411 protein-coding genes, 2 tRNA genes, 1 other RNA gene, 6 pseudogenes and 1 riboswitch (2 of these 421 running past the window's edge) are annotated in these 458325 nt (G+C 60.6%); of the genes and pseudogenes, 217 read left to right on the top strand and 203 right to left on the bottom strand.

The window, feature by feature from the left end; all coding sequences use genetic code 11:
• Window positions 1-646, bottom strand: the 5' portion of a protein-coding gene (locus HU773_RS23740) for a glycine betaine ABC transporter substrate-binding protein (protein WP_169989526.1). 248 nt of this gene lie to the left of the window's left edge; the window shows 646 of its 894 coding nt (coding positions 1-646); its start codon is at window positions 644-646; its stop codon lies off the left edge, out of view.
• Between the two features lie 20 nt (window positions 647-666).
• Window positions 667-1419, bottom strand: a complete 753-nt coding sequence (locus HU773_RS23735; RefSeq protein WP_233092015.1) for an ABC transporter permease — start codon at window positions 1417-1419, stop codon at window positions 667-669.
• Between the two features lie 296 nt (window positions 1420-1715).
• On the opposite strand from HU773_RS23735, the gene HU773_RS23730 reads away from it, so the two are divergent.
• Window positions 1716-3299: a peptide chain release factor 3 gene (locus HU773_RS23730; protein ID WP_169989525.1), complete on the top strand. Its 1584-nt coding sequence runs from the start codon at window positions 1716-1718 to the stop codon at window positions 3297-3299.
• A gap of 58 nt (window positions 3300-3357) precedes the next feature.
• On the opposite strand, the gene HU773_RS23725 is transcribed toward HU773_RS23730, so the two are convergent.
• The 12 genes from HU773_RS23725 to HU773_RS23670 all read right to left on the bottom strand — a co-directional run bounded on the left by HU773_RS23725 (window position 3358) and on the right by HU773_RS23670 (window position 19971).
• The gene (locus tag HU773_RS23725) at window positions 3358-3699 is read right to left on the bottom strand and encodes a hypothetical protein (protein WP_057958422.1); all 342 of its coding nucleotides are present in this window, start codon (window positions 3697-3699) and stop codon (window positions 3358-3360) included.
• A gap of 288 nt (window positions 3700-3987) precedes the next feature.
• Entirely contained in the window at window positions 3988-6246 is a 2259-nt protein-coding gene (locus HU773_RS23720) for a TonB-dependent siderophore receptor (RefSeq protein ID WP_057438048.1), read from the bottom strand.
• 322 nt (window positions 6247-6568) lie between these two features.
• Complete coding sequence (locus HU773_RS23715; protein WP_057958423.1) at window positions 6569-7540, bottom strand: peptide ABC transporter ATP-binding protein; 972 nt, start codon at window positions 7538-7540, stop codon at window positions 6569-6571.
• Window positions 7540-8508, bottom strand: a complete 969-nt coding sequence (locus HU773_RS23710) for an ABC transporter ATP-binding protein (protein ID WP_057438051.1) — start codon at window positions 8506-8508, stop codon at window positions 7540-7542. The genes HU773_RS23715 and HU773_RS23710 overlap by 1 nt, the downstream gene beginning before the upstream one ends.
• Before the next feature lie 10 nt (window positions 8509-8518).
• Entirely contained in the window at window positions 8519-9430 is a 912-nt protein-coding gene (locus HU773_RS23705; RefSeq protein WP_029291943.1) for an ABC transporter permease subunit, read from the bottom strand.
• A 10-nt stretch (window positions 9431-9440) separates the two neighbouring features.
• Window positions 9441-10451, bottom strand: a complete 1011-nt coding sequence (locus HU773_RS23700) for an ABC transporter permease subunit (RefSeq protein WP_057958424.1) — start codon at window positions 10449-10451, stop codon at window positions 9441-9443.
• A 73-nt stretch (window positions 10452-10524) separates the two neighbouring features.
• Window positions 10525-12120 (bottom strand): ABC transporter substrate-binding protein, encoded by a 1596-nt coding sequence (locus HU773_RS23695; RefSeq protein WP_057958425.1) that lies wholly within the window; start codon window positions 12118-12120, stop codon window positions 10525-10527.
• 81 nt (window positions 12121-12201) lie between these two features.
• Complete coding sequence (locus HU773_RS23690) at window positions 12202-13602, bottom strand: OprD family outer membrane porin (RefSeq protein ID WP_057958426.1); 1401 nt, start codon at window positions 13600-13602, stop codon at window positions 12202-12204.
• Window positions 13603-13772: 170 nt separating this feature from the next.
• Window positions 13773-15317 (bottom strand): ABC transporter substrate-binding protein, encoded by a 1545-nt coding sequence (locus HU773_RS23685; RefSeq protein WP_370694608.1) that lies wholly within the window; start codon window positions 15315-15317, stop codon window positions 13773-13775.
• A 365-nt stretch (window positions 15318-15682) separates the two neighbouring features.
• On the bottom strand, window positions 15683-17308 hold the full coding sequence (locus HU773_RS23680) for an ABC transporter substrate-binding protein (protein WP_057438055.1): 1626 nt from the start codon (window positions 17306-17308) through the stop codon (window positions 15683-15685).
• A gap of 258 nt (window positions 17309-17566) precedes the next feature.
• Window positions 17567-19168 carry an ABC transporter substrate-binding protein gene (locus tag HU773_RS23675; protein WP_186625294.1) on the bottom strand — a complete coding sequence of 534 codons (1602 nt, stop codon included), beginning with the start codon at window positions 19166-19168 and terminating at the stop codon, window positions 17567-17569.
• 86 nt (window positions 19169-19254) lie between these two features.
• Window positions 19255-19971 (bottom strand): SIMPL domain-containing protein, encoded by a 717-nt coding sequence (locus HU773_RS23670; protein ID WP_186625292.1) that lies wholly within the window; start codon window positions 19969-19971, stop codon window positions 19255-19257.
• A 207-nt stretch (window positions 19972-20178) separates the two neighbouring features.
• On the opposite strand from HU773_RS23670, the gene HU773_RS23665 reads away from it, so the two are divergent.
• Both HU773_RS23665 and HU773_RS23660 read left to right on the top strand, forming a co-directional pair.
• Window positions 20179-21441, top strand: a complete 1263-nt coding sequence (locus HU773_RS23665) for an ATP-binding protein (protein ID WP_057958430.1) — start codon at window positions 20179-20181, stop codon at window positions 21439-21441.
• Entirely contained in the window at window positions 21434-21994 is a 561-nt protein-coding gene (locus HU773_RS23660; RefSeq protein ID WP_057958431.1) for a response regulator transcription factor, read from the top strand. Before HU773_RS23665 ends, HU773_RS23660 begins: the two co-directional genes overlap by 8 nt.
• Window positions 21995-22192: 198 nt before the next feature.
• Here HU773_RS23660 and HU773_RS23655 read toward each other — a convergent pair whose 3' ends face one another.
• Window positions 22193-22630 carry a Z-ring associated ZapG family protein gene (locus HU773_RS23655; protein ID WP_120734150.1) on the bottom strand — a complete coding sequence of 146 codons (438 nt, stop codon included), beginning with the start codon at window positions 22628-22630 and terminating at the stop codon, window positions 22193-22195.
• A gap of 147 nt (window positions 22631-22777) precedes the next feature.
• Here HU773_RS23655 and HU773_RS23650 point away from each other — a divergent pair, with 147 nt between their 5' ends.
• The 3 genes from HU773_RS23650 to zapE all read left to right on the top strand — a co-directional run bounded on the left by HU773_RS23650 (window position 22778) and on the right by zapE (window position 25961).
• Complete coding sequence (locus tag HU773_RS23650) at window positions 22778-23407, top strand: alpha/beta hydrolase (protein WP_057438061.1); 630 nt, start codon at window positions 22778-22780, stop codon at window positions 23405-23407.
• A 24-nt stretch (window positions 23408-23431) separates the two neighbouring features.
• Window positions 23432-24787: a tryptophan--tRNA ligase gene (locus HU773_RS23645; RefSeq protein ID WP_057438063.1), complete on the top strand. Its 1356-nt coding sequence runs from the start codon at window positions 23432-23434 to the stop codon at window positions 24785-24787.
• A 79-nt stretch (window positions 24788-24866) separates the two neighbouring features.
• Entirely contained in the window at window positions 24867-25961 is a 1095-nt protein-coding gene (gene zapE, locus HU773_RS23640; RefSeq protein ID WP_057438065.1) for a cell division protein ZapE, read from the top strand.
• A gap of 129 nt (window positions 25962-26090) precedes the next feature.
• On the opposite strand, the gene HU773_RS23635 is transcribed toward zapE, so the two are convergent.
• The gene (locus HU773_RS23635) at window positions 26091-27011 is read right to left on the bottom strand and encodes a GlxA family transcriptional regulator (RefSeq protein ID WP_169866093.1); all 921 of its coding nucleotides are present in this window, start codon (window positions 27009-27011) and stop codon (window positions 26091-26093) included.
• Window positions 27012-27231: 220 nt separating this feature from the next.
• On the opposite strand from HU773_RS23635, the gene HU773_RS23630 reads away from it, so the two are divergent.
• Window positions 27232-28368: an acyl-CoA dehydrogenase family protein gene (locus HU773_RS23630; protein WP_120734148.1), complete on the top strand. Its 1137-nt coding sequence runs from the start codon at window positions 27232-27234 to the stop codon at window positions 28366-28368.
• Between the two features lie 101 nt (window positions 28369-28469).
• Here HU773_RS23630 and HU773_RS23625 read toward each other — a convergent pair whose 3' ends face one another.
• Window positions 28470-29510, bottom strand: coding sequence for an NADP(H)-dependent aldo-keto reductase (locus tag HU773_RS23625; protein WP_128592798.1), 1041 nt, complete (start codon window positions 29508-29510; stop codon window positions 28470-28472).
• 248 nt (window positions 29511-29758) lie between these two features.
• Here HU773_RS23625 and rplM point away from each other — a divergent pair, with 248 nt between their 5' ends.
• The 8 genes from rplM to HU773_RS23585 all read left to right on the top strand — a co-directional run bounded on the left by rplM (window position 29759) and on the right by HU773_RS23585 (window position 35552).
• A complete protein-coding gene (rplM, locus tag HU773_RS23620) occupies window positions 29759-30187 on the top strand; it encodes a 50S ribosomal protein L13 (RefSeq protein WP_029291908.1) in 429 nt (142 codons plus the stop codon).
• Window positions 30188-30201: 14 nt separating this feature from the next.
• Window positions 30202-30594, top strand: a complete 393-nt coding sequence (gene rpsI / locus HU773_RS23615) for a 30S ribosomal protein S9 (protein ID WP_003171743.1) — start codon at window positions 30202-30204, stop codon at window positions 30592-30594.
• A gap of 267 nt (window positions 30595-30861) precedes the next feature.
• A complete protein-coding gene (petA, locus tag HU773_RS23610) occupies window positions 30862-31455 on the top strand; it encodes a ubiquinol-cytochrome c reductase iron-sulfur subunit (protein ID WP_032860120.1) in 594 nt (197 codons plus the stop codon).
• Entirely contained in the window at window positions 31455-32666 is a 1212-nt protein-coding gene (locus HU773_RS23605) for a cytochrome b (RefSeq protein ID WP_003188526.1), read from the top strand. Before petA ends, HU773_RS23605 begins: the two co-directional genes overlap by 1 nt.
• Window positions 32666-33445 carry a cytochrome c1 gene (locus tag HU773_RS23600; RefSeq protein ID WP_120734147.1) on the top strand — a complete coding sequence of 260 codons (780 nt, stop codon included), beginning with the start codon at window positions 32666-32668 and terminating at the stop codon, window positions 33443-33445. Before HU773_RS23605 ends, HU773_RS23600 begins: the two co-directional genes overlap by 1 nt.
• A 150-nt stretch (window positions 33446-33595) precedes the next feature.
• Complete coding sequence (locus HU773_RS23595; RefSeq protein WP_027604841.1) at window positions 33596-34213, top strand: glutathione S-transferase N-terminal domain-containing protein; 618 nt, start codon at window positions 33596-33598, stop codon at window positions 34211-34213.
• A 17-nt stretch (window positions 34214-34230) separates the two neighbouring features.
• Window positions 34231-34644: a ClpXP protease specificity-enhancing factor gene (locus tag HU773_RS23590; protein ID WP_057438071.1), complete on the top strand. Its 414-nt coding sequence runs from the start codon at window positions 34231-34233 to the stop codon at window positions 34642-34644.
• 158 nt (window positions 34645-34802) lie between these two features.
• Window positions 34803-35552 (top strand): FadR/GntR family transcriptional regulator, encoded by a 750-nt coding sequence (locus HU773_RS23585; protein ID WP_057958438.1) that lies wholly within the window; start codon window positions 34803-34805, stop codon window positions 35550-35552.
• A gap of 23 nt (window positions 35553-35575) precedes the next feature.
• Here HU773_RS23585 and HU773_RS23580 read toward each other — a convergent pair whose 3' ends face one another.
• Together HU773_RS23580 and HU773_RS23575 are read right to left on the bottom strand one after the other, a co-directional pair.
• On the bottom strand, window positions 35576-35770 hold the full coding sequence (locus HU773_RS23580) for a hypothetical protein (RefSeq protein ID WP_128592800.1): 195 nt from the start codon (window positions 35768-35770) through the stop codon (window positions 35576-35578).
• A gap of 189 nt (window positions 35771-35959) precedes the next feature.
• Window positions 35960-37117 carry a phospholipase gene (locus HU773_RS23575; protein WP_169959765.1) on the bottom strand — a complete coding sequence of 386 codons (1158 nt, stop codon included), beginning with the start codon at window positions 37115-37117 and terminating at the stop codon, window positions 35960-35962.
• A gap of 227 nt (window positions 37118-37344) precedes the next feature.
• Between HU773_RS23575 and kdgD the strand changes: the two genes are divergently transcribed.
• The 5 genes from kdgD (at window position 37345) to HU773_RS23550 (ending at window position 43843) form a co-directional block, all read left to right on the top strand.
• Window positions 37345-38256: a 5-dehydro-4-deoxyglucarate dehydratase gene (gene kdgD / locus HU773_RS23570; protein WP_057438078.1), complete on the top strand. Its 912-nt coding sequence runs from the start codon at window positions 37345-37347 to the stop codon at window positions 38254-38256.
• 54 nt (window positions 38257-38310) lie between these two features.
• Complete coding sequence (locus HU773_RS23565; RefSeq protein ID WP_057958440.1) at window positions 38311-39756, top strand: aldehyde dehydrogenase family protein; 1446 nt, start codon at window positions 38311-38313, stop codon at window positions 39754-39756.
• Between the two features lie 103 nt (window positions 39757-39859).
• Window positions 39860-41224: an MFS transporter gene (locus HU773_RS23560; RefSeq protein ID WP_169959763.1), complete on the top strand. Its 1365-nt coding sequence runs from the start codon at window positions 39860-39862 to the stop codon at window positions 41222-41224.
• A gap of 12 nt (window positions 41225-41236) precedes the next feature.
• Window positions 41237-42790: a galactarate dehydratase gene (gene garD, locus HU773_RS23555; protein ID WP_186625290.1), complete on the top strand. Its 1554-nt coding sequence runs from the start codon at window positions 41237-41239 to the stop codon at window positions 42788-42790.
• 111 nt (window positions 42791-42901) lie between these two features.
• Window positions 42902-43843, top strand: a complete 942-nt coding sequence (locus HU773_RS23550; RefSeq protein ID WP_057438376.1) for an AEC family transporter — start codon at window positions 42902-42904, stop codon at window positions 43841-43843.
• 69 nt (window positions 43844-43912) lie between these two features.
• On the opposite strand, the gene HU773_RS23545 is transcribed toward HU773_RS23550, so the two are convergent.
• The 6 genes from HU773_RS23545 to gatC form a co-directional block, all read right to left on the bottom strand.
• Window positions 43913-44296, bottom strand: coding sequence for a carboxymuconolactone decarboxylase family protein (locus HU773_RS23545; protein ID WP_057958446.1), 384 nt, complete (start codon window positions 44294-44296; stop codon window positions 43913-43915).
• Complete coding sequence (locus HU773_RS23540; protein ID WP_115128998.1) at window positions 44293-45351, bottom strand: calcium/sodium antiporter; 1059 nt, start codon at window positions 45349-45351, stop codon at window positions 44293-44295. Before HU773_RS23540 ends, HU773_RS23545 begins: the two co-directional genes overlap by 4 nt.
• Before the next feature lie 50 nt (window positions 45352-45401).
• Window positions 45402-45773, bottom strand: a complete 372-nt coding sequence (locus tag HU773_RS23535) for a septal ring lytic transglycosylase RlpA family protein (protein ID WP_057438092.1) — start codon at window positions 45771-45773, stop codon at window positions 45402-45404.
• A 120-nt stretch (window positions 45774-45893) separates the two neighbouring features.
• Window positions 45894-47339, bottom strand: coding sequence for an Asp-tRNA(Asn)/Glu-tRNA(Gln) amidotransferase subunit GatB (gene gatB, locus HU773_RS23530; RefSeq protein ID WP_057438093.1), 1446 nt, complete (start codon window positions 47337-47339; stop codon window positions 45894-45896).
• A gap of 10 nt (window positions 47340-47349) precedes the next feature.
• A complete protein-coding gene (gene gatA, locus HU773_RS23525; protein ID WP_057438095.1) occupies window positions 47350-48801 on the bottom strand; it encodes an Asp-tRNA(Asn)/Glu-tRNA(Gln) amidotransferase subunit GatA in 1452 nt (483 codons plus the stop codon).
• Window positions 48802-48817: 16 nt separating this feature from the next.
• On the bottom strand, window positions 48818-49105 hold the full coding sequence (gene gatC / locus HU773_RS23520; protein ID WP_003216077.1) for an Asp-tRNA(Asn)/Glu-tRNA(Gln) amidotransferase subunit GatC: 288 nt from the start codon (window positions 49103-49105) through the stop codon (window positions 48818-48820).
• Between the two features lie 210 nt (window positions 49106-49315).
• Between gatC and mreB the strand changes: the two genes are divergently transcribed.
• The 8 genes from mreB to tldD all read left to right on the top strand — a co-directional run bounded on the left by mreB (window position 49316) and on the right by tldD (window position 60438).
• A complete protein-coding gene (gene mreB, locus HU773_RS23515; protein ID WP_002555108.1) occupies window positions 49316-50353 on the top strand; it encodes a rod shape-determining protein MreB in 1038 nt (345 codons plus the stop codon).
• 138 nt (window positions 50354-50491) lie between these two features.
• A complete protein-coding gene (gene mreC / locus HU773_RS23510) occupies window positions 50492-51529 on the top strand; it encodes a rod shape-determining protein MreC (RefSeq protein WP_081044183.1) in 1038 nt (345 codons plus the stop codon).
• A complete protein-coding gene (mreD, locus tag HU773_RS23505) occupies window positions 51529-52017 on the top strand; it encodes a rod shape-determining protein MreD (protein ID WP_057958452.1) in 489 nt (162 codons plus the stop codon). The genes mreC and mreD overlap by 1 nt, the downstream gene beginning before the upstream one ends.
• A 50-nt stretch (window positions 52018-52067) precedes the next feature.
• On the top strand, window positions 52068-52664 hold the full coding sequence (locus tag HU773_RS23500) for a Maf family protein (protein ID WP_115128996.1): 597 nt from the start codon (window positions 52068-52070) through the stop codon (window positions 52662-52664).
• 69 nt (window positions 52665-52733) lie between these two features.
• A complete protein-coding gene (rng, locus tag HU773_RS23495; protein WP_115128995.1) occupies window positions 52734-54191 on the top strand; it encodes a ribonuclease G in 1458 nt (485 codons plus the stop codon).
• A 75-nt stretch (window positions 54192-54266) separates the two neighbouring features.
• Window positions 54267-58082 carry a YhdP family protein gene (locus tag HU773_RS23490; protein WP_120734141.1) on the top strand — a complete coding sequence of 1272 codons (3816 nt, stop codon included), beginning with the start codon at window positions 54267-54269 and terminating at the stop codon, window positions 58080-58082.
• A 48-nt stretch (window positions 58083-58130) separates the two neighbouring features.
• Window positions 58131-58979, top strand: coding sequence for a carbon-nitrogen hydrolase family protein (locus tag HU773_RS23485; RefSeq protein ID WP_057958455.1), 849 nt, complete (start codon window positions 58131-58133; stop codon window positions 58977-58979).
• Window positions 58980-58995: 16 nt separating this feature from the next.
• Window positions 58996-60438 (top strand): metalloprotease TldD, encoded by a 1443-nt coding sequence (gene tldD, locus HU773_RS23480; protein ID WP_057958456.1) that lies wholly within the window; start codon window positions 58996-58998, stop codon window positions 60436-60438.
• Between the two features lie 45 nt (window positions 60439-60483).
• On the opposite strand, the gene yjgA is transcribed toward tldD, so the two are convergent.
• A complete protein-coding gene (gene yjgA, locus HU773_RS23475) occupies window positions 60484-61005 on the bottom strand; it encodes a ribosome biogenesis factor YjgA (protein WP_029291815.1) in 522 nt (173 codons plus the stop codon).
• 108 nt (window positions 61006-61113) lie between these two features.
• Here yjgA and pmbA point away from each other — a divergent pair, with 108 nt between their 5' ends.
• The 6 genes from pmbA (at window position 61114) to HU773_RS23445 (ending at window position 66384) form a co-directional block, all read left to right on the top strand.
• The gene (pmbA, locus tag HU773_RS23470) at window positions 61114-62460 is read left to right on the top strand and encodes a metalloprotease PmbA (RefSeq protein WP_169989517.1); all 1347 of its coding nucleotides are present in this window, start codon (window positions 61114-61116) and stop codon (window positions 62458-62460) included.
• A gap of 150 nt (window positions 62461-62610) precedes the next feature.
• On the top strand, window positions 62611-63006 hold the full coding sequence (locus tag HU773_RS23465; protein ID WP_057438105.1) for a hypothetical protein: 396 nt from the start codon (window positions 62611-62613) through the stop codon (window positions 63004-63006).
• A complete protein-coding gene (locus tag HU773_RS23460) occupies window positions 62999-64375 on the top strand; it encodes a class II fumarate hydratase (RefSeq protein WP_186625288.1) in 1377 nt (458 codons plus the stop codon). The genes HU773_RS23465 and HU773_RS23460 overlap by 8 nt, the downstream gene beginning before the upstream one ends.
• Window positions 64376-64402: 27 nt before the next feature.
• Window positions 64403-64846 (top strand): DUF2753 family protein, encoded by a 444-nt coding sequence (locus HU773_RS23455; RefSeq protein WP_057958459.1) that lies wholly within the window; start codon window positions 64403-64405, stop codon window positions 64844-64846.
• A 1-nt stretch (window position 64847) separates the two neighbouring features.
• Window positions 64848-65459 (top strand): superoxide dismutase, encoded by a 612-nt coding sequence (locus HU773_RS23450; protein ID WP_057958460.1) that lies wholly within the window; start codon window positions 64848-64850, stop codon window positions 65457-65459.
• 31 nt (window positions 65460-65490) lie between these two features.
• The gene (locus tag HU773_RS23445; protein WP_057958461.1) at window positions 65491-66384 is read left to right on the top strand and encodes a ZIP family metal transporter; all 894 of its coding nucleotides are present in this window, start codon (window positions 65491-65493) and stop codon (window positions 66382-66384) included.
• A 200-nt stretch (window positions 66385-66584) separates the two neighbouring features.
• Here the strand turns inward: HU773_RS23445 and HU773_RS23440 are convergent, their stop codons facing one another.
• The 10 genes from HU773_RS23440 to HU773_RS23395 all read right to left on the bottom strand — a co-directional run bounded on the left by HU773_RS23440 (window position 66585) and on the right by HU773_RS23395 (window position 73595).
• Window positions 66585-66857, bottom strand: coding sequence for an HPr family phosphocarrier protein (locus HU773_RS23440; RefSeq protein WP_057438107.1), 273 nt, complete (start codon window positions 66855-66857; stop codon window positions 66585-66587).
• A gap of 16 nt (window positions 66858-66873) precedes the next feature.
• Entirely contained in the window at window positions 66874-67731 is an 858-nt protein-coding gene (rapZ, locus tag HU773_RS23435; RefSeq protein ID WP_057958462.1) for an RNase adapter RapZ, read from the bottom strand.
• Window positions 67732-67733: 2 nt separating this feature from the next.
• Window positions 67734-68198, bottom strand: a complete 465-nt coding sequence (gene ptsN, locus HU773_RS23430) for a PTS IIA-like nitrogen regulatory protein PtsN (protein WP_057958463.1) — start codon at window positions 68196-68198, stop codon at window positions 67734-67736.
• A 12-nt stretch (window positions 68199-68210) separates the two neighbouring features.
• Complete coding sequence (gene hpf / locus HU773_RS23425; RefSeq protein ID WP_032860085.1) at window positions 68211-68516, bottom strand: ribosome hibernation-promoting factor, HPF/YfiA family; 306 nt, start codon at window positions 68514-68516, stop codon at window positions 68211-68213.
• A gap of 75 nt (window positions 68517-68591) precedes the next feature.
• Window positions 68592-70085, bottom strand: coding sequence for an RNA polymerase factor sigma-54 (locus HU773_RS23420; RefSeq protein WP_057445159.1), 1494 nt, complete (start codon window positions 70083-70085; stop codon window positions 68592-68594).
• A gap of 184 nt (window positions 70086-70269) precedes the next feature.
• Window positions 70270-70995: an LPS export ABC transporter ATP-binding protein gene (gene lptB / locus HU773_RS23415; RefSeq protein WP_029291791.1), complete on the bottom strand. Its 726-nt coding sequence runs from the start codon at window positions 70993-70995 to the stop codon at window positions 70270-70272.
• Window positions 70995-71528 (bottom strand): lipopolysaccharide transport periplasmic protein LptA, encoded by a 534-nt coding sequence (gene lptA / locus HU773_RS23410; RefSeq protein WP_029291790.1) that lies wholly within the window; start codon window positions 71526-71528, stop codon window positions 70995-70997. Before lptA ends, lptB begins: the two co-directional genes overlap by 1 nt.
• Window positions 71515-72087: an LPS export ABC transporter periplasmic protein LptC gene (lptC, locus tag HU773_RS23405; protein ID WP_057438113.1), complete on the bottom strand. Its 573-nt coding sequence runs from the start codon at window positions 72085-72087 to the stop codon at window positions 71515-71517. Before lptC ends, lptA begins: the two co-directional genes overlap by 14 nt.
• Before the next feature lie 8 nt (window positions 72088-72095).
• Window positions 72096-72620, bottom strand: a complete 525-nt coding sequence (locus HU773_RS23400; protein WP_029291786.1) for a KdsC family phosphatase — start codon at window positions 72618-72620, stop codon at window positions 72096-72098.
• The gene (locus HU773_RS23395; RefSeq protein WP_115128986.1) at window positions 72621-73595 is read right to left on the bottom strand and encodes a KpsF/GutQ family sugar-phosphate isomerase; all 975 of its coding nucleotides are present in this window, start codon (window positions 73593-73595) and stop codon (window positions 72621-72623) included.
• 287 nt (window positions 73596-73882) lie between these two features.
• Here HU773_RS23395 and HU773_RS23390 point away from each other — a divergent pair, with 287 nt between their 5' ends.
• The 10 genes from HU773_RS23390 (at window position 73883) to hisC (ending at window position 81858) form a co-directional block, all read left to right on the top strand.
• Window positions 73883-74692: an ATP-binding cassette domain-containing protein gene (locus HU773_RS23390; protein ID WP_038443322.1), complete on the top strand. Its 810-nt coding sequence runs from the start codon at window positions 73883-73885 to the stop codon at window positions 74690-74692.
• Window positions 74692-75489 carry a lipid asymmetry maintenance ABC transporter permease subunit MlaE gene (gene mlaE, locus HU773_RS23385; protein ID WP_029291779.1) on the top strand — a complete coding sequence of 266 codons (798 nt, stop codon included), beginning with the start codon at window positions 74692-74694 and terminating at the stop codon, window positions 75487-75489. Before HU773_RS23390 ends, mlaE begins: the two co-directional genes overlap by 1 nt.
• Window positions 75489-75956 (top strand): outer membrane lipid asymmetry maintenance protein MlaD, encoded by a 468-nt coding sequence (gene mlaD, locus HU773_RS23380; RefSeq protein ID WP_057438115.1) that lies wholly within the window; start codon window positions 75489-75491, stop codon window positions 75954-75956. The genes mlaE and mlaD overlap by 1 nt, the downstream gene beginning before the upstream one ends.
• An 11-nt stretch (window positions 75957-75967) precedes the next feature.
• Window positions 75968-76621, top strand: a complete 654-nt coding sequence (locus HU773_RS23375) for an MlaC/ttg2D family ABC transporter substrate-binding protein (protein ID WP_057438117.1) — start codon at window positions 75968-75970, stop codon at window positions 76619-76621.
• A complete protein-coding gene (locus HU773_RS23370) occupies window positions 76618-76923 on the top strand; it encodes an STAS domain-containing protein (RefSeq protein ID WP_057958465.1) in 306 nt (101 codons plus the stop codon). The genes HU773_RS23375 and HU773_RS23370 overlap by 4 nt, the downstream gene beginning before the upstream one ends.
• Before the next feature lie 114 nt (window positions 76924-77037).
• Window positions 77038-77277 carry a BolA family protein gene (locus tag HU773_RS23365; RefSeq protein WP_010567702.1) on the top strand — a complete coding sequence of 80 codons (240 nt, stop codon included), beginning with the start codon at window positions 77038-77040 and terminating at the stop codon, window positions 77275-77277.
• Window positions 77278-77300: 23 nt separating this feature from the next.
• Window positions 77301-78566 carry a UDP-N-acetylglucosamine 1-carboxyvinyltransferase gene (gene murA / locus HU773_RS23360; RefSeq protein WP_057438121.1) on the top strand — a complete coding sequence of 422 codons (1266 nt, stop codon included), beginning with the start codon at window positions 77301-77303 and terminating at the stop codon, window positions 78564-78566.
• A gap of 156 nt (window positions 78567-78722) precedes the next feature.
• Complete coding sequence (hisG, locus tag HU773_RS23355; RefSeq protein WP_003188599.1) at window positions 78723-79358, top strand: ATP phosphoribosyltransferase; 636 nt, start codon at window positions 78723-78725, stop codon at window positions 79356-79358.
• 127 nt (window positions 79359-79485) lie between these two features.
• On the top strand, window positions 79486-80802 hold the full coding sequence (hisD, locus tag HU773_RS23350) for a histidinol dehydrogenase (RefSeq protein ID WP_003188601.1): 1317 nt from the start codon (window positions 79486-79488) through the stop codon (window positions 80800-80802).
• Window positions 80803-80805: 3 nt separating this feature from the next.
• Window positions 80806-81858, top strand: a complete 1053-nt coding sequence (gene hisC, locus HU773_RS23345; protein WP_057438123.1) for a histidinol-phosphate transaminase — start codon at window positions 80806-80808, stop codon at window positions 81856-81858.
• Between the two features lie 130 nt (window positions 81859-81988).
• Here hisC and HU773_RS23340 read toward each other — a convergent pair whose 3' ends face one another.
• Both HU773_RS23340 and upp read right to left on the bottom strand, forming a co-directional pair.
• Window positions 81989-83263, bottom strand: coding sequence for a uracil-xanthine permease family protein (locus HU773_RS23340; RefSeq protein ID WP_057958466.1), 1275 nt, complete (start codon window positions 83261-83263; stop codon window positions 81989-81991).
• 2 nt (window positions 83264-83265) lie between these two features.
• Window positions 83266-83904: a uracil phosphoribosyltransferase gene (upp, locus tag HU773_RS23335; protein WP_029291751.1), complete on the bottom strand. Its 639-nt coding sequence runs from the start codon at window positions 83902-83904 to the stop codon at window positions 83266-83268.
• 163 nt (window positions 83905-84067) lie between these two features.
• Here upp and HU773_RS23330 point away from each other — a divergent pair, with 163 nt between their 5' ends.
• The 3 genes from HU773_RS23330 (at window position 84068) to HU773_RS23320 (ending at window position 85588) form a co-directional block, all read left to right on the top strand.
• Window positions 84068-84625, top strand: coding sequence for a hypoxanthine-guanine phosphoribosyltransferase (locus tag HU773_RS23330; protein WP_057438125.1), 558 nt, complete (start codon window positions 84068-84070; stop codon window positions 84623-84625).
• A 3-nt stretch (window positions 84626-84628) separates the two neighbouring features.
• Complete coding sequence (locus HU773_RS23325) at window positions 84629-85096, top strand: WbuC family cupin fold metalloprotein (protein WP_057438127.1); 468 nt, start codon at window positions 84629-84631, stop codon at window positions 85094-85096.
• 204 nt (window positions 85097-85300) lie between these two features.
• Entirely contained in the window at window positions 85301-85588 is a 288-nt protein-coding gene (locus HU773_RS23320) for a PA4642 family protein (protein WP_038443313.1), read from the top strand.
• A 103-nt stretch (window positions 85589-85691) separates the two neighbouring features.
• Here the strand turns inward: HU773_RS23320 and mqo are convergent, their stop codons facing one another.
• Window positions 85692-87200 carry a malate dehydrogenase (quinone) gene (mqo, locus tag HU773_RS23315; protein WP_057958467.1) on the bottom strand — a complete coding sequence of 503 codons (1509 nt, stop codon included), beginning with the start codon at window positions 87198-87200 and terminating at the stop codon, window positions 85692-85694.
• Window positions 87201-87933: 733 nt separating this feature from the next.
• Entirely contained in the window at window positions 87934-88170 is a 237-nt protein-coding gene (locus HU773_RS23310; RefSeq protein ID WP_057958468.1) for a hypothetical protein, read from the bottom strand.
• A 170-nt stretch (window positions 88171-88340) separates the two neighbouring features.
• Here HU773_RS23310 and HU773_RS23305 point away from each other — a divergent pair, with 170 nt between their 5' ends.
• Complete coding sequence (locus HU773_RS23305; RefSeq protein WP_029291738.1) at window positions 88341-88928, top strand: YajG family lipoprotein; 588 nt, start codon at window positions 88341-88343, stop codon at window positions 88926-88928.
• Between the two features lie 57 nt (window positions 88929-88985).
• Here HU773_RS23305 and HU773_RS23300 read toward each other — a convergent pair whose 3' ends face one another.
• Entirely contained in the window at window positions 88986-89195 is a 210-nt protein-coding gene (locus HU773_RS23300; protein ID WP_008434269.1) for a hypothetical protein, read from the bottom strand.
• Window positions 89196-89379: 184 nt separating this feature from the next.
• On the opposite strand from HU773_RS23300, the gene HU773_RS23295 reads away from it, so the two are divergent.
• Window positions 89380-89637 carry a hypothetical protein gene (locus tag HU773_RS23295; RefSeq protein ID WP_057958469.1) on the top strand — a complete coding sequence of 86 codons (258 nt, stop codon included), beginning with the start codon at window positions 89380-89382 and terminating at the stop codon, window positions 89635-89637.
• A 135-nt stretch (window positions 89638-89772) separates the two neighbouring features.
• Here HU773_RS23295 and HU773_RS23290 read toward each other — a convergent pair whose 3' ends face one another.
• A complete protein-coding gene (locus HU773_RS23290) occupies window positions 89773-90936 on the bottom strand; it encodes a 1-acyl-sn-glycerol-3-phosphate acyltransferase (RefSeq protein ID WP_186625286.1) in 1164 nt (387 codons plus the stop codon).
• Between the two features lie 144 nt (window positions 90937-91080).
• Between HU773_RS23290 and HU773_RS23285 the strand changes: the two genes are divergently transcribed.
• The 3 genes from HU773_RS23285 to HU773_RS23275 are packed head-to-tail and all read left to right on the top strand — an operon-like array spanning window position 91081 to window position 92192.
• Window positions 91081-91263, top strand: a complete 183-nt coding sequence (locus HU773_RS23285; RefSeq protein ID WP_057438139.1) for a CPXCG motif-containing cysteine-rich protein — start codon at window positions 91081-91083, stop codon at window positions 91261-91263.
• 11 nt (window positions 91264-91274) lie between these two features.
• Window positions 91275-91535, top strand: coding sequence for a putative signal transducing protein (locus tag HU773_RS23280; protein WP_057444473.1), 261 nt, complete (start codon window positions 91275-91277; stop codon window positions 91533-91535).
• Window positions 91536-91571: 36 nt separating this feature from the next.
• Complete coding sequence (locus tag HU773_RS23275; RefSeq protein ID WP_057438144.1) at window positions 91572-92192, top strand: SOS response-associated peptidase; 621 nt, start codon at window positions 91572-91574, stop codon at window positions 92190-92192.
• 130 nt (window positions 92193-92322) lie between these two features.
• Here HU773_RS23275 and HU773_RS27905 read toward each other — a convergent pair whose 3' ends face one another.
• Window positions 92323-93066, bottom strand: coding sequence for a methyl-accepting chemotaxis protein (locus HU773_RS27905; protein ID WP_390897828.1), 744 nt, complete (start codon window positions 93064-93066; stop codon window positions 92323-92325).
• Between the two features lie 114 nt (window positions 93067-93180).
• Window positions 93181-93375, bottom strand: a pseudogene (locus tag HU773_RS27900) (HAMP domain-containing protein); the annotation flags it as partial.
• 1305 nt (window positions 93376-94680) lie between these two features.
• On the opposite strand from HU773_RS27900, the gene HU773_RS23265 reads away from it, so the two are divergent.
• Window positions 94681-95499: a M48 family metallopeptidase gene (locus HU773_RS23265; RefSeq protein ID WP_057958473.1), complete on the top strand. Its 819-nt coding sequence runs from the start codon at window positions 94681-94683 to the stop codon at window positions 95497-95499.
• Between the two features lie 126 nt (window positions 95500-95625).
• On the opposite strand, the gene HU773_RS23260 is transcribed toward HU773_RS23265, so the two are convergent.
• The 3 genes from HU773_RS23260 to HU773_RS23250 all read right to left on the bottom strand — a co-directional run bounded on the left by HU773_RS23260 (window position 95626) and on the right by HU773_RS23250 (window position 98466).
• The gene (locus tag HU773_RS23260) at window positions 95626-96210 is read right to left on the bottom strand and encodes a TMEM165/GDT1 family protein (protein WP_057438151.1); all 585 of its coding nucleotides are present in this window, start codon (window positions 96208-96210) and stop codon (window positions 95626-95628) included.
• An 88-nt stretch (window positions 96211-96298) separates the two neighbouring features.
• Window positions 96299-96420: riboswitch (yybP-ykoY riboswitch) on the bottom strand.
• A gap of 50 nt (window positions 96421-96470) precedes the next feature.
• The gene (locus HU773_RS23255) at window positions 96471-97469 is read right to left on the bottom strand and encodes a methyltransferase (RefSeq protein WP_057958474.1); all 999 of its coding nucleotides are present in this window, start codon (window positions 97467-97469) and stop codon (window positions 96471-96473) included.
• Between the two features lie 31 nt (window positions 97470-97500).
• The gene (locus HU773_RS23250) at window positions 97501-98466 is read right to left on the bottom strand and encodes a 2-hydroxyacid dehydrogenase (RefSeq protein WP_128592808.1); all 966 of its coding nucleotides are present in this window, start codon (window positions 98464-98466) and stop codon (window positions 97501-97503) included.
• A gap of 84 nt (window positions 98467-98550) precedes the next feature.
• On the opposite strand from HU773_RS23250, the gene HU773_RS23245 reads away from it, so the two are divergent.
• From HU773_RS23245 to HU773_RS23215, 7 genes and pseudogenes are all read left to right on the top strand, one after another.
• The gene (locus HU773_RS23245; RefSeq protein WP_057438156.1) at window positions 98551-99180 is read left to right on the top strand and encodes a LysE family translocator; all 630 of its coding nucleotides are present in this window, start codon (window positions 98551-98553) and stop codon (window positions 99178-99180) included.
• 147 nt (window positions 99181-99327) lie between these two features.
• Window positions 99328-101010 (top strand): fatty acid--CoA ligase, encoded by a 1683-nt coding sequence (locus HU773_RS23240; RefSeq protein WP_057438159.1) that lies wholly within the window; start codon window positions 99328-99330, stop codon window positions 101008-101010.
• A 335-nt stretch (window positions 101011-101345) separates the two neighbouring features.
• Window positions 101346-103220: a DUF1302 domain-containing protein gene (locus HU773_RS23235; RefSeq protein WP_057958477.1), complete on the top strand. Its 1875-nt coding sequence runs from the start codon at window positions 101346-101348 to the stop codon at window positions 103218-103220.
• Window positions 103221-103248: 28 nt separating this feature from the next.
• The gene (locus HU773_RS23230) at window positions 103249-104613 is read left to right on the top strand and encodes a DUF1329 domain-containing protein (RefSeq protein WP_057958478.1); all 1365 of its coding nucleotides are present in this window, start codon (window positions 103249-103251) and stop codon (window positions 104611-104613) included.
• Window positions 104614-104845: 232 nt separating this feature from the next.
• Entirely contained in the window at window positions 104846-107584 is a 2739-nt protein-coding gene (locus HU773_RS23225; protein ID WP_186625282.1) for a winged helix-turn-helix domain-containing protein, read from the top strand.
• A 72-nt stretch (window positions 107585-107656) separates the two neighbouring features.
• Window positions 107657-109846, top strand: coding sequence for an OsmC domain/YcaO domain-containing protein (locus tag HU773_RS23220; protein WP_120734133.1), 2190 nt, complete (start codon window positions 107657-107659; stop codon window positions 109844-109846).
• A gap of 32 nt (window positions 109847-109878) precedes the next feature.
• Window positions 109879-110131, top strand: a pseudogene (locus tag HU773_RS23215) (MBL fold metallo-hydrolase); the annotation flags it as partial.
• A 59-nt stretch (window positions 110132-110190) separates the two neighbouring features.
• On the opposite strand, the pseudogene HU773_RS23210 reads toward HU773_RS23215, so the two are convergent.
• From HU773_RS23210 to HU773_RS23165, 10 genes and pseudogenes are all read right to left on the bottom strand, one after another.
• A pseudogene (locus HU773_RS23210) lies at window positions 110191-110271 on the bottom strand (hypothetical protein); the annotation flags it as partial.
• A 254-nt stretch (window positions 110272-110525) separates the two neighbouring features.
• A complete protein-coding gene (locus HU773_RS23205; protein WP_057958481.1) occupies window positions 110526-111083 on the bottom strand; it encodes a Tll0287-like domain-containing protein in 558 nt (185 codons plus the stop codon).
• 205 nt (window positions 111084-111288) lie between these two features.
• Window positions 111289-111496: pseudogene (locus tag HU773_RS23200) on the bottom strand (MBL fold metallo-hydrolase); the annotation flags it as partial.
• Window positions 111497-111699: 203 nt separating this feature from the next.
• Window positions 111700-111888, bottom strand: coding sequence for a YgaP family membrane protein (locus tag HU773_RS23195; protein ID WP_081044184.1), 189 nt, complete (start codon window positions 111886-111888; stop codon window positions 111700-111702).
• A 13-nt stretch (window positions 111889-111901) separates the two neighbouring features.
• The gene (locus HU773_RS23190) at window positions 111902-112321 is read right to left on the bottom strand and encodes a DUF6691 family protein (protein ID WP_057958483.1); all 420 of its coding nucleotides are present in this window, start codon (window positions 112319-112321) and stop codon (window positions 111902-111904) included.
• The gene (locus HU773_RS23185; protein ID WP_057958484.1) at window positions 112318-112758 is read right to left on the bottom strand and encodes a YeeE/YedE family protein; all 441 of its coding nucleotides are present in this window, start codon (window positions 112756-112758) and stop codon (window positions 112318-112320) included. Before HU773_RS23185 ends, HU773_RS23190 begins: the two co-directional genes overlap by 4 nt.
• A gap of 143 nt (window positions 112759-112901) precedes the next feature.
• Window positions 112902-113393 (bottom strand): OsmC family protein, encoded by a 492-nt coding sequence (locus HU773_RS23180; RefSeq protein ID WP_057958485.1) that lies wholly within the window; start codon window positions 113391-113393, stop codon window positions 112902-112904.
• Between the two features lie 189 nt (window positions 113394-113582).
• Window positions 113583-114386 (bottom strand): sulfite exporter TauE/SafE family protein, encoded by an 804-nt coding sequence (locus HU773_RS23175; protein ID WP_057958486.1) that lies wholly within the window; start codon window positions 114384-114386, stop codon window positions 113583-113585.
• Window positions 114387-114414: 28 nt separating this feature from the next.
• Window positions 114415-116085 (bottom strand): bifunctional protein tyrosine phosphatase family protein/NAD(P)/FAD-dependent oxidoreductase, encoded by a 1671-nt coding sequence (locus HU773_RS23170; protein ID WP_057958487.1) that lies wholly within the window; start codon window positions 116083-116085, stop codon window positions 114415-114417.
• 52 nt (window positions 116086-116137) lie between these two features.
• On the bottom strand, window positions 116138-117016 hold the full coding sequence (locus HU773_RS23165) for an MBL fold metallo-hydrolase (protein ID WP_057958488.1): 879 nt from the start codon (window positions 117014-117016) through the stop codon (window positions 116138-116140).
• Window positions 117017-117252: 236 nt separating this feature from the next.
• Here HU773_RS23165 and HU773_RS23160 point away from each other — a divergent pair, with 236 nt between their 5' ends.
• The 9 genes from HU773_RS23160 to HU773_RS23125 all read left to right on the top strand — a co-directional run bounded on the left by HU773_RS23160 (window position 117253) and on the right by HU773_RS23125 (window position 124833).
• Entirely contained in the window at window positions 117253-118578 is a 1326-nt protein-coding gene (locus HU773_RS23160) for a sigma-54 interaction domain-containing protein (protein ID WP_057958489.1), read from the top strand.
• Between the two features lie 147 nt (window positions 118579-118725).
• Window positions 118726-118926: a cytochrome oxidase putative small subunit CydP gene (gene cydP, locus HU773_RS27680; protein WP_057958490.1), complete on the top strand. Its 201-nt coding sequence runs from the start codon at window positions 118726-118728 to the stop codon at window positions 118924-118926.
• Window positions 118923-120494 carry a cytochrome ubiquinol oxidase subunit I gene (locus HU773_RS23155; protein ID WP_186625280.1) on the top strand — a complete coding sequence of 524 codons (1572 nt, stop codon included), beginning with the start codon at window positions 118923-118925 and terminating at the stop codon, window positions 120492-120494. Before cydP ends, HU773_RS23155 begins: the two co-directional genes overlap by 4 nt.
• The gene (gene cydB, locus HU773_RS23150; RefSeq protein ID WP_057958492.1) at window positions 120487-121623 is read left to right on the top strand and encodes a cytochrome d ubiquinol oxidase subunit II; all 1137 of its coding nucleotides are present in this window, start codon (window positions 120487-120489) and stop codon (window positions 121621-121623) included. Before HU773_RS23155 ends, cydB begins: the two co-directional genes overlap by 8 nt.
• A 22-nt stretch (window positions 121624-121645) precedes the next feature.
• Window positions 121646-121768 (top strand): cytochrome bd-I oxidase subunit CydX, encoded by a 123-nt coding sequence (cydX, locus tag HU773_RS23145; RefSeq protein ID WP_081044185.1) that lies wholly within the window; start codon window positions 121646-121648, stop codon window positions 121766-121768.
• Entirely contained in the window at window positions 121765-122052 is a 288-nt protein-coding gene (locus HU773_RS23140; protein ID WP_057958493.1) for a cyd operon YbgE family protein, read from the top strand. The genes cydX and HU773_RS23140 overlap by 4 nt, the downstream gene beginning before the upstream one ends.
• An 11-nt stretch (window positions 122053-122063) precedes the next feature.
• On the top strand, window positions 122064-122504 hold the full coding sequence (locus tag HU773_RS23135; protein ID WP_057958494.1) for a group II truncated hemoglobin: 441 nt from the start codon (window positions 122064-122066) through the stop codon (window positions 122502-122504).
• Window positions 122505-122702: 198 nt separating this feature from the next.
• Entirely contained in the window at window positions 122703-123083 is a 381-nt protein-coding gene (locus tag HU773_RS23130) for a rhodanese-like domain-containing protein (RefSeq protein ID WP_057958592.1), read from the top strand.
• A 988-nt stretch (window positions 123084-124071) separates the two neighbouring features.
• Window positions 124072-124833, top strand: coding sequence for a YiaD family glycine zipper/OmpA-like lipoprotein (locus tag HU773_RS23125; protein WP_029297808.1), 762 nt, complete (start codon window positions 124072-124074; stop codon window positions 124831-124833).
• A gap of 68 nt (window positions 124834-124901) precedes the next feature.
• Here the strand turns inward: HU773_RS23125 and HU773_RS23120 are convergent, their stop codons facing one another.
• From HU773_RS23120 to HU773_RS23105, 4 genes are all read right to left on the bottom strand, one after another.
• A complete protein-coding gene (locus HU773_RS23120; RefSeq protein ID WP_057958495.1) occupies window positions 124902-125483 on the bottom strand; it encodes a BON domain-containing protein in 582 nt (193 codons plus the stop codon).
• Window positions 125480-126073 carry a phosphoheptose isomerase gene (locus tag HU773_RS23115; protein ID WP_057438165.1) on the bottom strand — a complete coding sequence of 198 codons (594 nt, stop codon included), beginning with the start codon at window positions 126071-126073 and terminating at the stop codon, window positions 125480-125482. The genes HU773_RS23120 and HU773_RS23115 overlap by 4 nt, the downstream gene beginning before the upstream one ends.
• A 104-nt stretch (window positions 126074-126177) precedes the next feature.
• Window positions 126178-126549 (bottom strand): YraN family protein, encoded by a 372-nt coding sequence (locus HU773_RS23110; RefSeq protein ID WP_120734130.1) that lies wholly within the window; start codon window positions 126547-126549, stop codon window positions 126178-126180.
• Window positions 126549-128360 carry a penicillin-binding protein activator gene (locus HU773_RS23105; RefSeq protein ID WP_120734129.1) on the bottom strand — a complete coding sequence of 604 codons (1812 nt, stop codon included), beginning with the start codon at window positions 128358-128360 and terminating at the stop codon, window positions 126549-126551. Before HU773_RS23105 ends, HU773_RS23110 begins: the two co-directional genes overlap by 1 nt.
• 219 nt (window positions 128361-128579) lie before the next feature.
• On the opposite strand from HU773_RS23105, the gene rsmI reads away from it, so the two are divergent.
• From rsmI to lpxC, 18 genes are all read left to right on the top strand, one after another.
• Window positions 128580-129452: a 16S rRNA (cytidine(1402)-2'-O)-methyltransferase gene (gene rsmI / locus HU773_RS23100; protein ID WP_057958498.1), complete on the top strand. Its 873-nt coding sequence runs from the start codon at window positions 128580-128582 to the stop codon at window positions 129450-129452.
• Window positions 129453-129547: 95 nt separating this feature from the next.
• An RNA gene (gene rnpB / locus HU773_RS23095) (RNase P RNA component class A) lies at window positions 129548-129901 on the top strand.
• 354 nt (window positions 129902-130255) lie between these two features.
• Entirely contained in the window at window positions 130256-130711 is a 456-nt protein-coding gene (gene mraZ / locus HU773_RS23090) for a division/cell wall cluster transcriptional repressor MraZ (RefSeq protein WP_003171868.1), read from the top strand.
• Window positions 130708-131655, top strand: coding sequence for a 16S rRNA (cytosine(1402)-N(4))-methyltransferase RsmH (gene rsmH, locus HU773_RS23085; RefSeq protein ID WP_057958499.1), 948 nt, complete (start codon window positions 130708-130710; stop codon window positions 131653-131655). Before mraZ ends, rsmH begins: the two co-directional genes overlap by 4 nt.
• On the top strand, window positions 131652-131945 hold the full coding sequence (gene ftsL / locus HU773_RS23080; RefSeq protein WP_057438173.1) for a cell division protein FtsL: 294 nt from the start codon (window positions 131652-131654) through the stop codon (window positions 131943-131945). The genes rsmH and ftsL overlap by 4 nt, the downstream gene beginning before the upstream one ends.
• The gene (locus HU773_RS23075) at window positions 131945-133687 is read left to right on the top strand and encodes a peptidoglycan D,D-transpeptidase FtsI family protein (RefSeq protein WP_162947807.1); all 1743 of its coding nucleotides are present in this window, start codon (window positions 131945-131947) and stop codon (window positions 133685-133687) included. Before ftsL ends, HU773_RS23075 begins: the two co-directional genes overlap by 1 nt.
• Entirely contained in the window at window positions 133687-135150 is a 1464-nt protein-coding gene (locus tag HU773_RS23070) for a UDP-N-acetylmuramoyl-L-alanyl-D-glutamate--2,6-diaminopimelate ligase (RefSeq protein WP_057438177.1), read from the top strand. The genes HU773_RS23075 and HU773_RS23070 overlap by 1 nt, the downstream gene beginning before the upstream one ends.
• Window positions 135143-136513 carry a UDP-N-acetylmuramoyl-tripeptide--D-alanyl-D-alanine ligase gene (locus HU773_RS23065; protein ID WP_120734128.1) on the top strand — a complete coding sequence of 457 codons (1371 nt, stop codon included), beginning with the start codon at window positions 135143-135145 and terminating at the stop codon, window positions 136511-136513. Before HU773_RS23070 ends, HU773_RS23065 begins: the two co-directional genes overlap by 8 nt.
• On the top strand, window positions 136513-137595 hold the full coding sequence (gene mraY, locus HU773_RS23060) for a phospho-N-acetylmuramoyl-pentapeptide-transferase (protein WP_057958502.1): 1083 nt from the start codon (window positions 136513-136515) through the stop codon (window positions 137593-137595). Before HU773_RS23065 ends, mraY begins: the two co-directional genes overlap by 1 nt.
• 6 nt (window positions 137596-137601) lie before the next feature.
• Window positions 137602-138948: a UDP-N-acetylmuramoyl-L-alanine--D-glutamate ligase gene (gene murD, locus HU773_RS23055; protein ID WP_169989508.1), complete on the top strand. Its 1347-nt coding sequence runs from the start codon at window positions 137602-137604 to the stop codon at window positions 138946-138948.
• The gene (gene ftsW / locus HU773_RS23050) at window positions 138945-140168 is read left to right on the top strand and encodes a putative lipid II flippase FtsW (protein ID WP_057958504.1); all 1224 of its coding nucleotides are present in this window, start codon (window positions 138945-138947) and stop codon (window positions 140166-140168) included. Before murD ends, ftsW begins: the two co-directional genes overlap by 4 nt.
• Window positions 140158-141228, top strand: coding sequence for an undecaprenyldiphospho-muramoylpentapeptide beta-N-acetylglucosaminyltransferase (gene murG, locus HU773_RS23045; protein ID WP_057438181.1), 1071 nt, complete (start codon window positions 140158-140160; stop codon window positions 141226-141228). The genes ftsW and murG overlap by 11 nt, the downstream gene beginning before the upstream one ends.
• Window positions 141221-142672 carry a UDP-N-acetylmuramate--L-alanine ligase gene (gene murC / locus HU773_RS23040; protein ID WP_057958505.1) on the top strand — a complete coding sequence of 484 codons (1452 nt, stop codon included), beginning with the start codon at window positions 141221-141223 and terminating at the stop codon, window positions 142670-142672. Before murG ends, murC begins: the two co-directional genes overlap by 8 nt.
• Window positions 142669-143640, top strand: a complete 972-nt coding sequence (locus HU773_RS23035) for a D-alanine--D-alanine ligase (RefSeq protein WP_057438183.1) — start codon at window positions 142669-142671, stop codon at window positions 143638-143640. The genes murC and HU773_RS23035 overlap by 4 nt, the downstream gene beginning before the upstream one ends.
• Window positions 143641-143644: 4 nt before the next feature.
• Window positions 143645-144511 (top strand): cell division protein FtsQ/DivIB, encoded by an 867-nt coding sequence (locus tag HU773_RS23030; RefSeq protein ID WP_057438185.1) that lies wholly within the window; start codon window positions 143645-143647, stop codon window positions 144509-144511.
• 15 nt (window positions 144512-144526) lie between these two features.
• Window positions 144527-145786, top strand: coding sequence for a cell division protein FtsA (ftsA, locus tag HU773_RS23025; RefSeq protein WP_029297837.1), 1260 nt, complete (start codon window positions 144527-144529; stop codon window positions 145784-145786).
• A 66-nt stretch (window positions 145787-145852) separates the two neighbouring features.
• Window positions 145853-147043, top strand: a complete 1191-nt coding sequence (gene ftsZ, locus HU773_RS23020; protein ID WP_057444456.1) for a cell division protein FtsZ — start codon at window positions 145853-145855, stop codon at window positions 147041-147043.
• A 112-nt stretch (window positions 147044-147155) separates the two neighbouring features.
• Window positions 147156-148067, top strand: a complete 912-nt coding sequence (gene lpxC, locus HU773_RS23015; RefSeq protein WP_029297841.1) for a UDP-3-O-acyl-N-acetylglucosamine deacetylase — start codon at window positions 147156-147158, stop codon at window positions 148065-148067.
• Between the two features lie 146 nt (window positions 148068-148213).
• On the opposite strand, the gene HU773_RS23010 is transcribed toward lpxC, so the two are convergent.
• From HU773_RS23010 to HU773_RS22985, 6 genes are all read right to left on the bottom strand, one after another.
• A complete protein-coding gene (locus tag HU773_RS23010) occupies window positions 148214-149707 on the bottom strand; it encodes a sensor domain-containing diguanylate cyclase (RefSeq protein WP_120734126.1) in 1494 nt (497 codons plus the stop codon).
• An 84-nt stretch (window positions 149708-149791) separates the two neighbouring features.
• Window positions 149792-151114 carry an OprD family porin gene (locus HU773_RS23005; RefSeq protein ID WP_120734125.1) on the bottom strand — a complete coding sequence of 441 codons (1323 nt, stop codon included), beginning with the start codon at window positions 151112-151114 and terminating at the stop codon, window positions 149792-149794.
• A 313-nt stretch (window positions 151115-151427) separates the two neighbouring features.
• Window positions 151428-152792 carry a heavy metal sensor histidine kinase gene (locus tag HU773_RS23000; RefSeq protein WP_186625278.1) on the bottom strand — a complete coding sequence of 455 codons (1365 nt, stop codon included), beginning with the start codon at window positions 152790-152792 and terminating at the stop codon, window positions 151428-151430.
• Window positions 152782-153459: a heavy metal response regulator transcription factor gene (locus tag HU773_RS22995; protein WP_057958510.1), complete on the bottom strand. Its 678-nt coding sequence runs from the start codon at window positions 153457-153459 to the stop codon at window positions 152782-152784. The genes HU773_RS23000 and HU773_RS22995 overlap by 11 nt, the downstream gene beginning before the upstream one ends.
• 9 nt (window positions 153460-153468) lie before the next feature.
• Window positions 153469-156564 carry a multidrug efflux RND transporter permease subunit gene (locus HU773_RS22990; RefSeq protein WP_120734124.1) on the bottom strand — a complete coding sequence of 1032 codons (3096 nt, stop codon included), beginning with the start codon at window positions 156562-156564 and terminating at the stop codon, window positions 153469-153471.
• Window positions 156561-157727, bottom strand: a complete 1167-nt coding sequence (locus HU773_RS22985; protein WP_128592810.1) for an efflux RND transporter periplasmic adaptor subunit — start codon at window positions 157725-157727, stop codon at window positions 156561-156563. The genes HU773_RS22990 and HU773_RS22985 overlap by 4 nt, the downstream gene beginning before the upstream one ends.
• Window positions 157728-157942: 215 nt before the next feature.
• Between HU773_RS22985 and HU773_RS22980 the strand changes: the two genes are divergently transcribed.
• The 4 genes and pseudogenes from HU773_RS22980 to HU773_RS27890 all read left to right on the top strand — a co-directional run.
• Window positions 157943-158176 carry a hypothetical protein gene (locus tag HU773_RS22980; RefSeq protein ID WP_057438192.1) on the top strand — a complete coding sequence of 78 codons (234 nt, stop codon included), beginning with the start codon at window positions 157943-157945 and terminating at the stop codon, window positions 158174-158176.
• A gap of 135 nt (window positions 158177-158311) precedes the next feature.
• Window positions 158312-159523, top strand: a complete 1212-nt coding sequence (locus tag HU773_RS22975; protein ID WP_057958513.1) for a transporter substrate-binding domain-containing protein — start codon at window positions 158312-158314, stop codon at window positions 159521-159523.
• 97 nt (window positions 159524-159620) lie between these two features.
• Window positions 159621-159902: pseudogene (locus HU773_RS27895) on the top strand (PAS domain-containing protein); the annotation flags it as partial.
• A gap of 297 nt (window positions 159903-160199) precedes the next feature.
• Window positions 160200-161195 (top strand): annotated as a pseudogene (locus HU773_RS27890) (methyl-accepting chemotaxis protein); the annotation flags it as partial.
• A 180-nt stretch (window positions 161196-161375) separates the two neighbouring features.
• Here HU773_RS27890 and HU773_RS22965 read toward each other — a convergent pair.
• The 5 genes from HU773_RS22965 to HU773_RS22945 form a co-directional block, all read right to left on the bottom strand.
• Window positions 161376-162119: a YkgJ family cysteine cluster protein gene (locus tag HU773_RS22965; RefSeq protein ID WP_057958515.1), complete on the bottom strand. Its 744-nt coding sequence runs from the start codon at window positions 162117-162119 to the stop codon at window positions 161376-161378.
• 108 nt (window positions 162120-162227) lie between these two features.
• Window positions 162228-162710: a GNAT family N-acetyltransferase gene (locus tag HU773_RS22960; protein ID WP_057958516.1), complete on the bottom strand. Its 483-nt coding sequence runs from the start codon at window positions 162708-162710 to the stop codon at window positions 162228-162230.
• Between the two features lie 3 nt (window positions 162711-162713).
• On the bottom strand, window positions 162714-163616 hold the full coding sequence (locus HU773_RS22955) for a chemotaxis protein CheV (RefSeq protein WP_057438202.1): 903 nt from the start codon (window positions 163614-163616) through the stop codon (window positions 162714-162716).
• 98 nt (window positions 163617-163714) lie between these two features.
• Window positions 163715-164689, bottom strand: a complete 975-nt coding sequence (locus HU773_RS22950; RefSeq protein ID WP_057958517.1) for a 2-hydroxyacid dehydrogenase — start codon at window positions 164687-164689, stop codon at window positions 163715-163717.
• A gap of 134 nt (window positions 164690-164823) precedes the next feature.
• Complete coding sequence (locus HU773_RS22945) at window positions 164824-165792, bottom strand: LysR family transcriptional regulator (protein WP_057958518.1); 969 nt, start codon at window positions 165790-165792, stop codon at window positions 164824-164826.
• A 181-nt stretch (window positions 165793-165973) separates the two neighbouring features.
• Here HU773_RS22945 and HU773_RS22940 point away from each other — a divergent pair, with 181 nt between their 5' ends.
• Genes HU773_RS22940 through HU773_RS22925 form a run of 4 tightly spaced genes read left to right on the top strand, consistent with a single transcriptional unit; the run spans window position 165974 to window position 170741 of the window.
• Window positions 165974-167485, top strand: a complete 1512-nt coding sequence (locus tag HU773_RS22940) for an efflux transporter outer membrane subunit (RefSeq protein ID WP_186625899.1) — start codon at window positions 165974-165976, stop codon at window positions 167483-167485.
• 11 nt (window positions 167486-167496) lie between these two features.
• Window positions 167497-169680, top strand: a complete 2184-nt coding sequence (locus HU773_RS22935) for an FUSC family protein (RefSeq protein ID WP_057958520.1) — start codon at window positions 167497-167499, stop codon at window positions 169678-169680.
• Window positions 169670-169870 carry a DUF1656 domain-containing protein gene (locus HU773_RS22930; RefSeq protein ID WP_057438206.1) on the top strand — a complete coding sequence of 67 codons (201 nt, stop codon included), beginning with the start codon at window positions 169670-169672 and terminating at the stop codon, window positions 169868-169870. The genes HU773_RS22935 and HU773_RS22930 overlap by 11 nt, the downstream gene beginning before the upstream one ends.
• Before the next feature lie 10 nt (window positions 169871-169880).
• A complete protein-coding gene (locus HU773_RS22925; RefSeq protein WP_057438208.1) occupies window positions 169881-170741 on the top strand; it encodes an efflux RND transporter periplasmic adaptor subunit in 861 nt (286 codons plus the stop codon).
• Window positions 170742-170787: 46 nt separating this feature from the next.
• On the opposite strand, the gene HU773_RS22920 is transcribed toward HU773_RS22925, so the two are convergent.
• Both HU773_RS22920 and HU773_RS22915 read right to left on the bottom strand, forming a co-directional pair.
• Window positions 170788-171192, bottom strand: coding sequence for a hypothetical protein (locus tag HU773_RS22920; RefSeq protein WP_057438390.1), 405 nt, complete (start codon window positions 171190-171192; stop codon window positions 170788-170790).
• Complete coding sequence (locus tag HU773_RS22915; RefSeq protein ID WP_169989505.1) at window positions 171192-172379, bottom strand: MFS transporter; 1188 nt, start codon at window positions 172377-172379, stop codon at window positions 171192-171194. The genes HU773_RS22920 and HU773_RS22915 overlap by 1 nt, the downstream gene beginning before the upstream one ends.
• A gap of 111 nt (window positions 172380-172490) precedes the next feature.
• Between HU773_RS22915 and HU773_RS22910 the strand changes: the two genes are divergently transcribed.
• On the top strand, window positions 172491-173345 hold the full coding sequence (locus HU773_RS22910; protein WP_186625898.1) for a LysR family transcriptional regulator: 855 nt from the start codon (window positions 172491-172493) through the stop codon (window positions 173343-173345).
• A 41-nt stretch (window positions 173346-173386) separates the two neighbouring features.
• Here the strand turns inward: HU773_RS22910 and HU773_RS22905 are convergent, their stop codons facing one another.
• Together HU773_RS22905 and HU773_RS22900 are read right to left on the bottom strand one after the other, a co-directional pair.
• Entirely contained in the window at window positions 173387-174199 is an 813-nt protein-coding gene (locus HU773_RS22905; RefSeq protein ID WP_057438210.1) for an SDR family oxidoreductase, read from the bottom strand.
• A gap of 20 nt (window positions 174200-174219) precedes the next feature.
• Entirely contained in the window at window positions 174220-174684 is a 465-nt protein-coding gene (locus tag HU773_RS22900; RefSeq protein WP_057438212.1) for a hypothetical protein, read from the bottom strand.
• Between the two features lie 203 nt (window positions 174685-174887).
• On the opposite strand from HU773_RS22900, the gene HU773_RS22895 reads away from it, so the two are divergent.
• Complete coding sequence (locus tag HU773_RS22895) at window positions 174888-177668, top strand: dermonecrotic toxin domain-containing protein (protein WP_128592813.1); 2781 nt, start codon at window positions 174888-174890, stop codon at window positions 177666-177668.
• 126 nt (window positions 177669-177794) lie between these two features.
• On the opposite strand, the gene HU773_RS22890 is transcribed toward HU773_RS22895, so the two are convergent.
• From HU773_RS22890 to yaaA, 13 genes are all read right to left on the bottom strand, one after another.
• Window positions 177795-179246, bottom strand: coding sequence for a mannose-1-phosphate guanylyltransferase/mannose-6-phosphate isomerase (locus HU773_RS22890; RefSeq protein WP_057438216.1), 1452 nt, complete (start codon window positions 179244-179246; stop codon window positions 177795-177797).
• Window positions 179247-179393: 147 nt separating this feature from the next.
• A complete protein-coding gene (locus tag HU773_RS22885; RefSeq protein ID WP_057438217.1) occupies window positions 179394-180047 on the bottom strand; it encodes an alginate O-acetyltransferase AlgF in 654 nt (217 codons plus the stop codon).
• 16 nt (window positions 180048-180063) lie between these two features.
• Window positions 180064-181254: an alginate O-acetyltransferase gene (locus HU773_RS22880; RefSeq protein WP_057958524.1), complete on the bottom strand. Its 1191-nt coding sequence runs from the start codon at window positions 181252-181254 to the stop codon at window positions 180064-180066.
• 11 nt (window positions 181255-181265) lie between these two features.
• Window positions 181266-182798: an MBOAT family O-acyltransferase gene (locus tag HU773_RS22875; RefSeq protein ID WP_057438220.1), complete on the bottom strand. Its 1533-nt coding sequence runs from the start codon at window positions 182796-182798 to the stop codon at window positions 181266-181268.
• Window positions 182799-182985: 187 nt separating this feature from the next.
• Window positions 182986-184086 carry a mannuronate-specific alginate lyase gene (locus HU773_RS22870; RefSeq protein ID WP_120734119.1) on the bottom strand — a complete coding sequence of 367 codons (1101 nt, stop codon included), beginning with the start codon at window positions 184084-184086 and terminating at the stop codon, window positions 182986-182988.
• Window positions 184087-184094: 8 nt separating this feature from the next.
• On the bottom strand, window positions 184095-185543 hold the full coding sequence (locus HU773_RS22865; protein ID WP_120734471.1) for an alginate O-acetyltransferase: 1449 nt from the start codon (window positions 185541-185543) through the stop codon (window positions 184095-184097).
• An 11-nt stretch (window positions 185544-185554) separates the two neighbouring features.
• Complete coding sequence (gene algG, locus HU773_RS22860) at window positions 185555-187144, bottom strand: mannuronan 5-epimerase AlgG (protein ID WP_186625897.1); 1590 nt, start codon at window positions 187142-187144, stop codon at window positions 185555-185557.
• The gene (locus tag HU773_RS22855) at window positions 187144-188631 is read right to left on the bottom strand and encodes an alginate export family protein (protein ID WP_057438224.1); all 1488 of its coding nucleotides are present in this window, start codon (window positions 188629-188631) and stop codon (window positions 187144-187146) included. Before HU773_RS22855 ends, algG begins: the two co-directional genes overlap by 1 nt.
• Window positions 188628-190064, bottom strand: a complete 1437-nt coding sequence (gene algK / locus HU773_RS22850) for an alginate biosynthesis TPR repeat lipoprotein AlgK (protein ID WP_120734470.1) — start codon at window positions 190062-190064, stop codon at window positions 188628-188630. The genes HU773_RS22855 and algK overlap by 4 nt, the downstream gene beginning before the upstream one ends.
• A gap of 107 nt (window positions 190065-190171) precedes the next feature.
• Window positions 190172-191341 (bottom strand): alginate biosynthesis protein Alg44, encoded by a 1170-nt coding sequence (locus tag HU773_RS22845; RefSeq protein ID WP_029297907.1) that lies wholly within the window; start codon window positions 191339-191341, stop codon window positions 190172-190174.
• Window positions 191342-191378: 37 nt separating this feature from the next.
• Window positions 191379-192860, bottom strand: coding sequence for a mannuronan synthase (gene alg8 / locus HU773_RS22840; RefSeq protein ID WP_162947770.1), 1482 nt, complete (start codon window positions 192858-192860; stop codon window positions 191379-191381).
• An 83-nt stretch (window positions 192861-192943) separates the two neighbouring features.
• Window positions 192944-194260: a nucleotide sugar dehydrogenase gene (locus HU773_RS22835; protein WP_057438225.1), complete on the bottom strand. Its 1317-nt coding sequence runs from the start codon at window positions 194258-194260 to the stop codon at window positions 192944-192946.
• Window positions 194261-195072: 812 nt separating this feature from the next.
• Window positions 195073-195852, bottom strand: coding sequence for a peroxide stress protein YaaA (gene yaaA / locus HU773_RS22830; RefSeq protein WP_057438227.1), 780 nt, complete (start codon window positions 195850-195852; stop codon window positions 195073-195075).
• 147 nt (window positions 195853-195999) lie between these two features.
• Here yaaA and HU773_RS22825 point away from each other — a divergent pair, with 147 nt between their 5' ends.
• The 7 genes from HU773_RS22825 (at window position 196000) to HU773_RS22795 (ending at window position 207237) form a co-directional block, all read left to right on the top strand.
• Window positions 196000-197124, top strand: coding sequence for a polysaccharide deacetylase family protein (locus HU773_RS22825; RefSeq protein ID WP_120734118.1), 1125 nt, complete (start codon window positions 196000-196002; stop codon window positions 197122-197124).
• 323 nt (window positions 197125-197447) lie between these two features.
• The gene (locus HU773_RS22820) at window positions 197448-198842 is read left to right on the top strand and encodes a PhoH family protein (RefSeq protein WP_057438231.1); all 1395 of its coding nucleotides are present in this window, start codon (window positions 197448-197450) and stop codon (window positions 198840-198842) included.
• A 169-nt stretch (window positions 198843-199011) separates the two neighbouring features.
• Window positions 199012-199485, top strand: coding sequence for a cyclic pyranopterin monophosphate synthase MoaC (moaC, locus tag HU773_RS22815; RefSeq protein ID WP_057438233.1), 474 nt, complete (start codon window positions 199012-199014; stop codon window positions 199483-199485).
• Window positions 199482-199724: a molybdopterin converting factor subunit 1 gene (gene moaD, locus HU773_RS22810; protein ID WP_057438235.1), complete on the top strand. Its 243-nt coding sequence runs from the start codon at window positions 199482-199484 to the stop codon at window positions 199722-199724. Before moaC ends, moaD begins: the two co-directional genes overlap by 4 nt.
• Window positions 199725-199726: 2 nt before the next feature.
• Window positions 199727-200179 (top strand): molybdopterin synthase catalytic subunit MoaE, encoded by a 453-nt coding sequence (moaE, locus tag HU773_RS22805; RefSeq protein ID WP_057958531.1) that lies wholly within the window; start codon window positions 199727-199729, stop codon window positions 200177-200179.
• A gap of 230 nt (window positions 200180-200409) precedes the next feature.
• A complete protein-coding gene (locus tag HU773_RS22800; protein ID WP_162947769.1) occupies window positions 200410-202395 on the top strand; it encodes a hypothetical protein in 1986 nt (661 codons plus the stop codon).
• Between the two features lie 39 nt (window positions 202396-202434).
• On the top strand, window positions 202435-207237 hold the full coding sequence (locus HU773_RS22795; RefSeq protein ID WP_186625896.1) for an RHS repeat domain-containing protein: 4803 nt from the start codon (window positions 202435-202437) through the stop codon (window positions 207235-207237).
• 24 nt (window positions 207238-207261) lie between these two features.
• On the opposite strand, the gene HU773_RS22790 is transcribed toward HU773_RS22795, so the two are convergent.
• The 3 genes from HU773_RS22790 to HU773_RS22780 form a co-directional block, all read right to left on the bottom strand.
• Window positions 207262-208389 carry an NAD(P)/FAD-dependent oxidoreductase gene (locus tag HU773_RS22790; protein WP_057958534.1) on the bottom strand — a complete coding sequence of 376 codons (1128 nt, stop codon included), beginning with the start codon at window positions 208387-208389 and terminating at the stop codon, window positions 207262-207264.
• A gap of 145 nt (window positions 208390-208534) precedes the next feature.
• Window positions 208535-210007, bottom strand: a complete 1473-nt coding sequence (gene rhlB, locus HU773_RS22785) for an ATP-dependent RNA helicase RhlB (RefSeq protein ID WP_186625895.1) — start codon at window positions 210005-210007, stop codon at window positions 208535-208537.
• Window positions 210008-210103: 96 nt separating this feature from the next.
• The gene (locus tag HU773_RS22780) at window positions 210104-210760 is read right to left on the bottom strand and encodes an alpha/beta hydrolase (protein ID WP_057958536.1); all 657 of its coding nucleotides are present in this window, start codon (window positions 210758-210760) and stop codon (window positions 210104-210106) included.
• A 345-nt stretch (window positions 210761-211105) separates the two neighbouring features.
• On the opposite strand from HU773_RS22780, the gene HU773_RS22775 reads away from it, so the two are divergent.
• The 4 genes from HU773_RS22775 (at window position 211106) to HU773_RS22760 (ending at window position 215274) form a co-directional block, all read left to right on the top strand.
• A complete protein-coding gene (locus HU773_RS22775; protein WP_057438245.1) occupies window positions 211106-212137 on the top strand; it encodes an amino acid ABC transporter substrate-binding protein in 1032 nt (343 codons plus the stop codon).
• A 72-nt stretch (window positions 212138-212209) separates the two neighbouring features.
• The gene (locus HU773_RS22770) at window positions 212210-213391 is read left to right on the top strand and encodes an amino acid ABC transporter permease (protein WP_057958537.1); all 1182 of its coding nucleotides are present in this window, start codon (window positions 212210-212212) and stop codon (window positions 213389-213391) included.
• Between the two features lie 10 nt (window positions 213392-213401).
• Window positions 213402-214499, top strand: a complete 1098-nt coding sequence (locus HU773_RS22765; protein WP_057958538.1) for an amino acid ABC transporter permease — start codon at window positions 213402-213404, stop codon at window positions 214497-214499.
• Between the two features lie 10 nt (window positions 214500-214509).
• Window positions 214510-215274, top strand: a complete 765-nt coding sequence (locus tag HU773_RS22760) for an amino acid ABC transporter ATP-binding protein (protein ID WP_045062117.1) — start codon at window positions 214510-214512, stop codon at window positions 215272-215274.
• Between the two features lie 46 nt (window positions 215275-215320).
• Here the strand turns inward: HU773_RS22760 and HU773_RS22755 are convergent, their stop codons facing one another.
• Window positions 215321-215824: a type II toxin-antitoxin system MqsA family antitoxin gene (locus tag HU773_RS22755; RefSeq protein WP_225923821.1), complete on the bottom strand. Its 504-nt coding sequence runs from the start codon at window positions 215822-215824 to the stop codon at window positions 215321-215323.
• Between the two features lie 152 nt (window positions 215825-215976).
• Here HU773_RS22755 and HU773_RS22750 point away from each other — a divergent pair, with 152 nt between their 5' ends.
• Both HU773_RS22750 and HU773_RS22745 read left to right on the top strand, forming a co-directional pair.
• Window positions 215977-216636 carry a FadR/GntR family transcriptional regulator gene (locus HU773_RS22750; protein WP_186625894.1) on the top strand — a complete coding sequence of 220 codons (660 nt, stop codon included), beginning with the start codon at window positions 215977-215979 and terminating at the stop codon, window positions 216634-216636.
• Window positions 216626-217906, top strand: a complete 1281-nt coding sequence (locus HU773_RS22745) for a CynX/NimT family MFS transporter (RefSeq protein WP_057438249.1) — start codon at window positions 216626-216628, stop codon at window positions 217904-217906. The genes HU773_RS22750 and HU773_RS22745 overlap by 11 nt, the downstream gene beginning before the upstream one ends.
• On the opposite strand, the gene HU773_RS22740 is transcribed toward HU773_RS22745, so the two are convergent.
• The 8 genes from HU773_RS22740 to HU773_RS22705 form a co-directional block, all read right to left on the bottom strand.
• Window positions 217903-218553: a DUF1120 domain-containing protein gene (locus HU773_RS22740; protein ID WP_169959725.1), complete on the bottom strand. Its 651-nt coding sequence runs from the start codon at window positions 218551-218553 to the stop codon at window positions 217903-217905. The two genes, HU773_RS22745 and HU773_RS22740, sit on opposite strands and share 4 nt — an antisense overlap.
• A 17-nt stretch (window positions 218554-218570) precedes the next feature.
• On the bottom strand, window positions 218571-219713 hold the full coding sequence (locus HU773_RS22735; RefSeq protein WP_057958540.1) for a DUF1120 domain-containing protein: 1143 nt from the start codon (window positions 219711-219713) through the stop codon (window positions 218571-218573).
• 11 nt (window positions 219714-219724) lie between these two features.
• A complete protein-coding gene (locus HU773_RS22730) occupies window positions 219725-222157 on the bottom strand; it encodes a fimbria/pilus outer membrane usher protein (RefSeq protein ID WP_225923820.1) in 2433 nt (810 codons plus the stop codon).
• Window positions 222158-222212: 55 nt separating this feature from the next.
• Window positions 222213-222914, bottom strand: coding sequence for a fimbria/pilus chaperone family protein (locus tag HU773_RS22725; protein WP_186625893.1), 702 nt, complete (start codon window positions 222912-222914; stop codon window positions 222213-222215).
• A gap of 33 nt (window positions 222915-222947) precedes the next feature.
• The gene (locus HU773_RS22720; protein ID WP_115128933.1) at window positions 222948-223574 is read right to left on the bottom strand and encodes a DUF1120 domain-containing protein; all 627 of its coding nucleotides are present in this window, start codon (window positions 223572-223574) and stop codon (window positions 222948-222950) included.
• Window positions 223575-223663: 89 nt separating this feature from the next.
• Window positions 223664-224284 (bottom strand): DUF1120 domain-containing protein, encoded by a 621-nt coding sequence (locus HU773_RS22715; RefSeq protein ID WP_186625892.1) that lies wholly within the window; start codon window positions 224282-224284, stop codon window positions 223664-223666.
• Window positions 224285-224321: 37 nt separating this feature from the next.
• A complete protein-coding gene (locus HU773_RS22710; protein ID WP_115128931.1) occupies window positions 224322-224936 on the bottom strand; it encodes a DUF1120 domain-containing protein in 615 nt (204 codons plus the stop codon).
• Window positions 224937-224984: 48 nt separating this feature from the next.
• Window positions 224985-225611 (bottom strand): DUF1120 domain-containing protein, encoded by a 627-nt coding sequence (locus HU773_RS22705; RefSeq protein WP_057438259.1) that lies wholly within the window; start codon window positions 225609-225611, stop codon window positions 224985-224987.
• A 427-nt stretch (window positions 225612-226038) separates the two neighbouring features.
• On the opposite strand from HU773_RS22705, the gene HU773_RS22700 reads away from it, so the two are divergent.
• The 5 genes from HU773_RS22700 (at window position 226039) to HU773_RS22680 (ending at window position 229571) form a co-directional block, all read left to right on the top strand.
• The gene (locus HU773_RS22700; RefSeq protein WP_186625891.1) at window positions 226039-226848 is read left to right on the top strand and encodes a response regulator; all 810 of its coding nucleotides are present in this window, start codon (window positions 226039-226041) and stop codon (window positions 226846-226848) included.
• Between the two features lie 200 nt (window positions 226849-227048).
• Window positions 227049-227684 carry a response regulator gene (locus tag HU773_RS22695; protein WP_057438263.1) on the top strand — a complete coding sequence of 212 codons (636 nt, stop codon included), beginning with the start codon at window positions 227049-227051 and terminating at the stop codon, window positions 227682-227684.
• 84 nt (window positions 227685-227768) lie between these two features.
• The gene (locus HU773_RS22690; RefSeq protein ID WP_057444437.1) at window positions 227769-228239 is read left to right on the top strand and encodes a nuclear transport factor 2 family protein; all 471 of its coding nucleotides are present in this window, start codon (window positions 227769-227771) and stop codon (window positions 228237-228239) included.
• 36 nt (window positions 228240-228275) lie between these two features.
• Complete coding sequence (locus tag HU773_RS22685) at window positions 228276-228560, top strand: GIY-YIG nuclease family protein (RefSeq protein WP_057444436.1); 285 nt, start codon at window positions 228276-228278, stop codon at window positions 228558-228560.
• Window positions 228561-228641: 81 nt separating this feature from the next.
• Window positions 228642-229571, top strand: a complete 930-nt coding sequence (locus HU773_RS22680; protein WP_057438265.1) for a glutathione S-transferase family protein — start codon at window positions 228642-228644, stop codon at window positions 229569-229571.
• 123 nt (window positions 229572-229694) lie between these two features.
• Here the strand turns inward: HU773_RS22680 and HU773_RS22675 are convergent, their stop codons facing one another.
• Window positions 229695-230048 carry a glutaredoxin family protein gene (locus tag HU773_RS22675; RefSeq protein ID WP_057438267.1) on the bottom strand — a complete coding sequence of 118 codons (354 nt, stop codon included), beginning with the start codon at window positions 230046-230048 and terminating at the stop codon, window positions 229695-229697.
• Window positions 230048-231052 (bottom strand): nucleoid-associated protein YejK, encoded by a 1005-nt coding sequence (gene yejK, locus HU773_RS22670; RefSeq protein WP_038443112.1) that lies wholly within the window; start codon window positions 231050-231052, stop codon window positions 230048-230050. Before yejK ends, HU773_RS22675 begins: the two co-directional genes overlap by 1 nt.
• A gap of 396 nt (window positions 231053-231448) precedes the next feature.
• Between yejK and HU773_RS22665 the strand changes: the two genes are divergently transcribed.
• A complete protein-coding gene (locus HU773_RS22665; RefSeq protein WP_038443110.1) occupies window positions 231449-231730 on the top strand; it encodes an HU family DNA-binding protein in 282 nt (93 codons plus the stop codon).
• 68 nt (window positions 231731-231798) lie between these two features.
• On the opposite strand, the gene rlmF is transcribed toward HU773_RS22665, so the two are convergent.
• From rlmF to HU773_RS22640, 5 genes are all read right to left on the bottom strand, one after another.
• Window positions 231799-232815, bottom strand: coding sequence for a 23S rRNA (adenine(1618)-N(6))-methyltransferase RlmF (rlmF, locus tag HU773_RS22660; RefSeq protein WP_186625890.1), 1017 nt, complete (start codon window positions 232813-232815; stop codon window positions 231799-231801).
• A gap of 138 nt (window positions 232816-232953) precedes the next feature.
• Entirely contained in the window at window positions 232954-235800 is a 2847-nt protein-coding gene (locus tag HU773_RS22655) for a valine--tRNA ligase (RefSeq protein ID WP_186625889.1), read from the bottom strand.
• 152 nt (window positions 235801-235952) lie between these two features.
• Window positions 235953-236336, bottom strand: a complete 384-nt coding sequence (locus HU773_RS22650; protein WP_186625888.1) for a DNA polymerase III subunit chi — start codon at window positions 236334-236336, stop codon at window positions 235953-235955.
• A gap of 7 nt (window positions 236337-236343) precedes the next feature.
• Window positions 236344-236772: a DNA polymerase III subunit chi gene (locus tag HU773_RS22645; RefSeq protein WP_057438270.1), complete on the bottom strand. Its 429-nt coding sequence runs from the start codon at window positions 236770-236772 to the stop codon at window positions 236344-236346.
• 65 nt (window positions 236773-236837) lie between these two features.
• Complete coding sequence (locus tag HU773_RS22640) at window positions 236838-238328, bottom strand: leucyl aminopeptidase (RefSeq protein ID WP_057438272.1); 1491 nt, start codon at window positions 238326-238328, stop codon at window positions 236838-236840.
• Window positions 238329-238610: 282 nt separating this feature from the next.
• Between HU773_RS22640 and lptF the strand changes: the two genes are divergently transcribed.
• From lptF to tadA, 10 genes are all read left to right on the top strand, one after another.
• The gene (gene lptF / locus HU773_RS22635) at window positions 238611-239729 is read left to right on the top strand and encodes an LPS export ABC transporter permease LptF (RefSeq protein ID WP_057958552.1); all 1119 of its coding nucleotides are present in this window, start codon (window positions 238611-238613) and stop codon (window positions 239727-239729) included.
• The gene (gene lptG, locus HU773_RS22630; protein WP_186625887.1) at window positions 239722-240801 is read left to right on the top strand and encodes an LPS export ABC transporter permease LptG; all 1080 of its coding nucleotides are present in this window, start codon (window positions 239722-239724) and stop codon (window positions 240799-240801) included. Before lptF ends, lptG begins: the two co-directional genes overlap by 8 nt.
• Window positions 240802-240953: 152 nt before the next feature.
• Window positions 240954-242753, top strand: a complete 1800-nt coding sequence (gene lepA / locus HU773_RS22625) for a translation elongation factor 4 (protein ID WP_003210439.1) — start codon at window positions 240954-240956, stop codon at window positions 242751-242753.
• A gap of 5 nt (window positions 242754-242758) precedes the next feature.
• The gene (gene lepB, locus HU773_RS22620; RefSeq protein ID WP_057438278.1) at window positions 242759-243613 is read left to right on the top strand and encodes a signal peptidase I; all 855 of its coding nucleotides are present in this window, start codon (window positions 242759-242761) and stop codon (window positions 243611-243613) included.
• A gap of 154 nt (window positions 243614-243767) precedes the next feature.
• The gene (gene rnc, locus HU773_RS22615; protein ID WP_029297476.1) at window positions 243768-244457 is read left to right on the top strand and encodes a ribonuclease III; all 690 of its coding nucleotides are present in this window, start codon (window positions 243768-243770) and stop codon (window positions 244455-244457) included.
• Window positions 244450-245352: a GTPase Era gene (era, locus tag HU773_RS22610; RefSeq protein WP_029297473.1), complete on the top strand. Its 903-nt coding sequence runs from the start codon at window positions 244450-244452 to the stop codon at window positions 245350-245352. The genes rnc and era overlap by 8 nt, the downstream gene beginning before the upstream one ends.
• A 166-nt stretch (window positions 245353-245518) precedes the next feature.
• A complete protein-coding gene (gene recO, locus HU773_RS22605) occupies window positions 245519-246208 on the top strand; it encodes a DNA repair protein RecO (protein ID WP_057438280.1) in 690 nt (229 codons plus the stop codon).
• 51 nt (window positions 246209-246259) lie between these two features.
• Entirely contained in the window at window positions 246260-247003 is a 744-nt protein-coding gene (gene pdxJ, locus HU773_RS22600) for a pyridoxine 5'-phosphate synthase (protein ID WP_057438282.1), read from the top strand.
• Between the two features lie 248 nt (window positions 247004-247251).
• Window positions 247252-248631: a multicopper oxidase family protein gene (locus tag HU773_RS22595; protein ID WP_057438284.1), complete on the top strand. Its 1380-nt coding sequence runs from the start codon at window positions 247252-247254 to the stop codon at window positions 248629-248631.
• The gene (gene tadA / locus HU773_RS22590) at window positions 248631-249122 is read left to right on the top strand and encodes a tRNA adenosine(34) deaminase TadA (RefSeq protein WP_057958555.1); all 492 of its coding nucleotides are present in this window, start codon (window positions 248631-248633) and stop codon (window positions 249120-249122) included. The genes HU773_RS22595 and tadA overlap by 1 nt, the downstream gene beginning before the upstream one ends.
• An 85-nt stretch (window positions 249123-249207) precedes the next feature.
• On the opposite strand, the gene cmoB is transcribed toward tadA, so the two are convergent.
• The 6 genes from cmoB to lon all read right to left on the bottom strand — a co-directional run bounded on the left by cmoB (window position 249208) and on the right by lon (window position 255915).
• The gene (cmoB, locus tag HU773_RS22585; RefSeq protein ID WP_057958556.1) at window positions 249208-250164 is read right to left on the bottom strand and encodes a tRNA 5-methoxyuridine(34)/uridine 5-oxyacetic acid(34) synthase CmoB; all 957 of its coding nucleotides are present in this window, start codon (window positions 250162-250164) and stop codon (window positions 249208-249210) included.
• Window positions 250161-250904 carry a carboxy-S-adenosyl-L-methionine synthase CmoA gene (gene cmoA, locus HU773_RS22580; protein ID WP_057438290.1) on the bottom strand — a complete coding sequence of 248 codons (744 nt, stop codon included), beginning with the start codon at window positions 250902-250904 and terminating at the stop codon, window positions 250161-250163. The genes cmoB and cmoA overlap by 4 nt, the downstream gene beginning before the upstream one ends.
• A gap of 192 nt (window positions 250905-251096) precedes the next feature.
• The gene (locus HU773_RS22575) at window positions 251097-251744 is read right to left on the bottom strand and encodes a lysoplasmalogenase (RefSeq protein ID WP_057958557.1); all 648 of its coding nucleotides are present in this window, start codon (window positions 251742-251744) and stop codon (window positions 251097-251099) included.
• Window position 251745: 1 nt separating this feature from the next.
• Complete coding sequence (locus HU773_RS22570; protein ID WP_057438294.1) at window positions 251746-252138, bottom strand: protease inhibitor I42 family protein; 393 nt, start codon at window positions 252136-252138, stop codon at window positions 251746-251748.
• A gap of 150 nt (window positions 252139-252288) precedes the next feature.
• Window positions 252289-253251 (bottom strand): IS110 family RNA-guided transposase, encoded by a 963-nt coding sequence (locus HU773_RS22565; protein WP_076965387.1) that lies wholly within the window; start codon window positions 253249-253251, stop codon window positions 252289-252291.
• Window positions 253252-253494: 243 nt separating this feature from the next.
• Window positions 253495-255915, bottom strand: a complete 2421-nt coding sequence (gene lon / locus HU773_RS22560; RefSeq protein ID WP_057438296.1) for an endopeptidase La — start codon at window positions 255913-255915, stop codon at window positions 253495-253497.
• A 362-nt stretch (window positions 255916-256277) separates the two neighbouring features.
• On the opposite strand from lon, the gene HU773_RS22555 reads away from it, so the two are divergent.
• Complete coding sequence (locus HU773_RS22555) at window positions 256278-258614, top strand: putative bifunctional diguanylate cyclase/phosphodiesterase (RefSeq protein WP_186625570.1); 2337 nt, start codon at window positions 256278-256280, stop codon at window positions 258612-258614.
• A gap of 126 nt (window positions 258615-258740) precedes the next feature.
• On the opposite strand, the gene HU773_RS22550 is transcribed toward HU773_RS22555, so the two are convergent.
• The 3 genes from HU773_RS22550 to HU773_RS22540 all read right to left on the bottom strand — a co-directional run bounded on the left by HU773_RS22550 (window position 258741) and on the right by HU773_RS22540 (window position 265320).
• Window positions 258741-261152 carry a glucose/quinate/shikimate family membrane-bound PQQ-dependent dehydrogenase gene (locus tag HU773_RS22550; RefSeq protein WP_186625568.1) on the bottom strand — a complete coding sequence of 804 codons (2412 nt, stop codon included), beginning with the start codon at window positions 261150-261152 and terminating at the stop codon, window positions 258741-258743.
• Window positions 261153-261252: 100 nt separating this feature from the next.
• Window positions 261253-262590, bottom strand: coding sequence for a carbohydrate porin (locus HU773_RS22545; RefSeq protein WP_115128925.1), 1338 nt, complete (start codon window positions 262588-262590; stop codon window positions 261253-261255).
• Window positions 262591-263301: 711 nt separating this feature from the next.
• Window positions 263302-265320, bottom strand: coding sequence for a TonB-dependent receptor (locus tag HU773_RS22540; protein WP_186625566.1), 2019 nt, complete (start codon window positions 265318-265320; stop codon window positions 263302-263304).
• A gap of 177 nt (window positions 265321-265497) precedes the next feature.
• Here HU773_RS22540 and HU773_RS22535 point away from each other — a divergent pair, with 177 nt between their 5' ends.
• Window positions 265498-265731: a VF530 family protein gene (locus tag HU773_RS22535; RefSeq protein WP_057438302.1), complete on the top strand. Its 234-nt coding sequence runs from the start codon at window positions 265498-265500 to the stop codon at window positions 265729-265731.
• A gap of 4 nt (window positions 265732-265735) precedes the next feature.
• Window positions 265736-266362 (top strand): Pr6Pr family membrane protein, encoded by a 627-nt coding sequence (locus HU773_RS22530; RefSeq protein WP_057958562.1) that lies wholly within the window; start codon window positions 265736-265738, stop codon window positions 266360-266362.
• A 104-nt stretch (window positions 266363-266466) separates the two neighbouring features.
• Here HU773_RS22530 and HU773_RS22525 read toward each other — a convergent pair whose 3' ends face one another.
• Both HU773_RS22525 and HU773_RS22520 read right to left on the bottom strand, forming a co-directional pair.
• The gene (locus tag HU773_RS22525) at window positions 266467-267234 is read right to left on the bottom strand and encodes a siderophore-interacting protein (protein ID WP_057958563.1); all 768 of its coding nucleotides are present in this window, start codon (window positions 267232-267234) and stop codon (window positions 266467-266469) included.
• Complete coding sequence (locus tag HU773_RS22520; RefSeq protein ID WP_057958564.1) at window positions 267231-267803, bottom strand: PadR family transcriptional regulator; 573 nt, start codon at window positions 267801-267803, stop codon at window positions 267231-267233. The genes HU773_RS22525 and HU773_RS22520 overlap by 4 nt, the downstream gene beginning before the upstream one ends.
• A 490-nt stretch (window positions 267804-268293) precedes the next feature.
• Between HU773_RS22520 and HU773_RS22515 the strand changes: the two genes are divergently transcribed.
• The 7 genes from HU773_RS22515 to HU773_RS22485 all read left to right on the top strand — a co-directional run bounded on the left by HU773_RS22515 (window position 268294) and on the right by HU773_RS22485 (window position 276015).
• Window positions 268294-268785, top strand: coding sequence for a CS1 type fimbrial major subunit (locus HU773_RS22515; protein WP_057958565.1), 492 nt, complete (start codon window positions 268294-268296; stop codon window positions 268783-268785).
• A gap of 117 nt (window positions 268786-268902) precedes the next feature.
• A complete protein-coding gene (locus HU773_RS22510; RefSeq protein WP_120734100.1) occupies window positions 268903-271428 on the top strand; it encodes a CS1-pili formation C-terminal domain-containing protein in 2526 nt (841 codons plus the stop codon).
• Between the two features lie 5 nt (window positions 271429-271433).
• Window positions 271434-272693, top strand: coding sequence for a hypothetical protein (locus HU773_RS22505; protein ID WP_225923819.1), 1260 nt, complete (start codon window positions 271434-271436; stop codon window positions 272691-272693).
• 641 nt (window positions 272694-273334) lie between these two features.
• Window positions 273335-273982, top strand: a complete 648-nt coding sequence (locus HU773_RS27525) for a hypothetical protein (protein WP_225923818.1) — start codon at window positions 273335-273337, stop codon at window positions 273980-273982.
• 15 nt (window positions 273983-273997) lie between these two features.
• Complete coding sequence (locus HU773_RS22495) at window positions 273998-274738, top strand: molecular chaperone (RefSeq protein ID WP_120734468.1); 741 nt, start codon at window positions 273998-274000, stop codon at window positions 274736-274738.
• Window positions 274739-274794: 56 nt separating this feature from the next.
• The gene (locus HU773_RS22490) at window positions 274795-275265 is read left to right on the top strand and encodes a CS1 type fimbrial major subunit (protein ID WP_057438311.1); all 471 of its coding nucleotides are present in this window, start codon (window positions 274795-274797) and stop codon (window positions 275263-275265) included.
• 9 nt (window positions 275266-275274) lie between these two features.
• Window positions 275275-276015 (top strand): hypothetical protein, encoded by a 741-nt coding sequence (locus HU773_RS22485; protein ID WP_057958568.1) that lies wholly within the window; start codon window positions 275275-275277, stop codon window positions 276013-276015.
• Here the strand turns inward: HU773_RS22485 and HU773_RS22480 are convergent.
• Complete coding sequence (locus tag HU773_RS22480) at window positions 276012-279101, bottom strand: transglycosylase domain-containing protein (RefSeq protein WP_186625564.1); 3090 nt, start codon at window positions 279099-279101, stop codon at window positions 276012-276014. The genes HU773_RS22485 and HU773_RS22480 overlap by 4 nt on opposite strands.
• 616 nt (window positions 279102-279717) lie before the next feature.
• Here HU773_RS22480 and HU773_RS22475 point away from each other — a divergent pair.
• Window positions 279718-281136 (top strand): amino acid permease, encoded by a 1419-nt coding sequence (locus HU773_RS22475; protein WP_057958570.1) that lies wholly within the window; start codon window positions 279718-279720, stop codon window positions 281134-281136.
• Window positions 281137-281187: 51 nt separating this feature from the next.
• Here the strand turns inward: HU773_RS22475 and HU773_RS22470 are convergent, their stop codons facing one another.
• Window positions 281188-287676 carry an NEL-type E3 ubiquitin ligase domain-containing protein gene (locus tag HU773_RS22470; protein WP_186625562.1) on the bottom strand — a complete coding sequence of 2163 codons (6489 nt, stop codon included), beginning with the start codon at window positions 287674-287676 and terminating at the stop codon, window positions 281188-281190.
• A gap of 62 nt (window positions 287677-287738) precedes the next feature.
• Window positions 287739-288875, bottom strand: a complete 1137-nt coding sequence (locus tag HU773_RS22465) for an OpgC domain-containing protein (protein WP_120734098.1) — start codon at window positions 288873-288875, stop codon at window positions 287739-287741.
• Window positions 288876-289136: 261 nt separating this feature from the next.
• Between HU773_RS22465 and HU773_RS22460 the strand changes: the two genes are divergently transcribed.
• Genes HU773_RS22460 through HU773_RS22450 form a run of 3 tightly spaced genes read left to right on the top strand, consistent with a single transcriptional unit; the run spans window position 289137 to window position 292031 of the window.
• The gene (locus HU773_RS22460) at window positions 289137-289511 is read left to right on the top strand and encodes a GtrA family protein (protein ID WP_115128917.1); all 375 of its coding nucleotides are present in this window, start codon (window positions 289137-289139) and stop codon (window positions 289509-289511) included.
• A complete protein-coding gene (locus tag HU773_RS22455) occupies window positions 289508-290455 on the top strand; it encodes a glycosyltransferase family 2 protein (RefSeq protein ID WP_186625560.1) in 948 nt (315 codons plus the stop codon). Before HU773_RS22460 ends, HU773_RS22455 begins: the two co-directional genes overlap by 4 nt.
• Window positions 290442-292031, top strand: coding sequence for a glycosyltransferase family 39 protein (locus tag HU773_RS22450; RefSeq protein ID WP_186625558.1), 1590 nt, complete (start codon window positions 290442-290444; stop codon window positions 292029-292031). The genes HU773_RS22455 and HU773_RS22450 overlap by 14 nt, the downstream gene beginning before the upstream one ends.
• Before the next feature lie 4 nt (window positions 292032-292035).
• Here HU773_RS22450 and HU773_RS22445 read toward each other — a convergent pair whose 3' ends face one another.
• Both HU773_RS22445 and HU773_RS22440 read right to left on the bottom strand, forming a co-directional pair.
• A complete protein-coding gene (locus tag HU773_RS22445; RefSeq protein ID WP_057958576.1) occupies window positions 292036-292320 on the bottom strand; it encodes a putative quinol monooxygenase in 285 nt (94 codons plus the stop codon).
• Window positions 292321-292332: 12 nt separating this feature from the next.
• Window positions 292333-293952: an FMN-binding glutamate synthase family protein gene (locus HU773_RS22440; protein ID WP_057438323.1), complete on the bottom strand. Its 1620-nt coding sequence runs from the start codon at window positions 293950-293952 to the stop codon at window positions 292333-292335.
• A 233-nt stretch (window positions 293953-294185) separates the two neighbouring features.
• Here HU773_RS22440 and HU773_RS22435 point away from each other — a divergent pair, with 233 nt between their 5' ends.
• Window positions 294186-294458, top strand: a complete 273-nt coding sequence (locus HU773_RS22435) for a type B 50S ribosomal protein L31 (RefSeq protein ID WP_057958577.1) — start codon at window positions 294186-294188, stop codon at window positions 294456-294458.
• Window positions 294459-294470: 12 nt separating this feature from the next.
• Here the strand turns inward: HU773_RS22435 and HU773_RS22430 are convergent, their stop codons facing one another.
• The 4 genes from HU773_RS22430 to HU773_RS22415 are packed head-to-tail and all read right to left on the bottom strand — an operon-like array spanning window position 294471 to window position 300555.
• On the bottom strand, window positions 294471-295871 hold the full coding sequence (locus tag HU773_RS22430; protein ID WP_120734094.1) for an ATP-binding protein: 1401 nt from the start codon (window positions 295869-295871) through the stop codon (window positions 294471-294473).
• A gap of 2 nt (window positions 295872-295873) precedes the next feature.
• Window positions 295874-297679: a DAHL domain-containing sensor histidine kinase gene (locus HU773_RS22425; protein ID WP_169989548.1), complete on the bottom strand. Its 1806-nt coding sequence runs from the start codon at window positions 297677-297679 to the stop codon at window positions 295874-295876.
• Window positions 297676-298623, bottom strand: a complete 948-nt coding sequence (locus HU773_RS22420; RefSeq protein WP_057958579.1) for a cytochrome-c peroxidase — start codon at window positions 298621-298623, stop codon at window positions 297676-297678. Before HU773_RS22420 ends, HU773_RS22425 begins: the two co-directional genes overlap by 4 nt.
• Before the next feature lie 57 nt (window positions 298624-298680).
• Entirely contained in the window at window positions 298681-300555 is a 1875-nt protein-coding gene (locus HU773_RS22415; protein ID WP_120734092.1) for a putative bifunctional diguanylate cyclase/phosphodiesterase, read from the bottom strand.
• A 252-nt stretch (window positions 300556-300807) separates the two neighbouring features.
• Between HU773_RS22415 and nosR the strand changes: the two genes are divergently transcribed.
• From nosR to HU773_RS22400, 3 genes are all read left to right on the top strand, one after another.
• The gene (gene nosR, locus HU773_RS22410) at window positions 300808-302154 is read left to right on the top strand and encodes a response regulator c-di-GMP phosphodiesterase, NosR family (protein ID WP_057958581.1); all 1347 of its coding nucleotides are present in this window, start codon (window positions 300808-300810) and stop codon (window positions 302152-302154) included.
• A gap of 266 nt (window positions 302155-302420) precedes the next feature.
• Window positions 302421-302834 carry an NUDIX hydrolase gene (locus tag HU773_RS22405; protein ID WP_115128909.1) on the top strand — a complete coding sequence of 138 codons (414 nt, stop codon included), beginning with the start codon at window positions 302421-302423 and terminating at the stop codon, window positions 302832-302834.
• A 25-nt stretch (window positions 302835-302859) separates the two neighbouring features.
• Window positions 302860-303498 carry a LysE family translocator gene (locus HU773_RS22400; protein ID WP_057958583.1) on the top strand — a complete coding sequence of 213 codons (639 nt, stop codon included), beginning with the start codon at window positions 302860-302862 and terminating at the stop codon, window positions 303496-303498.
• Window positions 303499-303502: 4 nt separating this feature from the next.
• Here the strand turns inward: HU773_RS22400 and metR are convergent, their stop codons facing one another.
• A complete protein-coding gene (gene metR, locus HU773_RS22395; RefSeq protein WP_032859924.1) occupies window positions 303503-304420 on the bottom strand; it encodes a transcriptional regulator MetR in 918 nt (305 codons plus the stop codon).
• A gap of 182 nt (window positions 304421-304602) precedes the next feature.
• Here metR and HU773_RS22390 point away from each other — a divergent pair, with 182 nt between their 5' ends.
• From HU773_RS22390 to HU773_RS22370, 5 genes are all read left to right on the top strand, one after another.
• Window positions 304603-305622: an alpha/beta fold hydrolase gene (locus tag HU773_RS22390; protein WP_057438337.1), complete on the top strand. Its 1020-nt coding sequence runs from the start codon at window positions 304603-304605 to the stop codon at window positions 305620-305622.
• A 61-nt stretch (window positions 305623-305683) separates the two neighbouring features.
• Complete coding sequence (locus HU773_RS22385; protein ID WP_057438339.1) at window positions 305684-306337, top strand: DsbA family oxidoreductase; 654 nt, start codon at window positions 305684-305686, stop codon at window positions 306335-306337.
• Between the two features lie 184 nt (window positions 306338-306521).
• On the top strand, window positions 306522-307442 hold the full coding sequence (locus tag HU773_RS22380; protein WP_057958584.1) for an arginase family protein: 921 nt from the start codon (window positions 306522-306524) through the stop codon (window positions 307440-307442).
• Window positions 307439-307819: a DMT family transporter gene (locus tag HU773_RS22375; RefSeq protein WP_057438341.1), complete on the top strand. Its 381-nt coding sequence runs from the start codon at window positions 307439-307441 to the stop codon at window positions 307817-307819. Before HU773_RS22380 ends, HU773_RS22375 begins: the two co-directional genes overlap by 4 nt.
• Window positions 307816-308229: an EamA family transporter gene (locus HU773_RS22370; protein ID WP_057958585.1), complete on the top strand. Its 414-nt coding sequence runs from the start codon at window positions 307816-307818 to the stop codon at window positions 308227-308229. The genes HU773_RS22375 and HU773_RS22370 overlap by 4 nt, the downstream gene beginning before the upstream one ends.
• A gap of 114 nt (window positions 308230-308343) precedes the next feature.
• Here HU773_RS22370 and HU773_RS22365 read toward each other — a convergent pair whose 3' ends face one another.
• Entirely contained in the window at window positions 308344-309108 is a 765-nt protein-coding gene (locus tag HU773_RS22365) for a MipA/OmpV family protein (RefSeq protein WP_057438345.1), read from the bottom strand.
• A gap of 230 nt (window positions 309109-309338) precedes the next feature.
• Between HU773_RS22365 and HU773_RS22360 the strand changes: the two genes are divergently transcribed.
• From HU773_RS22360 to HU773_RS22335, 6 genes are all read left to right on the top strand, one after another.
• On the top strand, window positions 309339-310037 hold the full coding sequence (locus HU773_RS22360) for an MtnX-like HAD-IB family phosphatase (protein WP_057438346.1): 699 nt from the start codon (window positions 309339-309341) through the stop codon (window positions 310035-310037).
• Window positions 310030-311424: an aspartate aminotransferase family protein gene (locus tag HU773_RS22355; RefSeq protein ID WP_057438348.1), complete on the top strand. Its 1395-nt coding sequence runs from the start codon at window positions 310030-310032 to the stop codon at window positions 311422-311424. Before HU773_RS22360 ends, HU773_RS22355 begins: the two co-directional genes overlap by 8 nt.
• Entirely contained in the window at window positions 311421-312302 is an 882-nt protein-coding gene (locus tag HU773_RS22350; protein WP_057958588.1) for an alpha/beta hydrolase, read from the top strand. Before HU773_RS22355 ends, HU773_RS22350 begins: the two co-directional genes overlap by 4 nt.
• 84 nt (window positions 312303-312386) lie before the next feature.
• Window positions 312387-313514, top strand: coding sequence for a GNAT family N-acetyltransferase (locus HU773_RS22345; RefSeq protein WP_186625557.1), 1128 nt, complete (start codon window positions 312387-312389; stop codon window positions 313512-313514).
• Complete coding sequence (locus HU773_RS22340) at window positions 313511-315289, top strand: sensor histidine kinase (protein WP_057438354.1); 1779 nt, start codon at window positions 313511-313513, stop codon at window positions 315287-315289. Before HU773_RS22345 ends, HU773_RS22340 begins: the two co-directional genes overlap by 4 nt.
• Window positions 315279-316676 (top strand): sigma-54-dependent transcriptional regulator, encoded by a 1398-nt coding sequence (locus HU773_RS22335; RefSeq protein ID WP_057958591.1) that lies wholly within the window; start codon window positions 315279-315281, stop codon window positions 316674-316676. Before HU773_RS22340 ends, HU773_RS22335 begins: the two co-directional genes overlap by 11 nt.
• A 1329-nt stretch (window positions 316677-318005) precedes the next feature.
• Here HU773_RS22335 and HU773_RS22330 read toward each other — a convergent pair.
• From HU773_RS22330 to HU773_RS22280, 11 genes are all read right to left on the bottom strand, one after another.
• Window positions 318006-318344, bottom strand: coding sequence for a GlpM family protein (locus HU773_RS22330; protein ID WP_057438356.1), 339 nt, complete (start codon window positions 318342-318344; stop codon window positions 318006-318008).
• Between the two features lie 10 nt (window positions 318345-318354).
• Window positions 318355-319695, bottom strand: a complete 1341-nt coding sequence (gene aauR / locus HU773_RS22325; RefSeq protein WP_057958597.1) for a two-component response regulator AauR — start codon at window positions 319693-319695, stop codon at window positions 318355-318357.
• A complete protein-coding gene (aauS, locus tag HU773_RS22320) occupies window positions 319692-321593 on the bottom strand; it encodes a two-component sensor histidine kinase AauS (RefSeq protein WP_115128904.1) in 1902 nt (633 codons plus the stop codon). Before aauS ends, aauR begins: the two co-directional genes overlap by 4 nt.
• 161 nt (window positions 321594-321754) lie before the next feature.
• Complete coding sequence (locus tag HU773_RS22315) at window positions 321755-322489, bottom strand: amino acid ABC transporter ATP-binding protein (protein ID WP_057438360.1); 735 nt, start codon at window positions 322487-322489, stop codon at window positions 321755-321757.
• A complete protein-coding gene (locus tag HU773_RS22310) occupies window positions 322486-323157 on the bottom strand; it encodes an ABC transporter permease subunit (RefSeq protein ID WP_057958599.1) in 672 nt (223 codons plus the stop codon). The genes HU773_RS22315 and HU773_RS22310 overlap by 4 nt, the downstream gene beginning before the upstream one ends.
• Window positions 323157-323903 carry an amino acid ABC transporter permease gene (locus tag HU773_RS22305; RefSeq protein WP_057438362.1) on the bottom strand — a complete coding sequence of 249 codons (747 nt, stop codon included), beginning with the start codon at window positions 323901-323903 and terminating at the stop codon, window positions 323157-323159. The genes HU773_RS22310 and HU773_RS22305 overlap by 1 nt, the downstream gene beginning before the upstream one ends.
• Before the next feature lie 195 nt (window positions 323904-324098).
• Complete coding sequence (locus HU773_RS22300; RefSeq protein ID WP_029295166.1) at window positions 324099-325031, bottom strand: glutamate/aspartate ABC transporter substrate-binding protein; 933 nt, start codon at window positions 325029-325031, stop codon at window positions 324099-324101.
• Window positions 325032-325408: 377 nt separating this feature from the next.
• Window positions 325409-326947: a glycerol-3-phosphate dehydrogenase gene (gene glpD / locus HU773_RS22295; RefSeq protein ID WP_057438364.1), complete on the bottom strand. Its 1539-nt coding sequence runs from the start codon at window positions 326945-326947 to the stop codon at window positions 325409-325411.
• Between the two features lie 270 nt (window positions 326948-327217).
• Window positions 327218-327973 carry a DeoR/GlpR family transcriptional regulator gene (locus HU773_RS22290; protein WP_057438366.1) on the bottom strand — a complete coding sequence of 252 codons (756 nt, stop codon included), beginning with the start codon at window positions 327971-327973 and terminating at the stop codon, window positions 327218-327220.
• 95 nt (window positions 327974-328068) lie between these two features.
• Window positions 328069-329574, bottom strand: a complete 1506-nt coding sequence (gene glpK / locus HU773_RS22285; RefSeq protein WP_029295173.1) for a glycerol kinase GlpK — start codon at window positions 329572-329574, stop codon at window positions 328069-328071.
• A gap of 78 nt (window positions 329575-329652) precedes the next feature.
• Window positions 329653-330507 carry an MIP/aquaporin family protein gene (locus HU773_RS22280; RefSeq protein ID WP_057958602.1) on the bottom strand — a complete coding sequence of 285 codons (855 nt, stop codon included), beginning with the start codon at window positions 330505-330507 and terminating at the stop codon, window positions 329653-329655.
• Window positions 330508-330878: 371 nt separating this feature from the next.
• Here HU773_RS22280 and ybaK point away from each other — a divergent pair, with 371 nt between their 5' ends.
• The gene (gene ybaK, locus HU773_RS22275) at window positions 330879-331349 is read left to right on the top strand and encodes a Cys-tRNA(Pro) deacylase (RefSeq protein WP_057438370.1); all 471 of its coding nucleotides are present in this window, start codon (window positions 330879-330881) and stop codon (window positions 331347-331349) included.
• A 159-nt stretch (window positions 331350-331508) separates the two neighbouring features.
• Here ybaK and HU773_RS22270 read toward each other — a convergent pair whose 3' ends face one another.
• Both HU773_RS22270 and argF read right to left on the bottom strand, forming a co-directional pair.
• Window positions 331509-332618: an ABC transporter ATP-binding protein gene (locus tag HU773_RS22270; RefSeq protein ID WP_057958603.1), complete on the bottom strand. Its 1110-nt coding sequence runs from the start codon at window positions 332616-332618 to the stop codon at window positions 331509-331511.
• The gene (argF, locus tag HU773_RS22265; protein ID WP_115128901.1) at window positions 332615-333535 is read right to left on the bottom strand and encodes an ornithine carbamoyltransferase; all 921 of its coding nucleotides are present in this window, start codon (window positions 333533-333535) and stop codon (window positions 332615-332617) included. Before argF ends, HU773_RS22270 begins: the two co-directional genes overlap by 4 nt.
• A 435-nt stretch (window positions 333536-333970) precedes the next feature.
• Here argF and HU773_RS22260 point away from each other — a divergent pair, with 435 nt between their 5' ends.
• Both HU773_RS22260 and grxD read left to right on the top strand, forming a co-directional pair.
• Window positions 333971-336079 carry a molybdopterin oxidoreductase family protein gene (locus HU773_RS22260; RefSeq protein WP_120734086.1) on the top strand — a complete coding sequence of 703 codons (2109 nt, stop codon included), beginning with the start codon at window positions 333971-333973 and terminating at the stop codon, window positions 336077-336079.
• A 103-nt stretch (window positions 336080-336182) separates the two neighbouring features.
• Window positions 336183-336521 carry a Grx4 family monothiol glutaredoxin gene (gene grxD, locus HU773_RS22255; RefSeq protein ID WP_032858447.1) on the top strand — a complete coding sequence of 113 codons (339 nt, stop codon included), beginning with the start codon at window positions 336183-336185 and terminating at the stop codon, window positions 336519-336521.
• Between the two features lie 66 nt (window positions 336522-336587).
• Here the strand turns inward: grxD and bfr are convergent, their stop codons facing one another.
• Window positions 336588-337058, bottom strand: coding sequence for a bacterioferritin (gene bfr / locus HU773_RS22250; protein ID WP_057439332.1), 471 nt, complete (start codon window positions 337056-337058; stop codon window positions 336588-336590).
• Between the two features lie 201 nt (window positions 337059-337259).
• Entirely contained in the window at window positions 337260-337478 is a 219-nt protein-coding gene (locus HU773_RS22245; protein WP_057958606.1) for a bacterioferritin-associated ferredoxin, read from the bottom strand.
• A 235-nt stretch (window positions 337479-337713) separates the two neighbouring features.
• On the opposite strand from HU773_RS22245, the gene HU773_RS22240 reads away from it, so the two are divergent.
• On the top strand, window positions 337714-338316 hold the full coding sequence (locus tag HU773_RS22240) for a peroxiredoxin (protein ID WP_003172097.1): 603 nt from the start codon (window positions 337714-337716) through the stop codon (window positions 338314-338316).
• 70 nt (window positions 338317-338386) lie between these two features.
• On the opposite strand, the gene rnt is transcribed toward HU773_RS22240, so the two are convergent.
• Together rnt and pyrC are read right to left on the bottom strand one after the other, a co-directional pair.
• Complete coding sequence (gene rnt / locus HU773_RS22235; RefSeq protein WP_057958607.1) at window positions 338387-339058, bottom strand: ribonuclease T; 672 nt, start codon at window positions 339056-339058, stop codon at window positions 338387-338389.
• On the bottom strand, window positions 339055-340101 hold the full coding sequence (gene pyrC, locus HU773_RS22230; RefSeq protein ID WP_120734085.1) for a dihydroorotase: 1047 nt from the start codon (window positions 340099-340101) through the stop codon (window positions 339055-339057). Before pyrC ends, rnt begins: the two co-directional genes overlap by 4 nt.
• 156 nt (window positions 340102-340257) lie before the next feature.
• On the opposite strand from pyrC, the gene HU773_RS22225 reads away from it, so the two are divergent.
• The 3 genes from HU773_RS22225 (at window position 340258) to HU773_RS22215 (ending at window position 343775) form a co-directional block, all read left to right on the top strand.
• The gene (locus HU773_RS22225) at window positions 340258-341166 is read left to right on the top strand and encodes a flagellar protein MotY (RefSeq protein ID WP_057439335.1); all 909 of its coding nucleotides are present in this window, start codon (window positions 340258-340260) and stop codon (window positions 341164-341166) included.
• A 129-nt stretch (window positions 341167-341295) separates the two neighbouring features.
• The gene (locus HU773_RS22220; protein ID WP_029295244.1) at window positions 341296-342513 is read left to right on the top strand and encodes an argininosuccinate synthase; all 1218 of its coding nucleotides are present in this window, start codon (window positions 341296-341298) and stop codon (window positions 342511-342513) included.
• A gap of 629 nt (window positions 342514-343142) precedes the next feature.
• Complete coding sequence (locus HU773_RS22215; protein WP_032858436.1) at window positions 343143-343775, top strand: response regulator transcription factor; 633 nt, start codon at window positions 343143-343145, stop codon at window positions 343773-343775.
• Between the two features lie 61 nt (window positions 343776-343836).
• On the opposite strand, the gene HU773_RS22210 is transcribed toward HU773_RS22215, so the two are convergent.
• From HU773_RS22210 to metG, 8 genes are all read right to left on the bottom strand, one after another.
• The gene (locus HU773_RS22210) at window positions 343837-344019 is read right to left on the bottom strand and encodes a PA3496 family putative envelope integrity protein (RefSeq protein ID WP_057439336.1); all 183 of its coding nucleotides are present in this window, start codon (window positions 344017-344019) and stop codon (window positions 343837-343839) included.
• Between the two features lie 107 nt (window positions 344020-344126).
• Window positions 344127-344765 (bottom strand): endonuclease III, encoded by a 639-nt coding sequence (nth, locus tag HU773_RS22205; RefSeq protein ID WP_186625556.1) that lies wholly within the window; start codon window positions 344763-344765, stop codon window positions 344127-344129.
• Window positions 344766-344781: 16 nt separating this feature from the next.
• The gene (locus HU773_RS22200; protein ID WP_186625555.1) at window positions 344782-345285 is read right to left on the bottom strand and encodes an Rnf-Nqr domain containing protein; all 504 of its coding nucleotides are present in this window, start codon (window positions 345283-345285) and stop codon (window positions 344782-344784) included.
• A complete protein-coding gene (locus HU773_RS22195) occupies window positions 345278-345883 on the bottom strand; it encodes an RnfABCDGE type electron transport complex subunit G (protein ID WP_057958611.1) in 606 nt (201 codons plus the stop codon). The genes HU773_RS22200 and HU773_RS22195 overlap by 8 nt, the downstream gene beginning before the upstream one ends.
• Window positions 345880-346845, bottom strand: coding sequence for an RnfABCDGE type electron transport complex subunit D (locus HU773_RS22190; RefSeq protein WP_370693707.1), 966 nt, complete (start codon window positions 346843-346845; stop codon window positions 345880-345882). Before HU773_RS22190 ends, HU773_RS22195 begins: the two co-directional genes overlap by 4 nt.
• Window positions 346832-348040: an electron transport complex subunit RsxB gene (gene rsxB, locus HU773_RS22185; protein WP_186625554.1), complete on the bottom strand. Its 1209-nt coding sequence runs from the start codon at window positions 348038-348040 to the stop codon at window positions 346832-346834. Before rsxB ends, HU773_RS22190 begins: the two co-directional genes overlap by 14 nt.
• Window positions 348037-348588, bottom strand: coding sequence for an Rnf-Nqr domain containing protein (locus HU773_RS22180; protein ID WP_057439341.1), 552 nt, complete (start codon window positions 348586-348588; stop codon window positions 348037-348039). Before HU773_RS22180 ends, rsxB begins: the two co-directional genes overlap by 4 nt.
• Window positions 348589-348693: 105 nt before the next feature.
• Window positions 348694-350745: a methionine--tRNA ligase gene (gene metG, locus HU773_RS22175; RefSeq protein WP_057958614.1), complete on the bottom strand. Its 2052-nt coding sequence runs from the start codon at window positions 350743-350745 to the stop codon at window positions 348694-348696.
• A 171-nt stretch (window positions 350746-350916) separates the two neighbouring features.
• Here metG and apbC point away from each other — a divergent pair, with 171 nt between their 5' ends.
• Window positions 350917-352011, top strand: coding sequence for an iron-sulfur cluster carrier protein ApbC (gene apbC, locus HU773_RS22170; protein WP_057958615.1), 1095 nt, complete (start codon window positions 350917-350919; stop codon window positions 352009-352011).
• A 498-nt stretch (window positions 352012-352509) separates the two neighbouring features.
• Here apbC and fdxA read toward each other — a convergent pair whose 3' ends face one another.
• Both fdxA and mutS read right to left on the bottom strand, forming a co-directional pair.
• Entirely contained in the window at window positions 352510-352833 is a 324-nt protein-coding gene (gene fdxA / locus HU773_RS22165; protein ID WP_003222178.1) for a ferredoxin FdxA, read from the bottom strand.
• 142 nt (window positions 352834-352975) lie between these two features.
• Complete coding sequence (gene mutS, locus HU773_RS22160) at window positions 352976-355567, bottom strand: DNA mismatch repair protein MutS (RefSeq protein ID WP_057958616.1); 2592 nt, start codon at window positions 355565-355567, stop codon at window positions 352976-352978.
• 197 nt (window positions 355568-355764) lie between these two features.
• On the opposite strand from mutS, the gene HU773_RS22155 reads away from it, so the two are divergent.
• The 23 genes from HU773_RS22155 to recX all read left to right on the top strand — a co-directional run bounded on the left by HU773_RS22155 (window position 355765) and on the right by recX (window position 371362).
• Window positions 355765-356493 carry a LexA family transcriptional regulator gene (locus tag HU773_RS22155; protein ID WP_081044189.1) on the top strand — a complete coding sequence of 243 codons (729 nt, stop codon included), beginning with the start codon at window positions 355765-355767 and terminating at the stop codon, window positions 356491-356493.
• Window positions 356494-357093: 600 nt separating this feature from the next.
• Window positions 357094-357438: a phage holin family protein gene (locus tag HU773_RS22150; protein ID WP_057439345.1), complete on the top strand. Its 345-nt coding sequence runs from the start codon at window positions 357094-357096 to the stop codon at window positions 357436-357438.
• 21 nt (window positions 357439-357459) lie between these two features.
• Window positions 357460-357972: a hypothetical protein gene (locus tag HU773_RS22145; RefSeq protein ID WP_057439346.1), complete on the top strand. Its 513-nt coding sequence runs from the start codon at window positions 357460-357462 to the stop codon at window positions 357970-357972.
• Between the two features lie 4 nt (window positions 357973-357976).
• On the top strand, window positions 357977-358588 hold the full coding sequence (locus HU773_RS22140; RefSeq protein ID WP_057958617.1) for a phage baseplate assembly protein V: 612 nt from the start codon (window positions 357977-357979) through the stop codon (window positions 358586-358588).
• 9 nt (window positions 358589-358597) lie between these two features.
• Window positions 358598-358930, top strand: a complete 333-nt coding sequence (locus tag HU773_RS22135) for a phage baseplate protein (protein ID WP_038442971.1) — start codon at window positions 358598-358600, stop codon at window positions 358928-358930.
• The gene (locus HU773_RS22130; RefSeq protein ID WP_057439348.1) at window positions 358927-359922 is read left to right on the top strand and encodes a baseplate J/gp47 family protein; all 996 of its coding nucleotides are present in this window, start codon (window positions 358927-358929) and stop codon (window positions 359920-359922) included. The genes HU773_RS22135 and HU773_RS22130 overlap by 4 nt, the downstream gene beginning before the upstream one ends.
• Complete coding sequence (locus tag HU773_RS22125; RefSeq protein ID WP_057439349.1) at window positions 359919-360557, top strand: phage tail protein I; 639 nt, start codon at window positions 359919-359921, stop codon at window positions 360555-360557. The genes HU773_RS22130 and HU773_RS22125 overlap by 4 nt, the downstream gene beginning before the upstream one ends.
• Window positions 360554-361084 (top strand): phage tail-collar fiber domain-containing protein, encoded by a 531-nt coding sequence (locus HU773_RS22120; protein WP_120734076.1) that lies wholly within the window; start codon window positions 360554-360556, stop codon window positions 361082-361084. The genes HU773_RS22125 and HU773_RS22120 overlap by 4 nt, the downstream gene beginning before the upstream one ends.
• Before the next feature lie 70 nt (window positions 361085-361154).
• Window positions 361155-362015 (top strand): hypothetical protein, encoded by an 861-nt coding sequence (locus HU773_RS22115; protein WP_186625553.1) that lies wholly within the window; start codon window positions 361155-361157, stop codon window positions 362013-362015.
• Window positions 362016-362020: 5 nt separating this feature from the next.
• Window positions 362021-362299 (top strand): hypothetical protein, encoded by a 279-nt coding sequence (locus HU773_RS22110; RefSeq protein WP_162947767.1) that lies wholly within the window; start codon window positions 362021-362023, stop codon window positions 362297-362299.
• Window positions 362300-362383: 84 nt separating this feature from the next.
• Entirely contained in the window at window positions 362384-362587 is a 204-nt protein-coding gene (locus tag HU773_RS22105) for a hypothetical protein (RefSeq protein WP_057444703.1), read from the top strand.
• Between the two features lie 2 nt (window positions 362588-362589).
• Window positions 362590-363756, top strand: a complete 1167-nt coding sequence (locus HU773_RS22100; RefSeq protein WP_186625552.1) for a phage tail sheath protein — start codon at window positions 362590-362592, stop codon at window positions 363754-363756.
• Window positions 363756-364262 (top strand): phage major tail tube protein, encoded by a 507-nt coding sequence (locus tag HU773_RS22095; protein ID WP_120734072.1) that lies wholly within the window; start codon window positions 363756-363758, stop codon window positions 364260-364262. The genes HU773_RS22100 and HU773_RS22095 overlap by 1 nt, the downstream gene beginning before the upstream one ends.
• Window positions 364263-364431: 169 nt before the next feature.
• Complete coding sequence (locus tag HU773_RS22090; RefSeq protein ID WP_057439353.1) at window positions 364432-364998, top strand: phage tail assembly protein; 567 nt, start codon at window positions 364432-364434, stop codon at window positions 364996-364998.
• Between the two features lie 128 nt (window positions 364999-365126).
• Window positions 365127-366491, top strand: a complete 1365-nt coding sequence (locus tag HU773_RS27520; protein ID WP_225923817.1) for a glycine zipper domain-containing protein — start codon at window positions 365127-365129, stop codon at window positions 366489-366491.
• Window positions 366491-366874: a phage tail protein gene (locus HU773_RS22080; protein ID WP_115128871.1), complete on the top strand. Its 384-nt coding sequence runs from the start codon at window positions 366491-366493 to the stop codon at window positions 366872-366874. The genes HU773_RS27520 and HU773_RS22080 overlap by 1 nt, the downstream gene beginning before the upstream one ends.
• Entirely contained in the window at window positions 366867-367079 is a 213-nt protein-coding gene (locus tag HU773_RS22075; protein WP_057439355.1) for a tail protein X, read from the top strand. The genes HU773_RS22080 and HU773_RS22075 overlap by 8 nt, the downstream gene beginning before the upstream one ends.
• 9 nt (window positions 367080-367088) lie before the next feature.
• The gene (locus HU773_RS22070) at window positions 367089-368099 is read left to right on the top strand and encodes a contractile injection system protein, VgrG/Pvc8 family (RefSeq protein ID WP_186625550.1); all 1011 of its coding nucleotides are present in this window, start codon (window positions 367089-367091) and stop codon (window positions 368097-368099) included.
• Window positions 368100-368116: 17 nt separating this feature from the next.
• Window positions 368117-368668, top strand: a complete 552-nt coding sequence (locus tag HU773_RS22065) for a glycoside hydrolase family 19 protein (RefSeq protein WP_057958626.1) — start codon at window positions 368117-368119, stop codon at window positions 368666-368668.
• A complete protein-coding gene (locus HU773_RS22060) occupies window positions 368659-369162 on the top strand; it encodes a lysis system i-spanin subunit Rz (protein ID WP_186625548.1) in 504 nt (167 codons plus the stop codon). Before HU773_RS22065 ends, HU773_RS22060 begins: the two co-directional genes overlap by 10 nt.
• An 81-nt stretch (window positions 369163-369243) precedes the next feature.
• Window positions 369244-369744: a CinA family protein gene (locus HU773_RS22055; protein ID WP_032858393.1), complete on the top strand. Its 501-nt coding sequence runs from the start codon at window positions 369244-369246 to the stop codon at window positions 369742-369744.
• Window positions 369745-369827: 83 nt separating this feature from the next.
• A complete protein-coding gene (gene recA / locus HU773_RS22050; RefSeq protein ID WP_029295312.1) occupies window positions 369828-370886 on the top strand; it encodes a recombinase RecA in 1059 nt (352 codons plus the stop codon).
• Window positions 370887-370894: 8 nt separating this feature from the next.
• Window positions 370895-371362 carry a recombination regulator RecX gene (gene recX / locus HU773_RS22045; RefSeq protein WP_057439357.1) on the top strand — a complete coding sequence of 156 codons (468 nt, stop codon included), beginning with the start codon at window positions 370895-370897 and terminating at the stop codon, window positions 371360-371362.
• Between the two features lie 107 nt (window positions 371363-371469).
• On the opposite strand, the gene HU773_RS22040 is transcribed toward recX, so the two are convergent.
• Together HU773_RS22040 and HU773_RS22035 are read right to left on the bottom strand one after the other, a co-directional pair.
• Window positions 371470-372582 (bottom strand): LOG family protein, encoded by a 1113-nt coding sequence (locus HU773_RS22040; protein WP_169989565.1) that lies wholly within the window; start codon window positions 372580-372582, stop codon window positions 371470-371472.
• A gap of 356 nt (window positions 372583-372938) precedes the next feature.
• Window positions 372939-373373 (bottom strand): PA3611 family quorum-sensing-regulated virulence factor, encoded by a 435-nt coding sequence (locus HU773_RS22035; protein ID WP_057439359.1) that lies wholly within the window; start codon window positions 373371-373373, stop codon window positions 372939-372941.
• A gap of 192 nt (window positions 373374-373565) precedes the next feature.
• On the opposite strand from HU773_RS22035, the gene HU773_RS22030 reads away from it, so the two are divergent.
• The 3 genes from HU773_RS22030 (at window position 373566) to HU773_RS22020 (ending at window position 375527) form a co-directional block, all read left to right on the top strand.
• A complete protein-coding gene (locus tag HU773_RS22030; protein WP_057439360.1) occupies window positions 373566-374276 on the top strand; it encodes a tRNA-uridine aminocarboxypropyltransferase in 711 nt (236 codons plus the stop codon).
• A 162-nt stretch (window positions 374277-374438) separates the two neighbouring features.
• Entirely contained in the window at window positions 374439-375086 is a 648-nt protein-coding gene (gene erdR, locus HU773_RS22025; protein ID WP_057439361.1) for a response regulator transcription factor ErdR, read from the top strand.
• A 72-nt stretch (window positions 375087-375158) separates the two neighbouring features.
• The gene (locus HU773_RS22020) at window positions 375159-375527 is read left to right on the top strand and encodes a diacylglycerol kinase (protein WP_170060130.1); all 369 of its coding nucleotides are present in this window, start codon (window positions 375159-375161) and stop codon (window positions 375525-375527) included.
• Here HU773_RS22020 and HU773_RS22015 read toward each other — a convergent pair.
• Entirely contained in the window at window positions 375524-376450 is a 927-nt protein-coding gene (locus HU773_RS22015; RefSeq protein WP_032858383.1) for a LysR family transcriptional regulator, read from the bottom strand. The genes HU773_RS22020 and HU773_RS22015 overlap by 4 nt on opposite strands.
• Window positions 376451-376576: 126 nt before the next feature.
• On the opposite strand from HU773_RS22015, the gene fpr reads away from it, so the two are divergent.
• Window positions 376577-377356: a ferredoxin-NADP reductase gene (gene fpr / locus HU773_RS22010; protein ID WP_003172178.1), complete on the top strand. Its 780-nt coding sequence runs from the start codon at window positions 376577-376579 to the stop codon at window positions 377354-377356.
• A gap of 148 nt (window positions 377357-377504) precedes the next feature.
• Here fpr and tsaA read toward each other — a convergent pair whose 3' ends face one another.
• The 5 genes from tsaA to rimO all read right to left on the bottom strand — a co-directional run bounded on the left by tsaA (window position 377505) and on the right by rimO (window position 381485).
• Complete coding sequence (tsaA, locus tag HU773_RS22005) at window positions 377505-378200, bottom strand: tRNA (N6-threonylcarbamoyladenosine(37)-N6)-methyltransferase TrmO (RefSeq protein WP_057439363.1); 696 nt, start codon at window positions 378198-378200, stop codon at window positions 377505-377507.
• A 3-nt stretch (window positions 378201-378203) separates the two neighbouring features.
• Window positions 378204-378665 (bottom strand): YehS family protein, encoded by a 462-nt coding sequence (locus HU773_RS22000; protein ID WP_057439364.1) that lies wholly within the window; start codon window positions 378663-378665, stop codon window positions 378204-378206.
• Window positions 378666-378731: 66 nt separating this feature from the next.
• On the bottom strand, window positions 378732-379442 hold the full coding sequence (locus tag HU773_RS21995; protein WP_057958631.1) for an rRNA pseudouridine synthase: 711 nt from the start codon (window positions 379440-379442) through the stop codon (window positions 378732-378734).
• Window positions 379443-379570: 128 nt separating this feature from the next.
• Window positions 379571-380041 carry a GNAT family N-acetyltransferase gene (locus HU773_RS21990; RefSeq protein WP_057439366.1) on the bottom strand — a complete coding sequence of 157 codons (471 nt, stop codon included), beginning with the start codon at window positions 380039-380041 and terminating at the stop codon, window positions 379571-379573.
• Window positions 380042-380144: 103 nt separating this feature from the next.
• Window positions 380145-381485, bottom strand: coding sequence for a 30S ribosomal protein S12 methylthiotransferase RimO (gene rimO / locus HU773_RS21985; RefSeq protein ID WP_120734061.1), 1341 nt, complete (start codon window positions 381483-381485; stop codon window positions 380145-380147).
• Between the two features lie 308 nt (window positions 381486-381793).
• Here rimO and HU773_RS21980 point away from each other — a divergent pair, with 308 nt between their 5' ends.
• Together HU773_RS21980 and HU773_RS21975 are read left to right on the top strand one after the other, a co-directional pair.
• On the top strand, window positions 381794-383695 hold the full coding sequence (locus HU773_RS21980; protein WP_057958632.1) for a potassium transporter Kup: 1902 nt from the start codon (window positions 381794-381796) through the stop codon (window positions 383693-383695).
• 325 nt (window positions 383696-384020) lie between these two features.
• Entirely contained in the window at window positions 384021-385139 is a 1119-nt protein-coding gene (locus tag HU773_RS21975) for an amidohydrolase family protein (protein ID WP_162947766.1), read from the top strand.
• A 93-nt stretch (window positions 385140-385232) separates the two neighbouring features.
• Here HU773_RS21975 and HU773_RS21970 read toward each other — a convergent pair whose 3' ends face one another.
• The 4 genes from HU773_RS21970 to HU773_RS21955 all read right to left on the bottom strand — a co-directional run bounded on the left by HU773_RS21970 (window position 385233) and on the right by HU773_RS21955 (window position 389782).
• Window positions 385233-386513 carry a virulence factor family protein gene (locus HU773_RS21970; protein WP_057958634.1) on the bottom strand — a complete coding sequence of 427 codons (1281 nt, stop codon included), beginning with the start codon at window positions 386511-386513 and terminating at the stop codon, window positions 385233-385235.
• Window positions 386513-389155 (bottom strand): bifunctional lysylphosphatidylglycerol flippase/synthetase MprF, encoded by a 2643-nt coding sequence (gene mprF / locus HU773_RS21965; RefSeq protein ID WP_057958635.1) that lies wholly within the window; start codon window positions 389153-389155, stop codon window positions 386513-386515. Before mprF ends, HU773_RS21970 begins: the two co-directional genes overlap by 1 nt.
• A gap of 279 nt (window positions 389156-389434) precedes the next feature.
• Window positions 389435-389511 (bottom strand) — tRNA-Met (locus HU773_RS21960).
• Window positions 389512-389705: 194 nt separating this feature from the next.
• A tRNA-Met gene (locus tag HU773_RS21955) sits at window positions 389706-389782 on the bottom strand.
• A 291-nt stretch (window positions 389783-390073) separates the two neighbouring features.
• Here HU773_RS21955 and dinB point away from each other — a divergent pair.
• On the top strand, window positions 390074-391132 hold the full coding sequence (dinB, locus tag HU773_RS21950) for a DNA polymerase IV (RefSeq protein WP_057958636.1): 1059 nt from the start codon (window positions 390074-390076) through the stop codon (window positions 391130-391132).
• 137 nt (window positions 391133-391269) lie between these two features.
• On the opposite strand, the gene HU773_RS21945 is transcribed toward dinB, so the two are convergent.
• The 4 genes from HU773_RS21945 to HU773_RS21930 form a co-directional block, all read right to left on the bottom strand.
• Window positions 391270-392223 carry a hypothetical protein gene (locus HU773_RS21945; protein WP_169989567.1) on the bottom strand — a complete coding sequence of 318 codons (954 nt, stop codon included), beginning with the start codon at window positions 392221-392223 and terminating at the stop codon, window positions 391270-391272.
• Window positions 392224-392243: 20 nt separating this feature from the next.
• The gene (locus HU773_RS21940) at window positions 392244-393959 is read right to left on the bottom strand and encodes a proline--tRNA ligase (RefSeq protein ID WP_057439372.1); all 1716 of its coding nucleotides are present in this window, start codon (window positions 393957-393959) and stop codon (window positions 392244-392246) included.
• Between the two features lie 129 nt (window positions 393960-394088).
• Window positions 394089-395621, bottom strand: a complete 1533-nt coding sequence (locus HU773_RS21935) for an AmpG family muropeptide MFS transporter (protein WP_057958638.1) — start codon at window positions 395619-395621, stop codon at window positions 394089-394091.
• Between the two features lie 43 nt (window positions 395622-395664).
• Entirely contained in the window at window positions 395665-395979 is a 315-nt protein-coding gene (locus tag HU773_RS21930) for an MGMT family protein (protein WP_178111897.1), read from the bottom strand.
• A 205-nt stretch (window positions 395980-396184) separates the two neighbouring features.
• Between HU773_RS21930 and HU773_RS21925 the strand changes: the two genes are divergently transcribed.
• A complete protein-coding gene (locus HU773_RS21925) occupies window positions 396185-397192 on the top strand; it encodes a DUF481 domain-containing protein (protein WP_057958640.1) in 1008 nt (335 codons plus the stop codon).
• Between the two features lie 126 nt (window positions 397193-397318).
• Here the strand turns inward: HU773_RS21925 and HU773_RS21920 are convergent, their stop codons facing one another.
• Entirely contained in the window at window positions 397319-398077 is a 759-nt protein-coding gene (locus HU773_RS21920; RefSeq protein WP_057958641.1) for an SDR family oxidoreductase, read from the bottom strand.
• 75 nt (window positions 398078-398152) lie between these two features.
• Between HU773_RS21920 and HU773_RS21915 the strand changes: the two genes are divergently transcribed.
• The 9 genes from HU773_RS21915 (at window position 398153) to HU773_RS27515 (ending at window position 405588) form a co-directional block, all read left to right on the top strand.
• A complete protein-coding gene (locus HU773_RS21915) occupies window positions 398153-398884 on the top strand; it encodes a HugZ family pyridoxamine 5'-phosphate oxidase (protein WP_057958642.1) in 732 nt (243 codons plus the stop codon).
• Window positions 398885-398950: 66 nt separating this feature from the next.
• Window positions 398951-399427 carry an FxsA family protein gene (locus HU773_RS21910; RefSeq protein ID WP_057439377.1) on the top strand — a complete coding sequence of 159 codons (477 nt, stop codon included), beginning with the start codon at window positions 398951-398953 and terminating at the stop codon, window positions 399425-399427.
• Window positions 399428-399656: 229 nt separating this feature from the next.
• Window positions 399657-399953 (top strand): co-chaperone GroES, encoded by a 297-nt coding sequence (locus HU773_RS21905; RefSeq protein WP_017846112.1) that lies wholly within the window; start codon window positions 399657-399659, stop codon window positions 399951-399953.
• Between the two features lie 49 nt (window positions 399954-400002).
• On the top strand, window positions 400003-401649 hold the full coding sequence (gene groL, locus HU773_RS21900; protein WP_057439378.1) for a chaperonin GroEL: 1647 nt from the start codon (window positions 400003-400005) through the stop codon (window positions 401647-401649).
• A gap of 167 nt (window positions 401650-401816) precedes the next feature.
• Window positions 401817-402500 carry a two-component system response regulator ColR gene (colR, locus tag HU773_RS21895; RefSeq protein WP_029295378.1) on the top strand — a complete coding sequence of 228 codons (684 nt, stop codon included), beginning with the start codon at window positions 401817-401819 and terminating at the stop codon, window positions 402498-402500.
• A complete protein-coding gene (locus HU773_RS21890) occupies window positions 402490-403770 on the top strand; it encodes a sensor histidine kinase (protein WP_057439379.1) in 1281 nt (426 codons plus the stop codon). The genes colR and HU773_RS21890 overlap by 11 nt, the downstream gene beginning before the upstream one ends.
• A gap of 189 nt (window positions 403771-403959) precedes the next feature.
• On the top strand, window positions 403960-404640 hold the full coding sequence (locus HU773_RS21885; RefSeq protein WP_186625490.1) for a class I SAM-dependent methyltransferase: 681 nt from the start codon (window positions 403960-403962) through the stop codon (window positions 404638-404640).
• Window positions 404641-404644: 4 nt separating this feature from the next.
• On the top strand, window positions 404645-405361 hold the full coding sequence (locus HU773_RS21880) for a lipopolysaccharide kinase InaA family protein (protein WP_120734046.1): 717 nt from the start codon (window positions 404645-404647) through the stop codon (window positions 405359-405361).
• The gene (locus HU773_RS27515) at window positions 405361-405588 is read left to right on the top strand and encodes a hypothetical protein (RefSeq protein WP_057444708.1); all 228 of its coding nucleotides are present in this window, start codon (window positions 405361-405363) and stop codon (window positions 405586-405588) included. The genes HU773_RS21880 and HU773_RS27515 overlap by 1 nt, the downstream gene beginning before the upstream one ends.
• A 304-nt stretch (window positions 405589-405892) precedes the next feature.
• On the opposite strand, the gene HU773_RS21875 is transcribed toward HU773_RS27515, so the two are convergent.
• The 7 genes from HU773_RS21875 to HU773_RS21845 form a co-directional block, all read right to left on the bottom strand.
• Window positions 405893-408931, bottom strand: coding sequence for a multidrug efflux RND transporter permease subunit (locus HU773_RS21875; protein WP_057958646.1), 3039 nt, complete (start codon window positions 408929-408931; stop codon window positions 405893-405895).
• Window positions 408932-408934: 3 nt separating this feature from the next.
• Window positions 408935-410098: an efflux RND transporter periplasmic adaptor subunit gene (locus HU773_RS21870; protein WP_186625488.1), complete on the bottom strand. Its 1164-nt coding sequence runs from the start codon at window positions 410096-410098 to the stop codon at window positions 408935-408937.
• Window positions 410099-410273: 175 nt separating this feature from the next.
• Window positions 410274-413309 (bottom strand): multidrug efflux RND transporter permease subunit, encoded by a 3036-nt coding sequence (locus HU773_RS21865; protein WP_057958648.1) that lies wholly within the window; start codon window positions 413307-413309, stop codon window positions 410274-410276.
• Entirely contained in the window at window positions 413306-414466 is a 1161-nt protein-coding gene (locus tag HU773_RS21860) for an efflux RND transporter periplasmic adaptor subunit (protein ID WP_128593246.1), read from the bottom strand. Before HU773_RS21860 ends, HU773_RS21865 begins: the two co-directional genes overlap by 4 nt.
• A gap of 224 nt (window positions 414467-414690) precedes the next feature.
• Window positions 414691-415788: a DUF1513 domain-containing protein gene (locus tag HU773_RS21855; RefSeq protein WP_057958650.1), complete on the bottom strand. Its 1098-nt coding sequence runs from the start codon at window positions 415786-415788 to the stop codon at window positions 414691-414693.
• Window positions 415789-415790: 2 nt separating this feature from the next.
• Window positions 415791-416855: an imelysin family protein gene (locus HU773_RS21850; protein ID WP_057439384.1), complete on the bottom strand. Its 1065-nt coding sequence runs from the start codon at window positions 416853-416855 to the stop codon at window positions 415791-415793.
• Window positions 416856-416886: 31 nt separating this feature from the next.
• Window positions 416887-418317: a di-heme oxidoreductase family protein gene (locus tag HU773_RS21845; RefSeq protein WP_057958652.1), complete on the bottom strand. Its 1431-nt coding sequence runs from the start codon at window positions 418315-418317 to the stop codon at window positions 416887-416889.
• Between the two features lie 147 nt (window positions 418318-418464).
• Between HU773_RS21845 and HU773_RS21840 the strand changes: the two genes are divergently transcribed.
• Window positions 418465-419028 (top strand): nitroreductase family protein, encoded by a 564-nt coding sequence (locus HU773_RS21840; protein WP_057958653.1) that lies wholly within the window; start codon window positions 418465-418467, stop codon window positions 419026-419028.
• Window positions 419029-419175: 147 nt separating this feature from the next.
• Here the strand turns inward: HU773_RS21840 and HU773_RS21835 are convergent, their stop codons facing one another.
• The 7 genes from HU773_RS21835 to gap all read right to left on the bottom strand — a co-directional run bounded on the left by HU773_RS21835 (window position 419176) and on the right by gap (window position 428201).
• On the bottom strand, window positions 419176-421314 hold the full coding sequence (locus tag HU773_RS21835; protein ID WP_128593247.1) for a methyl-accepting chemotaxis protein: 2139 nt from the start codon (window positions 421312-421314) through the stop codon (window positions 419176-419178).
• Between the two features lie 126 nt (window positions 421315-421440).
• On the bottom strand, window positions 421441-421845 hold the full coding sequence (locus HU773_RS21830) for a YbaN family protein (RefSeq protein WP_057958655.1): 405 nt from the start codon (window positions 421843-421845) through the stop codon (window positions 421441-421443).
• 177 nt (window positions 421846-422022) lie between these two features.
• The gene (locus tag HU773_RS21825) at window positions 422023-422631 is read right to left on the bottom strand and encodes a biliverdin-producing heme oxygenase (RefSeq protein WP_057958656.1); all 609 of its coding nucleotides are present in this window, start codon (window positions 422629-422631) and stop codon (window positions 422023-422025) included.
• 128 nt (window positions 422632-422759) lie between these two features.
• Window positions 422760-425327: a TonB-dependent receptor gene (locus tag HU773_RS21820; protein WP_186625486.1), complete on the bottom strand. Its 2568-nt coding sequence runs from the start codon at window positions 425325-425327 to the stop codon at window positions 422760-422762.
• A gap of 115 nt (window positions 425328-425442) precedes the next feature.
• Window positions 425443-426411, bottom strand: coding sequence for a FecR family protein (locus HU773_RS21815; protein ID WP_057958658.1), 969 nt, complete (start codon window positions 426409-426411; stop codon window positions 425443-425445).
• 82 nt (window positions 426412-426493) lie between these two features.
• Window positions 426494-427012, bottom strand: a complete 519-nt coding sequence (locus HU773_RS21810) for an RNA polymerase sigma factor (RefSeq protein ID WP_057439388.1) — start codon at window positions 427010-427012, stop codon at window positions 426494-426496.
• Between the two features lie 187 nt (window positions 427013-427199).
• The gene (gene gap / locus HU773_RS21805; protein ID WP_029295415.1) at window positions 427200-428201 is read right to left on the bottom strand and encodes a type I glyceraldehyde-3-phosphate dehydrogenase; all 1002 of its coding nucleotides are present in this window, start codon (window positions 428199-428201) and stop codon (window positions 427200-427202) included.
• Window positions 428202-428422: 221 nt separating this feature from the next.
• Between gap and edd the strand changes: the two genes are divergently transcribed.
• The 4 genes from edd to HU773_RS21785 all read left to right on the top strand — a co-directional run bounded on the left by edd (window position 428423) and on the right by HU773_RS21785 (window position 433504).
• Window positions 428423-430249, top strand: a complete 1827-nt coding sequence (edd, locus tag HU773_RS21800) for a phosphogluconate dehydratase (RefSeq protein ID WP_057439389.1) — start codon at window positions 428423-428425, stop codon at window positions 430247-430249.
• Window positions 430246-431202 (top strand): glucokinase, encoded by a 957-nt coding sequence (locus tag HU773_RS21795; protein ID WP_057439390.1) that lies wholly within the window; start codon window positions 430246-430248, stop codon window positions 431200-431202. Before edd ends, HU773_RS21795 begins: the two co-directional genes overlap by 4 nt.
• Window positions 431203-431328: 126 nt before the next feature.
• Window positions 431329-432060: a response regulator gene (locus HU773_RS21790; RefSeq protein WP_057439391.1), complete on the top strand. Its 732-nt coding sequence runs from the start codon at window positions 431329-431331 to the stop codon at window positions 432058-432060.
• A complete protein-coding gene (locus tag HU773_RS21785) occupies window positions 432050-433504 on the top strand; it encodes an ATP-binding protein (protein ID WP_169959677.1) in 1455 nt (484 codons plus the stop codon). Before HU773_RS21790 ends, HU773_RS21785 begins: the two co-directional genes overlap by 11 nt.
• 104 nt (window positions 433505-433608) lie before the next feature.
• On the opposite strand, the gene HU773_RS21780 is transcribed toward HU773_RS21785, so the two are convergent.
• A complete protein-coding gene (locus HU773_RS21780; RefSeq protein ID WP_057439392.1) occupies window positions 433609-434538 on the bottom strand; it encodes an AraC family transcriptional regulator in 930 nt (309 codons plus the stop codon).
• Window positions 434539-434866: 328 nt separating this feature from the next.
• On the opposite strand from HU773_RS21780, the gene HU773_RS21775 reads away from it, so the two are divergent.
• Entirely contained in the window at window positions 434867-435208 is a 342-nt protein-coding gene (locus HU773_RS21775) for an antibiotic biosynthesis monooxygenase family protein (RefSeq protein WP_057958661.1), read from the top strand.
• Window positions 435209-435216: 8 nt separating this feature from the next.
• Window positions 435217-435498, top strand: coding sequence for a hypothetical protein (locus HU773_RS21770; RefSeq protein ID WP_057439394.1), 282 nt, complete (start codon window positions 435217-435219; stop codon window positions 435496-435498).
• A 162-nt stretch (window positions 435499-435660) separates the two neighbouring features.
• Here the strand turns inward: HU773_RS21770 and HU773_RS21765 are convergent, their stop codons facing one another.
• From HU773_RS21765 to HU773_RS21745, 5 genes are all read right to left on the bottom strand, one after another.
• Complete coding sequence (locus tag HU773_RS21765; protein WP_120734035.1) at window positions 435661-436293, bottom strand: flavin reductase family protein; 633 nt, start codon at window positions 436291-436293, stop codon at window positions 435661-435663.
• Window positions 436294-436591: 298 nt separating this feature from the next.
• A complete protein-coding gene (locus HU773_RS21760; protein WP_186625484.1) occupies window positions 436592-437911 on the bottom strand; it encodes an MFS transporter in 1320 nt (439 codons plus the stop codon).
• Between the two features lie 274 nt (window positions 437912-438185).
• Window positions 438186-439520, bottom strand: a complete 1335-nt coding sequence (locus HU773_RS21755) for a sigma-54-dependent transcriptional regulator (RefSeq protein ID WP_057958663.1) — start codon at window positions 439518-439520, stop codon at window positions 438186-438188.
• Window positions 439514-441280 carry a sensor histidine kinase gene (locus tag HU773_RS21750; RefSeq protein ID WP_057958664.1) on the bottom strand — a complete coding sequence of 589 codons (1767 nt, stop codon included), beginning with the start codon at window positions 441278-441280 and terminating at the stop codon, window positions 439514-439516. The genes HU773_RS21755 and HU773_RS21750 overlap by 7 nt, the downstream gene beginning before the upstream one ends.
• Window positions 441281-441501: 221 nt before the next feature.
• Entirely contained in the window at window positions 441502-443025 is a 1524-nt protein-coding gene (locus HU773_RS21745) for a fumarate hydratase (RefSeq protein ID WP_057960547.1), read from the bottom strand.
• Window positions 443026-443273: 248 nt separating this feature from the next.
• On the opposite strand from HU773_RS21745, the gene HU773_RS21740 reads away from it, so the two are divergent.
• Window positions 443274-444206: an iron-sulfur-binding ferredoxin reductase gene (locus HU773_RS21740; RefSeq protein ID WP_120734030.1), complete on the top strand. Its 933-nt coding sequence runs from the start codon at window positions 443274-443276 to the stop codon at window positions 444204-444206.
• Between the two features lie 28 nt (window positions 444207-444234).
• Window positions 444235-444984 (top strand): enoyl-CoA hydratase, encoded by a 750-nt coding sequence (locus HU773_RS21735; RefSeq protein ID WP_057960545.1) that lies wholly within the window; start codon window positions 444235-444237, stop codon window positions 444982-444984.
• A gap of 179 nt (window positions 444985-445163) precedes the next feature.
• Here HU773_RS21735 and pyk read toward each other — a convergent pair whose 3' ends face one another.
• Window positions 445164-446615 carry a pyruvate kinase gene (gene pyk / locus HU773_RS21730; RefSeq protein ID WP_029295454.1) on the bottom strand — a complete coding sequence of 484 codons (1452 nt, stop codon included), beginning with the start codon at window positions 446613-446615 and terminating at the stop codon, window positions 445164-445166.
• A 175-nt stretch (window positions 446616-446790) separates the two neighbouring features.
• On the opposite strand from pyk, the gene HU773_RS21725 reads away from it, so the two are divergent.
• Window positions 446791-447165, top strand: a complete 375-nt coding sequence (locus HU773_RS21725) for a tol-pal system YbgF family protein (protein ID WP_057440129.1) — start codon at window positions 446791-446793, stop codon at window positions 447163-447165.
• A gap of 233 nt (window positions 447166-447398) precedes the next feature.
• A complete protein-coding gene (locus HU773_RS21720; RefSeq protein ID WP_057960549.1) occupies window positions 447399-447758 on the top strand; it encodes a PilZ domain-containing protein in 360 nt (119 codons plus the stop codon).
• 13 nt (window positions 447759-447771) lie between these two features.
• Here HU773_RS21720 and HU773_RS21715 read toward each other — a convergent pair whose 3' ends face one another.
• The 6 genes from HU773_RS21715 to HU773_RS21690 are packed head-to-tail and all read right to left on the bottom strand — an operon-like array spanning window position 447772 to window position 454436.
• Window positions 447772-449103, bottom strand: a complete 1332-nt coding sequence (locus tag HU773_RS21715; RefSeq protein ID WP_186625482.1) for a DUF58 domain-containing protein — start codon at window positions 449101-449103, stop codon at window positions 447772-447774.
• 7 nt (window positions 449104-449110) lie between these two features.
• The gene (locus HU773_RS21710) at window positions 449111-450103 is read right to left on the bottom strand and encodes an AAA family ATPase (protein WP_115128840.1); all 993 of its coding nucleotides are present in this window, start codon (window positions 450101-450103) and stop codon (window positions 449111-449113) included.
• Window positions 450100-451257 carry a DUF4350 domain-containing protein gene (locus HU773_RS21705; RefSeq protein ID WP_186625480.1) on the bottom strand — a complete coding sequence of 386 codons (1158 nt, stop codon included), beginning with the start codon at window positions 451255-451257 and terminating at the stop codon, window positions 450100-450102. The genes HU773_RS21710 and HU773_RS21705 overlap by 4 nt, the downstream gene beginning before the upstream one ends.
• Window positions 451254-452780, bottom strand: coding sequence for a DUF4129 domain-containing protein (locus HU773_RS21700; RefSeq protein ID WP_186625478.1), 1527 nt, complete (start codon window positions 452778-452780; stop codon window positions 451254-451256). Before HU773_RS21700 ends, HU773_RS21705 begins: the two co-directional genes overlap by 4 nt.
• The gene (locus HU773_RS21695; RefSeq protein ID WP_057960548.1) at window positions 452767-453747 is read right to left on the bottom strand and encodes a stage II sporulation protein M; all 981 of its coding nucleotides are present in this window, start codon (window positions 453745-453747) and stop codon (window positions 452767-452769) included. The genes HU773_RS21700 and HU773_RS21695 overlap by 14 nt, the downstream gene beginning before the upstream one ends.
• On the bottom strand, window positions 453744-454436 hold the full coding sequence (locus HU773_RS21690) for an RDD family protein (protein ID WP_057960540.1): 693 nt from the start codon (window positions 454434-454436) through the stop codon (window positions 453744-453746). The genes HU773_RS21695 and HU773_RS21690 overlap by 4 nt, the downstream gene beginning before the upstream one ends.
• Before the next feature lie 210 nt (window positions 454437-454646).
• Between HU773_RS21690 and sbcB the strand changes: the two genes are divergently transcribed.
• On the top strand, window positions 454647-456074 hold the full coding sequence (gene sbcB / locus HU773_RS21685) for an exodeoxyribonuclease I (protein ID WP_120734022.1): 1428 nt from the start codon (window positions 454647-454649) through the stop codon (window positions 456072-456074).
• Between the two features lie 89 nt (window positions 456075-456163).
• On the opposite strand, the gene mvaT is transcribed toward sbcB, so the two are convergent.
• Window positions 456164-456538, bottom strand: a complete 375-nt coding sequence (mvaT, locus tag HU773_RS21680; protein ID WP_057440135.1) for a histone-like nucleoid-structuring protein MvaT — start codon at window positions 456536-456538, stop codon at window positions 456164-456166.
• A gap of 349 nt (window positions 456539-456887) precedes the next feature.
• Here mvaT and purU point away from each other — a divergent pair, with 349 nt between their 5' ends.
• Together purU and HU773_RS21670 are read left to right on the top strand one after the other, a co-directional pair.
• The gene (gene purU, locus HU773_RS21675) at window positions 456888-457736 is read left to right on the top strand and encodes a formyltetrahydrofolate deformylase (RefSeq protein WP_029295472.1); all 849 of its coding nucleotides are present in this window, start codon (window positions 456888-456890) and stop codon (window positions 457734-457736) included.
• 86 nt (window positions 457737-457822) lie between these two features.
• Entirely contained in the window at window positions 457823-458020 is a 198-nt protein-coding gene (locus tag HU773_RS21670) for a hypothetical protein (RefSeq protein WP_057960537.1), read from the top strand.
• 24 nt (window positions 458021-458044) lie between these two features.
• Here HU773_RS21670 and HU773_RS27885 read toward each other — a convergent pair whose 3' ends face one another.
• A protein-coding gene (locus HU773_RS27885) for a methyl-accepting chemotaxis protein (protein ID WP_370694606.1) crosses the window boundary here: on the bottom strand, window positions 458045-458325 show its 3' end. It continues 484 nt past the right edge of the window; only the last 281 of its 765 coding nucleotides appear in the window; the start codon falls outside the window, past its right edge; the stop codon is at window positions 458045-458047.

The following is a 458325-nucleotide window of genomic DNA, read 5'->3' as shown; positions in this document are numbered from 1 at the left end:
CGTCGGTGGTGTACACCAGGCCGGCAAATACCTGGCCATTGCGCAAGGCGGTGTAGACCAGACCGGCGTCCATCTGCCGGGTGTTCTTGCGGGTGAGGTTCATGCCGTACAGCTTGACCATGCCGGCCATGCCGTCGGAACGGTTGGCGAACTCGGTGTCCAGGGCCACCAGGCGGTTTTCATGGGTTGTCTCGGCCAGCGCCTGGGTCAGGTCGCTGATGGTGTTGATCTGCGGATACTCCTTGGCCACGTTTTCCGGCAGGGACAGGGCGTAGGTATTGCTGAATTTCGACGGCGACAGCCAGACCAGGCCTTTTTTTGCGTCGAGTTCTTTAACCCGTGCGTAGGACTGTTCGCTGTCGAGCTTCTCGTCCACATGGTTGTAGGCCACCAGGGACACGCCGGTGTACTCCCAGATCAGGTCCAGTTGCCCGCTTTCCTGGGCACTGCGCGCCAGGTTGCTGCCCAGGCCGCCGGTCACGCGGGTGTCGTACCCCTTGGTGCGCAGGTACTGGGAGGTGATTTCGGCGAGCAGGGTCTGTTCGGTGAAGACCCGGGCGCCGATGCGGATCACCGGTTTTTCAGCAGCTTGCGCAATGCCTGCAAACAGCAGGACGCAGCTCAGTATCAAAGTCAGTTTTTTCATGTGAATTCCTTTGCCAAGCCTTAAGACGGACGCAACCCGCGTTCCAGCCAGAGGCGGCTGGCCATGGTCACCAGACCGTCAAGCAGCAATGCCAGCAGCGCGGTGCACGCGGCGCCGAGCAGCAATTGCGGCTGGTTGTTCAGGGCGATGCCGGGGAAGATCAGGCTGCCCAGGCTATTGGCGCCAATCAGGAACGCCAGCGGTGCGGTGCCGACGTTGATTGCCAGGGCCACACGTACGCCACCGATAATGATCGGCACGGCGTTGGGCAATTCGACGCGAAACAGCACCTGGCGTGGGGTCATGCCGATGCCGACGGCGGCTTCCTTCAAGGAACCCTGCACGTTTTTCAGGCCTTCGTAGGTATTGCGCACGATGGGCAGCAAGGAGGCGAGGAACAGGGCGAAGATGGCCGGGCCACTGCCGATGCCGAGGACGCCGAGGGCGATGGCCAGTACGGCCAGGGGAGGGACGGTGTTGCCGATGTTGAAGATCTGCATGAAGCGTTCTGCGCGCCCGACCATATTCGGTCGGCTGAGCAGGATACCGGCGGGGATCCCTACGATCAGGGCAGCCAGCATGGAGACAAGTACAAGAATCAGGTGAGCTTGCAGGTAAAACAACAAATCGTCGCGGTACAGTTCGATCGTGTTGATGCCGATCCAGTGGACCAGCAGGGCCAGGAGAGCGACGACAACCGCTCCTCCTATCAGCCCTTTGCCATAGCGAATAGCCACAGGCGGACTCCTTTTTTCTTTTGTCGGCGAACACATTTCCGAGCGGCAATGCCATTCCTGGCTGTCGGCGAATATGTTCGCGAAAAGCAGCTCGCCGATACCGGCAACGCGGTATGCGACCAAGCCATGAGCGCAGCCTCGTCAGGCTAACTTGCTGATTTTTCAGCCCCTGTTCCGAGTGCGGTAGCAGGGGAGTGGACGTCTCTACCTTTTAAAAGGTTCCATACTTGGCAGCATTTAGCCACCCCCCAATCGGGTGAACGGTGGTCCGGCTCCCTGGGTTTGCGCTATACTCGCCGCCCTTTTTTGACTCACCTGCCAGGCGATTTCCCATGACCCACCAGGCCGCCGAAGTCGCGAAACGCCGCACTTTCGCCATTATTTCCCACCCCGATGCCGGTAAAACCACCATCACCGAAAAGCTCCTGCTGATGGGCAAGGCGATCGCAGTGGCCGGCACGGTGAAATCCCGCAAATCCGATCGCCATGCCACCTCTGACTGGATGGAGATGGAGAAACAACGGGGTATTTCCATTACCACGTCGGTCATGCAGTTCCCCTATCGCGACCACATGGTCAACCTGCTCGACACCCCGGGCCATGAAGACTTCTCCGAAGATACCTACCGCACCCTGACCGCGGTGGACTCGGCCTTGATGGTCCTCGACGGCGGTAAGGGCGTCGAGCCACGCACCATCGCGCTGATGGACGTGTGCCGCCTGCGCGATACGCCGATCGTCAGCTTTATCAACAAACTCGACCGTGACATCCGCGACCCGATCGAACTGCTGGATGAAATCGAAGCCGTCCTGAAGATCAAGGCCGCGCCGATCACCTGGCCGATTGGTTGCTACCGCGACTTCAAGGGCGTGTACCACCTGGCCGACGACTACATCATTGTCTACACCGCCGGCCACGGTCACGAACGCACCGATGTGAAGATCATCGAGAAACTCGACTCCGATGAGGCCCGCGCCCACCTGGGTGACGAGTACGAGCGCTTCGTCGACCAACTGGAACTGGTGCAGGGCGCCTGCCATGAGTTCAACCAGCAGGAATTCCTCGACGGGCAACTGACCCCGGTGTTCTTCGGTACCGCCCTGGGCAACTTCGGCGTCGACCACGTACTGGATGCGGTGGTCAATTGGGCACCGAAACCACTGGCGCGGGTTGCCAACGAGCGTACCGTGGAGCCGGTTGAAGAGAAATTCAGCGGCTTCGTGTTCAAGATCCAGGCGAACATGGACCCCAAGCACCGCGACCGTATCGCCTTTATGCGTATCTGCTCCGGCAAGTACGAAAAAGGCATGAAGATGCGCCACGTACGCACCGGCAAGGACGTACGCATCGGCGACGCCCTGACGTTCTTCTCCTCGGAGCGTGAGCAACTGGAAGAAGCGTTTGCCGGCGACATCATCGGTTTGCACAACCACGGCACCATCCAGATCGGCGACACCTTCACCGAAGGCGAAGCCTTGAGCTTCACCGGTATCCCGCACTTCGCCCCGGAACTGTTCCGCCGCGTACGCCTGCGCGACCCGCTGAAATCCAAGCAACTGCGCCAAGGTCTGCAGCAATTGGCGGAAGAGGGCGCCACCCAGGTGTTCTTCCCCGAGCGCAGCAACGACATCATCCTCGGCGCCGTGGGTGTGCTGCAGTTCGATGTGGTGGCCAGCCGCTTGAAAGAGGAATACAAGGTCGAATGCTCCTACGAGCCGATCACCGTGTACTCGGCACGCTGGATTGATTGCAGTGACAAGAAGAAGTTGGAGGAGTTCTCCAACAAGGCCGTGGAAAACCTCGCCATCGACGGCGGTGGCCACCTGACCTACCTGGCGCCTACCCGGGTGAACCTGGCGTTGATGGAAGAGCGCTGGCCTGATGTGAAATTCCGTGCGACCCGCGAACACCACTAAGGGTTAGCGGTATAAAAAAAGGCGGAGCTGTGATGGCTTCGCCTTTTTTTGCGGTAGATTACCGGGTGTTGGGGCCAACTTTAAGTTGTTTAAGGGACAGTTCAGCACCGGCCATTAGCGTTTCAACTTGTGCGGCTATTGCATCTTTGACAATGGCTTCGCCCACATCAGTGATTTCCTGGTCCTTTATGTAGTTCAGGCTCAAAAACAATAAGTGCATGGCAACATCCATCGAACTTTGAAATGCCAGCAATGTATTGTTTTTCCCCAGTTCATCGACCACCCTTCCCCAACGCAGGTCGGATTCAACCTGCAAGGCCTTGAACTCCATCAGCGACACGTCGCCGTCCTCGTAGATATCAGACAGCAGCTTTTTCAGAGATTTTGAAATTTCTCTCATGACAGTTCTCGCAAAGAATATAGGAAGTTGTAGCTGGCGGACTTTATTCTTCTGAGATTGCGTTGCGCAATTGCGGAAACATGGTAGTTACAAGTTGCGGAAAGTTTGCTTTGTTGGTGGGCGATAGTGCTGTTTTTAATGTCGGACTTGTCGTTGGTTTGCTCGCGAATAAACGGTAATTGCTAACGCTTAATTAAAGGTAACACCCACTGGTGGCGAGGGGATTTGTCCCCTCGCCAAAGTGTCCAGATACAGCTGACTATTCAAAGACCTTCAATAGCATGGCCCTTAGAACGAAGCCGTCACCGACGCAAAGTAAGCCCGACCCGGTTCGTTATACGTCTGGGCACCGGCATCGTCAGCATTGCCTTTGCGATACAGGCGCTTGTCCAGCAGGTTCTCGATGCCCACGCGCACACTCAGGTTCTTGGTGAACTCGTAGCCGCTGCTCAACCCCATCAAACCGTACGGGTCCACATCCTGTTGGGCGCTGCGATCATAGCGGTTGGCGCTGCGGGAGTTGAGGGTCGGCGCCTCCTGCTTGCCGTAGTAGGTGCCGCTGACCTGGAACGACAGCTTGTCGGTGGCCTGCCAGTCCAGGGTGGTGTTGACCGTGTACTTGGGAATGACGCTCAGCGGTTCGCCGGTGTCCTTGTCCTTGGAGTCGATCATGTAGGTCAGGTTGGTGTTCCAGTCCAGGTCGTCGCGCAAGGTCATGAACAGGTTGCCCTCGACCCCCTGCACCAGTGCCGCCCCGCTGTTTTCCCACTCCAGCACGCGGCGCCCGCCGTCCAGGCGGTAGGCGGCGGTGTTGCTGGCGTTGATTTTGTTCTTGTAGTCATTACGGAAGTAGGTCGCGCTGGTGCGCCAGGTGCCTTTGTCATAGGCCAGGCCGATTTCCTTGTTGACGCTGATTTCCGGTTTCAGGTCCGGGTTACCCACCAGGTAGCAGCCGCCGGAGTTGGCTTCGCTGGCGTTGCAACCGTTGCCACGGCTGTACAGCAAGTAGTTGGGGTTGGACTGGTACAGGTTGGGCGTCTTGTAGGCGCGGGCAATACCGCCCTTGAGGCTCAGCTCATCGGTCAGTTGGTGCGAGGCGTTGAGGCTCGGGCTCCAGTTGCCGCCGTACTCTTCATGATCGTCGTAGCGCAGGCCGGGGGTGATGATGGTCTTGCTGCCGACTTCGATGTTGTCCTCGGCGAACAGCGCATAGCTGGAGGCCGTGGTCTTGGTGCTGCTGCGGCTCATCCCCGGAATGCTCGGTACGCCACCTGTGCCAGGGTCGTAGCTTTGTGGGCGCAGCGAACCCGGGTCGTTCATCGACTCGTAGAGGTATTCGCTGCCCAGGGTCAGCACCTGCTCGGTGCCGAAACTCAGGGGCAGGTTGACCTCGGCCGTGGCCCGGGTGTTGCGCAGCCGCGATTCGAAACGGCCAGCGGTGGCGGAGGGCGCGCCCTCGCCGGAACCCGCCAGGCCTTCGTTGAGGCGTGCGTTGCGGGTCAGGTCGTGGCTCAGCGATGCCATGGTCGAGCCCCAGTCGAACTCGCCACGGTGGGTGGCGGAGAAACTGCTGCGCTGGATCACGCTGGTTTCCTTGCCGACCAGGCTGTTCACGAATACACCGCCGCCGTTGAGCATGGTGTCGCCGGCGAAGATATTGCCCTGACGGCTGTAGCTGGCTTCCAGGTCCAGGGTCTGCTCGGGGGTGAATTGCCAACTGAGCAAACCGTTGACGTCCTTGTTGCGCACACCCTCGCGGCCGGCGACCAGCGAGTCTGCGCTAGCCTGCTCGGCCTGGTTGATGGTGGAGTCATCGGCATCGGTCTTGTTCAGGCCGCCATACACCCGGAACGCCAAGGTGTCGCTCAACGGGCCGCTGAGGTTGAAGTTGGTGCGTTTGCTCATGCCTTCGGCATCGTCTTCGGGCAGCGACACGTAGGTGGTCAGCGAGCCGTGCAACTGGTCGGTGGGGCGCTTGGTGATGATGTTGATCACCCCGCCCATGGCCCCGGAGCCGTAGCGAGCAGCCGCCGGGCCACGCAGGATTTCAATGCGTTCGACTTCTTCGGCCGGCACCCAGTTGGTTTCGCCACGGGTGTCACGGTCGCCGCTCCAGCCGTAGCGCACGGCGTTGCGCGAGGTCGAGGGCTTGCCATCGATCAGGATCAGGGTGTTTTCCGGGCCCATGCCGCGCAGGTCGATCTGGCGGTTGTTGCCTCGGCTGCCGCTGGAGCTGTTGCCACTGAGGTTGACGCCCGGTTCACGGCGGATGATGTCCGACAGGTCGTTGGTCGGCGGGCGTTTCTTGATGTCTTCGGCGGTGATGATCGACACGCCGGGGGCTTGTTTGAGTTCTTCGGCAGCGGTGCCCAGGATTCGTGTTTCGCTCAACTCCAGGGCTTGGGAGGTGCCGTCGACGGGCAGGTCGGTAGCGGCTACCGGCACTTTGCCGTGTTCTCTTTCCAAGGTATCCGCCAGCAGTGCGGGAGACGAGAGGGCGGCGATAAACGCCAGGGAGAAATGGCTGAGCCTGAATCGAGGTGACATGTCCGCAGAATCCTTTAGGGAAGGTGGCAACTGAGCGAGATGCACCAGAACTGCCTTCCAGCAGGATTCGGCGCCCTCTGTGCGCCGGAATGCTAGTCATTATCAAATACAAGTAAATGTCATTTACAACTTTTACACTTTGCTAAAAACAAAAAAGCCCCTCCCGCCAGACTGATGCGCAATCTGGCGGGAGAGGCTGTACAACGCTGTATCGCCCTGTGGGAGAGGGCTTGTGTGGGATAGGGCTTCGCACTGTCAGTTAAACCGCGCTGATGCTATCGCGGGCAAGCCCGCTCCCACACAAGCCCACCCCTACAGGGGGTTAGGCCACGAACTGCTCCGCGTGATGGCAAGCCACTTGGCGGTTGTCCAGTTCGCGCAGCAGCGGCTCTTCACTGCTGCAGCGCTCGGTGGCATACGGGCAGCGCTTATGGAACGCGCAGCCGGAGGGCGGGTTAAGCGGGTTGGGCAGCTCGCCGACGATCTTGATCTTCGGCTTGTTCGGGTCCGGGTGAATGGTCGGGGTGGCCGACAGCAGCGCCTGGGTGTAAGGGTGCAGCGGGCGCTCGTAGATGTCGTTCTTCGCGCCCATTTCCACCGGGCGACCGAGGTACATCACCATCACGTGGTCGGCAACGTGTTGCACCACCGCCAGGTTGTGGGAAATGAACACGTAGGCCGTGTTGTACTGCTGCTGCAGGTCCATAAACAGGTTGAGCACCTGGGCCTGGATCGACACGTCGAGGGCCGAGGTCGGTTCATCCGCCACCAGCACCTTGGGTTGCAGCATCATGGCGCGGGCCAGGGCAATGCGCTGGCGCTGGCCACCGGAGAACATGTGCGGGTAACGCTGATAATGCTCAGGGCGCAGGCCCACTTGCTTCATCATCGCCTGCACTTTTTCGCGGCGTTCGGCGGCGGACAGGTTGGTGTTGATCAACAGCGGCTCGCCCAGTTGATCACCGACTTTCTGCCGCGGATTCAACGAGGCATAGGGGCTCTGGAACACCATCTGCACGTCTTTGCGCAGTTGTTTGCGCTGGGCCTTGTCGGCGCCGGCGACTTCCTGGCCGGCGATTTTCAACGAGCCGGACGACGGCTCTTCAATCAGCGTCAGCGCCCGGGCCAGGGTGGATTTGCCACACCCCGACTCACCCACGACGGCGAGGGTCTTGCCGGCTTCCAGCTCGAACGACACGCCATTGAGGGCGCGCACGGTGGCGTGGCCCTTGAACAGGCCACGGGACACTTCGTAGTGACGGGTCAGGTCGCGGGCGGTAAGAACGACGGCCATTACGCCACCTCCTGGTTCAAGGGGTAGAAGCAGCGCACAAGGCTGTGGGCTTGCGGGTCCAGGGTCGGACGGGTCTGGCGGCAGCTGTCCTGCACATACGGGCAGCGTGGCGACAACAGGCAGCCTTGCGGGCGGTCATACCGACCGGGGACGATGCCCGGCAAGGTCGACAGACGGGCGGCGCCCATGCTGTGTTCCGGGATCGCCGCCAGCAACGCTTCGCTGTACGGGTGCGCCGGCACGTCGAACAAACCGGGCACCTGGCCGACTTCCACCGCTTGGCCGGCGTACATCACGCACACGCGCTGGGCAGTTTCCGCGACGACTGCGAGGTCGTGGGTGATCAGCACCAGGCCCATGTTCTGTTCTTTTTGCAGAGCCAGCAGCAGCTCCATGATCTGCGCCTGGATGGTCACGTCCAGGGCGGTGGTGGGTTCGTCGGCGATCAGCAGTTTTGGTTCGCCGGCAATCGCCATGGCAATTGCCACACGCTGGCTCATGCCGCCGGACAGTTGGTGCGGGTAGGCATCCATGCGGCTGGAGGCGCCAGGGATCTCGACCTTTTCCAGCAGTTCAATGGCACGCTTGCGCGCTTGCTTGCCGGACATTTTCAGGTGCAGGCGCAGCACTTCTTCAATCTGGAAACCCACGGTGTAGCTGGGGTTCAGCGCGGTCATCGGGTCCTGGAACACCATCGCCAGGTCTTTGCCGACGATCTGCCGGCGCTGGCGGTTGCTCAGCTTGAGCATGTCCTTGCCGTCGAAGGTCAGCGAGTCGGCGGTGACGATGCCGGGATGCTCGATCAGGCCCATCAGCGCCATCATGGTCACGGATTTACCCGAACCCGACTCGCCAACGATGGCCAACACTTCGCCTTTGTCCACGGACAGGTCGAGGCCATCGACCACCGGCACAGCGGTTTTGTCGCCGAAGCGCACATTGAGATTCTTGATTTCTAGCAGTGACATGGGAATCTCCTCACGCGGCATTCTTGAGTTTCGGGTCCAGCGCATCGCGCAGGCCGTCGCCCATCAGGTTGATTGCCAGCACGCTGAGCAAAATGGTCAAACCAGGCAGGCTCACGACCCACCAGGCACGTTCGATGTAGTCACGGGCCGAAGCCAGCATGGTGCCCCACTCAGGTGTCGGCGGTTGCACGCCAAGGCCGAGGAAGCCCAGGGCGGCGGCATCGAGAATCGCCGAGGAAAAGCTCAAGGTGGCCTGCACGATCAACGGCGCCATGCAGTTGGGCAGCACGGTCACGAACATCAGGCGCGGCAGGCCGGCACCGGCCAGGCGTGCGGCGGTCACGTAGTCACGGTTGAGCTCGCCCATCACCGCCGCGCGGGTCAGGCGCACGTAGGACGGCAGCGACACAATGGCAATCGCGATCACGGTGTTGATCAGGCCAGGGCCGAGGATGGCGACAATCGCCACGGCCAGCAGCAGCGATGGCAGGGCGAGCATGATATCCATCAAACGCATGATGGTCGGGCCGAGCAAGCGCGGGAAGAACCCGGCGAACAGGCCCAGCAGGATCCCCGGGATCAGCGACATCACCACCGACGACAAACCGATCAGCAACGATAGGCGTGAGCCCTGGATCAGGCGCGACAGCAGGTCGCGGCCCAGTTCGTCGGTGCCCAGCAAAAACTGGATCTGCCCGCCTTCCAGCCACGACGGCGGGGTCAGCAGGAAGTCGCGGTATTGCTCGCTCGGGTTATGGGGCGCCACCCAGGGGGCGAAGATCGCGCAGAACACGATCAGCAACATAAACAGCAGGCCGGCAACCGCGCCCTTGTTCTTGGAGAAGGCTTGCCAGAATTCTTTGTACGGCGACGGGTACAGCAGGCTTTGATCGACTGCTGACACTTGAGTAGGTGTGGTCATGGTCATGATCTCAGCGCTGGTGACGGATGCGTGGGTTGGCGAAGCCGTAGAGGATATCCACCACGAAGTTCACCAGGATCACCAGACAGGCGATCAGCAGGATGCCGTTTTGCACCACCGGGTAGTCCCGCGCGCCAATGGCTTCGATCAGCCATTTGCCGATGCCGGGCCAGGAGAAGATGGTTTCGGTCAAAACCGCACCGGCCAGCAGTGTGCCGACTTGCAGGCCCACCACTGTCAGCACCGGGATCAGCGCGTTACGCAGGCCGTGCACGAACACCACGCGCGCCGGCGACAGGCCCTTGGCCTTGGCGGTACGGATGTAGTCTTCGCGCAGCACTTCAAGCATCGAGGAACGGGTCATCCGCGCAATCACTGCCAGCGGGATGGTGCCCAGTACGATGGCCGGCAGGATCAGGTGGTGCAGGGCATCCCAGAATGCGTCCGGCTCGTCGGCCAGCAGGGTGTCGATCAGCATGAAACCGGTGCGCGGCTCGATGTCGTAGAGCAGGTCGATACGCCCGGAAACCGGGGTCCAGCCCAGGCTCACCGAGAAGAACATGATCAGGATCAGGCCCCACCAGAAGATCGGCATCGAATATCCCGCCAGGGAGATGCCCATCACCCCATGGTCGAACAGGGATCCTCGCTTGAGTGCCGCGATCACCCCGGCCAATAGCCCGAGGATGCCGGCGAACAACAGGGCGGCCATGGACAGTTCCAGGGTCGCGGGGAACAGGGCGGTGAACTCGCTCCAGACGCTGGTGCGGGTGCGCAGGGATTCGCCGAGGTCGCCCTGGGCGAGCTTGCCGACGTAGTCCAGGTATTGCGCATACAAGGGTTTGTTCAAGCCAAGGCGTTCCATTGCCTGGGCGTGCATCTCGGGGTCAACCCGCCTTTCGCCCATCATGACTTCTACGGGGTCGCCAGGGATCATGCGAATCAACGCAAAAGTCAGCAACGTGATGCCGAAGAACGTGGGGATCAATAACCCCAATCGGCGGGCAATAAAACTAAACATCGTGTTGTCTACCTCAATCAGCCGGTTAGGCAGGTCCGGCTCCGTCAACGTCGACGGAACCGGGCGTCTCTTATTACTTCACCTGGGTGGTGGCGAAGTTATTGTTGGTCAGGGGGCTTTGGGTATAACCCTCGACGTTCTTGCGCATGGCGGTGAACATTTTCGGGTAGGCCATGGGGATCCATGGTTGGTCCTTGTCGAAAACGGCCAGCGCTTGTTCATAGAGTGCGGCGCGTTCGGCGGGTTCAGCCACGGCGCGGGCCTTGTCGATCAAGCCCTGAAACTCTTGGTTACACCAGCGGGCGTAGTTTTCGCCGTTTTTAGCGGCATCGCAACTCAGGTTGGGGGTGAGGAAGTTGTCTGGGTCGCCGTTGTCTCCGGCCCAGCCGGCCGAGACCATGTCGTGTTCGCCGGCTTTGGCGCGCTTGAGCATTTCGCCCCACTCCATGACCCTGATATTGACCTTCAGGCCAATCTTCGCCAGATCCGCCTGCATGCGCTGGGCGCCGAGCATCGGGTTGGGGTTGGTCGGGCCGCCGCCGTTGCGGGTGAACAGGGTGAATTCGGTGCCTTCCGGCACGCCGGCTTCCTTGAGCAGGGCACGGGCCTTGTCCAGGTCGCGGGGCGGGTTTTTCAGCTGGTCGTTGAAGCCCAGCAGGGTCGGCGGGTACGGGCCGGTGGCGTCGATGGCATTGCCTTTGCCGTACAGGGATTCGTTATAGCCCTGTTTGTCGAACGCGATGTTGATCGCGTGGCGCACCCGCGCGTCGCTCATGTACTTGTGGGTGGTGTTCATGGCGGTGTAGGCGGTGGTCATCGCCGCCAGTTCCGCGACCTTCAGGTTGGGATCGGCCTTGATACTCGGCAGGTCGTCAGGCTTTGGATACAGCGCGATCTGGCACTCATTGGCCTTGAGCTTTTGCAGGCGCACGTTGTTATCCACCGCGATGGCCAGGATCAGCGGGTCGGCGGGCGGCTTGCCACGGAAGTATTCCGGGTTGGCCTTGAAGCGCACCTGGGCATCTTTCTGGTAGCGGGTAAAAATAAACGGGCCGGTGCCGATCGGCTTGCTGTTGAGCTCGCCGGTCTTGTTGGCGGCCAGCAGTTTGTCGGCGTATTCGGCGGAGTGGATGGCGGTGAAGGGCATCGCGACATCGGCCAGGAACGGGGCTTCGGGGCGGGTCAGGGTGAAGACCACGGTGTGGTCATCGGTCTTCTCGACGCTTTTGAGCAGTTCCTTGAAACCCATGCTTTCGAAATAGGGGAAACCGGTGGTGGACTTGTTGTGCCACGGATGTTTCGGGTCCAGTTGACGCTGGAAGCTCCAGAGCACGTCGTCGGCATTCAGGTTGCGCGTGGGCTTGAAGTAGTCGGTGGTGTGGAACTTGACGTCATCACGCAGGTGGAAGGTATAGGTCAGACCGTCTTCACTGATGTCCCACGATTTGGCGAGTGCAGGCACGATTTCAGTAGTGCCGGGCTTGAAGTCCACCAGGCGGTTGAACATGGTTTCGGCCGCAGCATCGGCGGTGACGGCCGTGGTGTACAGGACCGGGTCGAAGCCTTCCGGACTGGCTTCGGTGCAGACCACCAGCGGCTTGGCCGAAATGCCCAGGGCCACACTCAGCAGTGCAGCGGTCATGGCGGCTTGTAACGGGAGCATTTTCATTGAAGAGCCCTCTGCAAACGATTCAACCACACAAATGTAGACGGCAGGCTCGTCCTGAGCCTGCCGTTTACCTGGCGCTAATTAAAGGATGTTGAATGGGATGGTGGTGACCAGACGGAATTCCTTGACGCTGCCGTCAGATTGGAACTCGCTGCCACGGTGTTCGACGTAGGTCGCACGGATAGCAGTGGCCTTGAGCGGGCCGCTCTGGATCGCATAACCGGCGCCTACACCGTATTCCTGGTGTTTCTCGCCGTCTTGCTTCTGGATACCGTCGTAGCCCTTGCCGACTACCCCACGGTTGCCGGTGTAGTGGGTACCGTCAATGCCCCAGCCGCGAGCCGAGTAGATGTTGAACTTCAGGCCCGGCACGCCGTATTCGGCCATGTTAATGCCGTAGGCGACCTGGAAGGATTTCTCGTTCGGGCCGTTGAAGTCCGAAGTCAAGGAGTTGGCCAGGTAGATGCCGTTGGTTTCGTGCAGGTAGTCGAAGTACTCGTTACCGTTCACCGCCTGGTAGGAGAAGGTCAGGCTGTGGGCTTGGTGCGCCAGGCCCAGGGACAGGGAGAAGGTATCGTTGTCGATATCCCCCATCAGCTTTTTGCCTTCGTCGACGGTCTTGTAGTAGTTGAAGCCAGTGGTCAGGGCCAGTTGCTGGCTGTCACCCAGTTCGTGGGTTGCACCGAAGTAGTACTGGTTCCAGAAGTCCTTCACGTTGGCACCGAAGAAGCTGGTCTTCAGGCTTTTGAACGGCTGATAATTGGCGCCCAGGGTGTAGACCTTGTCGGTCTCCACGCTGGCATCGGATGTGTATTCGGTACGGAACTTCGACAGGCTCTGCTCGGTACGTGGCGAAACACGATCAAACACACCGCCCTGGAACGACAGGTTGTTGAATTCTTCGCTGTTGAAACTCACACCCTCGAAGCTCGAAGGCAGGGCACGGTTGCCGATAGTGTCGACGATAGGGCTGCTGAAATTCTGGCGACCGGCAGTCAGGGTGGTGTTGGAAACACGGAACTGGACGTTGGCCAGGCCCAGCTTGCTCCACTGGTCTACGGCATTGCCGTCAGAGTCAGCCAAGGTGCGGTTAGAGCCGCCCTTGATATCGCGTTTGCTGCGGTCCAGAACCAGAGCGTTGTACACCGCTACTTCGGTCTTGACACCAACAGTGCCCTGGGTGAAACCCGAGCTTGCGTTGAGGATGGTGCCCTGAACCCAGTTGGTACGGTTGCGGTCGGTCTTTACGACACCGTGCTCTTTGTATTTGAAGCTGCCCCCCCGGTAGAGGCTTTCGTGGGAGTACCAGTTGCGCGTACTGCCGCCGAGGCTGAAGTCTTCGATAAAGCCCTTGGCTTCGCTTTGGGCGCTGGCGCCGGCCAGTGTGGTCGGCACGAATTCCTGGCTTGCAGGTTCGGCGTAAGCGGTCGCGGTGATGCTGCTGATGGCCATGGCCAGTAGCACTTTGCTGCTTAGTTTCATGGGTGGAGCTCCTTTGGTTCTCTTTTTTTTATGCCGGCCTTTTTAGATGAGCCGGCTATTGGGTGTGTAACTCTTCAAGCACTTGCAAACGTTTGCTGTAGGACATTTCGCGAATTACAGCTGCACGTTTGCGGCAGAGCCCACTTCGCTCTGCGCATCCGGTTATTTTCTTATGGGGTGATACTGACGCCCGAGAACACGTTGCGGCCGAAGGGGCTGACTTTGAAACCTTCGACCTTGGTGCTTAACGGTTGGTTGACCGTCGAGTGGGCGACAGGCGTGATCGGCACCTGTGTTTTAAGCAGTTGCTGCGCCTGTTTGTACAGAACAGTCCGTTGTTCACGGTCGGTGACGACCTTGGCTTGCTTGATCAGCTTGTCGTACGCCGGGTCACACCACATCGAGTAGTTGTTCCCGCCGATGGCGTCGCAGCTGTAGAGGGTGCCCAGCCAGTTGTCCGGGTCACCGTTGTCGCCGGTCCAACCAATCAGGCTGACATCGTGCTCGCCGTTTTTGGTGCGCTTGATGTACTCGCCCCACTCATAGCTGACGATCTTGACCTTGAGGCCAATCTTGGCCCAGTCGCTTTGCAGCATCTCGGCCATCAGCTTGGCGTTGGGGTTGTACGGGCGCTGGACGGGCATGGCCCACAGGGTGATCTCGGTGCCTTCCTTGACGCCGGCCGCCTTGAGCAATTCCTTGGCTTTTTCCGGGTTGTAGGCGGCGTCCTTGATGCTGTCGTCATAGGACCACTGGGTCGGCGGCATGGCGTTGACCGCCAGTTGCCCCGCGCCCTGGTACACGGCATTGAGGATGCTCTGCTTATTCACCGCCATGTCCAGGGCCTGGCGCACTTCGAGCTGGTCGAAGGGTTTGTGCCGCACGTTATAGGCGATGTAGCCGAGGTTGAAGCCGGGTTTGGTCAGCAGTTGCAGGTTCGGGTCGGCCTTGAGCGCGTCGACATCGGCGGGGCGTGGATGCAGGGTGACCTGGCATTCATTGGCCTTGAGCTTCTGCACGCGTACCGAGGCGTCGGTGTTGATGGCGAAAATCAGTTGGTCGAGCTTGACCTTGCTCGGGTCCCAGTAGTTTTTATTGCCGGCGAAACGGATCTGCGAATCCTTCTGGTAACGCTGGAACACGAACGGCCCGGTGCCGATCGGCTTCTGGTTGATATCGCTGGGTTTGCCGGCCTTGAGCAGTTGCTCGGCGTACTCGGCCGAGAGGATCGCGGCGAAGCTCATGGCGATGTTCTGGATAAACGCGGCATCGACCGTGTTCAGGGTCATCACCACGGTATGCGGGTCGGTTTTCTCGACCTTGGCGATGTTCTTGTTCAGGCTCATCCCGTTGAAGTACGGAAACTCGGTGGGGTAGGCCTTGCGAAACGGGTGGTTGGCGTCAAGCATGCGGTTGAAGGTGAACAGCACGTCATCGGCGTTGAAATCCCGTGTCGGCTTGAATTCCTTGTTGCTGTGGAACTTCACCCCTTCGCGCAAGTGGAAGGTGTAGGTCAGGCCGTCTGGCGAGATATCCCACTTGGTAGCCAGCCCTGGTACGACGCCGGTTTCACCCTTTTCGAACTCAACCAGGCGGTTGTAGATCGGCTCGGCCGCATCGTTGTCGGTGGCGGTGGTGTACTGCGCAGTATCGAACCCGGCCGGGCTGCCTTCGGAGCAGAACACCAGGCTTTTCTTTTCGGCAGCCTGGCCCATCGAAGCGACGGCCAACAGGCTGGTACCCAATATCGCGGATAGAACGGTGGTATGGCGCATGACGGTCCCCAATCCATGTTTATCGTTTTCGTCAGTGAACAATCAGCACGCCTTACCTGGCATGGAGAAAGCACTGCTCCCATCCACAGCAAATGCCGTATCGGAACTGCGCGTTTGCCTACCTCGACGTTAGGGAACGAGGGCAGGGCGGTAAATGCGCAGAACCGGACAGACCTTGTAGGTATCGGACGTAACCTGCGCAGTTAGCTGCTGTAGGACGGCAGCCCATGCGGGGGTAGTTCGATTCCTAGGATCTGGGCGGATGCAATAACGGCGACGTTATGAAACGTCGCCGCTAGAGATCACTACTTGCTGACGCTTACCCCGTAGAAGGAATTCAAGCCAAATGGGCTGATCTTGAAGTCCTGCACGTTGTTGCGCATGGGTTGATACACCGTCGAGTGTGCGATAGGTGTCATGGGCACTGCATCTTTGAGGACGTGTTGCGCCTGCTTGTACAGTTCGGTGCGCTTGGCGACGTCCGATGTGGCCTTGGCTTCTTTCACGATGCCGTCGAATTTCTTGTCACACCATTTGGAGAAGTTGTTGCCGGCCAGGGAGTCGCAGCCAAACAGCACGTTCAGCCAGTTGTCCGGGTCACCATTGTCACCGCTCCAGCCGATGATCATGGCCTGGTTCTCGCCGCCCTTGGAACGCTTGATGTACTCGCCCCACTCGTAGCTGACGATGTTGACCTTCAAGCCGATCTGCTTCCAGTCGTTCTGCAGCATCTCGGCCATCAGCTTGGCGTTGGGGTTGTACGGACGCTGGACCGGCATGGCCCACAAGGTGATCTCGGTGCCTTCCTTGACGCCGGCCTCCTTGAGCAGTTCCTTGGCCTTGGCCACATCGTGCGGGACGTCCTTGATGGTGTCGTCATAGGACCATTGGGTCGGCGGCATGGCGTTGACCGCCAGTTGGCCTGCGCCCTGGTACACCGAGTCGATGATCTGCTGCTTGTTGACCGACATGTCCAGCGCCTGGCGTACGCGCAGGTCGGCCAGGGGGTTGGCGGCCGTCTGGCCCTTGAGCACTGGCATGACGTTGTAGGCGATATAACCCAGGTTGAAACCGGCCTGGTGCGGCAGTTTCAGGGTTTTGTCCTCGCCCAGGGCCTTGAGGTCGGCCGGACGCGGGAAGAGGGTGACCTGGCATTCATTCTTCTTGAGTTTCTGCACACGCACCGACGGGTCGGTGGTGATGGCGAAGATCAGGTTGTCGATCTTCACGTCTTCAGGCTTCCAGTAATCCTTGTTGCCGGTGAAGCGGATGTTGGAGTCTTTCTGGTAGCTCTTGAACACGAACGGACCAGTGCCGACCGGCTTCTGGTTGATGTCCTGGGGCTTGCCGTCCTTCAACAGTTGGGCGGCGTATTCGGCCGACTGTACCGAGGCGAAGCTCATGGCCAGGTTCTGGATAAACGCGGCGTCCACGGTGCCAAGGGTGAACTTGACGGTGTGGTCGTCGATTTTCTCGATGTTCTTGATGTTGGTGTCCATCCCCATGTCCGTGAAGTACGGGAACTCGGTGGGGTAGGCCTTACGGAACGGATCGTCTTTATTGATCATCCGGTTGAAGGTGAAGAGCACGTCGTCGGCGTTGAATTCACGAGTCGGCTTGAAATACGGCGTGGTGTGGAACTTGACCCCTTCGCGCAGGTGGAAGGTGTAGGTCAGGCCGTCTTCGGATACATCCCACTTGGTGGCCAGGCCAGGAATCACGGCGGTGCCGCCGCGCTCGAACTGGCTGAGCCGGTTGAACATGGTTTCGGCCGAAGCATCGAAGTCTGTTCCGGTAGTGTACTGGCCTGGGTCGAAACCGGCCGGGCTCCCTTCGGAGCAGAACACCAGATTAGTCGCCGCCTGGGCGAAAGGTGCAGCGGCCATTAAACCGGCGCTGACTAAAAACGGAATGACTGCGTGTTTAAGCATGTTGGCCTCATGATTTGTTGTCATTTTTGGAATTGAGGGCGACCTCGTGAGTCGGCCTGCGGATACTTATGCAGGCCCCATACCCAATGCAAGACGTTGAGAGGCAACAAGCGGCAAAGAGTGGTACGAACGTACAGGAATGTCGCATTCATATAATTTTCGACACGAAACTGTACTTTTGAGGGCTTTTTTCGGTGCGTGGAGTGCACCGAATAAGTCCAACCGAGGTGTCTGGCGCACCCGGTTGGGGCATAGTTGTTACTTATTCAGACTTACGCCGTAGAACGGTGTCAGGCCAAACGGGCTGATCTTGAAGTCCTGGACCTCCTTGCGCAGTGGCTGGAAAACCGTCGAGTTCGCAATAGGCGTTATAGGTACTTGATCCTTAAGTATTTTTTGCGCCTGTTGATACCACTTTATGCGTTCGTCACGGTCACTGCTGAGCTTGGCCTTCTGCACCAGTTGGTCGTACTGCGGGTTACACCATTTTGCATAGTTGCTGCCCTTGACCGCGGCACAACTGTAGAGCGCGCCCAGCCAGTTATCCGGGTCGCCGTTGTCGCCGGTCCAGCCGTAGATCATCACATCGTGCTCGCCGTTTTTTGCGCGCTTGATGTATTCGCCCCACTCATAGCTGACGATATTGGCGGTGATCCCGACTTTGGCCCAATCCTGCTGGATCATCTGCGCCGACATTCGCGCGTTGGGATTGGAGGCGCGCTGCACGGTCATCGCCCACAGATTGATGGTGGTACCTGGTGCAACCCCTGCTTCTTTTAGTAGCGCCCGGGCCTTGGCAGGGTCGTGCGGTGCGTCCTTGATGCTGGGGTCATAAGACCACTGGGCCGGCGGCAGTGCGTTCTGCGCCAATTGCCCGGCACTTTGGTACACCGCCTGGATAATCGCCGGCTTATCGATGGCCATGTCCAGGGCCTGGCGCACCTTGAGCTGGTCCAGCGGCGGATGGGTCACGTTATAGGCCAGAAAGCCCAGGTTGAAGCCCGCCTGCTGCTGCACGCGCAGGTTTGGATCCTGCTTCATCACCTCGATATCCGAGGGGCGCGGATAGCCGCTGACCTGGCATTCGCCGGCCTTGAGCTTTTGTAGGCGCGACGCGGCGTCCGGGGTGATCGCAAACACCAGGCTGTCGAGTTTCACATCCTCAGGCTTCCAATAGTTTTTATTGGCGACGTAGCGAATCTGCGAGTCCTTCTGGTAGCGCTTGAACACAAACGGCCCGGTGCCGATCGGTTTCTGGTTGATATCGGCGGCCTTGCCGTCTTTAAGCAACTGCGCCGCGTACTCGGCCGATTGCACGGACGCAAAGCTCATGGCCAGGTTCTGCACGAAAGCGGCATCGACGTTATTGAGGTTGAAGCGCACGCTGTGCTCGTCGAGCTTTTCCACACTTTTGATCGTGGTATTCAGGCCCATATCGGTGAAGTACGGCGACTCGGACGGGTAGGCCTGACGGAATGGATGGTTGGCGTCCAGCAGGCGCTGGAAAGTGAACAGCACATCGTCGGCATTGAAGTCGCGGGTCGGGGTGAAGTACTCGGTGCTGTGGAACTTGACCCCGTCGCGCAGGTGAAAGGTGTAGGCCAGGCCGTCCTTGGACACCTCCCAACGGGTCGCCAGGCCCGGCTCGACTTCGGTCCCGCCGCGCTTGAACTGGGTCAGGCGGTTGAACACGGTTTCGGCCGAGGCATCAAAATCGGTGCCGCTGGTGTACTGGCTCGGATCGAACCCGGCGGGGCTGGCTTCGGAGCAGTAGACCAGGGTGCTTGCCGCCTGGGCCGTGGGCATGCACGCCAGCAGGCTGGCAACGAGGAGGAGCGGCTTGAAGACAGTTCTATCCATGGTGACCCCTGAAATGGCAGGTAAACAACGGCCAAAAAAAACGGCGGTCACCGAGGTTACCGCCGTTGTGGGTCATCAGGTAAGGCTTATGGCATCTGTACTTCAATCACCCCGTCGGCACTCATGCTGACCTGGCTGGTGCCGGCCTCTACCTCAGGTGTCGGCGCCGAATCCATCGCTGCCGCCTTCATCATCATCCCGCCATTTCGCGCGTACGGCATTGGGTAGCCGTTGGTGTTGAAGTTCAGGTTGACGATCTTGTAGCCCTTGCCGCCGAGTGCATCGGTGGCCAGTTGGGCGCGGGCCTTGAACGCGGCGACCGCATCCTTGAGCAACGCGTCTTCGCTGGACTTGCGCGTGGCGTCGGCGATGGCGAAGTCCATATTGTCCATTTTCAGGGTGTTGAGCAGCTCGCCGGTGAGCTTGGACAGCGCGGGGAAGTCCGCGCTTTCCAGACGCAGTTCGGCGCGCTCGCGCCAGCCGGTGATCTTCTGGTTCTTGTTGTCGTAGATCGGATAGCTGTTGCGGCTGCCCTGGCGCAGGGTCACGGCTTTTACTTCGCGAGCTTCGCCCAGCGCCTTGTTCATGATGGTTGTGACTTCGGCGGCGAGCTGGGCCGGGTCAGTATTTTGCGACTCGGTGTAGAGGGTGACGATCATCTTGTCACGGGCCACTTCCTGGCTGACTTCGGCCCGCAGGGAAATCTGGTTGTAGTGCAGTTGGTCGGCGGCCAGCGCGGGCAGGCTGGCAATGCTGCCAACGCTGAGGGCAATAAGGGCGGCACTGCGAGTGAAACGTGACATGGAAGCTCCTTGAGAGTGATCGTGTTCGGTAAGACTGTAGACGGGGGATTCGGGTTCGGCGGGTTACAAAATCTCTACATCTGGCGACGATGCCGACGAACGGTCATAAAGCCATGACCTGCGTCAAAGGGCCACAGACTCGCAGACTGTATCGTCGCTTCGTTTATACTTGCTGCGATCCGCCTGGAGCGCTCATCAGGAGAGCTCATGCTCGCCCCCGTAAAACTGACTTCCGCCACTCGCCAGAACCTCTGGCGCCTGACGTTTATCCGCACCCTGGTGCTGGCCGCCCAGGCCGGTTCCGTGGGGCTCGCCTATTGGTTTGAACTGCTGCCGCTGCCTTGGCTGCAACTGTGGGTGACCCTGGCCTTTTCCACGGTGCTGTGTGTGTTCACGGCCATCCGTCTGCGCACCACCTGGCCGGTGACGGAGCTGGAGTACGCGCTGCAACTGGCCTGCGACCTGTTTATCCACAGCGTGTTGCTGTATTTCTCCGGTGGCTCCACCAACCCCTTCGTTTCCTATTACCTGGTACCGCTGACCATCGCTGCCGTGACCTTGCCGTGGCGCTATTCGGTGATCCTGTCGGGGATTGCCCTGGCGCTTTACACCTTGTTGCTGGCGCAGTTCTATCCCCTGGAAACCTTCCCGATTGCCCGGGAAAACCTGCAGATCTACGGCATGTGGCTGAGCTTCGCGCTGTCGGCGGCGGTGATCACCTTTTTTGCCGCGCGCATGGCCGAAGAGCTGCGGCGCCAGGAAGAACTGCGCGCAATCCGCCGTGAAGAGGGCCTGCGTGACCAGCAACTGCTGGCCGTGGCGACCCAGGCCGCCGGTGCGGCCCATGAACTGGGCACGCCGCTGGCAACCATGAGCGTGCTGATCAAGGAAATGCGCCAGGACCATCACGACCCGGCCTTGCAAGACGACCTCGGCGTGTTGCAGGAACAGGTCAAGCAGTGCAAGCAGACCTTGCAGCAACTGGTGCGCGCCGCTGAAGCCAACCGGCGCCTGGCGGTGGATATGCAAGACGTCACCCAGTGGCTGGACGAAGCCCTGAACCGCTGGCACTTGATGCGTCCCGAAGCCAGTTACCGTTTCCACCTGCTGGGGCAGGGCGCAGTGCCGCGTATGGCGCCACCGCCGGACCTGACCCAGGCGTTGCTGAACCTGTTGAACAATGCAGCCGACGCCTGCCCGGAAGGGTTGGAAGTGCAGTTGGACTGGGATTGGGAAAACCTCACCATCAGTATTCGCGACCACGGCGCTGGCGTGCCGCTGGCGATTGCCGAGCAGATCGGCAAGCCATTCTTTACCACCAAGGGCAAAGGCTTCGGCCTGGGCCTGTTCTTGAGCAAGGCCAGCGTGACCCGCGCTGGCGGCTCGGTGAAACTTTACCCCCATGAGGAAGGCGGCACGCTCACCGAGCTGCGCCTGCCCCGTGCTGCACGAGGAGACATCGATGAGTGACGAGATCCAAGTCGAAGGCGAAGAACTGCCGCACCTGTTGCTGGTAGATGACGATGCCACCTTTACCCGCGTAATGGCGCGAGCCATGAGCCGTCGCGGGTTTCGCGTCAGCACTGCAGGTTCCGCCGAAGAAGGCCTGGCCATCGCCCAGGCCGACCTGCCGGACTACGCGGCACTGGACCTGAAAATGGACGGTGACTCGGGCCTTGTGCTGCTGCCCAAGCTGCTGGAGCTGGACCCGGAAATGCGCGTGCTGATCCTCACCGGGTATTCGAGCATTGCCACCGCTGTCGAGGCGATCAAGCGCGGTGCCTGCAACTACCTGTGCAAGCCGGCGGACGCCGATGATGTGCTGGCCGCCTTGCTCTCCGAGCATGCCGACCTCGACACCCTGGTGCCGGAAAACCCGATGTCGGTGGACCGCCTGCAGTGGGAGCACATCCAGCGCGTGTTGACCGAGCACGAAGGCAATATCTCAGCCACGGCCCGTGCCCTGGGCATGCACCGCCGGACCTTGCAGCGCAAGCTGCAGAAGCGCCCGGTACGGCGCTGAACTACGGTGAGTGGGCTTGTGTGGGAGCGGGCTTGCTCGCGAAGGCGCAGTGTCAGTCAAGTCTTTAACAACTGACACTCCACCTTCGCGAGCGAGCCCGCTCCCACATTGGATCTCCATTGTTCTGCCGATCCAGTTCCAACAAAAAGCCCGGCTGATCATGGATCAGCCGGGCTTTTTGTATGGCTTGAAAACGACTTACTTTTTCAAGCCGTAATGCTCATCCAGCATGCCGGGGGCGTTCGGCGCCTTTGGCGCGTAGTCCCGCGGCGGCTCCTGGTTTTCCCGTGGCGGGGTCAGGCGCTCCCGTGGGGCTTGCGTGGCATCGGAATGCAGCGCGGCCAGCAGACGCTGACGGGTAATATCGTCCAGGGCCAGGCGGTTGGCGCCATCGGCGAGGTGATCCTGTACTTCCTGGTAGCTCTGGGTGAGCTTCTTGACCAGGGTCGCGGTGCTGTTGAAGTGGGTAACAACCTCGTTCTGATAACTGTCAAAACGTTCCTGGATGTCATCCAACTGACGCTGCGTGCGGTTAGGCGCGGCATTCGGCAGGAGGCGAGCAACCAGGAATCCAATGGCGACACCGGCAACCAGGGCAAGAGTCGGCAACAACCAAACTAAGAGCGAGTGTTCCACGAGTCCTTCCTCTATAAACGGCTTTGCTTTACGTTAACGGCTCGGACCTGCGCTGTATACCGCGATTAAGCTCGCAATGATGCCATGCACAGACTTTTAGCTAGACGAGTCGACCCCTTGAGAGGTCACGGAGTTCATTCCTTGCTCATGCGTGAAACCCCTGTTTTGATTGATGGCCCGGTAGGCCAATTGGAAGCCTTGTACCTCGATCACCCCGAGCCACGTGGCCTGGCGCTGATCTGCCACCCTAACCCGGTGCAGGGTGGGACCATGCTCAATAAAGTCGTCTCGACCCTGCAACGTACCGCCCGCGATGCCGGTTTGATTACTTTGCGTTTCAATTACCGTGGCGTCGGTGCCAGCGCTGGTAGCCATGATATGGCCACAGGTGAAGTGGACGATGCCGAAGCCGCCGTAAGCTGGCTGCGTGAAAAACACCCGGACCTGCCCATCACCTTGCTGGGTTTCTCGTTCGGTGGATTTGTTGCCGCCAGTCTCGGCGGGCGCCTGGAAGCCAAGGGCGAAAAACTCGCGCACCTGTTTATGGTGGCTGCGGCCGTCATGCGTTTGCGTGACGAGGACCCGCTTCCACAGGGCTGCCCGCTGACCGTGATCCAGCCGGAAACCGACGAAGTGGTCGACCCGCAGCAGGTCTACGACTGGTCTGCCGCCCTCAAACGCCCCCATGAGCTGCTGAAAGTGGCAGAATGCGGGCACTTTTTTCATGGCAAGCTCACCGATCTCAAGGATCTGGTGCTGCCGCGCCTTTCGAATTGATAGCAGTCTGATAAGCGATTACCCATGACGACTCGTACCCGTATCCTCACCGGCATCACCACCACCGGCACCCCGCACCTGGGCAACTACGCCGGTGCCATCCGCCCGGCGATCCTCGCCAGCCAGGATGCCAATGCCGATTCGTTCTACTTCCTGGCCGACTACCACGCCCTGATCAAGTGCGATGACCCGCAGCGCATCCAGCGCTCGCGTATGGAAATCGCCGCGACCTGGCTGGCCGGTGGCCTGGATGTGAACCGGGTGACCTTCTACCGTCAGTCCGATATCCCGGAAATTCCCGAGCTGACCTGGCTGCTGACTTGCGTCGCGGCCAAGGGCCTGCTCAACCGTGCCCACGCCTACAAGGCCTCGGTGGACAAGAACCTGGAAAACGGCGAAGACCCGGATGCCGGGATCAGCATGGGCCTGTACAGCTATCCGGTGCTGATGGCGGCGGACATCCTGATGTTCAATGCCCATAAGGTCCCGGTCGGCCGCGACCAGATCCAGCACGTGGAAATGGCCCGTGATATCGGCCAGCGTTTCAACCACCTGTTCGGCAAGGGCAAAGAGTTCTTCACCATGCCCGAGGCAGTGATTGAAGAAGGTGTCGCCACCTTGCCGGGCCTGGATGGGCGCAAGATGTCGAAGAGCTACGACAACACCATTCCGTTGTTCACCACCGCCAAGGACATGAAGGACGCGATCTCGCGAATCGTCACCGACTCCCGCGCGCCGGGTGAGGCCAAGGATCCGGATAACTCGCACCTGTTCACCTTGTACCAGGCGTTCGCCACCCCTGAACAGGAACAGCAACTGCGCAGCGAACTGCTCGACGGCCTGGGCTGGGGCGAGGCGAAAAACCGCCTGTTCCAACTGCTGGACGGCCAGTTGGGCGAAGCCCGCGAGCGCTACCATCAATTGATGGCGCGCCCTTCGGACATGGAAGACCTGCTGCTGGTCGGCGCCAAGAAGGCCCGTGCCGTCGCCGGTCCATTCCTGCAGGAGCTGCGGGAAGCCGTGGGCCTGCGCTCGTTCGTCAACCAGGCCAGCGAGGCTGCCAGCACCAAGAAGAAGGCAGTCAAGGCCGCGCGGTTTGTCAGCTTCCGTGAAGACGACGGCAGCTTCCGCTTCCGCCTGCTGGCGGCTGACGGCGAGCAGCTGTTGTTGTCGCGCAACTTTGCCGATGGCAAGGCGGCCGGCGCTGTCACCAAGCAGTTGCAGTCCGGCCAGGCGCTGGATGTGCGCAGTGAGGCCCTGGGCTTTACGGTGTGGCTCGACGGCGCGTGTATCGCCGACAGCCCGGCCTTCGCCGATAGCGCTGCGCGGGATGCCGCCATCGAAGCCGTGCGCGTAGCATTGACGCCAATCGAAGACTGACCCGACCAAGGGTTGATTGCCATTATCCGGGGCCGTCGTTACAGTGACGGCCCGTTTTTGTTGCCTTGCTAACGAAATTATGACGCCCCTAGAACGATATCAAGCTGATCTGAAGCGCCCCGACTTCTTCCATGATGCTGCCCAGGAAACGGCGGTGCGTCACTTGCAGCGCCTGTACGAAGACCTGGTCGCCTCTTCCCAGAGCAAGCCGGGGATGCTCAGCAAGCTGTTTGGCAAGAAAGACCAGACGCCGGTCAAAGGCTTGTACTTCTGGGGCGGTGTGGGTCGCGGCAAGACTTACCTGGTCGACACCTTCTTCGAAGCGCTGCCGTTCAAGGAGAAGTCGCGCACTCACTTCCACCGCTTCATGAAGCGCGTGCACGAAGAGATGAAGACCCTGCACGGCGAGAAAAACCCGCTGACCATCATCGCCAAGCGTTTCTCCCAGGAAGCGCGGGTTATCTGTTTCGATGAGTTCTTCGTGTCCGATATCACCGATGCGATGATTCTCGGCACCCTGATGGAAGAGTTGTTCAAGAACGGCGTGACCCTGGTCGCCACCTCGAACATCGTGCCTGACGGCCTGTACAAGGACGGCCTGCAGCGTGCGCGTTTCCTGCCGGCCATCGCTCTGATCAAGCAGCACACCGATATCGTCAACGTCGACAGCGGCGTCGATTACCGCCTGCGGCACCTCGAGCAAGCCGAGTTGTTCCACTTCCCCCTCGACGAAGCGGCCCACGAAAGCCTGCGCAAGAGCTTCCGTGCGTTGACGCCGGAATGCACCCAGGCGGTGGAAAACGATAAGTTGATGATCGAGAATCGCCAGATCATTGCCCTGCGCACCTGTGACGACGTGGCCTGGTTCGACTTCCGCGAGCTGTGCGACGGCCCCCGCAGCCAGAACGACTACATCGAACTGGGCAAGATCTTCCATGCCGTGATCTTGAGCGGTGTCGAGCAAATGAGCGTCACTACCGACGACATCGCCCGGCGCTTTATCAACATGGTCGATGAATTCTACGACCGTAACGTCAAGCTGATCATCTCGGCTGAAGTCGAACTCAAGGACCTCTACACCGGCGGTCGCTTGAACTTCGAGTTCCAACGGACCTTGAGCCGCTTGCTGGAAATGCAGTCCCACGAGTTCCTGGCGCGGGCGCACAAGCCTTAGGCAAACACCGAACCAAAATGTGGGAGCGGGCTTGCTCGCGAATGCGGCGTATCAGTCGACTTATTCGTTAACTGACACACCGCATTCGCGAGCAAGCCCGCTCCCACATTTGATTGTGCCCGGCTTTAGTTAGGCGGCCTGCTGGAACTGCTGGCGATACTGGTTCGGCGACAGTTCCGTGTGCTGCCTGAACAGCCGCGCAAAAAAGCTCGCATCGTCGTAACCCACCTCATAGCTGATGGTCTTGATGCTCTTGCGGCTGCCCGACAACAACCCCTTGGCTGTCTCGATGCGCAGGCGTTGCAGGTAGTGCAGCGGCTTGTCGCCGGTAGCGGTCTGGAAGCGCCGCATAAAGTTGCGGATGCTCATGCCGTGTTCTCGGGCCACGTCTTCAAAGCGGAACTTGTCGGCGAAGTGCTCTTCGAGCCAATGCTGGATCTGCAGGATGATCACATCCTGGTGCAGCTTCTGCCCACCAAAACCGATGCGTCCCGGCGCGTAGCTGCGCTGCACTTCGTAAAGGATGTCGCGGGCCACGGCCTGGGCGATGTTGGCGCCGCAGAAGCGCTCGATCAGATAGATGTAGAGATCGCAGGCCGACGTGGTGCCCCCGGCGCAGTACAGGTTGTCGGCGTCAGTCAGGTGCTTGTCCTGATTGAGCTGGACCTTGGGGAAGCGTTCGCTGAAGGCGTTGAAGAAGCGCCAGTAGGTGGTCGCCTCCTTGCCATCAAGCAGGCCGGCTTCGGCGAGCCAGAACACCCCGGTGGCCTCACCGCATAACACCGCCCCGCGCGCATGTTGCTCGCGCAGCCAGGGCAGGATCTGTGGGTAGCGTTTGCTCAGGGCGTCGAAGTCATCCCAGAAGGCCGGCAGCACAATGATATCGGCGTTTTCCAGGCCGCCGTCGACCGGCATGATCACATCGCTGAAGCTGCACACCGATTGCCCATCGGGGCTTACCAGGCGGGTTTCAAAGGCCGGCGTGAGGCCCAGGCCCTGCTGTTTGCCGTAACGCAGGCTGGCGAGGTGGAAGAAATCCTTGGCTTGCATGAGGGTGGAAGCAAACACCCGGTCAATGGCCAAAATGCTGACGCGCCGCAAGGGCGTGGAGACGAGGTTAGACATAATTTCGATTATTCTTATAGGGGAAAGTGGTCAACTAACGGCTGGATCGTCTTATTTTTTGTCGCATGTGTCCAGTGTCCTGTGACGTCCGTGCAGCTTAGGCTCTGTGATCTTGTTTTTGTCCGACAATCGACGCAGGTGACTCATGATTCCCAGAACCTTGTTCAGCTCCGAGCACGAACTCTTCCGCCAGAGCGTGCGCACCTTCCTCGAAAAAGACGCGGTGCCGTACCATGCGCAATGGGAAAAGCAGGGCCATATTGATCGCGCCCTGTGGAGCAAGGCGGGGGAGGCGGGGATGCTGTGCTCGCACCTGCCGGAAGAATATGGCGGCCTGGGCGCGGACTTTATCTACAGCACCGTGGTGATCGAAGAGATCGGCCGCCTGGGGCTGACCGGGATTGGCTTCTCCCTGCATTCGGACATTGTTGCGCCGTATATCCTGCACTACGGCAGCGAGGCGCTGAAGCACAAGTACCTGCCCAAGCTCGTTTCCGGGGAGATGGTCACGGCCATTGCCATGACCGAGCCGGGTGCCGGGTCGGACCTGCAGGGGGTCAAGACCACTGCCGTGCTGGACGGCGATGAGTATGTAATCAACGGCTCCAAGACGTTTATTACCAATGGCTTCCTGGCGGACCTGGTGATTGTGGTGGCCAAGACCGATCCCAAGGCCGGCGCCAAGGGCACCAGTCTGTTCCTGGTCGAGGCCAATACGCCGGGCTTCGACAAGGGCAAGCGCCTGGAAAAGGTCGGGATGAAGGCTCAGGACACCTCCGAGCTGTTCTTCCAGGACGTGCGGGTGCCCAAGGAGAACCTGCTGGGCCAGGCGGGGATGGGCTTTGCCTACCTGATGCAGGAGCTGCCCCAGGAGCGCCTGACCGTGGCGATCGGCGCCCTGGCGTCGGCCGAGGCGGCGCTGCAATGGACCCTGGACTACACCCGCGAGCGCAAGGCGTTCGGCAAGGCGATTGCCGACTTCCAGAACACCCGCTTCAAGCTGGCGGAGATTGCGACCGAGGTGCAGATTGGTCGGGTGTTTGTCGACAAGTGCCTGGAACAGCACCTGCAAGGCAAGCTGGATGTGCCGACGGCGGCGATGGCCAAATACTGGACCACTGACCTGCAATGCAAGGTGCTCGATGAGTGTGTGCAGTTGCACGGCGGCTACGGTTACATGTGGGAATACCCGATTGCCCGGGCCTGGGCGGATGCGCGGGTACAGCGCATTTATGCGGGGACCAATGAGATCATGAAGGAGATCATTGCGCGGGCGCTTTGAATCTCTGGTGCTGTTGAGGGCCCCATCGCAGGCAAGCCAGCGCCCACATTACCGAGCAAATGCGGGCGCTGGCTTGCCTGCGATGGCGGCCTGAAGGTCAATCAAGGCGCAGGATTCGGGTGATCCTTCTGAATCGCCTCGATCCCTTCCAACACCTCTTTCGACAGTTTCAGATCAGCACTGGCGATATTGCTGTCCAACTGCGCAAGCGTCGTCGCGCCTATGATATTGCTGGTCACAAACGGCTGCTGCGTGACAAACGCCAGGGCCATCTGCGCCGGGTCCAGGCCGTGCTCGCGGGCCAGGGCCACATAGCGGCTGCACGCGGCTTCCGATTGCGGGTTGAAGTAGCGGCTGAAGCGGCTGTAGAGGCTCAAGCGACCCTTGGCCGGCCGTGCGCCGCCTTCGTACTTGCCGCTGAGCATGCCGAATGCCAGTGGCGAATATGCCAGCAAGCCACATTGCTCACGGATGGCGACTTCTGCCAGGCCCACTTCAAAGCTGCGGTTGAGCAGGTTGTAGGGGTTCTGAATCGACACCGCGCGGGTCCAGCCACGGGCCTCGGCCAGGGCCAGGAACTTCATGGTGCCCCACGGCGTTTCATTGGACAGGCCGATATGGCGGATCTTGCCGGCCCTGACCTGCTCGTCGAGGGCTTCGAGGGTTTCTTCCAGCGGTGTGAGGTCGGGCTCTTCCTGGTGCTTGTAGCTCAGTTGGCCGAAGAAGTTGGTGCTGCGTTCCGGCCAGTGCAGTTGGTACAGGTCGATCCAGTCGGTCTGCAGGCGCTTGAGGCTGGCGTCCAGGGCGTCGACGATGTGCTTGCGGTTGTGCTTGAGCTGGCCGTCGCGGATGTAGTCGATGGTGTTGCCGGGGCCGGCGATCTTGCTGGCGAGGATCCAGTCGGCGCGGTCACCCCGACTCTTGAAGTAGTTGCCGATGTAGCGTTCGGTGGTGGCGTAGGTGTCAGCCTTGGGGGGGACCGGGTACATTTCTGCGGTATCGAGGAAGTTGATCCCCGCACCTTTGGCTCTTTCAATCTGGGCGAAGGCCTCTGCCTCGGTGTTTTGCTCGCCCCAGGTCATGGTCCCGAGGCAGATCGCGCTCACGTTCAGATCGGTCCGGCCCAGCTGTCGATAATCCATCGGGTGCTCCTTCGGGGAAAACAATCATAAAAGCAGGTTGAATTTTTTTTCGCAATCTGCATAATTGCCCACCTCTTTCTGCAGTGGAAGTGATGCGCCGCCTGCCGAAGAATCTTGCCGTTGAACGGACGCGCTGACCCGAGCCCCCGATAGCGTCTGTATCCGGCTGCCTTTGACTTGTCAAAGTACGCACTATTCAGTAAGATCCGCCGTCTAATTTACAGGGCGGCCCCTGAGGCTATTAAAGAATGACAACTTTTACTGCAAAACCGGAAACAGTTCAGCGCGACTGGTTTGTCGTCGACGCCGCTGGTCAGACCCTGGGTCGTCTGGCCACTGAAGTCGCCAGCCGTCTGCGTGGCAAGCACAAGCCTGAGTACACCCCTCACGTTGATACCGGTGACTACATCGTAATCATCAACGCTGAGCAGGTTCGTGTAACCGGCAACAAAGCAAGCGACAAAATGTACTACCGTCACTCCGGTTTCCCAGGCGGTATCAAGTCTTCGAACTTCGAAGGCCTGATTGCCAAGAAGCCTGAAGCCCCGATCGAGATCGCGGTTAAAGGTATGCTGCCGAAGGGCCCACTGGGTCGCGACATGTATCGCAAGCTGAAAGTCTATGCGGGCGCTGCTCACCCTCATGCTGCTCAGCAGCCCCAAGAACTGAAGTTTTAACGGAATAGTTCATTATGTCGGCGACTCAAAATTACGGCACTGGCCGTCGCAAAACCGCAACCGCACGCGTTTTCCTGCGTCCGGGCACTGGTAACATCTCGATCAACAACCGCACTCTGGACAACTTCTTCGGCCGCGAAACTGCCCGCATGGTAGTTCGTCAGCCGCTGGAACTGACCGAGACCGTTGAAAAGTTCGACATCTACGTCACCGTTATCGGTGGCGGTGTAAGTGGTCAAGCTGGCGCAATCCGCCACGGTATCACTCGCGCTCTGATGCAGTACGACGAAACCCTGCGCGGCGCTCTGCGCAAAGCTGGCTTCGTGACTCGCGATGCCCGTGAAGTTGAACGTAAGAAAGTCGGTCTGCGTAAAGCGCGTAAGCGTCCGCAGTACTCGAAGCGTTAATTCGCTTTACGTTCCACAAAAACGCCCAGCCTCCTCGCGGAGCTGGGTGTTTTTTATTGCCCGCTTTTTATGCAGGTTTTTTCTGTGTGACAACTTGCCACATCCGTAGACCCCCTATACTACAAGGCTTGGGGCTTAGGCTCCGGGTAATTACCTTGTCAGAGGTGGGGCTTTTCATTACCATTCGGCAAAATTTTTATAAGTTCAGATTTAATACTTAGTAGACGCCTGATTTAACAGGCCAAAAAGCTGATGGGAGAGGACTGAATGAGCAATGACGGCGTGAATGCAGGCCGGCGTCGCTTCTTGGTAGCAGCCACATCCGTTGTGGGTGCTGCAGGAGCGGTGGGGGCTGCGGTCCCGTTCGTGGGGTCATGGTTTCCCAGTGCCAAGGCGAAAGCCGCAGGTGCACCGGTGAAGGTGAATGTCAGCAAGATCGAGCCAGGCCAGCAGATGATTGCTGAGTGGCGCGGCCAGCCAGTATTCATCGTTCGTCGTACCGAGGAAATCCTGGGGAATCTGAAGAAAATCGAGGGCCAGTTGTCTGACCCCGAATCCAAGAATTCCGAACAACCCGCCTACGCCCAAAACGAAGCGCGTTCGATCAAGCCAGAGATTCTGCTGCTGGTCGGTCTTTGCACGCACCTGGGCTGCTCGCCGACCTTCCGCCCGGAAGTCGCGCCTGTGGATCTGGGCAAGGACTGGGTTGGCGGCTATTTCTGCCCTTGCCACGGTTCCCACTACGACCTGGCCGGTCGCGTCTACAAATCCCAGCCTGCTCCGTTGAACCTGCCGGTTCCGCCGCACAACTACGAATCTGACGACGTTATTGTCATTGGTGTCGATAAGGAGAGCGCGTAATGAGCAAGTTCATGGATTGGGTGGATGCGCGCTTCCCCGCCACCAAAATGTGGGAAGACCATCTCAGCAAGTATTACGCGCCGAAGAACTTCAACTTCTTCTATTTCTTTGGCTCCCTGGCATTGCTGGTACTGGTCAATCAGATCGTGACCGGTGTCTGGCTGACCATGAGCTACACCCCGTCGGCGGAAGAAGCATTTGCCTCCGTCGAATACATCATGCGCGACGTCGAGTACGGCTCGATCCTGCGTCTGTTGCACTCCACTGGCGCTTCGGCGTTCTTCATCGTGGTCTATCTGCACATGTTCCGTGGCTTGCTCTACGGCTCGTACCAGAAGCCGCGTGAGCTGGTGTGGGTGTTTGGCATGCTGATCTACCTGGCACTGATGGCAGAGGCCTTCATGGGCTACCTGCTGCCTTGGGGCCAGATGTCCTACTGGGGTGCCCAGGTGATCATCTCGCTGTTTGGCGCGATCCCGGTCATCGGCAACGACCTGACCCAGTGGATCCGTGGTGACTACCTGATTTCGGGCATCACCCTGAACCGCTTCTTTGCCTTGCATGTGGTGGCCTTGCCGATCGTGATTCTCGGTCTGGTGGTGCTGCACATCCTGGCGCTGCACGAAGTGGGTTCGAACAACCCGGACGGCGTGGACATCAAGAAGCACAAGGACGAGAACGGCATTCCGCTGGACGGCATTCCTTTCCACCCTTACTACACCGTGAAAGATATCGTCGGCGTGGTGGTGTTCCTGTTCGTCTTCTGCTCGATTGTGTTCTTCTTCCCGGAAATGGGCGGCTATTTCCTCGAAAAGCCTAACTTCGAACAGGCGAACGCATTCAAGACCCCGGAACACATTGCCCCGGTCTGGTACTTCACGCCGTTCTACGCCATTTTGCGGGCGATCCCCGACAAGCTCATGGGCGTTATCGCCATGGGTGCGGCCATTGCGGTGCTGTTCGTGTTGCCTTGGCTCGACCGTAGCCCGGTCAAGTCCATGCGCTACAAGGGCTGGCTGAGCAAAATCTGGCTGTGGGTGTTCTGCATCTCGTTCGTGATCCTGGGCGTGCTGGGCGTACTGGCGCCGACCCCTGAGCGGACGTTGCTGTCGCAGGTCTGCACCTTCCTGTACTTCGCCTACTTCATTCTGATGCCGTTCTACACCCGGCTCGAGAAGACAAAACCGGTTCCGGAAAGGGTGACTGGCTGATGAAAAAATTATTCGCTGCATTGATTCTTGCTGCCCTGCCGACACTGTCCTTCGCGGCCGGGTCTGGCGTGGCACTGGAAAAAGTCGACATTGACGTTTCTGACAAGGCTGCCATGCAAGACGGCGCCCGTACGTTCGCCAACTACTGCATGGGCTGCCACAGCGCCAAGTTCCAGCGTTACGAGCGCGTGGCCGATGACCTGGGCATCCCTCATGAGCTGATGCTCAAGAACCTGGTGTTCACCGGTGCCAAGATTGGCGACCACATGAACATCGGCATGCAACCGGCCGACGCCAAGGCCTGGTTCGGGGCTGCACCGCCCGACCTGACCCTGGTAGCACGCGTACGTGGTACCGACTGGCTGTATGGCTACCTGAAATCGTTCTACGAAGACCCTACGCGCCCATGGGGCGTGAACAACAAGGTCTTCCCGAACGTGGGTATGCCTAACGTGCTGGTCGGCCTGCAAGGCCGTCAGGTGGTCGGATGCAAGCAGGTTCAAGTCGTGGAAAACGGCAAGAAGCAATATGACCCGCTGACCGGCACGCCGTTGACCCACGAAGCCTGTGACCAACTGACCATCGTGCCCAAGAGCGGCGCGCTGAACGAGGAGCAGTTCGACGAGAAGGTCAAGAACCTGGTGACCTTCCTGGCTTACTCCGCCAACCCGGTCAAACTGGAGCATCAACGCATCGGTACCTATGTGTTGCTGTACCTGGCTTTCTTCTTCGTATTCGCTTATTTGCTCAAGCGTGAATACTGGAAGGATGTGCATTGATCCAACCTTAGGCAATTGCTGTTAATCTTGCGCGCCCAGCGACGTCTCTGAACGGGTAACGCTCTGGTTGATCCAGGTGTTACAGGAGATGCTTTCTGGGCGCGCTCGTTTTTGAGCTTTCGATAATTTCAACAAGCGAGGAGGACCGCCATGGGCGTGACCAACCGGTTGGCCTGTTACTCCGACCCCGCCGACCACTATTCCCACCGAGTACGCATCGTGCTCGCAGAGAAGGGTGTCAGCGCCGAGATCATCAGTGTGGAGGTGGGACGTCACCCGCCGAAACTGATCGAAGTGAACCCTTACGGCAGCTTGCCCACCCTGGTCGATCGTGACCTGGCGTTGTGGGAGTCAACCGTGGTGATGGAATATCTGGATGAGCGTTACCCCCATCCACCTTTGCTGCCGGTGTATCCGGTGGCGCGTGCCAACAGCCGCCTGCTGATCCATCGGATCCAGCGTGACTGGTGTGGGCTGGTGGATCTGATTCTGGATACACGCAGCAAAGAAGCGGCCCGTGTGCAGGCGCGTAAGGAATTGCGCGAGAGCCTGACCGGCGTTTCTCCATTGTTCGCCGACAAACCTTTTTTCCTCAGTGAGGAACAAAGCCTGGTGGATTGCTGCCTATTACCCATACTCTGGCGTTTGCCGATTCTGGGCATTGAACTGCCGCGGCCTGCCAAGCCGCTGCTTGATTACATGGAGCGCCAGTTTGCGCGTGAGGCTTTCCAGGCAAGTCTGTCTGGCGTCGAACGTGATATGCGCTAAGGCTTAAGGAGCCGTTGATGAACTCCAGTCGACCTTACCTGGTCCGCGCGCTCTACGAGTGGATTGTGGACAACGATTGCACCCCGCATATGCTGGTCAATTCCGAGTTTCCTGCGGTGCAGGTGCCACAAGGTTTTGCCAGTGACGGACAGATTGTCCTGAACGTTTCGCCCAGTGCCGTGCGTCAACTGCACATGGACAATGAAGCGGTCAGCTTTGAAGGGCGTTTTGGTGGGGTACCCCATACGCTCTATGTGCCCATCGGCGCGATCCTGGGCATTTATGCCCGGGAGAATGGCCAGGGCATGGTGTTTGATCTGGAATCGTCCCTTGAAGACGACGAAGCGATTGAAATAGAAGATGATCTGCCGCCACCTGATTCCGAGCCACCGCGCCCTAGCGGCCGGCCGAGCTTGAAAGTGGTGAAGTGACAAAACATGCGCCTTCGGGCATGTGTTGAAAGTGCCCCGGCTTAGGCTGGGGCATTTTTTTGCGCGCGATAAACCTTGGGCAAATCATGCAGGGCGGTGATCGTACAACTCGCTTGGGCTATGATGCCCTTTTGAATCATCGAGATAGTTGCCTGCCCATGGAAAACCTCAGCACAGCCCCGCGTCTTCCCCGCAAGCGCCGTAGCCTTGCCCAGGAACTGGTCACGGTGTTGTCCGAACAGATCCGCGATGGCCAGCTCAAGCGTGGCGACAAACTGCCCACCGAGTCAGCCATCATGGAAGCCCATGGGGTCAGCCGCACGGTGGTGCGCGAAGCGATCTCGCGGCTGCAGGCAGCCGGGCAGGTGGAAACCCGGCATGGCATCGGCACCTTTGTGCTGGATACGCCGAGCCCCAGCGGGTTCCGCATTGATCCGGCGACCGTGGTCACGCTGCGTGATGTACTGGCGATTCTCGAATTGCGCATCAGCCTGGAAGTGGAGTCTGCTGGTCTCGCGGCCCAGCGTCGCAGTGACGAGCAGTTGGCAGCGATGCGCGCGGCCCTCGATGCCCTGAATGAAAGTGCAGCGCACGCCAGTGATGCGGTAGCGTCGGACTTCCAGTTCCACTTGCAGATTGCCCTGTCCACCGGCAACCGTTACTTCACCGATATCATGACCCACCTGGGCACCAGCATTATTCCACGGACCCGCCTGAATTCTGCGCGCCTGGCCCATGACGACCAGCAGCACTACATGAGCCGCCTGAGCCGTGAGCACGAAGAGATTTATGAGGCGATTGCCCGCCAGGATTCGGATGCGGCGCGGGCGGCGATGAGATTGCATTTGACCAATAGTCGAGAGCGGCTGCGCCAGGCTCATGAAGAAGCGCAGGCGCAGCGGGGGTAATTCGGTGATTGCTAGGGAGGCATTTACGCCAGGAAAAAGTCGATTTGCTTAACTTCGCCATTTTTGATTTGGAAGTTTTTGCCTATGATCAATTCAGGCGGATCACCATCAAGTTGAACGGTATCACCGATATTGGGTAGGTCCACAGCATCGATATTCTGCGTCGCTGCTTTGAATTTATTGGATTTGGATGTAAACGTGCATTTTCTAGTAGCCATGGCATGCCTCGCTATTTCTCGATTACTGAAGGGCCTCCAGGGTGACTGCACCTCTTGCGGCTGAGGTTGCCCGGTGGTGGCGTTCAATCTAGGGGCGACGGGTACATCGCTGATACTGTCAGAATTCACAGTGACGACGAACGGTCCCCTGTATACGAGTCATCCGTACACAGGGGCGCTGTGGCTACATCAAGGCAGCGGGTTATTTGGCTTGTAGTCCTTAAGCAACAGATACGTACTCCACCCCCACCAATCATTGGTCCACTGCTTGTCATTCAAGTTGTTGACGTCCTTGCGCCGCAACACCTTGTCGCCCTCGGCCTTGAACAGCGGCGAAAAGTTATTCGCTGGATTGTTCGCCGCGTTCAAGTCCGGCACATGCAGTGGTGCCTTGAATGTGGCCGGGGAGGGCGCGATACCGCTGATGTACGCGTCGAAGATCTCATCGGCCGAAGCCTGTACCGCACGCTTGACCTGAGTGCGGTTGGCGGCGTCATTGCTATCGAAATAGCGTTTGTCGCCATAGGCATGCCACTCATCGCCCAGGGCATTGCGTACATTGAGCCCGAACTTGCTGTCTTCATCGTGCATAAAGCGGCTGATCAACGACCCCAGTTCACCCGGTGTCACCACGGCCGCCAGTTGTTTGCGTGGGACGCGCAGGTGCCCTGCGGAAAACAGGTCGGTCAAAAAGTGATCAGCAAAGCTGTTCATGGCGTAAGCCAGTTCCAATTGCTGGCTACTGCCGCTTTGGTGAGCCACCACCGCTTGTTGCAGGGCGGCAGAATGCCCGGCCAGGTAGGCAGACAGCGCCCACTCGCCGAAATGGTCGGCATTATCGGCCGCCAGCTTCAAGTAGCGCCCCAGGGGAACCATGGCTGAAACCACGCTGCCGCCGCCGGTGATACGGTTCCACTCTTCAGACAACGTATCTCCTAGTGCGTCGTAGGCCTCATGGGGTTGCTTGCCATCCTGAATGGCCTGCTTCACTGCGTTGATCTCTTTTTGCATGACCGCGAGGATTTTGCCCGCTTCCTCCCGTGACGCCGGCAAAGTCGCCAGCGAGTTAAACGCGGCGGTGAAGCGCTGCACACGCTCGGTGGGTGACGCACCGTCACTGATGGGCTGGCCGGGAATTCCGTAGAAGTCACCGCCCAGGGAGATGATCTGACCATAGGTCAGGGCCAGGCCGTTGGGTAGGTGAAGCTTGACTTGCGCGCCCGGAATAGAGGGCGCGCCCTGCACGAAGCGCAGCTGGGTGTCATCGCCAATGGCGGTGTGCTCGCCGCCTTCAAAGCGCAGGGAGGGGAGGGTTTTGCGGGTAATGACCGATTCAAGTTCTGACATGTTAGCTCCTTGCTATGTCGTAGGAATCTTCCTTAATAACTGTATTCATATACAGTCATTGCGAGAATAGAGGAATAATTCCCTACGTCAAGGCGCTCGCTACTAATGACCTCGAAATACCGGCAAGCCGACAAAAGAAGGTTGACGAACATTTTTATAGTTGTACGATGACGTACGACATCAATAATAACGTTCCAGTCTTCGTCTTTGCCCAGGGTGTTCAAATAATGAATCCACAAGAACTGAAGTCCATCCTCTCCCACGGTCTGCTGTCTTTCCCGGTCACCGATTTCAATGCCCAGGGTGAGTTCCACCCGGCGGGCTATATCAAGCGCCTGGAGTGGCTGGCCCCGTATGGCGCCTCTGCGTTGTTTGCGGCGGGCGGCACCGGTGAGTTTTTCTCCCTGGCAGCCAGTGAATACGCCCAAGTGGTGAAAACCGCCGTTGATACCTGCGCCACCAGCGTGCCGATCCTCGCCGGTGTCGGCGGCTCCACCCGCCAGGCCATCGAGTACGCCCAGGAAGCCGAGCGCCTGGGAGCCAAGGGCCTGCTGCTGTTGCCGCACTACCTGACCGAAGCCAGCCAGGACGGCGTCGCCGCCCATGTCGAGGCAGTGTGCAAGTCGGTAAAAATCGGTGTGGTGGTCTACAACCGCAACGTCTGCCGCCTGACCGCGCCGCTGCTGGAGCGCCTGGCCGAACGTTGCCCGAACCTGATCGGCTACAAGGATGGCCTGGGTGATATCGAGCTGATGGTGTCGATCCGCCGTCGTCTCGGTGATCGTTTCAGCTACCTGGGCGGCTTGCCGACTGCAGAGGTTTACGCCGCTGCCTACAAGGCCCTGGGCGTGCCGGTGTACTCCTCGGCAGTCTTCAACTTTATTCCCAAGACCGCGATGGACTTCTACCACGCGATTGCCCGGGAAGATCACGCCACCGTCAACAAGATCATCGACGACTTCTTCCTGCCTTACCTGGACCTGCGTAACCGCAAGGCCGGCTATGCCGTGAGCATCGTCAAGGCGGGCGCAAAAATCGCCGGCTATGACGCAGGCCCGGTACGTACCCCGCTGACCGATCTGCTGCCAGAAGAATACGAAGCCCTGGCCGCGCTGATCGACAAGCAAGGTGCGCAGTAACCCATTAATAAAGCCGCTGAGTGATCAGCGGCTTTTTGCGTAAGGAGAAGAGGCGTGTCCCAAGCCAAGCGTTTTGACAACTACATCGGCGGCCAATGGGTGGCCGGTGCGGACTACTCAAGCAATATCAACCCGTCGGATCTTTCGGATGTCATCGGCGATTTCGCCACGGCCGACCTGGCCCAGGTCAACGCCGCCATCGACGCGGCCCGCGCGGCGTTCCCGGCGTGGTCGACCTCCGGCATCCAGGCCCGGCATGACGCCCTGGATAAAGTCGGCAGCGAGATCCTCGCCCGCCGTGAAGAACTCGGTACGCTGCTGGCCCGCGAAGAGGGCAAGACCCTTCCGGAAGCCATCGGCGAAGTGACCCGTGCCGGTAATATCTTCAAGTTTTTTGCCGGCGAGTGCCTGCGCCTGTCCGGTGATTACCTGCCGTCGGTGCGCCCAGGGGTCAATGTCGAAGTCACCCGCGAAGCCTTGGGTGTGGTGGGCCTGATTACCCCGTGGAACTTCCCGATTGCCATCCCCGCCTGGAAAATCGCCCCGGCCCTGGCCTACGGCAACTGCGTGGTGCTCAAGCCGGCAGACCTGGTGCCCGGCTGTGCCTGGGCCCTGGCCGAAATCATCTCCCGCGCCGGCTTCCCCAGTGGCGTGTTCAACCTGGTGATGGGCAGCGGCCGCGTCGTCGGCGATGCGCTGGTCAACAGCCCGCAGGTCGATGGCATCAGCTTTACCGGCTCCGTGGGCGTGGGCCGACAGATCGCAGTCAGTTGCGTGTCGCGCCAGGCCAAGGTGCAGTTGGAAATGGGCGGCAAAAACCCGCAGATCATTCTCGACGATGCCGACCTCAAGCAGGCCGTCGAGTTGTCGGTGCAGAGCGCGTTCTACTCCACTGGCCAGCGTTGCACGGCGTCCAGCCGCTTTATCGTCACGGCGGGGATCCACGACCGGTTCGTCGCGGCCATGGCCGAGCGCATGCAGTCGATCAAGGTCGGCCATGCCCTGCACGCCGGCACCGATATCGGACCGGTGGTGTCCCAGGCCCAACTGGACCAGGACCTGAAATACATCGACATCGGCCAGGGCGAGGGTGCGCGGCTGGTCAGCGGTGGTGGTTTGGTGACGTGTGACACCGAAGGTTACTTCCTGGCGCCGACTCTGTTCGCCGACAGCCAGGCCGCCATGCGCATCAGCCGTGAAGAAATCTTCGGCCCGGTGGCCAATGTCGTGCGCGTGGCGGACTACGAAGCGGCACTGGCCATGGCCAACGACACCGAGTTCGGTTTGTCGGCAGGCATTGCCACCACCTCGCTCAAGTATGCCAACCACTTCAAGCGCCACTCCCAGGCCGGGATGGTGATGGTCAACCTGCCGACGGCGGGTGTGGATTATCACGTTCCCTTTGGTGGGCGTAAGGGCTCATCCTACGGTTCGCGTGAGCAAGGTCGCTATGCGCAAGAGTTCTACACCGTGGTGAAAACCAGCTACATCGGCTCGTAAACGCAATACGTGTGGGAGCCGGCAATCCAGCTCCCACAAAAAAGCAGTGCGCAGCACCAAAATCATTACCCGCAAAAAAAATAATTAGTGGGAGTACATCTACATGCAAGCGACCAAGCCGACGCACGTCCGTTATTTGATCTTGCTCATGCTGTTCCTGGTGACCACGATCAACTACGCCGACCGCGCCACCATCGCCATCGCAGGTTCCAGCCTGCAAAAAGACCTCGGCATCGACGCGGTCACCCTCGGTTATATCTTCTCTGCGTTCGGTTGGGCCTATGTGGCCGGGCAAATCCCCGGCGGCTGGCTGCTCGACCGTTTCGGCTCGAAAAAAGTCTATGCCCTGAGCATCTTCACCTGGTCGCTGTTCACCGTGCTGCAAGGCTATGTCGGTGAGTTCGGGGTCTCCACCGCCGTGGTGGCGCTGTTTATGCTGCGATTCTTGGTGGGCCTGGCAGAGGCGCCATCCTTCCCCGGTAACGCACGGATTGTCGCGGCCTGGTTCCCCACTGCCGAACGCGGTACGGCTTCGGCGATCTTCAACTCGGCGCAGTACTTCGCCACCGTGTTGTTTGCACCGCTGATGGGCTGGATCGTCTACAGCTTCGGCTGGCAGCACGTGTTTATCGTGATGGGCGTGATCGGCATCGTGTTCTCGCTGATCTGGCTGAAAGTAATCTACAGCCCGCGCCAGCACCCGCTGATCAACGAAGCCGAGTTCAACCACATCGCTGCCAACGGGGCGATGGTCGATATGGATCAGGACAAGGCCAAGGGTAAGAAAACCGACGGGCCGAAGTGGGATTACATCCGCCAGTTGCTGACCAACCGCATGATGCTCGGGGTCTACCTGGGCCAGTACTGCATCAACGGTATTACCTACTTCTTTCTCACCTGGTTCCCCGTGTACCTGGTGCAGGACCGTGGCATGACCATCCTCAAGGCCGGTTTTATCGCCTCGTTGCCGGCGATCTGCGGTTTTATCGGCGGCGTGCTGGGCGGGGTGATTTCCGATTACCTGTTGCGCAAGGGCCACTCCCTGACCTTCGCTCGCAAGGCGCCGATCATTGCCGGTTTGTTGGTCTCCAGTAGCATCATTGCCTGCAACTACGTGGATGTGGAATGGATGGTGGTCGGCTTTATGGCCCTGGCCTTCTTCGGCAAAGGCGTTGGCGCACTGGGTTGGGCGGTGGTGTCTGACACCTCGCCGAAACAAATCGCCGGCCTCAGCGGCGGCTTGTTCAACACCTTCGGCAACCTGGCTTCCATCACCACGCCCATCGTGATTGGCTACATCATCAGCACCACCGGTTCGTTCAAGTGGGCCCTGGTGTTCGTTGGCGCCAATGCACTGGTGGCGGTATTCAGCTACCTGGTGATCGTCGGCCCGATCAAGCGCGTGGTGCTCAACGAGCCACCGAGCAAAGGCCCCGAGTTGACTAACCTTTCCCAAGTGCAATCCTGAAGGGGCCGTGTGATGCAGTTGATTGAACATGCCGACTCGCCGCGCTCCATTCGTCTGCACGAGCGCGACAACGTAGTAATCGTGGTCAATGACCAGGGCGTGCCGGCGGGCACCGAGTTCCCGGACGGCCTGGTGACCGTGGAGTTCATCCCCCAGAGCCACAAGGTGACCCTGGAAGATATCCCGCAAGGTGGTCAGATCATTCGCTATGGCCAAACCATCGGTTACGCCTTGCAGCCGATACCGCGCGGCAGTTGGGTCCAGGAAGATCAACTGCGCATGCCTACCGCACCGCCGCTGGACAGCCTGCCGCTGTCCACCGAGGTCCCCGAGGCCCAGGCGCCATTGGAAGGCTTTACTTTCGAAGGCTATCGCAATGCCGACGGCACCGTCGGTACGCGCAATATCCTAGGCATCACCACCACTGTGCAGTGCGTGACCGGCGTGCTGGACCATGCGGTCAAGCGCATCAAGGACGAGTTGTTGCCCAAGTACCCGAATGTCGATGACGTAGTGGCACTGACCCACAGCTACGGCTGTGGCGTGGCCATTACCGCCACCGACGCCTATATCCCGATCCGCACTGTGCGCAACCTGGCGCGCAACCCGAACCTGGGGGGCGAAGCGCTGGTGATTAGCCTGGGCTGCGAGAAATTGCAGGCCGGGCAAGTGATGCACGACAACGACAGCTCGGTGGACCTCAGCGAGCCGTGGCTGTACCGCCTGCAGGACGCCAGCCACGGCTTCAGTGAAATGATCGAGCAGATCATGGCGCTGGCCGAAGTCCGCCTGAAGAAACTCGACCTGCGCCGGCGGGAAACCGTACCGGCCTCGGAGCTGATCCTCGGCATGCAATGCGGCGGCAGCGACGCGTTTTCCGGGATCACCGCCAACCCGGCGCTGGGTTACGCCTCGGACTTATTGCTGCGGGCCGGGGCGACGGTGATGTTTTCCGAAGTCACTGAAGTGCGCGATGCCATTTACCTGCTGACCTCCCGTGCCGAGAGCCAAGACGTTGCGCGGGAACTGGTACGGGAAATGGACTGGTACGACCGCTACCTGGCCAAGGGCGAGGCCGACCGCAGCGCCAACACCACGCCGGGCAACAAGAAGGGCGGGTTGTCGAACATTGTCGAGAAGTCCCTGGGCTCCATCGTCAAATCCGGCAGCAGCGCGATCAACGGCGTACTGGGGTCGGGCGAGCGCTTCAAGGGCAAAGGCCTGATCTTTTGCGCGACACCGGCCAGCGATTTTGTCTGCGGCACCTTGCAACTGGCGGCGGGGATGAACCTGCACGTCTTCACCACCGGTCGCGGCACGCCTTACGGGCTGGCGATGGCGCCGGTGGTGAAGGTCTCGACCCGCACGGAACTGGCCCAGCGCTGGCCAGACCTGATCGATATCGACGCCGGACGCATCGCCACCGGCCGTGCGACCATCGAGGAGCTGGGCTGGGAGTTGTTCCACTTCTACCTGGATGTAGCCAGTGGCAAGAAGCAGACCTGGGCCGAGCGGCATAAATTGCACAATGACATTACGTTGTTCAATCCGGCGCCGATCACCTGAGACCGTGTCGCATCATCGCGGGCTTGCTCGCGATGGCGACCTGCCGGGCGCAATGGTGCTGGATGTTTTATGATTAGCCACCTACTGACCCTCACCAAGGTTCTCCCTGGCATGCTGGCTATCTTCCTGCAAACCCTGACCATCACCGCGCCGGTGTTTGCCATGCTGTTCCTGGGCGTCCTGCTCAAGCGCATCAACTGGATCAACGACGACTTTATCCACACTGCGTCGGCCTTGGTGTTTAACGTCACCATGCCGGCGTTGCTGTTTCTGGGGATTCTGCACGCCGACCTGCATTCGGCGCTCAAGCCGGAACTGCTGATCTATTTCTCGGTTGCGACGTTGGTCGGCTTCGCCCTGGCCTGGGGATGGGCGATTTTCCGTTGCCCGCGTGAGGACCGGGGTATTTATGCCCAAGGTGCATTTCGTGGTAACAACGGGGTGATTGGCCTGGCCCTGGCGGCCAGTATGTACGGCGACTACGGGATTTCCCTTGGCGCGATCCTCGCCGCCCTGGTGATCCTGTTCTACAACACCCTGTCGACCATCGTGCTGGCGGTCTACAGTCCGGTGATCAAGTCCGATCCGTGGAGCATCTGCAAAAGCGTGTTGGCCAATCCATTGATTATCAGCGTGATTGCGGCCACACCCTTCGCGTATTTCCAGATTGGCTTGCCCGGCTGGCTGGAAAAGTCCGGGCAATACCTGGCAGATACCACATTGCCATTGGCGTTGATCTGCATCGGAGGCACGTTGTCCATGGCGGCCCTGCGGAAAAGCGGCAGCATTGCCCTAAGCGCCAGCCTGATGAAGATGATCTGGCTGCCCCTGGTGGCGACTGCCGGCGCGTGGCTGTACGGGTTCCGCGGGCCGGAACTGGGGATCCTGTTTTTGTATTTCGGCGCGCCGACGGCTGCAGCCAGTTTTGTCATGGCTCGCGCGGCCCAGGGCAACCATGAGTTGGCGGCAGCGATCATTGTGATCACCACCTTGATGGCGGCGGTGACCACTAATATCGGGATCTTCGTGTTGCAGGCGGGTGGCTGGATCTGAAATGTTCTGGTGAAGGTGTGCACAATCAAAATTGTGGGAGCGGGCTTGCCCGCGATAGCGATCTGACAGTCACTGCGGGCCTGACTGATACGCCTCAATCACTTCCTGCGCCGCCCGAAACGCATCAATCGCCGCCGGCACGCCGGCATACACCGCGCAATGCAGCAGCGCCTCGCGAATTTCTTCAACAGTACAGCCATTATTCAGCGCGCCGCGCACATGGCCCTTGAGTTCCTGCGGGCACTTCAAGGCGGTCAATGCCGCGAGTGTAATCAGGCTGCGGGTCTTCAGTGGCAGGCCTTCACGGTTCCACACCCCGCCCCAGGCATGTTCGTTGACGAAGTCCTGCAGTGGCTGGGTGAATTCGGTGGCATTGCCCAGCGCGCGGTCGACAAACACATCACCCATGACCTGGCGACGCATTTGCTCGCCGGATTTCGGTTGATCGGTCATTGCGATTCCCTCTTGTGGTGTTGGCGGCGCCAGGCTCGCAGCGAGGTGAACAACAGGAAAGCCACCAGCGCTGGCAGGACGTAGTACAGCATCAGTTGTTCGAGTTTATTGGCCAGCGGCATGCCGGTGGTGAACGACAGCACATGCAGCCCATACGCCAGATACAACCCCAGCAGCAGCAAGCCTTCGGCGCGGGTAATGCGGTAGCCGGTGTAAAACACCGGCAAGCACAACACCACGACGCCGAGCATTACCGGCAGGTCGAAATCCAGGGCATTGGGCGATACCGACAAGGGCGACGGCGCCACCAGCGCGGTAAAGCCCAGTACCCCTAACAGGTTGAACAGGTTGCTGCCGATCACGTTGCCTACCGCAATCTCCCGCTCGCCGCGTACGGCGGCGATCAGGGATGTGGCGAGGCACGGCAGGGAGGTACTGACGGCAACAATGGTCAGGCCGATCACCCGCTCGGACAGGCCCAGGTCGCCGGCCACTTCCACAGCCGCCCCCAGCACCAGATGCCCGGCGAACACCAGCAGCACGAGCCCACCGATCATCCACAGCAAACTGCTCAGCCACGGCGCCTGCACCACGGTGTCGCGGGTCCGCGGGCGGCGCGAATGGCGGGTCTGGTACAGCAACAGGGCGAGGTAGGCGAGTAGGGCGACCAGCAAGGTCAGGCCGTCAAGCGGGGTCAGGGCCTCATCGCTGGCGAGAATAAACAGCAGCAGGCTGGCGCCGATCATCACCGGGATATCCAGGCGCACCAGTTGGCGCGACACGCGCAAGGGAATGATCAGCGCCGACAGGCCCAGGGTGACGAGGATATTGAAGATGCTGCTGCCGATCACACTGCCTACGGCAATATCGGTATTACCGGCCAGGGTGGCCTGCAAACTGACGGCGATTTGCGGCGCGCTGCTGCCAAAGGCCACGATGCTCAAACCAATGATCAGCGGCCTGACCTTGAGGCTGGCGGCCAGGCGCACGGCGGCGCGTACCAGCATTTCGGCGCCGGCAATCAGCAGCAGCAGGCCGCTGATCAGTTCAATCAGGCTGATGGGCGAGAGGGCGCTTAATCCGAAAATGGTCAGGGCTCCGACAGTCAGTTGCTCAGGGCTTGTACGCGCACGCGCGCGGTTCCGCTGCGCAGCATACCCAACTGCTCGGCGGCCTGGCGTGAAAGATCAATCAGTCGGCCACGAATGTGTGGGCCGCGATCATTGATGCGTACCACCACGGATCTATCGTTGGACAGGTTGGTGACCTGCACCCGCGTGCCGAATGGCAGGCGTCGGTGGGCAGCGGTCATTGCGTGTTGGTTGAAGGGTTCACCGCTGGCGGTTTTCTTGCCGTGGTGCTTGGCGCCGTAGTAGGACGCGGTGCCGGTTTCGTCGTAACCGTTGGGGTCGATCAGGCCACTGGCGCAGCCGGTGAGCAGGGAGAACAGGGCGCAGAGGCCGAGTAGACGCTTCATTATGAAAATATCCCCATTACAAATGTGGGAGCGGCGGTGCGACGCTTCGAGTCGTCGCACCGCCGCTCCCACATGGGGTCCGAGTCGCAAGTAAAATCCCGCTCGGACCATTCATTGCTATCAGCCTTCGAGCTTGCTCTTGAGCAATTCATTCACCTGTTGCGGGTTGGCCTTGCCTTTGGAGGCTTTCATCGCCTGGCCCACAAAGAAGCCGAACATCTTGCCGCGCTTGGCTTCATCCGCCGCACGGTATTGCTCGACCTGCTCGGCGTTGGCCGCCAGCATTTCATCCAGCACGGCCGAGATGGCGCCGCTGTCGGTGACTTGCTTGAGGCCGCGCTTCTCGATGATCTCGTCGGCGTTGCCTTCACCGCTGGCCATGGCCTCGAATACGGTCTTGGCGATTTTGCCGGAGATGGTGTTGTCCTTGATGCGCAGCAACATGCCGCCCAGTTGTTCGGCCGAGACCGGGGCTTCGTCGATTTCCAGGCCCTGTTTGTTCAACAGGCTGCCCAGTTCGACCATGACCCAGTTGGCGGCCAGCTTGGCGTCACCGGCAATGCTCACGACTTTTTCGAAGTAGTCGGCTTGCTCGCGGCTCGAAGCCAGCACGCTGGCGTCATACACCGACAGACCGAACTGCGCCTGGAAACGCTCGCGTTTTTGCGGTGGCAATTCCGGCAGGGTGGCGCGCACGTCATTGAGGAACGAATCCTCGAGCACCACTGGCAACAGGTCCGGATCGGGGAAGTAACGGTAGTCGTTGGCTTCCTCTTTGCTGCGCATGGCACGGGTTTCGTCTTTGTTCGGGTCGTACAGGCGGGTCTGCTGGATCACTTTGCCGCCGTCTTCGATCAGCTCGATCTGGCGACGGACTTCGGTGTTGATCGCCTTCTCGATGAAACGGAACGAGTTGACGTTCTTGATCTCGCAGCGGGTGCCGTACTCGACCTGGCCTTTTGGCCGCACCGACACGTTGCAGTCGCAACGCAGGGAGCCTTCGGCCATGTTGCCGTCGCAGATGCCCAGGTAGCGCACCAGCGCGTGGATGGTCTTGACGTAGGCCACGGCTTCCTTGGCACTGCGCATGTCCGGCTCGGACACGATCTCCAGCAGCGGCGTGCCGGCGCGGTTCAGGTCGATGCCGGTGGCGCCATTGAATTCTTCATGCAGGCTCTTGCCGGCATCTTCTTCCAGGTGCGCACGGGTCACGCCGACGCGTTTGATCGTGCCGTCTTCCAGAGGGATATCCAGGTAGCCCTTGCCGACGATCGGCAATTCCATCTGGCTGATCTGGTAGCCCTTGGGCAGGTCCGGGTAGAAGTAGTTCTTGCGCGCAAACACGTTGTGCTGGCCGATCTCGGCGTCAATCGCCAGGCCGAACATCACCGCCATGCGCACGGCTTCCTGGTTCAGTACTGGCAGTACGCCAGGCATGCCCAGGTCTACCAGGCTGGCCTGGGTGTTGGGCTCGGAGCCGAACGTGGTGGCGCTACCGGAGAAAATCTTCGATTGGGTGGCGAGCTGGGTATGAATCTCCAGCCCGATCACAACTTCCCATTGCATAGTGTTCTCCTCAGAAGCCGGTTGGGGTGCGAGTGTGCCAGTCAGTGTGCAACTGGTACTGGTGCGCCACATTGAGCAAGCGGCTTTCCTGGAAATACGGGGCGAGTAGTTGCACGCCCACTGGCAAACCGTCGACAAAGCCTGCAGGCATGGACAAGCCCGGCAGGCCGGCGAGGTTGGCGGTGATGGTGTACAGGTCTTCCAGGTATTCGGCGATCGGGTCGCCGGTCTTGGCGCCGATCTTCCAGGCCGGGTTTGGCGTGGTTGGGCCGAGGATCACGTCGACTTCATTAAAGGCTGCCATGAAGTCGTTCTTGATCAGGCGACGGATCTTTTGCGCCTTGAGGTAGTACGCGTCGTAGTAACCGGCCGACAGGGCGTAGGCACCGACCATGATCCGGCGTTGTACTTCCACGCCGAAACCTTCGCCACGGGAGCGCTTGTACAGGTCGGTGAGGTCTTTCGGGTCTTCACAGCGGTAGCCGAAACGCACGCCGTCGAAGCGCGACAGGTTCGACGAGGCCTCTGCCGGGGCGATCACGTAGTACGCCGGAATTGCGTGCTGGTTGTTCGGCAGGCTGATTTCCTTGATCACCGCGCCGAGCTTTTCCAGCTCCTTGACGCTGTTATGCACCAGCTCGGCGATACGCGGGTCGAGGCCGGCGCTGAAATACTCTTTCGGCACGCCGATGCGCAGGCCTTGGATCGAGGTATTGAGGCTGGCGCTGTAGTCCGGCACCGGTTCATCAATGCTGGTGGAGTCCTTCGCATCGAACCCGGCCATGCCTTGTAACAATATTGCGCAGTCTTCGGCAGTGCGGGCCAAAGGGCCGCCCTGGTCGAGGCTGGACGCGTAGGCAATCATGCCCCAGCGGGAAACACGACCGTAGGTCGGTTTCAGGCCGGTGAGGTTGGTGAACGCGGCAGGCTGGCGGATCGAGCCGCCGGTATCGGTGGCGGTGGCGGCCGGAAGCAGGCGGGCGGCCACGGCTGCAGCCGAACCACCGGACGAACCGCCGGGCACGTGCTCCAGGTTCCACGGGTTTTTCACCGCGCCGTAGTAGCTCGATTCGTTGGCCGAGCCCATGGCGAATTCGTCCATGTTGGTCTTGCCCAGGGTCACGGCCCCGGCTTCGGCCAGCTTGGCGACCACGGTCGCATCGTAGGGCGCCTTGAAGTTATCGAGCATCTTCGAGCCGCAGCTGGTGCGGATGCCCTGGGTGCAGAACAGGTCCTTGTGACCGATTGGCGCACCCAGCAGCGCGCCGCCTTCACCGTTGGCGCGACGGGCGTCAGCGGCCTTGGCCTGGCTAAGGGCCAGCTCTTCGGTGAGGCTGATGAAGCTGTTGACCTTCGGGTCCAGCGCGGTGATACGCGCCAGCAGGGCCTTGGTCAGCTCTTCGGAAGAAAACTTTTTGTCGGCGAGACCGCGGGCGATCTCGGCCAGAGTCAATTGATGCATTGCAGGCTCTTTCCCTTTAGTCGATGACTTTCGGAACCAGGTACAGGCCGTTTTCGACCGCTGGTGCGATGGACTGGTAGGCCTCGCGATTATTGCGTTCGGTCACGACGTCTGCGCGCAGGCGCTGGCTGGCTTCCAGTGGGTGGGCCAGGGGTTCGATGCCATCGGTATTCACCGCTTGCATCTGGTCGACCAGCCCGAGAATGCTGTTCAGGGCTGCGGTGGTCTGTGGAAGATCGGCTTCATTGAGGCCCAGGCAGGCCAAATGAGCGATTTTTTCCACGTCGGAGCGTTCAAGCGCCATGGGATTCTCCAGTGGAAAACAGAACGGAAGCTATCCGTGTGTTAGATTGTCGGAACACTACCGCATTTCTACGGTCATAAGGCCGCGATTGTGGGGTTAGGTGCACAGAAAGTCGGCCAATTTAGCACATTGGCGCCTTGCCCAAAATCCCTGTCGTTGTTAGAGTTTGCCGCACTTTTTTACCCACGCGTTGCCTAGGGTCCCTTTCCCATGTTCAAGAAACTGCGTGGCATGTTTTCCAGCGATCTTTCCATCGACCTGGGCACTGCCAACACCCTTATTTACGTGCGCGAGCGCGGTATCGTCCTGAATGAGCCATCGGTTGTGGCCATTCGGACCCATGGTAATCAGAAAAGTGTCGTTGCCGTGGGCACCGAGGCCAAGCGCATGCTCGGCCGTACACCTGGCAACATTGCCGCCATTCGTCCGATGAAAGACGGCGTGATCGCCGACTTCAGTGTCTGCGAGAAGATGCTGCAGTACTTCATCAACAAGGTTCATGAAAACAGTTTCCTGCAGCCCAGCCCTCGTGTGCTGATCTGCGTACCGTGCAAATCCACCCAGGTGGAGCGTCGTGCCATCCGTGAATCGGCCCTTGGTGCCGGTGCCCGCGAAGTGTTCCTGATCGAAGAGCCAATGGCCGCTGCCATCGGTGCCGGCCTGCCGGTTGAAGAAGCGCGCGGTTCGATGGTGGTGGATATCGGTGGCGGTACCACTGAAATCGCCCTGATCTCCCTCAATGGCGTGGTGTATGCCGAATCCGTACGGGTTGGCGGCGACCGCTTCGACGAAGCGATCATCACGTATGTGCGTCGTAACTACGGCAGCCTGATCGGCGAATCCACCGCCGAGCGCATCAAGCAGGAAATCGGTACCGCCTACCCGGGTGGCGAAGTGCGCGAAGTCGATGTTCGCGGTCGCAACCTGGCCGAGGGCGTGCCACGTGCCTTTACCCTGAACTCCAATGAAGTGCTGGAAGCTCTGCAAGAGTCCCTGGCCACCATCGTTCAGGCGGTCAAGAGCGCGCTGGAGCAGTCGCCGCCGGAACTGGCTTCCGATATCGCCGAGCGTGGCCTGGTGCTGACCGGTGGTGGCGCCTTGCTGCGTGACCTCGACAAGCTGCTGGCCCAGGAAACCGGCCTACCGGTGATCGTCGCCGAAGACCCGCTGACCTGCGTTGCCCGTGGCGGTGGTCGTGCACTGGAAATGATGGATAAACACACCATGGACCTGCTCTCCAGCGAATAAGATCGTTGGTTGCGCCATGTTTCGCCAACAGGCAGCACTTTGCAGTGCTGCCTGTTGGCGTTTATCTTCTTCAATCTGCATCCAGGCCGGTTTGATGCCGTATGAATAAAGAGAATATCTGCCCGGGAGTAGCGGCCTATTAAACCGCTCTTCACTAAAGGCCCCTCATTGGGCGTGCGCTTGTTGGTGCTGGTCGTGCTATCGGTCGCGCTGATGGTGGTCGATGCCCGCTTCACACTGCTCAAGCCAGTGCGTAGCCAGATGTCGCTGGTATTGATGCAGTCCTACTGGATCACCGACCTGCCGCAACGGCTATGGCAAGGTGTGGCCAGCCAGTTTGGCAGCCGCACAGAACTGGTGGCCGAGAACGAAAAGCTCAAGACCGAAAACCTGCTGCTGCAGGGGCGCATGCAAAAGCTTGCGGCCCTGACCGAGCAGAACGTCCGGCTGCGCGAGTTGCTCAATTCTTCCGCGTTGGTCAACGAAAAGGTCGAAGTGGCCGAGTTGATCGGCATGGACCCCAACCCCTTCACCCATCGCATCATCATCAACAAGGGCGAGCGCGATGGCGTGGTCCTTGGCCAGCCGGTGCTCGATGCCCGTGGCCTGATGGGCCAGGTGGTGGAGTTGATGCCCTATACCTCCCGCGTGCTGCTGCTCACCGACACCACCCACAGCATTCCGGTGCAGGTCAATCGCAATGGCCTGCGGGCGATTGCCAGTGGTACCGGCAACCCGGAGCGCCTGGAATTGCGGCATGTGGCCGACACCGCCGACATCAAGGAAGGCGACCTGCTGGTCAGCTCCGGCCTCGGCCAGCGATTCCCGGCGGGCTATCCGGTGGCGACGGTCAAGGAAGTGATCCACGATTCCGGCCAGCCTTTCGCGATTGTCCGTGCCGTGCCGACAGCCGCGCTGAACCGTAGCCGCTACCTGTTGCTGGTGTTCAGTGACACGCGCACGCCAGAAGAGCGCGCCAACGAGGCTGCCCAGGCCCAGGAAGCGCAGGACCGGCAGGACGGCACCGCAACCGTACCCAAGCCTGCGACACCGGCAGCGCCAGTGGCGACACCCGCCGCACCCGCTTCGGCAACACCTGCCCGGCCGGTCAGGCCTGCGGCGTCCACGCCTGCTGCTGCACCTGCGCCAGCAACCACTCGACAGGGGGCGCAATAATGGCCGGTACATATTCACGCAATGGTTGGATGGTCTGGTTGACCTTCGCCATCGGTATGTTGCTCAGCGTTTCGCCGATGCCGCAATTCATGGAAATCCTGCGTCCGCTGTGGCTGGCCTTGCTGTTGGCCTTCTGGGCCCTGGCCTTGCCGCACAAAGTCGGCATGGTCACCGCGATGTGCCTGGGGCTGGCTGAAGACGTGATGTATGGCACCTTGCTCGGCCAGAACGCCTTGATTCTCACGCTGATTACCTTCCTGGTGCTGTCGCTGCAGCAACGCCTGCGCATGTTTCCGATGTGGCAGCAATGCCTGGTGATCCTGGTGATCTTCGGTCTGGCCCAGTTGGTGCAACTGTGGCTTAGCGCCTTGACCGGTAACCGCCAGCCGACCCTCGCGCTGGTCTTGCCGGCGCTGGTCAGCGCGCTGTTGTGGCCATGGGTCAGCTTCGGTCTGCGTGGGTTGTGTCGCCGCTATAAAATCAATTGAGTGGGGCGCGAAGCTCTGCCTGGTTATCGAACCCGCAGGGAGAGTTTGCAATGCAATCGCTTTATCTGGCCTCCGGCTCTCCTCGGCGGCGTGAACTGCTGACCCAGATTGGCGTGCCGTTCACCGTGGTCAACGCCGCTATTGATGAAACCCCCCTGGGCGACGAGTCGCCTGCGTCCTACGTCGAGCGCCTGGCCCGCGGCAAAGCCGCTGCAGGCCTGGCGACATTGGCCGATACCGCAAATGCCTGCGTGCTGGGGGCCGATACTGCCGTCATCCTGGATGGCCGGATCCTCGGCAAGCCCGTGGACCAGGCCGATGCCCTGGCCATGCTGCTGGCCCTTTCTGATCGTGAACACGAAGTCCTCACCGCCATTGCCCTGCTCGATGGTCAGCGCTGCGAAACGCGCCTGGTCAGCAGTCGCGTGCGCTTTCGTCAGGTTTCCACACAAGAAGCAACGACTTACTGGCACAGTGGTGAACCCCAGGACAAGGCGGGCGGCTATGCTATCCAAGGGTTGGCGGCGGTATTTGTCGCCGGGCTCAATGGCAGCTACTCGGCAGTCGTTGGCCTGCCGGTCTGCGAAACAGCAGAACTGCTGGGCCATTTCGGCATACCCTGTTGGCAACACCTTTCCGTGCGCTGAACGCTCTACTCCAGCGCCACCTTTTAGCGATCGGCCACTATTGTGAAAACGCCTGAACGAGACCCAGCCATGAGTGAAGAGATTCTGATCAATATCACGCCGATGGAATCGCGCGTGGCGGTGGTAGAAAACGGTGTTTTGCAGGAAGTGCACGTCGAGCGCACCCAGAAGCGCGGGATCGTTGGCAATATCTATAAAGGTAAGGTTGTGCGGGTGTTGCCGGGCATGCAGGCAGCCTTTGTCGATATCGGCCTGGACCGTGCCGCATTTATCCATGCCTCGGAAATCTCCCTGCGCGAAGGCCCAGCGGTCGAGAGCATCAGCGCCCTGGTGCACGAAGGGCAGAGCCTGGTGGTGCAAGTCACCAAAGACCCGATTGGTTCCAAGGGCGCGCGCCTGACCACGCAATTGTCGATTCCTTCGCGTTACCTGGTGTACATGCCGCGCACCGCCCACGTCGGTATTTCCCTGAAAATCGAAGACGAAGGTGAGCGTGAGCGCCTGAAAAAGGTGGTCAGCGATTGCGTGGCGGCCGAAGGTATCAAAGAGGCGGGCGGCTTTATCCTGCGCACCGCCGCCGAAGGTGCCGGTGCCGATGAAATTCTCATGGACATCCGCTACCTGCGGCGCCTGTGGGACCAGATCGCGGCCCAGATCAAGACCGTCGGCGCGCCGAGTGTCATCTACGAAGACCTGGGCCTGGCCCTGCGAACCCTGCGTGATCTGGTCAGCCCGAAGATCGAGAAAATCCGCATCGACTCGCGGGAAACCTTCCAGCGCACCACGCAATTTGTCGCCGAACTGATGCCGGAAATCGCCGATCGCCTGGAACACTACCCCGGCGAACGGCCGATTTTCGACCTGTATGGCGTCGAGGACGAAATCCAGAAGGCCCTGGAGCGCAAGGTGCCGCTCAAGTCCGGTGGCTACCTGGTGGTCGACCCGGCCGAAGCCATGAGCACCATTGACGTCAACACCGGCGCCTTCGTCGGCCATCGCAACCTTGAAGAAACCATCTTCAAGACCAACCTCGAAGCCGCCACCGCCATTGCCCGTCAACTGCGCCTGCGCAACCTGGGCGGGATCATCATCATCGACTTCATCGACATGGAAGATGAAGAACACCAGCGCCAGGTGTTGCGCACCCTTGAAAAGCAGCTGGAGCGCGATCACGCCAAGACCAACATCATCGGGATCACCGAGTTGGGCCTGGTACAGATGACCCGCAAGCGCACCCGCGAAAGCCTTGAGCAAGTGCTGTGCGAGCCGTGCAGCAGTTGCCAGGGGCGCGGAAAGTTGAAGACCCCGGAAACGGTTTGCTACGAGATTTTCCGGGAAATTCTACGAGAGGCACGCGCTTACCAGGCCGAGGGTTATAGAGTCCTGGCCAATCAGAAGGTGGTTGATCGGTTGCTCGACGAAGAGTCGGGCAACGTTGCGGAACTGGAGGGCTTTATTGGCCGTACCATCCGTTTCCAGGTCGAAACCATGTATTCCCAGGAACAATACGACGTGGTGCTGCTCTGATTCGCATCCGTCCTGTTCAACGAGACCGCCAGACCTTGATCTGCCGTCCGACTATTACCTTGAGGGTCGCCTGACATGGAGCGTCTACAACGCTTTTTTGCCGCACTGACCCGTTGGGGCCTTGGCCTGTGTGCATTGCTGTTGGTACTGGCGGCGGTCTACGTCAGCCTGGGCCGTGAATTGACGCCATTGGTGGCGGAGTACCGTGCCGAAGTCGAGGCCAAGGCGCAGGCGGCGGTCGACATGCCCCTGAGCATTGGCAGCCTGGAAGGGCGCTGGAGCGGCTTTGCCCCGGTCTTGCTGGCCCATGACGTGATGGTCGGCGAGGGCAGCAGTGCCTTGCGCTTGGACCAGGTGCAAGTGGTGCCCGATCTCTGGGCCAGCCTGCTGGCGTGGGATGTGCGCATTGCCCACTTGGAAGTCAGCGGGTTGCAGCTCAGTGTCAAGGAGGACCAGGACGGCCGTTGGGCGCTGCAAGGCCTGCCGGTGCAGGACGACCAGCCCCTGGACCCGGAACAACTGCTCACGCGCATGCAAGCGGTGGCGAAGATCTCGCTGCTCGACAGCCAGGTCACTTTGCAACCGTTTGAACAAGCGCCGCTGACCTTGACCTATGTGGGCCTGAGCCTGCAAACCGGTGCCACCCGCCAGCGCCTGGATGCACGCCTGACCTTGCCCGATGGGCAGCCGTTGGCCCTCAGCCTGCGCACGCGGATCCGCGCTAGCCAGTGGCGCGATGGTGAAGTCCAGGCCTACCTGAGCCTGCCCCAGAGCAATTGGGCGCAATGGATTCCGGCGAAGTTGACCCGGGACTGGAAACTCAATGAGCTGAAAGCCGGCGGCGAACTCTGGCTGACCTGGGCCGGCGGAACGCTGCAAAGCGCCGCCGCGCGGCTCAATGCGCCGCAAGTGAAGGTGCGGTATGCCCAGCGCAAACCCGTGAGCATCCACAACCTGGGCCTGACGGCCTACCTGCAACGCAGTGATCGCGGCCTTAAGGTGGTCTTCGACTCGCTGGCCATGAACCTGGGCGACACCCGTTGGGAGTCGCACCTGCAATTGCAGCAAACCCTGGCCACCGACAAGGCCCAGGAAACCTGGAACCTTCAGGCCGACCGCCTGGACCTGACGCCGATCACCCCCTTGCTCAACGCCCTGGCACCATTGCCCGAGGGGGTTGCCAAGACCGTCGAAGCGTTGAAAGCCACGGGCGTGCTGCGCAATGTCCTGGTGGATTATCGTCCCCAGGAGACGGGCGATCAGCGCATCAGCTTTGCCGCCAACCTCGAGCGGGTGGGCTTTGATGCGTATTTCGGCGCACCGGCGGCCCGCAATGTCTCCGGCAGCATCAGCGGCGACCTGGGCCAGGGCGAGCTGCGCATGGACAGCAAGGACTTTGCCTTGCACCTGTACCCGATTTTCGCCAAGCCCTGGCAGTACATCCAGGCCAACGCGCGCCTGACGTGGAAGCTGGATGAACAAGGCTTCACGCTGATCGCACCGTATATCAAGGTGCTGGGGGAAGAGGGCAAGGTCGCGGCGGACTTCCTGATTCGCCTGCATTTCGATCATAGCCAGGAAGACTACATGGACCTGCGGGTCGGCATGGTCGATGGCGATGGACGCTTTACCCCCAAATACCTGCCGGCGGTGTTGAGCCCGGCCCTGGATGAATGGCTGCGTACGGCCATTCTCAAGGGCGCGGTCGATGAAGGCTTCTTCCAGTATCAAGGTTCGTTGAACCACGATGCGGTGACGGCGGCGCGCAATATCAGCCTGTTCTTCAAGGTGCATGACGCCGAGCTGGCGTTCCAGCCTGGCTGGCCCCATGTGAGCAAGGTGACCGGTGAAGTGTTTGTCGAAGAAACCGGTGTGCGCATCCTGGCCAGCAAGGGGCAATTGCTCGACACCAAGGTCAAGGATATCTACGTCAACATTCCCCATGCGCTTCCTGGCCATGACAGTCATCTGCTGCTGACGGGCGGGTTTGCCGGTGGGCTGGGTGACGGCCTGAAGATCCTGCAGGAAGCCCCCATCGGCACGGCGTCGACGTTTGCCGGCTGGAAAGGCGAGGGCGACCTGCAAGGTTCACTCGACCTGGACATCCCCCTGGCCAAAGGCACCGAGCCGAAAATCGTGGTGGACTTCAAGACTGACAAGGCGCACCTGCAACTGGCCGAGCCGACCCTGGACCTGAACCAGCTCAAGGGCGAATTCCGCTTCGACAGCACCAAGGGCCTGAGTGGCCAGAACATCAGTGCCCAGGCCTTTGACCGGCCGATCACGGCGCAGATTGCTGCCGGTGGCAAGCCGGGCAATCTCAGCACGCGGGTCACCGCCAAGGGCCAGGTGACTGTCAAGCGCCTCACCGACTGGCTGAAAGTCGGCCAGCCGCTGCCGGTGTCCGGGGATATCCCGTATCAACTGCAACTGGACCTGGACGGTGCCGACAGCCAGTTGCGGGTCAGTTCCAACCTCAAGGGCGTGGCGGTGGATTTGCCTGCTCCGTTTGGCATGTCCGCCGGTCAGGGCCGCGCCAGTGTGTTCCGCATGACCTTGCAGGGCGCAGAGCGACGCTACTGGTTTGATTACGGCGAGCTGGCGAACTTTACCTTTGCAGCCCCGGCGAACAACTTTGCCCAGGGCCGTGGCGAACTGTTCCTCGGGGATGGCGATGCCTTGCTGCCCGGTGGCAAGGGCCTGCGGATTCGCGGCGTGCTGTCGGAGCTGGATATAGATCCGTGGAAGAAACTGGTGGACCGCTACGCCGGCAATGATCCGAGTGGCAATGCCAAGCAACTGTTGAGCAGTGCCGATTTCAAGATCGGCAAGCTGACAGGCTTTGGTACTCAATTCGACCAGGTCAGCCTGCAACTGGAGCGCAAGCCCGCGGCCTGGGGGCTGCAGCTCGACAGCCAGCAAGCCAAGGGGGCTATTGGCCTGCCGGATGCCAAGGGCGCACCCATCGCCATCAATCTGCAATACGTGAAGCTACCGGCGGTTGACCCCACGGTACAGGCCGACGAGAACGCGCCTGATCCCCTGGCGAACATTGATCCCAAGGACATTCCGGCGCTGGATATTTCCATTGGCCAGTTGTTGCAGGGGCCCGACTTGATCGGTGCCTGGTCCTTGAAGGTGCGCCCGACGGCCAAGGGCATGGCTTTCAACAACCTCGACCTGGGCCTCAAGGGTATGCGGCTCAAGGGGGCCGGTGGCTGGGAAGGGGCGCCGGGCGCCAGCAGCAGTTGGTACAAGGGGCGCCTGGACGGCAAGAATATCGCCGATGTGCTTAAAGGCTGGGGCTTCGCGCCCACCGTGACCAGCCAGAGCTTCCATCTGGATGTTGATGGACGCTGGCCGGGTTCGCCTGCGTGGGTTGGGCCCAAGCGGTTTTCCGGGAGCCTGGATGCATCGTTCCGCAAGGGCCAGTTTGTCGAGGTCGAGGGCGGTGCCCAGGCGTTGCGGGTGTTTGGTCTGCTGAACTTCAACTCGATTGGCCGGCGTTTGCGCCTGGACTTCTCGGACTTGCTCGGCAAGGGCCTGAGCTACGATCGGGTCAAGGGCCTGCTGGCCGCCAGCAATGGTGTGTTTGTGACCCGTGAGCCGATTGTTCTCACCGGGCCGTCGAGCAACCTGGAGCTTAACGGCACCCTGGACCTGGTGGCTGACCGTGTCGATGCCAAGTTGCTGGTGACCCTGCCGGTGACCAACAACCTGCCGATCGCCGCGTTGATCGTGGGGGCACCGGCCATTGGCGGCGCACTGTTCCTGATCGACAAACTGATTGGCGATCGGGTCTCGCGTTTTGCCAGCGTCCAGTACAAGGTGGAAGGGCCATGGAAAGATCCAAAAATCACCTTCGACAAGCCATTTGAAAAACCGCAATAAGCCCCTGTGGAGTAGCATGGCCCCATGCTTTTTATGGAGTGTCGGCCCATGTCCTTTGCGGTAATCCAGATGGTCAGCCAGAGTGATGTTCTGGCCAACCTGGCCCAGGCCCGGCGGTTGCTGGAGCAGGCGGCGGCGGGGGGCGCGCAACTGGCAGTGCTGCCGGAAAACTTCGCCGCCATGGGCCGCCGTGACGTGGCCGCTATCGGCCACGCCGAAGCTGTGGGCGAGGGGCCGATCCTGCCGTGGTTGAAACTGGCCGCCCGTGACCTCAACTTATGGATAGTGGCCGGTACCTTGCCGTTGCCCCCGCTCGGGCAGCCCGACGCCAAGTCCAATGCGTGCTCGCTGTTGATCGACGCGCAGGGGCAGATTGTGGCGCGCTACGACAAGCTGCATCTATTCGACGTGGACGTGGCGGATGCGCGCGGTCGTTATCGCGAATCTGACGACTATGCTTACGGTAACCAGGTAGTGGTGGCCGATACGCCGGTTGGGCGCCTGGGGCTGACGGTCTGTTATGACCTGCGCTTCCCCGAGTTGTACAGCGAATTGCGTGCGGCGGGGGCCGAATTGATTACTGCGCCTTCGGCCTTTACGGCGGTAACGGGGGCTGCGCACTGGGATGTGCTGATCCGGGCCCGGGCCATAGAAACCCAGTGCTATCTGCTGGCGGCCGCCCAGGGCGGTGTGCATCCGGGGCCACGGGAAACATTTGGCCATGGGGCAATTATCGACCCATGGGGGCGCGTACTGGCGCAACAAGATCAAGGCGAAGCGGTGTTGTTGGCCGAACGCGATAGCAGCGAACAAGCGTCGATACGGGCGCGCATGCCGGTGGCAGGCCACCGGCGCTTTTTCTCGCAGGGCGCACAGCGACCTGCTTCAGAACGATGAATTTAAGGCCGAACCTATGAGCGAGTTGTTGTCCTCAGTCAGTGAACACCTCCTGGCGCCCGGTGGCGTGACCATCGAAAGTCTGCAAACCGTACTGGGTGACCTGGCCGGGCCGGGTATTGATGCTGCAGACCTGTATTTCCAGGGGCAGATTTCCGAGTCATGGTCCCTGGAAGACGGGATCGTCAAGGACGGCAGCTTCAACCTTGACCAAGGGGTTGGCGTGCGCGCGCAGTCCGGTGAGAAGACCGGCTTTGCTTATAGCAATGCCATCACCCTCGAAGCCCTGGGCCTGGCCGCCCGCGCGGCGCGTTCGATTTCCCGCGCCGGGCAGCACGGCACCGTGCAGGCGTTCAGTACCCAGGACGTGGCCCAGTTGTACGGCCCGGATAATCCACTGGAAGTAATGACCCGTGCCGAAAAGGTCGAGTTGCTCAAGCGTGTGGATGCTGCAACCCGGGCCCTCGACCCGCGTATCCAGCAAGTGAGCGTGAGCATGGCCGGGGTCTGGGAGCGCATCCTGGTGGCGTCCACCGATGGCAGCCTGGCGGCCGATGTGCGCCCGCTGGTGCGCTTTAATGTCAGTGTGATCGTCGAGCAGAACGGGCGTCGCGAGCGCGGCGGCCACGGTGGCGGTGGGCGTACGGATTATCGCTATTTCCTCACCGACGACCGCGCCATGGGCTATGCCCGCGAGGCGTTGCGCCAGGCGCTGGTCAACCTGGAAGCCATTCCGGCGCCAGCGGGTACGCTGCCGGTGGTCCTGGGTTCGGGCTGGTCCGGGGTTTTGCTGCATGAAGCGGTGGGGCATGGCCTGGAAGGTGACTTCAACCGCAAGGGCAGCTCCGCCTACAGCGGGCGCATGGGCGAAATGGTCGCCTCCAAGCTCTGCACCATTGTCGACGACGGTACATTGGCCGGTCGCCGTGGTTCCCTGAGCGTCGACGACGAAGGTACGCCGACCGAGTGCACCACGTTGATCGAAAATGGCGTGCTCAAGGGCTATATGCAAGACAAGCTCAACGCGCGCCTGATGGGCGTGGCGCGTACCGGCAACGGCCGTCGCGAGTCCTACGCGCATTTGCCGATGCCGCGCATGACCAACACCTACATGCTCGCGGGCGAAAGCGACCCGGCAGAGATCATTGCCTCGGTGAAGCGTGGGATCTATTGCGCCAATCTTGGTGGCGGCCAGGTGGATATCACCAGCGGCAAGTTTGTGTTCTCCACCAGCGAAGCCTATCTGATCGAAGACGGCAAGATCACCGCGCCGGTCAAGGGTGCAACCCTGATTGGCAACGGCCCGGAAGCCATGAGCAAGGTGTCGATGGTCGGTAACGACCTGGCGCTGGACAGCGGTGTGGGGATGTGTGGCAAGGATGGGCAGTCGGTGCCGGTGGGTGTCGGCCAGCCAACCCTGAAAATTGATGCGATCACCGTGGGTGGTACGGGGTCGTAAGGCGTGGAGCTTCGGGTGGCGAAGATCGCCACCCGGGGAAGAGGATCAGCGCAGGCCGCGTTGAGTCTCGTCCAGCTCACGGATGTACTTGAAGATTTTACGGCTGGTGGCCGGCGCCTTGTTCTGTGCCAGTTCGTGCTGGGCCTGACGGATCAGGGAGCGCAGTTGCTGGCGGTCGGCGTCCGGATAGTCCAGGACGAACTTCTCCAATACAGCGTCGTCACCGCCGATCAGGCGGTCACGCCAACGTTCCAGGTTATGGAAACGTTCGTTGTATTGGCGGGTGGAAGCATCGAGTTGATCGAGCAAAGTCAGAATGGCGTCAGTGTCCTGGTCGCGCATCAGCTTGCCGATAAACATGATGTGCCGTTTACGCGCGATATTCGCGGTGTGCTTGGGTGCATCCGCCAAGGCCCGGCGCATTTCGTCGGTCAGTGGCAGTTTGGCAATCAAGTCCGGCTTGAGTGTTGTAAGGCGCTCGCCGAGATCAACCAGAGCATGCAGCTCGCGTTTGACCTGGGTTTTGCTTTTCTCCCCATCGAGGGAGTCGTCGTAAGAATCAACCATGGTGGCAGTCCGCAAAGAAACGCCGCCATGATAACCAGTCGGGGGCCGCTTGTCCGGCCCGGTCGCTCGATGGCCTTAACCGAAAGCAGAATTTGAGTGGAGAGAACCATGAGTGCAGCCCAAAGCGTCGGTCCACAAGCGTTACCGGCACTGCAGGAACAAGTTGAGCAGATCATCGCCGAGGCCAAGCGCCAGGGCGCCAGTGCCTGTGAAGTGGCGGTGTCGCTGGAGCAGGGCCTGTCGACTTCGGTACGCCAGCGGGAAGTGGAAACCGTTGAGTTCAACCGCGACCAGGGTTTTGGCATCACCTTGTATGTGGGGCAGCGCAAAGGCTCGGCCAGCACTTCGGCCAGCGGCCCGGAAGCGATTCGCGAGACGGTTGCCGCCGCACTGGCGATTGCCAAGCACACCTCCGAAGACGAGGCCTCGGGTTTGGCGGATGCGGCCTTGATGGCGCGGGATCTCAAGGATTTCGACCTGTTTCACGCCTGGGATATCACTCCCGAGCAGGCCATCGAAAAGGCCCTGGCCTGCGAAGCCGCGGCGTTTGATGCCGACAGCCGGATCAAGAATGCCGATGGCACCACCCTGAGCACCCACCAGGGTTGCCGGGTGTATGGCAACAGCCACGGGTTTATCGGCGGCTATGCGTCGACGCGCCATAGCTTGAGCTGCGTGATGATCGCCGAGGCCGATGGCCAGATGCAGCGTGACTACTGGTATGACGTGAGTCGCCAGGGTGAGCTGTTGGCGGACCCGGTGAGCATCGGCCAGCGCGCCGCGCAACGGGCGGCGAGCCGCCTGGGCGCGCGCCCGGTGCCGACGTGCGAAGTGCCGGTATTGTTTTCGGCGGAACTGGCGGGTGGTCTGTTCGGCAGCTTTCTCGGGGCGATTTCCGGGGGCAACCTGTACCGCAAATCGTCGTTCCTTGAAGGCGCGCTGGGGCAGAAGCTGTTTCCTGAGTGGCTGACCCTGGACGAACGCCCGCACCTGATGCGCGCCATGGGCAGCTCGGCCTTTGATGGCGACGGCCTGGCAACCTACGCCAAGCCGTTTGTCGAGAATGGTGAGCTGGTGTCCTACGTGCTTGGCACCTACGCCGGGCGCAAGCTCGGTCTGCCGAGTACCGCCAACGCCGGTGGGGTTCACAACCTGTTCGTGACCCATGGTGACGAAGACCAGGCGGCGCTCCTGCGGCGCATGGGCCGTGGTTTGCTGGTGACCGAGCTGATGGGCCACGGCTTGAACATGGTGACGGGTGATTATTCCCGAGGCGCGGCGGGGTTCTGGGTGGAGAATGGCGAAATCCAGTTCGCGGTCCAGGAAGTGACCATCGCCGGCAATATGCGCGACATGTTCAAGCAGATCGTCGCCGTGGGTAACGATCTGGAATTGCGCAGCAATATCCGCACCGGCTCGGTGCTGATCGAACGCATGACCGTCGCCGGCAGCTAAGCCGCAACCCGTTACACAACAGCGCCACCCCAGGGTGGCGCTTTTTTTTGCCTGGAATATCACAAGGCCGACAAAGGTATCGGTTCAATAGCTTGTTTTGATTCTCAATATCATTTAATAATAAATATCATTATCGAGTGAGCATGGGTCATGAGTTCTGTCCTGCACGAGGATCCCTACCTGGAAAGCTGGCGCTGGATGAGTCGTCAGATTCGCTGCGGGCTCAACCCTGACGAGCCGCGCCTGATCGAACACTACCTCAGCGAAGGCCGCTATCTGGCCTGTTGCACGGCCACGCACCCGTGGACCATCGCCGAGACCTCGTTCCGTCTGCTGCTCGACACTGCCACCGATATCGCCTTGCCCTGGCATTGGCGCTCCACGTGCCTGGACCAGGCCTGGCGCCCGCTGCGCGACCTGGAAAACCTGTCTCACTGTGCCTGCCGCCTCAAGCGCTGGCAGACCTTTGCCTGGCAATTGGCGACTTGCGAACTGCAACCTTCGATTTCTCACTCCGACTTGGTGCAAGGATCTTCCGATGAGTAACACCCGTATAGAACGCGACAGCATGGGCGAACTACAGGTACCGGCCGACGCGTTGTATGGCGCGCAAACCCAGCGTGCAGTGGATAACTTCCCGATCAGCCACCAGCGCATGCCGACCCAGTTCATCCGCGCCCTGATCTTGGCCAAGGCCGCCGCCGCCAGGGCCAACGTCGATCTCAAGCAGATCAGCGCAAGTCAGGGCAAAGCCATCGTCGACGCCGCCCAAGGCTTGCTGGAAGGCGACTTCATGCAGCACTTCCCGGTGGATATTTTCCAGACCGGCTCCGGCACCAGCTCCAACATGAACGCCAACGAAGTGATTGCGACCCTGGCCAGCCGCCTGCTGGGCGAGCCGGTCAACCCCAATGACCACGTCAATTGCGGGCAAAGCAGCAACGACATCATCCCGACCACCATTCACGTCAGCGCCGCGTTGGTGCTGCATGAACAGACGTTGCCGGCGTTGCTGCATCTGGTTGCAGTGATCGAGCGCAAGGCGGTGGAAGTTCATCCGTTCATCAAGACCGGGCGTACTCACCTGATGGACGCCATGCCGGTACGCATGAGCCAGGTGCTTGAAGGGTGGGCGCAGCAACTCAAGGCCAATATCGCGCACTTGCAGGGCTTGCTGCCAAGCCTGCAGGCCCTGGCTCAGGGCGGCACGGCCGTTGGCACCGGGATCAACGCGCATCCTGAGTTTGCTGCGCGTTTCAGTCAGCAGTTGAGCAGCCTGACCCAGGTGCAGTTCACTCCGGGCAAGAACCTGTTTGCTCTGATCGGCTCCCAGGACACCGCCGTTGCCGTCTCCGGCCAACTCAAAGCGATTGCCGTGTCGCTGATGAAAATCGCCAACGACCTGCGCTGGATGAACTCCGGCCCCCTTGCCGGTCTCGGTGAAATCGAACTCGAAGGTCTGCAGCCGGGCTCGTCGATCATGCCGGGCAAGGTCAACCCGGTGATTCCAGAGGCTACGGCCATGGTCGCGGCCCAGGTGATCGGCAATGACAGCGTAATCACCATCGCCGGTCAGTCCGGCAACTTCGAACTCAACGTGATGCTGCCGATCATCGCCCAGAACCTGCTCAGCAGCCTGGAACTGTTGGCCAACTCCAGCCGTCTGCTGGCAGACAAGGCCATCGCCAGCTTCAAGGTCAACGAACCCAAGCTCAAGGAAGCGCTGTCGCGTAACCCGATCCTGGTTACCGCACTCAACCCGATCATTGGTTACCAAAAGGCCGCTGAAATCGCCAAGAAAGCCTATCAACAAGGCCGGCCGGTGATTGATGTGGCGCTTGAGCACACCGACTTGCCCCGCAGCCAACTGGAAATCCTCCTGGATCCGGAAAAGCTCACGGCGGGTGGCGTGTAATCACCGACCCTGCTTTGGAGGCTCACCATGGAGCATTGGAAACGCACGATCGAACGGGCCAATCACTGCTTTATGCAGGGCGAACTGGTGGATGCCCGCGAGCATTACCTGCAAGCCCTGGCCCTGGCCCAAGTGTTGTTCGAGCGCTGGGGTGATGCCGACGAAGCCGTAGCCGCTTGCGTCATTTCCCATCACAACCTGGCGGACCTGCACCTGCGCCTGAACCAGCCGGAAGAAAGCGCGGAATACCTCTGCGCCATTCACCAGCGCTTGCTGCAGACCATGCAGGACACCCGGCTGCCTCAGCCACTGCGCGAGGCGGCCTTGCGCCAGAGCAGCAAGACCTACGTCGAACTGTTGAATTTCATCAGCGATCACGGCGAATACCCCCGTACCCATCGCTTGCTAGGCAGCCATACGGCGTCGACGGATGCGCCGACCCGCAACAGCCCTTTTTATGGAGCACATTGATATGTCCTACACCTTGCCTGCCTTGCCTTACGCCTACGATGCCCTGGAGCCGCATATCGATGCGCAAACCATGGAAATCCACTACACCAAACACCACCAGACCTACATCAATAACCTCAATGCGGCGGTCGAAGGTACTGAGTTTGCTGGCTGGCCCATCGAGAAACTGGTCTCCAGCGTCCAGCAACTGCCGGAAAAGCTGCGCGCAGCGGTGATTAACCAGGGGGGCGGGCATGCCAACCACTCATTGTTCTGGGCAGTCATGTCGCCCAAGGGCGGCGGCAAGCCCGAAGGTGCCCTGGGCCAGGCGATTGATGAGCAGTTGGGTGGCTTTGACGCCTTCAAGGAGGCCTTTACCAAAGCTGCGCTGACCCGCTTCGGCAGTGGCTGGGCCTGGTTGAGCGTGACCCCGCAAAAGACCCTGGTAGTCGAGAGCAGTGGCAACCAGGACAGCCCGTTGATGAATGGCAATACGCCGATCCTCGGTCTGGACGTGTGGGAGCACGCCTACTACCTGCTTTATCAGAACCGCCGTCCTGAATACATCAACGCCTTCTACAGTGTTATCAACTGGCCGGAAGTCGCTGAGCGCTACCAGGCGGCCCTCGCTTAATGACCTTTCATAACAAGACTTAAGGCCGACTATGGGCACTGAAACACTGGCGATCAGCAGCGTACGAATGTTTCGTTATGCGTTTGGCTCGCTGCTGCTGTTGGCGGGAATGGCATTGCTGGTGGCCCACGGGCTGGCCTGGCTGAACCTGGAGCCGCGGATCCTGCGCGCACTGCAAGGTGGCGCAATCTGCGCCCTGGGTACGGCGCTGGGGGCGGTGCCGGTGCTGGTGATCCGGCGGATGCCGTTAGCGGTCAGCGATACGTTGCTGGGCTTCGGTGCTGGCGTGATGCTCGCGGCGACCGCGTTTTCGCTGGTCGTGCCAGGGGTCGCCGCCGCCGAAAACCTGGGGCTCACTCCCTGGGCGTCCAGCGGCCTGGTCAGCTTCGGCATCATGCTCGGTGCCTTCGGCCTGTTTCTGGTGGACCGCAAGGTCTCCGGTGCCAGCCCGGAGATGCTGGTCGGTACGCCCGATAAACCGGTGATCCCGCCGCGTATCTGGCTGTTTGTGTTCGCGATCATTGCCCACAATATTCCCGAAGGCATGGCGGTAGGCGTCTCGGCGGGTGGCGGTATGCCCGATGCCGACAGCCTGGCCATGGGCATTGCCTTGCAGGATGTGCCGGAAGGGCTGGTGATTGCGCTGGTGCTGGCAGGGGCGGGGATGTCGCGGGTCAAGGCATTCCTGATTGGGGCGGCATCCGGCCTGGTAGAGCCGGTGTTTGCCGTGCTCTGTGCCTGGCTGGTCAGCCTGGCCGAGATGCTGCTGCCTCTGGGTTTGGCCCTTGCGGCCGGGGCGATGCTACTGGTGGTGACTCACGAAGTAATCCCCGAGTCGCGACGCAATGGCCATGACAAACTTGCCAGCCTGGGGTTGTGCATCGGGTTTTGCCTGATGATGGCCATGGATACAGCGCTGGGCTGATGCCTAACGCAAAAAGCAATGTGGCAGCTGGCTAGTGTGGGAGCTGGCTTGCTTGCGATGCAGACACCTCGGCATAAAAAATGTGGGAGCGGGCTTGCCCGCGATAGCGGTGTATCAGTCAAGTATGTATCGACTGACTCCCAGCTATCGCGGGCAAGCCCACTCCCACATTGATTTGTGCTGCATTCAGGAAAGAAGGGCTATTCGCCTTCATCGAAGTAGTTGTTGATCAACTTCACCAGCGCATCCAGCGCTTCCTGTTCCTGCTCACCTTCGGTCTTCAGATGAATCGTCGTGCCCTTGCCTGCGGCAAGCATCATCATGGCCATGATGCTTTTGCCATCGACCATGGACTCTGGCGTACGCCCGGCACGCACCTGGCAAGGAAACTGGCCCGCAACTCCGACGAACTTGGCCGACGCGCGGGCATGCAAGCCCAGTTTGTTGATGATTTCAATTTCCAGAGCGGGCATCGCGAAGGTGTTCCTTTCAGCTGAGGTCGCGGTGGCGAACCTGGACATTCTTGAGGGTTTGCTGCAAGACCTGGCCCAGGCGCTCGGTCAGGTAGACGGAGCGGTGATGCCCGCCGGTACAGCCGATAGCGATGGTGACATAGGCCCGGTTGCTGGCCGCAAAGCGCGGTAGCCACTTGAGCAGGTAGCTGGAGATGTCCTGGAACATCTCCTCGACATCCGGTTGCGCCGCCAGGTAATCGGCAACCGGTTGGTCCAGCCCGGACTGGTCGCGCAGTTCCGGCTTCCAGTAAGGATTGGGCAGGCAACGCACGTCAAATACCAGGTCGGCGTCTATCGGCATGCCCCGCTTGAAGCCAAAGGACTCAACAAGGAACGCGGTGCCGGGTTCCGGCTGGTTCAGCAGGCGCAGCTTGATGGCGTCACGCAGTTGGTAAAGGTTCAGGCTGGTGGTGTTGATCTTGAGGTCGGCCAGGTCAATGATCGGCCCCAGCAGCTTGGTCTCGTCCTCGATGGCTTCGGCCAGCGAGCGGTGCGGGCTGCTCAGTGGGTGGCGGCGACGGGTTTCCGAAAAGCGCTTGAGCAGCGTTTCTTCGTCGGCATCCAGGTACAGCACGTCGCAATGGATATGCTTGGCGCGTACCTCTTCGAGCAATTCCGGGAAACGCGTGAGGTGGCTGGGCAGGTTGCGTGCGTCAATGGACACGGCCACCAGCGGTTGTGCCAGCTCGGTATGGATCAGCGCACGTTCTGCCAGCTCGGGCAGCAGGCCGGCCGGCAAGTTGTCTATGCAATAGAAACCACTGTCCTCAAGCACATTGAGGGCCGTACTTTTACCTGAGCCGGAACGCCCGCTGACGATGATCAAACGCATGATTACTGCCCGCTTTGTTCATCCAGGACAACCTGATACAGCGCTTCATTGGTGCTGGCGCTACGCAGTTTCTTACGTACTTCGTCACGGTCAAGCATGCTGGCGATCTGCCGGAGCAGTTCCAGGTGTGCATCGGTGGCCGCTTCCGGGACCAGCAGGACGAACAGCAGGTCAACCGGGGCGCCGTCGATAGCGTCGAAATCAGTGGGGGCGTCCAGGTGCAACAGGGCGCTCACCGGTGTTTCACAGCCTTTTAGGCGGCAATGAGGAATAGCGATGCCGTTGCCAAAACCGGTCGAACCGAGTTTTTCACGAGCAATCAGAGCCTCGTATACATCTTGCATCACCAGCTCAGGCACTTCGCGGCTGATCAGGTTGGCAATCTGTTCGAGGGCTTTCTTTTTACTGCCACCCGGCGCGTTCACGAGTGAACGGCCGGGGGTCAGGATGGTTTCAAGTCGAATCATGGGTGGGGAGTGTTAGCGGCCTGTGCCTTGAAGAAGGCTCTGCTGCTTTTCCTTATGCTTTTTGATTTGGCGATCCAGCTTGTCGGTCAGGTCGTCAATGGCGGCATACATGTCTGAATGCTCTGCATTGGCGACTACTTCCCCGCCGGGTATACGCAAGGTGGCTTCGATTTTCTGCTTCAGCTTTTCGACAGACATGATGACTTGCACATTGGTGATCTTGTCGAAATGCCCCTCAATTCGTTTGAGTTTCTCGCTGATGTAGGCGCGCAGCGGTTCGGTCACTTCCAGTTGGTGTCCACTGATGTTGACTTGCATACAGCTTCTCCTTCGTTGCCAGTGCATAAAGCGGCGGGTAGGAGTACCCGCCACTGGAACGCTATGGCCCGCCCGTCACATCAATCGCTTACGCTCGCTGGAAGGCGCGATCCCAAGGGACTCGCGGTACTTGGCGACGGTTCGACGGGCGACCTGAATGCCTTGTGCCTCCAGTAAACCAGCGATCTTGCTGTCACTCAACGGCTTTTTCTGATTTTCCGCCGCAACCAGTTTTTTGATGATCGCGCGGATCGCCGTGGACGAGCATTCACCGCCTTCGGAGGTGCTGACGTGGCTGGAGAAAAAGTATTTCAGCTCATATATACCCCGTGGGGTATGCATGAATTTTTGGGTGGTGACCCGGGAAATGGTCGATTCGTGCATGCCCACTGCTTCGGCAATGTCATGCAGCACCAACGGTTTCATCGCCTCGTCGCCATATTCCAGGAAGCCGCGCTGATGCTCGACGATCTGGGTGGCCACTTTCATCAGGGTCTCGTTGCGGCTTTGCAGGCTCTTGATGAACCAGCGAGCCTCCTGCAACTGATTGCGCATGAAGGTGTTGTCGGCGCTGGTGTCGGCCCGGCGTACAAAACCTGCGTATTGCGGGTTGACCCGCAGGCGCGGCACTGATTCCTGGTTCAGCTCCACCAGCCAGCGCTCGTTGTCCTTGCGCACGATCACGTCGGGGACGACATACTCGGCTTCGCTGGACTCGATCTGCGAGCCGGGACGCGGGTTGAGGCTCTGTACCAGTTCGATGATCTGGCGCAGGTCATCTTCCTTGAGCTTCATCCGACGCATCAACTGGCTGTAGTCGCGGCTGCCCAGCAGGTCGATATAGTCGGTGACCAGGCGTTGGGCTTCGGCCAGCCACGGTGTCTTGGCGGGCAGTTGGCGCAGTTGCAGCAACAGGCACTCGCTGAGGTTGCGCGCGCCGATGCCGGCGGGCTCGAACTGCTGGATGCGGTGCAGGACCGCCTCGATTTCGTCCAGCTCGATGTCCAGTTCCGGGTCGAAAGCCTCGAGGATTTCTTCGAGGGTCTCGTCCAGATAGCCCTGATTGTTGATGCAGTCGATCAGGGTCACCGCGATCAAGCGATCGGTGTCGGACATCGGGGCAAGGTTCAGTTGCCACAGCAAGTGGCTCTGCAGGCTTTCGCCGACGGAGGTGCGGGTGGTGAAGTCCCACTCGTCATCGTCGTTGCTGGGCAGGCTGCTGGCGCTGGTCTGGTAGACATCTTCCCAGGCCGTATCCACCGGCAGTTCATTGGGAATACGTTCGTTCCATTCGCCTTCTTCCAGGTTATCCACCGTGGGTGCGGTTTCCTGGTAGGACGGCTCCTGGACGTCGGGATTGGGTTTTTGCTCTATGTTGTCGGCCAGTGGGTCGGCATTATCGAAGTCGTCGCCTTCTTCCTGGCGTTCGAGCATCGGGTTGGACTCCAGGGCCTCCTGGATTTCCTGTTGCAGGTCCAGGGTCGACAATTGGAGCAGGCGGATGGCCTGTTGCAGCTGCGGTGTCATCGTCAGCTGCTGGCCCATTCTCAGGACTAGCGATGGTTTCATGGCAGGGGCTTAACACCTTATTCGCCGGCGCAATGCGCCATCCACGACAGGGCGCGTGAGCGCCAAACATAAGCAAATTATATGCCTGATATCGGGGGCTTTGCCTAGAGCGCGGTAACAATAAAAACAATAAGGTTTTTATTGACTCCCGCGCCTGATGGCGAATGTCCTGACACCCCAGTGTTTACAGGCGGAACTCGTGCCCCAGATACACTTCCTTGACCAGTTCGTTGGCCAGGATGGTGGCGGAGTCGCCTTCGGCAATCAGTTGGCCGTCGTTGACGATATACGCGGTTTCGCAGATATCCAGGGTCTCACGCACGTTGTGGTCGGTGATCAGCACGCCGATCCCCTTGGCCTTGAGGTGATGGATGATCTGCTTGATGTCGCCTACCGAAATCGGGTCGACACCGGCGAAGGGTTCGTCCAGCAGGATGAACTTCGGTGCGGTGGCCAGGGCGCGGGCGATTTCCACGCGGCGACGCTCGCCGCCGGACAGGCTCATGCCGAGGTTGTCGCGAATATGGTTGATGTGGAACTCCTGCAGCAGGCTTTCCAGTTCCTGGCGGCGTCCGTCGCGATCCAGTTCCTTGCGGGTTTCCAGGATCGCCATGATGTTGTCGGACACTGACAGTTTGCGGAAGATCGACGCCTCCTGGGGGAGATAGCCGATACCGGCCCGCGCACGGCCGTGCATGGGCTGGTGGCTGACGTCCAGGTCGTCGATCAATACACGGCCCTGGTCCGCCTGGACCAGGCCGACGATCATGTAGAAGCAGGTGGTCTTGCCGGCACCATTGGGGCCAAGCAGGCCGACGATCTGGCCGCTGTCGATCGACAGGCTGACGTCGCGCACGACCTGACGGCTTTTATAGGCCTTGGCCAGATGCTGGGCTTTCAGGGTTGCCATTACTGGGCCTTCTTCTTCGGCTGGATAACCATGTCGATGCGCGGACGTGGCGCAGTGACCTTGGTGCCATTGGCGCGGCCGGCGGTGGCGACTTGCTTGACGGTGTCATAGACGATTTTCTCGCCTTCGGTCGAGTTGCCGTCGCTGCTGATCACTTTGGCGCGGTCAGTCAGTACGATACGGTTCTGCGGCGCGTGATACTGGATGGTCACGCCATAGCCTTTGATCGGACCTGGATCGGCGGCGTTTTGCTTCTGTTCGAAATAGGCAAGGTTGCCCACCGAAGTCACGACGTCGATGTCGCCGGCCGGGGTACGGGTCAGGGTCACGGTGTTACCGGTAATCTTCATCGAACCTTGGGTGATGATGACGTCGCCCTTGTAGGTCGCGATACCTTGCTTGTCATCCAACTGCGCATCGTCAGCCTGGATGTGGATCGGTTGCTGGCTATCGTTCGGCAGAGCCCAGGCGCTCACGCTTCCCAGTGCTGCGCCCAGACCGAGCAAAATAGGGAGGGTTTTAACGAGCCTCATACTGTCCTCTTACGTTCGATAGCAGGTGTATCCTGCTTTCTTTCAAATACGCTTTCATTCCCTTGCCAGTCGATACACCGCCAGCGCCGTCGATTCTAACGTCTTGCTCGGTCTGCGCATATTGCTTCTGTGGGAATACGGTCATGCGACTGCTGGTAATGATGGTGTCGCGCTTCTGGGCGTCGGTGCGCGCAACACGCACCGAGTCGATCAGTTCCACTTCGGTGCCGTCCGGGTTGACCTCGCCACGCTTGCTGGTGACGTGCCACGGGAATTCGGTGCCGCGATACAGGTTCAGGTCCGGATTGGTCAGCAATGTGACCTCGGAAGCCTTCAGGTGTTCGACCTTGTCCGACGTCATTTCGTATTGCACCTTGCCGTCAGGCAGGAACTGCACGCTGTAGGCGTTGGTGGCGTAATAGTCGATAGCGCCCTGGTCGACCTGCGCAACAGGCTGGTCGAGGAAGCGCTCCGGGCTGATATTCCAGTAGCCCACAGCGAGGAACAGCGCGGCGATGGCTCCGAATATCAGGAAGTTGCGAATCTTTTTACTCAGCATAGAGGGCTCTATAAGTAGGCGGCGTGGGCCGCTTCAAGGCTGCCCTGGGCTCGCAGGATCAGTTCGCAGAACTCGCGGGCGGCGCCTTCGCCGCCACGGGCCTGGGTAATGCCGTGGGCGTGTTCGCGAACAAACGACGCGGCATTGGCTACAGCCATGCCCAGGCCGACGCGGCGAATCACCGGCAAGTCAGGCAAATCATCGCCCAGATAGGCGACCTGCTCATAGCTTAGGTTGAGTTTGCCAAGAAGCTCGTCCAGAACCACGAGTTTATCCTCACGGCCCTGGTAGAGGTAAGGAATCCCCAGGTTTTGTGCGCGGCGCTCCACGACCGGGGTCTTGCGACCACTGATGATCGCGGTTTGTACGCCAGAGGCCATCAGCATCTTGATGCCCTGGCCGTCCAGGGTATTGAACGTCTTGAATTCGCTGCCGTCTTCGAGGAAGTACAGGCGACCGTCGGTCAGCACGCCATCCACGTCGAAAATCGCCAGTTTGATGGCCTTGCCCCGTTGCAACAGGTCGGTGTTCATTTACATCACTCCCGCGCGCAGCAAATCGTGCATGTTCAGGGCGCCAATCGGGTGATCGGCATCATCGACCACCACCAGGGCGCCGATCTTGTGGTCTTCCATAATCTTCAGGGCTTCAGCCGCGAGCATTTCGGCGCGGGCGGTCTTGCCGTGAGGGGTCATGACTTGATCAATGGTGGCGGTATGGATATCAATGGTGCGGTCCAGGGTGCGACGCAGGTCACCGTCGGTGAAGACCCCGGCCAGGCGCCCGTCGGCCTCGAGGATCACGGTCATGCCCAGGCCCTTGCGGGTCATTTCCATCAAGGCATCCTTGAGCAGGGTGCCACGTTGTACCTGTGGCAGCTCGTCACCCGCATGCATCACGTTTTCCACTTTCAGCAGCAGGCGACGGCCGAGGGCGCCACCGGGGTGGGAAAAGGCGAAGTCTTCGGCGGTAAAACCACGGGCTTCCAGCAGGGCCACGGCCAGCGCGTCGCCCATGACCAGGGCGGCGGTGGTGGAGGAGGTGGGCGCCAGGTTAAGCGGGCAGGCCTCATGGGCTACATGTACATTCAGGTTCACTTCGGCGGCCTTGGCCAGCGTCGAGTCCGGGTTGCCGGTCATGCTGATCAGCTTGATGCCCAGGCGCTTGATCAGGGGCAGCAGGGTCACGATTTCGTTGGTGGTGCCTGAGTTGGACAGGGCGAGGATCACGTCATCGCGGGTGATCATGCCCATGTCACCATGGCTGGCTTCGGCCGGGTGCACGAAAAATGCCGTGGTGCCGGTACTGGCCAGGGTGGCGGCAATCTTGTTGCCGACATGGCCTGACTTGCCCATGCCGACCACGACAACCCGGCCTTTACTGGCCAGGATCATCTCGCAGGCGCGTACGAAATCTGCGTCGATATGGGCCAGCAAGCCTTCTACGGCTTCAAGCTCGAGGCGGATGGTGCGTTGTGCGGATTGAATAAGGTCGCTGGATTGGCTCATGTCTGAAATCGTATAGCCTGACGAAAAGTCGGCGATTATAGCGGTAATGATCAATTCCCTCACGCAAGTTCGTCAGGCGTTGTTCTACTTAAGAGTGAGATCGCTCTCAAATGCGCAATTACCTGTCCTCTTTCTGAACAAGCACAGCTCCGGCCTTGGGCGCTTTATGTCAGCAGTGATATAGTTCGCCGCCAGTTCGGTCCGCGCAGCGCACATGTGTCTAACTGTCGCAAGCAGTTGTCCCAAGCATGGTGTCTGAGTGAGAAGCTGCATCCCAAGGAGTTTAGATGAGTGCCGATAACGCCTACGCGGTCGAGCTGAAGGGTCTTTCCTTCAAGCGCGGTACGCGCAGCATCTTCAATAATGTCGATATTCGCATTCCCCGCGGCAAGGTGACGGGCATCATGGGCCCTTCCGGCTGCGGCAAGACGACCCTGCTGCGCCTGATGGGCATGCAACTGCGGCCTACCGCCGGGGAAGTCTGGGTCAATGGCCAGAACCTGCCGACCCTGTCGCGCAGCGATCTGTTCGATGCGCGCAAGCACATGGGTGTGCTGTTCCAGAGCGGTGCACTGTTCACCGACCTCGACGTTTTCGAAAACGTCGCGTTCCCGCTGCGGGTGCATACCCAACTGTCGGAAGAAATGATCCGTGACATTGTGTTGTTGAAGCTGCAGGCCGTAGGGCTTCGCGGTGCCATCGACCTGATGCCGGATGAGCTTTCTGGTGGTATGAAGCGGCGCGTGGCTCTGGCGCGGGCGATTGCCCTCGACCCGCAGATTCTCATGTATGACGAGCCGTTCGTCGGCCAGGACCCTATCGCCATGGGCGTATTGGTGCGCCTGATCCGCCTGCTCAATGACGCGCTGGGTATCACCAGCATCGTGGTGTCCCATGACTTGGCCGAAACCGCGAGCATTGCCGACTACCTCTATGTCGTCGGCGATGGCCAGGTATTGGGGCAGGGCACGCCTGAAGAACTGATGAACGCCGATAACCCGCGTATTCGCCAATTCATGACCGGCGACCCTGATGGCCCGGTGCCTTTTCATTTTCCGGCAGCGGATTACCGCGCAGATCTTCTGGGGAAGCGCTGATGCGCAAGACATCTTTAATCGAGAAGGTGCGCCTTTTCGGTCGTTCCGGCATCGACATTGTCGAAGTGCTCGGGCGTTCGACGATTTTCCTGTTTCACGCCTTGCTGGGCCGCGGTGGTATCGGCGGTGGTTTTGGCTTGCTGCTCAAGCAACTGCACTCGGTGGGCGTGATGTCCCTGGTGATCATTGTGGTCTCCGGGGTGTTCATCGGCATGGTGCTGGCGTTGCAGGGCTTCAATATCCTGTCCAGCTACGGTTCCGAGCAGGCGGTGGGGCAGATGGTTGCACTGACGCTGCTGCGTGAGCTGGGGCCGGTGGTCACCGCCTTGCTGTTTGCCGGTCGCGCCGGCTCTGCGTTGACCGCCGAGATCGGCAACATGAAGGCCACCGAGCAACTGTCCAGCCTGGAAATGATCGGCGTGGACCCGCTCAAGTACATTGTTGCCCCGCGCCTGTGGGCCGGCTTCATCTCCCTGCCACTGCTGGCAATGATTTTCAGCGTGGTCGGGATCTGGGGCGGTTCGTGGGTGGCGGTGGACTGGCTGGGGGTCTACGACGGCTCCTACTGGGCCAACATGCAAAACAGCGTGACCTTCAGCGGTGACGTGCTCAATGGCATTATCAAGAGCATCGTCTTCGCCTTCGTCGTGACTTGGATCGCCGTATTCCAGGGCTATGACTGTGAACCCACTTCAGAAGGGATCAGTCGAGCCACTACCAAGACCGTTGTGTACGCCTCGCTGGCGGTACTGGGCCTTGACTTCATTTTGACCGCCTTGATGTTTGGAGATTTCTGATGCAAAACCGCACTGTGGAAATCGGTGTAGGCCTTTTCTTGTTGGCTGGCATCCTGGCTTTGCTGTTGCTCGCCCTGCGAGTCAGCGGCTTGTCGGCCAGTTCGGGCGCCGATACCTATAAACTTTACGCCTACTTCGACAATATCGCCGGTTTGACGGTCAGATCCAAAGTGACCATGGCCGGTGTGACCATCGGCAAGGTCACAGCAATCGATCTGGACCGCGACAGCTTCACCGGCCGCGTGACCCTGCAACTGGACAAGAAGGTAGATAACCTGCCGACTGACTCCACAGCGTCCATCCTCACGGCCGGTCTGCTGGGCGAGAAGTACATCGGTATCAGCGTGGGCGGGGAAGAAGCCTTGCTCAAGGATGGTTCGACCATTCATGACACACAGTCGTCGTTGGTATTAGAGGACCTGATCGGTAAATTCCTGCTTAATACGGTTAGTAAAGACGCCAAATGAGGAGTTTGTTCATGATCTCAACCTTGCGACGTGGCCTGTTGGTGCTGTTGGCAGCCTTGCCATTGATGGCTAACGCCGTGGCGGCACCTTCGGCGCACGACATTATTGATAGAACCACCAAAGAGCTGCTGGCTGACCTTGCCGCGAACAAGGAACAGTACAAGCAGAGCCCAAGCGCGTTCTACGATGCCCTCAACGGTATCGTGGGTCCGGTGGTCGACGCTGACGGCATCTCGCGCAGCATCATGACCGTCAAGTATTCGCGTAAAGCTACGCCTGCGCAGATGCAGCGCTTCCAGGAAAACTTCAAGCGCAGCCTGATGCAGTTCTACGGCAACGCCCTGCTGGAATACAACAATCAGGGTATCGTCGTTTCCCCGGCCAAGGATGAGTCTGGCAACCGCACCAGCGTGGATATGCAGGTCAAGGGCAACAATGGCTCGATCTATCCGGTTTCCTACACCCTTGAGAAAATCAACGGCGAATGGAAAGTGCGCAACGTGATCATCAACGGCATCAACATCGGCAAGCTGTTCCGTGATCAGTTCGCCGATGCCATGCAGCGCAATGGCAACAACCTGGACAAGACCATTGATGGCTGGGCCGGCGAAGTGGCCAAGGCCAAGGAAGTGACCGAAGAAGCTGCAGAGAAGCAGGCCCCATGACTGAGTCGGCTGTTCGTCAAGGCCAGGCCGGCGAGCTGCTCCTCAGTGGCGTGCTCGACTACAGCACCGGGCCGGCCCTGCGTAAGCAGGGCCAGGCACTGATCAATGCCAGCACTGCGCCGGCATTGGTCCTCGATTGCTCGGCGGTGGTGAAGTCCAGCAGTGTTGGCTTGTCATTGCTCTTGTGTTTCCTACGTGACGCCGCGGCGGTCAACAAACCTGTCAGTATTCGCGCATTACCCGAGGATATGCGTGAAATTGCCCAGGTTTGCGGTCTGGCCGAGCTGTTGGCGCATCCTTAATACACATTATTGAAGAAGCCCCCCGTCAGAGTCCTGCTATGCGGGGTTCGCAGGCGCGGGGCTTTTTTGTATGATGTGCGACCCGCGCGCACTTGGCGCCGATAGAGGTTGAGCATGCAGGCCCTAGAAGTTAAAAGCTTCCTTGAAGGAAAGCTGCCGAATACTGAGGTTGCAGTTGAAGGCGAAGGCTGCAATTTCCAGCTGAACGTGATTAGCGATGAACTGGCGGCATTGAGCCCGGTCAAGCGTCAGCAGCAGATCTATGCCCATTTGAACCCGTGGATCACCGATGGCAGCATCCATGCGGTCACTATGAAATTTTTCAGCCGCGCGGCCTGGGCCGAGCGCACCTGAGCCCCCAAGGCGTCGAGATTCTTATGGATAAATTGATTATTACCGGCGGTGCCCGTCTTGATGGCGAAATCCGTATCTCCGGGGCTAAAAACTCGGCCTTGCCGATCCTGGCCGCCACCTTGCTGTGCGATGGCCCGGTTACCGTAGCCAACCTGCCGCACCTGCACGACATCACCACCATGATCGAGCTGTTCGGTCGCATGGGCATTGAGCCGGTGATCGACGAGAAGCTGTCGGTCGAAATCGACCCGCGCACCATCAAGACCCTGATCGCACCGTACGAACTGGTGAAAACCATGCGTGCCTCGATCCTGGTACTGGGTCCGATGGTTGCCCGTTTCGGCGAAGCCGAAGTGGCACTGCCTGGCGGTTGCGCCATTGGTTCGCGTCCGGTGGACCTGCACATCCGTGGTCTTGAAGCCATGGGTGCGACCATCGACGTCGAAGGTGGCTACATCAAGGCCAAGGCGCCGGAAGGCGGCCTGCGTGGTGCAAACTTCTTCTTTGATACCGTCAGCGTGACCGGTACCGAGAACATCATGATGGCCGCTGCCCTGGCCAATGGCCGCAGCGTCCTGCAAAACGCCGCGCGCGAGCCGGAAGTGGTCGACCTGGCCAACTTCCTGATCGCCATGGGTGCCAACATCACTGGCGCCGGCACCGACACCATCACCATCGACGGTGTGAAACGCCTGCACTCGGCCACCTACAAAGTGATGCCGGACCGTATCGAGACCGGTACCTACCTGGTTGCGGCTGCCGTGACCGGTGGTCGCGTCAAGGTCAAGGACACCGATCCGACCATCCTTGAAGCGGTCCTGGAAAAGCTGCGCGAAGCCGGTGCCGAAATCACCACCGGCGAAGACTGGATCGAGCTGGACATGCACGGCAAGCGGCCAAAAGCCGTCAACGTGCGTACCGCTCCGTACCCGGCGTTCCCGACCGACATGCAGGCGCAGTTCATTTCCCTGAACGCGATTGCCGAAGGCACTGGTGCGGTCATCGAGACCATCTTCGAAAACCGCTTCATGCACGTGTACGAACTGCACCGCATGGGCGCCAAGATCCAGGTCGAAGGCAACACTGCCATCGTCACCGGTATCGAGCAGCTCAAGGGCGCGCCAGTGATGGCCACCGACCTGCGGGCTTCGGCCAGCCTGGTGATTTCGGCGTTGTGCGCTGACGGTGACACCCTGATCGATCGCATCTACCACATAGATCGTGGCTACGAGTGCATCGAAGAAAAACTGCAGATGCTTGGCGCGAAAATCCGCCGCGTACCGGGCTAACCCCCACTGCTCGGGCGCAGGGAAGCGCCCGCCCGAGGTGTGCACAGGCACGCCTCGGCTGAATTTGTTTCAAATCGAGGCTGTAATGGCCTCGATCTGTGTCTGGCGCCATTTGCGACCGGACAGCAATAGCCTGATGAAGGATTGACGTTTCCCATGTTGACCATCGCACTGTCCAAGGGCCGCATCCTTGACGATACTTTGCCGCTTCTGGCTGAAGCGGGCATCGTGCCGACCGAGAATCCGGACAAGAGCCGCAAGCTGATCATCCCCACGACCCAGGACGACGTTCGCCTGTTGATCGTGCGTGCTACCGACGTGCCGACCTACGTTGAACATGGCGCCGCCGACCTCGGTGTCGCCGGTAAAGACGTGCTGATGGAATACGGCGGCCAGGGCCTGTACGAGCCGCTGGACCTGCGTATCGCCCTGTGCAAGCTGATGACCGCCGGCCGTGTCGGTGACGTCGAGCCAAAAGGCCGCCTGCGGGTGGCCACCAAGTTCGTCAACGTCGCCAAGCGTTATTACGCCGAGCAAGGCCGTCAGGTCGATATCATCAAGCTCTACGGCTCGATGGAGCTGGCGCCGCTGATCGGCCTGGCCGACAAGATCATCGACGTGGTCGACACCGGCAACACCCTGCGCGCCAATGGCCTGGAACCCCAGGACTTTATCGCTGACATCAGCTCTCGCCTGATCGTCAACAAAGCTTCGATGAAAATGCAACACGCCCGGATCCAGGCGTTGATCGACACCCTGCGCAAGGCAGTGGAGTCTCGACACCGCGGTTGACTCACCTGCGCGGCCCTAGGTCGCGCCCGTCTATCCGCCTCATAGCCAGAATTCTCAGGTGCCCAAGCGGAAACGACTGCTAGTTTAGGGCGCCTGAGTTTTTGCCAATTCTATTGAGGCCCTCGCTATGACCACGTCCACTGCAATTGCCCGACTCAACGCTGCCGACCCGGATTTCGCCCATCATCTGGATCATCTGCTGAGCTGGGAAAGTGTGTCCGACGATTCGGTCAACCAGCGGGTGCTCGACATCATCAAGGCCGTGCGCGAGCGCGGCGATGCGGCGCTGGTGGACTTTACCCGCCAGTTCGACGGCCTGGACGTCAAGTCCATGGCCGATCTGATCCTGCCCCGCGAACGCCTGGAACTGGCCCTGACGCGCATCACCGCGCCGCAGCGCGAAGCCCTGGAAGTCGCAGCGGCGCGGGTGCGCAGCTACCACGAAAAACAGAAACAGGACTCCTGGAGCTACACCGAAGCCGATGGCACGGTGCTGGGCCAGAAAGTCACACCGCTGGACCGCGCCGGCCTGTACGTGCCGGGCGGCAAGGCTTCATACCCGTCGTCGGTGCTGATGAATGCCATTCCCGCCAAAGTGGCGGGTGTGACCGAGGTGGTCATGGTGGTCCCGACCCCGCGCGGTGAAATCAACGAACTGGTGCTGGCCGCTGCCTGCATCGCCGGCGTTGACCGAGTGTTCACCATCGGGGGGGCCCAGGCCGTCGCCGCGTTGGCCTATGGCACCGAAAGCGTGCCGAAAGTCGACAAGGTGGTCGGCCCCGGCAACATCTACGTTGCCACTGCCAAGCGCCATGTGTTTGGCCAGGTCGGTATCGACATGATCGCTGGCCCCTCGGAAATCCTCGTGGTGTGCGACGGCCAGACCGATCCGGACTGGATTGCCATGGACCTGTTCTCCCAGGCCGAGCACGACGAAGACGCCCAGGCGATCCTGGTCAGCCCCGACGCCGAGTTCCTCGACAAGGTGGCGGCGAGCATCAATAAGCTGCTGCCGACCATGGAGCGTGCCGAGATTATCGAGAAGTCGATCAATGGCCGGGGTGCGTTGATCCTGGTGCGTGACATGGAGCAGGCCATCGAAGTGGCCAACCGCATCGCCCCCGAGCATTTGGAACTGTCGGTGGCCGACCCACAGGCCTGGCTGCCGTCGATTCGTCACGCCGGTGCGATCTTCATGGGCCGCCACACCAGCGAAGCCCTGGGCGACTACTGCGCGGGCCCCAACCACGTGTTGCCGACCTCCGGTACAGCGCGATTCTCGTCGCCGCTGGGGGTGTATGACTTCCAGAAGCGCTCGTCGATCATCTTTTGCTCGCCACAAGGTGCTTCCGAGCTGGGCAAGACCGCCTCGGTGCTGGCCCGTGGTGAATCGTTGAGCGCGCACGCCCGCAGCGCCGAATACCGCATCGTCAAGGGAGAGTAAGACATGAGCAAATTCTGGAGCCCTTTCGTCAAGGACCTCGTGCCTTACGTGCCCGGCGAGCAGCCGAAGCTGACCAAGCTGGTCAAGCTCAACACCAATGAAAACCCCTACGGCCCGTCGCCCAAGGCGCTGGCAGCGATGCAGGCCGAGTTGAACGACAACCTGCGTTTGTACCCCGACCCCAACAGCGACCTGCTCAAGCAGGCCGTGGCCAAGTACTACGGGGTGGATGGGAGCAAGGTATTCCTCGGTAACGGTTCCGACGAAGTCCTGGCGCATATCTTCCACGGTCTGTTCCAGCACGACCTGCCACTGCTGTTCCCGGATATCAGCTACAGCTTCTACCCGGTGTACTGCGGGCTGTATGGCATCACCTCGGCCCCGGTGCCGCTGGATGAGCAGTTCCAGATCCGCGTGGCGGACTACGCCAAGCCTAATGGCGGGATCATCTTCCCCAACCCGAACGCGCCGACCGGCTGCGTGATGGCGCTGGACGCGGTGGAGCAGCTCCTCAAGGCCAGCCCGGATTCGGTGGTGGTGGTCGATGAAGCCTATATCGACTTCGGCGGCGAAACCGCCATCAGCCTGGTGGACCGCTACCCCAACCTGCTGGTGACCCAGACCCTCTCCAAATCGCGCTCACTGGCCGGTTTGCGGGTAGGCCTGGCGGTGGGCCACCCGGACCTGATCGAGGCGCTGGAGCGGGTCAAGAACAGCTTCAACTCCTATCCACTGGATCGCCTGGCGATTGTCGGCGCGGCGGCGGCCTTCGAAGACCGTGAATACTTCGAGAAGACCTGTCAACTGGTGATCGATAGCCGCGAGACGCTTGTGGCGCAGTTGCGAGAGAAGGGCTTTGAGGTGTTGCCGTCAGCGGCCAACTTCATCTTTGCCCGCCACCCACGGCACGACGCGGCCGGCCTGGCGGCCAAGTTGCGGGAGCAAGGGGTGATCGTGCGGCACTTCAAGCAGGAGCGGATTGCCCAGTTCCTGCGAATCAGCATCGGGACGCCTGAGCAGAACCAGGCGTTGATTGATGGTTTGGGTGATCTTTAAGGCTTGAATCTATATGGGCTGGACGGGCCTCATCGCGGGCAAGCCCGGCTCCCACATGGAAATGCATTCCAATGTGGGAGCCGGGCTTGCCCGCGATGAGGCCATCAGCAACACCGACACTCCGTAGCCTTTAGAGCAACGGCTCGTCCGGCTTCTTGTGCTTCCAGCCATCATTGCCCGGCAGCAGCAGGTTCAAACCAATCGCTACCACGGCGCACAGGGCGATGCCCTTCAGGCCGAAATCATCGGGACCGGTACCGGTGCCGATCAGCACACCGCCAATCCCGAACACCAGGGTCACCGACACAATCACCAGATTGCGCGCCTCCCCCAGGTCGATCTTGTGACGGATCAGGGTGTTCATCCCCACCGCGGCAATCGAGCCGAACAACAGGCACAGAATCCCGCCCATCACCGGCACCGGAATGCTCTGCAGCAGCGCGCCGAACTTACCGACAAAGGCCAGGGTGATGGCAAATACCGCCGCCCAGGTCATGATCTTCGGGTTGTAGTTCTTGGTCAGCATCACCGCGCCGGTCACTTCGGCGTAAGTGGTGTTGGGCGGGCCGCCGAACAGGCCAGCCGTGGTGGTGGCGATACCGTCGCCCAACAGCGTGCGATGCAGGCCGGGCTTTTTCAGGTAGTCACGACCGGTCACGCTACCCACGGCAATCACGCCGCCGATGTGTTCAATGGCCGGCGCCAGGGCCACCGGGACGATGAACAGAATCGCCTGCCAGTTGAATTCTGGCGCGGTGAAGTGGGGCAGGGCAAACCACGGTGCGGCGGCGATCTTTGCGGTGTCGACCACGCCGAAGTAGAACGACATGCCAAAACCCACCAGCACCCCGGCAATGATCGGCACCAGGCGGAAAATGCCCTTGCCGAACACGGCCACGATCAGCGTGGTCAGCAGCGCCGGCATCGAGATCAGCATTGCCGTCTGGTAAGGGATCAACTCGGCACCGTCACCCGACTTGCCCATTGCCATGTTCGCGGCAATCGGCGCCATGGCCAGGCCGATGGAGATGATCACCGGCCCGATCACCACGGGCGGCAGCAGCCGGTCGATAAAACCGGTGCCCTTGATCTTCACGGCGAGGCCGAGGAAGGTGTAGACGAAACCCGCCGCCATCACCCCGCCCATGGTCGCCGCGAGGCCGAACTGGCCCTTGGCGAGAATGATTGGGGTGATAAACGCAAAGCTCGATGCCAGGAACACCGGCACTTGGCGCCCGGTGACAATCTGGAACAACAACGTGCCAAGGCCTGCGGTAAACAGTGCAACGTTTGGATCAAGACCTGTGATCAGCGGCATCAACACCAGCGCGCCAAATGCTACGAAGAGCATTTGTGCGCCAGACAGGATCTGGCGCCAAAGCGGGTCGTTGAATTCATCCTGCATGTTCACGCGTCCTTCTGCTTGGTGCCGAAGATCTTGTCGCCAGCATCGCCCAGGCCCGGAATGATGTAGCCGTGCTCGTTCAGGCGCTCATCAATGGACGCGGTGTAAATCACTACATCCGGGTGAGCTTTTTCTACGGCGGCGATACCTTCGGGTGCCGCTACCAGCACCATGGCGCGGATATCCTTGCAACCGGCTTTCTTCAGCAGGTCGATGGTAGCGACCATGGAGCTACCGGTGGCCAGCATCGGGTCGATGATCATCGCCAGGCGCTCGTCGATCTCGGGGACGAGTTTTTCCAGGTAGGTGTGGGCCTGCAGGGTTTCTTCGTTGCGGGCTACGCCCACAGCGCTGACCTTGGCGCCCGGGATCAGGCTCAGCACGCCTTCAAGCATGCCGATACCGGCGCGCAGGATCGGCACCACGGTAATTTTCTTGCCAGCGATTTTCTCGACCTGGACGGGACCGCACCAACCGGGGATCTCGTAGTTTTCCAGGGGTAAATCTTTGGTGGCTTCGTAGGTGAGCAACGCTCCGACTTCCTGAGCAAGCTCACGGAAGTTCTTCGTGCTAATGTCGGCGCGGCGCATAAGGCCGAGCTTGTGTCGGATCAGCGGGTGGCGGATCTCACGGATGGGCATGGGGAAAGGCTCCGGCGGCGGGCAAAAAAACCGGCCTAGATTAATCTATCCGAGGGTGTTGTCCTATAGACAACCAGTACGTTAGTCCATAAAGGCTTGAACGTTGCGTCCCAGAGGCGTACCTTCGCCCGCTTTTCTTGCCACAGTACCCCTGGAGAGCGCCATGTCCGCTGATCTCGAGCATATCCGTCAAATCATGCGCGAGGCTGACTGCCTGTACACCGAAGCACAAGTCGAAGAGGCTATCGCCAAGGTCGGCGCGCACATCACCCGTGAAATGGCTGAAACCAACCCGGTGGTGTTCTGTGTGATGAACGGTGGTCTTATTTTCGCCGGCAAATTGCTGACGCATCTGCAATTCCCGCTGGAAGCGTCCTACCTGCACGCCACGCGCTATCGTAATGAAACCAGTGGCGGCGACCTGTTCTGGAAAGCCAAGCCGGAAGTGTCGTTCATCGACCGCGACGTCTTGATCATCGACGACATCCTCGACGAAGGTCACACCCTGGGCGCGATTGTCGACTTCTGCAAACACGCCGGCGCGCGCAACGTGCACACCGCCGTGCTGATCGACAAAGACCACGACCGCAAGGCCCGCCCGGACCTGAAGGCCAATTACGTCGGCCTGCCGTGCATCGACCGCTACATCTTCGGTTACGGCATGGATTACAAAGGCTACTGGCGCAATGCCAATGGCATCTTTGCTGTGAAGGGGATGTAAGTCGTGGCGCGTTTTCTTGATCAGTCGCTGTTTGCCGAATTGGCCGAGAAAGCCGCCGCCAACCCCCGTGGCCGGCAGAACGTCAACTTCCACCAAATGGAAGAGCCGTGCCATCGCATGGCTGTCGGTTTGCAGCCACACACCTATGTGCAGCCCCATCGTCATCTCACCGCTGACAAGGCCGAGACCCTGCTGGTACTCAAGGGGCGCCTGGGTATTTTGATTTTCAGCGAGTCTGGCGCGGTTCTGGAGCGGCGCATCTTGCAGGCCGGTGGCGATTGCCAGGGCGTTGATCTGTCGCCAGGGGTTTTCCACGGTCTGGTGGTGCTTGAGCCAGATACGGTGATGTTCGAGTGCAAGGCAGGCCCTTATCGCCCGGTGGGCGAGGGCGAACTGGCGACCTGGGCACCCCGGGAAGGCGAAGCCGGCATGGCTGAGTATCATCGCTGGATGCTGGCCCAGTTCGATTGAACCTGGCAGCGGAAAAAAGGTGGGTGGGGTTTGTGTGGTAGCGGGCTCGCCCGCGATGGCGGAGTGTCAGGTTAGATATATTCGACTGACCCACCGCCATCGCGGGCAAGCCCGCTCCCACATTAGAGCTTCGTGGCTTCCGAACCTTGTGTCCCGCAGGTAGACTTCTACCCCCGTGTACATGTCTGCAGGCTGGAGTCGGCAATGCGTAAAGATAAGAAACAAGTGATTGGTGACGAGATCGGCGACGATCAGATCAAGCTGTTCCTGGATTTTGAACCGGTCGACGCCACTTCACCGTCCCTGCACAAGCTGATCAAAGCCTATCGCGGCCTGCGCATCGACGATTTCGAGCGGTTCCTGGGCTTTTTCAAGGAAGCCGGGCTGGACCTCGACGGCAAGGACGAGCATGGCCAGACCTTCGTCGATCTGATCAAGGACCAGCGCAACGCGGACGAGTACATCGAGCTGATCAAAATCGCTCGCGGCTGAATAGCCAGGACATAAAAAAACGCCCCGTTCTCAGCACGAGAGCGGGGCGATCGTTCCCACGCTCTGCGTGGGAATGCATCCGGTGACGCTACGCGTCACGACCTCAAGCGTAGCTTTCGGCCTCGCTACCTTGCTCAACCAGTTCCAGGCTGATGTTGTTCTGCACGCTGATCTTGCGATACAGCTCGGCATCGGTTTCCAGGACTTTTTCCCGGGCCGGGAAGATTTCCTGCAACTTGGCCGCCCATTCACCGGCCGCCTGGGCCGGGAAGCAGCGTTCGATCAGTTCCAGCATGATCGAAACAGTCACCGAAGCCCCTGGGGACGCACCTAGCAGCGCCGCCAGCGAACCGTCTTTGGCCGCGACCAACTCGGTACCGAATTGCAGCACGCCGCCTTTCTTCGGATCCTTCTTGATGATCTGCACCCGTTGACCAGCCACTTCCAGGCGCCAGTCCTCGGCTTTGGCTTCGGGATAGAAGCGGCGCAGGGATTCCAGGCGCTGCTCCATGGACTGCATCACTTCGCTGACCAGGTACTTGGTCAGGTCCATGTTGTCCCGGGCCACGGCCAGCATCGGGCCGATATTGCCGAGGCGAATCGACATGGGCAGGTCAAGGAACGAGCCGAACTTGAGGAACTTGGTGGTGAAGCCAGCGTATGGCCCGAACAGCAGGGATTTCTTGCCATCCACCACGCGGGTGTCCAGGTGCGGCACCGACATCGGCGGCGAACCCACGGCGGCCTGGCTGTAGACCTTGGCCTGGTGCAGCTTGACCACTTCCGGGTTGTCGCAACGCAGCCACTGGCCGCTGACCGGGAAGCCGCCGAAACCTTTGCTTTCTTCAATGCCCGAGGCTTGCAGCAGCGGCAGGGCCGCGCCGCCGGCGCCGAGGAACACGAACTTGGCGTCGACATTGCGTGTGTTGCCGCTGTTGACGTCCTTGATGCTCACGGTCCAGCCGGCGCCATTGCGCTTGAGGCCGGTAACGCGCTTGCTGTACTTGACGTGGGCATCTGCCGAGCTGCTCAGGTGCGCGAGCAATTGGTTGGTCAGGGCGCCGAAGTTGACGTCGGTACCGTTCATCACGCGGGTCGCGGCGATTTTCTCGTCGGCCGGGCGGCCCGGCATCATCAGCGGCATCCACTCGGCCATTTCTGCACGGTCTTCGGTGTAGTGCATATCCGAGAACGCGTGGTGCTGGCTGAGGGTTTCAAAGCGTTTCTTGAGGAACGACACGCCTTTTTCGCCCTGCACGAAGCTCAGGTGCGGCACGGGGCTGATAAAGGACTTTGACGAGCCAAAGGTGCCTTTTTTGGTCAGGTACGCCCAGAACTGCTTCGACACCTCGAACTGGGTGTTGATGTGCACGGCTTTCTTGATGTCGATGGAGCCATCACCCGCCTGCGGGGTGTAGTTCAGCTCGCACAGCCCGGCGTGACCGGTACCGGCATTGTTCCACGGGTTGGAACTCTCCGCGGCACCCGAATCCATCAGCTCAACGACTTCCAGCTTGAGGCCGGGGTCGAGCTCCTTGAGCAGTACGGCGAGGGTGGCACTCATGATGCCCGCACCTACCAGTACTACGTCGACTGCTTCGTTATGCGCCATTTAACGCGTCTCCAAAATCTGCAGCACCAAATTGACGGCATGGCTGCCAGGAGTGACGGGGCGGTTCACGTAATGCCCCAGGTTACCCATGGCCAGGATCGCCATGTCCGATTCTTCGCAATTTTTTTGCAACTTCAGCGGACGCTGCCGACCAGGCCTTATCTGCATATGAACGCATTTAAGGGCCCCTGTGGCAATTCGACTTATGGTCAAGTACGTCCGATCGTGCAACCAAATCCGTAGCGGACAGGCTTCAAGCTCCGGTTTTTGAGGAGTACTCGGTCCTGTGTGGTTGGGCAGTGCCAGACGTTGATGGTGCTTGTACAAACGCAAAACTATTCATTTGCTCGCCACACTCTTGTGAAGTTGTGAAAACCCGTTTTTTTCACGCTCTTTTGAAGACGTGAACCTCAAAAAAGGGCTGCCCCAGCCTGGCACCTGGCCCGAAATCACTGCCGACACGCGGCATAACGGGCAAACAACTCAAGTGGCCGAGCGCAATGGCAGCTCTGGCAGATTCGGTAAAGGCGCAGGTTTGCAGACAAAACAGCCAGCTCGCCAGCTTCACTCGATCTGTGTGGGCGGCTCTCTGTGGGCGGTGCGGGGGAGCTAATACCGGAGCATTAGCGATGCTGCGAGGCCCGATCAGGAGACGTCCTTATAATCGGGGGGAGATTGTAGCGAAGAACTGCAGGGAAATGGACGTGTTTTATGACTTTTATTAGCGCTTCGGTCAGGCGGTCAACGGCAGGCGGTGTGATGACCGTGCGCGGCGCGGGCTGATGCGGGCGCGGGCGGGCAGTGGCTGGTGCATCCAGCTCAAGCGGATCTCCTCGACTTCGACCCAGCCTCCACCCACCGGTGGCTGGCTGCAGTGCTTGAATGCCTGGCAACGACCTTGCGCGTCGAGCAGGGCAAAGTGTCGAAAGGCGGGCTTGCGTGCGAATAAGCGCCAGAGAAAGTCGAACATGGTGGGCCTCCTGATAATGGGGCCAAGCATGCCAGCCCAGCATGACATATCGGTGACACTGAACCGCAGCCGGCGGGCCTGTGTCTGAGGTTGTAACTGACGCTAGTTCCCGGCAGCGGCGCACCGCTATACTGCTCGGCTGTCGGTACCTGATTTCTGGAGAGAAAAGCATGTTGCAACGCCTGTTGTTCGGTTTGATCACTGTGACCAGCTTGACCCTGGTTGGCTGCGCCCACAGCCCGCAGCAACTCAGCCCGCAACCCAAGCTCACCACCCAGCTGGCGCCTGTAGGCCATGGCCAGCCGGTCTCGGTGCGGGTGGTTGACGGTCGTCCGTCGCCGACCCTGGGCACCCGCGGTGGCCTGTACCCGGAAACCAGCGCCATCACGGTGACCGGCGCCGACGTGCTGCCCAAGCTGCAAGCCCAGGCCGAAGCGGCTGTGCGCCTGCTGGGCTTCACCCCGACCAGCAACTCGCCTGGCGCGCCGCAACTGACCGTGACCCTGGCAGAGCTGAAGTATCAGTCGCCCAAGGAAGGCCTGTACGTGACCGAAGCCACCATCGGTGCGACCTTCCGCTCTGATGTGTCGGCCGGCAACCGTCGCTACAGCGGCCGTTACGGTGCGTCCCTGGACCAGCGCTTCGGCATGGCGCCGAACCAGGAAACCAACACCAAGCTGGTCAGCGACGTGTTGAGTGACGCCCTGACGCGTCTGTTCAAGGATCCAAGCATCGGCCAGATCCTCAGCTCGCAATAATCAGCTGTAAAAAAGCCGGGCCCCGTTACGGGCCCGGCTTTTTTGTGTCTGCGCTCTTCATGCCGCCGTTTCGACATAAAAGTCCAGCACACTCACGCCTGTGAGCAGGTCCAGCTCCGGCAGGTCGGCATGTTGGTGCCCGCCGAGGGCGCAATACACCAGCCAGTGCCGGTCCTGGACATTGAACGCCAGGCCGCCGACCAGCGCCTCTTGCTCATCGCTGGGGGCGATCAGATACAGCCGATCCTGGTTCTGCGCGTGCAACATGACAAGCTCCCTTGTGTGCGAAGGGCAACAGAGTGGCTTGTTAAGGTGACGTTCAGGTGACGCTGTAAATTACTCGATACAGTAGTCGTCAATGGGGGAGGGAGCTGTGATGCGCAGGAGGGCGCAGTCCGTTCAGGTTTGTATCTGGATGGACACCCGGTCACTGTTACACCGAGGTTTTTTGATGTCGCTGCCGGCATTACTGCTAAATACCACTGCATTGTTGATTGCCTGCCCCGGCGCCGGGCTGCTGTTTGTGACCCGCCTGCGGGAGCAGCGGGCGATGGCCCAACTTGCCGCGCAAAGTGAAGGGCGGGCAATCGACCAGCCGATGCTGTTTCTGGATGTGCGTACCGAGCGCCGTCATCGCCTGGGCTACCGCCTCGGGTTTGCCTGTATCGGGCTGGCGCTAGTGATCTCCTGGCTCAGCACTCAATTGTAAAAATACCCCAAAACCACTGTGGGAGCGGGCTTGCTCGCAATAGCGGTGTGTCAGTCAAATAGTTATCAACTGACCCACCACCATCGCGGGCAAGCCCGCTCCCACATTGTGTTGTGTGTTGTTCACGCTATTGGCTTACAGGACAATCCCTGCTTTAACCCGATACTGATTACGCACCGGCATCGCATATTGCAGCACCAGATACGGTCGGTGCTCCGCCGGGCAGGCAATCAAGCGTCGCTCCCACTCTGCTTTCGCCTTGGCCAACTCGTCCGCCGGGAACACCTCGGCAGCCGTCGGCACCTGCAATTGCGGGTCGGCGTCGCTCCATTGTGCGTAGGCCAGGTAATGCACGGGAAATAACCGGTAGCCCCCCAGAATCTGTCGGTCCATCTCGATGGCCAACTGTTTGGTGTCTTCAAAACGCTCGACAATCGGCGGCGCGAAGTTGACGTGGACCCGGCCCTTGTAGCCCGTGATGCCCAGGGCAATGCTCACGTCATCTTCACCTGGCGCTTTGGCGTAGGTGCCGGTGGTGGCGCGGATATACAGTTCGCGCGCCTTGGCCGCGTCGCACGGGTCGTATTCGTAGCTGATGGACACCGGCGTCAGGTTCAGCGACAGGATGACGTCAGCAAACGGCTCATCCTTGCGGCTCATATGGAACATCTTGAGGATCGCCGACTCAGTGCGATCATCCCCATCCTTGGCGCGGCCTTCGGCCTGGGCAATCCAGATCGACTGGCAGTCGTTACGGATCGAATGGTTGATGTAGGCCGACAGCAGTTGGTACGCCGCCATCTTCTCGCGTCGCCCGGTAATGGAGCGATGTACGATAAAACTCTTGTTCAGGCGCATCAGATCGCTGACAAACGGCTTCTGCAGCAGGTTGTCACCGATGGCAATGCGCGGTGTTGGCAGGCCGGCGTGGTACACCGCATAGTTGACGAAGGCCGGGTCCATCACGATATCGCGGTGGTTGGCCAGGAAAACATAGGCCGTACCGGACTTGAGCTGTTCGACCCCGGTATAGGTGACGCCGTCGGTCGCCCGGTCGATGGTGTGGTCGACGTAAAACTCGACTTTGTCCTGCAAGGTGGCGACGGTGGTCACACCGGCGAACTCACGGCGCAGCTTCTGGGCGATCAGCGGCTTGAGCAGCCAGCCGAAGGCGCCGGCAAAGCGCGGGAAGCGAAAGTGGGTCAGGATGTCCAGAAAGGCCTTGTCACTGAACAGCCGGGCCAGTACTGCCGGGACTTCGCTGTCGTTGTAAGGTCGGATGGTATCGAATTCGCCCATCATGCTCTCTTGTTAGAAACGGCTAGGGTAAGTAAAGGTTTGGATCGATAAGTGACAGGGCAGGTCTGAACAAATGGCATCAAACGAAAAAGCCCTGCAAATAGACCGGCGATTATACGCACAAGTCACCTGGGAGAGACCGCGATGCTAGAACCTGCGCTGTACGATTGTCCTTATTGTGGTGAAGAGGTCGAGACATCTGTGGATTTGTCCGGCGGTGACCAGAACTATATAGAGGACTGCCAGGTGTGCTGTCGGCCGATCAATTTCTACCTGCAGGTCCACGGCGAGGAATGGATGCTCGAAGTGCGCAGCGAGAATGAATAAGGGGGGCAGCCATGCAACGAATCTACGAACCGGAAAACCTGATGGAGGGCGAGTTGCTGCAGCAAATGCTCGCCAGCGAAGGTATCGACGCCCATCTGGTGGGGCGCCATCTGCTGGGTGGTACGGGTGAACTGCCGATCTTCGGCCTGTTGGGCCTGGAAGTGGAGAACGACCAGGCTGGTGAAGCCCGCGAGTTGATTACCGCCTATATCGGCGCCCAACCGCTACCCGGCGATGAACCCGACAGCTACCCCGACGTGCTGGTCTGTTAGGCTGTCGTTCGGTTTACCCAAGAGTCGTGTTGCCCCATGTGTGGACGTTATGCCCTGTTTCGCTGGAACCCCGCCTTCGCTGCCTTGCCGGGGTTCCCGGCGGATCAACAGGCCCAGTGGAATATTTCTCCCAATGATTCGGTGCTGATCCAGCGCGCTACCGACGGCCAGCGCACCCTGGCGCGGGCCCGCTGGGGGCTGACGCCCCCCTGGTTGACTGATCTGTCCCGCACCCCGGCCCATGCCCGCGCCGAAACCCTGGCCGAACAACCGATGTTTCGCGAGGCCTTTCGCCTGCGCCGCTGCCTGCTGCCAGCCAATGGCTTTTATGAATGGCGTGGCACCCAGCGCAAGCGGCCGTACTGGCTCACGCCGGGGGAGGGCTCGACGCTGTTCTTTGCGGCGATCTGGGAGGCTTATCCGGTGCAGGAGCAGGTGTGGTTGAGCGCGGCAGTGGTGACCCAGGCCGCGCAGAGCCAGCGCCGGCCGCTGATTCTGGATGCGGCGGGGCAGGAAGCCTGGCTCGATCCCGAGACGCCGTTGCATGTGTTGCAGGGGTTGCTGGCCGGTGAGCCGGCGGCGTTGCGTGAGCGGGTGCTGGCTAACATGGTCAATGATCCGAAGCTCAATGGGCCGGAGTGTTTGACCCCGGGTTGAGGCTGGGGGTTGAGTGGGGGATTCGCTGGCGCCATCGCAGGCAAGCCAGCTCCCACATTTTGACGTGTGAATACCTTCAAATGTGGGCGCTGGTTTGCCTGCGATACGGCCCTGAAGGCCACTGAAACCTTTATACCTTGAACTGATTGATCAACCGCCGCTGCTGCTCCGCCAACTGGGTCAGCCCCGCACTGGCAGCACTGGACTCATCGGCACCGCCCGCCACCTCATTGGCCACCTGGCCGATATTGATCACATTGCGGTTGATGTCCTCGGCCACCGCACTCTGTTCCTCTGCCGCACTGGCAATCTGCGTGTTCATGTCATTGATCACCGACACGGCCTGGGTGATGGTCTCCAGGGCCTGGGCCGCCTTGGCCGCGTGCTGCACGCTTTCATCGGTACGCTGCTGGCTGTCTTCCATGACCCGTACCACGTCCCGCGTGCCTTGCTGCAATTGCTGGATCATGGCCTGGATTTCTTCGGTGGCCTTCTGGGTTTTCTGCGCCAGGTTGCGCACCTCGTCGGCCACTACCGCAAAGCCCCGGCCCTGTTCGCCAGCCCGTGCAGCTTCGATGGCGGCGTTGAGGGCCAGCAGGTTGGTCTGCTCGGCAATGCCGCGGATGGCAATCAGGATGGCATTGATGTTCTCGCTGTCCTTGGCCAGGGTCTGGACCACGCCCACTGCCTTGCCGATCTCCAGGGCCAGGGCGCCGATGGACGTGGAGGTGTCGCGCACAATCTGCATGCCCTGGCTCGCAGCCTGGTCGGCATGGGTGGCGGCTTGTGCGGCCTGGGTGGCATTGCGGGCCACGTCCTGGGCGGTGGCGGTCATCTCGTGCACGGCGGTGGCGACCTGGTCGATCTCGACCATTTGCTTGTGCACCCCGAGGTTGGTGCGGATGGCGATGTCGGCGGTGTGTTCCGACGAATCGCTGACTTTCTGCACCGAACTGACCACCTGGGTAATCATGCCCTGCAGCTTGATCAGAAAGGTATTGAAGCCGGCGGCAATCGCGCCCAGTTCGTCGGCGCGGTCACTGGTCAGGCGGCGTGTCAAATCGCCTTCGCCCTGGGCGATGTCATTGAGCATCGCCACCATCTGCTTGAGCGGCCGGGCAATGCCATGCCCCACCAGCCAGATCACCAGCAGGCCGATGCCGGCAATCACCAGACCAACCATGGTCATGCCGAAGATATCGGTTTTGCGCTGGGCGTCCAGGTCGCCCTGCAGCGCTTGCAAGTCGGCCATCACCGTGCCCAACGGCAGTTGCAGCATCAAGGTCCAGCGCGCATCGGTCTGGCCGATGTTGAAGGGCAGGAACAACTCGATCAGCCCCTGGGCCTGGTCGACGTCGTAGCGGACTTCGCCGACGTTCGGCTGGTTGAGGTGATCGATTGTATTTTTGTCGAACAGGTCGCTGGCTTTCTCTCCCAGCTTGCTGGCGTCCTTGGTATAGGCGACCAGGCGGCCATTGTTGGAAATCAGCGCCATTTCGCCGGCACCGTTGTACAGCTTCTGGTCGGCAGCGGTCAGCATTTCCTGGATGAAGTTAACCGACAGATCGGCGCCGACGATGCCCTGGAACTTTGCGTCGATCATGATCGGCTCGATAAACGAGGCCAGCATCACCGTGGTATTGCCTACGCGATAGGGCGCGGGGTCGATGACGCAGGGTTTTTGGGTTTCCTTGGAGCAGAGGTAGTACTCACTGGCGCGGATGCCGGTGGAGAGAATTTTCTGGTCGGTCAGGTCGGCGAGTTTTTCCAGGCCCAGGCTGCCGTCCTGATTGCGGAACCACCAGGGCATAAAGCGCCCGTTTGTGGGCTCTATGCCAACCACGGCGGTGTTCAGGTAGTTGGCGTCGTTGTGGTCGATGGCATTGGGTTCCCAGGCGATATAGGAGCCGAGGACTTTCGGGTTGCGCACCACGGTTTCGTGCAGCAGGTTGATCAGTTGTTCGCGGCTGACCTGCAATGGGGCGCCGCCGTTTGCGTCTTTCATGCCCATCAGTGCGTTGGTGGTGGCCAGGCCTTTGGCGGTCACCAGTGGCGCTTCCAGTTCGCGCTGGATCAGTGTGGCTTGAGTGTGGGCGAGTGCCGTGAGCCGTTGCTCGATGATCTGCTCGAATTGCGCCTGGGTGCGTGCCTGCACCATGTCCTGGGTCCGTGCGCCGGCGAACAGCGCGTACAGCACCAGGGCCGCCACGACGCTCAGCACGATGGCCCCGGCCAATGCCGCAACAGAAAACTGAATCGACTTGAATTTCATGGAAGCTCCGGGCGCTTAGGGCATCATCTGTTTTCTTATATCGGCCACAGGCGCTGCAGACATGAGGTGCTGCCCTGTAAAAGAATCAGGGGTGTCGTTTATAGAATGGTTGTGGGCGTGGGGGATGTCTGAAATCAGCGGTTATGCGTCAGGTGTATCTGGCGCAGATACAAGGGAGGGCCTAGGATATGCGCCATAATTTCAGGGAGAAGGCGCATGAAAAAATATTTGGCGGTAACGGCATTGAGCGCAGCCTTGCTGCTCGCCGGTTGCCAGTCGGTCAACACCACCAGTGGCGGCGCCGTGGGTGTGGAGCGCAAGCAGTACATGTTCAGCATGCTGTCGAGCCAGGAAGTCGACCAGATGTACGCGCAGTCGTACCAGCAGACCCTTGGCGAAGCCAGTGGCAAGGGCCTGCTGGACAAGACCAGCACCAACGCCAAACGTGTGCAGGCTATCGCCAAGCGCCTGATCGCCCAGGCTCCCACCTTCCGTCCGGATGCGGCGCAGTGGAAGTGGGAAGTGAACCTGATCAAAAGCGACGAGATGAACGCCAACTGCGGGCCTGGCGGCAAGATATTTGTCTACAGCGGGCTGATCGACACCCTCAAGTTGACCGATGATGAGCTGGCGGCGGTCATGGGCCATGAAATTGCCCACGCCCTGCGTGAACATGGCCGCGAAGCCATGTCCAAGGCCTACGGCATCGAGATGGCCAAGCAGGGCGCCGGCGCATTGTTGGGCCTGGGCCAGGACAGCATGGCGCTGGCCGATACCGTGGCCAACTACGGCATGACCTTGCCCAACAGCCGCAGCAACGAGAACGAAGCCGACCTGATCGGCCTGGAACTCTCGGCCCGCGCCGGTTACAACCCGAACGCGGCCATCACGCTCTGGAACAAAATGGCCAAGGCCTCCGAAGGCGCACCGCCTGAGTTCATGAGCACCCACCCGGCCTCCAGCAGCCGGATCGCCTCGTTGCAGGCGGCGATTCCCAAGGTGATGCCGTTGTACCAGCAGGCCAAGAAGTCCTGATAATCCAGGCCTTGTGACGATCCAAAGCTGGGAGCGGGCTTGCTCGCGATAGCGGTGGTTCAGTTAATTAATACGTGACTGATACAGCGCTATCGCAGGCAAGCCAGCTCCCACATTTGCAAAGGGTTACAACCAGCCGCTGCTTTGCATGGCCTTGTACACCGCCACCAGCGCCAGGATAAAGAACGCCGAGGCCGCCAGGCGCCGAATCAGGGTCAGCGGTAGTTTCTCCGCGGCGAAATTACCTGCCAGAACCACCGGCACGTTGGCAATCAGCATGCCCAGGGTGGTACCGATAATCACCAGCCACAACTCCGGGTATTGCGCCGCCAGCATCACCGTGGCGATCTGCGTCTTGTCCCCGATTTCTGCGATGAAGAACGCAATCAGCGTGGTCAGGAACGGCCCGAACTTGCGTGAAGTACTGGCCTCGTCATCGTCGAGCTTGTCCGGCACCAGGGTCCACAGGGCCGTGGCGCAGAAGCTCGCAGCGAGTATCCAGTGCAACACCGCATCCGAGAAGAAACTGCCAAACCAGGCACCCACGGCACCGGCGGCGGCGTGGTTGGCCAGGGTCGCGGCGATGATGCCGGCGATGATCGGCCAGGGTTTGCGAAAGCGTGCGGCGAGGATGAGCGCGAGCAATTGCGTCTTGTCGCCGATTTCGGCCAAGGCAACGATTGCGGTAGGAACGAGGAGTGAATCCAGCATCAGGTAGGTTTCCAGGGGCGGGTCGACACGGCTATGACACGTACAGCCTTCCCGCCCCGGGTAAGGTGTGCGTGTCATAGGTCTTGTCAAACCCCGGTCCGTCTGTGCGGACTCCTGGGTCGCATACGCCATGGTCTGCTGACCAAGTATGTTGACGTATGCCGGACGAGCATGTTGCTCGTGGGAGACTACTCCCCTAGGACGGAGCGGATTCTGCCTTGGCAAAATCCATTCGGCAAGCGTTCTTTTTCAAACGCCCGTCAGCCGCGCTTGGCACGGTAGATGCGAAAACCCTGGCCCTCGGCCTTGACTGCGCACACGCCCAGATGCTCTTCGATCAGTGGTTGGTACTTCAGGAAGCTGTTGGCAACTAGCCGAAGTTCGCCACCGTTTTTCAGATGTTGGCGTGCTTTTCGCAGCAGGTTTTCCGTAGCGAAATAATCCGTATGCACCCCGACATGGAACGGCGGGTTGCTCAGAATCGCATCCAGGCCCATGGGCGCGGCGTCGATGCCATCACCGGTCAGCACTTCGCCTTCCAGGCCATTGGCCTCCAGGGTCAGGCGACTGCTGGCGGTGGCGAAGGCGTCCACGTCGAGCAGCGTCACGGTGTTGTGCGGATAGCGCCGCTTGACCGCCGCGCCGAGCACGCCGGCGCCACAGCCGAAGTCCAGCAGATGACCGCTGGGCAGCTTGTCCAGGTGTTCGAGCAAAAGCGCGGTGCCGCGATCCAGGCGGCCATGGCTGAACACGCCGGGCAAGCTGACGACCTTGAGCGGCCCGTCGGCCAGTGGCACTTCAAAGACCTCGGCCAGGCTTGCCAGGTCGGGGGCTGCCGGGGCGTCGGCCACGGTGGCCAGCCACAGCTGGCAGTGCCGCGCATTGTCGAGCTTGCGTGGTTTGCCGAAGGCGTTCAGTTGTTTGGCGGCGCTTTCGATGCCGCCGCGTTTTTCGCCCACCAGGTACAACTCGGCGCCCGACAGCCGTGCCGCCACAGCCTTGAGGATGTAGTCGGCGAGGTCCTTGGACTTGGGCAGGAATACCACGGCTGTGTCGAAGGCACGCTGCGGTACATTCACCCCGAAATGGCTGCGCTCGGCAAACCGCGCATCCAGCGCCGCCTGATCGCCCGCATGCCAGCACCAGCCATGGGCATTGGGCAGGCGGCCCAGCAGGTCGTCGGCGGGCAGGCCGGCCAGTAACACATTGCCTTGAAAAAGTTCGGCCTGACGAAGCAGTACTTCACTGCGCGGATCCATGGTCTGCTCCCTGAAAAAGGAGCGCAGTTTATCAACTGACGACGCGCTGCGGTGCTCCGCTGAAAAAGCCCCGGGCGTTTTCGGTCAATTGGCCGACGATCCGTTGCCGCGCTTCGCGACTGCCCCACGCACTGTGTGGGGTGATGATCAGCCGTGGGATGTCGCTCGCCAGCAGCGGGTTGCCGGCGGTCGGCGGTTCGACGCTCAGCACATCGGTGGCCGCGCCCCCCAGATGACCGCCGCGCAGGGCGTCTGCCAAGGCCTGTTCATCAATCAGGCCACCGCGTGCGGTGTTGACCACGAACGCGCCCGGCTTGAGCAGCGCCAGTTCGCGGGCGCCGATAAAGTGCCGCGTATGTTCGTTGAGCGGGCAATGCAGGGTCAGGGCGTCGATCTGCGGCAGCAGTTCGTCCAGTGGCACCCGATCTGCGCGGGGCGGGCGACCGGGGATGGCGCCCAGCACTACGCGCATGCCAAAGGCTTCAGCCAGACGCGCGACGGCGCCGCCCAGTTCGCCATGGCCCAGTAAACCCAGGGTTTTGCCTTCCAGCTCGACAATCGGGTAGTCCAGCAGGCAGAACTGCTTGGCTTGCTGCCACAGCCCGGCATCGACGTCTTTTTGATAGTCCTTCAGGCGCGTGGCGAGGTTGAGCAGCAGCATGATCGTGTGTTGCGCCACTGACGGCGTGCCGTAACCCTGGCAGTTACTCACGGTAATGCCCTGGGTGCGGGCGGCGGCCAGGTCGACGTTGTTGGTGCCGGTGGCGGCGATCAGGATCAGTTTCAGGTCAGGGCAGGCGGCCATCGTCTGGGCGTTGATCAGGATCTTGTTACTGATCGCTACCTGGGCGCCTTGCAGGCGCTCGACCACTTGATCGGCCGAGGTCTGTTCGCACAACTGCAAGTCGCTGAAGGTCTCCCGCAACCCGCTGAGGTCAAGGTCCCCCTGGTCCAGGGAAGGGTGATCAAGGAAGACGGCGCGGCGATTGTTCGTCATCAACTGTACCTTTTGCGACAGGGTTCGAAGGCGTAATCTGCCGAGCCTACCAGATGAAATAATCAGTTACTTCTTGGAGTGTGCATGTACCTCACCGAGTTTTTGACCGTGGCGTTGATTCACCTGCTGGCCGTGGCCAGCCCCGGGCCGGACTTTGCCGTGGTGGTACGCGAGAGCGTGACCCATGGCCGGCGTGCCGGCACTTGGACGGCGTTGGGCGTCGGTTCGGCGATTTTCCTTCACGTTGGCTACTCGTTGCTCGGTATCGGTTTGATCGTGTCCCAGTCCATCGTGCTGTTCAACGCCTTGAAATGGGCGGCGGCGGCCTACCTGTTGTATATCGGCTTCAAAGCCCTGCGGGCGCAGCCGGCCAAGCCTGCCAGTGAAGAAGACTTGCACCGCGAAGTGGGCGAGCGCAGTGCCCGCGGCGCCTTTACCTCGGGCTTTGTGACCAATGGCCTGAACCCCAAGGCCACGCTGTTTTTCCTGTCGCTGTTCACCGTGGTGATCAACCCCCACACGCCGCTGGCAATCCAGGCCGGTTATGGCCTGTACCTGGCCGTGGCTACCGCCCTGTGGTTCTGCATGGTGGCCATGTTGTTCAGCCAACAGCGCGTGCGCGCCGGGTTTGCGCGCATGGGCCATTGGTTTGATCGGAGCATGGGTGCGGTGCTGATTGCCATTGGTGTGAAAGTGGCCCTCACCGAGCGCTAAAGGTGCCGCTGGCTGAATGAATGCTGGCGCAAAGCTAGCATTCATCCGGCTCTGCAAATCATTCCTTCGGCTGATTTGGCCGGCGTGCAAGGTCTCTACAGTGCAAATCCTTTAGCCAAGACCGTGCAGTCATAAAAAGGGATTCGTATGTTGCAGACTCGTGTTATCCCGCCCGCCGAAGGCGCCTACCAATACCCGCTGTTGATCAAGCGCCTGTTGATGTCGGGTGCGCGCTACGAGAAAACCCGGGAAATCGTCTACCGCGACAAGCTGCGCTACACCTACCCCACCCTGATTGAACGCGTCGCTCGCCTGGCCAATGTGCTGACCGCAGCCGGGGTCAAGGCCGGTGATACCGTGGCCGTGATGGACTGGGACAGCCACCGTTACCTGGAATGCATGTTCGCCATTCCGATGATTGGCGCGGTGATTCACACCATCAACGTGCGCCTGTCGCCAGAGCAGATCCTCTACACGATGAACCACGCCGAGGACCGCTTTGTGCTGGTCAACAGCGAGTTCGTCGGCCTGTACCAGGCCATTGCCGGCCAATTGACCACCGTCGACAAAACCCTGCTGCTGACCGATGGCGACGAGAAAACCGCCGATCTGCCCAACCTGGTAGGCGAGTACGAAACGCTATTGGCCGCTGCCAGCACGCACTACACCTTCGAGGACTTCGACGAGCATTCGGTGGCTACCACCTTCTACACCACCGGTACCACCGGTAACCCCAAGGGTGTGTATTTCACCCACCGCCAACTGGTGCTGCATACCATCGGCGTGGCGACCATCATGGGCAGCGTCGACAGCGTGCGTCTGCTGGGCACCAACGATGTGTACATGCCCATCACGCCGATGTTTCACGTCCACGCCTGGGGCTTGCCATATGTGGCGACCATGCTCGGCCTCAAGCAGGTCTACCCCGGCCGCTACGACCCGGAATACCTGGTGGAGTTGTGGCGCAAAGAGAAGGTCACGTTCTCCCACTGTGTGCCGACCATCCTGCAGATGCTGCTCAACGCCAAGGCCGCCCAGGGTGTGGATTTTGGCGGGTGGAAAATCGTGATTGGCGGCAGTGCCCTCAACCGCTCGCTGTATGAAGCAGCCAAGGCCCGTGGCATCCAGTTGACAGCGGCCTATGGCATGTCCGAGACCGGCCCGCTGGTGTCCTGTGCCCACCTCAACGAAGAACTGATGGCCGGCAGCGAAGACGAGCGCACCACCTACCGGATCAAGGCCGGTGTGCCGGGGCCGTTGGTGGAAGCCGCGATCATCGACGGGGACGGCAACTTCCTCCCGGCCGATGGCGAGTCCCAGGGCGAACTGGTGCTGCGCGCGCCATGGCTCAGCGAGGGGTATTTCAACGAGCCGCAGAAGGGCGCCGAACTCTGGGAAGGCGGCTGGATGCACACCGGCGACGTGGCCACCCTCGATGCCTTCGGTGTGATCGACATTCGCGACCGTATCAAGGACGTGATCAAGACCGGCGGCGAGTGGATTTCATCCCTGGCCCTTGAAGACCTGGTCAGCCGTCACCCGGCGGTACGCGAAGTAGCGGTGGTCGGGATTGCCGACCCGCAGTGGGGCGAGCGTCCGTTTGCCCTGTTGGTGGTCCGTGAAGGCCACGGGATTGGCGCCCGCGAACTCAAGGAACACCTCAAGCCGTATGTCGAGCAGGGCCACCTGAGCAAGTGGGCAATTCCAAGTCAGATTGCCATTGTTACGGAAATTCCCAAGACCAGCGTCGGTAAGCTGGACAAGAAACGTATCCGTATCGACATCATTGAATGGCAGGCCAATAACAGCACCTTCCTGTCCACGCTCTGAGCCCTTGTGCCGTGCCCGTTCGGGCACGGCAATGCTCTATTACAAGCCTTCGCCTTGTCATTTGCCGAATTTCAGCCATCCTCTTTTGCGTCAGCCCTCGCTGACATGGCGAAAGGGCTGTCGCAGACGGGTTGGTGATGCAAATCACACTTTAGAGGGATCAAGCGGTACCCCCTGCTGGCTATAGTCCCTCCCAGAGTTTTTCAAGGATGCGGCGCTGCGGTCCTGGGTGGTCCGGTGGCTGTCTGGCATTGGAATCGTTGTATTCCGGCCGTTACAAGCGTGTTTGAAAAGGCTCACTGCCATAACAATAAAATGCACATGGAGTAGCGTCGATGACCTCAGTAAATCAGTTCTGGCGCCGGGCGAGATTACCCCTGGCGGTCAGTCTTGCCTCGACCCTCGCCGGGCCCGCATTCGGCGTCAGTTTCAACATTGGTGAGGTCGAAGGCAGCTTCGACTCGTCCCTGTCGGTGGGGGCCAGCTGGAGCACGGCCAAGCCCGATCGCGACCTGATTGGTGTCAACAACGGTGGCAAGGGGCTGTCGCAGACCTCCGATGACGGTCACTTGAACTTCAAGCGCGGGGAGACGTTCTCGAAGATCTTCAAGGGCATCCATGACCTGGAACTGAAGTACGGCGATACCGGTGTATTCGTGCGTGGCAAATACTGGTACGACTTCGAACTCAAGGATGAAGGCCGCGAGTTCAAGGACATCAGCGACCACAATCGCAAAGAGGGCGCCAAGTCTTCCGGCGGGCAGATTCTCGATGCGTTCATCTACCACAACTACTCCATTGCCGATGCGCCGGGTTCGGTGCGTTTTGGTAAGCAAGTAGTGAGCTGGGGTGAAAGTACTTTCATTGGCGGTGGTATCAACTCCGTCAACCCGATCGACGTGTCTGCGTTCCGTCGTCCGGGCGCCGAAATCAAGGAAGGCCTGATTCCGGTCAACATGTTCTACGTGTCGCAATCCTTGACCGATAACCTGTCGGCAGAAGCGTTCTACCAGTTGGAATGGGATCAGACGATCACCGACAACTGCGGGACATTCTTCTCGCAGCCGGATGTGATTGCTGACGGCTGCAACGATAACTTGCGCTTGCTCAGCAAGCGTTCAGTGATCGCGGCGGGCGGTGGTTTGCCGTTGATGAACGCGTTTGGCGTGAACATCAATGAGGAGGGTGTGCTGGTCAAGCGTGGCCCTGATCGCGACGCACGTGATAGCGGTCAGTTCGGCGTGGCGATGCACTACAACTTTGAGCCGCTGGATACTGAGTTCGGCGCGTATTTCATGAACTATCACAGCCGTGCGCCGATTTTCAGCGCCAGGGGCGCCTCCGCTGCGACCTACGCAGCAGCTAACGCATTGACGTTTACACCTGGCGCCAGTCAGTTGCGTCCTCTCATTGTGGCCGGTAACTCCAGCTACTTTGTCGAGTACCCGGAGGATATTCGGCTGTATGGCTTGAGCTTCTCCACCACGCTGGCGACAGGGACCGCCTGGAGTGGTGAATTGAGCTATCGGCCGAATGCGCCAGTGCAACTCAATACCACCGATATTTTGTATGCGGGCGTAACGCCGCTGTTGGGCCTGGGGGACGCTTCGCCACTTAAAGGCTCTGCTGACCAGGATCTGAACGGCTACCGGCGTAAGGAAGTTACCCAGTTCCAGACGACCTTTACGCACTTCTTCGATCAAGTGATGGGAGCAAGTCGCTTGACGTTGGTCGGTGAAGTGGGCGTGACCCACGTCGGTGGCCTGGAAAGCAGTAACAAAGCACGTTACGGGCGTGATCCGGTGTATGGCCCTGGGCAAGGCGCTCTTTGTGCAACGCTTAACGGCGGAACAATTGCCGGTGCCGGACCTGGCACCGATGCCAGCAACCTTACTGCCAATTGCAACAATGATGGCTTCACTACCGCCACTTCCTGGGGCTACCGTGGCCGGGCAATCTGGGAATACCCGGATGTCTTCGCCGGCGTGAACCTCAAGCCTAACGTGGCGTGGTCCCATGATGTGAACGGTTACTCGCCAGGTCCTGGCGGCAACTTTGAAGAAGGTCGCAAAGCGGTGAGCCTGGGGCTGGACGCGGAATACCAGAACACCTACACGGCGAGCCTGGCCTACACCAACTTCTTTGGTGGCGACTACAACACCTCGGTTGACCGCGATTTCGTGGCCCTGAGTTTCGGCGCGAACTTCTAAGTACACTGCATTTCAGGAAGACCAGAACATGAAAATAACCAAAAGTCTGTTGCACGTGGGTGTGCTGGGACTGTCGATCATGGCCAGCAGCGTCATGGCGGCCGTCTCGGCGGATGAAGCCGCCAAGCTGGGCACCACGTTGACCCCGATGGGCGCGGAAATGGCCGGCAACGCTGCCGGCACCATCCCTGCCTGGAAAGCCCTGCCAACCAACGCCGGCGCCGTGGACGCCAAAGGCTTCCTGGCCAACCCGTATGCCAGCGAGCAGCCGCAGTTCATCATCACCGCGCAGAACGTCGAGCAGTACAAAGACAAGCTGGCGCCGGGGCAGTACGCGATGTTCAAGCGCTACCCTGAAACCTTCAAGATGCCGGTGTACACCACCCATCGCGGTGCCACCGTGCCGGCGCAAGTGTTCGCCTCCATCAAGAAAAACGCCACCAGCACCAACCTGGTAGGCGGTGGTAACGGCCTGGAAAACTTCGAAACCGCGATTCCGTTCCCAATCCCGAAAAGCGGGGTCGAGGTGATCTGGAACCACATCACCCGTTATCGCGGCGGCAGCGTGACACGCCTGGTAACCCAGGCCACGCCACAGGCCAACGGCTCGTACAGCCTGGTGTACTTCCAGGACCAGTTCGTGTTCCGCGACAAGATGAAGGATTACGATCCGGCAAATCCGGGCAACATCCTGTTCTACTTCAAGCAGAAAGTGACCGCTCCTGCGCGTCTGGCCGGTGGTGTATTGCTGGTGCACGAAACCCTGGACCAGGTAAAGGAACCGCGCGCCGCGTGGGTCTATAACGCCGGCCAGCGTCGTGTGCGCCGCGCGCCGCAAGTGTCCTATGACGGGCCGGGGACTGCCGCCGATGGCCTGCGGACTTCCGACAACCTCGACATGTACAACGGCGCTCCGGATCGCTACGACTGGAAGCTGGAAGGCAAGAAGGAAATCTACATCGCCTCCAACAGCTACAAACTCGACGATCCGAAGCTCAAGTACGCCGACATCATCAAGGCCGGCCACATCAACCAGGACCTGGCGCGTTATGAACTGCGCCGCGTCTGGCACGTGGTCGCCACCTTGAAGGAAGGCCAGCGCCATATCTATGCCAAGCGTGACTTCTACATCGACGAAGACACCTGGCAAGCAGCGGTGATCGACCATTACGACGGTCGTGGCCAACTGTGGCGTGTAGCGGAAGCCCATGGCGAGAACTACTACGACAAGCAAGTGCCGTGGTACGCCCTCGAAACCCTCTACGACCTGCAGTCCGGCCGCTACCTGGCCCTGGGCATGAAGAACGAAGAGAAACAGGCCTATGACTTCGGCTTCACTGCCACCACCAGCGACTTCACCCCGGCGGCTCTGCGTCAGGATGGTGTTCGCTAAACAGCGCTAGACAAGTCCGCACCTGTGGGGGTGGGCTTGTGTGGGAGCGGGCAAGTCCGCTCCCACACAAGCCCATCCCCACATTTGTTTTTGGGCATCCGGAAAATAGTTGGTTATTTCTTGTTGTAGTCTTTTTCAGACAAATGTTGCAAAGATCTACAAAGCGACGGCTTTTAACGCTAGTCTGCGGACATCTGCAATGCCGACCACAGCCTACTACAAGAGCCCGGCGATGACTGATCTGTCCCCAATCCAAGGGCCTGCCAGTGCGATAATCCCCACGCTGGAAGGGCGCTTCTACCGACCCCCGCTGCCCGATGGCTATGTGCTGCGCCCGCGTTTGTGCGAGCGCTTGAGCGCCGGCCTGGACGGGCGTCTATTACTGGTCAGCGCGCCGGCCGGGTTTGGCAAGAGCTCGCTGGCGGTGGAGTTCTGCCAAAGCCTGCCTGATCACTGGCATAGCCTGTGGCTGGGCCTCAGTTCGCGGGACAGTGATCCGGGACGCTTCCTTGAGCGCCTGCTGGAAGGTTTGCAGCAGTATTTCCCGCAGGTCGGCACCCAGGCCCTGGGTTTGTTGAAAATGCGCCAGCGCCATCAGCCGTTTGCCTTTGAAGAGTGGCTTGATGGCCTGCTCGACGAATTGACCGTCCACCTGTCCACACGTACCCCGTTACTACTGGTGCTGGATGACTACCACCTGGCCCAGGGCCCGGTGCTGGATCGCTGCCTGCAATTCTTTCTCAACCATTTGCCCGATGGCCTGTTGGTGCTGGTCACCAGCCGCCAGCGTCCCGACTGGCATTTGGCACGGTTGCGTTTGTCCCGGCATCTGCTGGAGTTGCATGAACAAGACCTGCGCCTGACCAACGACGAATCCCTGGCCTTGCTCGAGAGTCATAGCAGCTCGTTGCGCGGTGAAGCCTTGGACAACCTGATCCGTCGCAGCGAAGGCTGGGTGGCCGGCCTGCGTTTCTGGTTGCTGGCGGCCTCCGAAGCCGGCAACGAGGCCGACTTGCCCCAGGGCCTGCATGGTGGGGAGGGGCTGATCCGTGACTATCTGCTGGAAGAGGTGATCGACTGCCTGCCGCCGGAAGTCCAGGCCTTCCTTTACGACACGGCCTCCCAGGAGCGTTTTTGCAGCGAGTTGTGCGATGCCGTGCGCGAGGCCCATGACAGCGCGGAAATCCTGCGCTACCTGCAAGCCCATCAGGTGTTCCTGGTGCCGCTGGACGAGCAGGGCCACTGGTACCGTTATCACCACCTGTTTTCCGATTTACTGCGCACCCGGCGCTCGCCAAATGCGATGTTGCCGGCCGCCAGCCTGCACCTGCGCGCCTGCCGCTGGTTCAACGCCCAGGGCTTGCTCGATGAGGCCGTGGAGCAAGCACTGCGTGCCGGGCATCCGGATGTGGCGGCGAATCTGGTGCAGAACCTGTCCGAAGAACAACTGCTGGCCGAGCAGAACGTCGGCATGCTCCTGCGCTGGAAGATGGACTTGCCCGACAGCCTGTTGATCAGCACGCCGCGCTTGATCGTGCTCTATAGCTGGGCGCTGGGGCTGGCTTGCCAGTTGGATGCGGCGGAAGAGTTGTCCAGCCATCTCAGCCGCTTCCTGCCGGCACCGTCGGCCACTGCGCAGAAGTCGATGCTCGCCCAGTGGCTGGCCCTCAGCGGCATCATCGCCCGTGGGCGCGGCGACCGGGAACTGACCCACTTGTATTGCACAGAGGCCCTGGAAAGCCTGCCGCACAAGCGTTACGGCCAGCGTTTGATGTGCCTGTCGACCTTGTCGAACCTGGCCATCGTCGACGCCGACCTGTGGCGTGCGCGGGGCTTGAATCGCGAATCCCTGGAACTGGCGCAACGCGTCGGCAACCCGCTGTTCGAGGCCCTGGCCCATTACGACCGGGCACGGGTGCTGCAGGCGCGTGGGGAAATCCTGCGTTCCCTGGAGGAGGTGCGCGAGGGCCTGCAACGCTTGCAGGGCCTGGCATCCCAGCGCCTGTATGCGGTGCGCGCACGCCTGTCGTTGTATGAAGGGTTCCTGCTGCTGATGCGTTGCCAGCCGGAGGCCGGCCTGTTGCGTTTGCGTACAGGGCTTGCCGAAGCCCGCGCCTGCCGGGATATCAGCGTGTTGATCGGCTACTGTGTCATCGCCAACCTTGAGGGGCGCCGTGGCGATTTTCCCAAGGCCTTTGCCGAACTGGCCGAAGCCGAGCGCTTGATGCATATCTGGGACGTGCCGCCGATCTACTACCTGGCCATGATCACCCTGATCAAATGCGAGTTGTGGCTGGCCCAGGGCCGTACCGACCTGGCCGATGCCTGGCTGGTGCGCCTGGGGCAAACCTATAACGGCGAGCAGGCTGCCGCCGCCCCGGAGTTTCATCCGCACCTGGCGCAACATATCGAACTGCAACAGGCGGCCCTGGATGCTATTCGTGGCCAGTGCGAAAGCGCCCGGCGTCGACTCGATGGGTTGGCGCGGCAAGCCGAAGGCAAAGGCCAGCAGATGATCGCGGTGATGGCCCTGAACCAGCACGTGCTGTTGTTGCTGGATGACGGCCAGGCAATGTCAGCCCGGCCGCTGTTTGCCCGCGCCTTGCAAATGGCCAGCGGTGGCGCGTTGCAACCCTTCCAGCGCCTGTTGGAACGTTATCCCGACTGGGTACGCGAGCAACTGGGCCAGGCGCCGAACGATTTGATGCGGCAAAGCCTCTGGGCCCTGCTGCCGGCGGTTGCCCCGCGCGAGCCAGTCGAAACCAGCCATTCCAGCGAAACCTTGAGCGCCCGTGAGCTGGCAGTGCTGCAGTTGATCGCCCAAGGGTGCTCCAACCAGGAAATCAGCAACCAGCTGTTTATCTCGCTGCACACCGTCAAGACCCACGCCAGTCATATCAACAGCAAACTGGGGGTCGAGCGCCGCACCCAGGCAGTCGCGCGGGCGCAGGAGATGGGGTTGTTGGGGTAAGGGGGAGACTTGCGCCGTAAAAGCCGGATAATGGCGGCCAATTCGTTTGCTCCGCTATTCTGGTAATCCCGCATGGAAATCAAGGTCAATTTTCTCGACAACCTCCGGCTTGAAGCCAAGTTCGATGACTTCACCGTGGTGGCCGACCAGCCGATTCGCTACAAGGGCGATGGCTCGGCCCCCGGTCCGTTCGACTACTTCCTGGCTTCGTCGGCGTTGTGTGCGGCTTACTTTGTGAAGTTGTACTGCAGCACGCGCAATATCCCCACGGACAATATCCGCCTGTCGCAGAACAATATTGTCGACCCGGAAAACCGCTACAACCAGATCTTCAAGATTCAGGTCGAGTTGCCGGCGGATATTTCCGACAAGGATCGCCAGGGCATCCTGCGCTCCATTGACCGCTGCACGGTCAAGAAAGTGGTACAGGCCGGGCCCGAGTTTGTTATCGAAGAGGTGGAAAACCTCGACGCCGACGCCCAGGCGTTGCTGATGCCGGCGGCTGCGTCAGACGCGGGCACCTTCATCGCGGGCAAGGACCTGCCGCTGGAGCAGACCATCGCCAACATGTCGGCCATTCTCGCGGGCCTGGGCATGAAGATTGAAATCGCCTCGTGGCGCAATATCGTGCCCAATGTCTGGTCGTTGCATATCCGCGATGCCCATTCGCCGATGTGCTTTACCAACGGCAAGGGCGCGACCAAGGAAGGCGCACTGGCGTCGGCCCTGGGAGAGTTTATCGAGCGCCTGAACTGCAATTTCTTCTACAACGACCAGTTCTGGGGCGAAGACATCGCCAACGCGGCGTTTGTGCATTACCCGGAGGAGCGCTGGTTCAAGCCCGGCCGTAAAGACGCGCTGCCGACGGAAATCCTCGACGAGTACTGCCTGAAAATCTACAACCGCGATGGCGAGTTGCGCGGCTCACACCTGATCGATACCAACTCCGGCAATGAAGAACGTGGCATCGTCTCACTGCCGTTTGTGCGTCAGTCTGACGGCGAGGTGGTGTATTTCCCCTCCAACCTCATCGAAAACCTCTACCTGAGCAACGGCATGAGTGCCGGTAACACCTTGGCTGAGGCCCAGGTGCAGTGCCTGTCGGAGATTTTCGAGCGTGCGGTGAAGCGCGAAATCATTGAAGGTGAATTCGCCTTGCCGGATGTCCCGGCTGAAGTGCTGGCCAAATACCCAAGCATCCTCGCCGGTATCCAGGCCCTGGAAGAGCAGGGTTTCCCGGTGCTGGTCAAGGATGCGTCCCTGGGCGGCGAGTTCCCGGTGATGTGCGTGACCCTGATGAACCCGCGCACCGGCGGCGTATTTGCCTCGTTTGGCGCCCACCCAAGCCTGGAAGTGGCGCTGGAGCGAAGCCTTACCGAGTTGCTTCAGGGCCGCAGCTTCGAAGGCCTGAACGACTTGCCGCAGCCGACCTTTGAAGGGCATGCGGTGACCGAGCCGAACAACTTTGTCGAGCACTTCATCGACTCCAGCGGCGTGGTGTCGTGGCGCTTCTTCAGTGCCAAGTCCGATTACGCGTTCGTGGAGTGGGATTTTTCCGGCCAGGGCGAAGACTCCAACGCCGAAGAGGCCGCGACTTTGTTCGGTATTCTCGAAGGCATGGGCAAGCAGGTCTACATGGCGGTGTACGAGCATATCGGCGCCAAGGCCTGCCGCATCCTAGTGCCGGACTATTCGGAAATCTATCCGGTTGACGACCTGATCTGGGATAACACCAACAAGGCGTTGTTCTTCCGCGCCGATATCCTCAACTTGCACAGCCTGGATGAAGACGGCCTGCAAGCGCTGGTCGAGCGCCTGGTGGAAAGTGAACTGGATGATTACACCGATATCACCACCCTGATCGGCATCGAATTTGACGACAACACGGCTTGGGGCCAGTTGACGATCCTTGAGTTGAAGCTGCTGATCTATCTCGCCTTGCAGCAGTATGAAGAGGCGAAGGAAGCGGTGGAGATGTTCCTGCAATACAACGACAACACCGTCGAACGCGGCCTGTTCTACCAGGCAGTGAATGCGGTGCTGGAGATGCAGTTGGACGAGGATTTGGAGCTGGAAGACTACGAGGCCAACTTCCGCCGGATGTTTGGCAACGAGCGCATGGACGCCGCCATTGGTTCGGTGGAGGGCAGCGTGCGGTTCCATGGTTTGACCCCGACCAGCATGAAGCTCGAAGGCCTGGATCGACACCTGCGGCTGATCGACAGCTACAAAAAACTGCACGCCGCACGGGCCAACAGCTAGAAGGGAGTCCTTATGCACGCCACAACCCCCGACTGATCCGCGAAACCTTCCCCGTCGGCCCTTTGCAGTGCAACTGCACAATCATCGGCGGGTCACCAAGAAGGCCATCGTGGTCGATCCGTATGGCAACCATGAGCTGATCCTGGCGCGGCGCGGCTCGACGCGCTGGGCCTGGGCCTTAAGGTGGTGAGCATCATCCACACCGATGCGCACCTGGACCACTTCCTGGCTTCCGGCCAGTTGAAAGACAAGACCTGCGCCACGCTGCACCTGCACAAGGAAGATTGTCTTTCTGGGCTGCCCAATACGCTTGGTTTTAGCAACTGAAAAAGTAATCCGAATCGCTCAATCACGAAGCCAAATGTCATAAGCGAAAGACTGGTTCGGTTCCAAGCCGGCAAGGCTCCCTCAGCGGCAAAAAACACTCATGGATCGTTCAGGTCAGATATTAAGTTATCCTTGTTTGAACGATTGTAGATTCGATTCCGGTCAGCTAGCAGCGATTGTTAAATTTATAAGTAAGACACGTAGACGTGTAGATGTTTTTTTCTTACTTAGGCTCCATATGTAGTGGTCTAATAAAAATTGAAATGCTCTAGTGTTCGGCTCAAGGATCGAATGTTGTAGGCTTAACAGAAATACCGCTCACCCAGAATGGGTATTTTTTTGCGTTCCTAAGTTAATCATTTGTTGTCTCTATGATTCGGCGTAGAGTAAATGCACCGCGCAACTCTCCTAGAGCAAAGCCGCGGGCTTTATCCTGTGGGTATCGTTGATCTATTACCGCAGCCAGTTCCGGCTTTAGCTCCTTACCATGGCATCCTAAACACGCCTCACCTGTGGGAATAGCCTTCATCATTCGGAATTCACCCTTTACGATTTCCGAATACGCTAAACCAGATAATGCTTCACCTGCCGCAGCGCGCTTAACAAACTGCTCAAGGATCTGCCTTTCCCAAACATCTGGCGCGTTATCCGGATTTCGAACCTTTAATGCTGTCCGACCCACAACCCACGGTGTTTGACTATGCTGATCAGCAATTTGTGGTGCGAGCAACTGGCAAGCCTCAACGGCGTTAACCGCTCCGCCTGTTTGCATCGCTGATTTCACGGTGTCCATAAGATGCTGCTGGAAGGGGGGAATAAGAGTAGCCCCTTCAGCAGTCATCTTTTCGAGGTCGTCAGCATAGGCTGCAACGCTCAATGCTCCGCTCAGAAAAATCGTTACCATCCGCATATCAATTTCCTCATACTTTTCTCGATCGAACTGTTGGGGTTAACAAACATGGCCTTGACGGGGTGGTGAGTCACGATCTAAAACGTGCATCTGCCCTTGTCAGGTAGCGACGGTATTGACGCATGCCAATTATTTAAGTGAGTCAATTAACGACAGCAACTCAGAGCACGTTAAGAGTCATTTTCAGGTAGCAAGTGCCACTTCCTTAAAATGGAGGTAACTGACCGGCCCGCATGTTCACTTGCACGGATGGGTGGATAAGTGTCGGCGTACCGAAGGTGGCATTCCGCGCTTGGCGCATAGCAACGAAATCTGCTTCGCTGGTGCCCATGATGCACATGGACGTTATGAGTTCGTTGCTCTGCAATGGTTGTTTCATTGCGGTATTCATCTCGACCCGGGACCTTATAGTCGGGTCACTGACAACATAGCTATAGGTATGCTTAGCGGAGTCAAAAAAAGCTTCTACATGTGGTTTCATGATGGAATTCTCTTTTCGATATACGAAGTGGAGTGCTGATCTACCAACGGGCTCTGGTAAGGAACCGTGATCAGTGCTGCGATCTAAACCACCAGGGGCACCTTCAGGCGCCCGCTAGTGTGCAACGGTTGCCGCTCAGCAACGGTTACAGGTTTTGATGCCTAGCAACGTATAGACAGGGCAGAAACGGAAAATGCCAGTGGCCAGCGGCACCAAACCTATCCAACCCCACACGCCGATCACACCGGATAGACTGAGGCCAATGAGAAGCAGACCAGCGACAACGCGCAGGCTACGGTCAATGGTTCCAATGTTCGCTTTCATGGCGATCTCCCGATCAATGGCTGCGCCGGGTCTCCAGCGCAGTAAACAACAACATGCCGGCCAGCATGGCCAACATGAACACAATCACTTGCCAGCTTCCTGTCAGCAGAATTGCCACGGCGGGGCCAGGACAGATGCCTGCTATTCCCCAGCCGATGCCGAACAACAGGCTCCCGCCAATCAAGCGCGGGTCCAACTCACGTTTGATCGGTAGCTGCATTGGCCTTCCCAGCAGAGAACTTGATTGCTGTCGCGCCCAGGTTAGCGGGCCAACGGCTATGCCGATCGCCCCGACCATGACCAACGCCAAGGAAGGATCCCAGGCACCGGTTAAATCGAGGAAAGCGAGTACTTTGCTCGGATTGGCCATGCCTGCCAGAAGCAGACCCAAGCCGAACAGCAGACCCGCAATGAATGCACTCAGTTTGGTCATGTCCAACCCCCCAGCAGATGACGCAAGACAAACACTGTGGCGAAACCACTGAACATGAAGCACGCAGTGGCAACCATCGATCGCGGCGAAAGGCGCGATATGCCGCACACCCCATGGCCACTGGTGCAACCTGAACCATATCGTGTGCCGATGCCCACCAATACACCGGCGACGATCAATTCGAACCAGCCACTTTGGAACTCAATCTGCGGCAGCGTGGCGAACAAGCCCCATAGAAGAGGCGCGATGAGCAGGCCCAGGAGAAAAAGTGCTTTCTCACTCACCCCCTCGCTCCCACGCTGTAAAAAACTGCCGATCAGACCGCTGATGCCTGCGATACGCCCGTTGGCGACGACGAATAGACTGGCCGCCAAGCCAATCAATGCACCGCCTGCAAGGGATGACCAGGGAGTGAAGTTGAGCCAGTCGACATTCATGAAGCTTCTCCGGCACAAAATTGTTGATACAGGGTTTGGATGGCTGCCGATGCTGCTGGACTGCTGATGCGATAGAACGTCACCAACTCCAATACCAATCGGGCACTCTAAGCCACAATGTTTTACCTATCCGCTGCAAGTTTTCACGCCCCTGTCGAAGCGGGTTCAGTGGAAGCATGCAGATCACCTTTTAGTACCAGCCCTTCGGAGTCTATGACTCGTAATTGGACTGGGATGCCTTGGGCCACGCTTTGTGTAACGGTGCAAAAACTTTCGAATTGGCCAAGGATGCGCGGTAAGTGCTCCAGCTTGGCAGCTGATTTTCCTAACTGCAGTTCAATGTCTATATGGAGTACCCGTAGGCGATTTTCAGCATTGCGTCCGACCTCAGCAGTGGCCTTGCATGAAAGCGGCTCGGCATCCTGCTTGTACTTACGCAGGGCGAACAGCAGACTGTTAGTCAGACAGTTAGCAACCGCACCGAGCAGCAGTTCCACCGGGCTGGGACCAACAGCCTCACCCAGTGGGGGTGGCTCATCCACGGTCAGAGTCGGCGCACCTTCTTCGAAGTGCAGCGTGCAGCGATAGTCATGTTGTTGCTCCAAACGCAAATTCACACGAGTGCTGTCGTTCATGAGTCCAATCCTTCGTTCATTTGACGGTAGGTTCAATCCAGCTCTGCAGCAGCGGACCAGGAAGTGGATCAGTGGGGTGGCCGAGATAAATACCAGCAGAAGAACCATCGCGGCCGGATCTGGCAGTCATGGATTGGCTGAAGGCTTCCAGGGCAGCCGTCAACAGGCGGATAAGTCCTCCGCCCTGATCTACTGAATAGCTTTTACCAGCAAGGCCACTGCAACCACTGCAGATACAATGGCAAACCCTTTTTGTAAGTTTGGCCCCGACAGCTTGGCAGCGACCAAGCGCCCGCAGATCATGCCGGCTAATGCGCCAATGGAAAACGGAATGGCAACTGCCCACTGTAAGTGCCCAGCTGCCGAGCTTGCAGCAACGCCGGAAATTGAAACCAGTGCAATAACGGCTAGAGACGTTGCGAGCACGGACTGCGCTGTCAAATTGGTGTATCGCTGGAGCGCCGGCACCATCACGAAGCCACCGCCCACGCCGAGCAAGCCGGAAAGCCCGCCCGCGACAATCCCAGAAACGGTGAGCGCCCATGCACAGGGTGCAGTCCAGTTCAGCTTTCCGCGATTTGCGTCCAACAGACAAGGCGGTTGTTTGTTCATGGCCGGTGTCTTTGATTCCGCGGAAGAAGGCAATGAGCGTTGAAACACCCGGAACGCTACGTACATCAAGACAAAGGCAAAGATGATCGTCAACGGACGGTTCGGCATGCGCTGCGCCAGCCAAAGGCCAAGCGGAGAACAGACGATCCCCGCACCTGCGATCAAAAGCGCTGCTTTATAGCGGACGGTGCCGTTTTTGAGTCCCATCACGGCACCCAGAGTCGCGGCTAAACCGACAGCCAGTAAACCGATTGGCCCAGCTTCGGCCATGCTCAACCCCACTCCAAACACCAGCAAGGGAACAGCCAGTATTCCTCCGCCAGCGCCGGTCAGCGCCAGAATGACCCCAACAGTAAGCCCGAGCAGTAGGATCACGATCATCTCAGTCTCCTTGCTTTCAGGTCTGGTTTCATAGGTCGGCCAACTCAGGTTTCGCCATCCACTCATGGCCCTTGAGCATTCCCTTCCAATACAGCGGTGGAAGAATCCGTTCCTTGAGCAGCCATGCCAGCCTCGATGGCCGGGTGCCGTCGATTAGCCAGGATGGGAAGCTGGGGGCGACCTTGCCACCATAGGTGAACTCAGCCAGTACGATCTTGCCGCGTTCAACCGTCAGCGGGCAGGAGCCGTAACCGTCGTAATGGGCGCTGCCTTTCGCTTTACCCATTGCAGCCAGCACATTATGGGCAACGACTGGCGCTTGCTTGCGTGCTGCTGCGGCGGTTTTGGCGTTGCTGGAGTTGGCCGCGTCTCCCAGCGCGTGAATATTGACCCAGGTTTTATGGCGCAAAGTGGCAGGGTCGACATCAATCCAGCCAGCCGTGTCAACGAGAGGGCTGACCCGGATGAAGTCCGGCGCAATCTGCGGTGGCACCACATGAAGTAGATCGAAGTCGCGCGCAACAAGATGGGAGCTGCCATCCGAATCGACGCAGTTGAACGTTGCAGTCCGTGCGGGCCCATTCACGCTGGTGAGTGTGTTGCCGAAATTCAGGTCGACACCATAAGCCTTGATGTATGACATCAGTGCGGGCACATAGTCGGGAACTCCGAACAGCACCGCGCCAGCGCTGCAAAACTCGATCTCGATGTTGTCCAATACACCGGTACGTTTCCAATGATCGGCGGAGAGGTACATTGCCTTTTGCGGTGCCCCGGCACATTTGATCGGCATGGGTGGTTGAGTGAAAATGGCTCGCCCACCACGCAGTTGCTGCACCAGTTCCCACGTGTAAGGGGCAAGGTGATACAGGTAGTTTGAAGTCACACCGTTGCGGCCTAGCGTGTCCGACAACCCCTCGATGGCATGCCAGTTAAGCTTCAGGCCAGGGCATACAATCAGCTGCTCGTATTTGACGACTCGGCATCCATCAAGAATGACGGCATTTCTCTCTGGTTCGAATGCGGCGACCGCCGACTTGATCCAGTGCACGCCTCGCGGGATGGTTGTGCCCATCGTGTGGGCAGTTTGGGGTGCATTGAAGACACCACAGCCGACAAGCGTCCAGCCTGGTTGGTAGTAGTGCACATCTGCCGGGTCGATGATGGCAATGTCTAGTCCAGGCTCTCGTGCCAGCAAGCTGGATGCAGTCGCGATACCCGCCGCACCGCCACCGATGATGACCACGGAATGCTCCGCCTCAGAAACTTCGACCGGTGTGCGCCCCTGATTCGCAATTCGGCGAATGACGCCTTTCATATCGAACCCGGCTTTTTTGGCAGTATCGACGATGTGTGGCAGGGATTGTTGGCCGGCTTGTGACAGTGCCCACATCGTTGTCGAGCGCATGCCGGAACGGCAATAGGCCAACACGGGCTTTGGAAGCGTTTCAAGGAGCTTGCCAAAGGCAATACCTTGCTCGTCGGTGACTTTGCCTGATTCAGCAGGAAGGTAGTGCGCCTCAATACCGATCGCCTGGGCGGCTCGTTTGATTTCGGCAAACAACGGTTGATCGCCGCCTTCGCCATCGGGACGGTTACACACAATGGCGCGAAAACCAGCTTCTTTCAGTTCCGCCAATTGGTTGGGGAAAATTTGTTCTGATACTGACAGTCCAGGCACAAGGCAACGAATGTCCATAAAGGTCTCCGTTATGGGTATTTTTCTTATAGGTTTTTCAGGGGAGGCAACGTCAGGCGACGTTGAGTGGGATTTTCAGGTAGCGCGTCCCGTTCGCTTCAGGCTCAGGCAAATGCCCGGCTCGCATGTTGACCTGAACCGATGGCAGGATCAGCGTTGGCATGTCCATCAATGCGTCACGCTTTGTGCGCATCGCCACGAACTCTTCCTCACTGATCCCATTACGCACGTGGACGTTTTGCGTGCGTTGGTCTGCAACAGTACTGACGAACTGCACCTCGCGGCCATCTGGCTGGTAGTCGTGGCACATGTACAGCAAGGTATTGGCCGGCAGACTCAGTACCTTGTTGATTGATTGGAACAGCGTACGCGCATCACCACCGGGAAAATCACAGCGTGCAGTACCGTAGTCCGGCATAAACAAGGTATCGCCGACGAATGCAGCCTTTTCGGTCCCATCGCTGATCACATAAGTCATACAGGCTGGTGTATGGCCCGGTGTATGGAGCGCGTGGCATTGCAGCGTGCCGATGGCGAACAGCTCGTCATTGACGAACAGGTGATCGAACTGGCTTCCATCGCGGGCCATATCACGACCTGTATTGAACAGAGTGCCGAATACCTCTTGCACCGTCGAAATCTGGCTGCCGATCCCTATTTTTCCACCGAGCTTTTCCTTCAGGTATGGCGCGGCCGTCAGGTGGTCTGCGTGGACGTGAGTCTCAAGAATCCAGTCGACCTTCGCATTGAGTTCGTTCACCCTCGCAATCAATTTGTCGGCAGACGTTGTGGCGGTGTGGCCGGATTTAGGGTCGTAGTCAAGTACGCTGTCTACTAAAGCGCAGTGGTTGGTCGCTTCATCCAGCACAAGGTAGCTGACGGTATTGGTGGCAGAATCGAAGAATCCTTCGACGTGAAGTTTTACGCTCATGACCTGTCTCCTTAGGGGGGCTTTTATCGAGCCGCTCACACTAAGGACTGACATAGCAATAAGCCTGCCAAGGTTGTTGTGTGCGAAAAATGGTTTTTATCTTGTTGATTTCAATAGATTTATATTTTTTTTAGGGATTTGTTTTTTTATAAGACCCTGAAATTCGCTGCCATTGGCAGTGCCTGTTGACAGAGCTGGCAGTGCCACAACAGGATGGTGGATTCTCAGGAGCCACCATGAAGACCATCCTGCCCGCCCCGGACAACTCACTCCCACACCCGGATCAAGTGCAGTCGCTTGTTTCGTTTCTTGAGCACGAACCCCAGCCGATGATCGTGCTCGATCCGGAGTACAACATCCTGGCCGCCAACACTGCCTATCAGCGGCAGTTTGGCAGCGCTGACAAACCCTTTATCGGTCATAAGTGTTATCAAGTCTCACACCATTACGATGTCCCTTGTGATCAGGCGGGTGAGAATTGTCCGATGAAAAAGGCGCAGGAAATGCGCGGGCCGGATCGTGTTTTGCACATTCACCACACGCCTCGCGGTCCCGAGCATGTCGACGTCGAATTGCGTCCGATCCTAGACGAGCACGGAATAATTACCGCGTATGTTGAGCGTCTCACACTGGTCCGAAGCGCCTCAGCGCGCCCCAGTAACGAAGGGCTGGTGGGCTGTTCACCAGCCTTTAACCTCGCCCTGTCTGAGCTGCAGCGGGTCGCACCATCAATGCTGCCGGTACTGCTGTTAGGCGAGTCCGGTACGGGCAAAGAGTTGTTCGCTCGCGCGGTGCATGAAACCAGCGAGCGGGCCACTGGACCCTTTGTAGTCGTAGATTGCTCAGGATTGACCGAAACGTTGTTTGAGAGCGAGCTGTTCGGCCATGAAAAAGGAGCATTCACCGGTGCCTCCACGCGTAAACCTGGTTTGGTCGAAACGGCCCAGGGCGGCACGTTGTTTCTTGATGAGATTGGCGATGTTCCGCTGGCAATGCAGGTGAAACTGTTGCGCCTGATCGAATCGGGCACCTATCGCCGTGTCGGCAGTGTCGAGACCCTTCACGCCAACTTCAGGTTAATTGCTGCGACCCATAAACCACTGGAAAAAATGATGGAGAGAGGTGAGTTCAGGCAGGACCTGTACTACCGCATCAGCGCCTTTCCAATTCAGTTACCCCCCTTGCGTAACCGAGTTGAAGATATTGGCTTGCTTGTGAATTCATTTCTACAACGTGCCGGTACAGGCAAGCGCCGGCTGACGATAGATGCCGATGCTCTGACACAATTGCAGCGCCTTCCCTGGCCCGGCAATATCCGTGAGTTACGCAATGTTCTAGAAAGAGCCAGTCTGTTCGCTGACGATGGAGTGATCCGCTCCATACATTTACCCCTGCCCAGCGTCGTGATACCTCCTCAGTCCTCGACGTCCACCCCTTTAGGCGGCAGCACGCTGGTACAAGCACTCGCGACTTTTAAAGGTTCCCGCAGTGAGTTGGCCAAGCAAATGGGGATTAGCGAGCGTACGTTGTATAGGCGACTGAAAGAGCAAGGGTTGGCGTAGTCGCTAGCGCTCACACCGCATGACTGCCAATGACTGCCACTCTGGCAGATTGGCAGCGTATTAACCTGCCACGGCATCCTCTGCCTTGACGGACTCACTTCTAACATACTGTTATTAAACAATAAAAATAAAAAAGATCCCCTTGGCATGCCGTGTGCTAACTGCATAGTCATGACCATTTCCGACAAACGACTACGACGCCATCTGCTCACAGCAGTACTGATCAAGCTACTGGTGCTGACAGTGCTGTGGTGGCTGTTCATCCGGGATTCGCACGTCAGCGTCGACTCGAACACTATCGGCGACAGGTTCGGTGTACCCACCTCGACTCAAGGGGCAAGCAAGTGATTTCAGAACAACTGGTGGATTTGTCTCGGCTGCAGTTTGCAGCCACTGCGCTTTACCACTTTCTTTTTGTACCGCTCACGGTTGGCATGGTGTGGCTGCTGGTCATCATGGAAAGCGTTTATGTGATGACCGGTAATGTCATCTGGAAAGACATGACGCGCTTCTGGGGCAAGCTGTTCGGCATCAACTTCGCCCTCGGGGTGACTACGGGTATCACCCTGGAATTTCAGTTCGGCACCAACTGGGCGTATTACTCGCACTACGTCGGCGACATCTTCGGTGCCCCGCTGGCCATCGAGGGTTTGATGGCGTTCTTCCTTGAATCGACCATGATCGGCCTGTTCTTTTTTGGCTGGGATCGCCTGAAAAAAGAGCACCACTTACTGGTCACGTTGCTGATGGCCATTGGTACAAACCTCTCTGCGCTATGGATTTTGATCGCCAATGGATGGATGCAGAATCCGGTGGGCTCGGAGTTCAGCTACATCACCATGCGCATGGAGATGGTTGATTTCTGGGCAGTGGTGTTCAACCCGGTTGCCCAGGCCAAGTTTGTACACACGGTCTCTGCCGGCTATGTCACCGGCTCGATGTTTGTGCTGTCGATTTCAAGTTGGTATTTGCTCAAGAATCGTGATGTCGAGTTTGCCAAGCGCAGCTTCCGGGTGGCGGCCGCCTTCGGTCTGGCATCCGTGTTGAGCGTGATCGTGCTGGGGGATGAGTCGGGTTACACGGTAGGTGAGGCGCAGCAAACCAAACTGGCGGCCATGGAGGCCATGTGGGACACCAAACCGGCACCTGCGAGTTTGACCCTGGTCGCCAGCATCAATGAAGCCGAGTCCAGGAACAACTGGGAGGTTGATATTCCATGGGTGATGGGCTTGATCGGCACTCGCTCGGCCAGCAAGCAAATCCCAGGCATACATGACATTAAAGAAAAAAACCGCGCTCGAATTCTCCGCGGCATTACCGCCGTCAATGCGCTGGAAGCGCTGCGAGCCGACCGCACCGATAAAGCGGCATTCGAAACCTTCGAAGCTTATAAGGCGGACCTGGGCTTTGGTCTGCTGCTCAAAAAATACGTCGAGGACGTCAACCAGGCCACGCCGGACATTATCGACAAAGCAGTGAACGATACCGTCCCGCGCGTAACCCCCATGTTCTGGGCGTTCCGGATCATGGTGGGGCTTGGTTTTGCGATGTTGATGCTCTTCGGGCTTGCCTTCTGGAGCACGTTGAAGTCGACCTGCACGCGCAGCCGCTGGTTACTGCGTTGGGCTCTTTACATGCTGCCTGCGCCATGGGTTGCCTGCGAGTTGGGCTGGTTCGTCGCCGAATATGGTCGTCAGCCATGGACCATCTATGGCGTGCTGCCTACCCACATGAGTGTGTCTACCCTCAGCGTCAACAACCTCTATGGCTCGCTGGCGGGATTCATCGTGTTCTACACCGTGCTGCTGGTGGTTGAAATGTTCCTGATGGTCAAGTTTGCCCGTCAAGGTCCCGGCAGCCTCGGTACAGGTCGTTATGCCCACGACGCCCATTTGAAGGAACTCCACCATGCTTGATTACTTCACCCTGAAAATTATCTGGTGGGCGCTGGTTGGCGTACTGCTGATCGGTTTCGCCATCATGGACGGCCACGACATGGGGGTTGGCACACTCCTGCCTTTTGTCGGCCGCAACGACCTGGAACGACGCGTGGTTATCAACACCGTAGGGCCGCACTGGGATGGCAATCAGGTGTGGTTCATCACTGCCGGCGGCGCCCTGTTCGCGGCGTGGCCAGTGGTGTATGCCACTGCATTCAGCGGGTTCTATTGGGCGATGATCATGGTCCTGTGGGCGCTATTCTTCCGCCCGGTGGGTTTTGACTATCGCAGCAAGATTCAAAACTCCACTTGGCGCAGCACTTGGGATTGGGGCCTTTTTGTCGGAGGCGCGGTGCCGCCCCTGGTGTTCGGGATCGCGTTCGGCAACCTGTTGCAAGGGGTGCCGTTTCATTTCAACGACCTTCTGGTATCGACGTACACCGGCAGTTTTTGGCAACTGCTCAATCCCTTTGCGCTGCTGACCGGGGTTGTGAGTAGCGCAATGATTACCTTGCAGGGCGGTACCTATCTGGCACATCGCACTGAAGGTGTCATCCAGGCCAGGGCGATCAAAGGTGGAGTGGCTGCGGCAATCGTATTGTCGTGCTCGTTTATAGCGGCCGGCATCTGGCTGCAATGGATCGACGGTTATCGCATTACATCGTTGGTTGATACCGCCGGATTGCCCGATATTCTTAACAAGTCCGTGGTGCGCGAAGCGGGCGCCTGGATGGCTAACTATGGTCATTATCCGTTGTTGTGGCTGTTGCCCGTACTGGGATTGGTTGGCGCAGGAGGTGCCGCCATATTGCTGATGATGCGTCGCACACTCTCGGCGTTTGTTGCCTCATCGCTTGCGGTGATCGCAGTCATCAGCACGGCGGGTGTGTCGATGTTTCCATTCATCATGCCGTCATCAACAGTACCTGCGGCAAGTCTCACCGTGTGGGACAGCGTCTCCAGTCATTTAAGCCTAGCCATCATGTTCTGGGCCACGTTGATCTTCATGCCACTGATCGTGATTTACACCTCGTGGGCGTATCGCGTTATGCGGGGCAAGGTCACCGTCGCACACATCAAAGCCAACGAACATTCAGCCTATTAGTGCCAGCAAAGGAGTAAAGACTATGTGGTATTTCGCCTGGATGCTGGGAGTCGGTTTTGCATTGCTACTGGCTATATTGAATGCGATGTGGGGTGAGAACGAGGGCGGCCGAGCCTTGAGTGACAATGAGGAGACGCGGACATGATGCCGCGTGTTGCTAACGCTCCACCATCCTCACAAATTAATTTGCTGAGTTTGCTTATCGCTGTGGCGATCATGCTCGCATGTACGCTGTATCCCCCCATGATGGCAGCCCCCGATGGGAAAGCTGACCATGTGCTGGCTACTGCGTTGTTTGCGGCCATGAGTGTGGCCTTCGTGAGAGGTGTGGGTTTTGTCCCGCGGATGCTCGTCTGGCGTTGGCTTTTCTCAGGCTGGACCTGCTTTGCGGCACTTGCGCTTGCTGGTTGGGCAAAGTTTCTACATTGAGGACCGACGATATGACTGAGCTATTGAGTGACCAATATAAAGAAGGCGCTAGTACTTATCTCCAGTTAGGGGGGGAATCAGGCGTCCGTAAACTCGTCAACCGCTTTTACGAGCTGATGGATACGCTATCTGAAGCGAGAGTGGTGCGCCTGATGCATCCATTGAGCCTCGCCGACAGTGCTGACAGTCTATTTAAGTTCCTCAGCGGCTGGTTTGGCGGCCCGCCGCTGTTCCAACTGGAGCGCGGCCACCCGCGTCTGCGCATGCGACATGCGCCCTTTGCAGTCAGTATTGTTGAGCGCGACGAATGGATGCTGTGCATGCGTCAGGCAATTGATGAACAGGTGAATGACATAGCGCTAAATAGCAAGCTACAACGTATGTTTTCCGAAATGGCCGATCATATGATTAATACTGATGGGCAAAGTGCAGGTATTGCGGCACCCGTCTGAACGTTGCGTCTACTTTCAGTATCCGCACAATCGCAATGTTTTTAATTGGCTTTACCTGCTGCTTGTGAGAGCAGTTTGATAGATGTTCTTCAGTCTGAACTTTCTGATGGTGCGTATCTATGCCCAGATGGTTTTCCAATGCTGTCTCACCAAACAGAAGTAATCACCTCACTTAATTGGACTTTTAAAAATATCATGATAAAAACTGCCCATGACCTAGTAACTGAGGCAAAAGCACTGATTGAAGAGGTCTCCATCAAGGACGCAGAGCAGGCTATCCAGGATGCAGATGTGCTTATCGATGTGCGCGAAGCGGACGAGTATGCTGCTGGACACATTTCAGGCGCGATACATGCTTCGCGCGGCATGCTGGAATTTAAACTTACTAACGACAGTGCCCTCAGTTCTCGAGAGCTTAAAGTTGTAGTTTATTGCAAGACAAGTGGCCGTGCCGCACTAGCGGCCGCGTCAATGAAAAATATGGGCTATCTGTATGTCAAGTCGATCATGGGCGGATTTGATGCTTGGATCAGTGAAGAGAAACCAATTGCAGTTCCGCACCTGCCAACCTTTGATTAATATCTTATGTTCAAGTGGATTACGTGTTAGTGGTGCAATTCAAGGCAGGGGATCGTTGCGCGTTAATCCTGACAAAGAAATCGAATCGCCAGTGGTTTAGTCTAAGTGATGCCAGTATGTCATAATCAAATTTTTTTACAGTTTTTGACATGTTCCGCCCGCCGCTATACGGGTATCAATGGTCGCTGCAGCAGACTTCGAACTGACTGAGGGAAGTAGGCGCTGTATTTCATGCTCGTTCTATCATTACGCCTGTATGCACCAAGCCAAGGGGCTAATACTGTCCGGTGCCGGAAGGTCAGCAGTGCTCTAGCGACAGTGGCGAGCAAGACCCGTGTTAGTGAAACTCGCTCGCCATTGACGCCACGCTTGGAGCGACGGATTGGGTATCTGACCGCGTTGCAACAAAAGCTTGAGCTTCTGGAGCGTGACCAGCCATTCAGACACCTGAAGTCTCGGCGTCTGTCTGCGGCAGGATTGAATGTGATCTCCGCCCATCCGGCTTACGCGCGGGCCTACCGTTACGACCGGTATGCCCTGCGCTCTGGTATCAGTAGAGCGGTCGGGGAGGAGTCTTTATGGATCAGTCCCACCTAGGAAATCTATGAGCGTTGGTGCTACGTGATGCTTGTGAGCGTGCTCAGGCAACTGTTAGCTCATTTCGAGAAGTGCCGCCGCTTCAAAACCACTGATCGCGTGCTGTGGCGCGCCAGGCATGAGGGGGGGGCACGCGTTGTACGCCGTTATGAGAGCCTTGCTCTTGAGATCTGAATCTCGATGTATGGTGATGTAATTGATATAAGGGTGTTTGTCAGGGCCTGACAGGGCAAGGCTCTGCTAGGGTTTAGGTGAGCGTGCCGGTGTTTATCTTTTGTCACAGGTGCGCGGCGGAGCACGGAATTTTTGCCGTTTGTCGCGTTCCAAACTCGGCACAGGTCCATTGCCAATGTCCTCTGCATCACAGAATGCAAAAGTAGGAGCTTCCCTCATGTTCACTTCGCGTCGTCTGCTTGTTGTTGCTACCGCGGTAGCCCTATTGTCGGGCTGTGCTTCCCCTAACCCTTACGATGGCAGCCAGGGACAGGCGGACAACGGTTCACAAGGCATGAGCAAAACCGCCAAGTACGGCGGCCTCGGCGCGCTGGCGGGTGCCTTGGCCGGTGCAGCCATTGACCACAACAACCGTGGCAAGGGCGCGCTGATCGGCGCCGCCGTGGCCGGTATCGGCGCTGCCGGTTACGGCTATTACGCTGACCAGCAGGAAAAGAAACTGCGGGAAAGCATGGCCAACACCGGCGTCGAGGTGCAGCGCCAGGGTGACCAGATCAAATTGATCATGCCGGGTAACATCACGTTTGCCACCAACTCCGATGCTATCGCCAGCAGCTTCTACACCCCCTTGAACAACCTGGCCGGGTCGCTCAAGCAGTTCAACCAGAACACCATCCAGATTGTCGGCTATACCGACAGCACCGGCAGCCGCCAGCTCAACATGGACCTGTCCCAACGGCGTGCGCAAAGCGTGGCCAACTACCTGACCTCCCAAGGTGTGAGCCCGACCAACCTGACCACCCGTGGTGCCGGCCCGGATAACCCGATTGCCAGCAACGCTGATGTCAATGGTCGTGCGCAGAACCGTCGTGTCGAGGTCAACCTCGGCCCGATCCCGGGTCAGCAGTACGGCCAGCCTGCGCAGCAACAGCAGCAGAACAACCAGTTCCAGGGCAATCCGTACCAGCAGTACCAGTAACCGCCAGCCAATAAAAAGGGCGCCGTGCAGTCAATGCACGGCGCCCTTTTTATTGGCTGGCGATTACATCAGTCGATGTATTCGAACAGCTTCACAATTTTCTGTACCCCGGACACACCCTGGACCAGGTTGGTGGCGCGGGTGGCTTCCTGCTGGGTCAGCAGGCCCATCAGGTAGACGATGCCGTTGTCAGTCACCACCTTGATCCGCGAGCCGGGGATCGCGCTGTCGGTGAGCATCTGCGCCTTGATCTTGGTGGTCAGCACAGCATCATTGCTGATTGCCAGCAGGGTGATGGGTTGTGCGACCTGCAATTCGTTATGGACTTTCTTGACCCGTTGCACGGTCGAAGCAGCTTGCTCGGCCTGGGTCTTGAGGTCGGCGCGCGGGGTTTGCCCGGCGAGCAGCACGATGCCGTTGAAGCTGGTCACGACGATGCGCGATGCGCCGTTACCCAGGTCGGTGGCGGCCTTGGCGACGTTGACGCCGACCTTGGTCTCGATCAGCGAGTCATCGATCTTGCTGCCAAAGGTGCGCGTGCCGCGGTCGTCCTGGATAGGGGAGTCGCGGGTCGCGGTGATGGCCGAGGTGCAGCCGCTGATAGCGAGGCACAGCGTGATGGCCATAAGGCTGAGGCGGTTAACGGTCATTCTTCACTCCCGAACAGTTGGCTGTCGATCAGATCGCACAGGCAGTGGATCGTCAGCAGATGGACTTCCTGAATACGTGCAGTGACATGGGCCGGGACGCGGATCTCCACGTCTTCGGGCAGCAGCAGTGAAGCCATGCCGCCACCGTCGCGCCCGGTCAATGCTACGACAATCATTTCGCGATCATGTGCGGCCTGGATCGCTTGAATAATGTTTGCCGAGTTGCCGCTGGTGGAAATCGCCAGCAGCACATCGCCCGGTTGGCCGAGGGCACGGATTTGTTTGGAAAAGATTTCGTTGTAGCTGTAGTCGTTGGCGATCGAGGTAATCGTCGACGAATCGGTGGTCAAGGCGATAGCCGGCAGGCTCGGCCGCTCGCGCTCAAAGCGGTTGAGCAGCTCGGAGGAGAAGTGCTGGGCGTCGCCGGCCGAACCGCCGTTGCCGCACGAAAGCATTTTGCCTTCGTTGAGCAGGGCGTTGACCATGACCTGGCTGGCTTGCTCGATGTGCGGTGCAAGTACGTCCATCGCCTGTTGCTTGGTATCGATACTGGCCTGGAAAAGCTGGCGAATTCGGGATTGCATGTCCATCTGTGTGACCTTAAGTAGCGCGGCTGTATGGCACACGAATGTGCAGCCCGCAAAGCAAAGAGCAAAAGTGTGCGGTGAAGATGTCCGATCTGTGCCGGTGGCGCTCAGCCGTCGAAGGCGTTGCGCAGCCAGTTCAGACCAGCGGTTCCGTGCGGGCTGCTTTCTATGGCAACCACATCGAAACGGCAGGGGGAGTCGGCCCAGCGATGTTCACTGAGCAGGAAAAACTGCGCGGCGAGTATCAGCTTTTGACGTTTGCGCTCGTCGATACTGGCGAGCGCACCACCCCATTGTGCGTATTTTCTGTAGCGGACTTCGACAAATACTACTGTATCGCCGTCAAGCATGACCAGATCAAGCTCGCCGCGTTTACACAACCAGTTCTGCGCCAGCAGGCGCAGACCTTGTCGCTGCAAGTGTTCAAGTGCTTGTTGTTCGGCATCCTTGCCGGTTTTTGCGCTGGAGCGTGGGGGCATCAGCGCGGGGTATCGGGCAAGCGTTCGATCTGGCCACTGACAAACTTGGCCCACGGCATCTGGCGTTCGATCCGTTGGCTCGGGCTCATGCCCAGGTTGCCGGAATGGCCGTCGATGCGGGTGTCGGGCAGCGCCTTGAGTTGACCCAGGCGTGGCGCCAGGCGGTAGGCGTCCACACCCATCGCATAGAGGCGGCCCAGGCTGCCATTGGCTTGTGGCCATTGTGTAGCAACCTGATTGCGCAGCGGGTCGGTGGTGTTGAGCAGCCACGGCGTTTCGCAGAACATAATGCCGTTCATGTCGTTGTACTGGTTCTTGTCGCCACTGGCACTGAACACGTGGGAAGTGGCATATACCGGCACATCGCCCGCGTATTGGAAGTTCAGCGTCGGCTTGATCTGTTGGGCCTGTTGCGGTGTCACGGCGAGGAAGATGAACTCGATATCCTGGCGACGCGATGGCTGTGCCGCGATGTCAGTGCCGACTGTGCTTTGCAGGCTCTTGGCGCGGCCTTCGCTCTGGCGCAGCTTGAACAGGTCGGCGATCTGCTGGGCGAGGGCCACAGGCTGGTCGACATGTTCGACACCGATCAGGGTGCCGCCGTTGGCTTCCCAGTCCTGGCGGAAGGCCTTGAGCACACGGTCGCCCCATTCGCCTTTCGGCACCATGGCCGCTGCGCGGTGCAGGCCATCGGCGCGGGCACGGCGCGACACTTCACGGGCTTCGTCCTCGGCAGCCAGGCCGAACTGGAACAGTTGCGCAGGGGCTTGGTCGCCCTCGCTGTAGTTCAGGGCCAGGGTGGTGATGGGCAGTTGCGAGCGGGCGCTGAGTTGCTTGACCAGCGGCTTCTCCAGCGGGCCGATCACCAGTTGCACGCCATCAGCCTGGGCCTTTTTGTAGAACTCATCGATGGAGCTGACGCGCGAGCTGTCATAGAACTCGATGACAGGTGGCTTCTGCCCGGCCTGTTGCGCTTGGTAGTGCGCGGCCATGAAACCTTCGCGCAGGGCCCTGGCCACGCTGGCCAGCGGGCCTTGCTGCGGTAAGAGCAGGGCGATTTTATTCAGCGGCTGGCTGGCCAGTTCCTTGAGCTTGGTCAGCGGCGTCGGCAGTTGCACCGCCGCCGGGTGCGCAGGGTTCTGCACGCGCCAGGTGTCGATGGCGGCTTGCTGCTGCTCCAGGGTGCCGGCGTTCTTCACGGCCTGGGCCAGGCTGATCCAGCCGTCGAGGACCGGATTGCCGCTGGCCTGCAACTGCTCGCCAGGTACGGCGGCAATCAGGCTCCAGATGGCTTCGTGGTTGCTGGCGGCAGCATCGCCCGTCAGCAACGGGGCCATGGCCACGCGTTCGCGGGCGGCGGCCAGGGTCTGGCCGTCGGCTTCATAGGCGCGGGCATGCACGCTGCCAGTGCGGATCTGTTGTTCCGGCGGCAACTCCTTGAGGTTTTGCAGGCTCGGATGGCTCAGCGCGGTCAACGCAGCCTTGGGCTGGTTGCGGCCCATGGCCAGTTCTGCAGTCAAGGTGCTGGCGAAGACCTGGGCGGCCGGCTTGAGGCTGTCCAGCGGCACTTGCGCGAGGATCTGCGCGGAGCGCCCAGGATTGTTCTGGTGGAAGGCCATGTCCGCTGCGCTCAGGCGCAGCAGTGCAGCTTTTTCTGGAGTCTTGGCCGAAGTCGCCTGTTCGAGCAGTTGCTCGATGGTGGCATCCGGGGTCCGTGGGAGTTCGCCAAGGCTTGACGAGGGCGAGCTTGCGCAAGCCGCCAACAGGGCAGCCAGGCAAAGGGCGGAGAACAGCCGCAGGCAAGCGATCATGTAAGTGTTCCTGATACCGATCAAATTAGCGTGGAATTGTACCCAAGCACTGGCCCGGGCGCGATGTTACTGGCGTGAAACCGTCTATTTAGATCGTTTAAATGTTGCAGGGCGTCAGTAACCGCAGCAAACAGACCCGATGGACACGACCCCGTTGGCGCATTTTCTTGACGTCTACGCGCTACAATATGGCTTTTGCCAATCTTTGAGGTGTGCGCTTTGACTGCTCCAGGTCCTTTGAATTCCACTGCTGGCTCGCTTTTTGTGGTGGCGACGCCCATTGGCAACCTGGACGACATCAGCGCACGGGCGCTGAAAGTGTTGCGCGAAGCCAAGTTGATTGCGGCGGAAGACACCCGGCACTCGCTGCGCCTGATGCAGCACTTTGGCATCACCACGCCCCTGGCGGCCTGCCATGAGCATAATGAGCGTGACGAGGGCAGTCGCTTTATTACCCGCCTGCTCGCGGGCGATGACGTGGCGTTGATTTCCGATGCCGGTACGCCATTGATCTCCGACCCTGGTTACCACCTGGTCCGTCAGGCCCGGGCGGCGGGCATCAATATAGTCCCGGTTCCCGGGGCGTGTGCGTTGATTGCCGCCTTGTCAGCCGCGGGCTTGCCGTCCGACCGCTTTATCTTCGAAGGTTTCCTGCCGGCCAAGGCCGTGGGGCGCCGGGCGCGTCTGGAACTGTTAAAGGAAGAGCCGCGCACCCTGATCTTCTACGAGGCGCCGCACCGTATCCTCGAGTGCCTGCAAGATATGGAGCTGGTCTTCGGTGGCGAACGCCTGGCCTTGCTGGCACGGGAGCTGACCAAGACTTTTGAAACCCTCAAGGGCCTGCCGCTGGAAGAGCTGCGCGCGTTTGTCGAGGGTGACAGCAATCAGCAGCGTGGCGAATGCGTCGTGCTGGTCGCGGGCTGGGCCGCGCCAGAGACTGAAGATGCCGTGGGCAGTGAAGCCATGCGCGTGCTGGACCTGCTGCTCAAGGAAATGCCACTCAAGCGCGCCGCAGCCCTGGCCGCAGAAATCACCGGTGTGCGCAAGAACGTGCTGTATCAGGCCGCGCTTGATAAGCAAAAGAGCGAATAGTTCCAGGGTTTAACCTGCACGGCGTCGGAACATGATGGCAATGCTGTCTTTTAATACTTGTTCTAAGGCCGCCGTGCCGTTAACCTTCGCGGCGGAGAGTCGATTGGACAGTCGCTGCCCTCTATGAAAATTAGGGGGGGGAGGAAAGTCCGGGCTCCATAGGGCGAAGTGCCAGGTAATGCCTGGGGGGCGTGAGCCTACGGAAAGTGCCACAGAAAATAACCGCCTAAGCACTTCGGTGCCGGTAAGGGTGAAAAGGTGCGGTAAGAGCGCACCGCGCGACTGGCAACAGTTCGTGGCTAGGTAAACCCCACTTGGAGCAAGACCAAATAGGGTTCCAAGGCGTGGCCCGCGCTGGAACCGGGTAGGTTGCTAAAGATGTCCAGTGATGGCCATCGTAGACGAATGACTGTTCAAGACAGAACCCGGCTTATAGATCGACTCTCCACCTTTTTCCCTCTGCACGAGTCTCGGGCAGAAACCAGGTAGTAGCGCAAGAATCCCTCCCTGCCAAATCATTGGCAGATGCGTCTTCGTAATACCGAAAAAATCTTACTCTTAATAAATTACTTTAAGTTCAAGCTCTAGCTCTTTGAGCTATTTGCGTTTGTTGAGTCAAAAACATCGTCGAACTCTCGTTTCTCCTCCTTTTACGCTCCTAAATCTCCGTTCTGTAAGGCTTTTCCTTTAATCCGCGCCTTGACGGTGTGGTAGGCGCATTCCTATAGTGTGCGCAAGTGGCGGAAAGTGGCACAAAGTGGGTTTTTTGAACGTAAAACGCTAAAATTTGGAGAAACGCACCTGTGTTTCGCGGAGCTAACGCTATCAGTCTCGATGCAAAAGGCCGTCTCGCCATGCCGAGCCGGTATCGTGACGAGCTCATTTCGCGAAGTTCCGGGCAGTTAATCATCACGATTGATGCCGTTGACCCTTGTTTGTGTGTTTACCCCCTCGATGAGTGGGAGTTGATTGAAACCAAGTTGCGCGCTCTGCCTTCGTTGCGTGAAGAAAACCGCCGTTTGCAACGCCTGCTGATTGGTAATGCCGTCGACCTCGAACTCGATGGCAGTGGTCGTTTCCTGGTTCCACCGCGTCTGCGCGAATACGCCAAGCTGGATAAGCGCGCGATGCTGGTAGGCCAACTGAACAAGTTCCAATTGTGGGACGAAGATGCCTGGGATGCTGTGTCTGCAGCTGACCTGGCTGCTATTCAACAACCGGGCGCCATGCCTGATGAACTGCGTGATTTGATCCTGTGACTATTGATAGCGGCTTTAACCACATCACCGTGCTGCTTGACGAAGCCGTCGAGGCTCTCGCCGTGCGCCCTGATGGCTGCTATCTGGATGGCACGTTCGGGCGCGGCGGGCATAGCCGGTTGATCCTCCGCCAGCTTGGCCCGGAGGGCAAACTCCTCGGGTTCGACAAGGATCCCCAGGCGATTGCCACCGGGCAAGCGCTAGCGGCCGAAGACGGCCGCTTTGTCGTTGTGCAGCGCAGCTTTGCCGAGTTGGGCGCGGAAGTCGCCGAGCGGGGCATGGCGGGCAAGGTGGCCGGGGTTTTGCTGGACCTGGGCGTGTCGTCGCCGCAGTTGGACGACCCTGAGCGCGGTTTCAGTTTCATGAATGATGGTCCGCTGGACATGCGCATGGACCCGAGCCGTGGCATCAGCGCCGCGCAGTTCATCGCCACCGCGCCCCACGAAGAAATCACCCGCGTATTCAAGGAATACGGCGAAGAGCGTTTCGCCGGCCGCATGGCCCGTGCCGTGGTAGAGCGCCGGGAAATCCAGCCGTTCGAACGCACCGCCGACCTGGCCGAAGTGCTGAAAGTCGCCAACCCGGCATGGGAGAAGGGCAAGAACCCTGCGACCCGTGCATTCCAGGGCCTGCGCATTCACGTCAACAACGAACTGGGCGACCTGGAGGCTGGCCTCGAGGCTGCCCTGGAGTCCCTGGAAGTGGGCGGTCGTCTGGTGGTGATCAGCTTCCACTCCCTGGAAGACCGCATCGTCAAACTGTTCATGCGTCGTCTGGTCAAGGGCGAAACCGACAACCTGCCGCGCAACCTGCCGGTACGTTTCGAAGCCTTTGTGCCGAAAATCAAAATCCATGGCAAAGCGCAGTTCGCTTCCGAAGCCGAACTCAAGGCCAACCCACGTGCTCGCAGCGCCGTCATGCGTGTTGCGGAGAAGTTGCGGTGAGCAAGCTTTTCGCCAAGCCCCTGCCGGGCGGCAGCTTCTTTATGATGCTGCTGTACGTCGGCGTACTGGTGTCTGCAATTGCGGTGTCCTACAGCGCCCACTGGAACCGTCAGCTGCTCAATAGCCTGTACGGCGAATTGAGTGTGCGCGACAAGGCCCAGGCGGAGTGGGGCCGGTTGATTCTTGAACAAAGCACCTGGACGGCCCATAGCCGCATCGAAGTGCTGGCCTCCGAACAGCTGAAGATGCACATTCCTGGCGCGGCGGAAGTCCGCATGGTGGCGCCATGATGAAACTCGAAGGCGCACTCTACCCGTGGCGCTTCCGCGTCGTGCTGGGCTTGCTCGCGTTGATGGTGGGTGCGATTGTCTGGCGCATCGTCGACCTGCAAGTGGTGGATCGCGACTTCCTGATCGGCCAGGGCGATGCCCGCAGCCTGCGTCATATCCCGATTCCTGCGCACCGCGGGCTGATCACCGACCGTAACGGTGAACCCCTGGCTGTCAGTACACCGGTGACTACGCTGTGGGCCAACGCCAAGGAACTGCAAGGGTTCAAGGACAAATGGACCGAGCTGGCCCACGCCCTCGGCCAGGATCCCAAGGCCCTTAAAGAGCGTCTTGAAGCCCAGGCCAGCAAAGAATTCATCTATCTGGTTCGCGGCCTGACCCCGGAACAGGGTCAAGGCGTGCTCGACCTGAAAATCCCCGGTGTCTACGGCATCGAGGAATTTCGGCGTTTCTACCCGGCCGGCGAGACCACTGCCCACATGGTCGGCTTCACCGACATTGATGACCATGGCCGCGAAGGGGTGGAGCTGGCCTACGACGAGTGGCTGGCCGGGGTTCCCGGCAAGCGGCAGGTCATCAAGGATCGGCGCGGCAGACTGATCAAGGATGTCCAGGTCACCAAAAACGCCAAGGCCGGTAAGCCCTTGGCGTTGTCGATTGACTTGCGCCTGCAGTACCTGGCCAACCGCGAGCTGCGCAATGCGATCATCGAGAACGGCGCCAAGGCCGGCAGCCTGGTGATCATGGACGTGAAGACCGGCGAGATCCTCGCCATGGTCAACCAGCCGACCTACAACCCGAACAACCGTCGCAACCTGCAACCGGCGATGATGCGCAATCGCGCGATGATCGACGTGTTCGAGCCGGGTTCGACCATGAAAGCCATCTCCATGAGTGCGGCCCTGGAATCCGGGCGCTGGAAGCCGACCGACAAGGTCGAGGTCTATCCGGGCACCCTGCAGTTGGGCAAATACACCATTCGCGACGTGTCCCGCAGCGAAGGCCCGGTGCTGGACCTGACCGGCATCCTGATCAACTCCAGTAACGTCGGCATGAGTAAAATCGCCTTTGATATCGGCGGCGAAAACATCTACCACCTGGCGCAGAGGATCGGCCTGGGCCAGCCTACCGGCCTGGACTTCCCGGGCGAGCGCGTCGGCAACCTGCCCAACTACCGTGAGTGGCGCAAGGCCGAGACCGCGACCTTGTCCTATGGCTATGGCCTGTCGGTGACCGCGATCCAGCTGGCCCACGCCTTTTCCGTGCTGGCCAACAATGGCCGCATGACGCCGTTGAGCCTGATCCACCTGGACGAAGCGCCGAAATCCGAACAGGTCATCCCGGAAAACGTCGCCAAGACCATGCAGACCATGCTGCAACAAGTGATCGAGGCGCCACGCGGCGTGTTCCGTGCCCAGGTCCCGGCCTATCACGTGGCCGGCAAGTCCGGTACCGCACGGAAGACGTCGGTGGGCACCAAGGGCTATGCCGAAAACTCCTACCGCTCGCTGTTCGCTGGCTTCGGCCCGATGAGCGATCCGCGTTACGCCATCGTCGTGGTCATTGATGAGCCGAGCAAAGCCGGCTACTTCGGTGGCCTGGTCTCGGCCCCCGTATTCAGCAAAGTCATGTCCGGCACCCTGCGTTTGATGAACATCACGCCGGACAACCTGCCGCCGACCCAACAAGCCAACGCCGGACCACCGGTCGCTGCTGTAAAAGCCAATGGAGGGCGCGGCTGATGTCTCTTAGCCTGAACAAGATTTTCGCCCACGCTGGCCGCGATCTGTTGATTCGCGAACTGAGTCTGGACAGCCGTAACGTACGTGCTGGCGACCTGTTCCTGGCTGTGCCGGGCGGCAAGTTCGATGGTCGTGCCCATATCGCCGACGCCCTGCAGCGCGGCGCGGCGGCGGTGGCCTACGAAGTCGAAGGCGCCACTGTATTACCGATTACCGATGTGCCGTTGATTCCGGTCAAGGGCCTGGCGGCGCAGTTGTCGGATATCGCCGGGCGTTTTTATGGCGACCCGAGCCGCCAGCTCAACCTGATTGGCGTCACCGGCACCAACGGCAAGACCAGTGTCACCCAGTTGGTGGCCCAGGCGCTGGATCTGCTGGGCCAGCACTGCGGCATCGTTGGCACCCTGGGCACCGGTTTCTATGGCGCGCTGCAAAGCGGACTGCATACCACACCGAACCCGATTGCCGTGCAGGCGACCCTGGCCGACTTGAAAAAGGCCGGGGCCAAGGCCGTGGCCATGGAAGTGTCGTCCCATGGCCTGGACCAGGGCCGGGTCACCGCCCTGGCGTTCGACGTGGCAGTGATGACCAACCTGTCCCGCGACCACCTGGACTACCACGGCAGCATGGAGGCGTACGCCGCCGCCAAGGCCAAGCTGTTCGGCTGGACCGATCTGAAGTGCCGCGTCGTGAACCTCGATGATGCATTCGGGCGCCAACTGGCCGCAGAAAAAAGCGAAGCGCGCCTGATCAGCTACAGCCTGGAAGACTCCAGCGCCTACCTGTATTGCCGCGAAGCCCAGTTCAATGATGAAGGTGTACTCGCGACGCTGGTCACGCCCCAGGGCGAGCACCACTTGCGCAGTGCCTTGCTCGGTCGCTTTAACCTGAGCAACGTCCTCGCGGCCATCGGCGCCTTGCTGGGCCTGGATTACGCCCTGGACGAAATCCTGCGTGTATTGCCCAAGCTTGAAGGCCCGGCCGGGCGTATGCAGCGCCTGGGGGGCGGGACGCAGCCGCTGGTGGTGGTCGATTATGCCCACACCCCGGATGCCCTGGAAAAAGTTCTCGAAGCCCTGCGCCCTCACGCCAAGGGCAAGTTGCTGTGCCTGTTCGGCTGCGGCGGCGACCGCGATCGCGGCAAACGCCCGCTGATGGCCGAGATCGTCGAGCGCCTGGCCGATGGTGTGCTGGTGACTGACGACAACCCGCGCAGCGAAGCGCCAAGCCAGATTTTCGATGATATCCGCGCAGGCTTCCAAGACGCCTCTCGGGTGAGCTTCGTCGCCGGTCGCGGCGCGGCCATTGCCCAATTGATCGCCAGCGCCAGCGCTGACGATGTGGTGGTCCTGGCCGGTAAAGGCCATGAGGACTACCAGGAAATCAACGGCGAACGCCATGCCTTCTCCGATCTGGTCGAGGCCGATCGCGCCTTGACCGCGTGGGAGGTGGCCCATGCTTAAGGCCATGCAGTTCAGCGAACTGACTCAGGCCTTGTCGGCCCGTGTGTTGTCGAGCGATTGCAGCTTCGACGGCGTCAGTATCGACAGTCGCAACATCAAGCCGGGGCAACTGTTTGTCGCCCTGGCCGGCCCGCGCTTCGACGGGCATGACTATTTGAATGAGGTGGCCGCCAAAGGCGCGGTCGGTGCCTTGGTGCAGCGTGAAGTCACTGACGCGACACTGCCGCAGTTGCTGGTGGCCGACACCCGTCTGGCCCTGGGTCAATTGGGCGCGTTGAACCGCGCGGCGTTCACCAATCCGGTGGCGGCGATCACCGGCTCCAGTGGCAAAACCACGGTCAAGGAACTGCTTGCCGGTATCCTGCGCACGCGCGGGCCGGTGCTGGCGACCCGTGGCAACCTGAACAACGATTTCGGCGCACCGCTGACCCTGCTTGAACTGGCGCCGGAACATACCGCCGCCGTGATCGAGCTGGGCGCGTCGCGCATTGGCGAAATTGCCTACACCGTAGCCATGACCCGGCCGCACGTCGCCATTATCAACAACGCGGGCACTGCCCACGTTGGCGAGTTTGGTGGCCCCGAGAAGATCGTCCAGGCCAAGGGTGAAATCCTTGAGGGACTGGACGCTTCCGGTACCGCAGTCCTGAACCTCGATGACAAGGCCTTCGAAACCTGGCGTGTACGTGCCGCCGGGCGCAAGGTCTTGAGCTTCGCCGTGCACAACGCCGCGGCGGACTTCCATGCCTCGAACATCACGCTCGATGCCCGTGGCTGCCCGGCCTTCACCCTGCACAGCCCGCAAGGTGATGAGCACGTGCAATTGAACCTGCTGGGCAACCACAACGTTGCCAACGCCCTGGCCGCCGCCGCCGCTGCCTACGCCCTGGGCGTGTCGCTGTTCGGCATTGCTACCGGCCTGGGCGCAGTGCAACCGGTCAAGGGGCGCACCGTGGCGCAACTGGCGAGCAACGGCATGCGCGTGATTGATGACACTTACAACGCCAACCAGTCCTCGATCTGCGCGGCCATTGACCTGCTCAAAGGCTTTGACGGTCGCAAGGTGCTGGTGCTGGGTGATATCGCCGAGCTGGGCGACTGGGCCGAACAGTCCCACCGCGAAGTGGGTGCCTACGCCAGTGGCAAGGTCGACGCCTTCTACGCCGTCGGCCCGAACATGGCCCACGCCGTCGCCGCGTTTGGTTTGGGCGCGCGGCACTTCGCGAGCCAGGCCGAGTTGATCCAGGCGCTGGGCGTAGCCGAACAAGACAAACACACAACCATTTTGATCAAGGGATCGCGCAGCGCGGTGATGGAAAACGTCGTCGCGGCCTTGTGTGGCTCAAGTACGGAGAAACATTAATGCTGCTGCTGCTGGCTGAGTATCTGCAACAGTTCCACAAAGGCTTCGCGGTCTTTCAGTACCTGACCCTGCGCGGGATCCTGGGTGTGCTGACCGCGCTGTGTTTGTCGCTGTTTCTGGGGCCATGGATGATCCGTACTCTGCAAAACCTGCAGATCGGCCAGTCCGTGCGCAATGACGGCCCGCAGTCGCACTTGTCCAAGTCCGGCACACCGACCATGGGCGGCGCGTTGATCCTGTCGTCCATCGGCATCAGCACCTTGCTCTGGGCCGACCTGGCCAACCGCTATGTCTGGGTGGTGTTGCTGGTGACCCTGCTGTTCGGCGCCATCGGCTGGGTCGATGACTACCGCAAGGTAATCGAGAAGAACTCCAGGGGGCTGCCAAGCCGCTGGAAGTATTTCTGGCAATCGGTGTTCGGCCTGGGCGCGGCGATCTTTCTTTATATGACTGCGCCGAGCGCGGTGGAAACCACCCTGATTTTCCCGATGCTCAAGGATGCCAGCATCCCGTTGGGCATTGGCTTCGTGGTGTTGACCTATTTCGTGATCGTCGGCTCCAGCAACGCGGTCAACCTGACCGATGGCCTCGACGGCCTGGCGATCATGCCGACGGTGATGGTGGGCGGCGCCCTGGGCATCTTCTGCTACCTGTCGGGTAACGTGAAATTCGCTGAATACCTGCTGATCCCGTATGTACCGGGCGCGGGTGAATTGATTGTGTTCTGCGGCGCGCTGATCGGTGCCGGACTGGGCTTCCTGTGGTTCAACACCTATCCGGCCCAAGTGTTCATGGGCGACGTCGGCGCCCTGGCGCTGGGCGCTGCCCTGGGCACCATTGCCGTGATCGTGCGCCAGGAAATCGTCCTGTTCATCATGGGCGGCGTGTTCGTGATGGAGACCCTGTCGGTGGTGATCCAGGTTGCATCTTTCAAGTTGACCGGTCGCCGCGTGTTTCGCATGGCGCCGATTCATCACCACTTTGAACTCAAGGGCTGGCCGGAGCCACGGGTGATCGTCCGTTTCTGGATCATCACCGTGATTCTTGTGCTGGTTGGCCTTGCCACCCTGAAACTGAGGTAGAAACGAGTGTCCCTGATCGCTTCAGACCACTTCCGCATCGTTGTCGGCCTCGGCAAGAGCGGCATGTCCCTGGTTCGCTTCCTGGCGAACCGGGGCACGTCGTTTGCCGTGGCCGATACGCGGGAAAATCCACCGGAGCTGGTCACGCTGCGCCGTGACTACCCGCACGTGGAAGTGCGTTGTGGCGAGTTGGATGTCGAGTTTCTGTGCCGTGCCGACGAGCTCTACGTGAGCCCCGGCCTGGCCCTGGCGACCCCGGCCCTGCAAGCGGCAGCGGCGCGTGGCGTGAAGTTGTCCGGCGATATCGAGCTGTTTGCGCGTAACGCCAAGGCGCCCATCGTCGCGATCAGCGGTTCCAACGCCAAGAGCACCGTCACCACCCTGGTCGGCGAAATGGCGGCTGCGGCCGGCAAGCGCGTGGCCGTGGGCGGTAACCTCGGTACGCCGGCGCTGGATTTGCTCAGCGACGATATCGAGCTGTATGTCATGGAGCTGTCGAGCTTCCAGCTGGAGACCACCGATCAACTCGGCGCCGAAGTGGCCACCGTGTTGAACGTCAGCGAAGACCATATGGACCGCTACAGCGGCCTGCCGGCTTATCACCTGGCCAAGCACCGGATCTTCCGTGGTGCGCGGCAAGTGGTGGTCAATCGCCAGGATGCCCTGAGCCGTCCGCTGATGGGCGAGGGCCTGCCATGCTGGACCTTCGGCCTGAGCAAACCCGATTTCAAAGGCTTTGGTATCCGTGAAGAGAATGGCGAGAAATACCTGGCCTTCGAATTCCAGAACCTGATGCCGGTCCGTGAACTGAAGATCCGTGGCGCCCACAACCAGTCCAATGCCCTGGCGGCCCTGGCGTTGGGGCATGCGGTCGGCTTGCCGTTCGACGCGATGTTGTCGAGCCTGCGCACCTTTGCCGGCCTGGAGCACCGCTGCCAGTGGGTGCGCGACCTGGATGGCGTGAGTTACTACAACGATTCCAAGGCCACCAATGTCGGCGCCGCGCTGGCCGCCATCGAAGGCCTGGGTGCCGATATCGACGGCAGACTCCTGCTGATCGCCGGTGGCGACGGCAAGGGTGCCGACTTCAAGGACCTCAAGGGCCCGGTGGCTGCTCATTGCCGTGCCGTGGTGCTGATGGGCCGTGACAGCGACTTGATCGCCGCTGCCCTGGGCGACGCAGTGCCGCAAGTGCGCGCCACCTCCCTGGACGACGCCATCGCCCAATGCCGCGCCCTGGCCCAGCCCGGCGATGCCGTGCTGCTGTCGCCGGCGTGCGCCAGTTTCGACATGTTCAAGAACTACGAAGAGCGCGGCCAATTGTTCGCCCGTGCCGTGGAGGGCTTGGCATGAGTCTGGACCTGAAGAACATTATCAAGCCGTACCCGTCGCCGATCATTACCGGGCGCGGGATCGACCTCGACTTCCCGATGCTCGCCGGTTGCCTGGCGCTGCTGGGCCTGGGCCTGGTGATGATCACCTCGGCCTCCTCGGAAGTGGCCGCCGTACAGTCGGGTAACACCCTGTACCACATGATCCGCCACCTGATTTACCTGGTGATCGGCCTCGGTGCGTGCATCGTCACCATGATGATTCCTATCGCCACCTGGCAGCGCCTGGGTTGGCTGATGCTGCTCGGTGCCTTCGGCCTGCTGGTGATGGTAATCGTCCCCGGCATCGGCCGTGAGGTGAACGGTTCGATGCGCTGGATTGGCTTCGGTGCCTTCAACGTGCAGCCTTCGGAAATCGCCAAGGTGTTCGTGGTGATTTACCTCGCGGGCTACCTGGTGCGTCGTCAGAAAGAAGTGCGGGAAAGTTGGATGGGCTTCTTCAAGCCATTCATCGTGCTGCTGCCCATGGCCGGTCTGTTGCTGATGGAGCCGGACTTCGGCGCCACCGTGGTGATGATGGGCGCCGCTGCTGCGATGCTGTTCCTCGGCGGGGTGGGCTTGTTCCGCTTTGCCCTGATGGTCGGGCTCGCCGTGGCGGCCGTGACGATCCTGGTGCAGGCGCAACCCTATCGGATGGCGCGCCTGATCACCTTTACCGACCCCTGGTCTGACCAGTTCGGCTCCGGCTACCAGCTGACCCAGGCGCTGATCGCCTTCGGTCGCGGCGAGTGGCTGGGCGTGGGCCTGGGCAACAGCGTGCAGAAGCAGTTCTACCTGCCGGAAGCCCATACCGACTTCGTGTTCTCGGTACTCGCCGAAGAGCTGGGCGTGGTCGGCTCCCTGGCCACCGTCGGGCTGTTCGTGTTCGTCTGCGTGCGGGCCATGTACATCGGCTTGTGGGCGGAGAAAGCCAAACAATTCTTTGCCGCCTATGTGGCTTACGGCCTGGCCTTCCTGTGGATCGGCCAGTTCCTGATCAACATCGGTGTGAACGTCGGCCTGCTGCCGACCAAGGGCCTGACCCTGCCGTTCCTCAGTTATGGCGGCAGCTCGTTGGTGATCTGCTGTGCCTGTCTCGGCTTGTTGCTGCGTATCGAGTGGGAGAGTCGAACCCATTTGGGCAGCGAAGAGATGGAATTCAGCGAGAGCGATTTTGCCGAGGAGCCGACCCATGGGCGCTAACGTGCTGATCATGGCGGGCGGCACCGGCGGCCACGTGTTCCCGGCGCTGGCCTGTGCCCGTGAGTTCCAGGCCCGCGGCTACACCGTGCATTGGCTGGGTACGCCCCGTGGCATCGAAAATGAACTGGTTCCGGCGGCCGGCTTGCCCCTGCACCTGATCAACGTCAGCGGCCTGCGCGGCAAAAGCAAATTGTCCCTGCTCAAGGCGCCGTTCGTGTTGCTCAAGGCGGTGTGGCAGGCGCGCAAGGTTATCCGTGAGTTGAAGCCGGTGTGTGTGCTGGGCTTTGGTGGCTATGTCACCGGTCCCGGCGGTGTGGCCGCGCGATTGGCCGGTGTGCCGGTGATCGTCCACGAGCAGAACGCTGTGGCCGGTACTGCCAACCGCCTGTTGGCGCCATTGGCGGCGCGAGTCTGCGAGGCATTCCCGAATACGTTTGCAGCCATGGACAAGCGCCGCACCACCGGTAACCCGGTGCGTACCGAGCTGTTTATGGACATTGCCCGCCAGGCCCTGACCGGGCGCAAGGCGCACCTGCTGATCCTCGGCGGAAGCCTGGGCGCCGAACCGCTGAACAAGCTGCTGCCGGAGGCGCTGGCGCAACTGCCTGTGGAACTGCGTCCCGAGATTTTCCATCAGGCAGGCAAGAACCACGATGAAGTGACTGCCGCCCGCTATCGCGAGGCCGGTGTCGAGGCGACTGTAGAGCCTTTTATCAAAGACATGGCCCATGCCTATGGCTGGGCCGACCTGGTGGTCTGTCGCGCAGGTGCGTTGACCGTCAGTGAACTGGCTGCTGCCGGTCTGCCGTCCTTGCTGGTGCCTTTGCCCCATGCGATCGACGATCACCAGACCCGCAACGCCGAATATTTGGCCGGGGAGGGCGCTGCCTTCCTGCTGCCGCAAAGAACGACTGGCGCCGCCGATCTGGCCGCACGCCTGACTGAGGTTTTGATGCAACCCGAACGACTGAACAGCATGGCGAGCACTGCAAGCCGCCTGGCCAAACCCGACGCCACCCGTAGCGTGGTCGATATCTGCCTGGAGGTGGCCCATGGTTGAGAATCAAAAAGCCATGCCGCAACCGGAAATGCGCCGTATCCGTCGCATCCACTTCGTCGGTATCGGCGGCGTGGGCATGTGCGGGATCGCCGAGGTGTTGCTGAACCTGGGTTACCAGGTCTCCGGCTCCGACCTCAAGACCTCGCCGGTCACCGAGCGCCTGGAATCGTTTGGCGCACAGATCTTTATCGGCCACCGTGCCGAGAACGCCGCGCAGGCCGATGTACTGGTGGTCTCCAGTGCCGTGAACACCTCCAACCCGGAAGTGGCCACCGCCCTTGAACGCCGTATTCCCGTGGTGCCCCGCGCCGAGATGCTGGCCGAGCTGATGCGTTACCGTCACGGCATCGCCGTCGCCGGTACCCACGGCAAGACCACCACCACCAGCCTGATCGCTTCGGTATTTGCCGCCGGCGGCCTGGACCCGACCTTCGTGATCGGTGGCCGGCTGAATGCAGCAGGTACCAATGCACAACTGGGTACCAGCCGTTACCTGATTGCCGAAGCCGATGAAAGCGATGCCAGCTTCCTGCACCTGCAGCCGCTGGTGGCCGTGGTCACCAATATCGACGCCGACCATATGGCGACTTACGACGGCGACTTCAACAAGTTGAAGAAAACCTTCGTCGAGTTCCTGCATAACCTGCCGTTCTACGGTTTGGCCGTGGTGTGCCTGGACGATCCGGTAGTGCGCGAAATCCTGCCGCTGGTCAAGCGTCCGACCGTGACCTATGGCTTCAGCGAAGACGCCGACGTGCGCGCGATCAATGTACGTCAGCAAGGCATGCAGACCTTCTTTACCGTGTTGCGCCCGGATCGCGAGCCGCTGGACGTCTCGGTGAACATGCCGGGCAACCACAATGTGCTCAATTCCCTGGCGACCATCTGCATCGCCACCGATGAGGGCGTCAGCGATGAAGCCATCGTCGAAGGCCTGTCGGGTTTTGCCGGTGTGGGCCGGCGCTTCCAGGTCTACGGCCACCTGCCGGTAGACGGCGGCGACGTGATGCTGGTGGATGACTACGGTCACCACCCGACCGAAGTCGCGGCCGTGATCAAGGCCGTGCGTGGTGGCTGGCCGGAGCGTCGCCTGGTGATGGTCTATCAGCCGCACCGCTACAGCCGCACCCGTGACCTGTACGACGATTTCGTAAATGTATTGGCCGATGCCAACGTGCTGCTGTTGATGGAAGTCTACCCGGCCGGTGAAGAACCGATCCCCGGCGCCGACAGCCGCAAGCTGTGCAACAGCATCCGTCAGCGCGGGCAACTGGACCCGATCTATATCGAGCGCGGCGTGGACCTGGCGCCGGTCGTCAAGCCGCTGTTGCGTGCCGGCGACATCTTGCTGTGCCAGGGTGCCGGTGATATCGGCGGCCTTGCCCCTAAATTGCTCGCGAGCCCGCTGTTTGCTGCCGCGCCTGCCCAGGGGAAGTCGAAATGACCACCAACTACGGCTCCCTGTTCTCCACCATCGCGCCTGCCGACTTCGGCCGCGTGGCGGTACTGTTCGGCGGCAAGAGCGCTGAGCGCGAAGTGTCGCTCAAGTCCGGCAATGCTGTGCTCCAAGCGCTGCAAAGTGCCGGTGTGAACGCCTTTGGTATCGACGTGGGCGATGACTTCCTCGCTCGCCTGCAGGCCGAGAAGATCGACCGAGCCTTCATCATTCTTCACGGCCGTGGCGGTGAAGACGGCAGCATGCAGGGCCTGCTGGAGTGCGCCGGGATCCCTTACACCGGCAGCGGCATCCTTGCCTCGGCACTGGCCATGGACAAGTTGCGCACCAAGCAGGTGTGGCACAGCCTGGGCATTCCGACGCCGCGTCACAGCGTTTTGTGCAGCGAAGACGATTGTATTTCTGCGGCCAAGGAACTGGGCCTGCCTTTGATCGTCAAACCAGCCCATGAAGGCTCCAGTATCGGCATGGCTAAAGTGAACTCGGCCGCCGAATTGATCGACGCATGGAAAGCGGCAAGTACCTACGATTCGCAAGTGTTGGTGGAACAGTGGATCTCCGGTCCCGAATTCACCATCGCGACCCTCCGTGACCAGGTATTGCCGCCTATCGCGCTGGGCACCCCCCATACCTTTTACGACTACGACGCCAAGTACCTGGCCTCCGATACCCAGTACCGGATCCCATGCGGCCTCGATGCAACCAAAGAGCAGGAATTGATGGACCTCACAGCGAAAGCCTGTGAGGCGTTGGGTATCGCCGGTTGGGCGCGGGCAGACGTGATGCAGGATGACCAGGGGAACTTCTGGTTCCTTGAAGTCAACACCGCACCGGGCATGACCGACCACAGCCTGGTCCCCATGGCTGCACGCGCAGCCGGCCTGGACTTCCAGCAGTTGGTGCTGGCGATCCTGGCCGCCAGTTATGTGGCCGGTAATGAAGAGGCACGAGGTTAAGACCATGCAAGGCGCATCGCTTCGCCATCAGCCACCCGCTCCCGGCCGCAAGCCGGTGCCGCGTGGTGCCAGTCGAATGGTGGCTAAAGAGCCGATGTCGGCGCGCCTGCCGAAAGCCAACTTTGGTTTTCTCAAGGCCCTGTTCTGGCCGGTGCTGTTGGTGGCGTTGGGCTTTGGCACCTATGAAGGTGCGCAGCGCCTGTTGCCGTATGCCGACCGCCCCATCACCAAGATCAGCGTGCAGGGCGACTTGAGCTACATCAGCCAGCAAGCGGTGCAGCAGCGGATCGCGCCTTTTGTCGCGGCGAGCTTCTTCACCATCGACCTGGCAGGCATGCGTGCCGAACTGGAGCAGATGGCGTGGATTGCCCACGCCGAAGTACGGCGCGTGTGGCCGGATCAAGTGACGATCCGCCTGGAAGAACAACTGCCCGTGGCCCGTTGGGGTGACGAAGCGCTGTTGAACAACCAGGGCCAGGCGTTCAACCCGCGTGAGCTGGCCAACTACGAGCATTTGCCGCAGTTGTTCGGGCCGCAACGGGCGCAACAACAAGTGATGCAGCAGTACCAGGCGTTGAGCCAGATGCTGCGGCCACTGGGCTTCTCCATTGCGCGCCTGGAATTGCGCGAGCGGGGCAGCTGGTTCCTGACCACCGGGGCAGGCAGTTCCGGCCCGGGCATCGAGTTGTTGCTGGGACGCGACCACTTGGTGGAGAAGATGCGCCGCTTTATCGCCATCTACGACAAAACCCTGAAAGAACAGATTACGAACATTGCGAGCATCGACCTGCGTTACGCCAACGGCCTGGCCGTTAGCTGGCGCGAACCGGCTGCGCCCACGGCAGCGCAACCCGCTGTCGCGAAGAATTAAGAAGAGGCAGGACCCATGGCAAACGTGCAAAGCGGCAAAATGATCGTCGGTCTCGATATCGGCACCTCCAAGGTGGTGGCGCTGGTAGGCGAGGTCGCGGACGACGGCACGCTGGAAATCGTCGGAATCGGCACGCATCCGTCCCGGGGCCTGAAGAAGGGCGTGGTGGTCAACATCGAATCCACCGTGCAGTCGATCCAGCGCGCTATCGAAGAAGCGCAACTGATGGCGGGCTGCCGAATTCACTCGGCATTCGTCGGCGTGGCGGGCAATCACATCCGCAGCCTGAACTCCCACGGCATCGTGGCGATCCGCGACCGTGAAGTCAGCTCGGCCGACCTTGAGCGCGTCCTCGACGCTGCCCAGGCCGTGGCGATCCCGGCTGACCAGCGTGTGCTGCACACCCTGCCGCAGGACTACGTGATTGATAACCAGGAAGGCGTACGTGAGCCCCTGGGCATGTCGGGCGTCCGCCTGGAAGCCAAGGTCCACGTGGTGACCTGCGCCGTGAATGCCGCACAGAACATTGAAAAATGCGTGCGTCGTTGCGGCCTGGAAATCGACGACATCATTCTTGAGCAGTTGGCCTCGGCCTACTCGGTCCTGACCGACGACGAAAAAGAGCTGGGCGTGTGCCTGGTGGACATCGGCGGCGGCACCACCGATATCGCGATCTTTACCGAAGGTGCGATCCGTCACACCGCGGTGATCCCGATTGCCGGCGACCAGGTGACCAACGACATCGCCATGGCCCTGCGGACACCGACCCAGTACGCCGAAGAAATCAAGATCCGCTACGCCTGCGCCCTGGCCAAGCTGGCCGGTGCCGGCGAGACCATCAAGGTGCCGAGCGTGGGCGACCGTCCACCGCGTGAACTGTCGCGCCAGGCCCTGGCCGAAGTGGTCGAGCCGCGCTACGACGAACTGTTCACCCTGATCCAGGCTGAACTGCGTCGCAGCGGCTACGAAGATTTGATCCCGGCCGGCATCGTGCTGACCGGTGGCACCTCGAAGATGGAAGGCGCGGTCGAACTGGCCGAGGAAATCTTCCACATGCCGGTCCGCCTGGGCGTGCCCCATGGCGTCAAGGGCCTGGGCGACGTGGTGCGCAACCCGATTTATTCCACCGGTGTGGGCTTGCTGTTGTACGGCCTGCAAAAGCAGACCGACGGCATTTCCCTGTCGGGCATTGGCAGCCGCGAAAGCTATAGCAGTGACGAGCCCAAAGCGCCGTTGCTGGAGCGCCTGCAGGCTTGGGTGAAAGGCAATTTCTAAAGATTTACCGCAACACCGTTTCAAAGTAGTAGGCGAAAAAACTAGAGAAATGAAAGGAGAGGGAAAATGTTCGAACTCGTAGACAACATCCCCGCAAGCCCGGTTATTAAAGTAATCGGTGTCGGCGGTGGCGGCGGCAACGCTGTCAATCATATGGTCAAGAGCAACATTGAAGGCGTTGAATTCATCTGCGCCAACACTGATGCCCAGGCGCTGAAGAGCATCGGCGCGCGGACCATCCTGCAATTGGGCACAGCCGTGACCAAGGGCCTGGGCGCTGGCGCCAATCCGGAAGTCGGCCGTCAAGCCGCCCTGGAAGACCGCGAGCGTATTGCCGAAGTGCTGCAAGGCACCAACATGGTGTTCATCACCACCGGCATGGGCGGCGGTACCGGTACCGGTGCGGCGCCAATCATTGCTGAAGTAGCCAAGGAAATGGGGATCCTGACGGTCGCTGTCGTGACCCGTCCGTTCCCGTTCGAAGGCCGCAAGCGTATGCAGATCGCCGACGAAGGTATCCGTCTGCTGTCTGAAAGCGTTGACTCGTTGATCACCATCCCCAACGAGAAACTGCTGACCATCCTCGGTAAAGACGCCAGCCTGCTGTCGGCTTTCGCCAAGGCCGATGACGTACTGGCCGGTGCCGTTCGCGGTATCTCCGACATCATCAAGCGTCCGGGCATGATCAACGTCGACTTTGCCGACGTACGCACGGTCATGAGCGAAATGGGCATGGCAATGATGGGCACTGGCTGCGCCAGCGGTCCTAACCGTGCACGTGAAGCGACCGAAGCGGCCATCCGCAACCCGTTGCTCGAAGACGTGAACCTGCAAGGTGCACGCGGCATCCTGGTGAACATCACCGCCGGTCCTGACCTGTCCCTGGGTGAGTACTCCGACGTGGGTAGCATCATCGAAGCCTTCGCTTCCGAGCACGCGATGGTCAAGGTCGGTACCGTTATCGATCCAGACATGCGCGACGAGCTGCATGTGACCGTGGTTGCCACGGGTCTGGGCGCTAAAATCGAGAAACCGGTGAAGGTTATCGACAATACCGTGCACACCAGCCAGGCCTCGGCCGCCGCTCCAGCACCTGCTCGTCAGGAACTGCCGTCGGTGAACTACCGTGATCTGGATCGTCCGACCGTGATGCGCAACCAGGCCCAGGCCGGTGCTGCGGCGTCCCGTAGCCCGAATCCGCAAGATGATCTGGACTATCTGGACATCCCGGCTTTCCTGCGTCGTCAGGCCGATTAATGGAATGTATCAGGGCTATGAAGGTGATTGGTGTTCAGCAAAGGTCTGGTCTGCTATTATCGCCAGCCTTTGTTGATACCAGTTCGCAATTTGCGCTGAAGCGGTCCAAGCCATGATTAAACAACGCACCCTGAAGAATATTATCCGTGCCACAGGTGTAGGTCTGCACTCCGGGGAGAAGGTATACCTGACTCTCAAGCCCGCACCTGTCGACACCGGCATCGTGTTTGTTCGTGCCGACCTGGACCCTGTGGTGCAGATTCCTGCTCGCGCGGAAAACGTTGGCGAAACCACCATGTCGACCACATTGGTCAACGGTGACGTCAAAGTGGACACGGTGGAGCACTTGCTCTCGGCCATGGCTGGCCTGGGCATCGATAACGCCTACGTCGAGCTCTCCGCGTCTGAAGTCCCGATCATGGATGGTAGCGCTGGACCTTTCGTATTCCTGATTCAATCTGCCGGCCTGGAAGAACAGGACGCAGCCAAGAAGTTCATTCGCATTCTGCGGGAAGTGACAGTAGAAGACGGCGACAAGCGCGCCACCTTCGTCCCGTTCGAAGGCTTTAAAGTGAGCTTTGAGATCGATTTCGATCACCCGGTATTCCGTGACCGCACCCAAAGTGCAAGCGTGGATTTTTCCAGCACTTCGTTCGTAAAAGAAGTCAGCCGCGCCCGTACCTTTGGTTTCATGAGTGACATCGAGTACCTGCGCAAGCACAACCTCGCACTCGGCGGCAGCGTTGAAAACGCCATCGTGGTCGACGCGGATGGTGTACTGAACGAAGACGGCCTTCGCTATGAAGACGAATTCGTGAAGCACAAGATCCTCGATGCAATTGGTGACCTCTACCTGCTGGGCAATAGCCTGATAGGCGAGTTCAAAGGCTTCAAGTCGGGCCATGCACTTAACAACCAGCTCCTGCGCAAGTTGATTGAGCAGAAAGATGCTTGGGAAGTCGTGACCTTCGAAGATGCCAGCACCGCACCGATCTCTTACATGCGTCCCGTTGCGGCGGTGTAAGTAACAACTCTCTTTCTTTAGTTTTTAAAGGCTGCCTTCGGGTGGCCTTTTTTTATGGCGGTGGTTTGTGGCTCCGCCAATGTTCAATCAAGGCGCAAAACAGACCTGCGGTGACAAGCTCCCTCGCCACAATAGGTACGCAACCACTACCTCACCAGGGCCGCATCGACGACGCGGTTACGCCCGCTATTTTTCGCCTCATACAATGCCCGGTCAGCACTGAGCAGCAACTCCTCCAATGACGCGCTGCTGCGTTTGTCCCAGGTGCTCAGGCCGATACTCACCGTAATAGGCTCGCTATCACCGGCAACCGGCGGCAAGTGCTGGATCCCCTGGCGGATATGCTCGGCAATCGTCCTGGCACCGCTGGCATCGGTATGCGGCAGGATCACCGCAAACTCTTCGCCGCCGTAACGTGCCGCCAGATCGGCCGGGCGGCGGATTTGGCGGCCGATCACCTGCGCCACGCTGCGCAAGGCTTCATCCCCCCCCTGATGGCCATGGCGGTCGTTGAAGGCCTTGAAGTGGTCGACGTCGATCATCAGCACAGACAAGGGCTCGGTCGAGCGGCGGGCGCGCTCCCATTCCAGAGCCAAGCGCTGGTCGAGGGTCCGGCGGTTGGCCAGGCCGGTCAGGCCGTCCGTGGCTGCCAGTTCTGACAGCACCTTCTCGGCGCGATAGCGGCGCCGCAGCTCCAGGCGCAACATCCAGCTCAGCCACAGCAGGCCCACACACAACACCCCGGTGGCCCCTGCCGTCAGCCACGCGGCGCGCTGCCAGGCGGCGAACACATCGTCGCTGGCCAACGCCACCACCACGATCAATGGCAACCGCCCCACATTGGTAAAGGTATACAGCCGTGGCGTACCGCTGATCGCAGAGATGGCCCGGAAGCTGCCGCTGCCTTCTTTCAGCATGCGCTTGAAGTTGGGGAGTGAACTCAGGTCCTTGTCGATCATGTCCTGTTCGAGCACGGGGTGCTGGGCCAGCAGGATGCCCTGGTTGTTCAGCAGGTTGATGGTGTTACCGTTGCCGATGGTCAGGCTGCTGAACAGTTGGTCGAAATACGCCAGGCGCATGGTCGCCACGGCCACCCCGGCAAACTCGCCGTCGGGCCCGGTCACGCGGCGGCTGAAGGCGATACGCCAGACCTGCTCGCACTGACAATGGATCTTGAACGGGCGGCTGATAAACAGTCCGGCCTCGGGGTTCTGTTGATGGACCTGGAAGTAGTCGCGGTTGGCGAAGTTACGTCGGGTTGGGGTCAGCGTCGACGAGTCGGCAAGCACCGCGCCCTGGGCGTCCAGCAGCAGGACTTCACCTTTATAGGGGGCTGCGGTGGACTGGTCGAATTGCAGTTGATGCCGCACATCCGCCGGCAGTCCCGACAAGTCCTTGCCGGCCGCCTCAATCAGGCCGTGCAGTGCCAAGTCATAGAGCTCGACGTTGCGCAGCACATCGGCATTGATCAGTTGGGTGATATTGCTGGTAGACCGTTGGGCGGTCTGCAGCGTGCTGGCATGTTCGCGGATCAGCAGCACGGCGACGATGATCAGGATCAGGGTGACGGTGAGGCCACTGCCCAGAATCAGCAAAAGCTCCGGGCGTGCAGGCAGGTTAAGGGCGCGGCGTTGACTCATCGGACGGACTTCGGCGGTGACGATGAGGGCAGTTTAGTTCCGCGCGCCTGAAATTAGCTCATCGGCAAAAAAGATAATTGGCCGTCAGAACACATTGATCGGGTAGTCGACGATCACCCGGTACTCATCCACATCGCGGTCCACCGCCGAGTAGCCATTGCTGCCCCGGTTGGTCGCCCATTGCAGGCGCACCGCCAGGTCCTTGGCCTTGCCGCCCTGCACCACGTACTTGAGGTCGATATCCCGCTCCCAGTGCTTGGCGTTCTTGCCGTCGGCGCTGTACCAGGCCGAGTAGCCGCGGCTGTTGGGGTCGACTTTGGTCAGGTCGGTCTTGCCGCTGATGTACGACACCGCTGACGTCAGGCCAGGGACGCCGAGCCCGGCGAAGTCATAGGCGTACTTGAGCTTCCACGAGCGCTCGTTGGGGCCGTTGAAGTCCGAGTATTGCTGGGAGTTGTCCAGGTACACGCTGTCGCCCTGGGCGATGTAGTCGAACGGCGTGTTGCCGTTGACCCGCTGGTAGGCGGCCATGACGCTGTGATTGCCCACGCCCACGGTGAAATGCAGGCTGTAGGTGTTGTTGTCGATATCCCCCAGCAAGGCATTGCCGGTGTCCTGGGTATGGTAGAAGTGCAGGCCCGGGTTGAGGCTGACCAGGTCATTGACCGCGTAGGTGTAGTCCAGGTCGTAGTAGTACTGGTTCCACACGTCCTTGAGTTCGGAGGCGTACAGGTTGCTGGTCAGCCCTGGCAGACCGCTCCAGGCCACGCCTGCCCAGTTCATATGCTGGCTGTCCTGGCCCGTGGGCAGCGCGCCATAGCTGGTGCCGATGCGCCCGTGGCCGCTCTGGTTGTAGAGCTTGGCAAAGCTGGCCTGGCCGCCTTCGAACATCCAGCCGTCGAGGCTGTGGTTGGTCAGGCTGACGCCACGGAAGGTCTCGGGCAGCATGCGGGTCATGCCGCCGGCAATTACCGGGTTGTTGAGGAACAGATCGCCGGCTTTGAATTCGGTATCCAGAGCGCGGATTTTCAAGGTGCCGCCACCGGTGGAAAACGAGCCCGGCGCTTTGCCGTTGCCGCTGCCGTACGGCAGGATGCTGGAGCCGTCGGTACCGCCGCCGCCGTCCAGTTTCAGGCCGAGCATGCCATGCACATCCAGGCCGAAACCCACGGTGCCCTGGGTGTAACCGGACTCGAAGACCCCGAGGAAGCCTTGGCCCCACTCTTTGCTGTCGTCGGTGTGAATGTCGCGGCGGTCACGATTCATGTAGTAGTTGCGGGTGTTGATATTGAGGCTGGAGCCTTCGACGAATCCGTCGGTGGGAGGGGTGTCTGCGGCATGGGCGATAGGGGAGATAGTTGCTGCAATCGCGAGGAATAACGGGGTGAATGTCAGCGCGGTTTTCACCGGGGGAGCTCCTTTGGGTCAGTCTGAACGGCCAATGTTGTGGGGTGTTCCTGGCCTTTTTTACGGCAAAAAAAAGCCGCTGAAGTCAGCGGCTTTAAGACAGATTCCCAGTGTAGAGCCCTGGAAATAAGTCGAGGGAAATGGCAGGGCGGGTCGGCTGTCTTTGCCGTCTCGCTCGTCGATGCGACATATTGGCGCAGGCGAGCGGTACGGTACAGAGTGTAACAAGATAATGACTGTTGCCCAAATCGCAACAGTCGAGACGATGAAGACCCTCTATGGGAATGGGCTTATGTCGGAGTGATTTTGAAATTCAGATCGGCAGGGTGATACCAAAGGTGTTGCCACCGTGTTCACTGCGCACAAACACCTCCCCGCCATGCATCAAGGCAATCGCCTTGACGATGGCCAACCCCAACCCATGATTGGCCCCGCTGTTGCTGCGCGAGGCGTCGACGCGGTAGAAACGCTCGAACAACCGTGGCAAATGCTCGCTGGCGATCCGTTCTCCAGGGTTGGTCACGCCAATCAGCACCTGCTGCTCGTGCGTTTCAATCCGCACCTCGATCACTTGCCCCGGCGAGGTGTGCTGCACGGCGTTGTTCAGCAGGTTGATCAGGGCCCGGCGCAAATGGGCCTTTTCGATCCTCACCTGGGCATCGCCGACCACCGTGACCTGCACCTGGGCGTCTTCAAGGATAAAGTCCAGATAGTCGAGGGTGGTCGCCACCTCATCGGCCAGGGAGCTTTCAACCAGCTTGGTGGCTTTGCTGCCCTGGTCGGCGCTGGCCAGGAACAGCATGTCATTGATGATCGAACGCAGGCGCTCCAACTCCTCCAGGTTCGATTGCAGCACTTCAAAGTAATGCTCGGCCGAGCGGCCACGTGTCAGCGCCACCTGGGTCTGGCCGATCAGGTTGGTCAGTGGCGAGCGCAGTTCGTGGGCCACGTCGGCGTTGAACGACTCCAGGCGCGAGTAGGCGGTTTCCACCCGCTCCAGGGTGGAGTTGAAGGCATTGGCGAATTGCTTGAGTTCCGGGGGCAGCGGCGACAATTGCAAGCGCCCGGACAGTTTCGGCGGGGCCAGTTTTTGCGCTTCGTCCGAGAGCCTGATCAGCGGCTTGAGGCCGATGCGCGCGACCCAGAAGCCCAGCAGCGAAGCCAGCACCACGCCGATAAACGCCAGGCTGATCAACGCCATCAGCAAATGGTGCTGGGTGGCGCGGAAGTTGGCGGTGTCGATGGCGATCATAAAGCGCAGCGGCGGGCGCAGGTCCTTGGCCGGGAACTGGCTGACCAGCACCTTGAACGGATACGCATGCCCCGGCAGGTATAAATCACGCTTGCCCGTGGGGCCGGTGGCGAACTCGCGAAGGTGCGCGTCCGGGTTGCCGTACTCATAGGCCGGGTCGCTGCTCACTACCCAGAAGCGTATGCGTGCATCCTCTTCGCCCAGCAGCTTGAGTTTGTTGGTCATTTTCACCCAGTGATCCGGCGTGCCGAAACGTGTGATCGACGATTCCAGCACACTGTAGCGCGCATCCAGTTCGGCCTCCGGCAACAGGCCCAGGCCACGGTCCACCTGCTGGTAGAGCGCGCCGCCGATCAGCAGGAAAATCACCAGCGCGACCAGGGTGAACATGCCGCTCAGGCGCAGGGCAATCGAGTTACTCGACACTGCGGTTCTCCAGTACATAGCCCATGCCACGGATGGTGTGCAGCAGCTTGTGCTCGAAGGGCCCGTCGAGCTTGGCCCGCAGGCGCTTGATCGCCACTTCGACCACATTGGCGTCGCTGTCGAAATTGATGTCCCAGACCATTTCCGCAATCGCCGTCTTGGACAGGATCTCGCCCTGGCGCCGCGCCAGGACGCTGAGCAGCGAGAACTCCTTGGCCGTCAGGTCCAGGCGCAGGCCGGCGCGGCTGGCCTTGCGGCTGATCAGGTCGATCCACAGGTCGGCAACGGTCACCTGCACCGGTTCATGCCCGCCGCTACGGCGGGTCAGGGCTTGCAGGCGGGCGACCAGTTCGAGAAAGGAAAACGGCTTGCCCAGGTAATCGTCGGCGCCTTCGCGCAGGCCGCGAATGCGGTCTTCCACGCGCTCGCGGGCAGTCAGCATGATCACCGGGGTTTGTTTACGCGCCCGCAGTGCGCGCAGCACGCCGAACCCGTCGAGGCCGGGCAGCATCACATCGAGCACGATTACTGCATAGTCGCTTTCCAGGGCCAGGTGCAGGCCCTCGATGCCGTCGCGGGCGACGTCCACCGTGTAGCCTTGTTCCGTCAGCCCGCGATGCAGGTAGTCGGCGGTTTTCTCTTCGTCTTCAATAATCAGGACACGCATGACCCCGCCTCAATGTGTGGTCGCCAGCCCGAGGGCCGGAGTGGGTCTGTGGAACAGCTTCTCAAGGTACAAGTATATGACCGGCGTGGTGAACAGCGTCAGCGCCTGGCTCACCAGCAACCCGCCGACCACCGCGATGCCCAGGGGCTGGCGCAGCTCCGCGCCGGGGCCTGCGCCGAGCATCAGCGGGACTGCGCCCAGCAGCGCGGCGAGGGTGGTCATGATGATCGGTCGAAAACGCGTGACACAGGCTTCATAAATCGCATCCGCCGGTGCCAGCCCACGAACCCGTTGGGCTTCGAGGGCAAAGTCGATCATCAGGATGCCGTTTTTCTTGACGATGCCGATCAATAGCACCAGGCCGATCAAGGCCATGATGGAAAAATCCTGGCCCAGCAGCCACAGCATGATCAACGCACCCAGGCCGGCCGAGGGCAGGGTCGAGATGATGGTCAGCGGATGCACGAAGCTCTCATACAGCACGCCGAGGATGATATAGACCGCCACCAGCGCCGCGAGGATCAGCCACGGCTGGCTGGCCAATGAACTCTGGAACGCCTGCGCCGCACCCTGGAAATTGCCAATGAGGGTGCTCGGCATGCCGATCTCGTTCTTGGCCTGGTCGAGCATGATCACGGCGTCGCCCAGGGCCACGCCCGGCGCGAGGTTGAACGACAGGTTGGCCGCCGGGAACATGCCGTTGTGGCTGATGGATAACGGCCCGACCGTCGGCGGGTCGACCTTGGCCAGCGCCGACAATGGCACCATTTCGCCGCTGAGGGGCGAGCGCAGGTAGAAGTAGTTCAGGCTCTCGGCCTTGCCCCGTTGCTGGCTGTCCAGTTCCAGCACCACCTGGTACTGGTTGGTCTCGGTCTGGAATTCATTGACCTGGCGCTGGCCGAACGCATCGTACAGCGCCTGGTCGACATCGGTGGCGGTCAGGCCGAATCGCGCGGCGGCCTGGCGGTCGATGCTGATGTGGGTGATGCTGCCGCCCAGTTGCAGGTCGTTGGACAGATCGCGGAAGGCCGGGTTGGTGCGCAGTTTTTCGGTCAGGCGCTGGGTCCAGGTGTTCAGGGTCGCGCCGTCGTTGCTCTTGAGCACGTACTGGTACTGGCTGCGGCTGGGCCCGGAGCTGAGGTTGATGTCCTGGCCGGCGCGCAGGTACAGCACGATCCCCGGTACCCGGGCCAGTTTGGCGCGGATCCGGTCGATAAACTGGCTGGCCGACACATCGCGATCACCGCGATCCTTCAGGGCAATCCAGAAGCGGCCGTTGGCGATGGTCTGGTTACTGCCGGTCACACCCACCGAGTGGGAGAAGTTTTCCACCGCCGGGTCGGCCTTGATGATTTCGGCCAGGGCCTGGTGCTTGGCCACCATGTCCGGGTAGGACACATCGGCCGCTGCCTCGCTGGTGCCAAGAATAAAACCGGTGTCTTGTACCGGGAAAAAGCCCTTGGGGATAAACACGTAGCCGGCCACGGCCAGGCCCAGGGTCACAGTGAAGATGCCGAGCATCGTGCGCGGATGGGCCAGGGCCCGGCGCAGGTTCCTCGCGTAACCGGCCAGCAGGCGTTCGCCAAAGCCCGGTTTGTCGTGGGGAGGGTGGGCGGGGGCGCGCATAAACTGCCCGGCCAGCATCGGCGCCAGGGTCAGGGACACCACCACCGAAATCAGGATGGTCGAGGTCGCGGTCAGGGCAAATTCCTTGAACAGGCGCCCGACCACGCCGCCCATGAACAGCAACGGGATAAACGCGGCCACCAGCGAAAAGCTGATCGACACCACGGTAAAACCGATCTCGCCGGCGCCCTTGATCGCCGCTTCGCGCTTGTCCAGGCCCGCCTCAAGGTGACGGTGGATGTTCTCCACCACCACAATCGCATCGTCCACCACAAAACCCACGGCAATCACGATGGCCACCAGGGTCAGGTTGTTCAAACTGAAGCCCATCACATACATCAGGGCAAAAGTGGCCACCAGCGACACCCCCAGCACACTGGAGACAATCAGGGTTGCCGACCACTGGCGCAGGAACAGCGCCATCACCGCCACCACCAGCAACACCGCGATCAACAGGGTGATTTCCACTTCATGCAGCGAGGCACGAATGGTCTTGGTGCGATCCGACAGCGAGCTGACTTCCACCGACGCCGGCAGCATCGCCTGCAAGCGCGGCAGCTCGGCCTGAATGCGGTCCACGGTGTCGACGATATTGGCCCCCGGCTGGCGGAAAATCACCAGGTTGACCCCCGGCGTATCACCGGACCAGGCCTGCACGTAGGCGTTTTCCGAACCGTTGATCACCCGTGCCACGTCGCGTAACTGCACCGGCGCGCCGTCCTTGTAGGAAACAATCAGCTCGCCGTATTCCTCAGGATGAAACAGCTGATCGTTGGTCGACAGCGTCGATACGCTGTCGCGCCCATACAGCGCGCCCTTGGCCAGGTTCAGGCTCGACTGCTGCAGCACCAGGCGGATATCGGCCAGGGTCAGGCCGATGGCGGCGAGTTTGTCCGGCGAGGCCTGTACCCGGATTGCCGGGCGTTGCTGGCCGGTGATGCTGATCTGGCCGACGCCGTCGATCTGGCTGATCTGCCGGGCCAGCAGGGTTTCCACGTAGTCGCTCAGTTCGGTGCCGGGCATATTGTTGGAGCTGATACTGAGGATCAGCACCGGGCTGTCCGCCGGGTTGACCTTGCGCCAGGTCGGCAGGTTGGGCATATCGCTGGGCAACTTTCCGGCCGCCGTGTTGATCGCCGCCTGCACTTCCTGGGCGGCGGTGTCGATGCTCTTGTCGAGGGTGAATTGCAGGGTCAACAGGCTGGAGCCCAGGGCGCTGCTAGAGGTCATCTGGGTCATGCCGGGGATGGCACTGAATTGCACTTCCAGGGGCGTGGCCACCGACGAGGCCATGGTGTCGGGGCTGGCGCCGGGCAGTTGGGCGGTGACCTGGATCGTCGGGAACTCCGCCTCCGGCAATGGCGCGACGGGCAGGCGCGGAAAGGCGATCAAGCCCAGCAGCACCAGGGCAAAGGTCAGCAGCAGGGTGGCGACCGGATGGTCGACGCACCAGGCCGATACTGAGCCACGACCCTTCATGGCCGGGCCTGCGCTTGGGCGGTCTGGACCACTTGCGGCGGCTCCTTGAGCACCTCCACCTGGGCACCGGCCTTGAGGCGCGACTGGCCGTCGCTGACCAGCACATCACCGGCCTGCACACCGGTGACAATCGTCAGGTCGCTGTTCTGGTAGGTCACGTGCACCGGCACCACGTCCACCTTGTCGCCATTGACGCGGTACACGAAGTGCGAGTCCAGGCCGCGCTGGACCACGGTCGGCGGCACCACCAGGGCCGCCTTGTCGAGGGCGGTCTGGATCTTCACCGTGACCAGTTGCCCCGGCCACAGTTTTTGCGTGGCATTGCTGAATTCGGCCTTGGCGCGGATGGTGCCGGTGGTGGCGCTGATCTGGTTATCAATCAGGCTCAGGCGGCCTTCGCCGAGCAGGATGGCGGCCGGGCTGTCGGTGTCGGCGCCGAGGAACGCATCGACACTGGCCGGGTGTTGCGCGGCGATCAGGCCCTGCAGGGTCGGCAGCATCTGTTGCGGCAGGGAAAATTCCACGGCGATCGGGTCGATCTGCGTCACCGAGAACAGGCCCTGGGCATCGCTGGTACGCAGGAAGTTGCCTTCATCCACATTGCGAATCCCCACCCGACCGCTGACGGGGGAGCGAATCTGTGTGTAGGAAAGCTGAACCTGGGCCGCATCAATTGCCGCCTGGTTACCCAGGGCCGTGGCCTTGAGCTGGTTGACCAGGGCTTGCTGCTGGTCGTAAGTCTGCTTCGACACGCCGTCGTCGATGCTCAGCTCTTTGTAGCGCTTGAGATTGACTTGTGCCACCTGCAACTGCGCCTGGCTTTCGCCCAACTGGGCCTTGGCCTGGTCAAGGCTGGCGCGGATCGCCCGGTCATCAATGCTCGCCAGCAGGTCGCCGGCCTTGACCCGTTGCCCCTCCTTGACCAGCAACTGGGTGAGAATGCCGTCGACCTGCGGGCGGATCACCACGCTATGCAGCGACAGTACCGAGCCGATACCGCTGACAAACCGTGGGATATCCTGCTGCGCGACACTGACCACCCGGACCGGGATTGCGCTGGAAGCCGACAGCTTGGTCTTGGCCGGCCGGGTCGCCACCCAGGCCACGACCGCCAGGGCCACGACGGCGAGCACAATCACGGTGGTTTTGCGTGGAATGGGCATGGTCTCGCGGCGTCCGGACAGGGAAAGGGAGGAGTGGAGGCTCTTTATAGCCTGTAAAGCCGGTCAGCAAAGTGACCGGTAACTGACAGGGCTGTCAGCAAAGGTCGACCATTCGTACGGGCAGTGGTTAAAGAACCAGGGCGCGCAGGTATACTGCGCGCCAGTGTGGCCCGCAAGTCGGGCCCGCGTCATTTTTTGCACGCTCCGGAGCTTCCATGAATTCCCCGACACAACCGCCTGTTGAAAGCGCCGAACTCGCTGATCCAGACAGCCTCGACAGTGAAGCCAAGCCGGTGATCCCGGCGTTCAAATTCCCCTTCAAGCCGGGTGAGCTGGCCGGGGCGAAAGACAGCAATCAGCCGTGGTACAAAAACGGCGCGAAGAACGGTCACACCAAGACCCCCGGCATGGCGCCGCCCGGCACCCGTCGTTCGATGGGCAAGCGCTGACTGCCTACAGCCATTGCTGACTTTTCGCCTTGTCGGCCCATGACCTTTTCTTGAAAGCTTGCTCGATACCCCTTCGCCGCGCCTGGTTGGCAGCACGGGGTGAAGGAGTGGGATTTTCAAGAAAGGGATGTCTTCATGGCTTGGGCAAAGATCTTTGTTTTATCCATTGGGGCGCTACTGTCGGGCGCCTTTCTGATAGGGCCGGTGGCCGCCGCGGCGCCGCGCAGCGAGATCCGCTTCGCGATTTCCCCTCTGTTTCCTCCCTATGAAAGCCGCAACGCCCAAGGGCAGTTGGTCGGCTTGAACATCGAACTGGGCAATGCCTTGTGCGCGCAACTCGATGTTCGCTGCACCTGGGTCGATCAAGTCTTCACCCATAGCATCGCAGCCCTTGAAAGCCGGCGTTTCGACGCAATCATGGGCATGGCTTCTACCCCGCAACGCCGGCAGTTGATCGACTTCACCGACGATTTGTACCCCCTGACCACGCACTTGGTGGCGCGCCGTTATTCCGGGCTGATGCCCACGGTACGCGCCCTCAAGGGCAAGCGCGTGGGGGTGTTGACCGGCAGCAATCGCGAAGCGTTCGCCCTGGCGCAATGGGCGCCGGCCGGGGTGATCATCAAGAGCTTCTGGCTCAATGACCAGTTGATCCGCAGCCTGGTGGCCGGTGATATTGACGCGACTCTGCAAGGTACAGCCGAAATTCGCCAGGAGCTGCTCGACACCGAGCAGGGGCAACCTTTCGATTTCGTCGGCCCGCCGGTCACCGGCCAACAGATGGGCACTGCCGTGGCCATCGGCGTGCGCAAGTCCGATCGTGAATTGCGCAGTGACCTTAACCGGGCGCTGGAGCAGCTCAAGCAGAGCGGCGAGCACCAGCGCATTCTGCGAGGGTATCTGCGGGAGGAACTCGACATTGCAGCGGCGCAACCGGGCGATGGGCCGCGCTTTTACCCCAGCGAGCTGACGCTGCCTTTTTCCGAGGCGGTGCGGGTCGGCGACACGTTGTACATCTCCAGTATCTCGGGGTTGGATATTCGCGGCAATCCGGTGAAAGGCGGGACGGGCGCACAGATGAAGCAGGTGATGAAGAACCTGCACGACCTGTTGGAGCGTCATCATTCGTCGTTGGATCGGGTGGTCAAATGCACCTTGATGCTGGCCGACCTGGATGATCTGGCTCTGGTCAATGAGGTGTACCTGGGCTACTTCGCCCGTAGCCGCTTGCCCGCCCGCAGCGTACTGGCCGTGCGCAGGTTGCCGCGCAGCGCACGGGTGGCGCTGGACTGTGTCGCCCTGATTGAGGAGTACCACGAGCCGCAGGCGCTGGCGCCGGGCAACTAAATGCGTGGAACATGAGCTGGATCAGTATTTGCTCAACCGGTGCGCTTAGAGTCGGTGCCCCTGCCGACTCCCCCAATAACCCCCGAGCGCGCTTTCCATGAAGATCAATCTCCCGGTCACGGGGCGAAATGTGGACATTGCCCAAGATGCCAACATTCTCTCGACCACCGACCTCGGCAGTTCGATTACCTACGCCAACCAGGACTTTATCGACGTCAGCGGCTACAGCCGCGAGGAGCTGCTGGGCGCGCCACATAATCTGCTGCGCCATCCGGACATGCCGTCGGCGGCCTTTGCCCATATGTGGCAGACCCTCAAAAGCGGTCGCTCGTGGATGGGCATGGTGAAGAATCGCTGCAAGAACGGCGATCACTACTGGGTCAGTGCCTATGCCTCGCCGGTCACCCGCGACGGCGTGGCGGTGGAGTACCAGTCCGTGCGGACCCGGCCCGATGCGCGGCGGGTGATGGCGGCGGAGCGCGTGTATGCCCGTCTGCGCACGGGCACTCGGCGCATGCGGCCGGTGCTGGAGATGCCCTTGAAGTTGTCGCTGGTCACCGGCGCGACATGCGCCTTGACCTGGGGGGCTGGGGTCGGCTTGGCGAGCTATCCGTGGGCGGTGCAAGTGCTGGGCCTGGCGGCGGTGGGCGCGGTGGGGATATTAGGCGTCAACCTGTTGTTGCGCCCCCTGCGGCAACTGAGCGAGCGGGCGCGGCAGATCGCCGATAATCCCGTCAGCCAGGCGATCTATACCGGGCGTGCGGATGAGCTGGGGCAAATCGAATTTGCCATGCAGATGCTTGAAGCCCAGGTGGGCGCGGTGGTCGGCCGGATTGGCGATGCATCGCAGCGTTTGTCCGGGCACGCCGCCGCCCTGGTCGAGCAACTGGACAGCAGCCACAGCAGCACCCTGGGCCAGCAGAGCCAGACCGACCAGGTGGCCACCGCCATCCACGAGATGGCGGCCAGCGTGGCGCAAGTCGCCAACCATGCCCAGCAAGCTTCGAAAGCCGCCGACCAGGCCGGCAGCGCGACCCGTGAAGGTCATCAGCGAGTGGACGAAAGCCGCGATGCGGTGCTGCGTCTGTCCCAGGAACTGGCCAGGGCCACCACGGTGATCCATCAATTGGAAAGCCATAGCGGTGATATTTCCGGTGTGCTGGAGGTGATCCGGGCGATTGCCGAGCAGACCAACCTGCTGGCCCTCAACGCGGCCATCGAGGCAGCGCGAGCGGGCGAACAGGGCCGTGGTTTTGCGGTGGTGGCCGACGAAGTGCGCGGCCTGGCACAACGTACCCAGCAATCGACCAATGAAATCCAGCGCATGATCAGCACCCTGCAGGGCGGCGCCCGGGATGCGGTGATGGCCATGGAACAGAGCAGCCAGCATGTCGAAGCCAGCGTCGATCACGCCCAGCGCGCCGCATCGGCCCTGGATGGCATCAGCCAGCGGGTCAACCAGATCACCGCCATGAGTGTGCAGATTGCCACTGCAGTGGAAGAACAGAGCGCGGTCAGCGAAGACATCAATCGCAATATTGTCGGCATCCGCAATGCCGGCGAAGCCACCGTCACTGCCGGTCAGCAGAGCCAGCTCAGCTCGGGCGACGTGGCGGCCCTGGCGGAAGATCTGCGGCGGCTGGCAGAAGAGTTCTGGGGCAAACGCCACTAGGTTGTGGATGCCCTTCAGTTCAGAGAGGGGGCAGGGCAATCAGTCACCTGTGGCGAGGGAGCTTGCTCCCGTTGGGGCGCGAAGCGGCCCTAAAATGGGACTGCTACGCAGTCCAACGGGAGCAAGCTCCCTCGCCACAGCTACAGCTACAGCTACAGCCCCAACCCCATTTGACGCGCCTCAGGCAGCGCGCAGCGAGATAAACGCATAGTTGGCCGGCACCTCGGTGGCGATCTGTGCCCCGGCATCCAGCAACTGTTCGGCGATGTCCATGCCGGACACATGAAACACCCACTCATTGGCCATGGCCGGTTGTTCCACCGCCAATTCAATGGCCTGGGCAAACGCGCCCATATCCGGCAGATACGCGGTAAAGCCATCGCCCTTGAGCGCCGTGGTGCGAATCCCCAGCAGGGCGCACACCGCTTCCTTGGTCTGCACGTCGTCACGGTCGGCCTGGCGTGAGCGGCGGATCAGCTCCGCCAGTTCAGGGTCCACCAGTTCACCCCCGACGATCAGCGCCGGGCCCTGTTCCCAGGAGTGCGGCGGGCAATCCTTGGCGGCCGGGTTCAGCGGGATATGCGGGTTGATCTCCATCGGGTAGATACGACAGACCAGTGGCCGCCGCTCATAGATGCCGCAGCGGTTGTCTTCGTCAAGATTCCGGCAGGGCCCCGCGTTGTAGGCGGCAAAAGTAATGGCCACAAACGCCTCGGTCGTGCCGCTGGGCACCACCACCGAACGCCGTTCGGCATGCTCGCGTTGTTGCAGCGGCAGGCCCAGGCCATTGCCCAGGAAGCCTTCCACCAGGACGATGACATTGCCGCCGTCCGCCGCCCACTGGCGGGCTTCGTCGAGTGTCAGGGGGACATGATGGTCGGTGCAGCATTTGCCGCAACCAACGCAGGAAAAATGGGTATTCATGGAAGATCTGCTACCAGGCCAGGTCAGAGGGCGCTCTTGGACGGTGACGGGTTTTTGCCTCTATCCGCCGTTCAGAGACTCTGGAAGCAAGTTATGCGCCAGTGCCGGTCAGTCGTCGCTGACCATGTCGCGCAGCACAAACACCATGCCCGCACTTTCATACAGCTGGCGTGCGCGCAGATTGCTCTCCAGCACCTTGAGGTCCACATAGGGCTCGCCGCGTTGCTTGAACACCTGGAAGCTGTGCAGCAACAAGGCGCGACCCAGCCCCTGGCCCTGGGCACAGGGGTGGATGGCGAGATTCTTGATAAAGGCACTGGTCCAGCATTGGGCCACGCCAAGAATCCCTTCGGCGTTGCTGACCACCAGGCACAGCCTGGGGTCGAACTCTGCGTTGCTGATGAACTGCTGCTGCCAGGTGTCCAGGTTGGCGACATGGCCGCCGCCCTGTTCCTGGGTCATGCGTAACACCGCATGAATCGCCGTGGCCAGTTCGTCGCGGTAATGGTCCAGGCGGATGCCGGCCGGCCATTGCGGCGCGGGCAGGCTGGTGGTGAGGTCGCGGCGCAGCAGTTGGTAATACGCTGTCACGGTTTACAGGCCTTTTTGCGCCACGGTCTGGGCCGCAACCACCAGGCATTTGGTCAGCTCGGGTGACGAGAACTTGGTCAGCACCGAGTCGGCACCGGCCAGGCGGGCTTTTTCGCTGTTCATCGCGCTGTCCAGGGAGGTGTGCAACAGCACGTACAAATCCTGGAAGTCCGGGGTTTCGCGCAGGGTGCGGGTGAGGGCGTAGCCGTCCATTTCCGACATTTCGATGTCAGACACCACCACATTGATCTGCCCGGCGCTGCCTTGCAGTTCCAGCAGCACGTCGATGGCCTCTTTGGCACTGCGAGCGGTGTGGCAGGTCAGGCCGAGGTTGCGCAGGGTGTGCACCGATTGCTGCAGGGCCACCTGGCTGTCGTCCACCACCAGGATGCGCGCATGGCCGAGCACTTCGGCTTCTTCCATGGTCAGGTCGGTCGGTGCCACTTCGATCTGCGCGGGGGCGATGGCGTGGATGACTTTTTCGATGTCCAGCACCTGCACCAGCACCCCGTCGACCTGGGTCACGCCGGTGATAAACGAGCGCGTACCGCCGGAACCAAAGGGCGGCGGACGGATATCGGTGGTCAGGCAATGCACGATCCGGCTCACCGCCTGCACATGCAGGCCCTGCTTGGAGCGGCTGACATCAGTGACGATCAGGCAACCGCCGTCGGGGTCTTGCAGGGGCATTTCGCCCAGCGCCCGGCTGAGGTCGATCACCGACAAGGCCGCGCCACGCAGGGTGGCGATGCCTTTGACGTGCGGGTGGGACTCCGGCAGCTTGGTCAGCGGCGGGCAGGGAATGATTTCGCTGACTTTCAGCAGGTTGATGGCCATCAGCTTGCCGCTGCGCAAGGTAAAGAGCAGAAGCGAGAGTGAATCTGCGCGGGCTTTGGTGGTGGACATAAAAACCTTCTGTGGATCAGCGATAACAATCTATAGCGGGTTATCGACGTTCGCGCCAAAAACTGTAGGGGCTGGCTTGCCAGCTCCTACAATGCCGATCAGCCTTTCCACACCTGCGGGTTCACCAGATCCTGCGGGCGCTGGCCCTGCAGGGCGCTGCGCAGGTTGTCCAGGGCACGGTTGGCCATGGCTTCACGGGTTTCATGGGTGGCCGACCCGATGTGCGGCAAGGTCACTGCATTGCTCAGTTGGAACAGCGGCGACTCGGCCAGGGGCTCGCGCTCATACACATCCAGCCCGGCGCCGCGAATGCGCTGGGTTTGCAGGGCTTCGATCAGTGCCGGCTCGTCCACCACCGGGCCTCGGGAAATATTCACCAGGATTGCGCTGGATTTCATCAGGCCCAACTCGCGATGGCTGATCAGGTGCTGGGTCTTTTCACTCAACGGCACCACCAGGCACACAAAATCCGCCTCGGCCAGCAACTGGTCCAGGCTGCGCATCTGCGCGCCCAGTTCCTGTTCCAGCGTGGTCTTGCGGCTGTTGCCGCTGTAGATAATCGGCATATTGAAGCCCAGGCGCCCACGGCGGGCGATGGCCGCGCCGATATTGCCCATGCCGACGATACCCAGGGTCTTGCCGTGTACATCACAGCCAAACAACGGCGCGCCGACGCTGGCTTTCCACTGCCCGGCCTTGGTCCAGGCGTCCAGCTCGGCCACGCGGCGGGCGCTGCTCATCAGCAGGGCGAAGGCCAGGTCGGCGGTGCTTTCGGTCAGCACATCGGGGGTGTTGGTGAGCATGACCCCGCGTTCGTTGAAGTAGTCCACGTCGTAGTTGTCGTAACCCACGGAGACACTGGACACCACTTCCAGCTTGCTCGCCCCTTCGAGCTGCGCCCGCCCGAGCTTGCGGCCGACGCCGATCAGGCCGTGGGCGTGGGGCAGGGCTTCAGTGAACTGCGCGTTGATATCACCCTGCTTGGGGTTGGGGACGATGACCTCGAAGTCCTGTTGCAGGCGTTCGATCATCGCGGGGGTGACACGGCTGAAGGCGAGGACAGTCTTTTTCATCGCAAGTGAGGCTCATCGACAGGGAAGAATGCCAAGCACGCTAACATTCCTCGCTGCGAATGTCAGGACACCGCTAGACCTCTGTGGGCACAGGGCAAAATGTGGGAGGCTGGCTTGCCTGCGATGACGGCAGGTCAGCTACCCAGCCGCACCCCACCCAAACTGCCACTCAGTTCATACGCAACCAGTTCCGCCTGGTGCGCCGCGAGGATCTCCGGCAGCGAGCCGCGCAGGTATTCCACCCAGGTCTTGATCTTCGCATCCAGGTACTGGCGCGACGGGTAGATGGCGTACAGGTTCAGTTCCTGGGAGCGGTAATTCGGCATCATCCGTACCAGGGTGCCGTTACGCAGGCCTTCGATGGCCGCGTACACCGGCAGCAGGCCGACGCCCATGCCGCTGATGATCGCGGTCTTCATCGCGTCGGCGGAGTTCACCAGGAACGGCGAGCTGTTGATGCTCACGCTTTCCTGGCCGTCCGGGCCGTTGAAGGCCCATTTGTCCAGTTGGATCACCGGGCTGACCAGGCGCAGGCAGGCATGGTTGAGCAGGTCACTGGGCCGCTGCGCGCAGCCGTTGGCTTTGACGTAGGCCGGCGAGGCACAGACGATGCTGTAGGTGATCCCCAGGCGTTGGGAGACAAACCCCGAGTCCGGCAGCTCGCTGGCGAGCACGATGGACACGTCGTAGCCCTCGTCCAGCAGGTCGGGCACGCGGTTGGCCAGGGTCAGGTCGAAGGTCACGTCGGGGTGGGTGCGGCGGTAGCGGGCAATCGCGTCGATCACGAAATGCTGGCCGATGCCGGTCATGGTGTGCACTTTGAGCTGCCCGGCGGGGCGTGCATGGGCGTCGCTGGCTTCGGCCTCGGCTTCCTCGACATAGGCGAGAATTTGCTCACAGCGCAATAAATAGCGCTTGCCGGCCTCGGTCAGGGCGATGCGGCGGGTGGTGCGGTTGAGCAAGCGGGTTTGCAGATGGGCTTCCAGATTGGAGACCGCGCGCGAGACGTTGGCCGTGGTGGTGTCCAGTTGTACGGCGGCGGCGGTGAAGCTGCCGGCCTCGGCGACACAACTGAAGGCGCGCATGTTTTGCAAAGTGTCCATGGGGTGCTCTCAAGGGAGATGGCAAATTGTGACACGAAGTTACGGGGGCGAGTGAGCCCGACCAATGGATTATCGCCTGAACGGTAATAAAGATTCACAGGAATCCCACCTTATCGCCATTCCCCGTGCCCCCTAGAATTGCCGCACCGTCCCCGCAACACCACCTCAGGAATTCGCAGCAGTGCCGCGTCGCATCAGCAGAGAGCTGAAGACTCTCAGTGTTTGGGCTTTATCGTTAGCAATCAGCGGCTGCATCGGAACCGGAGGAATTGCCCCCCAAGGCAAGCACCTCGCCGCCAATACCCTGGCCACCGACGACGCGATCCAGAGCGCCGCCCGGGATGCCCACTGGCCGACCAGCCAGTGGTGGCAGGCCTATGGCGACCCGCAACTCAATCGGTGGATCGACCTCGCCGTACAAGGCAGCCCGAGCATGGCCGAAGCCGCCGCCCGGGTGCGTGAAGCCCGGGCCATGGCCGGGTTGGCCGAGTCGGCCGAGGCCGTGCAGATCAACGGGGATGCCACCTTCAAGCGCCACAACTGGCCCAGCGATCAGTTCTACGGCCCCGGCAAGCTGGACAATTCCACCACCTGGGACAACAACGCTGCCCTGGGCCTGAGCTACGCCCTCGACCTGTGGGGCCGCGAGCGCAATGCCAGCGAGCGCGCCGTCGACCTGGCGCATAGGCGTGTCGCCCAGGCACGCCAGGCCCAGTTGGAATTGCAGAACAATGTGGTGCGCGCCTATATCCAGCTGTCGCTGCATTACGCCCAGCGCGATATCGTCGCCGCCACCCTGGCCCAGCAACAGCAGATCCTCGACCTGGCGCAAAAGCGCCTGGATGGCGGGATCGGCACGCACTTTGAAGTCAGCCAGGCCCAGACGCCGTTGCCGGAAACCCATCGGCAACTGGACGCCCTCGACGAAGAGATCGCCCTGACCCGCAACCAACTGGCGGCTTTGGCCGGCAAGGGGCCGGGGGAGGGTGCAACCTTGCAGCGGCCGACCCTGGCCCTCGGTGCGCCGCTGAAATTGCCCTCGGCACTGCCCGCGCAATTGCTCGGCCAGCGCCCGGACGTGGTCGCCAGCCGCTGGCAAGTCGCGGCCCAGGCCCGGGGGATTGACGTGGCCCACGCCGGTTTCTACCCCAACGTCGACCTGGTGGGCAGCCTCGGCTACGTCGCCACCGGCGGCGGCATGCTGGAGTTCCTCACCGGCAAGAAACTCAACTACAGCGTCGGCCCGGCGATCACCCCGCCGATCTTCGACGGTGGCCGCCTGCGTGCGCAATTGGGCGAGGCCAGCGCCGGCTACGACATTGCCGTGGCCCGCTACAACCAGACCCTGGTCAATGCACTCAAGGGCATCAGCGACCAACTGATCCGCCGCGAATCCATGGCCAAGCAGCAAACCTTCGCCGCCGAATCGCTGGCCTCGGCGCAGAAAACCTATGACCTCGCAATGATCGCCTATCAGCGCGGGCTGACCGATTACCTCAATGTGCTCAATGCCCAGACCCTGCTGTTTCGCCAGCAGCAGGTCGAGCAACAGGTCCAGGCCGCGCGCTTGAGCGCCCATGCCGAACTGGTGACAGCCCTGGGCGGTGGCCTGGGTGCTGGCAGCGATGCTCCGGCACCCGATAAGACACTCCCGAGCAATACCCCGGCGGCTTTGGCCGTGTTCGATCACTGATCAGGTTCCCCATGACTCCCTTGCCTGCACCGCTGCGTTGGCTGCATTCCCTGGAATGGCGCCGTGGCTTTTTCGACTGGGCGCGCAGTGATGGCGTGACCTGGGTGTATATCTTCAAAGTACTGATCGCCGCGTTTCTCACCCTGTGGCTGGCGATGCGCCTGGAACTGCCGCAACCGCGTACCGCGATGATCACCGTGTTTATCGTGATGCAACCGCAAAGCGGCCAGGTGTTTGCCAAGAGCTTCTACCGCTTCCTCGGCACCCTGGCGGGGTCGGCGGTGATGGTGTTGTTGATCGCCTTGTTTGCGCAAAACACCGAGCTGTTCCTTGGCGCGCTGGCGATCTGGGTCGGCGTGTGCACGGCCGGTGCCACCCGTAACCGTAACTTTCGCGCCTATGGTTTTGTGCTGGCCGGGTATACGGCGGCGATGGTCGGCCTGCCGGCGCTCGCCCACCCGGACGGCGCCTTTATGGCGGCGGTCTGGCGGGTGCTGGAAATCTCCCTGGGGATTTTGTGTGCGACCCTGGTCAGTGCCGCGATCCTGCCGCAAACCAGCAGTGCGGCCATGCGCAACGCCTTGTACCAGCGTTTCGGCACCTTCGCGCTGTTCGTCACCGATGGCCTGCGCGGGCGCAGCCAGCGTGAAGGTTTTGAAAGCAGCAACGTGCGCTTTATCGCCGAAGCCGTGGGCCTGGAAGGGCTGCGCAGCGTCACCGTATTCGAAGACCCCCATATGCGCCGGCGCAATGGTCGCTTGAGTCGCTTGAACAGTGAGTTCATGGGCATCACCACGCGCTTCAACGCCCTGCACCAGCTGCTCGAACGCCTACGCAGCGATGCCGCCGACCATGTGGTGGCCGCGATCAAGCCCGGCCTGCAGGACTTGGCCGAACTGCTCGATGGCTTCAGTGGGCGCGCCCTGACCAGCCCCGATGCTGCGCGCCTGGTGAGCCAACTGACGGCCTACAAGGAGAGCCTGCCGGCCAAGGTCCGCAGCCTGCGGGCGATGTTCCAGGAGAGCAGCCCGAGCGATGCCGAGCAGTTGGATTTCCACACTGCCTACGAGCTGCTGTACCGCTTTGTCGATGACCTGCACAACTATGCGCAGACCCATGCTTCCCTGGCCGAGCACAGCCACGCACGGGAGCACTGGGACGAGTCCTACACGCCGAAAACCAACTGGCTGGCCTGTGCCGCGTCGGGAATTCGCGCGTCATTCATTCTGCTGGTGCTGGGCAGTTACTGGGTGGCCACCGCCTGGCCCAGCGGCGCGACCATGACCCTGATCGCGGCAGCCACCGTGGGCCTGTCGGCCGCCACGCCGAACCCCAAGCGCATGGCCTTCCAAATGGCCTGCGGGACGCTGATCGGCGCCGTGGTGGGCTTTGTCGAAATGTTCTTCGTGTTTCCCTGGATCGACGGCTTTCCCTTGCTCTGCGTGATGCTCGCCCCGGTGATCGTGCTCGGTGCGTTCCTCTCGTCGCGCCCGCAATACGCCGGGGTCGGCCTGGGCCTGCTGATCTTTTTCAGTACCGGTTCGGTGCCGGACAACTTGACGATCTACAACCCCTACACCTTTATCAACGACTACATCGCCATGATCATCGGCATGCTGGTGTGCGCCGCGGCGGGGGCGATTATCCTGCCGCCCAACAGCCCTTGGCTGTGGCGCCGCCTGGAGCGCGACCTGCGTGAGCAAGTGGTATATGCCATCAGCGGCAAGCTCAAGGGCCTGGCCTCGGGTTTTGAAAGCCGCACCCGCGACCTGCTGCACCAGGCCTATGGCCTGGCCGCCGGCCAGCCACAGGTGCAACGCAACCTGTTGCGCTGGATGTTTGTGGTGCTTGAAGTCGGTCACGCGATCATTGAGTTGCGCAAGGAACAGGCGATTCTGCCGGTGCACCCGGCGTACGCTCAATCCCAGCCCTGGCGCCAGGCCATCCGGGTCATGGGGCGTTCGCTGGTGCGGCTGTTTTTGCAACCGAGCCAGAGCAACCTGGAGCGCGCCCTGGTGGCGGTCGATCACGCCATCAGCCGCGTGCAGGCCACCGACGAACCCTTCGCCCCGCACTTCGACACCTCGGCCCTGCGCCGGGTGAAAAGCTACCTGCACTTTATCCGCACCTCCCTGCTGGACCCGCAATCGCCCCTGGCTGCCTTCAAGCCTTCCGGAGTCGCCCATGCCTCGTGAAATCGCGTTCCACGGCATCTATATGCCGACCATGACCCTGATGTTTTTTATCGCCGCCGCACTGGCCTGGGCCCTGGATCGCTTCCTGGCGGGCTTTGATTTGTACCGTTTTTTCTGGCACCCGGCGCTGCTGCGCCTGAGCCTGTTCACCTGTCTTTTCGGCGCCATGGCGCTGACTGTCTACCGTTGAGAATGCCCCGATGAAAAAGTTTTTCAGCCTGCTCGCAACCCTGCTGGTTCTGGCCCTGGCGATCTGGATTGGCCGCACCTTGTGGGTCCATTACATGCAGACCCCATGGACTCGCGATGGCCGGGTGCGCGCCGACATCATCAACGTGGCCGCCGACGTCACCGGCGAAGTGGTGGATGTGCCGGTGCGTGACAACCAGTTGGTGAAAAAGGGCGACCTGCTGATGCAGATCGACCCCGAGCACTACCGCATCGCGGTCAAGCAGGCGCAATCTTTGGTCGCTTCACGCAAAGCCACCTGGGAGATGCGCAAGGTCAACGCCCACCGCCGTGCCGACCTCGACGCCCTGGTGATCTCCAAAGAGAACCGCGACGACGCCAGCAACATCGCCGACTCGGCCCTGGCCGACTACCAACATGCCCTGGCGCAACTGGAGGCCGCCGAACTGAACTTGAAACGCACGCAAGTCGTGTCAGCGGTCGACGGCTATGTCACCAACCTCAACGTGCATCGCGGCGACTATGCGCGCATTGGCGAAGCCAAGATGGCCGTAGTCGATATGAACTCGTTCTGGGTCTACGGCTTCTTCGAAGAAACCAAGCTGCCCCATGTGAAAGTCGGTGATAAAGCCGATATGCAACTGATGAGCGGCGAGACCCTCAAGGGCCATGTGGAAAGCATCTCCCGCGGCATCTACGACCGCGACAACCCCGAGAGCCGCGAACTGATCGCCGACGTGAACCCGACCTTCAACTGGGTACGCCTGGCCCAGCGGGTACCGGTGCGGATCCATATTGATGAAGTGCCGGAGGGGGTGTTGCTGGCGGCGGGGATTACTTGCACGGTGATCGTCAACCAGGCACAAAACTAAACAGAGGGCATCAGGCACGTCGCCTGCCGGCTCCTGCAGGGGAGGGTTATTGGCCCTGGATATAGGTCTCATGCAGGTGCCGCCACAGCAGTGCGCCGCTGGCCTGTTTCTCGAACACCACGGTGGCCCGGCGATCCGTCTGGCTGGCGCTGTGATCAACCTGATGCTCACGGTAGGTCACCGTGGCACCCCGCGCATGGCGGTCGATGCCGGTCAGTTCACTCAAGGTGATTTTCAATCCGGGCCGCATGCCGCCCAGGCGAGTGAACAGGGCCTGGACCCCGGCGGCATTCACCCGTGCGCCGGTGGCGGGGGCGATCATGCTGAACTCGGGGGAGAAGCGCGCCAGCAAGTTCTGCAGGGTGCCTTCGGGGGCTGTGCCGGCAAACCACTGCTCGATCTCGATGTGGGTCTGGATCACTTCTTCAAAAAAGTCGCTGTAATCAATCATCATTGAGTCTCGCTGGCTGGGTGAAGCAGTGCGCGAACCCTGGAGGTATCCAGGCTCAGCGCTGCGAAGAGCGGCAGCAGTGTCAGGGCTGCCGCGATCAAGAAGGTCATGGTGAAGGAATCCGAGGCCGATAGCACGGCGCTGAGTGCCGCTGCGCCGAGGCAAAAGCTCACTTGCCGATTGATATTCCACAGCGCGCTGGCGTGGCCCATGCGTTCGGCAGGAATATCCAGAAAGGCCAGGGTCTGCGCGGTGCTGCTGCACAGGCTGCCACCCAGGCCCATCAGGGCATAGGCGCCCACCAGCAGGGCGGGCTGGGCAGCATTGAGCAGCAGGATGCCGGCGCATTGCAAGGCCATGCCGGCCAGCAGCAATGGCTTGGGCCCGCACCGGCTGAACAACTGCTTGCTCAGGTAGATGGCCAGGGCCGAGGCCAGTGCCCACGGCAGCATCAAGGCCCCGGTGCGTGTCGCGTCGTATCCAAGGCCTCGCAGGTAGAGGATGGCGACCAGGCTGGTGCCGATAAAGACGCCGGGGATAAACAGATACACCAGCATCGCCACTCGCAGCATCGGGTGGCGGATCTGCTTGAACAGACTCCCCAAGGCCAGGGCCGGTCGCGAGGTTGCGGGCACATCGGGTTTTATCCACAGCAGTGCCAGCAGCAGGGTCAGGAGGGCCAATGGCAGGTTGGCATAGAAGATCCAGCGCCACGACACCGTGTCCACCAGCAAGCCGCCCAGCGCCGGGGAGAGTGCTGGCACCAACAGCGCCACCGACATCACTCGGGCCGTCAGCTGGTGACGCTGCCCAGGGGCAAAGTGTCGGTACGCCAAGGCCTGGCCCACCGGTATCAGCAATCCACCCCCCAAGCCTTGCAACAGCCGCCAGCCGATCAGGGCCTGAATCGACTCGGCCTGGCCCACCAGCACCGATGCCATGCCAAACAGCCCCAGGCTCGCGGCGATCAAACGCCGCTCGCCCCACACTGCGGCGAGCCAGACGCTCAGCGGAATAATCAGGGTCAGGCCGAGCAGGTATGCGTTGCTGATCCACGCCAATTGCGTGACCGAAGCCTGCAGTTCATGGGCGATATCCGGGTAGGCGACGGTGGCGACAAACATGTTCACCAGGTCCAGGGCGAAGCCCAGTAAAAAGATCCAGGCGACTTTCGAGCGGTAGGTCATAGGGGCGATCCAGCGTTTGAGGCTGGCAGGGTAGGCCGGTTGCAGAGCTTGGGATACACGGGTTTGCCTGTTAGTTTGTCAAAAATATTTTGACAAAGGGGGGCTGTGGCCATGGTCAGTCTGGACCGATTCGACACTTTCAAAGCCGTGGTCGAGGCCGGCTCGCTGACGGCCGCCGCCGATCTGCTGGGCCAGACCCGCGCGGTGGTCAGCTTCAATCTCAAACGTCTGGAAGCCGAACTGGGCGTCACCCTGCTCACCCGCAGTACCCGCCAACTGGCGCTCACCGATGCCGGCGAACGTTTCTACCTGCGCTGTACACGCATGCTCGAAGAAGCACGGCTGGCAGTGGAAGAGGCCCGTTCTGAGCACGCCCAGCTCAAAGGCACCCTGCGCATCACCACGACTGTTGAATATGCGTTGGCGGTGGTCGCGCCGGCCGTGGAAGGTTTTCGCCGCCTGCACCCGGACCTCAACATCCACTTATCCACATCCTCGACCCATGCCGACCTGATCTCCGAGCGGTTTGACGTGGCGATCCGGCTGGGGCGCCTGGTGGACTCCAATCATCGTGCGGTGCAGTTATCCACCTATCAGGTATTTGCCGTTGCGGCGCCTGGTTTGGGTAGTGCCCATACGTTGGATGAACTAGAACGACTGCCCAAGCTGGGGCATGGCCGCCTGACTGAGTTGAGCGTGACCGACCCGGCAGGTGGCGAACATCACTATCGCTCTGGCCCCAGTGCGCTGGTGGTCGACAGTGCCGCCGTGCTGCAAGCATTTGCCGTGCGCGGGCATGGCGTGGCGGTCCTGCCGCAGTGGCTGGTGCAGGAGGACCTGGACGCGGGGCGGCTGGTACGCCTGTTGCCGGATCATCGTTTCGCGCCTCAGGGGGTGTATGCGCTGTATCCGGACACGCGGCATTTACCGCTGAAGGTGCGGGCGTTTATTGACTTCATGAAATAGCGAAGACCCCGTGCAGAGGGCAAGTCCGCTCGCCACGGTGATCAAAGTGCTCCACCCAGCCCAAATCGCTTCTTCAACACCGTCTCCAACAACCCCTTGGGCAGCAGCGCCGCCATCAACGGCAACGCCCGGCTGCCATTCCCCGAACGCAGCAGGCGCGGTGGTTCACTCTGTTGCACGGCCTTGAGCACATCCGCCGCAAAGGTGCTGGCCGGGGTCGGTTTGTCCTGGGAGGCCTGGGAGCGGGCACGGATGCTTTCGCGCAGTGGCCACCACGGCGATTGTTCATTGATCAGCAATTCGGCCTGGGTGCCGGCGTTCTTGGCAAAGTGGGTATTGATCGCCCCCGGCTGCACTTCCATGACTCGCACGCCAAACGGTGCGAGTTCCATGCGCAAGGCATCGCTCAAGGCATGCACGGCGGCCTTGGAGGCGCAGTAGGCGCCGGCAAACGGCGTGACCAGCACCCCGGAAACGCTGCCGATATTCACCACCAGCCCTTTGCGCGCGCGCAGGGCGGGGAACAGCGCCTGGGTCACGCCGACGATGGCGAACACGTTGGTCTCGAACTGGCGCTGCAGGGCCTCGGTGCCACCATCGAGCAGCGGGCCCATGGCGCCGTAGCCGGCGTTGTTGATCAACACATCCAGCTCGCCCACCTGTCCGGCCAATTGCGCCAGGGCCGCGCCATCGTTGACGTCCAGTTGCACGGCCTTGAAACCGGCAGATGCGAGGGCCGCGACGTCTTCGGGACGACGGGCGCTGGCCCATACGTCATAGCCGGCGACTTTGAAGGCATCGGCCAGGGCACGGCCGATGCCGCTGGAGCAACCGGTGATAAGCACGTTAGGCATGGGGCAATCCTTGGTAGTGGTTAGTCGGAGAAGCTGCCTTGCAGGTGTTCGGCGCGAAACTCCAGGGTTTGCGGGCGGTAGCCGGGGCGCAGGGGCGGCACTGGCAGACAGTCTTCCCAGGTGGCGCCGGCCTGCAGTTCGCCGGGGCCGCGATAACGCGGGGCAGCATAGACGTTGTCCGCCAGGTTCACCGTATCGCCTGGTGCGTAGGCGGCGACGCGCCAGCGCAGTTCGGTCAGGGGGACGTCGTTGCCGTTGTTGAGCTTGAGCTGCAAGGGGCGGTCGGCGGGGCACTGATCGGGGGCATAGTGGATGCGCAGTTCCAGGCGCGCCAGTTGCGAGGCTTCGCGGTTGTCCAGCCAGACCACCCATATCGCCACGAAGCCCAAGCCCACTGCTGCGGCGAGGGAAACCGGCAATGCCTTGGCCGGGTAGCGCAGGAGTAGGACCAGCCAGGTGATGATGAGCAGAACGCCGAAGAACATGGGGGCAGCCTCGTGGGTAGATGAACCATCGTACCGTTGACAGCATGCGGTTGCCTATCGGGTTGCGGTCACCCCCGAACGGACACTCCACGTAACCTTCGCGCTGGAATCAAGGGGGTTGTTCGCTTCACACACCTATATACAGCCACAGACTGACGGTCGTTGTTCTGTGAGCTTTTTTTATACGTGCCGAGAACAACGCCATGACCTTATCCGTACAAAATTTTGCTGTTCCAGCCTACCGCTCCTTCGCTTCTGACGATGAGAGCAGCCCAATGAAGTCCGCCTCCAATACCCAAGCCACCACCGTTGCCGGCAACAGTGCCCTGGACAACCGTAACGCGCTGATACTGACCCTGGCAGGCCTGGAGCAAGGACTTGCAACGGGCCGTATATCCAATGAGCATATTCTCCCGGCCTTGCAAGCCGCCAAAATACAATTGGCTCCCGATGCGCAACACCCAGGCCCGACAATGGAAGTCAGCCTTGCGCAATACATCACCGCCAATGGCTGGAGCATTCCGCAAAACCGAGAGGGGCTCATCCAACTCAGGCAGACCGTGTCTGCCCTGGCACCGACAAGCCCCTCGAATGCCTACGCAGTCATTACCGAGCGAGCCGCCAAGGCCAATGTCGAAAAAACCAAATTCAAAAAGATTGTGTTGGACACGGCCGTGGCGTTTCCAGATGTGCGCAAAGAAGCCAAAAAGCGTGCAGAAGAAATTGTGTTCGGGTTGACCGGAATCCATGTAGACGCCGACAAGACTTATTTGAATCGTTTTAACAGTTCGCAATCAGGGCAAACCGCTACCGGTTGGGAACACATGAAGGAAGAACCCACGTCATCCATCAGTTTGACTGACGCCGTGTTGAAGAACTTTTCCGAGTACGACGGGATTCCCGGCACTCTGGACTCGGAAGCGGGCTTGTATAAAGACGGCCCCGGACAAAGCGCCAAAGCAGGCTATGGCGCCCACAACGAAATCCCCCTGGCGCCTTCGGCCTTTATGAAGGCCCTTTGGAAATCCGACTTCCAGACGACCATGTCGGCAAAAATCGACAGCTTCTGGAAAGACCACGCCGATGGCTACCGCACAGTCCAGAAAGGCATATTCATCTATAGGGCAGGCGAGCAACTCAAGGCCCAGGAGGCGAAGTTACCGGCCGAACGTGCGCTGCAGCCGCCCGAGCATCAGCTCACCAGGAGTGACTATAGACGGCTGATGAAGGCGGTTACCGGTGCAGAAATAGCCGAAGACCAGCCCATGACCGTGGAGAAACTGCAGGCAACCTCCCCGGTAACCGGCGATGTCCAGGTTCATGCATTTGATATCAATGGCTTTCAGTCCAGTGATATTTTGCGTTTTACCCTGCCCGCAGAGGGGCTCCAGAAGGATGCCAGCGGGCGCCTGGACGGCGTGCAAATTCTCTATATTCCTGACGCCAAGCCAGCCTTTCTGAAATTCGCCTCACTGGAAAAAATGGATCAATGGGTCAGCGATCAAGGCAAGACGCCCCAGACGCGCAAAGCCCTGGAGTCGCACTTCTCGTTGGCTGATCGGCAGAACAGTGAGTCCGGTGGTTTTGGGACCGCATTCTTTAATGCAATCGTGCCGCTGGGTTCCCTGATCTCTGAGATACGGCCAAAAAACGGCGTCGATTCATCCCTGGAATACCTCAGTACGGATAGCGTCAGCAGCCAGGAGGGCAACGTCATTGACCGCAGCAATATCGCGATCAAGGGCGATGTGTTCAGTCACATGGCGGACAGTGGCCAGCAGCGTATGAGGAACGACGCAGACACCGCGATCAAATCCAACAGCGAGGTCACCCGTGACACCTGGCTCAACGACATTTCGGTCGGCGCAGAACTGCTGGTCAAACTGGCCCCGCTGGCTGCTCCGGTCGCCGCCGCTGCCGTCATCACAAGTCTCACGGAAGTGGTATTGGGCACCGAAAAAGAGATTTCGGGCGACACCCAGGCTGAACGTCATGACGGGGCGTCGAAGTCATTCGATGGCATGATCAACACCTTGTTCTCCTCTGCCGGTCTCAGCTCAAATGCCGCGGATCCCTTTGCGCTGCCCAAAGAAGAACCGCTAGCCCCTGAGCCCTCCGTGGAGTCCGCGTCCGAACCGGCGCCTGACTCTCCAGGCGTTGATGCCGATGTGCCCAATCGCCTGCAACCGTCACAAACGGACAACATCAGCGCCTACGCCATTGCCGATGGCGAATCATTACTGGCCAAGAGCACAGTCAATGCTAGAGGGATTTATCAGTACAAGAACGAGGCGGGGCTAGATCGTTGGTTTATCCGTTACACCGATCAGTCCGGTATCGCCAAGACGTATGAGATTAAAGGTGATTTCAAACTCAGTGACGGCTATGTCCAGATTATTGATCCCCAGACCGGTAAACCCGTACTGACCGTTGAAACAGGTGCCGATAACCAATGGCGCGCGAGCAAGATGCTCGGGGGCAATAGAAAAGGCAAGGGGGTCAACGCTGCCCGCGAGCAGCCTGCCGGGCAAGGCCCGCTGGCATCAAGCTCAGCAACCAATCAACCCTTGGCCAATCATCAGGATTGGCAGTCGATAGTGGATTCGGGCACTTACAACGGCAAGCCGGTTTACATTCACTACACCAGCAAGGCCGGCGCAGAAGCGATCGCTCGCGAGCGAAGCATCAATGATCTGGCGCGTGGTGAAAGGCGTGCGGGTTCAAAGGGCGGTGTGTACGTTAACCCCCCAGGCCAGCAATTTAACAGCGAGAACGTTGAGAACCTGTTGTTTTTAGGGAATGAACGCTATGTGGGCAGTGGCGACTATATGGTGATCTTCAGCTCTGACCAGGTGCCCACGGATTTAGGCCCGGTCACGGCCGGCAGCCAGTTCGTCGAGCTCAAGATGGCCAAAGAAATCAAGCTGACGCCGTCGAACTTTCTGTATTTGGGGCCGAACAATTTCAAGGACTATTTCGAGTGAAGGGAACAACGCTGAGTGGGTGATCGCTGCCAATCTGCAAAGTGGCCCGATCAGAAAAAGCCCCCGCCCAGCCCATTGCGGATAGGGGACGCAACGGGCTGGGCGAGGGCTTTTTGTTTTGCGGTGTTACTGCGCGATGGTTTTCACTGACACACCACGCTCGACGGGAGTCGAGCGCCCGTAGATATCTTCAAACCGCTCGATATCGTCTTCGCCCAGGTAGCTGCCCGATTGCACTTCGATGATCTCCAACGGGATCTTGCCCGGGTTGCGCAGGCGGTGCACCGAGGCAATCGGGATGTAGGTGGACTGGTTCTCGCAGAGCAGGAACACATTCTCGTCGCACGTCACTTCGGCGGTGCCGCTGACCACGATCCAGTGTTCGGCGCGGTGGTGGTGCATCTGCAGCGACAGGCACGCGCCCGGCTTGACCGAGATGTGCTTGACCTGGAAACGCCCGCCCATGTCCACCGAGTCGTAGGAGCCCCACGGACGGTAGACCTCGCAGTGGTTCTGGGTCTCGCTGCGCCCCTGTTCGTTCAGGGTGTTGACCATCTGCTTGACGCCCTGGACCTTGTCCTTGTGGGCAATCATCATCGCGTCCTTGGTTTCCACGACCACGATGTTTTCCAGGCCGATCACCGACACCAGCTTGCCGTTGCCGTGGATCATGCAGTTCTTGCTGTCCTGGATCACCACGTCACCCTTGGTCACGTTGCCGTTGGCGTCTTTGTCATTGACCGCCCACAACGAGGCCCAGCAACCCACGTCGCTCCAGCCGGCACTCAGCGGCACCACGCAGGCGCGCTGGGTTTTTTCCATCACCGCGTAGTCGATGGAATTGTCCGGGCAGCAGGCGAAGGTGGCTTCGTCGAAGGTCACGGTGTCGGCGGTGTGTTCGCTGCGTTCCAGGGTCAGCACGCAGGTGTCGTAGATGTCCGGATCGTGCTTTTTCAGCTCTTCGAGGAAGCGGCTGGCGCGGAACAGGAACATCCCGCTGTTCCAGAAATAGCCGCCGCTTTTGACGAACTCGACGGCGCGTTTTTCATCCGGCTTCTCGACGAACTGCTGCACCCGGCTGACACCTTCGGGCAGCAGCGAATCATTGGTGGACTTGATATAGCCGTAGCCGGTTTCCGGACGGGTGGCCGGTACACCGAACAGCACCATCTCGCCACGCTCGGCCGCCACGGTGGCCAGGGCCAGGGCGCGTTGCAGGGCTTTCTGGTCATCCAGCACATGGTCGGCTGGCAAGACCAGCATCAGTTCATCGCGGCCTTCATTGACCAGCATCATCGCGGTCAAGGCCACGGCCGGCGCGGTGTTGCGGCCAAACGGTTCCATCAGGATGCGCTGACTGTCGAGCTTGCGAGTGCTCAGTTGCTCATTGACGATAAAACGGTGGTCTTTGTTGCAGACGATGATCGGTGCGTCCATGCCTTCGAACACCAGGCGCTCGAGGGTTTGCTGGAACAGCGTGTGCTCGCCGGTCAGGGCCAGGAACTGTTTAGGAAACTGTTTACGGGAAAGCGGCCAAAGACGTGAGCCGCTACCACCGGAAAGGATTACTGGGATCATGTGTTTCTCCTTGAATCGATTTGGGTCAGAGCTACGAAGGTTTGTCGTTTCACTCTTGTTTTTGTCTCGGTCCTGAGTCGACACGCGGACAGTGTGGGAGCAGGCAAACCAGCTCCCACAAGGGGGCGTCTCAACTCAGGGAAATCATCAACGGGTCGACACGGGGCGCTTGACCCACACTGGCGACAGGTTGCTGCCGGAGCCGGTGACATACAGCACCGCCGCCTCACCACGTTCCAGGGCCACCGGCTTCACATCGCCAACCTTCTTGTCACCGTCGTACAGCGCCAGGCTGACCTTCACCGGGTTGATCTCGCGCTCGCCACGGCCCTTGGCGGCCACGGCCTTGACCACATCGGTCTTGCCGTCGGCGGTTTTCAGGGTCAGGGCCTTGTCGCTGAGGTTCTGCACGCGCACCAGGGATTTCTGCTTGTTCTTGAACGGCGGTTCTTCGATCAGTTGCGGCTGGCCGCTGGCGCTGTTGACCAGGGTGTAATAGTGATCGGCGGCCAGTTTGACCGTGACGTTCTGGCTACCGACCTTGGCGCTGTAGTCACCGCCCGGCAGGAAGCTGAAGTCACTGCTGGCCAGCGGTGCCACATCGCTCAACGCCGTGTTGCCGACGCTGGCGCTGACTTCCTGGTTGCTGGCGTTGAACAGGCGCACGAAGCTCGAGCCTTTCGGTGCGACGGGGCCATAGAGGGCGGCGTCGCCTGCGAACGCGGACATGGATACGAAGCTCATGCCGGCGGCCAGGGCCAGAGTCTTGGCGAGACGACGCGGAGTAGTAGTGAAAGTCATGTGAGTTACCTCTCTTTCAGTTTTGCGCCCGGTCGGGCGTCTCGGATTTTTCGGTTTTAACTGGGGTGTTGCTTGCCATGTTCTGTTGGCGCGTACCGGCTTGTTTGAGCTGCGCGACCCACTCGGGGTCGGCTTCGCCGATTTCGTTGTTCACCGGCAGATAGCGTTCCGGAAACTCCCAGATCAGCACTTGCGGCGGGCTGTTCTTGAAGTCATCGCTTTTCAGGTAGCTGAGCATCGGCAGGATCGGGCCGTGGCCGTCTTCGGAGTAGTTCACCACTTCGCTGCCCAGGGCTTGCTTCAGGGCGCCGACGAAGTTCCAGTTGGGGTTGGCGCTGTAGCTGGTGCCCACCAGGGCCACCGGCATCTCGCTGTCGGCAAACAGCGCGTCGTCGCCTGCGGCCTGGGCCTGCACCGCGTGGGTCACGCGTTTTTGCAGGGGCTCCTTGGGCGGCATCAGGTTTTCGAACAATGGGTCCAGGGGCAGGAACAGGCGCAAGTCACCGCTGTGGGGGGCGATGCCCTCGGCGTCGGTGACAAAGCGCTGGGGCTCGCCGCTGAGCAGGGTCTTGGCGTTGATGGTCCTGGCCAGCTGCTTGGCGGCGACTTCGGCGCCATCCGGGGTCCAGTGGGTGTCGGTGCGCAGGAACACCTGCTGGCCGTGGAGCTTGGCCTGTTGCAGCGGGCCCAGCAGGTCGGGGGCGAGGATCTTGTCGGCGGCAACCCGCGCATGGAAGTCCTGATAAAGCCCGGCATGAATGCTCGCCGGTTGCACTTCACCCAGATGCTCCGGGTACAGGCGCACCTTGGCCGGGACAATCGCCATCACCAACTGCACGCCCTTGGCCTTGAGGGTCTGGCGCACGCCTTCGACCAGGGCGTAGTTGTCTTGCAGGTTCTGCTCTTCGTTGACGGCGGGGTTGAACTCCTCGTCGCTGTACAACCAGTGATCGCGACCCAGCACCACGCCGGGACGACCTTCGTTGAACAGCTTGTAGTCCAGGGCGGCCCAGAGGTTGGTGCCCAGGCGCTTGATCGGGAACTCGTCGTCGTAATGGGTCTCGACGGCCTTGGCCCAGCGCCCGTTGAGCACGGTGGCTTCGGCGTTGGTATTGAAACCGAAGAAACTGCGCACCGACCACGCGCCCAGGGCCATAAGCAGGGCCATGAACAGCGCGGCGTAGAGGATGCGGAATGAACGGGTCATGGTCGGCTCCCTCAGAACTGGAAGTAAAGGAACGGCGAGAAGCTTTGCGCCGAGAGTTTCAGAATCGAAGCCACAAACAGCAGCAGGATCACCGCGCGCATGGCATAGCGGGGCCAGTCGGCGGTCCAGTAGGCCGGTTGCACGGCGGCGTTGCTGCCGACGCTGAAACCGGGCTCCTGGATGCTGCCGGGGGTGTCGCCAGGCACTGCCTTGATCAGGCTCGGATCAGCCGGCTTGGCCTTGTCGGCCGGGCGATTGTTGTAGAAGTCGCGCAGGCCGAAGAACGCCAGCGTGGCGTAGGCCACCACCATGGTTGCCACTTGCAGGCCCGTCAGGTTGGCGCGGTTGAGTTCCGACAGCGACCACTCGCCAAAGCTGAACATCGCGCCGTACATGCGCCCGGCGACGTGCAGGTTTTCGGCACGGAAGATCACCCAGCCCATCACCACCAGCAGGAAGGTGAAGGCCCAGCGCACCGGGTTGAAGCTACGTGGCGAGGTGTTGAGGCCGATGGCTTTTTCAATCGCCAGCCACATGCCGTGCCAGGCGCCCCAGACGATGTAGGTGATGTTCGCGCCGTGCCACAGGCCACCGAGCAGCATGGTCAGGAACAGGTTGCGATAAGTGGTCAGCGTGCCTTTGCGGTTGCCGCCCAGGGTGATGTACAGGTAGTCACGCAGCCAGGTGGACAGGCTGATATGCCAGCGCCGCCAGAACTCGGTGATCGACTGGCTGATATACGGCTGCTTGAAGTTTTCCATAAAGCGGAAGCCCATCATCAAGCCCAGACCGATCGCCATGTCGCTGTAGCCGGAGAAGTCGAAATACAGCTGCGCGGTATACGCCAGCGCGCCGAGCCAGGCGTCGCCGGTGGTGGGGTTTTGCAGGGCAAAGCAATGGTCGGCCACCACCGCCAGGGTGTCGGCGATAAACACCTTCTTGATAAAACCCTGCATGAACCGCGTGCAGCCCTCGGAGAATTTATCCAGGGTGTGGGTGCGGTTGTTGAACTGGTCGGCCAGGTCACGAAAACGCAGCACCGGGCCGGCAATCAAGTGCGGGAAGATCGCCACGAACGCCGCAAAGTCGATGAGGTTGCGGGTGGCCGGGGTGTCGCCGCGGTACACGTCGATGATGTAGCTGATGGACTCGAAGATGTAGAACGAGATCCCGATCGGCAGCAGCACGTGGGTCAGGATAAACGGCTCCAGGCCCGCCGATTTCATCATCAGATTGATGCTGTCGACGCCGAAGTTGGCGTACTTGAAGTAGCCGAGGATGCACAGGTCGACCGCCACGCCGAGCAGCAGCCAGCGCTGGGCCGGCTTGGTGCGCACGCCTGCGGCACCGACCTTGAGGCCGATCCAGTAGTTCCACAGGGTCACGGCGGCGAACAGCGCCAGGAAGTCCACTCGCCACCAGGCGTAGAACACATAACTGGCAATCAGCAGCAGCAGATTGCGATAGCGTTGCCCGCTCAAATAGTACAAGCCGAGAAAGATCGGCAAGAACAGAAACAGGAACACATTGGACGAGAAAACCATCCCGATCTCTCCATGTTTAACCAACAGTCAAGGGCCAACGGCCCCCCCAAACCCCCCACGAAAACCGGGGAGGGCGATCGTTCCCACGCTCTGCGTGGGAATGCCTCTTGTGACACTCTGCGTCACGCTGTGGGACGCAGAGCGTCCCGTGCTGCATTCCCACGCGGAGCGTGGGAACGATCAGCGGCTAACTGCCTTTTTCATGCGCCGGGTCGTAGACCTTGGTCAGGTCGCCACCCAGGCGGAAGGTCTTGAACGGCTGCATCTCGTGCTTGCGCTCCAGTACCTCCGGGGCGCAGGTGTAGAGGGTGCAGAAGGGCTCCAGCCAGGCGAATTTCGAGTCCTGCTCCAGATCCTGCATGTCCTGCTCTTTGCCGTTCTTCTGCTCGAAGAGTTCCGGATCCTTGACCCCGGCCAGCACCTTGTCGCCCAGGCGCTTGAGTGCGCCGTTGTTTTCCGGGCGTACATCCACGCCATTGACCAGGGCGAAACTGGCGATCATCGCCAGCGGTGGCAGCGCATAGTTGTGGTAGGCCAAGGCCCGTTGCTGGCGCTTGAGTTCGTTGGGCAGGTAGCCCTGGGCGTCGACCTGATTGGCACCGACCTTGTATTCCTTCACCGCCCAATCGAACAGGTCGCGACGGTTGGTGGCGACGGATGTGGCCATCACCGACCAGGCGGCCCAGTACGAATGGTTGTTGGTTTTTTCCAGGGGCAGGTTGTCCCAGTCGCTGACCACTTGCTCGGCCAGTTTGTTGAACCAGGCTTCGATCAACTGCGATTCCTGTGGGTGCCTGGCCAGCGGTTGCGACTCGGAGAACTTCAGGCGCACATAGGCCGACGCCATGCTGCCCAACGCCCATTTGCGCATCGACTTGCCGGTGTGGTTGAAGTCCTTGGACATCAACGCATCGGCCTTGGCCCAGCTCACCAGCCAGTTCAGCGTGCACTGCAATTGCTCCGGGCGACCGTCGCGCATGAACTGCATCACCCGCTTGCTGGTGTCTTTTTCCAGTTTGGTGATGTCGGCGGTGCTGTCGCGAAAGGCTTTTTCCGACTGCACATTCAGGGTCGAACGGGCTTTGTCGGAGCCTTCGTATTTGCTGCGAAACTGCAGCGAGCCGGTGTAGGGCGTCGGCATGGCGTCGCAGTCATTCTTGAAGTCGCCGGTCTTGAACGCTTCAATCGGCGCGAAGTAGCCCTGGGGCGGACGCAGCGGCGCGGCGGCGTTGGCGTGGCCGGCAAATATCGCCAGGCCGAGCAACGTTGGAATCAATAACTTCTGCATAGGTAACCTCATTGCCCGGCGGAAGCAGTCTGCTGACCACCCGCGGGGAATACGTTGCGTGTGCAAATTTTCGCTTCGACTTTCTGCGCCGCAGCGCCCGCTTCGGGGCCCTGCACTTCCACGGCCAGCAGGTTCTGCGAGGCCCAGTCTTCATCGGTGCGCAGTTCAAAGGCGAAACGCCCGTCTGTCTCGGATGTTTCGGGTTTGTCGATCTTGATGTCCTCGTGGCGCCCGTTCATGTACCAGAGGGTGGCTTGCAGGGTTTTCACCGAGGGATCGGCGAAGCGAATGTCGACCTGATGACGGCTGTTGCGCAGGTCCATGTTCTTGCTGTTAACCATCAACTCGTTCTTGCCCGGCTTGAGGGTGGTGCTGGCGCTCATCTGCGCCGGCTTGCCCTCACAGCCGTTGTCGAGCAGGGCCATCATCTGGCGATAGGTGGTTTCCTGGTCGAGGCGATACAGCGGTGAGAATTCCCAGATCAGAATCTTCGGTGGGCTCTTCTGGAATTCTTCGCTGCCCAGGTACTGGATCATCGAGCCTTCCAGGCCACCGCCGGGGAAGGCGACGTTAAGGATGTCGGCGCCGATTTCCTGTTGCAGGAAGCCGGCGAAGTTGTAGTTCTTGCCACTGTGGCTGGTGCCCACCAGGGTGATCTGCGGGTTGCCGGAGTCGCCGAACAGGTCGCCGTCCGCCGCTTCGCCCTTGGGCTCGGTGCTGAACTGGTCCATGTACTGGATCGCGTAGCTGGTGCCGCACAGCTGCCCGGCCATGTTGTGCAGGGTGCCGGTCTTGCCCATGCGCCCGGACTTGTTGGTCTCGAATTCACGCTGGGGGATCCCGGCGAACTCGGGCATGGCGCGCACCTTGGCCCCGACGATTTTGGCGGTGCGCTGGGCGCCATACGGGGTCCAGTGCTGGTCGCCACGGAAGTAGAAGTCGTGGGCCGGCTGTTCGTCCGGCAATTGCTCGTTGGTCAGCGGCGACAGGTCCGGCACCACATAGCCCATCTTGGCAAAACGCCCGAGCATGCTCTTGTAGTTGCCCAGGGCCTTGTCGAAATCGAAGCTGGCTTTCTCTGCCGGGTTGAGTTTGTTGCGGTTTACCAGGCCACGGGTCGGCTGGTAGACCACCACCAGTTCCACGCCCTTGCTCTTGAACGCATCGCGCAGTTGCTGCATGCGCTTGTAGCCGGCCGGGGTGGTGTCGAATTCGGTGCGCAGGTCTTCCTGGGTACGGAACAGCCAGTCGCCCTGGGCCTGTACCAGGGTGGTGAAGTTCTGCTGGTAGCGGGTGGTGTAGTTCTTTGCGTCGTGGGCCTCGGGGCACAGGTTGCAGCACGGCTCGGCGGTAAAGCTCGGCGCCTGGGCTTCATCGGCGCGCACGCCGCTGCTGGCGGCCAGGATGCCGAGGGTCAAACCCGAGAGGCTGAGTAGCTTGATCATGTGTGGGTGCATAAAGGTCATCCTCAGTCCTGCAATGGGGTCTGGCGTTCGACAGGGTCGATCAACACGGCTTTTTTCTGGCGTACCAGCAAGTCGAGAATCTCTTCCTGGCGCTCACCTAGAACGCCGGAGAAGCTGATGCCACTGGATTTGGTCGGCGCGAGCATCGACACGCGGTACAGCTCGATGCTCAACGGCGAGTCGATGGACAGCGGCCCGCTGCCATTGGCCGCCAGCTCGCCGCCAACCACGATCAGCGAGACCTTGGTGTCGAACGGGTCGAGCGCGATGTCGCGGTCGGTGTCGGTCAGGTCCTTGATATGGCCGTAGACCCCGGTCAGGCCGTTGGCCATGGCGAGGTTCTCGTACAGGCGGATGTTCACGCTGTTACGGATACGGATGCCGTGGCGACGGTTGCTGATCACCTTGTTGCCCCACAACAGGTTATCGCCGCTCTCATAGAGGGTGATGCCGTCGGTGTGGTTGCGGTAGATCTCGTTGTCGGCGATCAGGTTGTTCACGCTGTTACGGTCGATCACCAGGCCCGACAGCTTGTTGTCGTAGCTGCGGTTGTTGAAGATGAAGCTGTCGTTGACCTCACGGGAAATAATGATGCCGTGCTTCTTCTTGGTGCCGTACACGGTGTTGTCGGCAATGATCAGGCCGTGGGAGCGGTCGTGGGGGTCGATGCCGTAGACGATGTTGTCTTTGTAGGTGCTGCCCTTGATCACAAAACCGGTGGTCTCGTAGCAGTAGAAGCCGTACCACATGTCCGAGAACTCGGAATCGACAATCCAGCCGGTCGGCTCCGGGCGCTTGAGGACCTTGGCCATGTTCGGCGTGTACTGGGAAATACTCACACCGTAGGACTTACTGTTGGCATAGCCGAAGCTGGCCATCTTGCTGTTGACGATATAGGTCTGGGTACCGCCCCAGGCCAGCAGGAACGGGCGGAATTCCATGGGCGAGCGGAAGGTCGCCGGGCCGTTGGTTTTCTCGCGCCAGCCGGTGATCCTGGTGTCGCGCACAAACAGCTGGCCGTCGTTGACCAGGAACGAGCCGGCTTCCTGGGACAGGCGCAATTCCTGGGTCTGCCCGTCGATTTCGAGGATGCCTTTTTCGCCGACCACAATCGGCAGCCTGGCCAGGAACACGCCGGGAGAGGTTTCGCTCAGGTATTGCTTGGGCACCTTCTTGAGCAGGTCCTTGAGGTTCATGTAGCCGTCGTCGATAAAGATCGCCTGGGGAATGCCGTGCTGGCGCACCACCCATTCGGCCATCTTGTTGTCGCCGCCGATAAAGTCCTTGAGGGCGTTTTCCTGCATCATCCGGCGCACGCTGACCTTACCGGCCTTGCTGCGCACGATTTTTTTCGCCAAGGCTTCGGCGGTGTAGCCCGAGAGGTCCGGCAGCGGCGGCTTGGCCATCTCCAGCGGCGCCGTAGGCGGGCTGGTGATGGTGTAGGTCTTGGCCTGTTGCAGTTCCTTGGCGAGGGTGGGCGCCTTGACCTGCGGCTCGACATTGGCAAAGGCCGGGGCGCACGCCAGCAGCATTGCCGCAGCGAGCAGGGCCGAGCCTTTGAGGGCGTGAGGATTCATTGCGCAGGCTCCCATCAGAAACGCCAGATCACATCGACAAAGGCGCGGTGCATGTACGAGTCGACTTGCTTGCCATAGGCGTCGCCCGGTTTGAACACACCGCCACGAAAGCGCACCAGGGCCGACGGTTCGTCGATCGACTGGCTGAGGGCGGCGGGCAGCAGGCCCTTCTTGAAGTACTTGGTGACCACCAGGTCCATCTCCTGGCCAAGGTCTTTCTTACCGTCTTCCAGGGGCAGGGAGGCGCTGGACAGCACGGCGCCGGTGACGTCGTCGTAGTTGTTCTGCACCGCGTCGATGCCATTGCTGCCCACTGGCTTGTTGCCGTCCACACGCCAGAACTTGTGGTAGACCAGGCTGGCGTCGTAGTCATCGCGCAACTGCCAGGAACCGAACAGGCTCATGGACTGCATATTGTTCATCTCGCCGCGAAACGCCTCGCCAAAACGATGCATCCGCGATTGGGTGCCGGTGAAGTTCGAGCGGTTGCTTTGCAGGCCGTTCTGCTCGTAGTCGGCACTGGCGCGGGCATAGGCCGCACCCACTTGCCACTGCGGGTCGAGGCGCAGGCGCACCCCCAGGTCGGTGGCCCAGCCATCCACATCGGTATTGCGCTTGGCGTTGGCCGGGCGGCTACCGTCGGCGTTCAGCGCGTTGACGTTGCTACGGTCGCCCTGCATGCCGGTGACGCTGGCCCAGTAGTTGACGGTGTTGGTGTTGCGCCAGTTATAAGCGTCGCTGTTGGCCTCAATGCCGAGCCAGGTCAGGTCGCCGTTCTGGCGCTTGTCCAGCGAATCGGCGGCCACGCCCGGTTGCGGGTAGTCGAGCTTGCCGTCGTCATGGCTGTGATGACCGCGCACGCCAACCCAATGGCCCGGGGTCCACTGGTAGGCCGCGTCGGCGTAGAAGTGCTGGCGGTCCTTGTCTTCGGGGGACAGTTCCTTGAGGTCGGTGCGGTACTCGCTGAAGCGTTCGGCGGCGCCGACATTGGCCTTGAGCAGGGTGGTGTCGAAGGTCCAGTTCAGCGCTTCGATGTTGGTGTCGCGCCATTGCCCGTCATCATTGCGCAGGCGCTGGCGGCCCAGCTTGAGGATCTCGCCGGGGTAGGGGGTGAAGCCGCTGTAGCCGACCCAGAACTCACGCAGGGCCAGGTAGTTTTTCTTGGTCTTGCGGTCGTTGTTGCTCGATTGCTCGGTGGTGTCGCCATCGGACTGTTGCAGGGTGTCGGTCTCGATGATGTCGCTGGACGCCACCGCCTGGCCCATGGCGTAGGCGCTCCAGGCGCCGCTTTCACCGTAGATCCACGGGCGCACATCCAGGCCGATGCCGTTGACGTCGCCGCCTTTTTGCGTGCCCAGGTCGCGGTCGTCTTCGGACTGGCCGGTGACTTTCACGTCCAGGCCGAAGTTCTTGTCTTCGGTCAGCGCGGCCAGGGTCGGGCACGACCACAGCAGGGCGAAGGTCAGGCCAATACCGGCCTTGACGAATGGATTGAGTTTCATAGGGATTCCTCGCCGTCTTCTTCTTGCAGGGCGTGCAGTTGCAGCGTGCTTTGGCTCAAGGCACCACGGGCGGCCAGCTCTTGTTGCAGCAGGCGCTGGCCCTCGGCGCGCTGGGCGGGCGGCAGTTGTTGTTCGAGTTGCGCGGCCAGTTCATTGGCCTGCGGCGTGTCCTGGCGCTTCGCCAATTGGCTGAACACATAGGCGTTGAGCGGGTCGGGCTGGGTGCCCTTGCCTTGGGAAAACAGCTGGGCGATAGCGAAGTCGGCGCTGTTCTGGCCGTTGCGCGCCGCCGTCAGCAAGTGATCCAGGGCTTTTTGCGGGTAGACCTGGCCCAGGTAGCCACGGCGATAGATCTGGCCGAGGTAGTAATCGGCGGCCACTTCCCGGCCCTGGGCATTCTGGAAGTGGGCTTCGGCGGCCTTGGCATCGGCCGGCACCCACTTGCCTTCGTAGTAGAGCTTGCCCAGCAGCAACTCGGCGCGGGGCTGGTCGGCGGCGCGGCCGTTGTCGAGGTACTTCATCATCTGCTCGACGTCGCCCAGTTCCGGGAAGTCGTAGAGCAGTTGCGCGAGGCTGACCCAGGACGCCGGGTAGCCAGGGGCGATTTTTTCCAGCAGGGCCTGGGCGCTTTTTTCATCGGTCTTGCCCAATGAGGCATCGCCCAGCACACGGGCCACACTGTCGACCCGCTGGGCGCTGACGGTGCCACGGCTGTAGCCGGCTTCCATCTGCTTGAGCAGTTCGGCCTGTTGCTCCGGTTGCTCGCGCTTCTGGTAGACAGTGGCCAGTTCGACGTAGCAGATATCGGTGCTGTTCAGCGCGGCCTTGCAGATTTTTTCGATGTCATCCAGGTGCTGATCGTAGGTGCCCTGGGTGCGGTACAGCAGCACCTGTGCCAGGCCGGCTTCCGGGTAGCCGGCGGAGCGCCAGGTATCAATCTGCTGCTGCGCGTTGACGCTGGGGAAATCGTGGGGGTATTGCAGGTACAGCATGGCCAGCGGGATCAGGGTGTTGCCTTCGCCATTGGCAAAGGCTTTTTTCAGCAGGCCTTCGGCTTCGCGGTGCTCGGCTTCGGTGGCGCCGGGCTTGGCCACCAGCAGACGACCGAGACGGGCCTGGGCGCGGGGCGAAATATCGGCGGCCGCACGGTAGGTGGCTTCGGCTTGCTTGATCTGCGCCGGGTCACGGCTGCCGACCTGGATATCGGCCAGGCCGACCTGGGCTTCGCTGTAGCCCAGCTCTGCCAGTTGCTGGTAGTTCTGCGCGGCGGTGGCGGTGTCGCCCCGCTTGAGGGCTTCATTGGCCAGGCGCTGGTCGGGCAGGCCGGCGCAACCGGCCAGTGTGACGGCCAATGCCAGCAGCGCCACAGGTCGCAAGGGGGAGCGAGCTTTTGTGGGAGCTGGCTTGCCTGCGATGGCATCGCCGCGGTGCATCTGCTGCACCGAATCGATGCTATCGCGGGCAAGCCCGGCTCCCACAGAAGTGGGCTCCCACAAGGATTGTGTTGTTCTTGAAATAGGGTTCACAGGCAAATCCTCGCTTACAAACCAGCAGCCATGGCTTTATCAATCAGCCAGTTCAGGGACGGACCACGGTCGCTGGTCACTTCCACGGGGCGGCCGGCATAGGCGCTGTCCAGCGGGGCATCGGGCTTGATCTGCACGCGGATATCCGAGGACAGGTCGGCGCTGTTGAGGCTGGTGCTGCTGACGATGGTGCCGGTGCGGGTCTGTTCTTCATCGGCGACCTGGAAGCTCACCGGGGTGCCTGGGCGCACGTCGCCGAACTGGCGATAGGAGAAGCGCGCCTCGACATTCGCCTGGCTGCCGCGCGGCACCAGTTGGAAGATCACATCACCCTTGCTCGCGTATTGACCATCGGCCACCAGTTGCTGGGCGACGATGCAGTCGCAAGGGGAGGTCAGGGTGCCGGTCATTTGCTTGCCGAACAGCTCTTCGACCTTGGCCGGTTGCAGCTGGTCTTCGTCCAGGTGGCCCTTGAGCACATCCAGCATGCTGGTGCTGAAGGTCGCCAGTGGCGCGCCTTTGGCGGCAACGCCGTTGTCTTTGATCAGGCTTTGCACGGTGCCGTCGCGGGGCATCGTGACGTTCATCCCCGGCACGCTGACCAGGCCGGCCTGGGCATGACTGACGAAGTACATGCCATACACCGACTTGAACACAAACCCGAATGCCGCCAGGCCCACCAGGAAGATCGCCAGGCTGAACGTCACGGCGCGCAGGCGACCAAAGGCGCTCATGCCGCTGCCGCTGTCCTTGACCTTGCGTGCCTTGGTGAAGTTGTCGCGCTGCAGGGTCGCCAGTACATCGCCCATGGTCACGATATCGCCGGACAGGTGCGAAGTGATCAGGTGCCGCAGGGTGGAAATATCCTGGGCATCCAGGTTCTGGAACTGGCAGCCGGTGCGGCCGGTCTGGCGGTCGTGGGAGCGGATCAACAGCTCCACGTCCATCGCCAGGCCGAGGTTGTCGATGACAAACTGCAGGCGCGCTTTATGCACATCGCCGACCTTCAGCGGTTGCTGGGCGGCATTGAAGGCCAGGCCGCCGGCGGACAGGTCGATGACCCGTACTTCCATGGGCGTGCGGTCGGCACCGAAGAAGCGCAGCTTGGCCGGGATTTTCACCCGGGCGTGTTGGCGCTGGGCTTCGGATTCGTGGACAACGTTGGCGTTTACTTGACTGTTCATCAGGGCATTTCCTTAAGTTAATTCAGGCTTGGCAGGGTCAGACCATCATCAGCAACACGGCGACGAAAATGCTGCCGGCGGAGAAGGTCATGGTCCGAGACGACCAGGTGTTGAACCAACGTTGAAAGCTGGCCAAATCGCGGGTCAGTTTGGTGTCCTGGCGGGTCCAGGACTGTTGATCGAGGCGGAAGAACACGTAGATCTTCACCAGCGCGCCCATGATCTGGTTGTAATAGAGAATCACCGGGTAGGCGGGGCCGATCTTGTGTCCCGAGCACGACAGCAACAGGGTCAGGATCAGGCGGGTGATGCCGATCCACAAAAGGTAAGCGAGGATGAACGCACCGCCGTACTTGAAGGTGGCGATGATCGCCACGGTCAGGCCGAGCAGGGAGGTCCACATCGACACGCGCTGGTCGAACAGCACCACGCTGGTGAACAGACCCAGGCGGCCCATGCCCAGGCCCAGGGCCCGGGAGTTCTGGCGCAGGTTGTTGCCGTACCAGCGGAACATCAGCTTGCGGCTGGCCTTGATAAAGCTCTTTTCCGGCGGGTGTTCCACGGTGTTAATCGCCGCATCGGGCACGTAGAAGGTGTCGTAACCCAGGCGCATCAGGCTGAACCAACTGGACTTGTCATCGCCGGTCAGGAATTTGAAACGGCCCAGGCGCCAGTGTTGCAGCGAGTCGCTTTCCACGTCGGCGATAAAACCGGGGTCGGTGACGACGCTGGCACGGAACACCGACATGCGTCCGGTCATGGTCAGCACGCGCTTGGACAGGGCCATGGAGCACATGTTGATGTGGCGTTGGGCGAAGCGCAGTTTGTGCCACTCGCTCATGATGTAGCCGCCGCGCACTTCGCAGAACTCGTTGGTGGTCAGGCCGCCGACATTGCCGAACAGCTGGAACCACGGCACGGTCTTGCGCACTACGCCTTCGGCGAGCACGGTGTCGCCGTCGATCACCGCCACCACGGCGCGGTCGTCCGGCAGGTGGCGGGAGATCGCCCGAAAACCGAAGGCCAGGCCGTCGCGCTTGCCGGTACCGGCGATACGTACGAAGTCGAGCTTGACGTGAGCCGGTGGGTTCATCTTTTCCCAGAGGCTCTTGACCAGCAGCTCATCGGACATTTCCACCAGGGAGCAGACCACGGTGGTGGGGAAACCGCACTCGATGGCCTCGCGGATCACCGAGCTGTAGACCTGGGCCGTGGTCAATGCGTCGATACGAAAGCTGGTAACCATCAGGAACACATGGGACGGGTCCGCCGCCTTGCCCAGCTTGCGCACTTTGCGCCGCAGGTGCGGGTAGACCACGTACAGGAACAGCATGCCGCGAAAGAAATGCGTAGCACCCATCGAGTAGCGCCAGATACCCACGGCGCCAATCAGGAAAATAAAATTCTTCGACTCGGAGTCGAACGTACTCGCCGGCAGCAGCAGGGCGAGTCCCATCAGCAGGCTCAGAAAGACCAGCCAGCCGGCGGATTGGAGCAGTACGTGTTTTAACTTGGACATAAGCGTCATCCGAAGGTGAAGAAGGCTTCAAGCTGCAAGCGCTGGGGATCAGGACACTTGCAGCTTGAAACTTGCCGTTGCTGTTACCAGCAAATGCCTTCGGTACGGCCACTGACGCTGGTGGCCTGGGACATAAAGCCCACCAGGTCGACCACTTGCTTGCCGTGCGGGGCTTGCTGGGCCAGGGCGCGGAATTTCTCGTCGCGGTTGCCGAGGATGATCACGTCGCTGTTGTTGATCACATCGTCGAAGTCCGAGTTGAGCAGGGACGAGACGTGGGGAATCTTGCCTTCGATGTAGTCCTTGTTGGCCCCATGCACACGGGCGTATTCGACGTTGCTGTCGTAGATGCTCAGGTCGAAGCCCTTGCCGATAAGCATTTCCGCCAGTTCCACCAGTGGGCTTTCACGCAGGTCATCGGTGCCGGCCTTGAAGCTCAGGCCCAGCAGGGCGACCTTGCGCTTGTCGTGGCTGGAGACGATGTCGAAAGCGTTCTGTACCTGGGATTCGTTGCTGCGCATCAGCGAGTTGAGCAGCGGCGCCTCCACGTCCAGGGTGCTGGCGCGGTAGGTCAGGGCGCGCACATCTTTTGGCAGGCACGAGCCGCCGAAGGCAAAGCCGGGGCGCATGTAGTACTGGGACAGGTTGAGGGTCTTGTCCTGGCAGACCACTTCCATCACTTCGCGACCATCGACGCCTACGGCCTTGGCGATGTTGCCGATTTCGTTGGCGAAGGTGACTTTGGTGGCGTGCCACACGTTGCAGGTGTACTTGATCATCTCGGCAACGGCGATGTCCTTGCGGATGATCGGCGCATCGAGTTCTTCGTACAGCGATTGCAGGACATCACCGGAGGCTTTGTCCAGTTCACCGATCACGGTCATCGGTGGCAGGTCGTAGTCGGCGATGGCCGTGGATTCGCGCAGGAACTCCGGGTTGACCGCGACACCGAAGTCGACGCCGGCTTTTTTGCCGGAGCAGTCTTCGAGGATCGGGATCACCACGTTGGCCACGGTGCCGGGCAACACGGTGCTGCGCACCACGATGGTGTGGCGGGTGGTCTTGTCACGCAGGACAAAACCGATCTCGCGGCATACCGCCTCGATGTAGTTGAGTTCCAGGTCGCCGTTTTTCTTGCTCGGCGTGCCGACACAGATCATCGACAGGTCGGTATCGCGGATGGCGTCGGCGAAGTTGGTGGTACCGCGCAAGCGGCCGGTGGCAATGCCCTGGCTCAACAGTTCGCCCAGGCCGGGTTCAACGATGGGGGATTTGCCCGCGTTGATCAGGTCGATCTTATCCTTGGAAATGTCTACGCCGACCACTTCGTGGCCCCGTGCAGACAGGCAACCGGCACATACTGCGCCCACGTAACCCAAACCAAATATGCTGATGCGCATCGCATTTACCTCTATCTTTATCACGCCATTAGATGGCCGGAGTTCATGTTTTCAAGCGTCACTCATGCACTAGGTAATGCGGTGAATAGACACAGCATTGCCATGTGCAGGCATGTTAAAAGTCGAGTGACTAACTAATGCACTCAAGTTGTGCGCAACTTGGCCTTATTGTTGGGGCTTGCCCTGAAATGCAGCCAGCCTTCGGTGAGAAGGGTCTGGCGTCAGTGCCGCAACGCCTTGATATGGACATAAAGCCCTTATCTATCAACGCATTGGGTTGTCTCACTGACCCATTTGGGTAGGCTCAGCCTTGGCCTTGTAGGGGATGGTCATGCAACCTTGTCGCCCGCCCTCAACTAAACAGTTGTTAATTAGACCGAAGGGTCAAAGTTGAATATGACAACTTTGCTACTTCCGTTGGTCGCTGTGTAAGTCATATCGCACAAGAACAGAGATAATCGTTACCGGTGGTATGAGCGGCACTGAAGGACATAGTTCCTGGCCGCTCATCCTGTTTCTGGAAATTTCTTGAAATATTAGGAAAGATGGCACTAGTACTATATTGATAGCACTTGCGGATTGGGCTAGTGGTTATAGGGAGTTGACGCGGGGATATAGTTTTGTGCCACTACTGTTTGAAAAAAGTGGTGCCACTACGAAAAAATCTGACGAATGTCGAGTGAAAGAAACGTTAGGAAATCTGAAGAAATATTTTTGACGTCAAAGTAATGACGATTCCGCATTTGAAATACGGAAAAAATGTGGGAGCAGGCTTGCCAGCTCCCACATCGGATTTGCGCTGTACTGGCGACCTACTCCGGTGCGTGATCGCGCAAAAATACCAGGTTATCCGGCTTGGACTGCTCGGCACTGAAGCGATAACCCTGTACATCAAACTGCTTGAGCTGCGCCGGGTCGTTGATGCGCTCTTCGATGACAAAGCGGCTCATCATGCCCCGGGCCTTCTTGGCGTAGAAGCTGATGATCTTGTACTGGCCGTTCTTCAGGTCCTTGAACTCGGTATTGATGATCCGCGCGTTCAAGGCCGGGCGCTTGACCGCCGAGAAGTATTCGTTGGAGGCCAGGTTCAGCAGCACATCATCGCCCTGCTCAGCCAGGGCCTCGTTGAGCCATTCGCTGATCCGCGTGCCCCAGAAGGCGTACAGGTCCTTGCCACGGGCGTTGCCCAGCTTGGTGCCCATCTCCAGGCGGTACGGCATCATCAGGTCCAGGGGGCGCAGCAGGCCGTACAGGCCCGAGAGCATGCGCAGGTGGTCCTGGGCGTAAGCGAAGTCGGCGTCGTTGAAGGTCTGGGCATTGAGGCCGGTGTAGACGTCGCCCTTGAAGGCCAGCAGCGCCTGCTTGGCATTGGCCGGGGTGAAGGCCGGGGTCCAGCTACCGAAACGTGCGGCGTTGAGGCCGCCGATCTTGTCGGAAACATGCATCAGTTCGCTGATCTGCGCCGGGCTCAGCTCGCGCAACTGCTCGATCAACTCCTGGGAGTGGTCGAGGTATTGCGGCTGGGTAAAGCGCTGGGTTACCGGCGGGGTCTCGAAATCGAGGGTTTTGGCGGGGGAAATCACCGTCAGCATGAAGTCGTCTCCTGTAATCGTCGGGGGATTCTAGGGGGTTGGGGCGTTGGACTCCACCTATCACGCCAATAGCTGCCATACGGTTATCCCTGTGGGAGGATAGTGATCGGCTATAGTGGCCGACGAATCAGGAGGGGGAGACCTGTTGTGCGAATTGCGCTTTTAGTGTGCGCCTGGCTGACGTGCCTGGGCGCCCAGGCGGCCAGTGTGGATGTCGCGACCCTGGACCGTGGCACCTGGCCGGAAAAACTCAGCAGCCCGGCGCTGTTTGATGTGGCATCACGCGCCGAAATCCTCATGTTCGCCAACGCGCTGCTGGCCAGCGAGGCCCTGGATGAACCGGCCCTCAAGCAGCGCCTGGGGCTGAAGATCGTCAACCAGGGCGCTATCGACGACCTGCGCCGCCACCTCTGGCAGCGGTTGCTGGAGAACTACATGTTCGCCCAGCAAAGCTGCGAACAGGACGCCTCATTCTGCTATCTGGTGGACAACCTCGACGACCTGCGCGATCAAGCCGGCAAGTTCGAGGTGAGCGAGCAATCTTTCTATATAGGCTGGGCCGGTCCCAGCCGCGCGTTTCACCAACGCTACCTGGATGAACTGTTGCGCAAGGCCGCGCTGTTCCCGCAGATCGGCAGCGAAGTGGCGCGTTTTGGGGATTTCGAGCGCAATGGCGATGAACTCAACGACCGCCTGTTTTTACTGACCTTCGATGGCGGCCCGTCACCGCTGGGCGGTCAGACCGACTGGCTGGCCGACTACCTGCGCAAGCAGAAAATGACAGCCACCTTCTTTGTCCTGGGCAACAGCCTGCAAACCCGCCTGGAAAAGACCTCGGCCGTCGATGTGCAGGGTTTGTACCAGGGCCAGTGCGTGGGTATCCAGGGCTGGCAATACCGTTCCCACAGCCATTGGGTCGACTGGCAAAGCTCGATCACCCGCAGTGCGTCGCTGACCCAGAACCTGCTGCCGGAAAACTACGTGCCGCTGTTCCGCCCACCCTATGGCCAGCGCCGGGCTGACAGCCAGGGCTTTTTCCAGGCCCAGGGCCTGCAAGTGGCATTGTGGGATATCGACTCCCAGGATGAACCGGGCCTGCTCAAGGCCGACGAGTCGGCCCAGCGGGTGCTGACGCTGATGTTGTTGTGGCGCAAAGGGGTGATTGTGTTCCACGACACCCAGGACAAGGCGCGGGTCGCATTGCCGCTGTTGCTACAGGCAACGGCGCAAAGTGGGCTGGGTTGGCAGGATTGTCGGGAAGCGTTTCGCTGAAAAGGGCAAAAGCCCGGCCCTGTTGGGGATGAGGGTTTTTTGGGGTGATTTGCTGCGACATTTCGATGCAGGCGGACTTCCGACTTTAGCGGGGTGCGTGGCGGCCCGCCAGTGCTATTCGTCATCCTGAAAAATAAACTTCAAAAAAGCGTCAAAGTGCTTTTTCCTGTCATGGGTTTTGCGGTATTACGAAGTCAGATCGCCGAAACCTGCACCACAGGTGGCGTCTTCCCAGACTCCCTTTGCGGTGTATTCGGCGCTCGAATCGAGGCGCAGCACTGTTGTGGTATTGCGTCGACTGGCTCCCACAAAGGTGACCGAGTATGGATGATCATGGACGTAACCCTTCTTCCGACCAGCCAATCCTTTATGTGCTTGATACCAATGTATTGATTCACGATCCAAACGCGTTGCTCAATTTCGAAGAACACCACGTCGCCATCCCGATGATCGTGCTTGAAGAGCTCGACAAACTCAAAAGCGGGCACCACAGCGTTGCCGCCGAATGCCGCCAGGCGATCCGCCTGATTGACAAGACCCTGGGCGAGGCCTCGCCCGATGATGTGGAAGTCGGCGTCCCGATCCAGCGTGGCAAGAGCGGGCCCAAGGGCTTGCTGTCGATCCTGATGAGCAAGCGCAGCGAGCCCAACAGCCTGCTGCCGGAAAACCTCAACGACAACAAGATCATCAACCAACTGATCGACCTGCACGCACGCGACAAGGACCTGCGCCTGGTGCTGGTGACCAAAGACATCAACATGCGCCTCAAGGCACGAGCGTGTGGGATCGCTGCCGAGGACTACAGTACCGACCAGCTGGTCGACGATGTGTCGATGCTGTCCCGGGGTTATCACACCATGACCGGCTCGTTCTGGGACCGCGTGAGCAAGGTCGAGACCCGCCAGGACCATGGCCGCACCTGGCACCAGGTGCAACTGACCGACAACCTGCCGGCGGTGCATATCAATGAATTCATCATCGACGAACAGGGCTTCGTGGGCTGGATCAAAGAGATCCAGGTCGACAAGCTGCTGATCCTCGATCTGCATCAGGAGCCCCTGTTGCACCAGGAAGCCTGGGGCCTGAAACCGCGTGATATCTACCAGAGCCTGGCGCTGTACGCGCTGCTCGACCCGGACATTCACCTGGTCAACCTGACCGGCGCGGCGGGTTCGGGCAAGACCATCCTCGCCCTGGCGGCTGCCATCGAGCAGACCATGGTCACCAAGCGTTATCGGCGCATCATCGCCACCCGTAGCGTGCAGGGCCTGGACCAGGAGATCGGCTTTTTGCCCGGCACCGAGGCAGAAAAAATGGAGCCGTGGCTGGGGGCGATCACCGACAACCTCGAAGCCTTGCACATGGATGACGAAAACACCCATGGCAGCGTCGACTACATCCTCAGCAAAGTGCCGTTGCAGTTCAAATCCCTCAACTACATTCGAGGTCGCAGCTTCCAGCAGAGCCTGATTCTGATTGACGAATGCCAGAACCTCACGCCGCACCAGATGAAAACCATCATCACCCGTGCCGGCGCCGGTTCCAAAGTGGTGTGCCTGGGCAACCTGGCACAGATCGACACTCCCTACCTGTCCGCGACCAGCTCCGGGCTGACCTACCTGACGGAACGCTTCAAGGATTTCCCGAACGGCGTGCACATCGCCTTGCAGGGCGTCCCTCGCTCGATTCTGGCCGAATACGCCGAATCCCACCTGTAATCCGAAACCGGGCGATGCCTCCATCGCCCGGTTCACCTCAGTTCCTGTGGGAGCCGGGCTTGCCCGCGATGGCGTTGGTGACTGACACTGCGCTATCGCAGGCAAGCCTGCTCCCACCTTTTGATCTGCGTTGGGTTTACAATCGGGGCTTCTGATCAGGAGTATCCCCGTGCTGACTCATCTCGATTCCCAGGGCCGTGCCCATATGGTCGACGTCACCGATAAAACCGTGACGTTCCGCGAAGCCGTGGCCGAGGCGCGGGTGCGCATGCTGCCCCAGACCCTGCAAATGATTGTCGACGGCGCCCATCCCAAGGGCGACGTGTTCGCCGTGGCGCGCATCGCCGGGATCCAGGCGGCGAAAAAGACCAGCGACCTGATCCCCCTGTGCCATCCGCTGATGTTGACGGGCGTCAAGGTTGAGCTGGCAGCCGAAGGGGAAAATACCGTGCACATCATCGCCCGCTGCAAGCTGTCCGGGCAGACCGGCGTGGAAATGGAAGCACTGACTGCCGCCAGTGTTGCCGCGTTGACGATCTACGACATGTGCAAGGCGGTGGACCGTGGCATGACCATCGAGAACATCCGCCTGCTGGAAAAGCTCGGCGGCAAAAGCGGGCATTTCAAGGCGGACCAGGCATGAGCATCAACGTACTGTTTTTTGCACGCTACAGCGAGGCGATAGGCCTGGACTCCCTGGAGGTCGAAGGCGACTTCGCTACGGTCGATGCCGTGCGCCTGGCACTGGCGGCTGATGCGGGCTTCGAGGTGCTCAACGAGGCCAGCCTGATGTGTGCGCGCAACCAGGAACTGTGCTCCCTCGACGAGCCTTTGCAGGCCGGTGACGAAGTCGCCTTCTTCCCGCCCGTGACCGGAGGCTGACCATGGCCATTCGTGTGCAAGCCCAGCCCTTTGACCCCGGCGCCGAAGTCAACGCCATGCACGCGGCCAACGTGGGTGTGGGTGCGGTGGTGAGCTTTGTCGGCTATGTACGCGATTTCAACGATGGCCTCGATGTGGCGGGGATGTTCCTTGAACACTACCCCGGCATGACCGAAAAAGCCCTGGCCAAGATCGCCGTCGAAGCCGAGCAGCGCTGGCCGCTGCTCAAGCTCGAAGTGCTGCACCGCATCGGCGCCCTGGAGCCCGGCGAACCCATCGTGTTCGTCGCGGCCGCCAGTGCCCACCGCCAGGCGGCGTTTGATGCCTGTGCGTTTGTGATGGACTACCTCAAGACCCGGGCGCCGTTCTGGAAGAAGGAGAACACCAGTGAGGGGGCGCGGTGGGTTGAGGGGCGAGAGAGTGATCATGCGGCGGCGGGTCGCTGGAAAGCCTGATTGTTTATCATTGGGTGGCGCTTGCAAGAACACGCAGTCATGGCTGTGGTTTATAGTTATAAAGGTTCATTAAGTTATTTCTATTTCAGCTAATTAACTGTCATTTTTAACAGTTACTTTCTCTTTTTTCCTGGTCTCTAATCTCCCTAAGTGTTCGATATCTAAGTTCGTGGAATTTCAGCTCGAATTTGGTTTCGAGAAAGTTCGCGCTACGGCGATGGATGTGATTTTTGGAGAACGAGATGATCAGGCAATCACATAATATGCGGCTTGTGCATTTTAAGGTCAGGTTTGCTGATGGCACTGACTATACGGATGCACTTTATGCCAATGGGCATCATCAAGTTGAAGTTGTAGTTGAGGTTTTAAAGCAGGTTTTGGGGAAAAAAGGTGTCTGGAGTCAAGCCTCCTTAACCGATAGTGAGCGAGCGAGTGTAAAAATCGTACCTGTTTCTATCGCGGATAATGCCAGTGTAGGCAGCGGGTGGAGTTGCGATACGCAGAAGAACGAATATGATCCAGGACTCTGGAATCGTACTGGGGAAGAACTCGGCGAGAGTCTGCCAAACAATACGGTTGTTGACGCGGGGGTAGAGATTGTCAGGCGTTATATGCGCCTTGAGGAAAATGTCTCTCTCAAGGCTGTACAGTTCATGGCGACTATTGTGTTGGACGGAGAGACGGTTACTAACAGCTATTCCGAATATCCGACTGATTTTAAGTCGTCGGTATTTATCAAGCCCACGGTGCCCCCAGTATTGCTTTCTACAGAGCTTGATTTGATTGTTGATTATGATGCTTTAAATATTACAGGGCTTCTTGATATTGATATGTACTATTGGGAAGGTGTTAATGGTTTGTGGTTTGTTCATAATTATGGGTTGAATGAGTCAGTGGAGGTGCCAAATGAAGGGACCTCCTTTCAGACGTCTTATGGACTTTCGGGTAATTATAAAGGAGGGGTTTTCTCTGGGTCTGCGAGCAGTACTTTACGGTTGAGTATGGTTCACCAGTATCTTCCAGTTGTAAATCCAGGTGAGGATCCAGTGATTCATCGGATAAGTAATCGTGTCATGTGCGCGGTTAAACTTACTACACAGATTCCGGACCTTCCGCATGAGGTTTTGAATAGCAAGTGGCGGTTGCGGGATAACTATGGGAATCTTCATGTATTTAAAATAGTTCCCTATGAAAGTGGCAATCGTCTGACGGTGGAGCCCGTTAAGTTAGCAAGGCGACCTCAGCACTTCCACATCGTCCTTGCTAATGGTCAGGATTCTACTGACGCGCTGTATGCCAATGGCCGGCATCAGTGCAAAGTTCTTATTGAAGTCACTATGGTGCAGGAAGGGATTAATGGTAATTGGGAGAGCACGCTCCTGCGGGAGGATGAAAAAGCCAGTGTAGCGGTCACATTATATTCTCCAAATGTGAACCAGCCTCTACCGGGGGGGTGGTCCTGCGATACCGTGAAAAATATATATGATACCGGACTTTGGATTCGAGAGATACAAGACGCAGAGGGGGGCGGAATTGGGGAGAACACTACGCAACAAAAGAGTGGGGCGCTGGATACTATAGAGATAGTTGAGCGATTTATGCGTTTGGAAACCGGCGCTTCAATGGAGAGTCGGAGGCTTATGGCTAAGATAATTATAGATGGTAAAGTTTATACCACGAATTTTAACGAAGGGGATTCAAAGTTTAATGCTTGGGTGAATATCTCGCCTCGGCAGCCTTATCGAGTGAGAGTTCGTGATCTTATACTTACTGTGGATCACGCTTATTGGAATCACAATACGAAGACCGATATTGATGTTTGGTATTGGTTGCCCCCGCCTGGGGTGAGGTTTATCTCCCAAATGGGGTTAGACGCACCCATGTGGGTCCCTTGGGAGGGGCGTTACTTTCAGACGTCTTTTGTTAATGGGGCCGGTGGAGTTGATAGAAAAGGCGGAGTTGTAGTGGGCCACGATAAGCCTGGGTCAAGCCCCTCTCTTGATGAGATACATGAAAACTTGTCAGATAATTATCATATTCTGAGATTTAATCGAGTAAATACGATTATGCGTGCGTTATGGGTTTCCATTGAGCTCCCCATGTTTGAAGGGGAGGGCAACACACCTTGGCGACTAGTCGATAATTATGGCTGCATGCATGTATATACTATGCGTGGAAGTAGGCAAAATATTGAGTTGTTGGATTATGAGAGCTGATTAGATTTGTGCGTCTCGTCTTCAGAACAGGTGCTTACCATGAATGTCTATTCCAACGCATTTAATTTTTCCTCGTACTTGAACGGTTCCGTCGATCCACGAACAGGTCAGTATGGTGCCCAAATCAATTTGGCTCAATTATCTCCTGAGGGGCCTCTCGAGGTCAGTCGCAGTATTGTTTTGTTATTTTCAATGTTTGAGCCTGGCCGTGTACCTTATGGGTTGGGGTGGCGCCTGAGTAATACGGAATTTGACCTTTCCAGTGCGCAACTCACGTTGATTAGCGGCGAGCGATTTAAGACGCAAGGTATGCCTTCTGTTGGCGGAACGATGGTTTTCAAGGATCGAAAACTTAAAGATCTAGTGGTAAGGCGAACGAATGAAACCACGCTGCATGTGATTTATCGGGATGGCACGATTGAAGTTTTGGAGCGTACCAGTAGTACGCTCCCTTATCGAATTACTTCCATAAGATTTGAAAATGGTGAGGTCTTCAGATTCGGCTATGCCCCAGGTGGTTCTCTTGAGCGTATCCTCAATCACAAACAGGAAGAGTTGCTGCTACTGACCTACGCGAGTGGGCGCCTGCAAACGGCTGATAGACGTGTCGAGGGGGGGCGTTATGCGCGTACGCGATTTACACAGATCAATGATCGCCTTACAGGTGTCACTGCGCCTTACGATCGTAGTGGTGCGCCGGGGGTTGCTGCCTATACGTTTGTATACAGGACGCCGTTTCGTAATGGCTTGGTTGCGATTGAGCGGGTGCAAACGCCGATGGGCGGAACTGAGCAGATCAACTATACCGAAAACGGTCATCAATATGGCAACAACCAATTCATCCCCCGTGTGTCCAGTTGGACGCAGACTCCAGGTGCCAATCAACCTCCAATGATCCGGACTTATGATTACAGTCCAGGGCAGAACTTCACGGGGTTCCCTTATGCGGGTGGTTTCAAAGAGGGTGAGGACAACCTGTATCTGATTAGCGGCGCCTATGACTATTGGACTGAGGAGAAAAGCATTGACGCGGCCAATAACAATACGGTCTTGAGCGTCACTCGTACCACCTACAATAAGTTTCACCTGTTGACCGAAAAGCAGGTCCTACGCGAGGGAACGCGCAGTAAAGTAAATATCACCTATAACACGCTCCCCGGTCTATTTCCCAGCCAGCCCGCGAACTTCCAGCTGCCCAAAACCGTTACCAATCGCTATGAACTCGTAGCTGGTGGCACCTCGAGGGAAGAGATCCAGCAGATCGAAACCGATGATTATGGCAACGAACTCAGCCGCACCGAACCCTCTGGCATTCGCACCGAATACAGTTATTACCCGATTGCCGGCGAAAGCGGCAAATGCCCGGCGGACCCCCACAAATTGTTCCAGCGCTACCTCAAACAAGAGCGACTCGTACCTGTAGGAGGCACGCCTACCGCGCGACTCACGGAATATACCCATACGCGCGTCCCCCAGACGGGCAGTAGTTATTTTGTGCTACAGCAATCGAGCAGCCAGGCTGGTGTGCTAGTGATGCAGCAGACTTACTACGAAACCCCTGTGGCGCTGGCTGGCCGGTTGAAGAGCAGCACCAGTACGGTCGGCGGGCAGCTGTTGACCAGTGATTTCAGTTACGTCATTGAAGGCGATAACCTGATCGAAACCCGACGGTTGAAAGGGCGCGAAGAACAAGGAAATCAATGGCTTGAGGCAAAACGCACGCTTTCGATGGTCAGTCGACGCCTGTTGTCGTTAACGCGAGATGGCGGCAGCACGATGGGCCTGGCGTACGACGTCAATGGCCGGCTGACCGCAGAAACCGTAGCTCTTGGAGCGCCGCAGAAAGCGACCCGGCAATACGCTTACCATTTTGCCGAAGAGAATAAGCGTGCCCATCTGATTACCGCGGACGCGCAAGGTAACAAGACGATTACCTACTACGACGGTGCCGGACGCCAGGTGTCCGAAGCACAATTGATCGGCTCGAGCCAGGAGCGAGTCGCCTGCACTTGGCGTTATGACGCGCTTGGGCAAACTGTGGAAGTGGTCAAGAGCGACTACGTGACCAACGGGCAACGCTCGTTGCGCAGCGTCCACTCCTACAGTAAGTGGGGCAACGCCAGCCGCGTCACCCACGCCGATGGCCGTGTTGTCATCAACGAGTATGACCCGCGGCTCAATCTTACCGAGGAGGGCGTGGTTGGCGGTGAACGGCTGTTGACCTATTTCAATACGCATAACCAGCCAATGAAGGTGGAGCGCCTGGATGCCAACAATAATAAAGTGGAGCTGGCGTCGTATACCTACGATGGCTTGGGGCGCTGCGTGACGGCAGTGGATGTCAATAAAACGTCCACTGAGCTGACCTATGACGTGTTCGACCGGGTGCTGACGACCCTTCAAAAACCAATAGATGGCACTCCTCATCGGCTGCGTAAAACGGATTACGCCCCCGGCACCAGCAGTGAATTGGCCAGTGCTTTTACGGTCGACAACAAGCGGCTGGGGGCCCGTACCTACGATAGCCTCGGCAGAATGACCAGCCAGACGCGTGGGGCATTGGGGCAGGCCACGACCTGGGAGTACAAGGCCGGAGAGATGGAACCGTTCACCATGGTTTCCTCCCGTGGGGTTCGCCAGACCCTGACTTATGACACAGAGTTGGATGTGCCGACTCGGATTGAGATGTCGGACCATCCGGCGAGCACCTACCGGCATGACCCGGTTACCGGTGCTATGACACGTTCCGAGACCAATGGCTTGATCCATGAGTTCGTTATGGATGCCAACGGCCGTCCTGAAAAGGATATCCAAACCGCCAACGGCAACGTCCTGACCTCGCAGTATGGCTATTCCCCTGGCGGGCGCCTGCTGCAGCAAACTTCCGCCGACGGCCAGTCCAGCCAGCTTGAGTACGATGTGTTCGGGCGGTTCTCCAAGATGACCACTGGCGCCATGGTCATCGAGCAAACCTACGATACATTGGGCCGGCCGCATGTCCTGAGCACCGCCTATGAAAGCACGCGAGTCGTTACCAAGCTGTCCTATGACTCGCTGGGTCGGGAAGCCGAGCGCCGCTTCGAGCAGAACGGTGCGCTGTTCCAGGTCATGACCAGCACGTATCACCTCAACAGTATGTTGGCGACACGGGAACTCAAGGACGCCGGCTCACGCCTGGTGATCGGCGAGACCTTCACCTACGATGCCTTTCTGCGGCTCAAGACCTATCGCTGCACGGGGCCCGAACACCCCAAGGATCATCTGGGGCGTGGCATTGTCGGGCAGGATTTCAGCTTTGACAGCCTCAATAACATTACTCGGGTTGTCACGACGTTTGCCGACAGCACGCAAGACACCTGCGAGCGTTATTTTACCGGTGCCGATCCCACTCAACTGACCCGGCTGACCCATACACGCCCGGCGCAGGATGTCACACTGACGTATGACGCGGCGGGCAACTTGCAGGCACACCCGGCGGGCCAGGCCTATACCTACAATGGTTTTGAGCAGTTGACCACAGTGCAGGCCGGTCCCCTCAAGTACAGCTACCAATACGATGCCGAGGCCCGCCAGGTACTGGCGTCCCGGGGCAGTGAGCCGCCGGTGATGCTGGCATACGCCGGCGACCGGCTGGAGACTCTGGTTGAAGGCAATAAAAAGATCCGCTACGCCGACGGCGGGGATGAGGTGATGGCACGCAGCGGGGGCGTCGACGGGCTGCAACTGCATATGAACGATGCCAGCGGTAGTGTGCGCGGCGTATCGGCCCCAGGCCAGGCCCATGTGCGGCGACACTACACGCCCTACGGCGATACGAAAATCCCGCTGGATGACGGCAAGGTCCGTAGCATGGCTGATCTGCAACTGCCGGCGTTGAATGGTCAACGGCTGGATGCGGCGATCAACCTCTACTTTCTCGGCAACGGTCAACGGGTCTACGATCCTCACCTGATGATGTTCTTGCAGCCTGATCCGCTGAGCCCTTTTGACGAGGGGGGGATCAACAGCTATGCCTACTGTGCTGGTAATCCGGTCAACCTAATGGACCCCAGCGGGTTGTTGCCGAACTGGTTGAAGTGGGTATTGACCGGAGTTGCGCTGGTGTTGTCGATAGTGACGGTAGGTTTTGCGGCTCCCGGATTTGTTACCGCGGTAGCGGCATATGCGGCGGCAGCTGGAACGGCGGCGGCATCTGCGGCGGGGATGGTTGTTGCTTCCAAGGCGGCGCTGCTGGGGGCTGCATCGTTGGGGGTGGTTGGGGGAACGCTTAGTGTCGCAGCCTTGAGTATCGCTGAGGTCGACAGGGCGATGGGTTGGGACCGTTCGCACCACATCCAAAACCTGGGGTGGGCATCTTTCGGGTTCTCTGTGGCGTCATGGGTAGTTAGCTTTGCGGGGGCCTACACGTCGGCAAGTATGGCCTACACTGCGGCTCTCAAGGCCAGCACGGCCAAGGACTTTGTCAAGTACAGCAGCTTTTTTGACGCCCCACTGGGGGCCAGCTTTCTGGCGGCTGGCAAGCGGATGCTGGGCTTGAGCTATAAGTTCACCGATAAACAGGGAATCACTAGCTTCAGCAAGATTTACGGGGTCACCCGTTTCGTATTGAGAAGTACCAACTTTGGTCGCTCGGTAGAGGCCAGAACCACATCGGCAGGCTCGGGTGGTGGCGATCCTGCCCAACCCGTGCCAGGTGCTCCCGGTTCGGCCCATCCCCAGCCGCAAGCCACGGGCAGTCGCCTGGTGGATATGCCGGCCAGCAGTGCAGGCTATTACCAGGCATTCAGAGACGAGGCGTCGCGCATTCGCCAGCCCATCATTGCGCAGTTGTATCAAGGATGATCCAGCAGGGCACCGTGCCTGCAATCAACCCAGGCGCCGGGGCGATAACATCGCCTCCGTCAGGCCGGCACGCTGCAACGCCTCGGGTAACGCCAGGTGGCGAACCAATGCCGCACTGGCCTGGCCCATCGCCGGTGAGGTCTGGATGCCATAACCGCCCTGGGCCGCTACCCAGAATAAACCCTCGACCTGTGGATCGAACCCGCACACCAGGTCGCCATCGCTGACAAAGCTGCGCAACCCTGCCCAGGTGCGGGTCGGGCGGCGGATGCTCAGGGTGGTGGCTTGTTCGATGTGATAGATGCCCGTGGCAATGTCCAGCTCTTCGGGTTGCACGTCGTGGGGCGCCACCGGGTCGGCATTGGCCGGTGAGCCGAGGAACATGCCGGCGTCGGGCTTCATGTAGAACGAGCCGTCGAGGGCCGCCAGTTCCGGCCAGGTGTGGCTATTCACCTCGGCGGGGGGCGCGAAGATAAAGGCGCTGCGCCGCTTGGGTTGCAGGCCGATCTTCCGCGCTCCGGCCAGCTCGCCAATGGTGTCGGCCCAGGCGCCGGCGGCATTGAGGATCACCGGGGCGCTGAAGCGTTGTTGCGAAGTGCGCACGTGCCACTGGCCCTCGCCGTCGCGGGTCAGTTTCTGCACTTCATTGTCGGTGTGGATTTCTCCGCCATTGCGCCGGATACCACGTAGATAGCCTTGGTACAGCGCGTCGGTGTCGATGTCGCAGACCGTCGGGTCGTAGATCGCCCCGTGGACTTTTTCCGGGCGCAGGATCGGCAGCCTGTGCAGCGCCTCCTCGGCACTCAGCAGCTGCGTCTCGGGTACCAGGGCCTTGGCACTCAGGTATTGGCGCTGCAGTTCGTCAGGATCGCCCAGCAGGTCCACCAGCAGTTCGCCACGGGGCGTGAGCAACGGATGCTCGCTGAAACCAGCGGGCGGGTGATCGAAGAAGTCGCGGCTGCCCAGGGTCAAGGCGCGCACTTGCGGGGTACCGTAGGCGGCGATATACAGCGCGGCCGAGCGGCCAGTGGAGTGATAGCCCGGCATGGACTCACGCTCCAGCACGATGACGCGGGCGTGTCGGGACAGCCAGTAACCGGCGGAGGCACCGGCAATACCGCCGCCGATGATGATGTAGTCGGCCTGGTTCATGTGTTCCTCCTTGAATGTGAAAGCGCTGAAAGCAAATGTGGGAGCGGGCTTGCTCGCGAATGCGGTGTGTCAGTCTCTGGACATATTGACTGATTCACTGCGTTCGCGAGCAATCCCGCTCCCACATCTTTTACCGCATTCCAGCTTAAGGGCGTTTACGCTCTACGGGACGCAGCAAGTGCGTCGGCGGCGTTTCGCAGCTGATCTTGCGGCCCAGCAAGGTTTCGATCGACGGCAATTGATACGAGTCGTCTTCCCCGGCAAAGCTGATCGACACACCGGCAGCGCCTGCACGCCCGGTACGGCCGATACGGTGTACGTAGTCGTCCGGCACTTCCGGCAGGGTGAAGTTGATCACGTGGCTGATGCCGTCGATATGAATCCCGCGGCCTGCCACATCGGTGGCCACCAGCACGCGGATCTTGCCTTCGCGAAAGCCTTCCAGGGTCTTGATGCGTTTGTGCTGCGGCACGTCGCCGGACAGTTGCGCGGCATTGACGCCGTCGCGAACCAGGCGTTCTTCAATGCGCCGCACTTCGTCCTTGCGGTTGGCAAATACCATGACCCGCTCCCAACCGTTGTCGTTGACCAGGTTGTAGAGCAGCTTGTATTTGTCGGCACCGGCCACCGCATAGATATGCTGTTCGACGTTTTCGCTGGCGACGTTCAGCGCCTCGATCTCGACGATGGACGGGTCGGTGGTCCACTGCTTGGCGAGGTTCATCACGTCTTCGGTGAAGGTCGCGGAGAACAGCAGGGTCTGGCGTTCGTTTTTCGGTGGGGTCTGGCGAATGATCTGACGCACTTGTGGGATAAACCCCATGTCGAGCATCCGGTCGGCTTCGTCCAGCACCATCACTTCAACCATGTCCAGGTGCACGTCACCACGCTGGTTGAAGTCCAGCAAACGGCCCGGGGTGGCGACCAGGATGTCGCAGTGCCGCGCTTCCAGGTGCTTGAGCTGTTTGTCGAAGTCCATGCCGCCCACAAACGTCATGACGTTGAGGCCGGTGTACTTGGTCAGGTCGGCGGCATCCTTGGCGATCTGCACCACCAGCTCCCGGGTCGGGGCGATGATCAGTGCCCGTGGCTCGCCCATGTAGCGCTCTTTGGGCGGCGGGGTTTGCAGCAGCTGGGTAATGATCGAGATCAGGAACGCTGCGGTCTTGCCGGTACCGGTCTGGGCGCGGCCAATGGCGTCTTTGCCGGCCAGGGTGAAGCCTAGTACCTGGGCCTGGATCGGCGTGCAGTATGGAAAGCCCAGGTCCTGGATGGCATGCATCAGTTCCGGGGCCAGCTTGAAGTCGTGAAAGCGGGTCTTGCCCTCTTGGGGCTCAACCACGAAGTCTTCCAGTTTCCACGGCTTTACCACCGGTTTTGGCGCACGTTCGCGGCGCGGTTTTTCTACGCGCGGTGGTTCTTCTACGGGCTGGGCGGCTGGAGCCGGGGCGGCAGGCGTGGCAGGCGCTGGTTTTGGCGAGGCAACGGGCGCGGTTCGGCCAGGCTGTTTACCGTCATTGCGGCTGCCGGAAGTTTGGGCCGGGGCGCTGGGAACAGGGGCGAGTGGTTCAGTCTCGCTTTTACCGAACATCTTCTTGAGTGCTTTGAGCACGGTCATCTCATCAATTGGTTAAGGAATGTACGCCGGCCAGTGTAATGCAAGAATCGGGCGCGGCGTAGTGCGTTGGACACGCGGCTACACAATGGCGGTTTTTTAGCCAAGGCGCTGGCTTAGCCATTGACCGATATCGCGGATCTCTTCGGGTAACACTTCGTGACCCATTGGGTATTCTTGCCATGTCACGGTGACACCCTGCTGCTTTAAATGCTCATAGGCGCTGCGGCCCATGGCGTTCTGCACCACTTCATCGTACTGGCCGTGCAGGCACAGGGCCGGAATGCGCTGCTGGCTGGCGGACAGTTCCAGTTCATCGCTGAACGTCGGTGCATAAGTGGAGAGGGCAAGCACGCCACCCAAGGCCCCCTGCCATTTCATAAAGGCGGCGTGCAGGACCACCGCGCCGCCTTGGGAGAAGCCGGCAAGGAAAATGCGCGAGGCGTCTATTCCGCTGGCTTTTTGTTGGTCGATCAAATCAATGACCATTTTTGCCGACTCATCCAGCTGTTCACGGCTGATGGCCCGTGCCGGGGTCATGGCCAATATGTCGTACCAGCTTGGCATCTCGTAGCCGCCATTGATGCTCACCGCACGGGTCGGAGCCTGGGGCAATACAAAGCGCGTGGACAGCAAGGTTTCCTGCAACGCCTCCGCCACTGGCAAGAAGTCGTAGCGATCGGCACCCAGGCCATGCAACCAGATTACGCAGGCGTCTGCGGGCTTGGCGGGCTGAAGAATCAAGGGGTCGGTCATGTTTGCTCCATAAATGTGCGTGCGCGCCGAAGAGATGCGACAAGGCAGTTCGTGCAAGGCGGCTCAGTTAACAAGATGTCGCATGGTTGACTGTTTTGCGATTGATCCTGGGCTGAAACGACTCAGCTGACACTCTGGTACGGCGCTTGCTATGTGTAGGTTGATGTCAGAACTATCCGGGAACGGTAACACTATCAGTGACTACCGCCTCTGGGATAGCCGCTGCAATGACAGCGACAGCCTCTTGCTGCTTGACCCCAAAAAAAGCCAACACGGGTCGATATCGCCTCATAAGGGTGCGCAGAGGTTCGAGCTCCGACACAACAAGAGCAACTGGAGGTTTGAATGAAGGTATTGAAGTCCACCCTGGCCATCGTGACTGCGGCGACCGTATTGGGGATCAGTGGTCTGGCCCAGGCCGGTGCCACCCTGGATGCAGTGCAGAAGAAAGGGTTTGTGCAATGTGGCGTCAGCGACGGCCTGCCGGGTTTCTCGGTGCCGGATGCCAGCGGCAAGATCCTCGGGATTGACGCTGACTACTGCCGCGCCGTGGCCGCTGCGGTGTTCGGCGACGCGACCAAGGTCAAGTTCAGCCAATTGAATGCCAAGGAGCGTTTCACCGCGCTGCAGTCTGGCGAAGTCGACATCCTCTCGCGCAATACCACCATGACCAGCTCCCGCGATGCGGGCATGGGCCTGAAATTCCCGGGGTTCATCACCTACTACGACGGCATCGGCTTTTTGGTCAACAACAAGCTGGGCGTGAAAAGTGCCAAGGAACTGGACGGTGCAACCATCTGCATCCAGGCCGGTACCACCACCGAGCTGAACGTTTCCGACTACTTCCGTGGCAACAACCTCAAGTACACCCCGATCACCTTCGACACCTCCGATGAAAGCGCCAAGTCCCTGGAGTCCGGGCGCTGCGACGTGCTGACCTCCGACAAGTCGCAACTGTTCGCCCAGCGCAGCAAGCTGGCCGCGCCGAAAGACTACGTGGTCCTCCCGGAAACCATTTCCAAGGAGCCCCTGGGCCCGGTCGTGCGTAATGGCGACGACGAGTGGCTGGCCATCGTGCGCTGGGTGGGCTACGCCATGCTCAACGCTGAAGAAGCCGGTATCACCTCGAAAAACGTCGAGGCTGAAGCCAAGGCCACCAAGAACCCGGACGTTGCCCGTCTGCTGGGCGCTGACGGCGAATACGGCAAAGACTTGAAAGTGAAGAAGGACTGGGTGGTCCAGATCGTCAAGCAGGTCGGTAACTACGGTGAAGTGTTCGAGCGCAACCTGGGCAAGAGCACCCCGCTGGAAATCGACCGTGGCCTGAACGCGCTGTGGAACAACGGTGGCATTCAATACGCACCTCCTGTGCGCTGATCGCTGATGGTTCTATCACCCGGTGGGCCAACCGCCGGGTGATGTTCTGTTCCATTTTTTGCGGGGCACTTAATGCAAACTCAAATCGGCGCACCAAAACAGAAGCTCAGCTTCAGTGATCCAAAAGTGCGTGCGTGGCTGTTCCAGATCATCACCATCGTGGCGGTGGTCGCGTTGGGCTGGTACCTGTTCAACAACACGCAAACCAATCTTCAGCACCGGGGCATTACCTCCGGCTTCGACTTCCTGGAGCGCAGCGCCGGTTTCGGCATCGCTCAACATTTGATCGACTACACCGAATCGGACAGCTATGCCCGGGTCTTTGTGATCGGTCTGCTCAACACCTTGCTGGTCACCGTGATCGGTGTGGTCCTGGCCACCATCCTCGGGTTTATCATCGGCGTGGCCCGGCTGTCACCGAACTGGATCATCAGCAAACTGGCGACGGTGTATGTGGAGGTGTTTCGCAATATTCCGCCGCTGCTGCAAATCCTGTTCTGGTATTTCGCGGTGTTCCTGACCATGCCGGGGCCGCGCAACAGCCATAACTTCAGCGACACCTTCTTTGTCAGCAGCCGTGGCCTGAACATGCCGGCGGCCGTCGCGGCCGATGGGTTCTGGCCGTTTGTCGGCAGTGTGGTGCTGGCGATCACTGCCATTGTGTTGATGAGCCGTTGGGCCAATAAACGCTTTGAAGCCACCGGCGTGCCGTTCCACAAGTTCTGGGCGGGTCTGGGGCTGTTCCTGGTGATCCCGGCGTTGTGCACGTTGCTGTTTGGTGCGCCCGTGCATTGGCAAATGCCGGAACTCAAGGGCTTCAACTTCGTCGGCGGCTGGGTTCTGATCCCCGAGCTGCTGGCGCTGACCCTGGCGCTCACGGTTTACACAGCAGCGTTTATTGCCGAGATCGTGCGTTCGGGCATCAAGTCGGTCAGCCACGGCCAGACCGAAGCCGCGCGCTCCCTGGGCATGCGCCCCGGGCCCACGCTGCGCAAGGTCATCATCCCGCAAGCCCTGCGGGTGATCATCCCGCCGCTGACCAGCCAATACCTGAACCTGGCGAAAAACTCGTCCCTGGCCGCCGGTATCGGTTACCCGGAAATGGTTTCGCTGTTTGCCGGCACGGTGCTCAACCAGACCGGCCAGGCCATCGAGGTCATTGCCATCACCATGAGCGTGTACCTGGCAATCAGCATCAGCATTTCCCTGCTGATGAACGGGTACAACAAGCGCATTGCGCTGATCGAACGGTGAGGACACCCGCATGACTTCCCATACTTTCAAACCTGATATGCCGCCGCCGAACAAAGTCTTCGGCCCGATGGCATGGATGCGCGCCAACCTGTTTTCCAGTTGGCTCAATACCCTGCTGACCTTGCTGGCGTTCTACCTGGTGTACCTGGTGGTGCCGCCGATCCTGCAGTGGGCGATCCTCGACGCCAACTGGGTCGGCACCACCCGCGCCGACTGCACCAAGGAAGGCGCCTGCTGGGTGTTTATCCAACAGCGCTTCGGGCAGTTCATGTACGGCTACTATCCCGGCGACCTGCGCTGGCGCGTGGACTTCACCGTGTGGCTGGCGGTGATTGGCGTGGCCCCGCTGTTTATCTCGCGGTTTCAGCGCAAGGCGGTCTACGGCCTGGGCTTTCTGGTGCTGTACCCGATCATCGCCTTCTTCCTGCTGCACGGCGGGATCTTCGGCCTGACCAACGTCGCCACCAGCCAATGGGGCGGCCTGATGCTGACCCTGGTCATCGCCACCGTCGGCATCGCCGGGGCCTTGCCCCTGGGGATTGTGCTGGCGCTGGGGCGACGCTCGAACATGCCGGCGATTCGTGTGGTGTGCGTGACCTTCATCGAGTTCTGGCGCGGCGTGCCGTTGATTACCGTGCTGTTCATGTCGTCGGTGATGCTGCCGCTGTTCCTGCCTGAAGGCATGGGCATCGACAAGCTGCTGCGGGCCCTGATCGGCGTGATCCTGTTCCAGTCGGCCTATGTGGCTGAAGTGGTGCGCGGTGGCTTGCAGGCGATTCCCAAGGGGCAGTACGAAGCGGCCGCCGCGATGGGCCTGGGCTACTGGCGCAGCATGGGCCTGGTGATCCTGCCGCAAGCCCTGAAGCTGGTGATCCCCGGCATCGTCAACACGTTTATTGCGCTGTTCAAGGACACCAGCCTGGTGATCATCATCGGCTTGTTCGACCTGCTCAACAGCGTCAAGCAAGCCGCCGCCGACCCGAAATGGCTGGGCATGGCCACTGAAGGCTATGTGTTCGCGGCCCTGGTGTTCTGGATTTTCTGTTTTGGTATGTCGCGCTATTCCATTCATTTGGAACACAAGCTCGACACTGGCCACAAGCGTTAGGAGTTTTTTGATGAGCGAAGCAATCAAACAGCCGGTGAGCCCTGAAGGCATTATCCAGATGCAGGGCGTCAACAAGTGGTACGGCCAGTTCCATGTGTTGAAAGACATCAACCTCAACGTCAAGCAGGGCGAGCGCATCGTGCTGTGCGGGCCGTCCGGTTCGGGCAAATCCACCACCATCCGCTGCCTCAACCGCCTGGAAGAGCACCAGCAGGGGCGCATCGTGGTCGATGGCGTGGAACTGACCAATGACCTCAAGCAGATCGAAAGCGTGCGCCGGGAAGTGGGCATGGTGTTCCAGCACTTCAACCTGTTCCCGCACCTGACCATCCTGCAGAACTGCACGCTGGCGCCGATGTGGGTGCGCAAGATGCCCAAGCGCAAGGCCGAGGAAATCGCCATGCACTACCTGGAGCGCGTGCGCATCCCGGAGCAGGCCCACAAGTTCCCGGGGCAATTGTCGGGCGGCCAGCAACAGCGCGTGGCGATTGCCCGTGCCCTGTGCATGAAGCCGAAAATCATGCTGTTCGACGAGCCGACCTCGGCCCTCGACCCGGAGATGGTCAAGGAGGTGCTGGACACCATGATCGGCCTGGCCGAAGACGGCATGACCATGTTGTGCGTGACCCACGAAATGGGCTTTGCGCGCACCGTGGCCAACCGCGTGATCTTTATGGACAAGGGCGAGATCGTGGAACAGGCGGCGCCCAATGACTTCTTCGACAACCCGCAGAATGAGCGGACCAAGTTGTTCTTGAGTCAGATTTTGCATTGATGGATGTTTGAGACCAACCCGGCCTGGCGCCGGGTTTTTTTTGCGGCTAGGAAGCGTTGAGTACTTCAGTGTCGCTGTTCACGGTAGAGGTGAAGGCACCGAACAAATCAGCACCCTCGGCGAGAGCTTTTGCGTCTGTCAGCAAATGTGGGTGACGATCCAATAACCGCATCAACAGCACCAAGGGTTTGGGTGCCATCAACTCACCGCGCTCGTACCGAGAGAACGCGTTGTGGCCGCCCCCGGACAGCAATTGCACTGCTTCTTTTTGTGTAAGGTGCCGTTTTCGGCGGATGCGTTTTATCTCGGCGCCGATCATTTTTCGCGCGGCGAGAACCAACTCATCACCCGCTTCTGCATAGCGATCCGCACTATCGGTATCGGGGTCCCAAAAGCCGTCGCCACAGGCTTTGCATCCCCAGCCTGAAAGAGTGTCGACCCGACGCTCCATGCCCTGGACACTGATGGTTTTGCGTTCCTTCCAAGCCGCCTGACATCCGCCTTTATCACCGCCGAATCGTAATGAGGTGTGTACTTTTCCATAAGACACCTGAGGCCAATAGTTACCCTTGAAGGGTAATTTTACTGATTGAAAATTCGCTTCCTTTGCCCGCCTGAAAACCCTGGTGCGTTGCTTCTGTAGGCAACTCCGAATAGGCTGTACGAAAATTCATCCTATGATTGGACGAAAGTACAAAACCCATGCCGGACATCGCCCCTCTGATCAAACGCTCCCTGGTCGACCAGGCCCTGGACCAACTGCGCCAGCGCATCACCCAAGGCAAATGGGCGATTGGCGAGCGCCTGCCCACCGAGCCGGAGCTGTCGGCCGAGCTGGGCATCAGCCGCAATACCGTGCGCGAGGCCATGCGGGTGCTGGCGTTCTCCGGGCTGATCGAGGTTCGCCAGGGAGACGGTAGCTACCTGCGTTCCATGACCGATCCGTTGGGGGTGATGAATGCCATGTCCCAGTGCACCCTGGAGCAGGCGCAGGAGACGCGGCAGATTCTTGAGGTCGAGGCCGTCGGCCTGGCGGCCTTGCGCCGCACCCCTGAGGATCTGCAACGCCTGCACCAAGCGCTGCGGGCCAGTGGCGAGCACTACCACGGCGACCTGGAGCACTACATCCAGTGCGACCTGGTGTTCCACAAGCGCCTGGTGGACGCGGCCCACAACCCGGCCTTGAGTGAGCTGTACCAGTACTTTTCCAGCATCGTCGGCGCCCAGTTGCGCCAGACCCTGAATATCAAGCCGCGTCGCCAGGCAGTGTTCGACCTGCATGTCGAACTGCTCAATGCCGTGGAGCAGCAGGCCCCGGAGCACGCCAAAGCCCTGTCCCGGCAGTTGATCAATGAACCTTGAACCCGAGAACGCCATGCCCCGCCCAGAAAATGCCCTTGAAGAATTGCTGATCGACGCCGAGGCCGACGACGAGGTGGTCCAGCACAGTCCGCCGCAGGTGCATCGTCCGTGGCTGTTATTACTGGGCCTGATTCTGGTGGCGTTGAACCTGCGCCCGGCGTTGTCGAGCATGGCACCGCTGCTCAGTGAAGTGTCCGCCAGCTTGGGGTTGTCGGCGGCCCAGGCCGGCCTGCTGACCACCTTGCCGGTGCTGTGCCTGGGCCTGTTTGCGCCCATGGCGCCGATCCTCGCCCGACGGTTTGGCGCCGAGCGTGTGGTGCTGGGGATTTTATTGACCCTGGCCGCCGGGATCATTCTGCGCAGCTCGTTCGGTGAGGTCGGGCTGTTCGCCGGCAGTCTGCTGGCCGGGGCCAGTATTGGCATTATCGGGGTGTTGTTGCCGGGTATCGTCAAGCGTGACTTCGCCAGGCAGGCCGGGGCCATGACGGGGGTCTACACCATGGCCCTGTGCCTGGGCGCGGCGTTGGCAGCAGGGGCCACGGTGCCGTTGAGTCATTACTTCGCAGACAGCTGGAACATCGGCCTGGGCTTCTGGATGCTGCCGGCACTGCTGGCGGCGCTGTTCTGGTTACCGCAAGTCGGGCAGAAACACGGCGCCCACCAGGTGGCGTATCGGGTCAAGGGCTTGCTGCGCGACCCGCTGGCCTGGCAGGTGACGTTGTATATGGGCCTGCAATCGTCCCTGGCTTATATCGTGTTCGGCTGGCTGCCGTCGATCCTCATCGGCCGTGGCCTGAGTGCCACTGAAGCCGGGTTGGCCCTGTCCGGCTCGATCATCGTGCAACTGGCCAGCTCCCTGGCCGCACCCTGGCTGGCCACCCGTGGCAAGGATCAACGCCTGGCCATTGTGGTGGTAATGCTGCTGACCCTCGGCGGCCTGTTCGGGTGCCTGTATGCACCGTTGGACGGTCTGTGGGGCTGGGCGATTCTGTTGGGCCTGGGCCAGGGTGGCACGTTCAGCCTGGCGCTGACCTTGATCGTGCTGCGCTCGCGCGATTCCCATGTGGCCGCCAACCTGTCGAGCATGGCCCAGGGCATCGGCTACACCCTGGCGTCCCTTGGCCCGTTCGCGGTCGGCCTGGTGCATGACTGGACCGGCGGCTGGACGGCCATTGGCTGGATTTTCGCGGTAATCGGCCTGGGTGCAATCGTCGCCGGGCTGGGCGCAGGACGTGCGCAGTATGTGCAGGTCACCAGCGAGAAACTCTAGAGATACAGCACTTCCAGGGTTGCCGAGCCATCCAGCGGGGTGTCGGTGCTCAGGTCCAGGTTCTGTCGGGCATTGATCACCGCTTCGACTTTGACCGTGCTGATCAGAACCTGAATCGCCGACGGTCCGGCGACACTGTCTTTGGTTTCGGTGAACCCCAGGTAACTGTTGGCGCCAATCTCGATGGTGTTGAGGTTGGCGGTACGCCAGGCCAGGCCGCCGGTGGTGGACTCGGTGCCGTAGATCAGCGAAGTACTGTCGACCAGCGTTTTTCTGGGATCAAACGTCATGGAATACAGCCCGATGCGATTACCACTGTTGTCGAACCCCAGCCCGTAATAGATCTCGCTGTTGACCGTGGCCGAACCGTTGCGATTGTCGCGCATGCGCAGGGCAAAGCGCGCTGGGGCATTGCAGCCGATTCTGACTTGCAACTGCTTGATCGGCAGGCGTGTGCCCTTGTCGAGGTTCAGGTCATGCTGGGAAATCTTGCCGTAGTCGATCATCCCGCCGCTGGACAGCAGCGGGGTACAGGCTGTCGGCGTGACCTGGCCTTTGACGCTCAGGTCCACGGTCGAGGCGGCCAGCGCAGGTTGCGCCGAGACCAGTAACAGCAGGGCGGGCAAAGCCAGGCAGTGCTTGTGCATAAAGAAGGTTCCAGAGGTCAGAGGTAGATGATTTCCAGGGTGCCGGAGCCGTTGATACGCACCACGTTGCGCAGGTCCATGGATTGGGTGGGGGCCAGGTAGGGCTTGATGCGCACCGTGCCGACCAGGTGTTGAGCGGCAATCGGCCCCAGGGTGCTGCCGATGCTGTCGGTAAACCCCATCAGGCTATTGGCGGCGATCGGGATCTGCCGGGCGGTGGCGCTGCTCCAGGCCTGGCCGTTGCTGGTGGAGTCGGTGCGATAGAGGGTGCCCAGGTTATCGGCGCTGAAGTCCGCCGGGTCGATGTTCAGATAGTAGCGACCGATTTTGTTGTGACTGGCATCCACGCCCAGGCCGTAGGCGGTCTCATCGGTGCCGCCGGTGGCCGAGCCGAATCGGTTGTCGTGCATCACCAGGGCGAAGCGTGCGGGGGCATCGCAATTCACGGAAAACTGCAACGTACGGGTGGGCAGCGGGGTTTCTGCAGTGGCGCTCAGGTCCTTGGCCAGCAAGGTGCCGTAATCCACCAGGCCGCCGTTGGATAACTGCGGTGTGCAAGCGACGGGGGCGAAGTGGGCGCGCAGGGTCAGTTCCCGGTAGCGTCCGCTTTGGGGGGCGTCGAAGGTGCCCGACACTTCCCAGGTGGTCGCATCGCGCACGTGGGTCGCGGCCACGTCGGCCCAGGCACTGAGGCTTACTTGCAGGGAAAAGTGCTGGCCTTGCACCGGAGTGCCGCGGACCATCGGCACCACCCCATGGCCTGGACGCCAGTTCAACGCTGTGGCGACGGTGGCGGGAGGCTGGCCGGCGCCCGGTAGTAACCCCAGCTCCACTGCCTGGCCATCCAGCACGCCATCGCTGACTTGCAGGGCGTAGTGTCCATGTTCGGTAAATTGCAGGTATTGCGCATTCGCCGCCAGGGCCCGATAGAACACACTCATATCCGCCGGTTGCGGACAGCTCAGGTTCAGGCTCAGGCGGCGTTCGCCGAGCAGGCGCTGGGGGGCGCTGTCGTTTTGTGCAAGGCGGCTCATCAGGCCCAAATCCAGCAGGGATTCACTGAGGGTCAACTGGCACTCGTCATCGGCCAGGGCATTGCCGGCAAGGCCGACGGTAAGCACGACCGCCATCAGTCGCTTTGGAGCGCGGAAAAGGCGCATGGTGATCGTCCTCATAAGGCGTTGCAGCTCGCTGGCGCGGTTTCGAAGTACACCTGGGGATCGCCCTTGGCCGACAGTTCAAACTGCAGCCGGCAGCGCTCCATCTCTGGTGCGCTGACCCACAATTCGGACTGCTCCAGCACGTTGGGCAGGAACACCTGGCCACCGTCCTGCACCAGGGTCACGAACTCGCCGCTGGCGGTACTGACAGAGGCGCCACGGGGCAGCAACGCCCCCTGCGCGGTGCGCGCGGTGAGCAACACTCGACGGGTCAAGGTCACGCCGAATTCGACCCGTTGCACGGCGCCGCGCCCGGCCGAGATCATGGTCAGGCCGTTGTTGATATCGGCGTTGCGCGGCAGCGAGCGGGTCTGCACTTCCACCGGGCTGCGGCCATAGGCGCTCACCTGGGGCACCACGGCCTGGCCTTGCCAGTCGGTCCACACCGGGCCGCTGGGCGTGCTCAGCTTGATACCGCCCATGTCGCCCAGCGCCACCACGGCAAAGGTGTCGCGCACCGCATACGGCGACAACGTGACACCGCCACCATGCAGCACCACGCCCCCCCGGGCGCTGCCCTGATAGCTCGAACGCTCGGCATCGGCGCGGCTGTAGCTGAAATCGAGTTGGCTGTAGCGGGGCAGGGCCGAGAGGCCGAGGGTGGTTTCGACCTGCTGGTCGCGGGTGTCGTGTTCGGCGCTGACGCGGTAACTCAATTGATCGTCGATCTGTTCGTTCAGCCCCAGCCCCGTGCGATGTTCGCTGCCCGAGTTGCGGACCCAGGCCCGCACGCGGCGGCTCTCGCCCAGGGGCAGGCTGACGTTCAGGTACACCGCGTTGTCCTGCTGCTGGCGCCCGCCCATCTGCCACTCGGCACTGGCCGACAATGACACCCCGCCGACGCTGGTGCCCCAGGACGCCAGGCCGCGACTGCTGCTCTCGCCGTCAGCGCTGCTCGAGCGCGAAACCCCGGCACTGAAAGCCCCCAGCCACGGGTGGGACCAGCCCAGCGTGGCGCTTTGTTGATCGCGATAACGGGAGCGCGGTTGCTGGGTGGTGTCGGGCGCGTAGGTGGCTTCTTCCAGTTCCCGATAGCCCGGTGTCCTCCAGGAATTGGCCACGCTGAACGACCATTGATCATTCAGGCGCTGGGCCCAGGACAGGTCGGTTTGCAGGCCACGGACCTTGTCCCGCGCCTGGGTATCGGCGAGCTGTGTGGACAGCTGGATCTGACTGTCCAGCCACGGCAGCCAACCCAGGCTCAGCCCCGCAGCCCGGTATTCACTGGACACCAGCACGCCGCTGCCCAGGGACAGTTGCGAGTGCACGGCACCGGTCCAGCCCGCGCTGGCGACCCACGGATCGTCGCCCTGGGCATCGCCGATATTGCGCACACGGCCCACCGCCACCGAGTACCCCGGTGCTGGCAACCCGAGGCCGAGCATGGCGGCGGGGACGGTGAAGCGTCGCTCGCCGCCGCTGCTTTCCTTGACCGTGACTTCGACGTCCGAACGCGAGTTCAGGCGCCGTACGTCCGTCAGGGAGAACGGTCCGGCGGGCACCACCGTGGAGTGAATCAACGCGCCGTTCTGCCGCACCTCGACTTGCGCCGGGCTGTTGGCAATACCGTCGATGGTCGCGCTTTGCCCCTGTGCCAGTAGAGCCTGTTCGGTCAGGACCTGGACCCCGGTGATCTGCGCACCGGATAACACCGGGTTGTAGAGGCTGATCTGCCCGGCTTGCAGCACGGCTTGATGGCTGGCAAAAGTGCGCTGGGCATAGGCCTCCAGATGGGTGCTGCGCGACAGCCCATCCTGCCAGGTCTGTACTTGGCGGCTGCGCACGATCCAGTCGCCGGCGTTGAAACCCACCTCGGTATTCGCCGAGCCAAACCGGCTGTTGCCGTCGCCGAAGCGGTTATAGAACCCTGTGAGATCGTAATTGAGCAAGCCGGCGACGCCGCCGGTTTCATAGCCCGAGACGTCTTGTTGCACCGGGCGCAATGCATCGGTCGGCACCACCAGGGACACGCTGAGGCTGGCGGGGTCCGGCTCCACCAGGCTTTGTGGGTACTGCGCGAGAAAATCATGGCAGGGCCCTTCGTCGCCGGGGATCGTCAGGTTGGCGGCGTCCAGCAAGGATCGGTCAAAACACAGTACGCCCTGTTGATCAAAACCCACCTCCAGGCGCCCACGAGGCTGGCCGTTGACCCGCAGGCTCACCGCCTGCCTGCCGGCGGCAAAGCGCGGGGCGTCCAGCAGCAGGTTGGCCAACTCTGGGTCAATGCCGCGCTGGTGCAGGGTGGTGGCGTCGAAGCCGGGCCGTGCTTCGGCCCAGGCTTTGCCCGGCAATAAGGCACAGGCCAGCAGCATCGCGGGGAAGGCAAGGCGAGCGGGAGTGTCGGGCACTGCTTCGCCGTCACGGGAGCTCAATATTGTTTTCACGAAAGGCACTCGATTGAAGGGCGTCTGTGGCGGGTCGGGAACCTCTTGTTGCTCGTCAGATGATCGGGGCTTCGTAGGCGGCAGCCGCAAAGCCGTAGACGGTGGCCGGTTGCAGTCGCACTTTAGTGGCGGGGCCGCCGCTGGCCTGCACACTCAGGGTCTCCCCGGGCAACACGTAGGTGCGAGGCAGCATGGCTTTGCCGTCACCGGGCAGCAGGCGCAGGTCCTGGGCCAGGCGCACCACATACGGGCTGTCGTTGCGCACGTGCAAGGTACTGCCCTGTTGCGACCAGGTCAGGCTGGTCCAGGGCGTGCGATTGAGGGCCAGACCCTTGGGGTGGATGATCACCGGCAGGTTCTGGCGCACCGTCACGCCGACCTGTGCGTGCCCGGCTTTGGTCGCGGAACGGCCCTGGGGCATACCTTCGAAGATCGCCCGTTTGAGCCGCTGGGTACGCAGCGGTTGTTGGCTTTGCAGGATGAAACGGACCAATTGCGATTTGTCCGGCTCCACCCGCGACAGTGGCGGCGTGACTACCAGCAGGGGTTCGGTGTCTTCGGGAATGTCTTCCAGGGTGACGTGCAACAAGGCGAGCTGGCCGTCGGTGTTGGTCACTGAAACGGCGGCCTCACCCTCGGCTTCGTAAATAATCACCACGGAGGTGTCCGGCACCATGCCGTCGGCCTGGGCCTGTGCGCCAAGCAGCAGCGACAGGGCAAGCCAGCAGGTTGCTGTTTTGAGTAAGGTTGTGGTCATGCCGGGGTCTTCCATTGGGGCAGCGTGAAGAGGTCAGAGGTAACGCAGGTCCAGCACGATGGAGCCATCGAGCGGCACCTCCTGATTCAGGGTCAGGTACTGGGTGAAGTTGATCGACGTGTCGATGCGCAATTGAGTCGTCAACTGGCCGATGAAGTCCGGCTGGCGATCTCCGGGCAGGGCAAAGCCGACATAGGATTTGGGGTACGCATTGGGTTCCGGGCGCCAGGTTTCGCCACTGTCGGTGGAGGCCAGGACCTGCATGGGCTGTGAGTCGCCCTGGGGGTTGCGATAGGACAGGGCGATGGACCCCAGGCGCTCGGCCGGGACGTGGATGTTTCGGCCCAAGCCATAGAAGAACCCAGGGGCCAGTGAGGATTGCGCGCGGTTATCGAGCCCCACCAGGGCGAACAACATCGGCCTGGTGCATTGCACCTTCAGTTCCAGCAACTGGCCCGGTAGTACGGTGAACTCGTTGGCGTTGAGGGTGTGTGCGGGAATTTTCCCATGATTAACCGTGCCGTCCTCTGACAGCGTCACGTGGCAGGCATCCGGCGTCAGCCGCCCCGTTACCGTGATATCGACAGAAGACGCGGCGAAGGCCGCTGCGCCATTCGTCAGCAAAAGCCAGATCGCCAGAAGGCGAGGGTAGGTGTTCATCGGTGGGCGCCACTGGCCGAAGTAGACACGGCCGATACGAAAGAAATACCCATGCCCGCAAGTCTCAGCCAGGCATGGGCGTCCAAGGGTTACAGGTACTTGACTTCAAGGGTGGCGGAACCATCGAGGGTGACCTCGTTGCTCAGGTCCAGGCCGTCGGTACGGGCAATGCTGGTTTCCACCACCAGTTCCGCCACCAGCTCCTGGATAGAGGCCGGCTGGGTGGCGTCATCCATGGTGGCTGCGGCCATGTACAAACCTGGATTCCAGAACTTTTCGCTGTACCAGGTATTGCCGCCGTCTGCGGATGCAATCGGCTGCATCGGTATTCCGTCGGCGACCGCGTTGCGCAGCGTCAACCCGAACCAGCCCAGTTTTTGCGTGCCGTTGATCAAGCCCAGGCCGAACTGGGCCGCAGTGGGGGACGAGCCGGCGCGGTTGTCGATGGCGTGCAGGGCAAATTGAATCGGGGCATCGCACGTGACCCCCAGGATCAGGACGTGGGTGCCGATTTGTGTGGGGCTGTCTGCATGCAAGTCTTTCGCGGAAATCTTGCCATGGTCGACGATTCCGCCATGGTCCATGTTAGGCGTACAGGCGCTGGGGACGATCAGACCCTTGACGGTCAGGTCGACGGTGGAGGCCGCGTAACTGGTGGCAGAGCCAAGCAGCAGCAGGCTGGTGGCGATGGCGGTGAACACGGGTTTCATGGGAGCGAGTTCCTTTCGATTGGGGCTGTGTGTGGCGTTACAGATAGTTGACCTGGACCGTGGCGTGCCCATCGACGGGGACTTCGTCGGTCAGGGTCAGGCCATCGGCAGGCGCAATGTGGGTGTACAGGCGGATCTCCGCGTCCAAGGCGCGGACGGCGATAGGTACCAGGTCATTGCCCCTCGCAACTGCCGTCACCAGTGTGTGGTTGAGCATATTGGTCAGTTCCCACGTCACGCCGCCGTCTCGCGAGGTAATGGTCCGTACCGGGGCACCGTCAGCTATCGGGGTGTAGAGATGAAAGGCGGACCCTCCCAGTTTCTCGCCCTCGGGCGTCATGCCCAGGCCATGCCAGTTGTCGTGGTTGGCCGAGGAGCCGGCACGGTTGTCGACAGTGTTCAGGGTGAAAAGCGTCGGTGCTTCACAGCGCACGCTCAGTAGCATGGATTGATTGGGCAGTTTGGTGTGCTGGTCGGCGTTGAGGTCCTTGGCCGACATTTTCCCGAAGTCGATGGTGCCGTCGCCTGAGATCAACGGTGCGCAGGCGCTGGGCGTAATGGTGCCTTTGACGGCGAGGTCGGTGGTGCTGGCGGCGAATGCCGCTGGTGTGAACAGCAATGTCAGTAGGAGTCTGGAGGCAAAAGCGTTCATAGACATAGGGCCCTTTATCTGGAGTGGTCCAAGCAGCGTCGACCGGTTTTAGAGGTACTTCACTTCCAGGGTTGCCGAACCGTCCAGCGCCACCTCATCGGTCAGGGTCAGCGTGTTTGCCGGGGCAATCCAGGTATTGAGCACGATCTCCACGGATGCGGTTTCGAGGGGGTGCGGCAAGTAACCGACATCCGGGACAAAGCTGCCGAAGGCAATCAACCGGTTGGGCGCGACATAGTCGTCGTCCCACTGCATGCGCCATGTGCCATCGCGAAATTGCAGCATTTGCGATGGGATGTCGGCGACGGGGTTACGCACGATCACTACATACATCCCGAGTTTTTCCGTGCCATTGATCAGCCCCAGGCCATAGCCTGAGGCATTGGTGCCGTGCGATGTACCTGCCCGATTATCGACAGGGTTAATCGCAAACAGCGTCATGGCCTCGCAATTCACAGTCAGTTGCAGGGTCTTGTCTTCAATTCGTGTTTGTGTGTCCGGGTTCAGGTCTTTGGCCGAGATTTTCCCGAAGTCGATAGCGCCCGGCACGGTGAGGGTGCAGGCGCTTGGGGTGATAAGCCCTTTGACCGTAAGGTCCACGGTGCTGGCGGCAAAGGCCGATGAGGCACTGGCGAGCAACAGGGCGGTGCCCACCAGGTTTAACGACTTGTTCATGTTCAGGTTGTTCCAGTGCAGGTTCGGCTGATAAGGCGCACACGGCAATACCTGCCCTTTGTGAAGGGTGGCTTACAAGGCGGCTTGGCTTATGGGTTTCAGGGCTGCTGCGGGGCGGCGCCTGAGCTCCCTCTTCTCGGGGTAGGCGCAATTTAGCGGGGAGACTGGGCAGGGGAAATACAACTATTACGACAATCGGCGGGAGAGGGAAATCAGTTTGGAGCGTGTCGGAATAAGTTAATTTGTTTTGTAGGAAAGTTGGTTTTTTCGTAGTTTTTGCATCGTCATGACCGCCTTCATAAGGCTACTTTTGTAGTGCGATAGCAGTCGTGTGAAGTGTTCGCACGTCCCCTGGCTGTTGCGTCAGCGTTGCCGGCCTACTACGAGCGCTGGGCGTTGCAGGACCCATCGCAATCATGAGGTGACCATGGAGACTGGCGTATTTTCCAACGCAGTGCTTTCCCGTGAACCGACACCTTCGCCTACACCGCCTGTGCACTGGCAGCACCTCAAGGTACTGGTGGTGGAAGACCACTCCGCCTACCGCATCTTAATGGGGTGGTTCCTCAAACAGCTCGGGCTGGGCCATCAATTGGTCGGCGACGGGCAGCACGGGCTGGCAGCCCTTACCGAACGGCGATTCGACCTGGTGATCAGTGATTGCCAGATGCCGCATATGGACGGCTACACCATGAGCCGTGCAATCCGTCTGCGTGAACACGCTAACGCCCAGAGGCGGGTACCGATCATTGCCTTGACCGGTAACCTGGTACATGACGACCCCCAGCGTTGCCGCGATGCAGGCATGGATGCCTGGTTGCTCAAGCCGTTGTCCCTGGGGCAATTGCATAGCGTATTGGCATTGTGGCTGCCAGGCCCGGCCGATGTGCAGGCGCCGGTGCCCGTTTCGGCACTCTGGCCGACCCGTGCCGGCCTGATTGAAACCTTTGGCGATGCTCTTGTAGTGGACCAGATGCTCGCCAGCCTGCTTTGCGAAGCCCGGGAGGACAGTGTCGGCCTGGCTCATGCGTGCCGGACTCTGAATGCGCCGTTGACCGCCGAGCGCTTGCATCGCCTGGTGGGGAGCCTGGCCTTCCTCGGGGTGGCGGACCTGGAGTTGCGAGGCATGCGCCTGATCGAGCGCGTCCATGCCCAGGGCATAGCATTGAGCGCGTTGCAGCTGGAAGCGTTCCAGGCTGACTTGCATACCTACCTCACTTACTTGGGCTCGCTGTGATGCCTTTGTCGATTTGTAGGTAAATGGAAGTCTGTGTTGAAAGTTTTTGGTGTAGGCGTTTTCTTTTTATTTTGTAGGTGTTGCCGGGCTGGCTACCAAACATTGATCGTGATGAAAAAACCGGGAGCTCAGGCAGTTGTTGAAGGGGACCGGCGCAGGTATTTTGCGCGGATTCAAGTTGCCATCATCCGTGGGTATTTATGCTTCGCGTAATTATTGCTGACGATCATCCCATTGTGCGTATCGGGCAGAGAGTGGTAATCGAGGCGAATGGTCGGTGCAAAGTCGTGGGGGAGGCCGATGGCCCCGATGAACTGCTGCGGTTGCTGGAAACCACGCCCTGCGACGTACTGGTGACCGACTTCGCTATGCCGGGCGGCCAGCAGGCTGACGGCTATGGCCTGCTGAGCCTGTTGCACCGCCAGTACCCGAGGTTGCCGGTGATTCTGGTGACCATGTTTGCCAACGTCGCCACCTTGCGCGCCTCCTTTGCCCACGGCGCACAGGCGATCGTCGCCAAAAGTGCCTCGGCCAAGGAGTTGCCCCTGGCTATCAAGACGGTGCACGCCGGCCAGACCTTTGTCAGCGAATGCCTGCGGGTGCAGTTGGTGGAGGCGGGTACGGGCGACCAGTCGCAACAGCCGCAGTTGTCCGGCAAGGAGCGCGAAGTGGTGCGCATGCTCGCCAGTGGCATGACGGTCAGTCAGATCGCCGCGCGGGTCAATCGCAGCATTTCCACCATCAGCAAACAGAAAAGCACGGCCATGAACCGCCTGTGTATTTCCACCGACGTGGATCTGTTCGCCTATGCTCGCAGCTGCGGGATGGTGCCCTAGGTATTCCGCAGATCAATGCCGATGGTGTTGCAGGCCCATGCACACTATCGTAAGTGACTTTCAACCCTTCGCCGGATGCTGCCCATGAGCGACGCCCATAACGCCCTGATCAACGAGTTCTATGGCGCCTTCCAGCGCCTGGATGCCGAGGCCATGAGTGCCTGCTACACCGAGGATGTGCTGTTCAGCGACCCGGCGTTCGGCGAATTGCGCGGGCGCGATGCCGGCGACATGTGGCGCATGCTCACCACCCGGGCCAAGGACTTTTCCCTGACCTTCGACCAGGTACACAGTGACGACAACAAAGGCAGTGCTCATTGGGTGGCGACCTACCTGTTCAGCCAGACCGGCCGCACGGTGGTCAACGATATCCAGGCGCGCTTTGTGTTTCGCGACGGCAAGATCTGCGAGCACCACGACCATTTCGACCTGTGGCGCTGGTCGCGTCAGGCCCTTGGCACCAAGGGCCTGCTGCTGGGCTGGACGCCGCTGGTGCGCAACGCGGTGCGCGGCCAGGCGTTGAAAGGGTTGAAGGCGTTCCAGGCCAGTCGTTGATAAGATTGGCGCTCTTTTCGTTTGCCAGAACCTTTTGTGAACAGCCCACCTGAACCTGTCGCGCCCAAACCCTGGTTTGTCTACCTGGTCCGGGCGGCCAATGGCGCGCTCTATTGCGGGATCAGCAACGATCCGCTGCGCCGCTTTGCGATGCACCAGAGCGGCAAGGGCGCGCGGTTTTTTCTGTCCAGCCCGGCGGTGGCGCTGGTGTATACCGAGGCTTGCGCGAGCAAGGGCGAAGCCCTGCGCCAGGAACGCCTGATAAAGAAGCTCAAGAAAAGCGCCAAGGAGTGCCTGGCCCGGGCTTATCAATCTGACTGATCAGTTCCCATCAGGCCAATGGCTAGGCCGCCGGGGTTTTGCGCGATAATCTGGCCGCTCCTTCATCTGGCGGAGTCCGGCATGTCTGAGTTGATCCTGCACCACTACCCCCAATCCCCTTTCGCGGAAAAAGCCCGCCTGCTCCTGGGCTTCAAAGGGCTGTCCTGGCATTCGGTGATCATTCCCCCGGTGATGCCCAAGCCGGACCTGACGGCCCTGACCGGCGGTTACCGCAAAACCCCGGTGCTGCAGGTGGGCGCGGATATTTATTGCGACACCGCGCTGATCGCCCGCCGCCTGGAACAGGAAAAGGCCACGCCGCCGCTGTTTCCCGAAGGCCAGGAACTGCTCAGCCAAAGTTTTGCCGCCTGGGCCGATTCAGTGGTGTTTTCCCATGCCGTGGCCCTGGTGTTCCAACCCGAATCCCTGGCCGTGAAATTTGCCAAGGTGCCACCGCAGTTGCTGCAGGTGCTGGTCGCCGACCGTAGCAAGATGTTCGGCGACGGTAGCGCCGCCCGCATGCCGCTGGAGGTGGCGCGGCACCAGTGGCCGGCAATCATTGCGCGGCTTGAGCAACAGTTGCAGCGTCAGTCAGGGGATTTCCTGTTTGGCGAACCGTCGATTGCCGACTTCGCCATGGCCCATCCGTTGTGGTTCCTCAAAGGCTCATCAGTGACCTCGCCGCTTGTGGATAACTATCCGGCTGCCAGCGCCTGGCTTGCTCGGGTGCTGGGCTTCGGGCATGGCACCGCCAGCGAGATGAATGCCGGGCAGGCCCTGGAAATCGCCCGCGATAGCGCGCCTGCGGCGTTGCCGGATGAAGTGTTTGAAGATCCCAACGGGTTCAAGGTCGGCCAGCAAGTGACCATCGCCGCGACCGACTACGGCGTCGACCCGGTGGCGGGGGAGTTGGTGTTTGCCGGTCGCGAAGAGTTGATCCTGCGCCGCGAGGATGAGCGTGGCGGCACCGTGCATGTGCACTTTCCGCGCCTGGGCTTCTTAATCCGTTAATCAAACCGCTGTAGGCGCGGGTTTGCTCGAATGCCGTTCAGTCAGGCGTAGATCCCACATTTGGTCTTCGCTGCGTTGAGCATTGCGTTCGCTTAACGGGTCGGCATTAGGGCTTGCTCGCGCCTACAGGTTCAGGGCGGACAGGATGGCATCCGGGTTGTAGTCGCGGATCTGCGTGCCATTCACGTCCACAAATGGAATCCCGCCGCCTCCCAGGGCCTCATAAGCCTTGCGTCCCTGGGCGTCCTTCTCGATGTCCACGGTCTTGTAGGGGATACCCTTCTGATCGAGGAACCGCTGGGTCTGCTTGCAGTACCCGCACCACTCGGTGCTGTACAGCGTGACCCGGGCAGTGGCGCGTACCTGCTCCGGGACGACCTGCGACGGATTGAACAGTCGCTCGATCTTGCCCCAGTTCTGGATCGCCACCACCACCAGCAACACCAGCAGGACTTTCTTCAGTACCCCGCCGAGCATCAGTTACGGCGCTTGAGCTGGTCGGTCAGTTGGGTCGGCAAGCCCTTGATGATCAGGGTGCCGGCGGCTTCGTCATACTCGATCTTGTCGCCCAGCAGGTGCGCTTCAAAGCTGATCGACAGGCCCTCGGCGCGCCCGGTGAAGCGGCGGAACTGGTTGAGGGTGCGTTTATCCGCCGGGATTTCCGGCGACAGGCCGTAATCCTTGTTGCGGATATGGTCGTAGAAGGCCTTTGGCCGATCTTCATCAATCAGGCCCGACAGTTCTTCCAGGCCCATCGGCTCGCCGAGCTTGGCCTGGCTGCTGGCGTAATCCACAAGGGTCTTGGTTTTCTCGCGGGCGGACTCGTCCGGCAGGTCTTCGCTTTCGACGAAGTCACTGAAGGCCTTGAGCAGGGTGCGAGTCTCGCCCGGACCGTCGACGCCTTCCTGGCAGCCGATAAAGTCGCGGAAGTACTCCGAGACCTTCTTGCCGTTCTTGCCCTTGATAAACGAGATGTACTGTTTGGACTGCTTGTTGTTCTGCCATTCGGACACGTTGATGCGTGCCGCCAGGTGCAACTGGCCCAGGTCCAGGTGGCGCGAGGGCGTCACGTCCAGCTCGTCGGTCACCGCCACGCCTTCGCTGTGGTGCAGCAGGGCGATGGCCAGGTAGTCGGTCATGCCCTGTTGATAGTGGGCAAACAACACGTGGCCGCCGACGGAGAGGTTGGACTCCTCCATCAGTTTTTGCAGATGCTCCACGGCAATCCGGCTGAAGGCGGTGAAATCCTTGCCGCCTTCGAAGTATTCCTTCAACCAGCCACTGAACGGGTGCGCGCCGGACTCGGCATGGAAGAAACCCCAGGCCTTGCCTTGTTTGGCGTTATAGCTCTCGTTGAGGTCGGCGAGCATGTTCTCGATGGCGGCGGACTCGGCCAATTCGGAGTCACGGGCGTGGAGAACTGCGGGCGTGCCGTCGGGTTTTTTGTCGATCAGGTGGACGATGCAATGACGGATCGGCATGGGCTTCTCGGCTGGTTGAGCGGGAGCGGTTGGCCTCCCGGAAAAAGTCGCCAGTGTACCGCACCCGTTGGTCGCGGCGTCGTTTGAAGCGGTTTCGGGAGGCCTCTGACGGGTCATATGCCTTTTTTTCACGGTTTAGAGCGATAAAGCTGACCAAATGGGTAGGTAGAAGCGGATATTTCCCCGTCTCTGTGCTAGTTTTGCCCGGTCTTACGCGATGTATCGGCGTTAAGCGTGCATTCAGCATTTGTCAGGTCGAACCAAACCCCGTTTCAGGCATCTATAACCCCGATCTCTCGCGGTTATGGCCAGGGGTGCCAGGCCATGACGGTCGGGCTCGATGGCTGACACTGCACTCTGCAATCCAAATGAATTTGATAGGGAAGGAACACCACAATGGCTTTGACTAAAGACCAACTGATCGCTGATATCGCCGAATCCACTGATACCACCAAGGTTCAAGTACGTGCCGTACTGGAGCAACTGGCTCAGATCGTTGGTGACCAGCTGGACAACGGCGGCGAAATCACTCTGCCAGGTGTTGGCAAGCTGAAAGTGACCGAGCGTCCAGCCCGTACCGGCCGTAACCCTTCGACTGGCGCTGCCATCGAAATCGCTGCGAAGAAAGTGATCAAGCTGGTTGTGGCCAAAGGCCTGACCGACTCGATCAACAAGTAAGACGCAGCAAAAAAAAACCGTGCACCGGAGCGATCCGGGCACGGTTTTTTGTTGCCTGCGATTTACCTCTAGCGCACCCAGCGCTGGCGCCAGATCTGCTGCTCGTTCTTGGTCTGGAAGGTCCAGGCCACAAAACGGCTCTGTTTCTGGCCCTGGGACATCTCCACTACCTGGCTTTCCAGGGCACCGGCTTTTTTCAGCGCGGTCTCGATGGCAGGCAGGTTGGAGGCTTTTGACACCAGGGTGCTGAACCACAGCACTTTATGGGCGAAATGCGCGCTTTCGGCGATCAATTGCGTGACAAACCGCGCTTCGCCGCCCTCACACCATAGCTCTGCCGACTGGCCGCCGAAGTTCAGTACCGGCAACTTGCGCTTGGGGTCGGCCTTGCCCAGGGCGCGCCACTTCCGCTCGCTGCCTTTGGTCGCTTCGTCCATGGAGGCATGGAACGGCGGGTTGCACATGGTCAGGTCAAAACGCTCACCCGGCTCCAGCAGCCCCTGCAGAATATGTTTCGGGTTGGTTTGCAGGCGCAGTTGGATGACCTTGCTCAGGTCGTTGGACTGCACGATGGCCTTGGCGGCCGCCACGGCGGTAGGGTCAATCTCGGAACCGAGGAAATTCCAGCGGTAATCCATGTAGCCGATCAGCGGGTAGACGCAGTTGGCGCCCATGCCGATGTCCAGCACCTTGACGATCGAGCCACGGGGGATCTTGCCGTCGTTGACACTGGCCAGCAGGTCGGCGAGGAAGTGCACGTAGTCGGCACGCCCTGGCACCGGTGGGCACAGGTAGTCAGCCGGGATATCCCAGTGCTGCACGCCATAGAACGCCTTGAGCAGCGCCCGGTTGAACACCCGCACCGCGTCCGGGCTGGCGAAGTCGATGCTTTCCTTGCCGTAGGGGTTGAGGATCACGTACTGGGCCAGTTCCGGCGTAGTCTTGATCAGCGCCGGGAAGTCGTAACGGCCCTGGTGGCGGTTGCGCGGATGCAGAGTGGCCTCTTTGCGTGGCACCACGGGCTTGGCTGTGGCGGCGGTTTTCGGCTTCTTGCGGGGCGGTTTGGGTGTGCTGGGGGCGGTCATGATGATTCTGGTGTTGGCTCAAAGTGGCGGCCATTGTCACACATCCTGAGCCCGCCCCGGGCAAATGTGGGAAGCGGGGTGTTTTCCAGGGCCAAAAAAAAGAGACCCGAAGGTCTCTTTTTTTACGCGGGTTGCCTCTTACAGGCTGGAAATCCGCGCACGTTGCTCCGCCAGCTTGCCCAACGCCTGTTCGGCCTCGGCCAGCTTGGCGCGTTCCTTGTCGATGACTTCGGCCGGGGCCTTGTCCACGAAGGCTGCATTGGACAGCTTGCCGCCCACGCGCTGCACTTCGCCCTGCAGGCGCAGGATTTCCTTGTCCAGGCGCGCCAGCTCGGCACCTTTGTCGATCAGGCCGGCCATCGGCACCAGCACTTCCATCTCGCCGACCAGTGCGGTGGCAGACAGCGGTGCTTCGGCGCCGTCAGCCAATACGGTGATCGACTCCAGCTTCGCCAGCTTCTTGAGCAGGGCGTCATTCTCGGTGAGACGGCGCTGGTCCTCGGCACTGGCGTTCTTCACGAACACCGCCAAAGGCTTGCCTGGGCCGATGTTCATCTCGGCGCGGATATTGCGCGTGCCGAGCATCAGGGTCTTGAGCCATTCGATATCGCTTTCGGCAGCCTCGTCGATGCGTGCTTCATTGGCCACTGGCCAAGGTTGCAGCATGATGGTCTTGCCTTCGATACCGGCCAGCGGCGCCAGGCGCTGCCAGATTTCTTCGGTGATGAACGGCATGAACGGATGCGCCAGGCGCAATGCCACTTCCAGCACGCGCACCAGGGTGCGACGGGTACCGCGCTGGCGCTCGACCGGCGCGTTCTCGTCCCACAGCACCGGCTTGGAGAGTTCCAGGTACCAGTCGCAATACTGGTTCCAGATGAACTCGTACAAGGCCTGGGCGGCCAGGTCGAAACGGAACTGGTCGAGTTGGCGGGTCACTTCGGCTTCGGTGCGCTGCAGCTGCGAGATGATCCAGCGATCAGCCAGGGACAGCTCAAAGGCTTCGCCGTTCTGGCCGCAGTCTTCGCCCTTGTCCAGCACGTAGCGCGCTGCGTTCCAGATCTTGTTGCAGAAGTTGCGATAGCCTTCGACGCGACCCATGTCGAACTTGATGTCGCGACCGGTGGACGCCAGCGAGCAGAAGGTGAAACGCAGGGCGTCGGTGCCGTAGCTGGCGATGCCGTCGGCGAACTCGTCGCGGGTCTGCTTCTCGATCTTTTTCGCCAGTTTTGGCTGCATCATGCCCGAAGTGCGTTTCTGCACCAGGGTTTCCAGGTCGATACCGTCGATGATATCCAGCGGGTCCAGGACGTTGCCCTTGGACTTGGACATCTTCTGGCCCTGGCCATCACGTACCAGGCCGTGTACGTACACGGTCTTGAACGGTACCTGCGGGGTGCCGTCTTCATTCTTCACCAAGTGCATGGTGAGCATGATCATCCGGGCAACCCAGAAGAAAATGATGTCGAAGCCGGTGACCAGCACGTCGGTGGAGTGGAATTTTTTCAGGAACTCGGTCTGTTGCGGCCAGCCCAGGGTGGAGAACGTCCACAAGCCCGAGCTGAACCAGGTGTCGAGTACGTCGTTGTCCTGTTGCAACGCGACGTCCGGACCCAGATTGTTCTTGGCGCGTACTTCGGCTTCGTCGCGGCCGACATAGACCTTGCCCGACTCGTCGTACCAGGCCGGAATGCGATGGCCCCACCACAACTGACGGCTGATGCACCAATCCTGGATGTCACGCATCCATGAGAAGTACATGTTTTCGTACTGTTTAGGCACGAACTGGATACGGCCGTCTTCCACAGCCGCGATTGCCGGCTCGGCCAGCGGCTTGGTGGACACGTACCATTGGTCGGTCAGCCACGGCTCGATCACGGTGCCGGAACGGTCGCCTTTTGGCACTTTCAGGGCGTGGTCGTCAACGCTGACCAGCAGGCCAGCGGCGTCGAAGGCGGCAACGATCTGCTTACGCGCTTCGAAACGGTCAAGACCGGCGTATTCGGCCGGGATCCTGCCGTCGATGCTGTCGTTCAGCGTACCGTCCAGGTTGAACACCTGGCAGGCCGGCAATACGGCGGCGTTCTTGTCGAAGATGTTGAGCAGCGGCAGGTTATGGCGCTTGCCGACTTCATAGTCATTGAAATCGTGGGCCGGGGTGATTTTCACGCAGCCGGTGCCGAATTCAGGGTCGCAGTAGTCGTCCGCGATGATCGGGATGCGGCGGCCTACCAGCGGCAGCTCGACGAACTTGCCGATCAGCGCCTGGTAGCGCTCGTCGTTCGGGTTAACCGCTACGGCAGCGTCGCCGAGCATGGTTTCCGGACGGGTGGTAGCGACGATCAGGTAGTCGTTGCCTTCGGCGGTCTTGGCGCCGTCGGCCAGCGGGTACTTGAGGTTCCACAGGAAACCCTTCTCGTCGTGGTTTTCCACTTCAAGGTCGGAAATCGCTGTGTGCAGCTTGGTGTCCCAGTTGACCAGGCGCTTGCCACGGTAGATCAGGCCATCTTCATGCAGGCGCACGAAGGCTTCCTTGACCGATTCCGACAGGCCATCGTCCATGGTGAAGCGCTCGCGGCTCCAATCCACCGACGAGCCGAGACGACGGATCTGACGGCTGATATTGCCGCCGGAATGGTCTTTCCATTCCCAGATCTTCTCCAGGAACTTCTCGCGCCCCAGGTCGTGACGGTTTTGGCCGGTGGCTTCCAGTTGGCGCTCTACCAGCATCTGGGTGGCGATACCCGCGTGGTCGGTGCCTGGCTGCCACAGGGTGTTGCGGCCCTGCATACGGCGGAAACGGATCAACGCATCCATGATCGCATTGTTGAAGCCATGGCCCATGTGCAGGCTGCCAGTGACGTTCGGCGGCGGAATCATGATGGTGTAGGACTCGCCCGCACCTTGCGGAGCGAAATAATTCTCGGACTCCCAGGTCTGGTACCAGGAAGTTTCAATAGCGTGCGGCTGGTAGGTCTTATCCATGCGCGGCGGGACCCTAGTTGGCATTTATTCAGGAAAGCCGGCAAGTATAACGAGGGATAGGGGAGAGGGCGAGACGAAGAGAGGGGCTAAGGCTGGCGCGGGTCAAATGTAGGAGCGGGCTTGCCCGCTCCTACAGGGGATATCTATGTGGCTTAGGACTGGTACTGGCTAAGCAACCGCTCCATCCGCGCATCCATCCGGCGCTTGATCTCGGTTTCGATATGCGGGGCAAAGTCGTCGATCACGTCCTGCATGATCAATTGCGCAGCGGCGCGCAGTTCGTTGTCCAGGTGCAGCAACAGGGCATCGGGGGCTTTTTCGACGGCGGGCGCTGCCTGGACGACGGGCGGCTCGACTGGCGCGGCGACGGCTGGCTTGGCGCCGACCGTATCGAACAGCAGGGGGATCTGTACCTCTTCTGCGACAGTATCGGTCAGCAGCGGCGGTTGCAGGTTGTCATCACCCAGCAACTGGCGGATCGACTCGAGGTCGTCCAGCAGGTGGTCAGACGGTTTTAGCGGATTTGAAGTGTCCATCATGTGCTCAGAGTCGCTGTAATCGGTGATCTTGCAGAGAATAGCCCTGTTCGCGGTAGAAACGGAAACTCTCACGCGCGGCCTGACGAATAGCCGGATCTTCCACCACCACTTCCGCGACCCGGGCAAACCCCTTGGCGAAGGCTGGCACTTTCAGGTCCAGGTTGACCAGCAGGTCATGGTGATCGCCACAACTGTCGCCCACACCCAGCACCACCTGGCTGTCCGGCTCCGATTCTGCGGGGCCGTGGGGCACAAAGCTCTCGCCCTTGAAGCGCCACAGGCGGGCATCGAGGTCGTCACGCTGGGCGGCATCGCTGCAGTGCAGGTAGATGCGGTGGCCCATGCGCCAGGCCTTTTCCGTGAGTTTGCAGGCAAAGTCCAGGCGAGCCGACGGATCGGCGCTGGGCAATATATAGAAGTCGACTTGGGTCATTACATTTCCAGGCAGGCACGCAAAAACCTGTAGGAGCCTGTAAATCGGCTCCTACAGAGTTGCGTTTAGGCTTTGGCGCGATCCAGCAGGTACTGGGTCAGCAACGGCACCGGACGGCCGGTAGCGCCTTTGTCCTTGCCACCGCTGGTCCAGGCGGTGCCGGCGATATCCAGGTGGGCCCAGTTGAAGTTCTTGGCAAAACGCGACAGGAAGCACGCCGCCGTGATGGTGCCGGCCTTTGGCCCGCCAATGTTGGCGATGTCGGCGAACGGGCTGTCCAGTTGCTCCTGGTACTCATCGAACAGGGGCAACTGCCAGGCGCGGTCGTCGGCCGCCTTGCCGGCGCTGAGCAATTGCTCGACCAGCTCGTCGTTGTTGCCCAGCAGGCCCGAGGTGTGGGAGCCGAGAGCGACGATGCAGGCGCCGGTCAGGGTGGCGATATCAATCACTGCCTGGGGCTTGAAGCGCTCGGCGTAGGTCAGGGCATCGCACAGCACCAGGCGGCCTTCGGCGTCGGTGTTGAGGATTTCCACGGTCTGGCCGCTCATGGTGGTCACGATATCGCCTGGGCGGGCAGCACCGCCGCTCGGCATGTTTTCGGCACAGGCCAGGATGCACACCAGGTTGATCGGCAGCTTGAGCTCCAGCACGGCGCGCAGGGTACCGAACACACTGGCGGCGCCGCCCATGTCGTACTTCATCTCGTCCATGCCGGCACCCGGCTTGAGGCTGATGCCGCCGGTGTCGAAGGTGATGCCTTTACCGACCAGGGCGAACGGTTTGTCGGCCTTCTTGCCGCCGTTGTATTGCATGACGATCAGGCGGGGCGGCTGGTCGCTGCCCTGGCCCACGGCATAGAACGAGCCCATGCCCAGTTCTTTGATCTTCTTCTCGTCGAGGACTTCGACTTTCAGGCCCTTGAATTCTTTGCCCAAGGCCTTGGCCTGTTCACCGAGGTAGGTCGGGTGGCAGATGTTTGGTGGCATATTGCCCAGGTCGCGGGTGAACGCCATGCCCGCAGCGATGGCCTGGGCGTGGGTGGTGGCGCGCTGTACTTCAGCCTGGGCGGCCTTGATGGTCAGCAGGGTGATTTTCTTCAGGGCGCGGGGTTCGGCTTTCTGGCTCTTGAACTGTTCGAACGTGTAACCACCGTCCAGCAGGGTTTCGGCCAACAGGCGGGTCTTGCCGTAGCTGTCGCGGCCCTTGACCACGATTTCGTCCAGCGCCAGTGCCGCATCGCTGCCGCCCAGGCCCTTGAGGGTGTTGAGGATGGCGCTGATGATCTTGCGGAACGGGCGGTCGCCCAGTTCGGCATCCTTGCCCACACCCACCAGCAATACGCGGTCGGCTTTGAGGTTCGGCAGGCCTTGCAACAGCAGGCTTTGCCCGACTTTGCCGGCCAGGTCGCCACGCTTGAGCACCGCGCTGATGGCGCCACCGCTCAGTTCATCGACTTGTTTGGCGGCCGCGCCGAGCTTGCGGCCTTCGCCGATGGCGACCACGAGGGTGGCGGTCTTCAACGTTTCGGGGCTAACGCTTTTTACAACCAATTCCATGTTCGGGTCCCTTATATAAGGTCAAAGAGCCTGGAGTCTGTACTCCGGCCTGTGGGCTGGGCCGCCTGTAGACGGCCGCGACAAAGCCCGCAGTTTGTACCGCGTCGCCCGAGCCTGACAACCCTTGACGCCAGCTTTGTGCATGGGTGTGAGCAAGCTCCGTGACAGGCGCGGACAATCACAGGATAATGCGCCATCTTTTTCGCCGGCCCGTGTCAACGGGGCGACTTGATATGCTTGCTTGTTTGGCCGCCTTAGCCTGACAACCCTGGAGTGTCTGGTTTGATCGTCTTCCGTTATCTGTCCCGCGAAGTTCTGCTGACCCTGAGTGCCGTGAGTGCGGTACTGCTGGTCATCATCATGAGTGGTCGTTTCGTCAAATACCTGGCCCAGGCCGCCTCGGGTGCCCTGGATCCGGGCTCGTTGTTCCTGATCATGGGGTTCCGCCTGCCTGGCTTCTTGCAACTGATCCTGCCCCTGGGCCTGTTTCTCGGGATCCTGCTGGCCTATGGCCGGCTCTACCTCGAAAGCGAGATGACCGTGCTGTCGGCCACCGGCATGAGCCAGCAGCGTCTGCTGGCCATGACCATGGTCCCGGCCACCGGCGTAGCGCTGGTGGTGGCCTGGCTGAGCCTGAGCCTGGCGCCCCAGGGCGCCATGCAATTCCAACTGGTGCTCAACAAACAGGACGCGATGACCGAGTTCGACACCCTCGAACCGGGGCGCTTCCAGGCGCTCAACGACGGCACCCGCGTAACCTACACCGAGCGCATGACCGACGATCGGGCCAACCTCGGCGGTGTGTTCATCTCCGAGAAGCGCCTGGGCCAGGACAAGAAAGACCGAGGCATTTCCGTGCTGGTGGCCGATAGCGGGCGCCAGGAAGTGCGTCCGGACGGCAGCCGCTACCTGATCCTGGAAAACGGCTACCGCTACGACGGCAGCCCCGGCCAGGCCGACTACCGTGCCATCAAGTACGACACCTACGGGGTCATGCTGGCCCGGCCGGATGTGAGCAACGAGGTCACCGACCGCGATGCCATCCCGACCTCAGCCCTGATCGGCAGCAAGCAACTGCGCTCGATTGCCGAGCTGCAATGGCGTATTTCCCTGCCACTGCTGGTGTTTATCGTCACCTTGATGGCGGTGCCGCTGTCCCGGGTCAACCCGCGCCAGGGCCGCTTCCTCAAGCTGCTGCCGGCGATCCTGCTGTACATGGCCTACCTGACCATCCTGATTTCCGCCCGTGGCTCCCTGGAGAAGGGCAAGCTGTCGCCGACCCTGGGGCTGTGGTGGGTCCACGGCATCTTCCTGGTAATTGGCCTGGGCCTGCTGTATTGGGAACCGATTCGCTTGAAAATGCAGAGCCGTCGCGGCATGAAGGAGATGGCTCGTGGGTAAGTTGGATCGCTACATCGGTAGCAGCGTACTGGTCGCCATCCTGGCGGTATTGGGCATCATCCTCGGCCTGGCGTCGTTGTTTGCCTTCATTGATGAAGTGGGCAACGTCACCGATACCTATACGGTCACTGACGTACTGAGCTACGTGGCGCTGACCGCGCCGCGCCGGCTCTACGACATGATGCCGATGGCCGCACTGATCGGCTGCCTGATCGGCCTGGGCAGCCTGGCCAGCAACAGCGAGCTGACCATCATGCGCGCCGCGGGGGTGTCCATTGCCCGTATCGTCTGGGCGGTGATGAAACCCATGCTGCTGCTGATGGCCACCAGCGTATTGATCGGCGAATACGTGGCGCCACCGGCGGAAACCACCGCCCAGGCCAACCGTGCGCTGGCCCAGGGCTCGGGCGACGCGCAGAGCTCCAAGCGGGGCCTGTGGCACCGCCAGGGCGATGAATTTATCCACATCAACGCCGTGCAACCCGGTGGCCTGCTGGTGGGTGTGACCCGCTATCGCTTTGATGAAGAGCGCCACATGCTGTCGTCGAGCTTTGCCAAACGGGCACAGTTCAATGACAACCAGTGGGTGCTGAGCGATGTCACCACTACCCATTTCCGCAACCCCGGCAAAGGCACCGAGGCCAGCACCGAGGTGATCAACGAGCCGACACAGACCTGGGACATCGCCCTCAAGCCGGAACTGCTCAATACCGTGGTGATGATCCCGGAAAGCCTGCCGATCTCCGGTTTGTGGAGCTACATCCACTACCTCAAGGACCAGGGCCTGAACAACGGCCGCTACTGGCTGGCATTTTGGGTCAAGGTGTTGCAGCCGGTGGTGACGGCTGCCCTGGTGCTGATGGCGATTTCGTTTATTTTCGGCCCGTTGCGCTCGGTAACCCTGGGCCAGCGAGTATTTACCGGGGTATTGGTCGGTTTCACCTTCCGCATTGCCCAGGACCTGCTGGGGCCGTCGAGCCTGGTATTCGGCTTCTCGCCGCTGTTTGCGGTGCTGGTGCCGACCGGCATCTGTGCCCTGGCCGGGTTCTGGCTGCTGCGGCGGGCCGGTTGATCCGCGGTTGTTGAACAAAAAATGCCCCATTCGCAAGAACGGGGCATTTTTGTTATTGGTCGTCAAAGATGACGTCTGGCCTGAGCATCAGGTACAATTCCCGGCTATTTTTCAGCGGGCAATCTGCCTGCAGCCTTTTTGAGTGTTGATCCGTGAGTGATTTGAGTCATATCCGCAATTTCTCCATCATCGCCCACATTGACCATGGTAAGTCGACGCTGGCCGATCGATTCATCCAGATGTGCGGCGGCCTTGCCGAGCGTGAAATGGAAGCCCAGGTCCTGGACTCCATGGACCTCGAACGCGAGCGCGGGATCACCATCAAGGCCCACAGCGTTACCCTGTACTACACCGCCAAAGACGGTATCAAGTACCAGCTGAACTTCATTGACACCCCGGGCCACGTCGACTTCACCTACGAAGTCAGCCGTTCCCTGGCCGCCTGCGAAGGCGCGCTGTTGGTAGTGGACGCGGGGCAGGGCGTTGAAGCCCAGTCCGTGGCCAACTGCTACACCGCGATCGAGCAGGGCCTGGAAGTCATGCCGGTGCTGAACAAGATCGACCTGCCACAGGCCGATCCGGACCGTGTGAAGGAAGAAATCGAAAAAATCATCGGCATTGACGCCACCGACGCTGTCGAGTGCAGCGCCAAGACCGGCCTGGGTGTCGACGAAGTGCTCGAGCGCCTGGTCAAGACCATTCCTGCGCCAACCGGTAACTACGAAGATCCGCTGCAAGCGTTGATCATCGACTCCTGGTTCGACAACTACCTGGGCGTTGTGTCCCTGGTACGCGTGCGCCATGGCCGGGTGAAGAAGGGCGACAAGATCCTGGTCAAGTCCACCGGCAAGATCCACCTGGTGGACAGCGTCGGTGTATTCAACCCCAAGCACACCGCTACCACTGATCTGAAAGCCGGTGAAGTAGGCTTCATCATCGCCGGTATCAAGGACATCCACGGTGCGCCGGTCGGTGACACCCTGACCTTGAGCTCGACGCCTGATGTTGACGTGCTGCCAGGCTTCAAGCGCATCCAGCCCCAGGTCTACGCCGGCCTGTTCCCGGTCAGCTCCGATGACTTCGAGGATTTCCGCGAAGCCCTGCAAAAGCTGACCCTCAACGACTCGTCGTTGCAGTACACCCCGGAAAGCTCCGACGCCCTGGGCTTCGGCTTCCGCTGCGGGTTCCTGGGCATGCTGCACATGGAAATCATCCAGGAGCGCCTGGAGCGCGAGTACGACCTGGACCTGATCACCACCGCGCCAACCGTTATTTTTGAGCTGGCGCTGAAAACCGGTGAAACGATTTACGTCGACAACCCGTCCAAGCTGCCGGATCTGTCGTCGATCGAAGACATGCGCGAACCGATCGTGCGCGCCAATATTCTTGTGCCGCAGGAGCACCTGGGCAACGTCATTACCCTGTGTATCGAAAAGCGTGGCGTGCAGCACGACATGCTGTTCCTCGGTACCCAGGTCCAAGTGACCTACGATTTGCCGATGAACGAAGTGGTCCTGGACTTCTTTGACCGTCTCAAATCCACCAGTCGCGGCTATGCTTCGCTGGATTACCATTTCGACCGTTATCAATCGGCCAATCTGGTGAAGCTCGATGTGCTGATCAACGGCGACAAGGTCGATGCCCTGGCGCTGATCGTGCACAAGGATAATGCGCACTACAAAGGTCGCCAGTTGACCGAGAAGATGAAGGAACTGATTCCGCGCCAGATGTTCGACGTTGCGATCCAGGCCGCCATTGGCGGGCAGATCATTGCGCGGACCTCCGTCAAGGCTCTCAGAAAGAACGTACTGGCCAAATGCTATGGCGGCGACGTCAGCCGTAAGCGCAAGCTGCTTGAGAAGCAAAAGGCCGGTAAAAAACGCATGAAGCAAGTGGGTAACGTGGAAATTCCACAAGAAGCCTTCCTTGCGGTGCTCAGGTTGGATAGTTAGGTCCTATGTCACTAAATTTCCCGCTGTTGCTGGTCATCGCCGTTGCCGTCTGTGGCTTCCTGGCGCTGCTCGATCTGCTGTTCTTCGCCCCGCGTCGCCGGGCGGCCATCGCGTCCTATCAGGGCAGCGTCAGCCAGCCCGATGGCGTGGTGATCGAGAAGCTGAACAAAGAGCCCCTGCTGGTTGAATACGGCAAGTCGTTCTTCCCGGTGTTGTTCATCGTGCTGGTGCTGCGCTCGTTTCTGGTAGAGCCGTTCCAGATTCCTTCGGGTTCGATGAAGCCAACCCTGGATGTGGGCGACTTTATCCTGGTGAACAAGTTTTCCTACGGGATCCGCTTGCCGGTGATCGACAAGAAAATCATCGAGGTGGGTGATCCGCAGCGCGGCGATGTGATGGTGTTCCGCTACCCAAGCGACCCGAACGTCAACTACATCAAGCGTGTGGTCGGCCTGCCGGGTGACGTGATTCGCTACACCAGCGACAAACGCCTGTTCGTCAATGGCGAGTCGGTGGCTGAGAAACTCATCGGTGCCGAGCCGAATACCCTGGGCAGCGCCGAGCTGTACGAGGAAAAACTCGGGGCGGTAGAGCACCAGATCCGCAAGGAAATGAGCCGCTACCGTTCGCCGCCCGACAACCAGTGGACCGTGCCTGCCGGGCACTACTTCATGATGGGCGACAACCGCGACAACTCCAACGACAGCCGCTACTGGGATGATCCAAGCATTCCCAAGGAGCTGCTGGGCATGGTTCCGGACCAGAATATCGTCGGCAAGGCCTTCGCGGTCTGGATGAGCTGGCCCGAACCCAAACTCAGCCACCTGCCGAACTTCTCGCGGGTGGGGCTGATCAAGTAATCCATGCGGCGCTGTGAACACAGCGCCGAATGCTTTTCTGGGGCTTGGACATTGGTCCGGCCTCGAGCGATACGCAGCATTGCCAGGATTTGAATTTGAACACAGCGTTAATCGTCGATGGCCTTTGCCGCCACGTACTGAAAGTAGGTAAACCGTGAGCGTTTCTTTGAGTCGTCTTGAGCGTCAGCTCGGCTACACCTTCAAGGACCAGGAATTGATGGTCCTTGCCCTCACACATCGCAGTTTTGCCGGGCGCAACAATGAACGCCTGGAATTCCTCGGTGATGCCATTCTCAACTTCGCCGCGGGCGAAGCCTTGTTCAACCGCTTCCCCCTGGCCCGTGAAGGCCAGCTGTCGCGCCTGCGCGCGCGCCTGGTGAAAGGCGAGACCCTGGCCGTATTGGCCCGTGGTTTTGACCTGGGCGAGTACCTGCGCCTGGGGTCCGGCGAGTTGAAAAGCGGCGGTTTCCGTCGCGAGTCGATCCTGGCCGATGCCCTGGAAGCCCTGATCGGCGCGATCTATCTCGATGCCGGGATGGAAGTGGCCAAGGAGCGGGTCATGGCCTGGCTGGCGTCGGAAATCGACAGCCTGACCCTGGTGGATACCAACAAGGATCCCAAGACCCGCCTGCAGGAATTTTTGCAGTCGCGCGGCTGTGAACTGCCACGCTACGAAGTGGTGGATATCCAGGGTGAGCCGCATTGCCGTGTGTTCTTCGTCGAATGCGAAGTCACCTTATTGAACGAAAAAAGCCGAGGTCAGGGTGTGAGCCGTCGTATTGCCGAACAGGTAGCGGCCGCTGCAGCACTGATTGCCCTGGGCGTGGAGAATGGCCATGACTGATTCAACCGCAACACGCTGTGGCTATGTTGCCATCGTCGGCCGTCCCAACGTGGGCAAGTCCACGCTGCTCAACCACATCCTCGGGCAGAAGCTGGCGATCACCTCGCGCAAGCCGCAGACCACCCGCCACAACATGCTGGGCATCAAGACCGAAGGCAACGTGCAAGCGGTCTATGTCGATACCCCAGGCATGCACAAAGGTGGCGAGAAAGCCCTGAACCGCTACATGAACAAGACCGCTTCGGCGGCGTTGAAAGACGTCGACGTGGTGATCTTCGTGGTTGACCGCACCAAGTGGACCGATGAAGACCAGATGGTCCTCGAGCGTGTGCAGTACGTCACCGGCCCTTTGATCGTCGCGCTGAACAAGACCGACCGCATCGAAGACAAAGCCGAGCTGATGCCGCACCTGAGCTGGTTGCAGGAACAACTGCCGAACGCCCAGATCATGCCGATCTCGGCCCAGCACGGGCACAACCTCGAAGCCCTGGAGCGGGTGATCGCCGGCTACCTGCCGGAGAACGAGCACTTCTTCCCGGAAGACCAGATTACCGACCGCAGCAGCCGCTTCCTCGCCGCTGAACTGGTACGCGAGAAAATCATGCGCCAGATGGGCGCCGAACTGCCGTACCAGATCACCGTGGAAATCGAAGAGTTCAAGCAGCAGGGCAAGACCCTGCATATCCATGCGCTGATCCTCGTCGAACGTGACGGCCAGAAGAAAATCATCATTGGCGACAAGGGCGAGCGCATCAAGCGCATCGGCACCGAGGCGCGCAAGGACATGGAATTGCTGTTCGATTCCAAGATCATGCTTAACCTGTGGGTGAAGGTTAAGGGTGGCTGGTCCGATGATGAGCGTGCACTGCGCTCCCTGGGCTACGGCGACCTGTAATCAGCCTTTAGTAACACCGCAGGACAAAATGTGGGAGCGGGCTTGCTCGCGAATGCAATGGATCAGTCACCAGATGCTTTGGCTGACCCACCGCATTCGCGAGCAAGCCCGCTCCCACATTGGATAGTCGTTGTTTTCCAGACCGTGTTCCCGCAGCGAGAACCCCATGTCCCCAACCCCACCCCCCAGCCAACCCGCCTACGTCCTGCACAGCCGCGCCTACCGCGAGACCAGCGCCCTGGTGGACTTCCTCACGCCCCAGGGCCGGCTGCGCGCGGTGTTGCGCAGTGCGCGGGGCAAGGCGGGCACGCTGGCGCGGCCATTCGTGGCCCTGGACGTGGAGTTTCGCGGCAAGGGCGAGCTGAAAAACGTCGGCCGCCTGGAAAGCATCGGCACCTCGGCCTGGCTCAATGGCGAGGCGCTGTTCAGCGGCCTCTACCTCAATGAACTGCTGATCCGCCTGCTGCCCGCCGAAGACCCCCACCCCGCAGTGTTCGATCACTACGCTGCGACCTTGCTGGCCCTGGCCGAAGGCCGCCCCCTGGAGCCGCTGTTGCGTGCTTTCGAGTGGCGTCTGCTCGACGACCTGGGCTACGGTTTTGAACTGAGCAACGACCTGCACGGCGAGCCCATCGCCAGCGACGGCATGTACCGCCTGCAGGTGGATGCCGGCCTGGAGCGCGTCTACCTGCTGCAACCCGGCCTGTTCCAGGGCACCGAGTTGCTGGCCATGGCCGACGCCGACTGGAGCGCCCCCGGTGCCTTGTCTGCGGCCAAGCGCCTGATGCGCCAGGCCCTGGCCGTGCATCTGGGCGGTCGGCCGCTGGTCAGTCGCGAGTTGTTTCGAAAGCCCTGACATCCCCGTGTATGCTGTGCGCCGATTCTTTCCCTTTTCAGGAGCGCTTCCGTGACCACCAGCAATCGCATTCTTCTTGGCGTCAACATCGACCACGTCGCCACCCTGCGCCAGGCCCGGGGCACTCGCTACCCTGATCCGGTCAAGGCCGCGCTGGATGCCGAAGAAGCCGGCGCCGATGGGATCACCGTGCACCTGCGCGAAGACCGCCGGCACATCCAGGAGCGCGACGTACTGGTGCTCAAGGACGTGCTGCAAACGCGCATGAACTTCGAAATGGGCATCACCGAAGAAATGATGGCCTTCGCCGAGCGCATCCGTCCGGCGCATATCTGCCTGGTCCCGGAAACCCGCCAGGAACTCACCACCGAAGGCGGCCTGGATGTCGCCGGCCAGGAAGCGCGGATCAAGGCGGCGGTCGAGCGCCTGTCGCAGATCGGCAGTGAAGTCTCGCTGTTTATCGACGCCGACGAACGGCAGATCGAAGCCTCGCGCCGCGTGGGCGCCCCGGCCATCGAGTTGCACACCGGCCGCTACGCCGATGCCACCACCCCCACCGAAGTGGCCGAAGAACTGCAGCGCATCATCGACGGCGTGGCCTGTGGCCTGCGCGAGGGCCTGATCGTCAACGCCGGCCATGGCCTGCACTACCACAACGTCGAAGCCGTGGCGGCGATCAAGGGCATCAACGAACTGAACATCGGCCACGCGCTGGTGGCGCACGCGCTGTTCGTCGGTTTCAAAGGAGCGGTTGCCGAAATGAAAGCGCTGATCCTGGCTGCCGCCAAGCCCTAATCAACGCCAAAGATTCAACGTGGCGCGGGCTTGTGTGGGAGCGGGCTTGCCCGCGATAAGGGCGTTTCAGTCGATACCTCTATTGACTGACACAGCGCTATCGCGGGCAAACCCGCTCCCACACAAGCTTGCTCCCACATAAGGCCTTTCCCACATGCGGCAATGCGAAGCCTTACTGTTTAGCCGGCAGGGGTGTATCGTATTTGCCCTTTGCGGGCCTTGGGCCTGCGCAGATTTGTGAGGTTGTTGTGTCCCGATCCTTTTCCCGTCGACAAATCCTTGGTGGCCTCGTCGGCCTGGCAGTCGTGGGTGTCGGTGCCGGTGGCGCCTATCGCTACTGGCTGGGGAAAGTCGCGGACGCCAGCGCCGGGCGCGATTACGAGTTGATCGCCGCACCGTTGGACGTGGAACTGGTGCCGGGACACAAGACCGAGGCTTGGGCCTTTGGCCCTTCGGCGCCGGGCACCGAGTTGCGCGTACGCCAGGGCGAATGGCTGCGGGTGCGCTTTATCAACCATCTGCCGGTTGCCACCACCATCCACTGGCACGGCATCCGCCTGCCCCTGGAAATGGACGGCGTGCCCTACGTCTCGCAACTGCCGGTATTGCCCGGTGAGTATTTCGACTACCAGTTCCGCGTGCCGGATGCCGGCAGCTACTGGTATCACCCCCATGTCAGCAGCAGCGAAGAACTGGGTCGTGGCCTGGTCGGCCCGTTGATTGTCGAAGAGCGCGAGCCCACCGGCTTCCAGCACGAACGCACCCTGAGCCTGAAAAACTGGCATATCGACGAGCAGGGTGAATTTGTCGAGTTCAGCATCCCCCGCGAAGCAGCCCGTGGCGGTACGGCCGGGCGCCTGTCGACCATCAACGGTGTGCCGCAGGCGGTCATCGACCTGCCTGCCGGGCAAATCACCCGGGTGCGCCTGCTCAACCTCGACAACACCCTGACCTATCGCCTGAATATCCCCAACGTCGAGGCGCAGATCTACGCGCTGGACGGCAACCCCATCGAGCCACGGCCCCTGGGCAAGGAATACTGGCTGGGCCCGGGCATGCGCATCTGCCTGGCAATCAAGGCCCCGCCGGCCGGCGAAGAGCTGTCGATCCGCAATGGCCCGGTGCGTCTGGGCACCTTCCGCTCGGTGGCCAACACCGACGCCCCCGGCGAGTGGCCACCGGCGTTGCCGGCCAACCCGATTGCCGAGCCCGACCTGGCGAATGCCGAGAAACTCAACTTCAATTTCGAATGGGTCGGCTCGGTCTCGGTCGATGTCGAAAACAGGCCGCCGAGCCTGTGGCAGATCAACGGCCAGGCCTGGGATATCACCGACAAGACCTGCGCCGACCGCCCGATTGCCAAGCTCGAGTTGGGCAAGAGCTATATTTTCGAACTGAAGAACATGACCCAGTACCAGCACCCGATCCACCTGCATGGCATGAGTTTCAAGGTCATCGCCTCGAACCGGCACAAAGTCACACCGTACTTCACCGACACCTACCTGCTGGGCAAGAACGAGCGCGCTCGCGTGGCGTTGGTGGCGGATAACCCTGGGGTGTGGATGTTCCACTGCCATGTGATCGACCATATGGAAACCGGCCTGATGGCCGCCATCGAGGTGGCGTGATGCGCCAGATACGCCCGACGGCGATTATCGACCGCAGCCGCGACCAGGACTTTATGCGCGAAGCCCTGGCCCTCGCCGCCCAGGGCGCGGCCCTCGGCGAAGTGCCGGTGGGTGCGGTGCTGGTGCAGGACGGCGAAATCATCGGGCGCGGCTTCAACTGCCCGATCAGCGGCAGCGACCCCAGCGCCCACGCCGAGATGGTCGCCATCCGCGCGGCGGCCCAGGCCGTCAGCAACTACCGCCTGCCGGGCAGCACCCTGTATGTGACCCTGGAGCCGTGCAGCATGTGCGCCGGGCTGATCGTCCACTCGCGCATCGCGCGGGTGGTGTACGGCGCGCTGGAGCCCAAGGCGGGGATTGTGCAAAGCCAGGGGCAATTCTTTACCCAGGGCTTTCTCAATCATCGGGTGATGTATGAAGGCGGGGTGCTGGCCGAGGAGTGCGGAGCGGTGTTGAGTGAGTTCTTCAAGGCGCGCCGGGCTAAACCCTGACCTCAATGTGAGAACCAGATCAATGTGGGAGCAGGCAAGCCAGCTCCCACATTTTTGATCTGTATTTTCTCAGGGCGATTGGGGGTTACTTCTTGGCGATGATCACCGCGCGCATCGGCGCCGGCAGCCCTTCAATCGTCTTGCTGTGATCCTCAGGATCGAGGAAGTCACTCAGGGACTGATACTTCATCCACTCTGTCCCGCGTTGTTCCTCGACCGTGGTCACGCTCACATCCACGCAGCGCACCTCAGTGAAGCCGGCACGCCGCAGCCATAGCATCAGCGCCGGCACCGAGGGCAGGAACCACACATTGCGCATCTGCGCGTAACGGTCTTCCGGCACCAGTACCTGTTGTTGATCGCCCTCGATCACCAGCGTTTCCAGCACCAGTTCGCCGCCCTTGACCAGGCAATCCTTGAGCGCCAACAAATGCTCGATCGGCGAGCGGCGGTGGTAAAACACGCCCATGGAGAACACCGTGTCAAAACCTTCCATGTTCGGCGGCAGGTCTTCGAACGGGAAGGGCAGGTGCCAGGCGTTGGGCGCCGACAGGTAGCGCTGCACCGCCTGGAACTGGCAGAAGAACAACCAGTTGGGGTCCACGCCAATCACACTGTCGGCGCCGGCGCCGAGCATGCGCCACATGTAGTAGCCGTTGCCACAGCCCACATCGAGGATGCGCTTGCCCGCAAGGTTCAGGTGCGGCGCGACCCGCGACCATTTCCAGTCCGAGCGCCATTCGGTGTCCACGTGCACCCCGAACAGGTTGAACGGGCCTTTGCGCCACGGGCTCAGGCCCATCAGCGCGGCATGCATCTGCTCACGGGTTGTGTCATCGCAATCGGTGTCGAGGGTCAGGCCGTTCAGCAGGTCGACTTCGCTTGGCAGGATCTTGGGCAGCGCATCCAGCGCACTTTGCCAGCGCGCCAGGTCGCCATGGCCCTTTTCCATTTTTGCATCGAGTTGTGCTTGCAGGCCCTGGGCCCACACGGCCAGGGGAGTGCCGACCAGATGGCGGGCGAGGGGGGACAGATCAATCATGGCAAGGCAATCAACGAGGCAAAGTTAAGACACTGGAACCACGGCACGACTTTCGAGAACCCGGCCGCCAGCAGGCGTTCGCGGTGTTCTTCGAGGCTGTCGGGCTTCATGACGTTTTCGATGGCGCTGCGCTTCTGGGCGATTTCCAGTTCGCTGTAGCCGTTGGCGCGTTTGAACGCTACGTGCAGATCGGTGAGCAATGCATGTTCTTCGGGATCATTGAAGCGCAGTTTTTCCGAGAGAATCAGCGCGCCACCGGGCAGCAGCGATTGGCGAATCCGCCCGAGCAAGGCCAGGCGCTCCTCGGGGGCGATAAATTGCAGGGTGAAATTCAGCGCCACCACCGAGGCCGGCTGGAACTCTAGGGCGAGGATATCGCCTTCGATCACCTCCACCGGCAGCAGCTCCTGGAACATCGAGTCCTGGCCGTTGAGGTATTCGCGGCAGCGCTCGACCATCGCCGCCGAGTTATCCACAGCGATCACCCGGCAACCGTCGGTGCGCACGTGGCGACGCAGGGCCTGGGTCACCGCGCCCAGGGACGAACCCAGGTCGTACAGCACGCTGCCCGGCTGGGCAAACTGCGCCGCCAGCACGCCGAGGTTCTCGACAATCGTCGGGTAACCGGGCACCGAGCGCTTGATCATGTCCGGGAACACCCGCACCACGTCCTCGTTAAAGGCGAAGTCCGGCACCTGGGGCAAGGGCTGGGCGAATAGGCGATCGGGTTCTTTGCTCACGGCTGTTCCGGCGACGAAGTGGAAAAGGCCGGCATTTTAGCCAACTTGGCCGAGCGATGCGCGCCTTCTCTGATCTGTGGCGAGCGGGCTTGTTGTGGCGAGCGGGCTTGCCCGCGCTGGATTGCGCAGCAGTCCCATCTAGGGGGCCGCTGCGCGCCCCAACGCGGGCAAGCCCGCTCGCCACAGGGGGAGTCAGGTCAGGGGCGTGCGGCGCGGCTGGGAAAAGGCCGATGCGGTGATGCCCCACTGTCCCAACCAGTAGGTGATGATCAACAGGTACGGTGCGGCATCGAAGGTCACCACAAAGCGGTTGATGCCGATCAGCGTGTCGGAAAACACAAACAACGCCGCGCCGACGGCCGCCAACTGCGCCGAGCGCTTGGGTACGTCGCTGCCCAGGCGCGCCAGTGCACGCCAGAGCATGGCGCTGATCACCAGCGCATACACCACCACCGGAATCAGCAAGTCGCCCAGGCCGTGGGATATCAGGATGCTCAACAGGATCGCCCCAACCCCCAGGGCCAAGGCCAGCGGCAACAGGGCCGGGCGCCGGCAGTCGCTGAAGTAGGCTTTGAGATACGCCAGGTGCGCGAACAAAAACGCGCCCAGGCCGAAGATAAACAGGTCGCCGGGCCAGGCCAGCAACACATCGCCCACCACGGAGAAGATCAACCCCAGGCTGATCCAGCGTCGATAGTCACTGGGCGGCGCATCATGCAGCCAACCCAACAGCGCCAGTACCGGCAGCGGCTTGACCAACAGGCACAGCAAGGTGGCATGCGTGCTCAGACCGTAGATAAAGGTACCCGCACCCATCAACGCAAGAATCATCCATGGCATATCAGTTCACCGTAATGGCGCAGTCAAAGGTGTCCACCGGATTCACTTCCGGGGCCCAGGGTTGTTGGGAGGTCAGGCGCAGGCGGCCAGTGCCTGCGGTAAAGGCCTGGAAGCGCCAGGTGGATTGCCCGGCGGCACCCACTACGCCGGCGTCCTCGGGGTTGCTGTAGACCTCGGGGCCGAGGCTGCGCAGCACGCCGCCGGCCGAATCCTGGATCGCCCAGCGATAACCGGTGGTGGGGTTGCTCGGCAAGGTCAGGGTCAGGTTTTGCCCGGCCTTGAGCTTGAGCGGGCAGGCGCTCTGTTTTTCGACGGTGACGTTTTGCTTCGGTGCACTGGCGCAAGCCGCGAGCAGGGCGAGGCTTAGCGGAAGAAGCAGGCGGGCAGCGGTCATGAAGGCTCCGTTTATTGGCGACGAAGGGCGAGCATAACCGAAGATGAGACAAGGTGTTACAGCAGGGTTTTGTGTTGAGGCGGCTGACGCCATCGCGGGCAAGCCCGCTCCCACACTTGAATGTGTTCACATATCAAAATGTGGGAGATTCTATGGTTTTGGGGAAGCCCCCAAAACCGCTTTTGACTGGTATTCGCTCAGGTTTTTCATGAGCGAAAAGGCGATGCGCGCCAGCTTGCGGCCAATGATGACCAGGGCTTGAGTCGTTTTCAGGCCCCTGGCTAGATAACCCTCGTATAAAGGTTTCCAGGCTTCTGACCTGATACCTGCTGACGCCGCGTTATGCAGCAATCTGCGTATCTCTGAATCTCCCTTCTTGCTCAATGAGCGGCGTCCGCTCATTTGCCCGGAATCGGATACTCTCAAGTCCATTCCCAAGAACGCGATGTAAGCGTCAGCACTTTCAAATTCTCCTCGCTGAAACGCCATTACCAGGGCAACCGCTGTCAGAAAACCAATGCCCTCGACGGCTTGGCAGCGCTTGACCTGATGCAAAAGCCCCGCCTCAGTAACAGCATCTAATATCCTTTTCTCAATGAGCCCCTCATGCCTATCAAGACACGCTGAAATGCTCTTGGACGAGGCCTTGAGTGATGGCTCGCCCGCCCAGCTCTGATTCAGTGCAACACGCATTTTCACCAGCGCTGCGCGTCGACGCAGCAAGCTTTGAAGCTTGGTATAAATCTTCGGCGGCGGATTCCAGGCGCGTAAATCAGCCTGTTCATTCTTCAAGTAGCGAGCCAGCAACTGCGCATCACTGAAGTCTGTTTTAGCGCGACCACCTGTGCCTTTGCGGTAATGGCTAAGGCGATATCCATCAATCACGTAAACGATATGGCCCATCGAATGAGCCAAGTTGACGGTATCCACGTGATAGATATTGGTGGCTTCAATTGCGATGGCGCTGCCCGCAGGCAAAGACTTCAGCCATGCCTTCAGCTCGCTTTTCTTGTTCGATACGATCTTTGTTTCAGCAGTTTCACTTTGATAAACAACTACTTCGGCTTTAGCGACATCCACTCCAATGATTGATTGCGAGACAGTCATTGCCATGAGAAAAGCTCCGGGTTAGGGTTTACGGGCTTGTCGGGGCTTCACCGTTGCGCTGGCTTGCTTCTATCGTCGGTCATGGCCGATGCATTCCTTATCGGCGCTTTGGTGAAGGGGTGGGACGAAGTCTCCCACGGTCTGTACTGGCTAGAGTCAGATGCTGGCTTTTAGTCCCACCACCCCTACAAGTCTAACCATACAAGCGGGCTTGCCCGCGATGAGGCCAGTGCCAACGCTACAGATCTATCAGAACAACACCTTCGCCACATCCGCAAAGCGCTTGGCAAAGTGCACCGTCATGCCTTCCTTGAGGTACTCCGGCAATTCTTCAAAGCTGCCCCGGTTGGGCTCCGGCAGGATCAGTTCATGGATCTTCTGGCGCCGCGCCGCAATCACCTTCTCGCGCACGCCACCAATCGGCAGTACGTGCCCGGTCAGGGTCAGTTCGCCGGTCATGGCCACGCCTTTTTTCGGCGGCTGGTTGCGCGCCAGCGAGAGCAGCGCACTGGCCATGGTCACCCCGGCACTCGGGCCGTCCTTGGGCGTGGCGCCTTCCGGCACGTGCAGGTGCACGAAGGCTTCGTCGAAGAACTTCGGGTCACCGCCAAACGACTTCAGGTTGGAGCTGATGTAGCTATAGGCGATTTCGGCGGATTCCTTCATCACTTCACCCAACTGCCCGGTGAGCTTGAACCCACGATTGAGCGTGTGGATACGCGTCGCCTCGATCGGCAAGGTCGCGCCGCCCATGCTGGTCCAGGCCAGGCCGGTGATGACACCCGTGCCCGACAGTACCTGCTCGTTGCGGAACACCGGCATGCCCAGGGAGCTTTCCAGGTCCTTGTTGCCGATCTTGATCACCGAGTCCGGCTCATCCAGCAGCTTGACCACCGCCTTGCGCACCAGCTTGCCCAGTTGCTTCTCCAACTGGCGCACCCCGGCTTCACGGGCATAGCCGTCGATCAGCGCGCGCAGGGCGCCATCGGTGATGCTCAGGCTGTTCTTGGCCACGCCGGCTTTTTCCAACTGCTTTGGCCACAGGTGACGCTTGGCAATGGCGACTTTTTCTTCGGTGATATAGCCCGACAGGCGAATCACTTCCATACGGTCCAGCAACGGGCCGGGGATCGAGTCCAGGGTGTTGGCGGTGCACACGAACAGCACTTTGGACAGGTCCAGGCGCAGGTCCAGGTAGTGATCGAGGAATTCGACGTTCTGTTCCGGGTCGAGGGTCTCCAGCAGGGCCGACGCCGGGTCGCCCTGGTAGCTCTGGCCCATCTTGTCGATCTCGTCGAGCATGATCACCGGGTTCATCACCTCCACATCCTTGAGCGCCTGCACCAGCTTGCCCGGCAGGGCGCCGATGTAGGTGCGGCGATGGCCCTTGATTTCGGCCTCGTCGCGCATGCCGCCGACGCTGAAACGGTAGAACGGCCGCCCCAGAGACTCGGCGATGGATTTGCCGACGCTGGTTTTGCCCACACCCGGCGGGCCTACCAACAGCACGATGGAACCGGCGACTTCGCCTTTATAGGCGCCGACCGCGAGGAACTCGAGGATGCGACTCTTGATGTCGTCCAGCCCCGCATGGTGTTTATCCAGGACTTTGCGTGCGTGTTTGAGGTCGAGTTTGTCCTCGCCATACACGCCCCACGGCACCGAGGTCGCCCAGTCCAGGTAGTTACGCGTGACCGCGTATTCCGGCGAGCCGGTTTCGAGGATCGACAGCTTGTTCAGCTCTTCATCAATGCGTTTCTGCGCCTGGGCCGGCAGCACCTTGCCTTCCAGGCGCTGCTCGAACTGTTCGACGTCGGCGCTGCGATCGTCCTTGGTCAGCCCCAGCTCCTGCTGGATCACCTTGAGTTGTTCCTTGAGGAAAAACTCGCGCTGGTGCTCGCCGATCTTGCGGTTCACCTCGGCGGAGATTTCCTTTTGCAGGCGCGCGACTTCCACCTCTTTGCGCAGCATCGGCAACACTTTTTCCATGCGCTTGAGCATTGGCACGCAGTCCAGCACTTCCTGCAACTCGTTACCGGTGGCCGAGGTCAGCGCGGCGGCGAAGTCGGTCAGGGGCGACGGGTCGTTGGGGCTGAAGCGGTTGAGGTAGTTCTTCAGCTCTTCGCTGTACAGCGGGTTGAGCGGCAGCAGTTCCTTGATCGCATTGATCAGGGCCATGCCGTAGGCCTTGACCTCATCGGTCGGCTCGCTGGGCTGGTGCGGGTATTCGACCTCCACCAGATACGGTGGGCGGTGGTGCTTGAGCCAGGTCTTGATGCGCACGCGGGTCAGGCCCTGGGCAACGAACTGCAGCTTGCCGTTTTCGCGGCTGGCGTGATGCACCTTGACCAGGGTGCCGTACAACGGCAGGGCAGAGGTATCGAAATGCCGCGGGTCTTCGGGCGGCGTGTCCATGAAGAACAGCGCCAGGGAGTGGTGGTCGGATTTGCTCACCAGCTCCAGGGTCTCGGCCCAGGGCTCTTCATTGACGATCACCGGCAACACTTGCGCCGGGAAGAACGGCCGGTTGTGGATCGGGATGATATAGACCTTGTCCGGCAGATTTTGCCCAGGCAGGGCCAGGCCGGTGTTGGACGACGGAGTTTCAGCGTTTTCGGGGTCGGCGTAGTCGTTGAGGTCGATATCGGGGAATTCTTGCTGGTCGCTCATGGGGCACCTGCACAGTGAAGTATGGAGGTTAGATGGGGCAGGTGAGCGGTGGTTTCAATGGCCCGGCGTGGTTAGCAACAAATTGCATGACATTTACGACGTCACCGCAGTCCCCCTTCAGCAAATCGGTGGCGATTTTTGGGGTGCCTGCGCGGTTTAGACGGCGATCTGTCGTCAAAATAATGTCAGCCAACCTCCCGTATTTATTAGGTTTACTTCTGCCCGGCGAAGGCTAATCTGGGTTTTCCAAATGCCCGGTATGAACGGGCATTTATTTGACACCGGGCCGCCAGTCGCGAGGGATGCGTATGACAAAAGGGCGCTTGAGCTGGGGCGTGGGCACGCTGCCAGGAGGCAAGCGGATGAAATGGCGCCACGCCTTCCAGGCGCGGCTGGCGGGGGTGTTGGCGTTGCTGCTGCTGGTCGTGGTGGGCGCGGTGTATTTTGCCGTGAAAGTGGCCACCACCCGGGCCGTGGAAAATCAGGCCCTGGTGCAACTGGAGACCGGCAGCCGAGTGTTCGAGCGCCTGCTGGACCTGCGCGGGCGGCGCCTGCAATACGGCCTCGACTGGCTGACGGTGGACGAACAGTTCCGTCGCGCCGTCGCTGAGGGCCAGCCGGCGGCGATCCTCGCGGCCCTGCACCGGCAGGGCAGCGGCATCCGTTCCAGTGAGGTGTTTGTGCTGGGGCTGGATGGGCAGGTCATCGTCAGCACCCTGGCTGACGTGTCGGCGCAGCAAGTCTTTCCCTACGCCGAGGCGCTGCGTCAGGCTCGGCGCAATTCCCTGCAAATGCTCGTCGTCTCCCTGGCCGGCCAGCCTTTTTTGCTGGTCCAGGAAGATGTGCTGGACCCGCTGCCCATTGCGCGGGTGGTCATGGGCTTTTCCATGGATGAGGAGTTCGCCGCCGAGTTGCGCTCCCTGAGCAACCTGGAGGTGTCGTTCATGAGCGTGGACAAGGGCCAGCCGGGGGCCTTGTTCAGCACCCAGCCCGTGACCGATCGCCCGGCCATTATCGAGGCGCTACAGGCGTCGCCTCCCAGGGCGCTGGCACAAATGAGTGAGTTTCACGGCCAGCGTTTTCTCAGCCAGGTGCTGCCCCTGGCCAACACCGGCGATGGCGGGCAAGTCCTGGCCTTGCTGCAAAGCCCGCTGGACCACGCCCTGCAATCCTTTGCGCCGCTGGACCGGCAATTTCTCGGCATCGCCCTCGCGGCCCTGTTGGTCTCGCTGGTGGGTGCGCTGTTGATGGCGCGCCGCGTGTCGCGCCCGCTCGATGCCCTGGTGCAGGCAGCCGAGCGCATTGGTGGCGGGGATTACCGCACGCCAGTGGCGGTGCGCGGCAAGGATGAATTCGGCCTGCTGGCCCGTGCCTTCAATGCCATGCAAAGCGGCATCGCCGTGCGCGAGCGGCAACTGGCGCACAATGCCCTGCACGATGCGCTGACCGGCCTGCCCAACCGCGCCCTGGCCATGGAGCGCCTGGGCAGTGCGATCAGTGCGCGGCGCCCGGTTGTGTTGCTGTACCTGGGGATTGAAAACTACCGGGTGATCAACGAAGGCTTTGGCCCCCAAGGGGTCGAGGAAATGTTGCGCGAAGCCAGCCGCTGCCTGCTGTCGAGCCTGGCGGCCGGGGATTCGGCGGCGCGCATTACCGGCAGCGAATTTCTGGTACTGTTGGAAAACACCAAGCTCGACAGCGCCGTGGCCCGCGCCGACCGCCTGTACAGCCTGTTGACCGAGCCGCAGCGGGTGGGTGTCGATGAACTGCGCCACGAAGTGAGCATGGGCATTGCCGCCTACCCCGAAGATGGCCAGCAGGTCGAAGAACTGATCAGCCGCGCGGCCATTGCGCGCCACGATGCGGCCGCGCTGCCCGGCTATCTGCAGATCTATCAACAAGATCGCGACCTTGCCCATCAACGCCAGATCAGCCTGATCCGCGACCTGCGCCGCGCCGCCATCGAAGACGAATTGTTCCTGTGCTATCAACCCAAGCTCGACCTGCGCCACGGCTACGTGCGCCAGGCCGAGGCACTGTTGCGCTGGCAGCACCCGACCCTGGGCCTGGTGTCCCCCGTCGAATTCATCCCCCTGGCCGAACGCTCCGGCAGCATGGCCAGCCTGACCCACTGGGTGATCGAAGAGGCGATCCGCCAGTTGGCAGAGTGGAGCGTGCGCGGGCTGGAGGTGCAGCTGTCGCTGAACATTTCGGTGGACGACCTCGGCGACGAAGGGTTGGCGCCGCGGGTGACCGAACTGCTGGAATTGCACGGGGTGCTGGCCGGGCAGTTGATTTTCGAGATCACCGAAAGCGCGATCATGCACAACCCGGAACAGGCCTTGCGCATCCTCGAGCAACTGCGCGGCTGTGGCATCAGCCTGTCGGTGGACGACTTCGGCACGGGCTACTCGTCCCTGGCCCAGTTGCAGCGCCTGCCGGTGCAGGAGCTGAAGATCGACCAGTCCTTTGTGCGCAACCTCGACAGCACCAGTGGTGACGCGGTGATCGTGCGTTCGACCATCGAGATGAGCCACAACCTGGGGCTCAAGGTGGTGGCCGAAGGGGTGGAGTTCGAACCCAGCCTGAGGCTGCTCAAGCAATGGAATTGCGACACCGCCCAGGGCTACCTGATCAGCCGGCCGTTGAATGCCATGGCCTTTGAGATGTGGATGCGCCGGGATCGCAGTACGGTGTGACGGGGCCGGCGCGGTCAAAATGTGGGAGAGGGCTTGTGTGGGAGCAGGCAAGCCAGCTCCCACATTTGAGTTGTGTTTCAAATAAATAACCCCGGAATTCCGGGGTTTTTTTGTTGCCGCTGTCGCTTAATCCGCCAGCTTGAACGCCATCACATAGTCACCCTGCTTGGTTCCCAGGGAACCATGACCGCCCGCCACGACCAGCACGTACTGCTTGCCGTCCTTGCCGGTGTAGGTCATCGGGGTGGTTTGCGCGCCTGCAGGCAGGCGGCCTTCCCACAGTTGCTTGCCGTTTTTCACGTCATAGGCACGCAGGTACTGGTCGAGGGTACCGCTGAGGAAGGACACGCCACCGGCGGTGGTGAAGGCCCCGCCCAGGCTTGGCACACCCATGCTCAGGGGGATGGGCACTGGCGAGCTGTCACGCACGGTGCCGTTCTTGTGCATCCAGATGGTCTTGTTGTTGGTCAAGTCCACGGCGGCCACATAACCCCAGGCCGGTGCCTGGCATGGCAGGCCCATTGGCGAGAGCATGGCTTCCAGGACCACGCCATAAGGCGTGCCTTTGTTCGGCTGCACACCTTCGGTCTCGCTGACACGCGGGCCCATGGCGGCGATTTTTTCTGCCGGGATCATGGTCGACTTGAACGCCATGTAGCTTGGGTTGACGAAGGCAATCTGGCGCACCGGATCAACCGAGATGCCGCCCCAGTCGAACACGCCGAAGTTGCCGGGGTAAACGATCGAACCTTGCAGCGATGGCGGGGTGAACGGGCCATCGTAGCGCAGGGATTTGAAGTCGATCCGGCAGAGCATTTGGTCGAACGGGGTCACGCCCCACATGTCACGTTCCTTGAGGGGCGGTGGCATGAAGTTGAGGTCGGACTTGGGCTGGGTCGGCGAGGTGTGATCGCCTGCCACTGCGCCTTGCGGTACCGGGATTTCGTTGATCGGCACCACCGGCTCGCCCGTTGCACGGTCCAGCACGTAGATGCTGCCTTGCTTGGTCGAGGCCATCACGGCTTGCTTCACGCCGGCCGCTGTCTTGATGTCGATCAGGCTTGGCTGGCCGCCCACGTCCATGTCCCACAGGTCATGGTGGGTGAACTGGTAGTGCCAGCGCACTTTACCGGTGTCGATATCCAGGGCGGTCAGGCCGGCAGCGTGCAGCTCGGAAGCCGGGGTGCGGTAGCCACCGAACTGGTCCGGGGTCTGGTTGCCCATCGGCAGGTAGAGCATGCCGAGTTTTTCATCGACGGCGAACATCGACCACATGTTGGGCGAGTTGCGGGTGTAGGTCTTGCCTTCGGCAATCGGCGTGGTGTCGTCCGGGTTGCCGCTGTCCCAGTTCCACACCAGCTTGCCGGTGTGCACGTCGAACGCGCGGATTACGCCGCTTGGTTCGTCGGTGGAGACGTTATCGGTGACGTGACCGCCAATGACCACCAGGTTCTTGGTGATGGCGGGCGGCGAGGTGGAGTAGTAACCACCGGGGGCGAAGGTGCCAATGTTGGCGCCCAGGTCGACCTGGCCTTTGTCGCCGAAGTCTTCACACATCTTGCCGGTGTCGGCGTTCAGTGCGATCAGACGGGTGTCGGCGGTCGGCAGGAAAATGCGGCGCGGGCAGGCATTGGCGGCTGGCGTGGCGGCGCCGGTGGCCGGGCTTTGCTCGGTGGCGGCGTAGGCCGCGTCATCGTGATACGACACGCCACGGCAGGTCATATGCGCCCAACCCTTGAAGTTCTCGGCTTTCTGCGTCGAGAGCTTAGGGTCGAAACGCCAGATTTCCTTGCCGGTATCCGGATCAAGGGCAATCACCTGGCTGTGCGGTGTGCACACGTAGAGCATGCCGTTGACTTTCAGCGGGGTGTTTTCCGCAGTGGTTTCACCAGGGTCGCCCGGGCCAGGCAGGTCGCCGGTGCGATAAGTCCAGGCCGGCACCAGCTTGTGGGCATTTTCCGGGGTGATCTGCGCCAGCGGCGAGTAACGATCACCGAAACCCGAACGGCCATAGGAATTCCAGTCGCCATCGGCCTGGGCCGGCGCGGCATTGGTCATGCCCGGTACCGCGTCGCGGTCCAGTTGGCCCTTGATTTCACCGGGGTTGGTGAACTGGCTGGCCACGGCGGTTGCGCCGGCCAGTACCACGGCTACGCTCAGCGCGCCGGTGCCCAGCGGGGCGGGTTGGCCACGCAGCAGGGGACGGCGGAACCACGGCAGCAGCATGACGATGCCCAGGCCGAACAACAGGGCCAGGCGCGGCACCAGTTGCCACCAGTCCAGGCCGACTTCCCACAGAGCCCACACCGTACTGGCGAACAGCACCACAGCGTACAGGCCCAGCGCCGCGCGGCGCGTAGCCAGCAGCAGGACGCCGGTCAGAGTGATGCCGATACCGGCCAGCAGGTAGTACAGCGACCCGCCGAGCATGCTCAGCTTGATGCCCCCGGCCAACAAGGCCAGGCCCATGATCAGCAGCAAGATCCCCAGCAGCCTGGGCAGCAGGCGGCTTGGGCTTGAAGCACCATCAGTGCTCATAGTGTGATTCTCCATGACGTTTAAAGTAGTCCCGCGCTTGTTCACTGTAGATGACGTTTGCGCGCGGGCTTGGTTCAGGTCTCATTGCGTTTATTGCGATTCAGAAGGACGCTTGCAGCTTGATCCCGCCGACCAGCGCGTCATCCACCTGGGCAACGGCCCCCGGATGCCGGATGTATTGCAGGTTCGGGCGCACCGTCAGCCAGTTGCTGACATGCACGCCGTAATAGAGCTCGGCGCTGTATTCGGTGTCTTGCACCGGCAGGTAGGCGGCGTCGTCGAAGTCGTAGACCGCACGGGCCTGGTTGCTGGCCTGGGCGTTCTTGCGATAGGCCGGGTTGACGTGCACGCGGGCCACGGCAAAGCCGATATCGTCCTGGGCGCGGGCATCGAACGGGCCTTTGTAGACCACCCCGGCCTGCACATAGTTATCCACAGCGTTGGTCTTCTTATCGTGCATCGTCGCGTTGGCGAACACGCTCAAGCCACGGCTGTTGTCGCTGGCGAGGCGGGTGACCTGCTGCTGCACGCCCAGCCACACACCGTGCTTGCTGGAGGCACTGCGATAGGCCTCGCCACTGACGGCGGCGGGCTGGTCGTAGCGGTCCTTGTAGACATCGCTGGCCTTGGCGCTGCTGTAGTAGTAACCGGCGCGGTATTCGCCCGGCAGGCCATGGAACGTTGGCGTCCACACCAGCTCCACCGGCAGCAGGGCGCCCTGGGTGCCGCTGCCACTGAGCTTGAAGCCATTGCCGCGATCGAGGTTGGACGGGTTCTGTTCATAGGCGCCGACCTGCGCGTACAACTCGGGCGTCAGGTGGTATTTGACCCGCAGCGCCCATTGGCTCACGGGCCAGTTGTACCAGATGCCACCGACCCAGTTGCCCACCTGGGAGCCGCAGAACGCCAGGTTCTGGAAGTCACAGGGGAAGCTGTTGAAGTCTTCGCCTTCGCCAAAACGCCCAGCTTTGATATCCAGTTTTTGGTCGAAGAATTTCTGCTGGTACCACATCTGCGTCAGGCGCCAGGTCTGGCCACGGCCCCAGACTTCCTGGGACGAGGTAAAACCGCCGACCCGTGGGTCGTTGATGCGGTCATTGCTGATGTTATTGCCACTGCGCTCGGTGATCGTCAGTTGGAACTCGGCGTCGTGCCAGCCGAGGATCTTCTGCAGGTCCAGGTGGCTGCCGAAGGCCCATTGGTCGCTGTAGCGGGCGGTGCGGTCATGGTCCGAGCCGCCATGCAGGTTGCTGCCCATCTCGCCGGTGTAGTCGATCTTGAAGTCGTAGCCTTGTTGAGACAGCGCTGTCCGGGAACCGCCGAAATCACCCAGCATCCACGGTGACTCGCGGTCAAAGGCAGGGGCGGCCTGGGCACAGGTGATCAGGCACAAAGGCAGCAGCGCAGCGCACAGGCGCAGTGTTGGGAAAGCAGGCATAGGCAAGGGCAGGTCTTAATAGTTTTTGGTTTTAGTACGCAAACGGCGACCGGCAGGGCGGGCGCGCATCAGGTTTTTGGGTGGCAGATGAAACGTTTCAGGTTGTTGCCGACAAGGATAAAGCGCCGGCACGGGGAGAGAAAGGGCTAATCGCAAGATGGATTATTTCGGATTTGGTAACAGTCGGCGCAGAGACCGCAAAGCAGTGAGGGAGCTGGCTTGCCCGCTCCCACAGGGGATCTCGTTTACAGCACGGGTTTGGCTAGACCACACAACTTGATGTGGGAGCTGGCTTGCCTGCGATAGCGTTGGGTCAGCACCGGATAGGCTGGCTGACCCACCGCCATCGCGGGCAAGCCCGCTCCCACAGGGGGGGCTAGTTTGCAGTACGGGTTTGGCTAGACAACACAATTTGATGTGGGAGCTGGCTTGCCTGCGATAGCGTTGGGTCAGCACCGGAAAGGCTGGCTGACCCACCGCCATCGCGGGCAAGCCCGCTCCCACAGGGGGGGCTCGTTTGCAGTACGGGTTTGGCTAGACAACACAATTTGATGTGGGAGCTGGCTTGCCTGCGATAGCGTTGGGTCAGCACCGGAAAGGCTGGCTGACCCACCGCTATCGCGGGCAAGCCCGCTCCCACAAGGGAGCTTGTCTGCAGCACGAGTTTGGCTAGACAACACACAGCTCCCACAGGTTGAACATCCCTGTCTGTCAGAAGGTCGTGCGCAGGCCTACCTGCACGCTGCGCCCCGGTGCCGGTGCGATATCGCGCAGGATCGAGCTGGCGTAGCGCACGGTCTGGTTGGTCAGGTTCTCGCCGTCAACAAATGCCAGCCACTGGCTGCCACCCAGGTTGAAGCGATAGCCGGCGCTGGCGCCCAATGTGGTGTAGCCGTCGGTGCCGCTTTCGTTGTTCGGCACCCGACCCTGGCCAGCAGCATGCTCGACATCAATGCGCGCCTGCCAGCGATCCAGTTCCCACAGCAGGCCACTGTTCAGGCGCAGCGGCGCAATACGGGGCAGGGCTTCGCCGGTCTCCAGGTTGGTGGCGCGGGTGTAGTCGCCCGACAGTTCCAGGGCAAATTTGCCGTAGGCGCTTTCGCCAAGTTTCCAGTGATCCTGGGCTTCGAAGCCAACGAAACGTGCGCGTACGCCGGAGTAGGTGTATTCCGGGATGCCGTCGGCGTCTTCTTCGCCTTCGTCATTCAAGGTGCGACCGCTGTTCAGCAGGCCGATGTAGTTGGAGAAGTGGCTGTAGAACACGCCAAAACTGCCCTTGTGCGTGCCATTGTCAAAGCGCAGGGCCAGGTCGCTGGCCACGGCTTTTTCCTTGGACAACTTGGCGTCGCCCACTTCATAAGTGCCGGTGGCGACGTGGGCGCCGTTGGCGTACAGCTCGTAGAAGGTCGGCGCACGCTCGGTGTAGCCCAGGGTCGCGGCCAGCGACCAGATGGGCGTGAGGGTATACACCGCGCCCGATGACAGGCTGCCAGCGGTGAAGCTGCTGGAGGTGTTGGCATTGGCAAAGCGCTCGTTGCCCTTGCCGTCCGGGTCGACAGTGGTGTGTTCCAGGCGCCCGCCCAGGCTCAGTTTCAGGCGCTCGGTGGCCTGCATTTCTTCGAGGATAAACAGCGCGCCGGCATTGGTCTCGGTCTGCGGTACGAAGGCTTCCTCGCCCAGGGCGGAAAATTCGCTACGACTGACCTGGGCACCGACGATGCCGTCGAAAGGCCCCATCGGCTGGTGCCGTGCTTCGATGCGCGCCTCATAGCCTTTGTTCTTGAAGGTGGTACCGGTTTCGCCGCCTTCGATTTCCCGGTGTTCGTAATCGGTGTAGCCAGCGTCGAGTTTGACCGAGGTAAACGGCCCTTGCAGGTTGCGGATTTCGGACGCAAAGGCGTAATGCTCTTGCTGCATACGGATGCGCACATCCTGTTCGGCGGGCGAGCCGTAGTTGCTGTCGGAGTTGCTGTAGGACAGCCCGGCGTAACCGTCGTCCCAAGTGTAGGAACCGCCCACTGCGCCACTGTCCTGACGCCCATCGCTGTTGCCCAGGCGGCCGTTTTTGCCGGGGCCGTTTTCACTTTGCGGGGCATGGCGGCTGCGGGCGTAACCGGGGATTTTCAGGTCGTTGAATTGCCGTGCGCTGGCATCCAGGTGCAGGGCGAAGCGGCCGTTGCCGGCTTCCAGCTTACCGGCGCTGCTGCGGGTGGTGTCGGCGGCGCCGTAGCGCAACTCGCCCGCGCCATGGATGCCTTCGATGGCTTCGGTGGGGATGCGGTTGTCGAAGGTATTGACCACGCCGCCGATGGCGCTGCCGCCGTAGAGCAGGGCGGCCGGGCCACGGACGATCTCAATGCGCTCGACATTGACCGGGTCCAGCGGCACCGCATGGTCATAAGACAACGACGAGGCATCCAGCGCGCCGACGCCATTGCGCAGGATGCGGATGCGGTCGCCATCCTGGCCACGGATGATCGGGCGGCTGGCGCCAGGGCCAAAGTACGACGACGACACCCCCGGCTGCTTGTTCAGGGTTTCGCCAAGGCTGCCTTTTTGTTGCAGGGTCAGGTCATCGCCTTCCAGCACTGTGGTGGGCGAGGCCAGTTGTTGGCTGCCCAGCGGGTTGCCGGTGATGACTTGGGGTTGCAGTTCCAGGGCGTGGGCCTGGGTGCCGATCAGCAGGGCGGCGGCCAGCGGCGTCAGGCGCCAGAGAGGGGAGAGGGACATCGGGGGTTCCTTGGCAAAGCAGAGAAGGTTTGATATGAATGGTTACAATATAACATCTCTTTTTCGTCCGGGAAGCGGAACTTTTTCAACGGCTATAGTGAACACGGTGCTTCCGCCTGCCTGGCCTCTCGGCTAAGGTGCGCGGCTTCCTCTTTATTTACTTGGCAAAGGCCCGGCATGACCGCATCGAATAACAACCCCCTGCACGGCGTTACCCTGGAACAGGTGCTCACTGCACTGGTGGCGCATTACGAATGGGAAGGCCTGGCCGAGCGCATTGATATTCGCTGCTTCAAGAACGACCCGAGCATCAAGTCCAGCCTCACCTTTTTGCGCAAGACCCCGTGGGCGCGGGAGAAAGTCGAAGGCCTGTACGTCAAGCTGATGCGCACCAAACGCCCGCTGGACTGATCCCATGAAGCGCTTTATCGCGTCAGCGGCGCTGGCCGGCTGGGCGGGCCTGGCGATCCAGCAGTACCTGGTCCTCTACTCACGCTGGATGGCCGATGCCAGCCTGTTGGGTGGGTTGGTGAGTTTCTTCAGCTTCTTCACGGTGCTGACCAATACCCTGGCGGCGGTGGTGCTCAGTTATGCACTGGTGAATCGCCCTTCAGCCGGGCGCCGCTTTTTCCTGCAGCCTGCGGTCAGCAGCGGGATAGCGGTGAGTATCGTCGTGGTGGGGCTGGCGTATAGCCTGCTGCTGCGGCATTTGTGGAGCCCCGAGGGCTGGCAGTTTATCGCCGACGAATTGCTCCACGATGTGATGCCGCTGCTGTTCCTGGGGTATTGGTGGCGGTGTGTGCCCAAGGGGACGTTGCGCCTCAGGCACATCGGCTATTGGGCGATCTACCCGCTGCTGTACTTCGTTTACGTGCTGCTGCGCGGGCATATGCTGGGGCAATATCAGTACCCGTTTATTGATGTCGACACCTTGGGATATCCACAGGTGTTTATGAATGCGGGGGGGATATTGCTGGGGTTTGTGGCGGTGGCGTTGGCGCTAGTGGGGCTGGACAAGATCCCCAAGGTAACGAAGGACTAATGTGGGAGCGGGCTTGCCCGCGATTGCAGTGGATCAGTAGCAAATGTGCCGACTGATACAGCGCAATCGCGGGCAAGCCCGCACACATTTTGACCGAGTGAGCCCTATTCTTCGTCGCTGCCCTGGGCTCGCCAGTAGCCCACGGCCTTGACGAACTCGTCGTTGAGCTGGTGCTTATCCAGCAGCACCCGCCGAACCTGGCGTGACAGCTTGGTCTCGGTAGCCACCCAGGCATACAGCGCCCCGGCCGGTGGCTGCAGGTGCTCCACCGTGGCCAGCAGATCATCGACCCCGCGCATCACCCAGATCACTTCCACATCCGCCGCGCTATCGAGCGCCTGCTTTTCGTGCTCATCGGCAATTTCAATCACCGCCAGCACCTTGCGCCCCGCCGGCAGTTCTTCCAGGCGCCGGGCAATGGCCGGGATTGCGGTTTCGTCGCCGATCAGCAGGTAGCTGTCGAAGATATCCGGCACGATCATCGAGCCCCGTGGCCCGCCGATGTACAGGTGTTGGCCGACGGCAGCCTGCTCGGCCCAGGTCGACGCCGGGCCGTCGCCGTGCAGCACAAAGTCGATATCCAACTCCCCGAGGGCCAGGTCGAAACGCCGTGGTGTGTAGTCGCGCATCGCCGGTTGTGGGCCCTCGCCCTTGATGGTGAAGGTCGGGCTTTGCAGCGCGGCCAGTTCGGCGGCGTTCTGCGGGAACAGCAGCTTGATATGGTCATCGCTGCCCAGGCTGATAAACCCGGCCAGTTGCTCGCCACCCAGGGTGATGCGGCGCATGCGCGGGGTGATATCGACCACCCGCAATACCTGCAGGCGGCGGCGTTTGATCTCGTGGGTGACGCGGTGGATGACGGGCTTGTTCATTCACTTTTCCCCTGTACAGGTTGGACGGCCGGGCCATCCACAATGGCTTGGGCGGTGCTGTTGAGCAGCCCCGCAACACGCGTGATTTCTTCCGGGCTCCAGCGCCCGTGGTGCAGTTGCAAGGCATGGCGCAGGTTGTGCACCGCCTCGTGGATCTCGGGTGGCCGGTCGTGGCCGCGCAGCGAACGCTTGCTGACGTCGATGCGCATGCGCACACCGTCCAGGGCAATTTTCTGTTCACTCAAGAAGAGACGTCCGGCGTCGGTGATTGTGTAGCGTTTTTTCCCGCCTTCGGCGTCGCCACTGATCAACTCGCTTTCTTCGAGGAAGGTCAGGGTGGGGTAGATCACCCCGGGGCTGGGGCTATAGGCGCCGTCGAACAGTCCTTCGATCTGGCGGATCAGGTCGTAGCCATGGCACGGCTGTTCGGCGATCAGCGCCGGCAGGAGGATTTTCAGATCGCCCGGGGCAAAGACCCGGGGCCCCCGGCCACCGCGCTCGCGGCCTGGGCGTTTCTCGAAGCCGTCGCGGCCGTCACCGGGTTCACGGTGGGAATGATGGTCTCTCATTGTCATGCTCTCTGTGGGTGTCTAAGACATAACGTAAGATATATCTTATGACTCGAGCAATGCCTTCTGACGAACGGTAGGGCGCCAACCCCGGGTGCTATCACCGGCACCACAGGCCGATTTATAAATGGTCGGTTTAAATGGCATTGTGGAGTTTTTGCTCTAAAGTAAGTTCTGCTTAGCTATAGCTATTCGTGTACTCCATTTCTTACGGAACGATGTCTTATATAGGTAAGCCGAACTAATGTTGCCTGTATTACCGGGATGACAGGTAATACGTGACTTATTGAGTTTTCAGGATTTTTTCTGCCTGCATAGAGGGTTTGATAACTACGCGCTACACGGAAATAGCTGGCTTACCTGAAGTTGGAATCGGCAGATCATTTACTTGCGTCTTAGGACTCAACTTGGAGTTGGGCTTGTGGCGCGTCATGAAGTTTCGATCGAGTCGAATCTTTAACTTACTTAAAGTGACAACAGGTATTTAACGATGCTGAAAAAAACTGCTTTCGTCCTGCCACTGGTCTTGTTGGCTATCGGCTCTTCCAGCGTGTTTGCTGCCGGTGAAGCCACCAGTGTCATCAACATCAAGGCAACCATTCCTACCAAACAGTTCCACGCCCAGCCGGTGGATCCGGATTTCGGTAAGGATGAAACCATGTCCTACAACACCGTCACTGGCCAATTGAGCCAGATCCGTGCCACCTACGCGGTAAAAAATACTGACGGTTCGATCAAGGCCTACATCGAAGGCGGCCCGGCATCCCTGAGCAACGGCACGTCCTCCATCCCCCTGACCACCTCCTTCAACGGCGTGACCCTGACCGGTTCGCCACTGGAAGTCGTGGATGACGCCAGCTCCACCCCGGGCACCCAGGCCGACATGGTGGTTGTGGCCGCCAAGCCAGCCGACACCGACGCAGGCCTGTTCACCACCAACTACACCGTGGTGTTCGATCACGAGCCACGCGTTACGCCGTAAAGGCGACCTGTTGATCAGTAAGCATCGGCTTATTGCTTAGCCCTACCGATCGACAGGCAGTCGCTGTCGGTTGATCGGTATTCAAGTATTCCCTGTGCGTAATCAGAGTATCCGTTCATGTTCCCGATGATTTTCATCGCGGCAGCGCTCGCCTTGTTGTTTTGTACGGGGGCGTTTGCAGCTGACGCGGCAACTGGCACAACCCCAAGAAGTTTGCTGTCCCAGGCCAAGGGTTTACCGGCGGACTTCGAAGAGCATTTTTTTGATGTGCCGTTGGCGGTACGGGTCGAACTGGATGAGGAGTTCGTCTCTGAGGCGATGATTGTCCTCACCCGCGACGACCGCCTGACCCTGCTGAATTTCACTGACCATGAAGGCAGTGTGATCAAGGATGTCGAGCGCGACCGCTGGGGCGACTACCTCAAGCAGGGTGTGCCGTTGGGGGCCTGCGAAAGTGGCTGCCCGGATCAGTTGCTGGCGGTGCACTACAACCTGGAAAAGTCCCTGCTCACATTGCTCACCGAGAATGCCGAGCGTGAAGGGCAAGAATCGAAGTACTACTCCCTGCCCACGGGCGGCAGCACGGGCCTGATCGTGCGTAACCAGCTGAATATCAGTGGCGGCCAGGGCCAGGACCTGGGCGGACGCCTGGGGCTGGACGCCAGCGGCAGCCTGGGCAATTGGAACCAGGTGCTGAACATGCAGTTCTCGCGCTTGGGCGGCCCGGATGACGATGCCCTCAACCACGCCGTGTACTCGTTGTACTCCCAGCGTGAAATGCACGGTGAGTTCCTGCGCCTGGGCTATTTCACGCCTAACGCCGAAGGCCTGACCCGGCAACTGCGTACGTTCGGCGCGAGCCCCGACACCGCCGTGGGCGTGATGTACGGCAGCTCCGACAGCCTGATGATCAGCAATCCCAAGCCGAGCATCTACCCCATTTACGTCACGGCCAATCGCCAGGCCTCGGTCGAGATTTACCGCAACGGGCTGTTGATCAACACCCAGGCCGTTACCACAGGCTTGCAGAGCCTGGACACACGGCCCTTGCCCGGCGGCATCTACGAGGTGGAAGTGCGCCTGGTGGAAGACGGCCAGATCACCAGCACCACCCAGGAGTTGGTGTACAAGCCCAATAACTGGCGCAATCTCGACAACCGCTGGCGCTACAACGTTTTTGCCGGGCAAGAAAGCAAACTGCTCAGCAACTGGGACGAGCAATCCAGTGGCGACCTGACCGCCGGTGCCTCCCTCAACTATCTGGCTCACCCGCGAGTGGTACTGGGGTTGTCCGGGCGCCAGGTCAAGGACAACATGCAGTACGGCACGTCCGTCGACTGGTCCCTGGCCAATAACGCCAGTCTCTACGCCAACATCTACCAGACCGATAACTACGGCACTGGCGTCGACTTCAACAGCCTCTACAACTATGGGCTGGGCAGTGTGGTGTTCAACCACACCCGCAGTTGGCTGGACAACCGTAACACCTACGAAACCCTGCCCGACGGCACCCGCATTCGCCAGCTCGATATCTTTGTCGGCCAGACCAGCCAGTCGTCGCTGTCCGTGAACCATCGCCTGAGTAACCTGCGTTCCATCAACGCCCGGTTGGCTTACAGCGAAGGCAACGTTCAAGGTCTGGGGCTGGACCTGGGCTGGACCGAACGGGCTCACCTGTTTGGCAACGACGCCAACTGGCGACTGTCGCTGTTCGACCGTCCTGCCAGCTCCAGCACCGGCGACAAGCGCAATCGCGGGGTCGACCTGAGCGTCAGCCTGGCCCTTGGCAGCCCGGGCGAACAATGGTCGGCCAGCATCGGTACACGCACCTCCCGTGACGGTGGCCGCGACAACAACGGCTCGCTGAGCTATCGCCGCGACCTGCAGGATCATGTTCTGCAAAGTGTTTCGGCCACCGCCCTGGTTGACACCTACGGCGTCGGGCTGTCCGGCATGGCCAGCTTCCAGACCGATGCGGTCAATGGTGACGGTTTTGTGCAGCGCTCATCGTTCAATAACGACCTGACCGGTGGCCTCAACCTGGACAGCACCTTTGCCGTCGGCGGGCAGCGGATGGTGCTCACCAGCCAGTATGCCGGCAGCGGTTCGGGGATGATTGTCGACGTTGAAAGCGATGTGGACGACATCGTCCTGCGGGCCGATGACTTGAGTGGCGGCAGCACCATCTTGCGACCTGGGCGCAACTTCATCCCAATCGCCGCCTACAAGGGCAGCTCGGTCAGCTTCGACTTCGACGGCAACCACGCACCTGCGGCCAACATCCAGCCGCCGCGCACGGCCTACCACCTGAACAAGGGCGGCGTGGACTATCGCAAGATCAGCGTGATGCGCACCGTCACCGTGCTCGGGCGCCTGGTGGACCCCCAGGGCAAACCGCTCAAGGGCCACCACATTCTCAACCACGCCAGCCGTGGGGTGAGCGAGGTCGATGGGTTTTTCTCCCTGGAAATGAACGCCAGCTCGCCGACCCTCGAAGTGCGGCGTCACAACCAGCTGCTGTGCCAGTTCCGCCTGGATACCGCCAATGCGCACAGTGAAAGCGACGTGCTGATGATTGGGGATTTGCGCTGCACGCCGGACACCCTGGCCGACTCCACCTTTACCCAGCAGACCGCAGGTTGAGTGGCATGACGAGATTACCGACCACCATGAAACGCATCAGAACTTTGATCTGCCAGTTGGGAGGCGTAGGCGCTACGTTGTTGTTCAGTTCGACGGCGGTGGCGCTGACCCAGGACATCACGGCCGTGTTTACGCCGGACCCCGGCAATCCGTTTGTGAACCAGTTTCGTAATACAACGCCTATCAGTTCTATTTGCGAGTCTCACATTCCAAACCAGTGCAAGGCGTTGAATATCTTCAGCCTGCGGGAGTGGAACTTTGAGGCGTTATCCAACGGGCCGATCCTGGCCAACCATGAGAATGACCGCCAGGGCTATTACGTAAAAGTGCCATCCGAGTGGCGAGATGTGCTGGTGACGCATAACAGAACCGGGGAAGTCGAGACCGTAAAGATGCGTATTGCCGGGCTAGGTGGCGTCTGGACTGCGGCCAATCCGCCGGGGGTGGCGGCTTGGGCGCAACCTGGACGTGCATGGCATGCGCAATGGCAAAACGCTCCGAGCCCGTGCCGAAGTACTGGTCACCTTAAGTTTACCAATGCCTCTGCCACGTATTTCTGGTTGGTCCCTGAAGGAGCAGGCGCCTGTGGTCGCAAGCCCTCGCTGGATATTCCCAGGTTGCGCCTGTTCCAACTCGAGTATGCCTATGAGCTTAAAACCCCCAATCCGCTAGGCATGTCCAGCGGTGAATACTCTGGCAGCCTCACCTACACCATGGGGCCTGGGGGAGATTATGACTTCGGCGATGTGCTGATTCCGTCGGACAACCAACTGACCTTCAATTTCGCCCTGGAAGTGCAACACCAGCTCCAGGTGGACGTCCCCCCGGGCGGTAACCGTGTCGAACTGGTGCCCCAGGGCGGCTGGCAAGGCTGGGTTAACCAGGGGCGCAAGCCGGCACGGTTGTTCCGTGACCAGACGTTCAATATTTCCGCCTCGTCGCGCTTCAAGATGCAGATGGCCTGCGATCAGGTCGTAGGGGACACCTGCGCCTTGAAAAACACCACGGACGGTCATGAAGTGCCGCTGGACGTCAGCGTCAGCCTGCCCCATGGCCTGAACCGTGAAGACGGCAGCGCGGTGAATCGCCAGCCGCTGCTGCTCAGCGGCGCCGGCACCGAGCAGTTCAATCCGGGCTTCTACGTCAACAGGCGGCCCGGCACGTTGCACTTCGAGGTCAAGAAAGATTACGCCGAGCAGATGCTCAGTCGAGGCGGTAGCACCTACACGGGCCAGGTCTCAGTGGTCTGGGATTCACAAATATGAGCTGCCGTCAGATAGAGGCCGTCAGTGGTAGCGGCATGAATGTAGCGAAGTGGCTAGGGCGTGGCTCGCAGGTGGCGGCCAGCGTGTTACTGGCGTCGCTGGCAATGCCTGCAATCGCAGTGGAGATGAGCATTCATGCTGAGTTTCGGCCGGACCCTGCACAGCCGCACTTGAATAAGTTCGAGAACAAAACGCCCAGTGTTGGTTACTGTGTGTCATTCCCTGCCCAATGTAACTCCTTGAACATATTCAGCCTCAGGGCTGCTATTTCGGCTGAGACCGTGACGCAGATCTCTGCGTTTCATACGGATCAACGGCAAGGCGCAATGTTTAAGGTCCCAACGGAGTGGCAGGATCTGACCGTGGTGCATCGGCAGACTCAGGAGACCGAGACGTTAAAGGTACGGATCATGGGGGTCGGTTCGACATATTCCATTCCCAACCTGATTAGCCTGGTCGGAGGGGGTGTGACCCCTTTGCAGGCTCATCAGAGAATGTGGACCGGCTCCAGTTGGGTGTACCCGCCGCGCACCTGCCTGGGCACCGGAGTGAGCCTTTATGGGACGATAACCTATGGGTTTTTCTGGCGAACACCCGTCGGCTCTCTATGTGCCAGACAGGCCAGGTTCGACATTCCCACCATGCGCTTAAACAGCCTGGAGTTTGCCTATGAACTCATCACGCCCAACCCGTTGGGCATGTCTTCAGGGGAGTACATCGGTAGTCATCAATACACCGTAGGGCCCGGCAAGGACTTCGATTTGGGCGACGTGATGATGCCCAGCAGCCCTACGCTGACCCTGAATTTCAGCCTGGCGGTGCAACATGACCTCAAAGTCGAAGTTCCCCCCAACGGCAACCGTATCGAGCTGGTGCCCCAAGGCGGTTGGCAAGCCTGGCTGAATCAGGGCCGCAAACCTGCGCGTCTGTTTCGCGACCAGACCTTCAGCATTTCTGCCTCGTCGCGCTTCAAGATGCAGATGAGCTGTGAGCGGTCTATCGGCGACACCTGTGCCTTGAAGAACACCACCGACGGCCACGAGGTGCCGCTGGACGTCAGCGTGAGCCTGCCCCATGGCCTGAACCGGGCCGACGGCAGCGCCGTGATTCGCCAGCCGCTGCTGCTCAGCGGCGCCGGTACCGAGCAGTTCAATCCGGGCTTCTACGTCAACAGGCGGCCCGGCACGTTGCACTTCGAGGTCAAGAAAGACCACGCCGACCAGATGCTTGAGCGCGGTGGCAGCACTTACTCGGGCCAGGTCACGGTGGTCTGGGACTCGGAACTTTAAATGAGACTGATGAAGATGAAACATCTGTTGGCGCTGTGTGCGCTGTGCTGGTTGCCGATCTCCGCACCGGCCGCTCCCAACATCAATGTCGGGGTGTTCTATGACTACCTGGACGGCGATAAAAGTACCTACCTCAAACGGGTTTTCAACGGCGGTGACAGCACGGCATTTATCAAAGTCTCGGTGATGGAGATCCTCTACAACGCCGACGGCACCTCCGAGGAAGTGGAGCTCAAGAGTAACCTCGAGAACACCGCCCGCGACGGCTTGATGGCCACCCCGGCACGCCTGATCGTCCCTGCCAATGGCATGCAAGGCACACGTTTGCTGTATCTGGGCGAGCGTGACAAAGAGCGTTATTTCCGCCTGCGTTTTGTGCCGGTGATGCCGGAGCCGGAGGACGATTTTGCCGTCTCCAGCGACGAGCGTGAGGCCTATAAAACCAACCTCTCGGCCGGCGTCACGGTACTGGCGGGGTTCGGCACAGTGTTTTTCGTGCGGCCCAAGGTCACGCGCTTTGCCACCCGTATCGACGATCAGCCCACTGAGTACGGGATGCATAACGATGGCAACAGCGTGGTGGTGGTCGACCAGTTCAAAGACTGCGCCAGCGACGGTGCCCAGGAATGTTTGCCCGTCACCAAGAACCACATCCTGCCGGGCCGTGCCTTCAGCTTCCCCAAGCAGGCAGGGCGTACGTATCGCTTCACTCTGGTCGAGGGCAGCGAGAAAAAACCATATGAGGTCAAAGGCTAATGGTCATTGAAAGAGCACATAGGCACGGGCACCGCCCATGCAGAGGCTGCAAAGTCGTGTTGGCAGCACTGTTGCTGGTGGTTGTCACGTTGCTCAGTACCCAGGCCCACGCGATCCGTGAAGAGCAGGTGTTCGAGGTCTCCGTCACCATTCCCACCGCCGACTTTTATGTGCTGCCGATCAACCCGGTGTTTTTGGAGCGTGAGCAAGAAATGGCGTGGAACCTGGTGACCCGCACGCTCAAGCCGTTGCGCGAACACTTCGACGTGAAAAACAGCGCCGGCGGGATTGTCGCGCGCCTGGGCGATCTGCCGGTGCTGTCCAACGGCCGGCGCCTGATCCTGTTGAACGTGTCCTTCAACGGCCAGGCGCTGGACCTGACGGACACCCTGGTGGTGCCCGCCGATCAAGCGCGGGTCGGCAAGCGAGTGCTGTTGGACATTGCTGCCGTCGAGCCGGAGGACGGCTACGTGCCGGGCGACTATTTTGGCAGCGTTAACCTGATATTCGACGCGTTGCGACCGTAAGAGGTGGTTATGAAATACGTTTATGCAGTACTGGGCGCGTGGCTGTGGTCCTTCAATGCCTATGCCGGGCCGGCCATCAATGTCGGGGATTTTTACGATTACTTGAATGGCGACAAAAACACTTATCTCAAGCGCGTGTTCAATGGCGGCACCAGCACCGCGTTCGTCAAGATCAATGTCACCGAAATGCTCTACAAACCCGATGGCAGCTACGACGAAGTACCGCTCCAAAGCCAAGGCGACGGCATGGTGCGCGATGGCCTGATGGCCAGCCCGGCACGCTTGATCGTGCCCGCCAATGCGATGCAAAGCACGCGCTTCCTGTTTATGGGGGAGCGGGACCGGGAGCGTTACTTCCGGGTGCGCTACTTGCCCGTGGCGCCGGAAAAGGACGATGACTTTGGCGTCAACGACGAGGACCGCGCGGCGTATGAGGCGTCATTGACGGCAGGTGTGCGGGTGATGTCGGGGTACGGCACGGTGTTCTTTGTGCGGCCCGAGCACAGCCGTTTCGATACCCGCACCGAAAACGGTGGCCGCACCTACACCCTGCGCAACGCCGGCAACACCGTCGTGGTGGTGGATGAGTTCAAGGACTGTTCGGTAGCGGATCGTACGGACTGCGCCCCCGTGACCAAGAACCATATCTTCCCGGGGCGGGTATTCAGCTTTGAAAAACAGGCCGGGCGGACCTACCGGTTTTTCCTGGTGGAAGGCAGCTCCGAGAGAGTCGTCGAGATCAACGGCTAGGGCGCGCTGCACAAGGTGTGGCCAGCGGGCTGCAGATAGGGCGTCAGCACCGGCGCCATGCCCTTGAGCACCTGGACCGGCAGCGCCGAGGTAAACGTGAAGTTCTGCGCACCGCTGCCGGGGACAAAGGCGGTCAAGGTACCGAAATGCCGATCGCCGATATAGAACACAAACGTCGCCGTGCGGTTGATTGCCTTGGAACTGAGGACGCGCCCGCCGGCGCCAATGGCTTCGATGCGATTATCCCCGGTGCCGGTCTTGCCGCCCATGGCCAGTGGCGTGCCGTCGGCCAACTTGAAGCTGCCCGACAGCCTTTTTGCGGTGCCTGCGTCTACCACCTGGGACAACGCACTCCGTAGGGCTGTGGCGACTTCGCTGGGCATCACCCGCTTGCCTTTATCGGGGTGGTTCACCAGTCGGGTTTCATAGGGCGTGCCAGGGGCGAAGTGCAGGCTGTCGATCCGCAGCGTCGGTTCACGTACCCCATCGTTAAGGATCGTCCCTACCAGTTCCGCCAAGGCTGCCGGGCGGTCACCGGAGCTGCCGATGGCGGTGGCCAGGGACGGCACCAGGTGGTCGAAGGGATAGCCAACCGCCTGCCAGCGCTGATGAATATCGAGGAACGCCTCAATCTCCAGCATGGTGCGGATACGGGTGTCCCGGGCGCTTTTGTGGCGGCTCTTGAACAGCCAGCCATAGACTTCCTGGCGCTCGTACTGGCTGGCGGCGACGGCCTGGGCGAAGGTGGCGTCGGGGCTGTTCAGCAGGTAGCCAAGCAGCCACAAGTCCAGTGGGTGGACCTTGGCGATGTAACCCTGGTCCGGCAGGTCATAGGCGCCGGGGCCGTAGTCTTGATAGAGCTTTTCCAGGCGCGCATCGGTGAGTTTTTCTGCGGCCTTGGTCCCGGTCAGATGGGAGCGCACAAAGCTGTTGAAGCTCTGCTGGCTGGCCTGGGGCAAGAGGTACCGGTGCACGGCGGCCAGGCGAATGGCGGTGGGGTGAATGCTGTCGAGAAAAGTCGCTAGCCGGGCCTGGGTGTCCTTGTTGCGGTACTTTTTCCAGAACCGCAGCAAAAAGGTCTTGCCCTCGCGGTCGGCAAACTGGGCCAGGTATTCCTGGCGGCGCGGGTCGTTGTCGTCCTTGAGCAACTGGGCGCTGTTGCCCGGTGCCTGGTAGGTGCTGTAGCGCACCAGGTCACGCATCAGCCGGATAAACGGCAGGTTGATGGATTCGCGCAGGGCATCACGCAGGGTCGGGTTGCGGCCATTGTCTTCGTTGCGAAAGTTATTGAAGCGATGCAGGCCGCCGCCGGTAAAAAAACGTTCGCCGGGGCTGGCGGAGTACTGCCGGTCGAGGGCCGCGTCGAGCATGTTCGCCAGGCTCCGGTCGCTGTTTTGCACCAGGTAATCCACGGCCCAGCGGGACAGGCGGTCCTGCTCGTCGAGCACGACTTTTTTCAGCGCGGCGGGCGTCTGCCCGGCATAGCGCTCGTGCAGTTCGCCGATGATTTGCAGGTAGGTGGTGAGCACCCGCAGCTTGGCGGTGGAGCCCAGTTCCAACTTGCTGCTCTCGTTGATATCGAAGGGTTGGTCGGTGTTGTCGGTTTGCACCCGCACCCGGGCGCCGTCGGGTGTCATTTCGTAGAGGTTGAAGCTGTAGCGCACCTGAGCGGTGCCGGCCGCGGTCAGCAGGCGCGGGCCGAGCAGGCCGAGTTGGCCGGCAACGCTCGGGTCTGCCAGGCGCTTGAGGTACTCGGTGGCCTGGGTTTGCAGATCGCTTTGCAGGGTACTGGTGGCGGCCAGGTCGAGGCGGTCCAGGTCGTACAGCGAACGATTGAGCAGGGCGGCCAGGCGGCTGCGGGCGACGCTGATGCCCTTGTTGGTTTCGATTGGCCGGAGGGTGGGTTGCTGCTGCCAGTCCCGATAGTTGACCTGACTGGCCAGGGCCGCCGTGGACAGTGCCGGTTCGATCACGCCGTTCTGGGCCAGCAGGCGGATATGGCTGTCGGTGAGCTGCGCCAGTTCATCGCGGCCCTTGGTCAGGTAATGGGACGGGCGGCGCTGGGCAATCATCAGCGACAGCACTTCACGCAGGGCCAGGCCTTTTTGCGCCAGGGATTGTGGGTCGCTGCCGGCGAGCAGGGCGTTGGTCTGGTTGAAGTCCGCGCCGTACCACACCCGCAGGCCCTCGGCCATGCCATGCACTTCGCCATGCCCCGGCACTGCCGACAACGGCACGCTGTTGAGGTAATCGCGCACGAGGTTTTGCCGTGCCTTCAGCGTCTGCGGACCATTCTGATAAGTGCGCACACTGGCGGAAATCATCTGACGAATTTTTTCGCCGCCGGACAGGGTCAGCCCGTCGGGGGAGTGGCGGTACTTTTCCAATTGCGTGGCGAGGGTACTGCCGCCCGCCGTCTGGCCGGGCAAGTGCAACACTTTGGCGACCTGGGACCAGGCGGCCTTGGCAAAGCGCGGCCAGTCCACGGCGGGGTTGGCCTGGGGCTGGGCGGGGTTGAGCAACTCGCGGTTTTCGATAAACAGCAGGCTGTTGACCACCAGTGGCGGGATATCGGCAAAGGAAGGGTAGAGCTGCTGCGGGTAGCTGAACTGGTACAGCGCGGTGCCACGGCAATCGGTGATCGACAAGCCCGCCTGGACTTTCTCGGCATAGGGCACGAACAGGCCGTGGCGAGTGTGGTTCATCAGCGCGTCGGAGAAGCGCGCCTGGGACTGGATCAGGTAATCGCGCTTGAGCAGCCTGGGTAAGAAGTCACCCAGGGCGCTGTAGCCCAGGCGCTGATCGAACGGGCCGGCACCGGGGTAGACGATGGCATCGCTGGGGCCGGGCTGCACGCTGTAGGTCAGGGTTGCCGCCAGGCGACTGAACTCCCGCGCCTGCCACTTGGACGTGCGCATTTCCCGGGAAGCGGCAAACCCCAGCGCGATCAGGCCCATTACCAGCAACAACCACAACATACGCCAGGCATAGCGTCGTTTGCGGGGCTTTTGGGGCGGTGGCTGTTCATCCGGGCTGTCGGTTGGCACCGCAGCCTTGGCCGAATTGGTTTGCCACGAAGCACCCATAGTCGATTGATCCATTCACGCAGATTGATCGGACTTGTCTGAAGCTTAGACGCTGGTAGGCGTGTAGGAAGGATTTGTGTGGAGTGTGAGATTTTGGCCGAATGCACGTGGCGTGGTGCGGGGGGATCTACCTATCTCTCCTGTGCAGTTGTTTGGGTGGGTGTGCATACCCGTTGTTTACAGCCAGCCCTCTGAATGTCTGCAAACACCGCGAGCGGTGGTCAGGCAAGGGGACAAGCCCCCACGCCAGCACACCGCAGGGAAGGCCCGTCCTAGAGCCATCCCCGCAGGTAAATCCGCCAAAGGTAGGGGCATGACTGTGCACCATCCTTGTGCAATACTCGCCGCCGTTTAATGAAGGCAATTCCTACATTGCCCAGGTGATGCTCCTCCGTAAAAGGCGCTTTTGCCGAGAGTTCTCGCTGAATCTTGCTGTTTATTGAGTGAAAAGCCCTGCTCATGGCTTTTTATACTGCACCCCCGCTGAGCGGGCCCGGTTTCTAGGGCCAGGCAGGTTTGCCCAAAAGGCAGCCTGGCAGGAGGGCGTCGTGGCGATCCGCCGTGATGCCGGACACTCGGTGGTTCATATCCAATAACAAAATGAGGTTGTACCCCTATGCCTGTTGGCAACCATCTGCCCCATGGCGAGACCGCTCAAGGCGGTCCGCTCAAACGCGAACTCGGCGAACGGCATATTCGCTTGATGGCGCTCGGCGCCTGTATCGGTGTCGGTCTGTTCCTCGGTTCGGCCAAGGCCATCGAGATGGCCGGCCCGGCAATCATGCTGTCCTACATCATTGGTGGCCTGGCGATCCTGGTGATCATGCGCGCCCTCGGTGAGATGGCCGTACATAACCCGGTGGCCGGTTCCTTCAGCCGTTATGCCCAGGATTACCTCGGCCCGTTGGCGGGCTTTCTTACCGGCTGGAACTACTGGTTCCTCTGGCTGGTGACCTGCGTTGCGGAAATCACCGCCGTTGCCGTGTATATGGGCGTGTGGTTCCCCGATACGCCGCGCTGGATCTGGGCCCTGGCGGCTCTGATCAGCATGGGCACGATCAACCTGATCGCGGTAAAAGCCTTCGGTGAGTTCGAGTTCTGGTTCGCCCTGATCAAGATCGTCACCATCATTGCCATGGTTATCGGCGGTGTCGGCATCATTGCCTTTGGTTTCGGTAACGACGGCGTGGCGCTGGGGATTTCCAACCTGTGGGCCCACGGCGGCTTTATGCCCAATGGCGTGCAGGGCGTGTTGATGTCCCTGCAGATGGTGATGTTTGCCTACCTCGGCGTGGAAATGATCGGCCTGACCGCCGGTGAAGCGAAGAACCCGCAGAAGACCATCCCCAATGCCATCGGCTCGGTGTTCTGGCGCATTCTGTTGTTCTACGTCGGCGCGTTGTTCGTGATCCTGTCGATCTACCCGTGGAATGAAATCGGCACCCAGGGCAGCCCGTTTGTGATGACCTTCGAGCGTCTTGGCATCAAGACGGCTGCCGGCATCATCAACTTCGTGGTGATCACCGCCGCGCTGTCGTCCTGCAACGGCGGGATTTTCAGCACCGGGCGCATGCTCTACAGCCTGGCGCAGAACGGCCAGGCCCCGGCGACCTTCGGTACCACCTCCAGCAACGGCGTGCCGCGCAAGGCCCTGCTGTTGTCGATCTTCGCCCTGCTGCTGGGGGTGTTGGCCAACTACCTGGTACCGGACAAGGTCTTCGTATGGGTCACCTCCATCGCCACCTTCGGTGCGATCTGGACCTGGGTGATGATCCTGCTGGCCCAGCTCAAGTTCCGTAAGAGCCTGAGCCCGGCCGAACAGAAGGCCCTGAAGTACCGCATGTGGCTGTACCCGGTCAGTTCGTACCTGGCCCTGGCGTTCCTGGTACTGGTGGTGGGCCTGATGGCTTACTTCCCGGATACCCGCGTGGCGCTGTATGTGGGCCCGGTGTTCCTGGTATTCCTGACCGTGCTGTTCTACGTGTTCAAGCTGCAGCCGACCCAGGACGGTCTTGGCGCGCAACGTTCGGCGTAATCCCCTGACCCCTGGCCTGCCTGTTTGCTTCACAGGCAGGCCAGTCGCGCTTCAGACGTGCATCAACGTCCGTTGCGTGCCCTCGGTCAACTGACGCACAAGGCGGTTCTGTTCGGCCGTTTCCTCGTCGAGCAGTTGCTGGTGGCGGGTCCAATACTCATCCGAGTCCTTGGTCGGAAACTCCTGATTCAGCGCGCCGACTTTGTAAGCGATGGTGCCCTTGACGGTGAAAAACGCTTCCGGCTCGCTGCTGGCCAGATACTCGACCCAGAAGTCGGTCATCAAGATTGCTTCCTGCAACGCCGGTGACTGGCCGAGTGCCCGCAGACTCCTGCGCGCTTCATTGACCACCTCGTCGGTGACGTAATCATCCACGGTGTACAGCAACGCCAGTGGATAAAACGGCAGGTTGAATTCACGGGCCAGTTTGTCCCGCAGGTAAACGGTGACCTCGGCGGGGTCGACTTCAAGCCCTGCCTGCTCGCGCTCAAGAATAAACCGGTCGCAAAAGTGATCCAGCTGGTTCAGGTAAAAGCAGCTCTTGGCCAGCTCCAGCAATGCCCTGTCGGCCAGGTAACTCCTTGGCTGCTGCTTGGCCTGATGGATCCGGTGATGCAGCTCCATGTTGGTAAATGCCAACAGGACGCTGTCGCCGCAATTGCCTGAACCATAGGTATTGAGGCAGACCGCGTTGCGCAGTTGCGTCGACTCGCCCATGGCGATCAGCAAGGTCCAGACCCGCTCGGTCAGGCGCGCCCTCGATGCCGTGTGGCGATAGGCGTGGGTTCGCTTCAGGTCACGCAGCACCCGGAACACATCATCGGCCCTGGCGGTTTCATTCGCTTTCAACTGTTCCCACAGCTCTCGGCGGGCGGGCACGTCTTGTGCCGCGACGCCTGTCAGCCAGGTGTCGAGGTCGTTTGCCGCTACGGGAGCATGGGCCGGTGTGCGAAGTTGCCCGCCCAGGCGGATGCCGGTATCCAGGCGGTATGTGTCGATGCGCGCCAGGGTCTCGGCGGACAACGGGTTTTCATGGAGCAGGGTGTTGCGATTGGCAGTTTGCAGCCATGGGTTGGTGAAAACCTCTTCAGGGATGGTGGTGATCCCGTTTGCCTGCAAGTGCAGTTCTGTCAGGCTTGGCAGGGCGCTGGCGCCGATGGGCCACTGAGTGATGCCTGTATTGGCCAGGTGCAAGGTATTCATTTGCAGCATCCGGCTGACATCCGGTACGAGGGTCAGGTCCGGATTATCGTTCAGATCGAGTTTCTGCAGGTTGACCATGCTTGCCAGGCGTTGCACAGACTCTTGGGTCAAGTGCAGGTCGTTGTCGTTCAGGTCAAGGTGGGTAAGTGTGGTCATGTCGGTGATCGCCTGGGGCAGTTCAGTCAGGCGACAATCAATGCGCAATGCCTTGAGCTGGGTGAACTTGCCAAGAAACTCCGACCCTGTCGCAGGGAACGCATTGCCGGAAATCCGCAGGTATTCAATGTGATTGAAGCCGGTGGTGCCCGTCAGGAATGACGCAGGAGGCAAGCCTTCGTCGTCCAGTTGCAACTCCAGCGAGGGCACGTTGAATAGCCCGGCGATGTAAAACGTAGCGTTTTCCTGACGCCATGCGCTGCGCAGTTGGTAGGCAATATGGCGTCGCCTTCCGCGGTTCATGCCCAGGGGATCGTTGAGCTCGTTGTCGGTCGGCAACAGGGTTTCACTCCAGCGCGACAGCTCCACATCCATGGCCTGATACTCCGCCTGGCGGCGTTCCAGCTCGAGCAGTTTTTCTGGGTCGCTCATGTTCAATGACTGCAGCAGTCGCCGTGCATCGTCGTTGTTGAAATGGGGGTACAGCTCTTGGACCTTGGCCACCAGGTCCGGTGGCCGGGGGCCGCGAAAAGGCCAGATTCGTTGCCATAACGGATACACCAGGAACGAACGGTCAACGCCCATCGCCGGTTGCATCCAGGGTTGCAGGTGTGGGATGTCCAGCAGACCCTTGATTTCAATACGGCGGGCGAAGGCCAGTTCGGCAAGCTGGTACTGCAGCTCGGCGATACCGCTTTGGGTGTCAACCTGAAGCAAGCTCTGCTCGGCAGCAGACAAGGTACTGAGAATGACCCGCAGCAATCTGTTCGATGGCTGGCCCAGCGGTTCGCCCTGTTGGTCATAGGCCTGATACCCCCGGTTGGTCCTGGCGATCGTCTTGCGTGATGTCCCCACCAGATGCCCTGCCGTTTCCAGCAAGCGTCCCTGGTTGTCCCATTCGCGAATATCAATGCGCAGGGTTTTCGGCCAGGCGGGCAGGAGTCGCAGCAGGTACAGGGTGATCCGGTCGCTGTCGGCATTGGCGCAGGCATCCACATACAGGCCTTCGTACGCACGGTTCAGGCGCAAGTCGTGGGCACTTGTGCGCGCCTGTTCCGCCAGGCGCAGGCTCAATTGGTTGTGCTTATGCAGTTGTCTGAGCTCCCGTGACGAGGCCTGGCCCAGGATCGCCTTGACCGTGCTGGTGGGCAGTTCCGGGTGTTTGGCCTTGAAACGCCGCTCTTGCTCGGTGCCGCCGGACTCGCTGCGTCGGTACAAAGACTTGAGGAGTTGCGCCCGCTCCCGTTCGGTGTACTCGACGATCCGGGTGACCAGTTGGACCAGACGCTGCTCGGTGGTCTTGGGGACCTGCCCCAGGAGGCCCTCGATAACGTCATCGTGGGGGACGATGGCCTCGAGCAGCCGGGCACTTTTGAACTGCGCATCGGTGACCGTCACCACCTGGTTGTCGGGCCGCTGGTGCTCGGGGTATTGGTGGGTGACGCGATTATCGCGGTCGACAATCTGCAACACGTGGGTGTCGGGCCATCCGGGCAGGCTGGTAATCACCAGCAATTGCAGGTCCGGACGGGCGAAAGGGTTGCTGGGCAGGGCATACATCGCCTCGATGAACCGGTTGATTTCCTGGTCGATGCGCAAGCGCTTGCACGTATCGGCCAGCAGCGGCGGCGATGCCCGATTGCTACGGTGTATCTGGCGCAATACATGGGGCGGGGTGTCGGTCAGGGCGAGAATGGACGTGGCCATATCCTTGGGGAATGCGTAGTGGTCGCTGCCGAGGCGATAGAGCAGGCTGTGGTCATCCCAGCTCATCGGGTTCTCGCTGGACAGGCGCCAGGCACCTTCACCGTTGTGCTCCAGGGTCGGGGTGTCGACGCCGACCTTTTGCGGATGCATGAGCCGCCACTTGAATACCCGTCTGTCATAGATGATCCGATACCAGGAGCCAAACAGGGGCAGGTAATGGTCACCGCTGAGGGGAAGCAGGCCCAGGGCATCGAGCTGCAGTTTGTGTGGCAAGGACAGGGTGTGTTCGTACTGCGCCAGCGAACCGTTGGCCAGCCTGACAAAGCCTGAAGGGCCGCGCTGGTTGCTCATGTAGTCGCCCAGGGTAGCGCGCAGGCCCAGGGCATCGGTTTCGCTGCTCATGCTGAGTAGCTGCCGTTCATGGGGTTGCAGCACTGAGCCAATGGCCAGGTAGAAGCTGTCCACCGCCGGTGACACGGCAATCGTGCCGGCATTGCGCATGTCATAGGCCTCGTAGACGCCTTCGCCGAAGTGGCGCAGTTCCACGGTGAGGTCGTCGGGGCCGCTGGAGACATAAGGGCTGGCGATGGTGTCAGCGATCACTTCGGTGATGACGAATCTGCGTTTGAGACGTTGCTGTATCAAGGCGGAAGCGAACTCCCTGGCCCATTGATCGGCGTCGTTGTTGAACTGACGGGGGTGATACAGCGCGTCGATGGCGGCGTCGATGCGCAGGGCGGTGCGGTGAGTGTCCAACAGCTCATAAAAGGCCGTTGGCAAAAGCCCGCCACGCAGGTAGGCCTGTTGTTGGCTTGGGCTCAGTGGATGCTGTTCCAGCAGCCGTTGGAGCAGTGCCGGTGACAATGGGCTGTTGAGGTCGCGCATTTTTTTCAGCAGCGGGGTGACGGCCACCAGGGGCTCTGCTGCCTTGACCGGCAAGAAACGCCGGACAGTGGGGGGCGGCAGTTGCTCGCTTTTTTCATAACTGGCGTAGTTCACCAGGGCCGCGAACAAGGCCGTGCGTTCGCGCCGTGCCAGGTCTACAACGGCACGGCGCACTGCCATGATCCGCTGGGCGGGCGTGGCATCGGCTTGCTCCGTCAGGCCCAGTTGCGAGGTGTCGGGCTGCAGGCTGATGACCAGGTCCAGCAGGGGGGCGGCGCGGTAGCGCGGCTGGCCGCGATAACGTTCGGCCTGGTAACTGCCGTCTTCGTTGCGCACGATTGTCAGGGTCGTCAACCCAGGCACCCGCTGTTCAGTCTTGCCAAAGGTTTCGATCACTGAGCGTTGTGGGTCGCTGATGCTCAACAGGACTGCGGCGGGCCACTCGGGCAGTTGGGTCAGCAGGCACAGCACCACGCTATCGCCATAGGGGGGCAAATAACCGGCTTCGTGGAAGTGTTCGATAATCTGCTGGATCACCTGATCGGCCTGCAGGCGCCGCACGCCTTCGATCAGGTTCAGGGGGGGCGGTGCGCCGCGCCAGACATTTTCCAGGATGGCGCGGGAGGTGGCGGTGCTGCGCAGCATCCGTTCCAGGTCGACCGGGGAGATGATCGACGAACCATTGTGCAGCATCTGTTGCAGCAACTGCGTATCCGACAGGTCTCGGGTGTGGTGCAAGTCGAAGGTCCAGGCTTGCAGGTGCGGGGCAAACACAATCGCAGGCTTGTAGGCGCTGCGGCTGTTCTTGAGCACGTAGCGCTGATTGTGCTGGTCGTGGATGACCTCGGCCACCAGGGTCTGGCGCTCGTGGTGCAGTTTGACGTACTGCCTGCCTTGTACGGTGAACACGCACAGGGCATCGGTACTTTTACCTTCGAGCAGGTATTGCTGGTCATGGGCGTAGTGGCGGGCGTCGGGTTTCCACAATTCATCCACGCCGTCGGGGCGCGTGACCTTGCGCGGGTTACCCAGCTGTTGCAGGTAGTGGAGCATGCGCTGGCGATGGGCTTTGCCGGCAACGCTGATCAAGCGCCCGCTGACGGCCAGATCGGCGACATCGGTCAGGGTCGAAGCGAAGCCGCTGGCGTCGCCCTTGATGGCTTCATCCAGGCCTGCGCTGACGCTGTAGGTCATGCTGCCGAGCACCGCCAGTTGCATGACCCGATTCATCCCCGTGACCCCACCGGGCAGGGGGGTGAGCAACAGTTGCAGGACTTCGTTGGCGATAGCGGCGGTGGCGTCCTTGAGCGCTTGCCAGTCGGCTTCGGAGCGGGTGTTGGCGAGGGTGTCGATATCGGCCTGGCAGCGCTGGATCTGGCGATAAGTCAGGGCTTGCAGCAGGGTTTCGGTGGGGCCGGTGGCAGGGTCGGTGGCGAAATGAATGTCGTTGAGCGTCTGTTCCGGGAAGGCTTTGTGAAAGCCGTCATACAGAAGCCCGGCCAGCCAGTTCATGCCCTCGGGGCGTGGTTCCTGGGTCAGCAACGGCCGGAACAACGACAGGCCTACCAGCGGTAATTGGCGGGAAAACCAGCCGAGGTCGCCTTGCTGGTGACTGTCGAGCAACTGCTGGCGAAAATCAGCCTCGGCCGAGCGCGCGTCGCGGTGGTAGCGGAACGCGCCGCCGGGGCGAAAGGGGAAATAGGACAGCACCGCGAGGCTGGCCACTCTGATCAGCAGCAACGGAACGGGAATCGCACTCTGCCAGGGCACAAAGGGCACGGCAATCACGGGGGTGACGCCGGAGGTCAGGCTCAGGCTCTCGACGACCAGGGGCGGCCCGTTGCCCTCGATCAACGCCGTGAGGCTGTCGTATACCGCCTGGGTCATGCCGTTGTGGGCACGGTTGCGCCAGGCGTCCAGCGCATCGAACCGCAAGAGTGCCAGCGCCGCCTCGCTCATCAACCGGCGCAGCGTGCCGCTCTCGCCGAGTGTGGCCTTGATTTTTACTTGCAACTGGTGGCCCAGGTCCAGCTCGCGGGCGATGGCGATGAACGCCCGGGCGCTGAGGCTGCGATCGCCATCGGGGCCTACCACGCGGCTGGCGTCCACCAGGCTGTAGCCGGAGTCCTGGCGAATGGCGGAGGTAAAGCCGAAATTCACGCAAGCGGCTTCCCACAAGGTCATGCTCTTGACGTGTTCGATTTCGCGCAGATTGCTATCGGAGCGGCGGGGCACGCGGATGTGGCTGCCCGGCTGACGATCCCAGGGCAAGGCTTGCTCGACCTTTTCCAGGTAGGTGGTCTCGAAGCGGTATAACTGCGGGTCGCGTCCGCCGATCCGGTTGCGCAACTGCATCAGGCCGTCTGTCTTGAAGGCCCGGACCACTCGCTCTTTCTCGGTTTCAACCGCCGCCAGGGCTGCGAGAGCGTCGCGTTGCAGCTGCAGAAAGCGTTGTTTTTCCTGGGTGTCCAGGCCATCGAGAGCCTGGAGAACGTTGCGCTGGATCAGCTCCAGCGCCTGTTGTTGGGCCCAGGCGGTACTCGATTGCAGATTGCCAGACAGGCCGTTGAGTAATTGATGAGTCGGCATGTGCTCTACCTTTCACGATAAGTGGAAGGTAAATGGAATCAGCCCGCACCCAGGCTCGGGGGCTAACTATTTAAGGGGCGCTCATCACTGCGCCGGGCCTGGTCCAGTTGCTTGTTGAACTCCAGCCATGCCGCCAGCCCAGCCATCAACGCCAGGCCCAGCAGTGCACTGAATATCTGCATCGGCCAGGCGTCGTCGACCTGGGCGTTGAGCATATCCGCCAGCGGCGCCAGTAAGACCCCCAGGCAGAACACTTCCAGGGAATAGCGCCCCATGCGGCAGCTTTGTTGCGCCAGCCAGTTTTGTGTCCAGGCGCGGCCGGGCAGCAGCTTGGCGGTGACATAGGCCAGGGCGAGGAAGTGCAGCAGGCGCACCGGCGACAGATCGGTCTTGCTGATCGGGTACAGCAGGTTGCTCAAGGCGGCGGGCATCAGCTCATCGTGGATCTCGGGCCAGCGCCAGGACACGGTAATCACGCCGGCCAGCAGTGTGTAGGTGGCGGCGGCAAGAAACAGCGGTTGTCGCTGCAACGGCCGGGTCTCAGGTGCATGGGGCTGCCCGGCGCGGATTGCCGCCGCGCCGCCGAGCACGAACAATAACTGCCAGGTCACCGGGTTGAAGTACCACACGCCATCGGCAATCGCCGCCAGGTTCCAGCCCAACTTGGGCGCCAGCAGGTACACCACCAGCGACACCGCCACCACCGCCAGGGGCGCGCGCACCAGTACCGGCAGCACCAGCGGCAAACCGAGCAGCAACACGATGTACAGCGGCAGCGGGTCCATCAGGTTGGGCTTGAAGCGCAGCAGCAATTCATCGGTCAGGGCTTGCTGCGGGTTGGTGATGAAGTGCGTGAGGCCCATTTCCTGGACCAGGTCGCGGGTCTCCACCTTGCTGTTGGCGAAGAAGACGATGCCCATCAGCATCGCCAGCAAGAAAATATGCACCACATACAACACCCAGGTACGGCGCAGGATTTTCAGGCTGGCCATCCAAAAACCTTCGCGCTGCAACACTTTGCTGTAGGCCAGTATCGAGGCGTAGCCGGCGAGGAACACGAAGACTTCGGCGGCATCGCTGAAGCCGACGTTACGCAGGGTGATCTGACCAAGGGGGTTGTGAGGCACGTGATCCCAAAAAATGAAAATCAACGCCAGGCCTCGAAAAAAGTCGATGCGCGGGTCGCGTCCGTTAAGCATGGCTCGGGCTCTTGAACAGTGGGTTAAATACTGACCCGCGGGTCTCGGCAATGATCCTGCCGCGCGTCGGGCGGGCGCAGGTTGGCGGTATTTGTAAGCAATTGCAAAGGATGGGTATTACTGAATGTCTCAGTTTCGGGATGGGATTATACCGTCGGTCGTATAACCGTCCCCACCTGTTATTTCTGACAGTAGACGAGGTTTTGTCGGCATGGCTTGCTTGCCCATCGACGGCGATGGGCAACGAGGCGCGATGGTGGCATGGGCAGACTATGGATGGGGTTCTCCACATACACGGTGATCGGCATCGCCAATACGGTGATCCACTGGCAGCTGTTTTTCGTGCTCCGGGCCGCCTTTGATCTGAGCCAGGCCTTCAGCAATTTCCTGGCCTTTTGCGTGGCGGCGACCTTTTCGTTTTTTGTGAATGCCACTTTCACCTTTGGTATGGCAGCTTCGCTGGGCCGCTACCTGCTGTTCATCTTCTGCCTGGGCAGTTTGAGCCTGGCGGTGGGGTGGCTGGCGGATCGCTGGCGCTTGCCCGGGCTGGTCACCGTGGTGGTGTTTTCCCTGGTCAGCCTGGTGTGCGGTTTCCTGCTATCGAAGTACTGGGTGTTCCGCAGGTCCGCCCCATGAGGCTCTCGCTGATCGTGCCGTTGTTCAATGAGGAGCAGGCGACACACCTGTTTTACCGGGCCGTACGCCAGGAGCCGTCGTTGCAGGATCACGAAGTCGAGATCGTGTTTATCAATGACGGCAGCACCGACCGCACGGGTGATATCGCCAGGGATATCGCGTTGGCCGATAGCGATGTGGTGTTGATCAACTTTTCCCGCAATTTTGGCAAGGAACCGGCACTGTTTGCCGGCCTGGCGTACGCCAGCGGTGAGGCGGTGGTGCCCATGGACGTCGACTTGCAAGACCCGGTTGAAGTGGTCGCGCGCCTGATCGAGAAATGGAAGGAGGGCGCCGATGTAGTCCTGGCCAAGCGTCGTGATCGCTCCAGCGATGGCTACCTCAAACGCCACAGTGCCTCGATGTTCTATCACCTGCTCAATCGCATCGCCTACACCCATATCGAAGAAAACGTCGGCGACTTCCGCCTGATGGACCGCAAGGTGGTGGACGTGATCAAGACGTTGCCGGAGCAGCAATTGTTCATGAAGGGCGTACTGTCCTGGGCCGGGTTCACCGTGGCTATCGTCGAATATGACCGGGTTTGCCGGGTGGTCGGCCACAGCAAGTTCAATGCCTGGAAACTGTGGAACCTGGCGCTGGAGGGCATCACTTCGTTCAGCACCTTGCCCTTGCGGTTATGGAGTTACATCGGTGCCGGTATTTCGTTATTGGCGCTGGGGTATGCGGGGTATCTGATCATCGACAAATTGCTGTTTGGCAATGATGTGCCGGGGTATCCGTCGCTGATGACGGCGATTCTGTTTTTAGGCGGTGTGCAACTGATCGGGATTGGCATATTGGGGGAATATGTGGGGCGGATCTATATGGAAGCCAAGCATAGGCCGCGGTATGTAGTCGCCAATGTAGTGAAGAACCAGGAGACGCCAGATGAGTCAATTTGATGGGGTGGCTATGGGCGGTGTTGATAACTCGAAGCGAACAAAAATTGATATTTCCCTGGCTCTTATAGTGTTCTATTTTTTTGTGTTGTTGGTTTCAGTGGGGGTGCGGTTTGCCGAGTTGACTGAAACAGGTATATGGCTTGATGAGGCTTTCAGCCTGCTGCTGAGTATGAAGCCGCCTTCTGAAATTCTGTTTCATACGGCCCGTGATGTTCATCCGCCACTGTACTATCTGATGTTACATGAGTGGATCAAGGTGTTCGGTAATGGCGCTTTTGCCGCCCGCAGTCTGAGTGTGTTTTTTGGGGTTGTTTCGGTGGCGCTGGGGATCTGGTTGTCGCACCTGTTGCTCCCTCGACGTGCGGCAATGCTGGCAAGCATATTATTGGCGATCTTTCCGGCGGCCGTTCGCTACAGCCAGGAAGTCCGTATGTACTCGTTCCTGGGGGCTTTGATGCTGGGCGCGACGATTGCATTTATCTACTGGCTTGACCGTCCGCAGAGTAAAGTTCCGCTCGCCCTGTACATCCTGCTGATGGTGGCAGGGCTTTATACGCACTATTTTGCGGCTTTATGCCTATTGTCCCATTGGGCCTATATTTCGCTTCTGGCAACGTCTCGACAGATAAAATATAAGTATCTGTGGAGTCGTAGTTGGTGGCTGGCCAATGGTTTGATTGTGATTTGTTTTTTACCCTGGTTGCCCAGTCTGCTGAATCAATTGACGTATTCGAGGTTGGACTGGATCGCCCAGCCGGGTATTAAGGAATTGGTCGAGCTGACTTGGTTTTTTCTGAACTTCAGTGAAGGTCAGCAGGTGCCTGTCTGGTGGGGTTATGGCCTGGCCTTGGTGGTGTGGATCGCGTCCGTATCTATTTGTCTGTGGGATGCAAGTGATCGAAAAAATAATGCACTCCTTGTTGTGTATGTATGGTGCCCGATAGCGGCGATCATGCTGGTGTCATTGTTTTGGCCGTTGCTGTATCCACGTTATTTTTTATTTGCCGGGCTGGCGTTGCCTCTCGTCATTGCAATGGCACTGGAGGGCGTGTCGACACGAAGTAAGTCGGCGTTCGTCATCGGTTTGTCAGCGGTTATTCTGCTTGAGTTGAATGGTTTGTGGCATGTGTATAACAAGACGTGTATGTGGTGTTATGAAAACAACCAGCTGGGCGCGCTGGCCGATTATGTTGACCACACTTCGCAGCCGGGAGACGGGGTGTTGGTGCTGGAGCCCTTCATGCACTTGTCCATGATCTATTACCTCAAGAACGAACGCCCTGCGATGCAGTACACACCAATAAACGCAGATGGCACATCGGGGCGTCCCAATGGGTATCAAATTTCCACACTGATTCAAGACAAGGCGGATCAGATCTATGTCGATGACCTGGAATTGCTCACAACGGCCTCAGGCCGACTTTGGCTGATTGATGCCCAGGACCGTGGCACCCTCACGCGAAAGCTTCCTGCCCATTGGCAGTTGCTTGGCACCTATAGGGTAGGTAAGGAAAAAGCCCAGCTTATGGCTATTTGCCCGTTGGCGAGTGGCTGCCAGAAACCGCCTCTTCAATGACGGATTAAAACCCATCCATCAACAACACCCGGCAAGGCTTGGCCTGATACGCGTTGATCTGCGGCACCAGCCGGGTGAAGTGTTCGGTCTGGCAATGGGCATCCAGCGCGGCCTGGTCGGGCCATTGCTCGATGAAGATAAAGTGCCCCGGGTCTTTCTGGTCGACGAACAAGTCGTAGGCGATGCACAGCGGTTCCTGGCGGGTTTTTTCCACCAGTTCGGCGTACCAGGGGCGCACGGTTTCCAGGTGTTCGGGTTTGATAAAGTCTTCGGCGATCACTTTCAACACGATATTTGTCCTTTAAGCCGCTTCTACTTCATGGGGCTCGAAACTGTCGGCCCGCGCCATTTGCCACATACGCGAATAAAACTCGCCGTTCACTTCACCGGTCAGCAGCTCCCCTGGCTTGAGGAACACATGCAACTGCGAGAACAGCTTGATCTCGGTGGCCGACATGCGCCGTACCAGGTGTTTGGCCGACAACTGCGAAGGGTGATCCAGGCCGGCCGCCGCGAGCATTTCCGCCAGGGCCTTGAGGGTGTTGCGGTGGAAGTTGAATACGCGCTGGGCCTTGTCCGGTACCACCAGTGCGCGCTGGCGCAACGGGTCCTGGGTGGCCACGCCGGTCGGGCATTTGTTGGTGTGGCAGCTCTGCGACTGGATGCAGCCGATGGCGAACATAAAGCCCCGGGCCGAGTTGGCCCAGTCGGCGCCGATGGCCAGGACGCTGGCGATATCGAAGGCGCTGACGATCTTGCCGCTGGCGCCCAGTTTGATTTTGTCCCGCAGGTTCAGGCCCACCAGGGTGTTGTGCACAAACAGCAGGCCTTCACGCAGGGGCACGCCGATATGGTCGGTGAACTCCACGGGGGCGGCGCCGGTGCCGCCTTCCTTGCCGTCGACCACGATAAAGTCCGGCAGGATCCCGGTCTCGAGCATGGCCTTGGCAATGCCCATGAACTCCCACGGGTGGCCCAGGCAGAATTTGAAGCCCACGGGTTTGCCGCCGGACAATTCACGCAACTGGGCAATAAAGTGCATCAGCTCAATCGGCGTGGAGAAGGCACTGTGGCGTGACGGCGAGATGCAGTCTTCGCCCATCATGATGCCACGGGTCTCGGCGATTTCCTTCGTCACCTTGTGCTTGGGCAGGATCCCGCCATGGCCGGGCTTGGCGCCCTGGCTCATCTTGATTTCGATCATCCGTACCTGCGGGTTTTGCGCCTGCACGGCAAAGCGTTCGGGGTCGAAACGGCCGTCGCTGGTGCGGCAGCCGAAGTAGCCGCTGCCCAGCTCCCAGGTCAGGTCGCCGCCGTTTTCCCGGTGGTAGGCGCTGATGCTGCCTTCGCCGGTGTCGTGGGCGAAGTTGCCGAGCTTGGCGCCCTGGTTGAGGGCGCGGATGGCGTTGGCGCTCAACGAGCCAAAGCTCATGGCCGAGATATTGAACACCGACGCCGAGTACGGCTGGGTGCACTGCGGGCCGCCGACCACCACGCGAAAGGCGCTGGGGTCGCTCAACGGGGCCGGGCGCATGGAGTGGCCGATAAATTCGAAACCGGACTGGTACACGTCGATCAGGGTGCCGAAGGGTTTGTCGGCGCTTTCATTCTTGGCCCGCGAATACACCAGCGAACGCTGGGCCCGGGAGAAGGGCAGGGCGTCGCTGTCGGACTCCAGCAGGTACTGGCGGATTTCCGGGCGAATGCCTTCCACCAGGTAGCGGATATTGCCCAGGATCGGGTAGTTGCGGCGCACCGCGTGGGGGCTTTGCAGCAGGTCGAACACGCCGATCAGGCTGAGCACGCCGGTCACCAGGGTCATCGGCCAGAGCCATTCGTGTTGGATAAAGGGGAGGCTGGCGAGGGTGAAAATGACACACACGGCAAAGAATGCATAACGGCTAAGCAACGACAGGCTCATACGGTTTCCTTGGGTTCGGACGCTCTATGACCTGTAGGAGCCTGCTCCTACAAGGTTCTATTCTTTATGCGGGTTCACGGTTCAACACGGGGCCCAGCTTACGGTCGAGTTCCTTGCCGGGGCAACCGCAGAGAACCCAAGCCTCTCTTGGTATTGCAATACGTTCTCGTTTGGGTGCATTATTTACGTTACTGTATAACGTATTAATCCTGCCCAGATGCCCCGGAGGCCCTATGAAAGCTGGTATTCACCCCGACTACCGCACCGTGCTGTTCCACGATACTGCTGCCGATGTGTTTTTCCTGATCGGCTCCACGGTCGACACGGATCGCACCCACCAACACACCGATGGCAACACTTACCCTTACATGGCCCTCGACGTGTCCAGCGCGTCCCACCCGATCTACACCGGCCAGCAGCGCAAGACCCAGGTCGAAGGGCGGATTGCCGGGTTCAACAAGCGGTTTGCCTCGTTTGGCTCCAGCCCCAAGCCCGCTGAAGCCTGAACAGCAGAGGCGTCACGCCGCTGTCTGCCGGATCGGTAGCACCACCCGAAAAGTGGTGCCCCTGCCGACTTCACTGCTCACCGAGATATCCCCGTGGTGTTTCTTGACGATGCCATAGGACAGCGACAACCCCAGGCCCGTGCCTTCGCCCACCGGCTTGGTGGTGAAAAACGGGTCGAAGATTTTCTGCAGGCTGTGGGGCGCAATCCCGCAGCCGTTATCCGCCACCTCCAGCCACACCCGATCGCCCTCGACCCCATTGCTGAGGGTGATCGTGCCGCGCTCCGGGCCCATGGCCTGGGCTGCGTTGATCACCAGGTTCATCACCACCTGGTTGATTTGTGAGGCCAGGCATTCAATCTCGGGCAGGGGCTGGTAGTGCTTGATCACGTCCGCCTTGTGCTTGAGTTCACTGGCCACGATGTTCAGGGTCGAGTCGATCCCTTGCTGCAGGTTCGCCCATTGCCATTGCTCGTCGTTATCGACCCGGGAGAAGTTCTTCAGGTCTTTGACGATCTGCGTCACACGGCCGATGCCGTCCTTGGATTCGCGGATCAGGATCGGGATGTCCTCCTTGAGGAAGTCCAGGTCCAACTCGTTGCGCAAGGCGCTCAGTTGTTCAAGGCAGTCACCGGGCGCCAGGGCCGCCTCAGCCTGTTGATAGGCGTCGAGCATGCGCTGCAATTGCTTGAAGTCACTCTCCAGCGTGCCAAGGTTGGAGGTGACGAAGCCCACGGGGTTATTGATTTCGTGCGCCACCCCGGCAGCCAGTTGCCCCAGGGAGGCCAGCTTCTCCGATTGGATCAACTGGCTTTGCAGCTGCTTGCGTTCGTCGATTTCCTGCTGCAAGGCCTGGCTGGCAAGGGTCAGCGCCTCGGTGCGCTGTTCTACCAACTGCTCCAGGTGCACGGTTTTCAGGCTGGCGCGGCGGGCCATGTCCCATTTGGCCGCCAGGGTATTGGCCATCTGTTGGACTTCGATATTGTCGAAGGGCTTCTTCAGAATAAGCAGTCGATCATGGGCATTGAGGCGCGACAGCAGTTCTTCCCAGGAATAGTCCGTGTAGGCGGTACAGACCACCACTTGCAGGTCCGGGGCGACTTTCCACAGCTCTTCGATAGTCTGAGCACCGTCCCAGCCCTGGGGCATGCGCATGTCGACAAACGCCAGGGCGTAGGGTCGTGCTTGTTGCATGGCCGCACACAGTTGCTGCAAGCCTTCCTGGCCGCCGTAGGCCGAGTCGAGTTCAAAGGTCTGGGCCTGGGGTTTGGCGGCTTCGCCAAACAGCGCGCTCTCCATCTCATCCAGCGCCGCGTTCTGTTCGAGCGTCGGCATCAGGATCTTGCGAAAGTCCTCGTGGATCGAGGGGGTGTCATCAATCAGCAGAATGCGCCGGTTGTAAAGAGAGGGCATGGTCAGGTCTCGGCACGTTCAAGAGGGATAGACAAGGTAAACAGGGCGCCCTGGCCCGGCCCATCGCTGTGGGCGGTGAGACGGCCTTTCATTTCGATGGCCGCCAGGGCGCAGCTATGCAGGCCGAAGCCGTGGCCTTCCTTGCGGGTGGTGAAACCGTGGGTAAAGATCCGCGTCATGTTCTCTGCGGGAATTCCTTCGCCTTCGTCTTTTACGCTGATTTGCAGCGTATGGTCATCCAGGGGGCGGACCGTCAGGGTTATCTGGCGTGGCCGGTCGCTGAGGTTGGACATGGCGTACTTGGCGTTGCTGATCAGGTTTACCAGAATCAACAGCAAACGATGCTTATCGACCATGACCTCGGGGACTGGCTGATAGTCTTTGACCACGGTGACATGGTGGCGACTCAAGGCCCCGGAATTCATGCGCAGCGCGTCTTCGACCAGGGCGCTGATATGGACCGGTTCCAGCAGCTTGGAGGCGCCAGCATAGGACTGCTGGGTGGAGACGATGTCCTTGATGTGGTCGACGCTCTTGGTCAACTGCACCAGTTCATCGGCCATGCCTTGCTGCTCGATGGCAATCGCGTCCACCAATTGATTGAGGTATCCCGGCAACATTTTGCCCTTGTCGTCGTCCGTCAGGAAGGTGCCCAGGTCATGGGGATGCTCGTTGATCAACTGCATGGCCTTGCCCAGCCCCAGGGCCTTGCTGGCCCGCAGCTTACGGGTGACCAGGTCGGCGGACACATTCACGCTGTTGAGCACGTTGCCGACGTTGTGCAGCACATTCGTGGCAATTTCCGCCATGCCGGCCTGGCGGGCGCTGTCGAGCAGCTCGCTCTGGGCGTCCTTGAGTTCCCGGGTGCGTTCCTCGACCCGTTGTTCGAGGCTTTCGTTGACAGCCAGCAGGGCGCGGTTGACCCGGTTGATCTCGGCGAAGCTGCGTAACAGGCGAACAGCCAGGTACACCAGTACCAGCATCAATAACGTCGAAAACACCAGCAGGTAACGGTGGTACTTCTGCTCGGTCAGTTCGGCGACCCGTTGATCCTGGTCGAGTTGGTTGGTCATGACGTCCAAGTGCTCGGACAGCGGGATTGCGGCGATGCGCTCAAGCAAACTGTTGACCACCGGTTGCTCACGCAGAATCAGGGCAATGTGCTTGCTGAGAAGCTCGATAGGGCTCTGGAAATCCCCAGGCAGGTGTTCCTTGTTGATCGCCAGTTTGTTCAACCCGACAAGAATCTCTGCGGCCTTGTCATCACTGGCAACCAGCGCGAACTCAAGACTGCTGAGCAACAAGTCGTAGGTGTCGCTGGTAATGTCCTGCAACTGCAGGCGATTGTTGTCGTCCAGCAGACCGAACTGCATCTGGATATCGTCCTCGGCGTTCGGCAGGAAGGCCAGGGAGTTGCGCAGCAACGCGTTATGGGCTTTGAACTGGTCCACCAGCCGCGCTTTTTCCTCGATCGCCGCTTGATAGGTGCTCTGTGCCAATTGCCAGTTGGCTGGATCGGCATGCTGGTGCAGGTGCTCGCGCGCTTCCAACTCGGCCCAGAGGCTGTTCATCTCGTTGAGCGGCGCGACCAGCGGGTCGTAGTTGTGGGTCAGGGCGATCCGCGCCTTGAGCACCTCGCTGTCCCATTGCGCGTTCAATTGCTTGATATGGCGGATCAGGTCCCGGGACGGGGTGTAGTTGCTGCTCTGGTCAGTAGAAGACTTGATGTATAAAAAAACCAGGATCGAGGCCAGTACCACGGTGACGACACCGAGCAGTGCCAGGCTGGCGCGGCGAGTCAGCTTCATAGCGGCTTGCCCTCCCATTCGCCGGTCAGCGTCTTGAGAAACAGCGCAATCAGGGCCCTGTCATCCGCCGACGGCGTGCGCCCCAACTGGTACTTGAACATCACGTCGATCGCCTCTTCCAGAGTCTTGGCCGAGGCATCGTGAAAGTACGGGGCGGTGACGGCGACGTTACGCAGGCTGGGCACTTTGAACACATGGCGGTCTTCCTCATCCAGGGTGACCAGGTAGCGCCCCAGGTCCGCGTCCACCGGGTTGCCGCGGTCCTTGAAGTAGTCACCCAGCACGCCGAACTTCTGGTACATGTTGCCCCCGATGTTGACCCCTTGATGACAGGCAATACAACCGTACTCCTTGAAGCGCAGGTAACCCTGTTTTTCGTCATAGCTGAGGATGTCGGTGTTGCCCAGCAGGTACTGGTCGAAGCGTGAGTTGGGCGTGAGCAGGGTGCGCTCGTACGTGGCCAGGGCATTCTGCACGTTGGCGGCCGTGACGCCGTCGGGGTACGCCTGGGTGAATGCGCGTTGATATTCAGGCGCAGCGGACAGGGTCGCGACAACGGTTTGCCAGTTGTTGCCCATTTCCACGGGGCTGGTGACCACTTGGTGGACTTGCGCCTCCAGCGTGTTCACCCGGGCGTCCCAGAACTGCTTGAAGCTCAGGCTGGCATTGAACACGGTGGGCGTATTGAGCCTCACTGGCTTACCGTCGAAGCCAAGAGAGAAGGGTTTGTCATCGGCGCCGCCTTTGTCCAAGTGATGGCAACTGGCACAAGACAGGGTGTTGTTGATCGACAGGCGTGTTTCATTGAACAGTCGACGCCCCAGCTCGACCCGGTGGGCATCCAGCACTGGCAGCTCAGGCAGGGGCGTGAGTGCCTCGTTGAGCGGCGCCGCCAGCGCCACAGAGCTTCCCAGCCATCCGCCGGATACAAGGCATATGAACAATGCCGACGCGTAAAGCGGTGATGTATGCCTCAACTTCAGTTCCTTGCGAGCAGAGAGTCATTGATCCGGCATCAGATGATGTGGGCCGGTTTGCAGCAGCCGGGCAAAATCCTCGGCCGCCACGGCTTTACTGAACAGATAGCCCTGGCCCTCCTCGCAGTGCCGGGCCTTGAGGAACTCCAGTTGTTCGACGGTCTCCACGCCCTCGGCAATGATATTGAGGTCCAGGCTCTTGCCCAGGCTGATAATGGCACTGATCAGTTGCATGTCCTGGGTGTTCTCGCCCAGGCCACGAATAAACGACTGGTCGATTTTTAGCACATCGACGGGAAAGCGCCGCAGGTAACTGAGGCTGGAGTAGCCGGTGCCGAAGTCATCAATGGCCAGCCGCACCCCCATTTTTTTGATCTCGTGCAGGATGGCAACGGTGTCTTCGACGTTTTGCATCAATACACTCTCGGTAATCTCCAGCTCCAGCAGGGCGGGCGCCAACCCTGTCTGCTCGAGTATGGTCGCAAGGTTGCTGACAAAGTCGCGCTGACGGAAGTCGATAGCCGAGATGTTCACCGAGACACAAATGGGCGCCAAGCCCTGGGCTTGCCAGCGTTGCGCCTGTTCGCAAGCCTGGCGCAAGACCCACTGGCTCAAGGGCACGATCAGGCCGCTGTCTTCGGCCATGGGGATGAAGTCCGATGGGTAGACCCAGCCATGAGCCGGTTGAAACCAGCGAATCAGCGCTTCGGCGCCGACAATCCGCCCACTCTTCAAGTCCAGCTTCGGCTGATAGTGCAAGACAAACTCATCGCGCTCCAGGGCCAGGCGGATAGCGGCCTCCAGGGTCTGCTGCTGGCGCGCGATGAGGTTCATGTCTTCGATAAAGAAGCTGAAGTTGTCCGGCCCCTGTTCCTTGACGTTACGCATGGCGGTTTCCGCCTTCTTGATCAGCTCCACGGCATTGAAACTGTCATTGGGGTAAATGCTGATGCCAAGGCTGGCAGTGACACGCAGGTCATGGCCCGCCACATGGCGGGTGCGGCCCAGAGCCTTGAGGACCTTCTCGGCAATGCTTTTGGTTTGCTGGGGGTGATGAATGTCGTTGAGGATCATCACGAACTCGTCGGCGCCATAGCGGAACACCGAGTCGGATTTGCGGACCGTTGCCGCCAGGTCCTCGCCGACCTGTTGCAACACTTGATCGCCCACGGGGTGGCCCAGGGCGTTGTTGATACGCTTGAAGCGGTCCAGGCCAATAAACATCACGGCCAGTTGAGTATCGTGGCGCCGGCCCAGGGCAATGGCCTGTGTCAGTCGGTCGCCTAGCAACGTGCTGTTGGGCAGGCCGGTGAGGGCGTCGTATTGCAGCAGGTGCGAGACCTTGAGCAGTTCCTGGACCCGTTCTTCGATCGTGCGCTCCAGGTTCGACACCTTGAGCAGCGCATCCTGTGCCAACTGCCATTTCCAGGTCAGGGCACTGGCCATCTGACGGATTTCCAGATGGTCGAAGGGCTTTTTCAGGATCAGCAACTGATCGCTGAACTTCAGGCGCGCTTCAATCGCTTCGAAGGAGTAGTCGGAATAGGCGGTACACAGGGCGATTTGCAGGTTGGAGTCGATGTTCCACAGCTGCTCGATGGTCTCCAGGCCATCCCATCCCGGCGGCATGCGCATGTCGATGAACGCCAGGGCGTATGGCGCGCCATCAGCCAGCGCCTGGCTCACCAACGCCAGGGCTTCCTGGCCCTGGTAGGCGGAGTCCAGGGTGTAGCGCTGGTGAACCGCGGGTGCCGTACCGAACAGGCTTTGCTCGATACTCTCCAGCGTCTGGTCAGCGATGGCCTCGGCACAGAGGATTTTGCGGAAGTCCTGATGGATAGAGGCCGTATCGTCGACGATCAGAATGCGTCGGTTTGCATGTTTAGGGCGCTGGCTCATGACCCGGACCCATCGGCATGCAACAACATGGAGGGGTGCATAAGGATTCCTTTCCGCAACGGGTGAGAGGAGTGAGTCAATTGCTGACTCTATGTACAAGCGTAGTCGGCTCCCTTGAATTAGTCGGCCAGTTGGCGTCAAATCAACGGCAGCTCACCCTTTGATGTAGAGCGCTGATTGCCTGGGCAAGCACCGCGCAGTCAACGGCAGGTGCAAGGGTTAAATCTAGTTCAAGTTTGAGTAGGTGTCGCCATGGATGAGCAACTCGCTACAACTTCTCCCTACAGGCCCACGGTTTTGCTGGTCGATGATGAAGAGTCGATCCTCAACAGCCTGCGCCGCCTGCTGCGCGGTCAGCCTTATGACGTCTTGCTGGCCGGCAGCGGTGCCCAGGCGCTGGAAATCATGGCGGCCCAATCCGTGGACCTGGTCATGACCGATGCCCGGATGCCGGCCATGGACGGGGCGACGTTGCTGGCCGAAACCCATCGCCTGTACCCGGCGACGTCGCGCATCCTGCTGACGGGCTACGCCGACCTGACGATGATCATCAAGGCCATCAACGAGGGGCAGATCCACCGCTATATCAGCAAACCGTGGAACGATGATGAACTGCTCCTGATCCTGCGCCAGTCCCTGGAGCATCAGTTTTCCGATCGCGAAAGGCTGCGCCTGGAGCAACTGACCCGCGAACAGAACGATCAACTCAAGGCGCTCAATGCCACCCTGGAAAAGCGCGTCCTATCGCGCACCAGCGAGCTGCAACAGACCGCCGACATGCTTGACCTGGCCTACGATGAACTCAAACGCAGCTACGTGACCGGCACCGAAGTCTTTTCCCTGCTGGCCAACCTGCGCCTGCCCAAGGAGAAACAGACCAACCGCCCATTGATCGAGCTGATCCGGGTGTACTGCCGAGCCCAGTCGATGGATGAGTCCAGTGTGCGCGACCTGACCATGGCTGCGGCGCTGTACAACGTCGGCAAGTTGAGCTGGACCGACAGGATGATGATCGCTCCCGCCGACCTGTTGCACAGCACCGACCGCGAGCTGTATCGCACCTACCCGACCCAAAGCGAATCGCTGCTGATGACTCTGGAGCCGATGAAGGATGCGGCGCGCATCATCCGCCATCACCAGGAACGCTGGGACGGCAGTGGTTTCCCCGACCACCTCAAGGGCGATGGGATTCCGTTTGGCTCGCGTTTGCTGAAGCTGGCGGTGGACTTTATCGAATTGCAGCGCGGCTTGATTCTGGAGCGGCAGATGAACAGCGACGAAGCGTTGCTGTACATCCGCAAATACGCCGGGCGCCTGTATGACCCGGATATGGTGGAAGACTTCGTCCAGGCCTGTGCGGCCTTCCTCAGCGACGTGACCCTGGGCGACCCGACGGTCAAGGTGCTCGGCACGCGGGAATTGGCCGAAGGCATGATCCTGGCGCGCAATCTCAATGCCGACAACGGCATGCTGTTGCTCAACGCCGGCAAGGTGCTGAACCTGCCGCTGGTGGACAAGCTGATTGCCTTTGAAGCCATGGAAGGCGCCAAGTACAGCGTGTTCATCAAGGAACCTGACGAACCGCTCCCCGCTCAATAAAAAATCACACAACCTGTGGCAAGGGGGCGACCAGCCTTGTTGTGGCGAGCGGGCTTGCCCGCGCTGGGCTGCGAAGCAGTCCTAATCAGGCCACCGTGTTTTCTCAGTTGGAGCTCGGTGGGTGGTCTGGGGCGGCTTCGCCGCCCAGCGCGGGCAAGCCCGCTCGCCACAACAAACCCGTCATCACAAAAAAACGGCCACAAAGCTGGCAGCGCAGCGCAGGGTCGTGTGATCCTTTGCGCCCTTTACTCCAAGGCGTTTATTTCATGTCCCAGACTATCCGTATCGCCGCCGCCCTGTTGATCGGCAGCGACGGCCAGACCCTGCTGGTGCGCAAGCGCGGCACCCAGGCGTTCATGCAGCCGGGCGGCAAGATCGACGCGGGCGAACAACCGGTGCAGGCCCTGGCGCGTGAGCTGTACGAAGAGCTGGGGCTGCGTATCGACTCGGCCCAGGCACACTACCTGGGCCACTTCTCGGCGCCGGCGGCCAACGAGCCGGGGTTTACCGTGGCGGCCGAGCTGTTTGAAGTGCGTATCGACGTGCCGGTAACGCCCGCTGCCGAGATCGAAGAAGTGTGCTGGATCGACCCGGCCGGCGACGGCGGCCTGCAGCTGGCGCCCTTGACACGTGACTTGATCCTGCCGTTTTATCGAGCATCGCTGACCACTACTGCCTGAACTGTCGGGCGCAAAGGACTGAGCCGTGATCCCCCTCAATGAACTGCTGATTTTTGCCGCCGCCTCGCTGCTGCTGGTACTCACGCCCGGGCCGAACATGATCTACCTGATCTCCCGCTCGATCTGTCAGGGCCGCAAGGCCGGGGTCACGTCGTTGCTGGGGGTGGTCGCAGGTTTTTTTGTGCACCTGTTCGCCGCGGCTGCCGGGTTGACCGCAGTGTTTCTCACGGTGCCGGTGGCCTACGAAGTGCTGAAGTGGGCCGGCGCGCTGTACCTGCTATGGCTGGCCTGGCAAGCAGTGAGACCGGGCGCCCGTTCGCCGTTCGAGGCCCAGCAACTGCCCGCCGACTCGCCGCGCAAGCTGGTGACCATGGGCTTTCTGACCAGCGCCCTGAACCCGAAAATCGCGGTGTTCTACCTGTCGGTATTCCCGCAGTTCATCACCCCGGAGCACGGTTCGGTCTTCACCCAGAGCCTGATGCTCGGCTTTACCCAGATCAGCGTCAGCTTTGTGGTCAACCTGCTGATCTCGCTGTGCGCCGCGAGCATCGCCGCCTGGTTTATCCACAACCCCACGTGGCTGGCGGTGCAGCGTTATTTCATGGGGTTTGTGCTGGCCGCCCTGGCGGTGCGCCTGATGCTGGAGCAACGGCGCAGCGCGTGAGCAATCAACGGACTGCGCTGACCCCATCCAGGGTCGAAAACGAGGTGTCCTTGGCCGTCAGCAAAAAGTCGCGCATGTACGGCGCATCCAGCATATCCGCGCGGATCCCGGCGTACAGCGTGGCAAACAGGCCCTTCTCGCCCAACCGCTTGGCCTTCACATAACCCCGCGAGCTGTACTCGTGCAGCGCCCAGTGGGGCATGCCACATACGCCGCGTCCGCTGGCCACCAACTGCATCATCATCACCGTCAGCTCCGAGGTACGGACCTGGGCCGGCTCGACGTCGGCCGGTTCCAGGAAACGGGTGAAGATGTCCAGGCGGTCGCGCTCCACCGGGTAGGTGATCAGGGTTTCGCTGAGCAGATCCTCGGGCACGATGTACGGCTTATTGGCCAGGGCGTGCTGGTTGGCCACGGCGAGCATCGCTTCGTAGGTGAACAACGGCACATAGGTGATGCCCGCCAGCTCCAGCGGGTCGGAGGTCACTACCAGGTCCAGGTCGCCACGGGCCAGGGCTGGCAGCGGGGCGAAGGCAAAGCCGGAAGCCAGGTCCAGCTCGACTTCCGGCCAGGCATCGCGGAACTGGTCGATGGTCGGCATCAGCCACTGGAAGCAGCTGTGGCACTCGATAGCCATATGCAGGCGCCCGGCGGTGCCGCCGGCCAGGCGTGCGATATCCCGTTCGGCACCGCGCAGCAGCGGCAGGGTGGCGTCCGCCAGTTGCAGCAGGCGCAGGCCGGCGCTGGTGAAGCGTACCGGTTTGGTCTTGCGCACAAACAGCGGCATGCCCATGCGCTCTTCCAGCTCTTTGAACTGGTGGGACAGTGCCGACTGGGTCAGGTGCAGGCGCTCGGCGGCTTCCACCAGGCTGTCGGCTTCGCGCAAGGCGTGCAGGGTCTTGAGATGACGGATTTCGAGCACGGGCTCTCCATGAAGATAATTTGTGACAAGTTCGGATAGCGTGAGTTTGTCTCATGTTGCCAATTCTGTCGACCATGACCGCTGGGCACTCTTCATCAAACTGTCACGTAACTGTGGCAGCGCGCTTGAACAAACTTCATCAGACTCGCGCTCTACTGGGGTTCTGCGTTTCGGTGTTTTTCATGCGCGTGTTGCTTTTACTGGCCGCCTTATTGTTCGGCCTGCCGTCTTTTGCGGCTTCTCGATGTGATGTCAATGTCCCGACTGAGCGGGTCGACCTGGACCAGGTGAGCCTGGCGTACCAGAGCATCGGCCGTGCTTCCGACCCCGCGTTGCTGCTGGTGATGGGCCTGGGCGGGCAGTTGATCCACTGGCCGGACGAAGTGGTGGTCGCCTTGTGCCAACAAGGTTTTCGGGTGATCCGCTACGACAACCGTGACGTTGGCCTGTCCACCTGGCGCCAGGCCCCGGCCAGCGCCAACCTGACCTTTGAAGTGCTGCGCTACAAACTCGGCCTGCCGGTGGCTGCGCCCTACACCCTGACCGATATGGCCGACGACGCCCTGGGGTTGATGGATGCGTTGCAGGTGCGCCAGTTCCATGTACTGGGCGCGAGCATGGGCGGGATGATCGCCCAGCACCTGGCGGCGATGGCCCCGCAGCGCGTAGAAAGCCTGACCCTGATCATGACCAGCTCCGGCGCCGAAGGCCTGCCCGCGCCGAATGCCGCGCTGGTGCAGCTGCTGTCGCGGCGCAGTGCGCCCAACCGTGAAGTGGCCCTGGAGCAGCAGGCCGACTTGCTGGCCGCCCTGGGCAGCCCTCAGGTTGAGGATGATCGCCAGGCGTTGCTGCAGCAGGCGGCGCAGTCTTACGACCGGGCATTCAATCCCGAGGGTGTGAAGCGCCAGATCATGGCCATCCTTGCCGAACCGAGCCGGGTGCCATTGCTCAACCAACTGCGCGTGCCGACCCTGGTGGTGCATGGCACGGCCGACCCGTTGTTGCCGGTGATGCATGGTGTGCACCTGGCGGCGCATATCCAGGGCAGCCAGTTGCGGCTGATCCCGGGTCTGGCCCATCGTTTTCAGGAAGCGTTCAAGGCGCCGTTGCTGGCGGCGGTGTTGCCGTACCTGCAAGCCCACCGCGAAGAGGCGGCGCATTGGGCGCAGGTTGAGCCCCTGGCCCCCGCCAAGGTTTTATGACGGCCGCGTAGAGGTGTATGGTGCGAACTTTGTGGCGTGTAATGCCTGCGAGGTTGCCTGAATGAGTACTTCCCTGAAAATCGACTTTGTCAGCGACGTGTCCTGCCCCTGGTGCGTCATCGGCCTGCGCGGCCTGACCGAAGCCCTGGACCAACTGGGCGCCGAAGTGCAGGCCGAGATCCACTTCCAGCCCTTCGAGCTGAACCCGAACATGCCCGCCGAAGGGCAGAACATCACCGAGCACATCACCGAGAAATACGGCTCCACTGCCGAAGAGTCCCAGGCCAACCGCGCGCGCATCCGCGACATGGGCGCCGCCCTGGGCTTTGCGTTTCGTACCGATGGCCAAAGCCGTATCTACAACACCTTCGACGCCCATCGCCTGCTGCATTGGGCCGGGCTCGAGGGTTTGCAGTACAACCTCAAGGAAGCACTGTTCAAGGCTTACTTCAGCGATGGCCAGGACCCGTCCGACCACGCCACGTTGGCAATCATTGCCGAGAGCGTTGGCCTGGACCTCAAGCGCGCAGCCGAGGTTCTGGCCTCGGACGAGTACGCCGCAGAAGTCCGCGAGCAGGAGCAGCTGTGGGTATCACGCGGGGTGAGTTCGGTGCCGACCATCGTGTTCAACGACCAGTACGCGGTCAGTGGTGGGCAGCCGGTTGAAGCGTTTGTCGGTGCAATCCGCCAGATCATCAACGAAGCCAAAAGCTAACAAGTACCACCGGCCAAATGTGGGAGCGGGCTTGCTCGCGAAAGCGGTAGATCAGCTAAGTATCTCTTGACTGACCCACCGCCTTGGCGAGCAAGCCACATGGGTTCCTGGCCCATCCCTTGCATTACCCCCCTAAAGCCCCGCCGGTAAGCGGCTGGGCACTGCCAGGGGGTGAAACATTACCTTGAATATTCTTGATCTCGACCACAGCCTCACAGCCCAGGCACCCATCGCCCGGCGTCTGGCCAGTGGTCAAGCGACGCGCCTGGACCTGCTCGACCTGGGCCCGAAACTGCGCCTGTGGTCCACCGAAAAAACCTGGAAACGCTTTGCCCAGCGCCTGGCCCAACGGCCCCGGCCAAGCACGGCGCGCCCGGAAATCTTCTTTGTCGGCTCCGGCGACTATCACCACCTGACCCCGGCTTTTCTCGCCGAAGTGCAGGAACCTATCAGCCTGATCCACTTCGACAACCACCCCGACTGGGTACGCCTGGCCCCGCGCCGACACTGCGGCTCGTGGGTCAATCAGGCCCTGAAGATGCCGGCGATCCAGCGCATCGTCACCCTAGGCCCGTGCAGCGATGACCTGCATAACCCGCAACTGCGCGGCGGCAATCTTGGCGCCCTGAAGCGCGGGCATTTGCAGTTGTTTCCCTGGCAGCACGCGCCGTCGAAAGTCTGGGGTCGGGTAGGGGATGGCGCCGGCCATGCACAACAGGAAAACCACCTGCACTGGCGCAACCTCGCTGAGCTCGACTGGCCTGCATTCCTTGAGCAAATGATCGCCAGCCTGCCCACCGAGGCGGTATGGATCACCCTCGACAAGGACGTGCTGGCCAGCGAAGACGCGGCCACCAACTGGGACCAGGGCGGCATGCGCCTGACGCACCTGCTGCAAGCCCTGCGTGCGTTGGCGGCGAGCAAGCGGATCCTTGGCATCGACGTGTGCGGCGAGTTTGCGCAGCCTGCGTTCAGCAACGCCTTCAAGCGCTGGGAAGCCAAGTCCGACCAGCCGCCGGCCGCACGCTGGAGCGCTGATGACCTGCTGCGTAACGCCACCACCAATGAAGCGTTGATCAACCTGTTCGAGGAGCTGTTCCCGTGACCCTGACCGTCGTGTTGCTGGTGGCCTTTTCCATCGTTCTCGATGTGATCGGCCAGTTGTGTTTCAAATTGGGCCTGGACCGCTTGCCCGAACTCGAAGGCGGCTTTCGCCTGAATGCCTTCTGGGGCCAGGTGTTTAATGCGCCGTTGCTGTGGGCGGGCATCGGCGCCTATGTCATCGAATTCTTTGTCTGGCTTGAAGCCTTGTCCCGCGCGCCGTTGAGCCTGTTGTTCCCGGCCGCCGCACTGGCTTACTGCGGGGTGGTGTTGGCGGGCAAGGTGATACTGGGCGAAACCGTCAGCCGCCGGCGCTGGCTGGGCACGATGGTGATTACCGCCGGCGTGATGTTGGTGGCTGTAGCAGGAGCACAATCATGAGTGCGCAAGAGATGGCTATCCGTCCGGTTGGCTGGCTGCATGGGCGCCTGGGCACCGTAGTGTTATGGGCGTTGTTGATCCTCACCGAAAGCGCCGGCCAGTTGTTTACCAAGGTGGCTGGCGATCAAATTGGCCAGATGGATTTCAATTGGCAGTGGTTGGCGGCGGTGGCGGTCAACCCGGGGATCCTCGCGGCGATCGCCTGCTATATCGGCGCGTTCTTTGTGTGGATGCTGATCCTGCGGCGCAGCAGCCTGTCCCTGGCCTTCCCCCTGAGTTCGCTGGTGTTTGTGGTGGTGCTGCTCGGCTCGTGGTTGGGGCTGGGCGAGCACATCAGCTTCCTGCACTGGGTGGGCGTGGTGGTGATTATTGGCGGGATTGCACTGCTGGCCGAGGGCGAAGAAAACTGAGCCCAGACTGGAATGACGGACAAATGTGGGAGCGGGCTTGCCCGCGATGCAGGCGCCGTGGTGTATCAGTTACACCGCGGTGATGCTATCGCGGGCAAGCCCGCTTCCACACAATCAATCGAAGGTGTAGCTGATCGCCGTCTGCACCTGCCCCTGGTTCACCTCGCCGGTCTGGCGCACGATGCTGCTGTCCGCCGCTGACCCCAGCAGATGCACCCAACTGGCACTGGCCAGCAACGACCATTTGGGCGCCAGGGGAATCTGCACGCTCTGGGTCAGTGTCAGGTTCTGGAACCCGCCGCTGGCGTTGTACGGGCGAATCCCGGAGCCTGCCGCTTCCTGCTCATCCACCCCGAAAAACGTCTGGGTCTGGCGGCCATCGGCAAAATGCGCGACCAGCCCCGTGCTGCCAATCACAGCGCCGCCCAACGGGTAACCCAGTTCCCCGCCGAGCTTGCCGAGCACGCCGCTTTGCGCGCGGGCACCGCCCACGGCCCGCCCCAGTTGCGCGTAGACCCGCCAGAAGTCCGCTGGCGCGTACTGGATAAACCCGCCGACCTCGGCCATGTCCGATACATCCCGCAGGCCCTTCAGCGGCCCGTTGGCCGTGCGTCCCGCCAGGTAATTGAGGTACGGCCCGGCACTCAAGCCATTGCTGTTGAGTGCACTCCAGGTCAGGCCGTCATCGGTATCGAGGCTGACATCTCCCCAATCCAGGTCGAAGTAGGGCACCGGCACGGTCTGGTAGCGGCTGGCGGCGGGTTCCCGTGGCTGATAGCTCAGGCCCAGGCCCACCTCGCCGCTGATGTCGGCCGCTGCTGCCGAACCCATCCACAGCCCCAGGACGCCGGCGAATACCCGCGAAGTCACCCTGAACATATTGCTTGCTCCTCTTGCAAAATATGCGCGCATGAACGCGCAGGCGCAGGGCCCCACGCAAGCACTCATGTTGTTTGTAGCGACCTACAAAAATTGTAGCTTGGGCGCTGGGTATTTCACCGTGACATGGGGCAGAACCCCGGCCCCATTGGGTTTTGTGCACTTGGCACAGTCCCTGCTCTAACCCTGGTACAAGCGCATCCGCGCTGTCATCTCCAAGGTAAACGCAGATGAATGACTGGCATATCGTGTGTGACTTCGATGGGACCATCACACCCACCGATGTCATCGACAATGTTCTCCAACGCTTCGCCGGCCCCGAGTGGGAAACCATCGAGCAACAATGGCTGGATGGCCATATCGGTTCCCGCGAATGCCTGAGCCGCCAACTGGCATTGATCAAGGCGACACCGGCCGAACTGCTGGCGTATTTCGACACCGTCGAGATCGACCCGGACTTCCCGGACTTCGTCGACCATGTCCTTGGCCTGGGCGCGTCCCTTGAAGTGGTCAGCGACGGCATCGAGCAAGGCATCGCGCGGATCCTTTCGCGCAACTACGTGACCCTGCTGCCGATCATCGCCAACCGCCTGCGCCAGGTTGACCAGAACAGCTGGCGCATCGACTTCCCCCATGCCAGCGACGCTTGCCGCGCGGCCTCGGGCAACTGCAAATGCAAGTCCACCCCGCGTAACAAACGGGTGTTGGTGATCGGCGACGGCAAGTCCGATATGTGCGTCTCGACCACCGCCGATTTTGTTTTCGCCAAGGGCAGCCTGGCCCAGTACTGCCAGGCCCACGCCATCCCCCATCTGCGCTTCGACACCTTTGCCGAACTGCCGGCCTTGCTGGCCAGGCTGCCCCAGGGCATCGCCGCCAACGCCACCCATTTCACTTCCGAAAATCAGGAACTCTTTCATCATGTCTGATATCCGTATCGCTACCGCCGAAGACCAGGTTCTGCTGGATAAAGAAGCCAAATACTGCTCCTACGGCGACACCGTCCACTACATCGACCCGCCGCGTATCTTCAGCCGTTGCGAAGGCTCCTACGTGTGGGACACCGAAGACCAGGCCTACCTCGACCTGCAAATGTGGTACTCGGCGGTCAACTTCGGTTATGCCAACCCGCGCCTGAACAATGCGCTGAAACAGCAGATCGACACCCTGCCGCAAATCGCCAGCCAGTACCTGCACAAGGGCAAGATCGAGCTGTCGGAAATGATCGCGGTGGATGCCAAGAAAAAATTCGGCCTCGATGGTCGGGTGCATTTCAACGTCGGCGGTTCGCAGTCCATCGAGGACTCGCTGAAGGTGGTGCGTAACGCCACCAACGGCAAGAGCCTGATGTTCGCCTTCGAGGGCGGTTACCACGGGCGCACCCTCGGTGCGTCGTCCATCACCTCCAGCTACCGCTACCGTCGCCGCTACGGCCACTTTGGCGAGCGCGCCAACTTCATCCCGTTCCCGTACCACTTCCGTGGTCCCAAGGGCATGACCAAGGAAGAGTACGGCAGCCACTGCGTGCAGCAGTTCGCCCGTCTGTTCGAGACGGAATACAACGGTGTGTGGGACCCGAAAGTCGGCCAGAGCGAGTACGCAGCGTTCTACGTCGAGCCGATCCAGGGCACTGGCGGCTACGTGATCCCGCCGATGAACTTCTACAGCGAACTCAAGCAGGTGCTCGACCAGCACGGCATCCTGATGGTGGTCGATGAGATCCAGATGGGCTTCTGGCGCACCGGTAAGTTGTGGTCGATCGAGCACTTCGATGTGCAGCCGGACGTGATCGTGTTCGGTAAGGCCCTGACCAACGGCCTCAACCCCCTGGGCGGCATCTGGGCCAAGGAAGAGTTGATCAACCCGAAAATCTTCCCGCCGGGTTCCACCCACTCCACCTTCGCCTCCAACCCGCTGGGTACGGCGGTGGGCCTGGAAATGTTCAAGATGACCAGCGAAGTCGACTACGGCGCGATGGTCATGGCCAAGGGCAAATACTTCCTCGAAGGCTTGCAAGAGTTGCAAAAGCGCTTCCCGATCATCGGCGACGTCGATGGCCTGGGCCTGGCCCTGCGCTGTGAAATCTGCGGTCCCGATGGCTTCACCCCGGACAAGGCGACCCTGGACTACATGGTTGACGAGGGCATGAAAGGCGACATGCTGGTAGACGGCCAGAAACTCGGGCTGATCCTCGATGTGGGCGGCTACTACAAGAACGTGATCACCCTGGCGCCGTCCCTGGAAATCAGCTACCCGGAAATCGACCTGGGCTTGAAGCTGCTGGAGCAACTGCTGACCCGAGCGATGAAGCGGTGAACCAGGCCGATATCGATCTCGGCGAAGGCAACGCCGGCTTCGTTCTCGGCAACGGTCCGGTCGGGGTCTTGTTGATCCACGGCCTGACCGGCACCCCGACCGAGTTGCGTCGGGTGGCCCAGGGCCTGGCCAAGGAGGGCAACTGCACCGTGTATGTGCCGACCCTGGCCGGGCACTGCGGGGGCAACGAAGACCTGCAGGCCACCGGTTGGCGCGACTGGTACGAGGGCGTGCGCAAGACCTTTGTCGGCGTGCAGCAGCGCCATGCGCAGGTGTTCGTCGGTGGCTTGTCCATGGGCGCGGTAATGTCGATGTACCTGGCCTCGGAGTTTCCGGGCCAGGTCGCCGGGTTGCTGATGTACTCCACGACCCTCAAGTACGACGGCTGGAGCATCAACAAATTTGCCTTCATCACGCCGTTGCTGATCCGTATTCCGTTCGGTGTGCGCCTGTTCCGTTTTACCGAGAAACCGCCCTACGGCATCAAGAACGAACGCCTGCGGGCCATTGTCGAGCGGCAGATGAAAGAGGGCGAGAGCAGCGAGGCCGGGTTGTTGACCATGGAAGGCGTCACCGTGCGCGAGCTGCACTGGATGAATGCGGTGGTGAAGAAACGCATGCCGTCGATCAAGACCCCGGCGCTGGTGCTGCACTCCATCGAGGACGACATCACCAGCCGCTGGAACGCCGACTACGTGGAACGCCACCTGGGGGGGCCGGTGACCAAGATCCTGTTGGACAACTGCTATCACATGATCACCGTCGACCTGCAATACCGCCGGGTGATCGAGTTGAGTGCCGACTTTATCGAGCAACACACCGGTTCAAAAATGGGCGATGTCTCGTTCTGCGAGCCCGCGCTGGCGGCGGCACAGTAAACATTGATGTTGCCTGAGCCACCGCTATCGCAGCCTCACGGGGCGAGACAGCGCCCACAGGAGCACTTACAGGGATATTCCGATGTGATCACCGCACACACCTTCCCGAGCATCCACGCCATCGAACGCAGTGCCTGGAATGACTGTTTTCCCCTGGCGTTGGAGGATTGGGATTACTACGTCGCCGTAGAAAACGCTGCCATCGACGACTTCCAGTGGCGCTACCTGGCCCTCTATGAGGACGGGCAACTGCTGGCCGTCGCCCCGGCGTTCATCACCCATTACCGCCTCGATACCACCGTGTCGGGCATCGCCAAACGCTTTACCCAGCGCCTGGAACGCTGGTGGCCGGGAGCGTTGCGCCTGGGCTTGTATGCCATCGGCTCGCCGGTGGCCGAGCAATGCCATGCCGGTGTCGCCAGCCATGTGCCCGCTGCGCGCCGCAGTGCGCTGTTGGAGCAATTACTGGTCGCCGCGCGTCGGGATGCCGATGCATTCGGCATCGGCCTGCTGGCGGTCAAGGACGCGCCAAGCCTGGATCAGGACTGGGCCGACAGCTGCAAGACCGTCGGCCTGCACAGCATGCCGAGCCTGCCTACCGGGCTGCTGCCGCTGCCCTACGGCTCGGTGGATGCCTATCTGGGCTCCCTGGGCAAATCCACGCGCAAGGATTTGCGGCGCAAGCTGCGTGCGCCGGGGCCACAGGTGGAGTGGCGGGACAATGTCGATGATGTGTTGCCGGATATCATGCGCCTCTACGAAGCCACGCTGGCTCGCGCCGACCTGCAATTCGAGCGCCTGCCTGCCGGTTATTTCAGCCAGGTGCTCGCCCAGCTTGAACAACGGGCGCGCTGTGTACTTTACTGGGTGGATGGGCAACTGGTGGCGTTCAACCTGGTGCTGCTGGACCAGCACCGGCTGATCGACAAGTTCTTTGCCCACGACCTGGCCCACAGCCGCGAACATAACCTGTACTTTCGCAGTTGGCTGACCAACGTCGACTACTGCATCGAGCACAATATTGCGTTGTACGAGTGCGGGCAGGCCGGGTATGCCAGTAAGCTACGCCTGGGCTGTGAGTTCGCCGGCAATACGCTGTTCTTCCAGCACCGCAACCGGCTGCTCGATACCCTGCTCAAGCTGGTAAAAGTGTTTATTCGCCCGGACCGATCCGACCCTGCCATGGCTGCTGCAATAAGCGAAACCCGATGATCGCCAAAACCCGCCAGAAAGCCCGCCCATTTGCCATTTCCCGCTGGAGCCTGCAGCGCAAGCTGGTGTTGGCGTTCTGGCTGGTGACGGTGATCCCGACCATGATCGCCGCCGAGCTGGCGGCCACCACCCTGTCGCAGATTTTCGACAGCAACGTGCGCATCTGGCTGCAAGAGTCGACCCGCATCGTCAAGGATGAAGTCAGCGACATCCTGCACGACAACGCCCGTGTGGCGCAGATCTTCCTGCGGTATGTGCGTCCGCCTTCCAGCCATGAAGCGATGCGTCATGACCGTTTGATCGCGGACATTGCCCGCGCCACTGATATTGATGTGGTCACGCTGATTCGCAGCAGTGACAGCAAGGTGATGTTCAGCACCGTGGGCGATGATGTGGTGAAACAAATCAGCCTCGCTCCCAATGCCGTGTTGCAAACCGTGCAGGTCGGCGGCGTGGCCACCGGGGCCGTGATTTCCTCGTTCGAGACCAGCCAGGATGGCGTCGACTACGAACTGTTGGTCGGTACCTACCTGGACAGCAGCTTCCTGACCAGCGTCGCCGAGGTGCACTCCCTGGACTTGCGTCTGTACCTGGCTAATACCGAAGGCTTTTCGGAGATCTTCTCCACCCAGCGTTTTGAAGACCACCCGACCCGCGTGCCGAAATCCGTGGAAACCCTGCTGCGCAGCACCAAGCAGCCCAGTGAACAGTTCACCAGCAACTACAGTGGCCTGTACTGGCCGATCTTCAATGACACCGGAGAGTTACAGGGCGTGATCTTCAGCGGCCTGCTGCGCCACACCAGCCTGGTGGGGCTGGTGAACCAGAGCAATCTGTTTGTGCTGATCTTCCTGCTCAGTTCCGCTTTGTCCCTGGGGGCCGGTGTGCTGGTCTCCCGGCACCTGACCCGGCCACTGCGCGAGTTGTCCCAGGGGGTGAGCGCGGTGATCAGCGGCAACTACCAGCACCGCGTGGCCGTCACCGGCGGTGACGAACTGGCGCAATTGAGCAGCACCTTCAACCATATGACCGAGCGCCTGGGCGAGTTGCATCACCTCGAAGCCCAACTGCGCCGCCGCGACCGCCTGCATGCCCTGGGCGAAGTGGCGATGGGCCTGGCCCATGAAATCCGCAACCCGCTGGGCATCATCAAGACCGCGACCCAACTGCTGCACCGTCGCACGGACCTGCCGGAGACCGACAAGCGCCACCTGGAATACGTGATCAGCGAAGTCAGCCGGATCAATGACCTGATCACCGACTTCCTCGACTTCGCCAAGCCCAGCGAACCGCTGCGCAGCCAGCAACCGGCGCGGCCGCTGGTGGAAGAAATCCTCGGTTTCTGCGCGCCGGAGCTGGCCAGCCACGCCATCGACGCCCATCTCGACGACCAGGCGCCGGGTGCGACCCTGTATGTGGACGCCAAGCAATTCAAGCAGGCGTGCCTGAACCTGATCCTCAACGCCATCGACGCCATGCCCCAGGGCGGGCGCCTGACCTTGAGCATCAGCCGTGTCGATCACTACACGGTGATCAGCATCAGCGATAGCGGCCAGGGCATCCCCCCTGAAATGATCGAGCGGATCTTTACCCCCTTTGTTACCACCAAGGCCTCGGGCACCGGCCTGGGCCTGGCGAAAGTCTATTCAATCATGGAGAGTCACGACGCCAGCATCGAATGCACCAGCGAGAAAGATGCCGGCGCCACCTTCAGCCTGTACATTCCGGCCAACGGTGAAGATGACGGCGACGACGAGGACAGTCATGACACATAACATATTGGTGGTCGACGACGAGCCCAAGCTCTGCGATTTGCTGTCGTCGGCCCTGAGCCAGAACCATATCCAGGTGTTTATCGCGGGCAATGGCCTGCATGCGCTCAAGGTGCTGGAGCAGGAGGACATCGACCTGGTGATCAGCGACTGGCGCATGCCCGGCATGGACGGCCCGCAACTGCTGGCCGAGATCAAGGTGCGCTACCCGCAATTGCCGGTGATCGTGATGACGGCCTACAGCACCGTGAAAAATGCCGTGCAGTCCATGCGTAACGGTGCCTACGACTACATTGCCAAGCCCTTCGATATCGACGAGCTGGACATCACCGTGGCCAAGGCCTTGCAGTTTCGCGACATCATGCGCGACAACGCACGGCTGCGTGCCGAACTCGATGAACATGCGCAGTTCGATAGCCTGGTCGGGGAAAGCCCGGCGTTCCGTCGAGTGTTGCAGGCGGTGGATTCGGTGCGTGAAAGCAACGCCACCATCCTGTTGACTGGCGAAAGCGGCACCGGCAAAGAAATGGTCGCCCGCGCCATTCACAAGCATGGCAACCGTGCAGACAAGCCTTTTGTGGCGGTCAACTGCGCCGCGATCCCCGAAGGCTTGCTGGAAAGCGAAATGTTCGGCCATCGCAAGGGCGCGTTTACCGGCGCCGTGGCCGACCGGGTAGGGCGCTTTATGCAGGCCGACAAGGGCACGCTGTTTCTCGACGAAGTGGGGGATATGCCCCTGGCGTTGCAGGCCAAGATCCTGCGCGCCTTGCAGGAACGGGTGATCGAGCCGGTCGGCGACCCGCGTGAGCGCAAGGTGGACGTGCGGGTGATCGCCGCCACCAACAAGAACCTGCTGGAAGCGGTGGCGAACAAGGAGTTTCGCGAAGACCTCTACTACCGCCTGAATGTGTTCCCGATCCCACTGCCAGCATTGCGCGAGCGCGTCGAAGACATCGCCCCGCTGGCCCGCCACTTTGCCCGCAGCCTGAGTGCCAACGCCGGTAAACGCATCACCGGCTTCAGCCCCGACGCCTTGCAGGCCATGGCCGCCTACAACTGGCCGGGGAACATCCGCGAGCTGCAAAACTGCGTGGAGCGCGCGACCATCGTCGCCTCCAGCCCGGTGATTGAAGATATCGACCTGCCGGCCTACCTGTTCGCGTCTCAGCCGACCGAGCGGGATGTGACGACAATCCTCAGCGAAGGCCCAGGCGTGCCCCAGGACCTGGACGCGGCGCTGGCCGAGGTGGAAAAGGCCTACATCCTCGCGGCCCTGCAGGAGAGCAATGGCGTACAGGCGGCTGCGGCGTCGCGGATTGGCATCTCCGAACGCAGCTTTTGGTACCGCTTGAAAAAGCTTGGGATCCAAATCGACAAAATCGTACGCTGAGCCCTGGGAGCCACACATAAGCAAATGTGGGAGCTGTCGAGCTTTAGCGAGGCTGCGATGCGGGCAGCTGGGTTTTTCAGGTGTACCGAGTCGATCCCATCGCAGCCTCGCCGGGGCTCGACAGCTCCCACAAGGGATTGGGGAGGCACACTAAGCAAATGTGGGAGCTGTCGAGCTTTAGCGAGGCTGCGATGCAGGCAACTGGGTTTTTCAGGTGTACCAAGTCGATCCCATCGCAGCCTCGCCGGGGCTCGACAGCTCCCACAAGGGATTGGGGAAGCACACTGAGCAAAGGTGGGAGCTGTCGAGCTTTAGCGAGGCTGCGATGCGGGCAACTGGGTTTTGCAGGTGTACCGAGTCGATCCCATCGCAGCCTCGCTGGGGCTCGACAGCTCCCACAAGGGATTGGGGAATCACAGGGATCAAATGGGGGAGCTGTCGAGCTTTAGCGAGGCTGCGATGCAGGCAGCTGGGTTTTGCAGGTGTACCGAGTCGACCCCATCGCAGCCTCGCTGGGGCTCGACAGCTCCCACAAGGGATTGGGGAATCGCAGGGATCAAATGTGGGAGCTGTCGAGCTTTAGCGAGGCTGCGATGCAGGCAGCTGGGTTTTGCAGATGTACCGAGTCGATCCCATCGCAGCCTCGCCGGGGCTCGACAGCTCCCACAAGGGATTGGGGAATCACAGGGATCAAATGTGGGAGCTGTCGAGCTTTAGCGAGGCTGCGATGCAGGCAGCTGGGTTTTAAAGGTGTACCGAGTCGATCCCATCGCAGCCTCGCTGGGGCTCGACAGCTCCCACAAGGGATTGGGGAATCACAGGGATCAAATGTGGGAGCTGTCGAGCTTTAGCGAGGCTGCGATGCGGGCAGCTGGGTTTTGCAGGTGTACCAAGTCGATCCCATCGCAGCCTCGCCGGGGCTCGACAGCTCCCACAGGGGATTGGGGAATCACAGGGATCAAATGTGGGAGCTGTCGAGCTTTAGCGAGGCTGCGATGCAGGCAACTCGGTTTTGCAGGTGTACCGAGTCGATCCCATCGCAGCCTCGCCGGGGCTCGACAGCTCCCACAGGGGATTGGGGATGCACACTGAGCAAATGTGGGAGTTCTCGAGCTTTAGCGAGGCTGTGATGCAGGCAGCTGGGTTTTATGGGTGTACCGAGTCGATCCCATCGCAGCCTCGCTGGGGCTCGACAGCTCCCACAAGGGATTGGGGAGGCACACTGAGCAAAGGTGGGAGCTGTCGAGCTTTAGCGAGGCTGCGATGCGGGCAACTCGGTTTTATGGGGGTACCGAGTGGGTCCAGTTCCCACAGTGGAGCCGTGGAGTGTCAGGCGTGAATCCGGATCCACACACTCACCAGCACCGTCGCCGCCATCAGCCACGCCACTGCGGCCACCGCCAGGGAGGCCTCCAGGCGCATGCGGTCGACCATCACATACAGCGTCGCCAGGTACACAAAGTACGGAATGATCGACCACATGCCGAACACAATGGTGGTCTTCAAGTCGTCCACCGAGCGGCCCTTGCCGACGATGTAGTGGGCGATCAGTGCAAAAGTCGGAAACAGCGGCACCAGGCCGGCGATGTAATAGTTCTTGGTTTTGGCCAGCACCGCCAGGAGCAACACCACCGCCGCTCCGAGGGCGGCCTTGAAGACTAAATCCACGCATGACTCCTTAGTGGCTCAGGCCGTATTTCTTGACCTTGTCGAACAGGGTGGTCTTGGCCATTCCCAGTTCCTGGCTGGCCTGGGTCAGGTTGCCGCCGCTGCGTTGCAGGGCGTCGCTGAGCAGGTTGCGTTCAAAGGCTTCCACCGCTTCGGTAAAGGCCAGGCCATGGTTGTCGGGGCTGGCGCCGCTTTTCTTGAAGGCGGGCAGGCCCAGGGCAAAACGTTCGGCGACGTTGCGCAGTTCACGTACGTTACCGGGCCAGTCATGGCTCATCAGGCTGGACAGGGTCTGGTTGTCCAGCTCCGGGGCGATGCGGTCGAAGCGCAGGGATGATTGCTGCAGAAAGTGTTCGAACAACTGCAGGATATCTTCGCGGCGCTCGCGCAGCGGCGGCAGTTCCAGGGTCACCACGTTCAGGCGGTAGTACAAGTCGCTGCGGAACTGGTTGGCGCGGCTCAAGTCGTCGAGGTCGGACTTGGTCGCGGCAATCACCCGGCAATCCACCGCCACGCTCTGGTTCGAACCCAGGCGCTCCAGGGTGCGCTCTTGCAAGACCCGCAGCAGTTTGATCTGCAGGTTCATCGGCATGCTTTCCACTTCGTCGAGGAACAGCGTGCCTTCGTGGGCATGCTCGATCTTGCCGATCCGCCGTTTGCCCGCACCGGTAAAGGCGTTGGCTTCGTGACCGAAAATCTCGCTTTCAAACAGGTTTTCCGGCAGGCCGCCGCAGTTCAGGGCGACGAACTGGTGGGCGTGGCGGCGGCTGAAGTCGTGCAGACAGCGGGCGACCAACTCTTTGCCGGTGCCGGTCTCGCCTTCGATCAGCACGTTGGCCGAGGTGTCGGCGACGTTGGCGATCAACTCGCGCAGGTTCTGCATCGCCGGCGAGCGTCCGATGATCCGGCCTTCCAGGGAGTCACGCTCGGCCAGTTGCCGGCGCAGCGCCCAGACTTCCCGGGCCAGGCCACGCTGTTCGAGGGCGCGGCGCACCACGTCCACCAGGCGCTCCGGAGAAAAGGGTTTCTCCATGAAGTCATAGGCACCGTTGCGCATCGCGCCCACTGCCATGGAAATATCGCCGTGGCCGGTGATCAGCACCACCGGCAGGCTTTTATCCAGGGCCTTGAGGCGGGTCAACAGCTCCAGGCCGTCAATGCCGGGCAGGCGGATGTCACTGATCACAATGCCGGCAAAGTTCTCGCCGACACGCTTGAGTGCCTCTTCAGCACTGGCCACGCCGACGCTGGGAATATCTTCCAGGGCCAGGGCTTGCTGGCAGCCGAGCAACACATGGGGATCGTCTTCGACAATCAGCACGGTCAGCTCGGTGTTGGGTTGGCTGTTCATATCGACTCGCCGGGTTGATGGCCTGCCAGGGGCAGGCTCAGGACAAAGGCTGTACCACCAGCGGCCGGATGCTCGACGGCCAGGTTGCCGCCGGTGGCTGCGGCAAGGCTGGCCGACAGGGTCAGGCCCAGGCCCAAGCCTTGCTCGCCGGGTTTGGTGGTGAAAAAGGGTTCGAACAAATGCTTGCGGGTCTCAGGGTCGATGCCATGCCCGTTGTCCCGCACCCGCAGGCGGTATTTGCCTTCGCTGATGTCACTTTCCAGCCACAGCTGCGGGGCGGGTTGGGCGTGCATCGCGTCCAGGGCGTTGCCGATCAGGTTGACCAGGATTTGCTCCAGGCGCGTCTGGTCGATCTGCAACATGGCCTGGCTGAACTGACGGTGTACGGTCAGCGGCAGGCTGTCGAGGCGGCTGCCCAGAACCTGAAATGCCGCATCCACGGCCTTGCCCAGGCTGGCTTCGCCCTGGTCGTCACCCCGCCGGGCAAACGAGCGCAGGCTGGCGGTGATGCGTCCCATGCGGTCGATCAGTTCATTGATGGTCTTGAGGTTGGTGCTGGCAGTATCCAGGGCGCCGCGTTCGAGGAAGCGCACGGTATTGCCGGACAAGGTGCGCAGGGCCGCCAGCGGCTGGTTCAGCTCATGGGCGATGCTGGTGGACATCTGGCCGATGGCCGCTAATTTGCCGGCCTGGACCAATTCGTCCTGGGCCCGGCGCAGGGTTTCTTCGGCCTGGCGCCGCTCGCGGATCTGCGCCTTGAGCCGTTCGTTGCTGGCGCGCAGGTCGGTGGTGCGCTCGGCAATCCGCCGCTCCAGCTGGTTGTTGGCTTCCTGCAGGGCCTCGCGGGCGGCCAGGCGTGTGGCGATTACCTTGCGCCGCTCATTCCAGGCAATCAGCAGGAACGCCACCAGGGCAAAGGCCACCGCAACGAGGATGCCCTGGTTGATCGCGGCCTGGCGCAGGTCGTTGAGCGGGGTGAGCAGGGTGAAATTCCACGGTGTGTCGTTCAGGGGCCGGGTCTGGGCCAGGTAGGTGACTTCCCGGTCGTCGGCCACCACTTCACTGTTGGCCGGGAAGGTCAGTTTTTCGGTGCCGGTGTCGAGCTGTTCGCGGGCCAGGGGTTGCAGTTCGTTGAGGGTCGCCCAGTAATATTGCAGGCTGCGGGCCAGGCGCTCCTTGGTATCGTCGCTCAGCGGGCGCACCGCCTTGAGCCGGCGTGCCGGGTCGCTGGAGAGGATGATGATGCCGTTCTCGTCGCTGACAAAGGCTTCCAGGCGCGCGCGCTGCCAGCGTTCTTCCAGCGCTTCGAGGCGCACCTTGACCACTGCGACACCAATGATCTTGCCGTGTTCTTCCAGGCCGTGGGCCAAGTAGTAGCCAGGCTCGCCATTGGTGCTGCCGATGCCATAGAAACGGCCGGGCTGGCCACGTACGGCATTCTGGAAATAGGCGCGGAACGACAGGTCTTCACCGAGGTAGCTGTCGACATCGCGCCAGTTACTGGTGGCCATCACGCGGCCGGTGGTGTCCATCACATAAATCGCCCGACTGCGGCTGCGCCGGTTCAGGCCTTCGAGGTATTCGTTGACCGCTTGCCGGTGTTCCGGGTTCGGGTCGGCCAGCAGTTTGGAGACGCTGGATTCCAGCTCCAGCAGGCTGGGCAGGTAGGTGTACTTGCTGATCTCACTCTCGACCGTGCGCGCATGCAGCTCCAACTGGCGCTCGCCGTTCTCGCCCAGGGTCCGGATGCCGTAGTACTCGCTGGTCCAGAAGCCGATAAAACCCAGGCCGATCATCAACAGGATGATCAGGGGCGGCAGGAACAGCTGGCGAATCAGACGAGGCTTCACGGCAAGGGATGGCGGTGCGGCGCGATAGAGGGTGGGGTCGCATTTCATCACAGATGCCTTGGGTCAACCAGCGCTTGCCTGGACCGGTGTGGGGGGCGGGCTTGCCCGCGATGACGGTAGGTCAGCCACAGAGGTTGACTGATATGCCGCAATCGCGGGCAAGCCCGCTCCCACAGGGCCCGGTTTCTACAGTGGACGCTGTGTTGTGCTTAGTGCTGCAGGATTTTCTCGAGGAAGTGCTGCGCACGTTCGGAACGGGCGCTGATATCGCCGAAGAACTCTTCTTTAGGGCAGTCTTCGATGATCTTGCCGGCATCCATGAAGATCACGCGGTCGGCCACTTTGCGGGCGAAGCCCATTTCGTGGGTCACGCACATCATGGTCATGCCTTCCTGGGCCAGTTGCACCATCACGTCCAGTACTTCGTTGACCATCTCCGGGTCCAGGGCCGAGGTCGGTTCGTCGAACAGCATGACGATCGGGTCCATTGCCAGAGCACGGGCAATCGCCACGCGCTGCTGCTGGCCGCCGGACAGTTGGCCCGGGTGCTTGTCCTTATGTGCCGACAGACCTACACGCTCCAGCAATTGCAGGCCTTTCTTCTCGGCTTCTGCCTTGCTGCGGCCCAACACCTTGATCTGCGCAACCGTCAGGTTTTCGGTGATGGTCATGTGCGGGAACAGTTCGAAGTGCTGGAACACCATGCCTACGCGCGAGCGCAGTTTCGGCAGGTTGGTCTTCGGGTCGGCAATCGAGGTGCCATCGACCACAACGTCACCTTTCTGGAACGGTTCCAGGGCGTTGACGCACTTGATCAGGGTGGATTTGCCCGAGCCGGAGGGCCCGCACACCACGATCACTTCGCCTTTTTTGACCTCGGTGCTGCAATCGGTCAGCACCTGGAAGTCGCCATACCACTTGTTGATGTTCTTGATAGAGATCATACGGCAAACCTTTTTTGCAGACGCTTGACCAGCAGCGAGGCGGCAAAGCTGATGATGAAGTAGACGACACCGGCAAAGATCAGGAACTCATTGGAGCGGCCGATAATGTCGCCGTTGGAACGGGCGGAGTTGAGGAAATCCACCAGGCCCACGGTGTAGACCAGCGAGGTGTCCTGGAACAGGATGATGCTCTGCTGCAACAGCAGCGGGGTCATCTTGCGGAACGCCTGGGGCAGGATGATCAGGCGCATGGTCTGGCCGTAGGTCATGCCCATCGCTTGTGCCGCAGCCATCTGGCCCTTGGGGATCGACTGCACGCCGGCCCGCACGATTTCGCAGAAGTACGCCGCCTCGAACATCATGAAGGCCACGACGCAGGAGGTGAACGCACCGATTGGCGTGTCTTCGCCGGTGATCCAGCGCAACACGAACGGCACCGCCAGGTAGAACCAGGTGATCACCAACAGCAGCGGGATCGAGCGGAAGTAGTTCACATAGGCGCCGGCCAGGCTGGACAGCAGTTTGCTGGAGGACAGGCGCATCAAGGCCAGGATAGTACCGAGAACGATACCGCCGACCACGCCCATGACCATCAGCTTCAAGGTCATGACCATGCCGTTCCACAGGCCAGGCATGGCCGGGATAATGCCGCTGAAATCAAATTCCATTATTTGCCCCCCACGGAAATCAGGCCGGGCACAGCGACTTTCTTCTCGACCAGGCGCATCAGCAGCATCAGGCTCATGTTCAGGGTGAAGTAGATCAGCGTGGCCAGGGTGAAGGCTTCAAACAGGTTGGCCGAGAACTCGGCGGTCTGCTTGGTTTGCGCCAGCAGTTCCATCAGGCCGATCAAGGACGCCACGGAGGAGTTCTTGAACACGTTGAGGAATTCCGAGGTAAGCGGCGGAATGATGATCCGGTAGGCCTGGGGCAGCAGCACGTTCCAGTAGATCTGCGACAGGCTGAAGCCCATGGCGCGCGCGGCGGCTTCCTGGCCACGGGGCAGCGCCTGGATACCGGTACGCACTTGTTCACATACGCGGGCGGCGGTGAACAGGCCCAGGCACACGACAACGCTCAGGTAGGCCGAGGTGGTCGGGTTCAAGTCTTGTTTGTACCAGTCCTGCAGGTTTTGCGGCAGCAGGTCGGGCACCAGGAAGTACCAGATGAACAGCTGTACCAGCAGTGGCACGTTACGAAACAGTTCCACATAGCAGGTGGCGATGCCGGCTACGAGGCGGTTAGGCATCGTGCGCATCACACCCAGTATCGAGCCCAGCAGCAAGGCGACGATCCAGGCCACGACGGCGATGGCGATGGTCCAGCCCAAACCGGAGATGAACCAGTCGAGATAGGTCTCGCTGCCCACGCCGGTGGACTTGAAGAATACGCCCCAGTCCCAGTTGTAATTCATTAGGGTCTCCCCCGAAATCAATCGATGTACAAGCACCCGCTTGGGGAAGATCCATTCCCGCCTGACGGTGAACGTCAGGCACACGCGATCGGCTCGGAAACCGCCAGGTCGAGTGTTCCAAATAATAATGCCAGCAGGTAGTAACAGACGCCTGAGGGAGGGTTGGCTCCCTCAGGAGATAAGGTTAGTTCGGAATCAGGACTTTTTTTCAGCCGTTTTGTCGTCGGCTGCTTTGTCGGTCGGATTGGCGATCAGGGCCTTGAGTTCGTCGCTCATCGGGAACATCAGGTTCAGGCCTTTTGGTGGGATCGGCGAGCTGAACCACTTGGTGTAGATGTTGTTGATTTCGCCAGACTTGTAGGTAGCGACGATAGCGTCATCCACAGCCTTCTTGAACGGTGCATCGCCTTTGCGAACCATGCAGCCGTAGATTTCGAAGGATTGCGGCGTGCCGGTCACGGCCCAGTCGGTAGGCTTCTTGGCCTTGGCCATTTCACCGGCCAGCAGCGCATCGTCCATCATGAAGGCAACGGCGCGGCCGCTTTCCAGCATCTGGAAGGACTCACCGTGGTCTTTGGCGGAGATGACGTTCATGCCCATCTGCTTGTCAGCGTTCATGGACTTGAGGATGCGCTCGGACGTGGTACCGGCGGTGGTCACGACGTTCTTGCCCTTGAGGTCAGCGAAATCCTTGTAGGTCGAGTCCTTTTTGGACAGCAGACGGGTACCGATTTCGAAGATGCCGACGGAGAAGTCGACTTGCTGCTGACGCTCAACGTTGTTGGTGGTGGAACCACACTCAACGTCCACGGTGCCGTTCTGCACCAGCGGGATACGGGTTTGCGAAGTGACCAGGTTGTATTTGACCTTCAGCTCGCCTTCCTTCATGCCGAGGTCTTTCTCGACAGCTTTGACGATGGCCAGTTGAATGTCGTGGGAGTAGCCCACTGGTTTGCCCGAACCATCCGCAATGTAGGAAAACGGAATGGAGGCGTCGCGGTGGCCCAGGGTGATGGTGCCCGACTCTTTGATTTTCTTCAGCGTGCCGGTCAGTTCGGCGGCGAAGACTGGAGTGCTAATCAGAGCAGCAGCGATAGCTGCGCCCAAAATATGGGGAACGATACGCATCAATACTTCCTCGACATTTGTTTTTTTTATGAAGCCTGGACGGCTCTTTCGATACAGCGAATGCCTGTGACGGCTCCTGAAGCATCTCAGACAAACACGTACCAAGTGTAGAGCATGAGTCGTGCCAGACTGTGATTAAAAGTCTAACTGTATGATTTATATGGCGATTAACTTTATATGACGAGGTTTATCCGGTGTTTAAATCCGGCAAACCGAATAGGTGGCGTTACCACGTTCGGAAAACCGAATCTGTAGGCATTGGCTGCCGGCGATCACCGCCCGTTGTTGCAGGCCAGCCAGCTCCCACATTGATCGCATTTCACATCAAGACGTTCATAAAAAAGCCCCTGGGCCTTTCGGCGCAGGGGCTGGATGCATCAGGCTGCTTCGATCTTGCTGCGGTTCTGTTCGACCTTGACCAAATAACGCTGCAGGTTTTCCTGCTCCTCGGGGGTGGTGAACAGCCCGAGTTTGGTGCGCCGCCACAGGATGTCGTAGGCCTGGGTCGCCCATTCCTCGGCGCACAGGTAGTCGACTTCCCGGGTGTACAGGCCGCCACCCAGGTGCTCGCCCAGGTCGGCCAGCGATTGCACGCCTTCGAGCAGGCGCCAGGTGCGGCTGCCATAGGTGGTCGACCAGCGGCGGGCGATTTCGCTGGGTATCCACTCGAACTTGCTGCGAATGTCGGTGGCCAGGGCTTCTGGCGTGCTCATGTCTTCACCGCCGGGCAGGCTGGCCTTGGCGGTCCAGCTCGGCTTGATATGCGGGAAGTAGGGGGCCAGTTGCGCCAGGGCCGACTCGGCCAGCTTGCGGTAAGTGGTCAGCTTGCCACCGAACACCGACAGGATCGGCGCTTCTTCGCCGCTGCCGGACAGTGCCAGGGTGTAGTCGCGGGTAATGGCCGACGGGTTATCCGACTCGTCGTTGCACAGCGGGCGCACGCCGGAATAGGTGTGCACGATATCGTCGCGGCTCAGCTGCTGCTTGAAGTGGGCGTTGACCACCTTGAGCATGTAGTCCGTTTCACCTTCGGTGATCGCCACTTTCGCGGGGTCGCCGGTGTACTCACGGTCGGTGGTGCCGATGATGGTCAGGTGATTGAGGTACGGAATGGTGAAGACGATACGCCCATCCTCGTTCTGCAGGATGTGCGCATGGGCGCCTTCGTACAGTTTCGGCACGATCAGGTGGCTGCCCTGGATCAGGCGGATGCCATACGGCGAATCGAGCTTGAGGTCATCCTTGATGAACTTGGCGACCCATGGGCCGGCCGCGTTCACCAGAGCCTTGGCGCGGATCGACAGCAGGCTGCCATCTGCGCGCTCCAGGTGCAGGTGCCACAGGCCCTTGCTGCGACGGGCGCTGACGCAACGGGTCTGGGTGTGGATATGTGCACCCTTTTCCCGGGCGGCCATGGCGTTGAGTACAACCAGGCGCGCGTCGTCGACCCAGCAATCGGAGTATTCGAAGCCCTTGGTGATTTCGCTTTTCAGCGGGCTGTCGGCGCCGAACTTCAGGCTTTTGGAGCCTGCAAGTTTCTCGCGCTTGCCGAGGTGGTCGTACAGGAACAGGCCGGCACGGATCATCCAGGCCGGACGCAGGTGCGGGCGATGGGGCAACACAAAACGCATCTGCTTGACGATGTGCGGGGCCTTGGCCAGCAGCACTTCGCGTTCGGCCAGGGCTTCGCGCACCAGGCGGAATTCGTAATGTTCAAGATAGCGCAGGCCGCCATGGATCAGCTTGCTGCTGGCAGACGAGGTGTGGCTGGCCAAGTCATCCTTTTCGCAAAGGAATACCGACAGGCCGCGACCGGCTGCGTCTGCCGCGATGCCTACACCATTGATCCCGCCGCCAATCACGGCAACATCATAGACTTCGGCAAGGGGTGGAGCAGGCAAGGTAGAAGGGGTCATCGGCTGGCCTCGCGATCTTTTTTAATATTGGAATTCGAACATTGATGTTCATTTGCGAAAATGGTAGCTCATAAACGCGGGCACAGCCAGCTGACTTCGATTGAAAAAACTCATCGAAGGGCGGGAAAAGGAAAAATTGTGAACATTGAGCCGGATGCTGGCTCAAGAGAGTTGTGGCCTCTGGGCCGCCATCGCGGGCAAGCCCGCGCCTGTGGGAGCGGGCTTGCCCGCGATGGCGCAGGTCCAGGCGCCAGCGAGCTCAGGGGTCGCTCAGACGACTTCCAGACGAATCTTGTTCTGGCTCAACAACTGCACCAGCGCCGGCACCGGCTGCTGATCGGTGACCAGGCAATCAATCAAACTGATCGGCCCCAGGCGAATCATGGCATTGCGCCCGAATTTGCTGGAGTCCGCCGCCAGGATCACCTTGCGTGCGTTGGCAATGATCGCCTGGGAAACCCGCACTTCCTGATAATCGAAGTCCAGCAGGCTGCCGTCCTCGTCGATACCGCTGATACCCACCAGGGCGAAGTCGACCTTGAACTGGTTGATGAAGTCCACGCTGGCCTGGCCCACCACGCCGCCGTCACGGCGTACATTGCCGCCGGTCAGCAGCACGTCGAAGTCGTCCTTGGCGCTGAGCATCATGGCGACGTTGAGGTTATTGGTGATGATCTTCAGGTGGCTGTGGTTGAGCAGCGCCCGGGCAATGGATTCGGTGGTGGTACCGATATTGATGAACAGCGAGGCATGATCGGGGATCTGTGCGGCAATGGCTTCGCCGATACGCTGCTTTTCATCGCGCATCTGGTCGGCACGCATGGCGTACTCGGTGTTTTCGACACTGGAGTCATAGGCGGCGCCGCCGTGGTAGCGACGCAGCAGATTGGCGTCGGCCAACTGATTGATATCGCGGCGGATGGTTTGCGGGGTAACAACGAACAACTGCGCCATTTCCTCGATACTGACGTAGCCGCGTTCGCGGACCAGTTCGAGGATTTGTTGCTGACGGGGAGGCAGATTCATTGGGCGTCCTGTGGGCTGCCATACAAAAGTGGCCCATGATGACGCAGGAATCCGCTCCCTGCCAGTTACAACCCGATGTGGGTCCTACGCTTGGCTTATTCAGCGCCTTCGTGGGGTTCCCAGTCACGGGTGCGGCTGACCGCTTTTTTCCAGCCGGCGTAGAGTTTTTCTTTGGCGGGCTCGTCCAGTTGTGGTTCGAACTCGCGTTCGATCACTGCCTTGCCACGCAGCTCATCCAGGCTGCCCCAGAAGCCACAGGCCAGGCCGGCCAGGTAGGCAGCGCCCAACGCCGTGGTCTCGCGCATTTGCGGGCGCTCTACCTGGGTGCCGAGGATGTCGGCCTGGAACTGCATCAGGAAGTTGTTGGCCACTGCGCCGCCGTCTACCCGCAGGGATTTGAGGCGTTCGCCGGAGTCCTGCTGCATGGCGTCGAGCACGTCGCGGGTCTGGTAGGCAATCGACTCCAGGGCTGCACGAATAATGTGATCGACACGTACGCCACGGGTCAGGCCGAACAGCGCGCCACGGGCGTAGGGGTCCCAGTACGGAGCGCCGAGACCGGTGAACGCCGGTACCAGGTACACGCCGTTGCTGTCTTTGACCTTGTTGGCGAAGTATTCGGTGTCGTGGGCGTCATTGATGATCTTCAACTCATCGCGCAGCCACTGCACGGTGGAACCACCGTTGAACACAGCGCCTTCAAGGGCGTAAGCCACTTCGCCACGCGGGCCGCAGGCGATGGTGGTGAGCATGCCGTGCTGGGATTTGACCGCTTTGTCGCCGGTGTTCATCAACAGGAAGCAACCGGTGCCGTAGGTGTTTTTCGCCTGGCCCGGCTCAACGCACATCTGGCCGAACAGGGCGGCTTGCTGGTCGCCGGCAATGCCGCCGATGGCAATCCCGCTTTTGGTGCGGCCATAGATTTCCGAGGAGGACTTCACTTCCGGCAGCATCTCGCGCGGGATGTCCAGGACCTCCAGCATCTTCGCATCCCACTCCAGGGTGTGGATGTTGAAGAGCATGGTGCGCGAAGCGTTGGTGTAGTCGGTGACGTGGGTCTTGCCGCCGGTAAATTTCCAGATCAGCCAGCTGTCGATGGTGCCGAACAGCAGCTCGCCGTTGCGCGCGCGTTCGCGGCTGCCTTCGACGTTGTCGAGGATCCACTTCAACTTGGTACCGGAGAAGTACGGGTCGGTGACCAGGCCGGTGGTGTCGCTGATGTATTGCTCATGGCCGTCGCGTTTGAGCTGCTGGCAGATTTCGGTGCTGCGCCGGCATTGCCAGACGATGGCGTTGTAGATCGGGCGGCCGGTGATCTTGTCCCAGACCACGGTGGTTTCACGCTGGTTGGTGATGCCGATGGCGGCGACCTGGTCGTGGTGCAGGCCGGCTTGTGCCAGGGCCTCGACCATCACGGCGCTCTGGGTGGCGAAGATTTCCATCGGGTCATGCTCGACCCAACCGGCTTGCGGGTAGTGCTGGACGAATTCACGCTGGGCGGTACACACCACGTTGGCGTCACGATCAAAGATGATCGCCCGGGAACTGGTGGTGCCCTGATCGAGGGCAATGATGTAGTTCTTATTCTGTGTGTCGGTCATGTCGATTGCCTTGGACGGAAAAAAGGAGTGGGTAAGTAGCCTGGGCCGCAAGGGGCAGAAGGGCTCAGGCTACCGCTTTCAAGAAGTTCGGGTGTTGCCGCTGGTGGCGGTTTCGGCTGCATCAGTTGTAGCAGCTGCGGCGTTGGGCAGATGGCGGGCAATCAACCCGCGATAGGCCGCAGCGCCGAGGCAGGCACCGACAATCGGTGCAATGATCGGAATCAGGACGTAAGGAATATCGCGCCCGCCGGTGAAAGCCATTTCACCCCAACCGGCGAAAAAGGTCATCAGCTTGGGGCCGAAATCCCGAGCCGGATTCATCGCAAACCCGGTCAGCGGGCCCATGGCGCTGCCGATCACGGCGATCAGCAAGCCGATCAACAGCGGGGCCAGGGGGCCGCGGGGCAAGCCGTTATTGTCGTCGGTCAGGGCCATGATCACGCCCATCAGGATCGCGGTGATGACCATTTCCACCAGGAACGCCTGGGCCGTATTCAGCAGGGCGTGCGGGTAGGTGGAGAACACCGAGGCCAGTTCCAGGCTGGCTGCGGAGCCACGAACCATCTGGTGAGTTTGTTCGTAATCGAAAAACAGGTTGCTGTAGAGCGTGTAGACCAGCGCGGCGGAGCAAAAGGCGCCGGCAACCTGGGCGATGATATAGAAGGGCAGTTTGCGCTTGTCGAAATCGGCAAAGATGCACAGCGCGATACTGACGGCTGGATTGAGATGAGCCCCGGAAATGCCGGCGCTCAGGTAGATCGCCATGCTCACGCCGATCCCCCAGATGATGCTGATTTCCCACAGGCCAAAGCTGGCACCCGCGACCTTGAGCGCAGCGACGCAACCGGTACCGAAGAAGATCAGCAACGCGGTGCCGAGGAACTCGGCCATGCATTGGCTGGAGAGTGAAGGCTGTTGAAGAGCAGTTGTCATTGAAAACCTCGATTTTTTTTCTTGTCTGGCGCTGTGCCACAACGGGCGATGCGCGATTTTCACCGTGGTCAGGATCCCCATCCTGCTCACGGCTTACTGCTCGGACACTGTGGATAGATTCTTACAGTATTCGGAAACGAAAAAATATAGACAAGAAACGCCGCTGTCAAAGGTCGAAAGTGAACGGTTGGTCATTTTCAAACTATTCGCGTGATGAATGATCTCGGCAACCCATCGGCGGGGCTGGCGGCAAGCGTGGCCAGGATCTGCGCGGATTCGTCGCACGACCCCCTGCACTAGAGCGTTTTGCCTGGGTTTGTCCTAGAATCGGCGGTCTGTTTTTCCACGTTTTCCCCAAGCCTGGAGCCTCCATGACACCTGCATTGGACTTGTTGAAAAAAGTTCGCGCCGAACATCGCATCCACAGTTATGAACATGACCCCAAGGCGGCATCCTATGGCCTGGAGGCCGCGGAAAAGTTGAGCCTCGACCCGGCGCAGGTGTTCAAGACGTTGCTTGCCAGCAGCGAAAAAGGTGAATTATTGGTGGCTGTGGTGCCGGTCGTCGGAAGTCTTGATTTGAAGGCCCTGGCTCACGCGGCGGGCGTAAAGAAAGTCGAGATGGCCGACCCGGCGGCGGCGCAGCGCTCGACCGGTTATTTGTTGGGCGGGATCAGCCCTTTGGGGCAGAAGAAGCGCTTGCGCACCTTCATTGATGTGAGCGCAGAGCCTTTTGCGACAATTTTTGTCAGCGCAGGCAGGAGAGGGTTGGAAGTGGAGTTGGCGGCGGCGGTGTTGGCCGAGCATACCCAGGGTAAATTTGCGCCGATTGGCCGGGCGTGATTTCAAGAACGGTGGAATCAGATGTGGGAGCCAGCCTCTATGGGAGCTGGCTTGCCTGCGATAGCCTCACCTCGCTGTAGCTGATAGCCCGAGGCGCCTGCATCGTGGGCAAGCCCGGCTCCCACACAAGCCCGCTTCCACCTTTTTGACTCGGTTTGTTCAGCCGGCGGTGCTGTAGCGCCGCACACCGGACTCCACCTGCGGGATCTGCGCCGCCGTGCTCCCCGAAGCCTGGAACAACACCAGATGCTCGGCCGCCACGCGGATCCCCACATGTACACCCACCTGATGATCGGCATGGCTGGGGAAAATCGACTCCAGCTGGGCGCCGGTCGGCAACTGCAGGCGGTACAGGGTCGAGGCACCCAGGAAGGTCTTGCCGACGATCAGCGCGTTCAGCGGGCTGTCCGGTGCGTACACGATGTCATCCGGGCGCAGCAACACATCCACCGCGCAGCCGGTTGGCCAGGTATAGGCACGATTGCCGCGCAGCTCGCCCAGTTCGGTAGTGACCGACTCCGGAGTGCTCAATTGGCCACGGATGAAATAACCCTGGCCAATAAAACTCGCGACGTAGGGCGTCAGCGGTTCGTGATAGAGGTTGTAGGGCGTATCCCACTGCTCCAGGCGGCCTTCCTTGAACACGCCGACATGGTCGCTCACCGCAAAGGCTTCTTCCTGGTCATGGGTCACCAGGATCGCACTGGTGCCACGGGCCTTGAGGATGTCGCGCACTTCATGGCTGAGCTTGCGCCGCAGTTCGCCGTCGAGGTTGGAGAACGGCTCGTCCAGCAACAGCAATTGCGGTTCCGGCGCCAGAGCACGGGCCAGGGCCACGCGCTGTTGTTGGCCACCGGACAGTTCGTGGGGGAAGCGCTTGCCCAGGTTCTTCAGGTTGACCAGCTCCAGCAGTTCGGCGACCACCCGCTCTTTGTGCGGGTGTTTGCGAATGCCGAAGCCGATATTGTCGGCCACGCTCAGATGTGGAAACAGCGCGTAGTCCTGGAACACCATGCCAATGCGACGCTTCTCTGGGGCCAGGGTAAAGCCGGCGCTGGAGATCACTTCGCCAGCCAGGTTGATCTCGCCTTCGTGCACCGGCTCAAACCCGGCAATCGCCCGTAGGGTGGTGGTCTTGCCGCAGCCCGAGGAGCCCAGCAGGCAACCGATATCTCCAGCGTTGAGGTGCAGGTTGAGATTCTGCACCACCCGTTGGTCCTGATAGCCGCATGCCAGATTGCGCAGGTTCAGCAGAAGTGGCTGGCTCATGCGTGGTGATACGCCGGTGGGACCAGGAATTCCAGCAGGGCCTTCTGCGCATGCAGGCGGTTTTCTGCCTGGTCCCAGGCGACGGAGCGCGGGTCGTCCAACAGGTCGAGGCTGATTTCTTCGCCGCGATGGGCCGGCAGGCAGTGCATGAACAGCGCATCCGGGGCGGCGAGGTCGAGCAATTCACGGGTGACTTGATAAGGCGCGAACAGGGCCAGGCGCTTGGCGGTCTCGTCTTCCTGGCCCATGGAGGTCCAGACGTCGGTGCTCACCAGGTGCGCGCCGATCACCGCGTCTTTCGGGTCGCGCACGATTTGCACGCGGGCGTCGGCCTTGGCCAGGAATTCGGCGCTCGGCTCGTAGCCCTCGGGGCAGGCGATGCGCAGGTGGAAGTCGAACTGGATCGCCGCTTCTATATAGCTGTTGCACATATTGTTGCCATCGCCGATCCAGGCCACAGTCTTGCCCTGGATCGAGCCGCGATGTTCGAGGAACGTCTGCATATCGGCGAGCAACTGGCACGGATGCAGGTCGTCGGACAGCCCGTTGATCACCGGCACTCGCGAGTTGGCGGCAAATTCAGTCAGGGTGCTGTGGGCGAAGGTACGGATCATCACCGCATCGAGCATGCGTGACATGACGATGGCGCAATCGCTGATCGGCTCGCCACGGCCCAGTTGGGTATCCCGAGGCGACAGGAAAATCGCCTGGCCGCCGAGCTGGATCATGCCGGCTTCGAAGGACAGGCGGGTACGGGTGGACGACTTCTCGAAAATCATCCCGAGTACACGGTTTTTCAAAGGCTCGAACAGTACGCCGCGATTACGCAGGTCTTTAAGCTCAATGCCTCGACGGATCACGCTGACCAGCTCTTCGGGCGTGCAATCCATCAGGGAGAGAAAGTGCCTTGCGCTCATCATTAACTACCTTTTTGCAACAGACCGCAGATACTCAAAGCCTTGTTTATTGTGACAACGGGCGAGACCTGCGGCGAAAGCCGCACGGGGCGACGAAATAGGGGAAGGCGCGATATTGACATTAAATGTCGCGTCTTACCAATAGGCTACGGTTTTTTAGGGGTGTTCAAAGGGGCGGGAATTGCACTTTTGAGGCCTGTTTACGGACAGCAGCGGGTCATTTGTACACTGGCGCCGCGACCTTTTGCAATGTGTGATGGCGGCCCCGGGCCAGGTTGCGTCGGTTTCTGGGGCGGTGTGGGCGGTTTCTGAAACATTTGCTCATGCTTGCCCATGGTCTGGCCTGATGCCCATTGATTCACGGGGCGAACGATGCTGGTGCCGCCGCTGGCCGCAGCCCATAGTCAGGCCAAAGCCCTAATAAAGAGACTGGCCATGACCAAGACTCTCCATCACCGTGCCTGCCACCTGTGCGAAGCCATTTGCGGCCTGACCCTGGAAACCACCACCTCGGATGATGGCAGCATTGCCATCACCTCGATCAAAGGGGACGCCCAGGATACCTTCAGCCGTGGCCATATCTGCCCCAAGGCCGTGGCCCTACAGGATATCCAGAACGATCCCGATCGCCTGCACCAGCCGATGTTGCGGGTGGGCAGCGAGTGGCAGCCGATCCCCTGGGACGAGGCGTTCGCCCTGGTGGCCGAACGGCTGGCGGGGATCCAGGCGCGGCATGGGCAGAATGCGGTGGCGGTGTACCAGGGCAATCCCAGTGTGCATAACTACGGCTTGATGACCCACAGCAACTACTTCCTCGGGCAGTTGAAGACGCGCAATCGCTTCTCCGCGACGTCGGTAGACCAACTGCCCCATCACCTCACCAGCCACCTGATGTACGGCCATGGCCTGTTGCTGCCCATCCCGGATATCGACCAGACCGACTTCATGTTGATCCTGGGCGGCAATCCACTGGCCTCCAATGGCAGCATCATGACCGTGCCGGACGTGGAGAAACGTCTGAAAGCCATTCAGGCACGGGGCGGCAAAGTGGTGGTGGTCGACCCCCGACGCAGTGAAACGGCGGCCATGGCCGACCAGCACCTGTTTGTGCGCCCCGGCGGGGATGCGGCGTTGCTGTTCGGGCTACTCAACACATTGTTTAGTGAGCACCTGACCCGCGACAGCCATTTGCCGGTGGACGGCCTGGAGGAGGTGCGCCGGGCCGTCGCAGGTTTTACCGCCGAGGCCATGAGCGCCCACTGCGCGGTGCCGGCCGAGCAGATCCGCCAGTTGGCGCGGGATTTTGCGGCGGCAGACAAGGCGGTCTGCTATGGGCGGATGGGGGTATCGACCCAGGCGTTCGGTACTCTTTGTCACTGGCTGGTGCAGTTGATCAACCTGGTCACCGATAATCTGGACCGGGTAGGGGGCGCCTTGTGCACCGAACCGGCGGTGGACCTGGTGGCCGCCACGTCTGGTGGGCACTTCAACCGTTGGCAGAGCCGGGTGTCCGGGCGTCCCGAATACAGTGGCGAGCTACCGGTGTCGGCCCTGGCCGAAGAAATGCTCACCGAGGGCGAAGGACAAATCCGTGCGCTGGTGACAGTGGCCGGCAACCCGGTGTTGTCCACCCCCAACGGACGCCAATTGGAGCAGGCCCTGGACGGTCTGGAGTTCATGGTCAGCGTGGACCTGTATATCAACGAAACCACGCGCTATGCCGACCTGATCCTGCCATCGACCTCGGCCCTGGAGAACGATCACTACGACACCACCTTCAATATGTTTGCAGTGCGTAACGTCACGCGCTTCAACCGGGCGATCCTGCCCAAGCCCGAGGGCGCGTTGCACGACTGGGAGATTTTTGTCGGGCTGGCCCAGGCGTTTGCGGCCCGCACTGGCAACCCGCTCAAGCCAACCCTGGCGCCGGCGCAGATGATTGACCTGGGCCTGCGGGCCGGGGCCTATGGCGATGCTTCCTCGCACAAGCTGTCGGTGGCGATGCTGGCCGAGCATCCCCATGGCCTGGACCTGGGACCGCTGAAGGCCAACCTGGCGGGACGCTTGAAAACCGCCAATGGTCGGGTGCAGGCGGCGCCAGCAGTGATCCTCGCGGACCTGGCGCGGTTTGCCGCATTGCCGTTGCCCAAGGTTGATGAGTTGCTGCTGATCGGCCGCCGGCACGTGCGCAGCAACAATTCGTGGATGCATAACTATCACCGGCTGGTGAAGGGCAAGCCGCGGCATCAGTTGCTGATGCACCCGGATGACCTCGCCAGTCGCCAACTGAGTGACGGCCAGCGCGTGCGGGTCAGTTCGCGGATCGGCATGATCGAGGTCCACGTACTGGCCAGCCTGGAGATGATGCCCGGCGTGGTCAGCCTGCCCCACGGCTGGGGTCATGACCGGCCGGGTGTGCAGATGAGTATTGCCAGCGCGCAGCCGGGGGCGAGTGCCAACGACCTGACGGATGAGCGTCAGTTGGACGAACTGTCAGGTAACGCGGCGTTGAACGGCGTGCCGGTGCAGGTCGCGGCGGCGTGACGCAGTGAGTCTGTCGGGGAGCCCGAGCACCACGCTGGGATTTTGCGTTACAATGCGCCACCGTGCCGACCTGTGAGTCGCAAAGTTCCAGCCGAGGTGTTCCATGGATATCATCGAAACGATTAAAGAGCAGATTGCTAACAACACCATTCTGCTTTACATGAAGGGCGCACCGAATGCCCCGCAGTGCGGCTTCTCCGCGAAGGCCTCCCAGGCCGTCATGCAGTGTGGCGAAAAGTTCGCTTACGTCGATATCCTGCAAAACCCGGAAATCCGCGCCAATCTGCCGAAGTACGCCAACTGGCCTACTTTCCCACAACTGTGGGTGGCCGGTGAGCTGGTCGGCGGTAGCGACATCATCACCGAAATGGCGGCTGATGGTTCGTTGCAAGCGCTGATCAAGGACGCAGCTGAAAAAGCAGCGGCCAAGACCGAAGCGTAATTCGCGCGCAATAAAAAGCCCCGCTTCTCATTCGAGAGCGGGGCTTTTTTGTGCCTGTTGGCGCGGTTATTCACCCATCTGCGATTGCAGGTAGTTTTCCAGGGTCACTTTGTCGATCAGGCCGATCTGGGTTTCCAGCCAGTCGATATGCTCTTCCTGGTCTTCGAGGATATCTTCCAGCAGTTCGCGGCTGCCGAAGTCGCCCTTGGTCTCGCAATGTGCAATGGCGGCCTTGAGGTCGGCATGGCTCTTGCGCTCGAAGCCCACATCGCTGTTGAGCATTTCCAGGGTGTGCTCGCCGATGTTCAGCTTGCCCAGGTCCTGGACGTTCGGCAGACCTTCGAGGAACAGGATGCGCTTGATCAGCGCGTCTGCGTCCTTCATGGCCTTGATCGACTCTTTGTACTCACGCTTGCCGAGCTTTTCCAGGCCCCAATCGTCATACATGCGTGCATGCAGGAAATACTGATTGATCGCGACCAGTTCATTGGCAAGGATTTTGTTGAGTTGCTGGATGACTGAGATGTCGCCTTTCATGATTGGGGTCCTGCCCTGTATTCGTTGTATATAAGGCGGAGTTTGAGCTGCACAACTACTAGTGTCAAACCTAAGTTATTGAATAATAAATGAAAATTAATCGGAATAAGAATGTTTGTGTTCCGCGTCTTGGCGCTAACTATTTGAATTACAGGCATAAAAAAACCGGACGCTAAGTCCGGTTCTTTAAAACACGCCACTTCAGGCGTGTGTAAATTCTGCCGAGTAGGGAATCGCGGCCTGGGCTGTTTGCAGCGATGTCAGGGTTTCCCGTACCACTTGCTTGGCAAGGCAGGCACATTTGCCACATTGGCTGGCAACGCCGGTGGTTTCACGCACTTCCTTGTAGCTGCAGCAACCTTCATAGATCGCTTCGCGGATTTGTCCGTCGGTGACGCCAGTGCAGAGGCAGACATACATAAGGGAGAACCATCGCGGTTTAAGGCTTAAGTGCGATGGATCTTAATGTTAACGAGAATGATTGTCAAAGTGCTTTCTCAAACCTTTGCCCGCCGTGGGCCCCTCACTGACGAACGGCTTTTTTCAGGTATGATGGTCGGTCTTTACGAAGCGTGATCGCGTCACAGGCCTGTCGTCAATTCACGGCAGACTCAGGGGCGGTCCATTTACTTCAATTACCATCAGGAGATAACCAATGAGTGTACTCGTCGGCAAACAAGCCCCGGATTTCGACGTACCTGCCGTCCTCGGCAATGGCGAAATCGTTGACAGCTTCAAGCTGTCTGAAGCCATCAAAGGCAAATACGGCCTGGTGTTCTTCTACCCGCTGGACTTCACTTTCGTCTGCCCATCCGAGCTGATCGCCCTGGATCACCGCATGGACGACTTCAAGGCACGTAACGTTGAAGTGGTTGCCGTGTCCATCGACTCCCATTTCACCCACAACGCCTGGCGCAACACTGCCATCAATGATGGCGGCATCGGCAAAGTCAAATACACCATGGCTGCCGACATGAAGCACGACATCGCCAAGGCCTACGACGTTGAGTCCGAAGGCGGCGTGGCTTTCCGTGGCGCGTTCCTGATCGACGACAAGGGCGTTGTGCGCTCGCAGATCATCAACGACCTGCCGCTGGGCCGTAACATGGAAGAGCTGATCCGCCTGGTCGACGCTCTGCAATTCCACGAAGAGCACGGCGAAGTCTGCCCAGCCAACTGGAAAAAAGGCGACAAAGGCATGAACGCTTCGCCAGAAGGCGTTGCGGCTTACCTGACCGAGAACGCTGGCAAGCTGTAAGCCAGATTCGCGGTAAAAAAAACCGGCCTGAGAGGGCCGGTTTTTTTATGCGTGGGATTTAGCGACCTGATCAGTCGCTGAAATCTTCCCAGCCGCCCATCTGCTTCCAGCGGTTGACGATGCCGCAGAACAGATCGGCAGTCTTCTCGGTGTCGTAGCGAGCCGAGTGGGCTTCACGACCGTCGAAGTCGATACCGGCAGCCTGGCATGCCTTGGCCAGTACGGTCTGGCCATAAGCCAGGCCAGCCAGGGTCGCGGTGTCGAAGCTGGAGAACGGGTGGAACGGGTTGCGCTTCATGTCCAGGCGCGCCACGGCGGCGTTGAGGAAGCCCAGGTCGAAACTGCTGTTGTGGCCGACCAGGATCGCGCGTTTGCAGCCGTTGGCCTTCAGGGCCTTGCGAACGCCACGGAAGATGTCGGTCAATGCCGCTTCTTCGCTGACGGCCATGCGCAACGGATGGTCGAGCTTGATTCCGGTGAACTCCAGGGCCGCCGCTTCGATGTTGGCACCTTCAAAAGGCTCGACGCGGAAGAAATGGGTGTGTTCTGGATACACAAAGCCTTGTTCGTCCATGCCGATGGTAGTCGCGGCAATTTCCAGCAGCGCATCGGTGGCGCAATTGAAACCGCCGGTTTCTACGTCGATAACGACAGGCAGATAGCCGCGAAAACGCTCGGCCATCGGGTGGCGCGAACCGCCGCCACTGTGTTCCTGTTCGTCGTCGTAATGGTCTTCACTCACGTGTGTTCCTCCAGCAGGCGCCAGCGCAGTGTTTCACCGGCGCGCAGCGGGATAACGGTCAGCTCGCCAAATGGCAGGCTGGTGGGGGCGGTCCAGTCTTCACGGACCAGGGTAATGCGGTCGGTATTCGCCGGCAGGCCGTAGAAGCGCGGGCCATTGAGGCTGGCGAAGGCCTCGAGTTTGTCCAGGGCGTTGCGTGCCTCGAAAGCCTCGGCGTACAGCTCGATCGCCGCATAGGCGGTGTAACAGCCGGCACAGCCGCAGGCAGCTTCCTTGGCGTGCTGGGCGTGGGGGGCCGAGTCGGTACCGAGGAAGAACTTCGCATTGCCACTGGTGGCGGCATCGAGCAGTGCCTCCTGGTGGGTGTTGCGCTTGAGGATCGGCAGGCAATAGAAGTGCGGCCGGATCCCGCCCACCAGCATGTGGTTGCGGTTGTAAAGCAGGTGATGCGCGGTGATGGTCGCGCCAACGTTGGCCGAAGCTTCGGTGACGAATTGCACGGCGTCGGCAGTGGTGATGTGCTCGAACACCACCTTGAGGGTCGGGAACAGCTCGACCACACGGCGCATGTGTTCGTCGATGAAGATCTTCTCGCGATCGAACACATCGACATCACCACGGGTGACTTCACCGTGGATCAGCAGCGGCATGCCCACTTCGGCCATGGCTTCGATGGCGGGCAGGATCTTGTCGATACTGGTCACGCCGGAGTCGGAGTTGGTCGTGGCGCCGGCCGGGTACAGCTTGGCGGCATGCACGTAACCGCTGGCCTTGGCCTCGCGGATTTCTGCGGGCTGGGTGCGGTCGGTCAGGTAGAGCACCATCAACGGTTCAAAGCGGCTGCCGGCCGGTCGTGCAGCGAGGATGCGCTGGCGATAGGCGTCGGCTTCTGCGGCATTGCGCACCGGAGGTACCAGGTTAGGCATGATGATGGCACGGCCAAACGTGCGCGCTACATCAGCCACGGTTTGGGGCAACGCAGCACCATCGCGAAGATGAATATGCCAGTCGTCGGGACGCAGCAGGGTCAGGCGGTCGGACATTGGGGATTCCAGGCGGGTCAATCTGGTGGGAATGCTACCGGAAAAGACTCTTGCAGGCACTCGCTATCAAGTTTTGCAGGGCGCGACCGATATCCCTGGGTATGCCTTAACGATGTATGACGCCTTGTTGTGTTGTAGAAACCAGTGGAGCCGCCCGTGCGCCAGCAATATCTAGCCCTGCTCAGCGTGTTCGCCAGCCTGCCTGCGATGGCCCTGACCTTCCAGACGCGCCTGGAAAATATCGAGTGGAAGGTGGAAGGCGACAAGTTCGAGTGCCGCCTGAGCCAGCCGATCGCCGATTTTGGTTCGGGTGAGTTCGTGCGCCGGGCCGGCGAGCAGGCGACATTTCGCTTGAAAGCCTACAACAGCGCGCTGGGCGTCGGCTCCGCAACACTCTTGGCGGCGGCGGCGCCGTGGCAGCCGGGGCGCGGTGATATCAACCTCGGAGCGGTGCGTGCGGGCAGCGGCGATGTGCTGTTCAACAGCTCCCAGGCCCAGGCCGGGCGCCTGTTCAATGGCTTGCTCGATGGTCGCAGCCCGACTGTGCGCCACTATTCCCGGGATGGCGGCTATTCGGAAATCCGCTTGCTGCCGGTGCGCTTCAACAAGGCCTACAGCGATTACCAGTTATGTACTGCGAAATTGCTGCCGATGAATTTCGAGCAGGTCAAACAGGCTGAAGTCGGCTTTCCGGGTGGCGGTATCGACCTCGACCCGGCGGCCAAGGCCAAGCTGTTGGTCATGCTTGAGTTCATCAAGGCCGACCCTACGGTCAACCATATCGAACTGGACGGCCATTCGGATAACAGCGGCAATCGCCTGACCAATCGCGACCTGTCCCGGCGTCGAGGCCTGGCGGTGATGGACTTCTTCAAGGCCAATGGCATTCCCGAATCGCAGATCGTCCTGCGCTTCCACGGCGAGCGCTATCCGCTGGTGCCCAATACCAACCCGGCCAACCGGGCGAAGAACCGGCGGGTGAATATCCATCTCGACCGGGTGCCAGCCCCCGAGAAACCGGCACCCCAGGCCACCGCCCCGGCGAATGCGGCGGCGACCTCGTAGGCATCGGCCACTCGTCGCTCGCCCGACATAATCTGTCGCTTTATCTTCATTTGCTGTCGCGCCCCTGTAATTTCACGGTTTTGATCGGTAGAATCGACGCCTTTCCGTAAAACCCCGTGGAGTGATGGCATGGCCGACGTAAACAAGGTCGTTCTCGCGTATTCCGGCGGCCTGGACACTTCGGTGATCCTCAAGTGGCTGCAGGATACTTATAACTGTGAAGTGGTGACCTTTACCGCTGACCTGGGTCAGGGCGAAGAGGTCGAACCTGCACGAGCCAAGGCGCAAGCCATGGGCGTCAAAGAGATCTACATTGACGACCTGCGCGAAGAATTCGTCCGCGATTTCGTTTTCCCGATGTTCCGCGCCAACACCGTCTACGAAGGCGAGTACCTGCTGGGTACTTCCATCGCACGTCCGCTGATTGCCAAGCGCCTGATCGAAATCGCCAACGAAACCGGCGCTGACGCCATTTCCCATGGCGCCACCGGCAAAGGCAACGACCAGGTGCGTTTCGAACTGGGCGCCTATGCCCTGAAGCCTGGCGTGAAAGTGATTGCTCCTTGGCGTGAATGGGACCTGCTGTCCCGTGAAAAACTGATGGATTACGCTGAAAAGCACGCCATCCCGATCGAACGCCATGGCAAGAAGAAGTCCCCGTACTCGATGGACGCCAACCTCCTGCACATCTCCTATGAAGGCGGCGTGCTGGAAGACACCTGGACCGAGCACGAAGAAGACATGTGGAAATGGACCGTCTCCCCGGAGAACGCTCCTGACAAGCCGCAGTACCTGGAACTGACCTACCGCAACGGCGACATCGTCGCGCTGGACGGCGTCGAAATGACCCCGGCCACCGTACTGGCGACCCTCAACCGTATCGGTGGCGAGCACGGTATCGGCCGTCTGGACATCGTCGAAAACCGTTACGTGGGCATGAAGTCCCGTGGCTGCTACGAAACCCCGGGCGGCACCATCATGCTGCGCGCTCACCGCGCCATCGAGTCCATCACCCTGGACCGTGAAGTGGCTCACCTCAAAGACGAGCTGATGCCTAAATACGCCAGCCTGATCTACACCGGTTACTGGTGGAGCCCTGAGCGTCTGATGCTGCAGCAGATGATCGACGCCTCCCAGGTCCATGTGAACGGTGTGGTGCGCCTGAAGCTGTACAAGGGCAACGTGATCGTCACCGGCCGCAAGTCCGATGAGTCGCTGTTCGATGCCAATATCGCGACCTTTGAAGAAGATGGCGGTGCCTACAACCAGGCTGACGCTGCTGGCTTCATCAAGCTCAACGCACTGCGCATGCGCATTGCGGCCAACAAGGGCCGCAAGTTGTTCTGAAGTACCTGAAGCGTCATAAAGAGTGGCCCCTTGAAAAAGGGGCCATTTTTTTTGTCCGTCATTCAGGAGGTCCGGGTTTTGTTTATCAGTGTTTAATGTCTTGCCGATGTGTTTGGGGCGTTGCTGTTTATTAGTTTTGCTTTTGTTTTTTTGTGTCGGGAAGTTGATGCTTCAGGCATGCAGCCTTGTTTGTGTTTAAAATCATTCGGTTGTTTAGTAGGAAAGAGATGGAGTTCTATTTTATTTGTGGAAATATCTGTCAGATAATTCCAAGTGTTGTTAATGACTGTTGCACCGAGGGAACTTTTTTGCAGGGGCAATGGCCGCGTCGAGGCACGCAGGTCTGGCCCGTGCAAGGGGCATTTCCTGAAAATGGCGTGCGTCATGTTTACTTTTCTAGGGTAAACGGTGCTTTTTTTGCTCAAAATATGTTTGCCCACGGAAAGTTCTGAAAGGCTGAACAATAACCGGCACATCCATAGAGGCGTTTTTTTGTAGGTCTATTCTCATAACTTTGTGGGTTGGGTCTCTGCTTGTCGTTACTTGGGGGGGAGTGCTATGCCAAGGAGGAAACGACTAGGCTATTGTGCTGGCTCTGAATAATTCGAACAGCGAAATTGGACTTGCCCATGAATAAAGTGCTGATCGTGGATGATCATCCCGTCATTCGCCTTGCTGTACGCATGCTAATGGAACGTCATGGTTATGAGGTCGTTGCAGAGACCGATAACGGAGTCGACGCGTTACAACTAGCGCGGGAGCATATGCCGGATATTGTCATCCTGGATATTGGAATTCCCAAACTTGACGGTTTGGAAGTTATTTGTCGCCTGTCTTCCACAAAGCAGGCGCAACCCTTCAAGGTGCTGGTGCTGACCTCCCAGGCACCCGGTCACTTCTCCATGCGCTGCATGCAGGCGGGGGCGGCGGGCTATGTGTGCAAGCAGCAGGACCTTACCGAGCTGCTGAGCGCAATCAAGGCCGTGCTGTCTGGCTACAGCTATTTCCCCAACCAGGCACTCAACTCGGTGCGGTCCACCCAGGGCAATACCAGCGAGGCGGATATGGTCGAACGGCTCTCAGGCCGGGAGATGATGGTGCTACAGCAGTTGGCCCAGGGAAAAACCAACAAAGAAATCGCCGACGGCATGTTCCTCAGCAACAAGACGGTGAGTACCTACAAGACGCGTCTGCTGCTCAAGCTCAATGCCCGGTCCCTGGTGGACCTGATCGAGCTCGCTCAGCGCAACGGCCTGGTTTAAGAAGCAGGGAGCAACAGGCAGGAAAAGCCTCCATCGCGGAGGCTTCTGTGTGATCGTTTGGCTAGAGATCGAAATCGTAATCGGCCAACTGTTTTTGCAGGCGTCGCTCTTCCAGAAGATTGTCGATGGTGCGGCGTTTGCTCAAATTGGTCTTGGCCACTTCTACGGGCGCCTCGGCTACTTCGTCAGTGTCCGTTGCCACAAAGTCATCTTCTACATCCAGTTGTTCTTTGCCAGTGCTCATAAGGTTAACTCCAGGCTAAGACTGCCGTTGGCGCTCCTTATATCGGCAATTGCGCACCGGGTAAAAAAGATTTTTTCAATCGACTCATCAATAAAAGCAATGACGGCTCAATCGTCAGACGTCTTTTCCTTGTATTCACACAGATCCTCGATGCGACAGCTGCCACAACGCGGCTTGCGGGCCTGGCACACATAACGGCCGTGCAGAATCAACCAGTGGTGGGAGTCCAGCAGGTAAGGCTTTGGCACAAATTTCATCAGCTTTTTCTCCACCTCCACCACATTCTTGCCCGGTGCGATCCCTGTGCGGTTACTCACGCGGAAAATATGTGTGTCCACCGCCATGGTCAATTGGCGAAACGCTGTATTGAGCACCACATTGGCCGTCTTGCGTCCCACGCCGGGCAATGCTTCAAGTGCTTCCCGGGTTTGTGGCACTTCGCCGCCATGCAACTCGACCAGCAGTCGGCAGGTTTCTCTGACGTTTTTTGCCTTGCTGTTATACAGGCCAATGGTCTTGATGTACTGCGACAGTCCCTCCACCCCCAGGGCATGGATCGCCGCTGGAGTATTGGCCACCGGAAACAGCTTGGCCGTGGCTTTGTTGACGCCTACATCCGTCGATTGCGCAGACAGGATCACCGCAATCAGCAGCTCGAACGGCGACGAGTAGGCCAGCTCGGTCTTGGGGGCTGGGTTGTCCTCGTGAAACCGACGAAAGATCTCCAGGCGTTTTGCGGCATTCATGGGGCGAGCGGTTCCTTCAGTGTGGTTTGCGGCGTTGGGTCCAGGCTTGCCACCCGGCAAGCCACAACCCGAGCAGGATAAACCCTGTGGGGGCGAGGGTGGCGATGCTGCTGCCGAGTAACAAGCGCGAGAGGGTGATTGCAACCAATAGCCCGGTAGCAACGGTGAATAGCTGAAGCTGCGCCCTGCGCTGGTTGGCGGCGAACAGGCCGGCATGTTCAAGCAATACGCATTGCACGCCAATTAACCCCAGGTACGCTCCCAGGGCCATAGACGGGCCAAAGGCCAGGGCCTGGGCCACCAAGTGTGCGCAACTGACCCAGGTGGTGGCCAGCAACACATTGGCAATCAGCCGCCAATTGCCACTGAGGCGATTACGCACCCAGGCGCAGCTCCAGCCATGCAGCGTCACGATCAGCACACACAGCGCCCAGAAGGCAGCGGCGCCGGCCGGGGTGGCGCTGACACCCAGCAGCGCAGGCAGCAGCAACAGGCTGCCAAGGGCGAATGGTTTAGTCATGGCTGGCAGTCTCCAGCAGCGCCTGACGATGTTCGTCAAAATACCGCAAGGCATCATGGGTTGCGTTAATCACCGCGCGGGAGGTGATGGTCGCGCCCGCCATCTGGTCGAACTGGCCACCGTCTTTCTTCAGCGCCCATATCTGCGGACTTTCCCGCGACAACCCTTTGAACGAGGCAAGCCAGGGATTGCCGGGCTCGCCAATAGGTCCGCCCAATGTCGGGGTTTCTGCGTGGGCCAGGGTCTTTACCCCGAGCAGCTTGGCGTTGTGGTCGATGGCAATCAGCAATTGGATACGTCCACCGTAACCATCGACCTGCGCGCGCAGCACGACGGCGCTGGGTTTACCGGCCAGGGTCGCGAGGTAACCACCCAGCAGTTGACTGTTATCCAGCATTTCCGAGGCGATACCCAGCGGGCGCTCCAGGGGGTGATTGTCATAACTGCCAGCGGGCAGTACATCCAGCAACGCCCGACTTTGCATTTCACGCTGCTGCGCGGCAATGGGCTTGCTCGTCAGCTGTTGCAGGCCAACGGTCAGGCCCACCGCGCCGACGGCGATCATCAGCACGATCAAGGCTTGCCAGGTGCGCGTCATGCCTTCACCGCCTGCGGCCGTGCCCAGCGCTCCAGTGTCGGCACTGCCAGGTTCATCATCAGTACGGCGAACGCCACGCCATCCGGGTAGCTGCCCCAGGTGCGGATCAGGTAGGTCAGCAGCCCCACGCCCACCCCAAACAGCAAGCGTGCCCGCGCACTTTTCGCGCCCGACACCGGTTCGGTGACGATAAAGAAGGCGCCGAGCATGGTGGCCCCGGTCAGCAGGTGAAACAGCGGCGAGCCATTGGAGTCCGAGCCCGAGCCGTTCCAGCCCAGCAGGCTGATGACAAACAGGCTGGCGAGCATGCCCACCGGCGCATGCCAACTGAATACCCGTTGCTGCAGTAAAAAGACGCCGCCGGCGAGAAACGCCAGGTTTACCCACTCGCTGCCGGTGCCGCCGATCTGGCCGAACGCCGGGTTGCTGGCAAACAGTTCATCAATGGTCAGGCTGTTATTGATGCGTAACGTATCCAGCGCCGTGGCCCGGGCCCAGGCATCGGCGGTGTCGCCGTGCAGGCCGAACACCTGTTGCAGGCCGGCCAGCAGGTCCAGGCCGTGGGATGCCGGCCAATGGGTCATTGGCTGGGGAAAGGCCAGCAGCATCAGCGCATAACCGAGCATGGCCGGGTTGAAGGGGTTCTGCTTGCCACCATACAGATGTTTGCCCAGCAGCAATCCACTGCTCACAGCGCCCACGCATAGCCACCACGGGCAGTAAGGTGGCAGCGCCAGGGCCAGCAGGACCGCGCTGACCAGGCCACTGAGGTCGCCACCGCCCTGGCCGCGCAACCGGCGCACCCCGGCTTCGACGGCCCAGGCACAGGTGCCGGCCAGCAACAGATTGATCAACACGCCCCAGCCATACAGCCAGAACAGCACCAGCACGCCGGGCGTTACCGCCATCAACAGGCGCTGCATGGCCTGTTGCTGGCGCTCAACAACGTCAGGCCCCGACATGTTCATCCACCAACCGCTGAGCGTCAGCCAGGCGTTGTCTGGCGTCCATTAACGCGTTGGTACTGCTGGCGGGCTGGCGTTCGAGTTTGTTCAGGTCGGCGCGGGCATAGGCCAGGGCGGTCTTCAATTGGCGCAGTTGGCTGTCGATGGGCCGTTTCTCGACACGTTGCAAATCAGGCCTGGGCTGCTCGGAGGCTTCTTCGGCCGCATGCAAGGCTTGTTCAGCGTCGGCCAGGGCTGCGCCCAGGGCGGCCAGTTGTTCGGCATCGGCCAGCGCGTCCTGGGCTTTTTTCAGCTCGGCGCGACGCATGGCCAACTGGATTTTGGCGCGTTTGAGCGCTGGATCTTTATTGGCCTGGGGGATCACAACAGCGGGGGCGTTGGTTTCAAGGGCGGCCAATGCCTGTTCGGCGGATTCAAATTGCTGTTGCAGGATGATCAACTGCGACTGTTGCTCAAAGGTCGGCGGATGGCCGAAGGCTTTCAGGGATTTATGCAGTTGCGCCCGGCTCATCGCCAGGTTGATCTTGGCCTTTTTTAGCGCGGCGTCGATGTCGGCGTCTTTTTGCGCGCGCACGCGCTCGATGGCAGCCTGCAGCGGGTCGCCGTTGCTCTCTGCGCTGGGGGCCGGGCGTTTACTGCGGGCCAGGCGTTCTGCCAGCTTGTGCTCTTCCTCGCGTTGCAGCCTGGCGTTGCGTTGCTCGAAGCGGCGGCGGGCGCGCTCACGCTTGGCCCCGCGCTCTTGGCGCTCCTCGGCGGTGCTGGCATAGCCCGCGACAATTGGCAGCACCGTGGCCAGCGGCAAGGGCAGCATGTCGATGCAGTCCACCGGACAGGGCGCGACACACAAGTCGCAACCGGTGCATTCATCCACGATCACGGTGTGCATCAACTTGGCCGCGCCGACAATCGCATCCACCGGGCAAGCCTGGATGCACTTGGTGCAACCGATGCACTCGGCCTCACGGATAAAGGCAATCTGCGCGGGGGCTTCACCACGGGTGCTGTCCAGCTCCAGGGGCGCCAGGTTCAACAGCTGCGCCAGCTCGGCGATGGTTTCCGTGCCGCCTGGCGGGCACTTGTTGATAGCCTCACCCCGGGCGATGCCTTCGGCGTAGGGTCTGCAACCAGGGTGCCCGCATTTGCCGCATTGGGTCTGGGGCAGCAGGGCGTCGATACGTTGAATCAGGCTCATGGTTTGATCATTGCGTTTAAGCCCAGCAACGCCACGGCCATCAGCCCGGCACTGAACAGGTCCACGGGCAGGCCTTTGAAGGGCTGGGGGATATCGTTGTGGTCTATGCGCTGGCGCAAATCGTTGAACAGGCTGAGGGTCAGCCAGAATGCCGGGCCGATCCCCAGGCTATAGATCAGTTGGGTGGTATTGCCAGGGCCCAGGAATACCACGCTGAGCACACCGGCGTTCGCCAGCAGCGGCAGCCACAACCCGTCGAAGGGCAGTGCGGGCACGCGGCGGGAAAGTACCGTCAGCAATGGCTGGCTCAACAAGATCGCCACCGGCACATAAGCAAACAGCCATACAGCGTCCAGCGCCAAGGGTTGCAACACAAAGTGAACAACCAGGTAGCTGAAAGCGCCGCTGAGGGCGACCAAGAGTGTGGTCGCCAACCCTAGGGCGTGCACCCGCCGTCGTTCCAAAGGCGGATCCCCAGGCAGCGCAACACGCAGCAGGTATTGGCTGATCAGGGCAGCGCAGAGAAGGGCGACAAGCAGTTCGGTCATGGTCGAGCCGGTTAAGCAAACAGGGCCTGATTATCCGGCAAGCAGGGAGAGGGTACTAGCGCAAACCGCCCTGTCGCGGCCAATCACCGCGACAGGGTTTTCCGGTTACTTGATGCGCTGGCCAGGCTTGGCGCCGCTGTCCGGGCTGAGCAGGTAGATTTCCTCGCCGCCGGGGCCGGCTGCCATCACCATGCCTTCGGAGATGCCGAACTTCATTTTGCGTGGCTTGAGGTTGGCGATCATCATGGTCAGGCGACCATCGAGCTTGGACGGGTCCGGGTAGGCACTTTTGATCCCGGAGAACACGTTGCGTTGCTCGTCACCGATATCCAGGGTCAGGCGCAACAGCTTGTCGGCGCCTTCCACGGCTTCGGCCTTGATGATCAGCGCGACCCGCAGGTCCACGGCGGCAAAGGTATCGAAGTCGATTTCCGGCGACAGCGGATCCTTGGCCAGCTCGCCATTGCCCGCTGGGGCGGCGTTGCCGGTGTCGGTCTGGCTGGCGGTCAGGTCTTCCTTGGAAGCATCCGTCATGGCCTGCACCTTGACCGGGTCGATACGGGTCATCAGCGGCTTGAATTCGTTGAGCTGATGGTTGTTGAGCAGGCTGGTGTGGTCATTCCAGGTCAACGGTGCAACGTTGAGGAACGCCTCGGCGTCGGCGGCCAGCAACGGCAGCACCGGCTTGAGGAAGATCACCAACTGGCGGAACAGGTTGATGCCGGTGGCGCAGATGGCCTGGACTTCATCCTGCTTGCCTTCTTGCTTGTTCAGCGACCACGGTGCCTTGTCGGCGATCCAGGCGTTGGCGCGGTCGGCCAGGCCCATGATCTCGCGCATGGCGCGGGCAAAGTCGCGGGCTTCATAGGCGTCGGCGATGCTTGGCGCGGCCGCCAGGAACGCGTCGGTCAGCTCCGGTGCGGCGTTGACCGGCACCATCACCCCAGCGTTGCCCTTGTGGATAAACCCGGCGCAGCGGCTGGCGATGTTGACCACCTTGCCCACCAGGTCCGAGTTGACCTTCTGCACGAAGTCTTCCAGGTTCAGGTCCAGGTCGTCGACGCCACGGCCCAGCTTGGACGCGTAGTAGTAGCGCAGGTATTCCGGCGACAGGTGGTCAAGGTAGGTGCGCGCCTTGATAAAGGTGCCACGGGACTTGGACATCTTCTGGCCGTTGACCGTCAGGTAGCCGTGCACGGCGATGCCGGTCGGCTTGCGGTAGCCTGACCCTTCGAGCATTGCCGGCCAGAACAGGGCGTGGAAGTTGACGATGTCCTTGCCGATGAAATGGTATAGCTCGGCGGTGGAGTCCTTGCCCCAGAACGCGTCGAAGTCCAGCTCCGGCGTGCGGTCGCAGAGGTTCTTGAAGCTGGCCATGTAGCCAATCGGCGCGTCCAGCCACACATAGAAGTACTTGCCCGGCTCATCGGGGATCTCGAAACCGAAATACGGCGCATCGCGGGAGATATCCCACTGTTGCAGGCCGGCATCCAGCCATTCGGCGATCTTGTTTGCCACGGCGTCCTGCAAGGTGCCGCTACGGGTCCAGGTTTGCAGCATTTCCTGGAAATCCGGGAGCTTGAAGAAGAAGTGCTGGGAATCCTTGAGCACCGGGGTGGCGCCCGAGATCGCCGACTTCGGATCTTTCAGATCGGTCGGTGCGTAGGTGGCACCGCATTTTTCGCAGTTATCGCCGTACTGGTCTTCGGTGCCGCACTTGGGGCAGGTGCCCTTGATGAAGCGGTCGGCCAGGAACATTTTCTTTTCCGGGTCGAAATACTGGGTGATCGAGCGGGTGGCAATGTGCCCGGCATCACGCAGTTTCAGATAGATCTGGCTCGACAGCTCGCGGTTCTCTTCGGCGTGGGTCGAGTGGAAGTTGTCGAAATCCACCAGGAACTCGGCAAAGTCGGCGCTATGTTCAGCCTGGACGTTGGCGATCAGTTGTTCCGGGGTGATGCCTTCCTTTTCGGCGCGCAACATGATGGCCGAACCGTGGGCGTCGTCCGCGCAGACATAAATGCATTGATTGCCGCGATGCTTCTGGAAGCGCACCCACATATCGGTCTGGATGTACTCAAGCATATGGCCAAGATGGATGGAACCATTGGCATAGGGCAGGGCGCTGGTGACGAGGATCTTGCGTGGCTCGGACATGGGGCTCGGCTACTTGATGAAACGGAGGTCGGCCACTATAAAGCGCTGGGGAATTTATTTCACCCCGTGAGGCTGTTTCAGGGTTTTCCAATATCGCGAAAGCATGCCCCTCACGCCTCGGAACGGTTAGGATAGCCGCCTGTTTTAGTCTGTCTTTTCCGGGAGTAGCCCATGAGCGCCGTCAATCGCGCAGCGGTGGAAGCCGTTCTTCGCCAGTACACCGACCCCTACCTGAACCAGGACCCGGTCAGCGCCGGCTGTGTCCGGGCCATTGAGGTGCAGGGCGATCAGGTCACGGTCCAGCTTGAGCTGGGCTACGCCGCAGGCCTGTTCAAGAGTGGCTGGGCGCAGATGCTGCAAATGGCCATTGAAGGCCTGGACGGCGTGCGCTCGGCCAAGGTCGACATCCAGTGTGTGATCGCTGCGCATAAGGCCCAGGCACAGATCCCCGGCCTGGCCAACGTCAAGAACGTGGTGGCGGTGGCGTCCGGCAAGGGCGGCGTGGGCAAGTCGACCACGGCGGCCAACCTGGCCCTGGCCCTGGCCCGTGAAGGTGCGCGGGTAGGCATCCTCGACGCGGATATCTATGGGCCCAGCCAGGGCGTGATGTTTGGCATCGCCGAAGGCTCGCGGCCGAAGATCAAGGACCAGAAGTGGTTCGTGCCGATCCAGGCCCATGGCGTGGAAGTGATGTCGATGGCGTTCCTGACCGATGACAACACCCCGATGGTGTGGCGCGGGCCCATGGTTTCCGGGGCCTTGATGCAACTGGTGATGCAGACCGACTGGGGCAACCTGGACTACCTGGTGATCGACATGCCGCCGGGCACCGGTGATATCCAGCTGACCCTGGCGCAAAAAGTGCCGGTGGCCGGTGCAGTGATTGTCACCACCCCCCAGGACCTGGCGTTGCTGGATGCGCGCAAAGGCGTGGAGATGTTCCGCAAGGTCAACATCCCGGTGCTGGGTGTCGTGGAGAACATGGCGGTACACATCTGCTCCAACTGCGGCCATGCCGAGCATCTGTTCGGTGAAGGCGGCGGCGAAAAGCTCGCCACCCAATATGACGTTGAGCTGCTGGCTTCGTTGCCGCTGGCGATGGGCATTCGTGAGCAGGCAGATGGTGGCAAGCCGACGGTCGCCGCCGAACCCGATGGGCAGATCGCCATGGTCTATCAGGAACTGGCCCGTCATGTAGGCGCGCGGATTGTCTTGCAGGAAGCCGGTGCCCAGGCAATGCCGACCATCACTGTCAGCGACGACTGATCGACCTGAAGGCAGACAAGCCTCGACCCTGTCGGGGCTTTTTCTTGTCTGGCGTAAACCTTTTGGGAGGGCGGGTGCGCATTTCCCTAATGGACGGTGTAAGCATTCGCTTACTTTTTCGTAAGTGTTTGGTTTTTTAACCGGACCTGGATGCCTCGAATCACCTGGACATATTTCTATATCATTGAAATATAACGCTTATTTATTTGTGATCGAGAGCGACGGCGGGGTGTGCTTGGGAATGGATCCCGTTGAACTTGTCTGGGAAGTCTCTACTATCAGCCCTGTGTCCACGGATTGACACAGTCATCACGGAACGATGATTCAGGGAACCTCGCAGGATGCGATTCATCAGGACGATGAAAAGGAACACAGGGACTAGGGAAAAAATGTGGGCGGGTCAAACCGCCCCTTTTTTTTGCCTGCAGAAAAGTAAAAGACCCGCGCGCAAAAACGCAAAAAGGCCCGCAAGGGGCCTTTTAGAGGGGCGCGACGCTGTTAGCGTTCGAGGTCTTTGATCTTGCCTTTAACGCCATCCCACTCTTCCGCATCTGGAAGCGATTCTTTCTTCTCAGTGATGTTGGGCCAGATTTCCGCCAGCTCGACGTTCAACTGAATAAATTCCTGCATGTCCTCCGGTACTTCATCCTCGGAGAAAATCGCAACGGCCGGGCATTCTGGCTCACACAGGGCGCAGTCAATGCACTCATCCGGGTGGATTACCAGGAAGTTCGGGCCTTCGTAAAAGCAGTCCACCGGACACACTTCTACGCAGTCGGTGTACTTGCACTTGATGCAGTTGTCGGTGACGACGAAGGTCATTTCTAGTTTTCTCCTCAGGCGGCGGCAGCGAAACCCCTTCTGGCAGGGCTCGCGAGGTTTGGGAGCGATAGTCTGCAGGCCAGGCTAAAAGCCCGCAGCATCCCAAACCGCGCGAGATTCTATCAGCTTGCACGCGTCTGCGTTAGACCCGTGTCTTCAGTGCATAGAGCAATTCCAACGCTTTTCGTGGAGTCAAGTCGTCCAGGTCAAGCTTTGCCAACTCATCCAGTACCGGGTGGGGCAGGCTGGCGAACATATCGCTCTGCATGGGCACACCCGGTTTGCTGGTGGCCTTGGCTGGGCTTGCAACCACGGTTTCGTGGGGCAGGGCGGTGGTTTCCAGGCGGCTGAGGTGCTCGCGGGCGCGCAGGATCACATCGTTCGGCACACCGGCTAACTGGGCCACGGCCAGGCCGTAACTCTGGCTGGCCGGCCCTGGCAGCACATGGTGCAGGAACACGATGCGCTCGTTGTGCTCGGTGGCATTGAGATGCACGTTAGCCACCAACGGCTCGCTTTCCGGCAGCACGGTCAGTTCGAAATAGTGGGTGGCGAACAGCGTGTAGGCCCGCAGGTGGGCCAGGCGCTCGGCAGCAGCCCAGGCCAGGGACAGGCCGTCGAAGGTACTGGTGCCGCGCCCCACTTCGTCCATCAGCACCAGGCTGCGGTCGCTGGCATTGTGCAGGATATTGGCGGTTTCGCTCATTTCCACCATAAAGGTCGAACGGCCACCGGCCAGGTCATCGCTGGAGCCGATCCGGGTGAAGATGCGGTCTACCAGGGACAGCTCGCAACTGGCCGCCGGCACAAAGCTGCCGATATGCGCCAGCAGCACGATCAAGGCGGTCTGGCGCATGTAGGTGGATTTACCGCCCATGTTCGGACCGGTGATCACCAGCATGCGGGTATCGTCGTCTAGCGACAGATCGTTGGCCACGAACGGCGTGGTCAGCACTTGCTCCACCACCGGGTGGCGACCCTGGACGATGCGCATGCACGGCTCGCCGACAAAACGCGGGCAGTTCAGGTCAAGGTTCAGGGCGCGCTCGGCAAGGTTGCTCAACACATCCAGCTCGGCCAGGGCCGCAGCGGTGTCCTGCAGCGGTGCCAGCTTGCCGATCAGGTCTTCGAGCAGGGCTTCATAGAGCATCTTTTCCCGGGCCAGGGCGCGGCTCTTGGCCGACAGCGCCTTGTCTTCGAATTCTTTGAGCTCAGGGGTGATAAAGCGCTCGGCACCTTTAAGGGTCTGGCGACGCTGGTAATCAATAGGTGCCTGCTCGGCCTGCTTGCTTGGCAACTCAATGAAGTAGCCGTGCACACGGTTGTAGCCGACCTTCAGGTTGGCCAGGCCGGTGCGGGCTTTTTCGCGGGCTTCCAGGTCGATCAGGAACTGCCCGGCGTTCTCGCTCAAGGCTTGCAGCTCATCCAGCTCGCTGTCGTAACCGGTCTTCAGCACGCCGCCGTCGCGGATGATCGCGGGCGGGTTGTCAATAATGGCTTTTTCCAGCAGCGCAGCCAGTTCCGGGTAGGTGCCGGCCGTGACAGCAAGTTGTTGCAGGTGCGGCGCGTCCAGTTCGGTCATCGCCTGTTGCAACTCGGGCAGCACGCCCAGCGCGTCACGCAGGCGCGCCAGGTCACGCGGGCGGGCGTTACGCAGGCCGATCCGCGCAAGAATCCGCTCGATATCACCGATTTCCTTGAGCTGCGGTTGCAGCTTTTCAAAGCGGTAGCCGTCCAGCAGGCAGGTAATGGACGACTGGCGCGCCTGCAATACGGTCAAGTCGCGCAGCGGACGGTTCAGCCAACGGGTCAGCAGACGGCTGCCCATGGCGGTCTGGCAACGGTCCACCACCGACTGCAGGGTATTGTCGCGCCCGCCGGCCAGGTTGGTGTCCAGCTCCAGATTGCGCCGGCTGGCGCCATCGAGCACCACCGTATCGTCCAGGCGCTCATGGCGCAGGCTGCGCAAATGCGGCAGGGCGGTGCGCTGGGTTTCCTTGGCGTAATTGAGCAGGCAACCGGCGGCGCCGATGGCCAGGGTCAGGGTCTCGCAACCAAAACCCTTCAGATCCTGTACGGAGAACTGCTGGCACAGACTTTTCAGCGCCGAATCGCGCTCAAAATCCCACGGCGCACGGCGCTTGGTCCCACGGCGTTTTTCCGCCGGCAGATCCTTTGGCCAATCATCCGGGATCATCAGCTCCACCGGATTGATGCGCTCCAACTCCGCCAGCAGGTTCTCCCAGCCCTTGATTTCCAGGACCGTGAAGTTGCCACTGGTGATATCCAGCACCGCCAGGCCGAACAACCGCTCGTCCCCCAGCACCGCCGCGATCAGGTTGTCGCGCCGCTCATCCAGCAGCGCCTCATCACTCACCGTCCCCGGGGTAATGATGCGCACCACCTGACGTTCCACCGGCCCCTTGCTGGTCGCCGGGTCGCCGATCTGCTCACAGATCACCACCGACTCACCGAGCTTGACCAGCTTGGCCAGATAACCTTCCAACGAATGATAAGGAATCCCGCACATTGGAATCGCCTGCCCAGCCGACTGCCCGCGCGCGGTCAGGGTGATATCCAGCAGCTTGGCGGCCTTCTTCGCGTCTTCATAGAAGATCTCGTAGAAGTCGCCCATGCGATAGAACATCAACTGATCAGGGTGCTGGTTTTTCAGGCGCCAGTACTGCTGCATCATTGGAGTGTGGGAGGACAGATCGGAGGTGTTTTTACTCATTGGGTAGTAGGCAAATTCGTTGAAAGTGATGGGGCAAAGGGGGCGCTTGGCCCAGCATTTTTTGCGATGGCGGCAAGGTTAACATGCGAGGTCCGTGCTTCGCAGTTCACAAACGGCCAGTACACCCGCATACCCCATGCACAAAATATGCAAATTAGCATTTGCCAACCCCAAAAACTCCCGTCACTATCCCCGTTATGCAAAAACGCAACGTTTCAATCGTCTTAAGAGAGCTGCTCGATCGCGACGGGATCTCCCCCACGGAGCTTCACCGGCGTACCGGCGTGCCTCAATCCACTCTGTCCCGGATTCTCAGCGGCAAGATCGTTGATCCGTCGGACAAGCACATCTCGCGGATCGCCGATTACTTCCGGGTGAGCACCGACCAGTTGCGCGGGCGCGCGGGGTCGGCGTGGCAGGATGAGCGCGACCCGATGCATTCGGAGCTCAAGGATATAAGCCTGTGGGACGACGACACGCCCGTTAATGATGACGAGGTGTCGATCCCCTTTTTGCGCGAGGTTGAATTGGCTGCTGGATCAGGAAGATTCGTCATCGAGGAAAGCGAGAAGGCCAGCCTGCGTTTTGGTAAGCGCAGCCTGCGGCATAACGGTGTGCAGTTCGACCAGGCCAAGTGTGTGACGGTACGCGGCAACAGCATGCTGCCGGTGTTGCGTGATGGCGCCACGGTGGGGGTGAATGCCGGCAAGAGCGGGATCGGCGATATCGTCGATGGCGACTTGTATGCCATCAATCACAACGGTCAATTGCGGGTCAAACAGCTCTATCGTCTGCCTTCGGGGATCCGCCTGCGCAGTTTCAACCGTGATGAGCACCCGGATGAGGACTACAGCTTCCAGGATATCCAGGAAGAGCAGATCAGCATCCTCGGTCACGTTTTCTGGTGGGGCATGTACGCCCGCTAACCCTTCTCTGTAAGAAACAGCCCGCCTGAGAGCGGGCTTTTTTTCGCCTATGGAAAACCGCCCAGGGCCCACCACTCAAGGGTCTTATGCGTCAATGCATTACCAAGGTAGAAATAAATGCATTTGTGCATTGACTGTATATGCATACATGCATATTCTCCATCTCAAGCCAGCCAACAAGGTCTGGTGGAGGCGGCAAGGATGCTGCCAAGGAAGACAAGGAAGGCACGCAACACTGGCATGGACGCCACTGAGTGATGGCAAGGACGCCAGGCAATACCGGCAAGGATGCCGACGCTCTTTAGTTTCACGGTTTTACAACAGGCAGCGATGAACCGGCCTTGACGGTTCAGAGGGTTGGCAACTGACCCGGGTGTGCAGCGTAAAGCACCACAAGCAGTTATCCGGCAGACAGGGATCGTGGTCGGAAAAACATCGAGGAAAGATCCGTACCGCGCCAGTAGCGCCGAAAGATCCAAGGACCGCATTACTGAAAAGCCCGGGCTACCGGGCTTTTTGGAATGCCTACCGACACACCCATCCATCTATTTATCAAAGCACCGGCCACCTGCCGGTTTTACGCATTCCAGGAGGCGTGACATGACAAACGAGCAGCAAGCGTTGGCAGAAATGCCTATCTGGCTGGTGATTATTCTGGCCCTGATCGGCGGCGTGTCCGGGGAGATGTGGCGCGCCGACAAGGAGGGCGCCCGCGGTTGGTCGCTGGTCCGCCGTCTGGCCCTGCGTTCCGGGGCGTGCATGGTGTGCGGGGTGTCGGCGTTGATGCTGCTGTACGCCGCCGGCATGTCGATCTGGACGGCGGGCGCCCTCGGCTGCCTGACGGCCATGGCCGGTGCCGACGTCGCCATTGGCCTCTACGAGCGCTGGGCCGCCAAGCGCATCGGGGTGAATGAGCCGCCCGGTTCGCCCCCGGACTCAAAGTGATCGTTGCAAGGAAGCCACACCATGACCCTCATTGAAAAACCGTCACAACTGCCAATAGCCATCGGCCAGGCCCTGCGTACGGCATTCCCGGCGTTACGGGTGGGCAGCCCGCCGGGCATCCTGGCGGCGGATGAAACCGCCGTGGCAATCACAGTCGAGCGCAATGGCCCGGGCGTACGTTCCCTTGAAGGACGCAAGGCCCATGTGTTGTCGATCTCGCTCAAGGTCATGGCCGCCGAAGGCGCGCAAGCTTTTGACGCCTGTGACCTGGCGAGCCGGCTGATGGACCTGGTGCTGGATAACCGTTGGCAGTTGCCGGCGGCCCAGTGCGATGTGCCAGTCAACATTGTCGCGCTGCCATCGACCCAGGCGGGGGCCGACACCCAGTACGACAGTTGGACCGTGTCCTTCAACCAAACCCTCTACATCGGCCCGCCGCTGCTTGACGACCCTATGGGCAAGCCGCTGTTTGCCCGCACCTGGGAGGTGTCGAATATCGACGACCCCGATCAATACCGGCCCCTGCAGGAGTAGCCCCATGTTCGACGCACTGTTACGCCTGCAATTGGCGCCCATCGTCGAGCGCCTGGCGCAGATGGAAACCCAGCTTGAAGACCTCTATCGGCGGGCCGAGAGTTTTTGCCGGATCGGCGTGTGCCAGGAGGTCGACGCGGCCAGCAATACCTGCAAGGTCAGGCATGGCGAGTTGCTGACCCCGGCGATTCGCTTTTTCAACCCCAGCGCTGGGGCGCAGACCGAAACGCGAATCCCCACGGTGGGAGAGCAATGCCTGCTGCTCAACTACGGCGGCGGCGAGGGCGGGGGGCAGTCGGTGGCGCTGTTTGGCCTGAACAGTGATCGCTTCCCGCCGCTGTCCAGTGTCGCCAGCCTGACGAGCCGGCGTTACCCGGACGGCACGCAAAGCGCCTACGACGCCGCCGGTCATGTGCTGGATTGGAGCAACGGCCCCACGGCATTCACTGGCTCTCGCGAGCAGGTGGAAATGAGTCTGGGCGCTGCCCGTTTGGTCATGACCGCCGCAAACATCAGCGTGCAGGTCGGTGCAGTCGGCCTGCTGCTGGATGCGTCCGGCGTTCACTTGAGTGGCCCGGTGGTGGACCACCAGGGTCGAGTTATCAGCACGGCATAAGGATTTGCCATGATCGGAATAGAGAGAAACACCGGAGCCGTGGTGGACGACTGGCCGCAATTTGTCCAGCGCGCCACCCGGGCCCTGACCACACCTTTGGGCACACGGCAGAAACGCCCGCTGTACGGTTCGCTGATCCCGCAACTGCTGGGGCAGAACCTGGGCGACGACCTGTTGATCCTCGCCCAAAGCCACGCTGCCCAGGCTTTTTACAACCCACAGAACGGCATCGCCGATTTTGTTCCGCAAGTCATCGTCGCCAATCGCCAGGGCGCTGGCCTGTTGCTGCGGTTTGCCGGCACCTGGAAAAACCGCAAGCAATCCTTCGAGGTGGTGACATGAGCATGTTGATCCCCGGGCAGAACCAATTGGCGCCGCCCGACCTGATCGCCGTCGACGAGTTCGAGCCGCTGTTGGCGCAGTTCAAGGCGTTTGTCGTCGATTATGTCGCCGCCCGCGCCCCGCAAAGCGCGGCCAAGCTCAAGGTCAGCCTGGATAACGAAAGCGAGTTGCTGACCCTGGCCCTGGAAGCGTTTTGTGTGCGCCTGCAAACCCATGAGCGCAAGTACAACGCGCGCATCCAGCAGATGCTGGCGTGGTGGGCCACCGGCAGCAACCTGGATGCGCGCCTGGCCGATATGGGCCTGGAGCGCCAGGTGCTCGACCCCGGCGACCCGGCGGCATTCCCGCCCGTGCCGCCGACCCTGGAAAGCGATGATGATGCCCGTCTGCGTTACTACCTGGCCCCCCACGCACCGGCTGCCGGTTCGCGCATGCAGTATCGGCGCGAGGTCTTTACCCTCGGCGAGCGGCCGGCGGTGAAAGTCCACGGTACGGCTGCGGGGGTGGTGACGGTCAGCTATACCTTCGACCCGGATGGCTATGCCGCCCAGGTCAAGGACGGCAACGCCCGGCGCACCGCGCCTGGGCAAGTCATGGTCACCGTGCTGTCCCGCACCGGCAATGGCACGCCGTCGGCGGATTTGCTTGAAGGGGTGCGGCGCCATTTCGCCCGGCCCGATGTACGCCCGGAAACCGATTGGGTCACGGTGCAGGGCGCGCAGATCGTGCCGTACAAGATCCGCGTGGTGGCCAAGATCAACGCCGGCCCGGACTCGGGGCTGACACAAGTGGCGGCCCAGCAGTTGCTGCAGACCTATGCCGAGTCCTGTCACTGCCTGGAAGGGCGCGTGGACCCGAGCTGGATCGACTACACCATCCACACCGCCGGGGCCGCGCAGCTGGAGATTCTCGAGCCGCTGGCGCCGATCATCACCACGGCGTTCCAGGCCCCGTATTGCACGGGTGTCGAGGTGGAGGTGCGCAGCTTATGACTGAACAATCTCCCAGCCTGTTGCCTGCCAACAGCTCACCGCTGGAGAAGGCGCTGGACCTGGGCTTTGGCCGACTGCTCGAACGGGTCGTCCCGCCCTTCCCGGCGCTGATGAACCCGCTGCAAACGCCTGCGCCGTTCCTGCCTTACCTGGCCGCCGACCGCGGCGTCAGTGAGTGGAATGCCTCTGCCGACGAAACCGAAAAACGCCTCACGGTGGCGCTGTCCTGGCAAATCCAGCGCCAGGCCGGCACGCCCAAGGCGTTGAGCCACGCGGTCGAATCCCTGGGGTTTACCCCCAATATTCTGGCCTGGTACCAACAGCGCCCGCAGGCCCAGCCCTACACCTTCGACGTGCAGGCAATCATCGGGCGCAGTTGGTCCAGTGGCGACCACAACCGCTTGATCCGCCGCATCAACGCGGCCAAGAGCGAGCGCGACCTGGCCACCATCACCCTGGTGCATGAAGTGCACGGTGGGCTGCCGATGACCGGCGCCGCCCACCGGGCGTTGAGCGACGGCGAGTTGTCGCTGTGGGGCGCGCTGCCGGAACTGATGCTCAGTTCAAGGCTTAACAGTGCGGGCGTAGCCCAGCACTACACCATTAACGACTACGACCTCAGGGCGCAGCCATGACCGATGACATCACGCGCCTGGTGCGCTTCACCTCCAAGGGATTGGATGAAGTGCTGCAGGCAAAGAACCAAGGCTTGAAAGGCGAAATCACCCACATCGCCGCCGGCACCGGCCGCTACAACCCCACCGGCAACGAAACCGCCCTGCGCAATGAGCGCCAGCGGGTGGCGATTGTGGACTACGAAGACCTGGGCCAGCGCCAACTGCGCATGGCCGCGCTGTTTGATGGCGATGGCGAGTATGAGATTGGCGAGTTTGGGTTTTATCTCGCCAGTGGGACGTTGTTGGCCGTGTATTCGGTGGCGGGGCAGTTGCTGACGTATAAGGCGGCGGCTGCTCGGGTGCTGCAGAAGTTTACGTTGGATATTTCGCCGTTGCCGGCGGATAGCGTGACGATTGTGGTGGGGAGTGAGAACCTTAATCTGTTAATGACTGAGGAGTTAGCGGTGCTTTCTGTTGCCACTATCGACAATATGAACAGAGGCGTGGATATCTTGTTTCGTGTTATGGCTTTAGAGAATGGCTAGTGGTCTGATATTTTGGTTTGTGTGATAGGTAAACTATGGATTTTGCAGGGTAATTAAAAGGAATTATATTTTGAGCACAGAGCAGAAGTTGGTTGCGGTAGTTGATGCTGCGAATGATTTGACAAAAATGATCGCGGCTAAGATTGGTGATATTAATCTAAAGGTACAGCAGGCGGTCACTGTTGTTCCTCAAGCAGTACGAAGGGCGATGGATGTTGCGCTTTATGTAGATGCTGTCGCTGGGAATGACGCGAACGATGGTGTCAGTTGGGCAACGGCAGTGAAGACTATTGCTGGAGCCTTTGCACGAATGACTTCAGGAGGTAGGGCTTCTATTATTCTCAAGCCCGGCTCTGTGTATTCATTGGCAAAAGATCAGGTCTGTGACAATAAGACGATTTCTATCCAGCCTAGTGAGTTTAAAGCTTATGATACTAGCTCCTATGTGGAACTGCAGACTGATTCTATTATAGGCGAAGATGATAGGGTTCAGTCGGGCGGTTTTCATCTTGGGTACAACTCGGTGTTGGTCTTTTATGGGTGCAGATTAAAAACGGCGAAACTTTCCTCTGCGCTTCAAGGTAAAGGGCATGATATTTGGCGTACGTCATTTGTGAAAACCCATAATTCTAAAAGCTTTGTTATGCTTCAGCATTGCGCAGTAGAATTGAATAATGGTGCCTTTATGTATCAGCATACGTCTGGGTCAATTGGGGTTGCTGACTTGTTTATGCGGAATGTCTTATTGGATAAGGTGTCTGTTAGTACTTTGCCGATTGCTACAGGGTATCAGTTTTTAATGGGGAGCTACCATAACGTTTCTGTCCCTTTTTCTTTGTATGGGATAGAAATGGTTCGGCAGGGTGCTCCTACATGGGCTGGGCTTATTTCTCAGGATATGTCAAATGCTCTAACGAATCTTAAGGATTGAACTGAATGGAAACTATAAAAAATTTGGAATTTGCTTCGCGTAAATATAGTGAGTGTTCTTATGAGTATCTTGTTGGTGTTGGCGTTCCAGTAAGTATTATTGATGAAGCGTTAGTGGCGCAGCATGTGGTTGCGGCCCAGCAAGTGCGGCGCGCGGCTTACATCGCAGAAGCGGACCCACTTTATCTGGAGTGGCAATACGATCAAAAACCGGCTTCTGAAAAGGTGTGGCGGGATAAGGTTGCCGATATCAAGGCCCGCTTCCCACTGCCTGAAGATAAGTAACCCCCCACCACCGCGAAAGCGGTTTTTTTTTTCGCATCCAAGAAAGCCCCATCGCTGGGGCTTTCGCGTTTCTGGAGTTCCCCCATGGCCAACCGCCAAACCTACACCGTCCTCATCCCATTCCCCACCGGAGGTGGCCACTGGTCCGCCGTCGGCCAGGAACTGGACCTGCTGGACGTCGAAGCAACCGCCCTGCGCACCGCCGGCCGCCTGGAATTGACCAGCGTGCTGGCTGCCGCCCAAGACACCCCACCGGCCAAGAAGGCCGTCACCAAGAAGGCTGAATAATCATGGCTGAGGTTTTGAACTTCGAGCATAACGGCATCACCGTCAATGCCAGCGAATCCCCCGAGTCCATGGGTGGCCTGGGTGACAACGTGATCGGTCTGGTCGGCACCGCGCCCAATGCGCACCTGTCGATCCCGAAAAACGCCCCGTTTCGCATCAACAGCTTCACCGCCCAGGCGCTGCTGGACCCGACCGGCGCCGAGTCGGGCACGTTGTTTCATGCGGTGTACCAGATCCTCAAAGTGGTCAAGGTGCCGGTGTATGTGGTGATCGTCGAAGAGGGCGCCACCCCGGCCGATACCCTCAACAACGTGATCGGCGGCAACGAGCCGGCAACCGGTCGCAAACTGGGCCTCGCGGCGCTGAGCAGCGTTCCTGAAGACCTGACCATCATCGGTGCCCCGGGCTTTACCGGGACCAAGGCGGTGGCCGGTGAATTTGCCGCGCTCGGCAAGCGCATCAAGGCCCGTGTGGTGCTGGACGGCAAAGACGCCAGCGTCGCCGACCAAGTGACCTACAGCGGCGAGCTGGGTGGTGCCGACCTGGGTTTCGACCGCTGCCTGCTGGTGCACAACATGCCGTCGGTGTACTCCAAGGCGGCGAAGAAAAACGTATTCCTCGCGCCGTCGTCCCTGGCCATCGCCGCATTGGCCAAGGTCAAGCAATGGGAAAGCCCGGGCAACCAGGTGACCTTCGCCGAAGACGTGTCCCGCGTGGTCGAGTACAACATCCTCGACACCTCCACCGAAGGCGACCTGCTCAACCGTTACGGCGTGAGCTACTACGCGCGCACCATCCTCGGTGGCTTCTCGCTGCTGGGTAACCGCTCCCTCACCGGCAAGTTCATCAGCTATGTCGGCCTGGAAGATGCCATCAGCCGCAAGCTGGTCAAGGCCGGGCAGAAAGCCATGGCGCACAACCTGACCAAGTCGTTCATGGACCAGGAGGTCAAGCGCATCAACGACTGGCTGCAAACCCTGGTGGCCGACGAAACCATCCCTGGCGGCAGTGTGTACCTGCACCCGGAACTCAACAGTGTCGAGAAGTACAAGAACGGCACCTGGTTCATCGTGATCGACTACGGCCGCTACGCGCCGAACGAACACATGGTTTATCAACTCAATGCCCGCGATGAAATCATCGAGCAGTTCCTGGAGGACGTTCTCTAATGTTTACCAACCGAGTCAGACAGGCCATTGCGGCCACCCTCCAAGGCCTGCCGCTGTCGGCGACCGTTGAGGAATTCAGCCCGCCGAAGATCGAGTTCGAGATGGAGCCCATGTCCGGCGGGCGCTTTATCGCCGAAGAAATGGCCAAGAGCGCCAAGGTGCTGAACGCCAAGCTGGTGCTGCAAGGCGCCGGTCCCGAAATCATGCTGGCCCTGGGCGTGCGCTTGGGCGAAGACATCCTGCTCAACGTGCGCGAAGCGGGCCAGGACCAGGATGGCAAGACCTACTTCACCTACCACACCGTCGGCGGCAAGCTCAAATCCCTGGAGGAAGCCAAGCTGAAGATGGGCGAAAAGGCCACCACCACCCTGGATCTGTCCTGCCGCACCTACCATCGCCTGGACAACGGCGTGCCGGTGATCGACATCGACGTGCGCACCCAGAAGTTTGTGCTCAACGGCGTCGACATCCTCGGCGATGCCCGGCGTGCGGTGTTGATGCCGTAAGCCCTTCCACGAATCGGAAATAGGCACGGCCAGTGTGGGAGCTGGCTTGCCTGCGATAGCGGTCTACCAGTGACAAATGAGGCTGCTGACACAGCGCGATCGCAGGCCCGCCAGCTCCCACATTGACCGTGTCCACGTGTTCAACATTGTTCATCAAGGAATTTCGCCCATGGCCTGGAAGCCACCCCTGCATATCCTGCTGGCGCCCATCACCGCCGACAGCGGTGCGACGATCGAGCAGATCCAACTCAAACCCTTGTTCTACGCCCCACAAAAACAGGCCCTGGCCCGTGCGGGCGACGATGAGGACGACCAGTTCTTCGAGCTGGCTAAACTGGCCACCGGCCTCTCGGAAAAGGAACTCGACCAACTCAAGCGCCCGGACTACGTGAGCATCGTCCAGTACGTGCACGACCTGTCGACGCGCCCGGCTTCGTTCTTTCTGGAAGGTTCCACCGAGCCCGGCGAGGAGGTGCAACTGCTGCTGCCACTGGAAGTGGCCGGCCGCGTATTGACCAGCGTCACCCTGGAAATGCCTGCCCTGCGTGCCACCAAAGTGATGAAAAAACTCGCCACCAACAAAGAGCGCGCCGAGTTCATTACCTCGCACTGCACCGGCCTGATGATCCCCGATCTGGACGGCCTGACGGTGCCTGATTGGACGGAATTGCAGGAGCGCATCGACGATTTTTTAAACAAACCGGCGGACTTCTTTCGCAGCGCGACATCGAAGTAATCCTCGACGTTGTACCGCTGGTTTACTCGGTAAACGAAGCGGAAATCCTCGAATGGGATGCCGCAAAAGCATTGCGCCGCTACGACATCGCGATCAATCGCCTTGGCGTCAAATAGGAGTAGAGCGAGATGCAAGACCCTCGATATACGCTCAAGCTCGCCGACGAAGACAAACGCTGGATGACCTTTCCCGCACTGGCCGAAAGTGGCGCCTTGCAACTGTCGGGCCTGCTTGAAGCACAGGACGAAAGTCTGGTTGGCGCCTCCAGTGTGGGCGGCGCAACCGAGCCGCCGTCTGAGCTGAGCCTGGCCCTGGCCAACGCCAGCCTGCATATCCACGCGTTGACCGAGGAACAGGTGCGCCTGCGCGAGAGCCTGGAAACCCTTAATGGCACCCTGTTTATCACGGGTGGGCCGCTGGGCGGCACGGTCGCTGAAACCATGACCAGTGCGCCGCAAGCTGCGCCCGAAGACAAGGCCTCGGCGACTGAGTCCTGGTTGAGCAAGAGTTCCAAATGGGTGGGTGAAAGCTTGCTTGATACGGTCAAGAGCCGGGTATCGGGCAAGGTAGTCGATGCAACGCTGGGCAAGTTGCCCTACGTCGGGAAATTGTTCCGGGACGATAGCAAGGACTGCTGCTGCCCAGGCGCCAGCGAACCCTTGACCGGGCGGGCTCGTTACGGGCCCAAAGGGTCACGAAAAACGGTGAGGCAAAACGGCACTGGCCGCACAAGCCCACCGATGCCGAGAAAAACCTCAGGGACCGGCAGGAGCGCCACCGGGCCCATGGCAATCATGAGGAGCCTGGGCGAGCGCGCAGGCAAGGTGTTTGACGGCCTGAAAACGGGGTTCCTGGCGCGGGTGACTTCCGTAAGCGCTAGCCTGCGAAGGGTTTCTACCCGTGGGTTGAGCGCAGGCAAGGCGTTGCTATTAAAGAGTGCATCAGCCCTCGGCCTGCGCAAGGCCCGAGCCTCCCGCCTGGTCCCAACCCTGAGCCGGCTGGGGTCTATCGGCGTGCGCAGGTTGACGCCATTGCGCTCCGCCGATGCCGCCATCAACGTCGTCCAGGGCGTGCGCAGCGGCAACATGCGAGCCGTCGGCAGCGGCCTCGGTACCGCCGGTGCCGCATGGGCCGGCGCTTCTGCCGGAGCGGCCCTTGGCACCCTGGTATTCCCTGGCGTGGGCACTGCGGTGGGCGGCGTTATCGGTGGCCTGTTGGGCGGCGAGGGCGGTAACTGGCTCGGTGAAAAATTGTTCGGCCCCAGTGACCGCCTGCCATCGCCCGATGCCGTGAGCAAAGAGCTCAACAGCGCCCGCTCGGACAACGTCCAGGTCACCCTGGCGCCGAGCATCCAGATCACCGGCGTCAACCCTGCCGACGCCCAGCAGGTGGTCGACCGGGTCCTGCAAAGCCTGCAAAACCAATGCGTGCCGATGCTCAGCGATTCACTGGCGGTTCGGCGCAATGCGGCACTGACCGACGGAGGTGATTGATGCGACAGCAGATGGTGTTGGGCGACTTTATTTTCGGGCTGTCCCGAGGGTTCGCCTATTCCGCGCTCCAGCGCAGCAGCGATGGTGGCTGGGGCGACCTGGAGATTATTGCCAGCAAGCCCCAGTCGCGACAGAACGGTCAGAAGCTGGAAAAACTGACCTTCAATGGAACCGCCATGGCGGCCGTCGGCATGCAGCGCCTGGACCAATTGCGCGCCTTGCAGGATGCACGGGCACCGCTGCCGCTGGTCGATGGCATCGGCCGCAATTGGGGGTTGTGGCGCATTACGGCGGTCACGGAAAACCAGGCCAGTGTGATTGATGACGGCACTGCCATGGTGATCAAGTGGACGCTGGTGCTGGAGGAATTTATCAATGCGTAGAGTCCGAAGTATTGCCGGTGATTCGGTCAACCTCCTGCTCTACCGTGAGCTGGGGCGGTGCGATGACGCGGCCGAAGAAACCCTCTGGCGCTTGAACCCCGGGCTTGCCGAGTATGGCCCAGTGTTGCCGGCGGGCATCGGGGTAATCGTGCCCGAGATGGACGCGCAACCGGGTGTTGCAAAGCCGGTTTCGGCCTGGGATTAAGGAGGCAACATGGCAATGGGATTTACCCCGGTCGTGGAGATTTATGGCGCCAACGCGGCCTTGATCAACCCACGGCTGATGCAGTGGAAGCACACCGACGCGGCGGGGATCGAATCCGACCGCCTCGAACTGACCATCAATATCGAGGGCCTGGAAGGCCTGCCGAGCCTGGGCGCCAAGATCGGTTTGCGCGTGGGTTACCGCGAGTCGGGGCTGGTGGAAAAAGGCGAGTTTGTGATTACCCAGCGCACGCCTTACCTGTTTCCCATGCGCCTGGTGATCGTGGCCACGGCGGCGCCGTTCAGCGTGATGGACCAGAGTGGCTACCGCCAGCGCCGTTCCGCCAGCCATGGGCCCACGACCCTTGGAGCGCTGTTTCGCCAACTGGCGACGCAGCATGGGTTTTCGCCCAGGGTGGCGCCGTCGCTGGATGGGATTGCGATTGATCATATCGACCAGTCCAACGAGACGGACATGGGCTTTATCACCCGCCTGGCCGGGCGTTACAACGCGGTGACCAAGCCGGTCAACGAGCTGTATGTGCTGGCGGAAAGCGGCCAGGTCAAGTCGCTCTCGGGCCAGCAACTGCCGGATGTGCGGCTGTCGGTGACCCATGACAACCGTCCCGGCGAGCAGGCGTTTATCAGTGCCCGGGTTGATGAAAATGCGCGGGCCAAATACCAGGGGTGCCGTGTCAGTTGGTGGGATGCCGCGGCCTCTCGCCAGCGCGTGGTCGAGGTGGGGATCGCGCCGTTCAAGACGTTGCGCCAACGGTGCCAGAGTGAAACCGAAGCGCGCTCAGTGGCACAGGGCGAGTTGCGCCGGGTGGGGCGTGAAGGTTTGAGCATCACCATCGACTGCCCTGGTAACCCGTTGCTGTCCGCCGAAGGCCTGTTGTTGCTGGATGAAACCTGGCCGGGCTATATGCAGGGGCGCTGGTCGATTGACAAGGTGACCCATGTAGGCGACACGACGACGGGGTATCGCAGTTCGATCATGGCCCGTGGATTGGCCTCTTAAATGGTTGGAGATCAAGGATGATCACGCTGACGCAGTTGCAACAGATCCTGCCTAACGCCCGCGCCCAAGCGGGCGTTTTTATTCTGGCGCTGAACGCCGCCATGCTCCATCGACACATCACCGGGCCTAAGCGGATGGCGGCCTTTATCGCCCAGGTCGGGCACGAGTCCGGCGAGCTGCGTTACGTGCGTGAACTGGGCGGCGAGCACTACCTGAGCAAATACGACACGGGCGCCTTGGCTGCACGCCTGGGCAACACTCCCGACGCCGACGGTGACGGCCAGAAGTACCGGGGCCGCGGCTTGATCCAGATTACCGGGCGGCGCAATTACCTGGCCTGCAGCCGGGCGCTGTTTGGCGATGAACGTTTGCTGCATTTCCCCGAACTGCTGGAGCAGCCGCAATGGGCGGCCGAATCCGCCGCCTGGTTCTGGCACAGCAATGGCTTGAATGAATTGGCCGACCAGGACCAATTCACCACCATCACCCGCCGTATCAATGGTGGCCTCAACGGACTGGAGCACCGCCAACAGTTGTGGGAAAAGGCGAGGGCGGTGTTATGCCGTTGAGCGGGCGCATATGGGCGGTTACCCTGCTGATGGCTATCTCGGCGGCAGCCAGCTGGCAGGTCCAGGCCTGGCGTCATGGCCTGGCCTTTGAACGCCAGGCCGCAGGGCATTCAGCCCTGCTCAACCGGCAAAGCCAGGAAGCACAGGGCCAATACCGGGCCGAACAGGACAGGCGTCGGGCGTTGGAGCAACAGCTTCACGCCAGCGATCAACAACACACGCGGGAGTTGAGCGATGCACAGCGTCACCAGGTTTATCTGCGCGATCGGTTGGCCACTGCTGATGTGCGCTTGTCAGTCCTTCTCGACGCCACCGACCCCGCCAATGGCCGCGCAATGCCGGCCACCGCCGCCGGCAGCGTGGTTCATGGAGCCCCGCGAGGTCGACTTGACCCGGCGCATGCTCAACGAATTATCGGCATTACCGATGCCGGCGATAACGGACTGATCGCGTTGCGGGCCTGCCAGGCGTATGTAAGTGCCATCACCCGGTAATCTGTTGAAGCCGTCTGCTGCTTGCGTGGCCGATGGGCTCCTGTAGGGTAGGCAAACCCCCGCACTTTCCTGGAGACGACCGTGAAGGAAATTACCCAACTCGCCGCCGAACTTGGCCGACGTTTGCAGGTGCTCAATGCCCACGTCACCACCGCCGAATCCTGCACCGGTGGCGGCATCGCCGAAGCCATCACCCGTATTCCGGGGAGTTCGGCCTGGTTCGAGGCCGGGTATGTGACCTATTCCAATCGCCAGAAGACCCGTCAGCTCAATGTGCCGGAAGGGTTGTTCCCCAAGGTCGGCGCGGTGAGCCGTGAAGTGGTCGAGGCCATGGCCCGGGGCGCCCAGGAAAAAAGCCTGGCGCGGTTTGCGGTGGCGGTCAGCGGCGTGGCGGGCCCCGATGGCGGCTCGCCGGACAAACCGGTGGGTACTGTCTGGCTGGCCTGGGGTGTCGGTGACGAGGTTACGGCTGAGTGCCAGCACTTCCCCGGCAACCGCGACGAGGTCCGCCGACAAACGGTAAAAGCCGCATTAGAGGGGCTGTTGCGACGAGCTGCAGCAGAAATAGAAAATCAGGGGTAGGCGATCCCCGATCTTTATGGAACAATACTGTCTACTTATACAGGTGTTGGCCGTCAGGCCTTATTGATTACGTGAGGACTTTAATGGACGACAACAAGAAGAAAGCCTTGGCTGCGGCCCTGGGTCAGATCGAACGTCAATTCGGCAAGGGTGCCGTAATGCGTATGGGCGATCACGACCGTCAGGCGATCCCGGCTATTTCCACTGGCTCTCTGGGTCTGGACATCGCGCTCGGCATTGGCGGCCTGCCAAAAGGCCGTATCGTTGAAATCTACGGTCCGGAGTCTTCTGGTAAAACCACCCTGACCCTGTCGGTGATTGCCCAGGCACAAAAAATGGGCGCCACTTGTGCGTTCGTCGATGCCGAGCACGCCCTGGATCCTGAATATGCTGGCAAGCTGGGCGTCAATGTCGACGACCTGCTGGTTTCGCAGCCGGACACCGGCGAGCAAGCCCTGGAAATCACCGACATGCTGGTGCGCTCCAACGCCATCGACGTGATCGTGGTCGACTCCGTGGCAGCCCTGGTACCAAAGGCTGAAATCGAAGGCGAAATGGGCGACATGCACGTCGGCCTGCAAGCCCGTCTGATGTCTCAGGCGCTGCGTAAAATCACCGGTAACATCAAGAACGCCAACTGCCTGGTGATCTTCATCAACCAGATCCGGATGAAGATCGGTGTGATGTTCGGCAGCCCGGAAACCACCACCGGTGGTAACGCGCTGAAGTTCTACGCTTCGGTCCGTCTGGACATCCGCCGTACCGGCGCGGTGAAGGAAGGTGACGAGGTTGTCGGTAGCGAAACCCGCGTCAAGGTTGTGAAGAACAAGGTGGCTCCGCCATTCCGTCAGGCTGAGTTCCAGATCCTCTACGGCAAAGGTATTTACCTGAACGGCGAGATGATCGACCTGGGCGTGCTGCACGGCTTTGTCGAGAAGTCCGGTGCCTGGTATGCCTACAACGGTAGCAAGATCGGTCAGGGCAAGGCCAACTCGGCCAAGTTCCTGCAGGACAACCCGGATATCGCGGCGACCCTCGAGAAGCAGATCCGCGACAAGCTGCTGACCCCGGCGCCAGACGTCAAGGCAGCAGCCAACCGCGAACCTGTTGATGACATGGCAGAAGCCGACGCTGATATCTGAGTCCAACGATGACAGTTGTACTCGATACGCTGGTTGCCGTACGGCGTACGGCAATGGACCTGCTCGCACGACGCGAGCACGGTCGTGTCGAGCTGACGCGTAAACTGCGTCAGCGTGGCGCCCCTCCCGAAATGATCGAAACAGCCCTCGACCGCTTGACGGAAGAGGGGCTGCTTTCCGAAGCCCGTTATCTCGAAAGTTTTGTTTCCTACCGGGCACGCTCGGGCTACGGCCCTGCGCGGATTCGTGAGGAATTGAGTCAGCGGGGCTTGCAGCGCGCCGATATTGAACTGGCGTTGCGTGAGTGTGGCATCAGTTGGCAAACGCAACTGGAAGACACCTGGCGTCGCAAGTTTGCCGGCCATCTGCCGATTGATGCCCGTGAGCGTGCCAAGCAAGGGCGCTTTTTGAGCTATCGCGGGTTTTCAATGGAGATGATCAGCCGCTTGTTGAGCGGTCGAGATCTGGACGACTGATTCTTCGGCAAGCGGCGATCAAAGGGGCTCGACAGCTCCCACATAAAACAGCACTAAAACAAAAGGCCCGCTATGAAAATAGCGGGCCTTTTTTGCGTTTTACGGCCTCACGCCGGTTCCGGCGCTACGCGTTGCTGTGTTTTACCCTGGGCTTGGGCCCAGTTCTCCGGCAAGTTGATGTAATCCACCAACTCCCGCAACCGCCCCTGATTACGCCCGGTGAAGTTGAACACCAGTCGCGTCAGGTGGCTGAAGTGCGCCTCATCGTGCTCTTCGCCCCCATAGGCCAATTGCTGGAAGTCATCACTCAGCCGCAGGTCAGCGAATGCCGTCTGTATATGCGCCAACGCACGCTCGCTGAGAGGGTGGTTCATGCGCACCACAAACTGGCGTTTCAACCAGCGGGTGGAGTGGAAGTTCGCGTAGAACTGGTTGATTTCGTTCACTGCCTCTTCGGCGCTGTGCACCAGGCGCACCAGCTTGAGGTCGGTGGGCAAGATGTAGCGGTTGGCCTCCAGTTGGTTGCGAATAAAGTCCAGGGCGCCTTGCCAGAATCCACCGCCGGGCTCGTCCAGCAGTACTACTGGAACCAGCGGACTCTTGCCGGTCTGGATCAGGGTCAAGACTTCCAAGGCTTCATCCAGGGTACCGAAGCCACCCGGGCACAGCACCAACCCATCGGCTTCCTTGACGAAAAACAGCTTGCGGGTAAAGAAGAAGTGGAACGACAGCAGGTTTTCCGTGCCATCAATGGTCGGGTTGGCATGCTGTTCAAAGGGCAGGGTGATATTGAACCCCAGGCTGTGGGCCAGCCCGGCGCCTTCGTGGGCGGCAGCCATGATGCCGCCGCCACCACCGGTGATGACCATCAGGTCCGAACGGGCCAGGGCCGCGCCCACTTCGCGGGCCAGGGCGTAGAGGGGGCTTTCCACTGGGGTGCGGGCCGAACCGAAGACGGTGACCTTGCGGCGGCTTTTGAACTGTTCGAGTACACGAAACGCGTGGTCCAGTTCATTGATTGCTTTCAAGGTGATCTTGGCGTTCCAGCGGTCACGGTCGTCCTGGGCCATGCGCAGCACGGTGAGGATCATGTCGCGATACAGCGAAATATTCGGGCTACTGGGGGCAATCAGGTTGAGTTGCGCTTCGACCTGCTGGGCGAGGTCGGTCCCGTTTCCTGGAAAATGACGATTCAGCAGGTCATTCGGTTGATCAGGCATTCAGCTTCTCCTTCGTTACAGAGCCCCGGCGTCTTATTGCAGGCTGCTGACGGCGACGAAACAGGCTCTGTATGTTCCTTGTGATTAAAAACCTTTGCACTGCTAAGTCGCGCGAGGGCAACCTTTTTTGCCCTGGAAATGTTACCGGATGGCTCGATCATGAGCCCCTAAAGTCTTGTCTGGCAATAACTTAATAGGGATTGATCAAGGTTTTGCAGGAAGGGCTGTGGCGAGGAGGCTTGTCTGCCGTTGGGCTGCGTAGCAGCCCCCCTGAGGTCTGGCAGATAGACCGACAACTCAGGTTTCAGGGCTGCTGCACAGCTCAACAGGGGCCATGTTGGCGCTTGGGGAGGGACTTACTTTTTCTTCTTGGCCGGAGCCGGGCAATCCGCTTCGACGAACTTGACCGACGCCACCGGGCGGTTGGTCTTGTTTTCGGTGATCTCGTAGCGCATCACCGCGCCCTTGGCCATCAACTCGCGATAACCTTTGTTCAGGCAGACGCTCTGTCCCAGCTGGAAATACACGGCCTTGGGGTTGGCGCGCATCTGTTCGGCGCGCTCTGGCAGGACGCTCAGGTGGTCAATCAGTTGCATTCCTTCGACGGTGTAGGCCACTTCCAGGGTTTGTTCATCAATTTCCCTGGGCAGGTCCTTGTTGCTTTCTGCCGCGACGCTTTGCAGTTTCTTGTTCATTTGCAGCTCCACCAGGGAGGCTGCCTGGGCGCCGACGGGTAATACCAGCGCCAGGGCGACGGTCGGGGCGGCAAGACGCAACATAAGACGCAGCATGAAACTCTCCTGATTCGGTTACTGGTCCATAGACCCGTCACTGCGCTATGCGTTCAGTGGCGCGGGATTATAGGTGACCTGTCGCCGCGACGGCCAGGCGTATTGGTTGGGCGGCTCTGGTAAACTGCCGGCACTTTTGCTGCCCCGAGTTTTGCCCGTGTCGATTTTCATCGCTTCACAACGGCGCCCGCTATGAGTCATGCGGTCTTCCGTCTGCGTACCCAACGCCTGGCCCGTGCCGTCAGCCCTTTTGTCGCACGCGGCTCGCGTGCCGAACGTTGCCCCAGATGCCGGGTCATCCCCGAATACTGCTTGTGTGCGTGGCGCCCCAAGGTTCAGGCCAGGTCGGCCATGTGCCTGTTGATGCATGACGTGGAACCGATGAAACCGAGTAATACCGGTTGGTTGATAGCGGATGTAATCGACGATACAAGTGCTTTTCCCTGGGCGCGCACGGCCGTCGAACCTGAGCTGCTGGCGCTGCTGGCCGACCCGCAATGGCAGCCCTATATCGTCTTCCCCGGCGAGTTTGTAGCGCCGCAGCGGGTGGTCAGCGAGGTCAAGGTGGCGGATGGCAAGCGTCCATTGTTTATCCTGCTGGACGGCACCTGGAGCGAAGCGCGCAAGATGTTCCGCAAGAGCCCGTATCTGGAGCACCTGCCGGTACTGAGCCTGGAACCGGAGCAGTTATCGCGCTACAAGTTGCGCCGCTCCAAGCGCGATGACCATTTCTGCACTGCCGAAGTGGCTGCCTTGTGCCTGGAATTGGCCGAGGACCAGCAGGCCAGCGAAGTGCTGGACGCCTACCTGGATGTTTTCAGTACCCATTACCTGGCGGCCAAGTTCCAGTTGGCGCTGGATCCGACGGACAGTGTCCATACCCGTCTTGCACCTTATCTGTAGGACTTCGCGGCCAGATGACATTTGCATGATGGCACTGCATCGCCTGAGCCGGCTAAAATGCCATCAAGCGTAACTGTTCGTGACAGCCGCTGGCTGGCACCTCGTACGTTGGTGAGCACCGAACCCATCGGTACTCCCATAAAAAACAGGATCATTTAATAAATGGCCACATACGAAATCCTGATTGCCGATGACCATCCGCTGTTCCGTAGCGCGCTGCACCAGGCGGTTACGCTGGAGCTGGGCGTGGATGTACGCCTGGTTGAAGTGGGCAGCATCGCTGAACTGGAAACCCAGCTCACTGACAAGACTGATTGGGATCTGGTGCTGCTGGACCTGAACATGCCCGGCGCCTACGGGTTTTCCGGCCTGGTACTGTTGCGCGGGCAGTATCCGCAGATTCCGGTGGTGATGGTGTCGGCCCAGGAAGAGGCCGACGTGGTAGTGCGCTCCCGTGAGTTCGGGGCCAGTGGCTTTATCCCCAAGTCCAGTTCCATGGAGCAGATTCGAGCTGCGGTACGTACGGTGCTGGACGGTGATGTCTCATGGCCGCCCCAGGCATTTGAAGAAATCAACGTGTCTGCCGAAGCCAAGGCCGCCCAGGAAGGGCTCGCCAGCCTGACGCCCCAGCAGTTTCGTGTGCTGACCATGGTCTGCGAAGGCTTGCTGAACAAGCAGATCGCCTATGAGCTGAGCGTATCCGAGGCGACCATCAAGGCGCACGTCACCGCGATTTTCCGTAAGCTGGGCGTGCGCACCCGCACCCAGGCGGCGCTGCTCTTGCAACAGCTTGAGTCAATTTCCCATTAATAGAGCGGTGCTGTTCACGCTTTTTTGACTTGACGTGCTCTAGCTTCCTTCCATCATTTTTTGCTCAGTTGCCTGCCTATGTCGCCGTTCAAGGGTCAAACCGGTATCAAACGTATCTTCAACGCCGGGGGCTATTCCCTGGATGGTTTGCGTGCGGCTTTCACCGGCGAGGCGGCCTTTCGCCAGTTGGTCCTGCTCAACGTGATCCTGATTCCGGTGAGCTTCTTCCTCACGGTCAGCCGCGTAGAGCGCGCACTGTTGATTGCCGTGTGCCTGCTGGCGCTGATTGTCGAGTTGCTCAACTCGGCCGTGGAGGCGGCGATTGATCGGATTTCCCTGGATCGCCACCCGCTGTCGAAAAACGCCAAGGACATGGGCAGCGCCGCGCAATTCGTGGCGCTGACCATGATCACCGTGGTGTGGGCAGTCATCCTGATCTAGGCGATATTCGGCAGCACGATCTCGTCACTGCGCTGTACCCCGGCGGTAAAGGCGCGGCACAGCTCGAGAAATTCGCGCATGGCCGAGGTCTGGTACTTCTGTTTATGCCAGATAAAGTAGAACTGCCGGGCCAGGTCCAGGTCCGGGGTCTCCACCGGCACCAGGCTGCCGCGCCGGAACGCATCCCGTAGTGCCAGCCGGGAAATGCAACCAATCCCCAATCCCGACTCCACTGCGCGCTTGATCGCCTCGGTGTGCTCCAGCTCCAGGCGAATATTCAGCGCGCTGCGATGATGGCGCATAGCCTGATCAAACGTCAGGCGCGTCCCTGAGCCCTGTTCCCGCAGGATCCAGGCTTCATGGGTCAACTGCTCCATGGTCGCCTGCCCGCGCAGGGCCAGGGGGTGCTGGGGCGCGCAGAACACCACCAGTTCATCCTCGACCCAGGTTTGCACCTCGATGTCCGGGTGGCTGCAGTCACCCTCGATTAGACCCAGATCAATTTCGTAATGCGCGACCTGATGCACGATATGTGCAGTGTTCTGTACATGCAGCTTCACCTGGCTCTCGGGATGCTGCTGCATGAAGCTGCCGATCAGCAGCGTCGCCAGGTAATTGCCGATGGTCAGGGTGGCGCCGACCGCCAGGGAGCCGAAGCCGGACTTGCCGTTGAGCAGGTCTTCGATTTCCTTGGCCTGGTCCAGCAGCGCCACCGCCTGGGGCAGCAATTGATGACCCAGGGCATTGAGGCTCAGGCGTTTACCGGCGCGGTCGAACAATTGGCAGCTGGATTGGCGCTCCAGCTCGGTGATCGAGGTGCTGGCGGCGGATTGAGATAAGGCCAGAAGGCCAGCAGCGCGAGACACGCTTTCCTGCTGGGCGACGGCGACGAAGACTTGCAGTTGACGGAGAGTAAATCGCATATCTATATAACCGATAACCCTTATCTTAATAATCCAGTTAACAGATATTGTCGCCGCCATTAGAATACTGTGCAATTGCGCACCTATCATTTTTGGCGCTGACCCATTTCCAGGAGTTCCCCGTACATGAGCAACATGAACCACGAGCGTGTCCTCAGTGTTCATCACTGGAACGACACTCTGTTCAGCTTCAAGTGCACCCGCGACCCGGGCCTGCGCTTTGAGAACGGTCAGTTCGTGATGATCGGCCTGCAACAGCCCAATGGCCGCCCGCTCATGCGCGCTTACTCCATCGCCAGCCCGAACTGGGAAGAGCATCTGGAGTTCTTCAGCATCAAGGTTCCGGATGGCCCGCTGACTTCCCAATTGCAGCACTTGAAGGAAGGCGACGAGATCATCATCAGCAAAAAACCGACGGGCACCCTGGTGCTGGACGATTTGAAGCCGGGCAAACACCTGTACCTGCTCAGCACCGGTACGGGCCTCGCGCCCTTTATGAGCGTGATCCAGGACCCGGAAACCTACGAGCGCTTCGAAAAAGTGATCCTGTGCCACGGCGTGCGTTACGTCAACGAAGTCGCCTACCGCGAGTTCATCACCGAGCACCTGCCGCAGAACGAGTTCTTCGGCGAGGCGCTGCGTGAAAAGTTGATCTACTACCCGACCGTGACCCGTGAGCCGTTCGAAAACGAAGGCCGCCTCACCGACCTGATGCGCAGCGGTAAGCTGTTCAGTGATATCGGCCTGCCGCCGATCAATCCTGAAGACGACCGCGCCATGCTGTGCGGTAGCCCGAGCATGCTCGACGAGACCAGCGAAGTGCTGAACAGCTTCGGTCTGAAGGTTTCGCCACGCATGCGTGAGCCGGGTGACTACTTGATCGAGCGTGCGTTCGTCGAGAAGTAAGCGCGACTATAAAAATGTGGGAGCTGCCCGGTGGGGGAGCTGGCTTGCCTGCGATGGCATCACCGTGGTGTAGCTGATACACCGAGGTGCCTATATCGCAGGCAAGCCAGCTCTCACACCGGCCAGCTCCCATATTTGTTTTTGGCGTTTATTCGGCCGCAACCACTTCAAGCACGCAAATCACCCCAGCCTCGGGATAGTGCCAACGCACGTCCACATCCCAGAACCGCACACCATACTCGCGCTCCGGCCCTGGCGTCTGATACGCCGGCCGGGGGTCCTGTGCCAGGCACTGCTCAATCAGCTCCACCAACGGCTCGCCAAGGCGCTGGGCGTGGCCTTGTGCCTGGTGCAGCGCGGTCTTCAGCCACTGCACGGGAATCAGCTGTGGCGCGCTGCTTGCGATGCGGTTGGTGGCCGTGTCGATGATGTCGGCATAGGGCACATACGGCTTGATATCCAAGACCGGCGTGCCATCGAGCAAGTCGATCCCGGAAATCCACAGCCGGCCCGGCTCCACCTTGTCCAGCTTCACCACCGACTGGCCGATGCCATTGGGGCGATGGGTCGCGCGGGTGGCAAATACGCCCATGGACGTGTTGCCACCCAGGCGCGGCGGGCGCACTTTCAAGCGCGGCTTGTCTTCCAGGGCCTGATGAAACAGGAACAGCAGCCACACATGGCTGACCTGCTCCAGGCCCTGTACGGCCTCACCCTGGTCGAACGGCGCCACCAACTCCAACACGCCCCTGGCGGCGGGCGCCAGTTGGGGTTGGCGCGGGATGGCGAACTTCTCCTTGAAGCAGGAGCGCACGAAACCTACGGGTGAGACGTTGTAATTCATGGCTTACGCGCGAACCCGCAGGGTCAGGCCCTTGAGGAAGTTACGCAGCAACTGGTCGCCGCACGGGCGATAGTTGGTGTGGCCGAACTTGCGGAACAGTGCGCTCAATTCCGGCTTGGACACCGGGAACTCGGCCGCCTTGAGGATGGCGTGCATGTCGTCTTCCTTGAGCTCGAAGGCCACGCGCAGCTTCTTGAGGATGATGTTGTTGGTCACCGGGGTTTCGATCGGCTGCGGGGGACGGCTTTCGTCCTTGCCGCGCTTGAAGATCACCAGGCCATCGAGGAAGTGCGCCATGACTTCGTCGGGGCAGAACACAAAGCCTTCTTCCTCGTCTTTCTTGAGGTAGGTCAGCAGGTCGTCCTTGGACACTTCCATGCCGCCGATCTTGATGATCTCGACCATCTTGTTGTCGCTGATGTCGAGCATGTAGCGCACGCTGCGCAGTACGTCGTTGTGAATCATGGTGGGCAATCCTGGTATTCGACTGTAGATATCGCCCGGGCGGGCGATCTCGAGAAATAGGGTGGCTTAGAACTTTTCCTTGCCGGACATGTAGCGCCATTGGCCGACTGGCACCTTGCCGATGGACACGCCGCCAATGCGGATGCGGCGAATGGCCACAACCTTCAGGCCAATGGCTTCGCAGAACAGGGCGATGATGCCGGGCTGCGGGTTTTTCAGGGCAAAGCGCAGGCGGTTCTCGTTCTGCCAGCTGGCTTTGACCGCAGGCAATTCCTTGCCTTTGTACATCAGGCCATGGGCGAGGCGGTTCAGACCGTGCTCTGCCACGTCGCCGGAGACCTCAACCACATACTCCTGCTCGATCTTGGCGGCATCGGCCGTCAGCTTGCGCAGGATTTTCCAGTCCTGGGTAAACACCAACAGGCCGCTGGCCTTGGCCTGCAGGTCGGCGCTGGCGGTCAGGCGCAGGAAGTGGCCCTTGAGCGGGCGCTTGCTGAAGCGGTGCTCTTCAGACAGGGTTTCGGCGCTCAGGGACTGCATCGCGCTGTCGACATCCACACCAACCGGTGCATGAAACAGGATAGTCACAGGCTCTGGAGCCGTGGCCTTGGCCTCGGGATCAAGTTCGACTTTTTGTGTCGTGACCTTGAACTGTGGCTCATCAATCACTTCGCCATCTACCGAGACCCAGCCGCCTTCGATGTACAGCTCGGCCTCCCGACGGGAGCAACCGACCAGTTCGATAAGGCGTTTGGAGAGGCGTATGGGGTCAGTCATGACAAGGGCCGTAACAAAAGGGGGCAGCTATTGTACCTGCCTGGAGCCGGTTAATCCCGGCCCCATTTCGCCGCAGTTGCTTTTTGTGGGCGCAGGCAAGCCAGCGCCAACATTTGATTTGGGCTGTGTCAGCCGCTGCGTGTTTGCTGCACCTGGCGCAAACGCATATGCAGCAACGGATAGGGCTGGCCCATGCCGTCATGCTCGGTGCGCCCGATCACTTCAAAACCCTGCTTGAGGTAGAAGCCCAGGGCCTGGGGGTTTTGTTCGTTGACGTCCAGTTCATCGGCATTCATCGACGTAACCGCATACTGCAGCAACTGCTGCCCCAGGCCCTGGCCCCGGTAGTGCGGGTCGATAAACAGCATTTCCACCTTGCCCGCCGCAACGCCGGCAAATCCGGTGATCCGTTGGCGCGCGTCCTTGGTGCAGATCAACATCACGGCATCCAGGTAGCGCGTCAGCACCAGGTGTCTCAGGCGCTCGATGTAGCTATCCGGCAGGAAGTCATGGGTGGCTCGCACCGAGGCCTCCCAGATCCGGGTCAATTCCGGGTAGTCGCTGGTTTTCGGGGTGTGGATAACCGAGTGCTGGCCCATGCCCGCTGCTCCTTGCTGCTTGTTGGCGGTGATGGGGCAAACGATAGACCTAAAAAAGCCCCGCATCTTGTCCAGAAGCAGGGCTTTTTCAATTTTTTACCGCTTAGTCGCGTTTTTGCGCCCAGAGGTCGTACTCGTCGGCGTCGGTGACCGTGCACCAGACCTTGTCGCCGGGCTTGAGGCCGCTGGCATCGTCGATAAATACATTGCCGTCGATTTCCGGCGCGTCGAAGAAGCAGCGGCCGACCGCGCCTTGCTCGTCCACTTCGTCGATCAGCACTTCGATTTCCTTGCCGATGCGCAGTTGCAGGCGGGCCGAGCTGATGGCTTGTTGATGGGCCATGAAACGCTCCCAACGCTCCTGCTTGACGTCATCCGGCACCACCGCCAGGTCCAGCAGGTTGGCCGGGGCACCTTCCACCGGCGAGTACTGGAAGCAGCCGACGCGGTCCAGTTGGGCTTCGGTCAGCCAGTCCAGCAGGTACTGGAAGTCTTCTTCGGTTTCGCCGGGGAAGCCCACGATAAAGGTCGAGCGGATGATCAGGTCCGGGCAGATCTCGCGCCAGTTCTTGATCCGCGCCAGGGTCTTGTCTTCGAAGGCCGGGCGTTTCATGGCCTTGAGCACTTTGGGGCTGGCGTGCTGGAACGGGATGTCCAGGTACGGCAGGATCTTGCCGGCGGCCATCAACGGGATCAGTTCGTCGACGTGCGGGTACGGGTACACGTAGTGCAGGCGCACCCACACACCCAGGCTGCTCAGGGCTTCGCACAGTTCGGTCATGCGGGTTTTCACCGGCGCGCCGTTCCAGAAACCGGTGCGGTACTTCACGTCGACGCCGTAGGCACTGGTGTCCTGGGAGATCACCAGCAGCTCTTTGACCCCGGACTTGACCAGACGCTGGGCCTCGTCCAGTACATCGCCCACCGGGCGGCTGACCAGCTTGCCGCGCATCGACGGGATGATGCAGAAGCTGCAGCTGTGGTTGCAGCCTTCGGAAATCTTCAGGTACGCATAGTGACGCGGGGTCAGCTTGATGCCCTGGGGTGGCACCAGGTCGATCAGCGGGTTGTGGTCCTGGCGCGGCGGCACCACATCGTGCACGGCGTTGACCACCTGCTCGTACTGCTGCGGACCGGTCACCGCCAGCACACTTGGGTGCACGTTGCGGATATTGCCTTCTTCCACGCCCATGCAGCCGGTGACGATGACCTTGCCGTTTTCCTTGATGGCTTCGCCGATCACTTCCAGGGACTCTGCCTTGGCCGAGTCAATGAAGCCACAGGTGTTGACCACCACCACGTCAGCGTCCTGGTAGGTGGACACAACGTCGTAGCCTTCCATGCGCAGTTGCGTGAGGATGCGCTCGGAGTCGACCAGAGCCTTCGGGCAACCCAGGGAAACAAAGCCAACCTTTGGGTTGGCTTTTGCGATGGTGGTGGACATGTCTAACCTCGGTATTGAATGACGCCGCCAGTCGGGCACGACAGGGCAACGGATGGGCACTTGATGTGCCTCTGATCAAAAAGTGCGCAATTCTAGCGACGGGAAACGCGCTTGACCAGCTTTATGCAGGGAAATACGACGAGTGCTGCGTTATGCTGCGCGCCGTTGCATCGGGGTAGATCGGTAGTCAACAAATAATCTGTTACTAGAAGTACAGCAGTACACGCTGTGTATAGCTTGGCGTTGGGCTTAAGTGTATAGCTGTGCTGCTTATAGAAGACCTCAGGTCAAAAGGGCGGGAGTGGTTGATGGGTCAGGTAAATAGTCAGGCGGCAGGTGCCGGGCACTCCAGCGCAAAGCCAATCGGCATGTTGGTGGCCGCGGTCGGGGTGGTTTATGGCGATATCGGCACCAGCCCGCTCTACACCCTTAAAGAGGTGTTTTCCGGCAATTACGGGGTCCAGGTCAATCATGACGGCGTGCTGGGGATCCTGGCGCTGATTTTCTGGTCGCTGATCTGGGTGGTGTCCATCAAGTACATGTTGTTCGTGCTGCGCGCCGACAACCAGGGCGAGGGCGGCATCATGGCTCTGACGGCGCTGGCCCGACGGGCGGCGGGCAATCACCCGCGGCTGCGCAGTTTCCTGGTGGTGTGCGGCCTGTGCGGTGCGGCGTTGTTCTATGGCGACAGCATGATCACCCCGGCGATTTCCGTGTTGTCGGCCATCGAGGGCCTGGAACTGGCGTTCGACGGCCTGAAGCATTGGGTCGTGCCCGTGGCGCTGGTGGTGCTGGTGGGGCTGTTCCTGATCCAGAAACATGGCACCGACCGCATCGGCAAGCTGTTCGGGCCGGTGATGGTCACCTGGTTTTTGGTGCTGGGTGGCCTGGGTATCTATGGCATCGTCCAGCACCCTGAAGTGCTCAACGCGATGAACCCGATGTGGGGCGTGCGCTTCTTCATGGTCCACCCGGGTATCGGCGTGGCGATCCTCGGCGCCGTGGTGCTGGCCCTGACCGGTGCCGAAGCGCTGTATGCCGACATGGGCCATTTCGGCCGCAAACCCATTGCCCGCGCCTGGTTTATCCTGGTGCTGCCGGCCCTGGTGCTCAACTATTTTGGCCAGGGCGCGATGCTGCTGGGTGACCCCGAGGCCGCGCGCAACCCGTTCTACCTGCTGGCGCCAAGCTGGGCACTGCTGCCGCTGGTGGGCTTGTCCACCCTGGCCACGGTGATTGCTTCCCAGGCGGTGATTTCCGGTGCGTTCTCGTTGACGCGCCAGGCAATCCAGCTTGGTTACATCCCGCGCATGCATATCCAGCACACCTCCAGCGCCGAGCAAGGCCAGATCTACATTGGCGCGGTGAACTGGTCGCTGATGGTTGGCGTGATCCTGCTGGTGCTGGGCTTCGAGTCTTCGGGCGCCCTGGCCTCGGCCTACGGGGTGGCCGTGACCGGAACCATGCTGATGACCACGATCCTCGTCTCCGCGGTGATGCTGCTGCTGTGGAAATGGCCGCCGGTCCTGGCAGTCCCGGTGTTGCTGGGCTTTTTGCTGGTGGATGGCCTGTTCTTTGCGGCCAACGTGCCGAAGGTAGTGCAGGGCGGTGCGTTCCCGGTATTGGCGGGGATCGTGCTGTTTGTGCTGATGACCACCTGGAAGCGCGGCAAGCAATTACTGGTGGAGCGCCTGGACGAGGGCGGGCTGCCGCTGCCGATCTTTATCAGCAGCATCCGCGTCCAGCCGCCCCATCGCGTGCAGGGCACGGCGGTGTTCCTCACCGCCCGCCCGGACGCGGTGCCCCATGCCTTGCTGCATAACCTGTTGCATAACCAGGTGCTGCACGAGCAGGTGGTGCTGCTTACGGTGGTCTATGAAGATATCCCGCGCGTCCCGGCCCAGCGCCGCTTCGAGGTGGATTCCTATGGCGACGGTTTCTTCCGCGTGATCCTGCACTTTGGCTTTACCGATGAGCCGGACGTACCCGAAGCCCTGAAGCTGTGCCATCTGGACGACCTGGACTTCAGCCCCATGCGCACCACCTACTTCCTCAGCCGCGAGACGGTCATCGCCTCCAAGCTCGAAGGCATGGCGCGCTGGCGCGAAGGGTTGTTTGCTTTCATGCTGAAGAACGCCAACGGCAACCTGCGCTTCTTCAAGCTGCCGGTGAACCGGGTGATTGAGTTGGGCACCCAGGTAGAAATGTAGGCCGTGTTGAAAACAGAACCGCGATGGGCTGTATGCCATCGCGGTTTTTTTTGGCCTGTCGATCCTTGGTTGAATCATCGCCTTTTAAAGCCTGGGGGGTGTGCTAACGTCTTTTTATCCAAGTTTGTCGTCTGGCCCATGAGGATCCACTTACTAGGGAAAGCCAAAGATGAAGCGCACGCTCTCAGGATTGGTGTCAGGCATCACGCTTTTAGTTGTAGGTTGTTCGTCCAGCAGCATTGATATACCGCCCGTCGTCCCCCAGGCTTTGCCCTTTGCCGACGCTCACTTCCACCCTTCCAATTACGCCTATCAGGGCGTTTCGTTGAAAACCCTACTGTCAGACTATTTATCGGCCAGTGTGGTCCGTTCGGTGGTGATGCCGCTGCCGTTGCAGCAGCGCTGGGACAGTTTTGAACACTATCAGGTGATGGACCCTTCCGGTCGTTTGTATGGCGCCAACTACTACATCGGCCCCAAGGCGGACTTGTACTATTACGCCTTCGCGGACGCGATGTATGCCAGGGAGTACCTGCAGTTGTCAGCGGCGGATCAGGGGCGGCTGGACCTTATGATTACCGGCTTCAACCCCATGGACCGGTATGGGGCCCAGCACATCAAGCGGGTGCTGCTGACCTTTCCGGGGGCGTTTGCCGGTATCGGTGAGTTCACGGTGCACAAGGAGTTGGTGTCACGCAAGATCGCCGGCGAGACCATCCGCAGCACTGCCACCGTGCCGCTACCCGCTGACCTCGATAAGAAAGGCACGATGTCGCTGTATGCCCAGTCCCTGGTAGATCTGCTGAAGGTGGCCGAAGAGACCGGTCTGGTCGTGACGCTACACAACGACTTGTACCAGACCGAAGTCAACTACGACGGTACGGTGGAGGATGTCTTCCCTGGCCGGACCTATGAGGCGGCCCTCAAGCATTTGTGCAGCGCGGCCCCCAGTGCTTCGGTGATCTGGGCGCACACCGGGCTGGGGCGCTATGTAAAACCGACGTCCACCCACTTGAAGACCGTTGCTCGTATTCTCGACAGCTGCCCGGCATGGGTAGTGGATATTTCCTGGGATCTGGTCCAGGAAAATATTATTCACCCCGGACCTGGCATGCCGCCCGTCAATGAGTGGATCGGCTTTTTCAATCAGTACAGCAGCCGGGTGTTATGGGGCTCCGATACCGTGATGTTCAGCAAGAACACGCTAGAGTTGCCGGACAAGGTGGTACCTGGCCAGCGCCTCACGGTCGAGCAATACCTGGCGCTTCCCGAGTTGATCCGACCGCTGTTCAGTCGACTGCCACCTGATGTCGCGGAAAAAATCAGTCACGGCAACTACGTGCGTCTGTTTGATGAAGCGCGGCGCAAGGTGCGAGCCTGGGAGGCCAGTCACGCGCAGGATGATGTGTGGGATCTTTCCGGACCGTCGGCAGCGGTGCGCTGAGGCCCACTAAAAAGCCCTCGTTACCGTGAGGCAGCGAGGGCTTTTTGTTGTACGGCGATTAACCTGCAATGGGATCTACGGTAGGAGCAGACGTTACTCTGCCTTGACCTGACGCTTCTCGATGATATCCACCAGGCGCTTGGCCAATGCCGGGTAGTTCTCGTCGAAGTGATGGCCGCCCGGTAGCTTCATGGCTTCGCCCACGGCGGTCTTGTCGGTGCAGCCGCTCTCATCGACTTCTTCCTCACCGTAGATGCACACCACTTTGGCCGCTGGCAGCTTGGCCATTTCCGGGCCGGTGGCGGCTTCCTTGCCGGCGTTGCCCAGCCAGCCTTCCACTTCGATCTCGAAGCTGCCGGTGCGGGCAAAGGCCAGCAGGATAATGGCGTCGACCCGCTGCTGTTCGGCTTCCGGCAGGCGGTTGTAGATAGCTGGCAGTACATCGGCACCGAACGAGTAACCCGTCAGCACAAAGCGTTTGGTGCCCCATTTCTGCCGGTAGTGCTGCATCAGTTCGGTCAGGTCTTTGGCGCTCTGTTCCGGGCTTTTGTGCTGCCAGTAGTAGCGCAGGGTGTCGACGCCGACCACCGGGTAGCCGATCTTCGCCATCTCGCCGGCCACGTCGCGGTCCAGGTCGCGCCAGCCGCCGTCGCCGGAGAGGAACAGGGTCACGGTGTCCTTGGCCTGGCCGGCCGGTACTTCGACCACCGGGATCGCCAGGCCGCCATTGTCCGAGCCCACCAGTTGCTTGCGCAGTTCATTGTTCAGCACTTGCGGGTAGTTGATGTCGTAGTCGCTGATGCTGGTGGTGGCACGCGGGGTGTCGCGTACGAAACTGGCGCTTTCGTCGTCGGGGTTGTCGTTCCAGGCCACCAGCCAGTTGCCGTGGGCGGCGGTCTTGGGCAGTGGGTCCGTGCAACCTTCCTGGACCAGGGCAAAGCCCACCGAGATGGCGTTGGCCTTGTCGTCGTTCTGCGTCGCCAGCCAGCGCCAGGCCAGGCCGGCGCCAGGGCCGATGCCGCTGACCAGGGTGGCCGGGCCCTTGAGTTGGCCCAGCGCCGCTTGCAGGGCTTGTTCCTGCAGTTTGCAGTCTTCCTTGGGCAGGATCACTTGCACGATCTGCGCGCTGCCGCCCTGGCTCAAGGCAATCAGTTGATTATCGGTCAGGCTGGCGTCGGCCATCACGGCGACCGCTACGCGGGCCTTGGTGGGGGTACCCGGTGTTACGCGGGTCATGCTCGAGCCGTCGGCCTGGGGCAACTGTTCCAGGGTCGGTTGGGGGGCAGGGCGATTCCAGTACCAGTAGCCGCCACCGAGGATCAGGGCCAGCACCACCAGACCTGCCAATACATACCGCCAGGAGCGTCGAATCATCAGCGTTTCACCAATCCAGTCAAGCCGCCTGCGATCAGGGCGGCGGTATCGGCCAGTGCCACCAGCGGATCAAGTCCTGCGGGCACGGCCATGTAGCGAGGTTCCCAGTCAGGCTGGAACTTGTCTTTGAAGCGGCGCAAACCTTGGAAGTTATACAGTTGCTCGCCACGGCGGAATACCATCGAGCCCAGGCGCTGGGTCAGCGGTGCGCCACGACGCGGTTGCAGGCCCGACAACGGCACCATGCCGAGGCTGAAGCGTGCATAGTTGTGGCTTTTATAATGCTGGATCAAGCCGACCATCATGAACTCCATGGTCAGCTTTGGTGCGTCGGGGTGCGCGCGCATCAGGTCCAGGCTGGCCAGGTCATGGCTGTAGGTCTCCAGCAGGTTGGCGAAGGCCACCGGCTGCCCCTCGAAGCGAATCACCGCGATGCGAAAATGCTTGAGGTATTCATCGCTGAAACGGCCGAGGGAGAAGCCCTTTTCCCGCACGTTCTTGCCGGTCAGCCAGGCATCGGAAATGACTTTCAGCGCGTCCATGGGCGCCTGCCCCGGCTCGAAGATTTCCAGAGACAGGCCGTCCCGCGTCCCGCGGTTCCAGGTGTAGCGCAGGTCCTTCATCTCCTTGCCCTTGGCTTCCAGGTCAAAGCGCTTGAGATCGACCCGGGCTTCTTCGCCCAGCTTGATCGCCGTCAGGCCGATATCCATATAGAAGGGCAGGTTCTCTGCGCGCACCTGGTAGAACACCGGGCGGGCGTGATGGATATCGCACAGGTCGCGGAACTGCCAGATCATCTCGGCCCTTGGCTGGGTCGGGCCGATCGGGTCGTACAGCGCCACCAGGCTACGGCCACGGCGGGCATACATCAGGAAGGCTTCGTCGTTGGGGTGGAACAGTAGGGCCTTGTCGCCGGTCAGGGCCAGGCCGCCGTCGGGTTGCGACGAGGCCATCAGGATCTTGGTGGCCCGCTCCAGCTCATCGGCGCTCGGCAGATGGATCACCGGGCGTGCGGTGCGCAACAGCCAGGTCAGCGAGACAATCACCAACAGGATTGCGGCGCCCAGCAGCGAGCGCAGGCCACGCGGGGCGTTGGCGTCGAGGGTGAACTGCCACCACAGTTGATGGCTATAAGGCACATCCTGATAGGCAAACAGCAGCAGCCAGATCGACGCACCGAGCACGCAGACGCTGGCCACCAGATACAGCGGCGAGAACGGCAACTCGGTCAGGCGGCTGGCGCGGTAGAACGAGCGCCGGAAGATCGCCAGCAGCACGGCGGTGGTGGTCATCAGGCTGGCTTCTTCCCAGTCGAAGCCTTTGAGCAGTGAGAGCAGGGCGCCCACCAGCAGCAGCACCATGGTCAGCATCCAGGCTGCCGACAGGCGTCGACGCAGGCCCTGGGCCAGCAACAGGCACAGCACGCCGATCAGGCTGGCGCCAAAGTGCGAGGCGTCAATCAGGCGGTGGGGAATCAGGAAGCCGATGTTTTCCAGGCGTGAGTCGATTTCCGGGGTGGCGCCGGAGAACAGCAGCACCACCCCGGACAAAAAAACCAGCACGGCCAACACCGGTGCCGCGAGGCCCGAGGCCACCCGCAGGCTCTGCTGGGTCTGGAACAGACGCTGAGCCTCGCTGATCAGTAGGAAGATGCATGCGATCAATAGCGGCAGCACCACGTAGATCATGCGGTACAGCAGCAGTGCGGCGGCCAGCGGCGCGGCGCCGAGCGTGTCGGCAAATGCGGCCAGCAGGATCGCTTCGAATACCCCGACGCCGCCTGGTACATGGCTCAGGACACCGGCGGCAAGCGCCAGCAGGTAAACCAGCAGGAACGGACCGAATGGCGGCGCTTCTGGCAGCAGCAGATAAAGCACGGTAGCGGCAGCGGCGACGTCCAGGGCGGTGATGATCAATTGCAGGAAGGTCAGTCGGCGCCCTGGCAGGCGCAAGGTGCGGCGGCCGACTCTGACTAGCAGGTTGTCGGGGTAGGGTTGTTCTGGCGTTCGACGGCGATAAATCCCGATACACAGTACGACCGAGAGTAATAGCACCGCACCGGCGATTGCGCCGAGCAACGTTGCGGGCAAGTGCAGGGCATTGGAGGCGGCGGGCAGGTTGCTCAGGGTGGCCAGGGCTGCGAGCGGCGGTAGGGCGCAGCCCAGGGCCAGGCTGGCAAACACCGTCATCCGGGCAACTTCCGAAGCCCCGATGCCATGCCGTGCATATAAGCGGTAGCGCACCGAGCCGCCGGACAGCATCGACAGGCCAATCGCATTGCCAATGGCGAACGCGGTAAAGCCGCCATAGGCCAAAGTCTTGGCCGGCAGTTTTACCCCGGCGTAGCGTGCGCCGGAAAATTCGTAGCCCAATAGAATGATGAAACCGGCGATCGCGGCGGCGAAGGCGCCCAGCAAGGCGGGCTGCGGCACCTCCAGGATCGAGTCGTGGAGGGCGTAAAGATCCAGCTCCAGGAGCAAGTGGCGGCAAGCGATCAAGGCAATGGTAAACAGCAGCAAAGTGACTGCCAGCCCAATGGGTTGACGATACTTGCTCAACCGATCCAGCCAGCGCAGACGGGTGGGGGTGATCGGTTGTGTGGCTGTGACAGTGTCTTGTGGTTCAGACGAATTGGCGCGCATCAATCACCTCGTGGATTGTGCGCGACAGGATGGGGGTATCCAGCCAAGTTACCAATCCCTATGTACAAAATAATTACAAATAGTAACGCGGATCACCGGGGCCGGCGACAGCGTCCATTGGTCGCGCAAGGGTGTGCTCGGCACTCGAGCATGGCCTGCAATTGGATGGAGTCCGAAACCCATGAGCGGTTTCCTGAAAGATGCCATGCCATTGTTTCAAAAGAACTTTTCAGTCAGACACAAAAAAGGCCACTCTTTCGAGTAGCCTTTCTTGATGTTTGGTTGCGGGAGCCGGATTTGAACCGACGACCTTCGGGTTATGAGCCCGACGAGCTACCAGACTGCTCCATCCCGCGTCTGTGGGCGGCATTCTACAGCGCAACGACGAGGTGTCAACCGTTAATGGCATAAAGGGCCAAATAACTGCAAATTAGCCTAAGTGCTCGATTGAGCACGACTTTTCACTACGTCGGCATATTGCATCAGGCGGCAGGGCAAAAACCTGCGCGCACAAAAAAGGCCACTCTTTCGAGTAGCCTTTCTTGATGTTTGGTTGCGGGAGCCGGATTTGAACCGACGACCTTCGGGTTATGAGCCCGACGAGCTACCAGACTGCTCCATCCCGCGTCTGTGTGTCGGCATTCTACAGAGGAATGACACTGTGTCAACCACGGATTCAAAGAAAAGCGCTTGTGCTTCAATCGCTTAGCTCTCCAAATCAACTGCTGGAAGGGTTTGCGGCCAGTCAGGCCGTGGCTTCCAGCTCTATTGGGGCGTGTTCTTCGATTGAGAAAATAAATTCATCCGGGCTTTTTCCTACCGCTTTGTCAGATGATTCAAAGTACTGGTGCTATATACAGGTGTGAATGCGATACTGGCGATCCGTCCACTTTATGTCCTGATCACGCCTCTCTTTATATGACGCAGCGCAAAATCATCCACGTCGACTGTGACTGCTTCTACGCTGCCATCGAAATGCGGGATAACCCGAGCCTGGCGCAAAAGCCCCTGGCGGTAGGTGGCTCGGCGGACCGGCGCGGGGTGATCGCCACCTGCAATTACGAGGCGCGGGCCTACGGCGTGCGGTCGGCCATGTCCTCGCGCCATGCGTTGAAACTGTGCCCCGACCTGACCATCGTCAAGCCGCGTATGGATGCCTATAAAGAAGCATCGAAAGAAATCCACACGATTTTCCGTGAATACACCGATCTGATCGAACCGTTGTCGCTGGACGAAGCCTATCTGGATGTTTCCGATTGCGCGCATTTCGGCGGCAGCGCCACGCGTATTGCCCAGGATATCCGTCGGCGGGTCTCCAATCAGTTGCATATCACGGTTTCTGCGGGGGTGGCGCCGAACAAGTTCCTGGCCAAGATCGCCAGCGACTGGAAAAAGCCCAATGGACTGTTTGTGATCACCCCGGATCAGGTGGAGGACTTTGTTTCGGCGCTGCCCGTGAGCAAGTTGCATGGCGTCGGCAAGGTCACTGCTGAAAAACTGGCGCGGCTGGGAATAGAGGACTGCCTGCAACTGCGCGAGTGGAACAAGTTGGCGCTGGTGCGGGAATTCGGCAGTTTCGGTGAGCGGTTATGGAGTCTGGCGCGTGGGATTGATGATCGTGCGGTGCATAACGACAGCCGCCGGCAATCCATCAGCGTAGAGAATACCTACGATGTCGATCTACCGGACCTGCCCAGTTGCCTGGAAAAACTCCCTGAGCTGATGGAGACCCTGGCCGGGCGCATGCAGCGTATCGACAGCAGTTATCGGCCGGGTAAACCCTTCGTCAAAGTGAAGTTCCATGATTTTACCCAGACCACCCTGGAACAGGCGGGGGCAGGGCGAGACCTGGAGAGTTACCGGCAGTTGCTGACCCAGGCGTTCAATCGTGGGGGTAAGCCGGTGCGATTGCTGGGGATTGGTGTGCGCTTGCTCGATTTGAGCATGGGCAATGAACAGCTGGAACTGTCCTGGTAGACGGCTGGAGGTGGGCCTTATGTGGGAGCGGGCTTGCCCGCGATGGCAGTGGGTCAGTCGAATAAATCTAACCTGACACTCCGCTATCGCGGGCAAGCCCGCTCCCACACAAGCCCGCTCCTACATTGAGTGCTGCCTCAGCGGGTACCCGGGTCAGCCACCAGTCGGCCGCCATCCTGGGTCAGCGCCTTGAGAAATTCCTGCTGCAATTCCGGATCATTGCGGGTCAGTTCAATCAGGCTCTGTTCCAGTTCGCTGGCTTCTTCTTCCAGGCCCAGTTCCGACAAGCGCTTGACCCGATGCACCCATTGGCTGACTTCGTCATCCTCCAGGTCGTCGTAGATCAAGGCATGGGCTTCCAGCAGCTTGCCGCGCAAAGTGGTGCTGATGGCCAGGGATGAGTCCGAGTGCACGTCGTCCTGGGCATCTTCAATGCTGATCCGCAAGGTGCGGACCTGGCTCAGGTCCTGCTCGGCAAACGGGCTGTCCAGCAGGTTCAGGCGCAGGACGCCATTGCGGTCGGTGGTCATCTCGTGGGTCTGCTTGCCGGCCTTGACCTGCACCGGTCGCTCGCTCCACGGCAGGCTGGTGTACTCCAGGCGGCGGTCACGCTGGATTTCGTCGATGCCTGCCAGGTTCTGCTGCGCCCGGCCGTGTGACTGCACGTTCATGAACGGGTTGAGCCCGGCCACGCCGTAACTGATCCAGTCATGGGTCATGCTGTCGGGCAGGTTGCCCAGGGCAAAGATGTTCGCCACGTTGGCCCCGGCGCCCGCGACTACTGCCACGGCACCCAGCGGGATCTCATAGAGTTCGCGCCAGGGCTGGTAGGGCGTGTAGCGATCATAGTGGCGCGTGACTTCAAACTCAGTGACTTCGAAAGTCCGCTGTTCATGAATACGCACGCGGCGTTGCGGCAGCTCAAGTACTTTGGGTTCGCCGACATCAATCTGCAGGCTGTGGTCGAGCAACTTGCGCTCGATCCGTTCCTCGTGCTCGCTACGCTGCGACATTTGATTGGCGCAGCCGCTGACCAGCAGGGCGCCGCACAAGGCGGCGCCCCCCAGGGCTTTGGTGTTTCGCTTGAACATGACTTCTCTTGATCTGGTTTTCAGCGACGAATACGCGCCTGAAGGAAGGGCAGCACGTCAGCCACCGGCAACGGTTGGGCTTCGGCTTCGGTCCGGCTCTTGTATTCCAGATTGCCATCGGCCAGGCCGCGGTCACTGACCACGATCCGGTGAGGGATGCCAATCAGTTCCATGTCGGCAAACTTGATGCCCGGGCTGGTTTTCTTGTCGCGATCATCCAGCAGCACTTCGAAACCGGCGGCCGTCAGTTCGGCATACAGTTTGTCGGTGGCTTCGCGAACCTGCTCGGTTTCGTAGCGCAGCGGTACCAGGGCGATCTGGAACGGCGCCAGGGTGTCGCTCCAGATAATGCCTTTGTCGTCGTGGTTCTGCTCGATGGCAGCGGCCACCACGCGGGAAACGCCAATGCCATAGCAGCCCATTTCCAGGGTCACCGGCTTGCCGTTTTCGCCCAGCACTTCGCACTTCATCGCCTTGCTGTACTTGTTGCCCAGCTGGAAGATGTGCCCCACTTCGATGCCGCGCTTGATTTCCAGGGTGCCCTTGCCGTCCGGGCTTGGATCACCGGCCACCACGTTGCGCAGGTCGGCCACGGTTGGAACCGGCAGGTCACGCTCCCAGTTGACGCCGAAGTAGTGCTTGTCGTCGATGTTGGCACCGATACCGAAGTCGCTCATCAGCTCGACCGAGCGGTCGATGATGATCGGCAATGGCAGGTTCAGCGGGCCCAGGGAGCCGGCGCCGGCGCCAATGGCGTCACGCAGTTCGGCGTCCGAGGCCATGACCAGCGGGCTGGCGACGCCAGGTTGCTGGGCAGCCTTGATTTCGTTGAGTTCGTGGTCGCCACGGATCACCAGGGCGATCAACTTGCCTTCTTCCTCGGCATGCACGATCAGGGTCTTGATGGTCTTTTCAATCGGTAGATTGAATTTTTCGACCAAGGCCGCGATGGTCTTGGTGTCTGGGGTATCGACCAGGCGCAGTTCTTCAGCCGGCGCAGGACGGGAAGTTTCCCGTGGCACCGCTTCGGCTTTCTCGATGTTGGCCGCGTAGTCGGAGCCGTCGCTGAAGACGATATCGTCTTCGCCGGACTCTGCCAGCACGTGGAACTCATGGGAACCCGCGCCGCCGATGGAACCGTTGTCCGCTTCGACCGGGCGGAATTTCAGGCCCAGGCGGGTGAACACGTTGCAATAGGCCTGGTGCATGCGGTCATAGGTGACCTGCAGCGAAGGCTGATCGGCGTGGAACGAATAGGCGTCCTTCATGATGAACTCGCGGCCACGCATCAAGCCGAAGCGTGGGCGGATTTCGTCACGGAACTTGGTCTGGATCTGATACAGGTTGAGGGGCAGCTGTTTGTAGCTGCTCAACTCGTTGCGCATCAGGTCGGTGATCACTTCTTCATGGGTCGGGCCTGCGCAGAAGTCGCGACCATGACGATCCTTGAAGCGCAGCAACTCAGGGCCGTACTCTTCCCAGCGCCCGGATTCCTGCCACAGTTCAGCCGGCTGAGTGCTCGGCATCAATACTTCCAGAGAGCCGGCGGCGTTCATTTCTTCGCGAACGATCGCTTCGACCTTGCGCATCACCTTCAAGCCCATGGGCAGCCAGGTGTACAGGCCAGAGGCCAGTTTGCGGATCATACCGGCGCGCAGCATCAGCTGGTGGCTGATCACGACCGCGTCGGAAGGCGTTTCTTTCTGTGTGGCGAGCAAATATTGACTGGTGCGCATGGTAGGCCGTTGTCGGTTGCTTGGACTTGAAGTGACCTGGGATTGTACGGGCGGTCGCCGCCAGAGTACAGGCATCAGGTGGTGACTGGATTTCTGTGGGGTGCTGGCTTTAGCCAACCCCCACAGGTATCAGCCTTCTTCGGGCGGGTTCAAACGGATCCGCCGGCTTTCCTGGTACCAGTGCAAGGCAATCAGCAGCAGTGTCGGCACACCGAGCATCGCGGTGATCAGGAAGAAGTTGTGATAGCCGAACTTTTCCACCATGACCCCCGAGTAACCACCGATCAGTCGTGGCAACAGCAACATGATCGAGCTGAGCAGGGCGTATTGGGTGGCGGAGAACTTCAGGTTGGTCAGGCTCGACAGGTAGGCGACGAACGCCGAGGTCGCCAGGCCCGAGCTGAAGTTGTCCAGGGAAATGGTGAAGATCAGCATCTGCAGGTCGGCGCCCATGTCGGCGAGCATCAGGAACAGCAAGTTGGTGCCGGCCGAGGTGATACCACCGATAAACAGGATCGGCAGGATGCCGAATCGCACGATCAACAGGCCACCCATGCCGGCGCCGACCAGGGTCATGATCAGGCCGAAGATCTTGCTGACACTGGCGATCTGGTCCTTGGTGAACCCCTGGTCGATATAGAACACGTTGGCCATCACGCCCATCACCGTGTCCGACATGCGGTAGGTGGCGATCAGCCCCAGCAGCAACAGGGCCTGCCAGCGGTAGCGCAGGATAAAGTCGTTGACCGGCGTCAGCACCGGCGCCAGGCCTCGACGGCCCATGGCCGAGAGGCACAGGGCGGTGAGGGTGATATAGAGGATGGCGCGCAGGAAGGCGCGGTCTTCCAGCAGCAGGTCGAGCAGGCTTACGCCTTCGAACAGTACGCTGGCGAAATCGGTGTTGTACAACTGGGTGAACATCGCCGGGACCGACACCAGCAGGACGATCAGCACAAACACCGACATCAGTTGGTGGGCAAACGTGTAGCGCCCGGCCTGCAACTGGGTGCGCAGGGGCACGTCGGGTTCACGCATGAAAAAGCTGGTGAGCAGGGCAGGGATCATCAACACGCCGAACAGCACGTAGGTGCCGGTCCACGCCGAATGCTTATAGTTGAAGCCGGTGGAACCAAAGCCTTCGGCAAAGAACAGCGCGCCCGCCGTGGCCAGCAGGGCGGCGATGCGGTAGCCGGACATATAGCTGGCGGCCAGCGCGGCCTGGCGGCTGTCATCGGCGATTTCCAGGCGATAGGCGTCAACTGCGATGTCTTGGGTTGCGGAGGCGAATGCGACGATAACGGCAATGGCGATCAGCCAGGACAGGTGTTTCTGCGGGTCGCAGAAGCCCATGCCGATCAAGCCGAGAATTACCAGGGATTGGGACAGCACCAACCAGGAACGACGACGGCCCAACTTGCCCAATAGCGGCAGGCGCCATTGGTCCAGCAGGGGTGACCAGACCCACTTGAACGCATATGCCAGGCCGATCAGGCTCGCATAGCCAATGGTCTCGCGTGCCACACCGGCTTCGCGCAACCAGACTGAGAGCGTCGAGAACACCAACATGTAAGGCAGACCGGCGGCAAAGCCGAGCAATAACAGCACTAACGTCGAGGGGCTGGCATAGGCAGCGAGCGCGGCGCGCCAGGTTTTACGGGGCATGGGCTGGAGTCTGCCTCAGATTTACGGAAACAAAGCGCGCACTCTAACCGCTGTGCTCTACCGGGCGCCAGCCATGGCGCTGAATATCAACGCGATTGTTCAGGATACTGACACCTTCGCTGCGCAAACGCGCACGTTGTTCATCACCTGAAGCGCTGCCCGCCGGCAGACTTATCCGACCGCCGGCGGCGACCACCCGGTGCCAGGGCAATTTCGAACCCTCTGGGAGCTGGCTCAGGGTGCGGCCCACGAAGCGTGCGGCACGCCCCAGTCCAGCCAGGTGCGCCAGTTCGCCATAACTCACCACGCAGCCTTCGGGCACTTGGGCCAAGGTCAGGTACAGCGCAGTACGGCGCATTTCGGACGGGGTTTGCGGCGTTTCGGCGGGCTCGTTCACAGTTCTGGCTGGCTCGGTTGAAATCAGTCGTTTCTATGTAAGAAACGTCTGTAAAGATGGCGTTGAGAATTGAACTCAATAGAAAACCTTGAGTCAGTCCTTGCTAAGACGTCAGCTACGCCGATAATGCCCCTTTTTTCGCCAAACTTGAGCCCCGTAACCGCTTATGTTGTCCAGAACCCTGCTGTGCCTCGCTGTTTTTACTGCCTCTACCCCTGTGCTGGCCGATACCATCTGGTTGAAAAACGGTGATCGCCTGACCGGCAAGATCAAGGTTTTCGACGGCGGCAAGCTGTTGATCCAGACTGAATACGCCGGGGCGATCCCGGTGGACTGGAAACAGGTGAAAACCCTGGAAAGCGACCAGGAGCTGCTGGTCAAGCAAGACGCCTACACCGGCGAGAAGGCCAAGTCCCTGCACCCGGCCGAGGACGGCAAGGTGATCCTGGCCAACGGCGAGTCTCCCAAGACGGTGGAGTTGGCCAGCATCCAGCAGATCATCAAGCCAAAACCGGTGATCGAGGATCTGGTGTGGAAGGGTAATGTCGACGTGGCGCTGGACTACAAGCGTGCGGAAAAAGACACCGACGACTACGACATCGACTTCAAGACCACCGCCCGTCACGGCAAGTGGCGGCATATTGCCGAGGGCGAATACAACCGCGAATTCCAGAACGATGTGGTCACCACCGACAACTGGAGCGCCGAGTACGCGCTGGACCGCTTTATTACCGACCAGTGGTTCTGGCAGGGGCGCCTGACGTACAAGCACGACAGGGTTGAAGACCTGCGTCGCCAGCGCACGGTCGGTACCGGTCCGGGTTATCAGTTCTGGGACGATGAGCTGGGAGCGTTCTCCCTGGGCTCGCTGCTCAACCGCACTGACTATGAATACCAGGACGGCGGCAAGGACAACTTCTATTCCCTGGCCATGAAGTGGGACTACAACCGCTACCTGATCGGCAAGACCGTGGAGTTCTTCACCAACGGCGAAGTGGGCAAACCCCTGGCCGGTCCGGCCGACTACGCCCTCGATGCCGAAATGGGCCTGCGCTACAAAGTCACCGAATGGGCCTCGCTCAATCTCAAGGCCGAGCGCGACATCATCAGTGGCGGCTCGGACAGCGACCTGAGCAAGACCCGTTACACCGCAGGGTTTGGCGTGACCTGGTAACTGGAATGTAGGCGCTGGCTTGCCTGCGATAGCGCCACCGCGGTTTCTCAGTATTACCGAGGCGATGCTATCGCAGGCAAGCCAGCTCCCCCACAAGCCGCCCTACATGGGATTTCGCGGTGTCAGTTACAACCGCAGCCCACCATCCAACTCCAGGATGCGCCCGGTGTAATAGTCGTTCTCGAAGATGTACGCCGCCGAATGGGCGATTTCTTCCGGGCGGCCCATGCGCTTGAGCGGGATCCCCGAAGTCATCTTTTCCAGCGCTTCAGGCTTCATGCCCAGTGTCATCTCGGTCTCGATAAAGCCCGGCGCAATACCCGCCACGCGAATGCCATAGCGCGCCAGTTCCTTGGCCCAGGTCACCGTCGCCGCGGCCACGCCGGCCTTGGCCGCCGAATAGTTGGTCTGGCCCACGTTACCCGCGCGGGAGATCGACGAGATGTTGATAATGGCGCCCTGGTTGTTCAGCTCCACCATTTTTGCTGCCACTTCGCGGGTGCAGAGGAACACGCCGGTCAGGTTGACGTCGATCACCGCCTGCCACTGGGCCAGGCTCATCTTGGTCATCTCGCCGTCCTTGACCTTGAGCAGCAGGCCATCACGCAGGATCCCGGCGTTGTTGATCAAACCGTGGATCGCGCCGAAATCCTCGGCGATCTGCGCTACGGTATGAGTCACCTGGTCTTCATCTGCCACATTGCACAGATAGCTGCGCGCGGTGACACCATGGGACTGGCAGGCAGCCACGGCCGCATCGAGCTTTTCCTGATTGAGGTCCACCAGTGCCAGATGGGCACCTTTGCTTGCAAAATACTCGGCCATGGAGCGGCCCAGGCCCTGGCAACCGCCGGTGATAATGATTACTTTGTCGTTGAGATGCATTCGCATGTCCTATGAGCAGATTTGAGCGGTTGCCCCAGTCCGTTTTCTGACGGAATTTATCGAAGGAGTCATAAATTGAGCGTCCACGTTGCCAAGAATGCACGAGAACTACTGCTCAAGGAATACCGTGGGGCGCTGGCCACCCACTCCAAGGCCATGCCCGGCTTCCCCTTTGGTTCGGTGGTGCCTTATTGCCTGGATGCCGAAGGCCGGCCGCTGATCCTGATCAGCCGTATTGCCCAGCACACCCACAACCTGCAAAAAGACCCCAAGTGCTCGCTGTTGGTGGGCGAGCGCGAGGCTGATGATGTGCAAGCTGTCGGGCGCCTGACCTATCTCGCCGAAGCCGAAAAGCTCGAGGACGAGGCGGCCATTGCCGCCGCCGCCGAACGCTACTACCGGTATTTCCCGGACTCGGCCAACTACCACAAGGCCCATGACTTCGATTTCTGGGTGCTCAAGCCGGTGCGGCATCGCTACATCGGCGGTTTTGGGGCGATCCACTGGGTCGATCAGTTGACCCTGGCCAACCCGTTCGCCGGCAAGGCCGAGTTGAGCATGATCGAGCACATGAACAGCGATCACACCAAGGCCATCGCCCACTATGTCGAACTGGCCGGCCTGCCGACGTCCGAGCCGGCGCAACTGGCCGGTATCGACAGCGAAGGCATGCACCTGCGCATCGGTCAGGGCCTGCACTGGTTGCCCTTTGCGGATACTTGCAACACGCCGACACAAGTGCGCGAGGCCTTGGTTTTCCTGGCTCACGCCGAGGCTTGGCCGAAAAAAGCCACCTCGCAAGCTTGAATTCACGAAAGGGCGACGTCATCTAGGGTCTAGTAGCAAGGCATTCTTGCGTTGAGGAACCATTTGATGCGCCCTTTTTTATTGCTCTTTCTGCTGTTTCCGGTGCTGGAGCTGTTCGTATTCGTCAAGGTCAGCGGTGCTATAGGGTTTTTCCCGGCGCTGCTGCTGATTATTCTCGGCTCGATGCTCGGCGTGTTCGTGCTGCGTATCGCCGGCCTGGCCACAGCACTGCGTGCCCGTGAAAGCCTGAATCGCGGCGAGTTGCCGGCCCAGACCATGCTTGAAGGCTTGATGATGGCTTTGGCCGGTGGCCTGTTGATCGTGCCGGGTTTTGTCAGCGATGTGCTGGGTTTGATCCTGCTGCTGCCATTCACCCGGCGCTTGCTGGCAGGCAAGCTGCGCCAGCGTGCCGAAGAAGCGGCGATCCGCCAGCGTGCGTTTGCCGATGACCTGCAGCCTCGTGGTGGCCCGGCACCTCGCCAGCCGTTGGGGCGTGAAGGTGATGTGATCGAAGGTGAGTTCGAGCACCGCGACTCCAAGTAACGCCATCCCTGGCAGGGCACCTTCGGGTGCCCTGCTGACACAAAAATTTTCATCTGCGGCCCTTGTAATAAGCATATACGCCCTTATGTAACGGTCACCGCAAGGTTTCTGGTGGCGACACCAGACAGACTTCCGCGTTTCGCTTGGCGAACCGCGACCGGCACCGCCGGAATACCACCCGCCGGTACTGATACCGGCCGATGAAACTTACAATTAGGAGAGATCGACAATGAGCAAGCTTCGTCCTCTGCACGACCGCGTCGTTATCCGTCGCAGCGAAGAAGAAAAGAAAACCGCTGGCGGTATCGTTCTGCCAGGTTCGGCTGCTGAAAAAGCCAACCACGGTGTGATCGTCGCTGCAGGCCCAGGCAAGACTCTGGAAAACGGTGAAGTGCGTGCGCTGGCCGTTAAAGTCGGTGACAAGGTTGTATTCGGTCCTTACTCCGGCAGCAACACTGTGAAAGTCGACGGCGAAGACCTGCTGGTTATGGCTGAGAACGAGATTCTCGCTGTACTGGAAGGCTGATTCCCCGCTCATTTTCCCGTTACTACAAAGTATTTAAGGAATATCGATCATGGCTGCTAAAGAAGTTAAATTCGGCGATTCCGCCCGTAAGAAAATGCTCACCGGTGTCAACATCCTGGCTGACGCAGTAAAAGCGACCCTGGGCCCGAAAGGCCGTAACGTGATCATCGAGAAGAGCTTCGGCGCTCCGACCATCACCAAGGACGGCGTTTCGGTCGCCAAAGAAATCGAACTGGAAGACCGTTTCGAAAACATGGGCGCGCAGCTGGTCAAAGACGTTGCCTCCCGTGCCAATGATGACGCCGGCGACGGCACCACCACCGCCACCGTTCTGGCTCAGGCCATCGTCAACGAAGGCTACAAAGCCGTCGCTGCCGGCATGAACCCGATGGACCTCAAGCGCGGCATCGACAAGGCGACCATCGCCATCGTTGCTGAGCTGAAAAACCTGTCCAAGCCATGCGCTGACACCAAGGCTATCGCTCAGGTAGGTACCATCTCCGCCAACTCCGACAGCTCCATCGGCGACATCATTGCCGAAGCCATGGAAAAAGTCGGTAAAGAAGGCGTGATCACCGTTGAAGAAGGCACTGGCCTGGAAAACGAACTGTCGGTTGTAGAAGGCATGCAGTTCGACCGTGGCTACCTGTCCCCGTACTTCGTCAACAAGCCAGAGACCATGGTTGCCGAGCTGGACAGCCCGCTGATCCTGCTGGTCGACAAAAAGATCTCGAACATCCGCGAAATGCTGCCAGTACTGGAAGCCGTTGCCAAAGCCGGCCGTCCACTGCTGATCGTTTCCGAAGACGTTGAAGGCGAAGCCTTGGCGACTCTGGTTGTGAACAACATGCGCGGTATCGTTAAAGTCGCAGCCGTCAAGGCTCCAGGCTTCGGCGATCGTCGCAAGGCCATGCTGCAGGACATCGCCGTCCTGACCGGCGGTACCGTAATCTCCGAAGAGATCGGCCTGAGCCTGGAAAGCGCCACCCTGGAAAACCTGGGTAGCGCCAAGCGCGTGACCATCTCCAAAGAAAACACCATCATCGTTGACGGTGCTGGCGTTGAGCAGGACATCCAGGCGCGCATCACCCAGATCCGTGCCCAGGTTGCCGAGACTTCCTCGGACTACGACCGTGAAAAACTGCAAGAGCGCCTGGCCAAGCTGTCTGGCGGCGTTGCAGTGATCAAGGTTGGCGCTGGTTCCGAAGTTGAAATGAAAGAGAAGAAAGCCCGCGTTGAAGACGCCCTGCACGCAACCCGTGCGGCCGTTGAAGAAGGCGTGGTACCTGGCGGTGGCGTTGCGCTGATCCGTGCTCTGGAAGCCCTGACCAACCTGACCGGCGACAACGCTGACCAGAACGTCGGTATCGCTGTGCTGCGTCGTGCTGTTGAAGCACCGCTGCGCCAGATCGCTGCCAACTCCGGCGACGAGCCAAGCGTTGTAGTCAACGAAGTCAAGAACGGCAAAGGTAACTACGGTTACAACGCTGCGACTGGCGTCTACGGCGACATGATCGAAATGGGCATCCTGGACCCTACCAAGGTGACTCGTTCCGCGCTGCAGGCTGCAGCCTCCATCGGTGGCCTGATCCTGACCACCGAAGCTGCAATCGCTGACAAGCCGAAAGCAGAAGGCTCGGCTGGCGGCGGTATGCCAGACATGGGCGGCATGGGTGGCATGGGCGGCATGATGTAAGCCAGCCTTACCCCCGATGCATAAAAGCCCCGCCTGAGTGATCAGGCGGGGCTTTTTTATCGATTGAAAACAGTAATCGGTTGACCGTTCAGGCCTAGCGGTAAGCCATACTTGGCCTTAAGCTGCGCGAGCCAACACGGCCGTTACCGCGTACGGAGACACTGCCCATGCGAATTTTATTGGTTGAAGACAACCGCGATATTCTGGCCAACCTGGCGGATTACCTCGGACTCAAGGGCTATACCGTGGACTGTGCGCAGGACGGTTTGTCTGGCCTGCACCTGGCGGCCACCGAGCATTACGACCTGATCGTGCTCGATATCATGCTGCCTGGGATTGATGGCTACACCCTGTGCAAACGCCTGCGTGAAGACGCGCGCCGCGACACACCGGTGATCATGCTCACCGCCCGCGACCAATTGGACGACCGCCTGCAAGGCTTCAAGTCGGGGGCCGATGACTATCTGCTCAAGCCGTTTGCCCTGTCGGAACTGGCCGCACGTATCGAAGCCGTGCTGCGTCGCGCCCAGGGTGGCGGCCGGCGGGAGCTGCAAGTCGGCGATCTGTCCTACGACCTCGACACCCTGGAAGTGACCCGCGAAGGGCGCCTGCTCAAGCTCAACCCTGTCGGCCTGAAACTGCTCGCGGTGTTGATGCAGAAAAGCCCGCATGTCCTGCGCCGCGAAGTGCTTGAAGAGGCCCTGTGGGGCGATGACTGCCCGGACAGCGACAGCCTGCGCAGCCATGTCCACCAACTGCGCCAAGTGATCGACAAGCCATTTGCCAAACCCTTGCTGCAAACCGTGCATGGCGTGGGTTATCGCTTGGCCGAGGGGCGTGATGGAGTTTAAGCAAAGCCTTGCCCAGCGGATCATCATCGCCTTTGCGCTGATGAGCGCGCTGGTGGCGGGGGCCTTCGCCATGGGCATCGTCGCCACGGTGCACCTGGTGGAAGAAAAACTGATTTCGGCGGGGCTGGGCGGCGACCTGCAGCGTCTGCTGTTGATGGACAGTGTCGAAGACTGGCGCCACCGTCCCGAGCCGGACCAGCTGTTCTATTTCAGCGGCGGACGCGGGGATTTCCAACTGCCCAAGGACTTGCGGCATCTGGACGCCGGCTTTCACGAAGTATTTCGCGATGCGCTTTCCTACCATGCCATGGTCGAGATCGTCGACGGCCGTCGATATGTCCTGCTGCAAGACCAGAGCGATTTCGAAGAGCGCGAGCGCGTGTTGTTTGCAGTGGTGCTGGTAGGGTTTGTACTCAGCCTGGCACTGGCGGTATTCCTCGGCTGGGTCCTTGCCCGTAAGGTGATGGCACCGGTGGTGCGCCTGGCGCGCCAGGTGCGGCATCGTGACCAATTACTGGGGCTGGCGCCGCCGCTGGCGCCGGACTATGCGGCCGACGAAGTGGGCGAACTGGCAGTGGCCTTCGACGCCACCCTTGGCCGTCTGCGCCAGGCCCTGACCCGTGAGCGCCTGTTCACCAGCGATGTCAGCCATGAACTGCGCACGCCCTTGATGGTGCTGGCCAGTTCCTGCGAACTGCTGCTGGAAAACCCGGCGATTGATTCACGGGGGCGTAAACAGGTCGAGCGTATCGCCCGGGCCTGCGAGGAAATGCGCGAGCTGGTGCAGACCTTCCTGATGCTGGCCCGTGCCCAGCATGACGACACCACGATGTCGCCCCAGGTCAGCCTCTCCGAGGTTGCGGAGGGCTTGCTGGGGATCTGGCGCGAACCTATCGAGCGCAAGGGCATCGAGTTGTTCTACCTGCCGGGCAACCCACTCGACACCCGCTACAACGCCACCTTCCTGCATGCGGTCATGGGCAACCTGCTGCGCAACGCCCTGCACTACACCGAACACGGGTTTATCCGCCTGACCCTGGAGCCTACCGGCTTTGTAGTGGAAGACAGCGGGGTGGGGATTCCCGAAGACAAGCGCGAGGCTATGTTCGAGCCGTTTGTACGCGGTAACGAAAAACGCGGTGACGGCCTGGGCCTGGGTTTGTCACTGGTCCAGCGCATCTGCGAGAGCCAGGGCTGGGTGGTCAGCCTCAGTACCATGGAGCCCAGTGGTTGTCGCTTCCATGTTGAATTGAATCAGGTCAAATCCTGAGCCCTTTCCTGCCCCTTCCCCAGGGGCAGATTCCCGCCTGTTCGGCGAGGATGGCTTCATGCCATGCTTTTTCCCTGTAAAACCTTGTAATTCTTTAGGGTTAGACGGGACGTTTTTTTCACAAAGGGTTGACCTGCGGATGACGTGCGACTGCTTAAGGTTGCAGGCATCAGTCTAGGAGATCTGTGGATGGCTACCCCTATCAAACTTGAATTTTCCGCCAAGTACGACGACCGGCACGCTCAACAATATCTGCTTAAACATCAGGGCAAGTTGGCGCGGCGGCTGTCGCACAAACGGGATGAGCAATTGGCCCGCGGTGCGCTGGCGATGGCCGGTGAGCCTGGCCTGGTGTTGGATCTGCCGTGCGGTGTCGGGCGTTTCTGGCCACTGCTGGCCGAAAAGCCCAACCGGGTGATTATCGGCGCGGACAATTCCGAGGCCATGTTAAGCATCGCCACTGCGTCGCAACCGGCGGATGTGCTCAAGCGGGTACGGCCCTTGCAGACATCAGCGTTTGATATCGACCTGCCAGACAACGCAGTGGACAGCATTTTCTGCATGCGTCTGCTGCACCACATCGGCGACCCGGCGCATCGACTGGCTTTATTGAAGGAATTTCAAAGGGTTACCCGCGATAGTGTGATCATTTCGTTGTGGGTGGATGGCAACTTCAAGGCCTGGAAACGCAAGCGCCTGGAATTGCAGCGCCGCAACAAAAGTGAGCAGGAGAGTTACCGAAATCGTTTTGTGTTACCGGCTGCTACTGTTGAGGCTGAGTTTGAGCAAGCTGGTTTTCGTGTCCAGGAGTATTTGGACTTCATACCGCTGTACGCCATGTGGCGGGTGTATGTATTGCGCAAGAGGTAGCAGGATGGCAGTTGAGTACGTAGCAGGCAGTCACGTAGCTCCCGAAGAGCGCTTCGATTACTTCTGGCGGCAGCAGGGCGAGTGGGTCGAGGAGCCCAATCGGCGTCGAGGGGGCGAAAGCGGCGTACAGCGGGTAATCGGCACCAATGGGCGCTTGCTCTACAGCAAGCGCCAGACAGGTCACACCTATCGCAGTTGGCTGCATCCTTTTGGGCGGCCCACGGTGTTGCGCGAGCGCGATGCGCTCAGGGGCCTGCGCTTGCTCGATGTGGGGGTTCCGGAACTGGTGTTCTGTGGCGCCCGTCGTGATCCGGACCAACAGTGGAAGGCTTTGCTGGTGACGGCGGCTTTGGATGGCTTTGTGGATATCGACAGCTGGTACGCCGCCGATGGCCGTGCGCAATGTGGGGAACTGGTGCATGAGCGCCTGCTAGCTGAGTTGGCGCAAACCCTGGCGCGCATGCACAAGGGGCGCTGGCAGCATGGCTGCCTGTACAGCAAGCATATTTTTGTGCGGGTCAGCGGGGCGGCAGAGGGCGCGACGGTCGAAGTGGCGCTGCTGGATCTCGAGAAGAGTCGCCAACGCTTGACCGCCCGCCGGGCCGCTGACCATGACATGCAGCAGTTGCGGCGCCATTCGTCGTGGAATGCCGCCGACTGGCAAAAACTCAGCTACTTTTACGAAGCGGCGTTTGGCAGCGCTATCAAGGGTTTAACCTAATGAAGCTAGAAATAGCACGAGGTTTGTTTCTGTTGGGGGCCTTGGGCATCGCCTCCCTGGCCCTGGCTGCCTGGGAGCAGCCCCGCACAGAAGTCCTCAGCGCGGCGCACAACGGCGGGCAATGCCCGGTGCCGCGGATCGCCAAGACCACGGGGGGCACGCAGCCTGATCATCAGCTTTTGCTGTTTATGTTTGGGATGTCCCAAGGGATGAGGCCTGCGAGTTGAAGAGATTGACGCCCCTGTAAAAGGCCCCGCAGTGCGGGGCCTTTTGTTTTTTTACGTGTTGCGGCGTTCTTGGTCTGGGATGGCGGCTATACGCTCAGCCCTGGCGGGGCGCCTCAGATCAAGATCAAAAGCAGAGCCACAGTAGAACCCGAGCGCGAAGCCGCGTTCCCCGGTGGGTGTGGGAGCTGGCTTGCCAGCGATGGCGCCGGCACTGCTAGCCTTATGTTGTCTGACACACCGCTATCGCAGCCTCGCAGGGCGAGACAGCTCCCACAGGGGGGCGCAGAAACGGATAGGTACTCAATCAATCCGCCGCCGCCAAGGCCTCACGCTTGGCCAACAACGTATAAACACACGGCAACACAAACAGCGTAAACAACGTACCCACAGACATCCCCGTAGCAATCACCATCCCGATATCAAACCGACTGACCGCCCCGGCCCCTGTGGCAAAGATCAACGGCACCATGCCAAACACCATCGCTGCCGTGGTCATCAACACCGGGCGCAGGCGAATTGCCGCCGCTTCTTCCACCGCTTCACGGGGCGTCAGGCCCTTGTCCTTGCGCAGCTGGTTGGCAAACTCGACGATCAGGATCCCGTGCTTGCTGATCAGCCCGATCAACGTCACCAACCCCACCTGGGTGTAGATGTTCATGCTCGACCAACCCAGGAACAAGGGGATCAACGCGCCGCAGATCGACAGCGGCACCGTCACCAGGATCACCAGCGGGTCACGGAAGCTCTCGAACTGTGCCGCCAGCACCAGGAAGATGATGGCCAACGCCAGGCCAAAGGTGACCCACAGCGCGCTGCCTTCCTGGATGAACTGGCGTGAGGCGCCGCTGTAGTCGAAGGCGTAGCCGGCCGGGGTTTCTTCGATGGCGATCTGGCGCACGGTGTCGATGGCCTCGCCCATGCTGACAATCGGGAAGCCCGAGATCAGCGCCGAGTTGAGTTGCTGGAACTGGTTCAGTTGGCGCGGGCGCGCGCGGTCACTGATGCTGATCAGGGTCGACAGCGGCAACAGCTCGCCCTGGGTGTTTTTCACGTAGTAACTGTTCAGCCACTCGGGGTTGTCCCGGTAGGCCCGCTCGACCTGGGCGATGACCTTGTAGCTGCGCCCATCAATGGTGAACCGGTTGATTTCCGCCTCCGCCAGCAAGGTCGCCAGGGTGCTGCCCAGATCCTGCATCGACACCCCCATCTGCGCCGCCTTGGCGCGGTCGATGTCCACCACCACCTCGGGTTTGTCGAATGCCAGGTCGATATCGACAAAGGCGAACTTGCCCGACTCCATGGCCCGTTTCTTCACGCGGTCGGCCACTTGCAGCAACGACTCATAGTCATTGGGTGTGTTGATCACAAAACCGAAGGGCAGGCCTTCGCCGGTACCGGGCAGTGATGGCAGGTTGAAGCCGAATACCTGCAAGCCGGGGATCTGCTCCAGGCGTTTCTGTACCTCAGGCAGGATCTGCATCTGCGTGCGGTCGCGCTCGTTCCACGGTTTGAGCAGGAAGCCGCCGATACCCGATTGCACCCCGTTGAACCCATTGATCTGGAACGAGGAGTAATACTCCGGGAAGTCCTTGAAGATCGTGATGAACTCGTCGGTGTAGGTGTTCAGGTAGTCCAGGTTGGTCGGCTGCGGTGCGCTGGCCATCATAAAGATGATGCCCTGGTCTTCATCCGGGGCCAGTTGCGACTGGGTGAATTTGAGGAAAACCGGGATCAGGCACAGCACGATCAGGGCAAATACGATCACCACCGGCCGGGTGTTCAATGTGCCGTGCAGCATTGTCTGGTAGCGGCGCTTGAGGCCTTCGAAGATGCGGTCCAGGCGATGGGCCAGGCCCGTGGGGTTTTCGTCGTGGCGCAACAGCAGGGCGCACATCATCGGTGACAGGGTCAGGGCGACGATGCCGGAAATCACCACCGCACCGGCCAGGGTCAGGGCGAACTCCTTGAACAACGCCCCGGTCAGCCCCTCGAGGAAACCGATGGGCGCATACACCGCCGCCAGGGTGATGGTCATCGACACCACCGGCACGGCAATCTCCCGCGCGCCTTCCAGCGCAGCGTCCAGTGGCGTCTTGCCTTCTTCAATATGGCGGTGGATGTTCTCCACCACCACAATGGCATCATCCACCACCAGGCCGATGGCCAGCACCATCGCCAGCAGTGTCAGCAGGTTGATGGAGTAGCCCATCAGTTGCATGAAAAACAGCACGCCAATCATCGACAGCGGGATGGTCACCACCGGGATCACCACCGAGCGCAGCGCCCCGAGAAACAGGAACACCACGACGATCACGATCAGCACCGCTTCAAACAGGGTCTTGACCACTTCGTTGATGGACGCCTGGATAAACAGCGTGGCGTCGTAGGCGATTTCTGCCTTGAGATTGGGCGGCAACTGGGATTCCAGCTCCGGCATCAGCTTGCGTACTTCTTTGATCACATCCAGCGGGTTGGCACTGGGCGTGGCCTTGATGCCGATGTACACCGAAGGCGTACCACCAAAGGAACTGATGGCGTTGTAGTTTTCCGCGCCCATTTCCACCCGGGCCACGTCGCCCAGCAGCACCCGGCTGTCGCCATCGGTCTTCACGGTGATGGCGGCGAAGGCCTCGGCGGTCTTCAAATCGGTGTTGGCGTTGATGCTGGTGACCACGTACTCGCCCTTCACTTCGCCGGCGGCGGAGAGGAAGTTGTAGTGGCGCACGGCATCGGTGACGTCACTGGCGCTCAGGCCAAAGCCCGCGAGCTTGACCGGGTCCAGCCACAGGCGCATGGCAAATACCTGGTTGCCGAGGATCTCGGCTTCGGCCATGCCGGGCAGGGTCGCCAGCTTGGGCTGGATCACCCGCGACAGGTAGTCGGTGATCTGCGGGTTGCTCAGTTGCTGGCTGGAGAAGCTGATGTACATCAGCGCCGAGGCATCTGCGGCCTCCTTGCTCAACACCGGGTCTTCGGCGTCCTGGGGCAGTTTGTTCTTGACCTCGTTGGCCTTGGCCAGCAGCTCGGTGAACAGCCGGTCGCTGTTGGCGCCGATCCGCGCATAGATGGAAATCACCGAGAAGTTCTGGCGACTGACCGAGGTCATGTAGTCGATGCCTTCGGCACTTGCCAGGCTTTGCTGCAACGGCTGGGTGATATAGCCCTGGATCGTCTCGGCATTGGCCCCGGGGTACGCGGTAGTCACCGTGATCAGGGCATTTTCCATGGATGGGTATTGGCGCAGTGGCAGTTTGCTGTAGGCCTGGAAACCCAGGAGCACGATCAGCAGGCTGACCACCATGGCCAGCACCGGGCGGCGGATAAACGTGTCGGTAAACGCCATGGCTCAGTTCCTTGAACCGTCGTTGCGCGGAGGTTGGCCAGGGGCGGCCGGCAGGTTTTTATCCGCAGTGATGGCGATATGCGCACCGGTGTCGAGCTTGATCTGCCCGGCGCTGACCACTTGCTCGCCACTGCTCAGGCCTTTGGTGATCAGCACCAGGCCATCGCGCCGTTCGCCGGTTTCGATAAAGCGCCGTTCGGCGATCAGGATCGGTTGACCGTTGGCATCTTTTTCGAGGCTGCCGTCCTCGGTCTTTTTCTGTGTTACCACGTAGGCTGAGTTGCCGTAGAGGGTGTAGGTAATGGCACTTTCCGGTATCACCACCTGCGCTTGCGGGTCGGGCAGCAGCACTTGCAGGCTGCTGAACATGCCCGGTAGCAGTTTATTGTCCGGGTTGGCCAGGGTCGCTCGAACCAGCACGTTACGGGTGCTGCTCTCGACTTTCGGGTTGATCGCACTGAGGGTGCCGGGGAAGGTCAGTTTCGGGTAGGCCGAGACTTGCACCTGTACCCCCTGGCCCACGGCCAGCTTGGGCACCGACTGCTCGGGCACATAAAAGTCCACATAGAGGCTGCTCAGGTCCTGCAAGGTGGCAATCACCGTGCCGCTGGCCAGATAGTCGCCCACATCGACCTGACGAATGCCGATAGTGCCGCTGAACGGCGCGACGATGTGTTTCTTGGCCAGGGACGCTTTGAGCTGGTTGACCGTGGCCTTGTTTTTTTGCAGTTGCGCCGAGAGCCGGTCGAACTCGCCCTTGGAGATCGCCTGGCTGCCCACCAGTTGGCTGCCGCGCCCGTAATCGAGCTGGGCCAGACCCAGGTCGGCCTGGGCGGTTTGCAGCAGGGCGTCTTCCACCGCACTGTCGAGCCGCACCAGCGGCTGCCCGGACTTGACCTTCTGCCCCGACTCGAACTGCACGTCCTTGACCGTGCCGGCAATCTCCAGGGCGAGGTTCACCCCCTGCAAGGCCTTGAGCGTACCCACCGCCGGCAGGCGCTGTTGCCACGGTTGTTCGACCGCGGTGGCCACCGCCACGCTGATCGGCGGTTTGGGCGCGGAAAAGACCTGGATCTGCTGATAGATGGAAAAGGCTTTATAGCCCCCCAGCAGCAGGACGATGAGCAGCACAACGGCCAACATGATCAGCATGCGACGACGCAGCATATTCCGGTTCCTTGGAAAAAACTGAGGCAGACGAAGACGAACGATTCGGCACATTACTCCGAGTTTCGGGGGGATTCCAACTGGTAAATTTCAGCGTTCGCGGGCAGGCTCAAGCGCAATGGTTTTAAGGCGTAGGGGAATAGGGAAAGGGGTGTCAGGCCTTTCCCATATGAGGTCAGGGTGCGGGCATGTCGCGCTTGGCCAGCGCCGTATACACCGACGGCAGGACGAACAAAGTGAACAAGGTCCCGATCGACATGCCGGTGGCGATCACCATGCCGATATCAAACCGGCTGACCGCGCCGGCACCGCTGGAAAACACCAGCGGGATCACCCCCAGCACGGTAGCGATGGTGGTCATCAGCACCGGCCGCAAGCGGATCGCGGCGGCTTCTTCGATGGCGGCACGCGCCGACAGCCCCTGCTCCTTGCGCAACTGGTTGGCGAACTCGACGATCAGGATGCCGTGCTTGCTGATCAGGCCGATCAGCGTGACCAGGCCGATTTGTGTGTAAATGTTCAGGGTCGACCAGCCGAGGAACAGCGCAATCAATGCCCCGCAGATCGACAGCGGCACCGTCACCAGGATCACCAGCGGGTCACGCAGGCTTTCAAACTGGGCCGCCAGCACCAGGCCGATGATCGCCAACGCCAGGCCGAACGTACCCCACAGCGCATTGCCCTCCTGCACAAACTGGCGCGTGGCGTTGCTGTAGTCGAAGGTGTAGCCCGCCGGAGCCTCTTCCTGGGCGATGGCATGTACGGTCTCCAGGGCGTTGCTCATACCGACAATCGGGTAAGCCGAGACCAGCACCGAATTGAGCTGCTGGAACTGGTTCAACTGTCGCGGGCGTACCTGTTGGCTGGAGACGGTGATCAACGTCGACAGGGGCAGTAATTGGCCCTTGGCATTTTTGACGTTGTAGTGACTCAGCCAGTCCGGGTTGTCGCGGTAGGTGCGCTCGACCTGGGCAATGACCTTGTACAGATTGCCATCAATCCTGAAGCGGTTGATTTCCGTTTCAGCCAGCAGGGTCGCCAGGGTCAGGCTCAGGTCCTGCATGGACACGCCCATTTGCGCGGCCTTGGCCCGGTCAATGTCGATCACTACTTCGGGCCGGTCGAAGGCCAGGTCGATATCCACGTAGGCAAACTTCCCGGAGTCGATGGCCCGCTGTTTGACGCGCTCGGCCACCGCCAGCATCGACTTGTGGTCCTGCTGGGAACTGATGACAAAACCAAAAGGCAGGCCTTCGCCTGTACCCGGCAAGGACGGCAGGTTAAAGGCAAATACTTGCAGGCCGGGGATGCTGTCGAGCTTTTTGCGCAGCGGCGCCAGCACCTCCATCTGCGTGCGCTCGCGCTGGTCCCACGGGCGCAGTTGGAAACCGCCCACCCCCGAATGCACGCCATCGAGGCCATTGATCTGGAACGAGGCCTGGTACTCGGGCAGGGTCTTGAACAGCGCGATGAAGTCCTGGGTGTAACGGTTGAGGTAGGCCAGGTTGCTCGGCTGCGGTGCGCTGGCGAGGATAAAGATCAGGCCCTGGTCCTCATCGGGGGCCAGCTCGGAGAGGGTGAAGGTGAGCATGGCGGGAATCAGGCCGAGGATCAGCAGGGCGAACACGATGACCACCGACTGCGCCTCCATGATCTGATGCAGGCGGCGCTGGTAACGCTGCTTCAGATGGTTGAACAGCCGGTCCAGGACCAGGGGCAGGCCCCGTGGCTGTTCTTCAGGGCGCAATAACAGGGCGCACATCATCGGTGACAGGGTCAGCGCAACGATACCGGAAATCACCACGGCCCCGGCCAGGGTCAGGGCAAACTCCTTGAACAGCGCCCCGGTCAACCCCTGCAGGAAACCGATGGGCGCATACACCGCGGCCAGGGTAATGGTCATCGAAATGACCGGCACGCACACCTCCCGCGCGCCTTTGATCGCGGCCTCAAGGGGCGACTTGCCTCGTTCGATATGCCGATGAATGTTCTCCATCATCACAATGGCGTCATCCACCACCAGGCCAATGGCCAGGACCATGGCCAGCAGCGTCAGGACGTTGATCGAGTAGCCCATCAGTTGCATGAAGAACAGCGTGCCGACCAGCGACAGGGGAATGGTGATGACGGGAATCACCACGGCGCGCAAAGAGCCCAGAAACAGGAACACCACCAACACCACAATCAGGATGGCTTCCAGCAGGCTCGACAGCACATGGTCGATAGAGGCGTTGATGTACAACGTCGAGTCGTAGGCGATATCGGCTTGCACATGAGGCGGTAACTGCGCCTGCAGCAGGGGCATCAGTTCGCGTACGCGCTTGCCCAGCTCCAGCGGGTTGGCGTCGGGGGTCGGCTTGATGCTGATGTAGGTCGCGGGCAGGCCATTGAATGAACTGAAGCTGTCGTAGTTCTGCGCTCCCAGCTCCACCCGCGCCACATCCCCGAGGCGGACCTGGCTGTCGCCGTTGGTTTTCAAGGTGATGGCCCGGAAGCCTTCAACCGACTGCAGTTCGGTATTGGCCGTGACACTGGTAACGACCAATTCACCTGTAGCGTCGCCGGCAATGGACTGTACGTTGTAGCGCTTGATGGCCTGGGTCACATCGCTGGCGCTCAAACCAAAGCCTGCGAGTTTCAGCGGATCAAGCCAGATACGCATGGCAAAGCTTTGGTTGCCGATGATCTGGGCCTCGGCCATGCCCGGCAGAGTCACCAGGCGAGGCTGGATCACACGCAGCAGGACGTCGGTGATTTGCGCATTGTTCATGGTGTCGCTGGAAAAACCCAGGTACATCAGCGCGGTGTTATCCGCCGCGACCTTGTTCAGCACCGGATCCTCTATGTCCCGAGGCAGTTGGTTCCTTACTTCATTGGTCTTGGCCAACAGCTCGGTGAACAACCGGTCGCTGTCGGCCCCGACCCGCCCGTAGATGGAAATAATCGACACGTTCTGCCGGCTGGTGGAGCGCATGTAGTCGATGCCTTGCGCGCTTGCCAGGCTTTTCTGCAGAGGTTGTGTGATGTAGCTCTGCACGGTCTCGGCACTGGCGCCTGGAGAGACCGTGGTCACCGTGACCAGCGCACTTTCCATCTGCGGGAATTGGCGCAATGGTAATTGCCCAAAGGCCTGCCAGCCCAGCAACACGATCAACAGGCTGACCACCAGGGCCAGTACGGGGCGGCGGATAAACAGGTCGGTGAACGTCATTTTTCGTTCTCCCGTTGGGCCGCCAGTGGACGCTCATCAGGTTGGTTCCGGTGGATGCTGATGCGCACTGGGGTACCGTTTTGCAATTTGATCTGGCCGGCAGTAACGACCTGTTCGCCCTTGGCCAGCCCTTTGGCAATCACGATGGTGCCATCGCGTCGCTCGCCCGTTTCGACCAGGCGTTGTTCGGCGATCAGCAGCGGCTTGCCCTCGGCATCCAGCTCGTCACGGCCTTCGCTGTTTTTGCGCGGGGCTACGACGTACACATACTGGCCATAGGGGCTGTAGGCGATTGCGCTCTCCTCGATCACGATATGCAAACCCGGGTTCGTCAGCAGCACCTGCAAGTGGGCGAACATACCCGGCAACAGGTCGGCGGGCGGATGAGTCAGGGTGGCGCGTACCAACACATTTCGCGTGTGGGTGTCGACGATGGGGTCGATGGCGCTAATGGTGGCGAGACTGGAAAGTCCTGGGCGTGCCGAGACTTCAATGCGCACGGACTGGCCGATCTTGATCAGTTGAACCGCGTGCTCGGGGATGTGGAAATCGACGTAAAGGCTATGGGCGTCCTGCAGGCTGGCGATCACGGTGGCGCTTTGCAGGTAGTCACCGATGTTGACTTGGCGGATGCCAAGGGTGCCGTTGAACGGGGCGACGATGCGTTTTTTGTCCAGCGCCGTGCGACGTTGTTCAACGACGGCATTGTTGCGGTTGAACTCGGCGGACAGTCGGTCGAACTCCTCTTGGGAGATGGCGTTGATCGCCACCAGCTCGCGGCCGCGCTGGAAGTTCTGCCGGGCCAGGCTGCGGTCCGCCAGGGCCACGTCCAGCGCGGCCTGCTCGGCCTGATTCTCAAGTTGCAGCAGGGTTTGCCCTTGCTTGACCACTTGCCCGGAGTCGAAGTGCAACTGGGTGACGACGCCGGGCACCTCGATACTCAGGTTGATGCCCTGCAATGCCTTGAGGGTGCCAGCGGCGGGCAACTGGCGCTGCCAGGGTTGTTCGAGGGCGGTTGCCACCGCCACGCTGACGGGCGGCTTTGGCGCATGCAGCAGCTGCAGCTGTTGGTAAACCCAGAACGCTTTATAGCTGGCGAGCATCAGCACGACCAGCAGTACGATGCTGAGCATGGTAATCATCCGGCGGCCCGGCATAGTTGCTTCCTTGTGAAGGTGACAGGGTGCGGAGGGCGCGCGCAGGGGCGCTCGCTGGCACGATGAGCCAGGCAGTCTTCATCAGAAAGGCGAGTGCTATAAGGCGGAAAGTCGGACGTGTCTGTGAGATGAGTAGTCCCCGTGGCGGGGTTTTTTCACAGGTTGCGTAGGGTTTTTCTGGTGAGTCGGCTCCCAGGTGTGGGCCCGGGAGCGCGACAGTGGTTTTAGATCAGATGCAGGTGGTTATCCCAAAACCCAGCTGGCAGATCCAGGGGCTTGGCCACCAGTTGGGGCTGCCGGCAATCGTAGAAACGGCAACGACCCTGGCCAGAGGTCACGACAAACCCGTCGGCCACTGCGCCGACGCCGGCGCAGTCAGGCAACGGCCCGTCCAGGCGCAGTTCGCCACTGTCCATGTCCCAGATAAAGAAGCGATTGCCCCGTGGCGCGGTCAGTGCCACCAGACGCAACTCGCTGTGTACGGCCACGCTGGCGGTGTAGTGCCCCATGGCCTGCAATTGCTCATCGGCCACCGGGAACGCCACGAACGGTTGCCCCGGACGCTTGATCGCCAACAGTTCGGAACGCTCCTGGGAAGGCCCCATAAACTGTTGCCCGGTGAGGATCGTGCCATCGCTGGCGATCCCCATATGGCGCACGCTGTTCATTGGCTGGCTCAGGGTTTCCTTGCTCAGCAGGGTGCCGTCGCGCTGCATCAGCACCAGGCTCGGCTCCATGGCGTTGAGGTTCATCTCGACCCGGCTTTCGGCCTCGGTGCGAATGCCACCATTGGCCACGATCAGAGTCTCGCCATCGGGCATCCACGACACCTGGTGCGGGCCGATGCCGTGGGTGGACATCTCCCCGCTGTGTACCAGGCGCTCACCTTCGAACCTGTACACGCCCAGTAGGCCGCGACCGGGGTCGGTGGTGTCGTTTTCCGTGGCGTATAGCCAGTCGCCGCTCTTGTGGATGACTGCATGCCCATAAAAGTGCCGGTTGGCCTGGGACGTCACGGTTTGCAGCAGCGTGCCGTCGCGCAGGTCCACCAGGTAGCTCTCGGTGCCCGGACGGCGCGCCACGAACAGCGCGATGGGCAGGCTCGGGTGGTTGATGATGTCGTGGCAACGCTGGCCAACCTGGGTGGCGAACACCTGGCTGCCGTCCAGGCGATAGCCCACGGCGTAGTGCTTGCCGTCGGCATCATCCCGGGCCGACAGCAACAGCGGGCTGTCGCCCTTGCGCTTGAACAGCGTCCAGCCGCCCAGGGTGATTGCACTGAGCAGCACGCTGCCGATGGCCAAAGCCTGTCGCCTGAGCATCATCAGTCACCGTCGTTGGCATTGAAGCCCAGTTGGATGCCCAGCGCCTTGGCCAGTTCGCCTTCATGCAGGCGGTGGACCACGTTGAGGCTGTCGTAGATAGCGTTGAGTTGCTCGCGCCCGGCGTCGTCGGCCAGCAGTTCATTGAGCGAACGCTGGTTGCTGTCGAACAGCTTCAGGGCGGCGGCGTAGGCGGCGTCGATCTTTTCGGCCAGAGGTTTCTGGTCGGCAGGCAGCAGGCCGCGCAGGCCTTTGTTGTCGACCCCGACCCACACGGTCTGGGCCGCCGCGAGGCTGGCTCGCAAGCCTTGCAGGGACGACTGGCTGCGCCACGCATCGGCCTGGAATGGCTGCGGGATACCCTTGGACAGGCGACCCATCGGCGTGCCGAGTTTTTTCTTCAGGGTATCCAGGGCCGTGACCTGCACGCGCAGCAGTTCGGCGATGGCTTCGTGGGAATCGGCGTAGCGCTGGTTAGGAAACTTGGTCATCTGCGCGAGCATGCCGTCGGTGCTGTTCCAGCTGGCCAGAATTTCTTCGGCCAATTGCTTCTGGCGCTCGCCGATGGCCATCAGCAGCGGGCAGTAGCGGGCTTTCTGGGCGTCGTTGGCGATGTCGGTCTTGGCGTCATACAGGATGTATTCGTAGGCCGACAGGCCTTGCACTACCACGCTGGACTTGGCCAGGGCGGCGGCGTCGATCTGTGGCTGGGCAGTGGCCAGTTGCTCGACCTGGCGGCCGACGAGGTTTTTCTTGTCGGGCCAGAACTGCACCTGCCAGGCGCGATTGCCTTCAGCCAGCGGGCCGATCAGCAGCGGTTGCAACTCGGCCCAGGCTTTTTGCGCGTGGAGGAAGTCGGCGCGGGCGGTCTCCAGGGATTCCTTGCCTTGGCAGTAAGCCAGGGCGCTGACGGCCAACTGCCGGTCAGCTTCGACCCAGCGGCTGTAGGTCGGCAGGATCACTTGCTTGGCGATGGCTGCCGAGGTGACCGCTTGCGGATCCTGCGGCGAGCAGGCGCCAAGGGCCAGGGCGGCCAGGCTGGTGAACAACAACTTGGGACGGAACATGTCGAGCTCCCTTCAATAATTGGGGCAAAGCTTATAGAGAATTCAGGAACGCGAGCAATGCTGCTCGCTGCTGCGCATTAAAAGACAACACCTGTTGCTGCGCCGCCTGGGCCTCACCGCCGTGCCACAGCACGGCTTCGAGCAGGTTGCGGGCACGGCCGTCATGCAGGAACTGGGTGTGGCCACTGACGTTTTGCGTCAGGCCAATGCCCCACAACGGCGGCGTGCGCCAGTCGCGGCCACCGGCCTTGAACTCGCTGCGGTTATCGGCCAGGCCCTCGCCCATGTCGTGCAGCAGCAAATCGCTGTACGGTCGGATGACCTGGTTGGCCAGCTCCGGTTCGGCGGCATTGCTGGCGGTGGTGAACTTCGGTGTGTGGCATGCCTGGCAACCGGCCTGGAAGAACAGGTTCTTGCCGTCCAGCACTTGTTGCGCGTTGACGTCGCGTCGGGCGGGCACGGCCAGGTTCCGGGTGTAGAACAGCACCAGGCGCAGGATGTTATCGCTGACTTCCTGCTCGCCATTTTCGCCGTTGCCGTTGGGCGCCTGCTTACAGGCAACCTGTGCGTCGGTGCAGTCGTCCATGGGCCGCAGGCTGGTGGTCAGGCCCATATCACCAGAGAACGCGTGAACATTTTGTTGATTGAGGTTCGGCTGCCCGGCTTTCCAGCCAAAGCGCCCGAGCACGGTTTTTTGCTGGGCATCGTCCCAGACCCAGTTCGGGCGGCCGAGCACGCCGTTTTTGTCCGGGCGTTTGCTGGCGTTTTGCAGGATGTCCGCGTCGCTGATGGCTTCGAGCAGGCCCAGGCCGATCATCGGCGGTGCTACACGGGCGGAAAACCGCGTATCCGGGTGCATCGGCCCGTAGCCGAGCTGGGTGATCTGCAGGCTCGGCTTGCGCAACTCCACCACCGTACCGTCATTGAACGTGACGTTGACCGGTGTGTAGTCGACCCGCACCTTGCCTTCCGGGACGACACCGGGCACGGCCATGTCCTGCAACTGCCCGCCATACACCGGCTCGGGCACGATCCCCAACTGTTCGATGACCTTGGCATAGGGCGGCGAATCCGGGATCGACAGGCGTACCAGCATCGACACCGCATTGTTGGCCTCAGGCGCGGGCGGATGGCCGCGCCCGTCCTTGATATGGCAGTTCTGGCAAGCATTGGTGTTGAACAGCGGCCCCAGCCCGTCGCGGGCGGTGGTGGTGGCCGGGGCGATCACCCATGGATTGCGGAAAAAACTGTTGCCGACGCTGAAGTCCAGGCGGCGGGTTGGTGCCAGGTTGGCCGACGGCAGCGAAAAGGCATTCTGGTCGGTCTTGCGCACCGTGGTGCTGCCCCCCGAACGGGCTTCACCGGGCTCGGCCTGGGTAAACGTCGGCGGCGGGGCGTCATCGCAGGCACTCAGGCTCACGGCCATCAAGAGTGCAGACAGGCGAAGAAGCAAACGGGGCATCAAGAATCCTGGAAGACGGGCGAGGGTGGATGAAATTCAGGGGCAAAGTCTAACAGGGCGGGGCGGATTGAATAAGAGCAATTATCGTTTGCTCCAATCTGATGCATTCCCGCTAGAATGACCGCACATTTTTTTTGGAGGTGGCCAATGCAGGCTCTCGACGCTTTGCTCAACCGTGTTTCCGTACCGCGCCTGCTGGAACCGGCCCCTACTGCCGAGCAGCGCGAAGTGCTGTTCGCGGCAGCCATGCGTGCGCCGGACCACGGCCAACTGCGGCCGTGGCGCTTCCTCACCGTGGAAGGCGCAGCCCGCGAGCAAATGGGCACCCTGCTGGCCGAAGCGGCCCGCCTGCAAGACCCCGAGGCCCCGCAAGCGGTGATCGACAAGGCGCAGAATGGCCCGTTGCGTGCGCCGTTGGTGGTGGTGGTGATTGCCCGTCTGCAGGAGCACTTCAAGGTGCCCAAGTCCGAGCAATTGCTGGCGGCGGCCTGTGCGGCCCACGGTATTTTGCTGGCGGCGTATGCCCAGGGCATTGGTGCGGTGTGGCGGACCGGGGATTTGTCGTATTCGGCGCATGTGGCCAAGGGGTTGGGGCTGAGTGCGGGTGAGGAAGTGATTGGCTTCCTTTATTTGGGCACTGCGCAAAACCCGCCGCGGACGGCGGCGAAAGAAGACATCACGGCGTTTGTCAGCGCCTGGACCGGTGTTTGACTCACTGCAAATCTGCTGGTGCTGTATGTGGGAGCGGGCTTGCCCGCGATAGCGCAGTGTCAGTCGCCGGATTTATTGACGGGTCCACCGCTATCGCGAGCAAGCCCGCTCCCACATGGGGTATTTCATCGTTTTCCGGACCTGGGTCTACACCCGGAACTGATCCATCAGTTTCATCTGCTGGTTGGCCAATGCATTCAACTGGCTGCTGATCGCCGCCGATTCAGTGGCCTGACCGGTCAAGGTCTCGGTCACGGTACGGATCGCCGAAACGTTGCGGTTGACCTCTTCGGCCACGGCGCTCTGTTCTTCGGCAGCGCTGGCGATTTGCAGGTTCATGTCGCTGATCACCGTCACCGCATCGCTGATCTTGCCCAGGGCCTGGACCGCCTGCTGGATCTGCCCGGCGTTGTTCTGCGCCTGGCTCTGGCTCGAATGCATGGTGGTCACTACCCCACGGGTCGCGCTCTGGATACGTTCGATGACCAGGCGGATTTCTTCCACTGAGTCCTGGGTGCGTCGCGCCAGGTTGCGCACTTCGTCTGCCACTACCGCAAAACCCCGTCCGCTTTCCCCGGCGCGTGCCGCTTCAATCGCCGCGTTGAGCGCCAGCAGGTTGGTCTGCTCGGCAATGCTGCGGATCACCTCCAGCACCGAGCCGATCTGCTCACTGTTGACCGCCAGGGCTTCGACCTCGGTCACCGCCTTGCTGACTTCTTCGGCGAGGGTGGTGATATCGCGGGTACTGCGCTCGATAATCGCCATGCCTTCACGGGCCGATTGATCGGCGCCGCGTGCTGCACTGGCCGCATTTGAGGCGCTGTTGGCCACCTCATGGGCGGTGGCGCTCATCTCGTTGGAGGCGGTGGCCACCTGGTCGATCTCGCGAAATTGCACCTGCATGCCTTCGCTGGTCTGGCGCGCGATTTCCGAGGACTGATCCGCGGTGCCACGGGCTTCAGTGATGCTCTGCTTGATCTGGGCGATGGTCGGCTGCAGCTTGTCGAGGAAGCGATTGAACCAACTGACCAGTTCTCCCAGTTCGTCTTTTTTCGTATAAGTCAGGCGCTGGGTCAGGTCGCCGTCGCCGCTGGCAATATCCTTGAGCATCGCCGCCACGCTGTTGATCGGGCGAGTCACACCCGTCGCGGTCAGCCATATCAGCAGCAGGCCCAGCAGGCCAGCCACGGCGCCCACCAGCAACGCCTGGAGTGTGCCGCGGGCCTGGGCGTCGTCGAGCACGCCTTGCAACTTGACCGAATCGGCCAGCAGCACGTCCTTGGGCAGCGAAATCAACACGCCCCAGGGCTTGGCACCGGCAATCGGCTTGAGCGGATATACCGCGTGGATCGTGTCGTTTTGCTCGCGGACCTTGCGCGTTTCACTGGCCAGCAGTTGCACGATCTCTTTGCCTTCGCCACCAAGCATATCGACGATGCTCTTGCCGACCTTGTCCGGCTCGCCACTGTAGCCAGCGATCAGGCCACTGCTGGAGAGGATTTCCATGATTCCGGCGCCGTCGAACAGCTCTTTTTGCGCGGTATTGGCCGCCGCTTGCAGGGCGTCCAAGGCAATGTCGATGCCGATCACCCCAATCACCTTGCCGTCGGCCAGCAGCGGCAGGGAGATGGTGGTCATCAGCATCGACTTGCCGGCCACTTCGTCGGCGTACGGGTCCAACAGGCAAACGCTGCGGGTATCCCGTGGGCAGGTGTACCAGATGTTGTAGGGCGTGCCGCTGAGATTGAGGGTGGTCTTGGTCAGGTCCGCTTCCACCATGATCGTGTTCAAGCCTTCACCGCCGGCCCGGCTCCAATAGCTGGAGAAACGCCCGGATTCGTTGGAGGCGCGTAGCTTGTCGTCGATAAATTCGCTGTCCTTGCCATCCAGGCCGTTGGGTTCAAACGACAACCAGATCCCCAGCACCTTGGTGTTGCGCTCGAAGGCGGTCTTGATCTGCTGATTGAGCTCCTCGCGCATGGCCCCTGCTTCCAGCGAACGCTTGGCGGCCATGTTGCGCAAGTCCTTGACCTGATCGGCGAGGGCGGTGACCACCAACAGGCTCTCGCCGAAGGCTTTCTGTACTTGCACCGCCTGCTCGGCGGCCTTGGCTTGGAGCAGGTTTTCCACGCTGGTGGTGAGCATCTGCGAACTTGAGGCGCTGACCAGTTGGTCGTTCTGGTTGGTCTGGTAGATGTTCAGGCTGACGATCAGCGCAATCACCCCCAACAGGCAGAGGCCGGAGAGCAGCACGATTTTCAAGCGGATGGAGAGGGTGTCGAACATGGGCTTACTCGCGATTGGACTTGTTGGTGTGCAAGCAGGGCAACGGCCAAGTCCATTCGGCGCTATGCCCGGAACATCGGCACCGACGGGTAATTCATGAGGAATAGGCGATGAGCGGTAGGGCGCTCAGGCGGGGGGTCGCGCCAGGCGCTCGGGGCGTGACCAGATCCACAGGTTGCCCAGGCACATGCCGGCGATCGCCAGGTAGATCGGCCACCCGTGATCGAGCATCACCAGCATCAGGCCGGCACACAGCAGCATGCTCATGGTGGCGCTGACCTTGGCCCGGCGCGCGATGATCTTGCCGTTGCGCCAGTTGAACAGGATCGGCCCGAACAGCCGGTGGTTTTCCAGCCACGCGCTCAGGCGCGGCGAGCTCTTGGTGGCAGCCCAGGCGGCCAGCAGGATGAATTCGGTGGTGGGCAGGCCCGGTATGACAATTGCGATCAAGCCGATCCCCAGGCTGACATAGGCCAGCAGGCCGAACAGGATTCGGGCGAGCTTGGAGGAGGAGGGGGCGGGGGCTGTCATAGGTACGATTTGTCTGGGTTTCGAAAAATCTGCAAATGGAGCGCGATCAACATGTGGGGGCTGGCTTGCCTGCGATGCGGACGCTTCGGTGTATGAGTTGGACCGAGGCGATGCTATCGCAGGCAAGCCAGCTCCCACACAAGCCAGCTCCCACATTCATGGCATGCCAGCAGCGGGTCAGGCCAGTTCTGGGGCGCTAGCGTACGCCTGTTCCAGCAACACGGTGAAGCGTACAAAGGCATCCACTGCACCTTTTTCCGCCGCCGCTTCTTCTTCGGCGCTCAGTTCCAGGCTATCGAGGGTGCGGGTGAAGCGCTTCCAACCTTCGGCACGGCCACCGGCCGGCTCGCCGAGGTGGCGGGCCCCGAAGGTTTCGCTCAGGCCCAGGCCAACGGCACGTTTGATCAGGAATGCCGCGCCCAGCTTGGAGCCTTCGGAGACGAACAGCCAGCCCAGGGCCTCGGCCTTGCTCGGGTTCTGCACGGCACCGGCCACGGGGGCAGGCACTTCGGTGTCCAGGTCGGCCAGGTCCAGCTTGGCGGCGTCGGCGCGGCAGCGCTCGGCCAGGTCGGGTACCAGCTTGATCAGCTCGGGATCGTTGTACAGCGCCACCAGTTCCGACTGGAACAGGTACTGCGCGACCACGAAACGGGCGAAGTTGGCCTGGGTTTCAAACGGGGCGTGAGCCTTGACCAGGGCGTCGAGCTTGGTGTGTGGCTCGTGGGTGATCTGGTTCAGGCGCTGGGAGCGCAGGCTTGCGCGTTCTGTGGTGGTGGAAGCGGTCATTGGATGTCCTTGAGAAGGAAAAGCGCCTTGTTGCCAGGCTGTTATTACTAGACGAACAAGAAGACGCGTCACAGTAAAAAATCCTCACCCCGGCCGGCGATAAAGCCGGCGAGGCGGGGTTGCGTGGGTCAGATGTCCCAGATCAGGTTGATCGCAAAGTTACGCCCTGGCTGGGTCAGGCGGTCCAGGCTGGCCGGCGAGGTCACGCCGGCTTCGCCCACGCCGTCGTAGCTGCGCACGTCATCCCAGTTCCAGTATTTCTTGTCGGTCAGGTTGTACAGGCCGCCGTTGACGGTCAGCTCGTCGGTGACTTTGTAGAAGCCGGTCAGGTCGACGATGCCAAAGCCCGGGGTCTTGAACGGGCCGTTGGCCTTGATGCCGGTCGGGGTAAAGAACGTGGCGCTGTCCACCCGGTTCTGTTTCTTGACCAGGGTCCAACTGACCAGCGCACCGTAGGTGTCCTGGTCGTAGCCCAGGCCGAATACACCCTTGAGCGGGTTGACGCTGTTCAGCGGCTGGCCGGTTTCATCGTTGCGGCCGTGGGCGTAGGCAATCGCGCCTTTGCTGTACAGGCCTTGCGGTGCGCCGAAGGCGTCCAGGTTCAGGCGCCCTTTGACCTCCATGCCCTTGATGGTGGCGCGCTTGATATTGCCGGGCTGGAAGATGGTACCGGTTGGGCTCAGCGCGGCGTTGTCCTCGTCAATAAAGTCACGGTACTTGTTATAGAACACCGCGACGTCGAAATTGCCTGAGTCGAAGTTGCCACGGATTCCGGTTTCGTAGCTCTTGCTGGTTTCCGGCTTGAGGTTCGAGTTGGGCTCGACGACATAGCCTTCGCCCAGGTTTTCAAAACGGCCATACAGCGCTTTGGCTGATGGCGTGCGGAAACCTTCGGCGTACTGGCCAAACCAGGTGTACTGCTCGGTCAGTGCGTAGGTCACGCCCAGTTTTGGCGAGAAGCGATGCCAGGTTTTGTTCGAGTCGTCGTGGGGGTACTTGCGGTCCGGGTCGGTGGTATTGAGGAACGCTTCGGTCAGCTTGGGTTTGAGCTGGGTGTAGTCGTAGCGCAGGCTGGGCAGGAAGGTCCAGTCATTCCAGCTGATCTGATCCTGGGCAAACAGCGCGTAGCTGTTGATGGTCGGATCGGGGAAATCGCTGGCTTTTTTCACGCTGTCGGCAGGGGTTGGGCTCGGTGCGCCGATGGCAGTGCAGCCCGCGCCTACAGCCAGGCAGGTCGCCGCACCTTCGCGCGAACCGGTGACTTTCTGCTGCTTGATCGTGGTGCCGTAGGTCAGCAGGTGATCGGTATCGCCGATGACGAAGGCCTTGTCCAACTGCGCGTCGAATACCCACTGCTTTTCTTCGTAGAGGGTGTCGCGGGTACGCAGCACGCGGCGGCCGGCCTGATAGATTTCGCTGGTGGCCTGGTCGGTCTTGGCGATCTGGTAGTTGAGGCTGGTCTTGATGTGATCGGCAATCGGCGAGTCGAGTGAAAACTTGTTCTCCAGGCCAAAGCGTTCGCGGGTGATGGTGTCGTTACCGCGGCGGTCACGGTACATATTCGTGCCCTGGCCCTCGAGGAAGATCCCGCCCACCGCACTTTTCTGGTTGATGTCGCGGTCGTCCTTGTACTTCTCGTAGGTCAGGCCCAGGCGGTTGTCTTCGCCGTAGTTCCAGCCCAGCTTGGCCAGCACGTTGGTGGTGCGCACGTCTTCCGGGTTGGCGCCGGTGCGGGCCAGGCCGGTGGCGTTGTTGCCGTTATGAGACTCCATCTCGTGGCCGTTGCGCTGACTCAGGTGCAGCAAACCGTCGAAGTCCTGCACCCGGCCGGCGACGGTGCCGGAGGTCAGCCAGCTTTCGTCCGCCGAGCTGTAGCCGGTCTTCAGGCGCGCGCCCACATCCTGGCCGGGCTTGATGATGTCATCCGGATCGAGGGTGAAGTAGCTGACGGCGCCGCCGATGGCGCTGCTGCCGTACAGGGCCGAGGCCGGGCCACGGATGATTTCCACGCGCTTGACGATTTCCGGGTCGACATAGTTGCGCCGGGTCTTGGCGTACGGGCCGTTGAAGAAGTTGTCCGGCACCTCTACACCGTCGACCTGGGTGAGGATGCGGTCGCCGTCGATCCCGCGAATGTTGTAGCCGGTGTTACCGGAGCGGGTGCCCGCGCCACCGACCGAGACGCCCGGTTCGTAGCGCACCAGTTCGCGGATGGTGTTGACGTTCTGGCGGTCCAGCTCCTCGCGCTCATGCACGGTGACGGTGCTGGGCACGCTGTCTACCGCTTGTTCCTGGCGGGTGGCGCTGATGGTCATTTGCTGCAGGGTGATAGCACTGCCCGGCGTGCGCTTTTCCAGGACGATGTTGTTGTTACCCAGTTTGCGGTAGTTCAGGTTGGTCCCCACCAACAGCCGATCCAGGGCTTTTTCCGGTGTCAGTGAGCCCCGTGCGCCGGGGGAGGAAACCCCTTGGCCCAGTTCGGCGGGCAGGCCGATCTGCCAGCCGGTGACGGCGGTAAAGGCGTTGAGCGCCGACACCAGGGATTGCTGCTCGATGCTGAAGGTGTAATTGGCGTGGCTGCGCGCAGCGGGTTCGGCGGCAGCGGCCGTCAGGACCGGGCTGCCTGCCAACAGGATCGCGGCGGCCAGCAGGCAAAGCGTGGGCGAAGAGGACCGGCGGTTGAAACGAGAGGACATCGAGAGCGCTCCGAGGTACGAGTCTTATAGTTGCGAGCCTGAATCAAATAGGAATCAGTTGCATTGGCTAAAACGAGACGTACCAGCAGAGGTTATCGAGTAAAAATAATTATTCTCAATTGAGAATGACTAGCGCGGGGAACTCCGATAGCCTGGCCGAGGTGATATGCGCCAGGGAGCGCACCACGTCCAGGGGCTGGTCCAGGCGGTAATTACCGGTCACCGCGACGCTGGCCAGTTGCTCGTTGGTGTTGACGATCCAGCCCGGGTAATAGCGCCGCAGCTCTGCCAGCACTTCACTCATCGGGCAGTTTTCAAAGACCAGTCGGCCCTGGACCCACGCCAGCTCCTTGGTCGCATCGAGTTTGGAGGGTTGGCCGAAGCCCTCGGGGCCGACGCGGATGCTTTCGCCGGCACTCAGGCGCACCCGGTTGTTGCCGAAGGGGGTACTCAGGTCAACGTCTCCGCGTTGCACCTGAACCTGGGCCTCACCGTTGAGATAACGCACAGCGAATGCCGTATCGCTGACACTGGCGCGCACTGGGCCGGCGTCGATTTGCAGGGGCAGGCCACGGTTGGCCGCGACTTCGAAAAACGCCTCGCCCTGGTACAGGCGGGCGATGCGCTGATGTTCGTCGATGGTGCTGGAAAACGCCGAATTGGTATTGAGCAGCACCTTGGAGCCGTCATCCAGCTGCAGGCGCTGGCGCTCGCCGACCACGGTCAAATGGTCGGCCTGCAGGCGCACCGGCAGGTTGCTGAAGCTGAACAGCCCGAGCAGCAACACCGCCGCCGTGGCCAAGGGCTTCCAGTGCGGCTTGATGCGCCGCCAGGCGCTGGGCTTGCGCGGTGCATTGAGGGCCACGGCGGCGCTGTGTACCGGCGCACCGCCCCAGGCGGCCTGGGCTTTGGCAAAGGCTTGGGCGTGACTCGGGTCGGCGGTGAGCCAGGCCTGGAACTCGGCCTGCTGGCCTGGCTGCGGGCATTGCAAAGCGATCAGCCAGTCGAGGGCTTGGTCCATGGCCGCATGTTGCAACACCTCATGAGCCAGCTCATGGGGGCGCAGTTTGTTCGGGTCCGTCACGGTGTTCCTCGGGTCTTCGCCACGTTTTATTCAGTGTCTTGCGTATTTTTGCGACATTTCTGTCGGCTTGTCCCGACAAAGCTTAAGGGTGATCGAGTCGTTCGGCCACACCTATGCAGATGGCCATGATCAATTTCAGTTCCTTTTGCACGGTGCTCAAGGACACCTGCAACTGGTCGGCAATCTCCTGATAGCTGCAGCCGTGCAGGCGGCTGAGGATAAAAATCTGCTGCTGGCGGGCGCTCAACTGTCCGAGGCTGACACTCAGGTGCTCCAGCAATTGCTCGGCGTGGGCGGCATCTTCGGGCGTCGTGACCGGGGAGGCGACGCTTTGCAGGACATCCAATGGGACATCTTCCTGCAAGGTGCGGGACTGGATCCGACGCGCGCGCAGATGGTCGAGGGCCAGGTTGCGTGCGGTCTGGAACACGAAAGGTTCGAGGTGATCAATCGGTCGCTCGCTGAGCGCCCGGGTGACGCGCAGGTAGGTTTCCTGCAACAGGTCCTCGGCGGTGCTGTGGTTATTCACCATCCGCTGCAAGGTGCGCAGTAGCACCACCCGTTGGGTGAGGAAGACTTGATTGAAGCGAGATAGGCTCACAGTGATACCGGACCAATTGGCAGTTAATGATAATGCTTATCATCAACGCAAATGGCAAGTGGCTATTTCTCTGAACCCACGCAAGACAAATGTGGGAGCGGGCTTGCTCGCGAATGCGGTGGGTCAGTCAATACATTTATTACTGACCCACCGCATTCGCGAGCAAGCCCGCTCCCACAGGGGGGGGTTACTCGGCGTTACACAGCGCCAGGCAGTTATCCAGCATACGGTTGGAGAAGCCCCATTCGTTGTCGTACCACGCCAGTACCTTGAGCAGCTTGCCGCTGGACTTGGTGTGGTTGGCGTCGAAGATCGACGACAGCGGGTTATGGTTGAAGTCACTGGAAACCAGCGGCAGGGTGTTGTAGCCGAGGATTTTCGAGTGTTGGCTGGCTTCTTTGAGCAGCGCGTTGACCTCATCGGCCGTGGCTTCTTTTTTCAGTTGCACGGTCAGGTCCACCAGCGACACGTTGATCACCGGCACGCGCACCGCCATGCCCGTCAGCTTGCCCGCCAGTTCCGGCAGGACCAGGCCCACCGCTTCGGCTGCACCGGTCTTGCTCGGGATCATGTTCTGCGTGGCCGAGCGGGCGCGGTACGGGTCGGTGTGGTAGACGTCGGTCAGGTTCTGGTCGTTGGTGTAAGCGTGGATGGTGGTCATCAGGCCGCTTTCGATACCCAATTCGCGGTGCAGCACCTGGGCCACCGGCGCCAGGCAGTTGGTGGTGCAGGAGGCGTTGGAGATGATCTGGTGGGATTGACGCAAGATGTCATGGTTGACCCCGTAGACCACGGTGGCATCCGCGCCCTTGGCCGGGGCCGAGATGATGACCTTGCGCGCGCCGGCGCTAATATGGGCAGCAGCCTTGTCACGGTCGGTGAACAGACCGGTGCATTCGAACACCACGTCGATCTTGTGCGCAGCCCACGGCAGATCGGCGGGGTTGCGAATGGCACTCACGGCGATCCGGTCGCCATTGACGGTCAGGCTTTCCTGATCGTGAGCAACCTCTGCATCGAAAGTGCCATGGACGGTGTCGTATTTGAGCAGGTGGGCATTGATCGAACTGTCGCCCAGATCATTGATGGCGACGATCTGCAAATCCTGGCGGTAACCTTGGGTATAAAGTGCACGCAGGACGTTGCGGCCAATACGGCCAAAACCATTGATTGCAATCCGAAGAGTCATTTGAAAGCGCCTGTCGTCGATTTGTTGTAAGAATTACAAGATTATTCGCATAAAAATAGAAAACAAGCCTTTTTAGTGGCAATATTTTGTTCAATCTACAACGAGTGACCTGAATCAACTGGTCCGATGATCCAAACGACTCCCTGCCATCCCATGAGCGGTGGGCGTTTGATCAGCATAGACACTCAGGTCGCCACATCCGTTAGCCTGGAGTTCTACACATGCATCCCCGCGTACTTGAGGTCACCGAACGCCTTATCGCCCGCAGCCGGGCAACCCGTGAGGCGTACCTTGCGCTGATTCGCGGCGCGGCCAGCGACGGGCCGATGCGCGGCAAGCTGCAATGCGCCAACTTTGCCCACGGCGTGGCCGGGTGCGGCACTGAAGATAAAAACAGCCTGCGGATGATGAATGCCGCCAACGTGGCAATTGTTTCGTCATATAACGACATGCTCTCGGCGCACCAGCCGTACGAACATTTCCCGGAACAGATCAAAAAAGCCCTGCGCGAAGTCGGCTCGGTCGGCCAGTTCGCCGGCGGCACCCCGGCCATGTGCGACGGTGTGACCCAGGGCGAGCCGGGCATGGAGCTGAGCCTGCTCAGCCGCGAAGTGATTGCCATGTCCACGGCGGTAGCGCTGTCCCACAACATGTTCGACGCCGCGCTGATGCTGGGGATCTGCGACAAGATCGTCCCGGGCCTGATGATGGGTGCCCTGCGTTATGGCCATCTGCCGATGATCTTCGTGCCCGGCGGGCCGATGCCCTCGGGGATCTCCAACAAACAGAAGGCCGATGTGCGCCAGCGCTATGCCGAAGGCAAGGCCAGCCGCGAAGAGCTGCTGGAATCGGAGATGAAGTCCTACCACAGCCCCGGCACCTGCACCTTCTACGGCACCGCCAACACCAACCAGTTGCTGATGGAAGTGATGGGCCTGCACTTACCCGGCGCTTCGTTCGTCAACCCGTACACACCGCTGCGCGATGCACTGACCCGCGAGGCTGCGCACCAGGTCACGCGCCTGACCAAGGCCAATGGCAACTTCACACCGATCGGCGAGATCGTCGACGAAAAATCCCTGGTCAACTCCATCGTCGCTCTCAACGCCACCGGCGGCTCGACCAACCACACCCTGCATATGCCGGCCATCGCCATGGCCGCGGGCATCATCCTCACCTGGCAGGACATGGCCGACCTCTCGGAAGTGGTGCCGACCCTGTCCCACGTCTACCCGAACGGTAAAGCTGATATCAACCACTTCCAGGCGGCGGGCGGCATGTCGTTCCTGATCCGCGAGTTGCTGGAAGCCGGCCTGCTCCACGAAGACGTCAACACCGTGGCCGGCCATGGCCTGAGCCGCTACACCCAGGAGCCATTCCTGGTGGATGGCGAACTGGTCTGGCGTGAAGGCCCGATCGAAAGCCTCGACGAAAGCATCCTGCGCCCGGTGGCCCGTGCCTTCTCCCCGGAGGGTGGCTTGCGAGTGATGGAAGGCAACCTCGGCCGTGGGGTGATGAAAGTCTCGGCCGTGGCCCTCGAGCATCAAATCGTCGAAGCGCCGGCCGTGGTGTTCCAGGACCAGCAGGACCTGGCGGACGCGTTCAAGGCCGGCCAGTTGGAGAAGGATTTTGTCGCGGTGATGCGCTTCCAGGGCCCGCGCTCCAATGGCATGCCGGAATTGCACAAGATGACGCCGTTCCTTGGCGTGTTGCAGGACCGTGGTTTCAAAGTCGCATTGGTGACAGACGGGCGCATGTCCGGCGCCTCGGGTAAGATTCCCGCCGCGATTCACGTCAGCCCCGAAGCCCAGTGCGGTGGGGCGCTGGCGCGGGTCAAGGATGGCGATATCATTCGCGTCGATGGCGTCAAAGGCACCCTCGAGCTTAAGGTGGACGCCGAAGAATTTGCAGCGCGCGCGCCTGCCACGGGCCTGTTGGGCAATAACGTGGGGGCCGGTCGCGAGCTGTTTGCATTTATGCGCCTGGCCGCAAGCTCCGCAGAGCAGGGCGCCAGCGCCTTTACCTCTGCCCTGGAGACACTTAAGTGAAACTTGCGCTGGTTGGTGACATCGGCGGTACCAACGCCCGGTTTGCGTTATGGCGGGACCAGGCACTGCATTCGATCCGGGTGCTGGCCACGGCGGATCACGCCAGCCCTGAAGAGGCGATCAAGGTCTACCTCGCCGAGGAAGGCCTGGCGCCGGGTTCCATCGGCGCGGTGTGCCTGTCGGTGGCCGGGCCGGTAAGTGGTGATGAGTTCAAGTTCACCAACAACCATTGGCGCCTGAGCAAGACCGCGTTCTGCAAGGCCCTGCAAGTGGACGAGCTGCTGCTGGTCAATGACTTCTCGGCCATGGCCCTGGGCATGACCCGCCTGCAACCCGATGAGTACCGCGTGGTCTGCGCCGGCACCCCGGAGCCGTGGCGCCCGGCCGTGGTGATCGGCCCAGGCACAGGGCTGGGCGTGGGCACCTTGCTGGACCTGGGCGCCGGCCGCTGGGCCGCGTTGCCGGGTGAGGGCGGGCATGTCGACCTGCCCCTGAGCAGCCCACGGGAAACCCAGTTGTGGCAACACATCTACAACGAGATCGGGCATGTCAGCGCCGAGACCGCCCTGAGCGGTAGCGGTCTGCCACGCCTGTACCGGGCGATCTGCGCGGTGGACGGCCATCCGGCGGTATTGGAAACCCCGGAGGCGATTACTGCGGCAGGGTTGGCTGGCGATCCGGTGGCGATGGAGGTCCTCGACCAGTTCAGCATCTGGCTGGGCCGCGTGGCCGGCAATAACGTGCTGACCACCGGCGCCCGGGGTGGGGTGTATATCGTGGGCGGGGTGATCCCGCGGTTTGCCGAGTTCTTTATCAACAGTGGCTTTGCCAAGAGCTTTGCGGACAAAGGTTGCATGAGCGACTACTTCAAAGGGATCCCGGTGTGGTTGGTGACGGCGCCGTATTCCGGGTTGACCGGGGCGGGTGTGGCGTTGGAGCAGGCATTTGCGTAGGCAGTGATGGCCCCATCGCGGGCAAGCCCACTCCCACATTTGATTGTGTTCACAAATCAAAATGTGGGAGTGGGCTTGCCCGCGAAGAGGCCCTAGAGAGCACCCCATAACAACAAGGAGGCCCCCGTGAGCGTAATCAGTAAATCCATTCTTCTCGTCGATGACGACGAGGAAATCCGCGAGTTGCTGCAAACCTACCTCAGTCGCGCCGGCTTCCAGGTGCGGGGCGTGCCCAATGGCGCAGGGTTTCGCCAAGCCATGGACGAAGCCCCGTGCGACCTGGTGATCCTCGACGTCATGCTGCCCGACGAAGACGGCTTCAGCCTCTGCCGCTGGGTACGTCAGCACCCGCGCCAGGCCCAGGTGCCGATCATCATGCTCACCGCCAGTTCCGACGAGGCCGACCGGGTCATCGGCCTGGAGCTGGGCGCCGACGATTACATCGGTAAACCCTTCAGCCCCCGTGAGCTGCAGGCACGCATCAAGGCCCTGTTGCGCCGCTGCCAGTTTGGCCAGGAGCGCAGCGGTGGCGATGTGCTGGTGTTTGATGAGTGGCGGCTGGACATGATCAGCCATCGCTTGTTTCACGTTGATGGCGAGGAAGTCATCCTCTCCGGTGCCGACTTTGCCCTGCTCAAACTGTTCCTCGATCACCCGCAGCAAATCCTTGATCGCGACACCATTGGCAATGCCACCCGTGGCCGTGACCTGATGCCCCTGGACCGCATTGTCGACATGGCCGTCAGCCGCCTGCGACAACGCCTGCGCGACACCGAGAAGCCGCCACGGCTGATCCGCACCGTGCGCGGCAGCGGTTACCAACTGGCGGCCAGTGTGGTTGCCAGCAATGCCCACTGAGCGCCGGCGCATTCCGGTCCCGCGTTCCTTGTTGGGGCGCATGCTGCTGCTGACCCTGTTGGCGGTGCTGTTTGCCCAGGCTTTATCCAGCGTGATCTGGGTCTCGCAGCTGCGCGCCACCCAGCTTGAGGGCCTGGTCACCAGCGCCCGCAGCCTGGCCCATTCGATGACCGCCAGCGTCAGTTATTTCCGTTCCCTGCCGGTGGCTTATCGCCCGCTGGTGCTCGACCAGTTGCGCAGCATGGGCGGCACGCGCTTTGTGGTGACGCTCAACGACAAACCGCTGGATATGCAGATCTTGCCGCAAACCCCGCGCAAACAGGCGGTGCTCGGCGCGGTGGACGAAGTGCTGCGCCAGACCCTGGGCGGTGACGTGCATTTTTCGGTGGAGTTTGTCAGTGCAGAAGACCTGCGCATCTTCAATGCCGGCCTGAAACTCGATGAGCTGCCACGTTCCTGGGCGCATTACGCGCTGACCCTGGAGCCGGTCAACCCGCCGGTACTGGTGACGCAGATCGAGTTGGGCGCCGGCGAATGGCTGTATATCGCCTCGTTGCTGCCCGAGCCCTACACCAGCCTCGAAGAACAGGGTCTGCCGTCCCAGCAAGTGTGGTTTATCGTGCTGACCAGCGGCTTTCTGTTGCTGTTTATCGGCTTGCTGGTGCACTGGCAAAGCCGGCCGCTCAAGCGCCTGGCGCGGGCGGCGCGGGACCTGTCCCTGGGCGCCGACGTGGAGCCGGTGGCCGAAGGCGGCGGCAGCGAAGTGGTGGAGGTAGGCCGCGCGTTCAATGCCATGCGCGAGCGGATCAGCCGCTACCTGACCGAACGCAGCCAGTTGTTCAGCGCAATTTCCCACGACTTGCGCACACCAATCACACGCCTGCGGCTGCGGGTGGAACTGCTGGAAGACGAAAAGCTGCAAGCCAAGTTCGGCCGTGACCTGGATGAGCTGGAACTGCTGGTCAAGGGCGCGTTGCAGTGCGTCAAGGACACTGACATCCACGAGAACATCGAGCCAGTGGACCTCAACCATGTGCTCGACTGCCTGGTGGAGCCGTATCTGGCGCCCAACGGCAATGGCCGGGTGACCCAGCACGGCCGGGCGTTGACGGCCTATCCGGGCAAGCCGCTGGCGCTCAAGCGCTGCATTGGCAACCTGATCGACAACGCCTTGAAGTACGGGCAGAACGCCCATCTGCGTATCGAGGACGATGGTGCGCAGTTCATCCTGCATGTGGATGACGAGGGGCCCGGTGTGCCGGAGCAGCGTCTGGAGCAGGTCTTCGAACCGCACTTTCGCCTGGCCGGGCAGCAGCAGGGCTATGGCCTGGGGCTGGGGATTGCACGCAATATCGCCCATAGCCATGGCGGCGAAGTGAGTTTGCAGAATTTGCGCGAAGGTGGCCTGCGGGTGACCTTGCAACTGCCCCGCACCCCGGACTAAGCCGCGCTGCCGAGCCTATGTGGGGGCGGGCTTGCCTGCGACAGCGGTACATCTGACCCACCGCCATCGCAGGCAAGCCAGCTCCCACAGCGGTCCGCAGTAGGTCAGAGGCTCTGGCGCAACCTGGCCAAATCTCTAAGCGGCGGCGCCCCAAACAATCGGCTGTATTCCCGGCTGAACTGCGACGGGCTCTCATACCCCACCCGATACCCCGCCGCCGAGGCTTCCAGGCCTTCGGCGATCATCAGGCGCCGCGCTTCCTGCAAGCGCAGTTGCTTCTGGTACTGCAACGGACTCATGGCCGTGATGGCCTTGAAGCGGTGGTGCAGGGTCGACACGCTGAGATTCACTTCCTTGGCCAGGTCATCAATGCGTAGCGGTTGTTCGTAGTTGCCGTTCAGCCAGGTGATTGCGCGGCTGACCCGATGGCTCTGGCTATTGGCCACGGCAATTTCGTACAGGCGATAGCCCTGTGGCCCACGCAGCAAGCGGTAGAGGATTTCGCGATTGATCAACGGCGCCAACATCGCGATATCTTTGGGCGTATCCAGCAGGCGTGCCAGGCGCAATACGGCGTCGAGCAACTGGGTGTCGATCCGGTCGACATACATACCGCGCGCGGTCGGGCGCGTGGGCACCCCCATCGGGCCGGCTTCGGCAATCAGGGCGGTCAGTTGCGCCGGGTCGATATTGATGCGCACCGACAGGTTGGGGTCTTCGACCGTGGCGTCGATGACTCGCCCGGCCACCGGCATCGCGACCGAGAACACCAGGTAGTTGAGGGGGTCGTAGGCAAAGATTTCGTCGGCCAGGCGCACTTCCTTGCTGCCGTTGGCGAGGATGCACAGGGCAGGTTCAACCAGCACCGGCATGAAGTCGCGCGGCGTATTGTGGCGGTTCAGGTAGAGCGAAGTGATCGCGGTGCCGTAGGAACCGTCCTCCCAGGTGTGCCGGTGCACAATGCTGGCCAGTTCGGCGCGCTGTTTTTCCATCTCGGCATCGAGGGGAATGGACTGCTGTTCGGGCGACGACATGGAGCGTCCTCTGCATGCTTCTTTGATGGGCACAGCTTAGCGGTGGCGCTGCAAGCCGTGTTATGTCGATTCTGCACAATCCTTGCCTGATCCTGCGGCGCGTCTGGAATCAGGCAAGCCCCCCGGCCTGTCATCTGCCTGAAACAAGGCGCTTGTCCCTGCAATAAAGCCTGGGGCCGAACCGGGTGTCTACGCTTCTGGCAGGATTGTGCAATAAGCCGGCAGGAATCGACTAACCGCGCAGGGGCCTGCGCCCGTATCTTTGATTGTGTGGCAACACGCCCTCACAGTGCTTGCCGAGCATCACTTCTCAACGGGAGAGTCGAACATGTCCACCCCCATTCCCGCGAGCCATCTGGCCTTCATCCGCGCCCGCAGCGGGTGCAGCACCGAACTGGGTGCACGCTTGAGCAGTTTGATCGAACCGGGCCGTCAGGCTCAGGGTTGCCTGCAATTCTCGTTGCAGCATTCCCAGGTTGACCCCGATGTCTGGTTGGTTTCAGGTTTCTGGAGCAGCGAACAGGCCATGAGTGCCTACTTCAGCTCGCCGGCGCTGGTGCTGTTTACCGAGTTGTTGAACGACAGGGTCGTGCGCAGCATGGACTTCCAGACCTTCACTGACGCCTGCGCCGACAAGGCTTATGGCGAGTACCTGCAACTGGCCGGTTAGGGTTTAGAATGGCCGACTTTCCATTGGCCAGGACCTGCAACATGGCACGTAAAGAATTTGCCCACCACGAAGCTGTTTCCGCCCTAGTGCGCGAAGACCAGGGTGGCTATAGCGCCGCCATTGCCGTCAAGGCACTGGACGGCATGAGCGCACCGCGCTTTCACAAGATCCTCGATGGCCAACTGTTCAAGACTGCCGACGACGCCGACGATGCGGCGGCCCAGCAACTGGAGCGCTTGAGCGATATCGACGAAGAGGGCCAACTGGCCTGGGCAACCGCAACAAACTAAAGAACACCACCGACCCAACGGTGGGCGCGGGGTTTGTGTGGGAGCGGGCTTGCTCGCGAAAGCGGTGGATCAGTTCCAAATTGGCTGGCTGACACGACGCTTTCGCGAGCAAGCCCGCTCCCACACAAGCCGCTCCCACATTTTTAATTGCATTCGATCCAATCAGGGTTTGGTAGCCCCTGGGCGGTACATCTTGAACAGCGCTTCCGGCCCCAGCTGGAAATAATCCGCCGGGCCGCCGCCCCGCAGAATCGGCTCGGCCGCCGCAGTGTCGTACACCCCATCCTTGAGCAACCATTTGGCGATATGCACCGCGACCACTTCGCCAAGCACCAGCCAGCTGGGCACCAGTTCCTTGTCGGCCCGCTGTAGCTGAATGATCTGCGTGACCTTGCACTCGAACGACACCGGGCTTTCGCCGACCCGCGGCACAGCGATCACTTTGGAGGCCACTGGCGTCAGCCCGGCCAATTCAAACTCGTTGACCTCTGGTGACACGGCGGCGCAGCTCTGGTTCATCTGCTCGGCCAGCGGGCGCGTGGCCAGGTTCCAGACAAATTCGCCGGTCTGTTCGATGTTATTCAGGCTGTCTTTACGCCCGACGCTGGAAAAACCAATGATCGGCGGGATGTAGTTGAAGGCATTGAAAAAACTGTAGGGCGCCAGGTTCAGGCGGCCTTCGCGGTCCTGGGACGAAATCCAGCCAATCGGGCGTGGGCCGACGATGGCGTTGAACGGGTCATGGGGCAGGCCGTGGCCGTTGGCGGGTTCGTAGAAATGGATATCGTCAGGCATGGACGGGGGTTCCTGCGGCGGGGAAAAGCGCAATAGTGCAGGCCCAAGGGCAGGATTTCCACCGGATTGGCGGTGCCGCCTGGAGTTTTCATCCAGCAACCACCTGTTTTTCACCGCCCTGCGGCCAGTCTGCACGCCCGGTCGATGATCCTGCTCGTCTGGTTGCTGGTGATGATCGCCGGTGCCTGGTAGGTACAGCGCAGGGACAGCCGTCAGCCGCTGGCAGAGCTGTCCTGACGGGATGAAAAAAGGGCCATGTCATTGGATGACATGGCCCTTTTCTACACCTGGCGAACGCTTAGTCCGTGGTGATCCGCGAATGCTTGCGGGTGTCTTTCATGGTGATGTAGACCAGCAGCGACACGGCAATACACGCGGTGACGTACCAGTAGTAGCCGGTTTCCATGCCGATGCTCTTGAACCACAGGGCGATGTATTCAGCGGTACCGCCGAAGATCGACACGGTCAGTGCGTAAGGCAGGCCGACACCCAGTGCACGGATTTCGGTAGGGAACAGCTCGGCCTTCACCACGGCGTTGATCGAGGTGTAGCCGCTGACGATGATCAGCGCCGCCATGATCAGGAAGAACGCGCCCCACCAGGTCTGGACGGTGTGCAGGGTGGTGAGGATCGGCACGGTGAACAGGGTGCCGAGGATGCCGAAGGCGATCAGGATCGGCCGGCGACCGACCTTGTCCGACAGGCCGCCGACAATCGGTTGCAGGCACATGAACAGGAACAGCGTGGCCGCAGAAATGGTGGTGGAGTCGGAAATGCTCATGCCGACAGTGTTCACCAGGTACTTCTGCATGTAGGTGGTGTAGGTGTAGAAGGCCAGGGTGCCGCCCATGGTCAGGCCGACCACGGTCATCAGTTCCTTGGGGTGGCGCATCAAGGTGCGCATTGCGCTTTCCTTGGCTTTTTCCTTCTTGGTGAACGACTCGGTTTCTTCCATGCCGCGTCGCAGGTACAGGGCTACGACTGCGCACAGTGCGCCGATGGCAAACGGGATACGCCAGCCCCAGGAATACAGCTCTTCGGTGGTGAGGATCTGTTGCAGCACGATCAGCACCGCCAGCGCGATGAGCTGGCCGGAGATCAGGGTCACGTACTGGAAGCTGGAGAAGAAACCGCGACGTTCCTTGGTCGCCATTTCACTCAGGTAGGTGGCCGAGGTGCCGTATTCGCCACCGACCGACAGGCCTTGCAGCAAGCGGGCGAACACCAGCAGGATCGGCGCGCCGACACCGATGGTTTCATAACCGGGGCTCAGGGCGATGATCAGCGAGCCGAAGCACATCAGCAGCACCGACGCCATCAATGCGGCTTTACGGCCTGCGCGGTCGGCGTAGAGGCCCATCAGCCAGCCGCCAATCGGGCGCATCAAAAAGCCCACGGCGAAGATCGCGGCGGTGTTGAGCAGTTGGGCGGTGGTGTCGCCTTTAGGGAAGAAGGCCTTGGCGAAGTACAGCGAGAAAGCAGCGTAGACGTACCAGTCGTACCACTCGACCATATTGCCGACCGATCCGCTGAAGATCGACTTGATGCGGCTGGAGGTGGTGCGTGCTTGCGCCGGCGCAGCCGCCGACCCCAGAGGCAGGGTATTGGAGTTATCCATTGAAGGATCCTTCATGTCATTGTTTTTGTGGAGCGCGCGTCAGCGCAGCCTGGTTGGACCTATAGCAGGAGCTGTGCCAAGCAGGTGAGGGCCCGATCTAGAAGGGTTGGGGGATTTTTTTGAGCGGAAAGTCGCTGATGATTTTTTGTTGATGAGCGGAAATCCGCTTATGGCGGCTGTCCTCATCGCAGGCAAGCCAGCTCCCACATTCTGATTTGCGAATACATTCAAGTGTGGGAGCTGGCTTGCCTGCGATGAGGCCCTCAGGGGGCCCTCAATCCATCGACAAAAACATTTCCCGGGTCAGCCCATGGCGCTGCATCTTTTCATTGAAGGTCCGCCGTGGCAGTTGCAGTTCGGCCAGAACCGCCTTGATATCGCCCTTATGCCGAGTCAGCGCGGCTTTCAGGCAATGGGCCTCGAATGCCTCCTGCTGCGCCGCCAGGGATTGCCCGGCCTCGATACCCTCCGGCTCCGGCTCGCCCAGGCCCAGCACCTGGCGTTCGGCGACGTTGGCCAGTTCGCGCACGTTGCCCGGCCAGTCATGGCTCAGTAACTGCCCCAGTTGCGGCCCGTTGAGGGGCACGGTCTCGCGGCCCAGGCGTTCGGCGGCTATCTGGGTAAAGTGGTCGAACAGCAGTGGGATATCTTCGCGGCGTTCGCGTAACGGTGGCAGGCGCAGTTGTGCCACCGTCAGGCGGTAGGCCAGGTCTTCACGAAAACGCCCGGCGCGGGCTTCGTCCAACAGGTCGGGCTTGGTGGCCGCAATGATGCGCAGGTCGACCTTGATGCTCTGGTTGGAACCCAGACGCTCCAGTTTCTGTTCCTGCAACACCCGCAGCAGCTTCACCTGCTGGGCCAGGGGCATGCTTTCGATTTCGTCGAGAAACAACGTGCCGCCGTTGGCGTACTCCAGCTTGCCGATGCGCTTGCCCTGGGCGCCGGTGAAGGCGCCGCTTTCATGGCCGAACAGTTCGGCTTCAAACAGTTGCTCGGGAATCGCCGCACAGTTGAGCGCGACAAATGGCTTCTTTGCCCGGGGCCCGAAGTCATGCAGGCAACGGGCGACGAGTTCCTTGCCGCTGCCGGTCTCGCCGCGGATCAGCACATTGACCGGCAAACCGGCCAAGTCCAGCACCTGGCGCCGCAGGTTCTGCAGGCTGCGCGACACCCCCAACAGGGTCGACTCCAACTGGGCGCGATGATCGGCCTGTTGGTGCAGGCGGCGGTTTTCCAGGATCAGTCCGCGTTTGTCCAGGGCCCGGCGCAGGCTGGCGAGCAGGGCGTCGGGGCTGAAGGGTTTCTCGAGGAAGTCGTAGGCGCCGTCGCGCATGGCTTCGACGGCCATCGGCACGTCGCCATGGCCGGTCAGCAGGATCACTGGCAAATCGGTATCGCGCCGTTGCACCTCGGCCAGCAGCTCCAGGCCGCTGAGGCCCGGCATGCGCACGTCGCTGAGAATCACCCCGGGGAAATCCCTGGGCAGCTTGGCCAGGCAGTCCTCGGCACGGCTGAACAACTGCACCTCGAACCCGGAGAGGCTCAGCCACTGTTCCACGGCCGTGCGGATGCTGGCCTCGTCATCGACCACGATCACCGCGTTCAGCATAGGTCTGGCGCCTCCAGCGCGATGGGCAGGATCAGGGTGAAGACGGCGCCGTCTCCCTGGTTGGCAGCAATCAGGCGCCCCCCCAGTTCATGCACGATAGCGTACGACACCGCCAGCCCAAGTCCGAGCCCGTCCCCCACCGGCTTGGTGGTAAAAAACGGGTCGAACACATTGTTCAGGTGTTCCTCGGCAATCCCACCGCCGCTGTCGCTGACGCTCAGGTGCCACAGTTGTTGATCGGCATGCAGGCGGATTTCCAGGCGCTTGCGTGGCTTGTTGGCCATGGCGTCCAGGGCATTGCGCAGCAGGTTGATCAGTACTTGTTCCAGGCGAATGGCATCGCCGCGCACCCAGGCCGGACGGGTCAGGTCGAGCACGGTGCCGATGGCTTCGTCCCGCAGGCGTGCGTCGAGCAACTGCAGGGACTGGTCGACCACGGTCGCCAGGTCCAGGCGTTCGCGCAGGCCACTGGGGCTTTTGCGGGCGAAGGTCTTGAGGTGGCCGGTGAGGGCGGCCATGCGGGTGAGCATGTCGTCCAACGGCGTCAGGGCCTGGTAGGCGTCGTCGATACGCCCGTGGTCGAGCAGCAGGCGCAAGGTGGCCAGTTGCATGCGCTGGGCAGTCAGTGGCTGGTTGATTTCATGGGCCAGGGCCGCGGACATCTGTCCCAGCGCCGCCAGCTTGGCCGATTGCACCAGGCCATCCTGGGCGGTGCGCAAGGCCCGGGTGCGTTCCTCCACCAGGCTCTCAAGCTCTGCGCGGCTGCGCTGGCGCAAGCGGGCGAGGCGCCAGCGCTGGCTGAGGAACAGCACCAGGAACACCAGGGTCAACCACAGGCCAGCGGCGGCGAGGCCGGCGTTACGTTGGTCTTCAAAGGCGACCTGGGGTTTGCGCAGCAGGTGCAGGGTCCAGCCTTCGGCTTTGAGAGGCAGGGATTCCCAGATGTAGTTGGCATTGCCTTCGGGCCCGGCGACGCGCATCAAGTGACTGTTTTCGTCAAAGCGCTGCAAGGTCTGGGTGTCCAGGGGCTGCAGTTGTTTTTTATCGTATTGGCGCGTGGCCTTGAGCTCGGCCAGATCGTTGGCCGACAGCGGGCGCAGGTTGCGGTAACGCCATCCGGGTTTATTGGCGATAAACACAATGCCCCGGGCATCGCTGACCAATAGCAGGTCGTCGCCCTGGGCCCATTCGCGCTCCAGTTCCGGGAACTCCAGTTTCACCACCATGGCGCCGAGAAACTGCTCCTGCTCATCCAGCACTGCGCTGGACAGGAAATACCCCGGAATCCCGGTGGTCACCCCCACCGCATAAAAGCGCCCGGTGCCCTGGCTGCGGGTCTGGCTGAAATACGGGCGAAACGCATAGTTGTGGCCGACATAGCTACTGGGCAACCGCCAGTTGCTGGCCGCCACGGCCAGGCCGGTGCGGTCCATCAGCTCCAGGGTCGACGACTGCGCGGCACCGTTGATGCGTTCCAGTTTGTGGTTGAGCACGTCCTGGGTCGCCGGATCCAGCGGGCCTTGCAAGGCGCGGATCATTTCCGAATCCAGGGCCAGTACGGCGGGCAGGGCGCGGTAACGTTCAATCAGGGTGTGCAGGGAGTTGGCGTACAGCGCCAGTTGCTGATTGGCACGGCCGGCATCGTCCACCAGGGACTGGCGTTCGGCCTGGCGCATGGCAAGAGCGGCGGCCAAAACGGCACCGGCGATAATCAGCAGGGAGTAGAAGGTCAGACGCAATGGGCGAGGGATCGCGATCATACGAGAATGAACAGCTGCAGTAGGGGGCGAGCACCATACCATGCAGCAGGACGAGCGCAGTACTTGTGGGAGCGGGCTTGCCCGCGATTGCATCGACGCGTTCTGCAGCCAGACCGCAGTGCCTGCATCGCGGGCAAGCCCGCTCCCACAAAATCGTCGGTCATAAAAAAGGCGACTGCGGCATGGAGCCACAGTCGCCTTCTATCCCTGCGGGGAAGTGCTTACTGCACCTCTACCGCCAGGCTCTCACTGATCTTTTTCTGCCAGATGGCAGGGCCAGTGATGTGTACCGACTCGCCCTTGCTGTCGACGGCAACAGTGACCGGCATGTCCTTGACGTCGAACTCGTAGATCGCTTCCATGCCCAGTTCGGCGAAAGCGACCACGCGCGACTTCTTGATGGCTTGCGCCACCAGGTAAGCAGCGCCGCCGACGGCCATCAGGTACACGGCCTTGTGGTCCTTGATCGCTTCGATGGCGGTCGGGCCGCGCTCGGATTTGCCGATCATGCCCAGCAGGCCGGTTTGTTCGAGGATCTGGCGGGTGAACTTGTCCATCCGCGTGGCGGTGGTCGGGCCAGCCGGGCCAACCACTTCTTCGCGCACCGGATCTACCGGGCCGACGTAGTAGATAAAGCGACCCTTGAGGTCCACCGGCAGGGTTTCACCCTTGTTCAGCATCTCGACCATGCGCTTGTGCGCCGCGTCGCGACCGGTGAGCATCTTGCCGTTGAGCAGGACGGTTTCGCCCGGCTTCCAGCTTTGCACGTCTTCCGGGGTCAGGGTGTCGAGGTTGACGCGACGGGCCGACGGGCCGGCTTCCCAGACGATTTCCGGGTACGCGTCCAGCGGTGGCGCTTCCAGCGAGGCCGGGCCGGAGCCGTCGAGCACGAAGTGCGCGTGACGGGTGGCGGCGCAGTTGGGGATCATGCACACCGGCAACGAGGCGGCGTGGGTCGGGTAGTCCATGATCTTCACGTCGAGCACGGTGGTCAGGCCACCCAGGCCCTGGGCGCCGATCCCCAGTTGGTTGACCTTCTCGAACAGCTCCAGGCGCATCTCTTCGATACGGTTGGACGGGCCGCGCTTTTTCAGCTCGTGGATGTCGATGGATTCCATCAACACCTCCTTGGCCATCACTGCGGCTTTCTCGGCGGTGCCGCCGATGCCGATGCCGAGCATGCCCGGTGGGCACCAGCCGGCGCCCATGGTCGGAACGGTCTTGAGCACCCAGTCGACAATCGAGTCGGACGGGTTGAGCATGGCCATTTTCGACTTGTTCTCGGAACCACCGCCTTTGGCGGCCACGTCCACTTCCACGGTGTTACCCGGGACGATGGAGTAGTGGATCACGGCCGGGGTGTTGTCCTTGGTGTTTTTGCGCGCACCGGCCGGGTCGGCGAGGATCGAGGCGCGCAGGACGTTTTCCGGCAGGTTGTAGGCGCGACGCACGCCTTCGTTGATCATGTCGTCCAGGCCCATGGTGGCGCCATCCCAACGCACATCCATGCCCACGCGTACGAACACGGTGACGATCCCGGTGTCCTGGCAGATCGGGCGGTGGCCGGTGGCACACATGCGCGAGTTGATCAGGATCTGCGCCATGGAGTCACGGGCTGCCGGCGATTCTTCGCGCAGGTAGGCCTCGTGCATCGCCTGGATGAAGTCAACGGGGTGGTAGTAGGAAATGAATTGCAGGGCGTCGGCAACGCTCTGAATCAGGTCGTCTTGCTTGATCACGGTCATGAGTCGCGCTCCTCTATAAGGGAACATTCAATAAAGGTGGCTTCAGATGGGTGCATCGGTCGCTGAAGCCACCTTTTCCAAGGCACGCCGGGTAGTGCTGGCGCGACGCTAAAAAGGCGCGGCAGTATAACCCGGCGCGATGGCCGATACACCCGACGATGGTCAAACGCTGCCGACCACCCTCCTGGAGGAGCCGACGCCTGCAAAAAGCAGTTACAGTGATCGCACATTTTGATGCGAGGCCTTTCATGCCTGAACTGCACGTCGGCGAACGCCGCTGGTCGGTCTCCACCGGCAGCAATCTGCTGGATGCCTTGAACCAGGCCGGTGTGGCTGTGCCCTACAGTTGTCGCGCGGGCAGTTGCCATGCGTGTTTGGTGCGCTGCCAGGGCGAGGTTGACGACAAGCAGCCCGATGCCCTGAACCCGGCACAACGCCAGGACGGTTGGCGTCTGGCCTGCCAGTGCCAGGTCGTGGGCGATGTACAGGTCGAGACCTTTGACCCCTTGCGCGACGGCGCGGCGGCAACGGTGCTGAGCGCCGACTGGCTGAACCCGACAGTGTTGCGCCTGCGCCTGCAAGCGGAACGTGGGTTGCGCTACCGGGCCGGCCAGCACCTGGTGTTGTGGGCGGGCACGGTGGCGCGGCCGTATTCCCTGGCCAGCCTGCCCGAGGAAGATCCGTTCCTGGAGTTCCACCTCGATTGCCGCCTGCCCGGCGAATTCAGCGACCTTGCGCGGCAGTTACAGGCCGGCGATCCATTGCGCCTGGGCGAGTTGCGCGGCGGCGCGTTGCACTACGATCCGGACTGGCAATCCCGGCCGCTGTGGCTGCTGGCATCCGGCACCGGAATGGGCCCGTTGTGGGGCGTGTTGCGTGAGGCGTTGCGCCAGGATCACCAGGGCGCCATTCGCGTGATTCACCTGGCCCATGATGCTGATAGCCATTATCTGGCCGAGCCCCTGAGGCAACTGGCCGCGAGCCATCCCAGCCTCAGTGTGGAGCTGTGGACGGCGGCGCAGTTGACCGAGGCTTTGGCGCAACTGCGGCTTGTTTCCCGGCAAACCCTGGCCTTACTCTGCGGGCACCCCAGCAGTGTCGAGGCCTTTTCCAAGCGCCTGTTCCTGGCTGGCTTGCCGCGCAATCAACTGCTGGCCGATGTGTTCCTGCCCCGTGGTTGAGCGCTGATGTCTATCTGCGAGACTCACCATGACCGACGCCATCCTGCTGCACCGTGACCGTGGGCTGCTGATCCTGCAGCTCAATCGCCCCGACAAGAAAAATGCCCTGACCCGCGCGATGTACAGCCAATTGGCGGCGGCGCTGGAGCAGGCCGATGCCGACACGACGGTCAATGCCGTGCTGATCCAGGGCAGCAGCGACTGCTTTACCGCCGGCAACGACATCGGCGACTTCCTTGAGCAGCCGCCCACAGACCTGGACAGCCCACCCTTTCATTTCATGCAAAGCCTGCTCAACTGCCGTAAACCGGTGATTGCCGGCGTGGCCGGGGCGGCGGTGGGCATTGGCACCACGCTGCTGCTGCATTGCGACCTGGTGTATGTCAGTCGCGATGCCCGGTTGCGCATGCCATTCGTCAACCTGGGGCTGTGTCCTGAGTTTGGCTCCAGCCTGATCCTGCCGCGCTTGCTGGGGCACGCGAAAGCTGCTGAGTTGCTGCTGCTGGGCGAAGGGTTCAGTGGGGAGCAGGCTGCGCAGTGGGGGATCGCCACCGAAGCGTTGGGCAGCGGCGAAGCGGCCCTGGCCAAGGCGCGGGAAGTCGGCGGGCGCTTTGAGACCCTGGCGCCGGGGGCGGTGCAGGTGACCAAGCAATTGATGAAGAGCGTTGACCGCGAGCAATTGCGCCAGGTAATCGAGGAGGAGGGTGCATTGTTTACCCAGCGCTTGAGGTCGCCGGAGGCGATTGCGGCGTTGTCGGGGTTTATTGCCCGGCGCTGAAATCCAAGTGGTTGGACTGGCGTTATCGCGGGCAAGCCCGCTCCCACACTTGAAATGCGCTCCAATGTGGGAGCGGGCTTGCCCGCGATAACGCCAGTCCAGTCACCACATTACCGTGACTTGAAATGCAAAAGGCCCTGTCACTCACGTGCCAGGGCCTTTGCTTTTCAGCGGGTCACTCAGACCATTGGATCGCCAACGTGCAGGATCTTCATGCCGTTGGTGCCACCGATGGTGTGGTAGCTGTCGCCCTTGGTCAGGATCACCCAATCGCCTTTCTCGACTACGCCACGCTTGAGCAGTTCGTCGATGGCAGCCTGGCTGACTTGCTCAGGCGGCAGCGACGCCGGGTCGAACGGTACGGTGTAGACGCCACGGAACATGGCCGCACGGGCCTGGGTTTCGCGGTGCGGGGAGAACGCGTAGATCGGGATCGAGGAACGGATACGCGACATGATCAACGGCGTGTAGCCACTTTCGGTCAGGGCGATGATCGCCTTTACACCCGGGAAGTGGTTGGCGGTGTACATGGCGGCCAGGGCGATGCTCTGGTCGCAGCTTTCGAACACTTTGCCGATGCGGTGGCTGGAGGTTTTGCTGGTCGGGTGCTTTTCAGCGCCGACGCAGATACGCGCCATGGCCTGGACCGCTTCCAGCGGGTACGGGCCGGCAGCACTTTCCGCCGAGAGCATCACGGCGTCGGTGTAGTCGAGCACGGCGTTGGCCACGTCGGACACTTCGGCACGGGTCGGCATCGGGTTCTGGATCATCGACTCCATCATCTGGGTCGCGACGATCACCGCTTTATTGTGGCGGCGGGCGTGCAGGATGATTTTCTTCTGGATGCCGATCAGTTCTGCGTCACCGATTTCTACACCGAGGTCGCCACGGGCAACCATCACTGCATCGGACGCCTTGATCAGGCCGTCGAGGGTTTCGTCGTCGGCCACGGCTTCGGCGCGCTCGATCTTCGCCACCAGCCAGGCGGTACCGCCGGCTTCGTCGCGCAGTTGGCGGGCGTATTCCATGTCGGCAGCGTCACGCGGGAAGGATACGGCGAGGTAGTCCACTTCCATTTCGGCGGCGAGCTTGATGTCAGCCTTGTCTTTTTCGGTCAGGGCCGGTGCAGTCAGGCCACCACCGCGACGGTTGATGCCTTTGTGGTCGGACAGCGGACCGCCGATGATCACGGTGCAGTTGAGCTCGGTGACGGTGGCGGTGTCGACACGCATGACCACGCGGCCATCGTCCAGCAGCAGTTCGTCGCCGACGCCGCAGTCTTTGACCAGGTCCGGGTAGTCGATACCCACGACCTGCTGGTTGCCTTCGGTCAGCGGATGGCTGGTGGAGAAGGTGAATTTGTCACCAATCTTCAGCTCGATGCGCTTGTTGGCGAATTTGGCGATACGGATCTTCGGCCCTTGCAGGTCACCCAGCAGCGCGACGAAGCGGCCATGCTTGGCGGCGAGGTCACGTACCAGCTTGGCGCGAGCCTTGTGCTCGTCCGGGGTGCCGTGGGAGAAGTTCAGACGGGCAACGTCCAGGCCAGCCAGAATCAGCTGTTCGAGGACTTCCGGCGAGTTACTGGCCGGGCCAAGGGTGGCGACGATTTTGGTACGACGGACGGACATGCACGGACTCCTGAGTTCTAGCGCTGGGGAAGGCTACTATGCTCTTTGGCTGTAGTCATTGTTCGTTTGCACTACTTATTGTCGATTCGCTTGTTTTCACGCGATGACGCCAGACGAACAACCTTGAAGATTTTCGCCCAAGGGTCGATACACTGCTCAAGACAGGAGAACACCCATGCGAGTTTTGATCATTGCAGCCCTGGCCGTCAGTGTTGTCGGCTGTACCCGTTGGTCGATGGACCATCATTTGAACAATGCCTACCGGGCCTACAATGTAGGCGACTGCGAACGGGTTACCCTGGAATTGTCCCAGGTCGACCGTCAAAGCCGGTCCCGTCGCTACGTGCAGCCGGAGGTCTCGATGCTGCGTGGGCAGTGCCTGGAACGGCAGAAGTTGTTCGTGGATGCCGTGCAGACCTATCAGTTCATCATCAGCCAATATCCGTCGAGCGAATACGCATTCCGTGCCCGCGCACGCCTGGATACCCTGCAACAACTGGGGCATTACCCCGGTGCAAGCACTGCCCGCGCACGGCCAGCCGCCTTGTGATGACATTTGTAATTTGACAGCTGGCCTCTTGCCGGAGTTGGGCTATTCTTCGAATGTCTGTTTGTACAACTTTCAATCCAAATAGATGTAGCCCCTGATTCGATGGCGTTTAAGCGACAGGGCAAAGGCTGCTGTTGTAGCGAAATCCGGGGGAGAGCGGGGTGCTGCTGGCAGCGCTCCGGTCCGAATCACAGGAACGGCCAGAATCATGGCCATTGGACGGCGATCTCATCATGTTTACCGACCGAAGGATTGAGCGACACCAGTTGCCCTGTTTTTTACAGGTGTTCAACCGCCACACGGATAAACCCATCGGTTACTTGGGTAACATCTCCAGCGAGGGGCTGATGTTGGTCAGCCGATTACCCATGATGGTCAACGCGGATTTTGAGCTGCGCTTGAAGATCCCCGGACCTGAGGGGGATGTGCATGCCATTGACTTCACTGCCACCTGCCTGTGGAGTCGTGAGGATATCAACCCCCAGCATTACGATTCGGGGTTCACCCTGCTGCAGGCCCCCGACGAGTACGGGCAATTGATTGCCGCGCTGTTGCAGTACTTCAGCTTTGATCCCTTGCAGGCTTCGGCCTAGCGTCATGCGCCACTCATAGCACGCCGGCCTTTTTCCAGCCCAGGTAACGGGTTACCAGGTCTGCGCCGAGGTCCGAGGGTCGGGCGTCCAATACCGCCAGGCCCTGCGCCTTCATGCGGTCATGCAATTCTTCCCGGGCATTGAGGTAGTCGACGCTGCCACAGTAGGCCAGCGCTTCCGGCAAGGTTTGCACAGGCGCCTGGCGCACTTGATCCAGCACTTCTTCGCGCAGGCTCGCGACCAATACCCGGTGCTGGCGGCTGATGCGCTTGACGGCGGTCAGCAGATCCTCATCGTCCTCATCACGCAGGTTGGTCACGATAATCACCAAGGCCCGGCGTTTCTGGCGGGCCAGCAGTTGGTTGGCCGCAGCCTGGTAGTCGGCCGCGCGCCGGGTGGTGTCCAGGTCGTATACCGCGTTGAGCAACTGGTTCAACTGGCCGCTGCCCTTGACGGGTGCCAGGTAGCGCGGCTGGTCGCAGGCGAAGGTACACAAGCCCACGGCATCGCCCTGGCGCAGGGCCACATAGCTGAGCAGCAGGCACGCGTTGAGAGCGTGGTCGAAATGCGCCAGCTCGTTGTCCTGGCTGCGCATCCGCCGGCCGCAGTCGAGCATGAACACAATCTGCTGGTCGCGCTCATCCTGATATTCCCGGGCAATCGGCGTGCGTTGCCGGGCCGTGGCCTTCCAGTCGATCTGGCGCAGGCTGTCACCCTCGCGAAATTCCCGCAACTGGTGAAACTCCAGGCCCAGGCCGCGACGCTGGCGCTGGCGTACACCCAGTTGGCTGAGCCAGTTGTCTACCGCCAGTAATTGCGCGCCGTACAGGCGGGCAAAATCCGGATAGACTCGGGTGGCATCCTTGACCGGCACCTGGCGCTTGGCAGTCCACAGCCCCAGGAGGCTGGGGAGGTGCACCTCACAGCGCTCAAAACTGAAATGCCCACGGCTCAAGGGGCGCAGGCGGTAGCCCAGTTCGCTCTGTTCCCCGGGGCGCAGGGTGATGGACTGGGGCAGGTTTTGCACGCTCAAACCATCCGGTACGTGATCAAACACCTCCAGGACCAACGGCTGTGGATAATCATGTTCCAGGGTGATCCGCACCTCGCTCCAACGCCCCAGCGCCAGGCTGCCCGGCATCTGCCGGCGCAGGCGTGGCGAGGGGCGGCGTTTCAGCCGGCCAGCATCGAGCAAGGCCAGCAAGAGCAGCGCCAGGAGCAGGCCCCAGGCGATGGAATGCAGAGCGGCCGGCACGTTGAGTTGCAGGGCCACGGCCGTCCCGAGGGCGATGTTCAGGCCCAGCAACACGGCAAGCCAGGCCAGCAACAGGCGAGTCGGTCTCATGGGCATGTCACTGGCGTGGCGCCGGCACTTGGTCGAGCAACTGGGTCAGCACCTGATCCACCTCCAGGCCTTCGATATCCAGCTCCGGGGCGATGCGTACCCGATGGCGCAACACTGCCAGCGCACAGCTCTTGATGTCGTCCGGCGTGACGAACTCGCCACCTCGCAGCAGGGCGCGAGCACGGGCACCCCGCACCAGGGCGATGGACGCACGCGGGCCCGCGCCCAGGGCCAGACCGGGCCAGGTGCGGGTGGTACGAGCCAGGCGCACGGCGTAGTCGAGTACCTGTTCATCCAGGGCCAGCTCACTGGCGACCTGCTGCAACAGCAACACGTCAGCGGCTTGCAGCACGGTGCGCAGTGGTTGCACGTCTAGCATGTCGGCGCGCGATGAACGGGTCACTTCACGCACCATATCCACCTCTTGCTGCGCCTCGGGGTAGTCCATGCGCACCTTGAGCATGAACCTGTCGAGTTCGGCCTCCGGTAGTGGATAAGTGCCTTCCTGTTCGATGGGGTTCTGGGTGGCCAGCACCATAAAGGGCTGGCCGATAGGCAGGGCTTCGCCTTCGAGGGTGACCTGGCGTTCCTGCATGGCTTCGAGCAGGGCGGCCTGGGTTTTTGCCGGGGCCCGGTTGATCTCGTCCGCCAGCAGCAAGTGGGTGAACAACGGCCCCTTGCGCAGTTTGAACTGCTCGGTGTGCAGGTCGTACACGGCATGCCCGGTTACATCACTGGGCATCAGGTCCGGGGTGAACTGGATACGCGCGAAGTCGCCGTCAAAGCAGCGGGCCAGGGCCCGTACCAGCAGGGTCTTGCCCAGGCCGGGAACCCCTTCGAGCAACACGTGGCCGCCGGCGATCAATGCGGTCAGCACATCATCAATCACCCCATCCTGGCCAATCACGGCCTTGCGCAACTCGGTGCGCAGCGCCTGGGCCAACTGGGTGGCCCGACCGGTGTCGAGGGTGTTGGGTGAATCCACTGGAGAGTCGCTCATAGGGCATTCCTGAGGGTTTGCAGGCAGGCCACCTGGCGGCTGAAGTCGGCGCTGGAAAGCCGCTTTGCCGGGAGTGGGCCCAGGGCCTGGCTGATAATGGATGGCGGTTGGCGAGTCAGGCGTTCAAGGGCTTGCCATTGCCCGGCAGTGTCCAACTGTTCGAAGCCGGGGTGGCGGCGGCGGGCGGTGCGCAGGATGTCCCGCTGCAGGGCGTGCAACAGGCTGTTTTGCCCACTGCGGCGCAGCAGGAAATCGGCACTGGCATTCAAGTGTTCCAGCAGTTGCCGGCGTGCCTTGGGCGCGGGTGCCTGGATGGGCCCCTGGCGTACGCCGGCGCGCCACAACCCCAGCACAATCAAGGCGGCGAGTGCCAAAAGGGCCTGGGGGAAGTAACGCAGCAACAGGCTGAACAGGTTCTCGACATCCGTGTTGGACAGTAGGGTGACATTGCTGCCCTGGGTCAGGTACCAGAGCAGCCAGGCATTATCGTGCAGGCCTATATCCGGGGTTTTCCACAGTTCGCTGTCGGTGATCACTGTCACACGGCCCTGCCCGAGATCGAGTTGCATCAGGTGGCTGGACTTGGCGCTGTTGGCCGAAAACTGGGCCAGGTGCCTGGGGTCGATCAAGGTGAAGTCGGTGTCGAAACTGAAGAAGGCCGGTGCGGTTTCATTATCGACATACAGTCGTGTCAGGTCCGGCTTCTTGCCCTTGCGAGGTGGGACTGGCTGGTCGAAGTCATCGCTGAAGGCCTGGCGCAACTGCAGGCGATCGAGCAGCAGGTCGCCGCTGTCCTGGGTTTCTTCATCCCATATAGCTTCGGCCACCAGCAGCAGGTGGCCGCCGGCCTGGGTCCACTCCAGCAACTGGTCAACCTGGCGCGGGGTCATGTTGCTGCGTTCGCTGAGCAACAACAGGCTGCCGCCCTTGGTGGGCAGGGTAGCCAGGCGTTCCAGGCTGTTGGCGTGCTCAACGGCTATGCCTTGCTGGCGTAGGAAATGCTCCGCCGCCAGGTAGGGATTAGCCTGGGCTTCGGGTGATGGCCCGCGCTCGACCACTTCCCCGTAAGGGATCGCCTTGTGCCAGGCGTAGAAGCCCCCCGCCGTCAGCAGGCAGGCCAGGATCAGCGCGAGCCAGATCAGTGGCCGGTTCATCCCGTGGCCTCGCTGTCGAACAGCGCGCGCCAGTGGGCGCACAGTTGTTGTTGGGCCAGGGCAGGCGGTACGCGATGGCCATAGGCGAGGTTTTGCCAGTGGCGGGTCAGGTCGTCGCTGAATGCCAGCAATTGCGGCTGTTGCAAGTGACGCACACGCTCCAGGACCTGGCCTTCGGTATCGGCGTTTTTCAGGGGCAGGTTGAAGTCATGCAACAGGCGGCTAAGCAGGCCGCGATAGAGCAGGCCAAGCGCTTCACGGGGCTGGGTGGCCCACAGTTGCTCGGCGGTACCGGCGATGTCATCGGGTAATGTTTCCACGCCCATGTCCAGGCCGAACAGTTGTGACGGCACGGGCTGGTCAACGGTGCGGGGGGCGCGGCGATGGCTGACAAAGGCGTGCAGCCAATCACGATAGCGCCAGGCCACCAAGGCAATACCGGCGATCAGCAGGCTCCACAACAGCACCTCCATGACCAGGGCCAGGGACTTGAAGGTGTCGCTGTTGAGGTTGTCGAGCAAGGATTTAAGCCAGGCAGGCAACCGGGCATCCCCTGTGGGCTTGGTCTTGTCGATGGTCTGGTCTTCACCGAAACGGTAGCGGGTCACGGATTCCGGATTCTTGAACGGGGGCTCTTCCAGCAGGCGCTTGATCGCCTGGCTGGCGGCTGGCGTACTCAAGGGTTGTGCAGCCACGGGTTGATCGGCCAGGGCCTGGGGTGTTGGCGGGACCAGCAGCAGGCCGACAGCCAGCAGCAGGGCGGCCACCGTTGATCCCAGGCGCTGGCGCAGACGGCGGAACACCAACTCCAGGTCCCAGGCTTCGAGCACGGTACGCCGGTTCAGGTAGAGGCTGAACCCGCAGGCCACATAGATCGGCTCCCAGAGCACCAGGACCAGGGCGTACAAGGCATTGGTCAGGTGTTCCAGCCAGAGCCAGTCCTGGCTGCTGGCCAGCGCCAGTTGTTGCCAGTCCCAGTCGAGCTCTACCTGTTGTGGCAGGAACAGGTAGAACAGCGCCATCAAGCCAATCCACAGTGCTGTTTCCAGGTGAATACCGATCAGCGTCAGCCAGCGCGCTGCACCGGCATTGCGCTGTTGCAGCACCCCCAGCCGTTGTTGGCGGGCCAGGCCGCCGAGGCCTTCGAGTTGCACCACGGGCATGACGAAGCTGCGACTGAGGCTCAAGCGTCTCCAGGTCAGGCTGGCCAGCAGTTGACCTTTGAGCAGGCGGGGCCATTGGCGCAGCGCCTGCTTGAGGGTAGGCGTTTCGCCAAACAGTGCTGTGGACAGGATATACAGCGGCAGGCGCTCAAAGGCCGGTTTCAACCACCAGAACACCAGTACAGCAACAGATGGGTAGTCCCACAGCGCAAGGCTGATCAGGATAAAGATCGGCAGGCTGACCAAGGCCCAACTGCTCATCAAGAGCACGCGGTGCTTGCGGGCCAGCAATACCCCCAGGTCCATGGCTTCCCACGTAGTGCGGGGGCGGATTACCACGCTGGCGTCACTCAGGCGCATGACGACCCCTGCCGGCAAACAGCAGATAGGCGAGCACCATCGCCCAGAGCGCGGCGCCCACCAGGTACTTGCCCCAAGGTTCCACGGCGGTGGTGGAGGACCAATAGGCCTCTATAAAGGCCGCGATCAGCAGGAATAAAATCACGCCGCAGATCATTTTCACGCTTTTGCGGGCTGCCAGGCGCAGTGCTTCACCCCGGGGCAATGCTCCCGGCGCGATCAAGGCCCAGCCCAGTTGCAGGCCGGCCGCGCCGGCCAGGGCGATGGCCGTCAGTTCAAAGGCGCCGTGACCGATGACAAAGGACCAGAAGGTCTGCCCATAGCCGATTTCGGTCAGGTGACCGGCGATGGCGCCGATCATCAGGCCATTGAAAAACAGGAAAAACACGCTGCCCAGGCCAAACAGCAGGCCGCCGGCAAAGGTCTGGAACGCGATGCCGATGTTATGCATGACGTAGTAGCCGAACATCATCCAGTCTTCGCTCGACGCCCGTGCGGCTGCGCGGCCCAGGCGACTGGCATCGGGGTCGTACATCTCCTGCATCTCGGACACTTGCGGGGCACTGACGATGGTGTAGATCAGTTCGGGGAACAGGTAGACCAGCAGCGCAATGCCGATCAGGCTGCCAAAGAACAGCAGGCTGGCGACCAGCACGAAGCGCCATTGCTCGCGAACCGTGCGGGGGAAATCCGCCAGCAGGAAGCCCAGCACCTTGGCCCCGAGCTGGCTGCGATGGCGATACAACTGTTGATGGCCGCGCAAGGCCAACTGTTGCAGCGGGTCTATCAGGTAGCTGCTATAGCCCCGCTCCTGCGCCAGTGCCAGATGTTGGCACAGGCGTCGGTAATCTTGAGGGAAACGCGTCAGGTCCTCGGCCTTTGCCTTGCCTTGTTCAAGCAGGGCCAACTGGCTGGCAAATGCCTGCCAGTGCGGCTGGTGACGGGTTTCGAACAGGCTTTGCTTCATGTCGGCCCCAACAGGCCGCGGGCCACGCCATTGAGCTGTTCCACGGCGCGCGCGGGGGAGACCTGCAGGGGCGTGGCCAGAATCGCCGCCAGCTCGTGGGTCCGTTCGGCGGACAGCTCACCCTGGCGCTCGGCAAAACCCAGGATCGCACGTTGCTCGTCCAGCTCGAGGGCAAAGGGCAGGCGCAATGCCGGGGCCTGGGGCAGGAGGGGGCGGGCCAGGGGCTGTTCGCGATAGATCACCAGGGTACCGGCCGCAATGTCGCCCAGGCGTTTGAAGTGGGGATGTTGCAGGCAACTGATGGCCCCGAGGAAATAGCCGAACGGCAACATATCGACAAACCGCAGCAGGTTGCGGATCAGGGATGCGGACCAGCCAATGGGCGTGCCGTCATCCTGTACCACGCGCAGGCCCATGATCTGTTTGCCCGGTGAACTGCCCTGGTTGAGCACTTCGAACAGCACCATGTACCACCAACTGACGAGGAACAGCAGGATCGAGCCCAGGCCGATGCCCAGGTTGCCGAGAAACGCCAGGGCGATGAACAGGACACCGAGGATCAGGCCGCGCAGGCCCAGGTCGAAGCCGAATGCCAGTGCCCGGGGCATCAGCCCGGCGGGGCGCAAGGGCAGGTCGATGCCTTCCGGGGTCTCGATCTGATAGCGGGTGTCCAATGGTGCGGTGGGCATTGCATTCCCTGGCAGTGCGGTGTGGCTGGGCATGGGCAACCTCGTCGGGCAGCCGGCAATTCGAGAGGCCGATGCTAGCAGTGTCGCGGACGGAAGTAACACCTGAAAATGCGCCAAGGTTTCACTGAATGTTTATCCAGTGCACACGGCGCTGGCCCCGGGCGGCGTCCAGCGCCTAGACTTTGTCGGTCTTCAGCACAGGAATAGCCCGTGACCTCGATCTTCTGGTACGACTATGAAACCACCGGCATCAACCCGCGCAGCGACCGTGCGCTGCAGGTTGCCGGGATTCGCACCGACCATGACCTCAATGAGGTCGGGCCGCCGGTCAATCTCTATTGCCAGCCCAGCGACGATATCCTGCCGCACCCGGCCGCGTGCATGATCACGGGCATTACCCCCGGCCAACTGGCGGAAAAGGGTCTGGCCGAAGCCGACTTCATGACGCGGGTGCATGCCGAGCTGGCCGCCCCCGGCACCTGTGGTGCGGGTTACAACACCCTGCGTTTCGATGACGAAATGACCCGCTACAGTTTGTATCGCAATTTTTTCGACCCTTACGCACGGGAATGGCAGAGCGGGAACAGCCGCTGGGACTTGATCGACGTGATGCGCACGGCCTATGCCCTGCGTCCCGACGGCATTGTCTGGCCCGAGCAGGACGGACGCGTGACCCTCAAGCTGGAGCGCCTGACGGCGGCCAATGGAATTGACCATGGCCAGGCTCACGAGGCTTTGGCTGACGTGCGGGCCACCATCGCCCTGGCGCGGTTGGTCCGGGAAAAACAACCCAAGTTGTACGATTGGTTGTTTCAACTGCGCAGCAAGCAGCGGGTCATGGATCAAATCCGCCTGTTGCAGCCCATGGTGCATATTTCCGGGCGCTTTTCCGCTGAGCGCCATTACCTGGGGGTGGTCCTGCCCCTGGCGTGGCATCCGCGCAATCGCAACGCGTTGATTGTCTGCGACCTGGGGCTCGACCCACAGGCGCTGCTGGACCTGGATGCCGAAACCCTGCGCCAGCGCTTGTATACCCGGCGCGATCAATTGGCCGAGGGTGAGTTGCCGGTCCCGCTCAAACTTGTTCACATCAATCGTTGTCCGGTCGTCGCGCCGCTGAATGTGTTGCGGGCGCAAGACCAGCAGCGATTGAACCTGGACATGCGTGAATATCAGGCCCGGGCACTGCGGCTAACTGACGCACAGGAACTTTGGCGGGATAAATTGCCGGCGATTTATGCCGAGGACGATTTCGCCGCAAGCGCCGACCCGGAGCAACAGCTCTACGATGGTTTTATTGGTGATCGGGATCGACGTTTATGTGAGCAAGTCCGCACTGCTGAACCCGAGCAACTAGCACGCCAGCAGTGGCCTTTTGATGATCATCGTTTGCCGGAATTATTATTTCGCTATCGTGCCCGCAACTTTGCGCACACCTTGGACAGTGAAGAGCAACAACGCTGGAAACTCTTCTGTCAGCAACGCTTGTCAGATGCGGATTACGGCGCGCCAAATACCCTTGAGAGTTTCAATAAGGCCAGGCTTGAATTGGACGCTAGTGCTACATCGTTTCAGCGTCAGGTGCTGGATGAGTGGCAGGAATATGCTGACGCTTTAAGCCAGCGCCTGGACCTGTAATCGGCGTTCGATAAAAAGTAGGCAATAAAAAACGCCAGCGAACTGGCGTTTTTTATTGTGTCGCGAATCAGGTGACGATCTGGCGAACCTTAGTCCAGCAGGGTAGCCCAGCCTTCAACCACGTCACCGCCCCACTTGGCTTTCCACTCTTTCAGAGTCTTGTGGTTGCCACCTTTGGTTTCAATCACTTCGCCGTTGTGCGGGTTTTTGTATTGCTTGACCTTACGCGCGCGCTTGGTACCGGTAACTTTCACGGCGGCGCGTGGTGCTTTAACTTTCGATTCCGGATCCAGCAGCGCGATGATGTCACGCAGGGATTTGGAGTATTCACCCATCAGGGTGCGCAATTTGCCTTCGAATTCCAGCTCGGTTTGCAGTTTGTCGTCTTGGGACAGATTCTTCAAACGTTCTTGCAGCTCTTTGATAGCGGATTCGGTGGCACGGTATTCGTTGATCAGGGACATGAGGACTACCTTATACGGGACGCTGAGGGACAGGGATAGTGGCCTAATAATAGTCAGACAGTTTGCCCAAGTAAACATTTAAGCTCGGTTTTATGTGATTTACTTTGGTTGTTTGTAGCGAAAGGCTCGGAGTGCATTATTTAGTGCGTCCAGCCGGCTAAAGATAATCTCATTAGATCTCGGCTAATTGCGGTAACAGATGCTTGTACTGACATAGTGCCCAGGTAAAAACCATACGCTGTTTAGGGCCGCCGCAAGGAATCGCGCGAATAAGCGCTGAGGAGTACTGCAGTTTTTCTACGGTGTCGCTAGAATGGCGGCCTTTGCGAAGTTCTGGAGTTTGCCCCTAATGCGCACTTTTCGTCTGGTGATTGCTTGCCCGGATCGGGTTGGTATCGTCGCTAAAGTCAGTAACTTTCTGGCCTCCCACAATGGCTGGATCACCGAAGCGAGTCATCACTCGGACAATCTCAGTGGTTGGTTTTTCATGCGCCACGAAATTCGCGCGGACACCCTGCCGTTTGGCCTTGAAGCGTTTCGCGAGGCGTTTGCGCCCATCGCCGAAGAGTTTTCGATGACCTGGCGTATTACCGACACCGAGCAGAAAAAACGCGTGGTGCTGATGGCCAGCCGCGAATCCCACTGTCTGGCGGACTTGCTGCACCGCTGGCACAGCGATGAGCTGGATTGTGAGATCGCCTGTGTGATTTCCAACCACGACGACCTGCGCAGCATGGTGGAGTGGCATGGCATTCCGTACTACCACGTCCCGGTCGACTCGCAGAACAAACAGCCGGCCTTCACCGAAGTCTCGCGTCTGGTCGAGCAGCATCAAGCGGACGTTGTAGTCCTGGCGCGCTATATGCAAATCCTGCCGCCGGAACTGTGCCGCGAATACGCAGGCAAGGTAATCAACATTCACCACAGCTTCCTGCCGTCCTTTGTCGGGGCCAAGCCGTATCACCAGGCGTCGCTGCGTGGCGTGAAGCTGATTGGTGCAACCTGCCACTACGTCACCGAAGAGCTGGACGCAGGTCCCATCATCGAGCAGGACGTGGTCCGCGTCAGCCACAGCGACAGCATTGAAGACATGGTGCGTTTCGGCCGCGACGTCGAGAAGATGGTCCTGGCCCGTGGCCTGCGCTATCACCTGGAAGACCGCGTGCTGGTGCACGGCAACAAGACCGTGGTGTTCTGATCGACTGTTTTGGGTTGAAGCAAAAAGGGCCTGGGCGTTAAATCACCCAGGCCCTTTTTATTAGTGTCAGTTGCGAGGATCGAACCATGAATGATCCCCTGGATAAAGCCACGTCCAAGGCGCCCGCCACCTTGGGGGAGGGCTGTTTGAGCCGCTATGACCCGGATGCCCTGGATGCCGAGGACGGCACGGATTTCCCCGATGCCGCCCGGTTGTGGGAGCAGTTGCAGGAAGAGTCAGGGCCGCACGACAAGCCCGGCCCTGACAAAAACAACGCTGGCTGAATGTAGGCGCTGCTGTGTTGAGGTCTAGATGCGGAAGCTCCCCACCAATTGTTTCAAGCGCGCCGCTTGCTGCTCCAGATCGGAGCAGGCGCGCAAGGTGGACTGCAGGTTTTCCACACCCTCCTGATTGAGCGTGTTGATCTCGGTGATGTCGATATTGATCGACTCCACCACCGAGGTCTGCTCTTCCGTCGCGGTAGCCACTGATTGGTTCATGCCGTCGATTTCACCGATGCGCTGGGTCACGCTGCTCAGGCGCTCGCCTGCCAGGTTGGCGATTTCCACGCTTTCGAGGCTGTGGCGCT

The sequence above is a fragment of the Pseudomonas shahriarae genome, assembly GCF_014268455.2.
Taxonomy (GTDB): Bacteria; Pseudomonadota; Gammaproteobacteria; order Pseudomonadales; family Pseudomonadaceae; genus Aquipseudomonas; species Aquipseudomonas shahriarae.
Note: the sequence above shows the minus strand (reverse complement) of the source record. Positions and strands in the feature narration are given on the sequence as shown.

Bases quoted from the DNA above. Each gene is read 5' to 3' on its own strand.
- HU773_RS23370 (WP_057958465.1), top strand. From the start codon at position 76,618: ATGACTGAGTCGGCTGTTCGTCAAGGCCAGGCCGGCGAGCTGCTCCTC.
- HU773_RS21690 (WP_057960540.1), bottom strand. From the start codon at position 454,436: ATGCCCACCGCACCATTGGACACCCGCTATCAGATCGAGACCCCGGAA.
- HU773_RS23440 (WP_057438107.1), bottom strand. From the start codon at position 66,857: ATGCCCGCTCTGGAAATTGAAATCATCAACAAACTGGGCTTGCATGCC.
- HU773_RS21875 (WP_057958646.1), bottom strand. From the start codon at position 408,931: ATGGCGTTTACCGACACGTTTATCCGCCGCCCGGTGCTGGCCATGGTG.
- zapE (WP_057438065.1), top strand. From the start codon at position 24,867: ATGACGCCCCTAGAACGATATCAAGCTGATCTGAAGCGCCCCGACTTC.
- HU773_RS22360 (WP_057438346.1), top strand. From the start codon at position 309,339: ATGAATGACTGGCATATCGTGTGTGACTTCGATGGGACCATCACACCC.
- HU773_RS23670 (WP_186625292.1), bottom strand. From the start codon at position 19,971: ATGTCACGTTTCACTCGCAGTGCCGCCCTTATTGCCCTCAGCGTTGGC.
- HU773_RS22875 (WP_057438220.1), bottom strand. From the start codon at position 182,798: ATGGTTTTCTCGTCCAATGTGTTCCTGTTTCTGTTCTTGCCGATCTTT.
- HU773_RS22910 (WP_186625898.1), top strand. From the start codon at position 172,491: ATGGTCAGTCTGGACCGATTCGACACTTTCAAAGCCGTGGTCGAGGCC.
- HU773_RS22155 (WP_081044189.1), top strand. From the start codon at position 355,765: ATGCAAAAACGCAACGTTTCAATCGTCTTAAGAGAGCTGCTCGATCGC.
- hisG (WP_003188599.1), top strand. From the start codon at position 78,723: ATGTTGACCATCGCACTGTCCAAGGGCCGCATCCTTGACGATACTTTG.
- HU773_RS22975 (WP_057958513.1), top strand. From the start codon at position 158,312: ATGGCTTGGGCAAAGATCTTTGTTTTATCCATTGGGGCGCTACTGTCG.
- mreD (WP_057958452.1), top strand. From the start codon at position 51,529: ATGGCCGGTACATATTCACGCAATGGTTGGATGGTCTGGTTGACCTTC.
- HU773_RS21695 (WP_057960548.1), bottom strand. From the start codon at position 453,747: ATGAAGCAAAGCCTGTTCGAAACCCGTCACCAGCCGCACTGGCAGGCA.
- HU773_RS22935 (WP_057958520.1), top strand. From the start codon at position 167,497: ATGACTCCCTTGCCTGCACCGCTGCGTTGGCTGCATTCCCTGGAATGG.
- HU773_RS23535 (WP_057438092.1), bottom strand. From the start codon at position 45,773: ATGAAGCGTCTACTCGGCCTCTGCGCCCTGTTCTCCCTGCTCACCGGC.
- HU773_RS22765 (WP_057958538.1), top strand. From the start codon at position 213,402: ATGACTTCCCATACTTTCAAACCTGATATGCCGCCGCCGAACAAAGTC.
- HU773_RS23420 (WP_057445159.1), bottom strand. From the start codon at position 70,085: ATGAAACCATCGCTAGTCCTGAGAATGGGCCAGCAGCTGACGATGACA.
- HU773_RS22920 (WP_057438390.1), bottom strand. From the start codon at position 171,192: ATGATTGATTACAGCGACTTTTTTGAAGAAGTGATCCAGACCCACATC.
- HU773_RS22525 (WP_057958563.1), bottom strand. From the start codon at position 267,234: ATGAACAAGCCCGTCATCCACCGCGTCACCCACGAGATCAAACGCCGC.
- HU773_RS23630 (WP_120734148.1), top strand. From the start codon at position 27,232: ATGATTCCCAGAACCTTGTTCAGCTCCGAGCACGAACTCTTCCGCCAG.
- HU773_RS22835 (WP_057438225.1), bottom strand. From the start codon at position 194,260: ATGCGCATCAGCATATTTGGTTTGGGTTACGTGGGCGCAGTATGTGCC.
- HU773_RS23120 (WP_057958495.1), bottom strand. From the start codon at position 125,483: ATGACCGTTAACCGCCTCAGCCTTATGGCCATCACGCTGTGCCTCGCT.
- glpK (WP_029295173.1), bottom strand. From the start codon at position 329,574: ATGACCGACACACAGAATAAGAACTACATCATTGCCCTCGATCAGGGC.
- HU773_RS23190 (WP_057958483.1), bottom strand. From the start codon at position 112,321: ATGACCAAACTGAGTGCATTCATTGCGGGTCTGCTGTTCGGCTTGGGT.
- HU773_RS23560 (WP_169959763.1), top strand. From the start codon at position 39,860: ATGCAAGCGACCAAGCCGACGCACGTCCGTTATTTGATCTTGCTCATG.
- HU773_RS23075 (WP_162947807.1), top strand. From the start codon at position 131,945: ATGAAACTCGAAGGCGCACTCTACCCGTGGCGCTTCCGCGTCGTGCTG.
- HU773_RS23185 (WP_057958484.1), bottom strand. From the start codon at position 112,758: ATGAATGTCGACTGGCTCAACTTCACTCCCTGGTCATCCCTTGCAGGC.
- HU773_RS22880 (WP_057958524.1), bottom strand. From the start codon at position 181,254: ATGACCCGTTCATTCCGCATCCTCTACGCCGCGCTGTTCATGGCCCTG.
- HU773_RS23695 (WP_057958425.1), bottom strand. From the start codon at position 12,120: ATGAAAATGCTCCCGTTACAAGCCGCCATGACCGCTGCACTGCTGAGT.
- HU773_RS22695 (WP_057438263.1), top strand. From the start codon at position 227,049: ATGCTTCGCGTAATTATTGCTGACGATCATCCCATTGTGCGTATCGGG.
- HU773_RS21825 (WP_057958656.1), bottom strand. From the start codon at position 422,631: ATGACCGCTTCCACCACCACAGAACGCGCAAGCCTGCGCTCCCAGCGC.
- HU773_RS23165 (WP_057958488.1), bottom strand. From the start codon at position 117,016: ATGAGCGTAAAACTTCACGTCGAAGGATTCTTCGATTCTGCCACCAAT.
- HU773_RS22435 (WP_057958577.1), top strand. From the start codon at position 294,186: ATGAAAGCTGGTATTCACCCCGACTACCGCACCGTGCTGTTCCACGAT.
- HU773_RS21980 (WP_057958632.1), top strand. From the start codon at position 381,794: ATGGGTCAGGTAAATAGTCAGGCGGCAGGTGCCGGGCACTCCAGCGCA.
- HU773_RS22100 (WP_186625552.1), top strand. From the start codon at position 362,590: ATGGCTGAGGTTTTGAACTTCGAGCATAACGGCATCACCGTCAATGCC.
- HU773_RS23735 (WP_233092015.1), bottom strand. From the start codon at position 1,419: ATGTGTTCGCCGACAAAAGAAAAAAGGAGTCCGCCTGTGGCTATTCGC.
- HU773_RS23160 (WP_057958489.1), top strand. From the start codon at position 117,253: ATGAAGACCATCCTGCCCGCCCCGGACAACTCACTCCCACACCCGGAT.
- kdgD (WP_057438078.1), top strand. From the start codon at position 37,345: ATGAATCCACAAGAACTGAAGTCCATCCTCTCCCACGGTCTGCTGTCT.
- HU773_RS22855 (WP_057438224.1), bottom strand. From the start codon at position 188,631: ATGAAACTCAATCCATTCGTCAAGGCCGGTATTGGCCTGACCTTCGCC.
- HU773_RS22200 (WP_186625555.1), bottom strand. From the start codon at position 345,285: ATGACTAAACCATTCGCCCTTGGCAGCCTGTTGCTGCTGCCTGCGCTG.
- HU773_RS22735 (WP_057958540.1), bottom strand. From the start codon at position 219,713: ATGCGCCTTTTCCGCGCTCCAAAGCGACTGATGGCGGTCGTGCTTACC.
- HU773_RS23700 (WP_057958424.1), bottom strand. From the start codon at position 10,451: ATGTTTAGTTTTATTGCCCGCCGATTGGGGTTATTGATCCCCACGTTC.
- HU773_RS23725 (WP_057958422.1), bottom strand. From the start codon at position 3,699: ATGAGAGAAATTTCAAAATCTCTGAAAAAGCTGCTGTCTGATATCTAC.
- HU773_RS23135 (WP_057958494.1), top strand. From the start codon at position 122,064: ATGACTGAGCTATTGAGTGACCAATATAAAGAAGGCGCTAGTACTTAT.
- HU773_RS22930 (WP_057438206.1), top strand. From the start codon at position 169,670: ATGCCTCGTGAAATCGCGTTCCACGGCATCTATATGCCGACCATGACC.
- HU773_RS21725 (WP_057440129.1), top strand. From the start codon at position 446,791: ATGCGAGTTTTGATCATTGCAGCCCTGGCCGTCAGTGTTGTCGGCTGT.
- HU773_RS22795 (WP_186625896.1), top strand. From the start codon at position 202,435: ATGAATGTCTATTCCAACGCATTTAATTTTTCCTCGTACTTGAACGGT.
- HU773_RS21820 (WP_186625486.1), bottom strand. From the start codon at position 425,327: ATGTCCTCTCGTTTCAACCGCCGGTCCTCTTCGCCCACGCTTTGCCTG.
- ptsN (WP_057958463.1), bottom strand. From the start codon at position 68,198: ATGATTCGACTTGAAACCATCCTGACCCCCGGCCGTTCACTCGTGAAC.
- argF (WP_115128901.1), bottom strand. From the start codon at position 333,535: ATGAGCGCAAGGCACTTTCTCTCCCTGATGGATTGCACGCCCGAAGAG.
- HU773_RS21990 (WP_057439366.1), bottom strand. From the start codon at position 380,041: ATGGGCCAGCACTCGGTTATCCACACCCCGAAAACCAGCGACTACCCG.
- HU773_RS21845 (WP_057958652.1), bottom strand. From the start codon at position 418,317: ATGCCCCGTTTGCTTCTTCGCCTGTCTGCACTCTTGATGGCCGTGAGC.
- HU773_RS22950 (WP_057958517.1), bottom strand. From the start codon at position 164,689: ATGAAAAAGACTGTCCTCGCCTTCAGCCGTGTCACCCCCGCGATGATC.
- HU773_RS22885 (WP_057438217.1), bottom strand. From the start codon at position 180,047: ATGACTTTCACTACTACTCCGCGTCGTCTCGCCAAGACTCTGGCCCTG.
- HU773_RS22650 (WP_186625888.1), bottom strand. From the start codon at position 236,336: ATGGACACTTCAAATCCGCTAAAACCGTCTGACCACCTGCTGGACGAC.
- HU773_RS23010 (WP_120734126.1), bottom strand. From the start codon at position 149,707: ATGAGTCAACGCCGCGCCCTTAACCTGCCTGCACGCCCGGAGCTTTTG.
- HU773_RS23595 (WP_027604841.1), top strand. From the start codon at position 33,596: ATGGGCGTGACCAACCGGTTGGCCTGTTACTCCGACCCCGCCGACCAC.
- HU773_RS21880 (WP_120734046.1), top strand. From the start codon at position 404,645: ATGGCAGTTGAGTACGTAGCAGGCAGTCACGTAGCTCCCGAAGAGCGC.
- HU773_RS23705 (WP_029291943.1), bottom strand. From the start codon at position 9,430: ATGACCACACCTACTCAAGTGTCAGCAGTCGATCAAAGCCTGCTGTAC.
- HU773_RS21945 (WP_169989567.1), bottom strand. From the start codon at position 392,223: ATGTTCAAGCGAAACACCAAAGCCCTGGGGGGCGCCGCCTTGTGCGGC.
- HU773_RS23065 (WP_120734128.1), top strand. From the start codon at position 135,143: ATGCTTAAGGCCATGCAGTTCAGCGAACTGACTCAGGCCTTGTCGGCC.
- HU773_RS23690 (WP_057958426.1), bottom strand. From the start codon at position 13,602: ATGAAACTAAGCAGCAAAGTGCTACTGGCCATGGCCATCAGCAGCATC.
- HU773_RS21670 (WP_057960537.1), top strand. From the start codon at position 457,823: ATGAATGATCCCCTGGATAAAGCCACGTCCAAGGCGCCCGCCACCTTG.
- HU773_RS22260 (WP_120734086.1), top strand. From the start codon at position 333,971: ATGACCAAGACTCTCCATCACCGTGCCTGCCACCTGTGCGAAGCCATT.
- HU773_RS22720 (WP_115128933.1), bottom strand. From the start codon at position 223,574: ATGAACACCTACCCTCGCCTTCTGGCGATCTGGCTTTTGCTGACGAAT.
- HU773_RS23140 (WP_057958493.1), top strand. From the start codon at position 121,765: ATGATGCCGCGTGTTGCTAACGCTCCACCATCCTCACAAATTAATTTG.
- HU773_RS22690 (WP_057444437.1), top strand. From the start codon at position 227,769: ATGAGCGACGCCCATAACGCCCTGATCAACGAGTTCTATGGCGCCTTC.
- HU773_RS23245 (WP_057438156.1), top strand. From the start codon at position 98,551: ATGTACCTCACCGAGTTTTTGACCGTGGCGTTGATTCACCTGCTGGCC.
- HU773_RS22570 (WP_057438294.1), bottom strand. From the start codon at position 252,138: ATGACCGCTGCCCGCCTGCTTCTTCCGCTAAGCCTCGCCCTGCTCGCG.
- HU773_RS22035 (WP_057439359.1), bottom strand. From the start codon at position 373,373: ATGCTGCGTCTTATGTTGCGTCTTGCCGCCCCGACCGTCGCCCTGGCG.
- HU773_RS23205 (WP_057958481.1), bottom strand. From the start codon at position 111,083: ATGCGGATGGTAACGATTTTTCTGAGCGGAGCATTGAGCGTTGCAGCC.
- HU773_RS22575 (WP_057958557.1), bottom strand. From the start codon at position 251,744: ATGCCATGGATGATTCTTGCGTTGATGGGTGCGGGTACCTTTATCTAC.
- HU773_RS22505 (WP_225923819.1), top strand. From the start codon at position 271,434: ATGACGAGATTACCGACCACCATGAAACGCATCAGAACTTTGATCTGC.
- HU773_RS23225 (WP_186625282.1), top strand. From the start codon at position 104,846: ATGACTGATCTGTCCCCAATCCAAGGGCCTGCCAGTGCGATAATCCCC.
- HU773_RS22485 (WP_057958568.1), top strand. From the start codon at position 275,275: ATGAAATACGTTTATGCAGTACTGGGCGCGTGGCTGTGGTCCTTCAAT.
- HU773_RS22665 (WP_038443110.1), top strand. From the start codon at position 231,449: ATGGCTTTGACTAAAGACCAACTGATCGCTGATATCGCCGAATCCACT.
- pyk (WP_029295454.1), bottom strand. From the start codon at position 446,615: ATGTCCGTCCGTCGTACCAAAATCGTCGCCACCCTTGGCCCGGCCAGT.
- lptC (WP_057438113.1), bottom strand. From the start codon at position 72,087: ATGCTGAGTAAAAAGATTCGCAACTTCCTGATATTCGGAGCCATCGCC.
- HU773_RS23275 (WP_057438144.1), top strand. From the start codon at position 91,572: ATGTGTGGACGTTATGCCCTGTTTCGCTGGAACCCCGCCTTCGCTGCC.
- cydP (WP_057958490.1), top strand. From the start codon at position 118,726: ATGCCGTGTGCTAACTGCATAGTCATGACCATTTCCGACAAACGACTA.
- HU773_RS23295 (WP_057958469.1), top strand. From the start codon at position 89,380: ATGTCGCTGCCGGCATTACTGCTAAATACCACTGCATTGTTGATTGCC.
- HU773_RS23110 (WP_120734130.1), bottom strand. From the start codon at position 126,549: ATGCCCCCACGCTCCAGCGCAAAAACCGGCAAGGATGCCGAACAACAA.
- HU773_RS22110 (WP_162947767.1), top strand. From the start codon at position 362,021: ATGGAAACTATAAAAAATTTGGAATTTGCTTCGCGTAAATATAGTGAG.
- ybaK (WP_057438370.1), top strand. From the start codon at position 330,879: ATGACACCTGCATTGGACTTGTTGAAAAAAGTTCGCGCCGAACATCGC.
- rlmF (WP_186625890.1), bottom strand. From the start codon at position 232,815: ATGACCGCCCCCAGCACACCCAAACCGCCCCGCAAGAAGCCGAAAACC.
- HU773_RS22905 (WP_057438210.1), bottom strand. From the start codon at position 174,199: ATGCCTAACGTGCTTATCACCGGTTGCTCCAGCGGCATCGGCCGTGCC.
- HU773_RS22495 (WP_120734468.1), top strand. From the start codon at position 273,998: ATGAAACATCTGTTGGCGCTGTGTGCGCTGTGCTGGTTGCCGATCTCC.
- HU773_RS22405 (WP_115128909.1), top strand. From the start codon at position 302,421: ATGTCCCAGACTATCCGTATCGCCGCCGCCCTGTTGATCGGCAGCGAC.
- HU773_RS23650 (WP_057438061.1), top strand. From the start codon at position 22,778: ATGCGTGAAACCCCTGTTTTGATTGATGGCCCGGTAGGCCAATTGGAA.
- HU773_RS21770 (WP_057439394.1), top strand. From the start codon at position 435,217: ATGGCCGACTTTCCATTGGCCAGGACCTGCAACATGGCACGTAAAGAA.
- glpD (WP_057438364.1), bottom strand. From the start codon at position 326,947: ATGACCCCTTCTACCTTGCCTGCTCCACCCCTTGCCGAAGTCTATGAT.
- HU773_RS21995 (WP_057958631.1), bottom strand. From the start codon at position 379,442: ATGACTGACCCCATACGCCTCTCCAAACGCCTTATCGAACTGGTCGGT.
- HU773_RS27905 (WP_390897828.1), bottom strand. From the start codon at position 93,066: ATGGTCGAGATCGACCAGGTCGCCACCGCCGTGCACGAGATGACCGCC.
- HU773_RS23070 (WP_057438177.1), top strand. From the start codon at position 133,687: ATGTCTCTTAGCCTGAACAAGATTTTCGCCCACGCTGGCCGCGATCTG.
- HU773_RS22645 (WP_057438270.1), bottom strand. From the start codon at position 236,772: ATGACCCAAGTCGACTTCTATATATTGCCCAGCGCCGATCCGTCGGCT.
- hpf (WP_032860085.1), bottom strand. From the start codon at position 68,516: ATGCAAGTCAACATCAGTGGACACCAACTGGAAGTGACCGAACCGCTG.
- HU773_RS23230 (WP_057958478.1), top strand. From the start codon at position 103,249: ATGAAAATAACCAAAAGTCTGTTGCACGTGGGTGTGCTGGGACTGTCG.
- cydX (WP_081044185.1), top strand. From the start codon at position 121,646: ATGTGGTATTTCGCCTGGATGCTGGGAGTCGGTTTTGCATTGCTACTG.
- HU773_RS23320 (WP_038443313.1), top strand. From the start codon at position 85,301: ATGCGTAAAGATAAGAAACAAGTGATTGGTGACGAGATCGGCGACGAT.
- HU773_RS22340 (WP_057438354.1), top strand. From the start codon at position 313,511: ATGATCGCCAAAACCCGCCAGAAAGCCCGCCCATTTGCCATTTCCCGC.
- HU773_RS23730 (WP_169989525.1), top strand. From the start codon at position 1,716: ATGACCCACCAGGCCGCCGAAGTCGCGAAACGCCGCACTTTCGCCATT.
- HU773_RS21925 (WP_057958640.1), top strand. From the start codon at position 396,185: ATGTTGTCCAGAACCCTGCTGTGCCTCGCTGTTTTTACTGCCTCTACC.
- HU773_RS22900 (WP_057438212.1), bottom strand. From the start codon at position 174,684: ATGTTCTTCGGCGTTCTGCTCATCATCACCTGGCTGGTCCTACTCCTG.
- HU773_RS22440 (WP_057438323.1), bottom strand. From the start codon at position 293,952: ATGAGCCTGTCGTTGCTTAGCCGTTATGCATTCTTTGCCGTGTGTGTC.
- HU773_RS23175 (WP_057958486.1), bottom strand. From the start codon at position 114,386: ATGATCGTGATCCTACTGCTCGGGCTTACTGTTGGGGTCATTCTGGCG.
- HU773_RS23375 (WP_057438117.1), top strand. From the start codon at position 75,968: ATGATCTCAACCTTGCGACGTGGCCTGTTGGTGCTGTTGGCAGCCTTG.
- HU773_RS22065 (WP_057958626.1), top strand. From the start codon at position 368,117: ATGATCACGCTGACGCAGTTGCAACAGATCCTGCCTAACGCCCGCGCC.
- HU773_RS22080 (WP_115128871.1), top strand. From the start codon at position 366,491: ATGCGACAGCAGATGGTGTTGGGCGACTTTATTTTCGGGCTGTCCCGA.
- HU773_RS21700 (WP_186625478.1), bottom strand. From the start codon at position 452,780: ATGCGCCTGAGTGACGCCAGCGTGGTAATCCGCCCCCGCACTACGTGG.
- HU773_RS21855 (WP_057958650.1), bottom strand. From the start codon at position 415,788: ATGCTCAGGCGACAGGCTTTGGCCATCGGCAGCGTGCTGCTCAGTGCA.
- HU773_RS22190 (WP_370693707.1), bottom strand. From the start codon at position 346,845: ATGTCGGGGCCTGACGTTGTTGAGCGCCAGCAACAGGCCATGCAGCGC.
- HU773_RS23580 (WP_128592800.1), bottom strand. From the start codon at position 35,770: ATGGCTACTAGAAAATGCACGTTTACATCCAAATCCAATAAATTCAAA.
- HU773_RS22750 (WP_186625894.1), top strand. From the start codon at position 215,977: ATGCCGGACATCGCCCCTCTGATCAAACGCTCCCTGGTCGACCAGGCC.
- HU773_RS23450 (WP_057958460.1), top strand. From the start codon at position 64,848: ATGTCCTACACCTTGCCTGCCTTGCCTTACGCCTACGATGCCCTGGAG.
- HU773_RS22120 (WP_120734076.1), top strand. From the start codon at position 360,554: ATGACCGATGACATCACGCGCCTGGTGCGCTTCACCTCCAAGGGATTG.
- HU773_RS23255 (WP_057958474.1), bottom strand. From the start codon at position 97,469: ATGGATCCGCGCAGTGAAGTACTGCTTCGTCAGGCCGAACTTTTTCAA.
- HU773_RS22370 (WP_057958585.1), top strand. From the start codon at position 307,816: ATGAGTGCGCAAGAGATGGCTATCCGTCCGGTTGGCTGGCTGCATGGG.
- HU773_RS23180 (WP_057958485.1), bottom strand. From the start codon at position 113,393: ATGAACGACAGCACTCGTGTGAATTTGCGTTTGGAGCAACAACATGAC.
- HU773_RS23590 (WP_057438071.1), top strand. From the start codon at position 34,231: ATGAACTCCAGTCGACCTTACCTGGTCCGCGCGCTCTACGAGTGGATT.
- HU773_RS23365 (WP_010567702.1), top strand. From the start codon at position 77,038: ATGCAGGCCCTAGAAGTTAAAAGCTTCCTTGAAGGAAAGCTGCCGAAT.
- HU773_RS22555 (WP_186625570.1), top strand. From the start codon at position 256,278: ATGAAATGGCGCCACGCCTTCCAGGCGCGGCTGGCGGGGGTGTTGGCG.
- HU773_RS23395 (WP_115128986.1), bottom strand. From the start codon at position 73,595: ATGAGCCAATCCAGCGACCTTATTCAATCCGCACAACGCACCATCCGC.
- murA (WP_057438121.1), top strand. From the start codon at position 77,301: ATGGATAAATTGATTATTACCGGCGGTGCCCGTCTTGATGGCGAAATC.
- mprF (WP_057958635.1), bottom strand. From the start codon at position 389,155: ATGCGCGCCAATTCGTCTGAACCACAAGACACTGTCACAGCCACACAA.
- HU773_RS27520 (WP_225923817.1), top strand. From the start codon at position 365,127: ATGCAAGACCCTCGATATACGCTCAAGCTCGCCGACGAAGACAAACGC.
- cydB (WP_057958492.1), top strand. From the start codon at position 120,487: ATGCTTGATTACTTCACCCTGAAAATTATCTGGTGGGCGCTGGTTGGC.
- HU773_RS23195 (WP_081044184.1), bottom strand. From the start codon at position 111,888: ATGAAAGCGAACATTGGAACCATTGACCGTAGCCTGCGCGTTGTCGCT.
- HU773_RS22465 (WP_120734098.1), bottom strand. From the start codon at position 288,875: ATGCTTAACGGACGCGACCCGCGCATCGACTTTTTTCGAGGCCTGGCG.
- apbC (WP_057958615.1), top strand. From the start codon at position 350,917: ATGAGCGCCGTCAATCGCGCAGCGGTGGAAGCCGTTCTTCGCCAGTAC.
- gatC (WP_003216077.1), bottom strand. From the start codon at position 49,105: ATGGCGCTTGAACGCTCCGACGTGGAAAAAATCGCTCATTTGGCCTGC.
- HU773_RS22675 (WP_057438267.1), bottom strand. From the start codon at position 230,048: ATGCTCGGCGGGGTACTGAAGAAAGTCCTGCTGGTGTTGCTGGTGGTG.
- HU773_RS22770 (WP_057958537.1), top strand. From the start codon at position 212,210: ATGCAAACTCAAATCGGCGCACCAAAACAGAAGCTCAGCTTCAGTGAT.
- rng (WP_115128995.1), top strand. From the start codon at position 52,734: ATGAGTGAAGAGATTCTGATCAATATCACGCCGATGGAATCGCGCGTG.
- HU773_RS22030 (WP_057439360.1), top strand. From the start codon at position 373,566: ATGAGTCATGCGGTCTTCCGTCTGCGTACCCAACGCCTGGCCCGTGCC.
- HU773_RS22470 (WP_186625562.1), bottom strand. From the start codon at position 287,676: ATGCCGACTCATCAATTACTCAACGGCCTGTCTGGCAATCTGCAATCG.
- gatB (WP_057438093.1), bottom strand. From the start codon at position 47,339: ATGCAATGGGAAGTTGTGATCGGGCTGGAGATTCATACCCAGCTCGCC.
- HU773_RS23675 (WP_186625294.1), bottom strand. From the start codon at position 19,168: ATGGATAGAACTGTCTTCAAGCCGCTCCTCCTCGTTGCCAGCCTGCTG.
- HU773_RS23400 (WP_029291786.1), bottom strand. From the start codon at position 72,620: ATGAACACCGACCTGTTGCAACGGGGCAAGGCCATCAAACTGGCGATT.
- HU773_RS21705 (WP_186625480.1), bottom strand. From the start codon at position 451,257: ATGAACCGGCCACTGATCTGGCTCGCGCTGATCCTGGCCTGCCTGCTG.
- HU773_RS23125 (WP_029297808.1), top strand. From the start codon at position 124,072: ATGTTCACTTCGCGTCGTCTGCTTGTTGTTGCTACCGCGGTAGCCCTA.
- HU773_RS21785 (WP_169959677.1), top strand. From the start codon at position 432,050: ATGCCCACTGAGCGCCGGCGCATTCCGGTCCCGCGTTCCTTGTTGGGG.
- mqo (WP_057958467.1), bottom strand. From the start codon at position 87,200: ATGGCGCATAACGAAGCAGTCGACGTAGTACTGGTAGGTGCGGGCATC.
- yaaA (WP_057438227.1), bottom strand. From the start codon at position 195,852: ATGCTGACGGTGATTTCCCCCGCCAAAACCCTCGATTTCGAGACCCCG.
- HU773_RS23500 (WP_115128996.1), top strand. From the start codon at position 52,068: ATGCAATCGCTTTATCTGGCCTCCGGCTCTCCTCGGCGGCGTGAACTG.
- HU773_RS22210 (WP_057439336.1), bottom strand. From the start codon at position 344,019: ATGAGCACTGGCAAAGAACAACTGGATGTAGAAGATGACTTTGTGGCA.
- recA (WP_029295312.1), top strand. From the start codon at position 369,828: ATGGACGACAACAAGAAGAAAGCCTTGGCTGCGGCCCTGGGTCAGATC.
- HU773_RS22510 (WP_120734100.1), top strand. From the start codon at position 268,903: ATGTTCCCGATGATTTTCATCGCGGCAGCGCTCGCCTTGTTGTTTTGT.
- ftsW (WP_057958504.1), top strand. From the start codon at position 138,945: ATGAGTCTGGACCTGAAGAACATTATCAAGCCGTACCCGTCGCCGATC.
- HU773_RS22460 (WP_115128917.1), top strand. From the start codon at position 289,137: ATGGGCAGACTATGGATGGGGTTCTCCACATACACGGTGATCGGCATC.
- HU773_RS23260 (WP_057438151.1), bottom strand. From the start codon at position 96,210: ATGCTGGATTCACTCCTCGTTCCTACCGCAATCGTTGCCTTGGCCGAA.
- HU773_RS22545 (WP_115128925.1), bottom strand. From the start codon at position 262,590: ATGCCTGCTTTCCCAACACTGCGCCTGTGCGCTGCGCTGCTGCCTTTG.
- HU773_RS21940 (WP_057439372.1), bottom strand. From the start codon at position 393,959: ATGCGCACCAGTCAATATTTGCTCGCCACACAGAAAGAAACGCCTTCC.
- HU773_RS21735 (WP_057960545.1), top strand. From the start codon at position 444,235: ATGACCGACGCCATCCTGCTGCACCGTGACCGTGGGCTGCTGATCCTG.
- HU773_RS22450 (WP_186625558.1), top strand. From the start codon at position 290,442: ATGAGTCAATTTGATGGGGTGGCTATGGGCGGTGTTGATAACTCGAAG.
- HU773_RS22125 (WP_057439349.1), top strand. From the start codon at position 359,919: ATGACTGAACAATCTCCCAGCCTGTTGCCTGCCAACAGCTCACCGCTG.
- HU773_RS22740 (WP_169959725.1), bottom strand. From the start codon at position 218,553: ATGCACAAGCACTGCCTGGCTTTGCCCGCCCTGCTGTTACTGGTCTCG.
- HU773_RS22355 (WP_057438348.1), top strand. From the start codon at position 310,030: ATGTCTGATATCCGTATCGCTACCGCCGAAGACCAGGTTCTGCTGGAT.
- HU773_RS22105 (WP_057444703.1), top strand. From the start codon at position 362,384: ATGGCCAACCGCCAAACCTACACCGTCCTCATCCCATTCCCCACCGGA.
- HU773_RS21930 (WP_178111897.1), bottom strand. From the start codon at position 395,979: ATGCGCCGTACTGCGCTGTACCTGACCTTGGCCCAAGTGCCCGAAGGC.
- recX (WP_057439357.1), top strand. From the start codon at position 370,895: ATGACAGTTGTACTCGATACGCTGGTTGCCGTACGGCGTACGGCAATG.
- HU773_RS23290 (WP_186625286.1), bottom strand. From the start codon at position 90,936: ATGGGCGAATTCGATACCATCCGACCTTACAACGACAGCGAAGTCCCG.
- murC (WP_057958505.1), top strand. From the start codon at position 141,221: ATGGTTGAGAATCAAAAAGCCATGCCGCAACCGGAAATGCGCCGTATC.
- HU773_RS23645 (WP_057438063.1), top strand. From the start codon at position 23,432: ATGACGACTCGTACCCGTATCCTCACCGGCATCACCACCACCGGCACC.
- HU773_RS22995 (WP_057958510.1), bottom strand. From the start codon at position 153,459: ATGCGTGTCCTGATTATTGAAGACGAAGAGAAAACCGCCGACTACCTG.
- bfr (WP_057439332.1), bottom strand. From the start codon at position 337,058: ATGAAAGGCGACATCTCAGTCATCCAGCAACTCAACAAAATCCTTGCC.
- HU773_RS21885 (WP_186625490.1), top strand. From the start codon at position 403,960: ATGGCTACCCCTATCAAACTTGAATTTTCCGCCAAGTACGACGACCGG.
- lpxC (WP_029297841.1), top strand. From the start codon at position 147,156: ATGATTAAACAACGCACCCTGAAGAATATTATCCGTGCCACAGGTGTA.
- HU773_RS21860 (WP_128593246.1), bottom strand. From the start codon at position 414,466: ATGCCGGGCCGCCGGATGATTACCATGCTCAGCATCGTACTGCTGGTC.
- alg8 (WP_162947770.1), bottom strand. From the start codon at position 192,860: ATGTCCAAGTTAAAACACGTACTGCTCCAATCCGCCGGCTGGCTGGTC.
- HU773_RS21765 (WP_120734035.1), bottom strand. From the start codon at position 436,293: ATGCCTGACGATATCCATTTCTACGAACCCGCCAACGGCCACGGCCTG.
- HU773_RS22135 (WP_038442971.1), top strand. From the start codon at position 358,598: ATGATCGGAATAGAGAGAAACACCGGAGCCGTGGTGGACGACTGGCCG.
- lptA (WP_029291790.1), bottom strand. From the start codon at position 71,528: ATGAGGCTCGTTAAAACCCTCCCTATTTTGCTCGGTCTGGGCGCAGCA.
- HU773_RS22070 (WP_186625550.1), top strand. From the start codon at position 367,089: ATGGCAATGGGATTTACCCCGGTCGTGGAGATTTATGGCGCCAACGCG.
- HU773_RS23445 (WP_057958461.1), top strand. From the start codon at position 65,491: ATGGGCACTGAAACACTGGCGATCAGCAGCGTACGAATGTTTCGTTAT.
- HU773_RS23115 (WP_057438165.1), bottom strand. From the start codon at position 126,073: ATGGACATGCAATCCCGAATTCGCCAGCTTTTCCAGGCCAGTATCGAT.
- HU773_RS22775 (WP_057438245.1), top strand. From the start codon at position 211,106: ATGAAGGTATTGAAGTCCACCCTGGCCATCGTGACTGCGGCGACCGTA.
- tldD (WP_057958456.1), top strand. From the start codon at position 58,996: ATGAGCGAGTTGTTGTCCTCAGTCAGTGAACACCTCCTGGCGCCCGGT.
- HU773_RS22300 (WP_029295166.1), bottom strand. From the start codon at position 325,031: ATGCGTATCGTTCCCCATATTTTGGGCGCAGCTATCGCTGCTGCTCTG.
- aauR (WP_057958597.1), bottom strand. From the start codon at position 319,695: ATGAACAGCCAACCCAACACCGAGCTGACCGTGCTGATTGTCGAAGAC.
- HU773_RS22535 (WP_057438302.1), top strand. From the start codon at position 265,498: ATGACCGCATCGAATAACAACCCCCTGCACGGCGTTACCCTGGAACAG.
- HU773_RS23685 (WP_370694608.1), bottom strand. From the start codon at position 15,317: ATGGGCCAGGCTGCCGAAAAGAAAAGCCTGGTGTTCTGCTCCGAAGGC.
- lon (WP_057438296.1), bottom strand. From the start codon at position 255,915: ATGAGCGACCAGCAAGAATTCCCCGATATCGACCTCAACGACTACGCC.
- algK (WP_120734470.1), bottom strand. From the start codon at position 190,064: ATGCACCGCGGCGATGCCATCGCAGGCAAGCCAGCTCCCACAAAAGCT.
- HU773_RS23625 (WP_128592798.1), bottom strand. From the start codon at position 29,510: ATGGATTATCGACAGCTGGGCCGGACCGATCTGAACGTGAGCGCGATC.
- pyrC (WP_120734085.1), bottom strand. From the start codon at position 340,101: ATGTCCGACCGCCTGACCCTGCTGCGTCCCGACGACTGGCATATTCAT.
- murG (WP_057438181.1), top strand. From the start codon at position 140,158: ATGGGCGCTAACGTGCTGATCATGGCGGGCGGCACCGGCGGCCACGTG.
- HU773_RS22945 (WP_057958518.1), bottom strand. From the start codon at position 165,792: ATGGACACTTTGCAAAACATGCGCGCCTTCAGTTGTGTCGCCGAGGCC.
- tsaA (WP_057439363.1), bottom strand. From the start codon at position 378,200: ATGAATTACAACGTCTCACCCGTAGGTTTCGTGCGCTCCTGCTTCAAG.
- HU773_RS23330 (WP_057438125.1), top strand. From the start codon at position 84,068: ATGTCCGCTGATCTCGAGCATATCCGTCAAATCATGCGCGAGGCTGAC.
- aauS (WP_115128904.1), bottom strand. From the start codon at position 321,593: ATGAAATGCGACCCCACCCTCTATCGCGCCGCACCGCCATCCCTTGCC.
- metG (WP_057958614.1), bottom strand. From the start codon at position 350,745: ATGTCCGAGCCACGCAAGATCCTCGTCACCAGCGCCCTGCCCTATGCC.
- HU773_RS21870 (WP_186625488.1), bottom strand. From the start codon at position 410,098: ATGCTGCGTCGTCGCATGCTGATCATGTTGGCCGTTGTGCTGCTCATC.
- grxD (WP_032858447.1), top strand. From the start codon at position 336,183: ATGGATATCATCGAAACGATTAAAGAGCAGATTGCTAACAACACCATT.
- HU773_RS22865 (WP_120734471.1), bottom strand. From the start codon at position 185,543: ATGCACCCACACATGATCAAGCTACTCAGCCTCTCGGGTTTGACCCTC.
- HU773_RS21720 (WP_057960549.1), top strand. From the start codon at position 447,399: ATGTTTACCGACCGAAGGATTGAGCGACACCAGTTGCCCTGTTTTTTA.
- rapZ (WP_057958462.1), bottom strand. From the start codon at position 67,731: ATGCGTTTGATCATCGTCAGCGGGCGTTCCGGCTCAGGTAAAAGTACG.
- HU773_RS23465 (WP_057438105.1), top strand. From the start codon at position 62,611: ATGAGTTCTGTCCTGCACGAGGATCCCTACCTGGAAAGCTGGCGCTGG.
- HU773_RS23305 (WP_029291738.1), top strand. From the start codon at position 88,341: ATGTTGCAACGCCTGTTGTTCGGTTTGATCACTGTGACCAGCTTGACC.
- HU773_RS22790 (WP_057958534.1), bottom strand. From the start codon at position 208,389: ATGAACCAGGCCGACTACATCATCATCGGCGGCGGTATTGCCGGTGCC.
- yejK (WP_038443112.1), bottom strand. From the start codon at position 231,052: ATGCCGATCCGTCATTGCATCGTCCACCTGATCGACAAAAAACCCGAC.
- purU (WP_029295472.1), top strand. From the start codon at position 456,888: ATGCGCACTTTTCGTCTGGTGATTGCTTGCCCGGATCGGGTTGGTATC.
- HU773_RS22365 (WP_057438345.1), bottom strand. From the start codon at position 309,108: ATGTTCAGGGTGACTTCGCGGGTATTCGCCGGCGTCCTGGGGCTGTGG.
- HU773_RS22430 (WP_120734094.1), bottom strand. From the start codon at position 295,871: ATGCCCTCTCTTTACAACCGGCGCATTCTGCTGATTGATGACACCCCC.
- HU773_RS22680 (WP_057438265.1), top strand. From the start codon at position 228,642: ATGTCTGAGTTGATCCTGCACCACTACCCCCAATCCCCTTTCGCGGAA.
- recO (WP_057438280.1), top strand. From the start codon at position 245,519: ATGTCCCCAACCCCACCCCCCAGCCAACCCGCCTACGTCCTGCACAGC.
- HU773_RS22955 (WP_057438202.1), bottom strand. From the start codon at position 163,616: ATGTCCACCACCAAAGCCCGCGCAGATTCACTCTCGCTTCTGCTCTTT.
- HU773_RS22130 (WP_057439348.1), top strand. From the start codon at position 358,927: ATGAGCATGTTGATCCCCGGGCAGAACCAATTGGCGCCGCCCGACCTG.
- HU773_RS22220 (WP_029295244.1), top strand. From the start codon at position 341,296: ATGGCCGACGTAAACAAGGTCGTTCTCGCGTATTCCGGCGGCCTGGAC.
- HU773_RS23235 (WP_057958477.1), top strand. From the start codon at position 101,346: ATGACCTCAGTAAATCAGTTCTGGCGCCGGGCGAGATTACCCCTGGCG.
- HU773_RS22480 (WP_186625564.1), bottom strand. From the start codon at position 279,101: ATGGGTGCTTCGTGGCAAACCAATTCGGCCAAGGCTGCGGTGCCAACC.
- HU773_RS22820 (WP_057438231.1), top strand. From the start codon at position 197,448: ATGGATGATCATGGACGTAACCCTTCTTCCGACCAGCCAATCCTTTAT.
- ftsZ (WP_057444456.1), top strand. From the start codon at position 145,853: ATGTTCGAACTCGTAGACAACATCCCCGCAAGCCCGGTTATTAAAGTA.
- HU773_RS22475 (WP_057958570.1), top strand. From the start codon at position 279,718: ATGCCTGTTGGCAACCATCTGCCCCATGGCGAGACCGCTCAAGGCGGT.
- HU773_RS23035 (WP_057438183.1), top strand. From the start codon at position 142,669: ATGACCACCAACTACGGCTCCCTGTTCTCCACCATCGCGCCTGCCGAC.
- HU773_RS23250 (WP_128592808.1), bottom strand. From the start codon at position 98,466: ATGACGAACAATCGCCGCGCCGTCTTCCTTGATCACCCTTCCCTGGAC.
- HU773_RS21905 (WP_017846112.1), top strand. From the start codon at position 399,657: ATGAGCAAGCTTCGTCCTCTGCACGACCGCGTCGTTATCCGTCGCAGC.
- HU773_RS22710 (WP_115128931.1), bottom strand. From the start codon at position 224,936: ATGAACGCTTTTGCCTCCAGACTCCTACTGACATTGCTGTTCACACCA.
- HU773_RS23720 (WP_057438048.1), bottom strand. From the start codon at position 6,246: ATGTCACCTCGATTCAGGCTCAGCCATTTCTCCCTGGCGTTTATCGCC.
- HU773_RS22060 (WP_186625548.1), top strand. From the start codon at position 368,659: ATGCCGTTGAGCGGGCGCATATGGGCGGTTACCCTGCTGATGGCTATC.
- edd (WP_057439389.1), top strand. From the start codon at position 428,423: ATGCATCCCCGCGTACTTGAGGTCACCGAACGCCTTATCGCCCGCAGC.
- HU773_RS23490 (WP_120734141.1), top strand. From the start codon at position 54,267: ATGGAGCGTCTACAACGCTTTTTTGCCGCACTGACCCGTTGGGGCCTT.
- HU773_RS23680 (WP_057438055.1), bottom strand. From the start codon at position 17,308: ATGCTTAAACACGCAGTCATTCCGTTTTTAGTCAGCGCCGGTTTAATG.
- HU773_RS21710 (WP_115128840.1), bottom strand. From the start codon at position 450,103: ATGAGCGACTCTCCAGTGGATTCACCCAACACCCTCGACACCGGTCGG.
- HU773_RS21775 (WP_057958661.1), top strand. From the start codon at position 434,867: ATGTCCACCCCCATTCCCGCGAGCCATCTGGCCTTCATCCGCGCCCGC.
- rhlB (WP_186625895.1), bottom strand. From the start codon at position 210,007: ATGACCGTGCTCAAAGCACTCAAGAAGATGTTCGGTAAAAGCGAGACT.
- fdxA (WP_003222178.1), bottom strand. From the start codon at position 352,833: ATGACCTTCGTCGTCACCGACAACTGCATCAAGTGCAAGTACACCGAC.
- HU773_RS21910 (WP_057439377.1), top strand. From the start codon at position 398,951: ATGCGCCCTTTTTTATTGCTCTTTCTGCTGTTTCCGGTGCTGGAGCTG.
- HU773_RS22980 (WP_057438192.1), top strand. From the start codon at position 157,943: ATGAATTCCCCGACACAACCGCCTGTTGAAAGCGCCGAACTCGCTGAT.
- HU773_RS22890 (WP_057438216.1), bottom strand. From the start codon at position 179,246: ATGATCCCAGTAATCCTTTCCGGTGGTAGCGGCTCACGTCTTTGGCCG.
- HU773_RS21840 (WP_057958653.1), top strand. From the start codon at position 418,465: ATGCAGGCTCTCGACGCTTTGCTCAACCGTGTTTCCGTACCGCGCCTG.
- HU773_RS23340 (WP_057958466.1), bottom strand. From the start codon at position 83,263: ATGCAGGATGAATTCAACGACCCGCTTTGGCGCCAGATCCTGTCTGGC.
- HU773_RS22140 (WP_057958617.1), top strand. From the start codon at position 357,977: ATGTTCGACGCACTGTTACGCCTGCAATTGGCGCCCATCGTCGAGCGC.
- HU773_RS22245 (WP_057958606.1), bottom strand. From the start codon at position 337,478: ATGTATGTCTGCCTCTGCACTGGCGTCACCGACGGACAAATCCGCGAA.
- HU773_RS23660 (WP_057958431.1), top strand. From the start codon at position 21,434: ATGAGTGACGAGATCCAAGTCGAAGGCGAAGAACTGCCGCACCTGTTG.
- HU773_RS22015 (WP_032858383.1), bottom strand. From the start codon at position 376,450: ATGCGATTTACTCTCCGTCAACTGCAAGTCTTCGTCGCCGTCGCCCAG.
- HU773_RS23545 (WP_057958446.1), bottom strand. From the start codon at position 44,296: ATGACCGATCAACCGAAATCCGGCGAGCAAATGCGTCGCCAGGTCATG.
- HU773_RS21835 (WP_128593247.1), bottom strand. From the start codon at position 421,314: ATGTTCGACACCCTCTCCATCCGCTTGAAAATCGTGCTGCTCTCCGGC.
- mutS (WP_057958616.1), bottom strand. From the start codon at position 355,567: ATGAGTAAAAACACCTCCGATCTGTCCTCCCACACTCCAATGATGCAG.
- HU773_RS22305 (WP_057438362.1), bottom strand. From the start codon at position 323,903: ATGAATTACAACTGGGACTGGGGCGTATTCTTCAAGTCCACCGGCGTG.
- HU773_RS22455 (WP_186625560.1), top strand. From the start codon at position 289,508: ATGAGGCTCTCGCTGATCGTGCCGTTGTTCAATGAGGAGCAGGCGACA.
- HU773_RS21755 (WP_057958663.1), bottom strand. From the start codon at position 439,520: ATGCTGAACGCGGTGATCGTGGTCGATGACGAGGCCAGCATCCGCACG.
- HU773_RS23170 (WP_057958487.1), bottom strand. From the start codon at position 116,085: ATGGACATTCGTTGCCTTGTGCCTGGACTGTCAGTATCAGAACAAATT.
- colR (WP_029295378.1), top strand. From the start codon at position 401,817: ATGCGAATTTTATTGGTTGAAGACAACCGCGATATTCTGGCCAACCTG.
- HU773_RS22550 (WP_186625568.1), bottom strand. From the start codon at position 261,152: ATGAGCACTGATGGTGCTTCAAGCCCAAGCCGCCTGCTGCCCAGGCTG.
- HU773_RS22990 (WP_120734124.1), bottom strand. From the start codon at position 156,564: ATGAAGGGTCGTGGCTCAGTATCGGCCTGGTGCGTCGACCATCCGGTC.
- HU773_RS22145 (WP_057439346.1), top strand. From the start codon at position 357,460: ATGACCCTCATTGAAAAACCGTCACAACTGCCAATAGCCATCGGCCAG.
- HU773_RS21760 (WP_186625484.1), bottom strand. From the start codon at position 437,911: ATGGATAACTCCAATACCCTGCCTCTGGGGTCGGCGGCTGCGCCGGCG.
- mlaE (WP_029291779.1), top strand. From the start codon at position 74,692: ATGCGCAAGACATCTTTAATCGAGAAGGTGCGCCTTTTCGGTCGTTCC.
- mraY (WP_057958502.1), top strand. From the start codon at position 136,513: ATGCTGCTGCTGCTGGCTGAGTATCTGCAACAGTTCCACAAAGGCTTC.
- mreB (WP_002555108.1), top strand. From the start codon at position 49,316: ATGTTCAAGAAACTGCGTGGCATGTTTTCCAGCGATCTTTCCATCGAC.
- HU773_RS22215 (WP_032858436.1), top strand. From the start codon at position 343,143: ATGAATAAAGTGCTGATCGTGGATGATCATCCCGTCATTCGCCTTGCT.
- HU773_RS22780 (WP_057958536.1), bottom strand. From the start codon at position 210,760: ATGACCGACCCCTTGATTCTTCAGCCCGCCAAGCCCGCAGACGCCTGC.
- HU773_RS22705 (WP_057438259.1), bottom strand. From the start codon at position 225,611: ATGAACAAGTCGTTAAACCTGGTGGGCACCGCCCTGTTGCTCGCCAGT.
- era (WP_029297473.1), top strand. From the start codon at position 244,450: ATGACTGATTCAACCGCAACACGCTGTGGCTATGTTGCCATCGTCGGC.
- HU773_RS23665 (WP_057958430.1), top strand. From the start codon at position 20,179: ATGCTCGCCCCCGTAAAACTGACTTCCGCCACTCGCCAGAACCTCTGG.
- HU773_RS23220 (WP_120734133.1), top strand. From the start codon at position 107,657: ATGGAAATCAAGGTCAATTTTCTCGACAACCTCCGGCTTGAAGCCAAG.
- HU773_RS22640 (WP_057438272.1), bottom strand. From the start codon at position 238,328: ATGGAATTGGTTGTAAAAAGCGTTAGCCCCGAAACGTTGAAGACCGCC.
- HU773_RS23310 (WP_057958468.1), bottom strand. From the start codon at position 88,170: ATGTTCGACTTTCTCTGGCGCTTATTCGCACGCAAGCCCGCCTTTCGA.
- groL (WP_057439378.1), top strand. From the start codon at position 400,003: ATGGCTGCTAAAGAAGTTAAATTCGGCGATTCCGCCCGTAAGAAAATG.
- HU773_RS22915 (WP_169989505.1), bottom strand. From the start codon at position 172,379: ATGACCTACCGCTCGAAAGTCGCCTGGATCTTTTTACTGGGCTTCGCC.
- pmbA (WP_169989517.1), top strand. From the start codon at position 61,114: ATGAGTGCAGCCCAAAGCGTCGGTCCACAAGCGTTACCGGCACTGCAG.
- mvaT (WP_057440135.1), bottom strand. From the start codon at position 456,538: ATGTCCCTGATCAACGAATACCGTGCCACCGAATCCGCTATCAAAGAG.
- HU773_RS22000 (WP_057439364.1), bottom strand. From the start codon at position 378,665: ATGATTCACAACGACGTACTGCGCAGCGTGCGCTACATGCTCGACATC.
- rsxB (WP_186625554.1), bottom strand. From the start codon at position 348,040: ATGAGCCTGATTCAACGTATCGACGCCCTGCTGCCCCAGACCCAATGC.
- rpsI (WP_003171743.1), top strand. From the start codon at position 30,202: ATGTCGGCGACTCAAAATTACGGCACTGGCCGTCGCAAAACCGCAACC.
- HU773_RS22095 (WP_120734072.1), top strand. From the start codon at position 363,756: ATGTTTACCAACCGAGTCAGACAGGCCATTGCGGCCACCCTCCAAGGC.
- HU773_RS22315 (WP_057438360.1), bottom strand. From the start codon at position 322,489: ATGATCTCTATCAAGAACATCAACAAGTGGTATGGCGACTTCCAGGTG.
- HU773_RS21970 (WP_057958634.1), bottom strand. From the start codon at position 386,513: ATGATTCGACGCTCCTGGCGGTATGTATTGGCAGGTCTGGTGGTGCTG.
- HU773_RS27515 (WP_057444708.1), top strand. From the start codon at position 405,361: ATGAAGCTAGAAATAGCACGAGGTTTGTTTCTGTTGGGGGCCTTGGGC.
- HU773_RS23710 (WP_057438051.1), bottom strand. From the start codon at position 8,508: ATGTCACTGCTAGAAATCAAGAATCTCAATGTGCGCTTCGGCGACAAA.
- HU773_RS21865 (WP_057958648.1), bottom strand. From the start codon at position 413,309: ATGACGTTCACCGACCTGTTTATCCGCCGCCCCGTACTGGCCCTGGTG.
- yjgA (WP_029291815.1), bottom strand. From the start codon at position 61,005: ATGGTTGATTCTTACGACGACTCCCTCGATGGGGAGAAAAGCAAAACC.
- HU773_RS27525 (WP_225923818.1), top strand. From the start codon at position 273,335: ATGCGCTTAAACAGCCTGGAGTTTGCCTATGAACTCATCACGCCCAAC.
- HU773_RS22760 (WP_045062117.1), top strand. From the start codon at position 214,510: ATGAGCGAAGCAATCAAACAGCCGGTGAGCCCTGAAGGCATTATCCAG.
- HU773_RS23485 (WP_057958455.1), top strand. From the start codon at position 58,131: ATGTCCTTTGCGGTAATCCAGATGGTCAGCCAGAGTGATGTTCTGGCC.
- HU773_RS22385 (WP_057438339.1), top strand. From the start codon at position 305,684: ATGAGTACTTCCCTGAAAATCGACTTTGTCAGCGACGTGTCCTGCCCC.
- HU773_RS23240 (WP_057438159.1), top strand. From the start codon at position 99,328: ATGTTGCAGACTCGTGTTATCCCGCCCGCCGAAGGCGCCTACCAATAC.
- HU773_RS22075 (WP_057439355.1), top strand. From the start codon at position 366,867: ATGCGTAGAGTCCGAAGTATTGCCGGTGATTCGGTCAACCTCCTGCTC.
- HU773_RS22150 (WP_057439345.1), top strand. From the start codon at position 357,094: ATGACAAACGAGCAGCAAGCGTTGGCAGAAATGCCTATCTGGCTGGTG.
- HU773_RS21850 (WP_057439384.1), bottom strand. From the start codon at position 416,855: ATGTTCCGTCCCAAGTTGTTGTTCACCAGCCTGGCCGCCCTGGCCCTT.
- HU773_RS23715 (WP_057958423.1), bottom strand. From the start codon at position 7,540: ATGGCCGTCGTTCTTACCGCCCGCGACCTGACCCGTCACTACGAAGTG.
- HU773_RS22540 (WP_186625566.1), bottom strand. From the start codon at position 265,320: ATGTCCCTCTCCCCTCTCTGGCGCCTGACGCCGCTGGCCGCCGCCCTG.
- HU773_RS22390 (WP_057438337.1), top strand. From the start codon at position 304,603: ATGCGCGTGTTGCTTTTACTGGCCGCCTTATTGTTCGGCCTGCCGTCT.
- HU773_RS22745 (WP_057438249.1), top strand. From the start codon at position 216,626: ATGAACCTTGAACCCGAGAACGCCATGCCCCGCCCAGAAAATGCCCTT.
- HU773_RS22925 (WP_057438208.1), top strand. From the start codon at position 169,881: ATGAAAAAGTTTTTCAGCCTGCTCGCAACCCTGCTGGTTCTGGCCCTG.
- HU773_RS22310 (WP_057958599.1), bottom strand. From the start codon at position 323,157: ATGGAATTTGATTTCAGCGGCATTATCCCGGCCATGCCTGGCCTGTGG.
- HU773_RS23455 (WP_057958459.1), top strand. From the start codon at position 64,403: ATGGAGCATTGGAAACGCACGATCGAACGGGCCAATCACTGCTTTATG.
- rimO (WP_120734061.1), bottom strand. From the start codon at position 381,485: ATGTCCACCACCATCGCAAAAGCCAACCCAAAGGTTGGCTTTGTTTCC.
- hisC (WP_057438123.1), top strand. From the start codon at position 80,806: ATGAGCAAATTCTGGAGCCCTTTCGTCAAGGACCTCGTGCCTTACGTG.
- garD (WP_186625290.1), top strand. From the start codon at position 41,237: ATGCAGTTGATTGAACATGCCGACTCGCCGCGCTCCATTCGTCTGCAC.
- HU773_RS22180 (WP_057439341.1), bottom strand. From the start codon at position 348,588: ATGACCGAACTGCTTGTCGCCCTTCTCTGCGCTGCCCTGATCAGCCAA.
- HU773_RS22565 (WP_076965387.1), bottom strand. From the start codon at position 253,251: ATGGCAATGACTGTCTCGCAATCAATCATTGGAGTGGATGTCGCTAAA.
- HU773_RS22515 (WP_057958565.1), top strand. From the start codon at position 268,294: ATGCTGAAAAAAACTGCTTTCGTCCTGCCACTGGTCTTGTTGGCTATC.
- hisD (WP_003188601.1), top strand. From the start codon at position 79,486: ATGACCACGTCCACTGCAATTGCCCGACTCAACGCTGCCGACCCGGAT.
- HU773_RS22240 (WP_003172097.1), top strand. From the start codon at position 337,714: ATGAGTGTACTCGTCGGCAAACAAGCCCCGGATTTCGACGTACCTGCC.
- HU773_RS21780 (WP_057439392.1), bottom strand. From the start codon at position 434,538: ATGTCGTCGCCCGAACAGCAGTCCATTCCCCTCGATGCCGAGATGGAA.
- HU773_RS22335 (WP_057958591.1), top strand. From the start codon at position 315,279: ATGACACATAACATATTGGTGGTCGACGACGAGCCCAAGCTCTGCGAT.
- gatA (WP_057438095.1), bottom strand. From the start codon at position 48,801: ATGCATCAATTGACTCTGGCCGAGATCGCCCGCGGTCTCGCCGACAAA.
- HU773_RS21890 (WP_057439379.1), top strand. From the start codon at position 402,490: ATGGAGTTTAAGCAAAGCCTTGCCCAGCGGATCATCATCGCCTTTGCG.
- nth (WP_186625556.1), bottom strand. From the start codon at position 344,765: ATGAATGCCGCAAAACGCCTGGAGATCTTTCGTCGGTTTCACGAGGAC.
- HU773_RS21745 (WP_057960547.1), bottom strand. From the start codon at position 443,025: ATGACCGTGATCAAGCAAGACGACCTGATTCAGAGCGTTGCCGACGCC.
- HU773_RS22870 (WP_120734119.1), bottom strand. From the start codon at position 184,086: ATGCAGAAGTTATTGATTCCAACGTTGCTCGGCCTGGCGATATTTGCC.
- petA (WP_032860120.1), top strand. From the start codon at position 30,862: ATGAGCAATGACGGCGTGAATGCAGGCCGGCGTCGCTTCTTGGTAGCA.
- HU773_RS22280 (WP_057958602.1), bottom strand. From the start codon at position 330,507: ATGACAACTGCTCTTCAACAGCCTTCACTCTCCAGCCAATGCATGGCC.
- HU773_RS23585 (WP_057958438.1), top strand. From the start codon at position 34,803: ATGGAAAACCTCAGCACAGCCCCGCGTCTTCCCCGCAAGCGCCGTAGC.
- moaD (WP_057438235.1), top strand. From the start codon at position 199,482: ATGAGCATCAACGTACTGTTTTTTGCACGCTACAGCGAGGCGATAGGC.
- HU773_RS23265 (WP_057958473.1), top strand. From the start codon at position 94,681: ATGAAAAAATATTTGGCGGTAACGGCATTGAGCGCAGCCTTGCTGCTC.
- HU773_RS21830 (WP_057958655.1), bottom strand. From the start codon at position 421,845: ATGACAGCCCCCGCCCCCTCCTCCTCCAAGCTCGCCCGAATCCTGTTC.
- HU773_RS22195 (WP_057958611.1), bottom strand. From the start codon at position 345,883: ATGACGCGCACCTGGCAAGCCTTGATCGTGCTGATGATCGCCGTCGGC.
- HU773_RS22895 (WP_128592813.1), top strand. From the start codon at position 174,888: ATGACCTTATCCGTACAAAATTTTGCTGTTCCAGCCTACCGCTCCTTC.
- HU773_RS23280 (WP_057444473.1), top strand. From the start codon at position 91,275: ATGCAACGAATCTACGAACCGGAAAACCTGATGGAGGGCGAGTTGCTG.
- HU773_RS22725 (WP_186625893.1), bottom strand. From the start codon at position 222,914: ATGACCACAACCTTACTCAAAACAGCAACCTGCTGGCTTGCCCTGTCG.
- HU773_RS22700 (WP_186625891.1), top strand. From the start codon at position 226,039: ATGGAGACTGGCGTATTTTCCAACGCAGTGCTTTCCCGTGAACCGACA.
- HU773_RS21935 (WP_057958638.1), bottom strand. From the start codon at position 395,621: ATGCCCCGTAAAACCTGGCGCGCCGCGCTCGCTGCCTATGCCAGCCCC.
- HU773_RS22845 (WP_029297907.1), bottom strand. From the start codon at position 191,341: ATGAACAGTCAAGTAAACGCCAACGTTGTCCACGAATCCGAAGCCCAG.
- HU773_RS22270 (WP_057958603.1), bottom strand. From the start codon at position 332,618: ATGAGCCAGCCACTTCTGCTGAACCTGCGCAATCTGGCATGCGGCTAT.
- HU773_RS22965 (WP_057958515.1), bottom strand. From the start codon at position 162,119: ATGAATACCCATTTTTCCTGCGTTGGTTGCGGCAAATGCTGCACCGAC.
- HU773_RS22425 (WP_169989548.1), bottom strand. From the start codon at position 297,679: ATGAAGCTGACTCGCCGCGCCAGCCTGGCACTGCTCGGTGTCGTCACC.
- HU773_RS22520 (WP_057958564.1), bottom strand. From the start codon at position 267,803: ATGAGAGACCATCATTCCCACCGTGAACCCGGTGACGGCCGCGACGGC.
- dinB (WP_057958636.1), top strand. From the start codon at position 390,074: ATGACGCAGCGCAAAATCATCCACGTCGACTGTGACTGCTTCTACGCT.
- lptB (WP_029291791.1), bottom strand. From the start codon at position 70,995: ATGGCAACCCTGAAAGCCCAGCATCTGGCCAAGGCCTATAAAAGCCGT.
- HU773_RS23105 (WP_120734129.1), bottom strand. From the start codon at position 128,360: ATGATCGCTTGCCTGCGGCTGTTCTCCGCCCTTTGCCTGGCTGCCCTG.
- HU773_RS23390 (WP_038443322.1), top strand. From the start codon at position 73,883: ATGAGTGCCGATAACGCCTACGCGGTCGAGCTGAAGGGTCTTTCCTTC.
- HU773_RS23300 (WP_008434269.1), bottom strand. From the start codon at position 89,195: ATGTTGCACGCGCAGAACCAGGATCGGCTGTATCTGATCGCCCCCAGC.
- HU773_RS22530 (WP_057958562.1), top strand. From the start codon at position 265,736: ATGAAGCGCTTTATCGCGTCAGCGGCGCTGGCCGGCTGGGCGGGCCTG.
- HU773_RS22415 (WP_120734092.1), bottom strand. From the start codon at position 300,555: ATGAGCCAGCGCCCTAAACATGCAAACCGACGCATTCTGATCGTCGAC.
- HU773_RS22985 (WP_128592810.1), bottom strand. From the start codon at position 157,727: ATGCCCATTCCACGCAAAACCACCGTGATTGTGCTCGCCGTCGTGGCC.
- HU773_RS21715 (WP_186625482.1), bottom strand. From the start codon at position 449,103: ATGAGACCGACTCGCCTGTTGCTGGCCTGGCTTGCCGTGTTGCTGGGC.
- HU773_RS23575 (WP_169959765.1), bottom strand. From the start codon at position 37,117: ATGTCAGAACTTGAATCGGTCATTACCCGCAAAACCCTCCCCTCCCTG.
- gap (WP_029295415.1), bottom strand. From the start codon at position 428,201: ATGACTCTTCGGATTGCAATCAATGGTTTTGGCCGTATTGGCCGCAAC.
- HU773_RS23605 (WP_003188526.1), top strand. From the start codon at position 31,455: ATGAGCAAGTTCATGGATTGGGTGGATGCGCGCTTCCCCGCCACCAAA.
- tadA (WP_057958555.1), top strand. From the start codon at position 248,631: ATGCGCCAGATACGCCCGACGGCGATTATCGACCGCAGCCGCGACCAG.
- lepB (WP_057438278.1), top strand. From the start codon at position 242,759: ATGTCACTAAATTTCCCGCTGTTGCTGGTCATCGCCGTTGCCGTCTGT.
- HU773_RS23600 (WP_120734147.1), top strand. From the start codon at position 32,666: ATGAAAAAATTATTCGCTGCATTGATTCTTGCTGCCCTGCCGACACTG.
- HU773_RS22290 (WP_057438366.1), bottom strand. From the start codon at position 327,973: ATGAATCTGCCTCCCCGTCAGCAACAAATCCTCGAACTGGTCCGCGAA.
- upp (WP_029291751.1), bottom strand. From the start codon at position 83,904: ATGCCCATCCGTGAGATCCGCCACCCGCTGATCCGACACAAGCTCGGC.
- HU773_RS23460 (WP_186625288.1), top strand. From the start codon at position 62,999: ATGAGTAACACCCGTATAGAACGCGACAGCATGGGCGAACTACAGGTA.
- algG (WP_186625897.1), bottom strand. From the start codon at position 187,144: ATGGGAGCCTGCGCAATGAATCCTCACGCCCTCAAAGGCTCGGCCCTG.
- HU773_RS23030 (WP_057438185.1), top strand. From the start codon at position 143,645: ATGCAAGGCGCATCGCTTCGCCATCAGCCACCCGCTCCCGGCCGCAAG.
- HU773_RS22715 (WP_186625892.1), bottom strand. From the start codon at position 224,284: ATGAAACCCGTGTTCACCGCCATCGCCACCAGCCTGCTGCTGCTTGGC.
- HU773_RS22655 (WP_186625889.1), bottom strand. From the start codon at position 235,800: ATGGATAAGACCTACCAGCCGCACGCTATTGAAACTTCCTGGTACCAG.
- mlaD (WP_057438115.1), top strand. From the start codon at position 75,489: ATGCAAAACCGCACTGTGGAAATCGGTGTAGGCCTTTTCTTGTTGGCT.
- moaE (WP_057958531.1), top strand. From the start codon at position 199,727: ATGGCCATTCGTGTGCAAGCCCAGCCCTTTGACCCCGGCGCCGAAGTC.
- HU773_RS23550 (WP_057438376.1), top strand. From the start codon at position 42,902: ATGCTGGCTATCTTCCTGCAAACCCTGACCATCACCGCGCCGGTGTTT.
- HU773_RS21920 (WP_057958641.1), bottom strand. From the start codon at position 398,077: ATGCATCTCAACGACAAAGTAATCATTATCACCGGCGGTTGCCAGGGC.
- cmoB (WP_057958556.1), bottom strand. From the start codon at position 250,164: ATGATTGATCTGTCCCCCCTCGCCCGCCATCTGGTCGGCACTCCCCTG.
- HU773_RS21740 (WP_120734030.1), top strand. From the start codon at position 443,274: ATGCCTGAACTGCACGTCGGCGAACGCCGCTGGTCGGTCTCCACCGGC.
- ftsA (WP_029297837.1), top strand. From the start codon at position 144,527: ATGGCAAACGTGCAAAGCGGCAAAATGATCGTCGGTCTCGATATCGGC.
- fpr (WP_003172178.1), top strand. From the start codon at position 376,577: ATGAGCAACATGAACCACGAGCGTGTCCTCAGTGTTCATCACTGGAAC.
- HU773_RS22040 (WP_169989565.1), bottom strand. From the start codon at position 372,582: ATGCCTGATCAACCGAATGACCTGCTGAATCGTCATTTTCCAGGAAAC.
- HU773_RS23635 (WP_169866093.1), bottom strand. From the start codon at position 27,011: ATGCAAGCCAAGGATTTCTTCCACCTCGCCAGCCTGCGTTACGGCAAA.
- HU773_RS22090 (WP_057439353.1), top strand. From the start codon at position 364,432: ATGGCCTGGAAGCCACCCCTGCATATCCTGCTGGCGCCCATCACCGCC.
- HU773_RS23285 (WP_057438139.1), top strand. From the start codon at position 91,081: ATGCTAGAACCTGCGCTGTACGATTGTCCTTATTGTGGTGAAGAGGTC.
- erdR (WP_057439361.1), top strand. From the start codon at position 374,439: ATGGCCACATACGAAATCCTGATTGCCGATGACCATCCGCTGTTCCGT.
- nosR (WP_057958581.1), top strand. From the start codon at position 300,808: ATGGATGAGCAACTCGCTACAACTTCTCCCTACAGGCCCACGGTTTTG.
- rplM (WP_029291908.1), top strand. From the start codon at position 29,759: ATGACAACTTTTACTGCAAAACCGGAAACAGTTCAGCGCGACTGGTTT.
- HU773_RS21750 (WP_057958664.1), bottom strand. From the start codon at position 441,280: ATGATCGCGATCCCTCGCCCATTGCGTCTGACCTTCTACTCCCTGCTG.